This is a genomic window from Muricauda sp. MAR_2010_75, assembly GCF_000745185.1.
Classification (GTDB): Bacteria; Bacteroidota; Bacteroidia; order Flavobacteriales; family Flavobacteriaceae; genus Flagellimonas.
The window spans coordinates 3749729-4211101 of the sequence record NZ_JQNJ01000001.1 but is presented as its reverse complement, the minus strand read 5'-3'; the positions used below and the strand labels follow the sequence as shown (position 1 = coordinate 4211101).

The window sequence follows — 461373 nt, the reverse complement described above, 5'->3', positions numbered from 1 at the left end:
AAGGTAAACCTCAGTGTTTGCTTGCCCATTCATGTGGCATACTGAGAGCAGAAAAAGGAGTGTAATTAATCTACAGGTCATGGTTTTGCAAACCGTTTTAAAAGTTCCCGTACCCGTTTGGTGTTTTCAACATGGTACTTGGCCTTGGTTTTCTTCAATCCCACTTTTACCGTAATGGCAGAATCAGGAAGGTCTTGAAACATGAATTCATCGGTCCAGTCATCGCCAATGGCAAACACAAAATCGTATTCACCTTCATTTAACATTCGCGTAGCGGCCCGTCCTTTGTTCACATTGCTGCTTTTTACTTCCATGACCTTGTTTCCATTAAGGACACTAATGTCGTCATTACCGATTAAACTTGTCAATACGGTATTTAATTCTGTGGCTCTTTTGTTCCCAAAATCGGGATCTGTGTTTCTGTAATGCCAAGCCAGGGAGTAATTTTTCTCCTCAATAAAGGAGCCTGGGGTTCGATCCACAAATGATTCCAAAACAGGACGTATTTTTTCCATCCATTGGCCTTTTACTTTTTCAAGCATTTTAAAATCTTCCCCATTTTTGGATATCCAGACGCCATGTTCTACGATCATATTATACTTTTTAGGAAGAAACCATCGACCAAACGTTTGTTTATCCCTTCCGCTTATTAAAAACAGGGTGGTGTTTTCTTGACTGTCCAATTGATCTAAAAGTTCGTATAACTCTTCATCTGGTGACGCTTTTTGGGGGTCTTTATGGAATCCGGAGAGCGTACCGTCATAATCCAAGAACAAAAGTCGTTTAGAAGCACTGGAGTATTGTTTTGCAATCTTATTTAAACGGTCTTCCGTAATTTTTTGGGATATAAAGGCATGACCCAGCTCCCTTTTTTGGTTGAGAGAGTTCATAAACTCATTGGCCCAAACCTCAACATTATAGCGCTCCAATCGATTTTGTAGGAAGGTGTTCCGCGATATTTGTTCTTCCATGGGCATATTGATTGCCTGTTTTAAGGTGTCGGCCTGTTCCTCAAAGTTATTGGGATTGATTAAAAGGGCCTCGTTCATTTCATAGGCAGAACCCGCCATTTCACTTAAGATAAGAACCCCTGTCTTGTCCGTTCGTGTGGCGATGTATTCCTTTGCCACCAAATTCATCCCATCACGGAGTGGTGTCAGCCATGCAATATCACTGAAGGTATACAGGTCGATGAGATTTTCAAACGGTAGGGAACGGTAAAAATACCAAATGGGTGTCCAGTTTACGGTGGAGAGCTCTCCGTTTATTCGCCCTACCAACTCGTCAATTTCCTTTTTCAACAATTGGTATTGGGGTACATTGGACCGTGATGGTACAGCAAGAATGATCAGGCGCACTTTTTCCTTGTATTCCGGATATTTTTTCAGGAAATATTCAAAGGCATTCAGACGTTTGGCGATGCCTTTGCTGTAATCCAATCGGTCTATGGACAGGATGAGTTTTGTGTCCGGCGCAGATGCCTTATGGCTGTCCAATCGTTTTTGAAGGTCGCTCTGCCCACCCTTTTTATTTTGATCGTGGTACATGGCAGCCTCCTTGAATTTTTTATAGTCGATTCCCATGGGAAAAGAATCCACCTTAATGACCCGATTGTCCATAAAGATCTCATTAAAACTCACCTCAAGCCCCAAAAGCCTTCGAACCGAGCTCAAAAAATGTCTTTCGTAATCATACGTATGAAAACCAATGAGGTCCGAGCCCAGCAATCCTTCCAAAATTTCTTCCCGCCAAGGGATTGTCCTAAAAATTTCGTAGGAAGGAAACGGAATGTGCAAAAAGAATCCAATAGTGGTATTGGGTCGTTTTTCCCGTACCATTTGCGGCACCAACATCAATTGGTAGTCATGGACCCAAATGGTATCGTCCTCGCCCGAGTTTTCAATAATGGCATCGGCAAATTTTTGATTTACGGACTTGTACGTGTCCCAAAAATCGAGTTCAAACTCCGAGTATTCCAAAAAATAATGGAAAAGGGGCCATACCGTCCTATTGCTGAAACCATAGTAGAAACCGTCAATCTCCTGGGCATTGAGTCCTACCTTGGAGCAACCGTTCTTTTTAAGGGCTTCGTCAATATCGCTCTCAAGTTCTGGAGGAATATCTTCATCAGTAAGTCCAGACCATCCAATCCATAAACTTTCACCACCGCTGTGCACAGATTTCATGCCTGTAGCCAACCCCCCCACACTTGGCACTGCATCAATGCTTCCATTGTTAATTTGTAATTGAACAGGTAGTCGATTTGAGATTATGATAGTTTTGCCCATAAAAGGATGCTTTTGTCAGATTTTAATTTTTTGTTTCTTTAAATTTCGGGAAATTCGGGCGCAAAACCAATTCATAAGAACCCTTTTGAGGATATTTGACCTATGGACAACTTGAATTACGGAATTATTGGAAATTGTAGAACGGCTGCTTTGATTTCAAAAGCAGGTTCATTGGATTGGTGCTGCCTGCCCCAATTTGACTCTGCCTCTGTCTTTGCAAAGATATTGGATGAAGAAAAGGGTGGGAGTTTTGGATTCAAATTGGATGACGGGTACAGCGTAGACCAAAAGTACCATCCCAATACCGCTATATTGGTCACTCGTTTTTCCAATGGGAAGGATATCTTTGAAGTACATGATTTTATGCCCCGCCATCACAAGCTCAACAATGGAAAATATAACGCCCCACCAGAAATTGTACGGTACATTAAGTATGTTTCAGGAAGGCCAAAATTTAGCGTTCAGTACGACCCCAAACTTGAATATGGGTTGGGGCAGACCAAGCATTATGTGAAGAAGCACTTTATAGCGAGTCTTACCCGTAAGCAGAAATACGACACGCTGTTTTTATATACATCCTTTGACAAAAATTCCGTTTTGGATGGGAGTGAGATAACCCTTGACCAAGACGGCTATTTTTTGATTTGCTACAATGAAAAAATCCTAAAAGCTACCACGGACAAAATGGCCTTGGAACTGGAACGGACCAAGGTATATTGGTTGGATTGGTCGGACAAGACCCCAAACTACCACAAATTTGGGGAGCAGATCATTAGAAGTGCCATTACGCTTAAGCTTTTGACTTTCGACAAAACAGGAGCCGTTTTGGCCGCGGCCACCACTTCTTTACCAGAAACTGTTGGGGAAGTTCGTAATTGGGATTATCGCTTTTGCTGGATAAGGGATGCATCCATGGTCATAAAAGTGGTTTCTGAATTGGGGCATAAAAATTCTGCCAAGAGATATTTACAGTTTATTATTGATTTGATGCCCGATAAGGATGAAAAACTCCAGATCATGTATGGCATCAACAAAGAGAAGACACTTACTGAGAAAACTTTGGACCATTTGGATGGATACAAAGGTTCCAAACCGGTGCGTATTGGAAACGCTGCTTACAAACAACGACAAAATGATATTTATGGCATTTTGATGGATGTAATCTATGAGCAGCTTATGAAATTTAGCAACGATATTGAAAACGGGGAGGAACTTTGGAGCATTACCAAAGGCATTGTCTGGATTGTGGGCAAACACTGGAAAGAACCGGACAAGGGGATTTGGGAATTCCGGGGTGAGGACAAGCATTTTACCTTCTCAAAGGTGTTGTGCTGGGTAGCTTTGGACAGGGCCATAAAAGTGGCCAAAATTTTTGGGAAGACCCATAAGATTAAAAAGTGGACCGCACTGGAACAGGAAATTAAGGAGGATATCCATAACAATGCATGGAACAGCGATATCAACGCTTTTGTACAGTCGTATGGCTCACGTCATTTGGATGCTTCGGTACTTTTAATGGAATCCTACGGGTTTATTCATGCCAGAGATCCAAAATTTGTAAATACGGTTAGGGCCATTGAAGAGGGTCTCAGTAATGACGGATTGCTCTACCGTTATAAAAATGAGGATGATTTTGGACTTCCATCGTCCTCTTTTACCATTTGTACCTTTTGGTTCATCAACAGTTTGTTCAAAATTGGGGAAGAGGATAAGGCCTTGGAACATTTTGAAAGGTTGTTGGGTTACAGTAATCATTTGGGACTTTTTAGTGAGGACATTGATTTTAAGACCAAACGCTTGTTGGGGAACTTCCCACAGGCCTATTCCCATTTGGCACTGATTGAATGTGCCATAAACTTTTCAAGAAAGGGGAGCGAGGAACGAATTTTGGAATCCATCAGTTAAAAAAAACGCCCCAATTTTGGGGCGTTTCTCAAATTAGCTTTGTTTCAGCATTATTTGAATTAGTCGAAGGTATACCCGTTATCTGCAGCCACTTTGTCCGCAATCTGGGTGCGAAGAGCCACAACATTGGGTTGATTTGTATATTTCGTGAAACGTTTCAGTCCCATGAGCATCATGCGTTGTTCATCACCTACGGTAAAAGAAACAATCGCTTCTTTTCCCTTTTGGTTGATGATATCCACAGCTCTGTACAGATAGAGTTTGGCCATGTCAATTTGTGTCGCTTGGGCATCTTCACCAAATCGTTTTGCGTTTTTCTCGGCACGGAGGATGGTGGATTCTGCCAAATACACCTGAATCAAAATATCGGCAGCAGACATCAAAAGCATTTGGTGCTCTTCCAAATCTGGGCCATATCTTTGAACAGCTTTACCTGCAATCATCAAAAACACTTTTTTCAAACGGGCAACCATATCTTTTTCCTCAGAAAGCAATGCTGAGAAATCAGGAGTATCAAAGGATGGAATACCCATCAACTCCTCGCCAACAGCCGTTGCAGGCCCAAGCAAATCCACATGGCCTTTCATGGCTTTTTTCACTAACATGCCCACAGACAACATTCTGTTGATTTCGTTGGTTCCTTCATAAATTCGGGAAATACGGGCGTCTCGCCAAGCAGATTCCATGGGAGTATCGGCACTAAAGCCCATACCTCCAAAAATTTGGATACCTTCATCCGTGGTATGCTGTACGTGCTCGGAAACCGCCACTTTTAGAATGGAACATTCAATGGCATACTCCTCAACACCTTTAAGCTCCGCTTCTTGATGGGGGTTGCCACTGGCTTCTCGAATGGCGATTCTGTCCTCGATATTTTTCGCAGCACGGTAACAAGCAGATTCATCTACATACGCGTTGGTGGCCATATCGGCTATTTTCGCTTTTACAGCACCAAAATTTATGATAGGTGTTTTAAACTGCACACGTTCATTGGCATACTTGGTCGCTTCATTAAGGACACGTCTTTGTGCCTCCAAACAGGCTGCTGCTAATTTAATTCTACCGATGTTAAGGGCGTTCATAGCAATTTTAAACCCATTGCCTCTTTCGGATAACATATTTTCAACGGGAACCTTGGTTTCATTAAAAAACACTTGTCGGGTAGAGGAGGAGTGGATGCCCAGTTTCTTTTCTTCATCTCCAAAGGAAATGCCATTTTCAGGGTCGTTCTCCACAATGAAACCGGTGATGTACTTGTCGTCTTCAATTCGCGCAAAAACAATGAACATATTGCAGAATCCAGCGTTGGAAATCCACATCTTCTGCCCGGTGATGCTGTAGTATTTTCCATCTTCGGACAGTACAGCCTTGGTTTTCCCGGAATTGGCATCGGAACCCGCTCCGGGCTCCGTTAAACAATAGGCTCCAAACCATTCGCCCGAAGCTAATCTCGGTACATATTTTTGTTTTTGCTCCTCGGTTCCGTAGAGCGTAATTGGCATGGTCCCGATTCCCGTATGAGCCCCAAAAGCGGTACTGAACGAACCTGTGGCTCCTGAGATATAATCGCAAACCAACATGGTGGAGACAAATCCCATACCCATACCACCATACGCTTCGGGAACAGCGACACTCAAAAGGCCCAGTTCACCTGCTTTACGCATGCATTCTTCTGTATAGGCGTAATCTTTTTTCTCAAAACGTTCCCAATGTGCCCAAAGCTCACGGTCTACAAACTCCTTGGTGCTTTCGCGCATCATTTTTTGCTCTTCGTTGAGGTCTTCCAAAGTGAAAATGTCCTCACACTTGGTTTCTTTCACCAAAAATTGACCTCCTCTTAGGATGTCCTTTTCCATAGTTTCAGCACTCATAATATTAAGTGTTTAGTAATTAGTAGTGAGTATTGAGTTTTCAGATGAACAAAATTGACTACTGATATCTCAATACTGAATCTGATATCTTATTTAATTTAAAAATTCATAAATACCTGCTGCGCCTTGTCCTGTACCAACGCACATGGTCACCATTCCATATTTTCCTTTCATATCGCGTTTGCGCATCTCATCAAAAAGTTGAACGGATAATTTTGCTCCAGTGCACCCCAATGGATGTCCAAGTGCAATGGCTCCACCGTTTACATTGACAATTTCTGGATCCAATCCCAATTCGCGGATAACGGCCAAAGATTGCGAAGCAAAGGCTTCGTTCAATTCGATGAGTTCTACATCATTTTGCTTTAATCCAGCTTGTTTTAAGGCTTTTGGAATCGCTTTCACGGGGCCAATTCCCATGATTCGTGGTTCAACCCCTGCTGCAGCATAGTTCACCAAACGGGCAATGGGTTCCAGATTCAATTCTTTTACCATTTCTTCGCTCATGACCATGACAAAAGCAGCACCATCGCTCATTTGTGACGAGTTTCCAGCGGTAACACTTCCACCAGCGGCAAAAACAGGTCGCAATTTATTCAAAGTGGGAATGTTGGTGTCTTTTCGGGGTCCTTCATCCTTGTTGACGGTGTAGTTTTTGGTTTCCTTTTTTCCTGCCTCGTTCACAAAAGTGTGTTGTACCTCAATCGGGACAATTTGGTCTTGGAATCGATTTTCTTCTTGGGCTTTCAATGCTTTCATGTGGGAGTTATAGGCGAACACATCCTGGTCTTCTCGTGAAACTTTGAATTGTTGTGCTACCGCTTCCGCAGTAAGCCCCATACCCCAATAATAATCCTCATGCCCTTCTTTTGCAGTTGCATAATCCGGTGTGGGTTTGTAACCGCCCATCGGGATGTAACTCATGCTCTCTGCACCACCCGCAATAATACAATCCGCCATTCCAGATTGAATTTTCGCAGTTGCAATGCCAATGGTTTCCAATCCAGAAGCGCAATACCGGTTAACGGTGACCCCTGGAACGTCTTCAATGTCCAACCCCATAAGGGAGATGAGCCGGGCCATATTTAACCCTTGTTCGGCTTCTGGCATAGCATTGCCCACAATGACATCATCGATACGTTTTTTATCGAGTTGAGGCAATTCCTTCATCATGTATTCGATGGTCTCCGCGGCAAGTTCATCGGGTCTCTTGAACCGAAATAATCCCCGTGGCGCCTTGCCCACTGCAGTTCTGTATGCTTTTACGATATATGCTGTTTTCATTTTTTAAGTATTGAGTATTGAGAAGTGCGTATTTAGATTACAGTTTTTGCAATAGTGCGTAATTCATTTTTTGAATTTCAATGCACTCCTCAATGATATGTTGAACTTTTTTGTTGTCGATTAAGTTTAATTCGATGGTTAATATTAATTGGGTTTGTAGTTCATAAAGCGAACCATTTGCAATACCCAAGAAGTGTCTAAACTCTTTGTTGGAATTTCTCCCAGCACCTTCAGCTATATTTGATGGCACGGAAACGGCACTTCTTTTCATTTGCTGGGTCAAACCAAATCTTTCGTCCTTTGGTAGATCAGAAATAAGAATATAAATCGCTTTGGAAAGCTCAATTGCTTTTTGCCAAATCTTTAAATCTTCCACTTTATGCATTTCTGAATACTCAATTCTACTATCTCACTACTTTCATATACTAATTACGCAAGGGTTTCCCTGTTTTCAACATGTGCTGGATGCGCTCCAAAGTCTTCCGTTCCGTACAAAGTGAAAGGAATGCTTCGCGTTCTAAATCCAACAAGTACTGTTCACTAACATAATTGGCTTCAGATAAATCCCCTCCGGCCATAACGTAGGCCAGTTTATTGGCTATTTTCTTATCGTGTTCCGAAATGTAATGCCCCGCTTCCATGGAATCGGTTCCTACCAAGAACATTCCAAGCGCTTGTTTACCCAGCACTTTCACGTCTTTTCGTGGTATTGGTTTGGTGTATCCTGCTTCCGCCATTAATTTGGCATGTGCTTTGGCTGTAGCAATTTGTCGATCTTTGTTCACGATCACTACATCTTTTCCTTTTTGCAGGATACCCAAATCGAAGGCTTCATAGGCAGATGTGGACACTTTCGCCATACCGATGGTTAAAAAGTACTCCTGCAGCACGTTCAATTCCACATCATTTTTTCGGAAGGTATCTGATGCACGAAGTGTCATTTCCTTGGAGCCACCTCCGCCGGGGATGACCCCGACGCCAAACTCCACCAATCCAATATAGGTTTCTGCCGCGGCGACTACTTTGTCGGCATGCATGGACAATTCACAACCACCTCCCAAGCACATGCCATGTGGCGCTGATACTGTGGGGATGGAGGAATATCGCATCCGCATCATGGTATCCTGAAAGTATTTGATGGCCATGTTCAGTTCGTCGTATTCCTGTTCCACGGCCATCATAAAAATCATTCCAATATTGGCTCCCACAGAGAAATTGGCAGCTTGGTTTCCGACCACCAATCCTTGGAAATCTTTTTCAGCTAGGTCAACAGCTTTGTTCAATCCTGCGAGAACATCACCACCGATGGTGTTCATTTTGGATTGGAATTCGCAGTTCAATATACCATCACCCAAATCCTCGATGACCACCCCACTGTTTTTGAACACTTCTTTTGACGTTCTGATGTTATCCAAAATGATGAAGGCATCCTGACCCGGAACTTTTTCCATGGCCTTCTTGGGGATGTCATAAAAATAGGTAGCACCATCTTTTACCGTATAAAAGGAATCAACTCCGGCTGCTTTCATTTCTGCAACCCAAGGGGCAGCTACCAAACCTTCGGCTTTGATGAATTCCAGACCTTTATCCAGTCCAACTGCGTCCCAAATCTGGAATGGGCCGTGTTCCCAGCCAAACCCAGCTTTCATGGCATCATCAATCTTGTAGAGTTCGTTGGTTATTTCCGGAATACGATGGGTGACGTAGGCAAACAATGCCCCGAAACTTTTTCGATAAAATTCTCCGGCCTTATCCTGTCCATCCACCAACACCGAAAATCTATCGATTACTTTGTCAATGGTCTTGGTAAGCTCCAAAGTGGCGAATTTTGCACTCTTTTTATCACGATACTCCATCGAGTCCAAATCCAAAGTGAGGATTTCGCTCTTGCCATCATCACCTTTAACCTTTTTATAGAAACCTTGTCCCGTTTTGCTTCCCAACCATTTGTTTTCCATCATGGTATTGATGAAATCTGGGAGTTGGAACAGCTCGTGACGCTCATCGTCCTTACAATTTTCACTGATTCCATTGGCTACATGCACCAAAGTATCCAAACCGACCACATCAACCGTACGGAACGTGGCAGATTTTGGTCGTCCAATAACAGGTCCGGTAAGTTTGTCAACCTCTTCCACCGTCATGCCCATTTCCTTTACCATATGAAAAAGGCTCTGAATACTGAAAATCCCGATGCGGTTGCCGATAAAGGCAGGTGTATCCTTGGCCACCACAGAAGTTTTGCCCAGATACTGCTCGCCGTAACTGTTCAAAAACTCCAAAACTTCAGGAGAAGTTTCGGGCCCAGGGATAATTTCAAAAAGCTTTAGGTACCGCGGTGGGTTGAAGAAGTGGGTTCCGCAGAAATGTTCCTTGAAATCCTGACTTCTTCCTTCACTCATAAACTTAATGGGAATGCCCGAAGTATTGGAAGTAATGAGTGTTCCTGGTGTTCTATGTTTTTCCAAGTTTTCAAAAACTTGCTTTTTAATGTCCAACCGCTCCACGACCACTTCAATAATCCAATCCACTTTGGAAACCTTGGAAATGTCATCCTCCAAATTTCCGGTGGTGATGCGGTTCGCAAATTTTTGATGGTAAATAGGGGAGGGTTTTGACTTTAATGCTGCGGCCAAGGCGTCGTTCACCAATCGGTTACGCACAACTTTGTCCTCCAAGGAGAGCCCTTTGGACTTTTCCTTTTCGTTAAGTTCCCTTGGTACAATATCCAGCAATAAAACCTCGACGCCGATATTGGCAAAATGGCAGGCAATGCCACTTCCCATAATACCAGAACCGATAACGGCAACTTTGTTGATATGCCTTTTCATTGATGTATGTTTGTTTTAATTAGTCGTTTTTATGTATATTTTTTTATCTGAAATCAATTTGTTGATAATATCCATGGTCTTAAAGAAACCTGCAAGATTTTCTTCGGAGACGTTTTCTTTGACCACTTCATTGAAACGGAGCACTACATCTTTGGACTCCTTTCGTTTTTCCAGCCCTAGAGCAGTAAGGTGAATCAAGACTCCTCTACCATCGTTGGGGTTTGGTTTTCGTTGGATATACCCCCTTTCCTCAATATTTTTTAAGATCCTGGATAAACTTGTGGCCTCCATTCCCATTTTGGGCCCGAGTGCGGTGCTTGGAGTTCCTTCCTTGGGGTCGATGCTCAACAGCGTAAAGCCTATGGCCATGGTTACCCCATAATTCTTGGCCTCTTCATTGTACATTTTGCTTACGGCTTGCCAAGTGGCTCTCAGTGCATAATCAATGGTCAAATCTTTCATAGAACAGTTTGGTGTTCTCAAATATATGAAAATTTATTATGCATGCATAATAAATACATCAAATTATCCTAATGAAAATTAAATCCTCTCGAGTTGGGTAGTGGGTATGTTATTTTAGATTGATGGTTGGAGAATCAATGCCCATAAATGTCATTGTAGAGGTCTATATATTTCTCCTTTACAATTTTCCGTTTTAATTTCATGGTAGGGGTAAGGTGCCCTTCTTCAACACTCCAAACATCTGGGGTGAGCCTAAACTGTTTTACTTTTTCCCATTTGGCAAATTCCTCATTGGCAAGGTCCACTTCCTCCTGAAAACGGGCTATTACCTTTTCATTCTTGACCAAATCTGAATTATCACCCACGGTTACCTGATGTCTTTTGGCCCATTCACGGACAAATTCAAAATTAGGTTGAATTAGAGCAGCTGGCATTTTTTCGCCTTCGCCAACAACCATAATCTGTTCTATAAAGCGGGATTCTTTAAATCGGTTTTCCAACAATTGAGGAGCCACATATTTACCGCCTGAGGTTTTGAACATTTCCTTCTTACGGTCGGTAATCTGCAAAAAGCCATCTTCATCAATCTCTCCAATGTCACCGGTATGGAAATAACCATCTTTGAGTACTTCTGCTGTTTTTTCAGGGTCTTTATAGTAGCCCATCATTACATTGGGTCCCTTGCACAGTATTTCCCCATCTTCGGCAATTTTTATCTCAACGCCATCCATGATCCTACCCACCTTGCCTATTTTCCAACCATGGTTGCGTATTTCGCTGACTGATATCCCAGGGGATGTTTCCGTTAAGCCATAACACTCCATGATGGGCATGTCCGCAGCGGCAAAAATATGCCCGAGCCTGGGCTGTAATGCCGCACTGCCAGAGGCCATCATTTCCAGGTTACCGCCGAGTGCTTCCTTCCATTTACTGAAAATCAATTTTCTGGCCAGCTTTAATTTCAGCTCGTACCACCACCCATTTGCTTTGTAGGGCTTAAACTTGAATCCAAGTTCCACGGCCCAAAAGAAAAGCTTCTTTTTAAGTCCGGTAAGTGCCGTGCCCTTAGCAATGATGGCATCATAAACCTTTTCCACCAGTCTGGGTACAACGGTCATGCATGAGGGTTTCACTTCTTTGACATTTTCACTGATTTTGTCCAGCCCTTCCGCAAAATGGATTTCATAGCATAGATAGATGTATGCATAGGAAAATGTCCGTTCAAAAATATGGCAGAGGGGAAGAAAACTCAAGACCCTATCTCCAGGCTCTAGCGGTAATCGGTTTTGCGCCGATAGCACATTTGAAACAATATTATTGTGGGATAGCATTACGCCTTTGGGTTTTCCCGTTGTTCCAGATGTATAAATAAGCGTGGCCAAATCGCCAGGAGATACCCCAGCTTTTCGGTTCTCAACTTCTTCTTGTTTCGAAGTATCCGCTCCAAGCTCCAAAACTTCTGTCCAACTCTTGCAATTGTCCAATTGATCAAAAGAATAAACGTCTTTTAACGTCTTTAGGTTTCCACTTATGGCCAAGACTTTTTGAAGTACTTCGTCACAGGACACAAAACAATATTTGGCCTCGGAATGATTCAAGATGTATTCATAATCTTCCTCAGAAATGGTGGGATAAATAGGAACATTTTGCGCACCTACCTGAAGTATGCCTATATCGGCAATGCACCACTCGGTCCTATTGGTGGTAGAAATAAGGGCTATCTTGTCATTGGGCTTAACCCCCAGTTGAAGTAAGCCTCTGCTAAATGCATTTGCCTTATCAATATATTCCTGTGTTGAGGTTGCTACCCATTGGCCGTTGTATTTTGTGACCAATGCCTTTTCGAGGGGGTGTTTTTCCAATTGGTAGTATGGAAAATCGAATAATCGGGTAACTTTTTGCATAGTAAGTTTCTGTAAAGTAATTGCAAAATAGGGAAAGGAAACGGTATTTTAAAACGAGTTATTCAAAAACAAGCATAAATTCCTGCCAATTTTACACCATATGCAATTTCATGCCCTCGTGGGAATCCGTGAATCCCAAAGATTTGTAGAATGCCAATGCACCAGTTCGTTTTTTGTCCGTGGTCAATTGTACCACATGGGCTCCTTTTTGTTTTGACCGCTCAATGGCCCACTGAAATAATTTTTTGCCAATTCCTTTGCCGCGATAGGCTTCATGCACTCTAACGGCTTCAATCTGAGCCCGGATTCCACCCTTATAGGTAAGATATTGAATAAAGCTCAATTGAAGGGTTCCAATGACTTCACCATTCTCATTTTCGATGATGACCAATTCCTGGTTGGGGTCATTGAAGATATTATCGAAGGCATGGTAGTATGTATCGGGAAGAGGGTCTTTATAATCTTCCCGAAGCTTCCCCAATTTGTCATTGGTCAACAGTTGCACTATGACAGGAACATCTTCTTTTTCTGCCTTTCTAATCTTCATGGTTTATGTTTTCTACCCATTTTCTGGCATTCACAAATGCCTGTAACCAAGGTGAGACCACATCGGTTCTATCCTTTGGATAGTGGGCCCAGTTCCACGGGAACGTGGACCGCTCAATATGCGGCATGGTTACCAAATGTCTACCTGTTTTGTCGCAGAGCATCGCGGTATTATAATCGCTGCCGTTGGGATTGGCGGGATACCCTTCATATCCATATTTGGCAACGATGTCGTACTCGTTTTCAGCATGGGGAAGACTGAATTTGCCCTCACCATGCGAAATCCAGACACCCAAGGTGGTACCGGCCATATTGGAGAGCATCACCGAATTGTTTTCCTGAATTTTCACGGAGGTGAAACCACTTTCGTGCTTGTGTGAATCGTTGTAGGTCATTCTACCGTGAATCTCGTGTTCTGGATTTATCAAGTCCAATTCCATGAACAATTGACATCCGTTACAGATTCCCACCGATAAAGTATCGGGGCGGGCGAAAAAGTCTTTTAAAGCCTTATTGGCCTTTTCATTGTATTTAAAGGCTCCGGCCCAACCTTTGGCACTTCCCAGAACATCCGAATTCGAGAATCCGCCCACAGCACCAATAAATTGAATGTTTTCCAAGGTTTCCCGGCCCGTGATAAGGTCGGTCATGTGCACATCCTTCACATCAAATCCAGCCAAATACATCGCATTGGCCATTTCGCGCTCAGAATTGCTTCCTTTTTCGCGAAGGATAGCAGCTTTGGGTCGTTGGCTGATCGGAGTCGAAGCCAACGGGAGCTTTCCAGTAAAATCTTCCGGAAAATTGTAGTTCAGAGCTTGATTTTTGTAATTATCATAACGGTCTTTGGCCAGTCCGTGGGAAGTCTGTTTGTTGTCCAGCAAAAAGGAGGTTTTGAACCATGTATCACGCAGTGAGGCAATGTTCAGTCCAATCTCTACCCCATTATTTTTGATACTGAGCGTGCTCTCCGAAGCGACACTACCTATATTATGGAATGTAATCCCGGCATCGTTCAATATGTTTTCAACGGACGCATCCTTAGCTTGGAAAACGAGCCCGGCATTTTCAGAAAATAATAGTTTAATGCTATCGGATTCTCCAATGTCGTTCAAATCGAGTTGGGCGCCAAGATCATTGTCTGCAAAGCAGAGTTCCAAAAGGGTCGTGATCAATCCACCTGAGGCTACATCGTGACCTGCCAAAATTTGATTGTTTTTAATCAATCCTTGAAGTGTATTGAAAACGATCTTTACATAATCAGCCTCTAAAACGGAAGGTGTTTCATTTCCGATGCCATTCAATATTTGGGCAAAGGAAGAACCGCCTAATTTATGACTGTCTTTGGAAATGTTGATGTAATAGATGTCACCTCCATCCTTTTGAAGGACAGGTTCCACTACCTTGGTGATGTCATCGCAGTGTGCTGCTGCCGAAATAATTACAGTTCCAGGGGACAGCACCTCACCATCCTTATATTTTTGTTTCATGGAAAGCGAATCCTTTCCGGTGGGCACGTTGATGCCCAATTCAATGACAAAATCCGACAAGGATTCCACCGCCTTGTACAAACGTGCATCCTCGCCTTCGTTGCGGCAGGGCCACATCCAGTTGGCGGATAGCGAAACGGATTTCAATCCCTCTTTTAAAGGTGCCCAAACCATATTGGTCAAGGATTCCGTCACACTATTTCTACTTCCCGCAACAGGGTCAATTAAAGCGGAAACTGGCGAATGCCCAATGGTGGTGGCAATACCTTCCTTGCCTTTAAAATCCAAGGCCATTACCCCGCAGTTGTTCAAGGGTAATTGTAAGGGACCAGCACATTGTTGTTTCGCCACGTGCCCGCCCACACATCGGTCCACCTTATTAGTGAGCCAATCCTTGCAGGCTACCGCTTCCAACTGAAGCACCTGCTCCAAATACTCATGGAAATGCTCCAAGGAATAGGAGAGGGGCGGATAAGTTTGTTGGGCCGATTTATCATCCATTATGGTCTTAGGTGAACTTCCAAACATATCCGAAAGTTCCAAGTCCATTGGTTTTTCACCGGATTTGTGGGATTCAAAGGTGAATTTATGATTACCAGTGACCTCACCCACATTGTACATGGGAGAGCGCTCACGAGCTGCCACACGATCCAACAAATCCAGATCTTTTTCACCAATCACCAATCCCATACGTTCTTGGGATTCGTTGCCAATCAGTTCTTTTTTGGAAAGGGTAGGGTCCCCGATGGGCAATTTGTCGGTATCGATGTTGCCTCCGGTTTCTTCCACCAATTCCGATAAGCAGTTGAGGTGTCCTCCAGCGCCATGGTCATGGATGGAAACGATAGGGTTATCATGACTTTCCACCAGTCCACGAACAGCATTGGAAGCTCTTTTTTGCATTTCGGGGTTGGAACGTTGTACGGCATTCAGTTCTATAGCAGCACTAAATTCTCCTGTATCGGCACTGGAAACGGCTGCACCACCCATTCCGATGCGATAGTTATCCCCACCTAGAACGACTATTCTGTCTCCTTTTTTGGGCGTGTCCTTTAAGGCTTGGTCGGTTTTTCCGTAACCAACTCCTCCGGCCATCATGATCACCTTGTCAAAGCCTAATTTTCGAGGTGTCATATTGAGCGCAGTCGAGATATCTTTTGACTCATCATGTTCAAATGTAAGCACCGAACCCGCGATAAGTGGTTGCCCGAATTTGTTTCCAAAATCGGATGCTCCATTGGAGGCCTTGATCAAAATATCCATTGGGGTTTGGTAGAGCCATTCACGTTCCGCCATCCCTTTTTCCCAAGGTCGGTTTGCCTCTAATCGAGAATACGAAGTCATGTATACAGCGGTTCCCGCCAAGGGCAATGAGCCTTTTCCACCGGCCAAACGATCTCGAATCTCCCCTCCGGAACCCGTCGCAGCTCCGTTGAAAGGCTCCACGGTGGTGGGGAAGTTATGCGTCTCGGCTTTGAGGGATAAGACTGAATCAAATTCTTTTTCTTCGTAAAAATCCGGTTTATCGGCACTTTTTGGTGCAAATTGAATGGCTTTTGGTCCTTTGATGAAGGCCACATTGTCCTTGTAGGCCGAAACGATATCGTTTGGATTTGCCTCGGAAGTCTTTTTGATCAATTTGAATAGGGAAGAGGGCATCTCTTTCCCATCTATAATAAAGGTGCCATTGAAAATTTTATGGCGGCAGTGCTCCGAATTCACCTGACTGAAACCGAATACTTCAGAATCCGTTAACTTACGTCCCAATTTTTGGGCAAGCCCTTCTAGGTAGGCTACTTCCTCATCACTCAAAGCCAAACCTTCCTTTTGGTTGTAGGCGGCAATGTCCTCAATCTCCAAAATGGGTTCTGGGACGATGTTGATGGTATAAATATCTTGTCCCAATCCCTTGTATTTTTGGGAGAGCATGGGATCGTAATCCGTAAAGTCTTCCACAACGGCATGGAATTCCTCAATCCGAATAATTCCGGCAATGCCCATGTTCTGGGTAATCTCGGTGGCGTTGGTACTCCATGGGGTGACCATGGCGGCACGTGGCCCAACAAAAAAGGCGTCGAGTGACGCCGCTTCTATCTTGGGTTGGTTGCCGAACAACCATGTTAATTTTTCATTATCTTCCTTAGTGATTTCCTGAGTAGTCTGGACGGCAAAAACCTTGGTAGCCTTGTCCCCAAAAAAATGGATCATACAATTTATGCGTTGAACGGTTTAAGAAAGTGCAAATTTACGATTTTGGGATGGATTTTATGTTTTCGAATGTTTAGAGTTTTGAACCATGCGTGTTGATAGCTGATTTATCAATTCCCAAGCGTTACTGACAAATTTGCAACACAGGTCACAAACCCATTTGACTAGTTTGAAAGCTGTTTAAGGTTTCTGGTATGAAAGAACGAAGAAGGAAAATCGTGAAATGGCTACTTGCCTCCATTGTAATTTTGGGCATCCTTCTTATTTTGATTGACCATTGGAGTGCTGGTACATGGGTCAACTTTCTCAAGCATCTATTAAAAAATGTACTTCGTGGGCTATTTTGACTTTTGTGGATGGCATATTCAGTTGGATGACCGATTAAAAGGGAATTAAAACCAATAATTCCAGTATTATTTTATGGAGTAATTAAAAATTGGATTGCAATTGTATCTTGCTATGGTTATTTTTCTGCTCTTTCCCTATCTTAGAAGGATTAATGCTAATTCAAAATCCAACCGTATGAAAACTGTCAATACCCTATTAACCGGGGCGCTATTGTTTTGTTCTGTTGCCACGGCAACCGCCCAAAAAAAATATTCCAAAAAACAGATTGAAAAACTAAAGACCGAGGTCGCCCAAATTGTGGAAGACCACAAAAAACAGTCCCAAGTTATGGTGGACAAAATATTCAGCTTTGCTGAACTCGGTTTTCAAGAGGAGGAAAGCTCCAAATACCTTACCGGAATCTTGGAGAGCAATGGGTTTGCCATAGAGCATTCCATTTCAGGGATTCCCACCGCATGGTTTGCCACATGGAGCAATGGGGACGGACCCACAATTGCGTTGGGTAGTGATGTAGACTGTATTCCCAAAGCTTCGCAATATCCTGGTGTTGCCTATCATAAACCCATTGTGGAAGGTGCGCCCGGTCATGGTGAGGGCCACAATTCTGGTATCCCTTTAAATATCACATCAGCCCTGGCGGTAAAAGAAATCATGGAGCGTGAAAATATTGGGGGTACTTTGATTCTATGGCCCGGAATTGCCGAGGAATTGGTCGCTGCGAAAGCATGGTATGTGCGTGATGGTCTTTTTGACGATATCGATATGTGCATCTTCACCCACGTAGGCAACAATTTTGGCGTTTCTTGGGGTCCTACCCGAGGTACTGGATTGATTTCGGTGGAATACCTTTTTGAAGGAGAGGCCGCGCATTCCGCCGGTGCACCATGGAGGGGAAGAAGTGCCTTGGATGCCGCTGAATTGATGAATATTGGCTGGAATTACAAGAGAGAGCACCTGCATCCCCTAAAACGCTCACATTCCATTTTTACTGATGCGGGAGACCAGCCAAACGTAGTGCCCTCCAAAGCAGCTATCTGGTTCTATTTTAGAGACATTACTTATGAAGGCATCATGGAGATGTATGCTGAGGCAAACGACATTGCCAAAGGTGCGGCTTTGATGACAGGAACTACCATGACCTCACGGATTTTGGGAACCGCTTGGCCCAGACATTATAATAAAGTGATTGCCGAGACCATGTATGAGAATATTGAAAAAGTAGGGTTGCCCACTTGGTCCGATGCGGACCAAACTTTGGCCAAAGCTGTACAAACTGAAGTAGGTTCCGAAAAAATTGAAGGTCTTCCCACCGAGTTGGATGAAATTGGCCTTCCCGTATTGGAACCCATTAGCGGTGGTTCGGATGATATTGGTGACATTTCCTGGAAAATCCCAACAGTGACCATGCGTTTTCCTTCCAATATTCCCGGTTTGCAAGGTCACCATTGGAGCAACGCCATCGCCATGGCTACGCCTATTGCCCACAAAGGGGTGACGGCCGGCGCAAAAGCGGAAGCCATGACCTTGTTGGACTTTTTGTTGAAACCTGAATTGCTGGAAGGAGCTTGGAATTACTTCAACAATGAGCAGAGCAAAGAAACCAAGTATCAGCCCATGATTTCTGCGGATGATATGCCTCCTGTCTATTTAAACAAGGATAAGCAGGATACCTTCCGGGATGAGTTGGAGCAATACTACTACGATGAGACCAAATACGACTCCTATTTGGAGCAGTTGGGAGTAGAGTATCCTACGGTGAAGGAATAAGAGTAAAGAGAATTGTCAGTTCCAGCGGAGTCGAGAACCTTTGAGGCACATCTCGACTGCGCTCGATTTGACATGAGTGCAAATCAGTTAAATAATGCCCTAAACGCCAAGGGTGATTGCTTGGTTTTGCTCTTGAACAGTTTACTGAACGATTGGGAGTGCTCAAATCCCAAAGTATAGGCAATCTCGCTTATGGAAAGTTGGGTGGTGGACAGTTTTTCCTTCGCTTTTTCAATCAATTTTTCATGGATATGTTGCTGGGTGCTCTGTCCTGTCAATACTTTAAGCAGACTGCTCAAATAATTGGGGGAAACATTCAAGGTTTCCGCAACATATTGGACCGAAGGGAGTCCTTTATGGATGGCTTCCTCATGGTTGAAGTAATTGTTGAGAAGGTCCTCCAACCGAACCAAAATCTCGTGGTTTGAAATTTTTCGTGTGATGAATTGGCGTTGATAATAGCGTTCTGCATAATTGAAAAATAGTTCCAGTTGTGCAATGATGATATTTTGACTGAATGTATCCGTGTTGGAATGGTATTCGTGTTGAATGTTCAGCAGGATATCCGTTAGGGTTTTCTCTTCCTTTTCAGAAAGAAAAAGGGCTTCGTTGATGTCATAACCAAAGAATTCATAGTTTTTGATGTTTTTGGCCAAGGGGGTATTCCATAAAAAATCGGGATGAATCAGAAGCAACCAACCTGAAGGCGTTGTTTCAGCAGGCAACATTTCAAACTGAAGCACTTGACGTGGGGCAATAAAACTCAACAACCCCTCATCAAAATCGTACTGCTGTTGACCATATCGTACCTTGGCGGGAACATCTCTTTTTAGTCCAATGGAGTAAAAATTTTGTATCCAAGTGACCTCTTTATCATGAGTTTGGTAGTTTACTTTTGAGTAATCAATTAAGCTTACTAAAGGATGCTCTGGTTTTGGCAGATTGCAAAAGGTATGAAACTCGCTTAATGTATTAAAAGTGTACATCTGGATTTGTATCAAAAAATTGTGGAGTAAATGCTGGGCAAACCAAATGATCGGCCCAGCATTTACCAAATTAACTATTAATTCGCAAAATCGGTGGAATAGCTCAACTCCTTATAGGCGAGCAAGGCATTTTCCAAGGTTTTCAATTTGTTTTCAGCCATGGCATACGCATCACTTCCCAAGAACAAATGAAGCATGGGATTATCACTTTCAGCTACCTCTATCAGTACCTTTGCTGCTTTTTCAGGATCACCCAACTGATTTCCAGAAATTTCTTCTATATGAAGGCGTTCAGACTCACGTGCATTGGCATAGACATCCATACGGTTAGCTGCCAAACGCAAGGAATCACTAGTTAAGAATTCCGTACGGAAATAGCCAGGATAGACCAAAGTGGTATTGATTCCAAAAGGTTTTGCTTCTTCTGAGAGGGCTTCGGTTAGCCCAACCACAGCAAATTTTGTGGCACAATAGATACCAAATCCTGGAAAATTGGCCACCATTCCAGCAACCGAAGCAATATTGAAAATATGTCCGGAACCTTGCCCCCTTAAAATTGGCATGGCTTTGCGAACTACATTCAATAAGCCAAAAACGTTTACATCAAAGTTTTGTCTGCATTCCGAATCAGTCAACTCTTCCAAGGTTCCATTTTGACCGTAGCCTGCGTTGTTGACCACCACATCAAGACTTCCAAATGTTTCAACGGTTTTGGAGATTCCAGAGGCTATGCTTACCTCACTCATTAAATCAACCTGCAACGGCAGAAAATTATCATGAGTGCCTACTGCACTTTTCAGCGCAGGTAAACTTCTGGAGGTAGCGGCCACTCGGTATCCTCCATCCAATAACTTTTTCACTAAAGCCAGTCCAAGACCTTTTGATGCTCCTGTGACCAACCAAACTTTCTTTGTGTTCATTTTTCTTTGTTTTAAATTTTATGAATTGACACTGCAAAGTTGACCCTAAACAAAAGGAGAGGTGTAGCCAAATCTTCGGTTGTTGTAGCCGAATTTGGAATAGTGCTACTACGATGAAGGAATAAAAGGTAAAGTGAATTGTCAGTTCGAGCGGAGTCGAGAACCTTTAAGGCACATCTCGACTGCGCTCGATGCGACATTTAGGCGTTCTTCTTCAACAAAGCCATATAAAATCCATCAAAACCACTTTCTGAGGCATAGACGTTTTTTTCCTTGATGAACTCAAAATCCTGCCCAGCTTCGGAAGCAAGGAATTTTTTCACCTGTTCCGTGTTTTCTTGGGGCAGGATGGAGCAGGTGGCATAGACCATTTGTCCTCCTTTTTTAACCATTCTACTGTAATTCTGAAGAATATCTTGCTGTACGCCCATGATACGGTCTATGAATTCGGGTTCCAATTTCCATTTGGAATCTGGGTTTCTTCGCAATACGCCCAAACCGGAACAAGGTGCATCCAATAACAATCGGTCGGCACTATTATAGAGTTTTTTAATGACTTTTGTGGAATCAATGACCCGTGTCTCAAAGTTATGGACCCCGTTTCGTCTTGCCCGAATCTTTAGCTTCTTCAGTTTGCTCTCGTAAATGTCCAGAGCAATGAGTTGACCCTTATTTTCCATTTGCGAAGCCAAGTGAAGGGTCTTGCCCCCAGCACCGGCACAAGCATCAATGACACGTTGCCCGGGTTTCACCTCCAAGAATGGGGCCACCAATTGGGAAGAAGCATCCTGCACCTCAAATAATCCATCTTTAAAAGCTGCTGTGGTGAATACATTTTTGCGTTCCTTTAAGCGTAGTGCATCCGGATACCCTTCCAAGGTTTCGGTTTCAATATCATCCTTGGCCAAAAAATCTTGCAATTGTTTTCTTTGGATTTTCAGGGTATTGGTACGGAGGATAACATCGGCCTGTTGATTCAGGGCAGCAATTTCTTTGGTCCAAAGTTTATCTCCCAATGCTTTCTCGCCCAATTCATCCATCCAATCGGGAATGGACTCCCGAAACTTTCTGATTTTTGACAATTCATCAAATCGTCCTTTGATTCGGCGTTCCGGAGTGTCTTCCAATTGTTTCCAGTCGGGAATTCGGATTCCCCGCAATACGCACCATACGGTGAATAATCGGAACAAATGGGGACGAGTATAGGGTTCGTTGGCTTCGGCAATCTCGGTATAGAGTCGTTTCCAGCGTACAATATCGTAGGTGGTTTCAGCAATAAAAGCACGGTCACGGGCTCCCCAGCGTTTATCATAGCGTAAGACTTTCTCTATGACCTTATCGGCATATTCCCCTTCATTGAAAATCATATTCAGGGCATCAATTACGGCAAAAACAAGATTTCGGTGTAAACGCATGGTGTAAAATAAGGTTGCAAAGGTACCATTTCTGTGTACTTTTACAGAAAATAAATAGCATGCGGTTTTCTCCTTTGGTTTTGTTCATCCTTATTTTAATTTCCTGTGCTGAAGAGCCACAATACAAACCCTTTCAATCGGTGTCAATCACTCCGGTTTTTGAAGATTCGGTCAGTATCCGGGCCATTACGTTTTTGGATGGCAGAACCTTGGCTTTTGCAGGAAGTAGGGGTATGTACGGAACTGTAGATGTTACCACCCAGAGAGTTCGTTCCAATGTTCAGGTTTATGATTCCATTACACCCGCTTTTAGGGCGGTGGGAAATACTTCAAACGACTTCTTTATGATTTCCATTGATAGTCTGGCATTACTTTACAAAACAGGCGACCAAGGAAAAATGGAATTGGTGTATAAGGAAGATGGCGAAGGTGTATTTTATGATTGTATGGCTTTTTGGAACGATACCGAAGGTATAGCCATGGGCGATACGGTTAATGGATGCCTGTCCATCATCATTACCAGGGATGGAGGGCAAACCTGGAACAAGATTCCGTGCGCCAACCTGCCGGAAGGTATGGAAGGCGAAGGGGCCTTTGCGGCCAGCAATAGTAATGTTGCGTTGTCAGGAAACCATGCATGGATTGGTACCACAGCAGGACGTGTCTACCATTCTGAAGATAAAGGAAAAACTTGGACTGTTCAGCAAACCGAAATTATTCACCAGGAAGAAACCCAAGGCATCTATTCCATGGATTTTTATGATGAAACCACAGGATTTGCGATGGGAGGGGATTACACCCAACCGGAATCCAATAAAGCCAATAAAATGATTACCTATGATGGTGGCAAAACGTGGGACCTCATTGCAGATGGACAGGAACCCGATTACAAAAGCTGTGTACAGTTTGTGCCCAATTCAGAGGGAAAAGGTCTGGTTGCTGTAGGGTTTACCGGGATTTCGTATTCTGGGGATGGGGGAGAAAACTGGAAATCATTCAGTGAGGAATCCTTTTACACGCTTCGGTTTTTGAACGATTCGGTGGCCTATGCTGCTGGAAGAAACCGAATTTCGAAGTTGGTTTTTCAGTAAAAGGCGGCTCTTGTTTCTACATCTGAATGAAACAACCCCTTATCGTCTTTTCATGGAAAACGTATTGATCTGCCTTACCTTTATACCTCAAGTTGTTCAAGAGTTTAAGTCTCTTGCTCACTGTTGATAGACTTTAAAAATTGCATTGGATATTATGATTCACACTCCTGGTTTTATTTTTGACCTTTTTTTGAGGCGAGAACTTCATTCATTTTATTCCAATCCTATCCGGAATTCTATTACCAATAAAGAGTTTGCTCCAATACCTGCAAGTCCATTCCCCAACAAGATTGCAAGCTTTTCAAAGGTTACTGATGTTCCGGATTACCTTGATGTGGCGCTTAAGGCTGAATCAAATCGGCTAAAAACCAGAAAAGTAAAGCAATATCAAGGCTTTTTATGTGATTTGTCGGGTAGCGAAACGCCTTTTGACTACATGTCCACCAAATTCAGTAAAAAGTCCATAAAGAACATTAAAGCCAAAAAAAGGCAGCTCGAGACCCATTATAACATTACCTACAGGAACCATTACGGGGAAATCGACCGGGAACATTACGATTTTTTATTTGACAGGTTCTATGACCTGCTGAAGAAAAGGTTTGATGAGAAGAAAATTCAGAACAGGTATCTTTTGGTTTGGAAAACGTACCACGAACTGGTCTACCCCATGATTTTACGTAACGAGGCATCATTGTTCGTCATATATGATGGCAAAGAACCCATAGCCCTTGCCATGGACTTCTATTTGGAGGATATTTGTTTTGGATACATTCAGGTATTTGATGAGGAATATCAAAAATATTATATGGGAGATGTGTGTATGATGGAACGTTTGGATTGGCTTATGGCCCATAATTTTAAAATCTTTGATTTTTTAATGGGGGAAACCTATTACAAGGTTAAATGGTCCAACCACACCTACCTTTACCATCACCTTTTATTTTATAAAAGCGGCTCTGTGGCAGGGCGTTTAAGAATGCAGTTAACTAAAGGGAAGTTACAGTTTAAACAATATTTACGGGATAGGGGAATTTTGGGCAAAGTGTTCAGCATAGATCGTTTATTGTACCGCCGGATGTCAAAAAAACTAAAAGGATTTGATTGGAAAAATCCATAAAACCCAAGGACTCTAGGCCGGAAAATTAAGTGAAGTGGGCTACTTTTTCGGAATTTTTGCCCCGAAATAGATATTGCCCGTTGGAACCATAAAACACCTCAACATCTTTGGCGGACTCATTGTTCAAATACAAAAAATCAAAAAATAATTTAATGACCTGTGGACTATAAGCATCTATTTTTATGAGGGATGTATCTTGTACTTCAACATCTTCAAAAACAATGGATTTGCCTTTTTCATCCGATGCGTTTGTAGAATCCCATTCTTTTTTGCGAAAACGAAAAAGGACTTTGTTCAATAACAGGTTAAGATCTTTTTCCCTGAGATATTGTTTTAGCTTGAAATAATTTTTGGCCAACATGGCCTTTGCAACGGATGAAAATGATTTGGAATTGTAGAGAATGTGGTATTCAAAATCATAGCTTTTTGTGGCCCAGCGGGTTTTGTAATCAAAATAACCTTTGGAAAAGTCCAGTAGTTTGAATTTGTTGGCAATGCCCCAATCAATAAGGTGCATAATATTGACGGAACCCAAATGGAATTTGGCATAATCAATATCAAAAACGGTAATGGCATCAAAAATAATGTCCTTGGAAAAATAGACCAATGTTATGGCAATGGGATTTTCCCCGTTTTTAACCACAAAAAGTCCTGCTTGTTTTTTTAGGATAAGTGGATAGGCCACACTTTTATAGAAATCCCATTCTTTTTCATCCAAGTTGTTGTTGTGCTCTGCCTTGTCCAGAAATCGTTTTTCCAAAAGCTCCCTAAACCTATCAAAGAGGAAGTTGTACGCTTCTTCGGTAATAGCATCACCTAGGTACATCTGTGTTTTTATTTCGAAACATTCCGAGAGTCTTCTGCTGTATTTGTACAACTTGTATCGGCTCGATTTCTTGAATTTTTTCTGCAGATACTCCTGCAAGCTTGAAAAACTGTCCAACTCAATTAAAAAACCAGGATATTGTTTGACCCGTATAAGTTTTGTGGGGTTTAATTCTTGGGGTTGTGGGATTTTGAAATAAGTTGGTACATCAAAAATCAACAGAATTTCTTTTTTTAGACTCAAGGGACGTTCCAAGGTGTATTGCATCCCCTTGGTATGGGTTTTCCCATAATTAGTAAGTATGCCCCATTTTCCTCGATAGAATTTTGGGCCGTAAACACCTTCAACATCAGTTGGTGTTTCTTCTTTACCAAAACTTTTAGCCCATTTTTTAGTGAAGGTTTCTGACAGAAAGGGATTGTCAATCATCGCCAAGGCAGTTTATTTCAGAAATTTCCTTTTTGTTGTTGGAATCTAGACGATAAAGGGGAAAAAAGCATGAGTTCTTATCAATTTCAGAGGCATTTTTGGCTTCTCTCTGTTTTAAGAGCTTTTTATATTGGGTTTCATCCACAATGTATTGCCAAGAGCTAAATTTTCTATAATCTTTGGAAAATCCAGACTTAAAGTAAAAAAGAGAATCTTCATCTTTTCCATTGAGCCCACCTCCTAAGTTAAAGTTGACATACCCTTCCTCAGTAGATGTTTTTCGAACGTGGTCTATTAGCAGTTTAATTGGATTTAGATGAAAATATTCGCTTTTAACACCGGATAAGTGATACTGCACCGTGCCATTGTTTTTGGTAAAAATGGCACCTCCTGCAAACTCACCGGATTCTTTGTGTTGGGCCACCAAAAGTTCAGCGTGAATTTGACTACTGGCCAAAAGTTTATAAAAATACTTTTTGCCAAAGAAGTAGCTGGGTTTGGCATGGAGTCTTTTCATATTGTCACAATAAGTGGCAATGAACTCGTCCAAGCATTTTTCTTGAATCCCATCAATGATGTCATACTCCTTGACTTCCTTGTTGATGTAGGTTTTTAGCCTTCTACCATATTGTTTTTTTTGCTGCTCTAAACTTAGGGTAAGGTCTATGTTCACTACATTCCCATGGGGGACTATATTTCCAATACCCTTAAGAATTGTGTCCTGTTTGCTGATAAATGGATGTAATCTGGAGAATACCGAAACAATCTGGTTATCCCTTAAAAAATCACAGAGCTGCTTTTTGAAATCCTCATTGTTAAAAGAAGGGTCAACATTTTTGCCTACGGGCCCAACATAGCCATAAACCGAAGTGGCATCCTTGAGCTCTGTTCCTTCTATGTCCCTAATGAGCAATGGAAGTGCAATAAGGGAATTACCCCTTTCATATTTGACCAAAATAGGTCTTTCATCAGTTTTTTTTGATATCTGATGGTAGTCGTAGGTATGATAAAAATCAGCTTGCTCACATCGGTCCACAACTTGTCCCCAAGCATTTCTATCCTGAATGACCTGCATAAGTTCAATTTTGTAAATATAACGAAAATAGCGGTATAAGATTTTAGGAAACATGACAAAAGTCATGTGAATCAGCAGATTGGTTCAAAGGATTGAAAAACTCGATGAAATCACTTTTTAGGGCTTAGGTTGTCGTTGTTTCATTTAAAATCAACCATTAAAATTTGTCTTTTGACTTCTCATACCGAAAATGGAATAAAAAACTGCTCTTGTATTTTTTTGGTAAAAGTAGCATGTACTATTTGAACTTGAACTTTTGCAGGTTTGACACACCTGCCGGCCGCAGGTAGGAATTGCATAAGTTTTTGGAGATGTCATTCTGAGCGGAGTGAAGAATCTCGCCATGCCTTTGCTTTGAGTTCGGCATGACATTGCCCATTCTGAAGTGAAATGAAGAATTTTTTAAAGCAAAAGGAACCACTTGCCGTTTGAACTTGCAATTGCACTTGTTCTTGATTCTTGCTCCTTGTTCTTTCAGGAACCCTTAGGAGGAAAACGACTGCATTTCCACCAGCTTTTTATAGCTTTTTTTGGATTTCATCAGCTCCTCGTGGGTACCCTGCTCTACAATTTTTCCTTTGCTCATCACCACAATGGAATCTGCACTTTGAATCGTAGACAATCGGTGGGCAATTACTATTGAAGTCCGGTTCTGCATCATTTTTTCCAAAGCATCCTGTACCAAGCGCTCACTTTCCGTATCCAGAGCTGAGGTGGCCTCGTCCAAAATCATGATAGGTGGATTTTTAAGCACGGCACGTGCAATGGAGAGGCGTTGTTTCTGACCGCCACTCAATTTGTTGCCGCTGTCCCCAATATTGGTGTCGTAGCCATGGGGCAGGTCCATAATAAAGTCATGTGCATTGGCCACTTTGGCTGCAGCTACGATTTCCTCTGTAGTGGCATTTTCCTTGCCTAGGGCGATATTGTTTTTCACCGTATCATTGAACAAAATGGAATCTTGTGTTACCAAGCCCATAAGACCACGGAGTGATTTTTTGGTAATATTCTTGATGTTGATGCCATCCAGCAACAATTCCCCTTCGTTGACATCGTAGAAACGGGTCACCAAATTGGCCACCGTACTTTTCCCGCTTCCAGACTGGCCGACCAGGGCCACGGTTTGGCCTTTATCAACCTTTAGGTTGAAATCCTTCAACACATAATCATCCTCGTACTTGAAGGAAATATTTTTGAGCTCAATTCCGGAGTTGAAATCGGTTTTCTCCATGGCACCTTCCATATCCTTGATGGGATTTTCAGATTCCAGAATTTCCAAAACCCGTTCTGCAGCCGCATTTCCTTTTTTAACACCGTAGGATGCTTTGCTGATAGCTTTGGCAGGAGTAAGGATGTTATAGGCCAACCCCATATAGGCAATAAAGGAGGATGCATCCAACGTTTTGTCCACCAATACCATTTTTCCACCAAACCACAGTAATACCCCAATGACTAAAATCCCCAAGAACTCTCCGGTGGGAGAGGCTAGGTTTTGTCTATTCAATAGCGAATTGGAAAACTTGAAAAAGCGCGTCGTTGAATTTTTGAACGTATTGTAAAATTTAGACTCAGAATTAAAAGCTTTGATGACCCGGAGACCACCCAAAGTTTCTTCCACTATGGAAAGAAATTCTCCTTGTTCCTTTTGCACGCGGTCCGATTTTCGTTTGAGGGATTTTCCGATACGTGAAATCAACATGCCAGCAATAGGAATGAAAATAAAAACAAAAATGGTCAGTTTAGCACTTATTCCGAACATGACCAAAATGGTGAATAGTATAGTAAGCGGTTCACGTACTATCAACTCCAAAATGGACAGGAAGGAATGTTGTATCTCCAATACGTCTGAAGTGATTCTGGCAATGACATCTCCTTTTCGCTTTTCCGAGAAATAGGAGATTGGGAGATCTACTATCTTTTGGTACATTTTATTTCTGATGTCCTTAAGCACCCCATTTCTTAAAAATGTGATGAAATACATCGCCAAATAATTAAATGCATTTTTTAACAGAAAAAGTGCCAATACCAAACTTATGACCAATACCAATCCTTTCATATCGTCGTCTCCAGAATAGGCGGTCACCCTATAGTTAATATAGTCTTGTAAGTAATCTTTTGATTTGGAAAAACCTTCATAAATAGGTTTCACATAGACCTTTTGCTCCGGTTTGAACAAGACATCAAGCATGGGAATAAGTGCAGCAAAGGACAGGGCACTGAAAAGCGCATACAGAATATTGAAGAAAATATTCAAATAACCGTATTTGCGGTACGGTCCCGCAAAACGGAGTATTTTTTTAAAGTAGTTCATTCACCTACAAATTCAGTTCAGAAAGGATGCCATCAATTTTGGTATCCAACTGCGAATTTACGGATTTATAATCCTCGGCCTTAGCTAATTTTGCATTGGTGCTGATGTAGAACTTTACTTTGGGCTCGGTACCGCTAGGTCTGGCCGCAATTCGGGTACCATCTTCCGTTTCATAGATCAATACGTTGGACTTGGGCAAGTGCATGGTACGTTCCTCCCCAGTCTGTACATTTTTGGCAATTGACGTATTGTAATCCTCAATCCATAACAATTTTGAACCTTGTACGGATTCCACGGGATTTTCTTTAAAATCTTTGAGCATTTGCTTGATTTCCTCGGCACCGCTCATGCCTTTTTTGGTTAGGGAAATCAACTTTTCCTTGTAAAAACCGAAGTGTACATAGCAATCGATAAGGTCTTTGTAGAAAGAACTACCATTGGCTTTTGCGTTGGAGGCAATCTCGCAAGCGAGTAGGGTAGAGGTGACCGCATCCTTGTCCCGGACAAAGTCGCCCACCATATAGCCAAAGCTTTCTTCACCGCCTCCAATAAATTTGGAATTGGGGAAATCCTTGATCATTTTTCCAATCCATTTAAAGCCTGTAAGTGCAGTTTTATACTCTACGCCATAGGCTTTGGCCATTTGCTCCATCATAGGTGTGGAAACAATGGTGGTGGCAATAAATTCGTTGCCTTTGAAGCCTTTTTCTTTGTATTGGTCTAGAAGGAACTTGGTCATAAGGACCATGGTCTGGTTTCCATTGAGCAGTTCTATCTTGCCCTCCAAATTTCGCACAGCAATCCCGAGCCGGTCACTATCTGGGTCGGTACCAACGACCATATCTGCACCGATTTCTTCTGCTTTTTTAATGGCCATGGCCAAAGCTTCGGGTTCTTCGGGGTTGGGTGATTTTACGGTTGGAAAGCCGCCGTCAGGTTTTGCCTGTTCTTCTATAATGGTGACATTGTTGTAGCCGGCACGCTTCAACACTTCGGGAATGGCCGTGATGGATGTTCCGTGCAGGGAAGTGAAAACGATTTTGAAGTTGTCTTTTCCCTTGGCATCAAAACTTCCATTTTTTACGGAAGCATCAAAAAAGGCTTCGTCCACTTCCTCACCGATTAGATGAATTAGGCTTTCATCAGCCTTAAATTTGATGTCCTCAAAAGACAGTGAATTGATTTCAGCAATGATCTCGTCATCCTGAGGAGGTACAATTTGCCCCCCATCGGCCCAATAGACCTTGTAGCCGTTGTATTCCGGTGGGTTGTGTGAAGCGGTCAATACAATTCCGGCATGGCAGCCCAAATGGCGTACTGCAAAGGAAAGCTCTGGAGTAGTACGTAGCTCGGGAAATAAATGGACTCTAATACCATTGGCCGAGAAAACTTCGGCCACGGTTCTAGCCAAGGTGTCCGAATTGTGTCTGCAATCATAGGCAATTACCACTTTGATGTCGCTATCGGTATAAGATTTTTTAAGATAATTGCTGAGTCCCTGGGTATTTTTCCCCAAGGTATATTTGTTGATTCTATTGGTTCCAACGCCCATTATACCACGCATCCCTCCGGTACCAAACTCCAAATCCTTGTAGAAACGTTCCTTAAGTTCTTCCGTATCGTTTTCCAGAAGGTATTGAATTTCCTTTTTGGTGTTTTCGTCGAAAAAATCGGTTAACCAAGCTTGCGCTGCAGATGTAATGGAATCCATATAGAATATGCTTGTTTAGTATGGTTTAAAAATACAAAGATTATCAGTTTTGGAGATGCTAAATGTTTATTTTATCGGAAATGGAATAGCGGGTGTCATTTTTTCGGGATCGTACCATGATTTCCCCAATAAAACCTGCCAAAAAAAGCTGTGTTCCTATGATCATGGCGGTTAGGGCGATGAAAAACTGAGGTCGCTCCGTGATCAATCGCCCGGTGGGATTCAAAAATAATTTATCAATGCCCAGATAGAGGGCAAATCCAAATCCTACAATGAACATGAGAACGCCCAGAGCCCCAAAAAGATGCATGGGCTGGCGGCCAAATTTGGATACGAACCAAATGGTGATCAAATCCAAAAATCCGTTGATGAAACGTTCTGCTCCAAACTTGGTAGTGCCGTATTTTCGGGCTTGGTGCTGCACAACTTTCTCTGTGATTTTAGAAAAACCTGCATTTTTGGCCAATACGGGGATATACCGGTGCATTTCGCCATGCACATCAATGTTTTTTACAACCTGCCCATTAAAGGCCTTGAGGCCACAATTAAAATCGTGTAGTTTAACACCGGAAGTTCTTCGGGCAGCCCAATTAAAGAGTTTGGAAGGAATGTTTTTGGTGATGACGGAGTCGTACCGTTTCTTTTTCCAGCCGGAAACGATATGGTTGCCTCCGTTGGTGATCAATTCATAGAGTTCTGGAATCTCTTCGGGATTATCCTGAAGGTCGGCATCCATGGTGATGACCACATCTCCTTCAGCAGCTTTAAAACCGGCGTGCAAGGCCTGCGACTTCCCGTAATTCTTTAAGAACCGAATACCTTTTACATGCTCATTTTTTTCCGAAAGCTCTTTAATGGTCTCCCATGAGCCATCGGTACTGCCATCGTCGATAAAAATGATTTCATATAAAAAATGATTGGATTGCATTACACGTACAATCCAATCATGTAGTTCGTTAAGCGACTCTTGCTCGTTAAGTAAAGGAATTACAATGGAGATTTGCATTGCTTGTTTCTCGAATTCCTTTCAAAAGTAGTATTTTTTGGTTTAGTATTCCGACTTGGATTTTTTAAGGATGAGCCCAGTGATAAGGCCAACGACCAAACCAATGACACAACTGAAGATTAAACCTATCGGGTAGCGTAGCCAACCCAAATTTTTCTGCATGGCCGCACTTTGCTCCCATTGTTCCTCCGTCATTGAAGGATATTGTTCAAAAGCTTTGGGTTTAGCCAATTCTAAGGCTTTGTCCATAAAATCCGGCTCAATAAAATTGACGAGCAGATACTGGTAAAGTAAAGAGATGATGGCAGAAACCAAGGCTATGCCTACGCCTATTTTTAGGCCCTCGGAAATGGTCAGATACCCTCCGTTTGCTTTTTTGTACGCATTGATGCCAAGGAAAATGGCCGCTACGCTCAACAAGATTGAAATAACGATTACGGGCGTACTCATTTCATAATGCATTTTCTGGGTGTAGAGCATTACCCCGAAAACAACTGAGACCAAACCTAAAATAAGGCCATAGTTCAGCATAAATTTACTGGCTTTTGGTTGTTGTTCTTCCATTTGTTTATTTTTAGTGTTGATTATAGTTAATTAGTGAACCAAGGGGGAAATTTGTTACACTTAAAGGTAGTTTTTTTCTTTTTTTCTTTTTTCAGTTGGAGGAATCAAAGAAATCCTTAAATTTGCACCTCGAAAAATCTGAGAATAAGTAGTTAAGACGATGAAAAAAGGCATACACCCAGAAAATTATAGATTAGTGGCTTTCAAAGACATGTCCAATGACGATGTGTTCATCACTAAATCAACTGCCGAGGCCAAAGAAACCATCACGGTTGATGGTGAGGAGTATCCTTTGGTAAAGTTGGAGATTTCTAGAACTTCGCACCCTTATTACACTGGTAAAACCAAATTGGTGGATACCGCTGGTAGGATTGATAAGTTCAAGAACAAGTACAAGAAATTCAGCAAAGAAGAGAAGAAGGCCGAGTAGGTCACTCTTTTTGACGAAATATATGGACGCTCCTGATGATTTTCAGGGGCGTTTTTTATTTTTATACCATCAACACTGATCCATGAACTACATTCTATCAGACGGAATCCATAGAGAAGCCCTATTTCCCTTTACGTTTACTAGGCCTGTGGCTGAAATACGGGTGGGTATTTTAACCATTCGTGAGAAATGGGAAAAATGCTTGAATGTCTCGGTCAGTGTAAAAACGGAGGACTACCTTTCAACAAAATTTCCGTTGAAAACTTCCTCAGAAAATGTGGTCATCAACGCCAGCTATCTTCCAAATCTGGATTTGGTGAAAGCCATCCAAAAACTTCAACTAGGGGAGGCCTTGATGGATGGGGACACTTGCATCGCTTACGGGACCGGGACTGTGGAAACTGTGTTTGATGTTTCCAACTATACCATCATTTCCTATCAACCCAAAGGGTTGACGATAAAAAACACGTGGGATATTTTCTCGAAAAATGGAGAAGCACTCCAATCCGATTATGATATCCTGACCACCGGACGAAAGAGCCAACCCATTTCCAGTACCAACCAAGTGTTGAACCCGGAAAACATTTTTTTGGAAGAGGGTGCCAAGGTAGAGTTCAGTATTTTAAATGCATCCACGGGGCCTATTTACATGGGCAAGAATGCCGAGATTATGGAAGGCTGTATTGTTCGTGGTGGTTTAGCACTTTGCGAAGGTGCTATTTTAAAGATGGGCGCGAAGATTTACGGCCCCACCACAGCCGGACCAGGCTGTAAATTGGGTGGCGAGGTCAACAATTCGGTCTTGTTTGCGTATTCCAATAAAGGGCACGAAGGATTTTTAGGGAATTCCGTACTGGGCGAGTGGTGCAATTTGGGTGCGGATACCAACACCTCCAACATGAAGAACAATTACGCTCCTGTTCGTTTGTGGAGTTATCAAACCGAAGGTTTTGCCAGAACCGGACTGCAATTTTGCGGTTTGATGATGGGCGACCATAGCAAATGCGGCATCAATACCATGTTCAATACCGGAACGGTGGTAGGGGTAAGTGTCAATATTTTTGGTAGTGGGTATCCCAGAAACTTTATCCCTAGTTTTAGTTGGGGCGGTGCCTCAGGATTTACAGCATTTAAAACCAACAAGGCCTTTGAGGTGGCCGAAGCCATGATGAAACGCCGCAATGTGGAGTTTACTGAGACCGAAGCCCAGATTTTGGAGCACGTTTTTGAACTGACCCAAAAGTGGCGGAAGTACTAACCTATTCTATCTTGCCAATCAACCCCCATCCGTTGGCTTTGTCAATTACAACGCAATGGAGTGTGTTTGTTCCTTTGTTCAGATGAAGCGGCAATTTATTGACATCTAGGCCCAAATGACCTTGAAATTGATTGCCTTTGGATCGAAATGCATTGTTTCCATAATAAAGCAATTCCCCATTTAAAAATACCATGATTTTATCACTGTAGTCAAAAGAGAATAATTTGGTTTGTTCTTCTTCAACTGTAAGGATGTGCGATGCTACAGTGTAGGCTTCTTTGTTGTCTTCAAAATTGCCAGAAGTAGGCTTGGCCATATATTTGGATATAGGCAACAATCCTGATTTTTCTGTAGTTACTTTAGTGGTTTTGGCTTTGGCGAAATCATTGAATAAGAGTTGATCTTCCAAATAAGGCAAGGCATCAGTAATGTTCCATTCCGTAATGACTCCCGGTTCAGTTTCAGTAGTGGATTGACTCTTTTGTAGCTTAGCTTTTCCCGTTTGTGTAACCCGAAAATTGGAAAACCGGTTACCGAACAGCGCAAAAATCCCAATTTCCCCTAAAAGATTGCCAGATTTCAGGTCGTTGACCTGTAAAACTTTCTTATTGTTCACATATATCTCCGCTGTTTGATTCTTTACTTCGACCCGTAAGCTGTTCCATCCTGTTTCTTTGAAAATTACATTGGCTTGATACTCCCTATACAATTGCCAGTTGCTCTCACCGTTATAGGTGGGAGTGTATTGAACTGCATCGGGCTGTCTCGATTTGTGCATACGCATGTATACTTCTTCCATGGTACCTGCTTGTTTCCTGAAAACAAATCCTGCAAAGCTACGAATGGTATTGGCGTACACGTCCACTTCAAGGGTTCCATTGGAAAAGTCCATATCCTTGACCACGGCCTTACCGTCCAAGACCATGGTTTCCCTACCGTCAAAAGTCTCAAAAGAAATGCTTCCCCCATCAGTGATGCTCCAATAATTGGATTGCATGGGGATAGTTTCCTTTGTTTGCGCCAACATTTGATGTGCAATAAAAAAAACACTGAAGAGCAGAGTTGTTCGTAGAAGAATCATTTTTTCGTTTTTTGATAGTACAAAATTGCTGTGTTTTTATGGCTCCCTACGTATCAATTTGTTATAAATACCTATCATTTTGGTAATTAAGTCTATATGCTCTTGGAGACTGTCCAGATAATCGGGTAAAAAAGCGTGTTAGATTGTTGGGATCACTAAATTGAAGGTCGTGGGCAATTTCAGAAATTGTATGATTGGTGTAGCGTAGTTCCATCTGTACTTCTTGCAGTAACCGGAATTGGATGACATCTTTGGAAGTACGTCCAAAATAGGCCTTTGTAACTTGGTTCAATTGGTGGCGGGTCATATTTAGGAGGCGGCAATAATCGCCAACGGCATGGTGTCGGCGTATATGAATCTCCAAGGCTTCCTTAAATCGATATATGTTCGACTCTGAATGGGTCTCATGTGATAATTTGTAAACTTTGGAGTACAGACGATTCAATTTGGACAAGGCAAAATAGAGTAGCGGTCTAATAAGATGAAGGCTATCCTTTTGAAAGTTTTGGATTTCGGCCACAATCTCATCAAATAAGGTCTGGATGAGTTGGTATTCCCTTGGAGAAATTTGTAGGTATTGTGGGTAAAGGGCATTATAAAAGTATTGCAAACGGTAAACAAATAGCTTGTCCTCAAAAAAATTGGTCAAAAAATCATTTTGAAAGACCAAATGGAAACCTCTTACAGAATTTCGGTCAATACGGCAACTTTTTTTTTGATAAGGTGAAGTAAAGAACAGTGTATAGCTGCCAACATCCAGATAATGGCCATTGAGTTCTATGGAGCCATTACCCTGCTCAAAGACAAAGATTTCGAAGAAATTGGTGATATGTGGGTCTGGCTCAAAAAAAACATTGGAGTTATCCTCGAACTTGTGGAGGTCCATCAACAGTTCAAAACCATATTTTTCTTTGATAAAGTGAAATTCCCGCAATGTGTTTTAGGTTTAGCTGTATCAACTTCAAAGATAACTGATTGTTGGAGATGACTCTGGAAGGGTATTCCATCCATTAAAAAAGCCAGTAGCAAAAGCACCACTGGCTTTAAAAAATTGTATGGCAAAAGGTTATTCCTTCACTTGAGGTTTTTCTGTGAATGGGGTAATTCCAAAAGCAGGGTAAACCTCAGTAGGGTAGTAGAAGGTACCCCCTCTGGAGACCAATGCAATGGTCTTAATGGCCTTGATATCTTCCACAGGATTACCGGGCACTAAAAAGAAATCGGCCAGTTTACCGGGCTCAATGCTGCCCAAATCCTCTTTTCCCAAGTATTTGGCCATGTCGTAGGAAGCCAATTTTAGGAGTTCGGCTGGGGTGTAGCCCAATTGTTCGTGATACAATTCCAACTCGCGGTGTAGATTAAACGCACCACCCAAGTCGGTTCCTGCTACGATGAAGATGCCTTTGTCCTTCATCATCTTCAAGGTTTCCACGATTTTGGCGTAGGCTTCGCGATAGGCCTTGTCCTCTTCCTCATCTGCAATTTGTGCGAGTGCCACTTTTAGGCTACGTTGTTCGTTGGGGGGCATGTGGTCTACATAATCCACGGCTCCCGGGGTTACCTCCCCATTTCGGGAGAGCATCAACATTTCATGGATGGCTAAAGTGGGGTCCGAAGCGGTGTTATTGGCCACATATAAATCCAAGGTTTCTTGCACTTCTGGGCTGTTCAAATCCAAATCGGGTAAGCGCTTCAAAGCCGTGAGACGTAATAAGGTACGGGTGTCCTCATCGGGCTCCAAAACCCAGCCCAACATGGTTTGGTTGAGGTGGGTCATTTCATCAAAACCCGCTTTCAACATGGCATTGGCATTGGAAAAGGCAGGAACGTGACCTGTCACAAACATCCCTTTAGCATGGGCTTTTTTCACAATGTCGGGAGCCCAATCGCCATTCATGCTATTGTAAAGTTTTATTCCGTAAAATCCTAAGCTGTCATAGGTATCGACAGCAGCCAGGGCTTCTTCCTTGCTTTCTACCACAATACCATTGTTGGCGTTATACTGACTCTTCCCTTCAATAAAGCCCAGTCGGGTTACACGAGGACCGGCAAGCACCCCAGATTCAATTTTTCCGATAAGACTGGTAAGTACCTCATTATCATTTCCCATATCCCGGAACGAGGTCACTCCGGCCAAAACATTCAGCAAAGCACCTTCGTCTCCCGTGTGGGCATGCATTTCAAAAAGACCGGGAACCAAAGTGCCACCGTTCCCTTCAATTTCCACTTCACCTTCTACCGAGGCATCGGCAGCTTCAATGCCGATGATTTTTTCGCCTTCCACCACCACGGAGACCGGGTCGGTCAAGGATAGCGTCTTGGGATCAAAAACCCGTACATTGCGGATACGAACCTCGCCCTCGTAATTGTGGGCAAATTCCTTTTGGATGTTTTCATAACGCGCAGCGGAATAGTTTTCGGCCAGTTGGCGCATGTCTTTTTCAACCGCTTCAAAACCTTCACGAATCACAATGTAGCGTGGTGAAATAAACGCAAAGAACTTTTGGGCATTATCCAAGATAAAATAGGACGGGTCAAGGTCTGCGCCGGATAAGGCATAGGTAGTCAATGCCAATTCTCCATTATCCGAAGTATTTGGTACGGTAAAATCTTCCATTTTGGTAAGGGTTAAATTTCCCGCTGGGAGAACCGGTAGTGTATTATCTGGAGCTTTCAGTAACAATCGGGCTGCCAAAACGGTGGAGTAGGGGCTCCCAAATTGATTGACATACAGTTGAGGCTCTTCGAGCGTGGCACTTCCCGAACCAGTAGCATCGGTCCAAGTGGCATTTTCACCTTCCAACAAAAAGTGTTCATCAACCGCATTGCCAAAAGTGGTATTTCCAGTAACTTCCCAGCTTGTCGGGAAACCTTCGGCATTGAGAACAATGGTTTCCTTCATGGTGGGCCCACGACCATTGTTCTTGTAATCGTAATCAATATTGATGGTGTCCCCAGAAATGTTGGTTTTCAGATGGCCCACCTTGTTTTCACCCACAATAACGGAGTAGGTTTCGTCCCCTTGGTAATTGGCCAATGAGGAGGTGGGTTCCTTTTTACAGGAATAACCTGCTAGAACAATTAAGCTAAAAAGCAGTAAACGGAGTTTCATATAAGTCGGATTTTAGTCTTGCTGAAGTTATGGATTTTTAGGCAATACAACAGCCCTGTTTGTTTCCAACTAAGTTACGGGATAGGGTATTTTGCCTGTTTTGTAGAAATCTATGATGTTTTGGGCGGACATCCGGGCCATTTCATTACGGGCTTCCACCGTTGAGGAGCCAATATGGGGCAGTACGGCCACGTTTTCCATTTGAAGCAAGGGATTGTTGGGCTGCATGGGTTCGGGATTGGTTACATCAAGGCCTGCACCCCAAATGGAACCCGTTTTCAGGGCTTCGACCAATTCTGTTTCGTTATGAATGCCGCCTCGGGCAGTATTGATAAAAATGGCACTGTTTTTCATTTTGGCAAAGGCATCCTTTCCAAATAAGCCTTTGGTTTCTTCGGTAAGATTGCTGTGCACGGAGATAACATCACTTTGGGTCAAAAGCTCCTCAAGGGATACATATTTTGCATTGAGTGTGTCCTCGGCCTCATGATTTCTGGACCTATTGTGATAAATGATATCCATCCCATAAGCGGCTTTGCAGCGTTTGGCCATGACCATGCCTATGGTTCCCAACCCAAAGACTCCCAAGGTTTTGCCATCAAGCTCAAAACCGAGATTGGCGGTGGGAACAAAGTGCTGCCATTGGCCTTTTTCAATGGTTTTGTGCATGTATGCCATTTTTCGGGAGACCATGATCATAAGCCCAAAGGCCACATCCGCAGTGGCTTCGGTCATGGCGCCTGGGGCATTTCCAATGACGATGCCAAATTGTTTGGCGGCTTGTACATCAATATTATCGTAGCCCACGGCAAATTGTGAAATGACGTCCAAATGCTGACAACTTTTCAAGAAATGCGCATCAATTTTGTTGGAGCCTGTGCTAAGGAGAGCATCGTACTCTTGACAGATGTTGATCAGCTCGTCTTGGGGAACGGGGTTATTGCTTTCGTTGATGGTAATGTCGAATCCAGCTTCTTTCAGCATATTAATGGCAAGCTGGGGGTACTTTAGACTGAGAAAAACTTTTTTGGGCATATGGGTTTAGGCTGCTGTTTAAGGTTAAAGATACAGTTTTTGGATTTTTTTTGATGGGCTTTGGATAGATGGTACAAATAGAGTTGCTCTTAGGCGTATTTAGTTACCCAATGTAACGGAAAAAGTTCCATTGGTCACTGGAATGGTGTCAGAAGAATTGTTGCCACTTTCAACCAAAATACAGGAGAACGTCCCTTCAATATGATCCGTATTGTAATCGGTAATGGAGAGCTCTAATTCCTCAGCAATAAATGTCTTGGTACTATTGGAAAATTCAGACAATTCCTCCGTGACGATATATCGAAGGTGTCCGGAAGCCGTTTGACCACCATCCGCAAGAAAGTCGTCCAAGTTTATGGTTAACTGTATCCATTCCTCATCATTGGCACCATCAAGATGGTATGCATGAATTGTGAGAACGCCATTGGTTTCTGAATAATTGAAATAGTCGCTAAAATCATAGCTTGTATTGCCCGATTGAAATTCAAAAGCACCTGTATTGGCAGCATCTTTCTTGACACAACGGCACCGCATGGAGAACGACTTTAGGTTAGGCCCCACAACTACCGCAGGTGGATTTCCAATACCCCCATAATCTGCTGGGAAAAAGCCCACGAATGCAGAGCGTATGGTAAACGATTCTTCCCAAGCTGGGGTGGCGGTCCAGTAATTAGCATCAGAAGTGGCGTTAAACCCAGAGGCGTCCACTAAATTTGTAAATCCTTCTTTTGGGTCACCCACGGTGGTTTCATAAAAATAATAACCGCCACTGTTTTTGGCCAATGCTTTCCAATCTTCGCTGGTGGCTAACTCCCACCCCTCAGGACAAGCAGAAAGTGCTTCATAAAAGGTGTAGGTGGCTTTTCCATTGAATTGAAGGTCTTCAGTAAGCCAAGCCGTTCCGTTGAAGTCACTCCATTTATATTGTTGTCCATCCCGAGGATCAGTAATGAATCTTTCGGTGCTGTTGTCATCACTACCGCATGAAATGAGCAAAAAAAGGATTGAAAAACAAATGTAAAAATAACACTTCATAAAATGAAGATACTAAATTTTTCGAAGCGGATGCAAAAGTGCCAGTGATTTTTAAAATTCTAAAAGCATTGGTTACTAAATGCTTAAGTATGTTTAATGGAGTTTAAAAACCTTTCTGTTTGTTATGGCCCTTCAATCAATTTGAGGTTTGTGCCATAATTCCTCTATGTATGAGGTTACTGCTTACTGGTTGTATCCCCATTTCCCGAGCCCAAACCGAGAGTTGTCCCATATGGTGTATTTCATGAGCGATGACATGTCGCAACGCTTCTCCATAGGTGCAATGGATGGAGGAGGCCGGAAAATCCATATGGAGCACCTTAAACTCAAGTGATTCGTGCCAATCCTTGAGATACGCTTCTACATCAACATGGAGTTTTTGGGACAAGTCAATAATTTTATCCAATTGATCGAAGTTAGAAAAACCCAAATCCAAGATGGACGTTCCTTTAAGATCGCAAATCCAGTTATGCTCAACAACTACGATGTGATAAAGGGTATGGAGCACATTCCCCAAGCCACCTGTTCGTTGTTTAATAAGTTCTTCATGGGGAACCTTCTGCAACACCGCAAACCATTCATCACGGACTTTCCAATTGTAGTTGAATAAATATTTCATAGATGCATTTAGTTTAAAAAAGCTGTTGAAGTTTTAGGATGAAAACAGGGATTTCGTTATTGGTCTGGAACAAACTGTTGAAGCAGGCATTTGCAATTGCAAAATCAAGGCTGCCCTATGATGAGAATTATGTATCAAAATTGGCGTAAAAGACTTGTTTTTTAACTCAATTCTTTGTTGGCAGTAGTGTTTTATAACTCTTCCACAAGTTCAATATTATTCCCGCAGGTATCGTTAAATACTGCATACTTCCACGTTCCCATCTTAGATGGCTTAATACTAAATTCTACTCCAAGTTTTGTTAATCGCTCATATTCCGCATCAACATTTTCAACATCAAACTGAGTGTATGGAATTCCAGCTTCCATCAATGCATCTTGATAGACTTTTGATGGTTCAAAATGATTTGGTGCTGGTTCTAACAACAATTCTGGCCCATCTTGAGCCTCTTTGGAAATTAAAGTCAGCCATCTATTTCCACCTTCTAATGGTTTGTCTTTCTTTTTTATGAATCCAAGTATTTCTGTATAAAATTTTAGTGCCTTTTCTTGGTCTCGAACGGGAATGCTAATCAGTGTTACTTTCATCTTTGATATTTTTTTATTTGTTTTCCAAAGTTCAGAACCCTGAATCTAATTTGCTTCTTGAAAGTTGCTCTTTTTGAAATTCAGAAGGTGATTTTCCCGTTTTGGTTTTAAATAAAATGCTGAACGACCCTAAACTTTCAAAGCCAACAGCAAAACAGGTTTCCGTTACCGACATTCCATTTATCAGCTGTTCTTTAGATTTTTCAATTCGTTTGTCTATTAAGTACTGTTTTGGGGTGAGACCATAATGTTTTTTGAATAATCGCAATAAATGATACTTGGATACGAAACGAAAACGGGATAATAAATCCAAATTCAGATCTTTGTCAAAGTTATTGTCGATATAACTTCTAACTCCAATCACGGTTTCTATTTGCTCTTGGTTTGAGTAAATAATACCATTTATCCTATTAAGTTCTTTTTCGTAAAATGTCATTTTTGCATTTTTCTACATTACTGCCAATGGTATAAGATATGATTCGCTTCAATGATTTATATCGACCGATACTGAAATGAATTCAGCACATGTAACGAAGTTAGCAGAAAATGAGTAAAGTTCTAATGTAGCCCGAGAAGTATTGAGCAAACCCCAAAACCTCTACCATAACTCTCAACAAATCATTATCTTTGCCGCCCAAAACAAGAAGTTGGTCAATGAGCAAAAAAGTCGCTTTCTATACACTGGGTTGCAAACTCAACTTTTCCGAGACTTCCACGATTGCACGAAGTTTTGAAAAGGAGGACTTTGAGCGGGTGGACTTTTCCGAAAAAGCGGACATTTATGTGATCAACACTTGCTCAGTAACCGAGAATGCGGATAAGCGGTTTAAGACCATCGTAAAACAGGCGCAAAAGGGCAATCCTGATGCTTTTGTGGCCGCTGTGGGCTGTTATGCCCAATTGAAACCTGAGGAATTGGCTGCTGTTGATGGCGTTGACTTGGTTCTGGGAGCGACTGAAAAATTCAAAATCACCGATTACTTAAACGATTTGGCCAAAAATGATAAAGGTGAGGTGCATTCGTGCGAGATTGAGGAGGCCGACTTTTACGTGGGCAGTTATGCCATTGGTGATCGTACCCGTGCTTTTTTAAAGGTGCAGGATGGTTGCGATTACAAATGTACCTATTGCACCATTCCTTTAGCTCGAGGCATATCACGTAGTGATACTTTGGAGAATGTTTTACTGAATGCCAAGGAGATAGCCTCTAAGGATATTAAGGAAATCGTGTTGACAGGTGTAAACATTGGCGATTATGGCAAAGGCGAATTTGGCAATAAACGGCATGAACATACTTTTTTGGATTTGGTAAAGGCCTTGGACCAAATCATTGGGATTCATCGGTTACGTATTTCGTCCATTGAGCCCAATCTTTTGAAGAACGAAACCATAGATTTTGTGGCCCAGAGCAATTCCTTTGTGCCGCATTTCCATATCCCTCTCCAAAGTGGTAGCGATGCCATCTTAAAGCTGATGCGCCGTCGCTATTTGTCCAATCTCTATGTGGACCGGGTAAAGCGCATTAAAGAGACCATGCCCCATGCCTGTATTGGGGTGGATGTAATTGTGGGCTTCCCTGGGGAAACTGATGAACATTTTTTGGAAACCTATCATTTTCTAAATGAGTTGAACATTTCCTACCTGCATGTGTTCACCTATTCGGAACGGGACAATACCTTGGCAGCCGAGATGGACCAAGTAGTCCCCAAGAAAGTACGAAGCAAGCGCAGTAAGATGCTCCGTGGACTATCGGCCAAAAAGAGAAGGGCTTTCTACGAAAGCCAGCTGGGTGCGGTTAGGACCGTTTTGTTTGAAGGCGAGAACAAATCTGGCTACATTCATGGGTTCACCGAAAACTATGTAAAGGTAAAGGCACCCTGGAACCCAGAATTGGTGAATACCCTGCACCAAGTGGAGCTCACCGAAATCGATGAGGATGGTTTGGTGCGATTTGAGTTTGTTTCCGCTTCAATATCGGCATAAAAAAAACCTCTCATCGCTGAGAGGTTCAAAATCTTTTTGGTTTTGGTTGGTCAGATACGGATGCCTACGGGAAGCATCTCTTTGTATTGTCTGTTCTTTCTCAAAAAACCAGCTATATGTGGGCTTGTTGGTACTACCCTAAGGTTTTTCTCTTGAATCTCATTTAGAACGGCTTTGATAAAGGCTTCTTTAAAGCCTTCCTGCGTGATTTCTTCTGGAATTACCAGCTTGGTCAAAAATACTTTACGCTCTTGGGAAGAGTATTCAATTTTGGCTAAATGCCCGTTGACCCTAGTTTCAAATTGACGCAAGAAACTATTGTCGTTAATTTCCATTTCTGTCATATAGTACTGTTTTTAAATTGACACCGTGCAATTACCAAAACGGTAATTTGTTGTTTCCCCTGTTATAAAATGTGTTCAAATAGGCGGGGTTAGTTACAAAAGGGATACAAAATTAGTCAAAATATTGTTAATTTCCTAGACCTTATCGATATTTGGTGTGAAATGTCCGACAATAAAATCCATGTCTACTTCATGCCAGGGATGGCTGCCAATCCATCCATTTTTGATGGAATACAACTTCCTGAAGCCACTTTTGAGACCCATACTTTGGAGTGGTTTCTTCCCGAAAAAGGCATGACCTTGGCGGATTATGCCCAAGAGATGTGCGAAAAAATCAAACACAAGAACCCTGTGCTTATAGGTGTCTCTTTTGGGGGAATGTTGGTACAGGAAATGGCAAGAATAATTCAAACTAAAAAAGTAATAGCGGTCTCTTGTGTTAAAACGAAAGAGGAATTGCCTAAGCGGATGCTTTTTGCAAAGTACACCAAAGTTCATAAATTATTGCCCACAGGACTGGTGAACAATGTGGAACTTTTAGCCAAATACGCTTTCGGTGAAACCGTTACCAAACGGTTGGATCTATACGAGCAATATCTTTCGGTTAGGGATAAATATTACATTGACTGGTCCATAGACCAAATTGTAAATTGGAAACAGACCGAACCTCCTAAAAACTTGGTTCACATTCATGGAGAAAAGGATGCTGTTTTTCCCATTGCAAACATTACCGATTGCATTAGGGTGAAAAATGGAACGCATACCATGATCATACATCGGGCAAGATGGTTCAATGAACACCTCCCCACAATTATTTTGGAATAAATTCGTCTTTATAATAGTATCTTTACGGTACTCTAATAAATGATTTGCTATGAAATACCTTAAAAATATATTAGCTTTAATAGGATTGGTTGCTGTGGTTAGTACGTTGATTTTTGCTGTGCAGTCGAGCGAGGTGCAAGAAATCCCAAATGTAAAGGAGCCTGTGACCAAGGATAAAAATGTGGCGGATACCTATCAGATCAGCGCCATAGACATTCCAGAAGATCTAAACTTTGCAGGTGAGCCTGTACCACAGGAAGACCCAGAAATCATGGAGCGCGTAGACCGTGAGTTTTTGGTGAACACCTATTGGCAATCTAATGCGGTATTGTTGATAAAACGCGCCAATAAGTATTTCCCAATTATTGAGCCTATATTGAAGAAGAATGGCATCCCAGATGATTTTAAATACTTGGCCGTGGCCGAAAGTGGTCTAGAAAATTTGGTTTCCCCCGCAGGGGCAACCGGTTTTTGGCAGATTATGAAGGGCACTGGAAAAGAGTATGGTTTGGAGGTGAACGATAATGTGGACGAGCGCTACCATGTGGAAAAATCTACCCAAGTGGCCTGCGATTACTTGAACAAATGGAAAGAACGCTTTGGTAGCTGGACCTTGACCGCAGCGGCTTACAATGCTGGGCCCGCCGGAATCCAAAAGTATATGGGTATTCAGCAGGTGGACGACTACTACGACTTATTGTTGGGGCAGGAGACCGGAAGATATGTATTTCGGATATTGGCCATTAAGGAAATCATTTCTCATCCCGAAAAATATGGTTTTGAGTTGGAACAAGAAGATATGTATGAAAAAGTGCCCACTTTTACCGTGGAAGTTGACTCTGCTGTGACCAATTGGGCCGACTTTGCCGAACTATACGAAATAAACTATAAAGTTTTGAAACGCCATAACCCTTGGCTTCGCGAGCCGCATTTAAACAACGCTTCACGAAAAAAGTACAGCATTGAAATCCCGAATAAGGGGTATTACCGCAGTACCAGTGCGGGGCAGTAGGGGATTCTTATTTGAAATTTAGGTAAGTGTTTTTGGAGTTCACTTTTATCGTTATAAGATATGATTCGTTTTTAAATGAATTATATCGACCGATAAGTGAAGTTAGCATTTTTCAACTAAAAAATCCAGATCAGATTAATGAATGCTTAACCCGGATTGACCAAAAATCAAGCACCAAATCCCAAAAAAAAAGGAACTTGGTATTTGCCGCCTGCAGCTTTTTATAATTTGGGATTTTTGCAACTAGATTTTCTTCATCTGCTGCTGCATCATCTTGATCTGTTCGGTAAGCATGTTGTTCTTGTCCAATTTCTTGGCTTCCTGAAGCAACTGGGTGGCCTCTCGCTTTCTGCGCTTTTGCATGGCAATTCCGGCCAAGCTCAATTTGGTCATGGCCACATCATAATCCATGGTAAGACCAAATTTTAGGGCCTGTTTAAAGTACTTTTCCGCCTGGGTAAGGTTTTTTTGGGAATAAATAATACCATGCAGGTAGTTGTAGTAGCCCTGCTGCTTTTTGATCAAGGCAGCGGAAGGGTTTTTGATTTTGTCCAACCACTTTTGGGTGCCTTCCATGTCCTGTTTACGCATCCGTAGAAAGGCCAACAAAATTATTTCGTTCCTAAAATAAAGGAAAATGAAGATCAACGAAAACAGGATCAAGGCAATTCCGTTGCCAATATACCCTTCAATAAATTGATAAACGGCATATCCAATGATCAATGCGGCGATAACAAGTTTAATGTTTTTGTTGAACATATTCCAGTTGATTTTTACCTTTTGTTTAGCGCTGGCAAAAGTACTAAAAACTAATTTAAATATTTTTGTGGTTGACTTGCCAAAATAAAAAGTCTTCGTATATTTGCGCCCAGAATTTTTCGGGAAGAATTTTCCCAGCAACAAAATCCATTAAAAGAGTTCCGAAATGAAAAGAACGTATCAGCCGTCAAAAAGGAAGAGAAGAAACAAGCATGGTTTTAGGGAGCGCATGGCGACTGCCAATGGTAGAAAAGTTCTTGCGAGAAGAAGGGCCAAGGGAAGAAAGAGATTAACGGTTTCCTCTGAGCCAAGACATAAAAAATAATGACTGTATTATAGTTTTAAATTAAAGGTGTTACTTTTCCAGTAACACCTTTTTTTTGACGTACCAACAAAAAAACGAGTAACACCCTATATAGAAATGCCAAAAAGAAAAGATTTAAAATCCATTTTGATTATTGGTTCTGGCCCTATCATCATTGGTCAGGCATGTGAGTTCGATTATTCAGGTTCCCAAGCACTTCGCTCGCTTCGTGAGGACGGTATTGAAACTATCTTGATCAACAGCAATCCGGCTACGATCATGACAGACCCTGCCATGGCAGACCACGTGTATTTGAAACCTTTGACCACCAAATCAATCGTTGAGATTTTAAAGAAACATCCCAATGTAGATGCCGTTTTGCCCACAATGGGCGGTCAAACAGCCTTGAACCTGTGTATTGAGGCCGATGAAAAAGGTATTTGGGAAGATTTTGGTGTAGAGATCATCGGTGTGGACATCGATGCCATCAACATTACAGAAGACCGCGAGAAATTCAGGGAATTGATGTTGAAAATTGGCATAGGAATGCCACCACAAGCATCGGCAACATCCTTTTTAAAAGGAAAAGAAATTGCCCAGGAATTTGGTTTTCCCTTGGTAATCCGTGCTTCGTTCACCCTTGGAGGGGCCGGGGCAGGTATTGTTTATGACCCAGAACATTTTGATGATATGTTGAGCCATGGTCTGGAAGTATCACCCATTCACGAGGTGATGATTGACAAGGCTTTGATGGGTTGGAAGGAATATGAATTGGAGCTGCTTCGTGATAAAAATGATAACGTGGTCATTATCTGTACTATCGAAAATATGGACCCGATGGGCATCCACACAGGGGACTCCATTACTGTAGCTCCCGCAATGACTTTATCCGACAGAACTTTTCAACGGATGCGGGACATGGCCATCCACATGATGCGTAGCATCGGGGATTTTGCTGGAGGTTGTAACGTACAGTTTGCTGTGAGCCCAGATGAAAAAGAAGATATCATTGCCATTGAGATTAACCCAAGAGTTTCCCGATCATCCGCATTGGCATCAAAAGCAACGGGATATCCCATTGCAAAAATTGCGGCCAAATTGGCCATTGGGTATACCTTGGATGAATTGGACAACCAAATCACCAAGTCCACTTCGGCCTTGTTTGAGCCTACTTTGGATTATGTCATTGTAAAAATTCCTAGATGGAACTTTGATAAGTTTGAAGGTTCGGACCGAACCTTGGGGCTACAGATGAAGTCTGTTGGGGAAGTTATGGGTATTGGTCGCTCGTTCCAAGAAGCCCTGCACAAAGCCACGCAATCCCTTGAAATCAAACGTAATGGTTTAGGGGCCGATGGAAAAGGGTACAAGGACTATGAAAAAATCATCCATAAATTAAAAGTACCCAGTTGGGACCGAGTTTTTGTCATCTACGATGCCATTCAATTGGGGATTCCGTTAAAGCGCATCCATGACATCACCAAGATAGATATGTGGTTCTTAAAACAATACGAAGAACTACACTTCTTGGAAATGGAAATTTCAAAATATACGGTGGAAAGCCTGCCAAAAGCCCTGCTTTTGGAAGCCAAGCAAAAAGGTTTTGCTGACCGCCAGATAGCACACATGTTGGACTGCTATGAAAGCGAAGTGCACACCAAACGTACCGATTTGGGAATCAACCGGGTATACAAATTAGTAGATACCTGTGCCGCCGAGTTTAAGGCCGTCACTCCATATTACTACTCCACGTTTGAGGAAGAAATTGAGACGCCGGAAGGGGAGCGCTATGTGGCAAACGACAGTGTGGTGACCGATAAGAAAAAGATTGTTGTACTGGGGTCGGGTCCCAACCGAATAGGACAGGGAATAGAGTTTGATTATTGCTGTGTGCATGGGGTCTTGGCCGCTGCCGAATGCGGTTACGAAACTATTATGATCAACTGTAACCCCGAAACCGTTTCCACGGATTTTGATACGGCTGACAAGCTCTATTTTGAGCCCGTTTTCTGGGAGCATATCTACGATATTATTCGACACGAAAAGCCTGAGGGCGTAATTGTACAGTTAGGTGGCCAGACTGCACTGAAGTTGGCCGAGAAATTGGATAAATACGGAGTTAATATCATTGGTACCAGCTTTAAATCCTTGGATTTGGCCGAAGACAGGGGAAGTTTCTCCACATTGTTGAAGGACAATGGCATACCTTACCCACGATTCGGAGTGGCGGAAACCGCTGAGGAAGCCTTGGAATTGGCTGATGAATTGAACTTCCCCCTTTTGGTGAGACCATCCTATGTTTTAGGAGGACAAGGCATGAAAATTGTAATCAACAAAGAAGAATTGGAAGTCCACGTAGTGGATTTGCTGCGAAATATCCCAAACAATAAACTGTTATTGGATCATTATTTGGATGGCGCCATTGAAGCGGAAGCCGATGCGATTTGTGATGGAGAGGATGTTTACATCATCGGAATCATGGAACATATTGAACCCTGCGGGATACACTCAGGAGATTCCAATGCTACCTTACCTCCGTTCAATCTTGGGGAGTTTGTTATGCAGCAGATCAAGGACCATACCCGTAAAATTGCACTGGCCTTGAATACAGTTGGGTTGATCAACATTCAGTTTGCAATCAAAGACGATATTGTTTACATCATTGAAGCCAATCCAAGGGCATCCAGAACGGTACCCTTTATTGCCAAAGCCTATGGTGAGCCGTATGTAAATTTTGCGACCAAAGTGATGTTGGGCGAGAAGAAAATCAAAGATTTCAAATTCAACCCAAAATTGGATGGTTATGCCATAAAGCAGCCTGTATTTTCATTCAACAAGTTCCCTAACGTGAACAAAAACCTAGGACCGGAAATGAAGAGTACGGGAGAGAGCATTCTGTTTATTGACAGCCTCAAGGACGACGAATTCTACAATTTGTATTCCCGAAGAAAGATGTACTTGAGTAAGTAATCTCGAAAGATTAAAAGTTAAACCTTTGAAGTGGTCGACTAGTCTTTGATATTAAAAGATTCGGCAATCGTTTCAAAGGTTTTTTTATGTTCCTGTTTTTTGCTTTTCAAGGTCCAGGACATGATCATATAAATTTTGCTTTTTCCGTCTATAAAAGTTAAGAAATAACTCAGTTCTTCGGGAATGTTATCCACCTTGGCATCAATTTCTGCAGCTTCAGCATGAAGTCCATTAATGGATATCGAAGATGGATTGGATTGATGTGTGATTTCCATTCGTTCTGCCAAGCGTTTTAATTGGATATCCCTATAAAGCGCAATACTGAATTTATCCCCATAATCCAATTTGTTTAGAGCGGCGACAAACTCTTTTTTGGGCTCATCAATAACAATGGTATACATTTCTTTGTGGATATTCTGATATTGTAGTGAGGCATCCCTGTTCAAAGCAGTAGTCTTTTGCATATCCTTGGGAATACTGATTTCATAATCAGCAACATGTATTTTGTTGAATTCAACCTTGTTGGTTGTGGAATCTGTTTTCTTCTTTTTGCCATCACCACAAGAAATCAGGGTAAGAGCGATACATGCCGTAAGTAGGTGGATAAATTTTGTTTTCATGGATTTGGTTTAAAAAGTGTTGGGGCTAAATAAAGGAATTAATTCAGAAATCCATAAAAAAGGCCCCGAAACCGGGGCCATCTCCATTTGTTACAATTGTAAGCCCTATCCTTCAAGCGGTTTATGGGTGCTAACGGCAATGCGGTTCCATGCATTTATGGTCACCACAGCCATAATGATTTGGGCAAGGTAATTCTCATCAAACAGTTCAATAGCTTTTTGATAGGTTTCCTGTGTTAATCCATTTTCATGGATCAAGGTGACTTCTTCGGTAATTTTAAGAATGACCTGCTCCTCTTCCGAATACAGTTCGGTATCCCACCAAGCATCCAACAAAAGCAAACGTTTTGGATTTTCTCCCAGTTTCAGGGCTTCTTCTGTATGCATGTTAATGCAAAATGCACATCCATTGATTTGGCTGGCCCTTATCTTGATGAGCTCGTAGTGGATTTTGCTCAATTGTCCCTCTTGCATATATTTTTCTAGGCCGAACATGCCGTTAAAAGCTTTGGGTTCCACTTCATCAATCTGAATTCTTTTTTCCATGGTTTATTTGTTTTTTGAATTTGGAACGAAGGTATTCCATGCCCTATCCAAAAAACTTAAACAGGTTTAAGAACGCTTTTTGGCCCGAATCTCGCTCACATATTCAGGGGTGAGCCCTAAAAAGGAAGCAATCAAATATTGGGGAACGCGTTGGGCAAATTCGGGAAAGTGCTCGGTAAAGTGAAAGTAGATTTCCTCTTTGGAAAAATCGAACATGTGTTTCATTTTCCGTAAGGAAGCACCATACCCAATTTGGTACATGATTCTAAAGTAGCGTTCCATTTGTGGAAATTCTTTAAGCAACTGCTCTTGTTTTTCAAAAGTAATTGATAGCAGTTTAGTGTCCTCAACAGCTTGAATAGTAAAATCTGTCCTAGTTTGGTTCAAATAGGCCAAGCCATCTGTCATCCACCAATTGTCAATCGCAAACTGAACCGTTCGTTCCACTCCCTTTTCATTGGTAAAATACATATGCAGACAACCATTGAGCACAAAATAATTGTGGGTGCAGGAATTTCCTGCTTCAAGCAATAATTGTTTTTTAAAGACATTTTGGAATTCAAAAAATGTAATGATTGCCTGAAAATCTTCATGACTGACCGGGATAAACTTGTTGATATGGGCAAAGAATTGTTCTGACATTGGTGTTTCAAAAATAAAAAGAAAGTGTTTCAAAGCACTTTCTTAGCACATTTCAGAAAAGGGATAAATTTTTGTTAAAACAAGCCAAAGAATTTTGCAGTTAATTGAACCATATGAAAAAATTACAAGGTTTTTTGTAAAAATGATAGGAGCAGTGGCAATTTTAACCATAATTAACAATGACTATTTGTGCGGATAGTTCCAGTGACATAGTTTTGTTGCCCAAATGAAAAAAGCGTTCAAAAGATATTTGTTCCCCCTCTGCATCCTATTGTTGGGTGGATTCATCAATCATTTATATGCTGATGACCAAGACAATATAAATGATGGGAGCGCTTGTTATGTAGCGCATCAGTATCTTGACCACACTACTGTGGACACTGCTCATATAGGTTTTGAAAAAAGCCTTTTTGTTGAGATAACCGATGTTGAGGAGCAAGAGGAAAGAGACGAAGATCTTGCACCTTATAATTCAGATTTCCAATTTGGCAGTTACTTCACTGCCTTTTTTTATGCCTCTGTTTCTGGGCAAGAATTTCGTGAACTTGAAATAAATCTTGGGTTTTCCCAACCTACTTCAATCACCACGCCCTTTAAGAGGCATATTCAATTTCAAGTCTTTAGAATATAGAATTCACTTCTAAAGTAGGCCCATATCTCATTGGCCACTTTTCATCAACCCATTGAATACTATTCAATACTCTGGGCGGGTTCATGCTATAATGGATTTGGACCTTCCTACCATACATCTCAACACCAATTTATTAAACCTGTAACATTATGAGGAGAATTCCCATGTTCATTGGCTTGTTTGTATTGCTTTGCCATTCAAGCTGCGAGTCCAAAAAACACGAAAAAAAGGACGAGACCAAATTCCTAGTGAGCAGTCCCATTAAAAAGGACACTTCCATTACCAAAGACTATGTGTGCCAAATCCATTCCATTAGACATATTGAGCTCAGGGCTCTGGAGAAAGGATATTTACAGCACATTTCTGTGGATGAAGGCCAGCATGTAAAAAAGGGCCAACAGATGTTTCACATTATGCCCAATGTGTACGAAGCGGATTTACAAAAGGCCAAAGCAGAGGCTGAAGTGGCCGAAATACAGTACAAGAACACCAAGTTGTTGGCTGATGGCAATGTAGTTTCCGAAAATGAATTGGCCATGGCAAAGGCTGAATACGATAGGGCAAAAGCCGAAGTGACCTTGGCCGAGACCCATTTAGGGTTCACGGATATACGAGCCCCATTTGACGGCATTATGGACCACTTGGAAGTAAGGGAGGGAAGCCTTTTGGATGAAGGTGAACTCTTGACCACACTTTCTGATAACAGTAAAATGTGGGTCTATTTCAACGTGCCCGAAGCGGAGTACTTGGATTACATCACCAGTGCTAATAAGGATACCAAACCATCTGTGGATTTGCTTATGGCCAACAACAGGAAATTTAACCAATCCGGTATCGTGGAAACCATTGAGGGGGAATTCAACAATGAGACAGGAAACATTGCTTTCCGGGCCACTTTTGATAATCCAGATGGCATTCTTCGTCATGGTGAGACGGGCAGCATTTTAATGAGAGTCCCACTGGATAACGCCATGCTCATTCCACAAAAGGCCACGTTTGAGGTCTTGGACAAAAAATATGTTTTCGTTTTGGACAAGGATGACAAGGTGCAACAACGCGAGATTATCGTAGGGGCAGAGCTACCACATCTTTTTGTTGTGGAAAAAGGATTGTCGGAAAATGATAAGGTGTTGTTGGAAGGAATCCGAATGGTGCGAAATGGCGAAAAGATTCATTACGATTTCGAGAAGCCCGAGGAGATCCTGTCCAACTTAGAGTTATACACGGAGTAGAACAATCCCATAATCTTCTAACAGATGTTTAAAAAATTTATTCATAGGCCTGTTTTGGCAATAGTGATCTCAGTGATCATTGTCTTTACCGGTCTACTCGCTATAAAGCAATTGCCCATATCGCAGTTTCCACAGATTGCACCAACCACCGTCAATATTTTTATCGCCTACCCTGGATCAAGCGCGGACGTGTTGGTGAAATCGACCCTTATTCCTTTGGAAACCTCCATAAATGGGGTACAGGGCATGCGATATATTGCCTCCGATGCCACTAGTGCTGGGGAAGGTACATTGCGTGTGATTTTTGAACCGGGAACTGACCCCAACCAAGCGGTGGTTCGGGTAAAGACCCGGGTGGATCAGGTAATGCCGCTGCTTCCCGAGTTGGTGCAGCGTGAAGGTGTCATCATTACCCCCGTACAGCCCAGTATGTTGATGTACGTGAACCTATACAGTGACGCCAAGAACAACGACGAAAAATTCCTTTACAACTATGCCTACACCAAAATGATTCCTGAAATACAGCGAATCAATGGTATTGCCAGTGCCCAGATCTTGGGTAGCCGAAAATTTGCCATGCGCGTTTGGTTGAAACCAGACCGTATGCGGGCGTACAATGTATCCGCAGAGGAAATTCTGGAGGCCATGGAAGACCAAAGTATTTTGGCACGTCCAGGCCGATTGGGACGAAGCTCTGGTAAAAAAGCCCAATCTCTCGAATACGTTTTGGTCTACCAGGACCGATATAGTGAACCGGAACAGTACAAAGACATCATCATTAAGGCCAATGAGGAGGGAGAAATCTTGAAATTGGGCGATTTGGCCGATGTGGAACTCGGAAGTGAATTCTTTGATATTTACTCCAACCTAGATGGTAAACCATCGGCATCCATCGTATTGAAACAAACTTTTGGCAGCAATGGTAGCGATGTCATCGCATCGGTAAAGGACAAATTAAAGGAACTGGAAGCGGAAATGCCTCCGGGAATCGATTACAAGATCAGTTATGACGTATCCAACTTTTTGGATGCTTCCATAGAACAAGTACTCCATACGCTACGGGATGCCTTTATTCTGGTAGCGATTGTGGTGTTCCTGTTTTTGGGCGATTGGCGTTCTACCTTGATTCCCATTATCGCCGTACCCGTTTCCTTGATTGGGGCCTTCTTTGTAATGCAGCTCTTTGGACTGTCCATCAACCTGATTACCCTGTTCGCTCTCGTATTGGCGATTGGTATTGTGGTGGACAATGCCATTGTGGTAGTTGAGGCCGTACACGTGAAGATGCATGAGGAAAATCTCACACCCTACAAAGCTTCCTATGAGGTGTTGGGTGAAATTGGAGGGGCCATTATTGCCATTACCTTGGTAATGACCTCGGTGTTTATCCCGATTTCATTTATGACCGGACCCGTTGGAGTGTTCTATCGACAGTTCTCCATTACCATGGCAGGATCCATTGTCATTTCGGCTATTGTGGCTTTGACCTTGACCCCGGTCCTCTGTGCCATGATGTTGAAAAATACCCATGGCAAGCCACGAAGAAAATCGCCTGTAAACCGTTTCATCGATTGGTTCAACTCCAAATTTGAAAAACTTACCGGAAGATATGTCGGTGTTCTGAACAAGATTGTGAATCGAAGGGTGGTCACTTTTGGAGTGTTGTTGGCCTTCTGTGCGGGAATCTTCTTTACCAATCAGGTGTTGCCTGCTGGATTTATCCCCAATGAAGACCAAGGAATGATCTACGCTATCATCCAAACCCCTCCCGGAGCTACGTTGGAACGGACCAATGAGGTGGCCCGAAAACTTCAAAAAATATGTGAAGAGACCGAAGGGGTTGAATCCGTTTCCTCTTTGGCGGGATATGAAATCATGACTGAAGGTCGTGGTTCCAATGCAGGTACTTGCCTCATCAACTTAAAACCATGGTCGCAACGGGAACACTCCGTACATGAGATTATGGAAGAGTTGGAGGAGGAGACCAAAGACTTAGGTGCGGTCATCGAGTATTTTGAACCGCCAGCAGTTCCCGGTTTTGGTTCTTCCGGTGGTTTTTCATTGCGGTTGTTGGATAAGACCAACGGTACAGACTACCATGAGTTTGAACGTATCAACAATGAGTTTATGGATGCGCTACGAGAACGTAAGGAATTGACAGGTTTGTTCACCTTCTTCGCAGCGAATTATCCGCAGTACGAACTGAAAATCAACAATAAAGCAGCTATGCAAAAAGGGGTCTCCATTGGTAAGGCCATGGAAAACCTGAACATTCTCATTGGTAGTACCTATGAACAAGGTTTCATCCGTTTTGGACGCTTCTTTAAGGTGTATACCCAAGCCGCTCCAGAATACCGAGCACTGCCCTCAGATCTTGAGAAGTTGTTTGTGAAGAACGAAGAGGGCGAAATGGTCCCTTATTCGGCCTTCATGACCATGGAGAAGAAACTCGGACCTAATGAGATCACACGTTACAACCTCTATAACTCGGCAGCCATTCGGGGACTTCCCGCCGCCAGGTATACCAGTGGGGATGCCATTAAAGCCATTCAGGAAGTGGCCGAGGAGAGTCTGCCAAGAGGTTACGATATTGCTTGGGAGGGACTTTCCTATGATGAGGCTCAACGTGGTAATGAATCCATCTACATCTTTATTGTAGTATTGATTTTCGTGTACCTCGTATTGGCCGCCCAATATGAAAGTTTCTTGTTGCCCCTTGCAGTGATTTTGTCCCTTCCGGTTGGGGTCTTCGGTTCCTTTTTCTTATTGAAATTGATGGGATTGAGTAACGACGTTTACGCTCAGATTGGTATGATTATGCTGGTGGGACTGTTGGGTAAAAACGCGGTATTGATTGTGGAGTTTGCGGTGCAGAAGCATCGACAGGGCGCCACCATCTTGGCTGCGGCGATTGAAGGTTCCAAACAGCGTTTCAGACCTATTTTGATGACCTCCTTCGCCTTTATCGCCGGGTTGATTCCGTTGGTGGTGGCCACAGGTGCAGGAGCCATTGGAAACCGAACCATTGGTGGTTCTGCTCTGGGTGGGATGCTCATAGGTACTGTATTTGGGGTATTGGTGATTCCCGGTCTCTATTTCATCTTCGCCAAAATGGCCGAAGGCAAGAGCCTTATTCGGGATGAACATGATGAGCCAATTTCCGAAGAGTTCTTCAAAACCAGAGATGATAGTAAACTTCGGGCGCGTTTGCGTGAAGTAAATCGACTTTTGAAAAAAATGACCACAAGAAATGGAAACAATAAGAAAAAAGGGAAGAAAGATGAAGAATAGTAAATCATATGTGATAGGTGTTCTCGCTGTAGTGGCCCTGTATTCTTGTGTGCCCACGCGAGAGATTCGGGATGAAAGCACTTCTGTTCCCGAGCAATATCAGAATCAGTCCACCGATACCACAAATACAGGCTTGGTGCAATGGAAGGACTTTTTTAAAGACCCAAACCTCGTTGCGTTGATTGATACTGCTTTGGTAAACAACCAAGAGTTGAACATTATGCTTCAACAGGTGGATATAGCCAAGAATGGCATTCAGGCCAAAAAAGGAGAGTACTTACCTTTTGTGAACATCCAAGCAGGTGCTGAAGTTGAAAAAGTGGGGGAATATACCCGCAATGGGGCTGTGGAAAAGAACCTTGAAGTAAAGGAAGGGGCGGAGTTCCCCGAACCGCTCACCGATTACATGGTGGGTGCCTTTGCCACCTGGGAACTGGATGTATGGAAAAAGTTGCGCAATGAGAAGAAAGCGGCTGTTTTTGAATATCTGTCCAGTGTTGAGGGCAAAAATTTCATGGTGACCAATTTGGTGGCTGAGATTGCTGACTCCTATTATGAGTTGATGGCGTTGGACAATCAGTTGTCCATCATTGACCAAAACTTGGAAATACAGCAGAATGCCTTAAAAATGGTAAAACTGCAGAAGCAGGCAGCTAGAGCGACTGAGTTGGCCGTAAAACGTTTTCAGGCAGAGGTGATGAAAAACCAAAGCCATAAGTATGAAATCCAACAGGAAATCGTGGAAACGGAGAACAGACTTAATTTTTTGATCGGTAGGTCGCCCCAACATATTCAGAGGACATCGGACAATTTCATTGATATGTCCATTGACACCATCTACGCGGGGATACCTTCGCAATTGTTGCAAAACCGCCCAGATGTGCGTCAAGCGGAATTTGAATTGGCAGCAGCCAAATTGGACACTAAAGCGGCCAGAGCCAGTTTTTATCCCCAATTCACTATTAAGGCGGGAGCAGGATTGCAAGCATTTGACACGAAGTATTTGACCACCACCCCAGAGTCCGTGTTGTATTCGGTCATGGGGGATATGGTAGCGCCGTTGATCAACAGAAATGCGATAAAAGCGCAGTACAAGAATGCCACAGACCGACAATTGCAAGCGGTGTACGAATACGAGAAGGCCATTTTAAATGCGTATATCGAAGTGGCCAATCAGTTGTCCAACATCGACAATCTAAAAATGAGCTATGAATTAAAAAACGGTCAAGTGCAAGCCCTAACGGAATCCATCGACCTATCCACACGTTTGTTCCAATCCGCTAGGGTGGAATACATTGAGGTGTTGTTGGCACAGCGTGAGGCATTGGAGTCCAGAATGGAACTGGTAGAGACCAAAAAAGACCAGCTATTGGCCCAGGTTACCATGTACCGGGCCTTGGGCGGCGGCTGGAACTAGAGTGCCCTGAATCTAGGATTGATAGTGTTGTTGTTATGCCTACTTATAAGGCTATCGGTCATCTCAAAAGTGAAAGCCCATGCTACAATTGTAACATGGGCTTTCTAATTTTTTTGAACATGCGAAACGCTCATTCTACAATGGCTGAAGCCACCTCGCGGTGTATCTTCCATTGATTATCCTCCTTATCTTTTTTAAGAATGACGATAAAAGTATCTTGTAATTCAACCGACTCACCTTTATCATTGGTATAGTATACTTTACTGGTACCGTAATCATAGGCAACGGAATCACTTACCACAACGGTTTCCTCTGGAGTCATGATGATGCTATCATAGCTGAATTTTCCCAAGCGGGCTTCACGTTGTTTTTTGTATTCCAGCCAATCAGCACTACCAGGGGAAACTCCCTTCATATCTGTTGTGGCATACTGGGGCAGATCGCCGTACCTTTTTTCTTTGATGGCCTGTTGAAAGGATGAACGAAGTTGATTGATGGCCTCTACTTCTGCGGCAACATCAATGGTTTCAATAACGGGTTCTTCCGTTGTAACCTCAGTATCCTTCGGAGTTTGATTACAGGCTAAAACAAGAAATGTCAATGGAAAAACAATTTTCTTCATACTACTAATTTAAGGTTGGTGTTTAATGAAGCAGTAATATACTGATTCTTAGTATTCTGAAAAAAAGGTGGTTTTCTTAATTTTAATCCTTGTCTTTATATTTTTCAAACCAAGCCAAAACACTTGCAATTTTTGCTATTAAATTGCTAGGTCTGTTGGCGATGCCATGTGAGGCACCCGGAATTCGAACCATGGCCGTTTCCACATTTTGCAATTTCAGTGCAGCATAAAATTGTTCAGATTCCGCGATCGGTGTGCGATAATCTTCTTCACCAGTCATGAGCATGGTGGGCGTGGTCACATTGCCTACATAGGTCAATGGAGAACGTCGCATGTAATTTTCTGGGTCTTCCCAAGGTTTTTTCCCAAACCAATATTTGGAGAAAAAGGGCAGGGCATCGGCATACAACACAAAGCTGGTCCAGTTGATGACGGGTTTGGCCACAACAGCAGCTTTAAATCGATTTGTTTTGCCCACGATCCATGCGGTAAGCACACCACCGCCACTACCTCCGGTCACAAAAAGATTATTTTCATCCACATAACCTTTAGCCAGCACTGCATCCACTCCCGACATTAAGTCGTCATAATCATGATTTGGATAGTCATGGTGGATGAGGTTCCCAAATTCCTCCCCGTAGCTGGTACTTCCCCTGGGGTTGGAATAGAGCACCACGTAGCCTTCAGCAGCATACGCCTGTATTTCTGCTGAATACACCGCCCCATAACTTTGAAAGGGACCACCGTGGATTTCCAAGATCATCGGATATTTTTTGGAAGGGTCAAAATCTGGAGGGGTTACGACCCAACCCTGAATTTTACGTTGGTCATAGGAGGACTCCCACCAAATTTCCTCCACATTGCCCAAATTTTTGAAGGCAAAGAGGTCATCATTCAGTGCGGTAAGTCGTTTTTTGTTCTTTTTGGAATCCACCACTGCTAAATCTGCAGGATGTTTTGTGGTACCGTAGGTATATGCAAATTTCCCATTGGTTGAAGCCGAAAAACTGGCACCGTTGTAGGGTCTTCCCAAATTAAGACCACCTAATTCATCGGTAATGTCTTCAACAGCACCGGACAAGCTCATGGAAGCCAATTTGCCCATTCCCTGATCCGTATAGCTAAAATAAAAGCCATTGCCCTTGCTGTTCCAGGCCATGTCCTCCACATCACGGTCAAAATTTCCAGAAATCAACTGCGAACCGCTGCCGTCTGAATTCATGACATATAATTCGGTCAATTGATAGCCCTGAAATTTATCGTCATAGCCCAAATACGCAATTTTAGATCCATCTGGTGACAAAACGGGGTTCCCATCGGGACCAAAACGGTCGGTTAGGGGTGTAATCTTGCCATCGGAAACGCTAATGCTGTAGATTTCGCTATTGGCTGGTTTAAATTCCTCATCCTCGTGGAAATTGGCACTGAAATACAAATGGGAATTGTCTTTGGACCAAATTGGGCCTCCATGGTCAAAATCGGTAAAGGTGAGCTGTTTGGGAGTACCTCCACTGATAGGTAACGTAAACAATTGTGTGTTTCCACCTTTCAAGTAGCCTTGCCCATCCCCACGATAGTTCATTTGGTCAATGTACTTGGGCGGGTCATTCCATTTCGCTCCTTCAGGTTTGGCTGGAAGCTTCACAATAGAAGGGTTTTCTTTTGGTATAAACATGCTGAAGGCTAAATACTTATCGTCATAAGACCAAGAAACCTGCCCGGGGGTCTGCGGCGTATTGGTCAAGGCCATGGTTTCCTTGGTGTCCAACCACATCAGGTAGAGTTTCATTTTATCATCAGCCCTATTCGACTTAAAAATGATTTTGGAACCATCATGTGACCATCTGGGATAGAAATCGTTGTGGTTTCCAGTGGTCAATGGGCGGTTGTTGGAACCATCAAAATTCACGATCCAAAGGTTGGATAGGTTTTTATCGGTCATGACATCCTTAAAATTTCGAACATAGATGATTTTGGAACCATCTGGTGAAATTTGTGGGTCGGTGACCATTTCCATGTTAAAGATGTCCAAGAGTTCCAAGTTGGACTGCACTTGGCCATATCCCAAAGGGATAAGGGCGACAAAGAGCATTAGGTTGAGTAGTTTTTTCATTTTGTTGGGTTTAGTTGGTTATCTAGTTTATTCCTCCCACTCCGTATGGAAAATCCCTTCTTTATCTACACGCTCATAGGTATGTGAACCAAAATAGTCGCGCTGCGCCTGAATCAGGTTCAACGGCAGTTGACTACTGGTGTAGGCATCAAAATACGTAAGGGCATTGGAGAGTCCGGGTAGGGGAATACCGTTGGTGGCACCATAGGCGACCAATTCCCGAGCTGCGGCCACGGTTTCTTGAACTTTTTCCACAAAGGAGGGGGAGAGCAACAAATTCTCCAAGTTTTCATTCGCTTGGTAGGCCTCGGTAATGTCCGCCAACAAGGCCGCACGGATGATGCACCCAGCTCGCCAGATTTTACCAATTTCACCCAATTCCAGTTCGTAGCCATACTCTTTGGAAGCATCGGCCAATTGGTGCATGCCCTGCGCATAGGTAATGATAAAGGCAAAATACAATGCCTGTTCCGCTTTGCTGGTAAAATCAATTTTATTTACTGCTTTTGGCGTGGGTCGATCATACAATTCGTCTGCTTTGACACGCTCGTCCTTTAAGGCTGAGATTTCGCGCATGCTTACTGCCACATCTATAGTGGGAACGGGAATACCAAGATCCATCGCATTTTGGGAAGTCCATTTTCCGGTTCCTTTCTGTTTGGCCTTGTCCAATATTTTATCGACGAGATGGCCGTCCCCCAAATTATCCTTCTGTTCAAAGATTTCTGAAGTGATTTCCACCAAAAAGGATTGTAATCGACCTTCATTCCAAGTTGAATACGTTTCGTGGAGTTCTTCGTTGGAGAGTCCACCTGCTTTTTTCAGGAGGTCATAGATTTCCGAAGTGAGTTGCATCAACCCATATTCAATGCCGTTATGCACCATCTTCACATAGTTTCCGGCCGATTTCGGACCCAAATAAGCTACGCAAGGTTCTCCCTTGTATTTGGCGGACACAGCTTCAAAAATGGGTTTTACATGTTGATAGGCATCACGTGACCCACCCGGCATGATACTGGGTCCCAATCGCGCACCTTTTGCACCACCAGAGACGCCAGCACCAAAAAAGTTGATGCCTTTTTCTTTTAGATAGGCCTCGCGTCGGTCTGTATCGGTGAAAAAAGAGTTTCCTCCATCAATAATAATATCGCCTTTGTCCAAATGGGGTAGCAAACTTTCAATGACAATGTCCACCACCTTTCCAGCAGGGACCAATAGCATAATTTTTCTAGGGGTGGCGAGTGCATCCACAAAGGTTTTTACATCGGTGGAGGCATCTACCTTTTCCGTATTTCCACCTTCAGAGATCAAGGCATTCACTTTTTCATCATCCAAGTCATTTCCAAAAGCGGTAAACCCATTATCCGCCACATTCAAAATAAAATTGCGTCCCATTACGCCAAGGCCAACCAGCCCAAAATCATACTTCTTTGTCATGTTCTTTATTTTTAACCTCTTACGTTAAGACTTCGCTAAGTAGGCCATTAATTGAAATCTGAACCTAAAATAAACCTTATATTCGTTACGCTCAAATAATAATGGCCCCATGAAGAAATGAAAGGGCAATTTTGTAGACTCAAGCAGCAAAACCCATATTGTTATGAAGAAGACTGACAACCAGATGCTGGTAATTTTTGGGGCATCGGGCGACTTAACAGCGAGAAAACTGATACCCGGCCTGTTCAATCTCTATTTGGCTGGACACCTTCCCAAGAATTTTGTGGTGTTGGGTGCCAGTCGGAGTAATTTAAACGATGCCGATTTTAGGGACAGAGTGGTCCACAAAAGCCCGTATCTGAAAGATAAAATCAAAGATGCTGGAATCGAAAAAGCCAATAGTTTTGCCAATATGCTCTATTATGAGGATTTAGGTGCGGATTATGATACGGATTATGGGGACTTGAGAAAGCGTGTTGAGGAACTGAAGGATAAGCACAATACTTCGGGGAATATCATTTACTACCTTTCAACACCTCCTACATTGTATGAAACCGTGGCCAAAAACCTAGCCGATGCAGAAATGAACACCCAAAACCATGGTTGGAAACGTCTGATTGTGGAAAAACCGTTTGGGTACAGTTTGGAAACAGCACAAAAACTGAACAAGGGACTGCACCGATTTTTTGAGGAACACCAGATTTATCGTATCGACCATTATTTGGGAAAGGAAACCGTACAGAACTTGTTGGTTACGCGTTTTTCCAACAGCATTTTTGAACCCCTTTGGAACCGAAACTACATTCATCATGTGGAGATTACCAATGCCGAGAGCGTAGGGGTGGAAAAACGGGGAGGCTATTATGACAAATCTGGGGCGCTACGGGATATGTTCCAAAACCATTTATTGCAGTTGGTTTCCTTGGTGGTGATGGAACCTCCTATCGGAGACCAACCCGAGGAAATTCGGAATGAGAAGGTGAAGGCCTTAAAATCACTTCGGGTTATGAAAGATGAAAAGACCTTGTTCGATAATACTATTCGAGCTCAATACGTAGCCTCCGAAGTCAGTGGCAAGAAGGTAAAAGGCTATCGCGAAGAGGATGGGGTAGACCCCAATTCCACCACGGAAACCTATGCAGCCATTAAATTCTATGTGGATAATTGGCGTTGGCACGGCACCCCTTTTTATGTGCGAACGGCCAAGCGTATGCCTACCAAGGTTACGGAAATTGTGATTCACTTTAAGGAGCCCCACCACCAAATTTTTCAGGAATCGGGGATGCACCGCGATAATAAATTGGTTATCCGAATCCAGCCTGATGAAGGTATTTTAATCAAGTTTGGCGTGAAGGTGCCCGGCCAGGGCTTTAAAGTGGAGCGTGCCAATATGGACTTTTACTATTCCAGTTTGGCAGAAACCTATGTTATGGAAGCGTATGAGCGACTGTTGTTGGATGCCATGCAGGGCGATGCTACACTATACGCTAGAGCTGATGAGGTGGAGGCCGCGTGGGAATTCGTGGATCCTATCCTTAACTATTGGAAAAGTGGGGAGGATGTACGGATGTATGGGTATGCCGCTGGGGTTTGGGGCCCTGAGAATGCTGACGATTTAATTGATGGAAATGGAATTTGGCGTAATCCGGGAGAAAACTTGGCTGATGATCCAGGCTATTGTGTGATTTGTTAGTTTTAGGAGTTAGGAGTTAGGAGTTAGGAGTTAGGAGTTAGGAGTTAGGACTGAATTGTAATTATTATGGACTTAAGAATTTATAAGGATAGACAAGAAGTAGCGGAACAGTTTTCTGCCTATTTTGTGGAGAAAGCCAATACAGGGAAGGTATTTCATGTAGCGCTGTCAGGAGGAAGCACCCCAAAGATTGTGTTTGATGTATTGACGGAGCACTTTTCCGATAAAGTGGATTGGAACAAAGTCCATTTTTATTGGGGCGATGAGCGTTGTGTGCCTCCCACGGATGATGAAAGCAACTACAAAATGACCATGGAGCACTTGTTTTCGAAAATTGAGGTACCTGAAGCCAATATCCATAGAATCAGAGGAGAAGAAGAGCCTAAAACAGAAGCTATTTGTTATGCCAATCTGTTGGAAATCAATTTGGATGAGATAGAAGGCACGCCCCAATTTGATTTGGTCATTTTGGGCATGGGTGATGACGGACATACCGCCTCCATTTTTCCGCATCAAATTAATTTATGGAACGTGGAAGACCATTGTGTGGTGGCCACGCATCCCGATTCTGGTCAAAACAGGGTTTCCATTAATGGAAAGGTCATCAATACGGCCAAGGAAGTGGCTTTTTTGGTGACAGGTGCATCAAAAGCAGAAAAGGTCAAAGCTGTTGTTGAAAAAACAGAAGGTTCAAAGGATTATCCGGCCGCATTGGTTGACCCAAAATCTGGAAATCTGGTTTGGTTCTTGGATAAGGACGCGGCAGCAGACCTTAATCCAAATCCATCTTAGCATTTTCCCCTTCCAAAAACTCCAAAAACTCGTTTACCTTAAAGTTGGTGGATTCGTACTTGTTATCGCGACTGAACGCGGACTGTTTCCGTTCCTTGCTTCGGGCAAACCGGCGGATATCCTGTTTGGTTTTTAGGATCAATCCAGGAACTGTTTTGTTTTTACCATCCTTCCCTTTGGACACCATGGTGAAATAGGAGGAGTTACAATGCTTTACTTCTCCGGTGGTCACATTTTCAGATTCAACTCTAACCCCAACCACCATGGAGGTTTTTCCGGTATAGTTGATGGAAGCTTTCAAGGTTACCAATTCCCCAACATCAATGGGGTTTAAAAAATCTACCCGATTCACAGATGCGGTAACACAGTAACTCTGCGAGTGCTTGGAAGCGCATGCAAAGGCAATTTGGTCCATAAGATTAAGAATGTGCCCTCCGTGTACCTTCCCGCCAAAATTGGAATGGGAGGGAAGCATCAGTTCCGTTATGGCGACCCTACTTTCCCGGGACGACTTAAATTTTCTCATTGGTTTCTAAATAATGGGGATTTTTCGGTCTGTACTTCGGTAATGAAATATTTGGTATCGCCTAACCAGAAAAAGGTGGCATACCGTTCTTTGTACGTCACTTTTATATAATGCCCTTGATATTCTTTCATTTTTTCTATGATTTCCTCTTCCTTGTCCTCGACAGAAAAGGAAAACACATTGGTCCCGGAAAGCCCTTGGCTGATTTGCCCTTCCCAAGTCTTGACCAAAACCCCTTTACGGCTGAATTTGATAAGTTCTCCGGAGCGGTACCCTTCACTATAGGGCACGTAGTAGATAAAGGCAAAATAACCCACTGCCCCAAGCACAATGACAGAAATGATGATAAATAGAATCTTTTTCACAGATTAAGGTTCAAGTTTTAGGTTGTCATCAGAGTCATCCTCTAGGGCACGTTTTAATAATTTTTCATCAATGCTCTTGCTTGCTTTCGCCCCCAATATTTTCAAGTTTTCCACTTTTTTGATCAAATTTCCACGACCTGTCAATTTTTTCATGGCGCTTTGATAGGTGTTTTGGACCGTTCCAATTTGATTACCAACTTTCAAGAGATCGTCTGTCAAATTGGTAAACGAATCGTAAAGTTTACCTGCTTCAGTGGCAATTTCTATGGCAAATCTTTTTTGTTTGTCATTCTTCCAAAGGTTGTCTACCAATTTTAATGCCGCCAACAGCGTGGAAGGGGTTACAATAATGATATCCTTAACAAACGCATCTTCATATAAATTGGGTTCAAAAGCAGAAGCAATGGCAAAAGCGGGTTCTGTGGGTATGAACATAAAAACCGTATCGGGGCTTTCGTCTATTAAAAGCTGATAGTTTTTTTTGTTAAGCTCCTCCACATGCCTTTTGATGGAATCTATATGCTGCTTTAAGTGGAGCTCTTTTTGTTTTTCATCTTCTTCTGAAACATATCGTTCAAAATGAACAATGGAAACTTTACTGTCCACAATCATTTTCTTTCCATCGGGCAAATGAATAAGAACATCAGTTTGGTATCTTTTGCCTTCCTCATCTTTAAAACTGTCCTGAAGGGTGTATTCCCGATCTTTTGTCAACCCAGATTTCTCCAAAATTCTTGTCAAGATTACCTCTCCCCAGTTCCCTTGCATTTTACTGTCGCCCTTCAAAGCTTTGGTGAGATTTTCGGCCTCCTGGGTAATTTTCAGATTTTGACTACGTAAGTCGAGCAATTGTTGCTTTAAAGACGAGTGTAATCCAAAATTTTCTTGTTGGGATTTTACAACTTTTTCCTCGAACTCTTTTATTTTTTTGTTGAGTGGGTTCAGAATATTTTCAATGTTCTCTTTGTTGCTCTTGGTGAATTTCTCGCTTTTTTCATCCAAGATTTTGTTGGCCAGGTTTTCAAACTCTTTGGTGAATTTTTCCTGCAACTTTTCCAATTCTTCCTTTTGCTCGGAAAGTTTTATTTCCAAATTGCTGGATTTGGCTTCTTCTCTTACCAATGCTATTTCTAGATTTGACTTTTTTTCTTGAAATTCTTTTAATTCATTTTTCAAGACAAGTTCTTGCTCCTTGGATTTAATTTCCAATTCCTTCCAAACGGTTTCGTTGGATTTGGTCTTTAATTTTTGGATGTAAATACCCACAAAAAGTCCTATGGCTAAGGCCAATACTCCAACAACAAGGTAAATCAATTCGCTGCTCATAATAATTTTTGCAGGATAAAGATAACGGATTCCAATCGATGAAATGAAGGGAAAACGAACTTACTTATTCACTTTAAACGAACCGGTCTTGGCATCAAACTGTACCATTTCCGAAGGAAATAATCGCTCAAAATGCTTTTGTTCAATTAGTTCACAAGGGTCGCCAAAGGGGTTGGCATTGCCGTCCAAAATCAGGATTTTATCACACAGCTGAATGGCCAAATCGATCTCATGTGTAGTAAAGATGATGGTTTTTTCATTTTGATGGGCCAGTTGTTGAAGCAATTTCAAAATCTGCACCTTATGGTAGAGGTCCAAGTGTGTGGTAGGCTCATCCAGCAGGATGAGAGGGGTATCCTGCGCCATGGCCCTGGCAATCAGCACGCGTTGCAATTGGCCATCACTTAGCTCATGGCATTTATTGTGGCGAAGTTTTTCCAATAAAAAGGCATCCATACTTCTTTGGATATGTTCCTTGTCTTTAGGTGTCAAAGTGCCAATCCAATTGGTATAGGGTTGCCGCCCCAAGGCAATCAATTCCTGAACGGTCAGATTCTTGGAAGCGAGTTGTTCCGTTAACACTACGCTTAGCTTTTCCGCCAATTCTGAGGGCGGATGTTTTTCCAGCAACTTGTTTTTGATTTCAATACTGCCGCCTAATTTTGGCTGAAAGTTGGCCATGGATCGCAATAAAGTAGACTTCCCAATACCATTGACTCCCACAATGCCACAGAGCACCCCAGGTTCTAGGGTGAAGTTTATGTTTTGTGCTACCGTTTTGGAGCCGTAACCAACGGCTAATTCTTTCACTTCGATTATGGAATCCTTCTGTTCGGACATTAGAACATCATTTTTCGTTTTCGTACCAAAAGCCATATCACCACTGGGGCCCCGACCAATGAAGTAATCGCGTTGATGGGCAATACATTGGCGGTGTTGGGCAACTGGGCCAGTGTGTCACACAACAACATCAAAATAGCGCCATATAAAAATACGGCAGGAATCAGGATACGATGTTCCATGGTATCAAAAATTTGTCGGGTGAGATGGGGTACGGCCAACCCCACAAAAGCTATGGGACCGGCAAAAGCAGTTACACCCCCTGCCAACAGCCCTGTGGCGATGATGATGAGCAACCTTGATTTTTTTAGAGAAACCCCAAGACTCAATGCATAATTTTCTCCCAGTAAAAAAGCATTCAATGCCTTAATGGACAAAATGCAAAGCAAGGTTCCCAAGAGTACAATACCTCCTAAAAGGAATACCTGTTCCGAAGTGAGGTCACCCACGCTTCCAAAGGACCAAAAAATAAAACGTTGTAGGCTTTCCGCGCTGGAAAAATAGGCCAAAACACTTACTAGGGCCGAAGTAATGCTACCAAACATCAACCCAATGATCAATAGCGCCATGGTATCTTTGATGCGCTGTGCCACCAGCATCACAACAAGCAACACCAAAAAACTGCCCACACTGGCGGCAATGGCCAATGAAATATCACTTAAAAAAGCGATGGAGGTCAATCCTGTAAGTAGTGAAGTGCCCATCAGCAAAAGTGCAGCGCCCAAGCTTGCCCCGGAGCTAATTCCCAAAACAAAAGGTCCCGCCAAGGGATTTCGAAATAAAGTCTGCATCAACAATCCGCTCAAAGACAATCCACCACCTACTAAAATGGCAGTGAATGCCTTGGGGATACGATACTCCCAAATAATGTACTGCCACGAAGCCACATCCACCGGGTTACCAAGCAAGGAAGATAACGTTGCACCAAAAGGAATGGCAACCGACCCCGAGCTTATGTTCAACAGCCATGCTAGCAATAAGGCCACAAGAATCAGCACAAAAGAAAACCGATATGATTTTGGCGTGTGCATTTAGCGCAAGGGTTTAAAGAAATACGGTTCGTAATCAGGCAGTAAATCGGGGTGTAAAATGTGAATCAGGTCTTTTAGGACCAAATCAGGTCGTTGTGGGGCCAATTCGTAGAAAATCAGTCCACCTTTCGCACCTTTTTCCATTGCATTGGAATAGATGTTTTTTTTGGAAAATGCCCTAAATTGTTGATAGTGTGCATTGGCCTGCTTCACCTCTTCATACGTAGTATGGGAGGAGGGATTGAACCAAAAATCGGCCTGCTGACCTTTCTCAAGCACGGCCTCCAAACTAAGTCCGATACTCCCTGTGTTTTCGGTTTCATCCCAAATGTAATCCGCATTGGCATCGGTTAAAAATTGCGCCATCCAGCTTTTTCCTCCGGCCACATACCAAACATCTTTATAGAGTCCGCCCGTGAGGACAGTAGGTTTTTCCGTTGCTTGTTGCGCCAAGGTTTTTGCTTCTTTATAAGATGTCTCAATTTCCGAAAAAATACGGTCCGCTTCCTTTTCTTTTTGAAAGAAAGGAGCAAAGAATTTGATCCATTCCGCTTTTCCCAAAGGGGTTTGTTCCACCCAATCCCCGTTATATACCACAGCGATTCCAGACTGTTGGATTGTGCTGTATGCCTTGTTGGTATCGTTTATTCCGAAACCCATTACCATTTCGGGATTGAGTTCCAGCACCATTTCCGTATTGATGTTCTCATTGGTGCCCAATTCTTTTATCTGTCCATCGTCCACTAATTTTCGGGCTTCTTCTGAGGAAATAAGGTCTGTATTGGGAAATCCGACCACCATATTCAAAACGCCCAGTGCTTCCAAAGAAGGAATGTGGGTGGTGGAAGTGACCACCATACGCTCTACGGGAGTGGCGATGATGGCATCATAGGCATCTCTTGGGAATGACATGGATGGCAATTTCTCTCTGGGTACCAAGGCGTAGGTAAAACTTTTTTCGGCTCCAGGCCAAGCCGAAATGACCGTAATCTCGGTATAGTCAGCGTTCTTTTGGATGGAAAAACCAGTGGCATAGTGCATCCCGGATTCTGAGCCATTTTGTTCAAGGGGAACAGGCTTTTTTTTCTCACCACAACTAATGAGAATTGCAAACAAGAATCCGCTTAATAAGAGATTTTGCAACTGATTTTTTACCATAGCCCCAAAAGTAAGATTATTTAACTTTTGCAAGAAAAGATTAAACAGATTGATTACATTCGCGCTGAATTTTGGTTCATGTAGAACTTGGTTTTACATGATTAAAAGGGAATCCGGTGCAAATCCGGAGCTGTTCCCGCAACTGTAAGCTGTGCCGAATCGGCACTGATGTTTTTGAGCATCAGTACGTAGGAGGTGCTTGCCACAACTTCAATACCACTGCCCAATGGGTGGGAAGGTCGTTGGCAAGACGCAAGTCAGGAGACCTGCCAAATTCAAACAAACAATGTTAAACTTTCGGGATAAAAGTTTACGTATGTGCATCATACTATTCTCCCGTTTATTCTCGTAAACGAAATGAAAAAAAGTTATTTATGGGTATGTACCGCTGTTTTGGCGGGCAACGGACTTTCTGCGCAGGAACAACAGAAAGATTCCATTCCACTGCAAACATTGCAAGAAGTGGTGGTGAGTGATTCCAAATTTGAATTGAAACGTGAAAATTCAGGAAAAACGGTGATTAAAATCACCGCCAAGGAATTGGAACGAAACCAAGGTAAGACCGTAGCCGAAATCATCAATACCAAAAGCGGTATTGAAATAGCCGGAAGTCGCGGTCGTGATGGCGATGTCTTGGGGGTGTTTGCCCGAGGGGGTCGTGGAAAACAGGTCTTGGTGATCATTGATGGGGTTCGGGTTTCTGACCCTTCCACATTTTCCCAGGAATACGATTTGCGGTTGCTGGCTCCATCCACCATTGCCTCCATTGAAATCATCAAGGGAGCGGCCAGTACGCTGTATGGAACCAATGCGGCAACTGCCGTAATCAACATCACAACGAAAAAGGCTTCTAAAAGGCCAATTGCCGGAAATTTTCAAAGCAGTGCGGGTACCAGTCAAACCGCAGCGGACCAGAACTACAATCTAGGAAGTTTTGCCAATTCGGTGTCGGTGAATGGTACGTTGGACAAATTCAACTATGCTGTGGATTTTTCCAATCGGTATAGAAGTGGGCTCTCGGCGGCGGTGACCCCAGAAAATGAGGAGGATGTTTTTTCCCATTATAGCACCAATGCACGGTTGGGCTACCAATTTTCCGAGGATTTTCAAGTTTCTGTATATGGTAATCAGACCAAATACAACAATGAATACGATGCTTCCTCTGCTGAGGCGCCAAACTTTGGAAAAAACGACCAAAAAAGGGTAGGGGTGTCATCCTCTTTTGGGTATGGTAAGGGCGCCATTCAACTAAATGCCGCCTACACAGATTATGAAACCAATTCAAAGGATACTTTCGGGGAGAGTACCACGGAAGGGAATAACATAGTAGTGGACCTTTACAACAAATACATTTTTGCTGATCGCTGGCATACGATTTTAGGTTTGAACTACAGTAAGGATAAGGCCGTTTTTTCGGATGAGGCCGAATTTACCATCGTAGATCCTTATGCCAATGTGGTCTACATTTCAGATTTTGGGTTAAATCTGAATATGGGCGGACGATTGAACACGCATTCAGAGTATGGCAACCATTTTGTCTACAATGTGAACCCATCCTATGTTTTTTCCTCTTCCGAAGGCTATGTGAAGTTTTTGGGGTCGTATGCTACGTCTTATATTACCCCGAATTTAACGCAATTGTTTGGGGCTTTTGGCGGTAATCCCGATTTAGAGCCTGAAGAGAACAGAACCCTTGAAGGGGGAATTGAATATGCTATCAATAAGAGATTCAGGATAAGTGCCTTGTATTTTAACCGAAACGAAAAGAATACGATTGGCTATGATCAAAACTTTATGGGCATTAACTTATCCGATGATATTGATGCCAACGGGGTAGAGATAGAGGCTTCATGGCTTGCAGCGGAAAAATTGACTTTGGACGCCAATTACACCTTTACGGAAAGAAAAGGGGATAATGCCATCCGAATTCCCAAACACAAGGCCAATATAAATTTGGGTTATCAGCTTTGTGAAACCACCAATGTAACATTGAACTATGCCTACACCGGTGAACGGTTTGACACCGATTTTAGCACCTTTACCGATGTGGTTTTGGAGTCATTTTCTCTAGTGAATCTATATCTTGGGCATGAGGTGATTCCAGATAAGCTCAATTTTTTCTTAAGTGCAGAAAACCTGTTGAATGAAGATTACACCGAAATCCTTGGGTTTACGACAAGAGGGCGAAATTTTAGGATTGGAATGAACTTAAACCTATAAAGAAAAGCGGCCACTGGCCGCTTTTTTTATTCGATTATAAGATTGTTAATCTGGTTGAAATCAATATTCAAAGGTTTATCCAAATACATATTGTCCCTGACAGGGGTGTGAAACCTCGAGCTAGCAAAGGATTTTGCAGGCATTTGCTGTGCTGTAAAGCTCTTTTTGGCGGAAATCCCGGTAATTTCCTCAAGGGCACGTGCCAACAGAGGCTCATTGGGATCTCCTAGGACACCGAGGTTGGCAATATCTTCCAGCAAAATGATATCCGGGGAAAGACCATCAGTGTAATCATAAAACCCATCGGCATTTTCATTTCTACCCACCAAGGGTTGCAACCCCCAACTATTATCGGAATTGATATTGTTCTCACGACTACTACTGTACACAAAACCATTTCCAGGGTCATCAACCAAGGTGATGGAGAACTCATTTTTCCCTCTAGTGGTTTCCCCTATGTGAATTACCTCAACATAAGGAGCCAGACCGTTCATGACCAACTCACTGGCAGAGGCCGAATCGTTGGTGGCGATAACAAAAACCCTGCTTAAATTAAGTGAGTTGATGGCACTGGCACCCGTGGAATTGGCAAAATAATCCTCCAATTGGTCATCACTTAGCTGTTCCTGAACTTTGGCATTCCATCGCTGTCTAATATATAGGTCACTCGTATTGGTGCCATAGACCATACTTGCCAAAAGACGCGAGGTGTTAACAGAACCACCGGGGTTGTAGCGCATATCCAAAACGAGTTCGGTGGCACCATCGGCAACAAATTCACCAAAAGCAGCATTGAGCTGTTCATTAAAATTGCTCAGGAATCGGTTGTACATTAAATAGGCAACTTTAGTGCCATTGACATCCAAGGTTTCAGCCACCAAAATAGGGTCTTCCACTTGGTTTTCAATCTTGGTCAAAGTTACCTCAGTATCGTTGTCCACAATTTGATCGCCCACCACATCTGCCATACCTAAGGTGTAGGTGGTATTGCTTCCATATAATAGACTAATGTAGTTGTCGATAGTAAGTTGTTGACCGTCCACACGGGTAAAAACATCCCCTCTTTGAATATTTTTGGTTGAAGCATCAGAATCAGGAACAATGTATAGCACATATCCAAAGACACCATCACCTTCGGAAAACTGTACCAGATTAAATTCCAGGCCATTGCTTCGGGATACACCCGAAAGATTATTGACCAGTTCGGTATAGTCGTCGTTCAAAAAACTGAATCGGTCTTCGCCAAAGAGAAGAACATCATAATAAAAATCAGCAGGATTTGGAGTTTGCTCTAAAAATTCGGTGTATTGTGCATCCGAAGAAAATCGGGTATCGGACAAAACATCAACATCGCCTTGCCAAAAATACCAGAGGTTCATGGCCTGCCACATAAAATGTTGGGTTATGGCATCAGAACCTGCAAGTAATTTGGGGGTCTCCCCATTTTTGATTTGGTTGTCATCATCACTACACGCTGTTACGAGCAATGATAGCCCCAAAAACAGAAGAACATATTTTTTCATAGCTAAGTTTTTACGGAACTCCTCAATTTTCATTCCATTATAAACAAAAGAGGTTGGTAAGTTAGGCGGCGATTTTAAAAATTCTTACGAATTTGTGCTACAAAATAGGCACATAAACGCAGATTACAAATTTTTTGTAACAAATTTCGATATGCGTCGTCGTGATAGTGTAGGTCGATAAATGCGACTTGAAACAACGAAAACAACCAATGAAACAAGCTGAATTTTTAAATGTGGTAATGCCCTTTAAGGATAAGCTCTACCGACTGGCAAAGCGCCTGTTGGTATCTCGGGAAGAAGCGGAGGATGCCACACAGGAGATTTTGCTGAAACTATGGTCTAAAAACGAGGTGATGGAAACCTACAATAATGTGGAAGCCTTTGCCATGACCATGACCAAGAATTTTTGTTTGGACCGATTAAAATCCAAACAGGCCGGGAACCTAAAGTTAGTGCACAGCAATTACAGTGATGAAAGCACTTCGTTACAACGCCAATTAGAGGCAGAAGATAGTGTAAGTTGGATGGAGCGCATCATGGAAGAATTACCGGAACAGCAGAAAATGGTATTGCAACTGCGCGATGTGGAACAATACGAGTTTGACGAAATATGTGATCTATTGGACATGAAACCCACCGCAGTAAGGGTGACACTGTCCAGGGCACGAAAAACAGTACGTGAAGAATTGATAAAAAAGCATAGCTATGGAATTGGATAACATAGAAAAATTAGTGGAAAAGTACTTTGAGGCCAATACAACGGTGGCCGAGGAGGAACAGCTCCGGGCGTATTTCTCTCAAGAGAAAGTGGCCACACATCTTGAGCAATATAAACCCATGTTCAATTACTTTTCCATGGCCAAGGAAGAACGCTACACCAAGCAGGTTCCATTAAAACCTAGCGTAAACTATTACAAGTGGATTTCCGTTGCTGCGGTGGCCGTGTTGACCTTTGGCATCTATTTTGGTAATCAATACCAAGAAAAAAAGAAAGCAGAGTACGCTTACGAAGAAACCAAAAAGGCTTTTGAACTCTTGGCGGAGAACTTTAACCGAGGCACAGAAAAAGTAGCGTATTTGAAGGAGTTTGAAGAAGCAAAACAAAAAATTTACAACAACAATTAAATCGTAAAAAATGAAAAGAAATATTTTAATCGTTTTAATCGCCGTTCTGCCCTTATCGGGATTCTCACAGTCCTTGTTTGACAGATTTGAGGACATGGACGACGTAACCTCAGTGGTAGTGAACAAAAGCATGTTCAACCTTTTGGCAAAAATAGATGTGGAAGTGGACGACCCTGAAGCCAGAGATTTTATGGACATAGCCAGTAGCCTGCAAAGTTTGAAGGTGTTCACCACCGATAATGAAAGTATAGGCTCGGATATGAAGTCTTCCGTGAACAGTTACTTGAAATCTTCAAAAATGGAAGAGCTTATGCGTGTGAAGGACAAAGATGCCAATGTGAAGTTCTACATTAAACAAGGCAGGGATGACAATCATGTGAGTGAACTTTTGATGTTGGTCAGTGATATTAAAGAGATTGAGGCCGACGGACGAAAAATAGAGACCGTGTTGCTCTCCCTTACCGGGGATATTGATTTGAACAAGATCAATTCGTTGACCAAGAAAATGAACCTTCCTGAAGAGTTGAACAAAGCAGGAAAGAACAACTAAGAGGTGTAACGGTTGACAGTGATCGGTTGCGATGTAACAAAATACATCAAACAGCTACCAATTACTGTCAGCCGATTTGCAGTAAAGCAATCAATCAAAAAAAGAACATGATGAAACATATTTTAAAAAGCGTTTTGGTACTAGGAGCCATACTTTTGGCTTCCTGTTCCTCGCAACAGAGTCTGCAAGAATATTATGTGGACAATTCGGAGAATCCTAATTTCATTTCCATAGACCTTCCGGCCAGCATCCTTAAAATGGATGCGGTGGATTTGAATGCTACCCAAAAAGAGGCGGTGGAATCCTTGCGAAAGTTCAACCTGTTGGCCTTTAAAAAGAATTCTGACAATGCAATGGAGTACGAAGTGGAACGGAAGAAGGTACGTGAAATTTTAAAGGGTGATGACTTTGTAGAGTTAATGAAGATCAATTCCAAATATGGTAAAGGCGTGATCAAGTATTTGGGAGATGAAGATGCCATAGATGAGGTCATTATTTATGGCGATAGCGATGATAAAGGCTTTGCCTTAGTACGGGTTTTGGGTAAGGACATGAACCCAGCCCATATTGTGCAACTTATGCAAGCCATTCAAAAATCAGATTATAAAGGAGAAGGCCTGGGGGAAATAGGCGATTTCTTGAAAGGTTAAAAAATACATCAATCAATAAACGATAAAAAGGGCAACAACAGTTGCCCTTTTTTTGTGACCTTATTTTTATCTTAGTGTCTCATTATAAGAACACTAACAAATCACCAACGTCATGGAAAAAGCAGAAGAATGGATGAACTACGGTTTAGACCTAGCCAAGGAATTTGGCCCAAAACTCATCACAGCCATCCTCATCTACATAGTTGGGATGTGGATAATCAAAAGAATCGTGGGAGGCACTCGAAAAGTAATGTCCAAAAGCAAATATGACGAATCCTTGCAACGGTTTTTATTGAATTTGTTCTCGTGGGCACTCAAGATTTTCTTGATCATTATCGTGATTTCCCGATTAGGGGTCGATGTCACCACTTTTGCCGCGGTAATAGCTGCTGCAGGTTTGGCAGTGGGCTTGGCACTTCAAGGGTCGTTGTCCAACTTTGCAGGAGGGGTCTTACTTATGATGTTTAAACCCTACCGTATTGGAGACCTGATTGAGGCCCAAGGGGTATTAGGTGTGGTCAAAGGGATAGAGATTTTTACCACCAAATTGGTCACACCACAAAATAAACTGGCCATTGTTCCCAACGGAGCCATGGCCAATGGAAATATCATCAACTATACCGCCGAGGGACGCATGCGCGTAGACACTGTAATTGGAGTAGGGTATGGGGAAGACATTAAAAAGACCAAAGAGGTGTTGCTGAAGGTGTTGACCGACAACCCAAAGGTGTTACAAGAGCCAGCACCCTCCGTAAACGTATTGGAATTGGCAGATAGCTCCGTGAATTTTGCGGTACGTCCCTTTTGCCAGCCCCAAGATTATTGGGATGTCTATTTTACTACCTATGAAAATTGCAAACTGGCCTTAGATAAAGCCGGAATTGAGATTCCATACCCACATCGCATAAACATTGAGCGGAAGGAGTAACAATTAATGAATAATTGAATCTTTGAAAGTAAACACTAACTAAATTGTTATGAGATTAACGATTCTTCTGGTATTGATACTTTTTCAAATCAATCGTATTGCCGCACAAACCTCGCTCAAGGAAATCGACCTCGAAAATGGAAAATATAATGTTGGATTTAAGCATTACACAACTTCAGATAGTACCAGAACGTACAGCAGAATACTTGATTATTCAAACAAAAAGATGGCCAGACCAATTCCTGTAAGTATTTGGTATCCTTCTGAGAGAAATTTGGTAGACAAAGAGTCGTTGACGGTTTTAGATTACCTTGAGATTCTCAAAGAAGAAGAGGAATGGGAATATTTGCCCAATGAACAAATATTAAATTGGTTTAATTATTCCAATACGCCTGAAAATCAAAAACACCTTATTGAACAAACAACAGCTTATGCCAATGCAGAATTCGGAAAAGAAAAATATCCGGTAATTGTCTATACGCCAAGTTTCCAAGCATCATCCATCGAGAACTTTGCCCTTTGCGAATATTTGGCAAGTCACGGTTTTGTGGTGGTGTCAAGCCCAAGTCGGGGAACCGAAACGCGTTGGTTCACCAACAACAGTGCAAAGGAGATTGAGACGCAGGCCAGGGATGTAGAGTTTTTGATGAAAGAGGCGGGGAAATTTCCAATTGTGGATTTTGATAAAATTGCGATTATGGGCTTTAGCTTTGGTGGTTTGTCAAATATTATTGTGCAAAATCGGAATGATAAGGTTAAAGCGATTGTCAGCCTTGATGGAACAGAAAGATACCAATATGGACTGCTTAGTCAATCTGCGTTTTTTGATCCCCAAAAAATAGATGTTCCATATATTCATATGGCGCAGAAGGATATTCCTGAAATCGTCTTAAGAGAAGACAAGATTGACGCTGAGCTCAATACGAAGTTCCAATTGTATGACAGTATAACAAATGCCAGGTCGTATCGCTTGAAATTCCAAAACCTTACGCATAGCTATTTCAGTACATTGGGCGCGCTCTTCGAAAATAGGGACAAAAGGCAGGACAAAAGTGATTCGGAAATCATGGAATCCTATAAATGGGTGGCGACGTACACATTGAATTTTTTAGAAGCTACTTTGAACAAGAATGAAAGCGCATTAAATTTCATTGAAGATGATTCTTCAGGAAATGGAGATGGAAATGGGTTAGTAAGCCAAAGCATCAAACAACCGGAGCAGAGTGCTTTCAGTTTTCAGGATTTTAATGACTTGGCCTCCAGCCAGAACTATCAAAACCTCTTCCAGTTATACGATGCAACAATTGAGAGCTATCCTTCTTTCAAGATACCGGAGGGCAATTTAAACGTACTTGGACTACAACTGGTCTTTAATCCTAATACTGCATCGCAAGGAATACAAGTGTTTTTATTGGCAACAAAACTGTATCCGAATTCGTGGAATCTTTATGATAGTTTGGCAGAAGGATATTTGTTTATGGGTGACAAAGAAAAGGCAATTGAAAGTTTTAAAAAGTCGTTAGCGTTAAATCCTCAAAATCAAAATGCCATCAACCGATTGGAGCAATTAAAGAAATAAAGCCAACCTACACCCCCGTATAATTCGCAGGAGTAATTTGCTTTAATTCTGATTTAATGGCATTAGAAACCTCCAAGGTTTCAATAAAATCCGCAATGGACTTTTGGGTGATTTTCTCATTGGTGCGGGTCAAGCCTTTTAGGGCTTCGTAGGGATTGGGATAGCCTTCACGACGCAAAATGGTCTGGATGGCCTCCGCCACTACGGCCCAATTGTTTTCCAAATCCTGTTCAAACTTGTTTTGGTTCAACACCAATTTGTTCAACCCTTTTAACGTAGATTGAAATCCAACCAAGGTATGCGCAAAAGGAACGCCCACATTTCGCAATACGGTACTGTCCGTTAAATCGCGTTGCAATCTGGAAATGGGCAGTTTGGCGGATAAATGCTCAAAAATGGCATTGGCCAATCCCAAATTTCCTTCAGAATTTTCAAAATCGATAGGGTTTACCTTATGCGGCATCGCTGAGGAACCGACTTCCCCTTTTTTGATTTTCTGCTTAAAGTAATCCATGGAAATATAGGTCCAGAAGTCCCGGTCCAAATCAATAAGGATGGTATTGATGCGTTTTAAAGTATCAAAAAGCGCAGCCATGTGATCGTAATGCTCAATCTGGGTGGTAGGAAAGGAGTGGTGCAAGCCCAATTTCTCTTGAACAAATTGTTTTCCAAAAGCTTTCCAATCCGTTTGGGGATAGGCAACCTTGTGGGCGTTGTAATTTCCGGTAGCACCCCCAAATTTAGCTGCACTCGGAATATCGTTCAATAAATTGAACTGCTCTTTGAACCGTTCCACAAACACCTCAATCTCTTTGCCCAAACGAGTGGGGGAGGCGGGTTGCCCATGTGTACGTGCCAACATGGGGATGTTCTCCCATTCGCTGGCCAGTTTCTTTAATTTTTCAAACACCTCAAAATAGGAAGGGACATACACCTCATTCATCGCCTCTTTGATGGAAAGCGGAATGGCGGTGTTGTTGATGTCCTGTGAAGTCAGCCCAAAATGGATGAACTCCTTATGTTTTTCCAATCCCAACGCATCAAATTGCTGTTTGATGAAATACTCAACTGCCTTTACATCATGATTGGTAACTTTTTCAATCACTTTGATGGATTGCGCATCTTCCGATGAAAAACTCCTGTAGATATTCTGCAGTTCGGGGAATTTCTTCGTATCAAAATCCGCCAATTGGGGCAGTGGAATTTCACAAAGCGCGATGAAATATTCAATTTCAACCTGAACACGGTACTTGATAAGCGCCTCTTCAGAAAAATAATCCTTCAGGCTTTTGGTCTTGTTTCTATATCGGCCATCAATGGGTGAAATGGCGTTGAGTTGTGTTAGGGACATTTTTGCGAACAATTTTGAAAGTTGCAAAGATACTTAAACTCCAAGAGTTAACGGCCTATTTGGGCCAACTTGTCCAGGGTTTTTTTGGCCCGGTTTTGATAGCCCGTGGTACCAGAGGCGTAGGTGTCTTCCAGAATCTGTCGTAACTCAGGGTGGACCCAATCGAATTTTAGCCCCAAATAATAGAGACTGGTCATGGAAAAGACCTTTGGAGCCATGTTCATGTCACTGATGAGCCAATCAAAACAGGCCGTCATGATTTTATCCAGTTGCTCATCACTACAATTCTTGAGGAAGGTCAGATCTTTCTTTTTGAAATACGCCACGCACACCATCTCACAAACACAAGCCATGGCACGGATGGTCGCTTCGGACGTTAAGTTGCCCAACATTTCAGTGAATTCGTTCAAAAAAGGCAATAAATAATCCAATTTCGTCTGCATAAGATGCCGAAACGTCCAGCTGGCATTATAGGTACCTTCTTTTTCTTCTATCAGAATCTCTTTTAGAAGCGGCCCGACCAAGTCGGGCTGAAGTGTAAGTTTGGCAACGAGTTGGTCCACATCGGCCTTGGAAAGTCTTCCCGAGTGAAGGTAAATATGTAGCTCATTTTTGGTCACAATGGCGTATCTTTATGGGAAATCTTGTGCGATGAAAATAGTAAAAAAAATAGCAATTGCATTGCTGGTAATTTTTATCGGAATGCAGTTTTTTAGACCTGAAAAAAACCAGGCGGAAGGGGATTTTGTGGCTGCTTTTGAAACGGAAACCCAACCCAATACCGAGGTAAAAAGCATTTTAAAAAGTGCTTGTTATGATTGCCATAGCGCCAATACCGTTTATCCTTGGTACAATAACATTGCGCCCGTTTCCTATTGGTTGGCCGACCATATAGAGGAAGGCAAGGAGCATTTGAACTTTTCGGATTGGGAAAACTATACCATAAAAAAGAAAGACCATAAGTTGGAAGAACTGGTTGAGGAGGTTGAGGAAGGCGAAATGCCTTTAAAGGAATACACCTGGACCCACTACGACGCGCGCTTGGATGAATCCCAGAAAAATGCGTTGATGGACTGGGCCAAAGCGGCTAGGTCCAACTACGAATCAGCTCTTCAACAAGAATAGGAACACCTTTCGCGGCGGTTTCTGCCCGTACCGTAAGATTGGCAAAATCCGTTGAACGCACCGTGGGTTTGGGGTCCACAAAATGGATTGGGATTTGTTTTGGTGCGTAGTGAACCAATCCAGCGGCTGGATATACCTGCATGGAAGTTCCTATAATAATCAAAATATCGGCTTGTTGGGTAATATGGGCCGCAGTTTCCATCATCGGAACCATTTCCCCGAACCAAACAATATGGGGACGTAGTTGATGCCCATCTTTATCCACGTCACCCAGGACCAAATCCGTGTTCCAATCCAAAATATAGGTTTCATCGCGGGTGCTGCGCACCTTAAACAGCTCGCCATGGAGGTGCACTACATGCGAACTACCTGCTTGTTCGTGGAGGTTGTCCACATTTTGTGTGACGATGCTTACATCAAAATGCTGTTCCAATGTGGCCAACGCCAAATGCCCTGCATTGGGACTAACTTCCAACAACTGCCGTCTCCGCTGGTTGTAAAAATCCAATACCAACTCTGGATTCCAGGCAAAACCTTGAGGTGAAGCCACTTCCATAACATCATGACCTTCCCAAAGTCCATCGGCATCCCTAAAGGTCTTTAGACCACTTTCGGCACTCATTCCAGCTCCGGTAAGGACAACGACTTTCTTTTTGGGCATGTTATTGGGTTTTTAAAGTATTCATTTAATTCGACAAAAAGGTTCGGACATCCTGCGCCAATTTTACAAGGTCGGGCTCATGGGTATACATCATATGACCTGCCTCGTAATAGAACATCTGTATTTTGTCTCGTTCAATACCGTTTCGGGAAAAGGTATATTCTGCATCAAAAAACGGACAAATCAAATCGTAATAGCCACTGGCTACCATCACCTTCATACCCGTATTTCTTCGCATGGTCTCGCCCAGTTTTTGGGACACATTTACATACGAAGGTTCCCAACCCTTTTCCTTGGCTACTGGTTTCCAGTTCCATTTGTCGTAAATAGCATCATTGCCGGTCAAGTAAGGCCTGTCCATTTTCACATGGAGTGTTGTGGCAAAATAATGGTTGAGGGCAGCTGTATAGGCCGAGCTTATCTGATAGCTGGCGGGATCACCAAGATGTGGCCCGTCCGATAGTTTATCGACTTCGTCGCCCATAAAGCGTCCATCCAAACGACCCACGGTAAGGCCTTCATCAGACAAGAGTTGTTTTTGGAAACGAGGCACCAAAACCCTTAGGTTAGATTTTAGGATATACGCTTTGTCCAAGCCCATAAAATAGCCAAGTTGGTCGGCAATCTTATTTTTTTCAGCATCTGTTAGGAGGGAACCTTTGTAGAGTGCAGGAGCATAGGTGTTGTAGGTGAAATCTCGACATTCATCCACAAAGGCCTCCAAGGATTTGTCTTGCCCCGCCTTTTTGTGGTACCAGGCTGTGGCGGCCATACTGGGCAGATAGGTGAGATAGGAAGTAATGTTATTATGAACCGATGTGGAACCTGCATAATCCAGTGCCTGTGAAATTAAAATCAGGCCGTTTAGGGCCATATCCTGACCGTTGCCTTCCAAGGCGTTGGCCACTCCTGCAGCTCTGGTGGTTCCAAAACTTTCTCCAATGATGTATTTTGGGGAAATCCAGCGGTTGTTGTCATTGATCCATTGCCGCATAAATTGCGCAACGGAATTGGCATCTGCGGTTAGCCCCCAAAAATCCTCAACCTTGCCCTTTCCAATCACTTTACTGTAACCGGTACCCACGGGATCAATAAAAACCAAATCGGTAAGGTCCAAAATGCCATTAGTATTGTTGATGAGGGTGTACGGAGCAGCTCCATCGTCCACAGTGGCATCGGAATCCACTTTGACCAATTGCGGACCAAACATGCCCATATGCAACCAAACCGATGCTGACCCAGGCCCACCGTTGAACACAAAAGTGACGGGTCGTTTTGCGACATCAACAGTGCCGGTTTGCACATACGCCACCGACCACAGGGAAGCTACGGATTCCCCGGATTCATTTTTCAGAAAGGTTTCGGAGGCAATGGCCTTGTATTTGATCAATTTACCGCCATTGGTAATCTGGTGGGTGCTTTCAAAAGACTTTGGCTCCGGTACGGAAAGCGAATCTTTTTCTGTTTTCTGCGCGAAAACAGGCACTACCATCAGCAAGCTGACCAAGAGAACATGTATTTTTTTCATGGTGTTGGGTTTGTTCCGATAAATATAGGAAAAGGGCAGGGGATTCTGAGAGTGCTCTAAAATGATGCGGCAAAAAATGTTCAGGTGCTTATAACGGCTCAGTAAGTACAACTGTTTTTGGCTTGGCAATTATATTAGGTAATCCATTTATGGTAAAAAAGATTATGTTTTAAGGCCATAAATAGGTTTAATTTTCTATTTCAAGGTAAAGACTGCTTAATTGGAATAAAGGTTGAAAAACTCTGTAGCGTCCCTAATATTTTGTATGTTCAGAATCCAACAAACTTCAGATAAATCAGAGAAGTCCAATCCTCCTGCCGAAATAGCTTGGTTGTTGTATCGTCCTTCTTTGCCATTGTAGGTGTTGGATATTTCAATCGCAAGTTCCCAAGTTTCAATCACTTTAGGATTGGTCATATTCTTGTTCCAATTGGTATACTCAGCATCCCTAAATCCCGGAGATCCATTTCCAACTACATTGCCATCAGGAATTTTTATGTAATCTGAATGTTTTTTGACAAATTCAAGACTTTCGGGAGAGGTTGATTCTTCATTCCAATTGCTGTGTTGGACTACATGAATTCGTTCTGATGTAGTTATTTCAGGGAAATCGGTATGAACGGCCTTAATTAGTTCTGCAGTGAAGTCTGATTGGCCTGCCTCTGCAATCCAAATATCACCTTGTTTGTCAAAGGTTGACTTGAGTATGGTTTTGACACGTTCAACGGCAGGATGTATATTCTCGTGTGCATCTGTCCAATTCTCTCCAAAGGCGAGTTCAAATAAGTTATTTGGAGGAACGTAGAGCCCCTCTTGTATACCGTAGGTGCCAGCTACTGCGTGGTAATTGACTTTACTAAAGCTTGAATCGGTCAATAGGGTGGCAAAAGCGGCAACCGTATGTAAATCATCCACATCGGTCTTGCAGTCAAATTGTGCCAATAACAAATCTTTTTCAAAATTGAAGCCAGACTTTTCCGAATCATCAACATGAACGGGTTTAGTTGTGAAAGAAAGAAAAACAGCCATTACACCAATGGATACAGCTATTTTAAAAGCTATCACTTTTTTATGGTTAGTTCCCTGTCTTATCATTGTTAGGTGCTTTTATTGGATGCAGCCCTAAGATAGCAAATCCATTTTTCAAGGCTTCCCATTTTTAAATTTTCCTATCTTGTTTTCATGTTCGATGATGACCTGCTCACTTATTTGGAAACCTACCTTACTGAAGAACGGAAACAGCGTTTTTTGGACGTACTGCAAAACCGCACTCGACTGCTTACCGTAGCCATTGAAGATGTTTTCCAAATGCACAATACCAGTGCCATTATCCGAAGCTGTGATGTGTTTGGCATTCAAGATGTGCATGTGGTGGAAGACCGTTTTGGTAAACGGTTGGACAAAAATATAGCCGTGGGAGCAGAGCAGTGGGTGGATGTGTATCGTTATCGGACTACGTCCGAATGTATCGATAAACTAAAAAGTGATGGCTACCAAATCATAGCCACCACACCCCATGATGATTCCCAATTGTTACCTGATTTTTGCCCTAAGACCAAAACTGCCCTCTTTTTCGGTACCGAGAAGGAAGGGTTGAGCGAGGAAGTGATGCAACGGGCCGATGGGTTCCTAAAAATTCCCATGGTGGGTTTTTCCGAAAGTTTGAATGTTTCCGTTTCCGCGGCCATCATTATTCAAGAGTTGGCCCAAAAGGTGAGGGCTTCTTCATTGGATTGGCATTTATCCGACATCGAGATTTTAGAGAAACGATTGGACTGGACCAAAAAGTCCATCAAAAATGTGAAGGGCATCATCAAAAGGTATTTGAGCGATTAAACTTTTTTGTATTTTTAACTGGTAACCAATCATTTACAACCATGACAACAACACTTTATATTTTAGTAGGGATTGTACTGCTGATACTTATTTTGGCCGTTATTGCGCCAAAGACCTATAATGTTTCCCGCTCCATTGAAATTGCCAAGCCCAAATCCACTGTTTTTACGTATTTAAGGTCGCTTAAAAAACAGGGCGAATGGTCTCCTTGGGGCAAAAGAGACCCCAATATGGAGCAAAAATTTACGGGAACGGATGGTGAGGTGGGCTCCATGAACTATTGGAATGGCAACAAAGAAGTAGGAGAAGGAGAACAGGAAATTACAAATATTGTGGATGGTGAACGTATCGAATCCGAACTTCGATTTTTAAAACCTTGGAAGTCCACTTCGGACGCCTATATCGTTACTGAAGAAGTAGATGCAAGCACCACCAAGGTGACGTGGGGTTTCTCGGGAAAAAACAAGTTTCCCATGAGTATTATGATGCTGTTTATGAACATGGACAAGGCCGTTGGAAAAGATTTTGAGGAAGGTCTTGCCAGTCTTAAGGAACTATTGGAAAAATAAGCTTGGCACTTTATTCCACCAACTCCAACAGTGCTATATCAAAGTCATTTTCCAAAATGACCTTTCCGTTGGCAACGGTGACTTCGGTTTCGGAATAGGTGTCGTACAATTTGGTGCCATCGCCAAAGAATCCCTTTACCCAAAGTGACTTTTTACCTTTAGGTAAGTTGAGGCCAACCACCACTTTATCCCGATAGTCACCAGTATCATACGTTCTGGAGAACACGTAGGGCGATTTGGCCAAACGTTTGTGTTTTCCAGCACCAATAGCAGGGTGATCTCGCCGGAATTTCCCCAATTTTTGCCAGTGTTTATGGATTTTTTGGATTTCAGGAACGCTATCCAGTTCTTCCCAGTTCATAAAAGAACGGAGTGTGGCATCTCCTTGAGCACCTTCAATGACAAGATTTCGAGAGGTCTCATCACCATAATACACCTGTGAGGCACCAGGGGTCAAGAGCAGTACATTTGCCGCGCGATAAGGTTTTTTCCGTTCCTTGTCATAGGGTGAGCCATCATCATGTGAAGTCAAATAATTCAGAACACTTTTGTCTTTTAATTTGGTGTGCAGCAACCCACTGTATTTTTTGAATATGGTTTCGTAGCTTTTGTCAGCATCGGTTTTCAACTCAAAATTGATAAGGCTTTTAAAACCGTAATCGAAGAAATCTACCTTTTTATCACCAAAATCAAAATCTCGACCTCCTGAAATACCGTAATTGTAGACTTCCCCGACCATATAAAAAGGATTGTTGTCCAAAATTTGGTTTTGGTGTTTTTTCTTCCAGGTTTCAAAGGCATAGTTTGCCTCTTTGTGCAGGTCTTCCCATGCATTTTCGTTAACGTGCTTTACGGTATCCACCCGAAATCCATCCACACCATAATCATTGATGTAATCCGTTAACCATTTGATGATGTAGTATCGGGGTGCCCTGGGATATCCGGTACGTTCAAAGAAGAGCTGTAACTCGTCCAATTCCTTGCTCAAACGACCTTCATCTTTCCATTTGGCCAATAGAGCGTCTGGAAGCTCCACATTTTCATCAGATTCAGTAAGAATATCTGGTAAGTTTTCCACCAAAGTGCATGCGGTGGTGTTTTCATACGTGGTGAACTCGCATGTGGGGCCTGTCCGCACCCAATTTTCGGGCCATACAGAGTCTTTGTCCGTAACAGGGCCTGTATGGTTCAGTACTACATCCAAGAGGATTCTGATGCCTTTGGCATGGGCAGCTTTTACCAAGTTCTCCAAATCAGCCCGGGTACCAAAATTGGGGTCAAGTGAGGTCCAATCCTTGGTCCAATAGCCGTGGTATCCATAGGTGTTGCCTGTTCCTTCATTGGTGGCACCGTGCACTTGTTCCACCAAAGGGGTGAGCCAAATGGCATTTATGCCCAATTCGGTAAAATAACCTGCTTCAATTTTCTGGGTAACGCCCACAATGTCTCCACCTTCAAACCCGCGAAGTACGCCGGTTTCCTCGGTTCTTTCAAAATTAACATCGTTATCGGGATTTCCGTTGTTAAAGCGGTCCGTTAAGAGAAAATAGATATTGGCACCTTCCCAAACAAAGGGCACCTCTTTTTTAGGCACCTCCTGCTCAACTACCTGCTCTGCCTTCTGCTGTTTTTTTTTAACCTCCCTACAGCCTATAAAAAAGGGTAGTATAGACATGATAACAAGTAGTTTTTTCATGTATTTGGGATTTTGTCTAAAGCTATAAAATGAATACGAAATTCTAAAATTTATTTAGCGCCTCAGGACATTGGCCCAAAATTGGAATGGTCAAGGTTTAATTTCTATTGAGTACTTTATACTCTTCATAACAGCTTGAGATGGCATCCAAAATCTGGAGATCATTGGCTGTGTTGATAAAGGATTTGGAATAATTGCAGTTGTTAAGGATGTCTTCAATATCCACTTTTTCCAACTGCAGCAGTTCGGTAAGGACCTCACGGTCAAATTTGGAAGCAAGAAGGTTTCTGATCTCATCATCTGCTTTCATTTGTTGCAATTTCCGCAACTGTCTCGGTTTTTTGCCAAAGAGGTTCCGTAAAAGGTCGGCCGGGTTCAAGATGGCGCCCAACACCTTGGTCACGGCGCTGGGGCTTTTGTTCCCTGCTTCATAACTGGTATTTAACCCTGAAATGCTATACTGATAGGCATTGTTGACAGGAAGGTTCTTTACATCAATTTCCAGATAACCGGTAAGCTGATAGGGAGTCACGATCACTTCTTCCAAAGCATAGGCCAATTCGGTCAACGCTATTTTGGTATCCTTGATCTTGAACATATCATTGGTTACCCGCACTTTTTGTGATTTAAAACCCAGATAACTCAGATAAAGGGTGTCGTTCACCGCTGCCTCAATGGTAAATTGCCCTTTTTGGTTTGTGATGGTGCCTATAACCTGGTTCAGGTTAATGACGTGCACACTTTCCAAAGGAAAATCGGTCTGTGCGTTGACCACAGTAACGGTCAGTTCTTCCAAAGCGGGAGCTTCATCCTCGTTCTGGGCCAAGCACAACAAAGGGATAGTGGCAAAAAGTGTAAGTAGAATTCTTCTCATGCAATCTTTGTAGGTATAAAAGTACTAAACAAAGAAAAATAAATAGGAGCCCCTTACCATTTAATATAGAATTAACTAATAGAAACCCTGTCTCTTTTTGCCTCCTTTTTTAATGTAACCTCCTTTTTTGCCTCCTTTGAATGATTTGTTACCGCCACTTTTTCGGTTACCTCGCTTACGGTCTCTTTTACGCCCTCCTTTTCCTGAACCTCCAGGATTTTTGGAGACTTCCACATTGATGAATCGCCCGTCCACCTTAAATTCCGTAAAGGTCTGAAGAATAATATCTGTAAGCTGTGCATCTGAGTTGAAGAAGGAGAAACTATCCTTGGTATCTACATTATAAATATCCTCTTTCTCAAGGTTCAAGGTATCTCGAAGGAAATCTTTGAGCGACATCCAATCGTAACCGTCCCTTTCCCCGATGTTGATAAAATAACGTACGGAACCACTGTTGTCCGAATCGGCATTATCGTTATATCCACTTTCTCGACCACTTTCCGATGTATTAAGGTCCTTGGTCTTGCTGTAGTAATTGGAAAACTGGGTAAACTCCACAGAAACCATTTTTTTGATAAGCTCATCCCTATCGATGCCTTCCAATACATCATTGATGGCAGGCAAATAGGCGTCAATTTCCTTATTGATTTTGGTTTCTTTGATCTTATTGGCCAAGTGGTACAATTGTATTTCGCAGATTTCAATGCCCGTAGGAATCTTTTTAGCCACAAATTCCTGCTTTACGATTTTTTCAATGGTCTTGATTTTCCGTAGTTCGGAACGGGTAACAATGACCATGGAAATCCCAGATTTTCCTGCTCTACCCGTACGACCACTACGGTGGGTGTAGGTTTCAATTTCATCAGGAAGTTGGTAGTTGATCACGTGGGTAATGTCGTCCACATCAATACCTCTGGCCGCAACATCTGTTGCCACCAACATTTGCACTTGTTTTTTTCGGAACGCGTTCATTACCAAATCGCGCTGGTTTTGGCTTAAATCGCCATGAAGAGCACCAGCGTTGTAGCCATCCTCAATTAATTTTTCAGCTACACGCTGTGTATCGCGCTTGGTTCTACAAAAAACCACTGAAAAAATACCGGGATTGGCATCGGCCAAACGTTTTAGGGCCGAGTAACGATCACGACCACCTACCACATAATATTCGTGTTGGACCGTTGAAGCACCGGCATTCTTTGTCCCGACAGTAATCTCAACCGGCTGGTGCATGAACTTTTTGGCTATAGTAGCCACTTCTTTGGGCATAGTTGCCGAAAACAACCAGGTTAGCTTTTCTTTGGGCGTGTTGGACAAAATATCTTTGATGTCCTCAAAGAAGCCCATGTTCAACATTTCATCAGCCTCGTCCAAAACACAATAATCAATCTTGGAGATGTCCACCATCCTTCGACCGATCATATCTTTCATCCGGCCAGGAGTGGCCACAACAATCTGTGCACCTCGTTTAATTTGGTTGGCTTGTTCAGAAATGCTCGCGCCGCCATAAATGGCCACAGTGTTCAGTCCCTTTACGTATTTGGAATAGAGTTTGAGTTCGTTGGTGATCTGCAAACACAGTTCACGGGTAGGAGAGAGGATCAAACCTTGTGTGGTTCGACTATCTGCCTGAATTTTTTGAATCATGGGAAAACCAAAAGCAGCGGTTTTTCCAGTTCCTGTTTGGGCCAAGGCCACCAAATCGGTGTCTTGTTCCAATAAAATGGGGATTGATTTTTCCTGTACTTCTGATGGGGTTTCAAATCCAAGATCGGAAATAGCATCCAATAGGGGTTGATCTAACCCCAAGGCTTCAAATTTTGTCATAGCGGTGTATACCTTAAATCGCAAATATGTTGTGTTGCATAGAGCGATTCCTGTATAACCTTTGAGCCCATCGCAACACCTTGCCCATACCGGCGGCGTTAATAAAGCGGCAAATGTACGCTAAATTTATAGGGTGGCTGCTATAAAGTCTTGTTTTTTAAAAAGTTTGCCAATTTCTCAATGGCCCTGCCTCTGTGGCTTATAGCATTCTTGGTGTTCGGCGGGAGTTCCCCAAACGTTTGGGTAAACCCTTCGGGTTTAAAAATGGGGTCATAGCCGAATCCTCCCGAACCGCGTTTTCCGGTGGTAATGTTTCCTTTCACAATGCCATCAAACACATAACTTTCGCCCTCAAAGTTGAGATGGATGGCTGTTTTGAAATGAGCTTGTCGGTTTTCCTTCCCCTCCAATTCCGATAATAGCTTGGTCATGTTGTCCTCGGCATTCTTTTGTTCCCCGGCATAGCGGGCCGAGTAGACCCCGGGATTTCCATCCAGGGCGTCCACCAAGAGTCCAGTATCATCCGAAAAACAATCCAAACCATAAGTTTGGGTCACAAAGTCTGCCTTTATTTTGGCGTTTTCCTCCAAAGTTTCTCCAGTTTCTGGGATTTCATCAAAACATTGAATGTCTTTTAAGGAAAGTAGTTCAATGGATTTAGGAAGTAGCTGCTGAACTTCCTTCAGCTTGTGGTCGTTATGGGTGGCAAAAACTAGTTTCAAGTGGAAAAGGGTTCTATTTGAGTTTCAAAAGTAGTAATTTCGGACTTTAAGCGATTTCCATGAAAATGAAAGTGCCACCAGCGGTAATAATGCTGATTTTTGGAGGGTTAATGTATGTTTTGGACCGATTTTTACCTGTAGGTGAGTTCGAATTCTTCGGGAAACAAGAACTCGCCATGTTTCTGTTTGGACTTGGATTTTTGGTTATTTTAATATCCGTAATCCAATTTTTTGTCACAAAAACCACTGTCGACCCATTGAACCTTGGTAAAACAAGAAAATTGGTGACCACCGGCATTTATAACTTCACACGAAACCCTATGTATTTGGGAATGCTTCTTTTTCTGTTGGCCTTTGGTCTAAAGCTGGGAAATGCCTTTAACACGTTATTGGCGGCTGGTTTTGTATATTGGATGAACCATTTTCAGATCAAACCGGAAGAAGAGGTGTTGTTGGAAAAGTTCGGCAAGGAATATAGCATTTACTGCAAGCTCACACGAAGGTGGTTTTAAACTACTTCGATTTTAAAAATCCACTTTTTGGGTACCATTTGAAACAAATCGTAATGGATTTTTGATTTATCCGCAAATGTGTAAGGTTTTTGATAAGTTCCGATTATAAGGATGGAATTTATGTTTAATTTTACACCTTAATTTTTTGAAGATGTCAATGGTGGAAACGGGTCGAAAATATGTTTTTGATTTTGACAGCACCCTTACCCGGGTAGAGGCGTTGGATGTATTGGCCGAGATGACCCTTCAGGGAAATCCCAAACGAGAGGAAATTGTTGCTGAAATTCAGCATATTACCAATTTGGGTATTGATGGTGACATTTCTTTTACGGAATCCCTTGAGAGGAGAATCCGTCTGTTGAACGCCAACAAAAGTGATTTGGACAATTTAGTGGTGGAACTCCGTCAAAAAATATCCAAATCCATTGCCTCGAACAAGGAGTTCTTCCATGAATTTTCCGATGATATTTATGTGATATCCTGTGGTTTTAAGGAATTTATCGACCCCATTGTTGCGGAGTACAATATTCCTTCGAATCGCGTTTATGCCAATACATTTACTTTTGATGAAACGGGAAACATCACTGGATTTGATGAGACCAATGTTTTAGCTTCCCACAACGGAAAAATAGAATGCTTAAAACGACTTGACCTCGATGGTGAGGTCCAGGTCATCGGCGATGGCTACAGCGATTATGTAATGCGCGAAGCGGGAATTGCCCATAAGTTTTTTGCTTACACTGAAAATGTGCACCGTGAAAAGGCCACAAACAATGCCGACCATGTTGCACCTAACTTAGATGAATTTTTATTTGTGAACGATTTGCCAAGAAACCTTTCCTACCCTAAAAATAGGATCAAGATCCTTTTACTTGAGAATGTACACCCAGCCGCTTTTGAAAATCTATCGGAAGAAGGCTTTTCTGTTGAACTTGTAAAACACAGCCTTCCCGAAGAAGAGCTCATTGAGCGTATCAAGGGCGTGCATGTTTTGGGCATCCGTTCCAAGACCCTAGTAACCCAAAAGGTTTTGGACGCTGCCAATAAATTGATGGTGGTTGGTGCGTTTTGTATTGGAACCACCCAAATCGATTTAGAATACAGCAAGAAAAAGGGCGTCGTGGTCTTTAATGCGCCTTATAGTAATACTCGTTCTGTGGTGGAGCTCGCCATAGGACAAATTATTATGCTCATGCGTAATATTTTTACGCGAAGCACTGAGATTCACAACGGAGAATGGAACAAAACTGCTGCCAATTCCCGAGAAGTGCGTGGTAAAAACTTGGGTATTGTAGGGTACGGTAATATCGGAAAACAAATGTCCGTTTTGGCCGAAGCCATGGGTATGCGGGTCTACTATTATGACGTAGCCGACCAGCTAGCCTTGGGTAATGCGGTTAAATGCAGCACTTTGGAAGATTTGCTTTCCATTTCGGATGTGGTTACATTACATATTGATGATAATAAAGCCAATAAGAACTTTATTGGTGAGCGGGAAATCAACCAAATGAAGGATGGTGCCATGCTCATTAACCTTTCCAGAGGGTTTGTAGTGGACATTGATGCTTTGGCTGCTGCTTTAAAGAGTGGAAAATTGGGCGGTGCCGCGGTAGACGTATATCCATCCGAACCACGAAGCAATGGCGAATTTTCAACCCCGTTGCAAGGTTTGTCCAATGTGATTCTAACACCGCACATTGGTGGAAGCACTGAAGAGGCCCAGCGAGACATTGCAGACTTTGTTCCCAATAAGATTATGGATTACATCAACTCTGGAAATACAGTTGATGCCGTGAATTTCCCAAATATCAGGTTGCCAAAACAAAACAAGGCGCATCGCTTCTTGCATATCCATAAGAATGTTCCTGGTATCATGGCCAAGATCAATGAAGTGTTGGCCAAATACGGTTTAAACATTTCAGGACAATACTTATCCACAGACCCTGATGTAGGTTATGTGATCACCGATTTGGACAAGGAATATGACAAAGAGGTGGTCAAGGCCCTTAAAAATGTGGAAAACACCATTAAGTTTAGAGTACTTTATTAGACAAGAATCAATTGTCAAGAGTCAAGTCTTTGCTCCATGTTCTTGAATCTTTAAGCGAAGCGCTCTTGAACTTGAACATCATCATTCGTGATGATACGGTTCGTTCCGTAAAATGGTGAACCCCCGGTAGAGCTGTTCCACAAGAAACAAACGTACCATTTGATGGGAAAAAGTCATTTTGGAAAGGCTTATTTTTCCGTTGGCCCTTTCGTATACCGCTTCACTGAAACCATACGGCCCTCCAATCGCCAAAACCAGGTTTTTGATACCACTATTCATCTTTTTTTGCAGGAATTGGGAAAATTCAACTGAAGTGTATTGTTTTCCTTTTTCATCAAGAAGAATTAGGGCGTCCGAAGGTTGGAGTTGGGCCAAAATCAGTTCACCTTCCTTATCCTTTTGTTGGGTTTCGGAAAGATTTTTACTGTTTTTAATATCGGGAATAATTTGAAACTGGAACTTTATATAATGTTGCAGCCGCTTCTCGTAAATCGAGATAAGTTGTTCTAGATCAACACTATCCGTTTTTCCAATGGCAATCAAGGTAATCTGCATGTTCAAAAATAGAGTATTATATTGAAAAAGGGAAGCCAGAAGTAAGTCCGTAAGTTCAAGTTCAGACTCAAGTCCAAGAACAAGGAACAAAGTAATTAAACAGTTGAAAATATTTAATCTTTTGTCTTATTATCAAACATTTAACTGAAACATCATCCTACTGCTCGCAGTAAGTGCACCCATCTCATCGAATGTGTTTGAACTTGAAAATTGTGTTTGAACTTGGCATTGAGTCAGTTAACTTTGACCACTATGCGTCATATTCAAACACCTCAATAACTCAGTAACTAAATTACCGAACAACAGTATTGTTTTTACTATTTTCGTTAAAACCCCAAGTGGATGATATCCGAAGAACAATTTCAAAACGAACTTGATTTGATTATTGCCAACGCTATTCGAGAAGATGTTGGTGACGGCGATCATAGCTCCTTGGCCTGTATTCCTGCCTCAGCAACCGGAAAGGCAAAACTGTTGGTCAAAGACGATGGCATAATCGCTGGTGTTGCATTTGCAAAGCAAGTGTTTCATAATGTAGACCCAGAACTAGATGTAGAAGTGCTCATTTCTGATGGAAGTCCAGTCAAATACGGAGATATTGTTTTTTATGTGGCAGGAAGTTCCCAAAGTATTTTAAAAGCCGAACGATTAGTCTTAAATGCCATGCAAAGGATGAGTGCCATTGCCACCAAGACCAAACAATACGTGAATCTTTTGGAAGGAACAGAGACAAAAATATTGGACACCCGAAAAACCACACCCGGCATAAGGGCATTGGAGAAATGGGCCGTAAAGATTGGAGGAGGGGAGAACCACCGATTCGCACTGTACGATATGATCATGCTCAAGGACAATCATATTGACTTTGCAGGAGGTATCACCAAGGCTATCCAAAAGACCCAACAATACTTGAAAGACCAACAAAAAAACCTAAAAATTATCGTTGAAGCACGGAATTTGGATGAAGTTCAAGAAATTCTGCAATCCCAAGGGGTATACCGGATTTTGTTGGACAATTTTAATTATGACGATACCAGAAAAGCGGTTAAGATGATAGGTAACCAATGCCTTACGGAGTCATCAGGAGGGATTAATGAAGATACCATACGGAAATATGCAGAGTGTGGGGTGGATTACATTTCTTCTGGAGCGCTAACACATTCCGTACACAATATGGACCTAAGTTTAAAAGCGGTATAATGTCCAAAGTTATAGAAGACCAGTTGGAAAAGATACCGGTCATCAATTGGATGGTACGGTTGATGAAAAAGGTAAAGCTCAAAGCTTTTGAAGGGCTCTCTCTATATGATTTGATAGAAATGTATCTATTGGGGATTTTTCGCGGAGCCTTGTCCACTCGGGCCAGTTCCATTGCTTTCAGCTTGTTTATGGCACTGTTTCCTCTACTGATTTTTTTGGTAACCATGATTCCGTTTGTGATTCCTTATGTTCGGGTTGGAAATGAGAATTTTGACGCCCAATTCCTGGTGTTTTTAGAATCGTTTTTGCCATCCGCTACAGGAGATTATTTTGGGGATATTTACCAACAGATCAAAGATCAAAAACAAGGAGGGTTGTTATCATCAGCCTTTCTGGTTTCCATTTTTTTAATGGCCAATGGCGTAAATGCCATTTTTGGAGGGTTTGAAAACTCATACCATGTAGAACTCACCCGGAATTTTTTTCGTCAATATGCTTATGCTTTTATGGTGGGATTGATTCTTTCCATCCTCTTGATTGTTGGAGCCGTGGCTTTTGTTTATTTTGAGTTTTATATTGTTGGCTATACGAACGAATACCTTGGAAATACCTTTGGGTATGATGTGGAAAAAGGGGACACCCTCGGTATCCAGATAGCCAAAGTGGCCTTCTTTATGTGCCTCTCCTATTTTACCACGGCCATCTTGTATTATTTTGGGACCGCTGAAGGCAGAAAGGCACGGTTCTTTTCTGCAGGTGCACTGATGACAACACTTTTGTTTTTGCTGACCTCATATCTCTTTGGGATCTATGTGGAAAAGTTTGCCAGATATAACGAACTTTATGGAGCCTTGGGGGGATTGTTGATTTTGATGGTTTTCATTTGGTTGAATTCCAATATTCTCCTATTGGGATTTGAGCTCAATGCAACCCTTAATTCTTTAAAAAAACAGCATGAAAAAAGGCAAGATGTTCAATAAACGGTTTTTGTTGCCCATATCTATCCTGTTTATTCAGATTGCATTTGGTCAAACTGTGGTCGGAAAATGGAAAACGGTGGATGACCGAAGCGGAATAGAAAAGGCTATTGTCCACATCTATAAGGAAGATGGATTATTGCAGGGGAGAATAGTGAAAATCTTGGAAAAAGGTAAGGAAGACGCCATTTGCTCAAAATGTGATGATGAATTCAAGGATAAGCCTATTTTGGGGCTGCATATTTTTCAAGACCTTAAGAAAAATAACAAAAATGAATACAAGGGTAATGAGATGTTGGACCCGGAAAATGGTATAAAATTCAGGGGCAAAATATGGTTGGATCCTGATAACGACAACCAATTGAAGGTCCGAGGCTATTTGGTTTTTTTGTACCGCACGCAAACGTGGTACCGAGTTAAGGAGTAATACTATGGATTATTTTCTGGATGTTGTACTGCCTATTCCACTGGAACGCCTTTTCACGTACAGCATTACCTCACAGGAAGCAGTTTTTTTACAGCCCGGAATGCGTGTGGCTGTTCCCTTCGGTAAATCCAAGATTTACACCGCTTTGGTGCATAAAGTCCATAGCAATGCCCCAACAGCTTACGAGGCCAAGGAGATTTATCAGATTTTGGATGAAACACCTCTTGTAAATCCTTTTCAGCTAAAACATTGGGAATGGATTGCCCACTATTATATGTGCACTTTAGGCGAGGTGATTCGGAGTGCCCTGCCCAGTGCCTTTCTATTGGAAAGTGAAACCTTGGTAATGCCCAACAAAGAAGTTGAGGTTGATGAAATGGAGCTGAAAGACGATGAGTTTTTGGTCTATGAGGCCCTTCAGCACCAAACCGCATTGAAGATTGGGGAAATCAGTGACATTGTCGATAAAAAACATGTACTCTCCTTGATCAACCGATTGGTGCAAAAAGGGGTGGTGAACCAAAAAGAGGAACTGTACGAGCAGTACAAACCCAAACTGGTTCGATACGTAAAGCTTTCTGAAGTGTATGATGATGAGGCCCAACTGGAAGCACTGCTCAATGAGCTTTCCCGAGCGCCGAAACAAAGTCAAGTAGTACTTTCCCTTTTTCAGATACGGACTAAAAACAACAAACCCATTCCCATTGAAGACCTTGAAAGAGAAAGCGGTGCTTCCAGAGCCGTGATCAAGGCACTTATTGATAAAGATATTCTTGAGGAATATCAGATTAGAAAGGATCGGGTTGATTATCAAGAAGAATCCTCAGCATCAGAGAACATTGGTTTAAACGAACATCAAACCAAAGCGCTTGAAGATATCACCTCTGGATTTGAACAGAACAGACCCGTGCTACTGCATGGCGTCACTTCGTCAGGGAAGACCGAGGTGTATGTAAAACTCATTCAGCAGTGCTTGGAGGAGGGGAAGCAGGCCCTTTACCTACTGCCTGAAATTGCACTGACCTCCCAATTGATCAATCGACTTCGGCTTTATTTTGGGCATAAGGTATCGGTGTATCACTCAAAATACAGTATTCATGAACGGGTGGAGGTCTGGAACAACGTTTTGGCGCAGGCCGAAAAGGCCCAGATTGTCATTGGTGCCCGTTCTTCCCTGTTCTTGCCTTTTTCCAATTTGGGGTTGGTGGTGGTGGATGAGGAACACGAAGGTTCCTTCAAACAATTTGACCCAGCACCAAGGTATCATGCCCGGGATGCGGCCATTGTTTTGGCTTCCCTGCATAAGGCTGATGTAATTCTGGGCTCGGCTACCCCCAGCATAGAAAGCATGGACAATGCCAAAAAAGGCAAATATGGGTATGCGTCCATTCAACATAGGTATGGAGATGTGCTGATGCCGGACATCAATTTGGTCGATATTAAAGAGGCCACACGAAAAAAGCGCATGAAAGGTCATTTTTCAGAAATTCTACTCAAGGCTATCGAAGAGGCTTTGGAAGAAGGGGAGCAAGTGATTCTTTTTCAAAACAGAAGGGGATTTGCCCCCGTGGTCGAGTGTACCACCTGTGGACATGTGGCCCAATGTCCCAATTGTGATGTTAGTTTGACATTCCATCAACAGAGAAATCAACTGCGATGTCATTACTGCGGTTATCATATGGCCCTGCAACAAGCTTGTTTGGCCTGTGGGAGTGCCACTTTGGACAATAAAGGATTTGGAACGGAACAGATTCAGGAGGAACTGAACCAACTTTTTCCTAAAGTATCGGTGGGCCGGATGGATTTGGACACCACCCGAGGGAAATATGCCTATGAAAAAATCATTTCAGCCTTTGAAAACCAAGAGATGGATATTTTGGTGGGTACGCAAATGGTCACTAAGGGATTGGACTTTAGGAATGTGAGTCTAGTGGGTATCATGAATGCAGACTCCATGTTGAATTTTCCGGATTACCGGGCGCATGAACGCAGTTTTCAAATGTTGACCCAGGTGGCGGGTAGGGCAGGGCGTACCCAAAAGAGGGGTAAGGTACTTATTCAGACCTACAATCCGCACCATCAAATATTGCAACAGGTTACTACGAACAATTACGGAAAAATGTTTGCCGAGCAGGTTTACGAACGGGAACAATTTAAATATCCACCTGTGGTGCGCATTATTAAAGTGACTTTGAAGGCTAGGGATTTCAATACATTGAACGAAGCTGCCCAATGGATGGCCGGCTCATTGCGGAATGTATTGCGAATACCTGTTTTAGGCCCCGAATATCCCCCTATTGCCAGAATTCGGAGGGATTACCTCAAGAACATATTGATTAAGATACCGAAGCAACAATCATTGGCACAAACAAAAAATAGCATTAAACGGATTGAGAAATCCTTTAATGCTATTTCCAAGTATAAAAGTGTAAGACTGGTCTACAATGTGGACCACATTTAATTATACATTGGCCAATGCTTCGGCCAACTCAGTCTTCTTGTTTCTACTCAATGGAATCTGTCTTCCCCCTACTTCAACATTTTTACTGTTGAATTTCTCAATCTTCTCCAGATTCACAATATAAGATTTATGGATACGTAGAAATTTATCGGCCGGCAATTGCTTTTCGAAAGATTTCATGGTGGAAAGGATTACAATGTTGGCCTCGTCTGTCACCAACTTAATATAATCTCCCAATGCCTCAATCCATTTAATATCGTTTAAGATAACCTTGCGTTTTTTAAGGTTGCTCTTTACAAAAATGTGCTCTTCATCCTCATCAACACGATTCATTTGCTCGTATTTGGCCACAGCTCTTTTTACAGAGGCTTCAAAGCGGGCTAAAGTGATGGGTTTGTGAAGGTAATCGGTTACGTCGTAGTCAAAGGCTTTAAGTGCATAGTCAGGTTTACCTGTAATTAGGATCACCTGTGGTGGGTTCTCTAGGGCCTCTAAAAGGTCAAACCCACTGATAATGGGCATTTCAACATCCAAGAAAATCAAATCGACTTCATGGTTCTTTAGGCCATTTTTAGCTTCAATGGCGTTGCTGTACTCAGCAACCAAAGCAAGATGTGGATGATTGTTGACCAATTTTGCAACGGCCATACGCTGCATGGAGGAATCGTCTACAATTATACTTTTTAATTTCATAGAATGGGGTGATTTGTAGGGTTTTAAATCATCGGCAAATTACATAAAAAAGACGTTTAACAGCAACAAAAGATGTAAACATGGTCTATTTTGTTGTGTATATTGCCATATACGATATGTACGTTTAAAGGGTTCACTTTTGTTAATAACTCCTGTACTTTAAACGAAGTTTTTTTGGTTTTCTTGCAGGGTGAAAGAAATATCACTAATTTTGCGCTCCTTTAAAATATATAATATGAACCATTACGAAACTGTTTTCATTTTAAATCCCGTTCTGTCTGAAACGCAGATAGAGGAAACAGTCAAGAAATTTGAGGATTTCTTGATTAAGAATGGTGCCAAAATGGTCTCCAAGGAAGATTGGGGACTTAAAAAGTTGGCCTATCCCATTCAGCACAAAAAAAGTGGTTTTTACCACTTATTTGAATTTCAAGCTCCCGGTGAGGCCATTGGTCCATACGAGTTGGAGTTTAGGAGAGATGAGCGCGTTATGCGTTTCTTGACCGTTAAGTTGGACAAGCATGCAATTGCTTGGGCAGAAAAGAGAAGAACCAAATTAAAAGCAAACGCATAGGGTTATGGCATCTATTGAACAACAAGCAAAGTCAAAAAAAGACGGGGAAATCAGATATTTGACCCCGCTTAACATAGAGACCAGCAAGCAAAAAAAGTATTGCAGGTTCAAAAAATCTGGTATCAAGTATATTGATTATAAAGACCCAGACTTCTTGATGAAGTTGGTAAACGAGCAAGGAAAATTGCTTCCCAGAAGACTTACGGGAACTTCCTTGAAATACCAAAGAAAAGTGGCACAGGCCGTTAAGCGTGCACGCCACCTAGCGTTAATGCCGTACGTTGGCGATATGTTAAAATAAAAAAATACCGAAGAATGGAACTTATTCTAAAAGAAGATGTACAGGATTTGGGATTTAAAGATGATATCGTTTCCGTAAAAAACGGTTACGGCAGAAACTTTTTGATCCCTCAAGGTTTGGCCACTTTGGCCACGCCATCTGCCAAAAAGGTTTTGGCGGAAAACCTAAAGCAAAGAGCCCACAAAGAGAAGAAAATCATTGATGCGGCCACTAAAACAGCGGAAGCCCTAAAACAATTGGAAATCCGTATCCCAGCCAAGGTTGGTGCAGGTGATAAATTGTTTGGTTCCGTAACCACAATCGACCTTGCCGCCGCTTTGGACAAAGAAGGACACCAAATTGATAGAAAGTTTATCAATATTAAAGGTGGGGCCATTAAAAGGGTAGGACCTTATGAGGCCATCATCAGGCTTCACAGAGAAGTAGTTGTTGAATTTCCTTTTGAAGTTATCGCTGAGGCCAAATAAATTTTAGGTCTTTTCAGCTAAGAATAAAAAAAGAGCCATGCTTTTGCATGGCTCTTTTTTTATTATCAATTGGTATATTATTGCTGTTATTTATTGCTCTAATTTATTTTTCAAACGGCCCTGAAGTTCACTGTCGGTCTGCAATGCCATGGCTATGGCCTGGTAGCGTTCAATGCTCATGCCTTCATTGCTGATGATTTCCTCGATTTGCTCAGTGAAGCCAACTTGCAACTCCTGTATTTCGCTGATTAGTTTTCCAAATCTTTTCTTTTCATCGTCTGTGGCATCTACAGTTTTTTCTGGTGACGCTGAAGCTTGGTACATTTCATTGAACCTCTCTACTTGAAAACCGTTATTTTTAACCATTTCCATTACTTTTTCTTGAGCCTCCATGTTCACTTTTTGGATATCCTGAAAAGCAGACGCAATCTTGTTCAATTCGGCATCGGTCACTTCAACTTGTTCTTGGGCATTAAGTGATGAAAATAGACTCACGCCAAGGGTTAAAAGACAAACAAACAGTGTTTTAATTGGTTTCAAAAATCTCATTCTATATGTGTTTTTCGTAAATGTTATTTTCCGAAACTACAATAAATTAAGGCGCTTCCCAAAATATGGCTGTTAACTGTACCTTAATGAAAACAGTATGGATTCTACCGTTTGGCCTCTTGGGCCACCCCTTCTGCGAAAAAGGTTTTGGTGGAAAGCCGTATCCCAGCCAAGGTTGGTGCAGGTGATAAATTGTTTGGCTCCGTAACCACAATCGACCTTGCTGCCTCTTTGGATAAAGAGGGACACTAAATTGATAGAAAGTTTATCAATAGTAAAGGTGGGGCCATCATCAGACTTCACAGAGAAGTAGTTGTTGAATTTCCTTTTGAGGTGATTGCCGAAGCGAAATAAACATTATTTTTCCGTTAATAACTTGTTAAGAGCTATGCGTGCATAGCTCTTTTTTTTGTCTATATTGTCAGCACTCAAACAACTTAAACTCAACACGTATGAAGAAATTCTTAATCTTGGGAGTGCTGCTCTTTATGGCACTTACTTCTGCAATTTCACAAGTTACTACCTCAAACATTAGGGGTACAGTACTTGATGACCAACAAGAACCATTATTGGGGGCCAATGTAGTGGCGGTACACACTCCAACCGGAACGCGGTATGGTGCCATTACCAACGAAGAAGGCCGCTATAATCTATTGAACTTGAGAGTAGGTGGCCCTTATGAAGTTACCATATCTTATGTGGGATTTAAAACCAATACCCAAAATGATATTTTCCTCACATTGGGGAAAACTTTCAATTTTGATGTGGTCTTGGTTTCGGACAGTCAACAACTGGATGAAGTGGTGGTCGTTTCCGATCAGTCCGGCACCTTTGGCAGTGACCGCACAGGTGCTGAGACCAGTGTTGGTCGCAGAGAATTGACCCGGTTGCCTACAATTACCAGGTCTACCAATGATTTTACACGTTTGGAACCCACGGCAAGCAATGGATCATTTGGAGGACGAAATGATCAATTCAATAATTTCTCTCTGGACGGAGCCATCTTCAATAACCCATTTGGATTGGATGCCGCCCAACCCGGAGGACAGACGGATGCCAACCCCATTTCCATAGATGCCATTGACCAGATTCAAGTGACCACGGCACCATATGATGTTACCCAATCTGGTTTTACGGGGGCTTCTGTAAACGCCGTTACTAAAAGTGGTACCAATGAATTCTATGGAACGGTGTATGGTTTTTATAGAAACGAAGACCTTACTGGAGGTAAAATAAAGGGTGATGATGTATTCAAGGCAGATTTGAGCCAAACCCAATACGGTATCAGTATTGGAGGGCCTATTGTAAAGAACAAATTGTTCTTCTTTGCCAACTTTGAAAAAGATGACCGAACCGATTTGGGAAGCGCAGGGTTTGTGCCCAACAGAGGAACCGGCAGTATTAACGAATCTAGGGTCCTGGCCTCGGATTTTGAACTAGTCTCCAATATTTTGAGTCAAGTTTCCATCGGAGATGGGCAATTTTACAACCCTGGAAGGTATGAAGGTTTCAATTTTGACCAAGAATCCACCAAAGGTATCTTCAAGTTGGATTGGAACATCAATGAAAATAACAGATTGGCCATCATCTATAATTTTTTGGATGCATCCAAAGAAAAACCAGCCCACCCAACCGCATTGGGCTTTAGAGGGCCTAATCTGTCCACCCTTCAGTTTGAAAATGCAGGATATGAGATCAACAACAAGATTCAGTCCGTTCAGTTGGAATTGAACTCAACACTTTCCGATGAGGCCATTAACAAACTACAGGTGGGCTATACCCATTTTGACGATTTCAGAAATCCAAAGTCAAGCCCAGCACCAACCATAACCTTATTGGATGAAAATGGAAGTTCCAATTACATCATAGCGGGTCACGAACCTTTCTCTATCCACAACCGGTTGGACCAGAAAGTATTTCAGTTGACCAATAACCTTAACTTTTTTAAAGGGGACCATACCTTCACTGTAGGATTCTCATTTGAAAAGTTCGAGTTTGACAACTCCTTCAACTTAGGGGCTTACGGAGCACAAGGGGTGTTTTTTCCAACGGGTTCCATTGCTGATTTCAGAGACCCCAATAACGAAGCTAGTCTAGTAGCCTTTTATCAAGATGCTTTTGATGCTGCAATCGCTGCAGACAATGCTTTAAATACAGCCGGGGAAGGAAACCTGGGAGGATGGGCCTTGGCGGAGACCAATGTAGGTCAGCTCGCCTTTTATGTACAGGACGAATGGAATGCCACGGAAAATTTTAAGCTCACCTATGGAATTCGAGTTGACAAACCGTTGTATTTTGATTCTTCGGATAAGGCCCAAGACGTTATCGATGTGGCTCCCGCCTACGTACCAGATATTCCCTATCAGAACCCTAATAATGGCGAAACAGTCTTCTTTGATTCCACTAAAATGCCTACAGACGATTGGTTGATTTCACCCAGAGTTGGATTCAACTGGGATGTTCATGGCGACAATTCATTCCAATTACGAGGTGGTTCCGGTATCTTTACGGGACGCTTCCCATTTGTATGGCTTGGAAATCAAATTGCCAATCCCAATGTGTTCTTTTATCAAGTGGTTGATCCTAATTTTAAATGGCCGCAGGTTTGGAGAAGTAGTTTAGGGGCCGATTATCGTATGGAAAATGGGATTATAATCACCACAGATTTGTCCTATTCCAAAGATGTAAACGGTCCGCATGTGCAAAACTGGGGACTTTTACCTCCCTCGGAAACGTTGCAAGGGGTGGACAACAGACCCATTTATGCCGCTGATGATTTGATCAATAATGCCTATGTGTTTTCCAACTCGGACAAAGGAAGAATATGGAATGCTGTGTTCAAGGGTCAAAAAACTTGGGATAATGGGCTTTATGCAAGTCTGGCATACAGTTACTTAAATTCAAAGGATGTAAACTCCATTGAAGCGGAGATTACGGGCGATGCCTTTGCGGCCAATGCCGTTTCGGCCAATGCCAATGATGATGTGCTTTCCTATTCCAGATATGGCGATACGCATCGATTTATTGGGGTAATTTCCAAAGTCTTTAAAACAGGAACCACCGTTTCCACCTTTTTTGAATATGCGCAAGGAGGTCGATTCAACTATTTGTATGGGGGTGACATCAATGGTGATGGATCCAGTATCAACGATTTGCTTTACATTCCCACTGCTGCTGAAGTTGGTCAAATGACCTTTAGTGGCGCCGGACAGGCGGAGGCCTTTGAAGCGTTCATCCAACAAGATGATTATTTAAGTGATCATAGAGGAGAGTATGCTGAACGTTATGGTGCGTTGGCTCCTTGGCGTGGTCGGTGGGATTTAAAAGTACTTCAGGATATAAAACTGGCCCCAAAGAACACCTTACAATTGAGTTTGGATGTGTTGAATGTGGGAAATTTAATCAGCTCGGATTGGGGTGTGATCGATATTCCCACCAACCAACAGGTTTTGGGGGTTACTGTGGATGACAATAATAATCCAACCTATACATTTGACCCCAACTTAACGGAAACTTTTAGTTCGGACACCAGTTTATTGTCCAGATGGCAAGCACAATTTGGTGTACGTTATATCTTCAACTAGTTTGGGACAAAAAAATGAATAAAGGCGGTGCATAAGCACTGCCTTTTTTATTTTTGCAGCATGAAATGAGCCAGAGGAATATGAGCTTGATATGAATTTTGAGCGAATTACATCTGACCTTTGAAAAATAGAATACAGCAGATGAAATACAAAAGGCTTTCTAAAGAACAGTTGGAGGAGTTACATCCCGAATTCATTAATTTTTTGGCCACACAGTCCATCACCGCAGCGGAGTGGAAAACCATCAAACAAGAAAAGCCCGAAGTGGCCGAAGAGGAGATTGACGTGTTTAGCGATTTGATTTGGGAAGGCGTACTTTCCAAAGTGGAATATCTGGAAAATGTTTCCGAACGGCACATGCACCTTTTTCACTTGACCGATAAAGAAATGAAACTGCTATCCGTTAAAGTGATGAACCCGGAGATTGACCTGCGCACCAAAGTGGGGTTTGACTGGTTCAAACGGAATTTCCAGTCTGATTTTGTGGAATACCTCACCGCTTCAAAGGCCTATGGAGAGGATAAGAATGCAGACAAGTTTGAAATCATCAAACAAGGTGCGGTCATTACCAAAGGAGAGCTCTACCAGTGGTTTGAGCAGATTATGGAGTGATAAAAACTCAAGTTTAAGAACAAGTTCAAGTACAAAATGTCATTCTGAAAGAGCACTTCGATTGAAGAATCTAATTTTTTTGAGATGCTTCACTTCGTTCAGCATGACATCTATCAATCCTAGTCATTTAGACAGAGCGAAGTATGAGCGACGAGAAATCTCAAATTCGAACAGATTTCTCACATTCGTTCGAAATGACAGCTACCTCACTTAATACAATTAACAAACCCCTTATATTTGCACGAGAATTTAAGATTTCATGGCACAGAAACCATCCATACCCAAAGGAACCCGAGACTTTTCGCCAGCAGAAGTGGCCAAGCGCAACTATATCATCCAGACCATAAAAAAGCATTTTGAAGCCTATGGTTTCCAGCCGATAGAGACCCCGTCTTTTGAAAATTCGGAGACGTTGATGGGAAAATATGGGGATGAGGGAGACCGCTTGATTTTTAAGATCTTGAATTCTGGGGATTTTATTTCTAAAGTGGATGATGTGACTTATAGCTCCAAAAATTCTGCTTCACTGACTCCTAAAATTTCCGAAAAGGCACTCCGTTACGATCTTACGGTTCCTTTTGCGCGCTATGTGGTAATGCACCAGAATGAGATTGATTTTCCCTTTAAACGTTATCAAATACAACCCGTTTGGCGGGCAGACCGGCCGCAAAAAGGGCGTTTTCGTGAGTTTTACCAATGTGATGCCGATGTGGTTGGGGCGGATTCCCTATTACAAGAAGTGGAATTTGTACAACTGTACGATGCCGTCTTCACCGATTTGGGTCTGAAGGGTGCCACCATCAAAATCAATAACCGAAAAATTCTTTCCGGCATTGCTGAAGTCATCGGTGCCAAGCATCTCTTAATAGATTTCACTGTCGCTTTGGACAAACTTGATAAAATAGGAGAGGAGAAGGTTAAGGCCGAAATGTTGGAAAAGGGCATATCTGAAACTGCCATCGCCAAGGCCCAGCCCCTGTTTTCCATGTCAGGTTCGGCTTCTGAACAACTGGCGGAATTAAAAATATTACTCTCCGATTCTGAAATCGGGCAACAAGGAGTGGCCGATTTGGAAGAAATCATTACTACGGTGGAAGCGGTTGGATTACAATCCACAAGCTTGCAATTGGATGTAACTTTGGCCCGAGGCCTCAACTACTACACAGGGGCCATTTTTGAGGTGTCTGCACCAGAAGGTGTTAGTATGGGTTCCATTGGTGGCGGTGGTCGTTACGATGACCTTACCGGTATTTTTGGCTTGAAAGATGTGAGTGGTGTTGGTATTTCCTTCGGGTTGGACCGAATCTATCTGGTCTTGGAGGAATTGAACTTGTTTCCTGACAGTCTGGATACATCTTTGGACGTACTTTGTCTTAATTTCGGGAAAGGAGAAGGTTTGGCCGGTCTCAAATTGGTGTCATCCCTAAGAAAAACTGGGCTTCGTGCCGATTTGTATCCTACGGATACCAAAGTGCAGAAGCAGTTTAAATATGCCGATAAGAGGGGAGTGCCTTACGTAATTCTTTTAGGGGAACAAGAGCTTTCCCAAGGTATTTTTGTGGTGAAAAACATGAAAACGGGAGACCAAAAAGCCTACAACTTGGATGAAGCCGAACAGTTCGCCGAAACCGTTAAAGCCGCTTTTTAATTTCTTTGATGATGGTTTTGTAGTAATCAACACCGTGGGGAACGTATTTCCCGGTATTTGCCATGCCCCAGGTTTCTTCAGCAAATTGGAGTAGGGGAACCAAATCCAAGGCATCCACTTCAGAGTCTTGTTTTGTCAAACGATTTAAGGGCTCTTTCAATTCACTTAAAAACACATGGTGAAATTCGGCATCGGTAAAGTCTTCGGAAATCTTATGTATTGCCTTAAAAGTGGCGATGGGTTCCAAATCCTGTTCGGAAATGGCCAGCCCAACCTCCTCTTCAACTTCGCGTACTGCAGCGGTTTTTATATCCTCTCCCGATGACACATGTCCCGCTACGGAAACATCCCAAAGGGATGGATGCGTATCTTTGTGCTTTCCACGTTGTTGAATGAGTACCCTGCCGTCTTTGGTATACAGCCAAACATGAACGGTAGGATGTAACAGCCCTTTTTGGTGCGCTTCGGATTTTAAACAGGATTCTCCTGTTGGTTTTCCGTTTGCATCCAAAATGTCTACCCATTCATCCATAACACAAAAATAGCAATTCGTCACCCTGAACTTGATTCAGGGTCCCATTAATTTTGGAAAATAGGTATGAGATGCTGAAACAGGTTCAGCATGACAAGTTTTACGTATTGTCATTTCGAAATGAGATACGAAGTATCGATTGAGAAATCTAAAAAAATTAAGATGTACTCAATATGGGTTCAGATTTCTCAGTCACAAATTCCTTCGAAATGACAGATTGAACGGATATTTTTAATCAAAATAACTGAACGTCTCACCCTCTTTGATCGTCAAAAGTGTTTCGTAGATCAAACGGATCACATTTTCAACATCATCCTTGTGTACTGTCTCAACCGTAGTATGCATATAACGTAACGGTAGGGAAATCAGGGCAGAGGCCACACCACCATTGCTGTAGGCGAAGGCATCGGTGTCTGTACCTGTATAGCGGGAAGCTGCCAAACGCTGGAATGGTATTTTTTTGGCCTCGGCGGTTTCCAAAATGCGTTCACGAAGCTTGTTCTGTACCGCTGGAGCATAAGAAACTACGGGCCCCGACCCAATCATGGTCTCACCTTCTTTCTTTTTGTCGATCATTGGGGTGGTAGTGTCATGGCACACATCTGTTACGATGGCCACATTGGGCTTTATGGTCTGGGTAATCATCTCGGCACCTCGCAATCCAATTTCCTCCTGTACTGAATTGGTAATGTATAGCCCAAATGGCAACTCTTTTTTGTTTTCATGCAGCAAACGGGCCACTTCGGCAATCATAAAGCCACCAACCCGGTTGTCCAGTGCACGGCAAACGAATTTGTCCTTGTTCAACACATGGAATTCATCAGGGTAGGTAATTACACAGCCTACATGAACGCCCATTTTCTCCACCTCTTCCTTGTCCTTGGCTCCTATATCGATAAAAATATTCTCAATTTTTGGGGTTTCCTCCTTGGCCTTGTCCCTAGTATGGATAGCCGGCCACCCAAAGACACCCTTAACAATGCCATTTTTGGTATGGATGTTCACCCATTTGGAAGGTGCAATTTGATGATCACTACCTCCATTTCTAATAACATAGAGCAAACCATTGTCAGTAATATAATTGACGTACCAAGAAATCTCATCGGAATGCCCCTCAATAACCACTTTGTATTTTGCCTCAGGATTGATAACAGCAACCGCGGTTCCGTAGGTGTCCGTAATGAAGTCATCCACATACGGTTTTAGGTACTCCATCCAAATTTTCTGTCCTTCCCATTCATAACCCGTTGGGGAGGCATTGTTTAAATATTTTTCAAGGAACGTAAGCGATTTCTCATTGATAATTTTTCCTGCTGCCATGTGATTAATTTAGTCCACAAACATACTAATATTCACTTTTATTTAATAACCAAATCTTACCTTTATCTTTACATTTGGCAAGACTTTTGAGAAATGAACCGGATGAGCCGTACATGCTTTCTTGTTATTTTTTTGGCATTTTATGCATTGGGATTTTCACAGGAAATTGAAAATGATTCTGTGCTGAACCCCAACGATTCCATTACAGATTATTACGTTCGGTTTGAAGGAGATTCCATTCTTCACAGCTCCATTGAACTGGAAGAGGTCTACCTCTTTGGTAAGCTGGATTTTGCTGATAGGAATGAGCGGCTTCGATACTTTATACTACGCAGAAAAACCTTAAAAGTGTATCCGTATGCCAAATTGGCCGCAGAACGTTTGGTGGAACTGAACGATAGTTTGGATCACATTAAAAAAAGACGACATCAACGCCGATATACCCGAAAGGTGCAAAAATTTATTGAGGAGGAATTTTCAGAAGAGCTTAAAAAATTAACCCGTACCGAAGGTCAGATTTTGGTGAAGTTGATTTATCGCCAAACGGGAACAACTGCATTTGATTTGGTAAAAGAACTGCGAAGTGGTTGGCGGGCCTTTTGGTACAATACCACAGCAAGTTTATTTAAAATTAGCCTTAAGGAAGAATTTCATCCTGAAAGCATCCATGAAGATTACCTCATTGAAGATATTCTCCAGCGAGCCTTTGCGGCCAATCAGTTGGAGCGACAGAAATCCGTGCTGGATTACGACTATGCCCAGTTGAGCAACAAATGGAAAAATGCTTCTCCAGAGTCCAAAAATTAGTCCTTGGATTTTTTTCCAAACACCGCATCCATTACAATGTTCACGGACCGAAAGCCTAAATAGATGGCCAAACCGGCAAAGAAGATACCCAAAATCAAAACAGGGATATAAAGAAAATGCTCTTCATTTTTGAAGGCCTGGTAAATTAAAAATGGCCCTAAAAACATAGCCGCCACGGTGTAACCAAACGATTTCAATCCTTTTACCAAAAGTTCCTTATCTGTCCGCCTCATGGGACCAAAGTAGGAATATTAGCTTATATTTAGAGGATATCGCATAAAAATTGACCATGGAACTACTCGTTTTGGGCGTGGTGGTGCTTTTTATCATCATTGCTACGGTAAAGTTTAAAATGCACCCGGTTTTTTCCCTGACTTTGGCCGCTGTGGCTTCAGGGTTTCTTCTGGGACTTACTCCTCAAGACATTATGACCACAATTGTTGAAGGGTTTGGCAAAACACTTTCGGGAATTGGATTGGTCATTGCTTTTGGAACCGTAATCGGAATCTATTTGGAGAAAACAGGAAGCACGCAAGTGTTGGCCAATAGTATTTTAAAAGTGATTGGTTTGAAACGCTCTCCGTTGGCCATTAATTTAGCTGGGTTCGTAATTTCCATTCCTGTGTATTGCGATTCAGGGTTTATTATCCTTTCTTCCTTGAACAAGGCCATCAGCAAAAGAACGGGTATACCGGCAACAGTTTTTGCCATTGCTTTGGCCACTGGATTATATTCAGCGCATGTATTTGTGCCCCCTACACCGGGACCTTTGGCGGCGGCAGCCATTGTGGAAGCCGATTTGGGACTGGTGATGACCTTAGGGCTTTTGGTCGCCATTCCAGTATCCATTTCCGGGTATTTTTGGGCCCGTTTTATTGGCAAATCCCTAAAAGAGGATGAAACGGCTGAAGTTAGGGAAGAAAAGGAAGAAATCCCTTCCACGGTCAAACCCTTCCAAGCATTTTTGCCCTTACTTGTTCCCATTATTTTGATAGCTATGAAATCACTGGTTAATTATCCCACCTATCCTTTGGGAGATGGAATGATGTTCAAGATTTTTGATTTCTTGGGAAGCCCTATTATTGCCTTGCTGGTTGGCGTATTCTTTGCTTTTTCATTGGGCAGGAAAACACCTTCCAAAGAAAAACAGGGATGGGTGGCGGAAGCTTTTAAGCAAGCGGGTGCCATTGTGTTGATTACGGGAGCGGGAGGTGCCTTTGGTGCCATTTTACGGACCATTGATATTGCTTCCATTATTGATTTGGAATCCAGTTCAGGTGTAGGTGGCCTTTTGATTGCTTTTCTGATAGCGGCAGTCTTAAAAACGGCCCAAGGTTCTTCCACAGTGGCCATCATAACTACATCGGCCATTATTGCTCCCTTGTTGGAAACCTTCGGGTTGCTTTCTATCACTGATAAGGCGTTAGCAGTTTTGGCCGTAGGTGCCGGAGCCATGACCGTTTCACATATCAATGACAGTTATTTTTGGGTGGTGTCGCAATTTTCCAATATCAATGTGAAAACTGCATTGCGAGGACATACTTTGGGGACACTTTTACAGGGTATTACCGGTATTTTGATGATTCTGTTGCTTTATTTTGTGACATCATGACCAAAGGTTATTCAATGGTAAGACCCCTTGTAAATTCCTGTACTACGGCAAAATAACCCAGTGCGTAGTCGTTGGGTGGTTCAACATTGTCAAAAATATCAATGTCGTCCTGCCCTGTAATGTCAAGTACATTGCCTCGAACTGTGGCAACAGGTGTCTCAAACACGCCTCCATCTTCCATGGTTTGCTCCACCAACAGGTCCATATAGTTATAAAAATCCTGATTTGCACCCAAAATGCTTACGTTGATGTCCTGTCCTGTACCAAGGTTATCATCATAGAAATAGGAAAACTCAAACTGCTGCCCTTGGAAAAATTGGTCTTCAACAGCTTGAAAATTGCCGAAACCAAAATCAAAGACATAGTAATTATTTTGTCCAAAGGGGTCAGTAAAAGTTACGATCACCTCTGTTTCATCTTCATTGAACAGGGTGTCATCTCCTTGTTGTAAATTATCTATGGGAACTGTAGGCGCATATTCTGTGCGGGCATAGTAAAATTTATCCTGATGTGAAATCTGGAGAACAAATATAGTCCCTGGCTTTGCGCTTTCGGTTCTGATGCGTTGGTCTGAGGAAAAATTGGAGTCGGGGACATATACTCCGGTACCTGGCGCCTCCTCAGCCAATGAGGAAGAGGCAAAGTTTACAAATTCCCCAAATTCGTTGGGAACACCATAAGTAATAACGGCACTTTCAACTTGGGTGGGTGGGTTATCCTCAAAAAAGTTACTTGTTTCCCGCATGCGTATTCTAACATCAATGAATTCTTGGCTTTTGTCCACCCTTATAAGTCCGTCCACGATTAGTCTAGGCTCAGTTTCCGGTAAATCCACATCCACAACATCTTCACACGATGTGAAGAAAAAAAAGGTTCCTATGATAAAGATTACTTTTTTCATTCGCTAGAATCTAAAATTATAGGTTATGGCTGGAATAATTCCAAAAATAGATGTACGGATGGCCTCGTTTCTTCCGGTATCCTCATTTTCCCTAAAGTTGATGGATGCCGCATTTTTTCTGTTGTACAGATTGTAGATACTGAACACCCATTCTGACTGCACTTTTTTGCGTTGGTTCCGTTTTGGGGTCAATATGGCTGAAACATCCAATCTATGGTAGTCCGGAAGCCGTTCTTTATTCCGAAGGCCATAATAGGGCACTGTGATTCCTTCAAACTCAAATTGCCCTACTGGATAGTTGGTGGGCTGTCCTGTCTGATAGATAAAATTGGCATTAAAACTCCATTTCTCGTTTAGGTCATAACTTCCATAAACGGATAGGTCATGCCTTTTATCGTAAGGTGTGTTGTACCATTGCCCTTGATTGATGCCTGTTTCAAGGTCTGAACGGCCTGTGTCAATGCCTAAATTTCTTCCAGGAGTCCGTTGTTCCGATTTTGACCAGGTATAGGCCAACCAACCTTTTAACCGACCCTCATTTTTCCGGATTAGAAACTCCAATCCATAGGCTCTGGCCTCACCATTTAAAATGACCTGTTCTATGGCATTATTTGCAATGAGATTGGCCCCATCAATATAATCTATCCGATTTTTGATATCCTTATAAAAAGCTTCAGTTTCAAAGCTATAATCACCCTCCTTGATATTTCTGAAATACCCCACGGCATATTGGTCCAGTAACTGTGGTTTTACAAATGGGCCGCTGGGAGTCCAAACATCCAAAGGGGTTGGCGAACTGGTATTGGACAATAAATGGAGGTATTGCGCCAAGCGTGTATAACTGGCCTTAATGGAACTTTGGCCCTTAAAATTATAAGAGGCGGATATCCTTGGTTCTAAATTGAGAAATTTTTTTAAGGTTTGGTTTCTTGCCGGATTAATGGTGTCTATGGGTTCCGCTTTCTTATAAACTAGCGCATAAGGGTCGAACACAACAGGGTTATCATTTTCATACACATAGAACTCCTCTTGCCCAAATCTATTAAATTGACTGACCCTTAACCCATACTCCAGACTTAGGTTTTCTGATACTTGATGTTCAATATCAACATAGATGGCATTTTCATTGGCGTATTTTTTGGTAAGCTGTTCTTGCAGAATACCTGAATCGGGACTATTGGGCTTTATTCTCCCAGGATTGAAGACGTAATAGGTGTTGTTTAATCCGTAATTCAGTTGAAATTTATTGTTGATGTAATGCTTCAGGTCATATTTTAGGTTGAAGTTTTGGATTCCAGAATCCCATTCAAATCCCACAAAATCAAGCTCCAAGCCATAAAAATAATCGGAATAGATAACCGATAGGTTGGAAAACAATCTATCTGAAAATAGATGGTTCCATCTAAAATTCCCAACAGCGTTTCCATAGGTGTTCACGAATCTGTCACTTATACTGAACAGGTCGCGTCCAAAGTATCCTGAAAGGAAAATACTGTTTCGCTCATTGATTTTATGGTTGACCTTGGCATTGAGATCATAGAAATAGGCCTTATTGTCCACATCAAATAGGGGAAGGAACAAGTGGGCGTAAGACGCCCTCCCACCTATCAAAAAGGCGGTTCTATCCTTTAAGATAGGGCCTTCCAATAGCAGTCTACTTGCAACGGCTCCTATACCACCGTTCACTTTAAAATCTTTGCTGTTGCCCTCTTTTTGAAATATTTCAAGCACAGAGGAAACCCGTCCCCCGTACCTCGCAGGAATACCTCCTTTGAAGAGTTTTACGTCCTTAATGGCATCTGGATTGAAAACGGAAAAAAATCCAAATAAATGCGATGAGTTAAAAACGGTGGCCTCATCCAAAAGAATAAGGTTCTGGTCGGCAGCGCCACCACGGACATTAAATCCCGATGAGGCTTCACCAGCATTGGAGACACCGGGCAAAAGCAAGAGGGATTTAATAACATCGGATTCTCCCAACACCACTGGAATCTGTTTGATGGTCTGGACAGCCATAGTGTTGACACTCATCTGTGGTTTTCGGATATCCAGACGTTCCACATCATCGGTGACCACAACCTCTTCCAGTTCCTCGGCTCCTTCCAGCATACTGAAATCCCGTTTGGTGTTTGAATTTAGATTGATGGTTTCTCGAACATCCTGAAATCCCAAATAGCTTACCACCACGGTATATTCTCCTTCAGGAAGGGTAATGGAATAAAACCCGTATTCGTTGGTGGTAACCCCGGTATTTATATCAGGAAACGCAATGGTGACCCCAATCAAGGTCTCATTACTGTTGGCTTCTGAAATGGTGCCACTAAGCGTAAACTTTTGCTGGGCTTGGGCAAAAATACCGAAAAGGAGTAGACTAAGGTTTAGGACAAAATGTCTATTCGGCATTTTTTGGATTTTCCTAAAAATACTCATTAAATGCTTCTTGGAAAACCTAAAAACACCCAGTACCATAAATTTAACAGTACTGGGTTTATGTCCTCTTATGCTATGGAATTAAGTATGTTGTTGAGGGTTTCGCTGGGGCGCATTGCTTGGGAAGCCATCTCTGCATTGGGCAAATAATACCCCCCAATATCCACGGGCGACCCTTGGGCATCAATCAATTCCTGGGCAATTTTGGCTTCATTTGCGGATAGGGCTTCATACACTTTATTGAAAGTGGCTTTCAAATCCCCATCTTCGTTTTGATTGGCCAGTTGTTCGGCCCAGTAAAGTGCTAAATAAAAGTGACTGCCTCTTGTGTCCAGTTCATTCACAACCCTGGAAGGAGATTTATCGTTGTCCAAGAATTTCTCGGTGGCTTTGTCCAAGGCATCGGCAAGTACCAAGGCTTTTTTATTCTTGTTCTTTTCGCTGTAGAACTCCAAAGAAACACCCAAAGCCAAGAACTCACCCAAAGAATCCCATCGCAAGTGACCTTCTTCCAAAAATTGCTCAACGTGTTTTGGGGCTGACCCCCCAGCACCGGTTTCAAACAAGCCACCACCGTTCATAAGAGGTACAATGGAAAGCATTTTGGCACTTGTACCCACTTCCAAAATAGGAAAGAGGTCAGTTAGGTAATCCCGGAGAACATTTCCTGAAACGGAGATGGTATCTTTTCCATCCTTAAGCCGTTTCAATGTGAATTTAGTGGCCTCAATAGGGGAGAGGATTCGAATATCCAACCCTTTGGTGTCATAATCTTTGAGATATAGATTTACTTTTTTGATCAATTCAACATCGTGTGCCCTACTTTCATCCAACCAAAAAACAGCGGGATCATTAGTGGCCTGGGCACGACCAACAGCCAACTTTACCCAATCCTGAACAGGGGCGTCTTTTACTTGGCACATTCTCCAAATGTCGCCTTGTTCCACTTTGTGTTCAATCAAGGTTTCACCTGTTGATTGGCTTACAACTTTGACAACTCCGTCGGTTGGAATTTCAAAAGTTTTATCATGCGACCCATATTCTTCGGCTTTTTGGGCCATGAGTCCCACATTGGGAACGGTTCCCATGGTGGCGGGATCAAAAGCCCCGTGCTCTTTACAAAAATCGATGGTGGCTTGGTAAATGCCAGAGTAGCTGCTATCTGGGATGATGGCTTTAGTATCCTGAAGTTTCCCATCTTTATCCCACATCTTACCAGAGTTCCGGATCATTGCGGGCATGGAGGCATCAATAATGATATCACTGGGGACATGAAGGTTGGTAATTCCTTTATCGGAATTAACCATGGCTAAATCAGGTCCATTTTCAATGGTTTTTTGAATGGCACCTTCAATTTCTTTATGTTGATTTTCAGGAAGCTTTGCAATTTTATCATATAGGGTTTCCAGACCATCGTTGGGGTCAACGCCAATCTTTTCAAAAGTGTCGCCGTATTCTTTGAAGAGTTCTTCAAAATACACTTTTAGGGCATGACCAAAGATGATAGGGTCGGAGACCTTCATCATGGTTGCCTTAAAGTGAAGGGACAACAACAGGTGATTTTTTCTAGCGTCGGCAATTTCTTTGGCAAAGAAATCCACCAATGCTTTTTTGCTCATCACGGTAGCATCAATAATCTCACTTTTCTGCAATGCAAGATTGTCCTTTAAAATTGTTGTAGTGCCATCAGCGGCTACCAATTCAATACGAACAGCATCAGCATTGGGCATGGTCAAGGATTTCTCATTGGCCCTAAAGTCGCCATGGGACATGGTTGCTACATGGGTTTTGGAATCTGAAGACCATTCCCCCATGGTATGTGGGTTTTTCTTGGCGTAATTTTTTACGGCTTTGGGAGCTCTTCGGTCTGAGTTTCCCTCACGAAGTACTGGGTTTACCGCACTACCCTTGATTTTATCGTACTTGGCCTTAATGACTTTTTCTTCGTCGTTTTTGGGCTCATCCGGATACTTGGGAAGGTTATATCCCTTCTCTTGCAACTCCTCAATGGCTTCTTTTAATTGCGGAATGGAAGCACTTATGTTAGGGAGTTTAATGATGTTGGCTTCTGGGGTCTTGGCCAGTTCGCCCAAGATAGAAAGGTCATCGGAGACCTTTTGATCGTTGTTGAGATATTCTGGAAATACCGCTGCAATTCTACCGGCCAGGGAAATGTCCTTGGTCTCTATGGTGATGTTTGCAGTTTCGGTGTAAGCTTTTACAATGGGTAGGAAAGATAGTGTAGCTAAGGCGGGTGCTTCGTCTGTTTTAGTATAAAAAATTTTGGCCATTTATGTGTATTTGTTTGAGCGGTGCAAATATACAATTTATGGACGGTGTACTTATAACGAATTTTTCAAAAGTAAGTGGCAATACTTGAAGAATTTCTAAAAAACAAAAGCCATATCCATGTGCGAACATTGATATGGCTTTCTATAAAGGACTAAAAGACTTGTTTTGTGTTGCTACAAAACCGCAATCCGAAGATTGCATCTGTTGCCCTTTAGACGTTTACTCTACTCGATTCATTCAATTATACAACCAAACTCTATCTCGCAAAGTGTCCTGATAATTTCCTAAATCTTATCAAAACGGGAAATTGCTCTCCCATTCGCACATAAAATTTACGAATTCTCCTTGAGGCCCGCCTAAGCGTCTCCTCAATTTGAAATTCCTTTTGTGATCAGTAGTGTTACCAATTAAAAGGGAAATTTTCAGTTTTTAAAGAACGTCAACTTTAAAACCGAAACATGGACTTGACTTGCATCATTTTCATATTTCTTCTACTAAAGTACTTCAAAGAATGAGAAAAACAAATTTTATAACCGATTAAAAATCAACAATGTATGAACCGATGTTATTAACAATTGTTCATAAAAAAAGCACCTCGATCGAGATGCTTTTTTGTTCTGTTTCTGGGAATGGAATTATCCCCTAACTTCTTTGATACGGGCCTTTTTACCGGTAAGACCTCTAAAGTAAAAGATTCTGGATCTACGTACTTTACCTTTTTTGTTTACTTCGATTCGCTGTAATGCGGGCATGTTGATAGGGAAAATTCTTTCTACCCCAACGGTACCGGACATTTTACGAATGGTGAACGTTTCAGTGGCGCCGCTACCTCTTCTTTGGATTACAACTCCTTTAAAGAACTGGGTACGGGTTTTTTCACCTTCCTTGATTTCATAGTAGACAGTGATAGTGTCTCCTGATGAAAATTTTGGAAATTCTTTTTTTGGAACAAATTCGTCTTCAACAAATTTTATTAGGGATTCCATGGTTTATTTTTTAATGTTTAGCAAGACCAACTTTCACGTATCTCGTCAGAGGTTGATTTTGAGATTGCAAAAGTAATGCAATATTTAGAAATAGCAAGGTGTTTTTTGTTTTTTGAACAGCTTAATTCCCTTGTTGCTGTTTTTTTACCTGCTTTGTGGCAAACAACAACAATCCAATGACAAAAAGGATGTAGGGGAGTGGTGTTATAATACTGCCCAAAGCATTGACCTTGACAACTGATTCCGGTCCTTCTTGGGCAGAGAAAGTGGTCAACAATAGAAATCCAAGTGAGACTATAATTGAGAGTACACTTCCCAAAAACATGAGTATAGTGCTCCAATTCCGTTGTTTTGCGAGTAGGATTCCACTGGCCAGTACAGCGATCAGTTTTCCCAAAGAGGTCAAGCCGCCTCCAATCATAAAATAGGCTTCGTAGTTTTCCATAGGATTTATTTTAGTAGGTCCGGTCTTCTTTTCTGGGTACGTTCCAAGGCTTGCTCTTCACGCCATTTCTCGATTTTCGGGAAATCACCGCTCAATAAGATTTTAGGGACTTCCATTCCTTTGTATTCCGAAGGTCGTGTATATACGGGCGGGGCCAATAAGTTATCTTGGAAGGTATCGGTAAGGGCTGAGGTTTCATCATTCAGTACTCCGGGAAGTAAACGAATTACAGCGTCACACAAAACGGCGGCGGCCAACTCTCCCCCAGAGAGCACGTAATCCCCAATGGAAACCTCTCGAGTTACATGCATGTCCCGTACCCGTTGGTCCACACCTTTATAATGTCCGCATAAAATAATAAGATTCTTTTTTAATGAAATCTGATTGGCGATGCCTTGTTTCAGGGTTTCACCATCAGGGGTCATATAAATTATCTCGTCATACTCACGTTCTGCCTTGAGTTGGGAAATACATTTATCAATGGGCTCTACCATAAGCACCATCCCGGCGCCACCGCCAAATTGGTAGTCATCCACCTGTTTGTAGTTTCCTTTGGAATAATCCCTGAGGTTGTGCAGGTGTACCTCGACCAAATCCTTTTCAATGGCTCGTTTTAAAATGGAGGCCTCAAAAGGACTTGTCAAAAGTTCGGGCAGTACTGTAATGATATCTATCCGCATGGGCGTTGATGAAAAGGCTTAGGCTTTTGAATTTCTCCAAAAGTAGTGAATGTAGTCCGTATCGTTTTTCCAATCCAAACGCTCGTATAATTTTTGTGCCGGATTGTCGATTGCCGTTTCCAAGGCCAATCCCTTAAAGCCATTTTCCTGACAATGGGATTTGGCTTGATTCAGTAGTGCTTCCCCAACGCCTTTTTTTCGATGGTTCGGAGATACGTATAAATCGTTCAGAATATAAGAAGGTTGGAGGGATACGGATGAAAAGGTAGTATACAGTTGGGTGAATCCCACGGGTTCTTCATTTTCCAGTGCGATAAAAATCACTGTTTCATTGCGTAAAAACCGCTCTTTTAAAAATTCACGAGCTGCGGTAGGTTCTGAACCCTGTTTGTAGAACACCCGATAGGCATCAAAAAGTGGAACAATGAGTTCCAAATCTGAAACGGTTGCCTTTTTGATGGTCATGGGGTTTGAATTTTAAAAGGCTCCCTTTCGGAAGCCTTGGCTTTACTTTTTCTGTTTGTTCAATTCGTCCTGTAACTGGCGGCTAATCTTTTGCTCACGCTCCAATGCCCTTCGTCTGTGCTGTTCATATTCCTGTTCCAAATCAGCTAAGGCCGTTTTTGCCTGTTGCGTCAAGAAATTACTGTTTCTAAATCGGTAGATAAAGAACAGCAGGAACAACAATAGCGCAAAAATGATGGACCATAGAATAAAATTGTAGGTGCCTTTGCTGACCAAGGCGCCAAAAAAGGAAATACTGTCCTTCTCTTCGGTAACCGTGTTCAACTTATTGGTAGTATCCTGTAACTTGGTGTTCAGATCCTCTATTTCAGCCTTATTGGCAGCAATAGTAGCCGATAGGTCCTTTATGGATTCGTAGGCGGTATTGATGGTGTCAAAGATATTGCTCTTGACTTCATTGAGACTGGCTAGTCGTATCACTTCATAAGGCACACCATTTCCCGACCTGTAATTGGTGGACTTCCGTTCCATTTCCTCAAACTGACCTTTTATGGTCATGTCCTTATTTTCTTCAGTTTCCTCTTGTGCAAAGGATGAAAAGTAGGGTGCAAATAGGGCTAGTGCAATGAAAAATCGTAAATGCTTCATGGTCAATATATTCTCGTAACTAATTTAGATTAAGGGTAGGGCGAAATTACACCAATAAACCTAAAATCAAAAGAAAAACCTATTTACTGGATACGTGTTCCCGCTTTTCCCAAATCATTAATAATAGGTATAACGCCTAACCTTGGCTATATATTTCGCCAATCTTATGACCTGATGCGAATAGCCATATTCATTATCGTACCATATATAAAGGACAACACTTTTTCCATCTGAGGAAACAATAGTAGCCTTGCTGTCATAAATGGAAGGGGCAGAGGTGCCTACAATATCTGTAGAAACCAGCTCATTGCTCAACGAGTACTTTATCTGCTCCACCAGGTCGCCTTCCAGGGCATATTTCTTTAGAATGGTGTTGATGCTCTCTTTTGAGGTCTTATTCTTCACTTCTAAATGAAGAATGGCCAAAGAACCATTGGGCACGGGTACACGAATGGCATTGGAGGTTAGTTTGCCTTTAAGTGCTGGCAGTGCCTTGGCAACGGCTGAACCGGCACCGGTTTCGGTAACAACCATGTTCAGAGCCGCTGCTCTGCCTCTTCGGTATTTTTTGTGCATGTTGTCTACCAAATTTTGATCATTGGTATAGGCATGAATGGTTTCCAAGTGCCCTTTTTTTATCCCGAGGGAATCCTCAACAACTTTTAGAATGGGAGTGATGGCATTGGTGGTACACGAAGCTGCGGAATAGATTTTGGTCTTGTCAGGGTCAAACTCCGTATGGTTTACACCATGCACTATATTGGGAACCTCTTTCCCGGGAGCCGTAAGCAACACCTTGCTGGCCCCTTTGGATTCCAAATGTTTGGAAAGTGATTCTTTGTCCCTAAATGCTCCGGTATTATCAATGATCAAGGCGCTATAGATCCCGAATTTTGTATAATCAATGTCTTCGGGTTTGTTGGCGCTGATAAATTTTACCGTTGTACCGTTTATAATCAGAGCATTGTTTTTGGCATCCACATCCACTGTTCCCAAAAACTGACCGTGAACGGAGTCGGTTTTTAGTAGGGCGGCGCGTTTTTCCAAAACCTCTTGGTTCAATTCCCCTCTCACCACAACAGCCCGAAGACGCAATTGACTACCCCTTCCCGTTTTGGCCATAAGCTCCCTTGCCACCAATCGGCCTATACGCCCAAAACCATAGAGCACCACATCCTTGGGTTTTATTTCCTTGGTCTGCTGCGCATCTTTGAGCTTATCCACAACAAAAGCCTTTACGTTAAGGTGGTTGTTGTCGTCGGAATGGTATTCGTAGGTCAACTTTCCAATATCCAACTTGGCAGGTGGCAGATTAATATCGCTTATAGCCCTTAAAATCTCAACGGAATCAAAAATGGAAATGGGTTTTTGCACAAACTCCCCGGCGTACTCGTGCAGATTTATGATGTCACTGACATTTTTATCAATGATTTGATTTTTGAAAAGTACCACCTCAATGGCTTTATCATACCATAGATCACTGATGATTTTGATGAATTCTGTAGTTGCCTTTCTTCTATCAGCTTGAAAAGCAAGCTCTTTCTCATAGGATTTAATATCTCCCATAGTTGTTTATTTGAATTTGTTTAGTTGTAGTTAGGGCTAAATTAGCTATTTTCAAACGTTTTCGTAAAAGATTATGGGCACAAAAAAACACCCAGGGAAGGGTGTTTTTAAGTGTGTTTTTGTCACTTTTATTAGAAGATTATGTGCTCTTTTTCACCATTTTCATTGATCATGGTAAAACTGGTTCTTCCGTATTGTGAAACTTTTCCGAATTGCTCTTCTGCATCTTCAATGTTGTCTATGTCAGTGTCATTTACCTTAATAATGACCTTGTTGCGCAAATCATATCGACTGTAGCGCTCTGGAACATCAATGATCTTTACTCCTTTGGAAACTCCAAATTTTTTCTTGTCCTCTTTGGAAAGGTTTTTCACCAAAAATCCTGTTGCGGGTAGGAGAACGGTCATTTGCTTTTTAAGGGTAACATTTTTTGTCATGTTCTTGCCGTCCCTGTCTATAATGACTTTTACTATATCTCCAGGTCTTTTGGAAGAAAGATAGCCGGACAATTCAGAGAATTTATGCACTGTGATGTTGTCCACTTGCTTGATGATATCCCCAGACTGCAATCCGGCATCCTCGGCCCCTGATTCCTCGGTTACGTCCGATACATATACTCCTTCCAGGTCATCAACGCCAAGTTCATTGGCCACTTCGGGGTTAAGGTCACCACCTCTAATTCCTAAAAGCCCTTTTTGGACGTTTCCGTATTCCATGATGTCTTCCACCACTTTTTTGGCGGTGTTGCTAGGAACGGCAAAGGCATAACCCACATAAGACCCGGTCTGGGAAGTGATGGCGGTGTTGATTCCAATCAAGTCTCCATTGGTATTGACCAAGGCTCCGCCACTGTTGCCTGGGTTTACGGCAGCATCGGTCTGGATAAAGGATTGACTTCTGCCCAAAGATCTTGCCTTGGCACTTACAATTCCTGCGGTAACGGTTGATGTCAAATTGAAGGGATTCCCAACAGCCAGCACCCATTCCCCGATCTTGGCATTATCAGAATCGCCGAAGGCTAAATACGGAAGGGCGTCCTCTGCATCAATCTTTAATAGAGCAATATCAGATTCCGAATCAGAACCAATGACTTCTGCATCATACGTTTTATTATTGTTCAAGGTAACCTGCAATTGACTTGAGTTGGCAATCACATGGTTGTTGGTCACAATATAACCATCAGGAGAGATGATAACACCAGACCCTGACCCTACTTGAGGAGTTTGTTGGCGTTCAAATCCGTAGAAGAAATCAGATAGGCTACTTGGTCCTTTACTAATGGTCAGGTTCTTTACGTGAACCACGGAGTTTACCGTTTTTTCAGCTGCCAATGTAAAGTCAACCTCATTAATGCCAGCCCCACTGGCCGAAGTTGGCAGATTACTTGTGGTAATGAATGGGGTTTCCTGTTCGGTGGTCACCAATTTATAGTTGTCTTTTTCAAAAAATAATTTGTACGACCCCAGTGTAATTGCGCCTGCAAATACGGACACTAGGAGCAAACTGGCTATTCTCTTCATAATTCGATATTTTTTTAACAATCAGTTTAAACAAAATTAAAAGAATTCATTTTCTGGCTTTGTCGGTTTAACTCCCTTTTAACTGCAAAAAATTCCTTAAAGAATACGCTATATTTGTTCCTTTGTAGCGATTATGAAACTGCAGTTTTTTAAATATCAAGGAACGGGGAACGATTTTGTGATTATCGACAATCGCCAAAATATATTTCCCAAAAACAATACCAAATTGGTCGCCCAACTGTGTGATAGGCGTTTTGGAGTGGGTGCTGACGGTCTGATTCTACTCGAAAATGACAAAATGTCGGATTTTAAGATGGTCTACTACAATGCAGATGGCGGCGAAAGTACCATGTGTGGCAACGGTGGACGATGTTTGGTGGCCTTTGCCCATTTTTTGGGAGTGATTGGAAACAAAACCACTTTTACCGCTGTGGATGGATTGCACGAAGCTACTATTAATGGTGATTTGGTCAACCTAAGAATGGTGGACGTGGATGAAATCCGCGAAAAACCAGCCTATATTTTTTTGGATACGGGGTCTCCCCACCATGTACAACTTGTTCAAGATCTAAAGAATTTCGATGTTTTTAAGGAAGGTGAAAAACTGCGTTACGGGCTATATGGAAAAGCTGGGAGCAATATCAACTTTGTGGAGCAACAAAATGCGGATACCTTTCAGGTGCGAACCTATGAAAGAGGCGTGGAAGATGAGACCTTTTCTTGTGGCACAGGGGTCACTGCGGTGGCCATCGCCATGCATAAATCAGGAAAAACCGAAGCCAATACCGTAAAGATCAGTACGCCCGGAGGGGATTTGTCCATCAGTTTTGAACAAAAAAATGAGCACTATACCAATATCTATTTAAAGGGACCGGCCATTCAGGTCTATAAAGGAGAAATAGAATGCTGACCCTAAAAGGAGAACAAATAAATCTTAGGGCTCTGGAGCCCACTGACTTGGAATTTCTATACCAACTGGAAAATGACACTTCCATTTGGGAAATCAGTGGTACTTTAAAACCATATTCCAAAAAAGTTTTGAAACTGTATTTGGAGAATACCCACAGGGATATTTACGAGGTAAAACAGCTTCGTTTGTGCATCTGTAATGCTTCTGATGAATGCATTGGGTTAATTGACTTGTTCGATTTTGATCCAAAACATGGCAGGGCCGGGATGGGGATTGTAATTGCCAATCCAGAGGATCGGAACAAAGGAGTAGGGGCGGAGGCCATAAAACTCATGTGTGATTACGCTTTCTCTACGCTGAATCTGCATCAGTTGTACGCCAATATTTTGGAAAAAAACAAAGCCAGCATCCATTTGTTTGAAAAAATGGGGTTTGAAAAAGTTGGGGTGAAAAAAGAATGGATACGCACCAGCACGGGATTCAAGAATGAAATCATGTTTCAAAAGATAAATACGAATGTATCTTAAGAAAGTACTTTGGGCAACCGCTATTTTGGGGCTTTTGATCTGTGGGTTCATTGCCTACCAGATTTACAGCGCCATTTTTAGTCCCAACACCCAATTCAATAATGACGAAGCTTTTGTGTACATCACTTCAGATGCTACTTTTTCTGAAGTTAAGGATTCTTTGGAGCCTTTGTTGAAAGATTTGTCCACTTTTGAAGCCGTGGCCCAGCGGAAAGGCTATATCACCAATATTAAAGCAGGGAAATATGCCATTAAGAAAGGGATGAACAACAATGAGATCATCAACACCCTGCGTAGTGCCAATTTACCGGTTGATGTGTCTTTCAACAATCAAGAATCCCTGGCACTATTGGCCGGGCGTGTCTCCGAACAAATTGAAGCGGATAGTATTTCATTGTTGGAAGCGTTCAATGATCCTGGGTTTTTAAATGAAACAAACTTTGATGAGGATTCCAAATTGGGGATGTACCTACCCAATACGTATGAATTCTTTTGGAACACCAATGCAGAGGAGTTCAGGGAACGTATGTTGAAGGAGTACCAGAGGTATTGGAATGAAGAGCGGTTGCAAAAAGCAAAAAGCCTGGATTTAACACCTTCACAAGTCATTGCCTTGGCGGCAGTGGTGCAAAAAGAAACCGCAAAAGTGGATGAACGTCCGCGTGTTGCCGGGGTATATCTCAACAGAATAAGGAAAGGTATTTTACTGCAAGCAGACCCAACCGTCATTTTCGCCATTAAAAAGCAGACGGGAAATTATGATACAATTATCAAACGCGTTCTGTACAGGGATTTGGAGATGGATTCCCCATATAATACCTATAAATATGCGGGTGTGCCACCAGGCCCAATTACCATGCCCGATATTTCATCGATAGAAGCCGTTTTGAACCCAGAAAAGCACGATTATCTCTATTTTGTGGCAGATGTTTCCAACTTTGGTTACCATAAATTCGCCAAGACCTTGGCGCAGCACAACCGAAATAAGGTACAGTACATCCAATGGTTGAATTCCCAAAAGGTTCTTAGATAATACCCTTTACCGTTAATTTTCAGCACTTTAACGGATTTTAGGCCTTATTTAAGAAAATCTTAGGAGCTTTAAACTAACCGTTAACATAACTCCCCCTATATTTGCCGGCCAAATTGATTTTTGATACGTATATAGTATCGAGATCACAAATATGAACATTATGAAAAGATGGATAGGTTTTATACTACATCTTGCCATGATTGTAGTTTTGACGAGTTTTGGTACGTACACCGTAATGAAAAAAGTGAATGTGGAAATTCCAGATTCCTTAAAGGTGACTACGGACTTTGAAACACCCGCTCCCAAGGATTCCCCTGCATTCTCTGGTGAAGCACAGATTACCCCTCCCTTTTTGGGAAAAGCCTATAACGGTTTTAAAGATGCCCTGGCTTTTAAAGAATCCCAAGGAAAATACCATGTGGTGAACACATTGGGCTATTTGGGAAAATATCAGTTTGGGGGAAACACCCTGAATTTGATGGGGGTTTATGATGTGGACACTTTTTTGAATGACCCGATACTCCAGGAAAAAGCTTTTGATGTGAACGTTGCCCGAAACAAATGGATTTTGCGAAGGGATATCAAACGTTTTACGGGAAAACGCATTGGGGGTGTTGAAATTACAGAATCAGGTATTTTGGCTGCCGCCCATTTGGCCGGAGCCGGAAATGTGAAGAAGTACTTGCGATCCTATGGGCAGGAAGATGTTGCCGATGCCTACGGAAGTAGCATTTCATACTACATGAAAAAATTCGCGGGTTACGATACTTCCAAAATCCAACAACGGAAGAATCCAAAAATATAGTGGCAAGGTAAAAGTTAGCTAAAAACCCAGAATTCAGTTCTGGGTTTTTTTATGCCTGAATGATATAGATGGTCGGTCTTTTGTCCAAATCGATTTGGATTTCACTCCATTCGTGGGCACTTTTCGTCTGAATAAATTCGGTAGGCAGCGTAATATCGCAAGCAATACACAATCGGGTACTTTTGTGCAATGTTTTTATGAGTTCCTTGAGCAATTTATTGTTTCGGTAAGGGGTCTCCATAAATATTTGTGACTGTCCCTTTTCCCGTGAAAGTAGCTCCAGATTTTTTATCATCGCCTTACGTTCCTTATTGTCGATGGGCAGATACCCGTTGAACGCAAAGTTTTGACCGTTCATTCCGCTGGCCATCATGGCCATTAAAATGGAGGAGGGGCCAACGAGCGGAACCACCTGTATTCTTTTTTCATGGGCCACCCGAACCACTGAAGCTCCGGGATCGGCAATACCTGGACAACCCGCTTCAGAAAGCACACCAATATCAAATCCGTGAATGCAGGGGTCCAAAAAAGAGGGGATGACCTCTGGTTTGGTGTATTTGTTCAAGCTTTGAATGTGCAGGCTGGGCTGTGGCTTGCTAGGACTTACTTTTTTGATGAAACGGCGCGCAGTCTTTTCATTTTCCACAATATAGTGGTCAATCTTTTCAATGGTTCCCTTAAGGGAAATGGGCAATACCTCCAAGGGAGCATTGTCGCCCAATGTTGTGGGAATCAAGTACAATTTCCCCACCACCAAACCAGGTTTAGCTTGTTCCTGCGTTTCTTCCATAGGGTCAATTTAGTTTTTTCGCAATTGCCTCACAAGCTAGATCGATCATTTGATACACATCTTCAAAACCTTTCGTTCCACCATGGTAGGGGTCAGGAACTTCTTGAATGCCGACATTGACTTCGCTCAATAAAAGCTTTATTTTCTCAGCTTCTTGTTGGTTGTGGGCCAAATTGGCGATGTCCGAAAAGTTGCTCCGGTCCATCACGTAGATCAAATCAAACTCCCTAAAATCCGCTCGGGAGAACCGTCGGCACTTTTGAAAGCTAATATCCAATCCGTGTTTTCGTGCCACGGCAACCGATCTTGGGTCGGGAGGATTCCCTACATGATACCCCGCAGTGCCAGCGGAATCCACAAAAACGATATCGGAATCCACTTTGGATTGTAGAATACCCTCGGCCAATGGTGACCTGCAAATATTGCCCAAGCAGACCATCAAAACTTTGGTTTTCATTAAAAAGAGGGGTTAAGAGAACTTTTTGTTGAGGTCCTCTATATATTTTCTGAATTGTTTATCGGTTTCAGCAAGATTGTCCACCGTTTTGCAGGCATGAAGCACCGTAGCGTGATCACGCTTTCCAATCTGTGAACCAATACTGGCCAATGAGGCCTTGGTAAATTTTTTGGCAAAGAACATGGCCAACTGTCTGGCCTGTACAATATGTCGCTTACGGGTTTTGGATTGAAGGGTTGCCACATCCATCTCAAAATAGTCAGAAACCACTTTTTGAATGTAGTCTATGGAAACCTCACGCTTGGTGTTCTTCACAAACTTTTCGACTACTTGCTGTGCCAATTCCAGGGTAACCTCACGCTTGTTGAACGAAGATTGTGCAATCAATGAGATAATGGCACCTTCCAGTTCGCGAATGTTGGTCTTGATGTTCTTGGCCACATGGTCAATAATATCTTCGGGCATTTCCACACCATCCCGATACAATTTGTTCTTCAAAATGGAAACACGGGTCTCATAATCAGGGCTTTGCAATTCGGCGGAAAGCCCCCATTTGAATCGTGATAGTAATCGCTGTTCAATATCCTGCATATCCACCGGAGCTTTGTCCGAGGTCAAAATAACTTGCTTGCCATTTTGGTGCAGATGGTTAAAAATGTGGAAGAACACATCCTGGGTTCCAGACTTACCGGACAGGAACTGCACATCATCAATAATGAGCACATCTATCAATTGGTAAAAATGGATGAAATCGTTACGGGTATTCTTCTTTACCGATTCTATATATTGTTGGGTGAACTTCTCCGCAGAGATATAGAGCACCGTTTTTTCAGGATATTTATCTTTGATTTCCACCCCAATGGCATGTGCCAAGTGTGTCTTTCCAAGACCAACGCCTCCAAATACCAACAGCGGATTAAAGGATGTTCCGCCCGGTTTGTTGGCCACCGCCATTCCAGCAGAACGGGCCAATCGGTTGGAGTCTCCTTCCAAAAAATTGTCAAAATTATAATTGGGATTTAACTGGGATTCAATTTTAATGTTTCGAATACCAGGAATCACAAAGGGATTTTTTAGCTCGGGACTTTTGGAGGTAATGGGTACATCCAATTCCTGAGGTCCTACAGCGGTACGGTTAGAGCTTGGAATCTGCTCTGTGAACGGTTCCTTGTTCCCGTACTTATTTTCCATTTTTATAATATAAATGAGTTTGGCATTGTTTCCCAATTCCCGGGTCAAGGCCACCTTTAAAAGTTTTACATAATGCTCTTCAAGCCACTCGTAAAAAAACTTGCTGGGCACCTGAATGCTGAGCGCTTTGTCTGTTAACTTGATGGGCTTGATAGGTTCAAACCACGTTTTGAATGCCTGCGGTTGGATGTTATCCTGGATAAAAGCCAAACAGTTGTTCCATACGGAATTAGCAGTAACACTCATGAAGTTTTTCCTTGTTTTTGTTGGTTAGGTCAACGTTTTAGATTAAACATCCAGGGGGTATACAGATGCCTATTGGATGCGACAAATATGTGAACAAATCTTTTAAAAAAAAAATCAATTTGCCATTGAATGTTCTGTTTTTTTTTCGCATGTTGTCTGTATTTCAACCAGGACATTAAATATATAATTTTTCAGTTAAAAATTGGATCTAAATTCATATTCTTTTCGTGTGCGTTATGCAGAAACCGACCAAATGGGTGTGGTTTACCATGGTAATTATGCACAATACTTGGAAATGGGCAGGGTAGAGTGGTTACGGGCCTTGGGAGTCACTTACAAGAGCATGGAAGATAATGGGGTTATGCTGCCCGTAATATCGTTGCACATTGACTACAAAAAGTCTGCACTATATGATGATTTGATAACCGTGGAAACCCAGTTAAAAAATAAACCAATGGTCAAAATTGAGTTCGATTATAAAATTTATAACGAATCCAAAGAACTTTTGGCTACAGCCCACACGGTTTTGGCCTTCATGGATAAAAAAACCAATAAACCTATTCGTTGCCCAGATTATATTTTGGAAAAGCTGGATTCTTAGTAGTCAGTGGTCAGATTTCAGTTACGGGGGTATTGCCACCCGTCTCTCCCTAATTGCTCACTGTTTTTTGGTTTTAAACCTGAACTTGAGCTTGAGCTTGAGTTTGAGCTTGCCCTTGCCCTTGCCCTTGTCCTTCACCCATTCCCTTTCTTCATAATACCTACATCCTGCATTTCCTCAAACAATTGATGCGTCTCAACTGCTTCGCTTAACCGTACCGAAATGACCAACTCACAATCCATTTCCATTTTTTGGGATATGATGTTCAAATTTTTTTGTTTGATCGTTCGCATCACCTTGTCCATTTCTGGATATCCAAATTGAAGTTTGAATCGGGATTCAACTACTCGTTCCACAATCTTGGCATCTTCGAAGGCCATTTGGGCCGCAGTACGGTAGGCCTGAATCAGGCCGCCGACCCCTAATTTGGTACCACCAAAGATTCGGGTAACGGTTACCAGTACATTCGTCACATCAAAAGATTGAATTTGCCCATAAATGGGCATTCCAGCCGAATTGTTGGGCTCCCCATCATCATTGGCGCGGTAGGAACGATCTTGTTCCCCCAACTGCCAAGCATAGCAGACATGGTTGGCGGTATGGTGTTTCTTCCGAAGTTCTTCAACAATTGGTTTTACCTCTTCCTCTGAAGCAATGGGAAAGGCTTGGGCGAAGAATTTACTTTTCCGGTCCTTGTACAGGATTTCTTCTGAAGGTTTAACAATGGTTTTATAGACATCTTCTTTTTGCATCAAGACAAAACTACCTATTCAGATTGAGATATGTGATGTCTGTATATAAATCGGAAGTCAGGGGTAAGAACTCAGATAATATTATTGATTAGCGATAATTATTTATTGTCAATTGGTATTAGAATAGCGCTACCAATATGATGCTCAAAATAGCCAAAGCCACTCCGCCCCAGTTTTTCGGACTCAATTTTTCCTTAAAAAGCAAAATGCCCATTAGGGTGGATAACATGACAATGGCCACATTGTTCAAGGTAAAAATAGCCGCACTGCTCAACAAATCTGAACGCAAGGCGCGAATAATAAAATAGATGGAAAAATAATTGGGAACTCCTAATGCAATCCCGCCCAAAATGTTCTTAAAGTTGATTTTGAGCGGTTTTTTTTTGGAACGTATACCTATAAATAGAACTCCCGATAACGCAGCACAACCAAAAATCATGGATGAAAAAATGGGAACATCCTCATCCGTCAAGTGCAGCTCCTCAAAATATTTGATGCTGGTGTCAATAATCCCCGAACCCAGAAACACCAAAAAGGGAAGCAACAGGTCTTTTCGATTAATGACGATATGTTTTTCTTTTAATGAAGCCAAGTACACAGCCACCAAAGCTAATGTAATCCCGATTACCTGAATCCAGGTTAAACTTTCATTATACAACCAGATTCCAAAAATCACTGGGATTACCAAAGACATTTTAGTGGCCACCGAGGCCACTGAAACTCCTGCCACTTGGGCGGTCTTGGCCATAAGGTTGAAAATCGTAATAAAAAGAACCCCCATTAAAATAGGCCCCCAAAACCATGAGGTGTTCACCAATTGACGTACTTCTACAGAACCTTCATAGAGGAAAAAACCAGTGATGCAGGCCACCATATAATTGACGACAATGGCATATAGCGTTTGCACCTTGTATACATCGTACAGTTTAAAGACTACAAAAATTAGGGTGGAACTAAGAACGCTAAGGGCCAGGGCTATCATTTATAGAAATCGATTAAGTTGCATAACATCTTCTTGACCCACTTGAAGGTTCCAAACATGGATTCCCAAACTGGCGGCGGCATCAGTATTGTCTTTTACATCATCCACAAACAAGGTTTCATGGGCGGATAGTTGGTTTTGTTCCAATACAAATTCAAAAATCTCAGCATCAGGTTTTCGCATGCCCATTTCATAGGAAAGATAAAACATCTCAAACGCATTTTTAAACCGATTGAACCGTTGCATTCCCATCTGCTCTTTTACATATTCTATATGGAGGTCATTGGTATTGCTGAGCAAAAAGAGTCTGTATTCATTTTCTTTCGCCAGATTTTCAAGAAAGGTCAACCGCTCTTCCGGGAAATCGAGCAGAATAGCATTCCAAGCGTTCATCAAATCCGCTTTCTGGGCCATGGGAAATTGAAGCGATACCAGATCTAAAAAATGTTCGGAGGTCACCAATCCCTTTTCGTATTCTTTAAACAAACTATCCAATTCTGGGGTAATCCCGGTAAACCCAAATTTCAGCATTTCCCGAGCTGTGGCCGGTTTGTCCAAATTGATGAGTACATCGCCAAAATCCAGAATAATGTTTTTAATCATGGGTATAGATGGATAACGTGTCCGATAAAATTGATTGTTTGCTCTGAAGCTTTGCTTGGATATGGGGAGCAATGATGCCTTTTTCAAAAAAAATTTGCGCCTTGAAAATTCGGGCTTCATCCCATAGATCTTCATCAATAAAGGTTTGAAGCATCCGCGAACCTCCCTCAACAAGTACACTGGTGATGGAATGCTTGCGCAGCACCTCACAGATTTGTACGGCCACTGGTTTTGCAAAATCGATTACTTCGTAATCAACACCATCCACATATTTTGATGCGTCCCTTGTTTGGGTCAAAATCAATGTCTTGACAGACCCGTCCATCACATAAAAATGAGAACCAATTTTTAGGTCTTTGTCCAGAACCACACGAATAGGATTTTTACCTGCCCAATCTCGAGTGTTCAACTTTGGGTTGTCTTCCAGCACAGTTTGGGTACCCACTAAAATGGCTTGTTCTTGACTCCGCCATTGGTGCACCAGTTGTTTGGAGTAGGGGTTGCTGATCCAAAAGGGCTCAGGGTTGGATTTTCTTATTTTTGGGTCTGGGGCGATAAATCCATCCTCGGTCTCGGCCCATTTTAATATAATGTATGGGCGCTTTTTTTCTTGAAAGGTTAAAAATCGTTTTAAATGGTTTCGGCATTCATCCTCAAGAACACCCACTGTGACTTTGCACCCTGCCGCTTCCAGTTTTTCTATACCCTTTCCGGCCACCTTATCATGTGGGTCCTTAATGCCAATGACCACTTCAGGAATATTGTTTTTGATGATCAAATCAGCACAAGGCGGTGTCTTGCCAAAATGTGAACACGGTTCCAAGGTAACATATAAGGTAGCTTCATTCAATAAACCTTTATCCTGCACCGAATTGATGGCATTTACCTCGGCATGCGGGCCACCGTATGGACTGGTAAACCCTTCGCCAACAATTTTTTCGTTGTGAACAATTACGCAGCCCACCATGGGATTGGGAGCGGTTGTGCCGAGCCCCTTTTTGCCCAGTTCAATGCTTCTGAGGATGTATTTTTGATGTATATTCACCCCGCAAAAATAGAACAATAAACGCAACATGAAGGATATGGTGATTCGTGAAATCACACCTGAGGACAACGTCCAAGTGGCCCAAGTGATTCGAAAAGTTTTTGAAGATATGGGCATAGCCAAAGTGGGGACGGCCTATGCTGATAAAGCCTTGGATGATATGTACACGGCTTATGATGTGCCCAAAGCCACCTATTTTGTGGTGGAACACCAAGGGCGAATCATTGGCTGTGCAGGAATTGCCCAATTACAGAACTATGAAGGCAATGTCTGTGAACTGCAAAAAATGTATTTTTTGGAAGAAGCTCGAGGCAAGGGTTTGGGGTCACAGATGATTACCGTCTGTTTGGAAAAAGCCAAGGAATATGGTTTTGAGGCTTGTTATCTGGAAACCATGCCCTATATGAAGGCCGCCCAAAAGCTCTATCAAAAAAACGGTTTTGACTATATAGATGCGCCCATGGGAAACACAGGGCATTATTCTTGTCCGGTTTGGATGCTTAAAAAATTATAATGCTGCTAAGGGAAATCAAGAATATATTCCATAAGGAGCTGGATACTTTGTTTCCAAAAGAGGAGGTCGATGCCTTTTTTTACCGATGTGTGGAACACAACTTAAAACTGGAACGGTTTGTTTTGGTGGTGCAACCCGAACTCACTTTGAGCAAGGATGAGGAGCAACCTTTGTTTGAGGCACTCTCCCAATTAAAACAAGAACGACCCCTACAATATATTTTAGGGGAGGCCCATTTTATGGATTTGGAATTAAAGGTCAATGAAAGCGTATTGATTCCCAGACCCGAAACCGAGGAATTGGTGCAATGGATTTTGGATGATGTCGACGCTGAGCGCAGCCGAAGCGTCATTTCGACTCCGTTCAATGACCACAACTTGAAAATCTTGGACATCGGTACAGGAAGCGGCTGTATAGCCATCGCATTGGCCAAGCATCTTCCGCAAGCAAAAGTGTTCGCGCTGGATGTTTCCAAAAATGCCTTGGAAGTGGCTCAGGAAAATGCCAAAAGTAATCAAGTAGACATCACTTTCATCCAACAAGATATCCTTGAACTTGGTCCTGAACTTGGTCCTGAACTTGGTCCTGAACTTGATTTTGATATCATCGTCTCCAATCCACCCTATGTGAGGGAATTGGAAAAGGAAAAAATCAAAAAAAATGTAAAAAAATACGAACCTGGTACGGCGCTTTTCGTACCTGACGAGGACCCTTTGTTGTTTTATCGTGCCATAGCCCAATTTTCCAAAGCCAACTTAGAGAAAAAGGGGAGCTTGTATCTGGAAATCAACCAATATTTGGGAGCGGAAACCAAAGCCCTTTTGAAAGCCCATAATTTTTCGGAAATTGAACTCAGAAAGGATATTTTTGGCAATGATCGGATGCTTAAGTGCAAAATGTAGTAAATGAAAAGTATAGTAGTTTTTTGTGCAAGTAGCGAAGGAAACGACATTCAAATTGTTGACAGGGCTTATGAATTGGGAAAAACTTTGGCAAAACAGGATAGAACTCTGGTTTATGGTGGTTCCAAATTGGGTTTAATGGGAAAAGTGGCCAATGGAGCACTGGATAACAACGGAAAGGTGATAGGTGTGCTTCCCAATTTTTTAAAATCCAAAGAAATCGTGCATGATCGCGTACCGGAAATGATCATAGTGGACAGTATGCATGAGCGCAAAATGAAAATGTATGAGCTCTCGGATGGGATAATTGCACTTCCGGGAGGTTTTGGCACATTGGAAGAATTGTTTGAGATCATTACCTGGGGACAGCTTGGATTGCATCAGAAACCAATGGGCATATTAAATGTGAATGGTTTTTATGATGAATTATTGGCTTTCTTGGACACCATGGTCGTCAGGGAACTCCTTAAAATTGAAAACCGAAATATGCTTCTGGTTGATGACTCGTGCAGGGGGCTGTTGGAACAAATGGAATCCTATCGACCAGTAACAACTCCAAAATGGATTAAAAAAGAACATACCTGATAGATGACCAACATCAAAGAAAAAATAGAATCCCTGCGGGATGAACTTCGGGAGCACAACTATAAATATTATGTGCTGGACCAGCCTTCAATAACAGATTTTGAGTTTGATATGAAACTCAAGGAGCTTCAGAAATTGGAGGCAGAACACCCTGAATTTTACGACCCCACATCGCCGACTTTGCGCGTGGGTGGCATGGTGACCAAGAACTTTGAGACGGTGGCGCATGAACACCGCATGTACTCTTTGGAAAACTCATATTCCAAGGAAGATTTGGAGGATTGGGAAAAACGTATCCAACGTATTTTGGGTGATGTTGCCGTGGAATTCACATGTGAGTTGAAATACGATGGCGCTTCCATCAGTCTCACCTATGAAGATGGACAACTGGTGCGAGCGGTTACCCGTGGCGATGGCTTTCAGGGAGATGATGTGACCAACAATATTAAAACCATAAAATCCGTTCCCTTGCAATTGAAAGGGGACTACCCACCAAAATTTGATATCCGTGGGGAAATTATTTTAACCTTGGAAGGTTTTGCCAAAATGAACCAAGAGCGAATTGAAGCTGGGGAAGACCCCTATATGAACCCCAGAAACACGGCATCCGGAAGTTTAAAATTGCAGGACAGTGCCTTGGTGGCCCAGCGTCCCTTGGAGTGTCTGCTATACAGTATTGCTGGAAATAATTTGGGGATTTCCTCCCAATTTGAAGTCTTGGAGAAAGCACGCTCGTGGGGTTTTAAGGTTCCATCCGTGGCCAAACTTTGCAAGAGTATGGAAGAGGTGATGCAGTTTGCGGATTATTGGGACGTCCATCGCCATAATATGGCCTTTGAAACCGATGGGGTTGTGGTAAAGGTAAACAGTATTCAGCATCAAGAGGAGTTGGGCTATACAGCCAAGTCACCCCGATGGGCAATGGCCTATAAGTTCAAGGCAGAACAGGCAACTACGGTGTTGAACGAAATCACCTACCAAGTGGGGCGTACCGGGGCCATTACCCCAGTGGCCAACTTGGAGCCCGTGCTCTTGGCTGGAACAACGGTAAAGCGCGCCTCTTTGCACAATGCCGATCAGATAGCCAAGTTGGATGTTCGTGTTGGGGACACTGTTTTTGTGGAAAAGGGCGGCGAGATTATTCCTAAGATTATCGCAGTGGATTTCACCAAACGCCCTGTGGATTCCGTACCCACAGAATACATCACCCACTGCCCTGAATGTGGTACGGAGCTGATTCGGAAAGAAGGGGAGGCACAGCACTTTTGCCCCAACGACACAGGGTGTCCAACTCAGATTACAGGTCGAATCCAGCATTTTATTTCCAGAAAGGCCATGGATATTGAAGGTATGGGAAGTGAAACGGTGGAACTGCTGTTTAAGGAAGGGTTGATTTCCAATTATGCCGATTTATATACGTTGACCAAGGAACAGGTGATTCCGTTGGAACGCATGGCAGAAAAATCCGCTGAAAATCTGGTGAACGGCGTAGCGGCTTCCAAAGCCATTCCTTTTGAACGCGTCCTGTTCGCATTGGGCATCCGATATGTGGGGGAGACAGTGGCCAAAAAGTTGGCCAAAGCCTACAAAAATATTGATGCATTGATGGCCGCAAGTCATGAGGAATTGGTCCAGGTGGATGAAATAGGAGAACGCATAGCCGATAGCGTGATCAAGTTCTTTTCAGAACCCAGCAATTTGGAAATTGTGGACCGTTTAAAATCCTACGGATTGCAATTTTCGCTCTCTGAAGCGCAATTGGAAAACCAGACCGACAAGTTAAAGGGGCAAACCTTTGTGGTTTCCGGGGTTTTTGAAACTATCAGCAGAAACGACCTCAAAAAATTGATAGAGGACAATGGAGGCAAAGTAGCGTCTTCCATTTCTTCGAAAACATCCTTTGTAGTGGCTGGAGACAATATGGGTCCCAGCAAAAAGACCAAAGCGGAGAGCTTGGGGATTCCCATTATTTCGGAGCAGGAGTTTATGGAAAAGTTATAATTTTAAAGAGTTATGGATTTTCTTGGCGGATATGACAAATTAGTGACCTACATAATGATTGGTTTTGCCACACTTTATGTAGCAATTGAAGTACTGCTCAATTTAAATGAAGCCGAAGAGGATACATCCAATGTCATTCTTTTGAAAGCAGCACAGAGAAAGCTTTTCTTTATTCCCTTTGCTTTAGGGGCGATTCTTGGTCATTTGTTTTTGGGTACCGAGGACCCTAACTATAGCATGTCTAATTCCATGTATCCTGTGCTTATTCTTTTTGGTACAGCCCTTTTGAGTATTGGCATTGCTTACCTTTTGCGTCTCGACAAAAAAATCCCGATTTGGATTTTAAGTATTTTATTGGGTCTGGGACTTTTGTATGGACATCTTTTTTGGTCAATGAATTATTTGGAGGTGTTATGATACGTTTTGATATCAAAAAGAATGAAAAGTCCATTAAAATAGCCAAGATTGTGGTGGCCTCTATTTTGGGACTTATGGTATTGGCAGATATTATTTTGGTTGCTGTCGGGATATCCAATTCAGAAGTTCCTACTTTCAGCAGGGTTATTGAAGAAAACAGAACAGGGCTAATATGGTTGAACTTTTTGCTGGGTGGACTCGTTTCCAAAATTTTTTACAATAGAAAAGTTGAGGTAAAGCGGAAAGAAATTTCAGGTGTTTTTGCTTTTATGGCCGTGATTGTAATATTGGGTGTGTTGGGCCAATTACTTCCTGAAAAGTTGGATAATTCTGTACACTTTGCTATTATGATAGCGGGAGGTTTAATGGCCCATTTTGCTTGGCCACAATTTATTGTACATGAATCATCCACATAGCTTTTCGGCTTTTATGGAAACATTGAATGCACAGGAGCCAAACCCTGAATGGCCTTCTGCTTTACAGGCCTTATGGTACGATGCCAAAGGGGATTGGGAGGCTTCCCATGATATTGCGCAGGACATCCATACTACCATGGGCAGTTGGATTCATGCCTATCTACACCGCAAAGAAGGCGACAAATGGAACGCTGGATATTGGTATAGACAAGCGGGAAAACCGTTTCCAGAGTATTCGTTGGAGGAGGAACTGCAGGTTTTGGTAAATTCAATTGTCAATGGGCAATGAACAATTGACAATAAACTACTACCAAACACCAGATTATTCAAAGGTCTAACTCTCCAATCGCCCATCCCCAATAAGCAAATAAAAGAATGTGCCTTTGTGCCAATTCATGCCATTTGCGTAAAAAAAACAAAGGGATGCTGCACTAGATTCAAAATAACGGATTCCTTAATCCAAACTCCTGAACCTAAAACCCTTCACCCATTAACCATAAACGGTAAAACTGGCGACTTGTACGTCAACCCATACAGGACATCCGTCAATTCACTTCTACAAGTTCTAAAAGGTTTTTGCTACTTACCGTCTTGTAACCAAAAAAGTTAAGTTATGAAACAAAGAAAATTGCTGGCCTTGGCGCTTTTTGCCATGGCTTTTATGATTTCCTGTAGCAAGGACGATGGCCCATCAACGCCAGAGACAAAGGCACCAACAATAACAAGTTTGTCAAAATCCTCTGGACCCGTGGGCACAGTTTTCGAGATCAATGGTACGAATTTTAGCCCCACACTCTCCAAGAATACCGTAAAAATCGGAGCCGTCATCGCAACGGTATCCGCTGCCACGACCACCAAGATCACCACTAAGGTGCCCCAAGGTGCCATTACGGCCAAGGTAAGTGTTACCGTAGGGGGAAATACCGCCACTTCCACGGACAAATTTACCGTTACACAGCCACAGGCCACCAACAAGGCTCCTACCATTACAACAACGAGTCTTTCAGCTGCCGAAGACCTTCAAAGCGGTGCTGAAGTGGGCCAAGTGGACGCCACCGACGATGATGGGGATGCCCTAACCTTTTCCATGACCGATGAATCCGGAACTTTTGTGATGGATGCTACCACAGGGACAATAAGCCTAGACGAAGGCAAGACCTTGGACTTTGAAACCATTCCTGAGTATATGGTAACCTTAGGTGTTGCTGATGGAAAAGGCGGTACGGACAGCCAAGAGATCACAATCACCATAACCGATGTGGACGAAAGTTTGGCAGCAGACTCTACTTCTTTTGTCACCACTTGGCAGACAACTACAGACAATGAGAGCATAGAAATTGGGGTGCACAATGGCCTTACCTATAACTATATCATAGAATGGGGGGATGGTGTCACTGAAGATATTACCGAGACTGCCAACCCAAAACATGAGTATGTCACCGCAGGTACCTATACGGTTGCCATAAAGGGATTATTCCCTGCCATACGGATGAGTGAAATTACCGATGGCGCGTCCAATAATAAATTATTAAGCATTGAGCAATGGGGCACCAACCCTTGGGTAACGATGTTCAATGCTTTTAGTGATTGTAATAATGTGATACTAAATGCTACGGATGTCCCTGATCTCTCTCAGGTAACCTTTATGAGGAACATGTTCAAGAATTGTTTTGGATTAGGTGACCCAGACCTAAATGGGTGGGACACGACCACAGTTGAGGATATGGCCGGCATGTTCTCCAATACAGCTTTTAATGGAAATATTGAGCAATGGGATGTCAGTAATGTCCATGATATGTCAAATATGTTCTCTGGAGCTACTTTGTTTAATGGGGATATCAGTGGTTGGGAAACAATCAATGTTACCGATATGGCTTTTATGTTCTCCGGGGCCACTTCGTTTAATGCTGATATCGGTGGTTGGAAAACGGACAATGTTTTTGGTATGACTTCAATGTTCTCTGGAGCCTCATCTTTTAATCAAGATATCGGTGGTTGGAAGACGGGTAACGTTTTGGGTATGACTTCAATGTTCTCTGGAGCCACCTCCTTTAATCAAGATATTAGTGGTTGGGACACGGGCAATGTTTTCAATATAAGTGGAATGTTCTCTGGAGCCACTAGCTTTGATCAAAGTTTAGGTGCATGGAATATAGGTTTGCTTTCAAATATGCTAGATATGTTGGATAATTGCGGCATGTCCCCAGAAAACTATTCGGATACCTTGATCGGTTGGGCGGCAAACAATCCACCACAAGATGTGAATTTTGAAGCAGAGGGGCTTCAATACTTGTGCATAGCCAGCGATGCACGAGACGCATTGCTAAATTTAGGATGGGATATAAATGATGGTGGTTTGGCAGAACTTTGTCCTTAAATAAATAACATCAAAGTTTAAAATGCACCGCAGGGCTTTTTGTTCTGCGGTGTTTTTAACTCCCCTCTCGAGAGGGGATAGGGGTGTGTCATAACAATTTCCAATCAATAATGGACAAATTCCAATAGTTCAACATACAAAACATTTGCGCTAATTTGCGTAATTCATTCTAGTAGTAGGTAGCGAGTTAAACGAAATCAGCTTTATAGATAATCCACACAAAAATGCCGGACGAGCCGGCATTTCTATTCATTGTTGGATAGTGTTTGTTACTGCTTATAAATTTTCACTACTTCATTGGAGTTATCGTCATACGTTAACTGAAGGAAATACAATCCAGATTTACCCCTGAAGCTCGATAGATCCAAAAGGGCTTGTTTAGAACCGTCAATTTTCCCTTTGGGGACCTTATAAGTATATCCCGAAGTATCGGTAATTACAGCGCTTTTAATGGAGCGTCCTTCCAAGAGGGTTACATTCACACTATTTGTGAACGGATTTGGATAGAGAGCTACCACATTTTCGGCAGCGGCCAATGGATCATCACCGTCATCCGCACTATCATTTGGATTTTCTTGGATTTCACGATTAACCTTGCCATTCCAGCCCATATCATCAAAAATAGCAAGTACAATAGGGCCTGGGCTATCAAAAGCAACCCCAGTGGACAAAAATGGAACCATGAGTCCGTTGGTGCCACCAGCATAAGTGACATAATCCAAGTGGGAATAACTGGAGCCAGGTAACCAAATATCTGTTAGACCCGGAATTTCACCAAAAATATCAGAGTCCAAAATGGTAAATACTTGGGCTCCTTTTCCTTGGGTGGCACCTTGGGTATTAGGTCCCTTTGCGGTCAATGGTCCAGACAGTAGAACATCTCCCAATTCGGTGCTGAAATTGGCGTATTTGTTTTCTTTTAGGATGGACTTTCCATCCGCAGAATGGGCCAAACGATCGTAGATGGCAGGAAATACGGGGTTTGGAATTCCAAAACCGTAGTCTCCAACGCCTGCTTCGTTGTCCACAAACAAAGACCCAAAGAAGCCCAATCCGTGACCAAGCTCATGAAGCACTACGGACTTAAAGTCGTACATTCCTGTGGGTGTATTGCCATCCGTGCCATAGTACCAGTTTGGAAAAACAGTGCTAAAATTGGCCACAATGTCATAAGTGGTAGGACTCAGGTCTTCGCCTGTGAGTTTGTCCGCTAGGGCATCGCCAAACCACGTATTGCGTTCCAAGCCGGGGGCATTGGCAAAAATACTGGTGGGCCCGGCCGAACCCAAGACCCCTTCATCCAACGGTTGAAAAACAGCGGCCACATAAATAGGGACATCAGAGGACAACAAACTGGCCCAAGTATCCACTGCGGATTGAAAGGCCGTAGCGGCAATGATAAAATCTTCAGCAGGAAGATTGGGATCCAGATTGTAGTAATCCACAAAAATGGTAGCCCCTGAAGCGGTCTTTTTTGAATTGGAAGCCGATTTTTGGCTCCCATTTATTGTAAGTCCGCTTTTTGCTTTTCCCATACTGTGGTGCAAGGCCGAAGCCGCATCGTTCGCATGGATTTCACAATAGATATCACCATTGCTGTTTACCGTCAATTGACTGATTGGTGCAGGTAAGCCCTCACTGTTCTGCCCAAAACTGACAGAGGTAAAAAGAACAAAGCAAAAAGTAAGGAAAGTTGATAAGAGTGTGGGGTGTTGCGTAAAAATCTTTTCTTTCATATAGGTGGGGTTAAAAGTCTAGTATCTCATAAAAATGTTAAAAAAATAGCAATTACAAAAATATCAGTTAACATATTTTAACAAAAATCGATGAGCTGCACGGCGTTAAGCGCATGAACTTAGGACAAATGGAGTTCACCATCATCATCAATGGCGTACTCGTAATAGAACCATTTCTTTTTGTCTGACTGTTCTTCAAACTTAAAGGCCGTGATCAAGCGCTCCCCATCGGTTTTAAGATAGATGGCGCCATATACATCCACATTGGTTCGGCCAAGATGTGCAATTTTGTCTTTTATGGCATTGATCATTGCTTGTGATGGATTTTGGGTTGAAGCCAATTCGTCCACTTTTTTTTGTAGCTCTTCTACATGTTCCTTGTCTTCAAATTCTCTTGTGGACCGTTGCAGTTCGGTAGAGAGAATCACGGGCGATTTTCCTCGTCCAAACTTCCCCAGTCTTCCCAAAAGATCAGGTCTGGGGTGCACATGGCCCTCCTCATCCCCGGAAGAAATTACAAAGCAGGCGGGGTTTACCACCATCATAAACTCATCGGTGACTTTTTCCGAACCATGATGGCACACCTTCATGATCTCCGAATTGAACCAAAGTGAGGCCTCCTTCAACATTTTGGCATAGTTGGGATTGCCTTTTTTTGGAAAGGAGTCCAAATCCGCATAATGTTGAAGCAGATATTTTTCCGCAGGAACATTCAAATCACCACCAAAAAGCACCTTGTATTTGCCATAGTGCAACCGTAAAATTACCGAATGCCCATTCTTGGTCTTCCCATAGTTGCTGCTGATGCGCTTTAGCCTTGGTTTGTTGTTGGCATTGTATTCCACTACGGGTGCGAGCACCTCAATATGGTATTCGCGTTCAGCTACTGGCTCAAAATTGGGCATATAGGCCCTTCCATTATGGTGAATGCTGTGATTGGGATCAATGGAAAGCATTTTAAAATCCTTGACTTTTGGATTGTTGAGGGCATTGTGCATAATGGGTGGGAACTGCTTTCTACCAAAGATGGAAGCGTCACTGAAATGCTGCTCAATATCATTTTTGTCGATGGCCAGATTCTCCAGGTAATGGTCTCCGGTCTGAGGGTCTTGGGTGGTGCCGCCCAGCTTTTCAAAGGTGCCGTTTACAGGTCGCTCTACCAAGCCGCTGTGGTAAACCGTGTTGAAGCCAATATCATGGTCTGCAAAAATATCTTTAAAGCCCAAATAATGGTCCTTATCAGGATGCGTGATCACGGCCGCTTCAAAATCAAAACCGCGGTATGCTTTGAATCGTCCGTTGAGAAAAGCGGCCATGTTGCCACCTTCCCCAGCATCAATGACTATAATTTTTTCGTTTTCATCATCTTCCGGGGTGATGAGCACCGCACCATCTCCTTGGCCTACATCCAAAAAAATGATTTCCAAGGGTCTTGTATTGGTGGTAAACTCTGTTTTTATGTAATAAATGTCTCTCGTGGTGTTAGGCGCCCAGATGATGGCGGTCCATCCCGGGCCAACGTTGGAGTAATCGTGGTTGTCATCAACCCGGAGCCAATCGCCCCAAAGCACCTGTTTGGCTTTTTTAAGTTCTTGGTCGTTCGTGTCATAGGTATACAGGTAAACCAATTCTCCCTCAGGTCCCAGATCAACATATTTATGGCTCATGGCGATGGCTTTAAAGGTCTCTGAATTTTAATCAAAAGACGGTTATACAATACATATGTGCGTCGGGGGATTGACTTGGAGGGAACAAATCAAATATAAGTAATTTCTCACAGTTCATTTTTAAAGTAAGGTGAAATAAAGTTTATGTTAATGGGAAAGACAAAAGACAACAGAACAAAGAGAAATGACGCAAGAAGCTTCGTGTTCATTTGCGTGATTCGTGTCAGTTGACAGTCAGCAGTAGGCAGTGTTCAAGAATCAAGTTCAAGCTCCGGTTAGCTTCGTGGCATTCGTGCAATTTTTGTCAGTAGGCAGTAGGCAGTGTTCAAGAATCAAGTTCAAGTTCAAGTTCAAGTGTCAAGTTCAAGCTCCGGTTAGCTTCGTGGCATTCGTGCAATTTTTGTCAGTAGGCAGTGGGCAGTACCCAAGAATCAAGAGCAAGTTCAAGTTCAAGTGTCAAGTGGGATTCTTCACTCGCCCTTCGACTCCGCTCAGGGTAACAGTTCAGAATGACAATGAACAATGAATAAATCCCTAAATCAACAAACCTTTCACCCTTTACCCTTCACCCAATAACCGAACAACAGTAAGCAGTGGGCAGTAACCAAGAATCAAGTTCAATCTCAAGTATCAAGTTCAAGTAATCCACCACCCATCAACCATCAACCATCAACCATCAACAAATACCCCGATAACCCCCACCCATCAACCCAAAAACGGCATCCGTCAGATCATCTTCAAAAGTCCGAGCGGGTTTTGGGAAATTGTGGCTTTAACCTATAATCATTTCAAGATGAAACAAAAAAAATTGTTAGTTCTGGCCCTTTTTGCATTGGGCCTTGTAATTTCATGTAGTAAGGACGATGGTCCATCGACCCCTGTGGCAAAAGCACCCACCATAAGTGGTTTCACGCCCAAAACCGGGCCTGTGGGTACTCAAGTTGTGATCACCGGGACCAATTTTAGCACCACGGCCTCCAAGAACACCGTAAAGTTCGGTACCACCACCGCAACGGTATCCGCGGCCACGGCCACCAAGATCACCACTAAGGTGCCCCAGGGTGCCACTACGGCCAAAGTAACCGTTACCGTAGGAGGAAACATTGCCACTTCCACGGATAATTTCACCGTGACCCAGCCACAGGCGGGCAACAATCCTCCCAGCATTTCAACAACGAGCCTTTCGGCTGCTGAGGACCTACAGGGCGGTGCGGAAGTGGGCACAGTGGCTGCCTCCGATGCCGATGGCGATGCCCTTACCTTCTCCATGACCGATGAAGCCGGTATTTTTGACTTTGACACAGCCACAGGGAAGATAAGCCTGGCCGAGGGCAAGACCTTGGACTTTGAGACTGATCCCGAGTATACCGTGACCGTTGGTGTTTCCGATGGCAATGGCGGTACGGACAGCAAGGCCATTACCATTAACGTGACCGATGTGGACGAAGCACCCATAATGGGCGACCAAGGCTTTGATGCCGCAGAGGACATTACCGATGCGGACGAGATCGGTACCGTTGTGGCCACAGACCCTGAAGGTGCCACCTTGGCGTATAGCATAAAGACGGACGACAGCGGCCTGTTTGAGATTGACGAAAACGGTGTGTTGAGCCTGTTGGCCGGCAAGACGCTGGACTTTGAGACCCTCACCGAACATACCCTTACCGTGGAGGTGACCGATGGCACCACCGACCCCGTTACCGCAGAGATTACCATTACCGTGATCAACGTTTTGGAGTCCCTGGCCGAAGACCCTGAGTCTTTTGTGACCACATGGACCACCGGGGCCGATATGGAGGATGTTGCCTTTGGTCTTGATCCATTTGCCGGCAGCTATGATTTCCAGATTGATTGGGGAGACGGAGCCATTGAAAATTGGAGCAATGCCAACTTGCAAAGCTCGGTACTCACGCATACCTATGACACCGCGGACACCTATACCGTTGCTATAAAAGGAGCATTTCCCGCCATAAATATGTCCGTAATGGGAAGTACGCCCGATAAACTGGCAACTATTGAGCAGTGGGGCACCTACCAATGGGCCACCATGGAGGATGCCTTTAGAGGATGTAGCAATGTGGTGTACAATGCCACGGACATACCCGATTTATCCAGTGTGACCAATCTTTCGGGTATGTTTGCAGAAACTGATGCCTTCAATGGTGATCTTAGCGGTTGGGATGTAAGCACCGTGACAGATATGTCAAGGATGTTTTATATCGCTACTGCTTTCAACGGGGACATAAGCAATTGGGATGTGAGCACTGTGGCAGATATGTCATATATGTTCAGGGCAGCTGTAGTCTTCAATGGGGACCTTAGTGGCTGGGATGTGAGCAATGTCACCGATATGGGGGACATGTTCAAATTTGCTGACTCTTTTGAAGGTACGGGCCTTAGCAGCTGGAACACGGGAAGTGTCACTAGGATGAGCGGTATGTTTTATTCTGCCACTAACTTCTATGGGGACATTAGTGGTTGGGATGTAAGCAATGTCACCTCTATGTCAGGCATGTTGACTTCTGCAGTTTCATTTAACGCTCCCATAGGGGATTGGGATGTAAGCAATGTTACAGACATGCAAGAGATGTTCTTCGACGCTTCTAACTTTAATAGAGACCTTGGCGGGTGGAACATTAGTAGTGTTACCAATATGGCAACTATGCTCACCGGTTCAGGGCTTTCCAGTCAGAACTATAGCAACACCTTGATCGGTTGGGCCAACCCCAGTGCCCCACAAGGTATCTCTTTAGACGCTCTTGGGGTTCAATATTGTGATAATATATCCACAGGTTTGGCACTTACCTTTTTGACCAATGATAGAGGTTGGAACATATCTGATGGCGGTATTGATGTCAATTGCAATTGATTAGGGTTTTGGCTATATTGTTATATATATTTAAGCTATACCTACACCCATGTACTGCACCGGGAGGCGTCTTTTTGGCCCTCTCGGTGTTTTTTTGTTTAGATGTGAGATGAGAGACTAGAGACTAGAGACAGGAGCAAGTTCAAGAATCAAGAGCAAAGAAAAAAGAGCAAAGAAAAAAGACTCAAGAAGCTTCGTGTTTATTTGTGTGATTCGTGTCAGTGGGCAGTGTTCAAGGATCAAGAGCAAGCTCAAGAATCAAGTTCAAGTGAGATTCTTCACTCGCCCTTCGACTCCGCTCAGGGTAACAGCTCAGAATGACAAGAACCAAGAGCAAGTTCAAGTATCAAGTTCAAGTAATCCAACAACCATCAACCATCAACCATCAACCAAACAGCTCAATAACCCCCACCCATCAACCCAAAAACAGCATCCGTCAGATCATCTTCAAAAGTCCGGACGGGTTTTGGGAAATTGTGGATTTAACCTATAATTCATATAAAGATGAAACAAAAAAAATTGTTAGTTCTGGCCCTTTTAGCTTTGGGCCTTGTAATTTCATGTAGCAAGGGCGATGATTCGACCCCTGTGACACCGGCACCCACCATTAGTGGTTTTTCGCCCAATTATGGGCCTGTGGGGCAAGTTTTTGTGATCACCGGGACCAATTTTAGCACCACAGCCTCCAAGAACACCGTAAAGATCGGTACCGTCACCGCTACTGTATCCGCAGCTACGGCCACCAAGATCACCACTTCAGTGCCCCAAGGCGCCACTACGGGCAAGGTAAGCGTTACCGTAGGGGGAAAAATGGTTTCTTCCACGGATAATTTCACCGTGACCCAGCCACAGGCGGGCAACAATGCCCCTACCATTTCAACAACAAGCCTTTCGACTGCTGAGGACCTGCAAGGCGGTGCGGAAGTGGGCACAGTGGCTGCCACCGATATCGATCAGGATCCCCTTACCTTTTCCATGACCGATGCATCCGGTATTTTTGACTTTGACACCGCCACTGGGAAGATAAGCCTGGCCGAGGGCAAGACCTTGGACTTTGAGACTGATCCCGAGTATACCGTGACCATTGGTGTTTCCGATGGCAACGGCGGTACGGACAGCAAGGACATCACCATAAGCGTGACCGATGTGGACGAAGCACCCATAATGGGCGACCAAGGCTTTGATGCCGCAGAGGATATTACCGATGCGGACGAGATCGGTACCGTAGTGGCCACAGACCCTGAAGGTGCTACACTGAAATTTGACATTATAGTAGATGACAGTGGCCTGTTTGAAATTGACGAAAACGGTGTGTTGAGCCTGTTGGCCGGTAAGACGCTGGACTTTGAGACCCTCACCGAACATACCATTACCGTGGAGGTGACCGACGGCACCACCGAACCCGTTACCGCAGAGATCACCATTACCGTGACGGATGTAATAGAGACCCTGGCCGAAGACCCTGAATCTTTTGTGACCACATGGACCACCGGGGCCGATATGGAAGATGTCGCCTTTGGTCTTGATCCATTTGCGGGCAGCTATGATTTCCAGATTGACTGGGGCGACGGAACCATTGAAAATTGGAGCGATGCCAATCTGCAAAGCTTCCTATTATCGAATACCTATGAAACTGCGGGTACCTATACCGTGGCTATAAAAGGCGTGTTTCCTACCATTAATATGTCTGTAATGGGCAGTACGCCCGATAAACTGGCAACTATTGACCAATGGGGAGCCACTGTATGGAAAAGTATGAACCATGCTTTTTATGGCTGTGATAATATGGTGTACAATGCCACGGACATACCCGATCTTTCCCAAGTGACCAATATGTCATATATGTTTTATAGTGCTAACACATTCAATGGTGACCTTACGGGTTGGGATGTAAGTACAGTGACCAATATGTCAAATATGTTCTTTAATGCTGACCTTTTTGAAGGTACGGGCCTAAGTGGCTGGAATACGAGCAGTGCGACAGATATGTCATATATGTTCGCCGCTTGCCCAAGCTTTAATGCAGATTTAAGTACATGGGGTGAAAATCTAAGCAATGTCACCAATATGGAAGGGATGTTTTATTTCACAGAATCATTTAACGCTCCCATAGGGAATTGGGATGTAAGCAATGTCGAAAACATGATTAGTATGTTTCAAGAGTCCAATTTTAACAGGGCTCTTGGCACATGGGATATCAGTAGTGTTACAAACACAAACTTAGATGGTATGTTCTTTGAATCAGGTCTTTCCCCTGCCAATTATGATGCCACTTTGATCGGCTGGAGCAATAACCCCAATACGCCTGATAATATTCTTTTGGGCGCATCAGGAGTTAACTATTGCTCCAACCAGGCAGCGGCCGCTAAAAATAACTTAGAATTTAATAAAGGATGGACCATTAATGATGATGGCCAAAATTGTAACCCGTAAGGGTCGTTTAAAATATTAAACTTAAACACAGACCCATGTCATGCACCGGGAGGCGTCTTTTTGGCCCTCTCGGTGTTTTTTTTGTTTAAAGAGACAGGAGCAAGTTCAAGAATCAAGACAAAAGACGCAAAAAGCTTCGTGTTTATTCGTGTGATTCGTGTCAGTGAGCAGTCAGCAGTAGGCAGTGTTCAAGTATCAAGTGCAAGCTCAAGAATCAAGTAACTCAGTAACGAATAACGAATAACCCAATAACCGAACAACAGTAAGCAGTCAGCAGTGGGCAGTGTTCAAGGATCAAGAGCAATTTCAAGAGCCAAGAGCAAACCCTTCACCCTTTACCCTTAACCCAATACAAATAACCAAAAACCAAGACTCAAGAAAAAAGAGCAAAGAGAAAAGACGCAAGGAGCTTCGTGTTCATTCGTGTGATTCGTGTCAGTGAGCAATAAGCAGTTGGCAGTGTTCAAGGATCAAGTGCAAGTTCAAGTGTCAAGTTCAAGAGCAAACCCTTCACCCTTTACCCTTCTCCCTTCTCCCAATAACCAAGGATCAAGAGCAAGTTCAATAAGTCAATAACAATTTTGAGCTTGTTTCTTGAATTTGATTTTTGAACTTTCCGCAGGAATTAAACCGAAATACTCACCCCATTGGCCGATGCGTTCTTGTCAGCATCAAAATAAAAGTCGATTCGACCTAAATTAAGGCCGTAGCAGCCCACTTGGTTCACCAAAACGGAGTCCCCATTTTTGTTGATGCGCACATCCGGTTTTTCCAAAAACGTATGGGTATGTCCTCCAATGATCAAGTTGGTATGGTAGGTGAGTTGCGCCAATTGCGTATCGGATGGCCGTTGCGGATTTTCATAATCGTACCCCAAATGCGAAAGACAGACAATAAGGTCGCACTGTTCCTCTTCCTTCAATTGGCGTTCCATATCCAAAGCAATCTCAAAAGGGTCTAAATATTGGGTTTCCTTGTACAGTCGTTTAGTCACGAGACCATCCAGGGCAATTCCAAGGCCATAGACGCCAATTTTAATACCATCCACCAGATAAGTTTTAAACGGTTTCACATAGCCATCCATTACGGTGTTGGAAAAATCGTAGTTGGCGGAAATCATTTCAAAGGTGGCATGGGGCATTTGCGCCAATAGACCATCAATGCCATTATCAAAATCGTGGTTACCAATGGTGCTGGCATCATAATTGAGTTTACTCATCAGCTTAAACTCCAGTTCCCCGCCATAAAAATTGAAGTAGGGCGTACCCTGAAAGATATCCCCAGCATCAAAAAGCAAGGTGTTAGGGTTCTCATTTCGGATTTGTTCCACCAAGGAAGCTCTTCGGGCAATCCCACCCAAATTAGGGTATTGGGAGTGTGAGGCTGGAAACGGGTCTATATGGCTGTGCACATCGTTGGTGTGCAAGATGGTCAACTTTTTGGTCCCCAAACCCGAGCAGGAGGTGAGGCTGAGTCCGCCCAAGCCGACCAAGGTTGAGGCTGCTGCCGTATTCGTTATAAAATCCCTTCTTTTCATCTGTTTGAAATTTTTTGATTCTGAATCTTCAAAAAATTTGAATACATTCAGTAACTCACATAAATTTTAATCGTTCTATTTTTTGAATTTGGAATGATGAAAATATATGTTCGTTTCATCTAATTCAATTGAATAAAGCGGTCGTCAACCGCAGCTTTAAGCGTATCCACCTTTTTAAAATAATCGATAATGGCGTTCCGCAATAGATAATCAATATGTGTTGTGGAAATCGTGTCCTTAAAAAAACCAATGCTAGGGCCGCCCTGCACCAGATAATCCGAAGTACCCACAAAATAGGTGCGGTTCTCATCAAACGGCTCCCCTTGGATGTCAACAGATTCCAGGGAACCATTCTTGTCCAACACAATTTGCATTCCGGCTATGGGGTGTACCCTTCGGGCCGAAATTAAAAAAGCGATGAGCTCCCGAACGGCGGACCCGCTCATTTCAACAATGGAGATGTAATTTTCAAATGGCATCACCTCATAAGCGTTTCGAGCGGTGACATTTCCTGCGGAAATAATGGAGCGCACCCCTCCATAATTCAGTACCACAAAGTCCAAATCGTTCCCGGTACGGGATTTAAAGATGGGAGCCGCTTCGCTCAATACCATATCGGCCATAAGGTTCCCCATAGAAGTATTGCGGGCACCATCATCCAACAAAAACGGTTTTGGCGCATAGGCCAAAGTGCTGTCCAACACCTCATTTATCCGATTACGGTACGGTTCCACAAAGCTGGAAATGGAATCCACTTCTTCCAAAGAGGCGTCTATGGAGATTTGCACACCATCAATTTTAGAGAGTGTTCCGGTTTCCTGTTTGCAGGAAAATAAAAAACAAAGCGTTGTAAATACAACAAATTGTTTGAATTTTAAACCAATCACGTGCGTATCTTTGTTAAGTATCTTGGTAGAATATTTACCTTTGTAAAAATGCATAAAAATATGTTTATAAAGGGGCTCCAAGATAAATTTAAGGTTAAATCAGGGCTTAAATATTTAAAGGGGGAAATGGAAAAACCTTCTTTGCCCATAGCCCGGGAAAAGGGAATTACCAGTGTTGGCTGTATTGTTGATGTGGATAATTTTCAGAATGCGGAGGCCTTTTATGAATTGATTGACGAGTTTTCCCTGAGGCCCAATGCCATAAAAATTATTGGGTACAAGAGGGAATATGACAAAAACTCGCCCTATGCCATCCAGATTTTTTCGGATAAGGATTTGGGGTGGAAGGGACAGATTGAGAACGGTTATGTGCTCGAGTTTTTGGGAAGGGAATACGATATGTTGATCAATTATTATGAGGAGGACAATTTGATGATGAAGTTGTTGTCCGTAAAGACCCCAGCCCGATTAAAAGTCGGTTTGGGTTCGCAGGACCCCAAGGTGAACGATTTGATCTTAAATACCAATATGAAGGATTTCACACTCTTTAAGAGTGAGTTGAAAAAGTATTTAAAGGTTTTAAACGAATTGTGATGGAGAAATTGGTAGGCACAGGGGTTGCATTGATTACCCCTTTCAAAGCAGATTTTTCTGTGGATGTAGATGCGCTGGTGCAGATTGTGGAACACAACATACAAGGTGGTGTGGATTATTTGGTGGTATTGGGTACCACGGCAGAATCGGCCACCCTCAACAAGGCGGAAAAGCAATTGGTGATGGATACGGTGATCCAAACCAATGCCGGACGATTGCCCTTGGTCTTGGGTGTGGGCGGCAATAGTACCATGGCAGTTATAGAGGAGCTGCAAACCTTGGATTTATCAGAATTTGATGCCGTTTTGTCCGTTTCTCCCTATTACAATAAACCGACCCAAGAGGGCATTTATCAGCATTTTAAGGCTATCGCCAAAGCTTCACCCAAGCCCATTATTTTGTACAATGTGCCTTCTAGGACTGGCAGCAACATGCTGGCCGAAACTACACTTCGGTTAGCACACGAAGTCCCTAATATCTTGGCCATTAAGGAAGCTTGCGGGGACATGGTGCAGATTGACAAGATCATCAAAGAAAAGCCAGAACATTTTATGGTAATTTCTGGGGATGACCTTACCGCACTGCCCACAGTATTGGCCGGTGGGGCAGGTGTGATCTCCGTTTTGGGACAGGGTTTGCCCTCCCAATTTTCAAAAATGATGACTCTGGGACTTCAGGAAAGTGCGGACGAAGCATATAAAATTCATCATAAGCTGTTGCCCTTGATGCAATTGATTTTTGAGGAAGGAAATCCGGCAGGAATCAAAAGTGTTTTTGAAAGCTTGGGACTTTCCAAGGCAGTGGTTCGCTTGCCCTTGGTTGAAGCGACTCCTTCGCTGAAAAACAGAATTACCGGTTTTTTGAGGACGCTGAACACTGCGCACGCCTAGATTTCGTTAAAACTTGCCCAAAACCTTGGGCGGTTGGTTTTGCACCCGTTATTTTTGAATGGTAAAATGTTTTTTTAAATCCGTTCATTATCACTAATTTTGCAAAATGTTTTTGAAAATGAGGTCAATACTCCCTTTAATTGCTGTGTTTGTATTACTTGTGTCCTGCAGTGAGTACCAAAAAGTACTCAAGAACGAGGACATTAAGCCTAAATATGACATGGCCGAGAAATTCTATGATGAAGGCGACTACAAAAGGGCAAAGCGATTGTATGAGCAAATTGCTCCCAAATATGTAGGAAAACCTCAAGGAGAACGGGTCATGTTCTTTTTTGCCGATTGTTATTTTAAAACAGGCGATTATTATTTGGCCGGATATCAATTTGAACGGTTCATCAAATCCTACCCAAGGAGCGATAAGATTCAGGAAGCCAGTTTTTTTGGGGCAAAGAGTTATTACCAGCTTTCGCCGCGCTATTCGTTGGATCAAACGGATACGGACAAAGCATTGGCCAAACTGCAGACATTCATCAATACCTATCCAGAATCGGAATATTTTGAGGAGGCGAATACCATGGCCAAGGAATTGACCACCAAAAAAGAAAAGAAGCAATTGGAAATTGCCAAACAGTTCAATAAGTTGGGAAAATTCAATTACCCTATCTTAATTTCTGCAATTACCGCTTTGGATAATTTTATATCAGACAACCCAGGCTCCGTTTACAGGGAGGAAGCTTTGTATTATCGCATTGAAGCCACCACCAATTTGGCCTTGAACAGTACAGAGAACAGAAAGCAGGAACGTCTACAAGAAGCTCTTGATTCGTATAACACCTTAGTGCGTTACTTTCCAGAGTCACAGTTTAAAAAAGATGCGGATGATTTATCCGATAAAATCCAAAAGGAATTGAGTGCATACACCGTTTCAGATACCAGTACTACTAAATAAAAGTTTTTTAAAACAACTGCACATGCAAGATTTGAAAAATACCAAGGCCCCGGTTTCCACAACTACCTTTAATCGAAACGAGTTCGATGAAAAAACCGGAAACATCTACGAAGCCATTTCCATAGTGGCCAAGCGTGGTATCCAAATCAATTCTGAGATTAAAAAGGAATTGTTGGAAAAGTTGGAAGAATTTGCCACCTACAGCGACAGCTTGGAGGAGGTCTTTGAAAACAAAGAGCAGATTGAGGTTTCCAAATTTTATGAAAAATTGCCAAAACCACATGCTTTGGCGGTTCAGGAATGGTTGGAAGATAAAATCTACTACAGGAACACAGAGAAAGACGCCTAAGAAATGCTTGGCGGTAAAAATATTCTTTTGGGAATTTCCGGGGGAATCGCCGCCTACAAAACCACATTTCTGGTTAGGCTATTGATAAAAGCTGGTGCCCAGGTCAAAATTGTAATGACCCAGAGTGCCGGCTCTTTTGTTTCCCCACTCACTTTGTCCACCCTGTCCAAAAATCCGGTATTGCTGGATTTTGTTAACGAAGAGGACGGAAGTGTCTCATGGAACAACCATGTAGAACTGGGACTGTGGGCCGATTTGATGATTATTGCCCCAGCAACGGCCAATACCCTTTCCAAAATGACCAATGGAGTATGCGATAACCTACTGCTGGCAACGTACCTATCCGCAAAATGCCCGGTTTATTTTGCCCCGGCCATGGATTTGGATATGTACAAACATCCATCCACCAAAGCTTCTATTGAAAAATTAAAATCTTTCGGAAATAAAATGATTCCTGCTGAATCTGGTGAACTTGCCAGTGGATTGCATGGTGAGGGACGCATGGCAGAACCTGAGAATATCGTGCAGTTCATTCAGGAGGATTTGGCCAAAAAACTTCCTCTCACAGATAAAAAAGTGCTTATAACGGCAGGTCCCACCCATGAGGCTATTGACCCTGTTCGTTTTTTAGGGAATCGTTCTTCGGGCACTATGGGTTTTGAACTGGCCAAAAAAGCAGCAAGTCTTGGTGCAAAGGTCGTTTTGGTCTCCGGCCCAACAAATTTGGATGTCAATCATAGTTCCATTGAGTTGATTCGGGTGACTTCAGCCCAAGAGATGTTTGAGGCATGCCATAAGCACTACGCCGATACCGATGTTGCCATATGCGCAGCGGCGGTGGCTGATTATCGCCCCAAACATGTGGCCAAAGAAAAGCTTAAAAAGAAAGACGGTGACCTGAATATTGAATTGGAGCGGAATCCTGATATTCTGCTTTCTTTGGGTGAAAAGAAGACCCATCAGTTTTTGGTAGGATTCGCTTTGGAGACCGAAAACGAATTGGAAAATGCCAAAGGCAAGCTGCAGCGTAAAAATCTGGATGGGATTGTTTTGAATTCCTTGAAGGATGATGGCGCTGGATTTGGCGGAAGTACCAACAAAATCACCTTCATTGATAAGAATTTGGAGATTAAAACGTTTGGATTGAAGACGAAGCCCGAAGTGGCTTCCGATATTTGGGAAGAAATCATCTCCAGAATCCATGCGTAACACTCTATTGCTCACTTTTTTATTTGCATGTATCCTAACGGTCTCCGCTCAGGAACTTAACTGTGTGGTTACGGTAAATTCCGATCAGGTAGGACAGACCAATCAACAGATTTTTAGGACATTGGAGCGTTCTTTGAACGATTTTGTGAACAACAGCAAATGGACCAATCGCGTGTATCGGGAGAATGAAAAGGTCAATGCACGGATGTTCATAACCGTTACCCAATATGAATCGGACAGGTTTGAGGCCAACATTCAGATACAATCCTCACGCCCCGTTTTTAATACTTCGTATGAAAGCCCAGTGTTCAACTACAAGGATGATGCTTTCAATTTTCAGTATCAAGAGTTTCAGCCTCTAGTGTACAACCCCAATTCTTTCGATTCCAATTTGGTAGGGGTTATTTCCTATTATGTGTATGTAATTTTGGGCTTGGATGCGGATACGTTTTCGTTGGAAGGTGGCGATGATTATTACCGAAGGGCGCAGAACATTGTTACCCAGGCACAAGGTTCCAACTTTAGTGGATGGAGCCAAGAAACAGGCGAACGTACCCGTTTTGAGTTGGTGGACAACCTGTTGAGCAATTCTTTCCGTGAATATCGCATTGCCATGTACAACTACCACCGAAAAGGCTTGGATGTTTTGGCGGATAACAACAGTACTGGAAAGCAGATTATTGCGGGAAGCCTTCGGTTGTTTGAGACTTTGATCAGTAGAAGACCCAATGCATTTTTGATTCAAACCTTCTTTGATGCAAAATCAGAGGAAATCCAAAATATCTTCTCCGATGGCCCAAAAGTGGACATCGTAAAACTCAAGGAGACCCTAAACAAGGTGGCACCATTTTATTCCAGTACTTGGAATGAGATAAATTACTAGTGCAGTTCTCTAAAGAGATTTATCTTTACGGAGAAAATCTTTAGCATTGCTGGCAAATCTTTCCATTCAAAACTATGCTTTAATCGATGACGTAAACGTTACGTTCTCCAATGGTTTTACTACCATTACCGGCGAGACAGGTGCGGGAAAGTCCATTCTTTTGGGTGGTCTTTCGTTGGTCTTGGGAAAACGTGCAGATTTGACCTCTCTTAAAAATGCTGAGCAGAAATGCGTGATTGAAGCCGAGTTTGACGTCTCAAAATATGGTTTAAAGCCCTTTTTTGCCGAAAATGATTTGGATTATGAGGACCGAACCATTCTTAGAAGAGAAATCCTTCCAAGCGGAAAATCACGTGCTTTTGTGAATGATACCCCCGTTACTTTGGATGTACTCAGGGCTTTGGGCGACCAATTGGTGGATGTGCACTCGCAGCATCAGACCTTGCGCCTTACCGAAAACGACTTTCAGTTGAAGGTGGTGGATGCCTTGGTGGATAATGCCGATACTCTTAGAGATTACAGGAAACATTTAGCAGAGTATAGAAAAACTTCAAAAGAATTGCAGGAGTTGGAAGATTTTCAGACCAGTGCGGATAAGGAGCACGACTATAACAGCTTTCTGCTGAAGGAATTGGAAGAGGCCAAGCTCAAGGATGGCATGCAAGAAGAACTGGAAGCTGAGTATGAACAGTTGAGCAATGTGGAGGAAATTATGGAACAGCTATCCGCTGGATTCCAATTGCTGAATGACGAACAACTGGGCATTTTGGGTCGTTTAGGCGATCTAAAACGTGCCTTTCAGAACTTGTCCGACTTTGGGCCGGCCTATGCGTCGCTAAATGAGAGAATTCAATCCGTATTGATTGAGACCGACGACATTGCTTCCGAATTGGAGCAACTGAAGGATTCCGTTGAAGCCAATCCAGAGCGATTGGAAACGGTAAACGGTCAATTACAGCAATTGTACGATTTGCAAAAAAAGCACCATGTGGCTTCGGTTGGCGAACTCATAGGGATTCGAGAAGAGTTGTCCAAAAAAGTAGAGGCTGTGGCCAACATCGAAACGAAAATCAAAGAAAAGAAAAACGAAGTAGACCAACTTGCCGAACAAGCCGAGGGACAAGCCAAAAAAATACGGAATGCCAGAAATAAGGTGATTCCCAAACTAAAAAGTATGCTCCAAGAGAATCTGCATGCCTTGGGGATGCCATCGGCCAGCTTTAAGATCGAAGTAAATCCTTCAGAAACCTTTAAGCCCAATGGAAAGGATGATTTGGTGTTCTTGTTCTCGGCCAACAAAGGTTCAGACTATGGTGAATTGAAGAAAGTGGCCTCCGGTGGGGAACTTTCAAGAATTATGCTAACCATAAAATCCATCTTGGCTACGTATGAGCAATTGCCCACCATGATGTTCGATGAAATTGATACAGGGGTTTCCGGAGAGATTTCCAATCGTATGGGCGAGATCATGCAGCAGATGAGCCAGACCATGCAGGTGTTTTCCATAACGCATTTGCCCCAAGTGGCCTCCAAAGGGCAGCATCAATTTAAAGTGTTTAAGGAGGAAGGAGAGGAGGGGACCAGTACCCGTATGAAAGAGTTGAGTGGGGACGAACGTGTCCAAGAATTGGCGGAAATGTTGGGTGGCAAATCGGTATCAGAATCCGCACTGGCCCATGCCCGGCAGTTGTTGCAATGATACCCCGTCACCCTGAATTTATTTCAGGGTCTCATCCATAAAGAAGAAAGTAAGAATGGAATGCCGAGACAGGTTCTACATGACGAAGAATCTATGTTGTTATCCATAACAATCAATCAAAATAGAATAATATCTTTGCAGTAGAACCAACAATAGCAAAAAAACTATGGCATACAATCTTTTAAAAGGTAAAAAAGGAATCATTTTTGGCGCTTTGGATGAGAATTCCATTGCATGGAAAACCGCCGAGCGCGTGCACGAAGAAGGTGGAGAGTTTGTGTTGACCAATGCACCAATTGCCATGCGAATGGGTCAAATAAAGGAATTGGCCGAGAAAACCAACTCCGAGATTATTCCTGCTGATGCCACAAATGAGGAAGAACTTAAGAATCTTGTTGAGAAATCCATGGAAATTTTGGGTGGAAAATTGGATTTTGTATTGCATTCCATTGGCATGTCTGTCAATGTTAGAAAAGGAAGGCACTATACTGATGAGAACTACGATTTTACTGCTAAAGGTTGGGATGTTTCGGCACTTTCGTTCCATAAAGTATTGCAGAGTCTATATAAAGCCGATGCCATGAACCCTTGGGGAAGCATTGTGGCCCTGACCTATATGGCAGCACAACGAACTTTCCCGGATTATAATGATATGGCCGACAACAAGGCGTACTTGGAGTCTGTTGCCAGAAGTTTTGGCTATTTCTTCGGAAAGGAGAAAAAAGTACGGGTAAACACCATTTCGCAATCCCCAACACCAACCACAGCGGGTCAAGGCGTAAAAGGATTCGGTGGATTTATCAACTATGCCGAAAAAATGTCCCCGCTGGGTAATGCCACGGCGGATGAATGTGCAGATTATACCGTGACCTTATTTTCCGATCTTACCAGGAAAGTGACTATGCAGAACCTGTTTCATGATGGTGGATTCTCCAATACTGGGGTAAGTCAGGAGGTGATCGATGAGTTTTCCGAATAGCGGTATAATTAGCTATAAGGCTTTTGGTTGTCACATCGAGCGCAGTCGAGATGTGCTGCATTGATAACAATTTAAAGCGTTCTCGACCTTAATTTATCTTGGGCGCAGTCGAAAGACTCGAACTGACATTCAAAACTTCCCATGAAGACATCCTTTTCCATAGTGGTGCCGGTGTACAACAGACCAGAAGAGATTCGGGAGCTGTTGGAAAGTTTGGTTCGGCAGGATTTTAATGCTCCTTATGAAATAGTCATCGTAGAGGATGGTTCTTCTGAAAGTTCGGAAAACATTGTAGAAATATTTAAGGACAAGCTCCAGATTTCCTATTACTTCAAAGAAAATTCAGGACCTGGTGATTCCCGAAACTATGGAATGCAAAAGGCCAAGGGCAACTATTACATCATTTTGGATTCCGATTGTATTTTGCCCAAACAATACCTTATTGAGGTTGACAAAGAACTGAAACAGGAATTTGTGCATTGTTTCGGGGGACCAGATGCGGCTGATGCCTCTTTTTCGGATGTTCAAAAGGCGATAAATTATGTGATGACCTCTTTTTTTACCACGGGAGGCATTCGAGGTGGTGAAAAATCAGTTGGAAAATTCCAACCACGGAGTTTTAATATGGGCATTTCCAAAGATGTCTTTGAAAAGGTAGGTGGTTTTGGAAGGATTCACCCAGGGGAAGACCCTGATCTGACCTTCCGTATTTGGCAAGCGGGATTTGACACTCGACTCTTCCCCAAAGCCTTTGTCTATCATAAAAGAAGAATAGACCTAAATAAATTCTACCGTCAAGTTAACAAGTTTGGAATGGTACGCCCTATTTTGAGTAAATGGCACCCTGGCACAGCACGTCCCACATACTGGTTTCCAACTCTTTTTATGACAGGTCTTTTTGTATCCTTACTATTGGCGTTGGCAGGTATTCTGTTGCCTTTGTGGTTGTATGCCTTTTACGTTTTGATACTATTTTTGGATGCATTGCTCAAAAATAGAAATGTAAAAGTGGCCTTCTTGGCAATTTTTGCAGCACTAACTCAGTTTACAGGATATGGAACTGGTTTTCTGAAGTCTACAATCTTGCTTAACTTTAGTAACAAGGAGCCGGAAGAGCTGTTTCCAAAACTGTTTTTTAAACGGAAGTAAAAGTGTTCAAAAAAGTATTGCACGGCCTCAATCAAAAGAAAGTGAAGGTGTTTTCACTGTTCTTGGCGTGCTCTTTTCTGGCTTGGTTTTTAAGCAATCTCTCGGAAACTTATGAATCAAGGGCCAATTTAACCTTGAATTACAGAAACCTTCCCGACTCCCTTTTGCTGGGAAAAAACTCAGAGAACCTCATTGAAGCCAAGCTACGGACCAGCGGGTTTCAATTCTTGTTTTACAATTTTGTAAAAAAACGCATTGATGTTGATGTGTCGCAAGTGGAATATCAGAATGGGCAATATGTATTGACCGATGATGTGTTGCGAAAACAGATAGATGTGCAACTGTCGCAAAACATTTCATTGTTGGACTTGGATCGGAGTAGACTGGTGGTTGACCTGTATCAAGTTGCTTCAAGGGAAATACCGATCAGGGCCAGTTTAAGTTTACAGTTTCAACAGAATTACATCATGCAAGGCGAACCACAAATCACCCCAGATCATGTAGTGGTAAAGGGTCCGGAAAGCGAGATTGATACGCTGGATGAAATTCAGACCGAACCTATACAACTCACCAATTTGGCCACCGATTTTTCAAGAGATGTGCCCTTGGTCTTTCCCAAAGGATTGGACAATAGCATTTTTTCCATCGGAAGAGTGAACGTTTCGGGCAAGGTGGTCAAGTTTTCAGAAAAGGTTTTTGAAACGCCAATTACTGTGGTCAATTCTCCCGAAGGATACCAGGTGAAGACCTTTCCCAACGCCGTAACCGTACTTTGCAAGGCCACAGTTGAACGGTTAAAAGGAATATCCTCATCAGATTTTGAAGTGGAAGCAGATTATGCACAGTTGAACGGCACAAACAAGAACACTTTGTTTTTGACAATTACCAGAAAGCCAGAAAATATATATGATGTACGTCTCTCCGAGAAGACCGTTAACTTTGTATTGGAACAGCAATGAAAATAGTTGGGTTGACAGGAGGGATAGGCAGTGGCAAAAGCACCGTTGCCAAAATGTTCAGGGAACTTGGGGTTCCTGTGTACGATTCGGATGAGGAGGCTAAAAAATTGATGGTTTCCTCAAAAAAAGTAAAAAAAGCCATTATTGAATTATTGGGGAAGGGGGCGTACAAAGATGCTGTTTTGGACAGGGCGTTCATAGCAGGAAAGGTGTTCAAAGACCCTGAATTGTTGCAACAATTGAATGCCATTGTGCATCCAGCGGTAAGAGCGCATTTTTTAAAATGGGTCCAAAAAAAAGCTGTACCTTATGTTATACAGGAAACAGCACTGATTTTTGAAAATGGAGTGCAAGACAAGTATGACTACACCCTACTGATTACCTCGCCAAAAGAGATACGACTGCAACGTGTCATGGATAGGGATGGAGTGAGTGAACAGCAGGTATTGGAACGCATGAAAAACCAGATAGAGGACGATGAGAAGATGCACCTTGCTGATTTTTTCATCGAGAACGTTGATTTGGAAACCACCAGACAAAAGGTAAAAGACCTTCACGCCAAACTACTGGCCTTATCCGCTTCAAAATTTTAACATTTTTGTTAAGGTTAGGTTAAACGGTAAAACGCCTAAATGTTAAATTTTTAATTTTGATTCAATGAACAAGAAGCTATTCGTTCTTCTGGTCATTCTTATGAGTTTATCCCTTACCGGGATAATCTTTGTTCAGGTTTATTGGATCAGGACATCCATAAACGACAAAGAGGAACAATTCTCAAGGACGGTCACGGACATATTGGACAAGGTGGCGAGCAGGGTAGAGAAGAGGGAGATGAAGGAATATTCCGATCGTTTGGCTTCGCTGGTAGATAGTATTGGTCAGCCCAAAAGCACGCAGTTCAGAAATTTTTTGTTTGTCGACCGGGATTTAAACTCCGATGAGATTCTTTTTTACTCCCACGGAATTCTGGAAGAAGATTACAATATAACATCTACGTTCTTTGATAACATAGAAATAGGAGAGGATACCACCACGTTTAAGAATTATACCAGTAAGCGTACCAAAGCCATTTACAAGGAGGAAACGGGAATAGACGGTAAAAGTTATAGTCTAACACCTATCCAAAGAGCCGAAAAGATAGGCGGACTATCAAGTATGGAGAGAGCTCAATGGGAAGATGTGTTCATGGAGTACGCCAAGACTAGGCCCATTCATAAACGGGTGTCCAATCAGGAATTGGAGTTATTGCTCAGTCAGGAGTTGAAAAACCGGAACATTGACACGGACTATGAATATGGGGTGTACAGCCAAGGTTATCCCACCAAGGTACGATCCAAAAAGTTCAAGTTTTCCGGCACCAAAATGTACAAAGCCCCCATTTTTAAGGATAGTGAGGGCAATAGTAATTTTTCATTGCTCTTGACGTTTCCCAGCATGAAAAAATTCCTGTTCAGGTCCATTATGGGTATGGCATTGCTGTCATTGATCTTTACACTGGTCATTATGATAGCCTATTCGAGCGCCATCTACCAATTGATAAAGCAAAAGCAGATATCAGAGATAAAGTCGGACTTCATCAACAACATGACCCACGAGTTCAAAACGCCCATTGCCACCATCAACCTGGCCGTTGAAGCGATACGCAATCCAAAATCCATTGAGGACAAGGAAAAAGTACTACGGTATTTGGGAATGATCAGGGACGAGAACAAGCGTATGCATGCCCAGGTGGAGAATGTGCTTCGTATCTCGAAGCTGGAAAAAAACCAGTTGGATATTTCCAAGGATAGGGTCGACATCCATGACATTATAGGGGATGCCACTGCCCATATTGAATTGATTGTGCAAGATCGTGGTGGTTATGTCAATGAGCATTTAGATGCCGAAAGATCGGAAGTCTTGGCCAACGATATGCACATGACCAACGTAATTGTGAACATTTTGGACAATGCGGTAAAATACTCTCCTGAGTCTCCCAAAATAGATGTATATACCGAAGTGGTAAAGAACAACATCATTATTAAAATACAGGACCATGGGGCTGGGATGAGCAAAGCTGTCCTAAAAAAGGTGTTTGAAAAGTTCTATAGGGAGCATACAGGCGATATACACAATGTAAAAGGCCACGGATTGGGATTGGCCTACGTAAAACGAATTATAGACGATCACCAAGGCGAAGTTTATGCCGAAAGTGAAAAAGGAAAAGGAAGCACTTTCTATATTAAACTCCCTTTAATTTAAAACAAACTATGGAAACAGAAAAAAAGAAGATATTATTGGTGGAGGATGACCCAAATTTTGGGATTGTCCTAAAGGATTATTTGACCATGAACGACTTTGATGTGGTTCTGGCCAAAAATGGTATGGAAGGTTTTGAAAAGTTCAAAAAGGACAATTACGACGTTTGTATCTTGGACGTTATGATGCCTTATAAGGATGGATTTACCTTGGCCAAGGAAATCCGGGAAAAGAACGAAAACGTTCCGATCATTTTCCTTACTGCCAAGACCATGAAAGAAGATGTTCTTAAAGGATATAAGGCTGGGGCCGATGATTATTTGAACAAGCCCTTTGATTCGGAAGTACTTCTAATGAAACTTAAAGCCATTCTTCAAAGAAAGGCATCCAGCACCTTGGCCGATAGCAAGCAATTTGAGTTCGAAATCGGAAATTTCCACTTAAACTCAAAGCTTCGTTTCCTAAAATATAAAGAAGAGGAACCCATTAAACTATCACCCAAGGAAAATGAGCTATTGCGTTTATTGGCCTTGCATGAAAATGATTTGATGCCACGTGAATTGGCGTTGACCAAAATTTGGCGAGACGACAACTATTTTACGTCCAGAAGTATGGACGTTTACATTGCCAAGTTGAGAAAATACCTCAAACGGGATGATCTAGTGGAAATTCTCAACATTCACGGAGAAGGGTTTAGATTAGTGGTCAAGGCCGAAAATCAATAAAAAAATCCCATAAAACAAAAAGCCACCTCTTGGGTGGCTTTTTTTATCTCTTATTTTATCTGCCCAACAATTTCTTCAATAATTTGATTGGGCTTTTTGCTGATGGAAACCGAAATGGCCCTTGTAGGAGGTTCCAAGGTTTCAAATTGGGATTTGAGCAGTTCAATGGGCATAAAATGGTCTTTACGGGCCTCCAAGCGGGATTTTATCAATTCAAAAGAACCATTTAGGTAAATAAACTCCATACAAGTGCCCACTCCGGCACGCAAAAGGCTCCGGTAGTTTTTCCGCAGGGCAGAACAGCAGATAATGGCTCCGGTATGCCTATGCTCGCGGGCAACTTGGTTCAAGCGTAACAACCATTCTTTCCGGTCTTCGTCGGTGAGCGGTTGACCTGCTTTCATTTTTTCAATATTCTCCTTGGGATGAAAGTCATCCCCATCAAAGAAGGGGTACTTTAATTTTTTGGCAAGAAGTTTTCCCACCGTGGTTTTTCCGGTGCCACTTACCCCCATGACCACCAATACTTTTTTACCGTTGGGCATGGTTGAGGGCTTTAAGTTGCTTGTTTAGTTTTTTCAAAATCAGTTCTTCGTTGGTTTTATGATCTATCCAAAGGATGTTGTCGTTCTTTCGTAACCAGGTCAGTTGTCGTTTGGCAAAACGCCTGGTGTTCTTTTTGATTTCCGAAATGGCAACATCCAATGAACAGTGACCGTCAAGATATTCAAAAAGTTCTTTGTAACCAACTGTTTGCAGTGCATTCAAATGTTTATGGGGATGCAATGCTCTAACCTCTTCCAACAATCCTAGTTCCATCATTTGGTCTACACGGGCATTGATGCGCTCATAAACCACTTCCCGGGGCGCCTCAAGCCCAACATAGAGATGTTTAAAGGGGCGTTTAGGCCTGTTCTGTGACAAAAATGAGGAATAGGGTCTGTTTGCAGCAATGGAAACTTCAAGAGCCCGAATGAGCCGATGGGGATTGTCCAAATCTACCCTTTTGTAATATTCGGGATCTCTGGATTTGAGTTCTTTTTGAAGGTGCTCCAGTCCTTTTTCCTGCAATTCTTGGTTCAAGGATTCCCGAAGCTTGGGATTTACCTCCGGGAATTCATCCAGACCACGTATCACGGCATCCACATAAAGACCACTGCCACCTACCATGACCACAATATCTTTTTCTTGGAACAAACTGTTCAGTAGCGTCAAAGCCTCTTTTTCAAAATCACCAACGGAATAGGGGTCAAAAATGCTTTTATGCTGAATGAAATGATGTTGAACGGCTTCTAGCTCTTCATCCGAAGGGACTGCTGTACCAATTTTCATTTCCTTAAAAAACTGTCGGGAATCCGCAGAAATGATTTCCGTATCAAAATGTTGCGCCAAAAGAATCCCCAAAGCTGTTTTTCCGATGGCGGTCGGTCCTACCACGGCTATCAGTACCTTATTGCTCATAATAAATGACCACAATTATAACAATGGGTAGCATTGTCCCGATGGCCTTCAGCAGAGCAACTGGGGCAAGCTTGGGTGTTTACATGAACCGTGTGGCCATTACTTTCCCTACTTTTTTTATTTCGGGAAAATTCGGCAGTGACAATACCCGTTGGAACGGCAATGATGCCATACCCCAAAATCATAATTACCGTGGCCAAAAATTGCCCCAAAGGCGTTTGGGGGGCGATATCACCATAGCCAACCGTGGTTAGGGTAACAATGGTCCAATAAATACTTGTGGGAATGCTGGTAAATCCGGCTTCATCCCCTTCAATGAGATACATCAAGGTGCCCAAAATGACAGATAGGATCAAAACCACATAAATGAACACGGCAATTTTGGTCCGACTTGCCTTTAAGGCGGATTGCAGTTGTGATGCTTCACCAATAAACTTCACCAATTTCAATATCCGGAACACCCGTAACAATCGAAAGGCCCTTACTGCTAAAAGTACTTGGGATCCCGCAAGAATATAAGAAAGGTATAGTGGAATTGTGGAAACAAAGTCTATAACCCCGTAAAAACTAAAGATATATTTCCAAGGTTTTTTAATGCTGATGATCCGGGCAATGTATTCCAAGCTAAAGAAAATGGTGATGATCCATTCCAGGGTCAGTAAGATTTTATGATGTTGCTCGTCAATATGATCAACACTTTCCAGCATGACCAAGATCACACTTAGAATAATCAATATAAAAAGGACAATATCAAAAAATTTCCCCGCAGGGGTATCGGCCTCATAAATAACCTCATGAAGTTTGTGTTTCCATCCAGAATGTGCCTTTTCATCCGTCAAGTGGCAGAATTTAATGGAACTATTTTGAGCCGGTTGTTTTTTCGCAGATATGACTCAATGATAAAAGTGGTGTTTTCATCACTTGGCATCGATGTCATTATCGACTCCAAGATATGAATATTATTGACTTGATGGTTGAGCTCAACAAACCCAAACCCTTTAAGTTTACCTTCTTTGATCAAAACAAAGCTTCGCTCGCCGGTTTCCCTTCCCTGATCCAAGAGGGCCATGCTCTTACCAAAAACGCTGTACTTGTCAAAGGCCGACAACACTCTTTCATTGCAATCCAAATCCTCATCTTTTGGATTTTTCTGTATGCAAGTTCCCTCAGAATCAATAGAGCAGGGGCATATTTCAAATTCAGAACAGATCTTGTTCAAAAAACTTCGGGCAGAGGGAACCCCATTGAATCCAATCTTCTGATTCGCTCTGGATTTACTGCTTTCGATATCCAAACTGATATGTGCCTCGCCATTTTGTTCAAAATTGATGATATGGGAAAAGAGCTTTCTTCGGTTGATGCTGTTGTGTCTGGGTTTGGTCCTCAGTAGCTCTTGATATTCCTTTAGGAGTGCCACTAATTCGCTTCCGGTTTCCTCAAAAGTGACTTTTTTGGTCTCTTTTTGGAGTTTTCGTGCCAAACTGCCAACATTGGTGAAATGTTGGTTCACTCGTTTCTTAATGTTCTTGGTCTTGCCCAAAAAGATGATTTCACCATCCTTGTCGTGCATGTAGTACACTCCCGTTTCCGAAGGAAGGCTAAAGACCATATCCAATTGCGTTGGGGAGAGTTCTCCATGGGTCTCTTCCCGTACCACATTTTTTATGATGCTCTTATCCGAATCTTTACCAAGCAGCAGTTTAAACAGTTTTAGGGTGGCAATAGCATCACCATTCGCTCGGTGGCGGTCACTCATAGGAATACCCAGGGAGCGCGCCAATTTTCCCAAACTGTGTGACTCTGCATCTGGGAGCATTTGCTTGGATAGGTCAACGGTGCAGAGGGTCTTTCGTTGATAGTCGTACCCCAATCGCCTAAATTCGGTCCGAAGGATGCGATAATCAAATTGGGCGTTGTGCGCTACCAAGGTGGCTCCTTCGGTAATTTCCACAATACGTTTGGCCACTTCATGGAATTTTGGGGCGGAACGTAGCATTTTATTGTTGATTCCGGTAAGTTTTGCCACAAAAGGTTGTATTTCCCGCTCTGGATTTATCAAGCAGATAAATTTGTCCACCACTTTGCGGCCATCAAACCGATGAATGGCAATTTCCATAATGCCCTCTTCATTGTATTTTCCTCCGGTACTTTCTATATCAAGTATGGCGTACATGAAAAATTTGAATCGATTTTACTGATAATTTCTTGCCCCAAATATACTACTTCCTATGCGTACCATAGTACTGCCTTCTTCTATGGCTAGGGCATAGTCCCCACTCATACCCATGGAAAGGATGGATATTTCAGGCAATTTTTGTTGGAGTTTTTCAAAAACGGATTTAAGGTGGGCAAACTCTTTCCGTACCTGATTTTCATCCGAGGTAAAGGTCGCCATTCCCATCAACCCCATAATTTTTATATTTTCCATGGCCTTGAACTCATCAGATTGAAGAAGGTCTTGCAGTTCTGAATCATCCAGACCAAATTTAGTGTCTTCCTCAGCAATATGCATTTGAAGTAAACAGGGAATGACGCGGTCATGTTTTTTGGCCTGTTTGTTAATCTCTTTCAACAATTTTAGGCTGTCCACCCCATGAATCAAGGCTACGAACTCGGCCATATACTTGACCTTGTTTCGCTGTACATGGCCTATCATGTGCCATTCAATGTCCTTGGGCAAAGCTTCCCACTTGGCAACCATCTCCTGCACTTTGTTTTCGCCAAAGATGCGATGCCCGGTATTGTAGGCCTCCAAAATGTCCTCGTTAGGCTTGGTTTTGGACACAGCGACCAAGGTTACCCCACTGGGTAATTCAGAATTTATTTTATTGAGATTATCTTTTATAGACATAGAAATTATTACAATTCGTAAATCGCCAATCCACTGCGCAATTTAGGTTCAATATACGTGCTTTTAGGGGGCATTACCAAACCGGCATCGGCTATGGCCTTGATTTCTTCCATGGTGGTGGGCAACATACTGAACCCCACGGCAAAATTGCCGGAATCCACACTCTCCTTCATTTGGATGAGGTTGTTTTTTCCATATCCGTAGGCAATTCGTTTGTCATTTCTAAGGTCTATGATGCCCAAAATGGGCTCCAAAATGGTTTTGTGGAGAATTTGGGTATCCAATCGGCTTAGCGCATCGGTAAAGGTGTAATTGGTTTTTCTAAGGTGGAGCGAATAAAAATCGCCATCCAAATACATGCTAAAGTGATGCTTTTTTATTGGTTTTAAGGGCCCTTCTTCTTGTTTTTCAATCCGAAAATATTCATCAAGTTGAATGAGGAACTCTTCTTTGGAGTATCCATTCAAATCCTTGACCATGCGATTGAACTCATAAATCCGAATCTGTGATTCGGGAATGAGATAGGCCATAAAATAGTTGTAGGCCTCATCTCCCGTATGACGCTTATTTTCAGCTTCCATTTGTTTTGCCAGTAGATTGCTCGAGGCACTTCTATGGTGGCCATCGGCAATATAGAGTGCATCAATTTGGGCAAAGGCGGTTTCCAGTTTGGCGATGGCTTTTTCGTTGGAAATCTTCCAAAGGCTATGATTAAAACGGTCTGTGGTGGTAAAATCATACACAGGTTTCCGTTGGATTTCATCCTGAAATACTTCCCAAACAGCAGTGTTGTCAGCATACGTCATCAGTACCGGTTCGGCATTGAATCCCACCGTGTGCAAGTAATCCGCAAACAATTCTTCTCGGTGTTTAATGGTATCCTCATGTTTTTTGATGACATCGTTCCGATAATCGGCAACACTACAGGCGCAAAAGAAACCGAGGCTTTTAAAATCATCCTTTTCAATTTGATAGAGATAAAAGCTGGCTTCCTCATCTTTTTGCAGGGTGTTTTCCTCCAAAAATTCCAAATAGCGGTTGCGAACCAGATGAAAACGTTCCTTTCCTGTAATGCTTTTATGGAACTTAAACCCAGGATTGATGATGTGCAAAAAAGAAAACGGATTGTATTGGAGCACCGCTTTAAGTTCCTCATCTGAATACTCCTCATAGGAACGCGATGCTACAAAAGAAACCTTGTCCCTTGTGGGGCGGATTGCCTTAAAAGGTCTAATGAGGGCCATTCGTTTCTATTTGAATTGAGAAGAGACCTGCTCCGCTTTACGGGATTCGGAGTAGTCATAAAATCCTTCTCCGGATTTCACGCCCAGCTTTCCGGCCACAACCATATTCACTAGTAGGGGGCAAGGGGCATATTTCGGATTTTTAAAGCCGTTGTACATTACATTTAGGATGGACAGGCAAACATCCAACCCAATAAAATCCGCCAATTGCAAGGGTCCCATGGGGTGGGCCATACCCAATTTCATCACCGTATCGATTTCCTGAACCCCAGCCACGCCATTATAAAGCGTTTCTATAGCCTCATTGATCATGGGCATCAATATCCGATTAGCGACAAAACCAGGATAATCGTTGACCTCAGTTGGGGTTTTGCCCAATTCTTCCGAAAGTTGCATGATGGTTTGGGTCACTTCATCGGAAGTGCTGTAACCGCGAATGATTTCCACCAATTTCATGATGGGAACGGGGTTCATAAAATGCATGCCAATGACCTGTTCAGGTCTTTGGGTAGCTGCCGCAATTTGGGTGATGGAAATGGAGGAAGTGTTCGTGGCTAAAATAGTATCCGCTGAACATACCTCGTCCAAGTCCTTGAATATGTTAAGCTTGATATCCAAGTTTTCCGTGGCAGCTTCAACCACCAACTCCGCTTGGGAAACTCCATCTTTTAGATTCGTAAAGGTTGAAATGTTGCTAAGTGTAGCCTCTTTTTTAGCTTGATCAATGACCTCTTTGGCCATCATTCGGTCCAAATTTTTGGTGATGGTGGCCAAACCTTTGTCCAAGGAAGCCTGGGAAATATCTATCAAATGAACTTGAAATCCATTTTGCGCAAAAACATGGGCGATTCCGTTGCCCATGGTTCCCGCACCGATAACTGCTATTTTTTTCATGGTATTTTGATTAGAATTTTGTCAGTTCGAGCGGAGTCGAGAACGACAAACAACTATTTTTCAAATGATTCTATAATCTGAAGGGCCACCTGCAATGCTTTGGTACCCTGCTCCAAGGTCACCACCGGGGTAGTATCATTGTTAATGGCATCCGCAAAGGTTTCCAATTCATCCAAGATGGCATTGTTGACCTCAATTTCGGGGTTTTCAAAGTATATCTGCTTTTTCTCACCTTCGGCATTTTGCAGGATCATATCAAAATCTCCAGGTTGTTCCGGGGCGTCCTTCATTTTCACTACTTCAACCTTTTTTTCCAAGAAATCCACCGAGATGTAGGCATCTCTTTGGAAAAAACGTGACTTCCTCATGTTTTTCAATGAAATCCGACTCGCAGTTAGGTTGGCGACGCACCCATTTTCAAATTCTACCCGGGCGTTGGCAATGTCGGGCGAATTACTGATTACGGAAACCCCACTGGCATTGATTTGTTTTACTTCTGAAGGAACAACGCTCAAAATGGCATCAATATCGTGAATCATCAAATCCAATACCACGGGAACATCGGTACCTCTTGGATTGAACTCGGCCAGTCGGTGGGTTTCAATGAACATGGGGTTTTCAATTTTGTCCTTTACCGCCAAAAATGCAGGGTTGAAGCGCTCCACATGCCCCACTTGGCCCTTTATGCCATGCTTTTGGGACAGTTGCAACAATTCTTGGGCCTCTTCAAAAGTGTTGGTGATGGGCTTTTCAATAAAAATATGCTTGCCTTTTTCAATGGCTTTTTTGGCACAGTCAAAATGGGAAAGGGTAGGGGTTACGATATCCACAACGTCCACGGCATCCATTAGGGTGTTGATGTTTTCAAAATAGGTGTACCCAAATTCGGCCGCCACTTTTTTGGCGTTGATTTCATCAGGGTCGTAAAAACCAACAAGTTTGTAATGTTCTGACTGGTTCAGGAGCCTTAGGTGAATTTTTCCCAAATGTCCTGCACCCAGGACACCAACTTTAAGCATATCTCTGTTTTTTTCAAAAATACGGATATGGAGGCACTCTTCATAAAAATAACACGTGAACTGTCGGTAAAGTTTTTGAAGAACTTTTTAAATTCGTGAACCAGACCAAAACCATGAAGGACACACATAAGCATAGGGGAATGCGCAACAAATTGGCGGAGATATTGCAAGCCAAGGGAATACAGGACAAACGTGTGCTCGATGCCATACGAACCATACCCCGACATTTATTTTTGGATAGCAGTTTTGAAGACCATGCTTATCAGGACAAGGCGTTTCCCATAGGTGCGGAACAGACCATTTCGCAACCGTATACCGTGGCGTTTCAAACCGAGCTGCTTCAAGTGAAACCCAATGACAAGATTTTGGAAATAGGGACGGGGAGTGGTTACCAAGCAGCAGTGCTGTTGCATTTAAAAGCCAAAGTGTATACTATTGAACGCCAGTTGGAGCTTTTTAAAAAGACACGCTTGTTCTTTAATAAGATGCACTATAGGCCCAAGAAAATGATTTTTGGGGATGGCTATAAAGGATTGCCCGAAGAAGCCCCTTTTGATGGGATCATTGTTACCGCAGGTGCTCCTGAGGTTCCAAAACCGTTGATGTCGCAACTCAAAATTGGCGGTAGACTGGTAATTCCCGTAGGTGAGAATGAGCAGGTGATGACGCTTTTTGTACGCAAATCAGAAAAGGAGTTTGAAAAGAAGGAACTGGGTGCTTTTCGTTTTGTCCCGTTATTAGAGGATAAGAATTGATTGTGTTAAGTAGCAAGTTCAAGTTTAGGTTCAAGCACAAAGAAAAAACCAATTACCAAATTCCAAATCCCAAATCCCAAATTCCAAAAACCAGTAACTAAATAACCCAATAACTGATTAACCCAACATTCAATCAGTTGTTGAAACTCTTTTTGATACGGTCCAAATTTCGCTTGCTGTCCCGGTCCTTAATTGTATCTCGCTTATCGTATAATTTCTTACCCTTGGCCAAACCGATGTTCATTTTTGCGAGTCCCCTGTCATTTATGAAAAGGTTTAACGGAATAATAGTGTTTCCGGTAGTAACGACTTCTTTTCTGAGTTTTTTCAATTCCCTTTTATTGAGGAGCAGTTTTCGTTCCGCTTTGGGTTTATGGTTGTAATGCCCGCCATGACTGTACTCATCAATCTGCATGTTGATGACAAAAAGTTCCCCTTTGTCATTGAACTCACAAAAACTTTGGGATATGGAAGCTTTCCCCAAGCGAATGGATTTTATCTCGGTACCTCCCAATACAATACCTGCGGTATACGTCTCCAAAATCTCATAATCGAATCGGGCCCTTCTGTTTTTTATGTTGATGTTTTTCTGCATTGTGGGCAAAAATATAAACTCTTTGCCAAGAAAATTGTAATGTTATGGGAGATTTTACGATTATCTATAAAACCAAGCCCATGAAGAAAATCTTAGTTCCCCTGATTTTGCTTTTGACTTTTGCCTGTAAAGAAAAATCAAAAACCCAGCTTACTGCTCAGGAAATAGTGGATAAATCCATTGCAGAAAGTGGAGGAAAACTTTACGAAGACCACTCAACCTCCTTTGACTTCCGAGACAGAACGTATGTGTCTGAAAATAAACAGGGTAAAAAGGTATTAAAACGCATTTTTCAGGTGGATTCGGTTACCATAACCGATGTTAAAACAGGAAATGAGTTTCAACGTTTTATGAATGACTCGCTTGTTGCTGTTTCAGATTCCATAGCAGGTCGATATGCCAATTCGGTGAATTCGGTGCATTATTTTGCGAGACTTCCTTATGGATTAAATGACGCAGCGGTGAACAAAAAGCTTTTGGGCAATGAAACCATCAAAGGAAAAGAATATTACAAAATAAAAGTGACCTTTGATCAAAGCGGTGGAGGCGACGATTATGATGATGTGTATGTGTATTGGTTTGATGTGGAGACTTTTAAGCCGGACTATTTAGCCTATAGCTTTCATGTAAATGGTGGAGGACAACGGTTCAGAAAAGCTTATAATGAACGGTATGTAGGTGGAATCCGGTTTGTAGACTATGAAAATTACAAACCAGAAGATGAGGATGCTGACATATTACAGATTGGACAACTTTTCGATACAGGTGAACTGGAACTCCTTTCAAAAATAGAGCTTACCAATATAAAAGTAGAGGCGGATTAATCCATTTTAAGGCGGATGTCCGTAGGTATACCATCAACGATGCGCACAATGAACAAGCTGCTATTGTCGTCGTCGTCCATAGCATTGTATTTTTCAATATTAATGACCTTGTTCACAAAGTTTGGAGTGGTATTGCTGTGTCCGACTACCAAAACGTTCAGTCCTTCATTTTCAGCTTTAAACTGTTCAACATCCAACGTATTGGGGTCATAATATTTTATATCAATGTTTTTTTTGACCGAAGTGGGGGCAGCTGTCATGGAGGTGCGCTCGTAGTTTGTGGAATAAATGACATCCAAATCAATTGGGTCAAAGACTTCAGCCCATCGAATGGCCCTGTCCAGCCCATCTTGGTTTAACTCGGGGTCAGGATTGTCCGGGTCGGTTCTGTCCTTTTCGGCATGCCGGATAAAATAGAAGGTGGAAACCACAGGATCTTCCACAATTTTCGTATCTTTTTTGCAGCTGATACTTCCAATAATAATTGCAAATGCAATTAAGAGTTTGGTTATTCGCATAGTATTGGTCTAAAGTTTCCCTTAGTTTATAGTATTCGCTTTTAAAAGTAACGTTTAATTTTCTATTTTCCTGTATGCGTAGACTTTTGGTTTGTATACTAATAGGGTTGATGTTTGTGGTTGGATCGTCACAAGAGGTTGATTTACCGGCAGATTTCCGGCAACATACGCTCACTCAGTTCAATGCCAATTTGTTGAACGCCACGTATACTTCTGATTGGAACAACCCAAATTCTTTTTCCATTTGGACCCGTTGGCAATGGCAGTCCGTGGATGGGGATCCCACCACTATCTTTGCAAATTATTCCCATCAAATCAATACCACATCATCCGTTGCTTTGGGGTTTCTTCAGCATAATACCGGTGTTTTTTTAAATGTTGGGGCTCACCTTACCTATGTGCATACATTTTTATTGGATGATGGAGTAGAGCTACTGGCAGGAATAAACCTTTTTGCCTTCCAAGAAAGCTTGGCGGATGACCGTTTTGTGCCAGATCCAGATTTGGATGTACCTCAATTAGAAAGTAACAAGGATTTTATTCTTCAGTTTTCTCCTGCAGTTCGATTGAATGTTAATCAATTTAGTGTAGGCCTTGCTTTTGAAAATGGTTTTGGGTTCAATCTGTCAGATAGTGGGAACGGTCCAGAAAATTTTCAAATTTTCACGGGAACCCTAAGCAACGATTTCAATGTAGGGTTATTCCCCACTTGGGGGGCTAGTTTTGTACGACCTTTGGTCTATGTCAAATCTATCCCAAATGGAGATACTCAATTTGGTTTAAACACCTTGTTATCGACCCCCAAATTTTGGGCTCAAGGGGGCTATAATAGCTTTTATGGGGCTTCAGGAGGAGTTGGGGTGACTTTTGCCCGTGTATTTTCTATTGGAGGACTAATGGAATTTGGTGGGGATTCCGAGTTGAGTGATGGTGAGTCAACTTTTGAGTTGGTAGCTTCCTACCAATTTGGCGCAACAGATAATCGGAATAAAGTGGTTGGCTTTGATGTGGAAAAAGATGATGCTTTGGCACAAGAACGGATGGCGGAAGAGGCTAGGTTACAAAGACTTGAAAAGCAGGAGGCTCAAGAAGCTGAACAGTTGCGACGACAACAACTTACGGAGGAACAGCGGGTTCGTGACTCCATTGCTCAAGCCGAATTGGAAGCTTCAAGGTTGCAGCAGCAAAGGGATAGTATTGCTCAACTACGGAAAAAGCAACAGCAAGATAGTATCGCCCAAGTATTGGAGCAAAAGAAGCGGGATAGCATAACCGCCATTCAACAACAGGAAGTGGAATTACGGCCTAATGAAAGATATGAAGAAGTGGCCAGTGAGGATGGCTTGGAACCTGGGTTTTACCTTATTGCCAATGTTTTTGGAACCAAAAAATACTATGAAAGTTTTATGCTAACCCTGAAACAGAAAGGTCTAGATCCAAAATCGTTCTACCGAAACGTAAACAAATATAACTACGTCTATTTGGAGCGCTACAATACCATGGAAGAAGCCCGAAAGGCTAGGGATAGCCAGTTTAATGGTAGGTACACGGACAAGATCTGGATTTTTAGAGTGAGGGGGAAATGATTCGAAACAAGATTTAAGATGGTTCTTGATTACATTCGGCCACTATTCTCTGTGGTTTGTTGTAGTGTTTGTAATTTTTCACATAATCGGTATCAAAAAAATTCTTCATAAAGTTTTCCCTATAGGCATATTTTGCGTATCCATATTTATGGGATGCCTCCTCAAGAACATAAGTGAAGATTTCCAAAAAGTCGTCACGTTTCGCGGCTTCCTCGTGGTTTAGCATCTCTAGACAAAAATCTGTGGTAAATAGATGTTTATCGATTATCTCATCCATGATTCCACTGGTATACCAAGTTCGACTGAATACTGTGGTCTTTTTTCCGGTTTTTTGTTCAATCAAGTCAATGGAAGAGGGGCCCATATCGGACACTTTTTGGATGAGCTTGCCCCAATCGGGGTGTGCAATTACCTCAGATCTATTGAGGAAATATTGGGTTATTTCCTCAAAAAATTTCAGCTGTTTTGGACCTTTTAATGCATTATCCTCAATTTTTTTGGATACTTGGCTCACCCAATCTTCATTTTGAAAGATACTTTCCCATTTCATTTTTTTAGCTTCATTTGTTTCTAAGGCTTCCAAACATTCTCCCCAAAGCTTTTTCATTTCGGCATCTTCGTTGTTCCAATAAAGGCGCAACAATTTTAACTGCTCCAAGAGTAATCCCCCAATCGTACTATTGTCTTTTATTAATTCTGTCAGGTAAAAGAATTTTTTTCTCAATACAGAATGGGATTTTTTATCCTTTACTTGGGGATCAATTCCCAATTCAAGCAAATATTTAAGCATTTCATAGGCTTCTGGACCAGTTCCTATGGCAAAATGGATAGCATTGCCCCATGGACTCGCGAAATGGATATCGGCTCCAGCAGCAATGAGTTCTTTTACGGCATCAAAGGACCCTATACCTTTTTGACAAGCTTCTACGGCCAGAAGAAATGGAGTCTGTGAATGGTAATTTTGAATATCTACCTTAACCCCTTTGCCAAGCAAGTATTTTACTATTTCCAGATGTCCTTGACTACAAGCGGTGCCCAGAGGTGTGCTATAGGGTATACCTGCGATGGTTTCTCCTGGAATATCTATAGTTTTTCTGCCATATTCGGAATTAAGCGGAACCCTTTCTTCGGTAAGCGCTTGCACCCTCACCAAATCACCATCATGGATGGCGTTAATGAGCTCCTCACTTTTTTTGGTTAAATCCTCCACGGTATAGTGTTCTATAAACTGTTAGGTAATTATTTTCTGGCGGCAATCAGGGTTAGTTTTATTTTGATTGGGTGTTATGTGAATGGAAAGTAAGGCAATAGAGAGGTCTTCAATTGCCGTAATTTATGAATGCCAACTTTGGGTTGATGGATGCCTAATCCTCAAGTTGCCAATCTACCTTTCAAGAAGACTTTTTTTTGATTTACCATACCATCAAGTGGTCCAAACAGATAATGGGTTGATGGGATAAATTCAGTATCGGGTATGGTGCTCATGGCCTGGGCTCTTTAAAATTGAGCCATGAGCTAAAGTTTTCCATGAGTGAAGGAAAAATGAAAAGCCAAATAATATATGAACCGATTACAGCTTCCTATTCAATGACCCTAATCCTAACTGCATTTGGGCGAACGAGTCCGCCAGCACCAGCACTTACCAGGTTTTTAATAAAATTTCCGTTGGAGTCATATTGTCTTACTTCGGAAGTGCCCCCACTGCCAATTAAAAAGTCGCCATTGGGGAAAAAGTCGACACCTTCCGGCTGATTGATACCAGTGGAAATTACGTTTTTCACAAAGTTGCCTTCAGAATCGAATTGAACCACTTTGTTGCCCGTCCAGTCATTGGCAAAAAGATTGTCATTTTCATCAAACCAAATGTTTGTGGGACCTTCAACGTCTGAAGCGATGAACTTTCCAAGGTCGTTGCCCTCTGAATCAAATTTTTGAACAAAGGCACCACTATAGGAGGATACATAGAGATTGCCTTCGGAATCCCAATCCAGACCAATACTTTGAGGAACAGCTACACTGGTAAACTTGTCAATCAAGGTACCATCCAATCCATACCGAAGCACAAGTCCATCACCTTGCCACTGCAACACATACAACAAATTATCTGCGCCGATTTTCATACGTGTAGGACCACCGATGTTGGTTGCAAAACTGCCAATCAGTGCCCCGGTAGCCGCATCGTGCCTATTGATTTTGCCGGAACTTAAATTGGAGATGAGCACTTGGCCTTGATCTTCCAAAAAGACAATATCTTGCGGCCAGGCAAGTTCTTCATCAATAAAGACTGTTGGATTTTGTCCGTTTTCATCATATCGAAATATTTTCCAAGGCCCATTGTTGAAATTCACGGCATCGCTCACATAGATATACGTGCCGGGTTGCGGTTCAGAATCAACAATGGTCAACGCAATGGTTTTTGATAGGCTTCCAACGGCTGCTTCAACCGTGGAATTTCCAACTTTCTGACCCGTTACCATTCCATTTTGGTCAACGCTTACATTGTCGTTGTTGGCCGACCAAGTCACGGTTTCCGTAATAGCAATGTCTAGTCCAAACTGATCCGTTCCCATGACACTCAGCGAAGTAGTATTGGTGCCAAAAAGATCAAGTTGGTTACCGTTCGATGAACCAATGCTAATGCTGGACAGCACAGGTGTGTTGTCGGGAGAATCATCCGTACTATTGGAATCTGAACTGCAGGCACTGATTAACGTAAGGAGAAGTAAAAAAATAGGACTCATATAAGGATGTTTTGCTCTCATTGTTCAAAAGTTTCAAGGTTGGGGAGGTATACCATAACGTATCCACACAAATGAATACATAAAATCTATAGAGGGTATAAATCCTTATAAAGATTTACACAATGGGACGAAGTTCTAGGGATTAGCTGGCGGCAGACTCCAGAAATGACTTTGGAGTGGTTCCCGTAAACTTTTTAAAAGCGTTGTAGAAAGACACTCTATTATTAAAGCCACAGGCGTACATTACATCGGAAATAGTAAGGGATTGATCTTTTTCCAACATTTCCTTAGCCTCTTCAATTCTGTATTTATTGATGAAATTGAAAAAAGTGGAATCAAACTGTTCATTGATGACTTGAGAGCAATGGTGTCTGGAGACGTTGAGGTTTTCAGCCAGATCATCCAGTCTGAATTCACTTTTTAAATAGGGTTTGACCTCTTCCATATACTTTTGCAGGTTTTCTTTGAGTTCCATTGCATAGCCGTGGGTCAATCCTGTGGTTTTGTATTTTATGATGGGCATTATTTTGTTCATGGGAGTGCCTTCAAAAACTTCTGGCTGTGCAAATCCAAAATAGGCAAGCATGGAGATAAAGAAAATCATGGATGCTCCAATGAAGTAATCGTGCTCCTTTTGCAAAATACCCAAACCCTGCAGGACAAAGTAGGATGAAAAAGAAATTACATACGCCAAATACGAAAATGAGACCCATTTTAACCAAAGGTCTTTGTTGAAACCAGCGGTTCCTTTTTTAAGTCGGGTGTAGATGAGCGCAAAATACAGCAGCATAAGTGCTATTATTGCAATCTCCTCATAGTATGTAAAAAAGTACAAGTGCAAAATAATGGTTCGGTTTTGTAACAATTCCATTTTTGTTGCAGAATCCATTACATATACTCGGGAGTAGTTCAGTAGAAGAATCAAAAAAGGCAAAAAATGCAGGAGGTCTTTCCCTCTAAATTTGGTGCCGTAGAGCACCCTTCGGATGTAAAAATATAATATTGGTCCGTATAGCACCCAAACCAATACATTGGTAAAAAGGAGTCCGATAAAGTCTGCGGTAAAGAGTTTTTTGGACCAGTATAGTGTATTGTAGAATACATTATAACCAAAAAGCAGCACATAAATACCCAAAAGGCTATTGGCCCATCGGTCTCCCTTTTTCTTCAAAAAAAGAAGAATCGCCAAAATCAGGGCGAGAAACGAAAATAGGGAAAATAGATATTCGTAAATGTTCATCTTAACCTGGTAAAGGTCTGGTTTTCAATGTGTACCCGTAACGGACTTAGGGCAATTATTTTTTTACTTCCTTTTGCACCAAGTGCTCCAGATACGTTAAGGTATTAATCAAATACTTTCGATCACGGGTCATGGTACTCAAGGCCACGGCCCCTTGGATCATAGTGAACAATTGTTTGGCAAATTGAAGCGGAGGAACCGGCAAATGGATTTCATTCTGATTCACTCCATTTTCTAGGACCAAGGCCATTTTGCCTTCAATCTCTTTAATGGTTTCTTTTACGGCCGCAGCTAGAAGATTGTTGTTGTTTTGGGCATCCACCCCAACGTTCAATATGGGACAGCCTCCAAGGGGCAAGGTAAAAACATCGTATTGTTTGTAAAAATGCAGTAAGGAAAACAACTTGTCCAATGCCATCCCCTCAATCTCCAATTTTTCGTCAATGACGTCCATTAAAAGATTTCGGTTGTACTCAAATGCAGACAGGGCCAAAGCTTCCTTGTTTTCAAAATTTCCGTAAATGGCACCTTTGGTGAGCCCAGTGGCTTCCGTAAGGTCGCTCATACTGGTTCCCACGTAGCCAAACTTGTTGAAAATGGGCGCTACGGTCTCTATGATGTATGCTGTGGTACGTTCTGCTTTCTTGGTCATGGTGGCTGGTTGGTGTTGGGTAAACTAAGATATAAAAAAACATATACTGTTTGGTATGTGAAAAGTGTAAAGCCACTATTTTAACAGTCTTGCAATCTTTTTGGGTCCAAAAAATTGAGTTGAATAGATGTTTTTAGAAAGATACGCTGGTTATCCCCAAACTCTTTTTAGGAATTTGATGAAATTTTGGCTTGTAATATTCTCAATATCGACTTCTGAATACCCTCTTTTGGACAACAATGCTGGAATTTTCTGCAAATCGGCAATGGTATCCACATCATAAGGCCCCTGTTCAGTGCCAAAACCACCATCTAAATCGGTGCCGATGCCAACGTGATTGGTGTTTCCGGCCAATTGGCAAATGTGGTCCATATTATTCACCATAATCTCCAAATTGACCCCCATTTCTTTGGGGTCCGATTTTCCCCGAATCCAATTCGGGACCATCATCCAGGCATCCAAAGCAATCCCAATTACGGCTTCTCGTGAAATCAATTCTTTGAGTTGCTCATCTGAAAACTGCCGGTTGTGGTCCACAAATTTTCGGCAAAGCTGATGACTGGCCCAAACAGGACCGTTATAGACATCCATGGTTTCCCAAAAACTCATATCACACAAATGCGTAGCATCCAAAATAAGGTTGAGTTCTTCTATTTTTTTAAGCAATTCCCGCCCTTTGGCCCCAATACCACCAACGGAATCCGTACCATGTGCATAAATTCCTGGACCATAATGTGCTGGGCCGATGGCTCTGAGGCCAGCCTCATACGATTTTTCCAAATACCCCATGTCCACAATGGAATCGGCACCTTCGAGGCTTAAAATGTACCCAATGGGCTTTTTCCCGTCCTCGCTTGCCCACAGTTTGAGGTGTGAGTCCAAACCTTCAATATCTGTTATTTGAACCATTTCCCCAGCTTCTTCCATGGCTTTGTACCAAGCCAATTGCCCCTGGGTTTGGGCCCAAGCCTGCTGTTGGGAATGCCAACCGGGAAGCGGATTGTCCTTTCTTACGTAGCGTGCAATTTGCGTAGCAACGCAAAGTCCCACATTGCCTTTTCGCATGCCAGGAAAGGAAACCGTGTTGTTGCCGCGGTCAGGTTTATCGGTTTTTCCCTTTTCTCGCTCACGGATTTCCGAAACAGGAACGGTAAGGTCACGATTCCACTCCATGGCATTCATAGCGAGGTCTAAATGGGCATCAAATAAAAACATAGGATTTACTCTGTATGAAGTTCAAACATGGCTTCAATTTCTACGGGAATGTTTTCAGGGAGCATCATGCCTACGGCACTTCGCACCCCTATGCCATTTTCTTTTCCAAATACATCTGCCATCAACTCACTAAAACCGTTAATAACATAGGGATGCTTCCCAAATTCCGGGGTACAATTGACCATTCCCAACACCTTGACGACCCTTTTTATCTTATCCAAGCTCCCAAAATGGGTGATGATGGTGGAAAGCATGGTCAATCCCACTTGTCTTGCTGCCAATTTAGCTTGATCGGCATCCAAGTCGTCCCCGGCACGCCCTTTCATTAGGGAACCGTCCAAATTAACGGTGCCTTGGCCCGATACATATAAAAAATTATCCACTACCAATACAGGTCTGTACACTCCAGCAGGTGGTGGAGCAGGTGGGAGTTGAAGTTTTAATTCTTCAACTCGTTTTGAAGGTGAAGTGTTCATGTTTAAGGTATATTATCTCAGATTACATTAAGTTTTTAAACTGTAAGAACCTTCAATTCGAGTGAAATTTTGCAAAAATTTTATATCGAGAATACGGTTTTTGAAGATTGAATTCGATTCTCGATACTCATTTTCTCCACTTTGTTCCGAAAACGAACTCGAACTGACGAATTTTTCTTCAAAATATACAACTAGTACTAAATTATCATATTTAAAGCAAGTACGCCAAGGAGTCCCATAATGCCAACCAGGGTTTCCATAACGGTCCATGTGGATAGGGTTTCTTTTACTGATAGATTGAAATATTCCTTGAACATCCAAAACCCAGTATCGTTGACATGGGACAACATTAAACTTCCGGAACCTATGGCCAAAACCATCAATTCTGGACTTGTTCCCGTACCTGATGCCAACGGGAGTGCAATTCCAGCCGCGGTTAAACCTGCAACCGTAGCAGAACCTACACTCACCCGAATAGCGGTGGCGATGAGCCATGCCAAGACCAAAGGCGATATGGTGGAGCCTTTAAGGCTATCGGCAATGTAATTGCTCACATGACTATCAATCAATACTTCTTTGAGTGCCCCGGCGCCAGCAATGATCAACAAAATCATGGTGATGCTGGAAACTGAAGATGAAATGGAGTTCATTAGAGTGGACATGTCTTTGCCTTTTGAAATCCCTAGGGTGAATATGGCCAGCAAAACGGAAATCAATAACGCAATAACGGGATTCCCAATGAAGGTTAGGATGTTTCTCAAAAGACCTTCTTCCAGAAAATTTTCAGCAGCAATGGCAACACCGATCAGTAGTATTGGTGAAAGGGCGGTAAAAATGCTGGTAAAGGTTGATGGAAGCTCCTCCTTGGGGATGATATTGGGATTATAGAATTCTTTGAGGGGCTTTGCTTCGACATTTTTAATGGTTCGGGCAAACAAAGGACCGGCCACAATAATAGCGGGAACTGCAATGATGAGTCCGTATAGCAATGTTTTTCCGATATCCGCATTGAACATGGCGGCAATGGCCGTAGGTGCAGGGTGGGGCGGGAGGTATCCATGTGTTACGGATAACGAAGTGAGCATGGGGAGCCCCACATAAAGTAACGGCAATCCCGTTGAAATTGCGACTGTGAATACCAATGGAATCAGAATCACAAAACCTACGGAGTAGAACATGGGTATCCCCACAATAAAACCGGTTAGGACCATGGCCCATTGTACGTGTTTTATTCCGAATTTATTCACCAATTGTGTAGTAATCTGTTGAGCGGCTCCACTGTCGGCGACCAGTTTTCCCAACATGGCCCCAAGGCCCAGAATCAATACCAAAAAACCCAAGGTATTTCCAATGCCCCGTTGGATGGATTGCACCAAATTACCCAATTCCATGCCTTGGAAAATGCCCACGAACAGACATACGATGATGAAGGCTAGGAAGGCATTCAATTTGAATTTGGCAATTAAAACGAAGAGCAGAAAAATACCGAGAACGGCAATAACGATTGGCATAGTTAGGAGTTGTATTTGAGCTAAAATAAGGATTTAAACCAAATAAAGGATGTCGGCTTTTGATTTCAAACCGTAGCTTTAGGTTTTTAAGGAAACAAAAAGCCTTCCCCACAAAAGCAGAGAAGGCTTTCAAATATAGTTATGCTGAAATTATTCTATCAACTCACCTTGATTTCGGAAGACAAGTTCGTCATCAAAGGAATCCAGCAGCACCACACTGTCTGATGTAATGTTCCCGGAAAGCAGTTCCTTGGATAGATTGTTCAGCACTTCTTTTTGAATCAATCGTTTCACAGGTCGTGCACCATACTGGGGATCATACCCTTTTTTGGCCAAGTAATCGATGGCCTCTTCAGTGGCATCCAAGGTGATGTGTTGTTTGGACAACATTTTCTTTAAGTTGTTCAACTGAAGCTCTACAATGGCCTTAATATCAGCCTTGTTCAACGGAGCGAACATGATAATATCGTCTATTCGGTTCAAGAACTCGGGACGAATGGTCTTACGCAACAAGCCCATCACTTCAACCCTTGCAGCTTCTGAAGCACTTTCCATATCCACAGCATCTTCAAACTTCTCCTGAATGATATGGCTACCCATGTTGCTCGTCATGATGATGATGGAGTTCTTAAAATCCGCCACACGCCCTTTGTTATCGGTCAACCTACCTTCGTCCAATACCTGTAACAAAATGTTGAAGGTATCTGGGTGTGCTTTCTCAATCTCATCCAACAGAATCACGGAGTAGGGTTTTCTGCGTACAGCTTCGGTCAACTGTCCTCCCTCATCGTATCCCACATATCCTGGAGGTGCACCCACCAATCGGCTCACCGAGTGACGCTCTTGGTACTCGCTCATGTCTATCCGGGTGATGGCGTTTTCATCATCGAACAGATATGCGGCGAGTGTTTTGGCCAACTCGGTTTTACCAACACCAGTGGTACCCAAGAAAAGGAAAGAACCAATGGGTTTCTTCTCATCCTGTAATCCCGCTCTACTTCTTCGAATGGCATCCGAAACGGCCACAATGGCCTCCTCTTGGCCTACTACACGTTTGTGCAGTACATCTTCCAATTTCAAGAGTTTTTCACGTTCACTTTGCATCATCTTGGTTACGGGGATTCCCGTCCATTTGGCCACTACTTCAGCAATGTCTTCATAAGTGACCTCTTCCTTGATCAAGGTTCCTGCGCTTTGTTGTTCAGCAAGCTCTTCTTGGAGCTTATCCAACTTTTCCTGCGCTTCCTTGATTTTGCCATAACGAAGCTCGGCCACTTTTCCGTAATCACCGTTTCGTTCGGCGCGTTCCGCTTCGAGTTTATAGTTTTCGATATCCTCTTTTGTTTTTTGGATATTGTCCACCACCGTTTTTTCACTTTCCCATTTGGCAAAGATTTCATTTCGCTCTTCTTTGAGATTGGCCAACTCTAGGTTCAAGGTCTGCAATTTGGCCTTGTCATTTTCTCGTTTGATGGCCTCAATCTCAATTTCTAACTGCATGATTTTTCGGTCCAACACATCCAATTCTTCGGGTTTAGAGTTGATTTCCATGCGAAGCTTGGAAGCTGCCTCATCCATAAGGTCAATGGCCTTATCGGGCAAAAATCGGTTGGTGATATAACGTTGTGACAACTCAACCGCGCCAATTACCGCCTCATCTTTGATGCGTACCTTGTGGTGCGCTTCGTATTTTTCCTTGATTCCTCGCAAAATGGAGATGGCACTTTCGGTATCGGGTTCGTCAACCATTACCTTTTGGAACCTACGCTCCAAGGCTTTATCCTTTTCAAAATATTTTTGGTACTCATCCAAGGTAGTGGCACCAATGGCCCGAAGTTCCCCTCTGGCTAAAGCAGGTTTCAGGATATTGGCTGCGTCCATCGCACCCTGTCCACCTCCGGCACCTACCAGAGTGTGGATTTCATCAATGAAAAGGACGATGTTGCCGTCTGAGGAAGTAACTTCCTTGATAACGGCTTTCAATCGTTCCTCAAACTCACCTTTATATTTTGCACCGGCAATCAAGGCACCCATGTCCAAGGAGTAAATAGTTTTCTCCTTAAGGTTTTCGGGAACGTCGCCTTGTACAATCCGATGGGCCAAACCTTCCGCGATGGCGGTTTTACCCACACCGGGTTCGCCGACCAACATGGGGTTGTTCTTGGTCCTACGGGACAGAATCTGCAAAACCCTTCTTATTTCCTCATCACGGCCAATAACCGGGTCCAACTTGCCGTTATCGGCCAATTGGTTGAGGTTTTTGGCGTATTTATCCAAGGAATTATAGGTTTCCTCAGCACTTTGCGAAGTCACCTTTCCACCTTTACGCAATTCTTGGATGGCAGCATTCAGGTCTTTCTCGGTAACGCCTTGATCCTTTAAAATCTGGGCGATTTTACTTTTTGATTTAAAAATGGCAAGTAGCAAGTGCTCCACGGACACAAATTCATCGCCCATGTTCTTTGCAACGATACTTGCTTCATTCACGGTTTTGCCGGCTTCCCTGGAAAGCATGATTTCACCCCCGGAAACCTTGGCAAAGCTCTGGAGTTCCTTATCCAAGATTTGGTTGAGGAGTGCGACGTTGACGTTCAATTTTTTCAAAATGAATGGAAGAACGTTTTCATCGACCTCGCCAATAGCCTTGAACAGGTGTTCGTTCTCTATTTGTTGATGGCCAAATTCTTGGGCCAATTGCTGTGCCCTTTGAATGGCCTCCTGTGATTTTATGGTAAAATTATTAAAGTTCATAGTCTTTGTTTTCTGCATAAGGGTCAACAATCTTACCAATACGGACTAACCGTCAAAATGTCTGTAAAGCCCTAGAAATAAAAGACATTTCGTCAGTTGTAAGCTTTTTCACGGTTCACGACATATCCCTTAAATTTGCATTATGGGAATATTTGACAGTGTCTTCGGAAAGAAGGAAAAAGTAGTAGAGGAAAAGAAGCAACTACCTTGGATACATTTGGAATCCTTGGGGCAGTTGGAAGAGATAACGAAAAAATCAAATCATAGGGCCCAAGTCATTTACAAGCACTCCACAACCTGCGGAATAAGCAGCATGACCTTACGAATGTTCAACGATACTCATGAACTGGACACGGAATGCGATTTGTATTTCTTGACGATTCAATCGCATCGGGAAATTTCAAATGCGGTGGAAGCCCAGTTTGAGGTTCGGCATGAATCCCCTCAATTGATTATCATTAAAAATGGGAAAGTGACCTTTGATACTTCGCATGGGGCTATTTCTGAGGTCAACCTAAAAGACTTTTTGTAAGAGAAATGAGGAAAACTGCTAGTTCGAGCAATTTATTTTAATAATTGCTTTTGAAAGTTTTTTCCTTAAAGAAAAACCCCGGAAATTTTAAGGATTTCCCACAGTAGGCTTTAGGTGGAATTTTTTAGCTTGCGGGTGCAGCATTCCCCAATCTAACATTTTCTAAAACCTACTTATCATGAGAAAGTCTACTTTCCCAAAATTTGCTGCAACCTTATTTTTTGTTTTGTCAATTCATTTTTCCTGTGAGAAGGAAGAACCGTTGGTCCTGGAAACCGACCAAGACGTCAATGCTAAGGCAGGTCCTTACACCCTAAACTCTGTGGACATGGAGGGTATCCCAAAGATTACCGATTTCCTGAGTTCCCGGGCGGGCAAGGATATTTTTAAAGCCTCGGCCACTGGAAAAAACGACGGGCCCACTATTGCTGAGGAAGTAATTAGGGTCAACGATTCCTTGGGGCAGTCCAATTACTCGTTTCACTTTACTCTGCCGGACAGTGCGGAGAATGAGTTTTACAATTTAGTAGTGGGCGAATCGGAGGACGGACAGCCGCAGGAACCTATGGTTTTTCACTATGTATGCGACCCCGAACACTATGAAGCGTTCGAGGAGAGTGGTTTTGATCCCACGGCCTTTGTAGGAACGATGAGCATGTATCCTTTTGACCAAATTTTCAGTGACGGCTCCCTTTCCAAGGATATTTGCGTGGAACATGACCAATATGGCGATCCCATTCCGTGCATTAGGACCAATGTTACGAACGGTTCCGGTGGTGGTGGAACAGGTACCAGCATGGGCGGGGCACAATTTAGCAGTGGTTTTGATTCACCTACGGTGGCTTCCTATTCCATTTCTATCACCGTATACCACGTAACGCCTGATGGCAGGACCTTTAGCTATGGGTCGGGCAGTGTTTGCCAACATCCAGGGGAGTGTCAGGTTATCTATGAGATGTCTACAAAGGCGAACAACAAGGCCACCGATAGAGGTTGCACCAAATGCCCAAGTGCTCCAGGAGGCGTGGCCGCCAATATGGCCAGCCGTACAAAGTTGCTTGTTAATGGGCTTAGGACGAAATTGACGCTTTCTACCAATGAAATAAACTTTCTTTTAAGAAATGGTCAACTAACTCAAGGGCTCACTTCATTTTTGGCAAAGAATAAGTCTGCTACAGCAAAAGCATATGCAAGATTCATACTAGTAGGTATAATGAATGGTAATAATGTGAATTTTGGGCAAGATTATAGAGGTCAAATGTCTTCTAGTGAAATAATTATTTTTAATTCTCTAAGTATATTTGAACAAATGGCATACTTATTTAATGCTCAAAAAGCTACATGGAAGGCACAAGATCTATACCCAAATTCATTATACAACGGTAAGGGAGATGCTTTTAGACATGCATACTTCAATGCGCTGAATGCAATTCTGCTGGGCCCCTCATTGGCAGAAGATTTGGCAACCGCCCATGAAGATAAACCATTTGATTATTCAAACCATTACAAAGAAAAGCAAATGGATTTGTTTAATAATCAGGTTGGACGGACAAAAAAAGACTGGTTAGCAGATGGCTACCAATCATTGCCCGCAAGCATATTGGATGCTATGGCAAAAGGAGAATTAAGATATTTATCAAACTTGCAAGGTGGCGGTGCTAGTGGTCCGGCAACTAATCAATCTAAGTTAATACCAACAAATTGAATAAAATGAAAAAGGCGTTAATTATATTTATTTTATCCATCTTTTTCCTTTCCTGTGATTGTAAAAATTGCGGGGATCACAGAAATTTCATTGTTACAGATTTCTCCCAAAAAAGAGTGGATACACTTGTCCCGTATAAAAATAAAAGCTATGTGGGTTACTTTATTAGAATAAAAGGTTATGTCAATGACACTATAAAAATCAAGAGAGAAGGGTATTATGACAAAAACCTAATTGGTAAAATAGATACGTTAATGAATGGAGATTATTATGGAACAGAAAATATCATCTGGACCTTTGATCCCTACCGGGCAAGCGAAGGAAAATTGGAAATTGAATATAGTCTTTAAATAATGTGGTTTATAAATACATAAAGGTCACATAGGTGCTGCCCGAATTATTCTTAAACCATTAATATCTATTTCCATAGCCCATAAAAATGAAAAAAGTAATATTGTTTTCGGTTTTAGCTCTTTTATTACTGTTTGGGAGCACCTTTGTTTTTAAGTTATCCGAAAGAAATGCTTATAAAAGCAGAGGCGAGGCACTCATTCTCAAAGTTGAAACATACAAGAAAAAAAATGATTCGCTCCCGGAAACAATAAAGGATATAGACCAGTCAAATGTAGAAATGGAGGAAGGACCGTATTATGATAAAATTAGTGATACGGATTACCGCATCTATTTTAACATAGGTTTTGACAAGCAATTGGTCTATAGCTCTAAAACACGAAAATGGGAAGATAAACTATAATACATTTTCTTGAAAGAATGTTGTAATGGAGAAGACAATAAATTTCATAAAAATCCCCGGCAACCGCCGGGGACTTTCATTTAATTAAACTGATATTGTGAGACGATGCCCTTTAACCTTGCTTTGAGGTCTTCTCCGGCATCGTAGACCATTTGTTCGTTGGATGGGAAAGGAACCTCTCGGGCATTTAAATAAATTAAAAGGTCATCTTCCAATGCTCTTTTGTCGCCTTGAAAGTTGGCAAATATATGTTCAAATACAAATTGACTGGATAGGGGGTAGGCATTGATTTCCTGCCCGCTTCTTAAATCCGTAAACCTAACTTTAGCACCAATTTGAGCAACCTTGCTCTGGGTAAATTGGAAGAACCTACAGGTAACGGTACGCATTTTGTCTACTTTGATGTCATTGCCCAAACTGTCCTTTGCGACATTTCCATTGGCATCCAAAACATATTCCCAGCCATCTTTAATTTGTTTTTCCTTGATGATTTGGGTTTCATTGACACGCTCCGGGGAAATATTGATTTCCATAAAATCCAAGTTCATGGCATAATCATATTTTATATTGGACAAGGGGTTGGTATGGTATTGCAACCAAAAATTATCAATACCAAATGCATTGAAATCCAACAATTCCTCTTCCAATCGCTCTGGGATAATCTGCTCAGTCTGATTGGCAATTTCAACCCGCACAAATTCCAAACCTTTGTTATAGGCCTCATCCATTTTGGCCACGGTTTCCTTATAGCCAGGATTGATGTCTTGCAAATACTTCAAATCATCATACGCCGCTCTGTAATCGGCTTTGTACTTGGCAGAAGCCAAAAGACCTAGGGCATTTTCATACAAATGTTCGGACAAGTCATCCTTGGTATTCAAAATTTGGTTGTCGTAATTCACAAATTTGAATCGCGCATCCCTGCCTTCCTCATAAATGGTAAGGGGCAATAAGGGCCTGATGCGTTGCTGGATGTTCTTCAACCCTAAATACTTGTTGTAAATGGTCTCCAAATTGGCCGGGTTGCCATCATTCTGCAAAAAAGCGATTTCTTGGTGCTCTCTTTCCGCGTTCTTGGCAAAAGCCTCTTCCAAAAGGGTAATGTATTCTTGGTTGCCCTTCTTGGTCTTATTATCGGCCAAGTTCTTAATAGCCTTGTTCATAGCGGTTTGGTAGTTTCCGCTGTTGAGTGCTTCTTGGGTTTTTTTGACCCCTCCGCAGGCGGCAAGTAAAACCAAAACGGTGATAAGTAGAATTTTTTTCATGGTTTTTTAATTTATTGGTTATGGGTGGTTTTTCAATTGCTGTGCCAAAAACCAACATTTTTATAACGAAAAAGGTTGAACGGTAGTATATTATCGGTGAAATACCTAAAATAAACTCGTTTTCAATGGTTTAATGAGAAACGAGAAATTGTTAATTGCTGTTTGATAAAATGCTTTTGGAGCGACTTTTTTATAGCAGATAATCAATATGCAATTCGTAATTTTGGCCTTTCTTTTAATTAAAGGCAAGATGCAAAGAGACCATAAGATTTTTGAACTAATAGCGCAAGAAAAGGATAGACAAATTGAAGGTATTGAACTGATAGCTTCGGAAAATTTTACCAGTCCACAGGTCATGGAGGCTGCGGGTTCTGTATTGACCAATAAATATGCCGAGGGTTATCCGGGAAAACGCTATTATGGTGGATGTGAAGTGGTGGACGAAATTGAGCAACTTGCCATAGACCGAGCCAAGGAATTGTTCGGTGCTGTGTATGCCAATGTGCAACCCCATTCAGGTTCCCAGGCCAATGCGTCTGTTTATCATGCCTGTTTGAATCCCGGTGACACCATTTTAGGGTTCGATTTGTCCCACGGGGGACACTTGACCCATGGTTCACCTGTGAATTTTTCGGGAAAATTGTATCGACCTGTATTTTATGGGGTAGATGAGGAGACTGGGACCCTGAACTATGATAAAATCCAAGAGATAGCCGATAAGGAAAAACCCAAATTGATTATTGCGGGTGCTTCCGCCTATTCCCGTGATATGGATTTTAAACGCTTTAGGGAAATAGCTGATAGTGTAGGTGCCATTTTGGTGGCGGATATTTCGCATCCCGCTGGCTTGATCGCCAAGGGTATTTTGAACGACCCTATTCCTCATTGCCACATTGTGACCACAACCACCCACAAAACACTACGTGGGCCAAGAGGAGGTCTTATTTTGATGGGTGAAAATTTTGACAACCCGTTTGGCATAAAGCTTAAAAATGGAAATCTGAGAAAAATGTCGGCCTTGTTGGATCTAGCTGTTTTCCCAGGGAACCAAGGGGGGCCATTGGAGCATATTATTGCGGCCAAGGCCATTGCATTTGGTGAAGCGCTTTCCGATGAGTACTTGCATTATATGATTCAGGTGAAGAAAAATGCAGAGGCCATGGCCAAAGCGTTTATGGCGAGAGATTACAAAGTAATTTCAGGTGGAACTGATAACCATATGATGCTTATTGACCTAAGAAATAAGGGTATAACAGGTAAAGATGCGGAGAAAGCACTTGAAAAAGCGGCCATTACCGCCAATAAGAACATGGTGCCTTTTGATGATCAGTCCCCATTCATTACTTCGGGAATACGATTTGGAACCCCTGCCATAACCACTAGGGGATTGAAGGAAGCGGATATGGAAACCATTGTGGAATTTATAGACGGGGTAATTACAGACCCCGAAAATGAAGCACAAATCGCTCAAATAAAACAAAAGGTCAAAGATTTGATGAAATCTAGACCTTTGTTTAATTCGTAAGGGTTGGGTTGTTGGTTGTAAGATTTTTGGATTGCCCCTTTATTCTTTTATTCTAGAAGAAAGAGATCTTCGTGGCAGAGTTCCTTGTTCTGCAGGGAGTAGATCATAACCCGGTGGTGTATGTTATCTTCAAAATAAAGACCCCAAAAATCAAAATAGCTGCTTTGATTTTTCTTGGGTTCAAACACATTTTGTGCTTTTCCTTCATATACGGGAACAAAGACTTCATAGGGCATTTCGGTAAGGCCTTTGGTAAAATACACAAAGTGTTGGCTTATTTTGGATAGGATGGCCCCTATTTGTTTGGGAATGCTAAACTCACTTGTTCTTGAAATAACAATGGAGGTATCCTTGTAATGAAATGAGGCCTCAATGATATCCAATGAATGACTGTTCTGGGCATTTAATTTTTCCAATGCCTTGGTGAAACAGGATGACATGTGCGCCTGACTTTCCTGAGGATAGGCAAAATTGCCCCAATTTCCCCCATTAAAGTGACGTAGAATTTCAGTAAGGCCAAAATTGAAATTTAGATCAAGAATCAAATCAGCTTTATTATGCGCACTGTTAAAATTGCACTGTATTTTAGCTTCTGCAAAAAACTCTCTTTCCAAGGTTTTGAGAAACTCATCAACTCCGTTGACGGCCTCAAAAATCTTTGCGCCGCTAAAGTTGAAATTAGGGTTATTTTTTCTTTGGGATGACATTGTTTTCAGCATTATAAATTCGTACCACTAAAGTTAGAACGATTCTTTTTTTTTGGATTGGAGGAAATCCTTAAAAATTTTGGGGTTTTCCCGTTGTTTGTAGGGATTTTACCTCAAAAACAAGTGATATAAATTACGGCAAGCCGTACTGCAATTGAAAAAAAATGGAAAATCTTAGATAAACCCTCTATTTTTTGCCGCAAGGATAAGGGCAAGATCGTTCTCGTTTTCTGTACCAAAAAGGGTTTTCAAATGGCGCTTTCTGTTTTCTATGGAAGAAGGGGAAAGTCTAATGAATTTTTCCAAATCCTTGTTTTTGGTGCCTTTGGAGAGGTGGTACAATATCTGCCGGTCCTTTTCATCAAGATCAATGTCGCTGGACATTTTCTTACGGATGGCGGCGAGGGCTTTTGAGGAATAGTAGGGTGGATTTTGCACAATGGTCTTTACCGCATCTTCCAACGTTTTTGGGTCGATGTCCGTTTTTACCAAATAACCATCAGGATCTACTGTTTTGAGAATACTGTTGATGCGATAATTGTCGCTAAAGGACGACATATAGACAATTTTGCTCTCGGGCACTATTTTGCGTGCCAAAATCCCCAGATCTTCCCCTGTATAAGGCTGATCTTCATTAGGGGCAAAAAGTTGAACATCCAAGAACAGGATGTCATATTTAAAGGAATTGGCTGAATTTTCAATAAGCTTTTTGCCAGATTCATACGAATTAGCGGTATCTACAATGATGGTGTGGCCATCAAAAGCAATGCGTTCAAGAATAAACTTGTATCCAAGCATTGTCATTTCATGGTCATCTATGGCCAATATTCTAAGCGTACTCATGATTTGGTTGTGTATTTATAAGATTTAGGCGTTCAAAATTTGTTTTTGTGTTACATCATTTGGCGTGTTCTCCAACCCAATATATGTGCTGGGTATAGTAACGGTAATTATGGTGCCCTTGCCCTTAACACTGTCAATGGCAAAAGTCCCTTTTACTTTTTTTACCCTTGAAATGATATTGCGAATACCGATTCCCCGTTTTCCTTTATTGGTGTCAAAACCAATTCCATCGTCCGAAATGGTCAGCTTCAACTTTTCGCCATTCATTCCAAACGCAATATCAATATGCTCACATTGAGCATGCTTCACACAATTTTTGAGTGATTCCTGAACAATTCTATAGGCATTTATCTTGATGTCTCCCAAGAGATTGTCCCAATTCACTTTATTGTCATACGTAAAAGAACATGCAATTCCGGAAGACTTTTCAATACCTCTGATCAAATCTTCCAGCGATACAATAAAGTTATGAAATTTTTCATAAGAGGCATGGTTCAGCTCATGTGAAATGGTCCGTATTTCTTCCTCTACTTCACGCAGACGTTCGATCAGATCGGCACGTTGCTCTACTGAGGCATCATCGTCCCTTTCATTTAAACCACTTAATATAAGTCTAATACCAAGCATTTCTCCAAGTATCCCATCATGCAATTCTTCCGAAATTCGTTTTTGTTCCAACTGCTTGCCCTCTTCAAATTTGCCTTGTTGGGACAGCATAAGGTTATAGATCTCATGGTTGCTTTCCTGTTGTTTTTGTCTGTATTTGAGCCTATTGTTGTTGATATATTGGAACAGGATGATAATGATGGCCATACCAAATAGGATAAGCCCCAAAATGGTGCCCATCCAGATTTGTTTTTCGCGGGAGAGCACCTCATTTTCGTGAATCACCTGATCGGTTTCCAAACGGATGCGCGCAAACTTGTCCCGCTTGGTGCGCTCTTCTTCCTGTATGGTCTCGCTAAGGTCATAGTAGGCATTGGAATAGGCCAGGGCATTCTCGCCATCCAACTTGGTGAGCAACCGAAGTACCTCGGTCAACCGTTCGTTGTTATAGGTTTCTTGTGCCAAGGCGCGCGATTCTTTGGCGTACTGGAGTGCTGTTGCGGTATCGCCCTGCTCGGCCAAAAGTTCTGCGTAGTATTGTTTTGCTCGGGGTTGGTCTACATTGTGGTTAATGCTATCATTCAATTTAATGGATTGGTTAATCAATGTTTTGGCCTTTTCAACATTTTGTTCACCTTTATAAATAGAATAGGCCTGACTTGTTAGGGCCAATGAATATAATTCTAGATTTTTTTCCTTTATGGTTTTGTTTTTGAGCAATTTGTCAAAGACCTCTTCTGCTGCCAAATAATCTCCTTTTTGTGAGAGCTCATGGGCAATATTGTATTGATTTTGCTGTATGAACTTCGCTTGCTCTGATTCATCAACTTCATCAATATAGGCTCCTGCTTTTTTAAAAAACTCCAAAGCTTTATCGCTATCGTCCATACCGCTAGCAATAATCCCCAACATGTTGTAGCAATTATATACTCTTTCACTATCCTCTAGATCTTCAAAAATTCGTAAAGCTGAAGTTATGCTGATTTCTGCACCTAGAAAATCCTTGTAAGAATCTTGAATGCGACCCATAAGATAGTGCATCCTACCTTTATTCGAATTTGAAATTGAATCGGATGGTAATTGCTCAAAACTTTTTAGTGCTTTTTGATAATGGTAAAAGGCACTATCTAAAACTCCATAAGAACTAAATAGATAAGCCATATCCCAATGCGAGTTTCCCAAAACACGATGCATTTTAGATTTTTCGGCCAACTCCATGACCTGTTGATTGGTTTTTCTGAATTCCAAGGAATCTGATATTTTTTTGTAGGCTAGGGAAATTTTGGAAAGTTTTTCAATACCAAGACTATCATTGGCGAGGGCAAAGGCCTTATCTTTTGCCTGTTGCAGTAGATTCTTCCGCTCATCCATAGAAAGATGAACACTGTCTCGCGCAGCAGAAATCCATATATCAATTAAATCAGCCTCTGGGTCAACGGCAACCGATTGCTGTTGGGACTGTTTGGTACAGCCCAAAAAAATGATAATAAGGGTGAAAAGAATACTCTTTTTCAATATTTAGTAGGTTATATTGGAGTTGTTCCTAATACAAGGTAACAAAAAAGCCCCAAATCTTGACTGAAATGGGGCTGATCGTATTTTAATTATTTTGAATTAGAGTTCTCTGCCTTCATCCGCAAAGGACTTTAATTTATGGGTTTTGCTACGAATCTTCTCCATCAAGTAAAGCTTTTTGTGCATTTCACCTTCCTTATAGGTCAAAGATTGTGCATTTATTCCAGTTTCCTCTTTTTTGCACGAAAGCATACTGGTTAAAATAAGGACCAAGACAAGTGTAGCAACCTTTTTCATTTTTATGTTGTCCTTTGGATACTATCCGTCACGTCCGGTATCACCGTTAGAAGACTTCCCATCCGTAGATTCTTGGTCTATAGTTTTCATAAGTGCTTCGGTGTCTTGTACATCAGTTTCAGGTTCGCAAGAATACATTCCAACGGCTAGTAGTGCAAGTGCGAAAATACTTAGTGCTCTTCTCATAATATTAGGTTTATGGTTTAATAAATAGGTTTGTACGGCTAAGATATTTAGCCACCTAGTAGCAGGGTGTGTTGCAACAAATGTTTTAGCAGATGACACAATTCTGCTAGAATTTTACAGAAAAGCGTTAGAATTTTGCTAATTAACGGCCTTTACCGCGGTTTTGGAGAGCATTTCCTTTAAGGCGTCTATCTTATCCTTATAGGTTTTGGAAAAAGGAAGTTCTTCTTCCCGGTCATGGTTGAGTGTGCAAATAGATTTGCCATAATTAATACGGGATACATACCTGCTATTCAATATATAACTTTGGTGTACCCTTATAAAGCCCTCAGGGAGTTTGTCCTCAAAAGACTTTAAGGTTTTAAAGGCACTGACCACATTGCCATCTCGCATATAGAAATCCGTAGAGTTGTTATCGGATTTTAGATAGAGAATATCCTTGGTGTCCAAATACCGATAATCATTGTACGATTTTAAGCAAATGGTAGAGGGCATGTGATGTTTTGGGTGCAGTTTGCGAAGCCGCATAATGGTCTTGCGTACATCAAACTCATTGTGCGGAAGTATCCAATAGTCGAAAAAGCCACTTTTTATGGCATTGTAGGCATATTTTTTGGTTTTGGAATACCCTATAATAATAGGAAGCGAGGGCATATACTGGTTCAACTCCGTAACCATCTGAAAATAATCCATTCCATCTTCGCCAAGATTGATCAGTACCAAATCCGGCGTAAATTTTAAAATGGTGTTCAACCCTTCTGATGCGTTGGTGGCCACACCTGCGCAGGTGAAATCGTCATACTCTTGCAGGTAGAGCTGCAACTGCAGCTTGGAGGCTGCACTGGAATCGATTATGGCGTAGGTGTAATCCATATGCAATTTACTGATTGCAAGTTACTAACGCACGAAAAAAACTCATTGCAGTTTTCCCTTAAAAAAACTAGGGGTTTGCCCTTAAAACGGTTGTTTTTCCTACAATTCTCCTTAAAAATTCGTTAAATACTAATTATCTGTAACGAATTCATAGGCGCCTATGTCCGGATTTTGGGTTCTATCGTTTCCTAAAATATCTGTGGGAACGGTGAGTGAAGCGTCGGGGGCGGCAAGGTCAATAGCAGCAGAGTTTTCATGTATGTTCAGTTGGTTTTTTGTTTGGTTTTTAAACTCAGGGTCCTGATTGAAGACTATTTTACGGTAAAAACTGCTATTTTCAAAATTATATAGCGGATTTTCGTCAACTGAACCATCGCTTATATTGAACTTTATGAGGCAATTGCTGAAGTTAAAATTAAAATCTGAACCCAAATCTTGTTGAAGAACAAGCTCAGTAGATGCACTTCCAAAGATGATGCTGTTCACAAAATCTGCATATTCCAGAGGTGCCGTGGACCTATCTCCCGAAGGGAGAATCGCAAAATTTTGAATTGAAAGTGCCACACCATTTCTAAAGCCCTTGTTCCAATAATTGGCCAAAGTGCAATGGGTAAAGCTGCACTTTCCTCCCAGTTCCCCATAAAAGGATGAACCTCCCGCACTTCCCAAGACCGTATTTTCGGCATCAATGTATGCACGGGTGCTCCATACATTATGGTTTTGACTATTATAAATTTGACTATTATGAATTGTGAGGGTAGGGGTGTTCAACGCTTGATTTCCTTCAACCCGAAGACCTACGGTTGCATTTTTTAAGGTGAGATGGTTGATTTGATTGTTGCTACTGCCTTCCCGAATCCAAATGGTACCCCATTGCCCAGGTTGGTCGGAATATTCTTGTTCTAATCGGTCTCCTTCAAAAACAACCTCGTTTTCCAGAGCTTCTTGATCTTCGCTGAGTTCACCATTTATGAAAAGGGATGCACCTGCATCCACCAAAATACCGGAATTTTTATGAAAATGAACCCGAGCCCCCGGTTGCATGATCAATGTGTTCCCGTCAGGAACGGCAGCGTATCCATAAATGACATACGGTTTTTCATTTGTAAAGAGCAACTCATCGGCTTCTAAATAAAAACCCTCCACCTTAATTTCTTCCCCATTTTCATCCATCCCCAATACCAAGGATTCTTTGGTGCCATCGGAGCGGGTTTTGGGATAAAGAAAAATAGCATCCCTTACCAACGTGACCAGCTCTACCTTTTGGGTCATAGGACCACTTCCAAACAAAAGACTTTCGGTGTACAGAAATTCATTTTCCAAAGTTTGGGACACATCAAAGGTGGTTTCAATAAAAATATAGAGACTGTCCTTTGCCAAAAGGGGCACATTGTCGAACTCTTTGCCGGGAAGTCCGTCAACATTAAGTCGGTAACTGCTGTTCTGTCCAGTCTGCAAACCTACATAAGGAATGTAAATGTCTTCGTCCGAACGGTTATAAACCTTTAAGGTGTAGGTGCTGCTTCCAATATTGGTAAAGATGGTGTCCAGAAAAACAGTGTCCTTGGAAAACTCCAAGTTGCCCGTACTGGGGACATATTCAAAATCCTTACGGCAAGAAGCTGTTGTAATGACAAGGAGCGCCGTAAATGCTACAAAAGACCATTTTAAATACCATTGACACACTATTCAAAGAGTTTTTGGACGGATTCTGGTACGCGTTTGGGACGAAAGGTTTTCGCATCCAAAAGACACCATTCCGTATGGGCATTAACCAAAAGTTGGCCCGTTTTATTGTCTTTGATTTCCACTACTCTCGTAGAAATTGGCCCTTTATTGCTCTTGATATAGGTGTTCATTTGAATAGTATCGCCCAGCACGGCAGATTTGTGATAGGAAATATTGTGGTTTTTTACCACCCAGACCATTTCTTTACGAATCTCTTCCGTGGTAAGTTCCTGCCAGTGGTTTTTGGAGATTTCCTGGATCCATTCTACATAGCGGACGTTGTTAACATGGTTTAGGTCGTCCAAGTCTTGTAATCGTACTTCAAAGGTTTCGGTATGGGTCTGCATTAGTCTTTTTTACGGATTTTCACCTCAAACAATTTGTCCCAGTTCTTTCCGGTGACAAAGAAGGTGCCTTTTTCCTGATGGTAGGCAACGCCGTTCAGCACGGAATTGGTGTCATCCCATTCCGGTCCACGGTTCACCTTGCTTTTTAGTCCCCCAAAGTTCACCACACCTACTATGGCACCAGAGGTGGCATCAATGATCATCATGCTCTCTTTTTGGTAGACATTGGCATAGATTTTACCATCTACATACTCCAGTTCGTTGGCCTTGTTAAAGATGGACTTGTTGGTAGCGGTTTCAATATGGCCCTGCTCTTGAAGGGTTTCGGGGTCTAAAAACCAGATTTTTTCCGTGCCATCACTTTTGTAGAGTTTTTCACCGTCATTGCAGAGTCCCCAACCTTCTCGACTCTCACCATAGGTGAAGGTCTTGATTTGCTCCAGATTCTCAGGATTGTACACATACCCCATTCCACTTTGCCAAGTCAATTGATATAGCTTATTATTAAGGATGGTAATGCCTTCACCAAAAACCGTATTTTCCAATGCTATTTTTTGAAGGACTTCGCCCGTTTCATAATTGACCTTACGAACTGTGGATGCTCCACGTTTACCCGTACTTTCATAAAGAATTCCGTTACTGAATTCCAACCCTTGGGTATAGGCCGTGGGGTCGTGCGGGTAGGTGTTTAGGATATCGTAGGTGTATATCTCTGGAGCGGATGGAGCCAAGAGACGCACCTTTTCTTCCACCTCAACGGGTTGGTCTTGAATATTGAACTTGGCGGTAAGGACTTTGCTCCCTAAAGTCGGTACATTAAGGGTAAGTTTACCATCTTCCAGCGGAAGTTCTTGCCCATCCATAAAATAATGGACTTCTGAAATGGCAATGTCCTTTTTGTTCTTTAGGACAACGCCCACCTTTTGGTTTTGCTGTACATTCTTATCTTCCAATTGAATGGAAAAGTGTTTGGATGGGTCCGCTTCCCCTCCGCAGCCCAGAAAAAAAAGTAAAAAGCCAGAAATGGAAAGCAGTTTTACCATAGTTTTTAATTCATGCTTCATGATAAAAGATCCTTGATCTTCGAAATTAAGGATGAAATAGGATTGTGACAAATTTAAAAGGTCGTATATTTGCAATTGGCAAGTCCTACACGACCAGCTCCTGTAGAATCCCCCAGGGCGGGAACGCAGCAAGGGTATATGGTCGTAGCGGTGCGATGTAGGTAGCTTGCCTTTTTTTGTTCCCTGAACTCAGCTAAAATGGATAAAAAAGTTGTTCTGATCACCGGCGGCTCATCTGGTATTGGCAAGTCTATTGGAACTTTTCTGACTTCCAAGGGGTATGTAGTATACGGTACCACCAGAAATCCAAAGAATTACCCTGATTTTGATGCATTCCAATTGGTACAGTTGGATGTAAAAGATGCAGATAGCATTCAAAAAGCTATTTCCCAGATTATTTCCAAAGAAGGTCGACTGGATGTCTTGGTCAACAATGCTGGAGTGGGCATCACTGGTCCCATTGAGGAAACCCCCTATGAGGAAATAGTTAATGTTTTTGAAACTAACCTGCACGGTCCGGTGCATATGATGAAGGCTGTTCTTCCGCAAATGCGCAAACAGGGTGGAGGAGCTATTGTGAACATTACCTCCATTGCTGGGTATATGGGATTGCCTTTCCGTGGGTTTTATTCGGCCACTAAAGGTGCGTTGGGCCTTATTACCGAAGCCATTAGGATGGAAACCAAAGATTTTGGTGTAATCGTTACCAATGTAGCACCAGGTGATTTCGTCACCAATATTGCAGCAGGAAGGTATCATGCCCCTGTTTTGGACGGATCGCCCTACGAGGATAAATACGCCCAAACTATTGACGCCATCAACAATGATGTGGATAGTGGAGGGGATCCCATTCAAGTGGCTAAGGCGGTGTACAAGATCATCAACCAAAAACGGCCCAAGGTGCACAATCCCGTTGGGGCATTTTTACAAAAGTTTTCCCTTATCTTAAAGAAGATTTTACCCGATAAAGTCTACGAAAAACTATTGATCAACCATTATAAGTTGTAGTTTTACACTTCTAAGTACAAATAAAATTGAAAATAAGAAAGCATGAAGTTTTTTATTGATACCGCAAATCTAGACCAGATAAAAGAGGCGCAGGAATTGGGGGTTTTGGACGGTGTTACCACCAACCCTTCACTTATGGCCAAAGAAGGCATTACAGGAAAGGACAATATTTTAAAACACTATGTAGACATCTGCAACATTGTTGACGGGGACGTTTCAGCCGAAGTTGTTGCCACAGATTTTGATAATATTGTGAAAGAAGGTGAGGAGTTGGCCGAATTGCACGAGCAGATAGTGGTAAAGGTGCCTATGATCAGGGATGGTGTAAAGGCATTGAAATATTTTTCAGATAAAGGTATTCGTACCAATTGTACCTTGGTATTCTCTCCTGGGCAGGCTTTATTGGCCGCTAAGGCCGGGGCTACTTATGTTTCTCCCTTTTTGGGGCGTTTGGACGATATTTCTACTGATGGATTGAACCTAATATCGGAAATTCGGTTGATTTATGACAACTACGGATTTGAAACCCAAATCTTGGCCGCGTCTATCCGTCACACTATGCACGTGATTGATTGTGCCAAACTAGGTGCAGATGTCATGACAGGACCATTGTCATCCATTGATGGTTTGTTAAAGCACCCATTAACGGATATTGGTCTGGCCAAATTCTTGGAAGACTACAAAAAAGGAAATTCCTAAAAAATAAACGTAAAGTTGAAAGAGGCCCTGAAATTAAGTTTTCAGGGTTTTTTTGATTAGAGGGAAGTGTAGAGGTCGGCAAAGGCATCAACAATTACGGTATCCTTGGTAATAACACATTTGTTGATTTTGTCAATGATCATTGCCATTTGTATTTCCTTGAAGTTCTCCCCATGAAACTGGCTCTTCTCATCCAGATTATATTCCTCTACAAGCATTTTCCATTGCGGGTAACTTGTTTTAAGGTTAATGCCCACAAAGTTATAATCAGGATGCTTTTTTTTCAGTTCCGCCACTTGTTTGATATTGTCTCTGAAAGGTTTTTTCTGCGAAGCGGTCCAAAAGTAAATCACCGTGTTTTTTTTCCTGCCAACGATTTGTTTCAAGGTAACCTCTTGGTTGTTGGTGTTCTTGAGTTTAAAATCGGGAAGAACATTATTGGGCTGTAAGTGCTTGATTCCCTTGTAAAGATGGTCTATTTCGGCTTTGTGTTCCTCGTTGGAAGAAAGCGTGTTGAACTTATCGATAAAAGCTTGACATTCTTGACTGGGATTGTGTTCTTTCAACAAATAGTCCACGGCAATGTTCCTGAAGAGGATATCCCTGATTTCATTTTCTGCAACCAAACTGTCCACCAAATAAAGCTTGTGTTTGTTAAAGTGGAGACGGTCACTTACCGCCTCTTGGTCATCACCACAATCCTTCAAACAGGTCATATAGGATATATTCCCAAAATGCCATTTCATAAAATCAAAATAGGGTCTAAAATAGGTCAGGTCCCTATTGTTTAGATTTATATTCTTTCGGTATGCATAAAAAGAACCTGTAAGGTCATGTATGGTCTCTTCACCGGTTTTACGTTTATGATAGAACGGGTATTTTTCCTTTGAGATATAACTGTTGTAATCGATGGTAGCTCTAGCCATGTTCAACGCACGCTCCGATAATTCACTGTCTGCTACAAGCTCATTAAGGTGATTGATCTTTATTTCACGCAACGAATCAATTTTTTTGCTGAAAATTTCCGGAGGCAATGGATAATATTCGTAAACCTGGGGTTCTTCGTTTTCATAGGCCAAAAACATTTCAACCAAAAAATTGTTCACCTCGCTTCCAGTCCCGGAAAAGACCAAGGATTCGTCAAACTCAACCGTATTTAAACGCGCCAAAAGGCTATCGCCTTCCTGTAAATAAATGTATTGTAGTTCGGGAGCATGATCAAAGTGGTATAGTCCCTCATCAATTCCTTGTAGCGTAAAGGAAAAACGGTTGTTGTCGTCAAGCTTCACCGAGTCTATGTAAGCGTCATCCCGGTAGAGTACAACGTAGTCGCTGGTAGGATTGACAATCTCACCGCCAAAGAAAACGGAGGCACATTCTCCATTTTTATTTGCGCAACCAAAAGTTGACAATACGATGAGGCCGAGTAGAATTCTAACCATATAGGGAACCATACATTTATCAAACAAAATTAAGGATACCTGTTAGCTGAGCTTGTTAATGTGTAGTTAAATGTTGTAAAACTGTGTTTTTGTGGCTTTTAATAATGTGTACTTAAATTGGATTTACGGATTGGTTTTAGCTACTTTTGCAAAAAAATAATAGTTGCATGTTATCAGTATCCAATTTATCCGTACAGTTTGGAAAACGCGTATTGTTCGATGAAGTAAACGTAAGCTTTACCGATGGAAATTGCTATGGTATCATTGGGGCCAATGGTGCTGGGAAATCCACTTTTTTGAAGATTTTGTCAGGGCAGTTGGACCCTACATCGGGGCATGTTCATCTGGAACCGGGAAAACGTATGTCCATTTTGGAGCAGAACCACAACGCGTATGACGAATTTACGGTATTGGAGTCTGTGGTGATGGGAAACAAGCCCTTGTATAAAATCAAAAAGCAGATAGATGCCCTTTATGCCGATTACTCGGATGAAAATGCGGAGAAGATAGGGGAGTTGCAGGTAGAGTTCGAGGAAATGAACGGTTGGAATGCAGACAGTGATGCCGCCGCACTTTTATCAAACTTGGGGATTACTGAAGATTTGCATTACACCACCATGGCCGACATGGACTCTAAATTAAAAGTACGGGTGTTGTTGGCCCAGGCTTTGTTCGGAAACCCTGATGTACTGATCATGGATGAGCCTACCAACGATTTGGACTACGAGACCATCAATTGGTTGGAGAACTTTTTGGCCAATTATGAAAATACCGTAATTGTGGTTTCCCACGATAGACACTTTTTGGACGCTGTTTGTACCCACATTGCCGATATCGATTTTGGAAAAATCAATCTGTACTCAGGAAACTACACATTTTGGTACGAGAGTAGCCAGTTGGCGGCCCGACAGAGAGCGCAACAGAACAAGAAAGCTGAAGAAAAGGCCAAAGAGCTCAATGAATTTATTCAACGATTTAGCGCCAACGTGGCCAAAAGCAAGCAGGCTACTTCCCGAAAGAAGATGTTGGATAAACTGAAGGTGGAGGACATTAAACCTTCTAGCCGAAGGTATCCAGCTATCATTTTTGACCGTGAACGTGAAGCGGGAGATCAAATCCTGAATGTGGAGAAACTTTCCGCCACCTCCGAAGATGGGGATGTGCTGTTTCAAAATGTGAACATCAATTTGGCAAAAGGCGATAAAGTGGCCATTCTTTCCAAAGATTCTAGAGCTACAACTGCATTTTACGATATTATAGCGGGAAAAACCAAGGCTGATTCCGGTTCGTACCAGTGGGGCGTGACCACTACACAGTCCTATTTGCCTGCGGACAACTCCGATTTTTTCAAAGAGGACATTAATTTGGTGGACTGGTTGCGCCAATGGGCAAAGACCGAGGAGGAACGCGAAGAGGTCTACATCCGCGGATTTCTGGGAAAAATGTTGTTCAGTGGGGAAGAGGCTTTGAAAAAATGCACCGTACTCTCCGGTGGAGAAAAAGTCCGTTGCATGCTGAGCCGTATGATGATGCTTCGGGCCAATGTGTTGTTATTGGATGAACCCACCAACCATTTGGACCTGGAAAGCATTACGGCCTTCAACAATTCCTTGAAAAACTTTAAAGGCACCATTCTATTGACCACCCACGATCACGAGTTTGTGCATACCGTGGCCAATAGAATCATAGAATTGACCCCAAAAGGCACCATTGACCGTTACTTGACCTTTGACGACTACATGTCTGATAAGTCCATTAAAGAGCAACGGGAAAAAATGTACGCCGTTCCGGTCTAGGCATTAAAATATTTGCTGTTCCAAATGGCGGGATTAAAGTTCTTGCCCAAAGCAAATCCGTAAAAGATAACCACGGATGCCATACATTTGAACATAAAAAAGAAAATGATCCAAAACTCGGCGGTGGAATTGTTTTTTGAAAACAATCCATCGGGTACCATAAGCGTCACCACATAACTGATCAAAACTACAAGCAAGGTGAGGTTCACAATATTCTTAAAGGGCCATGCCAAAAGTTTTCGAAACGGGTGCAGGTCATTGCCCCATTTGTGGACCAAATAAAAATAATCGTTTCCAATGGGAGCGAAGAGAAGGGGGTCATCTTTGTCCTCCAACTTAAATAGTTTGGAAGGTGCCATAATTTTGTACCCTTTTAGTTCGGTGTTATGGGATGCCTCCAATTGTTTTATTTTGGAAATGGCATTTTGTGGAATCTTCCCCTTAAAATAGGAGCTGTCCAAAAAGCGAAGCCTATAATCTATGCAGATTTCCTTTATTTGATCTATGTGGAAGATTTTATCAGAATCCAAAAGATCAAAAACAAAATCATTGGAGTTGGATTTGTTTTTTGAAGCGAGTTCCGTGGAAATTTTCTCTTCTTTCAAGGTGTCCTTTTGTAAAATTTCTTGGACTTCTTGTAAAATTTGAGCTTCTTTTTTCTGTCTGCTCCTGATTCTTTGGAGCTTTTCTTCAATGTCAGTTCCCTTAAAAATCATACCTGTTTTCTTAGCAATTCATTCAAAGTTAATGAATTGAACTATTGATAACGGACAGGCTTTATAAAAACACTGCGTTAACATTTCGTTAAATCAAATTTGAAGCAAAAAAAATGCCTGTTGTTTTAACAAAATAATGTATCTTATCGAAGATTTTGACCTTTAATCGTAAAACCATACTAAATTGACCACCACCCAAATCTGAGAACCAACCTATGAAAGCCCCCCTTGCTACAATTTTGCTCTGCCTTTTTTTTACTGCTAGCACATCAATATATTCACAAAGTACCGGTTCATCCAGTTCTCCCATAACCCAGAGCACAATAGGTACAGACCACCATAAAATTCTTTCTGCCGCCGTTGAAGCCACTCAATTGGATGATGTTCTCGAGAACGCAGGACCATTTACAATCTTTGCACCTTCGGATGCGGCTTTCGAGCGGTTTTCAAGCGAGAAAATGAATCAGTTGATCAACTCGCAGGACAAAAGCGCGTTGAAGTCGTTGGTGGCATACCATATTGTGGCAGGACATTTAACGGCTTCCCGAATTTTACGTGCCATGTGCAGGGGCAATGGAAAAGCTAGTTTTACCACTATTCAAGGGAAAAAATTATTGGCACATTTGGATGGTTATGACATTGTTTTAACCGACCCTATAGGAAATACAGCCCGAATCACTACGGCTGATGTCAACCAAAGAAACACGGTCATCCATGAAATTGACAGCGTGATTCTTCCCGTTCAAATGTGAGTCTAGCGTAGTTCTGCTCCCAATTCTTTTTGGTACTGGGCCAAGAGTTTGCCCATAATTTTATCGATTTGCTTATCGGTCAAGGTTTTCTTTTCATCCATAAGCGTAAAACTTACGGCATAGGATTTTTTACCTTCGGGTAGATTTTTGCCAGTATACACATCAAATAAGTTTACCTTTTTCAATAACTTTTTCTCCGTGCTCCAAGCAATGTCGTACACTTTTTGGAAAGAGGCGTTTTCATCCAACAACAGGGCAAAATCCCGGGTTACCTCTGGGAATTTTGGGATATCCTGAAAGACTATGTTTTGGGTGCTCACCAATGACAGGATGGAATCCCAATGGAAATCAGCGAACAAAACATCTTGTTTAATATCAAACTTCTTTAAAATGGTTTTGCTTACCAATCCATAAGAAGCCAACACCGCTCCATTTTTGCTGCACAATAGTCCTTCCGCATAAACGGAGTCTGAATGAGGCCTTGTTTCAATATCCTTCAATCCCAACCGTTCAAACAAACTTTCAACAATACCTTTAAGGAAGAAGAAATCGGTTTTTTTTGAGGGCACTGCCCAACTGTCACTAGCCCGGTCTCCAGAAATGAAAAGGGACAAATGCCGTTTCTCTAGGTTTTCCTCATTGGATTTATGATAGGTTTTACCAAATTCAAAAAACTTGAGATTGGTTTTCTGTCTATTGTGGTTGAAACTCACGGTTTGCAATCCTGAGAACAGCATGGAAGTCCGCAGAACTGAAAGGTCGGCACTTAACGGATTTAGCATCTTTACGGCTTCATCTTCACTACCAATCCCTTCTGTTTCAGAAGCAACCAAACTATTTGTCATGATTTCATAAAAACCTTGGGCCGCCAACATATTTCCGATTACATCTTGAATTTTGTGGTTTTCAAATCGGGATGTCTTGGCAATGGAAGCGTTCAACTTTTCTTTATAATCGATATTGTTGTACCCATAGACTCTTAAAATCTCTTCGATTACATCTACCTCACGGGTCACATCCACCCTATAGGTTGGTATGGTGAGCCCTAAACCTGATTCGGTGACATTGTTGATTCGGATTTCCAAGGAAGACAATATGGATTTAATGGTGTCCCTTGGAATCTCTTGCCCAATCAAGGAGTTGATTTTGTCAAAGGTCAAGAACACCTGTCGTTCCTGCGGCTTTTTAGGATAAAGGTCTACCAATTCTGAACTGATATAGCCTCCGGCAATCTCACGAATCAACAAAGCAGCTCTTTTCAAGGCATACTCGGTCATGTTGATGTCAATGCCGCGTTCAAATCGGAACGATGCATCTGTGTTAAGCCCATGTCTTTTTGCTGTTTTGCGGATGGAAACAGGGTCAAAATAGGCACTCTCCAAGAAAATGGCTGAGGTATGCTCAGTTACACCTGAATGAATTCCACCAAAAACCCCGGCAATGCACATGGGTTTTTCGGTATCACAGATCATAAGATCATCTTCATGAAGCTCGCGCTCCACCTCGTCCAGGGTTTTAAACTTTGTCCTGGCAGGAAGCGTTTTCACTTCAATTTTATTGCCCTTGATTTTTGAGGCATCAAAAGCGTGCAAAGGTTGCCCCAATTCATGTAGCACGTAGTTGGTCACATCCACCACATTGTTGATGGGGGACAGGCCAATGGCTTTTAAACGGTTCTTCAACCAATCGGGTGAATCCTGTACGATAAGATTGCTTATGGTAACACCACAATATCTGGGAGCAAGTTTACTGTCCTTGACTTCAACATCTATCTTCAAGGAGCGGTTATCAATGGAAAAGTTACTCGTGGAAGGGGTTACCAACTCTTTTTGGATTTCCTTTTGTTCCAAACCGGCCTTAAGGTCACGGGCCACTCCAAAATGACTCATGGCATCGGCACGATTGGGTGTGAGCCCTATTTCAAAAACCTCGTCATTTTCTATTTCAAAAACCTTGGAACATGGAGTGCCCGGTGCCAGGGATTCGTTCAGCACCATAATACCATCATGACTATCACCCAGACCCAATTCATCTTCAGCACAGATCATGCCTTGGCTTTCCTCGCCACGAATCTTTCCTTTCTTAATTTGCCAAGCCTCTCCTTCTTTGGTATACAGTGTAGTTCCAATGTTGGCCACAGGAACTTTTTGGCCCGCTGCCACATTGGGAGCGCCACAAACAATTTGTAATGGGGTTTCCTGACCAACATCAACCGTGGTCAATTTTAAACGGTCCGCATTGGGGTGAGGTACGCAGGTTAGTACATGTCCAACAACTATTCCCTTTAATCCTCCCTTGACGGATTCAAAACTGGAAATGCCCTCAACCTCAAGACCTAGATCCGTCAATAATTCCCCGGTTTTCTGTGAGTCCCAATCAATCTGCAAAAACTGCTTCAACCAGTTGTAAGAAATCTTCATACCCCAATTTTAGAGTCGACAAATATAAAACAATGGGGGGATAGATTCAACGTAAATAGTGTCCATAAGTCGAATGGAATTGTAAGTTTTGGATCGGTTTTGCTACTTTTAGGAAAAATCTTTCAAGGTATGAGAAGAATTTGTGTGCTGTTACTTACTGCTGCACTGTTGATTGCATCTTGCAAAAAGGAAGAACCGAAGAAGTTGACCTTAGGGGATTGGCTGGGTAAAATGAAGGTTTCCGATTCGCAATCATTGCCTTTTAACTTTACACTTTCTTTGGATGAAGATGGAAAATACCTCATGAAGATGTATAATGCGGAAGAAGAAATCACGGTGGATGAAATAAGCGTCGACGGCGATTCCATCACTATTCGAATGCCCATATTCGATGGCCACTTTATAGGCACTTTTTCCGAGAACACGATGCAAGGAAACTTTGTTGAGGAAAGTAAGGAGCGGAGTGTTCCTTTTAGTGCAGCGTACGGAAAGAAAGATCGCTTTGAAGTAAATGACCCCGCCGAAGTGAACATTTCAGGCATTTGGGAAGCGTATTTTAAGGTAAATACCGAAGATGAATATCCAGCAAAGGGCATTTTCATGCAAAACGGCAATAAGGTAAAAGGTACGTTTAGAACAAAAACTGGAGATTATCGCTATTTGGAAGGTGTGGTGACAGGGGATAGCATGAAACTTTCCGCATTTGACGGCTCCCACGTGTACCTGTTCATGGCGCAGGTTACGGATAGTACATTGGATGGTACATTTTATTCAGGAAGGCATTCGGTTCAAGAGTTTTTGGGTGCCCGTAACGAAGCCTTTGAACTTCCGGATGCGGACTCATTGACGTATCTTAGAGAAGGTTACGACAAATTCGATTTTTCGTTTCCTGATCCTACCGGCAAAATGGTGAGCCTTTCGGACCCTCAATTTAAAAACAAAACAGTATTGGTGCAGATTATGGGCACGTGGTGCACCAATTGTTTGGATGAAACCCGATTTTATGTCGATTTTTTGGAAAAGCACCCGCAATTGAATATTGAACTGGTAGCCTTGGCTTTTGAATATGCAAAGACCAAAGAGAAGGCTTTTGAAGGGATTTCCCGACTTAAAGAAAGAACAGGAGCTGACTATCCTATCCTTTTAGCACAATATGGCACCTCCAATAAGCAAAAGGCAAATGAGAAACTGCCCATGTTGAATCATATTCTATCGTACCCCACAACCATTTATATTGATAAAAATGGGGAAGTGAAAAAAATACATACGGGCTTTAACGGTCCTGCAACCGGTGAAAAGTACGAGCAGTTTAAAAAACAGTTTGCCGAAACTATTGAAGCATTGACTCAAGAGACAGGCGAAATCTCTGCGGATTAAATAATGGTGGATTTGCCTAAATCGATATTTTCATCGTTCATATTGAAATCATCCTCAATATCCACAATGTTGTGGGCGATAAAATCACCAACTTGATTGGTCCCATATTGACTTTTGGGCTTTAAGTCTGGAGTAACGATTCCCCTTTTCAAGGCTTTGTCCACTGCTTTTTTTATGGCAACTGCCTCTTCGATAAGGTTAAAATGTTCCAATAACATCGCTGCGGATAGGATGGAGGCAATGGGGTTGGCAATATCTTTTCCTGCTCCCTGCGGAAATGAACCGTGAATGGGTTCAAACAGGGCATTTTCCTCACCAACCGAAGCCGAGGCCAGTAGTCCTATAGAACCTCCAATGACACTCCCTTCGTCGGAAATAATATCCCCGAACATATTTTCGGTAAGGATGACATCAAACTGACTTGGATTTAAAATGATTTGCATGGCCGCATTGTCCACAAATAGGAAATCCAATACAACTTCAGGATAGCTTTCACCGATTTTGGCAACCACTTTTCGCCATAGTCGGGAAGATTCCAGGACATTCGCCTTATCCACTAAAGTGAGTTTCTTTTTTCTCGTTTTTGCTGCCTTGAAGGCCAAATGCGCAATGCGGCTTATTTCTTCTTCGGAATATTCACAAAGATCAGAGGCCACAGTGCCTTCTTCATTCAATTTTTTCTCCCCAAAATAAATACCTCCGGTCAACTCTCTGTAAATGAGAAAATCAGTTCCAGAAATGATTTCTTTTTTTAGGGGCGATTTATCGATTAGAGAGGGATATGCCTGTACGGGTCTGATATTGGCAAATAAACCCAACTCTTTGCGTAACTTCAACAAACCCTGTTCGGGACGAACCTTGGCATTGGGGTCGTTGTCATATTTTGGGTCACCGATAGCTCCGAAAAGCACAGCATCGGCCTCTTTACAGAGTTTTAGCGTATTGTCGGGTAGGGGAGTTCCCTTTTTTTGAATGGCGATGGCACCTACAGGTGCTTCTTTGTAAACAAAATGGTGATTGAACGTTTCCTCAACAGCCTGCAAACATTTTACTGCCTGGGCCAACACCTCGGGTCCTATACCATCTCCAGGGAGCAAAGCAATATTCAAATTCATCTAGTAACCGGGATTAAAATTTTAAAACTGGTGGTTGGAAATTACGCAATGCTTTGGATGCTGATATTGCTGGTCTCCACAATTTGATGGATATCCTCGTCCAAAATTTCTTTTTTAACGTCAGCAAACTTCAGGAAATTTTCGTAGACGGCATCCAACTGTATTTTGGTAAGTTCGTACCCTACTTTTTTGGCTCTATAAGCTAGAGCGGCACGTCCACTTCTTGCAGTTAATACAATAGAGGATTCATTGACGCCCACATCCTTGGGGTCGATGATTTCATACGTCTCACGTTGTTTGATGACACCATCCTGGTGGATTCCTGAGCTGTGCGCAAAGGCATTGGCCCCTACGATGGCTTTATTGGGCTGCACGGGCATTCCCATTTTTTGGGAGACCATTCGGCTTGTGTCCCAAAGCAGTTTGCTGTTGATGCCTGTATCCAAATTAAGGTAAGGATGTTGTCTCAAGATCATCACCACTTCCTCCAAAGAAGTATTCCCTGCACGTTCTCCAATACCATTGATGGTACATTCAATTTGTCGGGCTCCGTTAACCACACCGGCAATGGAGTTGGCCGTGGCCAAGCCCAAATCGTTATGACAGTGGCAGGAAAGGATGGCCTTGTCTATACCTTTAACATTTTCCTTCAAGTATTTCATTTTGGCACCGTATTCTTCGGGCAAGCAATATCCAGTGGTATCAGGAATATTGAGCACAGTGGCGCCGGCCTTGATGACCGCTTCGCAGACCTGTGCCAAAAACTCGTTGTCCGTACGTCCGGCGTCTTCCGCATAAAACTCAACATCTTCCACAAAAGTTTTCGCATAGGCAACGGCATCCACGGCACGCTCTATGATTTTTTCGCGGGTAGAGTTGAACTTGTACTTGATGTGGGAATCCGATGTTCCGATTCCCGTATGTATTCTTGGTTTATTTGCTTTCTTGATGGCCTCGGCGGCCACTTCAATGTCCTTTTTAACAGCGCGGGTTAGCCCACAGACCGTTGCATTTTTGACCAACTTTGAAATTTCTTCAACAGATTTAAAGTCGCCAGGACTGGAAATTGGGAAGCCAGCTTCGATCACATCCACGCCCAAATCATCCAGGCGCTTGGCAATCACCAATTTTTGCTCCGTGTCCAACTTACATCCAGGAACTTGTTCTCCGTCTCTCAGTGTCGTATCAAAAATTTGTACCTTATCTTTACCCATTATTTTTGTCTGTTTCTTCTAAGTACTACGAAAATAGACAAGGATAAGGGAAGAATAAAAAAGGGCTGGAACCCTTTACAACGTTAAATTGTATTCACTATAATGTAATATATTGAAATACAAATAGTTAAATTATATTTTTTACGATGACAAATGCCAGTAAGGACGCGTTGTTCGTGTTGATAAAATCGCTTTCCAAATCGGAAAAACGCCAATTTAAGCTGTATGTTGGCCGATTGGGGGTCAATACGGATGCGAAATTTTTGGCGCTTTTTAATCTTTTGGACAAGTTACGGAGGTATGACGAGCGACAAATTTTGGAGAGTGGCATCGTAAAAAAGGCACAGCTTTCCAACCTAAAAGCGCATTTGTACAAACAAATCTTGGTGAGTCTTCGTTTAAATCCCGTGAACCAAAATGCACGTGTGCAGATTAGGGAGCAATTGGATTTTGCCACCATCCTGTACCAAAAAGGGTTGTACAAGCAAAGCTTGAAAATTTTGGACAAGGCCAAAACGTTCGCTATTGAGCATGAGGAAAAAAATGTGGCCTACGAGATTGTGGAATTGGAAAAAGTTATTGAGACCCAATACATTACCCGAAGCATTCCAGATAGGGCCGATGAACTTGCGGTGCAGGCCAAGGAACTCTCCGCCTTAAATGTGATGGCAAGCAAATTGTCCAACCTTTCCTTACAATTGTACGGAATGATGCTGAAAGTGGGCTATGTGCGAAGTGATGAAGACCTACAAAAAGTAAAAACCTATTTTGAAACCCATTTGCCTACCTATGAACTGGAGAAACTGGGATTTCGGGAGAAGCTTTGGCTGTACAAAGCTCATCTCTGGTATAGTTTGTTGATTCAGGACTTTTTGTCAGCCTACAAATATGCCAGTAAATGGGTAGACCTTTTCTACGAAAACGAGGAGATGATTCCATTGAATCCGGTTTTTTTCTTAAAAGGGAACCATTACCTTTTGGAGTCGCTTTTCTTTGTAAAATATGCTTCCCAGTTTAAGGAAACCTTGGACCGTTTGGAAAAACAGGTGGAAAATCCAAATTTTCCGCAAAACGATAATATTGCTTCCTTGGCGTTTTTGTACATCAACTCTAATAAACTCAACCTTCATTTCTTGGAAGGCACTTTTGACAAGGGGCTCTATCTGGTCAATATTATAGAATATGGCATCAAAAAGCACAGGGAACGGATAGATGAGCACCACATTATGCTGCTTTATTATAAGATTGCCTGTTTGTACTTCGGAAATGGAGACAACAAAAACTGTATTGTCTATTTAAAAAAGATTATTTCCAACAAAAACCTGAAAATGCGCGAAGATTTGATGTGCTTCGCCCGGGTATTGAGTCTTGTGGCACACTATGAGGCAGGGATGGACTATCACTTGGAAGTTCAACTTAAAAGCACCTATAAGTTCTTATTGAAAATGAACGACTTACATGCTGTTCAAAAAGAGATGATCAAGTTTTTGAGAGGCTTGGGAGATATTTACCCGCATGAGCTCAAGAATGAGTTCCAAAAACTCTACAACGAGTTGAAAAAATACGAGAATCACCCTTACGAGAAACGGGCATTCCTGTACCTGGACATCCTTTCATGGTTAGAAAGCCATTTGGAAAATAAACCCGTAGGTCAGATTATCCGCGAAAAAGCACTTGCGGTTACCCGTTAAAGACAGGCATTCCAAACAGGATCTTCCGGTGGCGGAGCCACAAAGGTCATGATTTCCTTTTGCACGGGATGTTCCAATTCCAAACTTCGAGCGTGCAAGTGGATGCCTCCGTCTTTGTTGCTTCGATCAGCCCCGTATTTTAAATCTCCTTTGATGTAACTGCCCAAGGCTGCCAATTGTGCACGGATTTGATGATGTCGACCCGTCTTTAAATCAATTTCCAACAGGTAATAGTTATCCAGTTTTTTAAGGAGTCGGTACTCCAGAACCGCTTTTTTACTGTTGGCTACTTCCTTGTCATGCGCATAGGACTTGTTCTGTTTGGGATTTCGAACCAGCCAATGCGTCAACGTTTCTTGGTGGTCTCTCGGCGCATTCTGGACCACGGTCCAATAGACTTTTTTGGTATTTCCTTCCGAAAACAATTTGTTGAGTCGGGGTAGGGCTTTTGAGGTTTTGGCAAAGAGTACAATCCCCGAAGTGGGTCTGTCCAGCCGGTGCACCACGCCCAAATACACGTTGCCGGGCTTGTTGTATTTTTCTTTGAGGTATTGTTTTACTACTTCGCTTAGTGGCGTGTCTCCTGTTTTGTCTCCCTGAACAATATCGCCCACTCTTTTATTGACTACAATAAGGTGGTTGTCTTCATAAAGGACTTGAAGGTTGGTGGGGTTGGATTTGATGGATTTTTGGTCTTTTGGATTTTTGGAATTCACTTCAGAGTGGATTTGAATTTGGAGGTCATTTTTATGATTGAGTTCAATTTGTCGGTTAAGAATCCCAATGTTTTGTCTGACAAAAAGCCTAAATCATTTGATATTAGAAGTTGCGTTTCTACTTCATACATTGAACCAAGAGCTATTTCTAAAAATCTTGAAAAGTCTTTGTTTGATTTTCTCGAACACCCTTCAGAAATGTTTGAGGGAATAGAAACCGCTGCTCGTCTAAGTTGATTAGAAATTCCGAATTTTTCCGTTTCAGGAAAGCTTCCAGTTATTTTGTAAATGTCAGAACAGAATTCTCGACTTAATTTCCATATGTCCAAATCTTTGAATCGATGCATAAGTAGGAATTTTTTAGAAGAAAGATATCAAAATATCTAACAATCCAATATTCCAACAATCTAGTAAGACTCATCATCATTGGGAAAATCCCGACTCTTCACATCATCCACATATTGTGAAATGGCTTCGCTCATATCATCATAGAGATTCATGTACCTTCTTAAAAAGCGGGGATGGAACTCATGCGTCATGCCCAACAAATCATGAACCACCAAAACCTGTCCGTCCACTCCGTTTCCAGCTCCAATGCCAATGACCGGAATAGAAACACTTTCGGCCACTTCTTGGGCCAATTTTGCCGGTATTTTTTCCAAAACGATTCCAAAACAGCCCAATTCCTCCAATAGTTTGGCATCTGATTTCAATTTTTCAGCTTCCTCTTCTTCCTTGGCACGAACGGTGTAAGTTCCGAATTTATAAATGGACTGTGGCGTAAGGCCCAAATGCCCCATTACAGGAATGCCAGCTTGAAGAATCCGACTTACCGACTCTTTGATTTCTGTACCACCTTCCACTTTTATGGCGTGGGCACCACTTTCTTTCATGATTCGTATAGCGGAACGAAGTGCCTCCTTGGAATCACTTTGATAACTTCCAAAGGGAATATCTACTATCACCAAAGCCCTTTTGGCCGCCCGAACCACGGAACTTGCATGGTAGATCATTTGATCCAAAGTAATGGGAAGCGTGGTTTCATGCCCCGCAATGACATTACTGGCAGAGTCCCCTACCAGAATCACATCTACATTGGCGGCATCCACAATTTTGGCCATGGAGTAATCATAAGAGGTGAGCATGGAAATTTTCTCACCACTTTGTTTCATTTCAATCAAGGATTTCACCGTGACCCTTTTGTATTCTTTTTTGGCGACAGACATTCGGTTCAATTTTATGTGCTAAATGTAAGCAGATTTGTTTAATTTGGGGGTCAATCAAAAAACAACAGTATCATGAGAATTGTATTCAGTTTAGCATTTTTTTGTTTCGTATTCAGCAATGCCAATGCCCAAGGGCCCAACCCTCCCGAAATTGATGCCCAAAAACAAGTAAAGCAGGTCATTGAAACTTTTTTTAACGGATTTCACAAACAGGATTCCAGTATCATCAAGAGCACAGTGGCCGATAAAGTTGTGCTCCAGACCACTGGAAAGGACCAAGAGGGGAAGACCCGTTTCAGGGAAGAGGAGTTTTCAAAATTCCTGACCTCCATCTGCAGTATCCCAGATAGCATCAAGTTTCAGGAGAAACTCACTTCGTTCTCCATTCAGGTGGACCGAACCATGGCCAATGCTTGGGTGGGATATGAGTTTTGGTTGAATGATGAATTCAGTCATTGTGGCATCAACTCCTTTCAATTGGTGGATTTTGATGGGGAATGGAAAATAATTTACCTCATTGATACTAGAGGAAAAGCAGGATGTATGGAGGAGTAGACTACTGCTTTCAGGAGAATTCCATTTAGGATTTATAGGTATTGAAATAAAGATTCAGCTTTTCTTTCAACTGGGTATGGCTTAAGGGCAAACCGTTAGCAGAAATATTGAATGGTGAGTTGTAATTTTCAACATTGTATTTCATCAATTGTCTCCTAAGGGCATTCTCTTCTTTTTCCACCCAAGAAGTAGGATTTTCGACGTTTATGATTATGATTTTGGTGCCGTGGATGTTAATTTCATTAAATCCAAGAATTTCATTCCACCCAATAAAATCACTCATAGATTTACTGGGATCTACATTTAAACCTTTCGGGCTAATGATGAGCATGAGACGATTAGCAATCAATCCCTTTATTCCCGCATAGATACCCAATCCAAAAAAGAGAATGGAGACCACCCCGATACCTCTTATCAGCAATGGGCTTTTTCGTAAAGAATCGGAAAGTGAGTTGGCTTCAAGCATAAACCATATGCCCAAACCAACAAAAATCAAAGACCCTATCAATAACAAAAAGGACTTTTTCTTACTGCTGAATATTTCTATGCTTTCCATAAAATTGAAGTTAAATAGTGGAAGTAGAACGATGTAAATCCAGATTTATTAAGATTGGATTCAACAATGCCTTAAAAATCATACCGCTTCACTCGCCACTGTACAATTTGTAAACTTCGGTTCCTGCGCTTAAAAAAGCACCCGTCCCATAGACCTCGGTTCTATCAGGCCATGCTTTTCCGGGAGCGGCACCAATGGGCTGCACATAGCCCAACATACCTTCCGGGGTAATATAGCTAGTCAGGGCCTTCCAAGCTTTTTCAACGGCAGGGCCATAGGTCTTTTTGTCCAAAACACCGTTGTTGATACCCCAAGCGAGACCAAACACATAAAAAGAAGTTCCACTGGTTTCCGGGGTGGGATAAAATTCCTGACCCAACAGGCTCATGGCCCAATGTCCTTCGGGCGTTTGAATTTTCAGGAGTTTGGCGGCCATTTTTTCAAAAATGTCTTTGAAATATTGGTGTTCTGAACTTCCGGGTTCCAGCTCGTTCATGATGTTGACCAACCCAGCGAATACCCATCCATTGCCTCGCGACCAAAATATTTTAGTGCCATTATCCAGTTTGCCCATGTAGCTTTCATCACGGTAGTACAAATTCTCCTCTTTGTCAAAAAGAAAATCGGTGGTGGCCTTGAATTCATCCATCATGAAATCCAAATATTTTTTCTCCCCCGTAATCTTATACAGTTTGGCCCATACAGGTGGTGACATGAAGAGGGCATCGCACCAGTTCCATCGGGACTGATGAAAGGGACTTTGCCAAGTCAATGCGGTTTTGGCCGGGTGATATAAGATATAATCAAACTGCTCTTGGGTGGGTTTCAACATTTTTTCATCACCATATTTTCTAAAAAGGTCGAGGTAAAACTGCCCTACGGTATGGTCATCAGCATGGTACAATCGCTCGTGCAATTTCCAATTATTCAACTCACCGACAGTTTTGAGCCAGGTGTAATATTTGTCCCTATCTGACATGGCAGCCCATTTGGCCATGCCTACGTAAAGCGCTCCGTTGGTCCAGTCCAATGGATGGTGGGGCGAATCATAGGTAAAGGCATCCCGATAGTGCTCAATTTGCCAATCAGCAACCTTTTTCATGATGGCTTTTACCTCTTTCGGTTTGATTTCTTGGGAAAGAATGGTTGTTGAAAAAAGAAGACATCCCAATATGATAGTAATGTGTTTCATGATTTTGATTCTATTTGATACAATTAACAGTCACTTAAAAATACGCCTACGGCTAGACCTCCTTCTGAGGTTTCTTTATATTTTGAGCTCATGTCCTTGGCGGTTTCCCACATGGTGTTCACCACCTTGTCCAAAGGGACTTTGGCTTCTTTTGGGTCCGTATCCAAGGCAAGCTCTGCTGCATTGATGGCTTTTATGGCCCCCATAGCGTTGCGCTCAATACAGGGCACCTGCACCAAACCTCCAATGGGGTCGCAAGTGAGCCCCAAATGGTGTTCCATGGCAATCTCAGCGGCAATCAACACCTGTTCTGGAGAACCACCCATCAGTTCGGTCAAACCCGCTGCTGCCATGGCCGAGGAAACTCCAATTTCCGCTTGGCATCCACCCATGGCTGCTGAAATGGTGGCCCCTTTTTTAAAGATACTGCCCACTTCGCTGGCCACCAATAAAAACTGCCGGATATCATCAAAATCAGCATCGTGGTTTTCAATGACCATATAGTACATCAAAACGGCTGGGATAACACCGGCACTTCCATTGGTGGGCGCGGTGACAACCCTTCCCAATGAGGCATTTACCTCATTCACACTTAGCGCAAAACAGCTGACCCATTTAATGATTTGGCGGAATTTCACTTCAGTATCCCGGATACTCTCCAACCATTCCTGTGGATTGGAGTAGGGGACGTTCCCCTTCAATTTTTGGTGCATCTCAAAAGCACGACGCTTCACGTTGAGTCCACCGGGGAGTTTTCCTTCGGTATGGCAGCCCACATACATGCATTCCAACATGGTATTCCAGATCTGATGTAAGCCTTCATCAATTTCTTGAGCAGTTCTCAGGGAAAGTTCATTTTCCAAAACAATCTCAGAAATGGATTTGCCTTGGTCAAGACAGTGTTGGAGCAATTCATTTCCAGTTTTGACGGGATGTGGAAAAGTCTTGAAGGTCTCTTTGTTTTCTTTGGCATGAATGAGTTCTTCTTTTACCACAAAACCACCGCCAATGGAATAGTAGGTTTCTGTGACAAGTTTGCCGTTTGCCAATTGTGCTTCAAATTGAATGGCATTGGAGTGAAAGGGTAAAAATTCTTTTTTGAAGATGATATCAGTTCCGAAATCGAATGGAATTTCCCGAACACCCCCAAAGTTCAATTTTTGACTGGTTTTAAGTTGTTCCAGTGAGACGCCAATGCTTTCAATTGGAACAGTGACAGGGTCAGTGCCCAACAATCCCATCACCACGGCAATATCCGTGGCATGACCTTTTCCGGTCAAGGAAAGAGAACCATAGAGATACACCTTGATTTCTTTGACTTGGTCAAAAACACCCTGCTCTTTCAATTCGCTTATCCAGCGCTCTGCCGCCCTCCACGGGCCGAGGGTATGGGAACTGGAAGGCCCCACACCAATTTTAAGCATATCAAACACACTAATACATTCCATAGCTGCAATTTGCTGTTTCAAATATAACAACCTCCAGCATATAAAATCGGAATTGGAAAAGAAGGAATCAACAAAGAAAATTACTGTGACATACCTGCAATTTTGCCCAATTCCCTATCAATCTTGACCAAATAGCTGACACCTTGTCATATTCTGGCGCATGGCATAATCATTGACCTTTTATGTGCGAGCTTAAAAAAGAACTGTAAACAGATATAACTTTAGATACGATGAGCAAAATTATAGGTATAGACTTGGGTACGACCAACTCCTGCGTCTCTGTAATGGAAGGTAACGAACCTGTGGTAATTCCAAACGCCGAAGGTAAACGCACCACTCCTTCTGTAATTGCATTTGTGGAAGGCGGAGAAATAAAGGTGGGAGATCCCGCCAAAAGGCAAGCGGTCACCAACCCAAACAAAACGATTTATTCGATCAAGCGGTTCATGGGTAACAAATACTCAGAATCCAAAAAAGAAGCGGACCGAGTTCCTTATAAGGTTACAAAAGGCGACAATGATACCCCACGTGTGGATATCGATGGTCGTTTGTATACCCCTCAAGAACTTTCGGCCATGATTCTTCAAAAAATGAAGAAAACAGCCGAGGATTACTTGGGTCAGGATGTAACCCGTGCGGTCATCACCGTTCCTGCTTACTTTAACGATTCCCAAAGACAGGCCACCAAAGAAGCTGGTGAAATTGCCGGTCTTACCGTGGAGCGAATCATCAACGAGCCAACCGCGGCATCTTTGGCCTATGGTCTTGATAAGAAAGATACCGACCAAAAGATTGTGGTATTTGACTTTGGTGGTGGTACGCACGACGTTTCCATTTTGGAATTGGGAGACGGTGTTTTTGAAGTATTGTCAACCGATGGTGACACACACCTGGGTGGTGACGATGTTGACCAAAAAATCATTGACTGGTTGGCCGAGGAGTTCATGAAAGATGAGGATATGGACCTTCGTAAGGATGCCATGGCACTTCAACGTTTGCGCGAAGCTGCTGAAAAGGCTAAAATTGAGTTGTCATCTTCTGCACAGACAGAAATCAACCTGCCTTATGTAACCGCGACGGCTTCAGGACCGAAGCACTTGGTGCGGACACTATCACGTTCCAAGTTTGAACAATTGATTGAAGACTTGGTGAAAAGAACTATTGAACCTTGTGAGAAGGCGTTGAAATCGGCCGGTCTTTCAAAAAGTGACATTGACGAGATTATTTTGGTAGGTGGTTCTACCCGTATCCCTGCGGTACAGGAGGCCGTTGAGAAATTCTTCGGTAAAAAACCATCCAAAGGCGTTAACCCAGATGAGGTTGTAGCGATTGGAGCCGCTATCCAAGGTGGTGTATTGACAGGGGATGTAAAAGACGTACTTCTATTGGATGTTACCCCACTTTCATTGGGTATTGAGACCATGGGAAGCGTATTCACCAAATTGATTGAGGCGAACACCACTATTCCTACCAAGAAGTCACAGGTATTCTCCACTGCGGCGGACAATCAACCTTCGGTTGAAATCCACGTGTTGCAAGGAGAGCGTCCTATGGCAGCGGATAACAAAACTATTGGTAGGTTCCACTTGGATGGAATTCCACCAGCGCCAAGAGGTACTCCCCAAATTGAAGTGACCTTCGATATTGATGCCAACGGTATCATCAAGGTTTCTGCAACGGATAAAGCTACCGGTAAATCACAGGATATTCGTATTGAAGCTTCTTCCGGTTTGACCGAGGAAGAAATCAAAAAGATGAAAGCTGAAGCGGAAGCCAATGCCGAAGCGGATAAAAAAGCGAAGGAAACCGCTGATAAATTGAATGAGGCCGATGCCATGATCTTCCAAACTGAAAAGCAGTTGAAGGAATTCGGTGATAAATTGTCCGATGACAAGAAAAAACCGATTGAAGATGCTTTGGAAGAATTGAAGAAAGCCTACGAGACCAAGGATGTTGCCGTTATTGAACCTGCTTTGGAGAAAATCAACGAAGCGTGGAAGGTGGCCTCTGAGGAAATGTACAAGGCACAAGCCGATGCAGCTCAAGCTAACGGGGCTGATACTGCTGGAGCAGAAGGCTCGGCAAGTGGCGATACCAAAGAAGGCGATGACGTTGAGGACGTAGACTTCGAAGAAGTCAAGTAGCCTGTCCTGAGCGAAGTCGAAGGATAGATTTTGAAGAGGTTAAGTAAACTTCTAAATAGATAGATTAAAAAACCCTGACTTTCGGTCAGGGTTTTTTGTTTGCCTGGTTTTGGGATTATGCAGCATTCAGTTGCCGCATTTCCATTTCCCGAAGCTTTTGCAACGCTTCGGATTTTGAGTTAACATTTAGTTTGACGTAAATGTTCTGGATGTGAAAATTCACCGCACTGGGTGTTACACAAAGTCGGTCCGCAATCATTTTGTAGGTAAATCCCTGGGTAAGGAGTTCAATGATTTGGTTTTCCTTTCGCGAAAAGGAATCAAAGGTCTTCATTTGGAAGGAACTGATGATTTTTTTCACTAAATCGTGCTCCAATGCAACGCCGTGCTGGTCAAGTGCTTCAACTGCATTGAACAATCTCTCCTTGGTCAACGGTTTGGTCAAATAACCACTGGCACCTTTTTTAAAGGCTTCCTTAATGAGTTTAAAATCGTTCTTTTTACTCATCATCAAGACCTTGAGGTCTTCGTTCTTTTTATGGAGGTATTCCAGTCCGTCGATTCCGGAAATTCCGGCCAAGGAAACTTCAGAAATCACAATATCCGGATTGGTGCGCCCAAAGTTGGACAATAGGTCGTGCACAGATTTATAGATACCGTGCAATTCATACGTGATCACATCTTCAAAATAAAATTTATAGATGGGATGCAAGCTCACATCATTATCGATGATTGCTATTTGTAAAGGGTTAGTTTTCATGATAAGAAAGATTTGGGGGTCTGACTCTTTTACATAATTCGCCTTCCATTCCGCCCAAATAGGGCAAAAGGTATTCCATTCGAAGTATTTTCAAGGTTGATACAATAGCCGACCGAAAGCATATTTCGCGCTAAGTAGGTATACGGAAATACCGGTGGCGTATATCAAAATTGAATATACCGACACTGATCCCAAAGGAATCACATCAAAAAATAAAGTTTAGAAAAGGTTGTAGGTTACCTAAAATGAGGTTGAAAGTAATTTTTAGGAATCCCTTTTTTCCGAGAGTTGTAGTTTTTTTTTCATGACTAAAAGATTTGGGTTTGTATTATTTCAAGAATTAAAGTAGAAATTTTTTTACTGCAATAGACGAAATTGTAGCTTTTTTCGTTCAAATGCATTCTTTCAATCACCTTGTAAAGGGGTGGAGTAAACCATAAATATTTGATAATCAAAATATTGAATAAAAAAACAGGGTGCTTTTAGTGGCACCCTGTTTCTGCTGAAAAAATCGGTCAGATTGAAATAATACAACCCGCTTTCTATGATAGACTGTCAGTTCCCCCTGTCTTTCTTATCATGGTCATGTGTGTTTCGATCTCGGCTATGAAACAGAATCAATGACACTTCAGGTATGGTTGACCGATTAATTGTTAATGTCTTATTTATCTTCAAATGAAGTACTGGTGTACTCCACACCATCATTCATTGCGGTTTGAAGGACGGCTCCATTGTCAGCAACATCCTCATACTCATTTTGGTTCTTTTTGCTGCTGCCATAGGCCACGGTGTATTGCGAGATGGTATGGTTTTGACCTCTGTTGCTCACTACAAATCCCAATCCCTTTTCTGGGCTCAACTGGATGGCATAGTCATCACTGTCACTGTTGATATGGTTCCCTAAGTTTACAGAAGGGGTAAGGGTGTTCAGCACAACTTGGGTAGCGTAAAGGTCCAAGCCGCCAAAGCCATCGCGTCCTTCAGAAGCAAAGAACAGCAGGGTTCCATTGTAAAGACTTGGGTAAAGCTCATCTTCCTTGGTGTTGACCTTAGGGCCGAGGTTTTTGGATACTCCAAGGCTTCCATCGGCCTTGATATCAGCAACATAAATATCATATTTCCCATAACTCCCTTTCATGTTGGAAGCGAAGAACAAACGCTTTCCGTCCTCAGAGATAGTTGGGTGCTTGGCAGAGGCATATTTTGGGCAAACCTCCATTTTAGTGATGTTTTTCCATTCACCATTAATATTTTCGGCTCTGTAGATTTCGTGTACGATTTCTTTTTTGGAGAATACTCCGTATAAAGGCTTTTGTTCGGATGTCTTACTGAAGTAAGCTGTTTTTCCATCTTTGGTGATGGTCATGGAGGGAACATATCCATCAATAGTGGATAGGTTGCCATCCAAAGTTGTACTGACGAGGTCTTTGGCCATTTGGGCCTTGGCAGTTGCACTGCAAAATAGCATTCCTGAAACAAGTAGGCTGTAAAAGATTGAACGTGTCATGATATTAGATTTGGGGGTTAATACATCACAAAGATCAAAAAGAATTACAGGGAATACTTATGAATTTTTCATAGGTTTTTGATTTTAACGGATAAAAAGTGCATTTCATCGAAAAAATTTTAGTCATTTAACGCATGATTGTGGACAAAATGCTGATAAACGGACTTTTATGTCGATAAACGACAAAAAATCAACTTACGGAAAGAAATCTAAATTTGATTGTAATGATTTTTAATATCGTTCACAGCTTATTTCATGCCGCTGCGGATAGCACAAATTGATTTACCTTCGCTACAGTAAATACCATCTACCAAAATTAGTGGTGCATTTCATCAATTCTTTCAAAATACTTTTGGTATACCTATAACGAATGGATTTAACCATTGAAAATATCATTTTGGTCGGCTCAATATTGTTGCTGATAAGCATTATTGCCGGAAAGACCAGCTACCGCTTTGGGATTCCCACCTTGCTGTTGTTCTTGACCATTGGTATGCTGGCCGGGTCTGATGGTATTGGGGGAATTAATTTTGACAATCCAAATATTGCGCAGTTCGTGGGGGTGGTTTCCCTAAATTTTATTTTGTTCTCCGGAGGTTTGGATACCAGTTGGCAATCCGTTAAGCCAGTTTTAAAGGAGGGAATTATGCTTTCCACCCTAGGGGTTTTGCTTACCGCATTGGGGCTGGGCTATTTTGTTTTTCTGATCACTGATTTTAGCCTATATGAAAGTTTGTTGCTGGGTGCCATTGTTTCTTCCACGGATGCAGCAGCGGTGTTTTCAATACTAAGGGGAAAAAACCTTGCACTCAAAAAAAATCTTAGACCAACCTTGGAGTTGGAGAGTGGGAGTAATGACCCCATGGCCTATGTGCTTACCATTGCTTTTTTATCCTTGGTTCAGCATCCTGAAAACAGTGCACTTTCCATTATTCCATTCTTCTTTTTACAAATGGTGATAGGTGGTGTGCTGGGGTTTCTTTTTGGCAAATTGAGCAAGATCATTATCAACAGGATCAAGCTGGACTTTGAGGGACTGTATCCTGTACTGACGATTACCTTGATGTTCATTACATTCTCTGCCACGAATTTTATCGGCGGAAATGGGTTTTTAGCCATTTACATTTGTTCGGTCTACTTGGGGAATCAAAACCTGATTCACAAAAAGACCATCATGCGTATGTTTGACGGTCTGGCTTGGCTTATGGAAATTGTTCTCTTCCTAACACTGGGTCTACTGGTTTTTCCATCGGAGATTGTTCCATTTATAGGGATAGGTTTATTGATTGCACTTTTTTTGATTTTTGTGGCCCGACCCTTGGCCGTTTTTATCTCGTTGATTCCCTTTAAAATGAAACTGAGACGTAGGTTCTATATTTCATGGGTTGGGTTACGGGGAGCGGTACCTATTGTATTTGCCACCTACCCGCTTTTAGCAGGAATAGATAAAGCAAGTATAATATTCAACATTGTGTTCTTTGTATCCATCACCTCGGTGCTTATTCAGGGAACCACCTTGTCCATTGTGGCAAAATGGTTACATGTTGGCCTCCCGGAAAGGGTAAAGCCGTTATCCCCAACAGATGAATTGCTTTCCGAGCACCCCAAAGCCCTTATGAAAGAAATAAAAATAGAGGAAGGTTGCCCAGCAGCGGGATTGAAAATCGTAAATCTTAACTTTCCAAAGAAAGCCATCATTGCAATGATCGAGCGTGATGGAAATTACCTTACACCGAATGGGTCCACCGTTATAGAGGCTAACGATAAGTTGGTGGTACTTACAGATAAGGTTGAGATCTTGGAAAAAGTATATGCATCCCTCTCGTTGCCAAGGGAGGACTTATAGCAATAAGCTCAATTTCTGGAAAATAGTTAGAAAAGTTTTTTGAGTATTGGAATTTGGTAACGGTTCATCCAAACCAGGATACCACAGAAAATAAAGGTGACCATTGCCAAAATGAACAAAGTGCCCCCATCATTTTGAACCACAATGCCCAGTTGGGTAAGGTGCGAAAAGATGGCACCGGCCATTAGCCCCAGCCCTAGAACGGCACCCAGCCATGTTGTCCGGGGAACCAAGATAAGAATAGCGGTAATCAATTCAAGAATTCCAATGCCAATGCGCCCAACAGGTTCCAGTCCCAAGGTTTCAAAAATATATACTGATTCTGGTGCCGCGGAAAACTTATAAAATAAAGTCTGCAATAGGATAACAGCAGGAACAACTTTTAGGGCCAGATCAACGATTGATTTTAGATTCATTGTTAGGGTTTTTTGTAATACATCGGATTGGTCGTAAAATTTTGATTTAGTTAACTTTGGTTGATTCTTTTTTTATAAATAGGTAGCTGTCAATCCAATAAATTAACCTGTGGAACCCAAAGAAAAACTTTTAGAGCATTTAAGGGAAACCATTGTATTGAGTTCATCCGAAGAAACGACTGTTTTGGATAGCTTTAAGGAACTGAGGCTCAAAAAAAAAGAAATCCTCCTTTTTACGGGCGATGTCTCTTCCCATATGCAGTTTATTGCGGAAGGGTGTTTACGGGCCTATTACATGGATGAAACCGCAAAGGAACATGTGGTTCAATTTGGAATTGAAGGCTGGTGGGTGAACGATCTTTACAGTTACCTCACCCAAACCCCCGCCAAACAATTTGTGCAGGCGCTGGAGCCCACGGTTGTTCTTCAGATTCATAGGGATGCCTTGCATGAACTATATGATAAAGTTCCTGCCATGGAACGTTTTTATCGGTTAAAGTTCGAGAAAGCTTACGTATCGCTCCAAGATAGAACCTTAAACGCAATGAGCAAGAGCGCCGAGGAACGTTATTTGGAATTTCGATCAAAATATAGGAATATAGAACAGCGGGTGCCCCAATACATGGTTGCTTCCTATTTGGGCATCACTCCGGAATTTTTAAGCGCACTCAGAAAAAAATTAAAATAAGCGTTTTTCTTAAGGCACCTTAAGATTGTTCTCTGGGACAAGAAATAGGTTTGTACTGAAATTTTTAAATCAGTACAGCATGAAAAAAATCATAGCCATTACGGGCAGCAACAATCCAGATTCAATCAATGAGAAATTTGTTAGATACCTCATTTCCGAATTTCCCGATGCAGGGATTGAGTTTGTGGACCTGAAAGACTTCAACGTACCTATCTATAGTCAAGCTATTGAAGAAATGGGTATTCCAGAAAAAATCAAAAAGCTCTTTCAAATTTTTACGGGAGCAGATGGATTTATACTGGCTTCCCCGGAACATAATGGACTTCCCTCCGCTTTTCTGAAGAACATCATTGATTGGCTTTCAAGGATCGACCAGCAATTTTTTGGTCAAAAGCCCATTCTTCTATTAAGTACATCCCCTGGTGTTACTGGTGGCCGAACCCATTTGCAGCTATTGGCAGGATTGGTTGGGCGATGGGGCGGACATCTGGTGGGGCAATATTCCTTGGGAAGTTTTACCGAAAATTTTGATGTTGGAAAAAAGGAGGTTGAAACCCGTTCCATTCGGGAAAAATTGAATGAGCTCGTATCAACGTTGGTAGAAATGGAAACGGAACACCTTCAAAACTAAGATGTCATGAACCAGCATATTGTAGAACACCTTTTTAGATTTTGGAGAGAGATTGGTAGGTTGGGCGGATTTATTCATCAGGGCATGGAGTATGACTATACAGCTCCAGACCAAAAATCATGGCCCAGCAAAGTCTTTGGTCTAAAAACTAGCGGACTGTATATCGATTCGCTAAAAGATGGAATAAGAGCAGAAGTTATCCCCAATTCTGTTGGCATTCATGAAGATGAAGAAATGGGAACACAGTTGCTCAATCAAGGTTTTGTATTGACTTCCAGTGTTGCGGCCATGTCAATGGATGCGACTGGTGGTAACTTTGAGCCTGAAACCTACATTGCACAAATAGAACGAGTGGATTCGGATGAAAAAGCAAGAATCTTTGCCGATGTGGCATCCCAATCCTTTGGGTATCCCGTTTTGGAAACGACCATATCCCCTTTACATAAAAGGCAATCGTTTAAGCTGTTTTTGGGTAAGCTAGGGAACTTTTATTGCAGTTGCGGGATTGTTTATTTGGATAAAGACAAAGTAGCTGGAATCCACATGATTGGAACTTTGCCCGAATTTAGGGGTAGGGGACTGGGAAAGATAATGACCAAACACTTGATTCAGGTTGCGCAAAAAAATGAAAGTCAACAAATTTTTTTGGTCGCCTCTGAGGCCGGCGAGCGGATTTATAGCAAAATGGGCTTTAAAAAGCACGGGGTTTTGCAAAGCTATTCTTTGTAGCTTGTTAGGGAATACAAAACTATTTAGCAATGCATGTTGTTATTTACAAATTTGAAGTAATCCAAGGAAGAGAACCACAATTTAGAGAGGTATGGGCTAAATTGACCCAAGCATTTTTGGATCACGCCATGAGTCTTGGTTCTCGATTGCATAAAGATGAAAATGGTGTTTTTATGGCCTATGCCCAATGGCCGGATGAGGAAACCTTTTTAAAATCAAAAGACAAACTACCATTATATTCCAAGAGGTTAATTTCCCAAATGGAAACATCATGTGCGTCGATTGCTATTCTCCACAAGTTGAATGTTGAAATGGATTTACTAATAAGTGGATAGACCAATTCCCATTTTATTAAGCTATGTTAATTTTTCACAGTTTTTCCAACCTTAGTTTTGCGGTAAATACATAAAGATGGACAAGGGTATTTATTTTTTACTGGCAATTTTGGGTGGAGTTTCCTTGGCCATGCAGGGAGGGCTCAATGCCCAATTGGGAGTGCAGCTTAAAAGTTCCATTCTGGCCTCTTTGGTGGCCTTTGCTTTCAGTGCATTATTTGCGCTCTTGTTGGTCTTGGTATTGACAAGGTCTTCAATGGATTTCAGTCTTTACAGAAATGTGCCTGCATATTTATGGTTCTCTGGAGCATTTTTCAGTGTGATTGGTATTTGTCTATACTATTATACCATTCCCAAACTGGGTATATCGACGATGATATCACTGGGGCTTTTTGGACAATTGCTTTTTGCCACTGTAGCCGGACACTTTGGATGGTTTGGCCTCCCTAATGAACCTCTTGTCATTAAAAGGGCATTGGGCATATTTGCAATGGCTTTGGGGATTTTCTTGATGAACAAAAATTAGAATATTGAACATTTTATAGGTTATGAGATTATTGGAAAGTTTAAAATGGCGTTATGCCACAAAAAAGTTTGACTCTTCGAGAAAAGTCAACGAAAATGATTTGGAAAAACTGAAAGAGGCCGTACAACTATCTGTATCGTCATACGGATTGCAACTGTATAAGGTTTTGGTGATTTCCGATAAGGAGACACGCGAAAAATTATTGCCCTTTTCATGGGGACAATCCCAAGTTACGGAAGCTTCACACCTTTTTGTTTTTTGTAATTATACGGAGCACAGGGAAGAAGACGTGGATGCGTATATTGCTTCAACGGCCAAAATACAAGGTACTACCTTGGAAAAGTTGACCAGCTATAGAAATTTTATCAAAGAGAGTCTTTCGCGGATGAATTGGTCTGAATGGCAGGCCTGGTCCGAAAAACAGACCTATTTGGCATTATCGAATTTATTGACGGCCTGTGCCGAACTTAAGATTGATGCTTGCCCCATGGAAGGATTTGACAGGGAGGACTATAATAAGATTCTCAAGTTGGAAGAAAGAGGGTTGAGTACCAGTATTATTGCGCCAGTAGGGTATCGGTCAGCCGATGACCATACCCAATTCAGAAAAAAGGTACGAAAACCCATTACGGAAATTTTTGAGATGTTTTAGACAGTACCCATTTTTCTAAGCGGCATTTCGGAAAGTCTACGGGAATAACGCCTTTGAATAAAGAATCCTGGTTTCATCGGATGGCTCAAAAACCCCTGTCCAGAGTTAGTATACTTTTTGATTTGGGCGATAAAAAGCAGTAAACATTCTACTTGTTAACCTATTTTTTACGATTGAAGAAATGAAGATGGGTAATTTCGTGCAAATAGCACACAGTCATGAAAACCAGACTACTTTTCCTATGTACAATACTGTTGATCACCGTTTCCTGTTCCAGTGACCCAAGTCCAAGCCCAAAGGAAAATGAAGATACACAAATCACCTTTGAAGATTTACAAGTTTCAATTCGGAACATCCTGGATAATGAAACTGTTTTAAATGATGTAAAGGGAATCTCTGTATCGGTACATATTCCCGGTGAGTCAGTTTGGAACGGGGTTGCGGGCAACGCTATCCCCGGCACTCCCATTACGGTCAACACCAAGTTTGCTATTGCCAGTATCACAAAAACTGCAATAGCTGCGGTTATGCTCCAATTGGTTGAAGAGGAAAAACTGTCGCTGGATGATCCATTGAGTAATTGGCTTCCGTCAATTGAGAATATTGATCCAGACATTACTGTGCGGCAGTTACTGCGCCATCAAAGTGGTATTTTTGATTATTTGGCAAACCCCAATACGCCTACTTCTTCAGAGTTTGGTGATACAGACGGTTGGACCCCACTCGAAATCTTGGAGACCTTTGTGGATGCGCCTGTTTTTTCTGCGGGACAGAATTTTGGATATTCAAATACCAATTATATCGTTTTAGGAATCATTATAGAGTCCATTGAAGGAAAAACAATTGGTCAAGTGCTTAGAGACCGATTGTGGAACCCACTTGGATTGCAGTCTTTTTATTTTTTGGGAGAGGAAGAAGCCCCGGAACCGCTGGCTGACGGATGGTCAGACATGGACGGTGATGGGGTCAAGGACAATATTGACTTTCTTTTGATAAACCAAGAAGCCCAAAGTTTACGATGGGCTGCTGGTGCTTTGGTGGCAACACCCAATGAAATTGCAATATGGGCCAAAAAGCTCTATACCACCAATGAAGTTTTAACCAGTACATCCCAAACCGAAATGACCTCATTTGTGTCGTTCACCGACGGTGTTTGGACGGGATATGGTCTGGGTGTGCAACGTTTTTCGTTTCAGGGAAGAACCCAATGGGGGCACTTGGGCGGTGTTAGGGGGTATCGCGCCCTATTTGTATACGATGTTGAGTCTGGGGCAATTATTTCCTTATGTACCAATGTCTCTGCTGTGGACATTTATGCCATTATGGAAGATGTTATGGCCGAGTTTGTGGCGTATAGTGGAACTTGACATACCCACTAAATGCAATTATTGCATTATTTCTCTAGCTTAAGACTACTCAGATATTCTATCAAATCCCGAAGTTCGCGTTTATTGATTAGTTTTCCCATTGGCGGCATTCCTGAAGGAGAATTACGCCTGCTCTGAATGCGGGAATGTGCCACTTCAAGCGGTTCGGCGTCTGAAGTTCTAAGGATAAGACCTTCTTCGTTCTCTTCTTCCAACAACCCTGTGACCTCTTGTCCGTTGGTCAATGTCAAGGTAACGCTGCCATAGCCTGGAGCAATCCGTTTTGAAGGTTCAATCAAAGCTTCCAAAATTTGTTCTCGAGACAAGGTGTTTCCAATATCATCCAAAGCCGGACCTACTTTACCGCCAGAACCTTTTAATGCATGACAACGTACACATTGGGCGGTAGGATTACTTACAAAAACAGTTTGACCGTCCCACCAACTGCCACCATGGAGGGTTTCAGTATAGGCTCCAGTACCATAGCCTTGATTTTGTAGTGCAGCGAGTTGGTTCCCGAGCTTTTCGGAACCACTATTTGAAGCGGCTTCAATCAAATCTAACATAACGGCTTCATCAATATTTCCACGTGCGGCCCTTTGTAATAAACTCAAAAGAACAGCTTCACTTTTTTCCACTGGCATTTCTGACAAGACCTCCAGCAAAGCTTGTTGTTCACCGATACCACCTTTGTCAAAAATAGGATTTACAACACCTGGTAGTTCATCTTTACTAAGGGAAAGTTCTCCTATCAACCCAACGGCGGTTCGTCTCACTTGAGCATTTTCATCACCCATGCCCAAACGCATCACCTGCGCCAGTTGATCATAACCTACATTGCCCAAAGCCTTCAAGGCTTCTGACCTTGCCAAGGGTGAAGGATGACTTCGCATGAGTTGAACCAAACGGTTTTCATGTCCTTTCAATTGAAGGGACGACACCAATTTTAAACCACCTACCAATACTTCTTGGTTATCATCATTTAAGAAATCGGATAAACTTCCGCTTATTTTCTTTTGAATAGGTTCCAATGGGCGTGATATTTCGCCCAAGTGGTGACCATCTACGCGATCCATAACTGAAGGTGAGGCCCAAGTGCTCAAAGCGGCCAAGGCTTCTCCTCGTAATACGGGAGGAGCGCTTTTGTTCTTGGCATAATGAATCAAAAGGTCTAACTGTCTTTCACCTCCGACTCGAAGCGCAGCATTAATGACGCGTCGCATGAGCGGTTCTGAACTGGATTTTGGATTTTCCAACAGTGCCGCCAACTCAGGAAGGGCTTTTTCAATCCCCTTGTCGTCATTGATGGCTCTGGCGGCTTCAGTGACGATATATTCATCGGCATCTTTTAAAAAGGTGGCCACTTGAAGGCTTTTCATTCTCCGTAGAACCAAGACAGCTGCAATTTTCAGAGAACGATTTTCACTGTTTGCCAAGTTTACCAAAGGCTCAACCTCTCCAATTCGTGAAAGGGCCAATACCCCCGCGTGACGGAGGTAAACATCCTTATCGGCATTCTTCGCCAACATATCCAATAAAGGCTGAACGGCATTTTGCGCCTTAATGCGACCCAATGCTTGGGCAGCAAAAAACTGTACTCTGGGACTCTCTGATTTTAACAGGCTTATCATTTTGGAATTTCCTTCGGTATAGCGTAAGTCTCCCAATACTTTTAAGCTTTGGGCAACAATCTCCTGATCCGTGTCGTTCAAAAGGTTCTCTAAAACATCGGCTTTGTCCAATTCTTTGGCCGCGAGTTGGCCAATGCCCCAAATGGCATGGATTCGTGCCAGTTGATGGTCATCTTCCTGAGCTACCCGCTTCAATTTCCGATAGCCCCAAAAGCTACTTTTGGCCAATTGAAATTGTGCTTTTTGCCGGATACGCATATCGGGATAGCGTAGTAATTCGACCAGTTCATCATTGCTCAATGCTGAAAAGTCCGTAGTCATCCATTCTTGGGTTTTGGCACGTTGTTCGGCCAAATCGTTTTCTGAATCGGTAACATCCAGTTTCCAAACCCGTCCGGAATTTTTTGTGTCCCAGCCATTGAGCCAGTCTGCAACGTAAAGGGCGCCATCTGGCCCAAACTTGATGGCGGTGGGCAAAATACCGCTCAACACATCCGTTTCTGAGTTGAGCTCAAACGAAGCTCCTTTTGGTTTTAAATCGAAGGACCAAATATGGGATAGGGCAGGGTCGCCCACAAACTCAACCAAGAAGAATTTGTCCACCCAATCTGAGCCCAAAGCTGTCCCGGGATTAAAAAGCATTCCTGTTGGACCATTGTGGTAGTTCATAATGGGGGGAATAATATGTGCCGCTTGTCCTTCCCATCGGGGGAGGAAGAACTTTTCATCCATCCAAACCCTATATCCATTGTTTTTTGGGTCAGTATACTTTCCATATTGCCAATTGGAACGCCATCCGGCATCAGAACCTTCAACAATATGGACCAACCGTTCACTTTCTCCTCTATGGTCGCCATCATTATCGGAAGAGATGATATTGCCATACGTGTCAAAAACAAATTCGTGTGTATTCCGAAGGCCATGGGCAAACACCTCAAAATTGGACCCATCTGGATTGCTGCGTACAATGACCCCTTGGTTGGGGTATGGATATCGATTTCTTTCTTTATCAGTGATGCTTGCCCCAATGTCACCAATACCCCAATAGAGTTTGCCATCGGGCCCCATGATTGCACCGGACATGCCGTGACCGCTAAAACCAATATGAACACCAAAACCCGTTGCCAGTGAAGTCTTTGTGTCAAAGACTTCGTCACCGTTGGTATCTTCCATACGCCACATATCTGGTGCAATACCCACAAAAAGAGTTTCGTCATCTACAAGCAAAGCGTTGGCCACATCGGTTTCAACAGTATGAAAATCATGGACAACGCGAGTTGCTTTTTCGGCAACGCCATTATTGTCTGCATCTTCCAATCGCCATATTTCTTCCTCTTCCACGGCTAAATCCATCCAGTCATGGTTGCCATCTCCATTAAGGTCGGACAACCAAGCATTTTCTTCACTTTTAGCTGTTGAAAAGGTTTCATGCAGGAAAGCTTTGCGGTCAGTGACCGTTTTAAAACTATTGGAAGCGGTCATCCAATGCCGATAGCCACGAATATCAAACTCTGAATTTTTTTGGCGGTTGGTGCGGGTAAAGAAGATACGGCCCTGCGCATCAATATCCATGGCAATGGGGTCTGGAGCCAGCGTGTCAGGCGCCCAAAGACTAAGTTGAAGCCCATCTGCCAATTGGATTGAGCCCATCTTTTCTGCCTCAGCGACTTTTTGGTTGAGGTAGACTGAGTCCAACTCAATTACAACTGGGGTTTCTAAGGGTTTAAGGGGTTCTTTTTTACAGGAAAAAGCAATGAGCAATCCAAGGAAGATGCCCAGATTCAAAAGTTTCGTACGCCTCATTTTTTTGGTTTCGTTCGTTTGGCGCGAAAAAGGTATGAAAAAAGGTGTGATTCTTACACCCTTATCGACATGTAATTACCAATATTTTTCTTGGAGAGGTTTTTAGGTTTGTTGAGTAGTATTGGAAAGTAAAATTGAAATAAGCTCATCAAGCCTGAAGCTTAAAAAAAGCCCCTAATACAGGGGCTTTTAATTTTTGTTGATTTATTGACAGCAAGAAGGGCTCATATAGTTTTAACCCTTGTCATTTCGTTACCACAAGCATCAGAACCCGATGTTTTTAGAATATTGTTTTCCACCACTATGGTTTCATCCCTCCAGGTTGCCGCTCCGGAAGTGTTTCTCCATTTCACCTTTCCAGTATACACGCCAGTGCTTGTCTGGGTTAGAAAAAAGCCTATTTCATCCACGGCAAACTTGAACCTTCCAAGTCCCCCAAGCTTTGAATAACGCCCTTCGATCTCTCCATTTTCGTTGGTATAAAAGGAAACGACACGTCCATCGCAGCCTTCCCAAGACCCAATAATGTCTGTATTGGTGGAGGACACTACAGGGCTTACAGATTTGCAGCTACCGAAAATAAGTAAACTAATGAATATCAGTGGGATAAACTTTATTTTTTTCACTTTCATCAGTCGTTTCTTTGATATTTGTCTTTCATAAATTCAAAATACATATAGCCAAAACGGTCATACCAGTCTTCAACCCCATACTTGGCTTCACAGATGTTGAGTTCCATCATGGCATCGGCTAGACTTTGAAGAAATTCGGCATATTTATTATCGTAAGCCTGTTCGAGTTCTGTTACTGACTTTTCAATATTTCTTCTTTGCGTTTGCCATGCCATACCGCCTACACCACTGGGAGTAAAGCCGGATACATCATCCCCAAAAGAAATTGCGGCGTTGGAAAAGTCCTTGGTACACTTATAGATAGTGGCCAGCTTTTCAAACTGGTATCGCATATTGTTAAACTTCTTTCGCGCTTCCAGAAAACATGAGGCACACCCTTGGTCTTCCTCCTCTGAAATATCACCATTGTCATCAAAATACAAATCGGTGCAAATGGAAGGAATGGAAGGAGCTTGTGCTGGTGGTGCTGAACTGATGCATTTGCCCAGCCCATTATTGTAGGTATTATAAAGTAACTTTACATTGTCCCATTGTTTCCTAATGGTTGAGATGGTCTTGTCCAAATTGCCCACAACTTTATCCACTGCTTTGCGCTCGCTTTCTAAAACCTGCAACTGACGCATAACCATTTCATGTTTTGAATCCTGTTCCTCTTTCCAGCTTTCAAACTCTTCCATGGTCAACACGGCACCCCTATCCTGACTAAAGCTTGATAACGGCATTAATGATAGAAGCACCAGAATTACCGTAGTCCCTTTTCCTTTCCTACCCATGAGTTTACCGGCCAAAACACCAATGACCAATAAGGCAACCCCAAGGGCAATATATAACAGGTAGTTGGTCTTTCCGCCATTACCGCCCATCTCACCAGCTTCACTGGAAGGAGCTTCACCATTGGATGTCATTTCATCCTCATTGATGGTTCTAAAGGCGCTGCCGAGATAGGTTTTCTTTTCTGGGCTAGCCAATACGGTAATGTTATAGAGTGAGTTGTTGGGTTGGTCCGTTTCCACTTTTATTCCGAAACTTCCCCAAGTGCGTATTTTAAAGTCAACCATCCCATCTTGTGCACGGGCAGTATTTTGTTCGGCCTGCACTGCTTCCCAATTATCTTTTGCCAAACTTACCTTTAGTGGAGTGCCATCAACACTGGTTACCAACACGTCAATAAAGTTGTAGAGGTCGTGTCCCGTGACATAGTGGTACATTGCGGAATCTTTCAATCGATTAAAATAAACTATGCCCAGTTCTCCTTCGTGTCCAGTTCTGGTATCAGCCATCAGTTTTAGTTCTACAGGTTGAATTGCTTTGTTCAAGGTGAAAGGTTGGGCATATCCTTGGAATGCTCCAATAAACAAGAGGCAGAACAACAGGATGTTTTGCAATGGTTTCATCTTAGCTTTAGTTTTGATAGTGATTAATAAGATAGTTGGCAATTTTATAAGTATTCTGTTTCTGCTCTTCCCTTTGGGAGTCGGTGAGTTTGGGACCATCGGGGTTCAAATAACTATAACTAACTTTTATAGGGTTCCCATAGTTGGCGTTCAGCAGTAGCAAAAAGCCTTGTACAGGGTGTCTTTTTATATAGGTATCACCGGACTCACTTATGCTGACATCGATCATCTCATTTTTTAGTCCACTTTTTATTTCATCTTCAATGATGTTTTTGTCTCCCCATTTTTCGAGGTTTATCCCGTAATTGACCGTGAAATTCCCCGGATGGGTTACTTTGTACCAACAACTACCTTGATAGTTACTTTGTTCTTCCACTTGGTCATCGCTGTACCCTAAAGCCACGGCCAATTGAGAGGCAGTTAGTTTACAATCCTCGCCTGGAGCGTATAACTGGGTATAATCCCCTTGTTGTTCAAGATCTATTGAATTGCTTGTTGGTGCCTTTACTTCCGTTTCAGAAGTGTCTGAAGCCGAAGTGGTGTTTTCCTTTTTTTTGGAGTCGCCACAGGCGGATAACAGCAACATGGATAAAAAAATGGTGAAGATGTTTAAGGTTTTCATGCATATAGCTTTATGGATTTAGGTTATGATTGCAAGTGAACCAACCTATTTCCTGATTATTGAATTAAGACTTTTGTGATTAAAGCATGAGGCTGGAAGAAGCTTGGTAATTAATGAAACCTCAAGCAGGGAATTGGCATAACTGTTATCTGTCATAGTCCAGTCTTTTAAGGGGTTGCTTGGGGAACTACACCTTTATGCTGGTTAACCATTTAAGATGATTTCATTACTAATATACAGTTATTCAACTTATTATAGTTTGAATAGGATGAAAAATAGATGAATGGTAACGCTTTGTGGTAGGCTGGAGTTGTAGAAGAATACCAAGCAAAACAATGTAAATGATTGATTAAAAATGCTTTAAACGATTTTGGAAGCTCCTTTTGGTGAAAAATGTGCTGTAAAATAAAACCCCGTAAATCAATTATTTACAGGGTTTCTTGTTTTGAGATGGTGTCTCTCAGCGGAGGAAGAGGGACAAGAACTTAAATTATAAATTATTGATAATTAATAATTTAATGATATTAAATTTATATTACTCACCGATTTACTCACTTTAAAGATTGACTGTGAAATTTATGATCAATAAGTTTTAATTGGCTATCTCGGAAAGAAATATGATCCCATCCTCAACACGTTTCTTAATTTTTGAAAGCTGTGTTAAGGAAAAGGTCCCTGAAGAACCGTGCGTTCCGTCATTAAATAACCTGAATAACTCAATTATATTTGACATATCTTCTTCAACGAAGTTTTCGAAATCATTGTCTAACAAGTTTTTCTGGGAAAGCAGAAATCTGATTTTGGATCGTCGAGTAGGTTTTCCATTATCTGTCAAATCGCAATCTGGAAGTAAAGATATAACATGTGAGTCTGGCGCCTTAATTTCAAGTATTTGGGTGATGATTTCTCTAGCACTAGTACAGAAATGCCTAGCAGCATCAGGATTTCTCGGATTTAATGAAAATATTGCTCCTTGCCATCTACTGTGCAAATCCAATGAAATTCTATTTAGTTCACTTGTTATGGTGGAAGTATTTAATCCAGAATCCAGGTCGTATTGTTCTGAATCAACCAAAGCGTTAAATACCTCTGCACTATTGGCTGCTTCTCTTTCGGATAAATCTACATAGCGATTATATCGCTCGCTAAGATTGCCATGACCAGATTTTTGGTCAAGATACTCATAATAGGTGTTCAGTGTTACAACGGAACTTTGGTAAACTGTATATCTTGAAGTCGTAGAAATCCGGCTCAATTTGTTCAGTTCAGTCTGAAGACGTCTCCGATTTGACTTAACCCGTTGGTTGTAAGCATTTACCTCACGATTATAGTCGTCAACTGACTTTTTGACTTTTTTATTATAATCCTTTACTTGACGGTTATAGTTATCAATGGCTTTCTTTTGTTCTCTTTGTAGTTTTCGCACATAGTTATTGTATTGCGAAACTGTCATTCTTTTTGGCATCTTACTTTCCTTGTTTGTTATACTTGGGCTGGGATCTTCTAATAATATTGACTTCTTTTTTTCTAGCATCCTCAATTGAAGGCATTTGTTCAATTTGCACTTTTGCTCCTGGAATTTCATTTAGATGTTCTCCGATTCTTTCTTGAACCCTTCCTCTTTTTGCTGTTCCAGTGTAGTTATTTGTCCCACCTGCTGTCGTAATCTTATATACCACAGGCTTGTTATTAGGAAGATTTTTTATGCTCTCTTTTTTATAATTTACTGTTTTCTTTGCCATGACGATAAGATTAAATTGATATATTCGTTCTATTATTATTGGAACACTCAAATTTATTCAATAATTAATAAATTTCAATTGTTCAAAAAAAAGTTGAACAAAAAGTTATTAACAATGAATCTTCACAGAACCCAAGAGCGACTTCTAGATTTGCTTTCCAAAAATCTCGACTCTCCATTATCAATGAGAGACTTACAGGAAGAGCTAGGGCTGTCATCTCCTAGCCTTGTTTACCACCATATTAACCAATTAGAGAGTAAAGGACTGCTTAAAAGAAATCCTAGCAACCCTTCTGATTATCAAATTTTATCTACGCCTGAGGAACCAATTACTTTTCTAAACCTTTATGGGCCAGCCAAATGTGGTCCTGACGGAACGATTCTTTCTGGTAACCCAATTACGCGAATACCTTTACCTTCAAGTTTAATTTCATTTTCTGTCGATCAAGCATTTTTAGTGCAAGCCGAGGGAGATTCAATGGTTCCAGAAATAAGAAATAAAGATTTAGTAATAGCGAAAAAACAGCAATCTGCAGAGAATGGTGAAATTGTAGTCTGCAGCTTGGATGGAGGAGTTAGAATAAAAAAATTTCGTAGGGTAACTAATGAAGTATGTATACTGGAATCAATTAATCAAAATCACGACCCAATCGTAGTGAAAGAAGGTATGACTTTTAATATTGAAGGAATATTTAAAGGATTAATTCGGAGATAAATTGATTAAGTTACATACATTTGAAACGGTTGTTCTATTGTAAAGCAAGGTAAACCCAAGTTCAACTCTCTCTTAAGATGTGTCATGCGTGGCAATCCTTAGTTTTTGCCCCTTAATTGCAAAAGAAGACCATCTTTTAGAAGACTTCCTTATTTGGTAAAACACAACAGCGAGCGAAACAAGGTTTCGCGCTGCAATCGTCCCAAAACTTACCAAACTAATTTACTAAGCAAGGCGATATTCATTTTTATCCAGCAGAAAATGTAACTTTATTTTTTTACTAAACTTTTTGGATTTTCAAAAGTAATAATAGGCAGTGTGGCTACTCTGTTTGATGCTTTTTAATAACACTTGGATCTGTTAATATCTCCTTACTGTAGACTGCATATTCATAGATATTCTTGGCGTTTCTCAATGCTCTTTTAAACACAATCGCTTCTGTTTTAATTGGGATGTTCCATGCACCTTTTTGCTGATTTAAACCCAGATACAGGCCATAATTTTTTTGAACATTTGCTTTTTCGAACCAATCAAAAGTATCCATCATTTCAGGTATGGATTTAAAATTTTGAAAGGCCCAATCTACAGTTTTCATTATTTTGGGGTTTTTTCGGGCTACTTTTCTTCTAAGTTTTCGATCATGCCTAACTTTCCCATATTCCTCTAAAATTTTGAATCTGAATCGATCCATTTGTTTGAAGAGTTCAACGATATACTCATGTTTGGTTTTGTGGCTTTTGAATATATCTTCATAATCACTTATTTTTTGATTTGGATTGACACTTTGCTGTAATATAAACACTGCTTTTATAGATTCTTCTGCTGAAAGGATACAAAGTGATGTTCCAGCTCCACGGTTATTCATTTCAGACGCACATGTTGCAATATCCAACAAAGATTTTGCATTATCCAGAGCATGCCTGTAACCGTCTAAATAAAACGCATCATTTTTCATAGAAGGCACTAAAGAGGGCTTAGGGAGCTTTCAATTTAGGGGAAAAAAGCACTTTTCGATAAGGGAACCATTTTTTTTCTTTTGTCCAGTTCATTGGAAAAAATTCTACTTGCCATTTTATTGAGAACATCAAATTCTTTTTCCACAAATTCAGGGGTGTGTTCTAAATCCTTTCTTTTGAAGCAATAAAACTTCCCCAGTTTAGAAGAGTTTATTATTTCACTTAATAACGCTTTGTCTGTTTTTCCCAAAGAATGACCAATTACCAATACATCATACTCATTGTACTTGTTTAACGCACGTTCGTAAAGTTGTGAGTAGTTGTCATATTTGCTGTATGCTTGGTTTTTATAGTTTTCAATTAGCTCGTCGATTTCTAAATCTCTCATGATTTGATAGTTTTCATCGGTATCATCGCCGTACCCAAACACTATCCAATCATTTTCCAAAGATCCATGAATATAATTTACTTCAATATTCTGTTTTGTCTGGTACTCCAATGTAAGCTCCCCTTAAAACCGAACTGTTTAAAAGTAGAATAATAATCTTAATTTTAAACAGCATTATGAGGAAGAGCAAATTTTCACCAACACAGATCGCAAAGATTTTAAAAGAGTTTGACAACGGCAAGTCCGTTGCCGAGATAACCCGTGACCATGGGGTCAGCTCCGCCGCATTTTACAAGTGGCGTTCGAAGTACGCCGGTATGAGCGGGAAGGAGCTCAAGCGCATCAAGGAGCTCGAGGAGGAGAACCGCAAGCTCAAGCAGATGTACGCCACTCTGGCCCTGGATCACCAAATGGCCAAGGAGGTCATCGAAAAAAAGCTCTGAGGCCCTGCCGCAAGCGCAGCATTGGCAAAGATCTTGCCCATTACGGCATCAGCAGGGCGTGCCGTGTCCTTAACATGAGCAAGAGCGTTTACTATTACAGTCCGTTGCCAAAGGATGACGGGGAGATCGAGAAGGCCTTGCGGGAAAAGGCCAGGGAACATCCGGAGGAGGGTTTCTGGATGGCCTATCACCGTTTGAGGGCAGAGGGAATGCCATGGAACCATAAGCGCGTCCACCGTGTCTACAGGGCACTGGGACTGCCCTTGAGAAGAAAGGCGAAGAAACGCCTTCCGGCACGTGTGAAAGAGCCTTTGGAGGTCCCGGCGGAGGCCGACCACACCTGGAGCATGGATTTTGTCACCGACGTCCTGGAGAACAAACGCCGTTTCAGGGCACTGAACATCATGGACGATTACAACAGGGAGGCACTGCACATCGAAGTGGATTTTTCCCTGACCAGCAACCGTGTGGTCTGGGTGTTGAACCATCTGATCAACAGAAGGGGAAAGCCCAAGCGCATACGCATGGACAACGGTCCTGAGTTCATCGCTAAGCTAACGTCCCAATGGAGCAAGATGCACGGAATAGAGTTCAAATATATACAACCGGGAAAACCGACCCAGAACGCATTTGTGGAAAGGTTCAACGGCAGTTTTAGGAGGGGGACCCTCAACAGGTTCATCTTTGAGGACATCGACCAAGTAAGGGAACAGGCACGGATTTGGATGAACGATTACAACAATTACAGGCCACACAAGGCCCTTGGATATGTGTCCCCTAAACAATATCTGGAACTCAATTCCTTGTGCGGTACCGCACAAGGAATTAAAAACGATAACTTTGATGAAGTTTTAGAAAAATAAGCAGTTCTATCTAAGGGAAGTCTACACCAATAGATAATCTTCGATGGTTGAGGTATAGTTAAAGTTGAGGATGTAAACATCTTTTACCCCTCTGATATGAGTGTCAAAAAATCTCTGGACTTTTGGATCCTTGGCAATGGGTATAGTTTTGAGATATTCAACAAGGGCTTTTTTAATTTCGTCAAACTCCATGTTCAGCTTCAATAAGTCTTTTTTGGCAGCTGCCCTGTTCCCTCCTTGTGCTGTTTCTTTATGGATTAAAAGCTCATGGAAATACGCCCTTTCAATATCAAACCAATTGTCGTATCCACCTTTATATAGTTTACCGAGAAATGAGTTGGATATAACTGTGTCAAGTTTATAAGAGTTATCTTTTAGATATTGTGCTGCACTTGATAATTGACCTGTTGCAATATCCATGTAAACCTTATTGATAAAGGCATCATGATGGTGACCATTTTTTCTGGTTTCAACCAAATTCCCAACAAAAAGGGAGTTTAAGAGTTCATTTCTCCTTGCAAGGTTTACGACAACCTGTTCAATTTCGGGAATTATTCTTTTTTCAATATAGTGGTTTGCGAAATCTGCGTATGAAGTTGGCATTTTATGGTGTAGGTCAAAGCCATTTCCAATAATCAAGATTTTAGGTTGAGCTATCACGATTGTAGTTATTTAAGAACGACATCTGCAAACCTACTTAAAAGTAACCATACCTTTTCCAGATATTTCTTTCTAATGTCTATTTGATTTTATCTCATTAACAATCAAAGTAAGTAATTGATATTGGCTATTAGTTGTCTTATGATTCATATTTGTTATGGACCAATATCCCTCAAACTTTCCAAGAATTCTTGATTTTTATTGAAAATTCTTTAAGCAAACCTTCTTTATAGAGTTAAAAAATTTCCTTTCGCCACTGTTACTTATACTGTTGTCTAATTTGAAATTCGTAGGCAATTCAAGATGTGTCTTTGTGGCAACAAAGACAATCTTGCTTTGCTCCCGATGGTCGCAAAGAAAAAAAATGAAAAGGGACTATATCAAATTTAGATGTACCATATACGAAAAGAAGCTGCTCAAAAAAAGGGCACAAAGAGCGGGCGTTTCCCTATCGGAATATTGCCGGAGTTCCGCTTTTGGCAACAATATCATCGAACGTTTGACAGCGGAACAATTGGCCCATTACGCCATGCTGGTAAAGTACAAGAACAACTTCACAAGAATTGGGAACATGTTCAAAAAGCGCAACCCCAAACTTGAACAGGAAGTGAAACAACTGGCCGAGGAAATCAGAAAGCACCTTTATATTTTCAAGAAATGATCGGCAAGGGCAGATCCATATCACATACCAGGGCATCCATCGGCTACGGATGGAACCAAGAGAAGAATGCCGAGATTATCCATAGCCAACATTTGGCAGGGCAGACACCAAAGGAAATTACAGACGAGTTCAAGATTATACAACAGCAAAACATGAGGTGCAAGAACAATACCCTCAGCTTTGTATTGAGTCCGACAATCGAAGATGGCAAGGAGCTAAACCAAAAGAAACTCAAGGAACTCACCCAAAGGTTCATCAAGCGAATGAACCTAAAAAACAATCAGGCCATCGCTTTTGTGCATAGGGACAAACTACATACCCATATCCACTTATATGTCAATAGAATAGGTTTTGATGGAAGGGCATACAACGACAGCTTTATTGGAAAACGGAGTCAATTGGCCGCTCAAGAAGTTGCCAAAAAAATGGGTCTAACGACCGTAAAAGAGGTACAACAAGAAAAACTGAACGAGATAAAGCGAATACGAAGCGAAATCAAACGAATCCACGAAAAGGTAATGGAAGAGAAAAGACCAAAGGATTTTGGCCAGTACATCAAATACATGAAACAGAAAGAAGTAAAGGTCATTCCTTATATCAACAAATCGAACAAGCTGCAAGGTTTTCGGTACGAGTACAAAGGCCATAACCTAAAGGGCAGTGAAGTGCACCGTTCGATGTCGATCAACAACTTGGCCGCCCAACTGTCCAAGAACAATGAAAAGGGTATTCTAATTAAAGGTTCAAATGCCGTCCAGCTTATGGGCAAGACTGTGGAGTTGAGTGCCAGCATAGCCATGCACCTTGCCAAAATAGTGATAAAGAAAACAATAAAAAAAGCACTGGAAACAGGAATAGGGATTTGAACACCAATAAAAAAACATATTATGAAAAAGATGGATGAGATCATGGAATTGCTGACCGAGGAAATCGATGGGTTCAACCGTTCGATTGAAAAACTGGAAGACCTTTACAAGAAACAAGATAATACAACGATAAAAGTGGATTCCTCCAAAATCGAGTATTATGTCAAGGACTTTATTGGACAACAACAGGAAGCAATGGCAACCTATGAAAGGAAGGTAGGGGAAATTACTCAAAAAATAAAATCGGCAATGTTGTTCCCGAAATGGCTTACCGCCCTATTCTTTGTTGTGTTATCGATCACGGTTTTGACCCTCGGGTATTTTGGCTATCATTTCATTCAATTTGAGGAAAATAGGAAGAAGGCTTTTATACAGGGCAGGAGAGAAGCCATTTCCGAACTTAGGAGTTATTTTGATGACCACCCTATTATCTATAAGGATTTTCAAAGATGGTCGAGGAAACAAGATTCCTTGCCTAGCAAAAAGTAGGATGCGCCCTATCGGGTTTTTGCTTTACGCTTATCTTCCTGAACACTACAAAAACCCGACAGGATCCGTGCGCAAAGTTTAAGGGTAAGGATTTGGGATTTAAACTTTACGGGATTAAATAATTCAAACAACCAAAATGTATTCGTTTTTATCCAGAGGCAGGTTTATACCTGTCTCAGATTATTGAGATATAAAATATGCCTTTCCTAGATATTAATCAAATCGGCATAAACTACTTTTAAAAATAGTCCAGAAATCCATTTTGACGATTATAAAGAATCGAGAACTTTTAACTACCCGCAAGGATCTTCTGAATTTAGATTGTTGATTTTTTATTTAACATATTTTATTCTACATTTAAGAAATTCTTTTCAAAAAATTAAGAAAATGGATAATTCTTTGACAAATATTCCAGAAATAATTAGAGAGGCATCAAAGAGTCCTTTAGGAATTTTTGCGTTAATAATTATTTTATTGTTTAGTGTTTCCTATGGTTTTTTTGTCTCTGAAGACGGCCTTCTTAAGATAATCGCTTTTACGATGTTATTTATCGGAGCAATTTTATATGGGGTTTCTATTTATAAAACTGCTGAAAAAAAAAAGAAGGAGAATTCACCTCAAGAAGGAGACTAAATTTATTTGCTTTATCCCTTGCCTTATTTGCCACTCTGAGCCTATCTAGCATCTATGTCATATATGATTTATACTTTAAAAGACATGTATTATTCTTTAGTTCTTTTTATATAACTGATTCTGAATGGGTTGGAATCAAGGAAATCAGTCCAAAACAAAAGAACAATCTAAACTCCTACTTCAAATTTGCTTTGAAAGGAAGATTTGGTAAACCCGTACTTATTGAATACTTAAAGGGCCCTGGAAATTTAAAGACTGAAGATTTACCTGTAATTTTTGGAGACTTTTTTAATGATCAATGTTCGAGGAAACGCTTGATTGGTGTTAGGTTTTCCTATAACCAGATGAATAAATTAACAAATGAGTCATACTATGACAACAATGGTAATGTCATTATGGACTTACGTTACTTAAATTCTAGCAACAACATAAAAATTGAATACCCTTCTGGAAAGCCATGCTCAAAACAAGGTTCATCGGTTAGCGCAATTGAAACAGGATATACCTATATTAAAGAACTAGGTAATGTTTTAAATAAGGTTATATATAAAGATTATTTGATGAATCCAATTGAGGATGAATCCGACTTTTCAGGTTTTGAATTAGTCTACGATTCGAAAGGTAATATAAAGTCAAAAAAATTCTACGATGGCGAAAGCAAACCAAGTATTCAAGAAAGTTATTCATACGACATTAATGGGAACAACACATCGGTTTCCTATTTTGATGATTTAGGGTCCCCCATCGAAAAAGAAGGATTTTTCAAATTAGAGTGGGAACACGACCTGAATGGTAACAGAATTTCTGAATCGTATTTTGATTTATCTAATAAACCTATAAGTAACAAAAAGGGAGTGCATAGAGTAAGTTACATTTACGATTCATTTGGGAATAAGTCAACTCACAAATACTATGGATTTGAAAATCAATTAATTTATGATGACAGTGGAGTAGCGGTTAGAAGATATGAACATAATGCAAAAGGCGAATATATAAAGATGGAATATTTAGATATTCATGAGCAACCAATAAATTCTGTTACCTGGAAAACGTCTTTTACTGAATATCGGTATGATGACAAGGGCAATATGATAGAAGCAAAAGGTTATGACAAATCTGGTAACCCTAGTTACGATGACGAAGGGGTCTTCGCAATACGGCACACATTTAATGATAGGGGTTATATAAGTGCTATCCAGTTATTTGATTTTGATGATAATCTAAAACCAAATAAATACGGAATCGCAAAAAGAACCCACCAGTATGATGAAATGGGGAACATAATTAAAAGAGTCTACTTTAATGAAAAAGGGGAGGCAATCGCTTTTAAAGATTCAGGGGGAATCGAAGGAATTTATGGTGTAAAAGATAGTTTTGATATCAATCATAACCTTGTTAGGCGAGTCTACTTGGGGAAGGACCTAAATATAGGTGCTATTTCATTGGTTAATGGTTCCAGAGTAGTCGAAATAGAATACGACAATAAAAACCGAGAGACTGAAAAAAGATATATTGCCAGAGATTCAGCTATGGACAATAATTCAAAGGTTGTTGAACAAATTATTTATGATGATGTAAACAGAATAGTAACAAAAAAAGCATTTAATGCTTTAATGGAACCTTTTCCTCAAATAGAGCCAAATATTTATGTTATCAAGGAATTCTATGATACCAATGATTCCCAAGTGAAAAAAAAGTGCTTCTTTGACAAAGGTGGGAAAGCAATAAATGGAGATTTAGAGCATTGTTTTGTTTACGAATACGATTCTTTCGGAGATTTAACTTCAAGAAAAAAGCTAAATAGTATAGGTGAAGTTACTTCTGAAGAGCGCTGGACATATAACCGTTTTAGAAAAACTAAGGATTGGGAGCAAAGAGAGTACGATGCTAAAACAGGTGAACTGGTTGATATATCAAATGAAGAGAACGAATATGATGATTTTGGCAACCTCATCCTAACAATAGTCAAAAGTGGAGTAGATGAAGAGATAGAAGAAAAAGTTTCTTTTCAATATGATGAGAAAGGCTATGAAATAAGCAAGAGTTTTATTGATATAAATAATGTTCCAACAGCAGACAAATTCGGTATTCATAGATACACTTATAAAAGAGATGAGTATGGCAGGTTATCTGAAGTCAGACTTTTTAGTACGAGTCTTAATCCAATCATTCATAGTACTAACTCTTATCATGGATTTAAAAATAAATATGATAGTAAAGGAAACATAATAGAACAAGTAAAATTTGATAAAAAAGGCGAGGTTTTGAAAGTGGGCGATAAAGTGGATTGGACTGTTTTCAATGGAATCTATAATGAAATAGGACAATTAGTTGAAGCGAAGTTTTTAGATGAAAACCGAAGTTTAACACATAACTCAAGGGGATATGCAATAAGAAGGCAATATTATGATGAGTACGGAAGGCTAATTGGAAGGAAATATTTTGATAAAGACGATAAAGCTACAAATCTCAAAAATGAGGGTTATCATAGCGAGAAAAACATTTTTGTAGGCTTCAACAAAATTGAAACCAAATATTTTACCAAAGATGATGTAGAGTTATGATTTTATCCATTACTTCTATCCTTATTTCCTCATGTCAATCCTTTCACCAGCACTCTGAACTCTCTCTTTCTGTTTCAACTTCTTCCTCAACATTTGCATATCGTCACTAACCCTCCTGTTTAGAATCTTGGCATAATGCTGAGTAGTTCGCAGATTTTTATGGCCGAGCATCTTACTTACCGATTCGATTGAGACACCATTTGAAAGGGTTACAGTGGTTGCAAAGGTATGTCTGGCCAAATGGGTCGTTAAATGCTTTTTAATCCCACTCAGGTCAGCTATCTCCTTTAAATAGGCATTCATCTTTTGATTGGTCAGTACCGGCAGCACCTTTTTGTCAACCAATAGAGAACTATGCTCATATTTTTCGAGTATCATCAAAGCTGTGGGCAGTACAGGAATATTGCTTTTTGTTTTTGTCTTGGTTCGTTTGGTGTTTATCCAAAGGTCTCCATCGATTCCAATGACAAAATCATCATGTGTCAGTTTTTTTACATCCGCATAGGCCAATCCCGTAAAGCAACAGAAAACAAAGCAATCCCTAACATGGTCCAGTCTTTCATTGCTAAAAGGATAATGCATTAAACGTTGTAATTCTTCCTCGGTAAGAAATTCACGTTCAACATTCTTTAACCTGGCCTTCCAGTTGGCGAAAGGATCTCTGGTTATCCACCCATTGGCATAGGCAACACGAATGATTTTTTTAAAATTGACCACATATTTGATTGCCGTGTTGTGGCTGCATTTTCTTTTAGTCTTTAGATAGTATTCAAACCCGGATATAAAAGCATAGTTGACATGATGAACCGGAATATCATTCCTTTTATGTTCATTTTGGATGTATTCACTGAGGTGGCTTTTTGCGGTTCGGTAACGTTCGGCGGTTCCTTCGGCAAAATCCTTTCCAACCAGGCTGTCCACTTGGTCATTGTGTTCCTGGAATATCTCCAAGAGCATTTTACAGGGCTTGTCCAATCCCAAATAAGCCTCTTTGAGTGACATTGCAGTAAGTGGTTCATCCCTATCTTTTAACTTGTCAGCATGCTGATATAAATCAGTGCGTATCTTGCTCAAATAGGAATTCAGCTGCCGTACTTCTTGGGAAAATCCCAACACCTTACCATATGCCGCGTCCCACGTACTGGGATGAACCTTGCGTCCAGAACTGAACTCCGCTCGCTTTCCATCGATTGTAATCCTGACATAAATAGTTGACCGGCCAACGCGGTCTTTTTTGTATTTTCTAAGATAGAATAGAAGAGATACCATAAAAGTGACACCGAATTTAACATTATTTGCCTTGAAATTAGGAAAAAAATATTAATACATAATTGTTATAAGTGACTGAATTACAATATGATAATTGATATTAGGTGCCCCTTTTTGATGAGATTTGAAGGGGCACCGAAACGGGCACTTTTTAACATGATTTCAAAAGGTATCATTTAAAACCATAAAAAAAAGAAAACCCTGTAAATCAATAATTTACAGGGTTTCTTGTTTTGAGATGGTGTCTCTCAGCGGAGGAAGAGGGATTCGAACCCCCGGAGGTGTGACCCTCAACAGTTTTCAAGACTGCCGCATTCGACCACTCTGCCATTCCTCCAAAAAATTGCGGGCTTGCCCGCCGAAGCCTTTTGCGTAGGCGGGTGCAAATATATAAAGCTTTTTTGGTTCTATAAAAGTTTATAAACTTTAAATTTTTCCTTCTAAAGTTTCTAAAATTACCTAGTACTTTTACACCAATGGAAGAATGGTATCACTATCCACTCTTGGTGGCTGTAGGCTTTGCAGTAGGCTTTATTAATACTGTGGCAGGCGGTGGCTCCCTATTATCTTTGCCAACCCTCATATTTTTGGGATTGCCTGCGCCGGTGGCCAACGGGACCAACCGAGTGGCCATTGTTATTCAGACTGCTTTGGCTACCGCGGGTTTTAAAAGTAAGGGCATTTCCACCTATCCATTCAATGTGTATTTGGGGGTTTCAGCTTTTTTTGGTTCCATATTAGGGGCTTATATTGCAATTGATGTTAAAGGGGAAACCTTTAATAGGATTCTGGCCATCATTATGGTGGCTGTGGTGCTCATTATCATTTTTAAACCCAAAATGAGGTTGGAGGAAATGCAGGAGCGCTTCACCGGAAAATACCTGTGGCTGAGTATTATAGTGTTCTTCTTTTTTGGGATTTATGGGGGATTTATCAATGCAGGACTCGGATTTCTTATGATGTTGTTCCTGCATTTCGTCAATAGAATGAACCTAGTCCGTGTGAATGCCACCAAAGTGGCTGTGGTCTTTATTTATATGCTTTCCGCACTGGCCGTATTTGCGTTCAATGACAAGGTCAATTGGAAATTGGGTTTTATCTTGGCCATCGGTAATGGTACGGGAGCTTGGGTGGCCAGTCGGTTTTCGGTAAAAAAGGGCGATGGATTCATCAAGACTTTTTTGATTGTGGCCGTAATCGCCATGGCGATAAAATTGTGGTTTTTTTAAAATTTAAAATGATAGGGAATGCCGGGTTTTGAACTTTTTGGAGATAAGGAACGGAAACAGGTACAGGATGTGCTGGATTCAGGCGTATTGATGCGCTATGGATTTGATGGAATGCGCAACGGACATTGGAAATCCAAGGAGCTTGAAGCTGCTTTGTCCCAAAGGATGCAGACCCAATACGTGCATTTGGTAAGTAGCGGTACTGCCGCGCTTACTGTGGCCTTGGCCACTGCTGGAATTGGAGCAGGGGATGAGGTGATTATGCCCACCTTTACTTTTGTGGCCAGTTTTGAATCCATTTTGGCGCTTGGCGCCATTCCGGTTTTGGTGGATGTGGATGACACTTTGACGTTGGACCCTGATGCAGTGGAAAAGGCCATTACCCAAAAAACCAAGGTAATCATGCCCGTACACATGTGCGGTTCCATGGCCGATTTGGATGCGCTTCAAAGTTTATGTAAAAAATACAATCTATTGCTCTTGGAAGATGCCTGTCAGGCCATTGGTGGTACTTATCAAGGAAAACCCTTGGGCAGTATTGGGGATTTAGGCTGTTTTTCTTTTGATTATGTAAAAACCATTACCTGCGGTGAGGGTGGAGCTGTAATCACGAATAACGAAGGCTATTATCAAAATGCTCATAAATATTCGGATCATGGCCATGACCATATCGGAAATGATAGGGGAGCAGAGCAGCATCCATTTTTGGGGTATAATTTTCGTATTTCAGAGTTAAATGCCGCTGTGGGCTTGGCCCAACTTTCCCGATTGGACGAATTCATCAACCTGCAAAAAAGAAACTATACCATTTTACGTAAAGCCCTGTCAACCATTCCCGAGGTAACGTTTAGAAGAGTTCCCGAGGGAGGCGAGGAAAATTATTCCTTTTTGAGTTTCTTCCTTCCTTCAGAAGATGTGGCCCAAAATGTACATCAGGCTTTGGGAGCCAATGGAGTGGATGCCTGTTTTTATTGGTACAACAACAATTGGCACTACTATCGAAAATGGGAACATCTTACACATTTAAAATCCTTGGGAAATCTTCCCCAAGAAGTAGCTGATGGACTTCCGGATTATGCCAATGTGGATTTTTCTGCATCCGACCTTTGGGTAGGACGAACCATTTCTTGTTTGATAAAATTGGGCTGGACCGAAAAGGAAATGAAGGAAAGAGCCAAAAAAATGATAGAAGTTATCCAATCATTCATATAACCAATTGGTCATTCTGAACCTAGTGAAGAATCTAATTTTGGGAAGTGGTGGGCTTGACACAAATTACACGAATATCCACTAATTCTGGCCTTGATTGAACTTGAACTTGCGTTTTGAGTTTGAACCTGAATCAGTAGTTAACGTACTCCACAATCTCCAAACCGTAACCCACCATGCCCACGCGACGGGTCTGCCCGGAATTGGACAACAACCGAATCTTGGAAATGTTCAAATCGTGCAGAATTTGTGCCCCGATGCCAAAATCTTTGGCGTCCATATCAATTTTAGGTGCTTTGGTGATGCCTTGGGCCTGCAATTTTTTAAACTCAGCCAAGCGACTCAACAAATTCATGGATTGGTTGTCTTGATTGATAAAAATCATGGCACCTTTTTCCTGGGAGTTCAATACATTGAACATGCGTTGTAAGGCCTCATCTGGGTTATTGGTCAGAGTGCCCAACATATCATTGTTCACCAGGGTGGAATTGATTCGGGTTAGTACCGGTTCCCCCAATTTCCAACTTCCCTTTACCAAAGCAATATGCACTTGATTGTTTGTGGTTTGTTGGTAGGCACGTAGCCGAAACTCCCCGAAGCGGGTTTTTATGCTGAAAGATTCCTTGAGTTCAATAAGGCTGTCGTGCTCCATGCGGTAAGCAATCAAATCCTCGATGGATACAATTTTCAGATTAAACTTTTTGGCCACTTCCAGTAGTTCCGGTAATCGGGCCATACTGCCATCCTCGTTCATGATCTCCACAATAACACCAGCGGGTTCCAAACCGGCCAATCGGGCAAAATCTATAGCGGCCTCGGTATGGCCTGTTCTGCGCAAAACCCCACCTTCCTTCGCAATTAATGGAAAAATATGCCCTGGACGGGCCAATTCATGGGGTTTTGTGGTTGGATCGGTCAGTGCCAGAACCGTTTTGGCCCTATCCGCAGCTGAAATTCCGGTGGTTACCCCATTGCCCCTTAAATCCACCGAAACGGTAAAAGCAGTTTCCAACGGATCGGAGTTGTGGGTTACCATTTTGTGGAGCCCGAGATCTTTGCATCTTCCTTCTGTGAGAGGAGCACAAATAAGCCCACGTCCATGGGTGGCCATAAAATTTACTGTCTCCGGGGTAATGAGTTCCGCAGCGGCCAAGAAATCACCTTCATTTTCACGGTTTTCATCATCCACCACAATGATGACCTTCCCTTGACGAATATCCTCAATGGCCTCTTCTATGGCGTTTAGCTGTATCTTTTTTTCTTTGGCAACCATTATACTTCAGAATCTTTTTCTTTCTTTTTAAACAGGGATTTAATGCGGTCAAAAATATTTCCAAACCCGAACAGCCCTCTATCTGCGGTGGCCCTTCTAGTGAGCGAGATACCCAACGGAAGCATGATTAAGGTGGAAAGCCAAGCCCCAAATGCTGGGTGTATGTTTCCTTCCTTGGCGTAGTTTCCAGCAAATACCCCAATAAAATAATACGTCAAAAATAAGACAATGGCAATCACCATAGGGAGACCAAGCCCTCCTTTTCTAATAATGGCGCCCAATGGAGCTCCCACAAAGAAGAGAATAATGCAGGAAAATGCCAGTGCATATTTATTGTGCAACGAAAGGATGTGGCTATTGTAGAACTTGTATCGTTTTTGGAGTTCTTCCTTTTTGGAGATGACCGTGTTTAAAATCCCGGATACGGAATTTTTGGCATTGTTTATAACCTGAAGCCGTTGCCATTCTTCAAGTGTGGCCAGGACGTCATCAACATCTTTTATGGTGTCCTTTGCTATTTTGGTTTTTGAGGTATCTACAGCTGCAATAAGGCGAATACTGTCCGTTTTAAGATTCTTTTCAGGGAAGGCACCCATACGGTTGACAATATTCTTGGAGAAGGCCTCTACTTTTTCCAAGTTGTTTTTGGCCAAAGAATCAATATCCTTTACCAAACGGCCCACATTCTTCATCTTGTCGGTGGTAATGTTCCCATCTTCCTCCAAGTCTTGATTGTTGAGCTCAGAGATATCAATGTTAATGGTGTAGGTCTCAAATTCCGATTTCGCAAAGGGGTGTTTCCTTCTTTCTTTGGCATCCTTGGGAATTAGTTCTTCATAATAATGCCCATCTTTTAGCACCAGTTGAATGATATCGGATTCCTCACTACTGATCAATTCTCCTGTTTTTGCCTTGATGACCGTACTGTTTATGTTTTGGTCCGTTTTTTTGTGGATGATGACATTGTCCAAAAAACGGTCCTGTTCCCCATATTTTTTGTCCACTTTTATGTTCATTCCTTCGCCGGTGCCTTCAAAATCACTGAAAACCCCTTCCGTAATGGCAGCGGCGGGTTTTACCTTGGCAATATTTCGCCTAAGGTTGAATATTTTTTGTTCGGATTTTGGAATAACGTTGTTCGCGAAGAAAAAAGTGACCACACCCAAAAAGAGTACAAATACAATCAAGCTGCGCATACCACGCTGGAGGGAGATTCCCGAAGCCTTCATGGCGGCAAACTCATAGTTTTCGGCAAAGGTTCCAAAGGTTAGGATGGAGGACAATAGAACGGTAAGTGGGAGTACTTTGTCCACCAAGGTGGGGATAAAGTAGAAAATGAACTTTCCAATAATGACAATGCCCAGACCTTTTCCAGCCAAATCATCAATGAATAGCCATATTCCCTGAAAGATGAATATGACGATCAAGATGAAAAATGAACTGAAGAAATTATATAGAAATCTTCGTAATATATACTGGTCTAGTATTTTCAATCCCTAGTTTCTTGTAATGTAATACCCTTTGTCCTCGTATTTTTTCTCGTCAAAGGTAAACAGTGTGCTCGAAAGTGGCTGATTGGTTTTGAAAGAATTAACGGTGATGGTGGTTTTGGTGCCATTGTTCCCGGTCTGTATAAGCTTGTAGATATGTTTGGTTTGGGTGTCAATCCCCAACAGCACAGACTTGATTTCCGTATTGGAATCAATGGGAATCAATTTTACGTATTGGATTTTTCTTCCATCTACATTTTGTAAGATGTCCCACTGATAGTTGTGACCTGTCTTGTAGAACGTGAGCATTTTTGATGGGCTAACGTTATCATTGTCCTCGTTGACATCCTCTATGGTAACCTCCTCATTTTCGGGAACAATGGTGTACACTTTATTTCCATCAAAAAGTTGTTGTGCCCCCAAATAATTCAGGAAATACTTTTCACCATCCAAGGTAACATTACCGTTGGTTTCTTGTTTTAGGTTGGCCTCAGTATTTTCCAGAGTGGACCTAAAATCAATATAAATATTATCGTAGCTTTTTACTTTGCTGTACACTTCATCCAGCAATGCTTTGGCCTTGTCCGAGTTTTGCCCGAACGAAAAAAGACCTACCGTTAAAAATCCGATTAAAAGAATATGTTTTTTGATCATGGTTTTATTTTGATTCATTTTCTAACAATTGTTCCAAAGAGTAAATGTCGGGTATCAACACCTGACGCGCCTTACTGCCTTCAAAAGGGCCAACAATTCCTGCAGCTTCCAACTGATCTATGATTCTACCTGCTCTGTTGTAGCCCAATTTCAATTTACGTTGGATCAGGGAAGCAGAACCTTGTTGTGCCGTTACAATAACTTCAGCGGCCTCACGGAACATGGCATCCCTGTCCGCGATATCATTATCAAGACTTGTGCCAGATTCTTCACCCACATATTCTGGCAGTAAGTGAGCATCTGGATAGGCACGTTGCGAACCAACATAATCGGTAATTTTGGCCACCTCAGGGGTGTCCACAAAGGCACATTGAAGCCTGGTAACATCGTTTCCTTGGGTGTAGAGCATATCACCACGGCCTATAAGTTGGTCAGCGCCTTGGGCGTCCAGAATGGTTCTGGAATCTATTTTTGAGGTCACTCGAAATGCAATTCGTGCAGGGAAATTCGCCTTGATGATACCCGTGATCACATTAACAGAAGGGCGTTGTGTAGCAATGATCAAATGGATTCCGATGGCCCGGGCCAATTGTGCCAATCGGGCAATGGGTGTTTCCACCTCCTTTCCGGCGGTCATGATCAGGTCTGCGAACTCATCAATCACCAAAACAATGTAGGGGAGGAACTTATGCCCATCATTCGGGTTGAGCTTTCTGGCTTTGAACTTGACATTGTATTCCTTTATGTTTCGGACCATGGCCGTTTTTAACAGCTCATACCGATTATCCATTTCAATACAGAGTGAATTCAAGGTATTGATGACCTTATTGTTATCCGTTATAATGGCATCCTCCGAATCTGGAAGTTTGGCCAAGAAATGACGCTCAATTTTGTTGTACAGGGTCAGCTCCACTTTTTTGGGATCCACCAGAACAAATTTAACCTCCGCAGGGTGTTTTTTGTAAAGTAAAGACGTGATTACGGCATTCAACCCTACGGATTTACCCTGACCGGTGGCTCCAGCCATGAGCAAGTGTGGCATTTTGGCTAAATCCACCACAAAAGTTTCGTTGCTAATAGTCTTTCCGAAAGCTATGGGAAGTTCCATCTCGGCCTTTTGGAATTTGTTCGATGCAATCACCGAACGCATGGAAACCACAGTGGCATTCTTGTTGGGCACTTCAATACCGATGGTTCCTTTTCCGGGAATGGGAGCAATAATCCGAATACCCAATGCTGCTAAAGAAAGCGCAATGTCGTCCTCGAGGTTTTTGATTTTGGAAATACGGATACCCGCTTCAGGGACAATTTCGTAAAGGGTTACCGTTGGGCCAATAGTGGCTTTGATCTGTGCAATCCCGATTTTGTAGTTCTTAAGGGTACTTACAATCCGGTTTTTATTTTCTTCCAGTTCTTCTTGGTTAATGGTAATGCCACCAGAAGCACCGTGGGCATCCAAAAGGTCTAAAGGAGGGAATTTATAATTGCCCAATTCCAGTTTGGGGTCGAATTCCCCAAAATCCTTGACCAGTTTTTCGGATTTAATGTCGCTTTCCTCTTTTTCCTCTTCAACTTTTTCCACTTCCAAGCTGATATCCACTTCATCCTCTTCGGGAAGGTTTACATCAAGTCCTGCCTCACTTTTTAAGGGAGGAATATCTTTTTTGTGGGTATACGTGTCCACTTTTATGGGGGTATCGTCATCAGTACTCAGGTCAAGACTGTGCTCTTCGGATTCTTCTGCATTTTCGGAACCAGAAACTGATTCATTTTTTTGAAAGTCGGATTTAATCTGTTGCCGTTGCTTGCGGAAGAAATTGGCAACACCTTCGGGGGTGAAATTGAACAGTCGCACCAAAATCACCATCAATACAAACACCAAAATGAGAAATACTCCGATCTTACCCGTGTAATCTTGAAGGAAATCGTTCATTTCATATCCGATAAGTCCACCCAAAAGCGGTTGGTCTATCGCAAAAAAACCAAGAGCAACAGAAATCCAAATAACTCCGACCAATCCCCAAATCCATTTTCCAATAAGACCCTTGCCACTCAAACCTAAAAAGAGGTAGAGTCCCGTAACGGCCAACAATACCGGAAAAGCAAATGAGGCCAGTCCAAACCCACGGTACATGAAAAAATGGCTCACACTGGCGCCAAACTTGTTCAAGAGGTTGCTGGCTTCTGCATTTCTGTTGGCAAACTCGGACAATAAACTTTGGTCCGCTTGCCAAGTGAAATAGTATGACATGAAGGAAAAGAACAGCGCAATGCTGAGGACAATAAGTAAACTGCCAAAGATAATCTTGTTCTGTTTGGAGGGTTTCAGGGAAACCTTCCTTTTGGCAGCAGTAGGTTTGGATTTAGATTTTGTCCTTTTTTTTGCCATTGATCATGGTTTATGCGGGGCTAATTTACAAATTTACGATGCTTCAATTAAGCTTTGCCGTTGCTTACATTAATTTGGGCACGTAGATGATGAGTCCAATGATACTTGCCACAATGGACACTATCATAACGGCGCCTGCGGAAATATCTTTTATCAAACCAATTTTGGGGTCGTTTTTTGGTTGAATGTAGTCCGATATTTTCTCAATGGCCGTGTTGACCCCTTCAATGCCCATGACCAAACCAATGGCAAAGAGCTGCAGAATCCATTCCGTATTGGAAATCTCAAAATAGAATCCTGCAATGGTCATTACAATGGCAATGCAAAATTGGATTTGTATGCTGGCCTCGGTTCGTAGGAGCAAAAACATCCCCTTCAGTGCGAAGCCCACACTGCGAATCCTATTCTTAAAAAAAGATTCCCTAGGCATCCATCAATGCTTCAAGCGCAGCCTTATAGTTGGGTTCATCCACCGTTTCAGAGACTTGTTCCGAATAGATTACCTCGCCATTTTCATTCAAGACCACAACGGAACGAGACAACAAACTCTGCAAAGGTCCATCGATGAATTCCACATTGTATGCTTTTCCGAAGTTACCATCCCTAAAATCAGAAAGGGTTTCCACCTTGTCGATTCCTTCAGCTCCGCAAAAACGTGCCTGTGCAAATGGAAGGTCTTTTGAGATGCATAATATGGTGGTGTTGTCCAATTCAGCGGCTTCTTGGTTGAACTGACGAACCGATTGGGCACAAGTTCCAGTATCAATGCTTGGAAAAATGTTCAAGACCACCTTTTTTCCTTTGTAATCTGAAAGCGAGGTCGAGGAAAGGTCTGTCTTGGTCAATGTAAAATCGGGGGCTTGGGAACCGTTTTTTGGAAGGTTGCCAAGCGTATGTATTTCGTTTCCTTTTAAGGTAACAGTAGCCATGTTTTTATATTTTGGTTCGAGGCCAAAAATACTTAAAAAAAACCTTCTTTTAGACTGATTTGGAAAAGGTTCTTTGAAAAATTACGGGCTATTGGTTAGGACACTTTGGTAGTTGTCAACATCTTGATTTTAATCTTCAATGCTGCAAAAAGGAGTGTCATGAATGGACTCAACCAATTGAAAATGGCATACAATGCATATTCGCCAACACCCACACCCAATACACTACTGTGGTAGGCACCACAGGTGTTCCACGGCACAAGTACCGATGTAACTGTTCCAGAATCTTCCAAGGTCCGGCTAAGGTTCTCTGGGGCCAATCCGCGTTCTTCATAAGCTTTGGAGAACATTTTCCCGGGAACCACAATGGCCAAATACTGGTCAGATGCGGTGACGTTGAGTGCCAGACAACTTCCCACGGTACTTGCAAAAAGCCCAAAAGTGGTCTTGGCCATTTTCAAGAGCGACTCCGTAATGCGTTCCAGGGCTCCAATGCCATCCATGATACCGCCAAAGACCATGGCACACATGATCAGCCAAATGGTACCCAACATGCCAGACATACCTCCGGAAGAAAACAAATCATTCAATGCGGGATCATCTGTAGCTATATTGGTATCTACAGTGATGGCATCGATGACTGCAAAATAAGAACTCTGTAAAAATGAAGTTGGAGTTGCAGTTGCATGATATTCGCCAACTAAGTTGCCATCAACATAGACCTTGGATGTCTTACTAAAGGTTTGAGTTACTTCAGTCTTAGATGTTGGCAATTCCAATATGAGTTTATTCTCTAAACTCACATTTTCCTTGCTTTTTACAAGTTCATAGATGCCTGGACCATAGAAGTTTTTCTTACCTGCATCCCATTGTACATATTCCTGTAAATCCGAAGGAATTGAATTAATGCTATACTTGAGACCATTACTCCAAATGATTTGACTTTGAAAAAACACAGCAAAAAGCCCTCCTAATAGCGTACCAATCAACAATGCCAAAAGCGGAGGTGCTTTTTTTACAATCAAAAAGATAACCGCTACAGGCACTAGAAAAAGCCATCCACTCACATTAAAAGTTCCGCTTATATTTTCCAAAATGGAACTGGTGTCGGCAACGCCGGTTGTATCGATGGTAAACCCAAGAATAATAAACACAATCAAGGTGACAATAATGGTGGGGGTTGTGGTCAAGGCCATGTACTTTATGTGGGAAAACAAATCTCCGCCGGCCATGGCTGGAGCCAGATTGGTGGTATCGCTCAAAGGTGACATTTTATCCCCAAAATAGGCTCCGGATAGTACGGCACCTGCCGTCATGCCGAGTGAAATGCCCAATGCCTCACCAATGCCAATGAGGGCTATCCCAACCGTAGCCGCAGTGGTCCAACTGCTTCCCGTGGCTACTGAAATGATGGCGCAAATTACCACACAGGCCGCCAAAAAAATGGTGGGATTCAAAATTTGAAGTCCATAATAAATCATGGCAGGAATGATACCACTGACCAACCACGTTCCCGAAAGGGCGCCGACCATCAACAAAATGAGCAAAGCTCCGGTAGTGGAACGGATGTTTTCGGCCACTTCCGCAATCATCTTTTCATAGGAGACCTTATTGAAAAAACCAACTATGGCGGCCACAGCACCTCCCAATAACAAGATAAATTGATTGGAACCACTGAGCGCATCATCGCCAAAGACAAAAACATTGTAGGCCAACATACCTACCAAGGCAAAAACGGGAATGAGGGCTTCCCAAATATTGAGTTCTTTATTTTCTACAATGTGTTCATTTTCCCTGTACTTAGGTTCTTCCTCTTGGTTTGGCATGTGGTCTGAGTTTGTTAAGAAGTAATATTACAACTTTGAAGCATGTTCTCCAAACAGCTAACAGCTTCCCATTAAGCTAAAGTGGTATTGTTGGCCATAATTCCCAAGGCTTCCATGCATCTATGCATGGCCAGGTAGGTTTCATGGATATCGTTGTCCAATCCAATGGAAAATCGGATTAAACCTTCCGTTAATCCAAGTGCTTGCTGTTCTTCCAAAGGAATTTCCGAAGAAGTGGAGGATCCCGATGCACTAAATAGGGTTTTGTAAAAACCAAGACTCACGGCCAAATAGCCCAACTTCTCTTTTTGCATCATCTCCATTAGCGCATTGGCTTTGTCCAAGGAGCCTACATCCAAAGTAAGGAGTCCGCCAAATCCATATTCTTTATTCATTTGGGCTTTCATGGTTTGGTGTCCAAGATGACTTTTCAATCCGGGATAGACCACTTTGAGTCCATCTTTTTCAAATTGTTGGGCTAAATAGAAGGCATTTTCACTATGTTTTTTAATACGGATGTGAAGCGTTCGCATGTTTTTTAGGATGGAAGCCGCCCGCAAACTGTCCAATGTACTGCCCAGCAGCATTCCGGCACCATCATTAACATCTTTTAGTCCGAGGCAAAAATCCGAAGAAGCACAAACCGCACCGGCCACACAATCGCTGCTCCCATTGATGAATTTGGTAAGGCTGTGCACCACAATATCAGCTCCCAGTTGGGCCGCGTTGATGCTCAACGGAGAAAAGGTATTGTCCACGACCAAAGGAATACCATGTTTTTTAGCCAGTTTAGACAGGGCTTGAATATCGGCCACTTCCAACAAGGGGTTACTGATGGCCTCACAATAGATCATTTTGGTTTTTGGGGTGATGGACTTTTCAACCACATCCAAATCCGTAATGTCGATAAACGAAGTGGAGATATTAAACTTTTTCACAAAGTTTTTCAGGAAGGCATAGGTGCCTCCGTAAATGGTTCGGCTACAAACAATATGATCCCCAGCATCGCACAATTGAAAAATAATCGAGGTAATGGCTCCCATTCCGCTGGCAAACACATTGGCCGATTCGGTTCCCTCCAATTGCGCCATGGCTTCACCCAAATACAGGTTGGAAGGGGAGGAGTGCCGGCTGTAGAGGTAGCAGCCCTCAGTGTTTCCCTCAAAGGTATCGAACATGGTTTTGGCCGAAAGAAAGGTGTAGGTGGATGAATCAGAAATGGAAGGGTTCACCCCACCAAATTCACCAAAATATTGAAGATCTTGAATGTGTTCTGATGCTTTGTAGTCCATAGTTGTCCATTTTCGTAAAAATAGAAAATACTGGTTTGAAAGTCAATTAATAGCTATATTTAAAGAATATAAGTCTATATTTAATTATTTATATAGAATTATATACTAGTTCGGTAGAATTGATTTCAATAAAATAGAATATTCGTCATGGATGCCTTGGATAAACAACTGATACAACTACTTCAGCAAGATTGTAAGAAGACCACTAAATATTATGCTGACCAACTGCAATTATCCAAAACCGCAGTATACGAGCGGATAAGGAGATTGGAACGAACCGGTATCATCACCGATTATGTGGCCTTAGTGGACAAGGAAAAGGTAAAACGTGATTTTACGGTACTCTGTCAAATCAGATTGGTGCAGCACACCAAAGAAAATGTCTTGAAGTTTGAACGAGAGGTGCTAAAGCTGGAAGAAGTATCGGAGTGCTTTCATGTGGGTGGTGATTACGATTACATCCTAAAAATCAATGTGGAAGACATGAAAAGTTATAGGGAGTTTATGGTGACCAAGCTTACGGCCATCAACAATATTGGAAACACCCAAAGTTCTTTTGTAATCAGTGAGGTGAAGAACCGCCCATCGGTTTATATTTAGCAAACTTTAACCTAAAGCGATGTTAAAATGATGCTTCTCTATGTGCGGGATGGCTAATTTGACGATGCTAAGTAACCATCAATCATCAAAAAAGCGTCATGAAACTGCGTACACGTATCTTCCTCATCGTTTTGGCAACGGTAATTGGCGGGCTTTCCCTGCAGTTGTATACCACACTTTCCAAAGATGTTCTTTTTAATGGGATTCAGTTCTGCACTTCCTCCAATAGCGATTTGGCCTTGGGTACCATGGCCTTGTTTATTTCGGCTACTTTCTCTGGATTTTTGGCATCATTGATAGTGGTTAGGGATAATTTTTGGCCACATTTTTTTATTTCACTTTTCATCATTGGTAAGCTTTCAGTTGCAGCACTTTGTGCCCAGTGGGGTGCACCCCTGTGGTTTGAAGTGGGCATCCATTTCTCACTTTTGACAGGGCTTTGGTTGGGTTGGTATGGCGCTGAAAAATTTCCGTTGGCACCTGTTTAGATAGTTTTAGAGGGAGTTCAGGTGAGAAACCATCTTATTTCTGAAGTCCTTATCCGGCATCTGTCCCAAGCCCGCAGTCATATTATCAATCATGTGGTGGGGTTTTGAGGTGCCAGGAATAACACAGGTTACGTTTTTATGGGACAAAATGAATTTCAAAAAGTACTGTCCCCAACTGTGTATGTCATTTTCTTTGGCCCATTGTGGAAGTGATTCTCCTTTTACCTTTCTAAACAATGATCCACTTTCATAAGGTTGATTTATAATGGTGGCCGCACCATATTTTTCAGCCGTTTCAAAAAGTGATGTTTCGGCATGTCTAGAGCTTATGGAATAGTTGAATTGCACAAAATCTGGCCGTTCCGTCTTAATAATGTTTTCCAAAGTATTGTGCGCTGAATCTACATAATGTGTAATGCCCCAATATCGAATCCTCCCTTCTTCTTTCCAGCCTTTAAGGGTCTTTACGTGGGTTTTCCAATCCACTAGATTATGGACTTGCATCAAATCCATGGATTTTCGCTGCATTTTCGCCATGGAATCCTGCATTTGACGAATACCTGCAGTTTGCCCGGAGGTCCAAACTTTGGTGGCATAGAAAAGTTCGTTCCCAAAATCCAATTGAGAGGTTAAATCTCCTACAACCCGTTCTGAACTTCCATACATGGGCGATGAATCTATAACTTTACCACCCAGACGATTCATCTCAATCAACACTTGTGTTAAAACATCTCTTTGCTCTTTAGAGTTGCCTACATCAAAAGATTGCCAGGTACCCAAACCAACTATGGGCAATGGCTCACCGGAAGAAGGTATGGGCCGCATTTGAATTTTTCCCGGTTTGTTGAATGCTGAGGAATAACCGCTCAGCGATAATCCTAAACCTGCTAATACCGATAGTTGCAGGGCTTCCCTACGATTGTATTTTGTTTTCATAACGGATTTGTTTTAAAGGTACTACATTCTCTTTTTCAGCCTGATGATTCCCCAATTTGTATCCTAAAACGCTCCAAAGAAAAGCTAATGGAATAGCTAAAAATGCTATGGCTCCCAAACCCAATCCAAGGGCGACCAAGCCAGAGAAAGCCCAACCCACTAACGCATCCCCACCTCTATATACTGCAGTGTCAATACAGTTTTTGGCCTTGTATTTTTCCGAGGTTGATGTGACGGTGAATAAAATTTCCCTTCCAGGGCGCAGCAAAATGAAGTTTCCCGCTCGGTGAAGCACCATTAAAAATGCAATAGTTTCCAATGAAGTATGGAATCCCAAAAAAATCAATCCCAATCCCATTAGAAAAGGAATGGAGGCCATTACTAGGGAGAGTCCTATTTTTTGTATGATTCTGGCTGTAAGGAAGAACTGCCCAAAAATGGCAATGGTATTGACGGTAAGGTCTATGCTGGAAAAATAGCGGATTCGTTCCGCAGAATCCCCCAAACTTCTTTCCACAAGATGGGCCTGCTCAAAATAGAGTACTGTGGAGATACAGGTGTACAAAAGAATAAAACCTACAATGCGTTGTAGGTATGAGGACTTGGCGATGTGTTGAATTCCCTCCAAGACAACACCCAAAGTAATTTTTGAAGCCTGTTTTTTTTGGGTGAAATGGGACTTTTTTGCAGAAAGACCAAAAATTCCCAAAACGCAGCACAACCCCATAGCCAAAAAGAAAATAGCGGCAAGCAAGAGTGTGCCAAAGGATGGCAAAGTACTCAGCCAACGTGCAATTATGGGACCTGTTAATGCTCCAAGACTGCCACCTGCCGCAATGATTCCAAAGAATTTTTTTGCATCAAGACTACTGAACACATCTGACATGAAACTCCAAAAAAGCGAAACGATGAAAAGGTTGAACACACTGAGCCAGATAAAGAAGGTTATGGCCAAGATTTTAAAGGGACCGTAGGTTTCAAAAAAGAAAAAGAAAATCAAGAGATTGGCCAAGAAAAAGGAATACGTATAGATCAATAGATTTTTAAGGGACATTCGTGAAATGAAAAAGCCAAAAATGGGAACTAGACAAACCATGCAAACAAATGTTCCAGTGAACAGTCATTGCATGTTCACGGCACCGTTTACAATCCCCATTTCATCCCTTAGCGGACGTAAAATAAAATAGGCGCAAAGCAAACAGAAAAAGTAGCAGCAAGAGAGGGCTACTACGGTTAGTTCATTTTTTTTGGAGCTATGAAAAAGCGTATGGATTTTCTTTGAAAAATTCGACTTCATACAGGTGCAGGCTAAATTTCAACACGAAACTGCACGCTTAAAAACCAAAGTCCTTAAAGGTTGATAAAAAAGTCTGACGGATTTATGAATCGCTAAATGGGAAGGTGTTGCTTTAAATAGGAAGAAGGAGTGGTGCCAGTGGCTTTTTTAAAGGCGCTATTGAATGAGGAAAGCGAGTTAAAGCCGCAATCATAAGCAATATTGGCAATCTTGGTATTTTGGAAATCAGGATGGGCCAATCTACGTTTTATCTCCTCAATACGGTAGCCATTCAAGAAATCCGGAAAACTTTTTCCAATACCATTATTGACCACATGTGAAATTAGATAAGGCGGTAGTTTCATGGCATTGGACACCGTGGACAGCGTACAATTGGAATCCATATAGAGTTGTTTCTCGGTCATGCAGTTCTCCAATTCTATGGCATGCCCATCGAGTTCCTTTTGGGTCAGCCGAATATTTTGGTGCTTGGTCTTTAGTGGTTGTTTTAAGAGCGTAGGATTCTTGAACAACAAAAAGGCCATAAAATAAACAAAGGGGAGATAAATTATAGGGCCTAACAAATAAGGGGTCCATCCCAGAAAATAATTGGAGAAATACAACAGTTGCCAAACTGTGGTGCCTACAACAAGGGCAATGATCCAAAAAAGAGCAGACCGACTCATTGGAACCCTTGCTTGTTTCAACCCAAAGTATTTCCCTAATACATAAAGCGTAAGGCCGCTGTAGACCAACTGGTGGGCAAGTAGTGCGGTATACCCACCGTGGTACCAAAACCCATCCAAGGTAAGGGAGTCACTCTCAGCCAGCATAAAAAAGGCCGGTACAAAATGCGCCCAATTCCATCGCGACCATTTGCGGGGAAACAGAAAATATAAAGTATACAGGAACAAAATGGGTCCAGTAATGGCATGGGCCGTAAATCCCAAATTAATCATCCAAAGTGGGGAATCATCCAAATAGACCCAAAGAATAGATTTGCCCAAACGAAGCGTAATGGCCATAAAAAAGACCGAAAGCAAAAGATTCCTAAAATCCTTCTTCCGTTCAAAAAAGCTGTAAATCGAAAGTAGAAAACTCTGGGCCGCTGCAATTCCTGCAATAAAAACTTCCACCTCTTGATTTAACCGTAAACTTCGCATAAGGTAAATATACAGGCAAAATTGCATAACTTATTGGTAAGGATATGTTAAGGGAAAGCATGGTGCATCGGAGAAACATTGTTATTTTTGTGCTGATAATAGAACGAATAATTATCTCTAAGCATTTACTATGAATCAATACGATGTGGCCGTTATTGGCTCCGGACCTGGAGGTTATGTAGCGGCAATTCGATGCGCCCAATTGGGAATGAAGACCGCGATCATTGAAAAATATCCAACCTTGGGGGGCACCTGCCTTAATGTGGGCTGTATTCCTTCAAAAGCACTGCTGGACTCTTCGCACCACTATGAAGATGCGGTAAAGCATTTTGAGGAGCATGGAATTGACATTCCTGGAGAAGTCAAGGTCAATTTGAAGCAAATGATTGCCCGAAAGCAAGATGTGGTTGACCAAAACACCAAGGGCATCGAGTTTTTGATGAATAAAAATAAGATTGATGTGTACCACGGTTTGGGCAGTTTTAAGGATGCCACACACATCAATATTGATAAAGAGGATGAAAAGACCGAAACTATAGAAGCGAAGAATACTATCATCGCCACAGGTTCCAAACCATCCACTTTGCCGTTCATCAAATTGGATAAGGAACGCATTATTACTTCAACAGAAGCCCTAAAGCTTAAGGAAGTGCCCAAGCATATGATTGTTATTGGAGGTGGTGTCATTGGACTGGAATTGGGCCAGGTATACAAGCGCTTGGGTGCCGAGGTTACCGTGGTAGAGTTCATGGACCGAATTATCCCAGGGATGGACGGTGCGCTTTCAAAGGAATTGATGAAGGTATTGAAAAAGCAGAAGGTGAAGTTCAATTTGTCCCACAAGGTAAAATCCGTTGAGCGTAAAGGGAATGAAGTCATTGTAAAAGCTGATGATAAGAAAGGTGAAGAAGTAACGTTTACAGGTGACTATTGTTTGGTTTCCGTCGGAAGAAGACCCTATACTGATGGCTTGAACGCCGAAGCCACAGGGGTTAAATTGGATGACAGGGGTAGAGTAGAAGTCAACGATCATCTACAGACCAGTGTGTCCAACATTTATGCCATTGGAGATGTGGTTAAAGGGGCCATGTTGGCCCATAAGGCCGAGGAAGAAGGAACCATGGTGGCCGAAATCTTGGCAGGTCAAAAACCGCACATCAACTACAACTTGATACCCGGTGTTGTTTACACTTGGCCTGAAGTGGCAGCAGTGGGTAAAACTGAGGAAGAACTCAAAGAAGCGGGGGTTGACTACAAAGTAGGTCAATTCTCCATGCGTGCCTTGGGTAGGGCCAGAGCCAGTATGGACTTGGATGGATTTGTAAAAATCTTAGCTGACAAAAAGACTGATGAGGTTCTTGGCGTCCATATGATTGGGGCACGTTGCGCAGATTTGATTGCGGAAGGTGTTACGGCCATGGAATTCAGGGCCTCTGCAGAGGATATTGCCCGAATGAGCCATGCCCACCCAACTTATGCGGAAGCGGTGAAAGAAGCTGCTTTGGCCGCCACTGCGGATAGAGCAATACACGCATAGAAGTTTCTAAATTCGGAAGAATTTGATATTCTAAAAAAGCATCCAACTTGGTTGGGTGCTTTTTTTGTGAATATATTTTTAGCTTCGGACGGTTCTAAAAACCCTTCTAAGTACTAACCTTATCCGAGAGATAAGCTCTCTAAGAACAGGAATGGATGCGTCCTTGAATTCGAGCAATTGAATCTTGGCAGTGATAAAGGCCAAGGAAATCTGTGATTTGATTTCTGCTTCATGTCGATTGTATTTCAAGGCCAAATAGGAACAGGCGATCATGAACAGCAATGCTCCAGGTATTGCAATACTGGGCATTAGGGAGTGGTTGAAAAAGCGATACAGACCCAGTCCTGTAAAGGTTCCATAAAGAATAATAAAGTGAATTATGTAAATGGAAAGTGTACTGGCTCCAAGCTGCAACACTGTTTTGTTGGTCAAAAAGCGTCTCAACAGCATAAAAACCGCAAAAACAATAAGGACATTCCCCAATCGGATGAACAGGTAATTGTTATCCTGAATCAATTGGAACAATTCCAGTCCTGTCCACTCATAAAGTGCAATAAATGTTAGCGAGGAAAGGTAAATCAGAGCGGAACCACTCAGCACTGCAGTGGAAATGGCAACCGGGTACAAATATTTGAAATCTTTATATCGGGTAAATAGCACCGCAATGAATGCACCCAGTGTGGTGTAGCCCAACCATGGTATAATGGTAAAAACAGAGCCATTGGCTTTAGTAAGGTAGTTTGCAAAAAGGTCGGGCAAAAATGAGAACGACCATTGTTTATAGATTGGCTCAAACAAGAAAAGTACCAGTGTAATACCCATTAGCAACGTTGGAAAAAGAAACTTTTTTCGGTTGATGGAGAACAAATACACGCCAATCAAGGCCAAAATGGACAACCCAATGCAGTGGAGCACATCCACTTGGTAAAATGAATTATAAAGCTCCCCTTTAAAAAGTCCAAAGAGGTTCAACCGAAGCAGGTACCCAATAAACAGTAATTGTAGACCGCGGCGGATTCCTTTGTTCACTCTTGGATTATCAAATCCTTTCTGGGGTACACGAATCAACAAATAGGTGAAAATAAACCCTGAAACCGTAAAGAAAACAGGTGCGGTGATTCCTCTAAAATAAAGCCAAATATTGAAGCCCATATTTCCCGGGTCCCGAAAAATAGGGTCCAATAGCCCGTCAATAAAATGACCTTGAAGCATCATCAAGATGGCCCATGCACGCATGGCATCAATAAAAAACAATCTGTTTGTTTGTGGTTTCATGCAATAATCAATACCCTATATACTTGTTTAACAGTGTATTTGGATGCTTTCGGTGCCAAAATTATACAAAATACTCGCATCTAAGCATCAATTGGGGTATTTTAGCAAAACAATCAAATATTTTTCTATATGGCTGCAATTTTGGCATTTGCCGGAAGCAATTCTTCAACATCCATTAATTACAGACTTGTACAATACACTACTTCTTTGTTGGGAGAGCACGATTTTCAACTCCTAAACATGACGCGATACCCATTTCCCATGTACAGTGAGGATGATGAAAAGCAAAAGGGGTATTCCAATTCTTTGGTTGAGTTGAAAGGTGATATCCAAAAAGCGGAGGGGCTTATTCTTTCCGTGAATGAGCATAACGGAAACCCATCCGCCTATTTTAAGAATGTGTTGGACTGGTTGTCTCGATTGGACCGTAAATTTTTGGAAGGCACAAAAGTGTTCCTCATGTCAACCTCCGGTGGAAAAAGAGGAGCAAAAGGTGCTCTTGAAGTTACCCAAAACCTCTTGCCAAGATTTGGCGGTGAGATTATAACAACATTTTCCCTTCCCTCTTTCCATGAAAATTTTGCAAAGGAGGACATTAAAGATGAAGCTCTTAAAAAAGAGCATGCATCTGCTTTGGACACTTTTCTTGACACCTTAAAGTAAGTTCCACTTGCGGCGACACTGCTCTTTCACAATCTCAAACCCATTCAGATATAAAAATGCACTTTTTGAATGGTCTAAGGCATTTAAGAAAGTGGTGTGGTTGGATGGCAATGAGCATGTGGCAAAATATAGCTCGTTCGATTTTTTGGTTGCGGTTCATGAACAGACTGATAAGTCCATTTCTTTTGATTCCCTGAGCCCACTGAAGAGCTTTGTGGGTAAAAAACAGGATTGGCTGTTCGGTTTCTTTTCCTATGATTTGAAAAATGAGTTGGAAGACCTGGTTTCCCATAATTTTGATGGACTGGACTTTCCTGTCCTTCATTTTTTTCAGCCTAGTAAGATTATCAAGTGTATCGGGCAAGAAATTCATTTCTTGTATTTGGATGAGTATGCCAATGCAATCCAAGAAGATCATGCCCAGATCAAAGCACTGATGGGTTTTGAGGAAACGAATGGGGTGCATGACCCCATCAAAATAAAAATGCGGATTCATAAAGACGCCTACTTTGAAAAAATCAACAAACTTTTGGCACACATTCACAGAGGTGATGTTTATGAGGCTAATTTCTGTCAAGAATTCTATGCCGAAGACGTATCCATCAATCCTTGGCAAACCTATAAGCGTTTAAATGCCATTTCTGAACCGCCTTTTGCCGCTTTTATGCAATTGAGGGAAAACTATTTAATGTGCGCCTCTCCCGAGCGATATATCAGGAAGCAGGGAACAACAATCATCTCACAACCCATTAAAGGCACGGCCCGGAGGGATGAAAATGAAGCTGAGGACGAAAAGTTGAAGCAACTACTCGCCCTTGATGAGAAGGAACGCGCCGAGAACATTATGATCACCGATTTGGTACGGAACGATCTTTCCAAAAGTGCACTAAAGGGCAGTGTTGTGATGGAAGAATTGTGCAAAGTATATACTTATAAGCAAGTTCATCAACTGATTTCAACTGTGGTGGCCAAAGTTACAGGGTACAAAAACCCTGTGGAACTCATTGAAGAAACCTTTCCAATGGGTAGTATGACGGGTGCCCCTAAAATTTCGGCCATGGGGATTATTGAAGAATTGGAAGAGACCAAACGGGGGCTGTACAGCGGTGCTGTGGGGTATTTTGACCCAGAGGGCAATTTCGATTTCAACGTAGTTATCCGAAGCATTCTGTACAACGCAACCAACAAGTATGTCTCCTTTTCCGTGGGGAGTGCCATTACGGCCAAGTCGGACCCTGAACGGGAATACCAAGAATGTTTGCTGAAAGCCAAGGCCATGCGGAGTGTTTTGGAAACAGGCGGATGATTATTTGTAATTTTGCAGTATGTTTCCACAGTTCAAAGCACATTTAAAAGCCAATTTGCCTTTCCTGCAGAAAGCAAGGTTGTTGGTTGCTTGTAGTGGAGGAATGGATAGCGTGGTTCTGGCTCACCTTGCCGTTCATGCTGGGTTAAATGTGACCTTGGCCCACTGTAATTTTCATTTACGAGGTTCGGAAAGTGATGGCGATGAGCATTTTGTTCGGAATTTTGCCAAGAAGTTGGGCATTAAGGCAGAGGTAAAATCGTTCAAAACCAAAAAATTTAGAGACCAAAACAGAGGTTCCATCCAAATGGCAGCACGCGAACTGCGGTATCAATGGTTTAATGAACTATTGGAAGCCAAAGGTTTTGAGTATCTGTTAACGGCCCATCACCTGGATGACAGTCTGGAGACTTTTCTCATCAACTTGTCCCGCGGAACTGGTATCGATGGGCTTTCCGGGATTCCGGAACAAAATGGAAAAGTGGTTCGGCCTTTGCTGGATTTTTCACAAAAAAACATTGAAGACTATGCGAAACGGGAAAATTTGCAATGGCGGGTAGACAGCAGTAACTCGGACAAAAAATACCTTCGGAACAAAATCCGGTTGGAGATTGTTCCTAAATTAAAGGAGTTGCACCCCGCTTTTCTGGAAAATTTCAAGCGGACCCAGATTCATTTACAGGACACTCAAGTTCTCGTACAAAACCACCTTCAGGAAATCAAATCCATGTTGTTTGCTGATGACGGGGATGTCATCAGAATAGCGATTGAACCTTTAAAAGAGTTACACCCAATTGAAGCTTATCTCTATGGACTTTTCAAGGAATATGGTTTCACCCAATGGGAAGATGTAAAAGGTTTGCTGAATGCCATGAGCGGTAAAGAGGTTATTTCCAAGACCCATAGGTTGTTGAAAGACCGGGAATATTTAATACTTTCAGAAAATAAAAATAGGGTAGAGGAATCCTATCCTGTCTTTAACAGGGAAGGTCTATTAAGATTTCCCATAAAACTAAAACTGGAAAACGTAAAAACCGCTGAAAAGTCAGACCAAGACACTATCTTTTTGGATAAGAAAAAGTTAAACTTTCCTTTAGTGTTAAGAAATTGGCGAAAAGGCGACTATTTTTATCCCTACGGGATGAAAGGCGGAAAAAAACTGTCCAAATTTTTCAAAGATGAGAAGATGGACGTATTTTCCAAGGAGAAACAATGGCTACTTTGCTCCAACGACGAAATTGTTTGGGTGGTGGGCCGTAGAGCGGATGAACGTTTTAAGGTTGATGAATCGACCCAAACTATTATAAAGATTACATTTGTTGCATGAGAATTTTAGTCCCCCTTTTAGGATTCTTGCTGATTCCCTTTTATATCTTTTCCCAAACCGAGGCCAACCCAGCGGTTTGGAGCCATGAGGTAAACAAAATTTCCGACACAGAATATGAACTGGTCTTTAAAGGAAAAATCATGGATGGTTGGCATGTATATTCCCAATATACGGCCGAGGGAGGTTCCCTTCCGAGTGAGTTTACCTTTGAAAAAGCTGGAGAGGATTACGAGCTTGTTGGAAAAACTGAAGAAAGCGAGACCATAAAGGAGTACAGTGATATTTTTGAGGTAGAGGAGACTTTTTTTAAAAAAGAAGCCATCTTCACCCAAAAAATCAAACTTTTAAACCCTGAAGTAAGGCAGGTTTCCGTGAATCTATTCTATCAAATCTGTAAGGAAGTCTGTATTCCCAAAGATTATCTTTTTCAAATTTCCTTAGATGGTAAAGCCTTTGTAGAAGCCCAAAAAGAGCTCGATGAAAAAAGTTTGGCCATTGGTGAGTCCTTAAAGTTGGATTTAAAGAACAAGAACTTGCTCAACCAAGGAGGTTTAACCAATTCTGAGGGCAATTCGAACCTATGGATGATATTTGGTCTGGGTTTCTTGGGAGGGCTTATTGCTTTGTTGACACCTTGTGTTTTCCCGATGATTCCATTGACCGTTTCCTTTTTCACCAAACAGTCCCAGCAGAAATCCAAGGGAATTGCCAATGCGGTACTCTACGGTTTTTTCATTGTATTGATTTATTTTCTGTTGAGTTTGCCGTTCCATTTGTTTAATTCGGTGGACTCCCAGATACTCAATACCATCGCTACCAACATTTGGCTCAATATCTTTTTCTTTGTTGTTTTTGTAGTGTTCGCATTTTCCTTTTTCGGTTATTTTGAGTTGACCCTGCCCAGTTCATGGGCCAATAGAATGGATTCCGCATCCTCAAAAGTGGGAGGAGGCTTGGGCATCTTTTTTATGGCATTGACCCTGGCCATTGTCTCTTTTTCTTGTACTGGACCTATTTTGGGAGGACTTCTGGGAAGTACAACGCTCGCTGAGGGTAACGTAGCCACCAATCTCACCATGGGAATGGTAGGTTTTGGGTTGGCCTTAGCGCTGCCATTTGCTTTGTTTGCGCTATTCCCAACTTGGTTGAATTCCTTGCCGAAATCGGGAGGATGGATGACCACCGTAAAAGTGGTATTGGGCTTCTTGGAACTCGCTTTGGCCTTTAAGTTCCTTTCCAATGCCGATTTGGTGGGAAATTGGGGCATATTCAAACGGGAAATTTTCTTGGGCATTTGGATCGTACTTTTCGTATTGATGACGCTGTACCTGTTCGGTATTTTTAGATTTCCACATGATGGTCCCAAAAAGAAACTTTCTCCAACCCGGAAATTATTTGGAGTGTTGAGTTTGGCTTTTTCAGTCTATTTAATTTTGGGCGTGTTGAACGTTACGCATTTAAAATTGCTGAGCGGATTTCCCCCACCGGATTTTTATAGTGTGGTCGAAACCGAGAGCGATTGTCCATTGGGATTGGATTGCTTCAAGGATTTTGAGGAAGGGGTGGCCTATGCCAAGGAGAACAACAAACCTATTCTGTTGGATTTTACAGGATGGGCCTGCGTCAATTGCAGGAAAATGGAAGAAAATGTTTGGAGCCATTCCAGTGTCTATCCCTTGTTAAAAGATGAGTACGTGCTCATTTCATTATATGTGGACGACCGTAAGGAACTCCCAGAGAGCGAAAAATTTGATTTTAAATTCGATTCTGGAAGGATAAAATCCATTGAGACCATAGGTCAAAAATGGGGCACGTTCCAAACGGTGAATTTCAATGCGGCTTCGCAACCCTATTACGTACTTTTATCCCCAAATTTGGAAATATTGAACGATGCCGTTCAATATGTAGATGTGGAAACGTATGAAGCGTGGCTCAAATCAGGTTTGGAGAAACATCAACTTTCCATGAATAAGTGAGTTGGTTTTTCAACGTGTTTTTATCCTCGATTTCGGAAAATAGTTTACCTTCGAGACGAATTGACGTACCTAAAAAACCGTGAAAAAACTTAAAAAAGTACTTTTGGTGCTGGCTGGTCTTGTTCTATTGACAGTCATCGGTATAGCTCTGTTTATCAACGCCTTAAAACCGGATTATTCAGGAAAAAAAACACTTCCGGGACTACAGAGTGAGGTCAATGTCTACTATGATGCCTACGGCATTCCACATATTTATGCAGAAACGGAAACCGATGCCCTAAAAGCATTGGGCTATGTGCACGCACAAGACCGATTGTGGCAAATGGAATTGTTGCGGAGGGTGGCCAAAGGGAGACTTTCGGAAGTCTTTGGACAGGATTTGGTAAAGACTGACAAATTCTTTCTTTCCTTGGGTATAGATGACCATACGTCCGAAACCGTAGCTAATTTGGATAGGCAAAGTAAGATGGTTTCACTTTCCCAAGCCTATTTGGACGGCATCAACGAATTCATTGAAAAAGGACCTACCCCAATTGAGTTTTACCTTACCGGACTGGAAAAAGAAACCTTTACTTTGGAGGATGTACATAATGCAGTGGGATATATGGCCTTCAGTTTTGCCATGGCACACAAAACCGACCCCTTGTTGACCAATATACGGGATAAGTTGGGGGAGGAATATTTGAATGACCTAGCTATTGGTTCAGATAGCTCAACAGTTTGGATAAAAAACTATACAAAAAATGATGTTGACTCCTTGGCGGGGAACATTAGCGCAACGGTGACAGCTCTTTTGGACAAACTCCCCATTCCCCAATTTATTGGGAGTAATAGTTGGGTGATAGCCCCAGAAAAGACCAAGAGCGGAAAGGTGATTTTGGCTAATGACCCCCATATTGGTTTTGCGCAACCTTCTGTTTGGTACGAGGCCCATGTGAATACGCCAACCTATGAAAAATACGGATACCATTTGGCAGGGGTCCCTTTTCCTTTGTTGGGTCACAATAGAGATTTGGCCTACGGATTGACCATGTTCGAGAATGACGACATCGATTTCTATTATGAAGAGATCAATCCCTCCGATAGCACACAATATAAAACCGCTGATGGTTGGAAGAATTTTGAATATGTAACCAAAACCATCAAAGTAAAGGATGGGGAAGATGTGGAATTCACCTACTCCAGAACACAGCATGGACCTGTTTTGAATCACATTGCCGATCAAATTTCTGGAGAGCGACCTGTAGCCATGTCTTGGATTTATACCAAAGAGAAAAATGAGATACTAGGCGGATTGTATGGTATCAGCCATGCTACCAATATCAATGAATTCAAAAGTGCACTGCCCAAAATCCACGCTCCGGGCCTCAATGTAATGTACGGTGACGCTGAAGGGAATGTGGCGTGGTGGGCCACGGCCAAATTGTACCAAATGCCGGACAGCGTGTCCACAAAATTCATTTTGGATGGTACTTCGGGAAAAGAAGAACCGATACGGTTCTTGGATTTTTCAGAAAACCCAAGTGCCATAAATCCGCCTTGGTATTATGTGTATTCCGCAAATAACCAACCCGATTCCATTGCGGGCATGCTCTATCCCGGTTACTATTTGCCGGAAAACAGGGCAAAACGGATTGTCCAGTTTTTGGAGGCCAGGAATGATTGGGACAAGGAATCAACTTCTGAAATGATTTTGGATGCAACCTCTTCGGTCAACCCTTTATTGATCACAGAACTCATCAAACTTTTTGATGTCACCCAGTTGTCCAATGAGCAATTGGTGCAGGTGGATTCTTTGGAAAATTGGGACGGGCATTATTCATTGAAAAGCACAAACCCAACCCTGTACCACCGGTGTGAATATTTTGTGGCCAAAAACACCATGGAAGATGAATTGGGTCCGGAACTGTTCAATCAGTTTTTAACCACCCACCTCTTTAAACGACAGATTGCATGGGGCGCCAAAATGGAAAATGGAAAGTGGTGGGATAATATCCATACAACGGACAGGGTGGAAACCCGACAAGACATTATTTTAAAATCTTTTTCCGATGCATGGAATTCCTTGGTGGAAGATTTTGGACCCGATCCCAACCAATGGACATGGGACAAAGTGCATACCTTGGAGCACGAACATCCCATAGGTCAAGTGGAATCGCTTCGGAAATACTTTAACGTTGGACCATTCCCTGTAAATGGAACCCGGGAAGTCATTAACAATATGGGGTTTCCTTATGACAGCACAGGGTATTATAAAGTAAATTCTGGCCCATCCACACGGCGCATCATCGATTTTTCGGACATTGAGAACAGTATTAGTATATTGCCAACGGGGCAATCAGGTAATCCTTTCAGTAAGCACTACAAAGACCAGGCTGAAATGTACATCCAAGGCAAGTTCCGTAAAATGATGATGAACACCGAAGAAATCCATGAAAGGGCAGAATCGGTTTTGACCTTCACTAATACCCAATAAACCTTATCTTTTATTACGAAACCATTATTTTTTAATTAAAAGACAGAAAAAACTTTCTTTATTCTGTGACGATTCAGTGAAATGGGTTAAATTTTAAATGTTTTAAGACTTCCCCCACCAATATTTTTTGATTTTGAACCGGTGTTTCATGCCATAAATTCAATTCAGAACACGAATGAGTCATAGCGTAAATCATTTTTTTCTCTTCCTAGTTTTCAATTTCTCTATCTCAATTTATGGGCAAGATTTGTCCCAAATACAGCAGCTTAATTCCTTCGACGAAGCAGTAGGTGTTGAAAACACGGGACTTTATCAAGGGATGGTATATGTGGAAAAATATAGGACCATCAATGAAAGGGTACATTTTTACAAAGGAGTGGACTTCTTTCCAGGAAGTGTCCATTATGCTGGTCAATGGTATTATAACCTAGCTTTAAAGTATGACGTCTATGATGACGAGGTTCTATTACGATTGATCACAGAAGCAGGAGGAGGCACTATGCAGCTGTATAAGGAATATTTGGAAGGTTTTGTTTTGGATGGGGAACACTTTGTGAAAATTTTGGAAGAAGAAGCACCATTGTTAAATGAGCATGGATTCTATACCATTTCCATGGAAGGGACCTATTTTACGCTCTACACCAAGTATACCAAAAGAGGTTTCGATAAAAAAGACAGAAGATTTCTCTATTATGAGTTTTTGGATGGGCCCAGTGAATATGCACTTTTCTACAAAGGTCAATACCATTCATTTAACTCCAAGAAAGAAGCGATTGACTTATTTCCTGATTTAAAAAAGGAAATTAAAGCATTTTACGCTTTGGCCAGAAGACAGAGCAAATCTGACCCTGATGGTTTTAAAATCAGTTTGGCTAAACGTATTGAACTTCTTATGAATCGAGCCCTAAATACAGAGTAAGCATGAGAAATAAAATAGTTTTTATCATACTTCTCTTCAGCATTCAATTCATTTTTGGACAAAATGAAGTTCCAAAGGTTTCCCTTTCATTTACCAATAGGTCTTTCACAGAGGTGCTTCAGGATATTGAGGAGCAAACCGGGTTATCCTTTTTTTACCTTGAGAATTGGGTTTCGGAGATACGGGTATCGGGAGTTTTTGACAATGTGGCCGTAACCACTGTTTTGGATGACCTTTTAAAAGAGACCGTCATCAACTATTTTATTATGGATAATGGCAGGGTGTTTCTGCTAAGGAACAGTCAGATTTATGCCGGTTTACCCGAGGGTTTTTTTGGAGAAGGAGGAGAACAATTATCTAAAGATCAGGAAAATGTTGACGAAGACTTGGAACCAGTAGCCCCTGTATTTGTCCAAACAGACCAAAATGCTGTTCGTGTAATGGAAACTGTTCGAATAGGAAGGGCCGACCAAAATAATAGGAGAACGACATTTACGCTTCAAGGGAAGGCGATAAACCAAACAAACGGCCAACCAATACCAGATTTAGCCATATTGGTTGAAGGGGAAGATATTGGAACTTCAACGGACTCTAACGGGAACTACAGCTTGAGACTATCTGCCGGAGAGCATATCATTCAAACCAGAGGATTGGCCATTCAAGATTCACGAACCAGAATCATACTTTATGGAGATGGTTCACATGATTTTCAACTGAATGAAAGTGTAGAGAGCCTAGATGAGGTGGTTGTGGAAGGCAACCGCAACCGAAATGTGGAGGCAGTAACCACAGGGGTGACAGTTATAGATGTGGAAGGCATAAAAAACATTCCCCAAGTCTTGGGTGAACGGGATATTTTGAAAGCCGCTGTCGCTCTGCCGGGAATTACTACAGCAGGTGAGGGAGCGTCTGGGTTCAATGTTCGGGGAGGGAGAACAGATCAAAACCTTATATTATTGGATAACGGTGTAGTCTATAACCCTGCACATTTTTTCGGAATCTTTTCAACCATCAATCCATATACAACCGGGTCAGCGGAAATCTATAAAGGCGATATCCCTGCGGAGTTCGGAGGGCGGCTTTCCTCAGTCTTTGATATTACAAGCAAAGATGCAAATACAGAAAAATTTTCGGGAGAAGCTTCCATAGGGCCCGTTACAGCAAATGTGGTGTTGGAAACTCCGATCATAAAGAATAAATCGGCTCTTATGGTTGGCGGTAGAGCAACATATTCTGACTGGATTTTGGGAGCACTGGATGAAAAAAAGTTGAGCAACAGTTCCGCATCTTTTTACGACATCATGGCCAAATACAACCACACCATCAATGAGAACAATGAAATTAAAGCCACGGGGTATTACAGCCATGATGATTTCAGCATAACCTCAGATTCCATATACGATTATAGCAATAGATTATTTTCATTGGGTTGGGACCATAAATTCAGTGAAAAGATCACTAGTAACCTTATTCTTTCGAATAGTGAGTACCAATTTGGGATTGAATTTGATGGGCAGGCCAATGACGATTTTGATTTGGGGTACAAAAACAATGAAACCGAGTTCAAATACAAAATGAAGTATTTGTACAATGACAAGCACACTTTGGATTTTGGAATAGCCAGCAAGTATTATGTGGTGAACCCTGGGAGAAAGGACCCCATGGGCCCTGATTCAGATGTATCAACATTGATCATACCCAGGGAACAGGGGCTGGAGTCGGCACTTTTTCTTTCCGATCAATTTAAGTTCAATGATAAATTGTTGATAGGTATGGGCCTTCGCTATTCCTTTTATGCCTCATTGGGCGAAGGAGAACAGCGTATTTACGAAGACGATGCCCCAAAAAATGAAGAAACATTGGAAGAAACCCGTCAATTTGATAAGAATGAGGTCATAGAAACGTATGGCGGCCCCGAGCTTAGGCTTTCTGCTCGTTATTTCATTCGTCCAGATTTTTCGGTAAAGGCAAGCTTGAACAATGCTTTCCAATATATTCATACGCTCTCCAACAATACCACAGTGTCCCCAACGGATACATGGAAATTATCGGATATCAATATAAAACCACAGGAAGCTTATCAGGCTACCTTGGGCTTTTACAAAAATTTTGACGGAAGTATATATGAACTGAGTCTGGAAGGTTACTACAAAAAGCAAAAAAATCTTTTGGACTATAAGGTCGGTGCCCAGCTTTTACTGAATGAGACTATTGAGGCCGAGGTGCTTCAAGGCGATGGAAAAGCCTATGGTATTGAATTTCTTATCAAAAAGAACGAAGGTAAATTGAATGGCTGGTTGGGATACACTTATTCCCGTTCGTTTGTGAAATTGGACAGCGAATTCAATGAAGAACGCATAAACAACGGTGAATTTTTTCCATCCAACTATGATAAGCCGCACGACATCAGCTTGGTGGCAAACTATAAATTTACCCGAAGGTTCAGTGCCTCAGCCAATTTTGTGTATCAAACGGGGAGGCCGGTGACTTTTCCTATTGGAAGTTTTGCCCTGAACAATTCTGAATATGTTTTTTACAGCGACCGGAACAAGTTCAGAATTCCGGATTATTATCGCTTGGACCTTAGTTTTCAAATGGAAGGCAACCATAAGATTAAAAAATTTGCACACAGCTTTTGGAGTTTCTCCATTTACAATGTGTTGGGGCGGAACAACCCCTATTCCGTGTTTTTTGTCACTGAAGATGGGGATATAAAGGCATATCAAAGCTCTATATTTTCCGTTCCCGTGCCCACAATAACCTATAATTTTAAGTTTTAGGACTATGGATTTCAAGAGAAAATATGGACTTATGTTTTGGGTGTCTGTATCGGTTTTAATCAATTCATGTATTGAACCTTTTGATGTCTCCTATGTGAATTTTGAAAGCGCTTTGGTAATCGATGCGGTGCTAACCAATGACATGAAACAACAACGCATTGTTTTGACCCGCACCTATGAGTTTGAAGAAGAGGGACCCTCTGCAGAATCAAATGCCAACGTTACTGTAATGGACTCAAACGGAAATACCTACACTTTTTCGGATAGTGAAAACGGGGTCTATTTTTCAGACCAGGCCTTCGCTGCGGAGTTGGGAGTGGAGTATCAACTCTCCATTACTACCCAAGATGGGAGGGCGTATGGATCGGAACCAGTGCAACTGACCACGGGCACAACCACAATTGACCAAATTACTGCTGAGCGTATCACAAACGACTTTGGGGAAGATGGGATGGCCATTTTTGTGGATAGCTATGATCCTACCGGAAACTCAGTTAACTATAGATATGAATATGAGGAAACTTATCGGGTTGTAGCTCCAGATTGGAACTTCTTAACCTTAATTGGAGATCCACAAGGAGGATGTGGGGTTTTAGAAGCGGTAAATGAAGATTATAAGGAGGTCTGTTACCCAACAGCGTTTTCCAACCGAATAATACTGACCAACACCAAAGATTTGGCGGAAGATCGGGTGAATCAGTTTAGGGTTCGTTTTATAGATAGAAACAATTATATCATTTCTTATCGCTATAGCATTCTAGTACGACAATATGTAGAATCCAACGAGGCTTATACCTTTTATAGAACACTTGGAGAAATATCAACTACTGAAAATCTATTTTCCCAACTCCAAACTGGATTTTTACAGGGCAATGTTTTTTCCAGAGAAAACCGGGATGAGCAGGTTTTGGGTTATTTTGATGTATCCGCTGTGGATGAAAAAAGAATATTTTTTAACTATTCAGATTTTTATCCGGATGAACCATTGCCACCCTACGTACAGAATTGTAGCCCAAGCGCCCCGGTAATAGCTAACCCAGGAGGATGTGTTTTACGTCCTATTTTAGAAAGCGGAACAGCTGCCTTTGTAGGTCATAATGCTCCACCGGGAGCTAATGAAGGCCCCTATTTTATTGCACCCCGTATTTGTGGGGATTGCAGCGTATTGGGCACCGCAGAGGTACCCGAATTTTGGACCGAATAGATGAAAAATGAAAAAAGCAGGGAACTTAGGGTCACTATTCATAGGGTACGGAATGATACTACTATCTGGTTGTATTGAACCTTTTGACACTTCCTATGTAGATTTTGAAAGTGCCCTAGTTATAGATGCGACCATCACCGATGAACCCAAGCACCAGGAAATCTATATTTCACGCACCTATGAGTTTGAAGCCGACGGGCCAACAGGAGAATCGGGAGCAAGGGTTAAGGTGTTGACAGGAAATGGAAATGCCTATGATTTTACCGAAGGAGAGGCAGGCACATATGTATCCAACCAACTATTTTCGGCAGAGCCTAACTTGGATTACACATTGGAGATAACTACCAAAGATGGCCGCCAATATGCTTCCCATACGGTCCAAATGGCTGGGAAATCGAGCATTGATAGTCTCTATGCCGTTCGTATGTTGAACGATTTTGGGGAGGATGGCATGGGTGTTTTTGTGGACGGTTCCAGTTCAGGGGATGATCCAGGATATTATCAATATGAATATGAGGAAACCTATAAGGTTGTAGCACCAATGTTTAGGGATGAAGATTTGATAGTAGTGGATCAGTCTCCTCCATTGCCCCCAATCTTAGAATTTGGGCCAAGGTCGCCAGATGAGTTTGTTTGTTATCCTTCACATCGTTCAACCAATTTATTGCTTAATGACACAGAAGATTTAGGCATAGATCGATTCGAAAACTATAATGTCCGTTTTATCAACAGTGAAGACTATATCCTTTCGTACAGGTACAGTATTTTGGTAAAACAGTATGTGCATTCACAAACAGCATACAGGTTTTATGAGACACTGAAAAATTTTGCAACATCAGAAAGCCTTTTTTCAGAAACGCAGCCGGGTTACTTAATAGGGAATATAATTTCCCAAAAGGATAGAAATGAAAAAGTCTTGGGCTATTTTGATGTAGCTTCTGTAGATGAAAAACGGATTTTTTTCAATTATGTTGATTTTTTCCCTGGAGAATCCCTACCGCCTTATGTAAGTCCATGTGAGATAATTGCTCCATTACGCGGATTTTTGATCGATCAGGTAAGATATAATCTTGTAAAATATGTTAAGGATTATGATGGCGAAAATTTGTATAGGCCAGGGCCATATATTGTTGTGGATCGTGTTTGTGGCGACTGTACGGTATTGGGCCCGTCTGAAGCCCCGGAATTTTGGATAGATTAAAAGTAAAGACTATGAAAAATAACTATATCGTAACTATGGCTCTCTTGTGCATGGCTCAAAGTTTACTGTTCGGGCAATCCAATGCGCAATTGTTACAGACCCTGCCACAAGAAAGTACTTATGTACACTATAATCAATCAACAGTGCTTTCTGGTGAGGAACTTTTGTACAAATTCTATGGTCTGGACAACACCACCAAACAACTTACTGAAATCAGTAAAATAGGCTACGTTTCCCTCATTGACAGTATTGGAAAAGTTGTTTTCTCACATAAAATACGACTGGAATCTGGTTCGGGTTCTGGTGATTTTTTTATTCCAGTCTCTCTTCCCACAGGAACCTATAAATTATTGGGCTATACCCAGTGGATGCAAAACTTTGGTCAGAAAAACTTTTTTAAGGCCGACATCTTTATCATAAATCCATATGAGACCATACCAGAGGCATATTTGGAGAAATCCGCTGATTCACTCCAAGAAAATACCCCATCCAAACTCAAAAGTTTTGCTGCTACCGGACAAGTAAAAAACAGCCCTTTCATAGATATGGTCTTGGATAAAAGTCGCGCTGCAAAACGAGATAAGGTTACAATCTCCCTTAAAGGAATAAATGAATCCAAAATAACTGGTAGCTACTCCATTTCCGTTAGAAAAAAAGATTCTGTTTCTTTTGGAAAGCCATTGTCTTCAGAAATCTTTTTAAGAGACCTCAACAGAAGAATAGGTCAAGAAACACATTCAGAAGACTTTCACCTCCCAGAGATTCGGGGAGAAGTAATTTCTGGAACCATTGTAAAGAAGGATACGCGGTTGCCTGTGGAGAACCAGAGGATTGGCCTGTCTCTCCCGGGAGAGGCATTTCTTTTTAAAGTGGCAACCTCTAATGAAGAGGGCAAGTTCAGTTTTATTTTAGATAGGAAATACAATAATACAGCAGCAGCTCTTCAGGTGATGGCCGAAGATGCGGACCAATATGAGGTGAATTTGGATGCAGGAGCAAATGAGTATAATGATCTGGTCTTTCCAGAGTTTGTAATTCCACAAATCTTGGAAAAATCCATTTTACAGCGAAGTGTTCATAATCAGATTGAAAACGCTTATAGTGAAATTAGATTGGATTCAGTGATTCATGTAGAACAGATCGCTCCATTTTACAGGGATCTGCCCATAGTGTATGATTTGGACGCATATACGAGGTTCAATACGCTCACGGAAACAATAATTGAGGTCACAGATCATCTTTCCATCAAGACGCTGAATGATGGAAACAGGATTTTTGAAGTACGCCCCAATGTGGGATTGTCCAATGATAACCTTACTGCAGCGGTCTTTGTGGATGGACTTTTCATTAAAAAACATGAGGATTTTATCGGGTATAGTGCCAAAAAAGTAAAGTCTATCAGTTTCTCAAGGGATAATGTAATGATTGGTTCACAAGCTTTTCAAGGGATACTTTCTTTTAAAACTATAGAAGGGAACTTTTATAATGAGTACTATTCTCCCGATATTAAGAGCGCAGAATTGTTCAAGCCTGAATTACAAAAAAAGTACTTTAAACAAGAATATACTGAAGGTGATGAACAAGCACACATTCCGGATTTTAGATACCAATTGCTTTGGCAACCGAACGTGGATTTATCTAAGAAAACACAAGAGATTGTTTTTTATACCTCAGATGTCGCTGGAACCTACGAGTTGGTTCTAGAAGGGTTTACGTCAAATGGAAACCCGGTATCCGTCAAAAGGGGGCTGATAGTTGAGTGAGATCGTTTACTTTTTCGTTCTCGTTTAACAAGAAAAATACTAAATGCTCATAAAAGTTTATGGAAGTGCCGTTTTTGGCATTGAGGCCACAACTGTAGTGGTAGAAGTAAATGTAGATAAAGGGATTGGTTATCATTTGGTGGGTCTCCCGGATAATGCCATTAAGGAAAGTAATTATCGTATTGCGGCTGCCCTTCAGAATATTGGCTACAAAATTCCCGGTAAAAAGATTACCATTAATATGGCCCCAGCCGATTTGCGTAAGGAAGGTTCCGCTTACGACCTCACTTTGGCGCTAGGGATACTAGCAGCCTCCAACCAAATCAATTCCGAAGAAATACAGGATTACTTAATTATGGGGGAACTGTCGTTGGACGGAAGCCTGCAACCAATAAAAGGGGCCTTGCCCATAGCCATCAAAGCCAAGGAAGAAGGTTTCAAAGGATTTATTCTTCCCAATGAGAATGCTATGGAGGCTGCTGTGGTGGAAGATTTTAAGGTGTATGGCGTGGATAACATTAAAGAGGTCATCGACTTTTTCGATTCCGAGAAACCTTTGACTGAAACTTTAGTGGATACCCAAGAGGAATTTAATGGGCAATACGGCCACCTTGAATTTGATTTTTCGGATGTTAGGGGCCAAGAAAGCATAAAACGTTGTATGGAAATAGCGGCTGCTGGTGGACACAACATCATATTGATCGGCCCACCGGGAGCGGGAAAGACCATGTTGGCCAAGCGTTTGCCTTCCATTTTGCCGCCCATGACCCTACACGAAGCGTTGGAAACGACAAAAATACACAGCGTGGTGGGCAAAGTCAAGAATAGAGGTTTGATGAGCCAACGGCCCTTTCGGAATCCTCACCATACCATCAGCGCAGCTGCTTTGGTAGGAGGTGGAAGCTATCCCCAGCCCGGGGAAATTTCCTTGTCCCACAATGGGGTGCTCTTTTTGGATGAACTCCCCGAATTTGAACGTCGCGTGTTGGAAGTAATGCGCCAACCCATGGAAGATAGGGAAGTAACCATTGCACGTGCACAATATACCATAACCTACCCCAGTAGCTTTATGTTGGTGGCCAGTATGAACCCGAGTCCAAGCGGTTATTTTAACGACCCTGATGCCCCACTGTCTTCTTCTCCTGTGGAGATGCAGCGGTATTTAGGCAAGATCTCCGGTCCTTTGTTGGATAGGATTGACATTCATATTGAAGTAACCCCGGTTCCGTTTGAAAAACTATCGGACGACCGAAAAGGAGAGGATAGTGCCGTTATTCGGGAACGGGTGGTGGCCGCTCGGAAAATTCAAGCTGAGCGTTTTACCGAACTGGAAAACATTCATTACAACGCCCAGATGGGTACAAAATTGATTCGAAAATTCTGTCCCTTGAATGAAGATTCAAAAGAGCTGTTGAAAAATGCCATGCAGCGGTTGAACCTTTCAGCCCGGGCCTATGATCGAATTTTGAAAGTATCCAGAACAATCGCAGATTTAGAGAATGTGACTGAAATCAATACCAACCACATATCAGAGGCCATTCAGTACCGCAGTTTGGATCGTGAAGGGTGGTTGGGTTGAACTTAACCAGTGCTCTACCCAAACTTTCGGATGAGGTAATACGTAAAGGTGACAATTTCCTTATAATTTTCCTTGCTTATCTTCTCATCAATGCCATGGAATCGGGTCATGCTTTCTGGATTGATGCGAATAGGGTAAAATCGGTATACATCATCAGAAACCTCATAAAAATACCGGGCATCCGTACCACCGCCAATCAGTCCCGGAACTACGATAGCATCTGGAAATACAGAGCGAATGGTTTTTTCCAAGGTCTTGAATGCTTCAGAATCAATTCCCGAAACAGGGGATGGGTTGGTAACAAAACCGGCTTCCTCAACCTTAATTTTATCACTCACTACACTTTGAATATGTTCTTTTGTTGATGCAATCGTCTCTCCCGGTAAAATCCGAAAGTTAATGGTCGCTTCAGCCACAGTAGGAATCACATTGTCCTTGACTCCACCATTTATTATTGTTGGGGCAGTAGTGGTATGGGCATTCAAAGCCTCCAGAACGGGTTTTTTGAACAACCAAGGATTGGCAAATGCCATCTTTTTGAAAAACGGAAGTTCCGCACCCATGTATTCAAATTGGTAGTCAATTGGTTTTACCAGTTTGTAGGGGAGTTGGTTATTTTCAAGGTCAACAATGGCCTTGGCAAGCATTCCGATAGTATTTTCTTTAGGTGGAGCAGAACTATGACCTCCTGTGGTTTCTACCGTTAGGCGGAAGGATGCATACCCTTTCTCAGCCAAATTCAGCATGGCAACCGTTTCTTCAACTCCAGGAACCATGTTTTCGGCAAGCATGCCACCTTCATCCAAAGTCATGGCGGCATGAATTCCCTTGGCTTTTAGATGGGCCGCAATCTTGTTAGCACCATTAGACCCGCCAAGCTCTTCATCATGCCCAAAAGCCAGATAAATGGTGCGGGAAGGAACGAACGATTCACTCAATAGCTTTTCTACAGATTCCATTAAAGCAATTAAGGAACTCTTATCATCCATAGTACCGCGACCTATAATGTGGGTGTCGGTAATTATACCTTCAAAGGGAGCTGCTTCCCAATCCTGCAACGTGGGTTGGTCAACAGGAACCACATCTTGATGAGACATGAGGATAATGGGCTTTTTTGATGGGTCTGAACCCTCCCATTTGTACAATAAACTATAATCGCTGATTTTTTCAAGACTTAAATTTTCATGCGTCAATGGAAAAGTCTCCTTTAAAAACCGGTGAAACCCATTAAAGGCTGTGGAGTCGGGGATGGCCTCTTCGTTATGCGAAATGGTAGGGTATTGTATGGCCTTGGAGAGATTTTGATAAATAGTTTCTGGAAATTGAACTTCAGTGAGGGGTTCAGGTTCCACTTGTTTGGAGGTCAATGATAGGGTGTTGAATACTAAAATAGCAGCTAGCACTATAGTGATAGCAAGAAGGGCAAGTAGTATTTTTTTCATGGTTTGGTTGGTGGTTGGTTTGTAGTTTGGTTATTGAATATCTAGCGTAACATGATTACAAATACATTAATGCTCTACAAATTATATAAATTTTTAGTTGGTTGACATAAAAAACGGCAAGATTAAGAAAATGACAATTTTAGCGGCTATTTCGGTAAAAAAAGGAAATCGATTGCAATAATTGAATTAGAAGTGCAAAAAAATCGTTAAACATTGCTAATCAATCGATTATTGATTTAAATATGAGGTACTTTCGCGCTCGTTTTTTAAAAGTTCATGGAATGCAATGTGTTGAATTGAATCCCGCTGGTAATTTTGACCCGTGGGAGCAGGAGAAGATTGATGAGTTGCTGCATCAGGAAATTACACAATCGTTGAGTGATCGATTGGTGTTTGAAAATGAAAGTGTCAAACTATGGGAATTATGCTTGCTTCCGGGCGAGCGTATCCCTTTTAGAAGGCACAATACAAACTATGGTTGGGTCTGTACTACCGGGGGCCTTGTCCTTACCCGATATGGCAATGGCAAAATAGACATGATAAAGCTTGATTCCGGAGACACCGAATATTTTGAGAATAGGGGCAAAAACTATGTGAACGATCTAGAAAACATAGGGGAGGAATCCGTTGTCATCAATATTTTGGAATACAAAGAGACCAGGATGGACAAGCGATTGCAGTTTAGCAATTAAATGGCCTTGATATTGGCCTTAAGTCCAGAGATAATGCCCAAAATATTCTGTACTGTATCTTCTAGATAATATTTAACCGCCAAGTGCGGTATCCTAACCGTGGTAAACCCATTTTTAAAGGAATGCATCGCATCTTCAAGATCACTTATGGCCTGTTCATGTGTAATCATGTTATAGTCCTTATCAATTTCAATATTGAGCTTTACTCTTGAAATGGCAATGTCAACCGATTTTTTTCCATCCCACCATTCCAACATGGGATAGGCACCGGCTTCTTTTAGTGCGTAAAATAAATGGATGGCTTCTAGGGGAGTATTGTTATCTAGAATGACTTTTTTTATAAGTCGTGTATGTCTTTCACAAAGTTGAACACCCAATGAATCCATAGATTCTTTATATTGCTGATGTCCAATACTTTTCTCGCAATCCTTACATGTCATAAGTGTTTGTCAAGTTTTAGGTCTAAGTATGATTTGGGACTATTATAACTTCTGTTTTTTCATATTCGTATAAAAACTCGATGTAAAACATCCCACTTTTAGACGAAATGCATTTTTTTGGATGAAATGCATTATTTATCCTAATATCCTCTTAAATTCAAACCCTAAAACCCTCCGTAACTATGCTCAAAAAAATAGGTCCCGGTGTATTGGTGGCAGCTGCCTTTGTAGGCCCAGGGACCCTTACCATGTGTACACTGGCAGGAGCGCAGTTTGGTTATGCTTTGATCTGGGCCTTGTTGGTATCGGTTTTGGCCACCATTGTACTTCAAGGCATGGCAGGACGAATTGGGGTGGTGGCCCAAACAGGTCTCGTAGATGTGGTCCGTACCAAACTAAAAACACTATGGATTAAAAAGTTTGTCATCCTCGTGGTCCTTGCTGCTATTCTAATTGGCAATGCGGCTTATGAGGCAGGAAACATAGGAGGCGCCACTTTGGGATTGGAGCAACTCTTTCCAAGTACAACAATGACATCCTATTACCCGGCCATTGTGGGCATATTCATTTTCATGTTGTTGTGGTTCAGCAGCTATAAAATTTTGGAACGGGTTTTTGTTGGACTTGTGGGCATTATGGGGGTGAGCTTCCTAATCTGTGCTATCATGACCAAACCTTCATTTGTAGATATAGTAAAAGGAGCACTTTTGCCCACAATGCCAGAAGGAGGACTTTTTACGGTCATCGCATTGGTAGGCACTACAGTGGTACCCTACAATTTGTTCTTACACGCCTCTTTGGTGAAGCAGAAATGGAAATCGAGCCAAGAACTCAAAACCGTAAAGTGGGATACCATAATTTCCATCGCTTTGGGCGGATTGGTATCCATGGCCATTTTGGTCACTGCGGCTTCAGCTCCCATAGACAACGTTTACAGTGCATTGGATATGGCCAAAGGTTTGGAACCCCTCTTTGGAAAAATGGCAGGGTTCTTTATGGCCATCGGCTTGTTGGCTGCAGGTATCACATCGGCAATAACGGCTCCACTTGCAGCGGCCTTTGTGGCGAGCAGTTGTTTTGATTGGGGCGGAGAAATGGAGGACAAAAGATTTAAGTTGGTTTGGGCAGTAGTACTTTTTTGTGGGGTGTTCTTTTTGTCTTTTGACATCAAGCCCATCGAGGTCATTCAATTTGCCCAAGTGGCCAATGGATTGCTGTTGCCGATTATGGCTATCTTATTATTATGGATAGTGAATCAAAAAACAGTGATGGGACAACATAAGAATACCGTAGTTCAAAACATATTGGGATTGACAATAGTGGGATTTGCCATCTTTTTGGGGGTAAAGAGCATTCTTAAAGTAATGGGAGTGTATTAATGGCGAATTGGACAATAGATATCAACTGTGATGTGGGGGAAGGTGTAGGTAATGAAACCGAAATCTTTCCCTATATCAGTTCATGTAATATTGCTTGTGGTGGCCATGCGGGTAATATTGAAACCATGACCCAAATCGTGAAACTGGCCAATCAACATAAAGTTAAGATAGGCGCGCATCCTTCCTATCCAGACCGAAAGAATTTTGGAAGGCAGGTGATGGATATTTCAAAACAGGAATTACAAAGAAGTATCACAGAGCAACTGAAGAATTTTGATGCGATTCTCGTCAACGAACAAGGGGAGTTGCATCACATTAAAGCACATGGCGCTTTGTACAATCAATCGGCAAAGGATAAGAGCTTGGCTAAAACCTATCTGGAGGCCGTTCAGGAATATAAAACGCGAGCCCTACTTTATGTTCCTTACGGCTCAGAGATTGCCAGGGAGGCCCTTGACCAAGGATTTGAAATTTGGTATGAGGCCTTTGGCGACAGAAATTATAACAGAGATTTAAGTTTGGTGAACCGAAAGCAGGGTAATGCACTTATTCAAGACCCCGAACAAGTATTACAACACATGCTCCCGATTATAAAGGAAGGCAAGGTACGGGCGGTTTCAGGCGAGTTGGTCAAAATTGAGGCAAAAACCCTTTGTATCCATGGGGATACCCCCTCCGCATTGGAAATATTAATGTATCTTTCCCAAGAATTATCCAAACACCAGGTGCAATTACTACAGTGAAAAGTTACCCCATAAGCATCAAACCCTTTGGTGAGCGAGCCGTTTTAGTAGAATGGCCCAGCAAGGTAGAGGTGTCTATTTTGGCTGATATCCTCGATTTCATGGATGCGTTTAAGGAACTAAAGCTTCCTGGATGGGAAATGTCCGTTGCCTATAATTCCCTTACCATGGTGTGCAACGATGAACATTTGGATTTTGATAATATAAGAAGGGTCATCCTTGAGTGTCATGAAAAACAAGCCGCTTCCAAGACCAAACGTGTTCAGCATTTATGGCGAATCCCCGTCTGTTACGATGCCGAGTTTGGTATCGATTTAGAGGAAGTCTGTTCAACCTTAAAGTTATCCAAGGATGAACTTATAAAACAGCACACCTCTTATCAATACATTGTCTATGGAATAGGATTTTTACCAGGATTCATGTATTTGGGCGGGTTACCAGAATCCCTGGAGATTCCCAGAAGAGCAGAACCACGCCTTCAAGTGGCCAAGGGTTCCGTGGGATTGGCAGGAAAGCAGACCGGGATATATCCGCAAGATTCTCCGGGTGGGTGGAATATCATCGGCAACTGTCCAATTCCCCTGTTCAATCCAAGTTTAAAAGATCCTTGCTTTGTGAAAGTGGGGGACAAGATACAGTTTCAAAAAATATCTAGAGCAGAGTATGACCTGCATAAGATAGAAGGTGAAGTAGGGATTTATAAACCAGAAAAAGTGTTGTTGGATGCTTAAGGTGCTAAAAGCGGGCTTTTTTGCCACTATTCAAGATTTGGGCCGTTTCGGTCACCGAGACATTGGTGTTCCCATTTCGGGAGCCATGGATGTGGAATCAGTGAAAAAAGCAAACCTCTTATTGGAGAACGACCCCTACGATGCTGTGCTGGAGATTGCTATGATGGGCCCAAAATTGCAATTTGAGGAGCCTACTGCCATTAGTTTGTCTGGAGCTCATCTTGAGCCCAAATTGAATGACACTTCCATTGAAAACCATCAAGTGGTTCAGGTGTCCAAAGGAGACATATTGTCTTTTGGAAAGTTGAAAAATGGATTTAGAACCTATTTGGCTGTAAAGGGAGGTTTTTTGACCGAAAAGGTGCTTGAAAGTCGCTCACAATATTTTCCGGTAACCAAGAAAAAGCGCATCAAGGATGGGGATGAAATCCCATATGTGGAAACAGTATCGTACAAACCCATCATTTCGGAAGTAAAGATTGAGGACCATTTTCTCATGGATGAGTTGGAAGTGTTTAAAGGGCCTGAGTTCTCACTTCTGACGGATAAACAATTGGCTGAAATCTTTTCAAAACCGTTTACCGTTTCTAAGGCCAACGACCGAATGGCGTATCAGCTCAACGAACTTATTGCAGAACATTCCCATTCCATGCTCACCTCCGGAACATTGCCTGGAACCGTTCAACTTACCCCGGCAGGCCGTTTGATCATCCTGATGAAAGATGGGCAGACCACGGGCGGATATCCTAGAATCTTGCAACTTTCCGAAGCAGCTATTTGTGTTTTGGCCCAGAAAAAGGCAGGAGATTCCCTTTCCCTTAAATTGATTTAAGTTTTCCCTCTTTTTAAGATTTATTTTTTGTAACATTGACGTATGAAAAGAAATATCCTAGTCAACGGTGTGGTCATTATTGTTCCCAATTGGGAATGATACAGTCGCACTATTTCTGGGAAAGGGCCTGTATCAAAACGATACAGGCCCTTTTTCTTTACGAATAAAAATAAATGAATGTTGGATTTTGAATTAACCTAAGTATCTGAATTACAAGTATTTAACATGATTATTTTTTAAATGGATTTAAACCGCCCGAAACTGTTAAAAATATGGGCCTTTTTAAACATTTATCTTTGAATGACAGATTAAATTCAATGGAATTCTGTATTTGAATGAAATTTTACAATGGAATTGAACAAGTTTAGCAAGACTGTGACCCAAGACCCTACGCTACCTGCTGCACAAGCCATGTTGCATGCACTAGGGCTGACAGATGAAGATTTACAAAAGCCCTTTATAGGAATTGCCAGTACCGGTTACGAGGGCAACCCCTGTAACATGCATTTGAACAAACTGGCCCTTGATGTCAAAAGAGGAGCAGAGGCTTCCAACCTGGTCGGGCTAATTTTCAATACCATTGGTGTGAGTGATGGTATCTCCAACGGTACCCCTGGAATGCGCTATTCACTGCCCTCAAGGGATATTATTGCCGATTCCATGGAAACTGTGGTGCAGGCCATGGCTTATGATGGTTTGGTAACCGTGGTGGGTTGTGATAAAAATATGCCCGGTGCCTTGATGGCGCAATTGCGATTGAACCGCCCCTCCATTTTGGTCTATGGCGGAACCATTGCTCCTGGATGCCATAAGGATAAGAAATTGGACATAATCTCTGCTTTTGAGGCCTACGGACAGCGCGTAGCGGGAACCATAGACGAAACTGAATTCAAGGAAGTGATTCACAAAGCCTGCCCAGGAGCCGGGGCTTGCGGCGGAATGTACACGGCCAATACCATGGCCTCGGCCATTGAAGCAATGGGAATGTCATTGCCCTTTAACTCATCCATTCCTGCTGTGAATGCCAAAAAAGGTGCCGATTGCGAGGCTGCAGGTGAAGCTATGTTGCACTTGCTGCGCGAGGACATTAAACCTCGTGACATTGTCACCAAGAAGTCGTTGGAGAATGCCTTCCGATTGGTAACAGTGTTGGGCGGTTCTACCAACGCGGTACTGCACTTTATGGCCATTGCCCATGCCGGGGATGTGGATTTTACCTTAGAGGACATCACCCGCATCAGTGAAACCACCCCTTTGTTGGCGGATTTAAAACCAAGTGGAAAGTACCTGATGGAAGACCTTCATAAAGTAGGTGGTGTTCCAGCAGTACTAAAATATATGTTGAAAGAAGGCATGTTGCATGGCGACTGTATGACCGTGACCGGAAGAACGTTGGCCGAAAACCTATTGGATGCCCCAGACTTGGTAGAAGGTCAGGATATTATCCGAAAGAAAGACCAACCCATCAAGGAAACGGGACATATCCGAATCCTTTATGGAAACTTGGCAACCGAAGGCGCTGTCGCAAAAATCACAGGAAAAGAGGGACTTGAATTTACCGGAACTGCCCGTGTTTTTGATAGTGAAACTGCCGTTAACGAAGGGATTCATACGGGCAAAGTACAAAAAGGGGATGTGGTGGTCATTCGGTATGAAGGACCAAAAGGAGCTCCCGGAATGCCCGAAATGTTGAAGCCTACATCTGCCATTATGGGTGCTGGTTTGGGGAAAGATGTCGCCTTGATTACCGACGGTCGTTTCTCCGGTGGTTCCCACGGATTTGTGGTGGGTCACGTTTCACCCGAAGCTCAAGTGGGTGGAGGTATTGCCTTGGTGAAGGATGGTGATGAGATTACCATCGATGCTGTGAACAATACCATCAACATCAATATTTCAGACGAAGAGCTTGAACAACGAAGAAAAGAATGGAAACAACCTGAGTTGAAGATCAAATCAGGAAATTTATACAAATACGCAAAAATGGTATCATCAGCTTCCAAAGGCTGTGTTACCGATATGTTCTAATAGATAAAGTTCCAATATAGGAACAAGGGTGTATTTCCCTAAAATATACGCTTATGGAGACGTTAAAAGCACAAAAGAAAGACAAGAAAAAAAGCACTTCTATTCGCATTACTGGTGCTGAGGCCATAATACATTGTTTGTTGGCGGAAGGGGTCGATTTGATTTATGGTTACCCCGGAGGGGCCATCATGCCAGTGTATGATGAGTTATACAAATTTCAAGATAAACTCACCCATATTCTTACCCGACATGAGCAAGGGGCTACCCACGCAGCTCAAGGGTATGCGCGAGTAAGTGGAAGAGTGGGTGTGGCCATGGCCACTTCCGGTCCTGGTGCCACTAATTTGGTGACAGGTATTGCCGATGCGCAGATAGATTCTACGCCAATGGTGTGCATCACCGGACAGGTAGCACGACATCTATTAGGTTCTGATGCTTTCCAAGAAACGGACATCGTGGGTATTTCAACCCCGGTAACCAAATGGAACTATCAGATTACCCGTGCCGAAGAAATTCCAGAGATCATGGCTAAGGCGTTCTATATCGCTAGATCAGGTAGACCGGGCCCTGTATTGGTGGACATCACCAAGAATGCCCAGTTTGATGAGTTGGATTTCACATACGAGAAATGTACAGGTGTACGAAGCTATAAACCGGCTCCAGACCCAGATATAACTGCCATTGAAAAGGCGGCTGAATTGATAAACAATGCCAAAAAGCCCTATATTGTTTTTGGACAAGGGGTGATTTTGGGTGAGGCCGAAGAGCAGTTAAAAGCTTTGGTTGAAAAGGCTGGAATTCCAGCGGCTTGGACCATTTTGGGACTTTCTGCCATGGATACGGACCATCCATTGAACATGGGTATGGTAGGTATGCATGGAAATTACGGGCCCAATGTGCTTACCAACGAGTGCGACGTGCTTATTGCCATCGGCATGCGCTTCGATGATAGGGTAACAGGAAATCTGGAAACCTATGCCAAGCAGGCCAAGGTCATTCATTTTGAGATTGACCCAGCCGAAGTCAATAAAAATGTAAAAGTGGAAGTTGCCGTTTTGGGTAATGCCAAGCAAACCTTGGACTTACTGCTTCCATTGGTGAACAAAAACGAGCACAAGGAATGGTTGGCCGAGTTTGATAAAAAGCACAAAATCGAATATGACACCTTAATCGAAAAAGATATTCACCCAACCAAACCGGGACTTACCATGGGTGAGGTTATTGAGCAAATCAATGTGGCTTCTGGACACAAGGCAGTTATTGTATCTGACGTTGGCCAGCACCAAATGATTGCTTGCCGTTATGCCAAATTCAAACAGACCAAAAGTAATATCACTTCAGGAGGTTTAGGCACTATGGGTTTTGCCCTTCCGGCAGCCATTGGGGCCAAAATGGGCGCCATGGACCGCGAGGTTGTAGCTATTATTGGGGATGGGGGCTATCAAATGACCATTCAAGAGCTTGGGGTCATCTTCCAACATAATCTTCCCGTAAAAATTGTGGTATTGAATAACGACCACTTGGGAATGGTGCGTCAATGGCAAGAACTTTTCTTTGAAAGGCGTTACGCTTCAACCGTTATGACTAACCCCGATTTTGTGAAAATCGCCGAGGGGTACCACATCAAATCCAGAAGGGTAGTGGAACGTTCAAAATTGAAGGAAGCCGTGGAAGAAATGATGGTTTCCAAAGACCCTTACTTCTTGGAAGTTCGGGTAGAGAAGGAAGACAATGTGTTCCCAATGGTGCCAACAGGGGCTTCTATTTCCGACATCATACTAAAATAGCATGGACCAAGCGAATATTTTAAAAATGCCGGGTAGGTATCCGGCGTTGCTTGAGAAATCAAGAGAAATAGGTTTTGGCATGTCTTCTGACGTGTACATTGGCACATTGCTGAAGACTTTGACAGCCTCCAAGCCCAATGGGAATTTTTTGGAGTTGGGTACGGGAATTGGTCTGTCCTTGGCTTGGATGATCAAAGGCATGGATGAAAAATCCCAAATTATCAGTGTTGATAACGATTCGGAGCTTATCCAGATTGCCAACGCCTTTTTTCACGGCGAATCAAGACTTAAATTGGTTTGCGCGGATGGTGGTGCATGGCTGGAATCGTATAACGGAGCAGCTTTCGATTTGATTTTCGCTGATGCTTGGCCCGGGAAATACAGCCATTTGGACAAAGCGTTGAAATTGCTGAAAATCGGTGGGTTTTATGTGATTGATGATATGCGCAAACAGCCCAATTGGCCATCAGGACATGAAGAAAAGGTCAAAGAATTGATTCAAATACTGGAAAAGAGAGAAGATATAACACTTACAAAGATGGATTGGTCCACCGGGCTTATCCTTGCAGTTAAAATAAAATAAGCATGGAAAAACAATGGTTTACCATTTCGGTATATTCCGAAAATCATGTGGGATTGCTTAATAGAATATCGGGGATATTCTTAAAGCGACACATCAATATAGAGAGTCTAAATGTTTCAAAATCAGAGATTGATGGAGTTTCTAAATTTACAATAGTAATTTACTCCACCGAAGATTGGGCCGTAAAGATTGTCAATCAAATAGAGAAGCAGGTAGAGGTCATCAAGGCGTATTACCATACGGATGATGAGACCATTTATCAAGAGTCTGCATTGTTCAAAATAGCCTCTGCTTTGTTGTTTGATGAGCGTCAAATCCAAAATATCATTAAAGAGCACCATTCGCAGATTGTTACCGTAAGTCGTGAATTCTTTGTGTTGGCAAAAACAGGCCGTCGCCATGAGATTGATGAAATGCATGACGCCTTGGAGCCTTACGGTATTATGCAGTTTGTGCGCACCGGCAGAATTGCTGTGAGCAAAGTGGCAATGCCCATCACTAATATTTTAGCAGAATTTCAAAATCAATAAATAGCAAAATCAGATACTAAAAATGACAAATTACTTCAACACACTGTCACTTCGCGAGCAATTGACCCAATTGGGAAAATGTAGGTTTATGGACCCCAGCGAGTTTGCCGATGGTGTTACCGCCCTAAAAGGCAAAAAAATTGTAATTGTGGGCTGTGGTGCTCAAGGCTTAAACCAAGGTTTGAACATGAGGGATTCCGGTTTGGATATTTCCTATGCACTACGCGCCGCCGCCATTAAAGAACAAAGACAATCCTATAAAAACGCCAAGGAAAACAATTTCACCGTAGGAACTTATGAAGAGTTGATTCCCATCGCGGATTTAGTCATCAACCTAACTCCAGATAAACAGCACACCAATGTGGTGAGTACGGTAATGCCATTGATGAAGAAGGGGGCGACATTGTCGTATTCCCACGGATTCAACATCGTAGAAGAAGGAATGCAGATACGTGAGGACCTTACCGTAATCATGGTGGCACCAAAAAGTCCGGGTTCTGAGGTGCGTGAGGAGTACAAAAGAGGGTTCGGGGTACCTACCTTAATCGCCGTTCACCCAGAAAATGACCCAGAGGGCAAAGGTTTGGAGCAGGCTAAGGCCTATGCTGCAGGTACTGGTGGCGACAAAGCTGGTGTACTGGAATCTTCCTTTGTAGCTGAAGTAAAGTCAGATTTGATGGGGGAGCAGACCATTCTTTGTGGTTTGTTGCAAACAGGATCTATCCTTTCTTTCAATAAAATGATTGAAAAGGGCGTTGATGCCGGATACGCTTCCAAATTGATTCAATACGGATGGGAAACCATTACCGAAGGATTGAAGCAAGGAGGTATCACCAATATGATGGACCGTTTGTCCAACCCTGCCAAAATCAAAGCCTTTGATTTGGCCGAAGAATTGAAAGAAATTATGCGTCCGTTGTTCCAAAAGCATATGGACGATATCATGAGCGGTCATTTTTCCAAAACCATGATGGAAGACTGGAACAATGGCGATAAAAATCTATTGGATTGGCGTGCCGCTACCGGAGAAACTGCTTTCGAAAAGACTCCTGCCGGCGATATGTCCATTTCTGAACAAGAATACTACGACAACGGCGTGTTGATGGTCGCTTTTGTAAAATCCGGAGTTGAATTGGCTTATGAAACCATGACAGAATCCGGAATTATTGGTGAATCTGCGTACTACGAGTCGCTTCACGAAACCCCGTTGATCGCCAATACCATTGCTAGAAAGAAATTGTTCGAGATGAACCGTGTTATTTCCGATACCGCTGAGTATGGTTGCTACTTATTTGACCATGCTTGTAAGCCATTGTTGACCGATTTCATGAAGAAAATCGAAACCGATGTCATTGGAAAGCATTTCGGAGAAGGGAAAGATACGGGCGTGGATAACATTAAGCTGATTGCCGTGAACAAAGCCATCCGTACACACGATGTGGAAGTGGTTGGAGCTCGTTTGCGTGCATCCATGACCGCCATGAAACCTATCGGATAAACAACCCATTGGCCCCATGAAAACGGTGGACACCTATTTTCCACAAATAGCGGATATTTATCAGGCAGCGAAGACGATTCGGCAGGTTGCTGACGAAACACCTTTGCAGCAAAGTATCCGCTATTCCAAAAAATATGGGGCCAATATCCTTTTGAAACGAGAGGATTTGCACCGCGTCCGTAGTTACAAGATTCGCGGTGCGTACAATAAAATCAGTTCACTGACCCAGGATGAGCTGAAAAGGGGAGTGGTCTGTGCCAGCGCAGGAAACCATGCCCAAGGAGTGGCCTTTGCCTGTAGCCATTTGCAGGTGGAGGGAACTATTTACATGCCTGTCGTCACACCAAAACAAAAAATTGACCAGACCAAAATGTTTGGAGGGGAATGGGTGAGCGTAGTGTTGGAAGGCGACACCTTTGACGATTCCAATAAAGCTGCCCAAGCGTTCTGCGAGGGGGAAGGCAAGACCTTTGTGCATCCCTTTGATGATGAAAAAATCATTGAAGGTCAGGCTACGGTAGGATTGGAAATCTTGCAACAATCCAATGAGCCTATCGATTACGTTTTTGCTGCCGTTGGTGGCGGAGGACTTGCAGCTGGATTGTGCGGAACGTTTCAGGCGTTATCTCCACAAACCAAGATCATTGGCGTAGAACCAGAGGGAGCACCTTCCTTAAAAAAATCAATAGAAAAAGGAGAATTGGTCGAATTGCAGCATATTGATAAGTTTATTGATGGAGCTGCAGTACAAAAAGTGGGGCAATTGACGTTCCCGATTTGTAAGGACCACCTCTATCAAGTATCCACCGTTCCCGAAGGGAAAGTATGTCAGACCATATTAGATCTCTATAATCGCGATGCCATTGTGGTGGAACCAGCTGGAGCTTTGACCATTGCTGTTTTGGATGATTATGCCGAAGGGATCAAAGGGAAAAACGTGGTCTGTATCATCAGTGGGAGCAATAATGATATTACGCGTACTGCGGAAATAAAGGAACGGGCCTTGCTCTATGCTAATTTGAAACACTATTTTATTGTTCGATTTCCTCAACGTCCTGGAGCCCTAAAAGAATTCGTGGCGGATATTTTAGGACCAGATGATGACATCACCCATTTTGAATATTCCAAAAAGTCCAGTCGGGAGAATGCACCCGCTGTTGTGGGGATTGAGTTAAAGTCCTCTGCTGATTTGGAACCTTTGATTCAACGGATGAAGGCTAACAACTTTTTTGGCGACTACCTCAACGACAAGCCAGACCTGTTTCAATACCTCGTGTGATTGCTATAACAAATTTTCAATCGTTTGCGATTTTAAGACAATGTATATGAGGTCGTTTTCAGCTGTTTTTGTGTTAGCTTTGCAGTAAGTGAACGAGGGTTCATTTTGGATAAAACACTTAAAACAACTACACATGCCAGCTACAACAACAGCAATTCCTGAAGCACTTCAGATAACGCAAGAAATCCATCAAAAGACGTATTTGGTAAACGGCGAACTCCGAAAATGGGAAGGAAGTACTACCCCAGTAGTTTCTACCATTTCCTCAACGGAAGCGTATGCCCCCACTACTTTGGGAAGCATTCCCGATATGGGCGAACCCGAAGCATTGGAAGCATTGGAAGCCGCTTTGGGTGCATATGACCAAGGACAAGGGGTGTGGCCTACCATGAAGGTGAAGGACCGTATTGAATGCATGGAGGCCTTTGTGAAGCGAATGGAGCAAAAACGTGAGGAAGTTGTAAAGTTGCTCATGTGGGAAATTGGTAAGTCCGAACCGGATTCGTACAAGGAGTTTGATCGTACCGTTGAGTATATTTATGACACTATTGAGGATTACAAGCAGTTAGACCGTGATTCGGCCAAGTTTCAAAAGCATGATGGAGTGTATGCCCATATCAGAAGGGGCCCTTTGGGGGTAGTACTTTGTTTGGGTCCCTATAATTATCCGCTCAATGAAACTTTTGCCTTGTTGATTCCGGCTATTATCATGGGGAATACCACCATATTCAAACCTGCCAAGCATGGCGTATTGTTGATCACACCGCTTTTAGAAGCTTTTAAAAGCAGTTTTCCAAAAGGAGTGGTGAATATTCTTTTTGGCAGGGGAAGGGCTGTTGCAGCACCTATTATGAAAACTGGCAAGGTAGATGTTTTGGCTTTGATCGGCAACAGTAAATCGGCCAACGCGTTACAGGAACAGCACCCAAAGAGCAACCGTCTTCGTTTGGTGTTGGGATTGGAAGCCAAAAACCCCGCCATTATTTTACCTGATGCCGATTTGGACCTTACCATCAACGAATGTATTTCTGGAACACTTTCCTTTAACGGACAGCGTTGTACTGCTCTCAAAGTGGTTTACGTGCATGAGGACATCAAGGATGAGTTTTTAAAACGATTCTCTGAAAAAGTGGACTCCCTTAAGTTTGGAAATCCGTGGGAGAAGGGGGTGAATTTGACACCGTTGCCAGAGCCAGGGAAACCAGCTTACATTCAAGAATTGTTGGATGATGCCCAAACCAAAGGTGCCAAAATAAAGAATAAAAAGGGAGGCAAGCATTTTGATAATTACATCTGGCCAGCAGTGTTGTATCCTGTTACTAAGGACATGCGAGTGTATGAAGAAGAGCAGTTTGGCCCTGTGATTCCTGTACTGTCTTTTAAAGATATTGAAGAGCCCTTGAATGATATGGCCGAATCCAACTACGGACAACAAGTAAGTCTTTTTGGAAAGGATGTGTATACCTTATCACCCTTAATTGATACCTTGGCCAACTTGGTATGCCGTGTGAATCTGAACAGTTCTTGTCAACGTGGTCCGGATGTGTATCCTTTTACGGGACGAAAAGACTCTGCCCAATCGACATTAAGTGTACATGATGCCTTGCGCTCATTTTCCATTCGGACTTTTGTGGCCTTTAAGGATAATGAGTTGAATACCAGTGCCATTGAGCAATTGATGGAAGCCAAAGTGAGCAACTTTTTGAGTACGGATTATATTCTATAGAATAAAAAAGGCCATCCGAAATTTTCCGATGGCCTTCGTTTTTTGGTTAGGTTGGGAATTTTTTATTCTGATTGGTATACTTGTGCGCGGTCACCACTAAGTTCTTTTACCACAATGGCATCCTGAAGCCCTTTTAGATAGTAATTGGAACTTCCAGCGACCATCATCTCCCTCTCCAAATTCTCAGTATCCGGTATATTGCTAAAATGGAGCTTTGCGGCTATCATGTCATTCAATAGAAGCGAGGTTAGGGCGATATTGGCGTTGAGTGCATCCTGCACATCGGGATAATCGCTTTTTGGGAGTTCTTGCTGCCAAAGGACCACTGCAGATTCAAGAGCTGGGCGAATCTCATCCAACGTTTTACGTTTCTTTTTACTCAATGCAGAAAGGGAGTTTATGGATTCTTGAACAGTTTCCGCATGTTCATTGAATTCGTCATATTCTTTGTCCTTAAAGGAAAACATAGCGCCATAAGCAGTTCTATTTTGGTAGAGAAAATTGTCTTTTAGCAAATCTCCTGCTCTTTGCATGAATGTTTCCAGTATATCGGCTTCAAAACGTTTTATACGATTGGTCAATAGTCGTCTACGCTTTTCTGGCTTTTTGGTAAGCTTCAACTTTAGTTTGAATGCTGGATTCAAAACAAAATGACGAAGTTGTAGCGTGGAGGTTGGTCCTTCCGGGTCATCAATATAAAATGGGATATTTTCCTCAAGTATAGTTTCACCTTGTGAAGTCCGAACGGTGAGCGTCGCAGACACATTGATTTCCCCCAAAACAGCATCTGAGTCGGAATAATCCATTATTTCCGGAATACTATCCATGGTAAAAGTATCGGTAACAAGTGTTATGATGAAGTCTGGAGAAGAGTTGGTTCGATTAAAGGTGGAGCCACTCAGTTCCAGATAATTTTCGGTCCATTTGTTTAGCGTGTCTTGTACCGCCTGCTGGTACAGTAACTGGCGTTTTTCTGAATTTTTTTCTGATACCTGCATATTCCAATTGAGTTCATCCCAAAAATCCATCGGGTCCAAGTCCGTTTCAACAGCTATGGAATAGGTTTTTGTTTCATCGGGTAAATTGATGAGCGGAGCAATGGTGTAGGACCATCCAACAGGGTTTGTTTTGGTTTTTATCTTTTTTTGTCCTATGGCCAGTAAAGACGTGATGAATAAAATAGCGAGTATAATTTTTTTCATAACAGGTTGTTTTTGAATACCCAACACCAAAAGTAACTGATGGATTATGGGTGAATGCCTGTTATTTGAGGGATGCTTTATTTGAGTTGACGGATAGACAATTATAAATGAACAATATGCATTGACCAATCACCTGGCGAATTGCGAAAAAATAAAATACTAGTATAAAAAAAGCCCCATAATGGGGCTTCAGTATTTCAATTGGTTATTTTAATTAGATATTCGATGCCAGCCAATCACCAACTTCACTGGTTTTGTAGGCTTTGCCTCCTTCGGCAAGGTCTTCCGTCACAACGCCCTCGGCCAACGATTTATTGACCACGGTACGAATGGCATCTGCCTCATCCTGCAATCCAAAAGCAGTTTCAAACATCATGGCAGCAGACAAAACAGTAGCCAATGGATTGGCAATGTCCTTTCCTGAAGCTTGCGGGTAGGAACCGTGTATAGGCTCAAACAGGGATGTTTTCTCGCCCAAAGATGCGGATGGCATCAATCCCATAGAACCTGAGATTACCGAGGCTTCATCGGTCAAAATATCTCCAAAAAGGTTTTCCGTGATCAAAACATCATACGAATTTGGCCATTGCACCAAGCGCATGGCAACAGCATCCACGAATTCATAGGAAACTTCCACCTCAGGATACTCCTTTTCCAATTTCTGGACGGTTTCGCGCCATAGACGGGAAGTTTCCAAAACATTGGCCTTGTCCACGCAACAAAGCTTTTTGGAACGCTGTAAGGCCATTTCAAAGCCTTTGCGGGCCAAACGCTCCACTTCGGCACGTGTATAGGTACAGGTGTCGTAAGCGGTATTGTCGTTGTCCTCACGACCTCGTTTTCCAAAATAAATGCCTCCAGTAAGTTCTCGCAAGAAAACCAAATCGGTTCCTTCAATGCGCTCCTTTTTCAAAGGTGACTTGTCAATCAAGGAAGGGAAGGTGAAAGTTGGACGTACATTGGCAAAAAGTCCCAATTTTTGACGCATTTTCAATAAGCCTTGTTCTGGTCGGACCTTAGCGGACGGGTCATTGTCAAAACGAGGATGGCCAATAGCTCCGAACAGCACGGCATCGGCAGCTACACAGATTTCATGGGTTTCATCTGGATATGGTTCTCCCACGGCATCAATGGCGGCGGCACCGGTCAAAGCAGGTGTCCATGATATTTCATGTCCGAATTTTTCGGCAACGGCATCGGATACTTTTACAGCTTGATCTATCACTTCCGGGCCGATTCCATCCCCGGCCAAAAGGGCTATGTTCAATTTCATGTATTCAGGTTGTTCGTTATTTGTTTCTGGTTACTAGTTTTATCGATTTAAACAAGGTTAAGCATTTTTTCTGTCGCCTTAATGGCAGATACCGTTTGGTCCGAGTCCAGTCCGCGGGTAGTAAAATCCTTTTCCTTGGTCTGCCAGGTGATTATGGTCTCACAAAGGGCGTCCGAATTACTTCCTGGAGGGATTCGCACAGCATAATCCACCAATTTGGGCAGTTCCCGATTCTCTTTTTTGTACACTTTCTTCAGCGCGTTGATGAAGGCGTCGAACTGTCCGTCCCCTTGGGCGTTTTCCTCATAGGTCTTCCCATCAATCTCAATGGAAAGGGTAGTGGAGGGTTTTAATCCTTTGGAGTGGGTAAGCACGTATGACTTTACAAACACCTTTTGCTGATGCAGATTGCTATCCAACACATCCGAAATGATATAGGGCAAATCCTCCTTGGTGACCCGTTCCTTTTTGTCGCCCAATTCGATGATTCGCTCAGTGACTTTTTTGAGCTCATCATCATTCAAGGTCAACCCCAATTCTTGCAGGTTCTTTTGGATGTTGGCTTTTCCAGATGTTTTTCCTAGTGCATATTTACGCTTCCTACCGAATCTTTCCGGTAACAAGTCGTTAAAGTAAAGATTCTTTTTACTATCCCCATCTGCATGTATACCAGCAGTTTGTGTAAATACATTATCACCAACAATGGGTTTGTTGTCAGGGATGTTGAAACCGGTAAAGGCAGATACCAATTTACTCACTTTATAAAGTGAAGATTCTTTGACGCCGATGTTGATTTCGGGCAAAAAATCGTTGATGACGGCCACCACACTGGCCAAAGGAGCGTTGCCTGCACGTTCGCCCATACCATTTACGGTAAGGTGCAAACCATGACAACCCGCCTTTACGGCTTCCATGACATTGGCGACGCTCAGGTCGTAATCGTTATGCCCATGAAAATCAAAATGGGTATCTGGATAGCGCTCAATAATTTTTTTGATAAACTCACCCGTTTCAAAATGGGTCAAAACTCCAAGGGTGTCTGGCAATAAAATCCGCTTAATAGGTTGGGAGGTCAAAAAATCCAAAAATTGGAAAACATAGTCCTCGGAATTGCGCATTCCGTTGCTCCAATCTTCCAAATATACATTGGTCTCGATGCCCAACTCCTGTCCTTTGGAAATGACCGTTGCAATTTCGTTGAAATGTTGCTCTGGTGTTTTCTTCAGCTGATGGGTCAAATGGTTCAAAGACCCTTTGGTCAACAGATTTTGGACCTTGGCACCCGCTTCCTGCATCCACTTCAAGGAAACTCCATTGTCCACAAAAGTCAGTACTTCTACTTTTGAAAGGTATCCTTCAGAAGCTGCCCATTCCGTTATATTCTGAACAGCTTTCAGTTCGCCTTCCGAAACTCGTGCAGAGGCTACTTCAATGCGGTCCACTTTCAGCTCTTCCAATAGCAATTTTGCCAAAGTGAGTTTTTCAGAAGCGGAGAAGGAAACCCCAGAAGTTTGTTCACCATCCCGCAGGGTGGTGTCCATGATTTCAATGGTGCGTGCTTTCATTTTCGATGTGGTGTTCTAAAAGCCTTAATTAGAGCGGGGTGTTTTCAGCAAACTCTTCAATGCCTTTTTTTATGTTCAATAGGTAATCGATATCATCAAAACCATTGAGCATGTTTTGTTTTTTGTAATCGTTGATTTCAAAGCTTTCACTTTCCCCGGTTGCCAAAATGGTGATTTTCTGCTCAGGCAGATTGACTTCCAATTCGGTATTTGGGTCAGCTTCAATGGCAGTGAAGATTTTGTCCAAGAACGCTGGACTTACCTGTACCGGAAGAACCCCAATATTTAGGCAGTTTCCTCGGAAAATATCAGCAAAGAAACTGGAAACCACACATCTAAAACCGTAATCATAAACCGCCCAGGCAGCATGCTCTCTGGAAGAACCGGAACCAAAGTTTTTACCGCCCACCAGAATTTTTCCGCTGTAAATGGGATTGTTCAGTACAAAGTTCTCTTTTGGGGTTCCGTCGGAATTGTATCTCCAATCGCGGAAAAGGTTATCACCGAAGCCTTTGCGCTCCGTCGCTTTTAGAAATCGCGCTGGAATGATTTGGTCGGTATCCACATTTTCAATGGGCATGGGCACCGCAGTGCTTTTTAGTATGTTGAATTTATCGTAAGCCATGTATAGTTCTAAGTTTTCAGTTGACAGTTATAAGTTATTGTTTCCTGAATGTTATTATGCTTCTTGAAGTTCTTCTTGCATGAGTTCCCTTGGGTCGGTCACTTTTCCAGTAACAGCAGCAGCAGCGGCCACCAGTGGACTTGCCAACAGTGTACGCGCTCCGGGACCTTGTCTTCCCTCAAAGTTTCGGTTTGAGGTACTCACAGCATATTTTCCAGCGGGAATCTTATCATCGTTCATGGCCAAACAAGCAGAACATCCTGGTTCACGAAGTTCAAAACCCGCTTCTTCCAAAATATCCAGAATGCCTTCTTCCCTAATGGCCTCTTCCACTTTATGGGAACCAGGCACCAACCATGCAGTCACATCATCAGCCTTTTTTCTACCTTTTACGATGGATGCAAAAGCTCTGAAATCCTCAATCCTACCATTGGTGCAGCTTCCCAGGAACACAAAGTCGATAGGTTTACCAATCATTGCTTCGCCCTCATTGTAATCCATGTACTCCAAGGATTTTTTAAAGGTGGCGACAGCACCATCAATGGTTTCAGCCAAGGGAATGTTATTGCTTATTCCCATTCCCATTCCAGGATTCGTTCCGAAGGTAATCATCGGTTCAATCTCGTTCGCATCAAAAGTCAATTCTTTGTCAAAAACAGCATCGTCATCGGAATACAGTCTTTCCCAGTATTCCATTGCGGTGTCCCAATCCTTGCCTTTTGGGGTGTACTCGCGTCCTTTGATATATTCAAATGTAGTTTCATCCGGAGCGATCATCCCGCCACGGGCACCCATTTCTATACTCAGGTTGCAAACCGTCATACGACCTTCCATGGACATGCTGGTAAACACATCCCCGGCATATTCCACAAAATATCCGGTGGCTCCAGAGGTGGTCAACTGTGAAATGATGAACAACGCTACATCTTTAGGAGTAACCGCTTTATTCAATGAGCCATTAATATTGATGCGCATCCGTTTGGGCTTGGGTTGCATGATACATTGGGTGGAAAGCACCATTTCAACCTCGCTGGTTCCAATTCCGAAGGCAATGGCACCAAAGGCTCCATGGGTTGATGTGTGGGAATCTCCACATACAATAGTGGCTCCGGGAACGGTAATTCCGTTTTCTGGGCCAATTACGTGTACGATTCCATTTTTCTTATGTCCAAGCCCCCAATAGGGTATGCCATGGGCGTTGGCGTTTTCTTCCAATGCCTTTAACTGATTTGCGGACAAAGGATCCTTAACAGGTAAATGTTGATTTCGAGTTGGTGTATTGTGATCGGCAGTTGCAAAGGTACGTTCAGGATATAGCACTTTAATGCCCCTGTTCTTCAATCCCAAGAAAGCTACGGGACTCGTTACTTCATGCACCAAATGTCGGTCTATAAACAGTACATCCGGACCGTTTTCAATATGCTTCACCACATGGGAATCCCATACTTTGTCAAATAGTGTTTTACTCATTGTCAGATTCAATAATTTGTAAGCAAACAAAGTTAAAATTTGATTTAAAACCTGTCTTCTTGTTGTCTGTAAAATTACGATGTTCAACCACGATTTTCATGAAATTCACGGAATGCTAACAAATGTTCGCCCCACATTTTCAAATATCACTTTGGTTTGGATACATCACTTAAAAATATAAGGTAAGCTATTGAAATTTAATGTGGTATGTTGTTTTTTAACAAAGTCTGATATTTTTTAACATAGCTGTAACGTTGCCAGAACAACAACCTCCATACTTTAGGGAAATTCTACTCAATAACATATTCATTAATTAAATCAAACAACTTACAATGAAAAAATTCTACTCGGCCATTTCGGCCACAATTCTAACCGCAGTTCTTTTTATATCAGCTACTGCAACAGCACAATTGGACTTTTTACCACGAGGTAGCCAAGCGGCAAGTGTGTCCCAACGTATCGGTAACACCGATGTTAGCATCATTTATTCAAGGCCAAGTGTAAACGAAAGGGAAATCTGGGGCGCTTTGGTGCCTTATGGTATGAACAATTTTGGATTTGGAACGGCCACAGAGTCTCCATGGAGAGCTGGGGCCAATGAAAACACGGTTTTCAAGACCACACACGACCTTACCATTGGCGGAAAAGCCCTACCCGCCGGAAAATACGGATTGCACATGATTGTCAACGAAGACAACACGGCAACAGTGATTTTTTCCAAAAATCATGGAGCGTGGGGCAGTTATTTTTATGACCCATCGGAAGATGCGCTTCGGGTGGATGTGACGACCAACGAAATTCCTCATACCGAACTGTTGACCTATTCATTTGATGAAGTAGGGGCAAATTCAGCTGTGGCATCTTTGAAATGGGAGAAAAAGCAGATTCCATTTACCATTGAAACCGATGTCACTGCGAATGTAATGGCTGAAATCCGTCAACAACTACAAACTTCCCCAGGATTTAACCGCCAAACTTGGGAACAAGCAGCAGGGTACGCCTTGAACAATGGAGGTAATCTGGATGAAGCCTTAGGATGGGTGAATGGTGCCATTGAAGGACAGTTTTTTAGTCAGAAGAACTTCAATAATCTGAGCTTAAAGGCACAGATTTTAGAGCGACAGGGCAAAACTGCTGAGGCGAAAGCAATTATGGATGAAGCCATGCCATTGGGTACTGTATTTGAAATACATTCATATGGTCGTCAATTAATTGCCCAAGGCAAAAAGGACGATGCACTTGAAGTTTTTAAATGGAATGCCAAAGAACACAAGGGTACGTGGCCCGTTGATTTTGGATTGGCCAGAGGATATTCAGCAGTTGGTAATTATAAAACGGCTCTAAAACACCTCAAGATAGCAGCAAGTAGAGCTCCCGATCAACCAAATAAAGATGCCATTGCGGCCTATATCACTCAGTTGGAGGAAGAAAAAGATATTAACTAAAGAAATAAAAGCCCGGCGAAAGCCGGGCTTTTTTTAACTGATATAATTCCAAATCGTCTTGTTGGCCATCATTTTGGCATAGGCGATACGAACTAGCCGATTTTCTTCCTTTTCCAGTCTTGGGTCATCCTTGAGCAATTGCAGGGCATGGTAGCGTGCTGTTTTTAGGATTTGGTTGTCCTTTACAATGTCGGCAATCTTCAAGGTAAGCAATCCACTTTGCTGAGTGCCCATTAAATCCCCAGGACCACGTAGTTTTAAATCCACCTCGGCAATTTCAAAACCATCGTTGGTGTGCACCATGGTCTGCAGTCGGGTTTTGGCATCTTCAGATAGTTTGTGACCAGTCATCAGAATACAGAAGCTCTGTTCAGCACCTCTACCTACACGCCCCCGAAGCTGGTGCAATTGTGATAGCCCAAAACGCTCGGCACTTTCAATGATCATTACCGAAGCATTGGGGACATTCACTCCAACCTCAATGACTGTGGTGGCTACCATAATCTGCGTTTCACCTTTTACAAAGCGGTCCATCTCATAATCTTTGTCGGCAGGTTTCATTTTGCCGTGAACAATGGAAATTTGATATTCCGGCATGGGAAATTCACGGGCAATACTTTCATATCCATCCATGAGATCCTTGTAATCCAAGGCTTCGGATTCCTGAATCAAGGGGTAAACAATATAAACCTGTCGTCCTTTTTTGATTTCATCTTTGATGAATCTGAACACTTTTAAACGATTACTGTCATACCGATGAACCGTCTTCACTGGTTTTCGCCCCGGTGGAAGTTCATCAATGACCGAAACATCCAAATCACCATACAGACTCATGGCCAAGGTGCGTGGAATTGGCGTGGCGGTCATGACCAGAATATGAGGCGGAATGGCCCCTCCATCCTCCCCATCCGGGCTTTGGGGTGAGCTACCTTTATGCCAAAGTTTGGAGCGTTGTGCCACCCCAAACCGATGTTGCTCGTCCACAATGGCTAGGCCTAAGTTTTTGAATTGCACTTTATCTTCCAAAAGGGCATGAGTACCGACCAGAATATTCAGATTCCCATTTTCCAATTGATTATGGAGCAGTGTACGTTCCGATTTTTTTGTGGAACCCGTCAGCAAGGCAATCTTAACATCCATTTTACCCAATAACTCCTTTAAACCATTATAATGTTGATTGGCGAGGATTTCTGTGGGGGCCATCAAACAGGCTTGAAATCCGTTGTCCATGGCCAATAACATGCACATTAAAGCCACGATGGTCTTACCAGAGCCCACATCGCCCTGAAGCAAGCGGTTCATTTGTGCATTGCTGCCCAAATCCCCTCGGATTTCCTTAATGACCCGTTTTTGGGCGTCGGTCAGCTCAAAAGGGAGATGGTTTTCAAAGAAGGAAGTGAAATTTTCCCCGACATTTTCAAATGGTAAACCTTTTATTTTTTGTTTTCGAACCAGTTTTTTGGAAATCAGCTGCAATTGCACAAAGAACAGTTCCTCAAATTTTAATCGAAATTGGGCCTTGGCCAATAGTTCCTGATTTTTGGGAAAGTGGATGTTTAACAGTGCTTCACTTTTGGAAATCAATCGTAATTCTTCCAAAATATTTTTAGGTAACGATTCTAAAAACTGTCCTTTGGACTCCAAAAACAATTGCTGCATCATCTTTCCCACCACCCGATTGGTAATTCCCTTCGCACTCAATTTTTCTGTGGAGGGATAAATGGGCTGCATAGCCACTTTCAGTCCTTTTTGATGTTCGGAAAGTAGCTCCATTTCGGGGTGGGGCATGGAAAAGGTGCTGCCATATTTGGAAATTCGACCAAAGACCACATACGGTTCATTGATTTTTAAGTTCTCCCGAATCCACTTATGCCCACGGAACCAAACCAGCTCCATTTGTCCGGTGTCATCCACAAAAGTGGCCACGAGTCGCTTGCCCCGTTTTTGTTCCACAGTCTTGAGATGGATTATTTTTCCAACTACTTGCACATCGGCACCACTGGGTTGTAACTGAGCAATTTTGTAGTACTGTGTCTTATCCAAATACCGATTGGGAAACAGATGGAGCAGGTCCCTGTAGGTTTCAATTCCCAGCTCAGCCTTGAGTATGTCGGCCCTGTTGGGGCCAACACCTTTTAGATAGGGAATAGGAGTTTGCAGAAAATTGGGATTCATCAAACTAAAATATGTAATTTGGAAGGACTTTTGATAGTATGACGGTATGAAGCGAAGCCCATTTCTTATTTTTTTTCTACTCACGCAGTTGCTCTCCGCCCAGGTTCAGGATAAGGTGGACTTTACCCATGCAGAGGTTTTTGTCGAACCAATTCCGCAGGAAAAGAAAATAAATGGATCGGTCATTTATACATTTGATGTGCTCAAAGACGTGGATTCCATCTTTTTAAATGCCCAGGGCATAGATTTCTCTTCTGTTCTTTTGGACAAAAAAAGTGTACCCTATACGAGCACAGGAAGAACAGTTTCTATTTCAGAAAAATTCAAAAAAGGAAATACCCATTCCATAGAACTGCGATATACGGCCCACCCTACACAAACGGTTTATTTTTTGGGTTGGGACGATAACATCATGGGTGATGAGCAAATTTGGACGCAAGGCCAAGGGAAATATACCAGTCATTGGTTACCAAGTTTTGACGACATGACTGAAAAAGTGCAGTTCAACTTGAATTTTATTTTAAGAGAGAATTATCAGGTAGTTTCAAATGGTAAATTAGTAAAGAAAGATACACTCCCTGATTCAAAGGCTTTTTTATGGCAGTTTGATATGCAAAAACCCATGAGCAGCTACCTTGTAGCTTTTGCCATCGGCAATTTTGAAAAGGAGACCGTTCACTCTACCTCTGGAGTACCCATAGAACTGTATTACGAGCCCAAGGATAGCCTAAAAGTTGAACCCACCTATCGATACTCCCAACATATTTTCGACTTTTTGGAAAAGGAGATTGGCGTTAGATATCCCTGGCAGAATTACAAACAAATTCCTGTTCAAGATTTTTTGTATGCGGGAATGGAAAATACGGGTGCCACTATTTTTTCCAATACCCTTGCGGTGGATTCCATTGCGTTTAAGGACAAAAACTATGTAAATGTCAATGCCCATGAGTTGGCGCACCAATGGTTTGGTAATTTGGTTACGGAGAAAAGTGGGGAACACCATTGGTTGCATGAAGGTTTTGCCACCTTCTATGCCTATTTGGCTGAGAAGGACATTTTTGGGGATGACTATTACTACTGGCACCTTTTGGAAACCGCACAGGCATTGGACAATTTTTCTGGTGACGGTAATGGAGAGGCACTGACCAGTTCAAGTGCTGGAAGTCTTACTTTTTATGAAAAAGGGGCCTGGGCCTTGGTTATGCTAAAGGAAAGAGTGGGGGATATCAACTTTAAAAATGCCATAAAGAACTACCTGAACAAATATGCTTATAAAAATGTCACCATTTCCGATTTTATGCTGGAAATGGAAAAGACCTCAGGAATGAACCTTTCGAATTTTGAGGAAACTTGGCTTCAAGAATCGGAATTTCCATTTGAAGCGGTGAAAACCTTTTTAATGGAAAAAAGTCCATCCATTAAAACCTATTTTGAGTTACAAAACCAAATTGGTGAGGATTTGGAATCCGCGGAGAGCATTTTGCAGGATACATGGGGCATGTTGCACTCTGAGCAGTTGAAGCATCATCTTGTCTTGGATTATGGCAGTAAGCTTTCCATTCCCATCATTTCCAAAATGCTGAACACCGAAAACTTGAAAGTACGGCAAGCTGTGGCATTATCTATGGACAGAATACCGCAAGAAATCCAACTAAATTTTGAGACTTTGTTGGAGGATGAAAGCTATGTCACCTTGGAATCAGCATTGTACAAACTTTGGACGGATTTTCCGGAAAACCGAAAGAAATATTTGGACAACACCGATGGTATTATCGGATTTTCCAATAAAAATATCCGCTTGCTTTGGTTGACCTTGGCCTTGGTGACCCCAGAGTACAATGCTGACCTAAAGCCAAGTTATTTTGAAGAATTGAGCAATTATACCAGTTCAGAATATCACTTTGAAGTTCGTTTGTTGGCGTTTCAATATCTGAAGAGCATTGGAGGGTTCAACGATGCTTCACTGAAAAACTTGGTCGAGGCCTGTAGCCATCATGTTTGGCATTTTAAAAAATCGTCCCGCCAAATTTTAAAGGAATTTTTGAAGAGTGAGGGCAGCATGGCTCGATTAAAGGCGCTTTATCCTTTGCTAAATCAAGAAGAACAGCAATATTTGGATAAAACTTTGGGCAAATGAGGGCATTGGTCATTTCTGGAGGTGGAAGCAAAGGTGCTTTTGCAGGTGGTGTTGCGCAGTTTTTGATTCAGGAGGCCCGACATAAGTATGATATTTTTGTGGGCACCTCCACCGGAAGTCTATTAATATCCCATTTGGCACTCAATAAACTGGATAAGATCAAGGAAATTTATTCCTCGGTAAATCAAGAAAGCATTTTCAACAATTGTCCCTTTTTAATCAAGAAAAAGCATGGGGTTGAAATCATTGCCATCAACCACTGGAACGTTGTAAAGAATTTTATCAGAGGGAAAAAAACGTTTGGGGAAAGTGAAAACCTACGTAAACTCATCCGCCAATCCATCACTGTTGAGGAATTTGAGGAATTAAAACGAAGTGATATGGATGTGGTGGTCACGGTATCCAATCTGTCCTTGAACCAAGTGGAGTACAAATCCATCAACGATTGTACCTACGATGAATTCTGTGACTGGATTTGGATTTCCTCCAATTATACGCCCTTTATGAGCTTGGTAAAAAAGAATGGCTGTGAGTATGCCGATGGAGGACTTGGTACTTTGGTTCCTATTGAAGAAGCGCTTAATCGAGGCGCCACCGAAGTGGATGTGGTGGTATTGCATACCGAGGTGAACCACTTGAACCGCATGTCCACCAAAAACCCTTTTGATTTGATTACCACCATTTTCAGCTTTATGTTGGATCGGATTGAAAACCAAAACATTAGAATTGGCAAGTTAGTGGCCAACCAAAAAGACGCGATTATCAATTTCTATTACACCCCTACAGTGCTGACCACAAACTCCTTGATTTTCAACAAGGAACGTATGACCTTATGGTGGAAAAGAGGCTACCTTTATGCTAAGAATAAAAATGAAGAGACCAGCCCTATAGACCCAGAGCATCAAGAATAGACGCTAATCCCAAAGCTCGCTCACTTCTTTTTTTACAAAAGCGAGGGCGGTATTGGAAGGTGATTGTTTCTCCATGGTCTGGTTAAGGATGTCTTCCCTTAATTTATCTGGAGAATCCGTTTCACTCATGCCCGCGGAACGAATAATCTGAATGGTGGCATTTTTGGCTGCTTTAATGATGTTCCAGCATTCTTCCGACATGTAAATCTGCTGGGAAAGATTGTGCTCGAATTCCGTTTCAACTTGATTGATCAGCAAATTTTCGTAATCCCTTTTGTTTTTTCCTTTGGGAGCCACCCTCACCACAAGACTGTTGATGGCAATACGTTCCAAAAAGAGAGCCATTCGCTCATAGGCTTGAAGTCGAACGGGAAGTGTCTCTGCTTGGGCGTCTTTGTGCAAAAGAAATCGTCTGCGACCATCTTCATTCCGGGTGTGCAGTCTAAAAAAATAAAAGGCTACGGCGCCAGTCACGACGGCTGGCATTAAATACGCAAAAAGTTGAAGGATGTCATCTCCACTCATAAGATAGTTTGGTTTTTGTTGATTTTACACAACAAGAACGAACCAAAGCTGCAAAAAGTATTTTTCGCTAAAGTGAAATAAAAAACCAAACATATAAGATTAACAGAACGCTTCAACGGAATTTGTTTACTATTTAAAAAAATATCTGTTTATTGTAGGCAATATCTTACTGAGCTAAACTATTAAAATGAATTTTAAATCTTTCTGGTTACTTTTTTTGGTAGCCCTAATTATGTCATGTGACAGTGAAAATGGACAAATAGACCTGCCAGATGATGATGTTACGCAAGAGCCAATCGATGATGATGAAGTCGAGATCACGGATGAGACAGCACCTACATTGACCATAACTGGTTTAGATGGACCTATTGAAATCTATACGGATATTGAAGCTGTAATTTCAGATGAATCTTCTGTTGAGACCAAAATTGTGATCAATGACGAGGAAATCTTCACCACTTCAGAGCTTCACTTCAATTATCAATTGAATCCGTATGTCATTCCTGTTGGTATTGCTCAAATTCAGGTTGTTTCAGAAGATGAGTTTGGAAATGTTACTACACAGGATTTTCAGATAGAGATAAAGCACTTTTTAATGGAATTCAACATGGCACCTGACGAGGATGAAAGATATACGGCTATCTGGACTTTCTTCAATGATTCTGATGGCAATCTATTGCAATCCCAAAAAGCAGAGATTGGGTCCACTAGAATCTATACGGATGAAATCGTTCCAGATGACTATGTACTATATACCATTGCCAAGTATGAAATCTTGGGAATTGAAGGACAGAATCGGGCCCTAAGAAATACTACGTATCGGTTCAATTTGGGGGAAACTAGAAATGAATTGCAATACTACCCTACATATAACCTCCAAAACTATGTTGATGTAGAGGTTAATTTAGAAGAGGATAATGTTGAAGGGTACCCACTCTATAATGGGTCAGGTTCTGAATATGATCTTTATAAAAGTGGAGGGGGAAGTTTTTTGGAGATAGTCGGTTTTAAATATGACTTCCCGGATTACATCTATTTAAAAACATATTTTCTTGGAGGGCTGCCAGAACTTTTTGATGGAAAAAAAGAAAACTATAGATATTACCGATTTGTACCGGAATTATCCATGCCGGTCATTACCATTGATGAAAGTGATTTAATGCCCGCAAATGAATACATAGCGCTTCAAGTACCGGACCACATGCCGGGCAGTTTTGTTTTTAATAGATATGGATTTGAAAATGAAACAGATTTGGCCTCAAACACCAACCACGAAATTTTTGTGGTTCACGAACCCAATGACACCTATAGGGATTATGTGGACCTTCCCGTTGTGGAAGGATTAGGGTTATATTCGAATACCATTAACTATTTCATAGATGGAAAAGGACTTTATGCATACCTATTCGGTAATAATTTGGATATTACCATGCCCAATTGGGAGCTGAATTTTGGTATTGAGAACAATAAAATATTCATTGAGGAGAACAATGACTTGGATTATTATATGGTCCAGTTTAGGAGTAACGATACTTCTGACTTGAATAGCTTAAGATATTGGACATGGAATTACAGAGCTTTTGGAACAGGCGATAACAACATCCCCATGCCAGTTTTGGAAATGCCAGAGGATTTAGTGAGCGAAATTAATGATGCCCATTACGCTAACAATGAGAATTTAGAATTGGAACGAACCTATGCCGTTGAATTTGACAACTTAGAATCTTACGATGAATCTGTTGAATGGTTGGGGTTGAATAAAATTCCACTCTCCACTGAAGAAAAGGGTTATAAGGAGATGATTTTCTATTACACCCCCGTTACTGGAAAAAGTAAAATAGACACCTCAGAAATAGAATCTCAAAATCCCGAATAAATAATTTAACTTAATTTATCGCCTTGACACTTTGCTTTGCTTGGGCATAAAACCCCTTGTAATCTGGTTGTAATTTGATATTTACGCCTTCCTTAAAGTTGCCATCCTTGGCAGTGATGGCAATTTTTTCACTGGGAACGCCCAAAACACCAACCAATTCTTTGGAAACGGCAACAACTTGGTCAAAGGTGGGGCCAAACTCTCCGGTGATGTTTAATCCCTCCACTTCAGTTTTAAAATTGGGATTGGCCAAAATGACTTTGGATACATTGGTCAACCAAGCTTTTCCGGTTTCGGTGAGTTCAGAGGAAGTATCCGAACCAAAAAGGTTACTCAGACTACTGGAGATAACAATGGTACCTTCAGCAACACTCACGTTGGCATTTTCACCCAAGGTCTGCTTAATGCGGGTCAACGAAACAATGGCTGTGGAGTCATTGGCAGAGATCATATCGTTTATACCGCTCAATTGTTTTTCCTTGCGAGCCAAGGCTTCCATGGCCCTGTTCACATTATTGGAACTCTGCTTGGACAACTCGGAGAAATTGCTCAAATTCCCCAACAAGGTGGCATTGGCATCTCGCAAACCTGCATTTTCAACCTCTAAAGCTTCTGCTTTGGCAGTGCTTGAAGAAATTTCACGCTTGGCCTTGGCCAATTCCTGCTCTACTTCAGAAATTTTGGACTTTAAGTCATCAATTTCAGCAATCAGGTCGCTTTTTCGTTGTGCAAATGCCGACGTAGCAACAGCAAGAAAGAGGATAAGGGGTAGTATTTTTCTCATAAGTAGTATTATTTGGACGTTCAAATTTGGAGCTAAAGTATAATGTTTTTTTCAAATTGACTTACCTCCTAGGTGGGAACACTCATAAAGTTCCTGCATGGAAGTGAAAGGCACCTCTGCTTTTTTGTAGCCATAGACGGCCTCCAAATCGCTACTAAGATAATCATCATCCACATTCACTTGAATGTCGTTCATCTTAAATTGACAAGGATGTTCATAGCCCGCAGCATGGGTGATTTCCAAAAATTCCTTACGAAAGGTCTTGAAATATTGGGCCAACCGATCCGACTTTAACGGAACATTGATGCCTTTCTGCAGCCATTTGTTTTGTGTGGCCACGCCTGAAGGGCATCGGTTGGTATGGCATACCTGCGCCTGAATGCACCCAATGCTCATCATGGCTTCCCGAGCCACATTGATGCAGTCAACACCCATGGAAAAGGCCATGGCCGCCTTGGCAGGGAACCCTAATTTCCCACTCCCGATAAAAACAATACGCTCCGTTAAACCCATGTCTTTAAAAATTTTGTAAACCGAGGAAAAGCCATAGGTCCAAGGCAGGGATACATGGTCTGCAAAACTGGGCGGAGCTGCTCCTGTGCCACCTTCACCACCATCAATAGTGATGAAATCCGGACCCTTTCCTGTTTTTTTCATGAGGTTGGCCATTTCTTCCCATTGGTCCAATTTCCCGATAGCTCCTTTAATGCCTACTGGAAGTCCCGTTTCTTCGGCAATGGCTTCGATCAGTTCCAAAAGCTCAGGAATAGTGCTAAACGCTTTATGGGTGGGAGGGGAGATGACGTCCTTCCCAACCTCAACGCCTCTAATTTCTGCAAGTTCGTGGGTGATTTTAGCTCCAGGCAAAACACCACCTTTTCCGGGTTTGGCCCCTTGAGAAAGTTTTATTTCAATGGCTTTGATGCAGGGATTTTCATCCACAAGGATTTTCATTTTTTCCATGGAGAAGTTCCCATCCCGGGTACGCACCCCAAAATAACCTGTCCCAAAGTGAAAAATAACATCGCCACCTTGCTTGTGATAAGGAGAGAGGCCTCCTTCACCCGTGTTGTGATAAGCACCACATTTTTGCACCCCACTGTTCAGGGATTCCACGGCGGCAGCGGACAAGGAACCAAAGCTCATCGCTGACACATTGATGATGGAAGCCGGACGATAGGGCTTTTTCCTCTTGTTATAAGCTCCAATCACCTTGGCGCAGGGTATAAAATAAGGGTCTTTGCTGTTCGGGTGACCTTCTGGCATTTGATAGGCAATCATGGCATTTTTTACAAAAATGTGCTGATGCTTATAGATATCCCGTTCTGTTCCAAAGCCCTCGTAATTATTTTCTTTTTTGGCTGATGCATAAATCCAACTGCGTTCAATCCGGTTGAACGGCAACTCTTCGCGATTGTTGGCGACAAAGTATTGCCGCATTTCCGGTCCTATGCTTTCCAGCCAATACCGCAAATGCCCCACAATGGGAAAATTATGACTTATGGTGTGCGCCTTTTGGAAAAAGATATCCCGAATGGCAACTATCAAAAGAAAGCTCAGTAGCCACCCCCACCAAGGAATGTCACTCAAAAAATCTAAAATGGAATCCATTTACATGTTCAAATAATCCAAAGTAAGTTGCGTCATCGCTTTCACGCCCAACAACAGTCCACTATCATCAATTTTAAAGTCTGGCGTGTGGTGCGGAAATGATTCTGTGGTACCTGGCGCCATTCCTCCCAAAATAAAGAAGAGTCCGGGTACTTTTTCCTGGAAATAGCTAAAATCCTCGGCACCAGTGATTGCTTTAGTGACAGATACATTATCCTTGCCAGCCGCCTTTTCTAAACTGGGAGCCATCTTAGCGGTCAAATCCAAATCGTTGAACGTAATCGCAGTGGAAGTAGTGATTTCAATATCTGCATCACCACCATAGGCTTTGGCAATGGCAGGAACCATTTCCATCATACGGTCGTTCAGCTTTTTCTGCATGTCGTAATCCAAAGTTCGGATGGTCCCAATCATTTCTGCACTTTCAGGGATGATGTTAAAACGAACCCCACTGGTAATCTTTCCTACGGAAATAACGGCCGCTTCATTGGTCAACTCAGTTTCTCGACTGATGATGGTCTGAAGCCCATTGATGATCTTGGCACTGATCAAAATGGGGTCAACGCCTGCCCATGGCTGGGAGCCGTGGGTTTGCTTTCCCTTTACATTGATTACAAAGCGTTGAGCGGATGCCATAGCTCCGCCTGGTTTATACTTGATGGTGTTTATAGGTGTTTGTGAATTGATGTGAAGCCCAAAAATGGCGTCAACATCGGGATTGGTAAGTGCGCCTTCCTTCACCATTAATTTGGCTCCACCTTCCTCTCCCGGAGGTGCCCCTTCTTCAGCAGGCTGGAAAATGAATTTTACGGTTCCTTTGATTTTATCCTTGTTCTTGGCAAGCACTTCGGCCACACCCATTAAAATAGCAGTATGGGTATCATGTCCGCAGGCATGCATCACCCCGACTTCTTTTCCTAAAAATTCGGAGGTAACGGTTGATTTGAAAGGCAAATCATTGCGTTCGGTTACGGGAAGGGCGTCAATATCGGCTCGTAGGCCAACTACTTTTCCCGGTTTGTTGCCTTTTAAAATGCCAACCACTCCTGTATGAGCCACCCCAGTTTGAATTTCAATGCCCAAAGATTTCAGGTGGGTTGCAATTTTTTCGGCGGTTTTGAATTCACGGTTACTGAGTTCGGGATGTTCATGGATGTCACGTCTCCATTCAACCACTTTGGATTCAACTGCGGCAATATCTTTTCCCAAGTCTTGCGCAAAGGCGGCAACACCTGTAATTAAAAATGTAAGGGCTAAAATTTTCTTCATAATGTTGAGTTAGTTATAATTTAATAAGACGGTATCCGTCATTTTGTAATTGAATCAGTGCTGTCATGGCCGAAAGGGCAATTTTTTCTCCGGAAATAAGGTCTTCCTTGGGAACATTTCTGGATTTTGAGGATTGTCCACAAAGGATGATTTCAACCCCATTATCCATAAGGCTTTGTAATAGATCAGCATTGGGATTGGGTACACCAAACCGTTTTTCATGGGCCTCATTGTTCATAATATTGGTCGTGGCCGTTCCATGTATAATCAGAGCAGCCTTTAATTGGGAAGCTGGCACGCCATTTTGGGCATGCATGTTTAAAAAACGGGCAGCGGTTTCAATCCGTTTGTTGATTTCTTCATGGGATTCCGGACCGATGGCTACATCAAAAACCACCTTAAACTCCTCGTTGACATTGGTTTTAAAGTCTGGGGCATCCACGGTGAATACTTCACCGTATTTTTCGATGATTGGACCTGCTTTTTTTTCTTGGGACAGTGCAAAAAGACTGAAAAACGCACATATCAAGATGGGGAAACGGTTGTACATCATCAATAAAAAGGGTTATGGCCTTAAATATATTCAATTCAAATCAAAACACCTCCGTGTTTATAAATATTGACAGCTTGATTTTAGCATAAGGTCATTATTGGCTAATTTCACACTTACTTTTTAAAAATCCGAGCCTTTGAGTACTTTTTTGGATGAATTGAATGATGCGCAACGAGCCCCTGTATTGCACAAGGATGGGCCTTTGATGGTGATAGCGGGTGCCGGTTCCGGGAAGACCCGGGTTCTAACATACCGTATTGCCCACTTGATGAACCAAGGGGTGGATTCGTTCAATATCTTGGCCTTGACCTTTACCAACAAAGCCGCCCGTGAAATGAAAAAGCGGATTGCTTCCATTGTTGGGGATTCGGAGGCGAAGAACCTTTGGATGGGGACTTTTCACTCGGTATTTGCCAAGTTGTTGCGCTATGACGGTGATAAATTGGGATTCCCCAGCAACTTTACCATTTATGACACCCAAGACTCCCAACGTTTGATTGCGGCCATCATCAAAGAGATGGGATTGGACAAGGATATATATAAATACAAACAGATTCAGAACCGAATTTCATCCTACAAGAATAGTTTGATCACGGTCAAGGCCTATTTCCAGAATCCTGAATTGGTGGAAGCTGACGCCATGGCCAAACGACCCAGAATGGGAGAGATTTACAAGAATTATGTAGATCGTTGCTTTAAGGCTGGCGCCATGGATTTCGATGACCTTCTGCTGCGCACCAATGAGCTATTGACCCGTTTTCCAGAGGTTTTGATGAAATACCAGGATAGGTTCCGGTATATTTTGGTGGATGAGTACCAAGATACCAATCACTCCCAATATTTGATTGTAAAAGCATTGTCGGACCGATACCAGAATATTTGTGTTGTGGGAGATGATGCGCAAAGTATTTATTCCTTCCGAGGGGCCAACATCACTAACATTCTCAACTTTCAACGGGATTATGACGATGTGGCCGTATACCGATTGGAACAAAATTATCGGTCCACCCAAAATATCGTCAAAGCGGCCAACTCCATCATCGCTAAAAACCGCGACCAGTTGGAAAAAGTGGTCTGGACCTCCAACGATGAAGGGCATAAAATAAAAATACACAGAAGCCCAACCGATGCAGAAGAGGGTAGATATGTGTCCAGCTCCATTTTTGAGACCAAAATGCAACAACAGCTGCAAAACGGTGATTTTGCGGTGTTGTATCGGACCAACTCACAGTCCCGATCCATTGAAGATGCGCTCAGAAAACGGGATATTCCGTATCGCATTTACGGAGGACTTTCTTTTTATCAACGTAAAGAAATCAAGGACGTATTGGCCTATTTGCGGTTGATCGTCAACCCAAAGGATGAAGAAGCACTAAAGCGGGTCATCAATTTTCCGGCACGGGGTATTGGTCAAACCACCATAGACCGACTTGTCGTAGCAGCAAATCATTATGGACGGTCCATTTTTGAGGTAATGGAGCACTTGGCCAAGCTTAACCTGAACATCAATGCCGGAACGAAACGCAAGCTTGGGGACTTTGTGACCATGATCAAGAGTTTCCAAATCATGAATGAAGGAGCTGATGCCTTTACCTTGGCAGAGCATGTGGCCAAAAAAACAGGATTGTTGTTGGAGTTTAAAAAGGATGGGACTCCAGAGGGTATCGCCCGAATGGAGAACATTGAGGAACTCTTGAACGGAATCAAGGATTTTGTGGAAGGTCAGAAAGAATTGGCCGATGCTACGGGAAGCCTGACCGAATTCTTGGAAGATGTGGCCTTGGCCACCGACATGGACAAGGAAGTAGGGGATGATGACCGAGTAGCTTTAATGACCATCCACTTGGCCAAAGGATTGGAGTTTCCGTATGTATATGTGGTTGGGATGGAGGAAGACCTTTTTCCATCAGCAATGAGCATGAATACCCGAAGTGAACTGGAAGAAGAACGTCGATTGTTCTACGTGGCCCTGACCCGGGCAGAGAAGCAGGCCACTCTCACCTATACCCAAAACCGTTATCGATGGGGAAAACTTATTGATGCAGAGCCTAGTCGGTTTTTGGAGGAAATCGATGAGCAATATGTGGAAAACCTTACTCCATTAAATGATGGGTATCGCTATAAATCTATGATCAATGCCGATATTTTTGGAGAAGTGGACAAAAGCAAGCTTCGGCAGATTAAGCCAAAGAGTGGAACCCCACCCAGCACCCATAGGCCTAATGAACAGCAATTGCGAAAGTTGCGAAAGCTGAAACCTGAACTTTCCACATCAACCACTAACAATAATATTATCGATTCCAACTTATCGGAAGGGGTATTGGTGAACCATACCCGTTTTGGTAGGGGCAAGGTGCTCAAGATTGAAGGTGTAGGAAATGACAAGAAAGCTGAAATCCATTTTGAGCAAGGCGGTATGAAAAAACTGTTGCTCCGTTTTGCCAAGTTAGAGGTCATAGATAATACATAAACCAATTTTGGTTGGGTTTGAAATATATTCCCATGATCAAACTTGCTTCGGATTAGTGATGACATAAAATAGTCCACCTAACAGACAGTAGGGCTGAAAAAATGTTTAAATTCAGAACCGTTTATGTTTTTGAATACCATACCAAACCCCCTATGAAAAAATTATTCTCCGACCCCATTTTTCTGGCCACCACTTTACTGATTGTACTGCTTTTTGGAATTGCAGGTTTTCATTTTGAAATGGGATTTCCTCCCATGATCGGAATGGTATTGGGCATTATCATCGGAATAGTACTGTTGGTCAGCTTAAAACTCCTTATTTCATTGGCCAAACCGGTGTTCAAAACGATTTCTATTGGATTTCTGACCACGTTTTTAAGTGGTTTGCTGGCCTTGGTTATTTTAAAAAACTTTGCTTTCCGTTGGCCTACATTGTTGTTCTATCTTCTGGCTTTATGGGTCTTTATGTGTTTTGTGCTTCTTATTTTGGGTTTTAAAAAAGTCAAGAGCAAGAAGAATGGCAAGACTGGTTGGGTCATGATTATCGCTTCATTGGTCATTGTGGTATTGGGCCTTTATGGATTCAATAGTTTGGATGGTGACCCGTATCTGAATACGAAAACAAAACCGGAGACCAATAGAAATAGTACCATGCTTTCAGAAATGGGAATTGAAGATCCCTCTCAAAAGGGTCTTTTTCAGGTTGAAACGTTCACCTATGGAAGCGGAACTGATGAAAAAAGACCTGAATATACCGAAGGAGTCAAGATAAAAACTCCGACGGTCGACGCTTCCCGAATATTGCCCGATTGGAAGGGCAAAAAGAAAAAATGGCGTGAAAAATTCTGGGGTTTTGGGGTAGAAAACTTTCCATTGAACGGACGAGTGTACATGCCCAAAGGCGATGGTCCTTTTCCATTGGTGCTTATGGTGCACGGAAACCATAGTATGATTGATTATTCCGATGCGGGCTATGCCTATCTCGGGGAATTGTTGGCGAGTAGGGGCGCTATAGCCGTATCTGTGGACGAGAATTTCATCAATGCACATTGGTCCGGTGATTTTAGGGGCAAAGAAATGCCGGCAAGAGGTTGGCTTTTGTTGAAGCACTTGGAGCAATGGAAAAATTGGAATGATGGGGGCAATTCTGATTTGGCTGGAAAGGTGGATATGGACCATATTGTTTTGGTCGGACATTCCAGGGGAGGTGAGGCCGTTTCCATTGCAGCAGCTTATAATGAATTGGAACGATTTCCGGATAATGCACAGGAAACCTTCAATTTTGGTTTTGGAATAAAGGGAATCATCACAGTTGCCCCAACGGATTATCGGTATGAGCGGGAAATCACCTTAAAAAACATCAATTACTTGTCTCTGCAAGGTGCCTACGATTCGGATGAGGTCAGTTTCTGGGGTATGCGTCCTTACCATAGATTGCAGTTTTCGGATGACTTCAAAGGATTTAAGGCGGGAGTGTACATGAACCACGCAAACCACGGGCAGTTCAATTCCACTTGGGGCCGTTCAGATTTTGGGGCGCCTATGAAGTGGTTGTTGAACCTAAAACCGCTGGTTTCTGGTGAGGACCAGCGCCAGATGGCCAAGGTCTATGTCAGTGCCTTTGTGGAAACGGTATTGAAGGACAACAACAAATATCTAAACGTTTTCAAAAGTGTGGATGGGGTAAAGGATTGGCTTCCCGGAGAAACCTATTTGAGTCAATATGCAGACGCTTCCAAAAAAATATTGTTGGATTTTGAAGATGACATCGATGTGACTACAGGAAAAGAAAATATACAGCTAAGTGCCGAGAATTTTAAAATATGGCGCGAAGAGGGACTTTTGTCTCGGGATAATGAAAAGCGACAAAACAATGCATTGGTCTTGGGTTGGAAGTATGGAAGTAAGGCTACCAAAGATTCATTACCGCAATACCATATCCACATACCGGACACTTTAAAGGATTTTGGTACCATGGATACACTGGCATTATCTATTGGTGTTGGAAATATTTCAGAATTGGACCTTAAAGAAAAAGAAAAGGATTTTTCAGGAATGGGGTTCAACTTTAGTGTGGTTTTTAAAGATAGTTTGGGCAACACGGCCTCTGTTGACTTGGCCAGCACCACTATTTTACCTGTACCCATCCGAAGTAAGTTCACCAAATTCAAGTTTTTGGATAAGGAGATGATAGGTAGCGCCTGGGAAGTGCAGATGAAGAGCTGTTATGTGCCGATTGCATCAGTTTTACACAAGAACAATAGTCTGGATGTTAGCAGGCTGAAAACCATCAGTCTGGTATTTGATAAAGATTCCCTAGGTATAGTGGTTGTGGACGATATTGGTGTTTATGGGAATAGCATGAAAGAAGAAAAAATCCTTTCGGAATAAAAATCAGTCAAAAATATACTCTCCATCCTCAGAAGTTAAAGATTGTTTCGCAATGGCAGTATACATGGTCTTGGGAAGAGATTTGTCCTTTTCAATGGCCAAACAGGTTTCAAGGTTATTTTCGGCACAGCGTATTGTGATGTAACTTTCACCACCTGGAAAAATAGGGGACTCCTCAATACCATCTTGTCTGATGATGTAGGCACTCAAATAATACTGGTGCGCGGTGGCTGTGCTGTCCTTCAATCCACCAAGAATATAAGTAGACATACCCGAAGAACTGTCATGAATCATATCCAATTGGTCATATACCATCGGATTGCCATACAGGGATGAGGGTGCAAACCCGTTTCCACTTTCATAAAATGCGATGTTTTTGATGGGAAACTCTTTCTTTCGCGTGGACCAAGAGAAGACTCCAAATTTTTCGTCCTCTGAAAGAAGAAATAAAAAATTATGCTTTTTACGCGGGAAGTAGGTTTGGATTTCCTTCAAAAATTTTGGGTTGGTTACATTGTGTTCAATGGATTGCCTAATGTTTTCATTGATGGCCACAACCAATTCTTGAAAGTCCCTGTCACTGGCATTTTTGTTTTCCAATGATGTAAATAAATCATCTAAATGGTCAACAAGAGCTTTGCCACTGCTTAGGTCTTCATTTTGATTGTTCTGTTGACCTTCATGGAGCGTGCAGTTCAAAAAAACTTGAAACAACAAAAGCATGGCAAAAAATTTTTGATAATACGGTCTCATCGTAAAATTGAATGATAGTTGCACAAAGCTGTGGATTAAAGTTAAACGGGAACAATACAAATGCATGAATACCCCCTTTGAATTGATATATAGTAGATGCCCCAATACGCAGAGGTTGGCTCAACAAGACATTTTTAACACATTCTGTTGATTTATATCATGCAACGTGCCTCTAAACTTCTTTAATTTGTAGGGTATAGGTAAAATAGTATGGCTGAGTTCATAAAACTTTATGAGGAAAACCCAAATCCGAGGCAAATTGAAAAGATCGGCAATGTGCTTCGGAAAGGCGGTCTTGTCATTTATCCTACGGATACGGTATATGGTCTTGGATGCGATATTACCAATTCCAAGGCTTTGCAGCGCATTGCGAGAATAAAAGGAGTAAAGTTGGATAAGGCCAACTGGTCTTTTGTTTGTGCTGATTTGAGCAACTTGTCCGATTATGTGCGGCAGATTGATTCTTCCACGTTTAAGATTTTAAAACGGGCATTACCGGGACCATACACATTCATTTTGCCGGGAAACAACAATCTTCCCAAAGATTTTAAAAAGAAAAAGACCGTAGGGATACGAGTGCCGGACAATAACATAGCCAGAGCCTTGGTCACGGAGTTGGGCAATCCCATTGTTTCAACCTCTATACATGATGAGGATGATATTTTGGAATACACCACAGACCCAGAACTTATTTTTGAAAAATGGCAAAATCTGGTTGATGTTGTGATAGATGGTGGATATGGGGACAATGTAGCTTCAACGGTAATTGACTTATCGGAAGGTATTCCCGAGGTGGTTCGGGAAGGAAAGGGAAGTCTGGAAATATTCTAACATAAAAAAAGCGGCCCAAAAGGCCGCTTTTCAATTTATTTTATCTGGTCTTATTGACCTCCGCTAATGGCAGGGTCTTTCATACCTTCTTCAATCATGCTGTAGAACTGATCAATTTTTGGAAGTACCACAATACGGGTTCTTCTGTTTTTGGCTCTGTCAGCAGAAGTGTCATTACTTACAAGTGGTACGTAGTAGCTACGTCCGGCAGCTGTCATTCTAGCAGGATCTACACCAAAATCGTTTTGAAGGATTCGCACAACGGATGTTGCTCTTTTGGCACTCAAATCCCAGTTGTCCAATAGAACGCCACTTCGGTAAGGTACATTATCGGTATGACCTTCAACCATAAATTCAAAATCAGGCTTGTTGTTGACCACTTTGGCCACTTTGCCCAATACTTCTTTAGCTGCATTGGTTACATTGTAGCTTCCGCTTCTAAACAACAATTTGTCTGAGATGGATACAAATACCACACCTTTTTCAACGCTGATTTCAATATCTTCATCATCCAAGTTGCCCAAAACACCTTTTAAGCTCTGTACCAAAGCAAGGTTTACAGAGTCTCTTCGGGTAACCGCATCTTGTAGTTTTCTAATGGTAAGGTCTTTTTCACGAAGACTTTCCAAAGACTTTTCAAGATTCTCGGCACCTTTGGTGGTAAGCGTGGTCAAGTTGCCCATGTTGTTGATGAGCTCTTGGTTGTTGGCTTTCAAAAATGCGTTTTGATCTTCGAGGGTTTTCAGTCTTGAATCTGCAGTAGCTTTTTCCTCCAAGCAGTCATTAAGCTTAACGGTTGCAGAATTCAATAAATCTTGGGTTTCTTTCTGTTTGGCTTCAAGCTCAGCGTATTTTTTTTGGGATACGCATGATGATAATAAAATTGCCATCGCCAATGTTCCTAGAAAAACTTTTTTCATAGTTCAGTGTATAATTTAAGGATTGTTAGATATATCAATGTTAAAATTTCAACCAAAATTAGATAAAAAGCAAAACGTCCATATTTCGGTATAGTTAATCTTTTACTAAAATGTTAAAATTCTTTACTTGATTTACGAAATGCGACCAGACTATGGATGTCGTGGTATAGTACTTTAATATAAAATTAGCTTTTTCCCGCTTCTTGTAAAGTTTCCTAAAGTTACCATAAAAACTGATATGAGCACGTAAAATGGCCCAACAATGCGCAAACTTCAATTGAAAAACAAAACGCATGGCCGCGATGCCATCCAGTAGCAAGCGCATGAAGATAATGGGAAATGCTTTTCGTTTTGGTAGATTTTTGGTGATGGAGTATAATGAGTTCCTAAAATTAAGGAAGGTCTTTTTGGGGTTCATGTTGCTCAGGGTGGATCCCCCCAAATGGTAGATATGGCTTTTGCCAACGTAAAGGACTTTGTGCCCGGCATTCTTTGCCCTCCAACAAAGGTCAATCTCTTCTTGGTGGGCAAAATAATCCTCATCAAACCCTCCAAGGGCATTAAAGACTTTACTCTTAATGAACATGCAGGCTCCTGTGGCCCAAAAAATTTCGGTGGTGTCATTGTATTGACCTTCATCCTTTTCCAAAGCCTGAAATATCCGGCCCCTACAAAAAGGATAACCCAACATGTCAATGAAGCCACCTGCTGCCCCGGCATATTCAAAGTATTCTCTGTTTTTTAAATCCAATATTTTAGGTTGGATGATGGCCGCTTCGGGAAAGTTGCTGAATGCTTCGCGAATGGGCTCCAACCAATTTTGGGAGACTTCCACATCAGAATTCAAAAGGCAATAAATATCGGCCTCAATGTGTTTTAGGCCATCATTGTACCCTTTGGCAAAACCACCATTTTCTGAATTTTGGACAATTCCAATCGTTGGATATTCTTTTTTCAAAAATGCAACAGAACCATCGGTACTGGCATTGTCCACCACATAGATGTCCGCTCCTGTAGAGTGGGCCATGACCGAGGGAAGGAACTGTTTTAGCAAGGGTTCCCCGTTCCAGTTGAGTATGACTACGGCGATTTTCAAAACGAGGGCAAATTAACAGCTAAAATCAGGAATATCCTTCAAAAACGTATATTTTTCATTTTCATGGTCCATTTGGCAGTAATAATGTTCCATGCCATTGGTTACCATTAAATACTCGGATTTTAGTTGGTAGTTGTAGCGTGCAATCTGATCAAACGTTGTTTGGTCAATCTTCACTTCGGGAGCTTTGCACTCCACCAAAAGGAAAATAGAGCCATCAGGATTGAAAACCACAATATCATATCGCTTTTTCATTTTATTCACCAGCAATTGTTTTTCCACGTTGATGAGGCTCTTTGGATAATTTTTTGTGAAGGTCAGAAAATGAACCACATGCTGACGTACCCATTCTTCAGGCTGAAGCAAAACAAATTTTTTGCGGATGCCATCAAAAATGTAGTGCCTATTTTGGCTATTTTTGATTCGGAACGAATACGCAGGAAAGTTCAAGGGTTGCATTGGACAAAATTGATGAAATTTTTTCGGAATGGACAAGGTAAAGGAAATAGTTGCAGAAATTGATGCCGGTAAACCAAAACCCATCTATTTTTTGATGGGAGAGGAACCCTACTATATTGATAAAATCTCGCAATATATTGCAGATAATGTACTATCCGAGGATGAAAAAGGGTTCAATCAAATGGTGCTTTATGGTCGCGACACTTCTGTGGACGAAGTAATTTCCAATGCCAAACGATTTCCTATGATGGCCGACCACCAAGTGGTCATTGTAAAAGAGGCGCAAGACCTTTCCCGAACCATTGAAAACCTTACGGCTTATGTAGAGCATCCACAGCCGACCACGGTTTTGGTTATTTGCTATAAATACAAGAAACTGGATAAGCGCAAAAAGTTGTACAAAGCCGTTCAAAAGAATGGGGAACTTTTTGAGAGCAAAAAACTGTATGAAAATCAGGTTGCCGAGTGGATTCGGAGAACATTGAGCACTAAAAATTATAAGATTTCACCCAAAGCCTGTATTTTGCTTGTTGAGTTTTTGGGAACCGATTTGGGCAAGATTAACAACGAACTTAATAAATTGACTTTGGTGGTCTCTCCATCCACCGAGATTACCCCGGAATTGATAGAGCAGCACATTGGTATAAGTAAGGATTTCAACAATTTTGAGTTGAAAAAAGCCATTGGGGAGCGAAATGTGGGTAAGGCTGCCCGAATCATAGATTATTTTGCCCAAAATCCGAAGGACAATCCGTTCGTGGTCACGGTAACTTTGCTGAACACCTTCTTCACACAGTTATTACAATACCATGGATTAAAAGATCATTCTCCCGGAAATGTTGCCAAGGTGTTGGGGGTAAACCCTTATTTTGTGAAGGAGTACACTGTAGCGGCAAGAAACTATCCCATGAAGCGGGTCAGTGGTATTATTTCAAGTTTAAGGGAGCTGGATTTGAAAAGCAAAGGGGTAGGAGCCAATAACATGGCCCAGTCTGAACTGCTCAAAGAGTTGCTTACAGAAATAATCTAGTGTTACCTTTTGTCCACACTGTATTTACCGGGTCCTAACAAGAAAACGACTAAGAAAACCACGAAAAAAAGCAAAGCTTTTTCCTTAGTGCCGAAAGGGTCCGCACCATGAATTACAAAAGCAGCGACGAACATGGTAAAAGCGGTTGGAATGGCAGCCCATCTTGTTTTAAAACCTATAATCATTAAAACAGGGCACAGAAATTCAGCGATAACAGTTAAAAAAAGGGTAGGAGCCTGACCGATGCCAAAAGGGTTGGCAAACTCGGTATTTCCATTGATAAGGTTAAGAAGTTTTGGGTATCCATGGGTGATCATAAACACAGAAGGCACTATCCGAAGTATGGCCAATCCCAAGTGGACTAAAGCATTATTTTTCATCGAGGGAATTTTTAATTCACGTGAAAGTATGAATTATGACGTAATCGACGCAATAATAATTGACCAAATATAGGTCTCAATTGATATTTTCGTTGAAATTCAATTACCTGAGGGCGGGATAGGAGTTTGGGTCCGCTTCGTGCATGATTTCATACACTTTTTCAAAAATATCCTCGGCATTGGGCTTGGAAAAATAATCACCATCCGAAGCATAGGCAGGTCTATGTGCCTTTGCCGTCAGTGTTTGCGGAGCACTGTCCAGATAGCGGTACCCTTTTTGGTTTTCAATGATTTCCTGCAGCAAATAGGCAGAACACCCTCCGGGAACATCCTCGTCCACAATCAAGAGTCGGTTTGTCTTTTTTAGACTTTTTACTACGTCATGGTCCAAATCGAAGGGCAAAAGCGATTGTGCGTCGATAACTTCCACATCAATTCCCACTTCCAAAAGGTCTTGGGCCACCTTTTCCACAATCCGTAGTGTAGAACCATAGGAGAGTATGGTAATGTCCGTACCCTTTTTTAGGGTTTCTACCTTTCCAATAGGAGTACAGAACTCTCCCAGATTGGCAGGTTTTTTCTCTTTAAGCCGATACCCGTTGAGGCTTTCAATGACTATGGCCGGTTCATCACTTTTCATCAAGGTATTGTAAAAACCAGCCGCCTGTGTCATATTTCTGGGGGCCAAGATATACATGCCTCTCAAAAGACTGATCAATCCAGACATGGGAGATCCTGAATGCCAAATCCCCTCCAATCGATGGCCTCGTGTACGAACAATAAGTGGTGCTTTTTGCTTCCCAACGGTTCGATACATTAAGGAAGCCAAATCGTCACTTAAGGTTTGAATGGTGTAAAGGATGTAATCCAAATATTGAATCTCAGCAATTGGGCGTAAACCTCTTAACGCGAGCCCAATTCCTTGTCCGATAATCGTGGTTTCCCGAATTCCAGTATCGGCCACCCGCAATTCGCCGTATTTTTTCTGAAGTCCTTCCAAGCCTTGGTTTACATCACCAATATTTCCAGTATCTTCTCCAAAAACCAAAGCTTCTGGATATTTGGAGAAAAGCGCGTCGAAATTATCGCGAAGGATGATTCGGCCATCCACTTCTTCCAAATTCTCTGGATAGGTAGGCGAAACCGCCGCTACCTTTGTGGCTTTGTTGGGCAATTCACTATATAGGTGAGAACTATATTTTGGTTGGGTGGTGTCCAAAAACGTATTGACCCATTGCTGAAGTTGTTGTTTTTCTGGGCTTGATTCTCCCAAGAGATATCGCAGTGCGCTTCGGGATTTGGAAGCCAAATCCTTTTTTAAAGGTTCTTCAATGGCAATAAGGTCGTTCTTGATTTTTGTAATAAAAGAGCGATTGGAGCTCTTACCTGCAACGTTGTCCAACAATTGCTCAAGCTGCTTTTTAGCTTGAAGATGGGGCTTCAAGAACTCCGTCCAGGCTTCTTTTTTCGCAGAACGTACTTTGTGCTTGATTTCGCGCTCCAATTTCTTGAGTTCCTCTTCGGTACTGATGCCATTTTCCAGAATCCATTCCCTGAATCGTTTGTTGCAGTCGTTTTCCCGTTCCCATTCCAAACGCTCGGGTGACTTGTACCGTTCATGGGACCCTGAGGTTGAATGTCCTTGGGGTTGGGTAAGTTCCGTAACATGGATTAATACAGGAACATGATTCTCCCTAGCAATGTCCGAAGCATTTTCAAAGGCGTGGATAAGACCGGTGTAATCCCAGCCTTTTATTTTTAAAATCTCAAAACCTTCTTGTTCATCATCACGTTGAAATCCTTTTAGAGCTTCTGAAATATCTCCTTTTGTGGTATGGTATTTAGAAGGTACCGAGATTCCGTAATCATCATCCCAAATGCAAATGACCATGGGTACCTGCATTACGCCGGCGGCGTTAAGGGCCTCAAAAAAGTGCCCTTCGCTGGTGCTTGCATTTCCAATGGTGCCCCAAGCCACTTCATTTCCATTATTGGAAAAATTGGTTTGATCTATACCTTTAACGTTCCTATATATTTTTGATGCCTGTGCCAACCCTACCAATCGTGGCATTTGACCGGCGGTGCAGGAAATATCGGCGCTGCTGTTCTTCTGTTTGGTGAGGTCCTTCCAAGAGCCATCCGCATTTAAGCTGTGGGTCACAAAATGTCCGCCCATTTGTCTTCCGGCACTCATGGGTTCCTTTTCTAGGTCGGTGGTGGCGTACAGTCCGTGAAAAAAATCTTTGGGATTTAGATAACCTAGGGCCATCATAAAGGTCTGGTCACGGTAGTAACCGCTCCTAAAATCACCATCCTGAAAAGCTCTTGCCATGGCCAGCTGCGGAAGCTCCTTTCCGTCGCCAAAAATCCCAAATTTGGCTTTTCCTGAAAGTACTTCGCGCCTGCCCATTAAACTACATTCCCGACTTGTTACAGCAGTCTCATAATCTTGAAGAATCTGCGATTGAAAATCTGAAAATGAAATGTCTTGGCTTGTACTTGGGTCAGGTTTCATGTAGGCAATTCTGGATTTCTGCGAAATTACTAAAATACATCCAAATTCGCAACACGAAACCCTGTTAATAAATTAACAATATGGCAAAAAAATGATTAATTAAAAATGAATATGAAAAATAAATAACCTTAAATTACATTTTTATTGAGGATATAATAATATTAAAACCATTTTCGGGTGAACAAGCCCACCAATATCTTAGGGCTAATGGTGACAACAAAGCGAATGCGCTGTCCGTAATCATCTTGGCCTATTTCCCATCCATTGTTGGAATAAACCGGGAAATAAAGTTCAAAATAGTCGGTAACCAAATTCAACCGAACCCCGGAATCATAGACAAAGCGTGCGTCTGTTCCTTTACTTTTTATAAACCCTAGATCGCCGTAAGCTTCAACCCATCTCCAGATATTGGTGCTTGCATTGGTGGTAACAATCCAGTCATTGGCAAACGGATTATCCAGTTTGGACTTAAAACCTCCTTCGGAAATGATAACCTGCTGGCTGTAGATCCCTGAACTTTCCGATCTACCCAGATAGGCCAAATCAAACATATAATCGGTAGGTCTGTCCAATGCAAAACTGAAAAAATCGGATTCGGTCTTGTTGCGAAGGAACTTCCCGGCAAAAAGCCTAAAGTTCAACTGCCGGTTGCTTTGAAACAGTTTTCTGTATTCCATTTCAAAGACGAGTTTGGTAAAATCACTGGAATGTTGCGCATCCAAAAACCAAGATTTATAGTTTAGAATGTTGTTGTCCACATCAGTGAACCGTACGTTCATCACCCCATAATCGGGATCTGTATCTATCTCATCCGCAATATTGTCATCAATGCTCCTAAACACATTTCTATATCGAAAAAGTAGTGTTTGTCTTCGATTGGACAGCAGGTCATTGGGTCTCCAACCAAAACTGACGGCTGGTGTTAGGGTTGAAAAACGGGAATTCACCTGAAAATGGGACGTTGAGCCGGAAATGGAATAGTTGGATACATAAAGCCCCGTTTTATTATGATACTTCCTGTATCTGAAGCTTGCCCCGCCTACCAGGGTGCGCTCCAAAAAAGAATATGTGGGTGAAATATCGTATTGGAACGGTCTTTCCAAAAAGGTCTTATTGTAGATTCGCATTCCCGGTGTAATTCCATCGTAAATATTGAAATTGGCAATGGGTACGTAGAAAACCTGATTGTAATAAGGGTCTTCCGTGTCCTTGAAAAATTGAAATTTCAATTTTTTATTGCTTGAAAAGAAACCATTGAGGGTCTTCCAGTTGTTGCGTTGGTTGAACTCGGGGATTTTTTGATCATAATTGAGCACCATTCGGTCTTCACCATTTCGGGGAATTGTGACCGTTTTAGTGGTGTCAATATCTGTAAACCAATACTGCGAGACCACGGAATCATTTTGAAGGCCGAACAGTGAAATGGGGACATTGGTGCCCCGCTTGTTCTTTATGGTCAAAGAGATGGAATCTTCGGTCTTTTGGATTTTATCAATCTTGAAATCAATTTTTTTGTCGGTGGCCACGTACTCTTCAAAAAACCAGTCAATATCTTTATCTGAAAACTGCTCGATGGTTTTCCTGAAATCAGATGCAGACACTTTTGGCTTCAACTTAAAATTCTTATAAAATGCCGTAATGCTACTATCTATCTTTTTCTCCCCAAGATATTCTGATAGGTAGGACATACCTAGTCCTGCTTTATAGCCATTGGCAATTTTCTCGTTGAATTTTATGAGGGAGTCGTTACGAGTGGTCAATGCCTGATCAATGTTCTTTCGGGCGGATAACATACTGAACATGGCATATTGTTCATTAAAATCCATTTGAGCCAAATGAAACCCTCTGATGCCCCAAATTTTGGAAAGCTTTCCGGCCAACTTTTGGTTGGGATAATGGTCTTCCACATATTTGATCATAAGGTAATATGCAATGGCGTCGTTTACCCAGCGTTCTGTGCGAGGGTTTAGGTAAAGTGTTTCTTGCAAATAACTGCGAATGGTCGTTTTTAAGAATTTCATCTCAAATTGAAACTGCTCTTCATAGGGCCGTATAAACGAGGGCAGTTGGTTTATGCCGTACAAGGGGGATCGGTTATAATCAAATTCGCTGACCAGTAAATTTTCATGGGGGTACTCACCTAGGTTTTCCTCTAGGTAATGCACAATTTTGCTTATGGAAATACCTTGGTATATTTCATCATATTTGTTGGACTCCAAATCAGTAGAGACAATCACATTTCCAACTCGATGTTTGGTGAACCTATCAATGGTGGTTAAGATTATCTCGCAACTTTTTCTGTTTTTTCCGCTGAGTTGAATGAACTGCCCTCCAGGAAATTTGGTGGCACTGGATCCATTAAAATTGGAAGAAAGGTGCAATCGGTCTGGATAGGTAAGGTTTATAGTGGTTTCCGTAACACCGGTGTAGAGGTCGTCCAGGTTAATGTTATCATATAACTTCCATTCGCCATCATAAACTGCAGGGGTGAGGTACCAGTTTTTAAGATTGTACCCCAATCCGGGTGTATAGCCATAGGCAGTAAACTTTGTATCTGGAAGTTGTACGGTATAGGTAAAGAACAGTTGAATGGAATCGTTGGGTTGAAGCGCCTCGTTCATGGTCACAGCAATAATATCCCGATTGCCCAAACGCTTCCAATCCAAACCAGCGTAATCTTCTGCTACTATGCTCTTGATGTTGGTAAAACCTCTTTCACGGTCTTTGGCCAAGTGAAGGCTGCGGTTGAACTCTTCAGCAAAGCGCTTTGCCAAAGCGGTATTTTTGTTGGAGTAGGCATGGTTCCAATCGTTAAAGTACAAAACTGAAAGCCCTTCGCTAGATTGATTTACATAAGTGAGCTTTTGCGTAATTTTAATGCTCCTTCCATCCAATTCTGCCGTAAGCTCATTTTTATGCTGCCCCCAAAGCGAGGTGCAAAGCATATAAACGAGCAGTGATATTTTAAATGGGGTAGAGCGGATGTTCAAAGGGGGAAGATTTAGAAATTTGGACTGAGGTCACGTTCTTTATAAAAGGAATCCAAGATTTCCACGACCTCATCTTCTGTGTCCACCAATTTGATCAGATCTAGGTCTCTAGGGCTTATATTCCCAGCTTCCAACAGTGTATTTTTAATCCAATCTATGAGCCCTTTCCAAAACTTGGAGCCTACCAAAATGATGGGGAATTTATGTATTTTATGGGTTTGGATAAGGGTAAGGGCTTCAAAAAACTCGTCCAATGTGCCAAATCCGCCCGGCATAACCACAAATCCTTGGGAATATTTTACAAACATTACTTTTCGCACAAAGAAATAATCAAAATCCAAACTTTTATCTTCATCTATAAAGGGATTGTCATGCTGTTCAAAAGGTAGGTCAATATTGAGTCCTACGGAAGTCCCACCTGCTAAATGGGCACCTTTGTTTCCGGCCTCCATAATTCCGGGGCCACCTCCAGTGATGATTCCATAGCCGGCTTCGGCCACTTTTTGGGCCACTTTTACGGATAAATCGTAGTAATGTTCCCCTTCCTTCACCCGAGCGGAACCAAATATGGAAACACAGGGGCCAATGGCACTCATTTTTTCAAATCCATAGACAAATTCGCCCATAATCTTGAATATGGCCCAAGAATCGTTTGTCTTTATCTCGTTCCACCCTTTGGTGTGCTGTTCTTTTCGCATTTGCATAATTATATATTATTTAAACGGCCCTAGCAATGCTTTGCTTAGTATGCTCAAGTTCTTTTCTCAAAAATTTTGCCGTATAGCTTTTTTTGTCTTTTGAAACCTCCTCCGGTGTACCTGTTGCAACAACTATTCCACCCCCACGGCCTCCCTCATAGCCTATGTCTATAATGTGGTCCATCATTTTAATTACATCCATGTTGTGTTCAATCACCAAAATGGTATTTCCTTTATCCACAAGTTGGTTCAATACCTCCATAAGCACCCGGATATCTTCAAAGTGTAATCCAGTTGTAGGTTCGTCGAGGATGTAAAACGTGTTTCCGGTGTCGCGCTTGGAAAGTTCTGTGGCCAACTTCACCCGTTGCGCTTCACCACCGGACAGGGTAGTGGACTGTTGCCCCAATGATATATAACCCAATCCCACGTCTTTTATTGTCTTTAACTTCCGATGTATTTTGGGAATATTTTCAAAAAAATCCACAGCCTCATTGATGGTCATTTCAAGGACATCAGCAATGGATTTTCCCTTATATCGAATTTCAAGCGTTTCCCTGTTAAACCGTTTGCCGTTGCAGGTCTCGCATTCCACATATACATCGGGCAAAAAGTTCATCTCAATCACCTTTAAACCGCCACCTTGACAAGTCTCGCAGCGACCTCCGGCCACATTAAAACTGAACCGCCCCGGTTTGTATCCCCGGATTGCTGCTTCGGTGGTTTTGGCAAACAAGGCCCTTATCTCACTAAAAACTCCTGTGTACGTGGCTGGATTGGAGCGCGGCGTTCGTCCAATAGGCGATTGGTTGATATCAATGACCTTGTCGATGTGCTGCAGCCCGGTTATTTTTTTATAGGGCATAGGTTTTTTTACGCCGTTAAAGTAATGGGCATTCATGATTGGGTAGAGGGTCTCATTGACCAAGGTGGATTTACCACTTCCAGATACCCCTGTAACACCTATTAACTTTCCCAACGGGAATTCAGCTGTAACATTTTTAAGGTTGTTTCCTGTACAGCCCGAAAGCACAATTTTTTTGCCTGTTCCTTTTCTTCGCTCTGCGGGGACTGGTATTTCCAATTCGCCGGTAATGTATTGGGCCGTAAGGGTATGGTGATCCTTCAATTCTTGTGGGGTTCCTTCGGAAATGATTTCTCCACCGTGCTTTCCAGCTCTGGGGCCAATGTCGATGACATGGTCTGCACTTTCGATCATATCCCGGTCGTGTTCCACTACAATAACCGAATTTCCAATATCGCGAAGGGATTCCAAGGAATGAATCAGCCGCTCGTTGTCCCGTTGATGCAGTCCAATGCTGGGCTCGTCTAAAATATAGAGTACGCCCACCAACTGCGACCCAATTTGGGTGGCCAAACGAATACGCTGTGCCTCACCCCCCGAGAGCGACTTGGAACTGCGATTCAGAGAAAGGTAATCCAATCCAACATCCAACAAAAACTGGATACGGGTCCTAATTTCCTTGATGATTTCTTCCGCAATCTTTTTTTGGTTGCCTTCAAGGGAATTTTCCAATTGTGCAAAAAAGTCGGCCAACTCCGCAATGTCCATTTGGGCCAGTTCTGCAATATTTCTTTCACCAATCTTAAAGTAGAGCGATTCCTTTCGCAGTCGGGCTCCATTACATTCCGGACATTTTACTTTGTCCATATAGTCCTTGGCCCATCGCTTTATGGAAGTGGAGTTGGCTTCTTCAAACTGGGTTTTTATGAAATTGGAAATACCTTCGTAGTCAATTTTGTACTGCCGTTTTACGCCCAAAGTCTTGGAATCGACCTCAAAACTTTCCTTTCCGCCATTTAAAATGACCTCCATCGCCTCAGCAGGAATTTTTTCAATGGCATCCGACAAATCAAACCCATACCGTTGGGCAATGGTTTCCAATTGCTTGAACGCCCATGACTTTTTGTATTCACCTAGAGGTGCCAATCCACCAGCTTTAATGGATAATTTTTTGTTCGGGATGATTTTGTGCTCGTTCACTTCGTGAACATGGCCCAATCCACTACATTCCGGGCACATGCCTTTGGGCGAGTTGAACGAAAAAGTATTGGGCTCGGGAGTGGGATAGGAGATTCCCGTGGATGGGCACATGAGGTCCCTACTGAAATATCTAGGAACACTTTCACCTTCTTCCAAAACCATAAGTACATTGTTGCCACTGTACATGGCCGTGTTGATGGTCTCACTTAGACGTTTGTGAAAATCTTCCGTGTCATTGACTTTCAAACGATCAATCACAATCTCGATGTCGTGGGTTTTGTAGCGATCCACCTTCATACCTTTGGTAATGTCCAAAATCTCTCCATCTACCCGTACTTTTACAAAGCCTTGTTTGGCAATCTGTTCAAACAATTCACGGTAATGCCCTTTTCTGGACTTGACCACGGGCGCCAACACATTTATTTTTTTATTCAGATACGAATCAGTGATGAGATTTTTGATTTGCTCATCGCTATAGCTCACCATTTTTTCACCAGTGTTGAAGCTATAGGCATCTCCAGCTCGCGCGAAGAGCAAACGGAGAAAATCGTAAACTTCAGTAATGGTACCTACGGTGGAGCGAGGCGATTTTGACGTGGTTTTTTGTTCAATGGCGATGACCGGGGAAAGCCCGTCGATTTTATCCACATCCGGGCGTTCCAATCCACCCAAGAACTGCCGGGCGTAGGCAGAAAAGGTTTCTATATAGCGGCGCTGACCTTCGGCATAAATGGTATCGAAGGCCAAGGAGGATTTCCCGCTGCCTGAAAGTCCTGTGATGACCACTAACTTTTCACGGGGTATGGTAACATCTATATTCTTAAGATTATGGACTCTGGCGCCTCTAACCTCAATATGTTCTTCGTAATTGATCATAAATCATAGCAAACCTCAAAAATAGCGATTTGGCACGTAAAAAAGAAAGAGGTAAAGCTTTCGTTTTTAGGAATTCGAAGCAAAGCCCAAGAATCCAAATCATATCAAATAATCAATCGCACCCCACCAAGTTCTTGCAACGGATATGGGAATCGGTCACTTGGACTCCCAATGAACATAAAGTTGATGGGAATCCCCCATTCCGTTGAGAGTTTTTTAATGAGCTTTGGTGTAAACTCCCCATGCAATTGAATGTACTCCACTTTAATTTCCGGGTACTCTCTGTCCAACACATCCAAATCCGATATAAAGTTGGAAGTGGCTTGTTCTCCTTCGGGGAAAACTGAGACTATTTTCAATTTTCGGGTGTGTTCATTATTGCGTATATAGAGCAATACCTTATTCAAAGAAGCGATGTCATCTTTCTTGGTGAAATAAACAAACTCCTGATCATTGATTTTGTTGATGGTATTGTTGATGCTCTTGTAAGACTTCAACAAGAATCGGTTGATGGGATCCAAAAAATACCGAATCAATCTAAGGAGTAATTTCAGTAATGCGGTTCGGTTGAGCATCACCAACACTACAGCGATCGTGGGGATGAAGTACTCCATGAAAACGGCCAGATAATCGGGATTCAGGATAATATTTCCAGCCAAAGCTGTAATTACGGCCATAATGGCAACCAATAAAGACAACCATCCAGAGCGTTCGGGTCGTGGTAGATGCTTTCTTCGAACCTTGAGCAGGATGTTTCCTATTCCAAATAGAGCCATCACAGAAAGAAAGGCAATAGTGTAGACGCCTGCCAAGGCTTCCAAATCACCTTCGGTGATAAGTAAGATAGAAACACACAGAATAAAAAAGAAAATGGCAATTCGGTAGGTGCTCCCTTTTTTGTTACGCTTCAACAAGAAGGGTGGAAGAATTCGGTCCAAAGTTATCCGTTCCACCAAACCGGACACCCCCACAAAAGAAGTCAGTACCGCACCGCTCAAAACTAAAACAGCATCCACAGAAACCAAAACCGAAAGCCACGACCCACCAACCTCGCTGCCCATAACGGATAGCAAAGCATCTTTATTGACCTCGATAGCGGTGATGGGCAATACGGCCAAGGCCAAAAAGGCGATCAAAGGATTAAAAAAGGTGACCACGGCCCACATATTTCGAAGGGTCTTGGGAAAAACACCCTTTTTCTGCTCCTCAACAAAGTTGGCCGAACTCTCAAACCCACTAATGCCCAACATGGCTGCGGAAAACCCAAAAAAGAGGGCTAAAGTGAGTCTACCGTGTTTCACCGGAAGGGCATGATTACTGGCAAAGACATCCCATCCGTGATTAAAAATGTAGATACCGGCAAAGGTGGACAATATGATCAATGAGGTAAGATGGAAAATAAAGATAGCGATGGCCACTTTTGAAGATTCGCCAATGCCAATGATGACCAAACCCATAAAAATGGCCAGTAGCACAATGGTGGCCAGAATTACTGGCAACTGCGGGGCCATGGTATACAGGTATTTCATCGCCTCATTGGCTGAAATGACCGCTGTGGCCATATATGAAAGTAATGTCAAGGACGCGGCCAAGGAAGCCATCCCTTTGCTTGTGGTGTTCAATAGGGCATTGTAGGCTCCACCGTTCATAGGTAGTGCTCCCACAACCTCACCATAAATTTTCCGAAATAGGAAAAGGACAACCCCAACAATCAACAGTGAAATCCAGGCATATTGACCGGCATGCAGTACGGCCAAGGCCGATACGTACAGACAAGAAGAACTGATATCGTTACCACTGATGGAGGTAGAGGCCAACTCCCCGAGTTTTACCCTAAGTTTTTGTGGTTCCATTAAAAATGGTTTATAAAACCAAGTTCGAAAGTAGGGTAAAGTTCCAAAAATTCTAAATTTGTGAGCAATAAAAACAGGATTTATGAAATTATTGGGTATTGGCTCCCGAATTGATCACCCCGAGTATGGAAAAGGGGTGGTAACCAATGTATCATCCAAGCATTATTGGGTCACTTTTTTGGAAAATGGATTGGAAACCATTGACCTCGATGCTGAGTTTGAAGTCATTGAAGGGGTAGAGGACGAAGTAGATTCGGTCAGTTTTTTTGAGGTAGAGCGTTCCTTGGTCAAGATATTGGAAAAGTGGAGCGACACCCACGAAAAAGTGGCTATCGCCGATAAATGGAAAGGCGGAAAACTGATTTTGGACCCGGGTGATGCCACCCAGAACAAGGAAATGCCCATTGACACCTTTTTTCATAAGATTGTGATGGTGCGGGACCGTATCCGGGTGATGGAACAGAAAATCAACAGCAGTAACAACTTGGATGACCAAGAAAAGATAGACCTACAGCAATACATTACCCGTATTTATGGCAGCTTGACCAGTTTTAATGTGCTTTTTAAAAACAAAAGCGACCATTTTGTGGGGGAGAGGAGTAAATAGATATTACACCGCCTCCTTTTTCTCACTCAAATACTTCCAATAGCGTTTGGGCACATGTTGCGTATGTAATTTGGGGTTGATACGGGATTTAATGCTGGTGCTTTTAAAATATTCGTTCCAGAGGGTTTGGTAATCGTATTCCTCGGGTTTAAAAGCATCGCTTTTAACGGTTTTGTTGTGGTGGATGTCGCTTAAATTCAATGACACCATTTCCACATGGTCCAAATTGTAAAAGATGCCATATTTCCGTTTTACATCATAGATCAACCATTGTTGGTCCGCGTAGCGGTCCCGAAAATGTTTGGAAATTAAAGGTAAGACATCAAAATCGGGTTCAATGTTGGCAAAATAGATGTCGTCCTTGGTCAACTGAAACCGAACAAAAGCCTCCATCCGGTGTTTTTCACGACCTACCTTTCTGGCCAATTGGCTAATGTGCAGTACAATCCCATCGGAATAATCCAACTGCTTTCCACTTTTAGTGGCCATCAATTTTTGGATGTAGGTGTATAGCATCAATTCCACACCTTCTGTTTCGCTCAAAAAAGCGAAATAGACGTTGGCAATGGCGTTGTGACTCTTGTTACGGATGCCATTCCATACACGCTTGGCTTTTTCAACATTGGTGAAAATGGTTTCGGTTTCGGAAAACAAACCGTTTTGGCATTCGCTGTTTTTTTGGATATCGGCCACATTGAGTTTTTCATCAAAAGCAACAAAGACGGTGGTGAGGAAGCCGTTAAAGCTGCCGTCATAAATTAAGGTTGTTGAAGGATTCATAGTGCTCACTATTAATTCATTTTTTTAAAACTTCAAATTGTCATTTCGAACGCGCGTGAGAAATGACATACTCCTGTTCATTGCTCATTGTTAATTGAACAATGACAATTGTGTACTGTACTGATTTCGAAACTTGCCAGAGGAAGTCTGCAAAATCATGCCTTTGATTTTCTCCGCATCCAAATCACGGCGCTCCCAATGCCGGGAATCACACACCGTAAAATATTTGGCACGGTTGAGGGCCACTCCAATTTTTTTGAGATGGTCCCAGTTCAATTTTCGAAATTTTCGAGCTTTCATAATTTTCTCCACAGATTGCATGCCAATGCCTGGAATACGTGCCAAAAGACGTTTATCCGCCGAATTCACATCTACCGGAAAATGATGAAGGTTACGTAGGGCCCATGAAAGTTTGGGATCTACATCCATATCCAGATTGGGATGGTCGTTGTTCAAGATTTCATTCACGGCGAAACCGTAAAACCGCAACAACCAATCCGTTTGGTACAATCTGTTTTCGCGAAGCATGGGCACTTGGGAACCAATGGCGGGTAGGCGCGCATCATCCGCAACAGGAACATAACCAGAATAATATACTCGTCGCATTTGGTATGTTTTGTAATAATAGGTCGCGGAATACATGATATCCTTATCCGTCTCTCCAGAAGCACCCACAATCATTTGGGTACTTTGCCCTGCAGGGGCATATTTGGGCGTACTCTTAATAATTTTTCGCTCAGATTTGTAACGAACAATTTCGTTTTTGACTTTCAACATGGGTTTGGTGAAATCTTCATGCTTTTTGTCAGGGGCCAACAATTTTAATCCGGAAATGGTTGGTACCTCAATGTTTACAGAAAGTCGGTCGGCGTACAGTCCAGCCTCGTACATGAGTTCATCACTGGCACCTGGAATGGATTTGAGGTGGATGTACCCGTTGAAGTTTTCCTCTTCGCGCAATTTTTTGGCCACGGCCACCAAGCGTTCCATGGTGTAATCAGGACTTTTGAAAATCCCCGAACTCAAAAACAGCCCTTCAATATAATTTCTGCGATAAAAATTGATGGTAAGGTCCACAACCTCTTGAATTTTAAAAGCAGCTCGTTTAACATCATTACTTTTTCGGGTTACGCAATACGCACAATCAAAAATACAGTGGTTGGTCAGCAGAATTTTTAAAAGGGAGATACAACGGCCATCTGAAGTATAATTATGGCAAATGCCCATCCGAGAAGCATTCCCCAAACCTTGGTTCTTGTTGGTCCGGTCACTGCCACTACTGGCACAGGACACATCGTATTTGGCAGCGTCTGCAAGGATGTTTAGTTTTTCTTGAATTCTATCAAAGTCCATAACTTGGAAATATTCCAACCAAATATATGGAAATATTCCAAATAATGGATATAATCCAAAAAAGTTTTTGGAAATATTCCAAATTGTATATATTTGAAATATGGAAAACGAGCTTACCTTAAAACGGTTTATAGATATTCGAAGGGAGTTGGGCTATACCCAAACTGAGTTTGCTCAATTGTTGGGGGTTAAGAACACCACTGCAGATATTGAACGGGGCCGGACCAAATTATCGGGAAAAGTGGTGGAGGAGCTGTTGAAGCAGTTCAAAATAAATCCACTTTGGCTTTTTGGTGATAGCGACCAGAAGCATTTGGATACCTCCAAAACCAGTGTTATTCCAAAAGTGGTCACTGTGGATAGTTCCGATCAAGACAATATGGTCTTGGTCAATGCCAAAGCCGCCGCAGGCTACCCACAGAACATTACAGATACGAGCTGGTATCAACAACTTCCCGCGTTTGATATGCCCATTCCAGAGTTGCGCAACGCCACATATCGTGGTTTTCAGGTAGAAGGGGACAGTATGTTGCCCAATCTAAGACCCAACGATTGGGTATTGGCACGTGCCATTGAGCACATTGACCATGTGAGTCCCAATAAGATGTATGTGGTGGTGCTTCAAGACTCCGTTATGGTCAAAAAAATTGAGCGAAAGCCAAATTCCAATAACATTACCTTGGTTTCTTTGAACGAGACCTATCCTCCGTATGATATTAAACCGTTCCAAATTCAAGAAATTTGGGAGGTAAGCAGTAAACTGACCTTCAATGTGGATGCTACTACAGAAACTGGTCTTTTAAAACAGTTGCAGCAATCCATGGAAGAGTTGAAAAAGCAAATGGGTCAAATAAAATAGTTAGAATCCATCCCCGACCGTTTTGGTCTTAATTCGCATCAAAAAATTATTTGCGGTCATGTAAAGCACAGAACCATCATCGCCCCATGCACAATTAGCTGTGGGTTGTCCGGTATCAATTCGTCCTAATAATTCACCTTTAGGAGTTATGATAAGCACCCCTCCAGGACCCGTCGAGAAAATAGTCCCATTTTGGTCCACTTTAACACCATCAGGCATACCTGGTAATCCAGGCTTCACCATAGAGGAAGCGTCAAAAAATATCCTACCATTTTCTAAAGAACCGTTACTCTTAACGTCGTAGGCCAAGATATAAGGTGCCTTGGGGTCAGATTGAGTAACATAAAGGGTTTTTTCATCCGGGGATAATGCCACTCCGTTAGGAAAAGTTAAACTGTCAATCACCATTTCAACTTTTCCGCCAGCGTCAATTTTATATACACCAAAGGCATCAATTTCCCTTATTTCTGATTTTTCCCGACCAGGCAACCCATATGGTGGGTCGGTAAAATAATAGGTTCCGTTGGAAGCTTGTACCACATCATTGGGGCTATTGAAACGTTTGCCTTCCCATGTGTCGGTCAAAGAGAATTTACCGCCTCCGACCAAAGGCATCCGGGTAACTCGTCGGTCGCCGTGCTCGCAGGCCACCAATTCACCTTCATTGTTTATGATGAGTCCATTGCTACCAGGTTCTCCGCTGTAAGGAAGGATTCCCGTATATCCGGAAGGTTTTAAAAATTCAGTGATTCCTTCACCTTCCTTCCATTTAAAAATGGTATTTTGAGGCACATCTGAAAAAAGAAGGAACCCACCTTCCTTGACCCACACCGGGCCTTCGGACCACGTAAATCCCTCTGCCAAGACTTCTATCTCGGCATCTTTATCTACATATTCATAAAATTTTTCATTCTCAACCACGAGTTTTCCTGTTTTTTCTTGGGCCGTGCATCCCAATGTAATTCCCATTATAAGGAGCGCTATTTTTTTCATTTTGATTGTTTACTGGTTTAAATATAATCATAACTGTAGGTAGAAACCTTGGGTGCGTAACTAAAAATACATTTTCACTATAGATTGTGCTAAAATAGCTGCTGCTTTGGGATTGAGACGGAACCAAAGCTCAGGTTCAAAAATCTCCAATTCGGCCAAGGCCCAATTACCGGAATTATCCTTGAAAATATCCACTCGGGCATAGATGGGAAGTTCGGGAGCTGCATGAACCACACTGGTGGCGAAATCGATTTGCGCTGTTGAGGGCTTAATTTGGTGTACAGTGCCGCCAAAATCATCCTGAACACGAAAATCGCCCGGTTTTGCGATTTTCAATACGGCATGGGTGAACTCCCCATTGAAGACCATCATGGAAATTTCACCTTCTTTTACAATGTTTTCCTGAAATTCTTGAAGCATCATGGCTTCTTCAGCAATCAGTTGTTTAAATATCCCCTCAAAATCTTCTATGGATTCTTTCTGGATTTTATAGGTGTGCCGAGCGGCTCCAGATACACAGGGTTTTAAAATAAAGGTAGATGGTTTAAACTTTAACTCTTCAACGGTATGGTAATAAGCTTCTTTTAAACTAATCTGAGTTCCTTTCTCCACAAAATATGTCTTGGGGATTGTAACTCCGGCGATGGAAAGGTCTTGTAAGTAATGCTTGTCTATATTCCAATAGATGAGTTTTTTGGAATTGATGAATTTGGTCTTTTTCGAGGTGGCCTCTAGCCATTTAGAGAATTCTGGAAAACGGTCAAAATAGTCCCAAGTGGTGCGGAATAGGGCATATTTTGTGGATGACCAATCAAAATCAGGGTCGTCCCACGATTTCCGAACAGCCTTTAACCCGTGTTTTTGCAAAGCCTCCAAAACCAATCGGTCTTCCAATAGGACATTATCAATATAAACGCTTTGTTTTATGGGATTGATGTACCTTGGGTCGGTGAGTACTACAGCATCATAACTCATTCCTTCGTAATTTAGAAACCAACCGCTGTATCATCACCCCGTTTGTCTGCTCCCCCTTCCAATTTGCCATCCGGGAGTACGCGAATGGCATCCACTTTTCCAATAATGGGTGTACGCTCCTCATTAATGATGTATCCTTTGGATTTTAATTCAGATTTAAGTTCTTCCGTAAATCCTTCAGGTTCAAAAATCACCATGTCCGGTAACCATTGATGATGGAACCTCGGGGCATTTACGGCCTCTTGCATGCTTAGGTTGAACTCATACACATTGAGAATGGTCTGGGCTACCGCCGTAATGATGGTGGAGCCACCGGGAGTACCCACAACCATGTAAAGTTTGCCATCTTTTTCCACAATTGTAGGCGTCATACTACTGAGCATCCGTTTTTCGGGAGCAATGCTGTTGGCTTCGGCACCCACAAGACCAAACATATTAGGAACACCGGGTTTGGCACTGAAATCATCCATTTCATTATTTAAAAAGAATCCCAGTTCAGCACAGTATAATTTGGAACCATACCCTCCATTTAGTGTGGAGGTGGCCGAAATGGCATTCCCCTCACTGTCCACAATGGAGTAGTGGGTGGTTTGGGAGCTTTCCACAACTTCTACCTCACCATGGCTTACTTCGGAAGAAAGTGTGGCTTGATCAAAGGAAAAGCTCGACATTCTTTCTTGTAGGTATTCATCGTTCAAGAGAACATCATAAGGAATATCCACAAAATCAGGGTCGCCCAAAAAGTAGTTTCTATCCGCGTAGGCTCGTCTGGAAGCTTCGGTAAACAATTGAATGGTCTTGGTGGAATTATGGCCAAAATCGGAAAGGTGATAAGGCTCCATCATCTTAAAAATTTGATTGATGGTCACCCCACCACTGCTGGGAGGGCTCATGGAAATAATTTTGATGTCCTTGTAATCAAAAACAATGGGGTCTCTCCAGACGGCTTCATATTTGGCCAAATCCTTTTCGGTGATGTAACCACCATTTTCCTGAACAAATGTGGCCAATTTTTGGGCAATCTCACCTTTGTAAAATCCATCTCGACCTTCATCCATAATTTTTTGAAGGGTATTGGCATATTCAGGATTTTTTAAGGTATCACCTGCTTTAAATTTCATTGCGTACTTAGAACTGTCCCCATTGGCTTCAATAAATTGTTCTCTGTACCTTTCCAATCGGCTTGCCTGTTTTTCGGTGATTACGACTCCTTTTTTAGCGAGTGCAATTATGGGCTCAATGATTTCTTTTAAGGGAAGTTTTCCAAATTTTTCATGCACTTTCAAAACACCGGCCACGGTTCCGGGAACCCCGGATGCCGTTCCACCCGATGTACTCAAACCGGGAATCACATTGCCCAAGGAGTCCAAATACATGTCTTTATGTGCCGCCAAAGGGGCTTTTTCCCTGTAGTCAATGCCCCCGACTTCACCGTTATTTTTTCGATACACCATAAAACCTCCACCACCAACGCTGCCCGCAAAAGGGTAGGAGATGACCAAGGAAAGTTCTGTGGCCACCATGGCATCAAACGCATTGCCACCCTTTTTCATAATATCTGCACCTATTTTGGAGGACTCCTCACGAGCTGAGACCACCATGGCACTTTCGGTGACCAGACCGGTTGGTGCGGCTGGTTGCTGTTTACAATGTACAAATAAGATAAAGGGAAGGAGGAGTATCAGTCTTCGCATAGAGAAATAAATTTTTGCCGGGAAAAGGTAATCAATTCTTCAAAAAAAGCGGTGAACTCATTTTCAAAATCAGTATAGTGTTCTTCTAGGTCCATGATGGCGAAATTCATTCTGGATTTGTTCTTCGTCCTTCGGTTCATCCCGTTGAGAACCCGATCTATGCCAGCAAGGTTGGCATAGTTGAGCAACCAGTTATCAGTAATCATATACGGCATCAACCGTTTGGTACCCAGTGGAAGTATTTCGTAATTATCCTCCAACAGATCATAAAAATTCTCCACATACTCGGCAAGGAGCACCGGAGAGTAATCATTCCAATTTTTGGCCAAAAAATGATCGTAAAAAATGTCCACTATTACCCGGCTGTAATGACTGTAATTTTTATGGAGCCGCTTGCTACTTTGTTTGGCAATGGGGTGGGAATCCGTGAAGGTGTCAATTTCCCGATGTAAAATGATACCTTTTTGGATTCTTTCTGGGTAGTGCTTGTACTTGTTACCTCGGATATGATCGGCAAAAAAGTTTCCCAAAGTAATTTCCTTGTCGTCAAACGACAGATAAATATGTGCCAAGAAGTTCATCGGGACTTTTCCTTTTCTGACGAAATTTACAAATTCAAAACTTGGATTAGGGAATGCCCAACTATATTTGCAAAAACTTTTTTAACAATTTATGACACTGATCAAATCAATTTCTGGAATACGAGGAACCATAGGAGGCAAAACCAACAATAATCTTACCCCACTGGATGCGGTTAAATTTGCAGCATCCTACGGAACTTGGTTAAAATCGTATGCCAACAAGGATAAACTAACTGTGGTTATTGGTCGTGATGCCCGACTTTCGGGTGAGATGATTCAAAATTTGGTGGTTTCTACCTTGGTGGGCCTTGGAATTGACGTGATTGACCTAGGATTGTCCACCACGCCAACGGTTGAAATTGCGGTGCCTTTGGAAAAGGCTGATGGCGGCATTATTTTAACGGCGAGTCATAACCCAAAGCAGTGGAACGCGCTTAAATTGTTGAACGAGAAGGGCGAATTTTTGGATGCAGAACAAGGAGCTAAGATTTTAGCTTTGGCTGAAAAAGAAGATTTTGAGTTTGCAGAAGTGGATGATTTGGGAGAAATCACCAAGAACGATTCGTACATGGACATCCATGTGGATGAAGTTCTGGAACTGTCTTTAGTGGATGCAGAGGTCATCAAAAAAGCCGGTTTCAAGGTAGTTGTGGATGGAGTGAATTCCACTGGGGGTATCGCTATCCCAAAATTATTGGAAGAATTAGGAGTCGAAGTCATTAAAATGTACTGTGACCCTACGGGTCATTTTCCACATAATCCAGAGCCTTTAAAAGAGCACTTAGGGGATATATGCAAAAAAGTAGTGGAGGAAAAGGCTGATTTTGGTATTGTGGTCGACCCCGATGTAGACCGTTTGGCGTTTATCAGCAATGATGGGGAAATGTTTGGCGAAGAATATACACTTGTGGCTTGTGCCGATTACGTATTGAGTAAAACTAAGGGAAATACCGTTTCCAATTTGTCTTCATCACGTGCATTGCGGGATATCACCGAAAAACATGGTGGCACTTATGAAGCGGCTGCCGTTGGCGAAGTGAATGTCGTTGCCAAAATGAAGGCCAACAATGCCATTATTGGTGGGGAAGGTAATGGAGGTATTATTTATCCTGAAAGCCATTATGGCCGGGATGCCTTGGTGGGAACGGCCTTGTTTCTCATGTTGATGGCGGAGCGAGGTGGAACTGTAGCGGAGCTTCGAGCCAGTTACCCAAGCTATTTTATGAGCAAAAAGAAGATTGAGCTGACTCGGGAGTTAAATGTGGACGCCTTATTGGAAGCCATGCATACCAAATACAAAGATGAGCAAGTTTCGACCATTGATGGTGTAAAAGTTGATTTCCCTGAAAACTGGGTGCACTTACGCAAGTCCAATACCGAGCCCATCATCCGGATTTATACCGAAGCCAAATCACAGGAAGCAGCAGATCGGCTAGCAGACCGAATCATTGGTGAAATTAAGGAGGTGGCTGGAATCAATTAAGATTCCTCCAATTCATACACAATTTCTTGGGCATTGAATTCTTCGTGGGGAAGGTCAATATGCTTGTCTGAATCGAGCCATATTTTCCATGAACCATTCTCTTTTTTGAGCCCAACGCTGAATATTCCGTAGCCTCTTACCACAAAGTCTTCGTCTGTTCCGCGTTTAGAGCTGAACCGATAATATCCGGTTTGGTAGGCAAGTTCACCACTTTCGTCCATGGCGGTGGACAGAATGGCAAAAGCGATTCCGAGTTGATTTCCTTGTGCTTTCACGGATTCCACAAATTGGCCAAAGTTCGTTAAGTAACTTTCCCCAGTCTCAATTAGATTTTGGTCCTGGGTCACCCTAACTATGTCTTTGGAGTGAATGGACTTTAATTTTTGCGAATCGGATTGGTCATAAGCTTCCATAAAGGGTATCCAAACATCCTTTTTAATGGTTTCTAAAGTTTCGTTTGAAATTTGTTTTGCAGGACGTTGCCCAAAGGACAGTGCAAAACAGCACAGGAGTACAAGGGTTGATAACTGTCTCATTTTTGATTGATTGATTTCGATTAATGTATGAAACAATCTTGAACCTTCACTGGTTTTTAAGAAAAGTATAGGATTTTTAACCCATTAGTATCCATTTGGCTCATTCATAACTTATTGTTGGAGAACTTCAGGAGCTTTGTCACGGTGCTTCCATCTTTTGTGGGTCCAAAAATAATACTCGGGAGCTTCACGGATAGATTTTTCAGTTTCCCTTAAAAAAGCATCGGTAATCTTATAATTTTCGACTTCTGTTGGGTTCTCGGTAATTATTTTAAAAGTCCCTTCATAATAGCCCCTTTTCTTTTTACAAACTTTTAGGTAGACAGGAACAATGCCATTTGCTTTGCAGATTTCCTCGCCCCCCACATGAACAGGCACTACTATTCCCATAAATTCTGTCCAATATTTTGCTCTTATAACCATGGGTGATTGATCGCTGATAATGCCCACCATTAGCAACTCATTGCTCTCTTTTGCTGCTTTTAGAATTTTTTTGGATTCCTTGGTGGAAATCAAAGTAGTATTGAACTTGCCTCTGATTTGTCGAACCAATCTATCAAAATACTTGTTCTGTATTTTTTGATAGATACCATAGCCTTTGGATTTTATTTGGAGGTTTAATGACAAGACCCATTCCCAGCTTGCGTAATGGGGGAGCATGAGCATGGTGTTGATTCCCTTTTCTTCAAGATCGTTCAATAACGACATGTTTGTTACGGTAAATCGTTTTTGGATTTCTTTTTTGCTGATACCCATGGTCTTGATCATTTCCATGAACATATCACACATGTGGTGAAAGAATTTTTTTTCGATTTGAAGTCGTTCCTTTTCCGATTTCTCAGGAAATACCAAGGCCAGATTTTCGCGGACTACTTTTTTGCGATAGCCTATAACATAGTACAATAGCCCATAAATTCCATCCGAAAGAAGGTAAATAAGTTTAAAAGGGAGTCTGGAAACCAACCAGAGCAATGGGTAAGCAAGGATAAATACGGCCAGCTGCATAACGATTCTTGTGTGCAAATATAGCTATATTTGAATCCAAACCTGTACAATCATGTTCAATTTGCATATAGCAACTATCGGCATTATAGCCGCCAACGTAATTGTGTCACTACGGGGCTTTAGTGATGCCACTTTTTTCGACCGATATAAGTTCAGCATTGGGGCAATACAAGCCGGACAACGGGAAAGAACCGTTACGTCTGGATTTTTGCATGTTGATATTTCCCATTTGTTCTTCAACATGTTCACCCTATATTTTTTTGCCAATGTGGTCATCAATTGGTTTGGCCCAGGAAAGTTTTTGATCATTTACTTTATTAGCCTTATTGCAGGAAGCTTGCTAGCTATGTTTTTTCATAAGAATGAACCATATTACAGTGCGGTTGGCGCCAGTGGCGCCGTGACGGGAATTTTATATGCCGCCATTTTATTGAATCCTGATATGCAGTTAGGCATTATGTTCATTCCCATACCATTGCCGGCATACGTGCTGGGGATCGCTTATTTGCTCTATTCCATCTACGGGATGAAAAGTAGACTGGGCAATATTGGCCATACCGCCCATTTTGGTGGTGCCATTGGCGGTTATGCCACCACTTTACTGTTTAAACCAGAATTGTTTGCAACAGATACTTTTATTGTGGTTCTGTTGGCCATCCCGATTGTGATTTTGTTTGTTTTGGAGAAGATGGGCAAAATATGACCCATAAAAAAGGTTCAAGAAAACCTTGAACCTTCATCTAAATTTGAATTTATTTCTTCTTAATTGAGAAGTTCTGCCACTTTTTCTTCCAAAGCGGATCCACGCAAGTCCCTTGCCACTATAACACCGTTTTCATCCAAGAGAAAAGCTGCAGGTATGGCATCAACATTATACAATTCTGCAATAGGGTCCTGAAAGCGCTTTAGGTTGGAGATATGGTTCCAAGCCAATCCGTCGGCCTCAATGGCCCCTTTCCAATCCTCTGCGCGAGTATCCAAGGAAACCCCAAGTACGTTAAATCCCTTGTCCTTGTATTTGTTGTAAACAGAAACTATGTTGGGATTTTCCATACGGCATGGTCGGCACCAAGCAGCCCAAAAGTCGACCAAGGTGAGTTTGCCTTTTTGGGTTACCTCGCTCAAGGCCAAGGTCTCACCACTGGGAGTAGGGGCCGAAAAATCTGGTGCCACCGCACCAATTTCCGTAGATTTCATGTTATCCAAGCGCTCCTTTAGTTCCATGGCGGGCTTGGTGGCCTTCATTTCAGGGGAAAGACCTTCAAACAATGCTTTAATTTCATCTTGAGGGATGGCTTTGCTCATCATAAGATTGCCAATGATCAATACAGAAATCATGGCATCGGGATGGTTCTTGGCAAAATCAACATTAAAGTTTTTGGCTTCCTCTTGAAATTCAATAAACTCTTCCCGCAATGCATTCACCGTTGCCGTGTCTCTTTGTTGAGCGGCAGCCCTCATATCATTTTGCATGGACATGGCGCGCTCGGAAAGTACTCTTGACTCATCCAAGAATTCCATAAAAAAATCGTTTTGAGGTGTTCCCTTGAGCTTGGCATAGTTCATACTATCCTTCTGGAACTCGATATCTATCTCACCATTTTCAAGAATGAAAGGGATATTCCCTCTATTGGATTCCATAAAAATGTAATGCAGTTTGGGTTCTGCTTGAGACCCTTTGAAACTAAAAACCCCATTTTCAATGGTGGTGGTATCAATATCTACCAATTGGTTAATGGAATCTGTAGTTTTTAGGTATATCAAAGTACCATTGTCCATTTCGCCATCAACCGTACCATTTAATGTATATCCATCAGATTTAGAACCACATGATGCCAAGAATACAACCCCCAGCACAATTGCAAATACTTTTTTCATTTCATGTTATTTAAGCTGCTAAGGTATTCATAACTTATTGCATAAAAAAACCCTTGACCTAATGAAAGGCCAAGGGTGGATCTTTATAAGCTTGTTTTTTAGAATTGATATCGTATTCCTAAGGCAATATCAAAGTCAAAATCATTGTCAAATCCGTCATAGCCCACCAGTCCAATTTCGGGTCTAAAATCCAAGGAAAGGAGTAGGGGAATATCAAAGTTGTATTCCACACCAATATCCCCGGCAGCAAAGACGAAGAGACCGTCATAATCATCATCAATGACTGGGTCGGGGTGGTCAAAATCAACGCTTCCCAATCCACCACCTACGCCATAGAACCAATTAAAGTTGCCATCCAACTGGTGCACCCATTGGTAAATGCCAGTAAGTTTAAAGGCATCAAAATACCTGCTATCCCGCCAGCCAAGGTCAAATTCAGCTCGGTTATACCTCCCTATGGATTTCTGATAGGAAATTTCGGCCCCAAACCCATCACTGTCGCCCAAACGGAGACCAAGAGCATGTTCTGAAATCTCCTGCGCACTAACGGAGGCTGTTGCAAACAAAAAAAGCGCAGCAAATAATGTGGTAATCTTCATAAGTTTACTCGTTAAGTTAAAAATTAGAGATAGTTTTGTACATCTTCTAGAGCATATAAACTTTTTTTGAAGGTAAAAATTATTCCACATTGAATAAAAATTTGTTAAAAGCCCTTTCTGAAGAACTGCAGGGAGAACTATTGATTGATGACCTTAGTAGAGCCCTGTATGCCACTGATGCTTCAGTGTACCGCAAGACACCTTTGGCCGTGGCTTATCCCAAAAACGGTGATGATCTTAAGGCATTGATTCGCTTTGCCAATACCAACACAGTAGGACTTATTCCCAGAACGGCAGGGACCTCTTTGGCCGGACAGTGCGTTGGCGATGGTATTGTGGTGGATGTATCTAGGCATTTCACCCAAATTTTGGAATTGGACAAAGAAAAAAAGCAGATAAAAGTGCAACCCGGTGTTGTACGGGATGAGTTGAATCAATATTTAAAACCGTTCGGTCTTTTTTTCGGTCCCAACACCTCAACATCCAACCGATGTATGATAGGGGGTATGGTGGGTAACAATTCCTCGGGAACGACTTCAATTCAATATGGGGTTACGCGGGATAAGGTACTTGCCATGAAATGTGTGCTTTCCGATGGCAGCGAAGCAACTTTTTCGGCCATTTCCAAAGCAACTTACGATTCCAAAAAACAGGAAGCCACCTTGGAAGGTAGTATTTATGCATCCTTGGAAGAAGAGCTTTCAAACCAAGAAAATCAAAAGAACATACTTGCCGAATTTCCAAAACCCAGCATACACCGAAGGAATACGGGCTATGCGGTGGACGAACTTTTAAAGAACAATCTTTTCGGAAACGATGAAGAGGATTTTAACCTCTGCAAATTACTGTCTGGTAGCGAAGGCACTTTGGCGTTTACCACTGAAATCACCCTGCAATTGGATGATTTGCCGCCACCGTTATCTGCTATGGTGGCCACGCATTACAAAACCTTGGAAGATTGTTTGAGCGATGTGGCACCCGTTATGCAACATAACCTGCATACTTGCGAGATGATGGACAAGGTGATTTTGGACTGCACCAAAAATAACAGGGCACAGTTGGCCAATCGTTTTTTTGTTGACGGGGATCCCGCTGGAATTTTAATGTTGGAATTGAAAGCCTACACCGGAGAGGACCTTCAAAAGCAGTTACAGGCCTTGCTAAAGACCATCGAGAAGTCTGGATTGAGTTATGCCAATCCCATTTTAATGGGAGATGATATCAATAAGGCCATTGAATTGCGTAAGGCAGGACTGGGTCTTTTGGGTAATATGGTAGGTGACCGAAAGGCGGTGGCCTGTATTGAGGATACCGCCGTTGCGTTGGAGGATTTAAAGGATTTTATCGGGGAGTTTTCCCAAATCATGAAGGGATATGACCAGCAAGCGGTGTATTATGCCCACGCTGGAGCAGGGGAACTGCATTTGCGTCCTATCCTTAACCTTAAAAAGTCTGAAGATGTGGTCTTGTTCCGTTCGATCACTACGGATGTGGCCAAGCTTACCAAAAAATACAAAGGAAGTTTCAGTGGAGAGCATGGCGATGGAATTGTTCGTGCCGAATTCATCCCATTAATGATTGGCGAAGCCAATTACGAGTTGTTGAAACGGGTGAAAAAGGCTTTCGACCCCAACAACATATTCAACCCCGGGAAGATAGTGGATGCGTTTCCTATGGATGAATCGTTGCGCTATGAAGTAGATCGGGAAGAACCCAAAGTGAAAACCTTGATGGATTTCTCGGACAGTGAAGGCATTTTAAAAGCCGCTGAAAAATGTAATGGAAGTGGAGATTGTAGAAAGAGTCATACGATGTCTGGCGGCATGTGCCCCAGCTACCATGCCACAAAGAATGAGAAAGATACCACTCGTGGTAGAGCCAATGCATTGCGGGAGTTTTTGACCCAATCGGAAAAGCCGAATCGGTTTGACCAGAAGGAACTCAAGGAAGTCTTTGACCTATGTTTGAGCTGCAAGGCATGCGCCAGTGAATGTCCCAGTAATGTGGACGTGGCTACCTTAAAAGCGGAATTTCTCTATCAATATCAGGAATCCAATGGATATCCGTTACGTAGTAAACTATTTGCCCACAATACCAAACTGAATGCGTTGGGAAGCAAAATTTCAGGGTTGACCAATGCGGTTTACGGTTCCAAGACCTTGAGCGGAATGTTGAAAAAGACTGCTGGTGTAGCTTCGGAGCGAAGTTTCCCCAAAGTGTATAACTTCAACTTTGAAAAGCATTTGGAAAAATTCAAGCTGAAGAACACTGACCTTTCCAAAAAGAAAGTGGTGCTGTATCTGGATGAGTTCACCAAATACTTGGATGTTGAGGTTGGAAAAGACGCTATTGAGCTCCTGAGCAAGTTGGGCTATGATGTGGAACTGTTTTATGCTGAAAGCGGAAGGACCTATCTCTCCAAAGGATTTTTAAAACAAGCAAAAAAATTGGTGGCCAAGAACATGTCCAAATTAGCACCGTATTTGGACAAAAATGTTCCTATTGTAGGGTTGGAGCCTTCAGCTATACTTTCATTCCGGGATGAGTATCAGCGCCTTCATGATAATACACAACTTCTTTCGAAATTAGCTTCCCAATCTTTTTTAATTGAGGAATTTTTGGCTCGTGAGATTTCTGAAGGTCATATTACCCCCGGGAGTTTTACCGAAGAGGAACGTACCGTAAAAGTGCATAACCACTGCCACCAAAAGGCATTGAGCAATCAAAAGGTAACCTTTGATGTATTGAATCTCCCCAAAAATTACAAAGTCACCATAATTGCGTCAGGTTGTTGTGGTATGGCGGGTTCCTTTGGGTATGAGAAGGAACATTATGAAACCAGTATGAAGGTGGGAAGTTTAAAATTGTTCCCGGCGGTGAAGAAAACTGATGAGCAAACATTGATTGCTTCCAATGGAACAAGTTGTAGGCATCAAATAAAGGATGGCACGGAGAGGGATGCCCTGCACCCGGTATCAATCTTGCGCAAAGCCTTGATTGTCTAATTTCGCTTTGTTTTGCTTTTGATCATTGGTATTTTCTTTTGATGAAGATTCGTCGTTGAAATTTTCATTAGGTAAGTCCTCATCATTGATTTCCTCCATATCTACTTCCTTGTCGGTTATGGAAGCGATCAGTTCGTTTATGTCCATCTCCTTAAGGTCTTCATCCACAAAGAATGGGGATAACCTATCATGGTTGTAATGGTAGATTCTCCAACGTTTGAACGAATATTCCAAAGCGGTCAAATTTTCTACCCAATCGCCAGAATTGAGATAGATACAACTCCCATTTTTATTCTCATAGCGCTCCTTTTTGGGTTGATGGATGTGCCCACAGATTACATAATCATACTCATTTTCAATGGCGAGTTCTGCCGCGGTCTTTTCAAAGTTATTGATGTACTTTACCGCACTTTTTACGCTGTTTTTGATACGTTTTGACAAAGAATATTTTTCGCGGCCCAACTTCACCAACCACCAATTCACAAAGCTATTGATCAAAATCAAGAGGTCGTATCCGTATCCGCCAAGTTTGGCCAGCCATTTGGCATTTTGGATGGAAACGTCAAAAACATCACCATGAAAAATCCATGCTTTCTTACCATCCAAATTCAGGACTAGCTTGTTCGCTATTTTAAAATTTCCCATTGAAGTATCACTGAACTTACGAAGCATTTCATCATGATTTCCAGTGATATAGTAAACTTCCGTTCCTTTTGAGGCCATCCCGATGAGCTTTCTCAACACTTTTAAGTGAGATGGAGGAAAATACCGTTTGCTAAACTGCCAAATATCAATGATATCCCCATTTAAAATGAGCTTTTTCGGCTGTATGCTGTTCAGGTAAGCAATGAGTTCATCTGCATGACAGCCATAGGTTCCAAGATGGACATCTGATATAACCGCCAGTTCTATCTTCCTTTTTTTCAAATGTATAGGGTTTAAATGCAAAATAACGGCGTAGGAATAAACTGAAAATCAAATTCAAATCAATAATTTATGAGGATATGGTTAACAAAACATCAAGGCTAAGAATCCTATGTTACATTAAGATTAACTGCTGGAGTTGCTTTTTAATTAGGGTTAGAACATCTACCTTTGGGCAACCACAAATTTTTATACCGGATGGCTGGAAATTCTTTTGGGCAACTTTTTAGGTTGACCACCTTTGGTGAATCACATGGAAAAGCCATTGGTGGCGTATTGGATGGTTGCCCTGCAGGGGTGGAATTGGATATCGAAAAAATCCAATTGGAATTAAACCGAAGAAAACCAGGTCAATCGTCCATCGTAACACAGCGAAAAGAACCCGACACGGTTGAAATCTACTCCGGTTTGTTTGACGGAAAAACCACTGGAACACCCATCGGTTTTGCTATCCACAATACCAATCAAAAATCAAAGGATTACTCCCATATCAAGGATTCGTACAGGCCCTCCCATGCGGATTATGTGTATGATAAGAAATATGGTTTTCGCGATTATCGCGGAGGGGGGCGCAGCTCAGCCCGCGAAACGGCCAGCAGGGTGGTGGCCGGTGCAATTGCCAAACAGTTTTTGAGTGACATTCAAATCAATGCCTTTGTCTCTCAGGTTGGAGAACTGAAAATGGAAAAATCGTATCAGGAATTGGACTTTTCATTGATTGAATCGAACCCTGTGCGCTGCCCCGATCCTAAAATGGCCCAGAAAATGGAGGAGTACATCAAATCCATCAAAAAAGAGGGCGATACCATAGGCGGGGTCATTACTTGTGTTGTTCAAAATGTACCTATCGGTTTGGGCGAACCTGTTTTTGATAAGCTCCACGCTACACTAGGTGCTGCCATGCTCTCCATCAATGCGGTAAAAGGATTTGAATATGGTAGTGGATTCGAAGGGATTAAAATGAAGGGTAGTGAGCACAATGATGCCTTTAACCCAGATGGTACCACCAAAACCAACCGAAGTGGGGGAGTGCAAGGCGGTATCAGTAATGGCATGGACATCTATTTTAATGTGGCCTTCAAGCCTGTGGCCACCATATTGCAGTCCTACGAAACTATAAATAAAGAAGGAGAGCCAGTGACCACCCAAGGCAAGGGAAGGCACGACCCTTGTGTGGTACCCAGAGCGGTGCCCATTGTGGAGGCCATGGCAGCATTGGTCTTGGCGGACTTTACCCTGTTGGCCCGCACCAATAAAATTTGACCGCATTAGGGCGTTTCCCGCCAAAATACTATCTTACTTTCCTAAAAACTACTCATGCGTAAACTTGAACTGCACTGGCAGATTCTTATCGGGATGCTTTTGGGTATCCTATTTGGATTTGCAATGACCCAGGTAACTTGGGGGATAGATTTTGTTTCAGATTGGATCCAGCCTTTAGGAACCATTTTTGTAAAACTGCTCAAACTGATAGCCATTCCGCTTATTTTGGCATCATTGGTCAAGGGAGTTTCTGACTTAAAGGATATTTCAAAATTCAAAAGCATTGGTTTGCGAACTATTGGCACTTATATCGTCACCACGGTGGTGGCCATCACCATTGGTCTTCTTTTGGTGAACGTACTTCAACCCGGTAATGGCATTTCGGAAGAAACAGTGACCAAACTTACGGATACCTATGCTGGAGATGCTGGGGTTACCTCTAAGTTGGAAGAAGCCTCTCGGCAAAAGGAAAGCGGCCCCCTGCAATTTTTGATTGACATGGTCCCAGACAATGCTTTTTCGGCTATGAGCGATAACGGATTAATGCTCCAAGTGATATTTTTTGCCATCATGTTGGCCATTTCCATGCTCTTGATCGGGGAGAAAAAGGCAAAACCCTTAAAAGATTTTTTCGATGCCCTTAACGATGTGGTCCTTAAAATGGTGGATTTGATCATGCTCACGGCACCTTACGCTGTATTTGCGCTTTTGGCAGGAGTGGTAGTATCCTCAAGCGACCCTGACCTGCTACTGGCGCTCTTGAAATATGCAGGAGTGGTGGTCTTGGGGCTCCTTTTAATGATTGTCTTTTACACAATCATTGTATCGGCCTATACCAAGAAGAACCCGTTTTGGTTTTTAAAGGAAATCAGTCCGGCGCAGTTATTGGCCTTTTCCACCAGCTCCAGTGCGGCCACCTTGCCTGTGACTATGGAGCGTGTGGAGGAACATATTGGTGTGGATAAGGAAGTGTCCAGTTTTGTGTTGCCCGTGGGAGCGACCATCAACATGGATGGAACAAGTCTGTATCAAGGGGTAGCAGCTGTTTTTATTTCGCAAGCTCTTGGGTTTGATCTCACTTTTTCTGGGCAGTTGACCATTATTTTAACGGCATTGTTGGCTTCCATTGGTTCTGCGGCAGTTCCTGGTGCGGGAATGGTGATGTTGGTCATCGTTTTGGAATCCATTGGTTTCCCTGCGGATAAATTGGCCATTGGCTTGGCCTTGATTTTTGCGGTGGACCGACCCTTGGACATGTGCCGAACTGTGGTTAACGTTACGGGTGATGCCACTGTTTCCATGATTGTAGCCAAATCGGTTGGAAAATTGGGAGAACCCCATGTAGAGGAGTGGGATGACCATTTGGATGAGCTCAAATAATATTGGGTTAAGGCACAAGAATTATCTGAAAACCATCCGCTCCAGTACCCGTTGAGGTTTTATTTTGATCCAAGAGCACCTGTCCGTTGGATAGAACAATACCAAACTGCCCTTGACCATTAATTTCCAAAAATTGTTCGCCTTCAACGGTTAAGATTGAGTATGCATAATTTCCTGAAGGCAATCCATCGTAGATAACATTGGCCTCATTGTTGTTTTCAACGCTCAAAGTGGCGTTTTCTGCACTAAAGGTCCAGATAATGACCCCAGCCTCATAATCATCATCGATGCCCGATAACCCACCGCTGATGTTCTGTACGTTCCAAGTTCCGGTAAGTATGTCTTCTTTGGGCGCGTCATCATTGGTGCAGTTGGATAAGAAAATACCAAATGCGAATATGATAAAGAGATGTTTCATCTTCAGTTTTGGATAAGATGGCTGATTGACGTTAACGTTGCGTAGTTACCTTATCCTAAAAACTTGGCCTTTAGCTCCGGAGTGGGAATCATACAGGATTCCTGTTTGCCAAACCATTTGTAGCGGTTTCGAGCCACAAAGTCGTAAATAGCATTACGGATGGAGGTGGGGATCCAGGTGAAAATCCCCATCAACTTCCAAAGACCGCCCAGGTCTTGCGCAATCTCAAGTGCAGCATCTGATTTGGTGTAGTAGGCCACTCCCGGTTCTATGAGAACTATGGAATCTACCTGACTGGTATCAATGTTGCGTTCTGCCACCAACTTTTCCCCAATTGTACTTTGTAGGGCGGCGTAACGGAACAGGTCTTTTTTGTCCCGTTTGATTACAAACTGGACCGAACTATTGCATAGATTGCATACACCATCGAAAAGAATAATTTTCTTGCCCTCTTCCATACTACAAAGATACGCAGGTTTGGAACGAAAGGCTAGGGGCCTTACACAAATTGCATGAATCTTCACGAAGATTGTGGGGCTGTCATTTCGAACCGAACTAAGGGAGCGAGTGAGATCTTAAACTTTTAAGTGGTTTCCACTGGGTTTAAAACCCTCAAAAAACAACTTGTCACTAAAAGATCCATACCTAGAATAATTTTCTAATATTATTCTGACTTACAATAATATAAGCCCTATTCCTACACTACCAGAAAAGTTTGATATTCTACCTTTTCATTTGATGAATTTTACATTTTTTTAACATATATTAGTAAGGTTACTGCTACCGAATCTTCTGTTAACCAATTTCATAAAACCAATACAACATGAATTACAGATTATTCTTTGCAGCCATTTTTTCGGTCTTTATTACATTTCAATCCTGTAAGACCGAACCCGAACACCAACCCGCTGAAACCACTTCCGAAATTCGGCAATGGAAACCTGATGATACTCGAAGTATAACCGGCGTAACTGAAGAGAGGGGATTGATCCTTAACTCTGAAAAGGCCACTCCAGGTTATGTTCTATTCCAGCCTTCAAGCAGTACGGAAACCTTCATTATTAATAAGCAAGGCGAAGTGGTGCATAAATGGACTGGAGAATTAAATTGTATGCAATCCTACCTTCAGGATAACGGAAACCTTATCCGGCTTGATCGTGATATTGATTTCCCAACCTTCGCGGCTGGTGGACAGGCAGGACGTATCCGAGAGTATGATTGGGATGGAAATCTGCTTTGGGATTATGAATATGCCACAGAAACTGAACTGATTCATCATGATATTGAAATACTGCCCAATGGAAATATTCTAGCCATAAGCTATGAGGTAATATCGCCAGAGGAAGCGGCTGCAGCTGGTAGGGACCCAGAGCACACCGCTAAGGCGGGCATTTGGCCAGATAAAATTATTGAGATTAAACCTCAGAGACCGAAAGGTGGAGAGGTGGTATGGGAATGGCGGATGTGGGACCACATTGTTCAAGACCGCGATTCCACTAAGCCTAACTACGGAATAGTTGCTGAACATCCCCGAAAAATTAATGTGAATGCCGGTGGGGGCGAGGGAGGCCCACCAATGACCGAAGAGCAGATAGAGCAAATGAAGAAAATGGGATTTACAACCTCCAACGCTACCGTGGACAATCAAAATTCTGATATCACCCACGTTAACGCCGTGGCGTATAATGCAGAGTTAGATCAAATTGTCTTTAGCTCTCCCCACTTACATGAAGTTTATATTATTGATCATAGCATCAGCACTGAAGAAGCCAAAGGTGAAGCGGGAGACCTCCTGTACCGATGGGGCAATCCCCAAAATTATGGTCGAGGTACCGAAGAAGATCAAGTTCTTTATGGACAACATGATGTAAAGTGGATTCCAAAAGGATATCCAGGTGCTGGAAACTTAATTGTCTTTAATAATGATATTCCTGAACCGGGGAACAAGCTGCCTTCGGTATGGGCAGCAATTATGCAAGCCCAATCTCCTGACCCCCAAGTAAAAATTGAGGATCTAGGGAATTATAGTGCCGTTTTTGAATTTTCACCTCCGAAGGACAATAGCGGTTCCTATGAAATCAAAGAAAATGCCCCATTCGGTCCAAAGGAACCTCAGTGGGATTATATGGCACCTGATAAATACTCATTTTACTCCGCCTTTATTTCAGGGGCACAACGTTTAAAAAATGGGAATACGCTAATCGCTTCGGGTGCAAAAGGACGTTTTTTTGAGGTAACACCCGATAAGGAAATTGTATGGGAATACTGGAATCCGTATGTGCATCATTACGTATTGCCCGATGGTTCAGCCTCCCAACCTACAGGGCCATTTATTTATGGCCAGTTTAGGGCCACCCAGTTTATGCCAGATTTTCCCGGTTTTGAAGGGAAGGATTTAAAACCGATTCAGCCTCAACCCGAAACATTCGAGTTTAAGATGCCACCACCACCTGAAAATGCCAACGCTCAATAAATAACACCAACTAACTAAACCAAAAAACTATGTCTATTAAAATAATAGGAGCGGGTTTTCCCCGTACGGGAACAACAACGCTAAAACGTTCACTGGAAATTCTATACTGTGATAGGGTTTATCACATGAAGGAATTATTGGTTAACCCGGTTCAACTTAAATACTGGAAAGAGCTCTCTGAAACGGGAACAACCCAATGGGACGAGCTATACAATGGCTTTGACGGTACGGTTGATTTCCCAGGGTATCCTTGGTACAAAGAACACATGAAACAATATCCAGATGCCAAAGTGATACTTACCGTGAGGGATTTTGATGCGTGGTACAAAAGCGTGGACAGTACAGTCTACAGAGCCGGCCCGCAGACACCTGGGGAAAAGATAAAGATGTTGTTCAAATTAGTGACTACTCCCCGCATTAAGAAAGTAGTGGACTGTATTAAATTTTTCAAGAAAACATTTTTCGTGGGAGAAATGAGTGGACAGTTTGAAGATAAGGAACATGCCAAAATGGTGTGGGATAAACATATTGAAAGTGTTAAGGACCATGTGCCAAACGATAAACTTTTGGTTTATGATGTTCGTGATGGATGGGCCCCCTTATGCAAATTTCTCGGGGTTGAAGAACCTGCTGAACCACTGCCACATCTCAACAAAAAAGAAAATTTTAAGGAGATGCTTCCTAAATTGATGAAAGGTCAGATGGCTTAATCCAGAATGCCAAATAATTGAATGCCCAAGGTATTACCGCGGGCATTTTTTCTAAATGTGGAACAATGAACACACAAAGCTGGCAGGTTAAGACCGCTCTACTATTGGTTAGTAGCCTCACCATAATGTCCATGATTACGGTATCCGCCTCCTTGCCGGATATGACAAAATCTTTTCAGGATCTGCCCAATGGTACCGACTTAGTAAAGCTTTCTCTTTCTTTCCCTGGAATTTTTATCGCTATAAGTGCAATCCTTGCAGGCCTTTTTATTGATAGATTTGGTAGGTTGAAGTTGTTGGGCGCCTCCATGGTGCTCTATGCTATTGGTGGAACTGCCGGTTATTGGTCGGACAATCTTTATGTTATTTTGGCCGGAAGGGCGCTGTTGGGTACCTGCGTGGGCGTCAGTATGACCATCGTCACTACCTTGGTCGCCGATTACTATGAAGGCCAGCTTAGGCAAAAATTTGCCGGACTTCAAATAGCGGTGATGTCCATTGCGGGAATCGTATTTATCACCTTAGGGGGAATATTGGCCGATATTAATTGGAAAATACCCTTTCTGCTCTATCTCTATTCAATTTTGATACTACCAACCGTATACCTTTTTCTGAAGGAGCCAAAAATCACAAAAACAGTTCATGAAAGTCCCACCAAGATTAAGTCGCCCTCGATAATCTGGATGGTCTTCATCAATGTGATGATCATGTGGATTCTTTTTTTCATTATCCCAGTACAGATTCCATTTTACCTTAAATCCATAGGAATTGAAAGTAACACCCTTATAGGCATCGCCATCGCATCCAGTACATTTTTCTCGGCAATTTCTGCATTTTCCTATTCCAAAATAAAGGATAGGTTCAGTTTTAATCAGGTCTTTGGCGCAGGATATGTGTTGATGGCCCTGGCTTATTTGAGTATATCCTATGGAGATTCCTATTCCGCAGTGCTGTTGGGAACCATTTTAGCGGGTTTAGGCTTAGGTTTAATGATTCCGAATGCCAATGTTTGGGTCATGCAATTGGCGCCGCCGGAAATTAGGGGAAGGGAAATCGGGAGACTAACAACCTTCTGGTTTACGGGGCAATTCTTATCTCCCATTGTGTTATTGCCATTTTTGGACTTTTTTACTCAAAATGAATTGTTCTTTACCCTGGCCTTGATATCTTTTACCCTTGGAATGCTATTTTTTATCAGCCAGTTTCGGAGTGCTGGAAAAGTAGGTGCTTTAAAAAAGTGAATTAAATGGATATGGACATTGCTCAACTGACCGTCACTGTGTTCCTTATGTAGCAATGACCCTTGGGGTCATAGCTGTCATTTCGAGTGAGTCCGGATAACTATCGGGACGAGGAGAAATCTCTTTTAAACAATCATTGTCACACGGGATTCGTACCGCCAATGGCTCATACGATCCAATCCTGTGGAGGCAGGTTTTTTACGTTGGACACAAATTGCAAGAATCATCACGAATGTTGGAGGGTGTCATTTCGAACCGACCGAAGGGAGCGTGAGAAATCTAGATTTCTCAATCGGCGTTGCACGCCTCATGTCATAATGATAAAGAAAGTACTGCAAGTGGGCCACAAGATACAATCTGGAGGGAGCGGGGGTGTGCTTCGCATTAGGTAAACCATTTCGTTTTTTCATTCATGCTTAGTTCTGAGCTTTACTCCAAGAACTACCAAGATGAACCCAACAAGGTAATAGGGCACGTGTGCCGGTGCATAGAATTGCCGTATAATTAATATCTGAATCGTTAACCAACCGATCAACAAGAGTCCGCAGAGTACGGTAAGGTTTGCGAACAGTTTACTTTTCCGTATCCCGAGTATCCCAACAACTACATTGAACAATCCATTTACCAAGAACAAAATAGCACCCGGAATCAGGAAGTTGGTAAAAGGGGAGTTTTCTAAAAACGCAATCGGCATTTGTAAAGACTTTCCTGATGGATCATACAGTAAACTTCCGCCTCCAAACAATGCAGATATGCCGTTAAAAAATAACAGTATAATGGCCGTTATACGAGTTGATTTTTTCATTTAATGGAGCTATCAGTGTTCACCTATATTGCAATTGACCTAATTTCACCTATTTCTGGGATAAAAGCAAGTGGGATGCAAGGGACAATCTTGTGGGAGAGGGGGCTACAAACCTTGAAAATTACCATATTGCCTGCCATTACTTTTACAAAATGTTACATAACGTTTAATTTATTTCGGTGCTTTTTGCCATGTATTCCATATCGCACTTAAATCCACACCTGTGGTCTGAGACATTATCGACTCAATCTCATTGTATGTAAAGGCTCTTTGATTTTTATTAGACCAATTAAGCAGTCCAAGCATAGCATCCTTAAAGGATTTTTCCCCGTTGGTTTGTTTTTGAATATGCTCATCTAAATCATAAGCCATTAAAGCTCCTCTTGAAAAAAGGTTTTTCCCTATTCTGAAATCAGAGGCATATTGAGTTGAACCCAGAAGAGATAATTCCTTTAAGGTTTTGGTTTTAATAAAATCCGGAGCAGTGGCCATGTTGGACTTCCACCAGTTTACTATTTCCTCGTTATTAAGGATATTAGCGTATGAAACATACCATATAAACCCTTCATTTAACCAGATGGTTTCTACAAGTGGTGCCACTTGCCATGCAAATGGGCGATAACCTTCCCCCCAGGATCTTAACGGCATCCATGAATGCCCCATATGATGTAAGATGGTTCCTAAATCTCTATTGGGATGATATTCCTGGGAAATATCCCTGTGTGCCGTCATGCTATTTAGGTGTTCCATATTAAAACCATAGTCATGCCTTTCCGAAATTGGTTTTAGAAACTCATAAACCAGGGTGTAATGTGGCATGGGAACGTATCCAAAGTAATCGGCAAGTTTCTGCAGCGAAGATAAGCCTGTGTCCCCAATGCCTTCCAAAGCAACGGTGGTCTCAGTATAGGCTGCTACGAATAAAGGAATTTGCGCTTCTTCAACTCGAATCACCTGAACGCCGGTACCTAAGAGATATTGAGCATCGACCAGTTCGGCATAATTTTCGACCTCATAACTATCCGCTCCGTATTTTCGATGAGTATCGGGCCTTAAGGTGCTGAAAATAGGCCATGTTGGGTCGGTATTGATAGTTAAATTGATGGCCTCTGTTTCCATTCCTTCAATACATCCAAATACGGAATAGCCAAACAGTCCCAGATAGTCTTTTCTGGCTTTGGAACTCATAGCGGCATCCAATAAATCATTTTCCATTTTTTGGATATCGACCGTATAACTCACTTTATTCAGAAGGTCATTACTTTCTCCAAACATAAAGAAGCTGCCGTCCCCGATCATACCAGTCAACTGCTTAGCTGTAGTGGTATAGCCCACAACATCGTCCACATAGGCCATGTAGTTGGTAAGACTATAAGTTCCCGGGGCACTTCTTGGAATCACTAAATAGGCATCACTGGCCGGTAGCGCATCAAAAGTGATTTGAACCGTTACTTTATTTAAATCGGCTTGCTTGTTGAGCAAATACGTGATCTTTTGCTGTGCGTTTACACTTGTGATAGTTATGATAAATGAAAGTAGAACTATAATTCTTCCCATGTTGATAATGTTATGTAACGGCCTCGGCTATCAGTGGTTGTTTTATTAAAAGTAGGGAATTTAGTTTAGGAGAGGAGGGAGTAATGGATTATACAAGGTTAGTGCATAACACTTTAATTTTCTCTCAGGGTCACAAAAAGCTGTGATTTAATTCTCCATTTTCCAGATGCTTTGGTCCACATTGCTGAATAATTCCCGTTGACTATGGAATCTTCACCTTTTTCTGGGTCATATCCATTCCAAACCCCAGTTTCCCAAGCCAAACCTCTTTTTGTATTGATTATAATGTCTTTTGTATCACGTATCCAATACATTTTACTTTTTCCACCCTCTAAAATATATTGTTCCAATTCCGCTTTCCCACATAAGAGCGTTCCATTTCCCGTAGTAGTCAATGCATCATCTGTTAAATAAGATAGCACCTCTTTAGTATCATAAGACTTCAGTGCTGAATTGGAAGCATTTCTAATGGATACTATTTGCTCTTTATCGGTTTGGGAAAATAATTCTGATGTGAAAAACAGCATACATAGCACTGCAAAAAGGATATGTTGAGTTTTTTTCATTGGGTATCTGTGTTTGTAATTGCTGCATGATTTCGTTTTTCAGACATTATGCCCAGCGGTCTCGGAAATTGCATTGCGATAGCTAGCGATTTTAATCCGTTATAATTTTTAAATGGTCATTGGAGCCCGTCATTTGCCAATGGCCCAACGAAATAGGGATGTTGCCAATGCTGTTCAACGTATCAAAAAAGTCCTTTGGGGCAAAGGGTTCACCCTCTAGTTCTTGGATTCGGGCATAATCGGCCAAGGCGGCTTCCAATAAATATTTACCGGTAATATAGCTAGAGCCATACCCAGGTTGGCGCAAATAGAGGTGTTGCTCAAAAATGAGCAGTTCTTTTTCGGTCTTCATCCAACCACGCGGGGTGTATTCGCTGTGGATACCTCCGGCTTCTTCCATGGTCATTTCATTGGCGTGGGCATATAGCGAGCCCAAACCTCTGGCCGCACGCTGCGCGATCATGATGTATACGATCTCTTTGGTTCTTGGGCTATCGTTGTACAGCCCTGCCTGCATAAACATTTCTTCCACGGCCGTGGCAGTACCTTCGTTTCTGGAATCCCAAATGTTATACAACAACGGGCCTTTCCTGATTTCACTTTTGTGGGGTTCCAAATCCATGCGCGCCAGTTCAAACCAATGGTAAAAATGGGAGTAGAGGGGTCTGGCATCGTAATGCTCCCCGATGGCGAAGAAATTACGTTTTTCCTTGGGAATAAATTCCCCCAAATGCTCGCGAAGGGCAGGGTCAAAATACGGTTTTACGGTAACGATGTCCTGTTGCTCCAAAAAATTCATCAAGCTTTTAGCGGATGTATCGGCCATTTTATCATAGGCCTCTGGGGAGTCCGCATCCACCAGTTCTGGCAGGTTTCTGTTGTTGTGCTCCACCAATTTTAATGAGGTCCATGCGCGGGCAAGTTCCCGTTTTAGGATCATCACTTCATCTTCCCAAGTCAACGGCACCAAGCGTACATTTTGCATATACCAGGTGTAATTGTCCTTGCCAATGCCCGAAGGGCCGGTTTTTGATTCGGATTCGGTCTCCAACCAACTCACAAGATCGTTGGTGGCGTCTATGGCCTCATCGATAACGGCAACCAGTTCGGCATCGTTTGTAATGGCATCGTTTTCTTTTAATTCGGTGAGCACTACACTCTGGTTTTTGATGTCCCGGATACCTGTGATCCATAACTCCCTTGCATTTCCTGTCAAGTTTTTCTTGGCTTGGGTGTAGAAGGGTGCAATTACCTTTAGGTCGGACAATAGCCTGGACCGCTCTTCGGTGGATAAAGGAAAGTCGTAAGTCCACAATTCTGTTGTCCCATGATTGGTGGGTCCCTCGTGGGCGGGCACATCGCTTTTATATTCCCAAACCACTTTGTAATAAGCGGGATCGCGCACCCAAGGTTGTAAAACGCGCTGGTTGAAGTCGTAGCCGTTCATTTCGGCCCAAACGATCATCCAATCCACCTGGTTCTCCACGGACCAATTGGTGGTGTCGATGGTCTGTAGTTTAGACTGCAATTCTTTGAATGTAGGCCAACGTTTCTCAAAGGTTTCCGCGGTATAATCGGGAGCGCCATTCAAAAGCGGAGGATTTTCGAACGTTCTCCATTCTTTGAACAAGGCCACTAGGTCTTGATAATCGTTGGAGGTAAAATTTTGAGTTGTGGTCAGGTTGTCTGTCGAACTTTCTTTTGTATTGGTGTTACAGCTGAGCAAAAGCACAAATAAAAAAGCCAGAATAATGTTGGTTGTTTTCAAGGAGGATGGTTTTTTAGTTGGTGTAAGTTAAATGATTTATCAAAATAGGGCATGGGGTAAAAGGAGCTAAAGACGTTAATCCTCTTGTAATTGGTTCAACAGCTCCGTTGAGTTTACCTTTGCATTTTCAATGGAACCCAATTGAAAGTTGTAATATTCCATAAAACCGGCTATATAATTATTTTGCATACGAAACTGTGGTGAATCAAGGTTGTTTGCCCAGCCTTTTACTTCGGAATGTTCTTTGGTCGAAAAGCCGTTACTGTACAAGGCATCAATATGTTTTTCCAACTCATTGAATTTTGTTATTTGGAAATCGTTGATTTTTAATTGCGTCTGGATTCTTTGGTCTTGTTTGTTTTTATATTCAAGAATTGCATTTTTTAAAGCGGGCGAAAACAACTTTAAATTTCCTGTGGTAAACAAATCCTGTACCGTATATGTTTTGGTATTGAAATCACTTAGGGTAAGTTGTGCACTGTTTATTTTATCATGTAAAAGTTCAATGTCCAATTCGTCCTGCTCGTAATAATCAACATAATCTTGAATTGATTTTTTACGCGCTTTAATTAGGCTGTCCAACCTATTTATTTCCTCAATATCTGCTTGTAGTTCGGAAATAATATTCTTTTTGTATAAATCCACCATGTCGCTGGATTTACTGCGTTCGTTTGCATTATTGATTTGGAGCGCAATCAAAATCCCAATGACCACAAGCACAATCTCGCCAACAGCATAGAGCAGGTATTTACTGAACTTATTTTCTGACAGTAATTTTTGGCGAATTTTTCTAAAGAATTTAATCATGGGTCAGTGATTGGCTGTAATGAAGCATAACGGTCTCTTGTATAATTAGTTGCGGACTTTTCCAGCGGAAAATGTCCACCCGATTTTAAAGGCAATTGATTGCAGGAATTTCCATGTGGAAATTCCACCCCCAATTAATTATTCACTGTGTTGTGCTTTCGTTATTTCTTTTTATTTAGTTCTTCTTCTATCATCTTTATTGTTGTAGTCACAAAGTCTCTAATGTTAAGTTCATTTATAACAACATAGTCATGATTATGTTTATGATGCCAAACTTGATTCTCAAATTGCATTAAATCTTCTGTTGATAAGTTCATCTTGAATGGTGACTTTTCTTTATAGGTAACCAAATAATTATTCTTATCAAACTCCAATTTTTTTGTGAGTTCCCCGTTTGATAGAGGAAATCGTTTCATTAAAAACGGCATCAAGTTCATTGTATAATTGTCTGATCTGAAAAGAACATCTTCTTCGTCATCAGCTAGAATTTTTAGCCAGTTACCTAGGTGATTTCGAATCTCATCATTTTCTAATATGCTTAATTTACCTGAATTTACAATTTCTTCCGTTACTCCAATTCTAGCATCGAATGAATTAAAATCACCTATGTTTACGAGTAAGGAGTCAACAATTTCCGGTACTTTGCTTATAGAGTCCAGTCTAATGAGTTTTGTTAATTCCAGGCAAGATTGAGCGACTTTTTTATTAATTTTTATTGATCGGTCAAGTTCTCTTAAGTTATATCGAAACTCATCATTTATCGAGATCAGTATTTCTATCTCCTGTTTGTTTTCAATCCGTTGTTGATTCCAGTTGTTAATTTGAAGTGCCAATAAAATTCCAATGACCACAAGCACAATTTCTCCAACGGCATAGAGCAGGTATTTACTGAACTTATTTTCCGACAGTAGTTTTTGGCGAATTTTTCTAAAGAATTTGATCATTGGGCTACAGGAATAAATTCATAATTCTTTTCAGAGAGATTGACTACAAGTCGAAATTTTCCCTTTTCCGTCGGGATATTGGGGCCAAACCATTCCAGCTCTCCTTTTGGAAAAGTGGCTCCTCCCCAGTTTACATTCCAGCTTTTGTTTTCCCTGATTTTAATGCCCGCTCCATTCAAGTCAACAAGGGCTTCCCAAATCGCATTCTTTTCGTCCACCTGACTCAAAAAAACATCATTGCTCCAGTTTTTATAGGATGTACCATCTCCAACGATTCCAATATTTTCATAGAGCAACCTAACATCTGGATACAGATTTTGTATTTGCGCCATGGAATTGGTTGCCATTTCAGCCAATTGCGCAAATACATTTTTTTCAAAGTCTTTTTGTTGGGCAAGTTGAATCAAACCAGTTTTAATTTCTTGTGTTTGGAGTAGCATTTTTGCCTTCTCCCAATCTTTTTTCTTGAAGTATCCGGGGTCATTCAACGTTCCCATCAAGAGCGAATACCCAAAATTAACGGCAGGGACCGGCAAACCTTCCTTGATCAAAATTGTTGAAATGGTCTTTTCACTTGTAGTGATATCCGAAGAAGACTGGGACAGATAATTGGTCAGATTTCGCGCCAGTAAGTTTTCGCTTTTATCCTTTGGGTTGACAACCATATTTTGAATAGGAAAGGCTATGGATGAAGTAAAGGTCTCAGGTTCAGACTCCATATAAAAAAGAAGCCCTGGAATTTGCTCAATGTTTAGGGAATCGGAATAATTGTAGAGGCTGTCTGCATACCTTTGTTGCAAATTCAACCCCTTAATATTGGAACGTAATTCCTGTTTTTCCAATTCCAGCACATTGTAGATCTGCTCAATAGTGGCTTGATAGTTTTCTTTTCGTTTCCGTTCCTCATTCCAATTGTTGATTTGAAGCGCAATCAAAATCCCAATGACCACAAGCACGATCTCGCCCACAGCATATTTGAGGTATTTGCCCGCTTTTCCTTCGGAAAGTAGGTTTTGGCGGATTTTTCTAAAGAATTTCAGCATGGGGTCAGTGGTTGGTCATCCTAAATGTAAAAAGGTTTTCTGAGTTCACCTATTTCTGGCTGAAAAACAAGTAGTTGACATTATACGATCTTGGGTAGCGGATGGTACGACACGCCTGCCTGCCGCAGGCAGGAATTGCACAAATCTTCACGAATTATAGAGGGTGTCATTTCGAACCGACTGGAAGGAGTGTGAGAAATCTAGATTTCTCAATCGTCGTTGCCTCCTCATGTCGAAATGACAAAGAAAAATACCGCAACTAGGTCACAAAATACATTCTTTCGGGAATGGGGACACTTCAATTTTACAAAGGAATTCTCAATGATAGTTCATTTCCTTTTCGCCCTTGTTCAAATTCGTTTCTAAAAAGACTTTGTTCATAGCTGGGTTTTTCTGAAAAGGATTCCAGGGTGATCGTCAAATCCCCTGTAGTACTCATAGCACTTTGTTCTACATTGGGAAATTTTGGATTCTGCAATATTGGTTCAGGAATCTCAATCAGCGAGAAAGGAATCTGTATTTCATTTTGTTTGGGCATAAAATAGGTCCACCTAAAAGATTCCTCAAGTACAAAGTTATTTGGGTCGCTTTGGGTTTCAATAGCGATTAAATCAAAGTCGCCCGTCGCGGTTACTTCATTGCCAATTAAGGAAGCATCCCAAGCGGGAACAACGATATCTTCAATACCAATGGTGGAAGAGATTAACGTTTTGCCATTATCTGCGAGGTTTAGTCCTGCTGTAAAACGTATTCCATCAAACCCACTTATTTGAGGAATACTTATATTGGAAACATTGTTTGATGTTCCGTTCACGTCAAAAGGTGTAGTCAGCAAAAAACTAAAATCATCGTATGGGCTGTCGTTATTTTCTTTAATTCCATCCAAGCGTACGGTTGAACCTCTGGATACCGTTTCCGGAATTTGAATAGCTATAAAATTTTCAGGTTTTTTTAAGTCTGCATACGAAATAGATTGATTCTCCAATGCTGCAATTTCAAAATATTCCAAATCCACCAACTCGTTGAGATGTTCAAAAGTTCCATTGGTGATCACAACGTCTTGGGCCGATTCACTTCTATATCCAAAAGCCAATGAAAAATCAAAATCAGTACCATTTGGAGTAATGGTTGCGCTACTAATAACTCCATATCTACTGCCAAAACCTACAAATTCCGATGCATCGGGTTCAAAAGGTATTCCTGTAATTGAAAAATCAAAAGAAGCATTAAAACCCACACCAGAGTCAAACGCCGCCGCATTATTTGCTGTTCGTTGGCCAGCATTTTCTTGAAAAGGAAAAAAATCGGTGCCGGGGACAATATTGGAAAATGAAGTGGCCACAAAAGCTGGACCAATGGCAGAACTGAGCATGTACGATGTTAGGATAATGGGTTGCACCGTAAAATTATCCGGCGCATAAATTTTTACGGTATCCCATCTATTTACGGCATCAGTATAGCCGAGCAGTTCGCCGTCCATAGTATTGACGGCATAGAAAACTTCCACAAATTCGGGATTTGTCCTTGATACATTATCAGCTATTTTGACCAACAATTTTGATAGTTCAAAAGTCCTATTTACTTCAGTTTGATTGTTATTTTCATCTTCAGCTCTTATGGTCAACGTTGTAGCGCCAGTAGGAAACGAAAATGGGTCAATTTCGTACGTAAATTGTTTTTGGGTCGTTTCCAAAACTTGGTCGTTATTGATGGACACCTTTGTGGTAACGGATGGGGAACTGTCAGTAATATTGATGCTAACCGCAGTAAGCTCTTCCAAGGAACCATTAATGCCGGTAATGTTTATACTGGGGGGCACTTCGTCGATTTCATCGATGTCACCGGAACTTGACTCGCTTTCACAGCCAAAAATTACCATGGAAAGAAAGAGAACAGCAACTATTTTTTGTGTATTCATCATAAGAATGGGGTATGGTTTGAATCTACCTTAAAAAATTTTAAGGTAATGAAGTTCTACGGTATGGTCTAAAATTTCCACTCAAAATAACCAGAAAATCGATATATGGGATGGTCCGCTGTTGCTGTCCGGTGAAGGTAAGTTCCAATGATTTTACCCATTTCCGGGGTAAAGACAAGTGGCCCTCCAAATGTAATCGTTTGATATGGAGGATTTAAATATCATTGTTTTAATTATTCACCTATATTTGGATAAAGCCTTCTACTCATTTTAGATATCGTTAGTTCAATATTAAACGTCTCGAAAGAGAGAATTCGAAACCCTTTGATTGGGTCTTTCTCTATTTCATGGGTAATTTACAATTGGGATAGTCTACTCATTGTATTTTATTCAGATTTGACTATTCAACAAAGAATTGAAATGGTGAGACCTAATAGTGGTTTTTGGGAGCCCGGTTTTTGGATACCATTTCTTATTGCTCTTTTTTATGTTCTCGTCATACCATATCTGTTGCTGCTGATAGACTTTTTAACGGATGATTCATTCAAGAAAAGAAAAATTCGAGCTAGTAAGAGAAGAGTTGCTGAATTGAATGCTTCGATTGATGTGGTGAACGCAGAAGTGGAGTTGGAAAAATTGCGTACGGAGTATAAAGACGTAACTCAGTTGAATGAAAAAATTCAAACTTTGAATCAAGAACTAGAGAAGGAAAGGTCCGAAGCGGAATCCTTACTAAATGAATTAACTCAAACAAAAAAAGAAAACATAGAAATATCCAGTAAACTGGAATTGTTGGAAACCACACAAAAAGTGGAAAACCATACAGATAAAAATAAGTCCCTGGATAAGGCCGAAAAAAGCAGATTGAAACGTAGGGCAAAGGTTGAACTGCGAACTGAAATTAATAGCTTGATAAAAAAACATATTTCAGAAGTCGTTAATTTTAGGCATGAAGATGAAGATCAATTGACCAAAAGAATTTTAGAACAACTTGATAAGACCGAAAGGACTTTGTTGAATTTGGTTAACAATTATGGAGATATTGTAGCTGAATCTTTAAAGGATGAATTGATAGAGAAATTCAATTTATTAGAAGATAATGTTCCTGTTTTTGTTCTTGGAATTAAGGATATTAGAAACTCATGGGATAGCCTAGAGGATACTTACACTAATTTTTATGGACCAATTTATGAGGGTGTTAATAAGTGATTCTTAGTTTAAGAAAAGAAAAATTTAATAGCCACTATAGGGCACAAACAACTATAAATTACCCATTCCTTTCTCAAAACCAATACTTTACATTCCGAGAGTTCAATAGTTATCAACTTATAACTTTATAAAACGTATATTTACCGTGCTACACTTATCGAAATTAAGGTGTCCTCTCCAACCTCATTTGAATAATTAAAGGACAGGCAAAAGGGTGAAAGTCCCCAGACCTTCAAGGCACCGCTTTGATGAGTGTAGCAGTGACCTGTCCCATATTTCACCATAAATTCTTTTGTTATGCTACACTCAAAAGGTCAAAAAAACTGCCCGCATTGTCAACAGGGTAGTACCGATGCCGCGCAAAGCGCGCCGAAAATTTCCCGAGAACTTACCCCCGCCCAAGTACAACTCTTGGAGTATGCCGATCACCTGGATGGTCCCGATCTGGTAAAATCCCTAAAACTGCTCCACGACATTACCATTTACCATTCCCATGAACCCTTGGATGAGGCAGAAAAAGATGCCCTCTTTACCGTAAAGGGGCTTTGGGAGTGTATTGAACGCATCAATGCGTGAAGTGCGAAGTTGGAAGTACGAAGTTGGAAGTCGGAAGTCAGAGGTCAGCGGTCTGATATCCGAAGTCTGAAATCTGACTTCTAAAAATCACTGCGCGGTCTGCACCTCACTAAATTGGATTACCGGTTGTATGTTGGTGTAGTTGGGAACATCGGCCCGTAGTTTGTCCGAGATCGGCCCCATGGCATTCTGGAACGCCTCCATACTTTCAAAATAAAAATAGCCTACGGCTACATATGGGGATGGGCTGTCTGGCGTGCCACCCGAAAGGCCTTTGTCGATCATCATGGCTTTTAGGTCATCGCCCATAAGATTGGCCGCCATGGCCATGTGATTGTTGATGTAATAGTCCATGTCAAACGTTACGTCTTCGCCATTGGGATAAAAAATGGTCATTTTGATCATGCCCTTTTCAATTTTGGGATACTCGGCAGTTTCGTTTTTGGCAAATCCGAATATCATGATCAGGGCTAGGGCAAGGAGTGTGCTTTTTGTTGTCATGAGTGTTTGTTTCGTGTGATGATTTTATAAAATTGTGCAAGTGAATATAGTTAAAATACGAGTATGTTTTATGGGATTGGTGGGCTTAAAGTGTTAATTATCAGAAGTCAGAAGTCAGAAGTCAGAAGTCAGAGGTCAGTAGGCAGTAGGCACAGGTCAGTAGTCAGAAATCTGATATCTGAAATCTGTAGTCTGAACTAAAGAAAGGGTTTCACAAAAATGGCGGCAAGGATGTCCATAAAACCATCACCAATTGCGGATAGCCAGAAATAATCGGCGAAGTAGAAAATACCTAAAACCAAAAAGGGTGAAATTAAATCGACCCACACGGCTTTTTTCAGTTTTACCAAATCAAAAAGAAACAGCAGCAGTGCCGGGAACATCTGTATGCCCTTATTGAACAGTTGACTTTCTTGGAGTCCCAAATCAAACGAAAACCGAAATATAGCCGCGCTCGTAAGCATCACCATAGAGCCCAGCATGAATCGCTTGTGCAAAAATGCTTTTTTTCGGTAGGCAAAGGCAAAACCAAACAAGGTATAGGCCGAAAGCAACCGAAATACATTATGTCCCGCCGCATCAATGGGAATAATACCTGCATACATTTTGTAGATGGACGGAAAAAGACCCGTAGGTATCATTGCGGCCATGACTACTACACCCAAAACCCCCAAGGTCATGTGGGCTTTATAGCTACGGAACCGAATCAAGAATACTTGCACGGCATACAGCGATATCCAAAGGGTAAAAACAGTACCATGAATAACCAGGTGGGTGGGTAAGGGTTCATTGTTCCCAAATACTTTGGGCATATAAAAGGAATAGGCAAACCCCCAAAACACGATGAGGAGAAACCAAATGGCCGAAAAGATAAAATATCGATTTTCTGAGGTGGCTTTCATACCAAGAAATTGCTAAATACGGAATTAACTACTGGGGGAAAGCTTCTAAGTTCGTTTTTATGGTTCTTTAATTGGAAGTTTCATCGATGAATTCATCTACATCATTTTTGAATTTTTCCATGGAAGGCAGGTGCGTGTACATCATGTGGCCGGCTTCATAATATTTCATAATGATGTTCTTCTTCAGTTCCGCATCCAAGCCCATATGGTTGATAGAATGTTCCACACCAAAAAATACGGTGGCCAAATCGTAGTACCCATTTAAAATCAAAATTTTGAGATTGGGGTTTCGCTTCATGGCTGAGGTCATGTCAGGTAGAGTAGAGGTGGCCACTTGCATGTTCCAAATAATGTTTCCATTGTGCTTCCAGTCCCATTTAAAACCTTTACGTGACCCAGCAGTGGTAGTGTAGGTCAAATCTTTTCTCACCTTTAGGTCATTGTACAGATAATCCTTGAATGCGGCAATGTAAGGCGTGGAAATCGCATCACTTTGTGGGTCTGTGAACGAGTTTTGGGATAATGGGTCTTCGTTGATTCCCACATACCGGGAATCCAATCTTCCTACGGTTTTGCCTTCGTCTCTTAGCAATTCCTGAAAATATTCTTCATTGGTGACCCTTAAATCTGCCTTTAGATAAAAATCTTGACTCAACCCTGAATAGTCTGCCAGTTTTTGGGCCATTGCATTTTTTTCCGAGGCACTCAACTGGTCTCCTTTGAGCAGGGCCGGGGCATATTCATTTTGAGTGAATGCACGAACCTCATCCAAAAAGGATTCTAGATTGGCTCCCTTGTTCTTTATTTTATTGTGATACCAAGCCGTGGCAGCATAGGTTGGAAAATGAATCAGGTAAGCGGTATCGTCACCTGGTCCAAAAAGCAGATGCTGCAAGTCAAATACTGCCGAAACCATGATCACCCCGTTCATAGCTATACCCTTATCCTGAAGGTGTTTGACCAACCCTGCATTTCTGAAGGTGCCATAGCTCTCGCCCAAAAGATATTTTGGCGAATTCATTTTGCCTGTTCTTATAAGGAACTGTTCAATAAAGAGCCCAATACTTCGAATATCTTGGTCAACGCCCCAAAAATCCTCCCATTTGGCATCACCCACAGGTCTACTGAAACCAACGCCAATGGGATCAATCATAACCAAGTCGGCCTTATCTAAAATGGAAAATTCATTATTAACCACCTTGTACGGAGCAGGTTTGGAATACGAAGGGTCGTTGGTTTCAATTCGTTTAGGGCCCAATACCCCAAAATGAAGCCAAAAAGAGGCTGATAATGGACCTCCATTGAAAGCAAATACAATGGGTCGATTATTGGATGGATTTGTCTTTTGGTAATGTGTAAAACCAAACAACGCAATGGGTTCATCATTTTCATCCCTTAGCTGAACCGTACCTGTTTCCGTGGCCAATTGTGTAGTTCGGCCATTAATGGTGACCGACTGCGTGGAAGTAAATGTTTCGGCTTCGGGAATGTCCTTTTGAGTTTCTTTTTCTTGTGAAAATGCATTAACTATAAAGAAAACGAAAGCAAATGCCAGGATTGATTTTTTCATTAGGGTTGATTTTTGATTTAGACCTTTAAAATAAGTCTAAATATTTGACTTAAGGCAGTCTGCAAATAAAATTATTGATCTACAACGTATTTAAGAAAGTAGTCAAATCGGTCTCTTTGTCCAATCCTAATTTCTTTTTTAACCGGTATTTGGATTTTAGAATACTGTCTGGAAGTACGTTCAGCGTAGCTGCAATTTCCTTGGTGGTAAGGTTCATGCGAAGAAAGGCGGCCAAGCGGATTTCCTTCTCTGAAATATCGGAGTAGAGCGTCTTGAGTTTTTGATCAAAGTCGTTGTGCACCTCGGCAAAATAGGTTTTAAAGACCTCCCAATCCTTGTCGGAGGCATTTTCCTTTTTGAGCAGCATCACAATCCGCCGAAATTCCATCTTGAATTTTTCCGGGGAGTTTTTAATGCTCTCCAGGTTTTCCATCAACTCTTGGATAAAGGTGTTCTTTTGTACCAAATGTAGGGTTTGGCTGGCCAGTTCCTTCTTTTTGTGTTCAATTTCCTGCTTGTAGATTTCCTCCTGTTTTTCGCGGGCCATGCGGTTTTTCTTCATCCGTTGGCGAAAGCCGAAGACCAATAACCCTGAAAGGGCTAGGGCAGAGGCCATACCTCCGGCATAGAGTCCTTTGGTGAGTTGGTCTACCTTGGCCTGTGCGTTCAGGGTATTGATTTCCTCTTCTTGTAAGGCAATCTCGGCTTCCTTTTGCTCTGTTTCATAAAGGGTTCTCAGCTGTTCAATCTGTTTTGTTTTATCAGCATTAAAAAGACTGTCATTCAATGCCTGGTATCTTTTTTGGTCTTCAAAAGCCAATTTATAATCGTTATTTTTTTTATGGGCTTCAGCTCTGTACGCCAAGGCCCAGAGTTCATAGTTTTTGGCATTGACGGAATCAGCCAGCACAATGGATTCATTCAAATATGAAATTCCTTTAGAGATTTCGTTTCTATCCACATAGGTTTTTCCGATTTCCCCCAGTTGACTTGCCACATTGTCCATTGAGTTTCCAGTTTTGCTTATTTCCAATGCCTTCAAAAGATGTTCCAATGCGAGGTCGTACTTGCCCATGTCCCTATATGTAGAGCCTAAATTGGCCAGTACATTCGCTGTGTTGTCTTCATAGTTAAACGCTTTGCTGATGACCAAGCTTTTTTGATAGTGCTCGATTGCGGCTTCGGTTTCACCCATGGACGAATAGGTATTGCCCATGTTGTTGAGCGTGTAGGATTGATACAAATTGTCTTCGGTTTGGCGGTATACGGAAAGCGCTTGATCGAAGTAATCCAATGCGGTCTCATAATTTTCCTGATCATAATTTATACGTCCGACACCTCTTAAAATATCCGCTCTTCGGAAGGGTTCTTCAGCTATGGTGTCCAAAACGGCCAATGCTGCGATATAGCCTTCCATGGCTCGGTCATATTGTCCCATATTGTTGTAATAAAGCGCCGTATTTCCAAGTGCGACGCCATAGTTAAGATAGTCACCATTTGCTCTAAATAGGGGCAAAAGGGAATCATTGAGCTTTATGGCCCCATAATAGTCCCCAACACTGGCCTTTACCGAAGCTAAACCAGATAAGGCACCCACTAAGTTATCGGGCAAATCGTTTTCCTTGCTTATCGCCAGGGCTTTTCTATAATAGTAAGTGGCACTGTCATACGCTTGGGTGATAAAATGGTAACTGCCCAATCCATAATTTGCAGTGGCAACTCCCTTTGTATAGTTTTCTTTTCTTGAAATTTCCAGGAGCTCGCTAATCACTTGTTTTGCTTTTACAGGCTCCACATATAATTGAATATTGAAGATTTGTTTCAATACATCAACTTTTTTGTCAATGGCTTTTGATTGGTTGTATAGGGTAGAAAGACTGTCAATTTTATTTTGGCACAAGCCTAGAATTGGAAAAACCAAGAGAGCGATAAAAAGGATTTTCGGATGTTTCATCTGAAGTTGTTGTTTGTTTTCAAGGTACTGAATATTCTATGCATTCACCATAGTAGATGATGGCTTCACACAATCAAAATCCTGACTTTGTCCATGCTTTTTAGGAAGTATTACATTCTATGCTTTGTGTAAAGTGTTGATTATCTAATTAATAAAATGTTTCTAATGAATGATTTAGACGATTTGTCCATAGTCGACGTTGCGTTTGTCCAAGGTTCCTGTCCATACTTTGTCCATGGACAAAATTAGGTTTGGGCGCGTTCTGCTTCTAGTTTTGAGACGTTGAATCCAAAAACCTTTGAAGTATGAAAACAATAAGAACCTATAGGACCATTATGGCTTTAATGGTGGTCTTGTTACTCGTTACAGGCGGGTGTAGTAAAGAAGAACCGGGAGATGAAACAACGCCTCCCATTTCCAATCCCGATCCATCCGGAGATTTTGATGAGACCGATGGCGGTATCAGTGAAGATGACCTAACAGCTTTTGAAGGCGAGATTGGCATCAATATCGATGCCCGTGAGCATTTTAAAAAGGGACAGCCCGTTGAAAAAGTTCGAGTGACTCCTACGAATACTAACTTTTTTGAAGAACAGGTGCTTTCGGTTGACGGATTGTACAACACGGCCCAACTGAAATTTGCCATTGAGGATATTTCCAGTGAGATGGAATCCGAACTAAGGGCCGGAATTGATTTGAAGTTTGACCTTTTGGATGGTTCTGATAATGAACTGTATTCAGAAACCAAGGAAAAAGTACTTTTTAAGGAAAATGGGAACAATGTTGCCTTGGCAGCTAATACGGTAGAAGATCTTAATGATGTGGTTTCCTTGAATCCGGACATTCCCTATTTTTTCCAATTCGTCAATGATGATGGAAGCCTTACAACGGATGCATTGGACACCCAAGATGGTTTGGCATTCAGTGATCCAACCGAAGCGCTAGTAATACCTGGAATCTATGCAAAGTACCATGAGGACACTCCCACTTTAAAGCAAAATGCCCAATTTTTGGATGCCGATAATTCGCAACAGTTCTATTTTCAGCGCCATGAAGGGGAGGAAAATGTATACTCAATCGTTTCTAAAGAGAGCAATACATATATTCGATCAGTACCCTTGGGCGAGCTTCCTGGAGCCGGGGATGCGGAACTATTGATTTCCGATGTAACCCGAACCAGCAATGTCGCATCTTTGGGAACTGAATTTAAATTTAGAATCACAAAAGAGGGTAACCAGTACAAATTGTTGAACTATACCACAGGACATGCCCATGAATTTTATCAACGGCTGGAAGTCTATGATATTGGTTTTGTAACGTATGACACTTACGTGACCACTTTCGCCAGTGCTTCTGGTTTTGAAGGACAAAACTTTAGGATTGTGTCCACCCAGATTCAGTATGACTTGGAGGATATCGCTACTTGGTATGGAGAGCCTATACTTCCATCTGTCAAAAATGGTTTTGAAGTAAACACGACCCTCACCAATTGCACATCGGAAACCCAGTCGCAAACTTTTGAGTTGAGTGTGACAGAACAACTTACCTTCAGCAATTCTTGGGAGGAAACCGTGGAAGTGGTCAGCTCCTTTGGCGGGGAGACCAGCTTGGCCGTGGAAGCAACTGCCGAAGTATCGTTCTTCGGCAATGGAGGTTCGGTAACGGGTCGTGCCGAGCAGTCTTTTAACTATTCCAAGTCCATTAGCGAACAAAATACCATTGCTGAAGGCACCAGTACCACGGAGCAACAAGAATTTACAAGCAGCCGAACGGTAAACGTGCCCTCTGGAAAACAGACCAAGGTCTACGATGCCATTCAGACCTATGAAAATATCATCATACCCTATGTACAGGAAGTAAAGCTGACGGGGACAGACCCCGATGGAGCCATTATTTCTGGTCAAGAGTTGGCTACGCAAGCTTTTTTTGGAGGGGTAACCGGTACCATCACGGAGGTGGGGGACACCTTCATTGTCATGACGCTTCGCGGGACCGCTGAATTTGAAAATGCCGTTGAGGTGGAAAGCAATGCCGTGGAATCCGATGCCAGTTGCAATTAAGATTTGAAAAACAGTCGGCCGCTCAGGTTGTGGATTCAACTTGATGCCGGCTGTTGTTTTAGGACTAAAACCTTTAGTGGTTATAAATGCTCTTCAGTTGTTCAGATGTGTTTCAAAATCATTATCCCTGAGATACGTATCTATCATTTTTTTGGTGTCTCTAATTTGTTTCAGCGTCAATTGCAGGTCATATAAGTTGTCATATTTGATTTGTTTGGTGTAATCCAAAAGACGCCTAAACTCAAGGTCATTCTCTAGGGTCTCAAAATTTTCGGGAACATAGATTTTGGGTTGAATTGACCCTCCAACACTTTCGCCAATCTTTATTTCCTTGAAATATTCAAGGTAACGCGGAGCCACATATTCGTAGGTTATCTTTTTGGCCCCCGCCTCACGTTCTTTTATGAAGGAATAGTGGGTTTCATATAAATTGGTGATGGATTCCCGAATGGTATCTTGGGTTAAAATGTGAAATCCAATATTGGAAAGATTTTTATACCCGCTCCATTTTAAGGTATAGGTGGCGTTGAAGGTGATTAAACCAAACCGTCTTTGCAAGCTATCGGTCATAGGTTGGTTCAAAGCCAAAGCATTTTTAATAGCTTGCACATTTTTAATGGCTCCTTCATTTAAGTTCACATCATTTTCCAGTGAAATGATATCCTCGCCAAGATTTTGAGATATTTCGGCAAGTACATTCAGCTCCAATTCTTTAGATTTTCTTGCTTCATTCCAGGTATTGATTTGAAGTGCAATTAGAATACCAATAACCACCAGTACAATCTCCCCAATGGCATAGAGCAAGTATTTACTGAACCTGTTTGATTCTCCATTGGTAGCAGTATTGGATATTAACCCTTGCCGTATTTTTCTAAAGAATTTAAGCATGTTGGTTACCGTTATTGCCCGAGCACTTTTCCATTGAATTATTTGGTGATTTTAAACCCTTTAAACGAATGCGTGGGCAATTGCACCGTATAGCTATATTTTTCTGGAGCAAAAACCCTTCCCCAGAATTTCACTTCTGGGATTACTTCCATTTTTAGCTTTTCTCCCGTGGAAATATTTGTGATGGACTTCACTTTTTCGGTCATCACCACTTCAATTTCAACCGGATTGTCATTAAAGGATTCCACTACAAAGGTGTCGTTGTTGTACAAAAAGAGGGAAACTTTGGAAGGTCCGTTTATGGTTAAATCAAATGAACTATTGACCAGTTCCCTAATCTGGTTCAATACCTCTTCTGGGTAATTGTAGAAATCAGAAAAGTTTTCGGGGATTGTCAAAACATACAAGGTGGCATCGGCATATTTCCCCTGATGCAAAAGGGGCCAACCCAGACCATCATCCATCCCGGAAATCATTTCCCAAGAATCATTGGTGAAATATTCAATTTGGGGAATGGTAATCGGTGTTTCGCCTTTAACAATATCTCTGCGCAGGAGATAATCTGTGATAATGGCCTTTCGGTCGGTGTATTCAAGGTCTACAATTTTACGAATACCACGGTCCTGCAAAGCTTTCAATAAACCTGAAGTTATAATAACATCTTTGCCACTCAATAAGCGTTGTTCGATTTTCTCCACAATGGTTTCATCCTTTTGAGCCTGCTCCGTGAGGATGATCATTTCGTCCTCAAAAGGAAATTCAGAAACCAAGTCCATAGGAATGCCAATCATACCCAAATAGTTTTGGAGAAAGTCCTCCCCGTTGGAATGGAAGGGTTTATAACTTTTTATGCCATACGGAGTTCCCAATTTTCCCGCAATTTTATCGATGGTCTTCAAGGAATGAAATGCTGTTTTGGCCATGGTCTCATTGGATTTGAGGGGCAAAAAGCCATTGTAGTCAAAACTGACCTGTTCGTCTTTCCATTCGGGAATCCAATCTTCACGTAATGGGATGAGCAATTGTCTGTAATCAAACAGCGTCATTTCAGGGGCCTTGGCCAAGATCGTGAGCCATAGTTGCTCGGCATACCGATCATAAAAGCGCATACCGCCAGTGTCTACCCAACCACCACCGTTCTTACCCGGCTTTAGATTGTTGAAATATCGGAATATAAGGTAGCCTAAATAAGGTTGAAGGTGTTGATTGCTTCTGACAGCGTCCCGGGTTTCTGTTCCCGTGTAGAGCCCATCAAAGAGTTTGGGTTCGGTTTCCAAGTTGAAACCAAGCTCATGGAAATGGTCATACCAATTTGGATATTTAATGATGATTTTCACATCTGGATTCACCGCTTTTGCTGGACCCAGAATGACATTTTTGGCTGCTTCAGTCATTAATTCCAATCGATATTCATCCCAGCTTCGGTCTCCTTTGGCCTCAACGCAAAGACTACATTTACAACTGGTAAAGAAAAAATCGTCCAAAATGACTTCATCAAAGTGGGCTGCGGAGTGCTCTATGATTTCTTGGGCTTTCTTACGGTGTTCTGGATTGGTATAGCAAAAGGTTTCAAATTGGTTGCTCTCATCAATGGTATAGGTTATACCGCCCACAACTTCAATGCCCTGTTTTTCAAAAAACTTAGTGGCTTTCTTTAAAATCTTGCTATCTACAATGAGCAAGTCGCGATGGGTTTCCAAGTAAATCTTATCCACTTTCAATTGGGACGAGATGACCTGCCAAGTGGAATCCAACCAATGGGGGTTTTCCATTTTTTGGACCTCATAAGCTCTGGTGTAGACAGATGTTTTAAAATTCTGATAGTTTCCTTGTGAATACAGGGAAAGGCTTACCAATGAAATCAGTAAGAACGATACAGGTTTAATGGTTTTCATGTTTGCAGAATGAAAAGGTTTGTTTTTAGTTAATTTTTGAGTAGAATCGACCCAAAATCGGGATAATCCATGTCACGGACTAATTTCGCATTAATTTCCCTAACAATCAATGCGTTATGTGTTAGGATTATCCTGAATTATCAACAAAAGGTAAGATGGTTTAATATAGGGGATGACTTTAGTGAAATTTAAATTGTTTTTTTAAAATCAGATGCCCTTTTCACTCTTCCGTCTTTAAATCGTAAACTTTAAAATCATTCCAACAGCAAGCCATAGATAGCAAACGATGGCTATCCATTTCAATGTTTTTTCCAACAGTGGGCTTTTGGGTGCCATTTCTTTATGGTGCTTTACATTTTTCCATTTAAAAAAGCCGAAGTACAGCATCAGCCCAGATAGGAGCATAAAAGCCAAATTCAGGAAAAAAGTATAGTTGGTGGAAAAGTGCTCTTTTTCTGTGATTCCCTTGTCCGTTCCCTGTGGGATCAGGTTGAAGAAATCAAAACCATAATGCAACAAAAGGGATGCGGCCACCAATGAAGTAAACAACAAGAAAAGGATAAAAAGGGACATTTTCCAACCGTAGTATTTGGCATTGATTCGCAATACGGGAAACACCACTAAATCACTGAAAATAAATGCCATAACTCCAGCAAAACTTACGCCTTTGCCGTAAAGTAAAGCTGCTAGGGGAATATTCCCCATTGATCCAATAAACGTTAAAAATGCAGCTACTGGACCAACTACAACATGTTCCAGCAGGGTGAAAAATCCGAACGATTGTTGGCCTTGACCCGTATTGATGAATAGGGTTTGAAAAAAGGAATCGGGGACAAAAGCGGCAACAATGCCCGCAATGGTAAACCCTACGGTAACATCTTTCCAGACCATTTTCCACTCCATGCCATACTGTTTGCCCACTTTGGCCCAATTTTCATGTGAGCTTATCTTTTCAGTGAAGGAGGTCTCGTCCGAATGTTCTTTACCCGATGCGTCAAGACGCTTTTTTGCACTTTGGATCAATTTCTTTGGATTGATGATTCGGATGAGTACCCAACTGGATAGAATAAGCAAAACTCCGCCCACATATTCCCCAACCACAAACTGCCATCCCAAAAAGATGGAAATGATGATCCCAAGTTCAATGACCAGATTGGTGGATGCCAATAAAAATGCAATGGAGGAAACAAAACTGGCTCCCTTTTTAAACAGTGATTTTGAGGTGGCAAGTGCCGAAAAACTACAGGAACTGCTTATAAAACCAAAAAAAGTACCCAGCAAAATGCTTTTTGCCCCTTTGTCTCCCATCACACGCTGCATTCTTTTTTCAGTAATGAAAACTTGGATCATGGAGCTTATTAAATAGCCTAGGGCAAAGGCCCATAGGGCCATCCAAAAGAATCCTAAACTGGTATAAGCCGCCTTGCCCCATTCGTGTAGAAATTGATTCATGTAAATCTTTGATTTAATCGGCGCATAAATAGGTTGCCCGTGTTATCAAATGATGATAAGTTCAAGGATTTTTTTTGTATTTCAAAGGATTATTGCTGTAATTACCAAGGTGGGTCAACTTTTTAGATTTGGAAAATTGACAAAAAAAGCCGCTGGAAGCGGCTTTTAATTTTATGTTGTGTAATTTGATTTAGCTACATTTTCCATCCCTCGCGGTAAGTTCGGGTGACAAATTGGTTGGCATCCTCAAAATTGGTGATTTTCATATTTTCCCCATCCCACAACAGTTTTTTGCGGCCATAGAATTCCATGTTGCCTTCGGCATTTTCCCTTCGCAACATATAGCTTCGAATGGCCAAATTACCCATCAATACGGTTTCCGTCATGGGGCCGGCATAATCAAAAGAGGAGGTAAGCTCTAGATGTTCCGGGCTACCAAAACCTGCTTTACAGGCATCCACCCATTTGCGCTGGTGACCATATTCCGGTTCGGGCATATCCTCTACTTCGGGACCGAATTCAGTTACCCCATTGTTCATATACAATTTTGGTGTGAGTGGCGAACTATCATTGATGTTGGTGGAAATAATACCATGTTCCCCATGAATCAACACCCCGTTGTAACTTCCGGGTCCGCCAATATCGCTATCCGCAGGAATAATCTCAGGGTGTGAGGGACGGATGCCTCCATCGCTCCAGGTCATGGTCAACGGAGCAGCGGTCTTGTCCGTGGCTTCGTAATTCAGGGTGATGAATGAGGTGGCAGGACAACCTTCAGGATGGTAATCCGGGTTCCACATTTGGGAAAACACGGTTCCCACACTACATTCTGCAGCCGTTGGATATTTCAGGTTTAAGGTCCTGTACGGGATGTCAATCAAGTGGCAGCCTACATCCCCCAAAGCGCCTGTTCCGTAATCCCACCAACCTCGCCAATTGAACGGATGAAGGTTTGGAATATAGGGACTTTCAGGGGCCGGCCCCAACCATAAATCCCAGTTTAAATCTGCTGGTTTGCTTGCTGGGTCGGGTTCTGGCATTGCGTATCCTTGCGGCCATACAGGGCGATTGGTCCAAATCTCTACCTTGGTGATTCTTCCCAAAGCCCCAGAGTCGACCCATTTTTGCACGAGACCCAATAATGGATTAGACCCACCTTGATTCCCCATTTGGGTCACGACCTGTTTGTCCCGAGCCATTTGGGTCAAGATTCGTGCTTCACGAATGTTATGCGTCAATGGCTTTTGCACATACACATGTTTACCACGTTCCATGGCATAGGCCGCCGCGGGTCCGTGCACATGGTCTGGGGTACTGATGGTCACGGCATCAATGCCTTTGACCTTATCCAGCATCTCACGATAATCATTGAACAACTCTGCTTTTGGAAATTTCTCCACTGTACTTTTAGCAGACCCTGAAAAGTCAACATCACAAAGGGCTACCACCCGCTCACGTCCATTTACAGAGGCATTGGTAATATCGCTGGTGCCTTTGCCACCAGAACCGATGGCCGCTAGATGTAGGCGGTCACTGGGTGCTAAATAACCGGGGCCACCCAAAACATGGCGTGGAACAATAAAAATGCCTGAGGCGATTGCTGTGTTTTTTATAAAGTTTCTTCTGCTTGAGGGGTTGGATTTTTGATTCATGTCTGTAAAGCTTGTCTTAAATTAGAATGGTGCCTACAAGATAGCAGAAATACGGATGAGAATTGATTGGTTTTCGCTAGAGGACAAAGAATCTATGCCGAAGGAGATGAAAAAATGTGGTCAACTTGTAAATCACGCATCATTTTGATCATTTTTTTTTGGGAAAATTTAGGGGGCTGTGTTAATTTTATTTAGATCAGGTATATAAGAACGACTTAGAAGTTTTATTTTTTAGCCTCCACCAACTCCAATTGATCTACGCTTACATTGGTCGTGAACATCCCGTAATTTACCACAGCCTTTCCTTTTTCCAAAGTATCGATGCTGCCCACTGCCTTTCCGTCCATGAGCCGGACGCGGTCCCCAATTTTAAAGACGGGTCTGGGTTTGTTTTTCTCTTTTTGGATGGCCTTTTTCTTTTCAACCTTTTTTTCTTCTCGAACTTTCACCATTTTCTGTTCCAGTTCTTGGGCGACTTGTTGTTGCTGTTTTTGCTTTTCTTTCGCCTTGCGTGCAGTGGTTTTTTTACGTTTGCTGTTTTCCGTTTCCACAATGCGGAGCAGTTCAGAAATCAGGGGGCGTTTTTTGTTGTTGATGAAGTATTGCTCCGCAGCCTTGTTCACTTTATTGCCCAATTGGATCATCCGTTGGTTGTGATCGTACAACTCTTGATAGCTCTCCAGTTTGGACTTGATCTTGGAATTCAGTTGTTCTAGCTTATCGGCTTCTTCTCGGGCTTTGGATTCTTCTTCCTTTAATTTGGAACCCGTTTGGACCATTTTATTGCGCTCTTTCTGCAATTTGGCAATGGTAGCATCAAACCGAACCTTACCACGTTCTATTTTTTTCTTGGCCTTGTTGATCAACGAGTAGGGGATGCCGTTCTTTTGGGCCACTTCAAACGTAAACGAACTTCCCGCTTCGCCCAACACCAATTGAAAGGTGGGTTCCAAGGTTTGGGAATTGAAGCGCATATTGGCATTGGTGGCATGGGGCAGTTCGTCAGCCAAAGCTTTGAGGTTGGCGTAGTGGGTAGTGATAACGCCGTATGCTTCTCGTTCATAGAAGATTTCCAAGAAGGCCTCGGCTAAAGCACCGCCCAATTCGGGGTCACTACCCGTGCCAAATTCATCAATAAGGAACAGGGTTTTGTCGTTACACCGTTTTAAGAACTGATTCATGTTCTTTAAACGGTAACTATATGTACTTAAATGATTTTCAATGGATTGATTGTCACCAATATCAGTCAATATTTTATCAAAAAGACAAACGGTACTGCGTTCATGAACTGGAATCAACATACCGCTTTGGAGCATCACCTGCAGCAGCCCAATGGTCTTTAGCGTGATACTCTTACCACCCGCATTAGGCCCCGAAATGACGATGATTCGGTTGTCTTTATGTAGTTGGATGGTCTGCGGCCACGTTTTTTGGTTCTTACGCTTGTTGGTCAAATAAAGGAGAGGATGGTAAGCATCCCGTAGAGATAATTCTCGCTCCTCACTGATTTCCGGTAACAACGCATTCATCTCCGAACCATATTTGGCCTTGGCCGCAGTAATGTCGATATCGGTCAGATACGATTGGTATTCCCTGAGCAATGCGGCAAAAGGGCGAATCGTATCGGTAAGCTGATTGAGAATACGTTGGATTTCCTCTTTTTCATCAAACTCCAAATTGTTGAGCTCACGGGTATAGCCCACCGTAGTATCGGGAATAATATAGACAATACTTCCGGTCTTGGAGCTGCCCATTACCGTGCCTTTCACTTTACGGCGGTGCATAGCCTTTACCGCCAAAACCCTTCGGTTTTCCACAACAGATTCCCGGATATCGTCCAAAAAGTCGGAGGATTGATACCGAGTTAAGGCTGAGGAGAAACTTTGGTTGATTTTACCCATTACCTCATTGATTTGGGAGCGAATGTGTTTTAAATCGTTGGAAGCGGAATCCTTGATTTCGCCAAATTTATCAATGACATGATCAATGGCCTCCGGAATTTCGCTGTTGGCATCCAGTGCATCCACTTTTTTATGCAGTAATGGATAGTATTCCTTGAATTTTTTCAGGAATTTCTGGTGGATGGCCACGGTTTTACAAATACCTCCAATCTTTCTAAACCCAGAAACTTCCAAAGTGCTGTTTTCAATCTTTAGCAGGGACAGTTCGGCATTGATATTGTCGAATCCGTGGTTGGGAATACGGTTGTCATTGGAGTAGGATGCCAAATACTCCGAGGTCTGCCCCAAGATCTCCAACAAAATATCCTTGTCTGCAATGGGAGTTATGGTCAATGCCATTTCCTTGCCCAATTCGGTGTTGCAACGGGTTGAAACCTGCTGTAGTACCGTTGGAAATTCTAAATCCTGAAGAGTTTTAGGGTGAATCTTTTGCATTTGCTTCATCTAGCAGCGCAAAGATATAATTTTGAATGGGTACGGGAAGCTGCTTTTTGATGTGAGTTATGCCGATTTAATCCATTCAATTCCTAAATTTGAAGTCTAACCTCATTTTTGTCCCAAAGTATGCAAAATGACCACACCCTAGTATATGTCATTGCGGGAATTATCCTGCTTCATTTTGTTGCGGGCATTGGGTATCTAATTTATAAATTGACCAAAAAGAAGTAAGCTGCGTATGGATGTTTCCATTGAGCCAATTTGGAAAGCACATTTACAACCCGAATTCGAGAAGCCCTATTTTCAGCAATTGAGTGACTTTGTGCGACAAGAGTATCAAAAGCACACCTGTTACCCCAAGGGCAAGGATATTTTTGCGGCCTTTGACCATTGCCCATTTCGGGAAACAAAGGTTGTGATCATTGGTCAAGACCCCTACCACGGGCCCAATCAAGCCAATGGACTGTGTTTTTCGGTAAAGGATGGGATTCCGCACCCACCTTCGTTGGTGAATATTTTCAAGGAAATTAAAGTGGATGTGCAAAAACCCTATCCCAAGAGCGGTAATTTGGAACGATGGGCCGATCAAGGGGTTTTGTTGCTCAACGCCACATTAACGGTAAGGGCCCATAATGCGGGAAGCCACCAGAATAAAGGGTGGGAACAGTTCACGGATGCGGTGATCAAAACGGTTTCCGGTCAATTGGATGGTGTTGTTTTCTTGCTGTGGGGTGGATTTGCCAAAAAGAAATCAGCTTTAATAGACAAGAGCAAGCACCATATACTTACTTCCGGCCATCCTTCACCCTTAAGTGCCAATAGGGGACTGTGGTTTGGCAACCAGCATTTCAGCAAAACTAACAGTTTACTATCCAAAATGGGGAGAATATCCATAGAATGGTGATGTTCAGCTAAATAGGTTTTGTAATTGTATAAAATTCTGTATGTTTGGCCCCTTTAGCTGAAACGCCCCAATTTGGAGAGATTGAAATCTATTTTATTGGTAGACGACGATGACACCACCAATTTGGTCAACAGCTTTTTCATAAGACAACTAGACAGCACTTTAAAGGTGCACATGGTCCGCAATGGCAAGGAAGCCATTGCATTTTTACAGAAAGCTTCCCCCAATGAAGATTTGCCATGTTTACTACTGTTGGATGTGAACATGTCCATCATGAATGGTTGGGAGTTCTTGGATGTCTATTCTGAAAAGTTTGATGACCAATTAAAGGAGGATGTTGTTATTGTGGTGCTTACTGGAATGGACCTGGATGATAATGTCATGGCCATGACACACCCCAGTGTTGTGGAAATGGTACAAAAGCCCTTGTCGGATATCAAGTTTAGGGCACTGGTCACCAAACACTTTTTTAGCGATTAGAATACAGAAATTTGTCTGCTGGCTTTCTTTCTTCAATTAAATCTAAACTGAACAGCTTCTGTTGAACGTTCTCAAGGGTTTCTTCGGATAATTGATGCTGTCCCCAAGTAGTTTTTGATAGCCATTCTTGAATATCTTCAAACTTCTGGTCATAGCGGTTTGCCAAGGTGCGGTCAATACTCGGAATCTGCTTAAATTCTTCTGTGTAGGTGTTGATGACTTCCAGAATGTGCTTCAATAACCCTGGCTGAGACTCCAAAAACGAATCTGTAGCCGCAATTACAAAACAGGGCCATGGGGTAGGGCAGTCCCCCAACCATTTAAATGTGCCATTATCTACCAAGGGCTTTGTAGTGAAACGCTCCCACATGAAGTAGGCTCCCGAACCTTCGGTCAGGCTTTTAACGGCTCCATCCAGATTATTTATAATTTCAAATTGTAGTTTTTCAGGATTCCATCCTTGATTTTGGGCATTTACATATGCCATTAAGTGACTGCCGCTTCCAAGTCGACTAATGGCGACTTTATCATGCTTTACTTCTTGAATTGAATTCCTGGAACTGTTGGCCGCCACATGAATGCCCCAAAGTAAAGGTGAGGAAATATATTCTTGAACAATTTTACAGCGATTTCCTTGAGAAATGCTTTTGATGATGCCTTCAGTAAGAATTATGGCCAAATCCGTTTCATTGTCTTCCAATAGTTGGCACATTTTCCCTGTTCCTTCCGGTATGTCGGTCCATTCAAGGTTGATGCCCCGGTCTTCAAAGGCACCATCCTCTATGGCCAAATGCCAAGGAAGGTTAAAATGTTCTGGAACTCCTACTATTCTTACGGTCTTCACGAGATTTTTTTAAGGTTAAGTAAAAATATTGATTCCGGTTGGTATCTTTTCTTTTTGCAGAAATAAAATGGTAAAACCTTAGTTCAAATCAATAGAGACTATCTTCTCCAATGCAAATTGAATAAGTTGATCAATTGCTTTTTTACCGTTCTTTGAAAATTCACCGGTGGCCCTATTGGCCAGTATGGCATTTAGTGAAATAGCACGGTGTCCATGTAATTTGGCCAATCCATAGATGGCCGAAGTCTCCATTTCCAGATTGGTAATTTGGTAATTTTGATGGGAAAATGCGGCAAGTCGCTCATTAAAGTTAGGTATGGCAGTAGCTAGGCGAAGGTTTCTTCCTTGAGGTCCGTAAAATCCTGAATTAGTGATTGTTATCCCATATCGTATACGATTTGAAGCAAATTGTTCTGCCAGTTTTTCATCAAAATCAGCAGCATAGGCCCTGATGTTCTGCGTGCTCCATCCTAAGTAGTCGTTGAGTTTGAGTTCCAACTCGCTGTTGCGTGCCTGTCCACTGTCATAAAAATACAAGAGTCCGTCAAAACCGACCCCCGATGAGCTTAGCACAAAAGAGTCAATAGGGATGTTGGGTTGAATACTTCCCGATGTACCAATCCGTATAAAACTGAGCTGTCTTTTTTTTTCCTTGATGGTCCGTGAGGTAAAATCAATATTGGCCAAGGCGTCCAATTCGTTCAAAACAATGTCAATATTGTCCGTTCCAATACCTGTGGAAATTACTGTAATCCGTTTTCCCGAAATACTGCCAGTATGGGTTACGAATTCCCGTTTCTTCTTTTTTAGCTCAATGGAATCAAAGTACTTGGAAACCTGAGATACCCGGTCAGGGTCACCAACGGTGATTACGATATCGGCTATATCTTCTGGAAGAAGGTTGAGATGGTAGATGCTGCCATCAGGGTTCAGAATCAATTCTGAGCTGCCTAAGGACATAAATCTCTAGAGTTTTAAAATACGGTTCGTGTCGGTATTGTATAGGAAGTTGTACTTTAAGGAACCTCCTAAATACAATTGATTATCACGTATTTGTGAATAGTAGTTGTTTTTGTTTTCCAAAACTTCCATACCTTTTTTGGTCAACTTTACCGGGTTAAATGAACCGAACAGTGGTTTTAAAGAGGTGATGATACGCTCATACTGCGAATCGCCAAATCCATAAAAACCTTGATCGGTCAGCAAACTGCCTAAAAGTTCTTTTTTGGATTTCGGTTTTTGGGTGACCGCTACATCCAAAATATGGTTTTCTAATTCGTTCAAACCATTTTTAATGGTTGGGAAACGCTTTAGATGTGTTTTCAGGGCATCAGAAAGGTATTCAAATTGGAAATTATCGTTATTGATTAAATTTTCAAGACGGATTGGATTGTCACTGCAGTACAGTTGCCAGACATAATCGGCATATTCTATATCATCTTGAGTGAGCATGATCCTATTTTCATAGAGTTCCATGAGCTTCTCATCACTCAACTCACTAAGACCATAGTATTTATCGCTATCATCTTCCTTGCCGCTGCACACCAATGAGATTTCGGCATGCCTTCTATGGGTTTTTAACCAACTGAGAACTGCGAGCATATTGATTTGGCAGAACAGGTCATATTCAAACCAAAGAACAATATGGTCCTGTTGTTTGTGATTACAGAGTGAACGATACTCTTTGAGCGTTTTTTCAACAAACCAAGATTTTGAGATCTTGTAGTTTTTGTTCAGAAATTCAAATCGTGTTTTCCAGAAAGATTCACTACCCACCGTACATAAGGTTTTGCCTTCGCAGAGCATCTCTCGCCATGTGATGATGTCTCCCTGTAGTTGTAGCGATTGTAATTTTGACGTGAAACTGTCCCCGTTGGTAATGTGCAACAGTGATTTCATTTTCAGCTCAGTTTTCGTTGGTTAGGAAGAATAAAAGTAAGATTTATAGCAAGAACATAAAAATTTTTTCATAAAACATTGGTTTTCAATGTAAAAATTTAACACGGAAGGATCTGTAAATCCTTATCCACCCACTCTTTTCACGGAAAATCCATGGTCTTTTAAGAACTCCATGATTCTGTCTCGATAATCCCCTTGTATAATGATGGTTTCGTTTTTATAACTACCACCCACACCTAAAAAGGTCTTGAGGTCTTTTGCTAACTTTTTAAAATCGGAATCGGCACCGTTGTAGCCTTCCAGAATGGTAATTGGCTTGCCCTTTCGCTTTTCGTATTTGCAGATAATGGGATCATCCTGAAGCCAATAGCTGGGCTTTTCTTGTTTCTTCTCCGTATCCTTCTCAGGAACATGGTCTGGGAACAAGTTCTTGAGTTGGTCCTTAAGGTCCATATCTTATTTTTTTATCAATCCAAGTTCTATCAAGCGCTCATGAAGAAATTCACCCGCCGTAATGTCCTCAAACGCTTTTGGGTGTTCTTCGTCTATACAGTCTTCCAGGCAGTTTAAGGGCATTTCGCTGATGGGGTGCATAAAAAACGGAATGGAATAGCGCGATGTGCCCCAAAGTTCCTTGGGTGGGTTCACTACTTGATGGATGGTAGATTTCAACTTATTATTGGTCAATCTTGAAAGCATATCCCCAACATTGATCATCAGTTCATCAGGTTGGGCAATGGCATCAACCCATTCTCCTTTGTGGTTTTGCACTTGGAGTCCTTTTCCGTGGGCGCCCATGAGCAATGTGATTAGATTAATGTCCCCATGCGCGGCCGCACGCACTGCATTTTTGGGCTCTTCGGTAATGGGAGGATAGTGAATCGGCCTAAGAATGGAATTTCCATTTTTAATGTATTCGTCAAAATAAGTTTCCTCCAACCCTAAATGGAGTGCCAGGGCCCGAAGCACATATTGTGCTGTCTTTTCAAGCATTTTATAGGTTTCCTTGCCAACAGCATTGAATTCTGGCAGTTCCGTTACCATAACGTTATCCGGATATTCAGCTTCTAGTCTAGAGTTGTCCTCAACATATTGACCAAAATGCCAAAACTCCTTCAAGTCTCCTTCTTTTCTTCCTTTGGCATGCTCTTTTCCGAAGGAAGTGTATCCACGCTGTCCGCCAATGCCCTCTATCTCATACTTATCCTTGACGTCTTGGGGCAATTGAAAAAACTTTTTGATTTCCGAATAAAGGTCGTCCACCAGTTTATCGGACAAAAAATGGCCGCTTAGGGCCACAAAACCGATATCCTCAAAAGCAGCTCCGATTTCTTTGACAAACTTTTCTTTTCTGGCGGGGTCCCCGGAAACAAAATCTTCTAGATTTACACTTGGAATTGAACTCATGCCATCAATTTTTGATTACGGTCAAAAGTAATGAATATTGCCGAACGTTTGGAAATTTGAAGGTGGATGGATGGCTTTTTTACTACATTTATCCCGTTGAATTTTCACGATATGCGATATCACATTGGGGATTTGGACCACCAAAAACTACGGGAGCTTTACACAGGAATGCTAAAGCCCAGAATGATTGAGGAAAAGATGCTGATTTTACTCCGGCAAGGCAAGATTTCCAAATGGTTTAGTGGAATAGGGCAAGAAGCCATATCGGTGGGCGTGACCCAAGCGTTAAAAGAGGATGAGTACATACTCCCCATGCACCGCAATTTAGGAGTCTTTACTTCCCGAAACATTCCTTTACACCGATTATTTGCCCAATGGCAGGGAAAGCAAAGTGGTTTTACCCAGGGGCGTGACCGAAGCTTCCATTTTGGCACCCAAGAATACAAAATTGTGGGTATGATTTCCCATTTAGGTCCTCAGTTGGGCGTAGCCGATGGTATAGCCTTGGCAGATTTGTTGGGTAGAAAAAAGCGGGTCACTGCTGTATTCACCGGTGAAGGTGCCACCAGTGAAGGTGATTTTCACGAAGCTTTGAATATTGCCTCAGTTTGGAACCTTCCAGTGTTATTTTGTATTGAAAACAACGGGTACGGTCTATCCACTCCCACAAACGAACAGTATAACTGCGAGCATTTGGCGGATAGGGCCAAAGGGTATGGCATGGAATCCCGAATTATTGATGGGAACAATATTTTGGAGGTTTACACAAAAGTGGATGAACTTTGCAAGGCCATGCGAAAACGACCCCGACCGATCCTATTGGAATTCAAAACTTTTCGCATGCGCGGCCACGAAGAGGCAAGTGGTACCAAATATGTTCCAGAGAAATTGATGAGCAAATGGGGCAAGAAAGACCCTATTGCCAACTATGAAGCTTTTCTGTTGGAGGAAAACATCATCACCTCGGAAGAAATAGATAAGCTTAAGGAAGATATTTCTGAAGAAATCAACGAGAATTTAAAGAAAGCCTTTGATGAATCTCAAGTTTCTTTTGATGAAATAAAAGAATTAGGTCAAGTTTATCAAAAAGTTAATTATCAGCATATTGAATCTAAAGAAAAAACGGAGAATATTCGTTTTGTGGATGCCATTTCCCAAGGTTTGGAGCAATCCATGTACCGCCACAATGAATTGATTATCATGGGTCAGGACATTGCCGATTACGGAGGGGTTTTTAAGATTACCGAAGGCTTCACTTCCAAATTTGGGAAGAGTAGGGTGCGCAATACCCCAATTTGTGAATCGGCCATTGTATCCACCGCGATGGGGTTGTCCATCAACGGCATGAAAGCAGTGGTAGAAATGCAATTCGCGGATTTTGTCAGTTCTGGATTCAATCCCATCGTCAACTATTTGGCAAAAGTGCATTACCGCTGGAACGAAAAAGCAGATGTGGTCATCCGTATGCCCTGCGGCGGTGGCGTGGGAGCTGGACCCTTCCATTCCCAGACCAACGAGGCATGGTTTACCAAGACACCGGGGCTTAAGGTGGTGTATCCTGCTTTTCCTGCAGATGCCAAAGGGTTGTTGAACACTGCTATCAATGATCCAAACCCTGTATTGTTCTTTGAACACAAAGGTTTGTATAGAAGTATTTATGGTGATGTACCCAAAGACTACTATACTTTGCCTTTTGGAAAGGCCAATCTTTTGAGAACTGGACGCGACATTACCGTTGTAAGTTATGGAGCGGCGATACATTGGGCGCTCGAAGTATTGGAAAAACATCCAAATATTGAAGCAGATCTCGTAGATTTACGAACACTTCAACCTCTTGATATAGATACTGTCTACGCATCGGTGAAAAAGACAGGGAAGCTCATTATTTTACAAGAAGATACGTTATTTGGCGGTATAGCCAGTGATATTTCGGCAATGGTCATGGAAGAATGTTTTCAATTTTTGGATGCTCCCATAAAAAGAGTGGGTAGTTTGGAAACCCCGGTTCCCTTTGCTAAAACATTGGAAGAAAATTACCTGCCCAAACAGCGGTTTGAATCAACATTATTGGATCTTTACGCCTACTAGAACAATTCATTAACAATTTTTTAACAAGACAAAACACCAAATCTGGTGTCTCACTCGTATATATAAAAACTAAAACTCCAAATTCTTATGGTAAAACAATTCTTTTTTGTTGCACTGGCCGGAATTTTCCTAGCATCATGCTCGGTTTCCAAAAGTGCAAGGACCCAACGGAACCTCATGAGTGGTACATGGTCCCTGGACAACATTACTTACGAAAACAATTCGGGTAATTTTAAATCCGTCATCTTTAATGATGCAGAGGATATCTGCTTTGAAGGTAGTGATTGGTTCTTCCGGGACAATAATAGTACTGGAAGGTATACCATAGCCCAAAGCACCCTTTGTAATGGAGGGGACCGATTCTTTAGGTGGTCAGTAGTAGAGCCTTCCCAGAACTATAGCAGCCAATTGCAGTTCAAGTTTATCGATGAAAACCGAAAGGACATATCCGGAGGATATGGCTATCGCTTAAACATTGTTAGTTTAACGGAGCAGGCCATGACCTTAAAATCCAATGTATCGGTTGATGGGCAACCCGTAACCATAGTTTATGAATTCTCAAAAAAATAATTACATGAAAAATATCGTATTAAAAGGTACAACGGCTTTCTTGGCTTTAACACTGATCCTGAGCTGTGATGCCGTAAAAAATGCCAATAATACCCAAAAAGGCGCTGCCATTGGTGCTGGTGGGGGAGCTGTTATTGGTGGAATCATCGGGAACAATGTTGGAAAAGGAAACACAGCCTTGGGTGCCATTATTGGTGCCGTGGTTGGCGGTGCTGCCGGTGGATATATTGGTAACCGAATGGACCGACAGGCAGAGCGCATTGAAGAAGAAATCCCAGGTGCGGATGTAAAACGTGTTGGAGAGGGAATCAATGTTACTTTCAGTGGTGAAAACGGAGTATATTTTGATACCAACAAAGCTGATATCAAAGGAACTTCTGCCACTACATTGGACAAATTGGCCGGAATCTTCCAAGAATATCCAAAATCAAACATTTTGGTGGAAGGCCATACCGATAGTGATGGTAGTGAAGAATACAACATGACCCTTTCGCAAAGAAGGGCCCAAGCTGTTACCAATTATTTGGTAGGAAAGGGAATCTCCAGTGGAAGATTCACCACAAAATGGTATGGAGAGACCCAACCCATAGAAAGCAATGACACTGCTGCCGGAAAAGCGGCAAACCGTCGTGTGGAATTGGCCATTGTTGCCAGTGAGGAATTGAAAGAGGAAGCCTACGAACAAACCAAAGGCTAATAACCAATTTCAAGATAACCAGAAGGCCCGATGTTTTTGCATCGGGCTTTTTTTGTGGTAAACCGCTGTGTTAATTAACAATAATTTGAAGTGGTACGGTTTCCTAAAACGTAGGAAAATCACTATCTTAAAGAAAAATTAATTGAACTCCTAGACAACGTATACCTTATGACTCCCGTTGCCGAACAAAGAACCCATCAAGTTCAGGAACTATTGGTCCGCTTGGAGCGGAACAACAAGGTTGTACAACGTCTTTCCAAAAAATTGACCTCTTATACCTGCGAACCCAATAACCCCTCCTGTTTTGAAAAACTATATGAGATAAAAAATAGTTTTAAGGTTTTTGCCAAGCAGCATGCTGACATCGTAGCGCAGCTAAAGACCAAAAAGGATGAATCCCCTGGATTGGACCAAAAAATTGAGCAGCATTTAAAACGGTTCAAACAATTGGAGAAGGACATTGCGGGATACCTTTTGGATACCAAACAACATTATTGAATTTTCTCTTCCGTATTCCCGACAAGACATTGCAATTTCTTGGAAAAGTTAGTGCGCAATCTGTTTTGTACTCTTTTAAACATGCGTAATATTGCAGGGTAATCACCAAACTTCTTTTCATGGGAAAATCCTCAAATTCCGCACTGGTATTCCTTGCCTTTTTTGCCATTTATGTTTTTTGGGGTTCTACCTATCTTTTGAATAAAATCGCGGTTACGGAACTACCTCCTTTTTTGCTGGCTTCATGCCGATTTATCACGGCTGGGAGTTTTATATTCATTTTGGCCAAAATCATGGGGATTTCCCTCAGTATTACCAAAAAACAATTCATCAATGCCGTTATCGCAGGAATTCTGTTTCTGAGTTTTGGAAATGGGGTAGTGGTCTGGGCACTTCGGTATGTGGACAGTGGTTTTGCAGCATTGGAAATTTCGGCACAACCCCTTATTATCCTATTGATGATGCGCATCTTACAAGGCAAAAAGATTCAGCCCATGTCGGTGGTAGGCGTTGTTCTGGGTATTATTGGAATTTATTTGTTGGTCAGTCAAAAACAAGTGATAGCCCAAGAAGATTCCATAACGGGTATGATCATGATTTTCTTTTGTATGCTGAGTTGGGCCTATGGTAGTCTTTTTGTGGCCAAGGCCGACCTGCCCACCAACTATTTTGTAAATACAGGGTACCAGATGTTCACAGCGGGCATTATTTTGGCCTTGATGAGCCTGAGCTTTGGTGAAGAATGGAGTTCGCCTTTGGATTGGAGTGTAAAAGTAAAGTGGTCCATGGTGCTTTTGGTCATTTTTGGCAGTATCCTGGCTTTTACGTCCTTCAATTATTTACTAAAAGCCGTATCACCAGAAAAAGTGGCCACATCTACCTATGTTAACCCCATTGTTGCCCTCTTGTTGGGGTGGTATTTTTTGGATGAGCAGATTACGGTTCAATCTGTGGTGGCAGCTGTGGTTTTGCTTACGGGCGTTTACTTCATCAACACCAAAAAGACTTTGGCTATTTTTGAACGGTTTAAGCGATAATTTTCTAGTTTAAAATATCAAAGCGATGAGTGTATTTTATGGTAAAGGTCTGATTGTCCACAGCATCGACTAAGTCATCATCCTTGACCACATTGAATACCACAAAAAGTCCAGTATTGGCATTCTGCAACCATCCGAACCGGGCATTCACCGAGGTTATATTGGAAACATTGTTGCGCTGAATCAAGCTTTGCAAGAAAATCCTGGGCGTAAATGAATAGGATAGCCGGAGTCCACCCACCAAAGCAGTAAGATTACCTGTGTCCAACTGAATATCGCTATGGCTCATGGTCAATGAGCTGTTGAACCTATCTCCAATTCGATACTTTGCCGTACCGCTATTGGTAATTTGGTGCCCGTTGAAGTAACCACCAATAATGGTTCGGGTATCAAACGATAACGCAGTATTAGGGTTGGTTGTAATGACCAATTGCAATTCCTCATTGTTATAATAACCTACTGGAACTGTAACATCGGAAATGGTGAAATCTTCAAACACCTGCTCTGTGGTAAAATTGATTCCAGTATGGATTTCAAACCCACTTTTAAAAACCCAGTGGTTATCTACATGCAGAAAACTGGTGACCAATTCATCATCAAAATTCCAATACCCTCTGTAAGAAACATGCGGACGTATTTCCAACATTTTACCGGCATCCTTGAATCGGTGCGCTTTGAAAATTAAAAATTCAGGCTTCCGAAAAGCAGTTCGCTGTAGGAAACCAACCTCTGGATTGAATCCCTCTCCAACTTCAGTATATCCCGCATTGATATTCCATCCACTCCAATTGTAATTTCCCAAAATTTTGAAGGCATGGTCGCCGCTCTCAATGCCAGGGGTGGTGCTTTTCGCCACAAAACCATTGATCTCCGCCTTATTCCCGATGCCCCATTTGCCGTCCATGGCGTACACTCGGTTGTAATCGTCGTCCATTTCACCCAAACCGGCCCTATTTATAAAAATTCCTCCCAGTGAAGAACGTGTTCCACCAAAATTATGATTGACGCGTGCCACGGTAAAATTGTTCTTTTCAATAGCGGCTTCTGCTACGTCGTCGGTGAACATGCTCAAAAAGCCCACATTGGTCTGTCCCACCTTACCGGATAATCGCGCTCCACCAATGATGGGTACAAGGCTACCATCCTCACCAATTCCAATGCGCCGGCTGAAGAACAAATCAACCTCCCCGGGGCTACCGACCCCAAATTGTCCGGCATTCTCCAAAAAGAAGGCTCTTTTTTCAGGAAAAAACAGATTGAATCGGTCCAAATTCACCTGTTGGTCATCCACTTCCACCTGGGCAAAGTCCGTATTGTAGGTAAGATCCAGCGTAAGGCTTGGTGTAACACTATATTTAATATCGGCCCCGGCATCAAAATTGGTCTCGGTGTTGTCCATGGCCTTATCATTCACATGCTGACCCAAGACATAGGGAATGAGTTTCAGATTGCCTGGATTTTGTAGGTTTAAACCGTTTAGGCTTCCCGCTAGGGACAATCGTTTCATATCAAATCCCAATGGGAGGGAAGTCCAATAGGCCGTTTCGGTATTTTTGCTGATGTTTCGTTGGAAATTCAACCCCCAAGTCTTGTTCTCTCCTGGTGCGTAGCGCAAAGAACGAAACGGAATGGCAAATTCGGCACTCCACCCATAGTCTCCCAATTGCGAACGTACCTTCCATGTGGCGTCCCAGTTAATGTTGGTCCCCCCGATCACCCCACCTTGCTGGCGATTGGCATTGAAGTTACCTTTGCCCTCGTTGTCAATTTGTGCATCGTACTCCATCCCTTGGGCATTGGTACCAAACAGAAACCCGTTTTGGCGATCGTGATAGGTATCAATGATAAAAAGAAAACTGTCCTCATCATTTAGGTCCGCATCCCTACGTGAATCGGAAACCACAATTCGGTCCGCATCTGTGTCATAACAAACCACCGATACATAAAAGGTACTGCTGCTATATGCAATACGCACTTCGGTTTTTTCTGAGACCGGCTCCCCATAATTTGGGCGAATCTGAATCAAGTCGGTTATAGCGGGAATCATCTGCCATACCGGGTCGTTGATGACTTCCCCGTCTACCAGTGGGTCCTCCTCAAGTACGGTGGCATAATACGTTTGAGCATTGTTCTGTTGGGTTTGTTGGGATTGCACGTGACCAAAACAGGCCAGTATGGCAAGAAAAGACAATTTTGCAAGGGGGTTTTTCATAAAATGAGGTCTGGTTTGCTGTTAAATATACTTCTAAAATCAGAAATGTTGGGGAGATTCATTATTTTGTAGTAAGTTTTTGATTTTGAAACAAATGAGAACACTACTGCGTTTAGGAATATGGATATTGATGGTAGCTGCCATGGGCTGTGGAGGAACAAAGACAGTCGCTTCCCCTGAAGATATAGAAGCTTTGAATGATTTGGTGGCCAGTAGATCTTTTGAGGTCAATGCCCGATGGGCCAGACCCATGCCCAGTCAAGCGCTCAACAGCATCTCCAATGCCCGACTACTTCCCTATGGCAGTAATGCCAACCAGGTAGATATAACAGGAAACTCAAGCTATTTACGGCTAGTAGATAATTGGGTAGAGGCAGATTTACCTTATTTTGGAGAGCGACAAATGTCTGGCGGGTATGATCCACAACGAACAGGAATACAATTTGAGGGAGTACCTGAAAACCTACAAATAGAACCAAATGCTAAAACCAAGGGCTATACCATGCGGTTCAGTATCAACAATGGCACGGAAAACTTTCAGGTGATCGCCGAATTAATGCCTTCCCGCTCCAGTTCCATGAGTATTACAGGTTCGCACAGAACCCAAATACGGTATGATGGGACACTTTCGGAATATAAGAAGGAATAGTATTACCAAGAAACAGGGCTATAAGATGGTCCAATCTTCAGTTTTTTTCCGGAGGAAAGCAAAGTGAATTCATCACGACCTTCTTTCTCAATGGCCACGATCTCATTCCTATTCACAATATACTTACGGTGTATCCTGATAAATTCTGGTTGTAGTTGCTTGGCAAGTTCTCCCAAAGAGGTACGTTTAATGTAGGTCTCTTTTTCGGTGTAAAAATTAAGGTAATGCCCCTCAACTTCTATCCATTGAACCAAATCAATGGCAAGTGTCACGGTTTTTTTTCCTTTATATACCTTAATGGTTTCGGTTTTCTCTTTGGATGCATAAACATAGACACCAGTTCCCAGAACAAATACTAAATGATACAGGGCCTCGCGCCCAAAATAATATCCGGCGTAATCAGCGTCCACAAAAAAATCAAAATAGCCAAAACTGTGCAAAATACTATTGGAAGCGAGGTAAAAGATAATAAGGCAACAAAAAGCGGTAAGAAAAGTCAAGGGCCAAAACCATTTCCCAAAACGAGTTTGAATGGTTTTTAAAATATGAAAACACAATACCAAAAACGGTAGAAAAAATAGAATGGAAAAGCAGAGGTACACCACACTCGTCCAAAGATTGTAGTTGTCATGGTGACCATACCGAATCATGTTTTGGATCAGCGTAATTCCAAAAAGGATAACCAATAATGCTATCGACAAAACATAAAACCGTCTTTCATTTGGAATTGTCCGCATTTTCATAAATAATCAGGTATAGCAAATATACGGATAATGCCCAGTGGCTTAATCTCAGGTAAAAGCCAATCAACCAAAGACCCCTTTAAAGATTTTCTCGGTAAGTCCTTCAGATTTGAGCCAAGTGGCTAAATCCTTTCGCTGGCCTACTTCAGCATGGTGCAAAAGCGTAAAACCATGTGGTCCGCAGGAGTTGAGGAGATGGGGGTAATCAGTCACTATCCTCTTAACGAAATCATCATACCCCAAAAAGGCATAGTTAAAGATATCCAAGCGAGCTCCTTTGCCCACCAAATGGTCCACGATATCCCTTCGGCCCATATGTGAAGCACCCCCAACAGCGGTCTCAAAATCTCCCTTCTTAAATTGACTGGTACAATTTAGCAGTAAAGGGTACTTTTCCAATAGGCTCTGTGTTTTTTCGAGGCTCTTATGTGCGGCAAATACAAACTCCTGAATTAGGTCGTAGTCAAATAGATCATTTTGGGGAGCGCTCTGGTTTCCCAGAAGAAGTGTTGGTGTGGCCACAGCAATCCCACCCAATATCAAATGCTGTCTTAAAAATGTTTTTCGATTCATAACGTGCTTATTTCTTGCGCTGTAAAGGACATTATTTTTTGGAAAAATCTGGGCTAAGAAAACCTGCTTTGTCCCAAACGTGTAAGAGGCCGTCACGAAATTTCTGTCTTCGCCCCATATTTAGACGATTTTGTCTTAGCTTTATCCATCTAGAAACCAAAAGCATTAAAATTTCTTATAATGAAGATCTTCCGATTCACGCTAAAATCAATTTTTCTGATTCTATTTTCCCTTGTGGTTTTATCCTGTAATGGAAAGAAAGGAGGAAATGAAGGAGAAACCCCGGACCAGACCCAGCAAGAAGACACCAATGAAGATGATGGTTCCGTAGAATCCAGTTTACCCTTGGACCGTCTGAACCTCCCTGAAGGGTTTAAGATTGATACTTATGCCGAAGGCATTGAAGGAGCCCGATCCATGGCCATGGGAGCGGACGGAACTTTGTTCGTGGGTACCCGAAATGAAAATAAAGTCTATGCGCTTAAGGATACGGATGGCGATTTTAAAGTGGATGATGTCTATACCATTGCTGAAGACTTGGAACAACCCAACGGCATTGCCTTCAAAGATGGTGCATTGTACGTGGCAGCGGTAAGCAAAATGTTCAAATATGACAATATTGAAGCATCATTGTCCAACCCTCCAGCGCCTGAGTTGATCTATGACGACTACCCAACCGAATTCCACCACGGTTGGAAATACATAGCCTTCGGCCCTGATGACAAACTCTATGTTCCCGTGGGTGCTCCCTGCAACATTTGTGACCGGACCGATGAGGACGAGCGTTTTGGTACCATTACCCGAATGGATGCAGATGGAAGCAATCGGGAAATTGTGGCCCATGGTGTACGGAATACCGTTGGCTTTACCTGGCACCCGGAAACTGAGGAATTGTGGTTTACGGACAACAACAGGGATATGATGGGGGATGACCTCCCTCCGGGAGAACTGAATCGTTTGGCCGAAGTGGGTCAGCATTTTGGCTATCCCTTCTGCCATGCAGGAACCATTCCCGATCCCGAATTTGGCAAACAACGACCATGCTCGGATTTTGTTCCACCGGTACAACCGTTGGATGCCCATGTCGCCGCACTTGGAGTGAAGTTTGACACGGGTTCCATGTTCCCTTCAGCATATAAAGGCCACGCGTTCTTGGCCGAACACGGCTCTTGGAACCGTTCCAAAAAAATAGGGTATCGGGTAACATTGGTGAAATTGAATGGCAATGAGGCTGTTAGCTATGAACCCTTTATCGACGGTTGGTTGGACGAAGAAAGTCAGGAAGCCTTTGGTAGACCAGTGGACCTGTTGTTTTTGGAAGATGGCTCCTTATTGATTTCCGATGATGAGGGCAATGCCATCTATAGGGTCACGTACAGTGGCTAATCATTCCGATAGTAGTATAGAGTACACCTAACTTTTCATCATAGAAATTCCAGATACTTGGGCGGGGTCAAATCTTCCATTTTCCAGGTGCTACGTTGGTTTTGAGAGTCAGATACCTCGAGAAATATATGGGTTGAGGCAAATTTTCCAAGGGATACGATGCGTTCAACACTATAGACCCAATCCCCACAGGAAAAAACATATTCGGTTTTGTCCTTTTTGGGACTTTGCTTCATACTTCCGTTTTCCAAAACAAGATTTGGAGGCTCCAAAACAGTTTTTGGTTTGTGCCAACATAGGTATCGAATTTGTCCATTGCAAAGTTCGTCCACCCGCACCGTATAGTCGGCGTTATGGCATAAGATCAGGATTTTCTGTAGGTCTGTTTTGTGGGGAATGGCTATGACTGGTTCTTGGTTTAGGTTGATTTGGAATTATTGTAACGTTTGTAAGGGCATCGTATTGTTTATACCCGGTTTCTCTTTCCCCAATGGGCGCCATGCAGAAACCCCAATAAGTAAAGAATAAGGCCTACAAGACCCAAGCAAATCATTTGTAAGAGATTTATGGTTTCTAGCGTAGTCATTTTCTTGTTTTATTGCAATCTAGATTTACCCGCTTAGAATTTGTCATTTAAATTGATGAATGAACCTTTAGAATTGATGGATAGTACATTTGAATTGACGTGTGAAATATTTACCCTACAAAAATTCTTTTGTCCATCCTTTTGGGTTTCAAAGGCATTTCTGAAAAAACCATCCTTTTGTCACCCTATTTGGTTATTTTAATAACTTATAAATAACAAGGTTGGCTAAACCCTGTGTAATCCAAATGACTAACGCTAAACACTAGATTCATGAAAAAACACATTCTCCTTTGTTTCTTAGGCCTTGGGATGGTCTTTTACAGCTCAGGACAGCGTAAGGCTTCTGGGCCAACCATAAGTAAAACCCTTTACGAATCCATGACCTACCGGAACATTGGCCCTTTCCGTGGCGGTAGGGCCACTACCATAGAAGGCATCCCGGATGATATCTTCACCTACTATATGGGTGCCACCGGAGGTGGGGTTTGGAAAACCACTGATGGTGGCGAAACTTGGAACAATATTTCTGATGGCTATTTTAATACCACAGGTATTGGCGATATCACCGTAGCTCCATCGGACCATAATGTGGTATACGTCGGTACGGGAGAATCCTGTATCCGAGGGGTAAAGACCTCACATGGCGACGGCATGTACAAATCTACCGATGCTGGAAAAACTTGGAAGCACTTAGGCCTCGAGGCCACCCGACATATCGGGGAGGTCTTTGTGCATCCCACCAATCCCAATAAAGTGTACGTTGCCGCACAGGGTAACCCTTATGGCAAAGACGAACATCGAGGACTCTATCTTTCTGAAGATGGGGGAGATACTTGGGAGAAAATACTGTACGTGAACGAATCCTCAGGAATTGTGGATATGACGGTGAGCCCCACCGATCCCAATTATATGATGGTGACTTCATGGGATTTTCAACGGAAACCTTGGGTGGTACAGAGTGGCGGCCCGGGAAGCAAGGTCTTCAAGACCACTGATGGCGGTAAAACATGGAAAGAGATCACCAGTGGTCTTCCCAAGTTGATGGGAAAAATAGGTGTGGACATTTCCCCAGCCAATCCCGAGGTGGTGTATTTGGCCATTGAAGCCTTGGAACGCGAAGGTGGTGTGTACCGTTCCAACGATGCCGGGGAAACCTTTAAACAAGTTTCCAACGACCCCACCACATTTGCCCGTGCATGGTACTATATGCACATCATTGCAGACCCCAATGACGAGGACGAAATCTGGGTGATGAACAGTCGCGCCATGAAATCCATTGACGGGGGCAAGACCTATACCGGTATGGTCGGTAGTCATGTGGACCATCACGATATGTGGATCAACCCCAACAATAGCAATGTCATAGCCAATGCTAATGACGGCGGTGCCTCCATCACCTTCAACGGTGGAAAATCGTGGTCAACCATTTATAACCAGCCCACGGGGCAATTTTATCGCGCTTTGACTGATAACGGATATCCTTATCGGGTGTATTCCGGTCAGCAAGACAACAGCACCATCGCCATAGATAGCCGTGCCATGGACAACGGCATCGGACAAATGCACTGGGACATTATGCGTGCCGGGGAATCGGCCACAGTAGCTTTAGATCCCAACAATCCCAGATACATTTACTCCACCTATTTTGCGAGCCATTTTACGGAGTGGGACAGTAAAATTGACAACAACCGCATGGTGCGACCCTATCCAGAGCGCATCAGTGGGGAGCAGCCCAAAAATCTAAAGTTGCGTGCCAACTGGAACGGTCCCGTGATGGTATCGCCCCATAATCCCAATACCATTTACTACGGTTCCCAATACGTGATGAAATCCACCGACCGCGGGGTGACTTGGGAAACCATGAGTAAGGACCTTACCCGAAACAACAAGGACCATCAGGGCAAGGGCGGTATTCCTATTTCCAATGAGCAGATTACGGCCGAAAGCTATAACAACCTCTTTAACATTGAGGAATCGCCCCTACGCGAAGGGGTGGTTTGGGTAGGTTCGGACTGCGGTTTGGTGCACGTGACCCAAGATGGTGGCGAAACCTGGACCAACGTGACCCCCAAAGGTTTGAAGGAAGGCATCATCAATGTGGTGGAACCTTCGCCACACGACCCGGCCACGGCGTATTTTGCCATGGCAGGGTATAAAATGAACAATTTTACCCCCGAAATCTACAAGACAACCGACTACGGAGCCTCTTGGGAAAAAATCGTGAATGGACTCCCTGGCGATACCTTTGCCAGGAGCGTTCGCGAGGACCCTGATCGTAAAGATTTATTGTACGCAGGTACCGAAACCGGAATGTTTGTCTCCTTCAATGGGGGTAAGCAATGGATGTCGCTACAGAACAACCTGCCCGAAGTGCCAATTACCGACCTTCGGGTGCAGCGCAAGGATTTGGTGGTGACCACCCAAGGGCGGGCCATTTGGATCTTGGACGATTTGACCCCGTTGCACCAAGTTTCTGATGCGGTGGCCAAAGCGGACTACTACCTCTACAAACCTAGAGATACGGATGCCCTGCTCGGCATATCCTACTCGGCGCGTAACACACCCGGGCAAAACCCACCCGAAGGTGTACAAATCCATTATGTGCTCAACAAGGAAGTTCCCAAGGACACCCCCATGTCCCTAGAGATTACGGACAGCAAGGGCGAAGTGGTCTACTCTGAGTATACGGATGCCCCCAAAACCGAGTGCGATGCCTTTACAAAGCCCCAATTAAAGCGAAGCGCGGGAACGCACCGCTACGAATGGGACATGGAAGTGGGCATGATTGATTGTTTAAAGGAGGTTACCGCCACCAGCCGTGGCTTGGGCGCTTACGAAGCCGCCCCCGGAAACTACACCGTAAAACTGACCATTGGAGATTTTACCCAGACCCAGGACTTTGCCATTACCATTGATCCCCGTATAAAAATGAGTGTGGACAATGTGGAGGCCGCCTATGTGGAGCGCGATGGCATCTCCAAGTCCATTTACCAAGGCGCCACAGAAATGGCCAAAGGCGTGCGCGACCTGCGCAAGATACAGCAGCAGTTGGATTTTGTAATGGACGAGACCAGCTCAGATGAATTAAAGGCTAAGGGCAAGGAACTGGATGCCACCATTGAGGCTTGGATTGCCGAAATCTTGCAGAAAGAGCTGCGCACCCAACAGAACAACTATATGTTTGAGGCCCGCCTTTTAGTGAAATTTAAGGGCTTTTTGGGAGATATTGGCCGCGGCAACCTGCCCGTGACCCAAGGCACCCGCGACGTGGCCCGCGACTACCTCAAAAAATGGGACGGCCTAAAAGCTGACCTACAAAAAATTAAGACCCAGGAGGTGACGGCTGTAAACGCCTTGATCAAAACCACTGGGCTACCAGAGCTGTATACGCCCTAAAAATTTGTTGTTGCATAGTGTTTGAAGGGGAAGGCCGAAGGGTCTTCCCTTTTTATAACTCTAGGTTTTCGACCTATTCTTGAACAGCCAAGAAAATTTCCACCATGGTGTTTTGGACTTTGTACTGGTATGAAGTTTGTTTGTAAGGTTCTCCCGATAATACTTCTCTTTTTCTTTTTTGCTATGTTTTCTACCTTCAATAATTTGTTCTTTAGTCCATTTTGTTGCCCAAATTATTTTATTGTTTGTTATCCAATAGTGAGATTCGCATGGAAAACCCCAATTTCCAATCGATGGGTCCAAAGAAACCGATTTCCCATTAAAGATTAATTTCCAATCCGTAGGAGTAAGAGGAGTAACTGTTTTGTTGCCACAACCACAAACACACATGTGAACTGCTGTACAAAATCGGATAGAAATATATAAGACATTATCTTCTAATTCTTTTGGAATGAATTCAACAAACCTATGCTCGAACCTCATCATTTTGAATTTTGTTGGCACTTATTCGATAAAACATATTATGTTCACCTGTAAGATCATGATAAAAACCCAATAATTTTTTCCATTTCATTACCGCAAAACCTGCATTTAAAAGATTGAGCTCGGCGATTTGAATGTTTTTACCATATTCATTTTCGGGATTTTCTGTGTAAGATATGTATGGACTATCCCAAAAATGATCTTTCTTCGAATCCGTGCTAGTGGTATTTCTTATTAGAGCAGTAAGGGAACCATTTTTAAATTCAACACCAATTCCTGAATCGACAAATGATATGTTTTTATCTTGTAAATATTGAATGATTTTCTTTTTGATTTCCCCCTTGTCGATATTCAAGAAAACAAAAGTGAATTGTAATAACTTATCAAAATCCTTTTCCGTCAAGTAATCGGGATGAACTACAATTTTTCTATGCATTCTTGAATAAATTGATAAATAATAGTCAACTTTTTTCTTTGGAATTTTCAATTCATCGATGGAAGCTGCACCAGGAGATCTAAAAGCATTGTTGTTATAATACCAATCCCCATCAAAGAGATGTATTTCTTGGACAGGAGTTTTTGCAACAAGGTCTAAAATGTATGACCCAGTACCACCAAGACCAATGATTCCAATCTTTTGATCGAGAAATTTGTCTGTAAGTCCAACTAATTCTGGTTTATTGGAATTGGTGTCCGCATAATTAAATACTGATTCTTCATCGGAGACGACTAATTTTTCGCCCTTTTCAGTTACGTTTTCATCAATCGCCTTGGCAGGTGAAGAAATCATATTAATATATGTGGTCATTTTGTGATAATAATCGGTATAGCCATGAGGTTTGGGCTTACTGGAAAATAGCATGTCTACCTCAAACCCATTTGCAACAACTTGTTTCCTTTTATTGTTTATTATGTTGAACTCTTTTCCATTCAATTTACATGGTGGTTCACCAGAAAAATGTACTGTATGCGAGGGGTTTGGTTTGGTTTTATTACCTGCTAACTCAAGTGGTGATACAATAACCCCATATTTAATCTCACCTAATGCCGTCAAGTATGGAATTCGATGAATAAACAAGAAATTATTTTTGATATCCAACACCAAGCCATCAGCCAAAAGCCTTTGCAGGTCTTCACTATGATTTATCAGTTGCTGTGACATCGAATTGGGTTCCTTCTTTAATTTTAACTTCTTGGCCTTCAGCTAAAGTGCCATCTTTATTGCCTTGAGCTCCAGAATACACTACTTGATATTCGGTATTTGGAAAAGGTGGATTAGGAAAGGCCAATTTGGTGACTTCATCGAACGATATGGTTTTGCCGATCCATTTTTCTGGAGTTGCATTAACATAAATGGTGAACTCCTTGTTTTGCCCAGGGGCGTCTTCTTTTTTCATTTTACTATTCATAATGTTTACTTTATAATTATTTTTCTTTTCTTACTCCTTTGAACTTACCTCCCGAAGTTTTTACATCCATAAACCTTCCTGTTTCTGAATCCCTCTTTACAAAAAGTTTGGTTTTTGGATTGAATACTTGCGATCGACTTTTCACAGCCCCTTTTCTTGCATTATCGCCAATAGGTTTATTTTTAGCCATTTTTTTTAATTTTTATAGGTTAATGCTTACAATATTTTTATTTTTCAAACATGGCACAATGATATTTCAGAAGAGGATATCAATACGCTTCAATGGTATATGCTCATAACTTTCATTTTTTTGCCATTCGGTTGGCAATTTTTTGGTTTTGAAGAGCATATTTAATTGTAATATGGCTACAGCGAGCAAAAAAGAGATTCTCCAGCAACTTGAATCCATCGATCTGAATGAGCTTTTGGATAGAATGGAAGATTATGTGCGTACTCGATTCTACAGTAGGTCCGAAAAGGATAGGGAGGGATTTGATTACCTCGACTTCTGCTACAATGTTCTCATGAAGGCCTGTACTGGTGTAAGAAATTGGGACAAGAAAAAAACCTCATTTGAAAATTTCATTTTTGGTGCTCTTAAAAGTGATTTGTATAGTTTTTTTAGAAGCCAAAAAAGGAAAAAAATCCAAAATGAGAACACTTCCATTTCAGATAAGGAAGTGTATCTTATTGAAATAAATGATATTGTCGATTTAGACGAAATACCAGCACAAGAGTCCAAACAAGATTTAGACTTCGATAATATTTCCCAAAATGCTTTAAAATCATTGAAAGAACAAGGAGCGGATGAGGTTGAAATTGGAGTTTTTGAATGTTGGCTTGCAGGATATGAAAAACCACAAGAAATTGCAGAGTTATGTGGTACTACTACAGCAGAAGTAAATAATGCTGTAAAAAGACTTTCTCGGAAGACTATTAAGTTAAAGGAACAATGGATAAGCTTAAAAAAATAATTGATAACGGGATTACTCAAAATTATCTTTCTGGGGATATTACGGATATCCGCAAAAGTTTGTCTGACTATGGTGTGGATTTAGATGAAAATAGGGAACGCCAGAATAAGTTGATCAAACAATTAAAGTTTAAAATTCGCTCGTCTATAAACGAAGAGAAATATGATATTCTTTTATTGAAAGCAACAGAGTCATTTCAAGAAGCCATTAACAAAGGTCTAGAAAAACCTATTGCTTATTTAAACTCTCTAATAAAAGAAAATCGATTAGCGGTTCAATACAGTAGTTTGGATAAATTAAGTGCAAATGAAATAAAGGAAATTATAAAAGACCAAAATCTCATTGAAATCATTGAGTTACTTGAAGACGAACAATAAGGGAAAAAACAAAGCAATAGAGGTTTTGCAGGAAATAGGCTTTGATGAGGTTACTGAGCTTTCAAACTCTGAACTAATCAGTGGTTTCGGAATAATTTATATTTCTGAGCCATTAGATAATGCTGATGGAAAAATAATAAGAGGTAAAAAAAGGACAATAATTAAAGTTAATTCTTCAATTCCCTATCCAGGAAGAATTCGGTATGTAGCTGCTCACGAATTGGGACACTATTTTTTACATGACAAACTGGAAATTCATACTGATAATTCAAAAACATTGAACTGGTTTAAAATAGAAAAACAAGCTAAAAGAGGATTGCAAGAATTTGAAGCAAATGATTTTGCCTCGGAATTATTAATGCCAGAAAAATTATTTCGTCAGTTTGTTTTAAATAAATCTTTTACGCCTTCTTTAATAAAAGAGATTTCTACAAGATTTCAAACCAGCTTAACATCTGTAATTTACAGGCTTATTTCATTGGATATAGCACCAATATTGGTTGTGTTTATGACGGATGGAGTGGTAAGATATTGGAGGAAATCTACTGATTTAAGAGGATGGGTGAAGGACATTACCAAACTTTCCCCTCCAGATGATTCTGTCGCAAAAGAGTATATAGATGCCAATTACGAATTCATATATAAGGGAGAGGAAAAAGCACAAGAAATAAGTCGTTCAACATGGTTCCAATTGCATGAAAATCAAGAAGACTCTGACTTTTTGGAGTATTGCATACCCACTAAACAATATAAGACAATAATCAGTGTAATCTGGGAGGCTTAATGTGAATAATTGAAAATTTCTACAACCCCCCAATCACCTTTAAGCTCAATCCCGTATACTTTTTAATGGTTTCCGGGTCAACACCATCAGCTTTCATCTTTTTAGCGGCTTCCTTTAACCCTTCTTTTTTTGCCCTTTTCCGCTCCGTTTCCAATTTAAAGGCTTCCAATTCCTGCTTTTCGGGCCCTACGATCTCAAACAGTCCAGATTTACGCAGTTCGTCCATTACGCCCTGGTCCTCAAAACTGGTGTAGTCGGTCTCGGTGATCACCAAATGGTCCAGTACATCAATCCGTAGAAACTTCCCGGCTTTCAGCATATGGTCGGTAAAGAGAATATCGGCATCCGTTACCTCGTGGTTGCCGCTGGGGTGGTTGTGCACCAAGATCAGCTTGCTGGCCAGTTTGTAGATGGCCATTCTAAAGACATCGGGCGGGTCTGCGTTTACCCGGTTGTGGGCGCCAAGGGCAATGAGTTCCACAAACAGGATCTTGTTCTCGTTGTTGAGCCCCACCACCCAAAAATGCTCTTGGTTGCGGCGAATCTTGTTTTCGCGCAGCAGTATTTGCTGCATAATGGTATAAATGTCTCTGGCGTTGAGCACTTTGATCTTTTGTTCTTGGGTAAGCCGTACGTTCATAGGTAGGTGATTTGGGTCTTGGAAAGGTAAACCATGCCCATGAAAAAACCAAAAACCAGCTTTTTTGGGTCCAATACAGCCTTTGGCGTCGGGGTATGGTGCCATTTCACTATTTTAGGGACGCAGAACCAACCTCATCCATGGGCATACACCGTAAATTGACCGCCATAATGTTTACCGATGTGCAGGGGTACACCGCCATTATGCACGAGGATGAACAGCGGGCCCTTACCTTGCGGAGCAGGCACCGAAAGCTTTTCAACGAACTTACCGAAAAACACCGAGGCACCGTGGTGCAGTATTTTGGCGATGGCACGCTTACTGTTTTTGACAGTGCGGTGGACGCCGTGGAGTGCGCGTTGGAGTTGCAAAAGGCGTTCCGGCAAGCGCCGGTGATTCCCGTACGTATTGGCATCCACATGGGGGACATTGTCCTTTCGGATGATGATATTATGGGCGATGCGGTAAACGTGGCCTCTAGGATAGAATCGGTGGGCGTGCCGGGCAGCGTTTTCTTTTCAGACCATGTGAACGACCAATTGCGGAGCCATAAAAAATTCGAGACCCGATTTTTGGACGTTTTCCATTTTAAGAACGTAAAGGAACCCATTCCCGTCTATGCATTGGTAGATGACCAATTGGTGGCCCCAGACCGAAAAGCCTATGTAAAGACCAAGTCCCATTCCAGTTTTAAAGGGGCAGGAAACCGTGGGACATCCAAGCAAAAAATCCTCCGATGGGGTGGCGTCTTGGTATTGTTGGCGATCTTGGCAGGGCTCTATTTTACGTTTGTCGAAAATGAGAAGTCCCCCGAAGGGGATGGGGAGCTTCTCCGAAGCATTGCGGTACTACCGGTGCAGAATCTTACCGGGATTTCAGAAAATGATGTGTTGTGCGAAACCATTACCGATGACCTTATTGGGCAATTGTCTGATGAGGTGGGGATGGTAAAGGTGGTACCCAAATCCTTGATCCAGGATTATTTGGACCAGGGCGAACCCCTACAAAAAATGGCCGCTGCATTGAATGTGGGCTATATTTTGGAGGGTGCTTTGCATCATTCGGACAGTCTCTACAATTTGGACCTTCGGTTGGCCGATGCAATGGAGCGCATGTATCTCTGGTCCGAACGATATGACCATGTTTCTGGAGCCAATGTGGCAACAATGCTGCAATCCCAAGCAAGCGGTGCCATTTCCGCAGAATTGAATGCACATATGAACAGTGCCAATACTACCATTTCACCCAGTCCTACCGATAACAAAGATGCCAGTGAACTGCTGGCACGTGCGAATGCCATTGCGGATAAAATGGATAAGGAATCGCTGTATCAGGCCATGTCATTGTACCAACGAGTGATCCAATTGGAACCCAACCTTTCCGACGGTTATATGGGAATGGCGCGGGTGTATACCATTGGCGGGCTTATTTGGGGCATTTTTCGGCAAGAGGAAGCTGAAAAGCTGTCCAAAGAATACGTTGAAAAATCTATGGCGTTGAAGCCGACTTTGGAAGCATACCAATATGTGTTGATCACCAAATTCTTTTTTGATTTTGATTTTGAATATTCGGAGGAGCATCTATCGTTGGTCGCCATTTTGCCACCGTTTCCGGATGGGGCTTTTTATGCGGTCTACAATAATATTGTAGGTAGATATGATGAGGGCATTCGCTATGCTGAAAATTATATTGAGCGCTTCCCTGAAGCGGGCAACGGATTCGCACAGATGATTCGTGCTTATTTCCTTTCCGATCGTTGGGACAAAGCCGATAGTTTAATGAACCGATATGATGCCAAATTCCGCCATGATCAATTTTATATGCGCGATGTGGCCATGGTGCACCTGAACATGGGCAATATGGAGTCCTTTATGGAAATGAACAATATCCTAAAGACCAATTTTCTGGACAATGCCGCTGTCCATCTCTACTACGATGCCATTGAAATGCGCTACAAAGGGGAAGACCCCAAGAAAATTCAGGAAAAACTAAACCTTTTGGAAGACCAATACAACATGGGCATGGCAGGTTCACCTGCTTGGTTTTTGGCCATGTACCATTTTTATATCAAGGATGATGAAACCGGTTTCCAGTGGTTACAAAAATCGTTCGACCGCAAAGATGTGGAAATTTTGTGGCTCAAAAACGAATACCTCCTGCAACGGTTCAAAAAAGCCCAAGACCCAAGGTATACCAAGCTCTACAATCAAATGCATTGGCCGGAGTAACCTTTCACCCTTCACCTTTCACCCTTCACCTTTCACCCCATACCCCGTAAAGAAAATTGTCCATTCAGTGGCGAACTTCGTCCATTTTATCCCGTTGTAGATCGCTTCAACTTTGTACTATCAAATTTAGTATAACATTTTTAAGTACAACACTATGAAAAATTTAATCAGCACATTCGTAATTTTTACAACAGGAATTATGGGCGCTTTTGCCCAATTACCAGAACCGGGTTTTATCATAGATGAGCATACCGCCATTGTGATCACAGACCCACAAAACGACTTTTTAAGTCCCGATGGGGTGGCTTGGGGAGCCGTTGGCCAGAGCGTACAGGAGAACAACACCATTGAAAACCTGGAAACCATTTTTAAGTTAGCCGAAGAACACAACATCCCCGTTTTTGTATCGCCCCATTACTACTACGAGCACGACCATGTTTGGAAGTTTGAGGGGACTTTGGAGAAACTCATGCACAACATAACCATGTTTGATCGTGGTGACCAATTGAACGTTGAAGGTTTTGAAGGCTCCGGCGCCGACTGGTTGCCTCGCTACAAAAAGTACATCAACAAGGATAGGGTAGTGGTGACCAGCCCACACAAGGTCTTTGGTTCCGAAAGCAACGACTTGGCCCTACAATTGCGTAAGCAAAAAATTGATAAGGTGATCTTGGCTGGGATGTCCGGGAACCTTTGTGCCGAATCGCACATGAGGGAATTGGTGGAGAACGGTTTTGAGGTTGCCGTGGTGGGTGATGCCACTGCTTCGGCCAAACTTCCCGGATTGGATGGCGACCAAGCTGCCCAGACCAATTACAAAATGATTTCAAGCAAAGTCTTTACCACCCAAGAATTGGTAAGCGAGCTTGAGATGCACAAAAAATAAAAAACAGTGTTTAACGAGAAGTGTGATGGTGCGGTTGAAGGACGAGGGGTCAAACGAAAGTTTGGCCCTTTGTTTTTTTCAGAAAGTGGCATATCGGGAAAAATGTCCAAGAGGAAGTGAAGTTTGTCCATTTTATTCCAAGGGCCCGTGCTGCAACTTTGTACCAATAATAATTCATAACAAAAAAGACAAGACTATGACACGTTTACAAGCATTAGATCCAAAGGAAGCAACCGGAGAGGCAAAGGAGTTGTTCAACGGTATCCAGAGCAAATTGGGAATGGTTCCCAACATGATGCGCACCATGGGGAATTCCCCAGCCGTATTGCAAGGGTACCTAAATCTAAGCGACGCGCTGGGCAAAGGTTCCTTGGGTGGTCGATTGGGCGAACTGATCGCCTTGGCCGTGGCCGAATCCAACAGCTGCAATTACTGTTTGTCCGCCCATTCCTTTATCGGGGAAAAATTGGTGCTCATTGACACCGATACCTTGCACATGGCCCGTGAAGGGAGAAACAAAGACCCAAAAATAGCCGCTGCGCTCTATTTTGCCAAGACCTTGGTGGAAAAACGCGGAAGGGTAAGTTCAGATGATGTTGAGGTCGTTAAAAATGCTGGTTACACCGATGGCGAAGTGGGAGAGATCGTGGCTCACGTGGCCTTGAACGTATTCACCAACTATTTCAACAACACAGCCAACACCGATATTGATTTTCCGGTGGTTGAAGCAGAAACTGTTTAATCCAGTAATCACAAGTTTAATCCAAAATCATAAAAACAATGAAACAATTAGTTCTATTGGCAATGGCCCTGGTTTGGGGAATTGCCGCACACGCCCAAGTTGACCCCGTAAGCAAAGATGGTGTAGCCATTGGCGGGTACGATGTGGTATCCTATTTCACTGGCGAAGCAAAACAGGGCAACAAAACCTATGCCGCCAAGCACAATGGGGTAACCTATTATTTTGCCAGCAAGGCCAATAAGGCCACTTTTACCCAATCGCCTAGCATGTACTTGCCGCAATTTGACGGCTATTGCGCTTGGGGCGTTGGTGAAAAACAAGCCAAATTTCCCATCAACCCTGAAACATTTGATGTGATCGACGGAAAACTCTATCTGTTTTTTAACGGCGATTTCAACGGGGAGCCTTTTAACACTTTACCCGATTGGAGTGCCCGTACTTCAGAATTGAAGAAAGCAGCCCATGACAGTTGGCCAAAGGTTAGGGATGGTAAATAATTCCTTAAGGGCAAGTTGAAAATTCAGCTTGCCCTTTTTTCATTCAAAAAAAACATAAAATGGCAATAGAACAAAAATTTCCGTTACCTCCTTTTACCGAGGAAACGGCCAGAGAAAAAGTACAGTTGGCCGAGGATGCCTGGAACAGCCAAGACCCTGAAAAAGTGTCCAAAGCCTATACCGTGGACACCGAATGGCGCAACCGTTCCCAGTTTGTTAATGGACGGGAAGAAGTGGTCGCTTTTTTGACCGAAAAGTGGCAAAAGGAAAAAAATTACAAGTTGAAGAAAGAACTTTGGGCTTTCACCGACAATAGAATAGCAGTTCGTTTTGAATACGAATACCAAAATGCCCAGGGAGCGTGGTTCCGCGCGTATGGAAATGAGAATTGGGAGTTCAATGAGCATGGGCTTATGCAGAAACGCTACGCCAGCATTAATGATCTGCCCATTGCCGCCAACGAACGACGATTATAGTCAATCAAAATTTGTCAGGTCGAGCGCAGTCGAGACCTCATTGAAGTGGTTGAGATTGATGACTTCTCGATAGCTCCTTCGACTGCGCTCAGGATGAGAGCTCGAAGTGACGAATTTTTTACCAAATGGATTTCAGCTAATTCATAAACTCAAAAATGGACATCTACAACACCAACACACTCATCAACGAACAGACCGGGAAATTGGCCTTTAAACTTTCTCATTTTGAAGATGACTGCCAGTTCTGTTCCCTAAAACGATTTAATTATTATTCCTTAATTTGGGTTAAGAAGGGGAGTGGCACCGCCAAAATAGATTTCGCAGAGTTTGATTTTACCGCGGACACATTGTTTGCCCTAACTCCTTACCAACCTTTTAGCCTCATTGAAAAGGAAAAAATAGAGGGTGTGGTGTTGAATTTTCATCCTGATTTTTTCTGTATCCACAAACACCAAGAACAGGTGGCCTGCAATGGGGTACTGTTCAACAATATTTACAATCCCCCGTATTTTTGTGTAGACGATACCATCCGAAGTCAGTTTGAAATGGTGCTTTCACAGATGCGTGCTGAAGTTCAAAAAGCGGACTTGGCCCAATATGAATTGTTGGTGTCCTACCTAAAAATATTCTTGATTACCGCCTCACGGGCCAAGGCCAAACAACAACCGGAATCCCTAAAGGACAGTCCGGATGAAAAAGAGCCATTCATTATCCAAAACCTGAAGGACCTTATCGAAACGCACTTTAAAACCAAGCATTCGGCAGGGGAGTATGCTGATTTGTTGAACATCAGTCCAAAAGCATTGGCCAAGATCACCAAGAACCATTTTAACAAGACCATGACCAACTTGATTTCAGAGCGCATCATTATTGAGGCCAAGCGGGAGCTGTACCTTACCAATAAATCGGTGAAGGAGATTGCCTTTGATTTAGGGTATGATGATGAACATTACTTCAGCCGCTTTTTTAAGAACAATGCAGACATTTCACCTAAGGTTTACCGCGAAACTGTAGGCTTTGCAAGGGCGATGGCCTAATAGCGAAACATAAAAAATTAGCGCATAATAGTATTCAGTTTTTGAATGTGTGCAGCAAAGTTTTTAAGCGTGCCGGCGAGGACCCCAATCTGTTCTTGGGCCTCTTGCCATTCTTTCTGCTCGATGGCCTCGCGCACGCCTGGAAGCGTTTTTACCCCATAACCTGTGTAAAATCCGGGGGCATAAATCTGGTGCTTGAACCAGTCTCTTCGGGGCAATCCCTTTTCTGAGGTCAGGGCTTGCTCCATGTGCATCAACGCTTGGTTGAGTTCCGCTTTTTTGGCAGCGGAGAGCTGGGTCTTGTCCACTTTGGAAAAGGTATCAATAGTGTTCTTTAAATCGGCTAATGCATTTTGAATCGGTGAAAAATCCAAATAGGGGACTTCCGCTTTTTTCTCGGCAGCCTTAACCGATTTTTTTGGGTCATTGGCCAATCCATATTGATTTTTGGCCACCTTGGCATTGTGTTTTTCCACATCGGAACGCATGGTTTCCAAGGTTTTCATCACTTCGCCCAAATAACCGTCAATGGTGCTGTACCATTGTTGCAGTTCAAACGGAAGTACCTCTGCATTCGCCAAACGGAGTACGATTCGGCCTGCGGTGTTGGCTAAGGTAGTTCCATACTGAAAACCAGGGTCTTTGAATCGGGTATAATGGGTATAGGTATCATAAATGGTGTGGTATTCCCCGCCAGAACCTTCTCCACCAAAACCAAGATTCAAAGAAGCAATCCCGCTATGCTGAATAAAGGGAGTATAATCCGAACCAGAACCGAGTGCATACAATGCAAATTTATCGGAGCCTCCGTTCACAACGTTTCTGGCGGCTTGTCGCTCTGCAATGGAGACCTTGGTTTGTGGGTCGGTTACTTTGTTGGCCACTTCAGACACCATCGCTTGCAGGGTGTGGGAACCTCCAGCACCTAAAAACCCACGACTGTTGCCATCCGTATTGATGTAGGCTACCGTTTTTTGTTGCAGTTCCGCTCGGTGGTCTTCTACCCACTCCGTAGAACCGATGAGTCCGGTTTCTTCGGCATCCCAAGCGCAATACACCAACGTTCGTTTTGGTTTTTTACCAGCTTTGGCCAGTTTTCCCACCACACGGGCTTCCTCCATCAAGGCCACCAAACCACTAATGGGGTCGCTGGCCCCATGTACCCAAGCATCGTGGTGATTTCCTCGCACCACCCATTGGTCAGGCAGCTCGGAACCTTTTAAGGTGGCAATCACGTTATGGGCCGGTTTCAATTGCCAATCGAACTCCAATGTTAGGTGTACTTTGGCTGGCCCAGGTCCAATATGGTAGGTTATGGGTAATCCACCTCTCCAAGAAGCTGGGGCCACGGGACCTTCCAGGGCTTCAAGCAAGGGCTGGGCATCCTCATACGAAATGGGCAAAACGGGAATTTTGGTAATGGTAGGCGCATCTTCACGCTTTAAACGTTTGGCATCTTTGGTGGCGGCGTATCCGGGCGTCAATACATCCCCAGGGTAGAGGGGCATGTCCATCACGGAACCGCGCTGCACCCCAGTTTTGTTTTTGAAGGCACCTTTTGGATAGACATCGCCTTGCACATAGCCGTCATCCTCTGGGTCGGAATAAATGATACAGCCAATAGCCCCCTTTTCAGCGGCCAATTTTGGTTTGATGCCACGCCAAGAACCATAATATTTCGCGATAACGATTTTTCCTTTGACATCGATGCCTAATTTTTCCAATTCCTCATAATCACTGGGGATACCATAGTTTACGTATACCAGTTCTGCTTCCACATCGCCGTCGGTGGAATAGGCATTGTAGCTGGGCAATAGATTTTCTTGGCTGGTATACGGGTCGCCTTCCACGGGAACGGCCTCCAATTTGGCTTTGTACGTAGTGGGTCCTGTCATTTCCAGCACCCGAACTTTTGGATAGGGGAAAAGCACATGATAGGTTTCCACCTTGGTGTCGTACCCCCAAGATTTGAACTGCTTTTCCATCCATTTGACGTTCTTTTCGCCATATTCGGTGCCGACCCAATGCGGTTCACCCGCCAGAAGTTGCATCCATTGGTCCAGATTCTCAGTGGATAATTGTTTTTCAAATTCACTTTCGAGTTGCAGTTGTTTGGTGGCAGCATCTTTGCTGAACCCGATAATGCTTTCTTGGGCCCAAGTGGTAGTTACTGCAACAAGGAAGAGTAGGGGGAATAGTCTTTTTTTCATTTTGTTTGAATTAGCTCTTAAATGTAAGAGATTCATTGAGTTTTTTAAAGCAATTCAAGAAGAACTAGAGAAGTTTCCAAAAGAATTAGGGAATTCACAGATTTGACAATTTATTTTTTCAGAAATAGTTGTGCAGTTAAATGGCTGCATATATATTTGCAATCAAATAACTGCATAATGGAATTAAGAAGGGATGTATTTCAAGCGATAGCCGACCCTACAAGAAGGGCCATCATTGCCTTAGTAGCTGCCAACGCCATGACGCCAGGGGCCATTGCCGGAAATTTTGATTCGTCACGACAGACGATTTCCAAACACATTCAAATTTTAACGGAATGCGAACTGTTGCGACAAGACCAGCAGGGTAGGGAGATTTATTATCATTTTAATCCCACCAAACTTAAAACAATAGCAGATTTCATTGAACCTTTCCGGGAATTATGGGATGATAGGTTCAATAAGCTGGAAGCCATTATGAAGAATCAGAAAAAATCCTAGGACAATGGAGCGAAAAACCAATGTGCATGCCGAGGATGGCAAGCAGGAAATTTTTATTACCCGAGAGTTTGAATTGCCTTTGGACTTGTTGTTCAAAGCGTATGTGGAGCCTAAAATTGTGGAACAATGGATGGGAACCAAAGTACTGAAGTTGAATAATCGAAAACATGGCAGTTATCAATTTGAAACCACCGACCCTAAAGGAAACAAGCATCGGTTCAATGGTACCATCCATGAATTTGAACCCGAAGTGAAAATCACCCGCACCTTTGAAATGGAGGGTTCCGGATTTCCGGTGCAACTGGAATTCTTGGAGTTTAAATCCATTTCGGAAGAAAAAAGCCAACTCCGTATTCAGATGGTGTTCAAATCGTTAGGGGACAGGGACCGCATGCTGCAACTTCCTTTTGCGCAGGGAATCAGTATGGCCCACGACCGCTTGCAAGAAACTGTTCAAAAACTTCGTAACCCATAAATCAAACAACATGACAAAACAAAAGGCAGGCAAAATAACGTATTGGGTAGCCACACTCTGGCTGGCTTTGGGGATGACCTCCACAGGAATTGTACAATTGATGCACATGGAGGAGGAGGTGCAGATGATGGCACATTTGGGGTATCCCATTTATTTTCTTACGCTGATCGGTGTCTGGAAGTTATTGGGTGTTATCGCTATTTTAATTCCAAAGTTTCCAGTATTGAAAGAATGGGCCTATGCAGGCTTTGCGTTTACCATGATAGGAGCCCTTGCATCCCATTTGGCGTTGGGTGACGGTATGGTAGAGCTCTTTGGTCCAGCCTTACTCTTGATATTGACCGAAATTTCTTGGTATTTTAGACCTACAAATAGAAAACTTGTTCCAATCAGTTCCAAATGAATACAAACCCCAAAGTTGATGAATATTTAGCCGAAGGCTGCGGCCGTTGCGACTTGGTGGGCACTCCTGAATGTAAGGTGCATACTTGGCAAGAAGAACTCAAGATTTTGCGGAGACTGCTGTTGGAATGTGGACTCACCGAAGAACGCAAGTGGGGTTCACCCTGTTACACCCTTAACAACAAGAATGTGGTGATGATTGCTGCCTTTGCGGATAACTGTGCGCTGAGTTTTCTAAAGGGGGTGTTGTTAAAAGACGAACAGGATATTTTGGAAAAGCCAGGGGAAAACTCCCAATCCGTTAGGTTTGTACGGTTTACCAATGTGAAGCAGATTATGGCAAAATGGGAGGTATTGAAGCGCTATGTTTTTGAAGCCATTGAAGTGGAAAAGGTCGGATTGCAAGTAAAATTGAAAAAGTTGTCCGACTATGAGGTGCCCGAAGAGTTTCAAGAAAGGCTGGATGCCGACCCAGCACTGAAAGCTGCTTTTGAGGGTCTTACCCCGGGACGACAAAAAGGGTACTTGCTCTATTTTTCCGGAGCCAAACAGCCCAAGACCCGAAAAGCCCGAATTGAAAAATACATTCCAAAAATTCTAAGGGGCATTGGGTTCCATGATAGATGATACGAATGACACGCATCAGCTGTAAAAATAACTTTTGAAGGAGTCTCCAACAGGTAGGGTCAAATACAATTTTTCGTAAAATTCTCTAAATAAGCTATTTAAGTGTCTTTTTGGGCATAATTTTTTTATGGGATAAGTTCAACTACTTGTCAAAATTAAATCTACCTTCGGTAGAAAAAATATGGCGTTAACGCTAAAAGTGCGATCGGTTGAAAACTTATTTGACCAATTGGAAAAAGAAAGTGCCCAATTTCAGCAGATATCTGGTTTGGGTTGCGTTTCGGGCTGTGGAAAGTGTTGTACATATCCCAATATAGAAGCTTCCCCCTTGGAATTCTTCCCTTGGGCATTTCATATGTTTTTGTTGGGCAAAGCAGAAGAGACACTTCACGCCCTCAATCAAACCAAGAGCACAAACTGTTATCTGTTTAAACCCCTTTCCTCGGTAGATCAGGGACATTGTAGCAGCTATGATCACCGCGGTTTGATATGTAGATTGTTCGGTTTTGCGGCCAATAGGGACAAGTATGGGAGTTTGCGATTGGCAACCTGTAAAATTATCAAAGAAGGGAGGGCAGATGAGTATCGTTCCATTTCCGAGGCAATTGCAAAAGGATTATATGTCCCCGTATTTACCGATTATTATATGCAGTTGAAACAAATAGATTTTCAATTAGGCAACAAAATAGTTCCCATAAACAAAGCGCTGAAAATGGCTTTAGAGGAAATTCTGCAGTATTACGCCTATCGCCCCGTTCCAGATACGGACAAATTGTGTATTTAGCATCACCTTCCAAAATCGCATCGAGAACGAAAAACACGGTGGATTTTGAGCTTTCAAAAGTCCTTTCTAGGCAAAGCAATGGCCCGCGCATTCGTTAAACCATTTTATAGCTCCTATATTTGCAACGTTTTGATTCTAAAAATTATAAAGCAAAATTATGAGCAAAGTAAAGGAAAATGATACTGTAAAGGTGCATTATACAGGTAAATTGACCAATGGGCAGATTTTTGATAGTTCTTTGGAAAGGGAGCCCATGGAAGTGGCCTTGGGTCAAGGTCAGCTTATCCCAGGATTTGAAAAAGGACTGATTGATATGGCCGTGAACGAAAAGAAAACCATAACCATAGACAAGAAAGATGCTTATGGAGAGGTAAATGAGTCTCTGTTTCAAAAAATATCAAAATCGCAATTGCCCGAAGACCTTAAACCTGAGGTTGGAATGGGCTTGGTGGGTTCCAATTCAGAAGGACAGGAACAGCAATTTCGAGTAGCAAAAGTTGAAGAAGAAGATATTATTATAGATGCCAACCATCCTTTGGCGGGCCATGATTTGGTGTTTGATCTAGAGGTGGTTGAAATTCTATAGGACATCCATCCCTAACATTGAACAAAACGTCTTACCACATCAGTAAGGCGTTTTTTTTTCTGCGACACCGTTTTGTTTTAAGTGCTAGACCTTTTTCCATAGCCTTAGTCTATCGGCATGTACATTCAAAACTTTGCAGATTTTCTAGATTGTTAGATATACCACAATTTCATTGTTTTTTATATTCCTTTTAAAACTTTTAAAATTTCATGTTACCTTCAGTCATTTGGCAACTGCAATGAACCAAAAAACCTCTTTCACAATATTGTTATTCGTATTACTGGGTGGCGCACTTTTATATGGTCAAAACGAAGACAAGCTATTTTCCATCACGGTTTATGATGGAAGCACTGGAAATCCTTTGGAGAATGCCAATGTTTATATTAGGCCTTGCAATTGTGGGGGAATCACGGACAACAATGGAAGGTACTCCAGATTCCTTCTTGAAGGTAGGTACCAGATAACCGTTTCCTACACAGGCTTTCAAAGTAATGACTTGGAGGTAGCCTTGACCACGGATGTCAATCTTGAAACAGAATTGCTTCAAAAAGTAGAACAGCTATCCGAAATATTCCTGAGTGCCAAACAAAAAAATGAAAATGTGGAATTGCCCCAGATGGGAGTTTTACGACTGCAAAGCCAAGATCTTATAAAAGTTCCCTCCGGTTTGGGCGAATATGATGTATTGCGAAGCATGACGTTGCTCCCAGGTGTAAACAATGCAGGGGAGGTGAGCAATGGCCTGTCCATTAGAGGAGGTTCATTGGACCAAAATTTAGTGCTTTTCGATTATGCTCCCATTTACAATCCAACACATTTGTTTGGCTTGTTCTCCGTTTTCACACCTGATGTCCTTTCAAACATAGACTTGTATAGGGCCAACATACCGGCTCGTTATGGAGGCAGGACAGCCTCGGTTTTAGATGTTGGGGTAAAAAAGCCGTATGCGGATAAATTTAAACTTTCTGGTGGTGTTGGTTTGGTTTCAAGTCGGTTGACCGTTGAAACTCCTTTGGTGAAGGACAAACTAAGTTTAATTGCAGGCACCCGGGCCGGGTTCACGGATTTTTTGCTGCCCATTTTTTCAAAAAGACTAAAGGATACCAAAGCCAAATTTTACGATACTACCTTTAAACTACTTTGGTTGCCCAATCCCAACGACCAAATTTTTCTAACTGGATTTTATAGCAAGGATACGTATCAACTTGATCTTATTTCACAGATTGACAATATAAACTCCGATAAGAACCGGTATGATTTTATGGCGCTCAACGGTACCTTGAATTGGTTGCATACCTTCAATGAAAAGGCCAGTCTGCGTTCAATTTTTGTTTCCAGTAATTATGTTCCAAAAACAATACTGCCCATCACGGGAAGTACAGATGAAATTGAATACCGCTCCAAGATCAATTACCTGAGCTTTATTTCGGAATATGCCAATAGACCCAAACCCGCAATTGACTATTATTTGGGTCTGCAGGCCAAAAAATATGTGGTTGGCCAAGGCACGCTGGATCCCGGAGGAACAAATAGCGTCCTACCGGTAGCATTACAAGATGAAAACAGTTATGAACTGTCTGCTTATTCCAATGTAAATTGGCAATTGGCATCACCAATAACCCTGTCTTTAGGGCTTAGGTTCAACCATTATGTGTTTGGTGGCCCCCATACCTTTAACACATACGATGACCAAGGCAATATTGTAACCGCTGAAGAATTTGAAAAAGGAGACAAAGTGATAGATTACAACCATTTGGAGCCAAGGGTAGGGGCCAATATAAAATTGGGGGAACAGACCTCGTTCAAGCTTAGTTATGCCCAGGTGAACCAGTACCTTCAAAACGTATACAACAGTACCACACCTTTGCCCACTTCGCGTTGGAAATCATCAGATAGGCATATCAAACCCCAACAAAGTCAAAGTTATGGGTTGGGGATTTACCATAACATTAGTGATACCAATAATGACAGTGCCCTAGAATTGGGGTTGGAAGGGTATTACAGGGATTCACAAAATGACCTTACCTATAAGCCGGGTGCTGATTTTTTTCTTGAGGAATTTTTGGAACAAAAGGTGGTGCAGGGCAAGGGTAGGGCCTATGGTGTTGAGTTCAGCCTTAAAAAGACTGGCGGAAAAGTCAATGGTTGGCTAAATTATACGTGGTCCCGCAGCTTTGTTCGTACCTACAATGAGAATTTGGCCGATAGGATCAACAACAATGACTGGTTTCCATCTGATTTTGATCGCCCCCATATTTTTAACGGCACGGTAAATTTTGAAAGTAACGCGTACAACAAATGGAGCCTGAATTTTACAGCACAATCGGGCAGGCCCTATACCATGGCCAACGGTTTTGTGCAGGTCGATGACATTGATGTCCCCATTTATTTGGAGCGCAACAATGGTCGTTTGCCCGTGTATCACAGGCTTGATTTTTCGTGGCGGGTAAGCTATAATCCGAAGAAAGACAAAAGATGGAAGAATCACTGGGTGTTCACCATATATAATCTTTATGCCAGAAAAAATCCGTTCAACATCTATTACCAACAAAGAACTGGAAATCAAAATGTTGAATTCTTTGGCAATAGTCCTTTGGGAGCCTATGAGCTTTCTGTTCTAAATAGCCCCCTGTTTGCACTAACCTATAATTTTGTGTTCCAGTGAAACACTCTTTTTCTATAAAATATTGGGTAGTGTCTGTTGCAGTGCTTCTGTTCGGCTGCACAGACCCAGTTGAGCCTGAGTACAGCTATAAGGAAGGACTCATCTACATTGACGCCCAAATTTCAACCGCCGTGGGTACATCCTATACCAGAATTTATGAATCCAATACGGATTTTAGACTGTATAGAAACATTTTTCAGGAGGGGGCCACGGTAGTTTTTAAAAACGTGGATACCAACGAAACCATCCCCCTTTTGGAAGAAGAGGATATTTACGTTCCGCCGGAAGGTTTTCAAGCCGAGGACGGAGAGACATGGCAATTGGAGATTACTTTGGTGGACGGCAGGCAATATCGTTCACAACCAGAAACCATCAACACGCCGATTCCGTTTCAAAATATGACCGCGGAATACCGGAAAGAATTATTGTATCGAGAAGATGTCGAGGGATTTGTGCCAGGACACGCCATAACCATAAGCTTTAACGATCCAGGAGAAACCGCAAACCAGTATTTATGGGGATATCGTTCTTTTGAAAGACCTCAATTTTGCCAGGTGTGCTATGATGGTGTTTTTAGAAATGGCACCTGCGTTGGAAACGAATCCAATAGTGATCCCTACTTTACCTATGCCTGTGAGACAAGCGATTGCTTTCAGATACGGTATCACGAAAAAATCCAGTTGTTGTCCGATGAGTTCGTAAACGGTTTGGCCGTAAATAACCTCTTAGTGGCCCAAGTGCCCCTGTATACCAAAGCCGATATCTTGGTAGAGCTGCAACAGTTTTCCATTTCACCCAAGGCGTATGAGTATTACAAGGTACTCAAGGACATTGTTGACAACAACTCGGGGTTCAATGCCCCGCCACCAGCAGCACTGATAGGCAACTTGGTCAGCCTCAATGGCGATGATGAATTTGTTTTGGGCAGGTTTACCGCTTTGGCCTCCACTACGCAATCCATTTTTATTGAGCGGGGAACCATTGAAGAGAACCCTATAGAATATAGGCTACCCGCCAATTATGAAAGTGGCCCGGGAGCACCAACTACCGCACCCTGTATTGAATCCCGATATAGAACGGGCAGGGTCCCTGAAGGGTGGGAGAATTGAAACTTTTTTTGAGCCGGAGCCTTCTAGAAGTAGCCTAAAGTATTGCAGAAAAACCCCAGAATTTTTAAGGTTTTTGTGCAATGGGTTTTTCTACTCATTTTCTACATTTAAGAACTCCAAGTTATTGACTTCCTACGACTTACTTCCCCCAAGAAAATACCCATCTGTGGGTATTGAAGCTATGTGCAAAAATTAAAACTTTTGATTAGAAATACTAACCATTAAAATCAATCACATGAAAAAGTACATTTTTTTATTAGCAGTATCTTGTTTTTCCATTTTGAATTTGTCCTCAAAACCAATTGACAGTAGAACAGACATTAGCGGAATCGAAGTTTTAAACGAAAATTACAATACAAATAACGGGGATGAACAGTGTGTGCCTAGTTGGAAATGGATTGGTGACGACTGGTGCAACATCAATGTTAGGGTAGATAATCCATGTAGTCAAAGAGCTTATTTTTATATCGTATTAAATAACTGCACTGGTAATTGTGTAAGATGTTATTTTGTGAACCCAGGGAGTTACATTACACAAGCGATTAATTGGTGTGACGGAGGCACTTTCTATTGGGGTGTATGTCCTTAGTTAAGGCTTTTTAACAAGGTTGGCTAATTGCCGTTTTCGTTATTTAGGTAAACCTGCATGACAGCTTCCTTGAGTTCCATAAGCACATGACAAACATTTTGCCGTTCCGTTTCTGAAAAAATATCTGTTGGGAGATAATGGAACATATAAATGGCCTTATCCAACCATTGCGTAAAGGAAAGCAGGTCTCCCTCATGGCATTCTTCAAAGTAGGAGAGTAGGGGGGAGTAGGTTAATTTCTTTGGGATTCATATAGTTGGTTATTAAATTGTTGAAAAAACCATAAAGGAAATAGATATGTCGTTTGAATATTAAATATTTAATTAAAACGATATAATATTTAATTAAAAAGAATCAAATATATCGTTTAAAGTTAATTATAATATATGAATTAGAGAATTAAGTTTGTTTAAAATGATACAGATTTAACGTAAAACGATTCAAATGAGCACCAAAAAGCCAATCAATAGAATTAGAGTGGTCCTTGCAGAACAAGATAGAACCAATAAGTGGTTGGCAGAAAGAGTAGGAAAGAGTAGAACCACTGTATCCAGATGGTGTACAAATGAAATGCAGCCCTCTTTAGAAACACTTCGTGAAATTGCAGAAGTTTTAGGAGTTGATATTCGTGAATTACTAGTACCTACAAAAGCTTGACCAAAACATTTTATAGGTTTTATTATAGTGACATTCCTTAATAAATGAATGTATATTTTGATTTAAACATTTTCGACAGAATCGAAAAGAAATGCAATCTTCCTGAACAGGAAAAAATCATTTATTCAGAATTAGAAAGCTTAATTGTTGAAGAACAAATTACGGTTCCTTATTCAAATGCACACTTAAATGATTTATTTCGAGGATATCAAAAAAATCCAAATTTCATTGAAGGACATTTAAAGAATATAGAGCTGTAGCCTTCCCTAAAAATGTAGCCTTACCCCTTTTAGGACATCGCTAAATTCATAAAATTATCATTAATGTTGTCTGTTTCGGGGAAGAATTCTTCCCCGAAACGTTTCTTGTATTCCCTGGGCGGTATATCCCCGATGGATGAATGGGGATGCCTTGTATTGTAATCCCCCATCCATTTTTGGGTCAGTGCCCTTACTTGGTGGAGGTCGTTGAACCAATAGGCATCGAGCACATCCTCCCTGTAAAACCTGTTCAGGCGTTCCATATATCCGTTCTGCATGGGCTTGCCGGGCTGGATGAACTGCAGCTCGACACGTTTGGCCTTGCACCATTGTGATAGGGCCTTGGATATGAACTCCGGACCGTTGTCGCAGCGTATGGTCTTTGGCAGGCCTATTTCCTCCTCCAGTTGTGATAAGGTCTCCACTACCCTTATCGCCGGATAGTTCAGCCCCACGTCCATGGCCAGTGCCTCCCGGTTGCAGTCGTCCATCACATTGAACACCCTTATCTTCCTTCCATCGGACAGCACATCGGCCATAAAGTCCATGCTCCAGACCTCGTTGAGCTCCATCGGGGCCCCCAGTGGGTTCTTTGTCCTTGCAGGAAGCCTCTTCTTGTGCTTCCTCCTGAGTTTTAGGTTCATGGACCTGTAGACCCTCAACACCCGTTTCCTGTTCCAGTTGCGGCCTTCGCGACGCAAACGCTTGTAATACACCTCGAATCCCCTTGTCGGCAGCTCTTCGGCCAGCCTGGAAAGGGCATCGACGACCTCGGTGTCGTCCCTCCTGCTATGGTAGTACCACATCGACCGGGCAAGGTCCAGTACCCCACAGGAACGCGATACACATACAGAATAGGCCTCCTGGAGATATTTGGCGCGCTGCTTCTTGTCGGAAGGCCCTAGAACTTTTTTGACAGTACGTCCTTGAGCATACGGATGTCAAGACTGGCATCGGCGTACATCTGCTTGAGTTTGCGGTTCTCCTCCTCGAGTTCCTTCAAGCGCTTCATATGCGCAACTTCCATGCCCCCGTACTTCTTCCTCCAATAATAAAAAGTGCTGGTGTCAATCCCCATCTCACGGGATATGTCACCCACCTTGCGGCCCTGTTCGTTCTCTTTCAGTGCCTTGATGATCTGGCTCTCGGTAAACTTGCTTTTTTTCATGTGACAGTTAAAATTTAAAGTTAGAAAATCTGAATTTTAAACTGTCCTATTTTTAGGGAAGGCTACAAAAGGGGTAAGGCTACAATAATTGGCTTGGAGTTCTACGAATTTTAATATGTTCATTTTGTCTTTTGGAATTCGCATTTCTATTTCAAGACAGATATGAACTTTTAGGTGATTCTGGTTGGGTTAGTTGGACAATTAGCAGAAATGTATTAAATCCTTGGTTACCCCATCTATCGGATTTTGCGAACTTTCTAAATCTGGAAGAAATAGAAGCAATTAACAGTTTGTTTTTAATTTGTTTTGTTAGTGCGGCTTTTTTACTTGTTGGTTTTTATTCTAGACTGTTTTCTTTAATTCTGTTTCTAGGTTACTTGATATTAGTTTCGACCATGCCTTTGTTTACCTATGGCAAGGACGTATTTCTTCAAATCATTTTATTTTATTTTCTGTTCTTGCCAACGGGGAATTCCTATTCTATCGACAATTATTTGAAGAATTTAAAAAAAAGAAAATGTTATAGAAAAAGTCACTATTCTCGACTCGGTTTGCGCGTTGTGCAAATTCATTTGTGTATTGTTTATTTATCAGCTGGTATAGAGAAAATTTTTCTCCCTGAGTGGTGGAATGGAGAAACAATGTGGTATGCTCTAACACAAAAAGATTTCAGTAGTATAGAGTTAGGTTTTTTAAAAAATCACCCAATAATATTTACTGTATTAGGGATATATGTAATTGCTATAGAAGTATCATATTTTATTTTGATGTGGATACCTAAAACAAGAAAAATAGTTTTGATAAACATTATATTAATTCATTTAGCAATTGCAATATCAATGAAAATGCCAATGTTTGCTGCTTTAATGATAATAATTAATGTTTGTGCTTGGTTGCCAGAGATGAAAAAGGAGCTTAGTAAAATTAAGGCCGTGTTTTTTCATAATAGTTCCAGAATATCAATAGACAGCTCTTAAATATTGAGAGAAATAAATAGAAATCATTGAAATTTATGCTCGGCTAAATTTTTAGCTTTTGCGACAAGCTGACTAGATTTCCCTGTAATTTTTCTTTTCCAGATTTTCAATTAAACCAAAGGTTTCAACAAATACGAAAAGCTGAGCTTTTAATGGCGCTGGCCAAGTGGCTGAGAATTGCGTATAAAAATAAATGCTTGGGCATTTACTTTTTATGAAAGCAATGTGCTGTTGGCCGAGCGACTATTTTACATAGCGACAAATTATGGTACAAATAAAAACTAACGGTGCGCAGCACACCGATTTAAATTATTCATGACCCCGTTGCAAATTTCAATCCATGACGCTCACACGAGGGATATTTTACATAATGGAGAATTATAGCTTACACGTGACAGGTAAAATTATCCAGCGGATGATTTTAGTTGGCGGCGAGATGGTGCATTGGAAATAAAACAACGAATGTTTAAAGCAAATTACTTTGACATAAAATCGGTATCGTTATGATGCTAAAGCATCAGAACTGATTTTATATCAAATAGCACGGCTATACGCAATTTGCTGTACGATAACATTTGTACTATAATCCACATATTGGTAAAATTTAATTGCCTGAAAACAATTTGTTTACCTCTTTTTAGTTATGCTTTTCCTAGGAAGGGCATATTTATTGAAAAATCTACGAAGGTCGTAGGAAAAATCATTAATTAATCTACCGCAAATAGGCTCATTCCATAATGTGCCATGCAAAAGCTACAATTCAAGATTACCCATTTAAGAAAGACCTATAGGATTTATATTGAAAGGGATGTCGTCCATTTGTTTAGAACAAAGGCAGAGGCAAACCAGTACATTAAAAAATATAAATCGGTCTTGACTGATAATCTGCCCATAATGTTGAATTTGGAATTTCAGTTGAATATGTTGAGAAATCAACATTTTCAATTTATGGATACAAGGATGCAAAGGAATTTACTCAATGCGTTCATTGATTTTCATGATTCCTATGGTATGATTTTTTGTAACATGGGCGGTGAAAATGAATGCGCTGTCCAATTCAATAAAATCAGGGTTTCTTTTGATTTTTTGTTTGATATAGTTGATTTTATGAAGGATTACGGGCAAAGGAACAAAAAGCCCGTATTGCTCAATCAGCTGAATGGTATCTCTAAAATCTTGGTCTTGACCGAAAGGAACTATTCAAATGAGGTCAAGGGTCTTTTTGTTGCACATGGCTATCGGGGAAGGTTACAATCATTAAAACCTTCTGAAAATGAAAAGCATTTACCTAACAAAGCATCCTAGCTATTTAAAAAATTCTTTTGTAGAGATAAAAGTACATTCCGATTATTGGAAAATCGGTTTGGATTATGAGGTTTTGGAATATGGAACCGATAACTATTTGACCACTGCACAAATAGTTCACAAAGAGACAATTAGGTTAGAAGAACTTTCGGACCATTGGGCGTATCTGTATTTGGATGCTCCCAAACAGATTGTAAAGGAGATTTGGCGGAACCGTGTAAAGAACCATGCTTTTGTCCTTTTTGATATCATCCTTTTTTCAAATTACGCAGCTTCACAGAAATTCTATGTTTTGAACGATGATAACCATCAATTGTTCAAAGGGTTGAAAAGCCCTGTCAAATTAAATAAGACGGTATGTGGGAAATTATAGTTCATACAAAGGATGGTCTTACTATTCATGAAACTTATGATACCCCTGAAGGTATGGATGCGTTTATTACTCTATTGAGTTTTAAGGTTGAATTTGAAAACATTAAGTCCCTTGAACTTAAATATGATGCCTTATGATTGTTTGTGATACCGCTTGGCTTTTATTGTCGAACATGATGGGCATGCCCGAAATGGAGACAAAGCACCACATGAGGGATTTGTACAAAAGATATTGTGCCGGAAAGTTGGATTTGGGCCAGTTGTCCGAATCGGTTTTTAACGCTTTTTCTTATTATCAAAAGCATAGGGATTTGATAGATGCAGGACACAGTTAGGATTAGGATTCATGGCTGTAACGACAAAGTATCAAAGGAAAAAAGGTTTGTAAACAAAGAGGTTCGTAAGATTTCCGATTTTTTGGTTCCCGAACATAACCAACTGTATATATCCATGTTGGAATATGAGGGCAAATATTTTCACCTTAAGGCAGATGGCAATGAGACCATTGAAAGTATTTCACCAGACGACAAAGAAGATTGGGTACATAAAATGACGAACAAAAAGTGGGGGAAACATGGGTTTGAATCGGGAATGATGGTCATTGTCGATGAGAACAAGGTAAAGAAGTTTTATAAACGCTTTCACGGTTCTTACCGTGTTCCTTCTTCCTTTGGTGGTGTTACTTTTTCAATCAATAAGAATGCGGGTTATATTGATTTTGAACTGAGCATTCCAAAGTATCTTTTCGGGCATTCTTTGGCACAGTTCGTACCACAACCAAAGTCTACTTTTGCTATAAGGAATTTTGAGAGGCTTCATGATGTTTGGTTCCACTTCGACCATTTGTACGATAGGTTCATGAAGTTTTTGGATAGGTTCTTTATGGATTTGTGTTATAAGTTCAAATTGGACACTGAGCTCAATAAAAAGTATATAGAGGTTCTTAGGGTCGATTTTTGTTTCAATCAGTTTTTTAAGACTGCTGAGGATGCAAACGAGTACCATGCACATCAGCAGGACATGAATGTTAGGCGTTACAAGAACAACGCCAATGTTGCAAAGGAATATGGAACCTCATTGACGTATTCCAAGGCAGATGGATGTTTTTTTAAGATTTACAATAAAGGTGCCGAATATGTATCCAGCAAATTTGGTGATTTGAAGAAACATGAGGAGATAAACTACAATTATTTGGATGCCCAAAAATTGCCCCAAAGGTTGGGGGCTTTTTATGCTGAGGAAAAGGGCATTTTAAAGTATGTGTTGAACAAGGCGACAAAAAAAGAAAAAATCAATCTTGATCCTGGGATTAAGGATAAGATTGATTTACCGTTAAAGGAAATCTACGATATGTTGCCGTTTAAGACGGTTTTTTTAAAAGATGCAATGGATAGGGTTCTTAGGTATGAAAGCAGTATAAAGAACACCTATATGTCAAGTCTTTATAAACGCTATCTTTTTAGGAGAAAGGATGCTATGCATAGGGTTGCAATGGTCAAATATTTGGAGACAAAAAAGAAATATGATTCTCGTTACGAGGCCTTTCAGGACGATGTGACCTTCAAGGAAAAAAGGAATTTTGACGCAATGAACAACTATATGTCACGTGGTTGTCATTTTATGCTTGAGACAAATACGATGTTGAAGAACTATGAGCAGAATGCTTATCCTAATTATGATGCCGTTAGTGATTTTTATAAAATAGAGCCTTGGCCTCTTTCCCAAACGATATTGAGTGGAAAGGACATAGCGACATTCTCACCGGAACTTTTCCGGTTGATGTTCAAATCCTTTTGGAAAGAGGTAAAGTATTATCAGGTTGAGAATGTTTCCAATTTTGATGATTTGGTGACCCGCATAAAACAATACAACAGGGATGCGGTCAAGAATGCCAATGCCTATAATGAAATGAACGGTTCAAAGGTTATGGTTCACAATGCGAATTTCAAGGATGGAAGGCCTGTGGTTCCCTTTAGAAAGGTTAAGAAGGCAACACAGTTGCTCACGCAAAAAGAAATGGTCGAAAAGGGTTTCAAAAAGGTTTCCGTAATGCACATGGTAACCATTCTAAGGGAACTTGAAAAGGGCAAAAAGTTGAGGCAGATATTTGTAAAACTTGGATTTTCCGCCAACCAACGTTCACGTTTCAGGAAGGATTTGGAAATTTTTGGCATTAATGACCGTAGTGTCATGCAGCCAAAAAAGATAGATACGAACATTGATTTTAGGGATTACTATGCCTTTGCGGGGCATAGGAACAATGTAGATAAATTTTATACAAAACCACAAATGTCAAAATATGGATAAAAAGAAACTTGTTATTAGTGTAAGTGGAGGCAGAACATCGGCGTTCATGGCTAGGTATATTCAAACTAGTTCAAAATATAATGATTTTGAAAAATTATTTGTTTTTGCAAACACAGGTCTAGAAAGGCCTGAAACAATTCAGTTTCTCAAAGATATGGTTACTTATTGGGGTTTGCCTTTATATTCTATTGAGGGTGAATATAGTACTATAATGGGTGTTGGTGTTAAACATAGAATTGTTGACTTCAAGTCTTTGGATATGGATGGAGTTGTTTTTAAAAACTCTATAGTTCACGTTAATAAGGGGAAATTTAATGGTTTACCCAGTTCAGCTAATCCGTACTGTTCGGATAGATTAAAGGTTAGGCCTATTAAACATTTTGCAAAATCTTTTTTTGGTTCCAATGATTTTATAAATGCTGTTGGTTATAGGTTTGAAGATATGCCTAAAAGAATAACGATTTCTTCGTTGGAATTAAATAAAAAGATTATTGCTCCTTTGTTGACCGATTTTAATTTCCCTATTAGTAATTACCATCTTGATAGTTTTTGGCGAAAGGAGCCTTTTAGTTTAAAGATTCCAAGTAGTTTGGGTAACTGTAGACTTTGTTTTAAAAAGTCTGATTTGAATTTGATACGTACAATCCGAAATGAGGAATCAAAGTATTTGGATTTTTATTATCGGTTAGAAAAAGAGTATCATGATACTTTTTTTCGTGGTAAAAAATCCATAATTGATTTAATAAATGATTCTAAAATTGAAAATTTAAAATTTTCAGATTTGGGAGAATCTTGTTTTTGTGGAAATTGAGGTTTTATGGCTGAGTTGAAGAATCACATTTGGTTGAACAAGGATTTTCCAAGGGAAACCTTTAGGTTTTTGATGGATGCACATGGCATTAGGACTGCTTCAAAGATGTTGGTAAAGATTGTTGTCGATTATGCCGATATGAGGTATAGGGTCAAGGATTTGGAGCGAAGGAACAAGATTTTGAAACAGGAATTATCTATAGAAAAACAAAAGCGGCTTTAATGCCGCTTTATTTTTGGGGTCGTGAAGGTAATTAAATAACAAAATTATGTTTGGTCGTAGGAGAAAATCGATGTTTAAAAAAATCCTTTGGGTAGCGGGGATTTTGATGGTTGGCGCACTTTTCAAGAACAAGATTCTTGGGTTGTGGCGCAAAATCCCAGTTGTGGGCAGTATTGATGTTGAATCAAAAGTAGGGGATAACGCTAAGTAGCCCAAAGTTGAACTTTGAAAAATTGTAAAAAATGAATCATTTATTTACATACGATGTAAGTGAGAAAGTAGAGATTTCAAACGAGGTTCTACGAGGTATAGTTATTTCCTGTGGTGCTTCCACTGCGGGTGATACATTGGCTGCAATCAATGATTTGCGACATATCGATGTCGAGTTGACCATTGAGCGTGGAAGTGGAAGGGTTGAGACCATCCATAGTGGGCATTTGGATGAGATTTTGACGGGTCTCTATGCCCAATCTGTTGAGTATGCACTTTCCAAAAAGGGATTTGGTCTTGATTACCGTTTCTTGATTGATTTTGGCGGTACCGTTGCGCTTCGTGGCAACGATAAGATGTATTTGAGATTGGAGGCACGTTCTGCCGCATTTACCTCGATTGATACCGGAAAGGCCGCATCAAAGGTAAAGGCGTTCACCATTGCTTCCAATGGCAATCCAAAGAACGTAATTGCCTGTACCCGTTCCTATGCCATTGCCAATGGCAATGTGGACATTGCAATGGATTTGAAGGACAATGTTCATCAAATCGTTGCTGCACTGGATTTCACCGCTACTTACACGGCTTCTGCCAAAGCTAAGTTTGCGGGTGACATAGTTGTTACCGGAACGGATATTTCAGGTACAAAATCCTTCAAACAGGCATTGCCCAAAGAGGCGGTTGAGACGGACAACATTTTTATGTTCGACGATAACCCCGAATCCTCTGTGGCTCAATTGGTGGTCTTTAGGGCTAAAGACCAGTTGTTGCACAATGCAAGGTTGACGGGTCGTCTTTCGGCTCCTGCCGACCAGTTTGCAAGAATTATCGTAAAGCACTTCATGAAAGTGTAGTTTGTAGAATTTTAAATAAAGCAGCATGAAATTTTGGCATATTTTTTTGAAGTTGATTGAGGATTTCAATCTTTCCAGTTCTGATGAGTTGGCTCAACTTTGGAAAGATACTACTGATTGGGAAAAGGATTGTACGCCCGACCATGAGAACAAGGTTAAGGCGTTGTATGCAAAATTGCATAAGGAGATATATGTTAAACTTTTGATGCCGATTGTATATCTGTTCATCAAGAATGAGTTTAACAATATTATCGACCCGCCCAAGGAGCAAGAAGGTTTTTACAGTGGACTTGATTAAAGATTGAAAGATGTTGACCACAACACAATATAGTGCTTCCCCGACGTATACCCCTAAGCCAAAGGGCGGGGGTATCGTGGGCGCGGTTGGAACCGCTTCCACCGCTTTGGGAATTTTGCAGGGCATTGTACCGAAGGAGATTATCAACAATACCATTGGTGCCGCTTTGAAGCATGGTCTTGATTGTTGGGGCGCTTCTGTCAATCCTGATATTGCTTCCCGCAATATCAGTGAGTGGGTTCCGCCTTTGAAGGATGCTGCTGAGTATGCTATTAGGGCTTCCGATTCGGAACTTGAAAAGCGTATTAATGATTGGTATGTCCTTTTTTACAATACCGGAACCAAACACCGTGATTGGATGGGAAATGGTGCAAGGGATTGCACCTTGGAAGGTATTGAACTTGAAATGGAGGCCTTGGATATGGTCAAAGCGGAGGTAACGGCTGCTTTTGAGCAGGAGGTTGCCGATAGGGGTCATAGTATGTATTCCATAGGCACCAAAACTGTTGTTGTACCTGCAAAGGCATCTATCGACCAAAGGGAGACAACTTGGCAGGTGGAGCAGTATAAGATTGATTTGTCGCCTAAGACTGCCTTGGAAAAGATTGGGGGAACCGTTTCAGGTTCCAACAATGGCGGTGTTGTGCCTTTGCTCATGATGGGCTTGGGATTGTTCGTTTTTAGAAAAAAATTGTTCCGATGAGATTGATTAAAGATAAGGGAGCCGTCAAGGTTTTCAAGAGTGAGGCCAAAAATCCAAAGGTAGCCTATAAGAAGGTGATTGGTAAAAAGGAATTTAGATATGCTACGTATGAGGACTATCTTCAGGATAGGCCGATAAAGTAGCTAAGGAAGTGGATTCTCGTAGTTTGTTTTGGGTTATTAATGATTGAAAGGCCTGTTTGCTTCTGACAAAGAGGCCTTTTTTTAATTCATGTTGAAATGGAAAGTCGAAATAAGTTTATAACATCAAAGGAGCAAAGGGGGGTGGTGATTGCGCTCCTTTTGGCATTGGCCTATTTCCTCTTGTCTTGGAAAAAATCACCGGAACCTTATGTAGAGGTTGGGCAGGGTGAGTTTGGAGACTTTGGAACAGACGGGATTTTGGAGCAGGAAGATGTTTCCGATTTGATTAAGACACCGAATTATGTTGCTTCGAAAGGCGTTGTTGGTGATTTGGGCGGTATGTATGCCGGAACCGTAAAAGAGAATTATGTTGTTGGTGAAAAGAATTGTACGGCTTGTTACTAAGAATCCCATGTTGATGGGCATTCTTTTGGTTTCCATATTTCTTTTACCGCAATTGAAAAGATTGTTCTTTGGTCAAAAGTCCAGTGAGGATGTCGATAGGGTTCCCAATCCCAAAAATGATTATGGAAGTTCTTTGAGTGAATTTGAGGCTAAACAAAAAGCGGATGCGCTTTTTACCGCCATGCGGAACATGGGAACCGATGAGGATTTGATTTATTCCGTTTTTGAGGGGTTGACCCAGGCGGATTATGCAAAGGTTTACAACGCATTTGGATTGAGGCCTTATAACAGTCACTTGGGTGAGGCGAGTGCAAATCTCAGTAAGGAAAGGGATTTGAATTTTTGGTTGTTGAGCGAGCTTTCAAGTTCCGAAAGGAACAAATTGGAAGAGATTGTTGGGTTTGAGTTGTTCTAGATTTTAATGAGTTTGAATTTCCTTGCATGTGAAAGGTATACGGATGTGTACATTTCTTCTATTGGGATTTCAAATATTTCCTTGGGATTTGATGGTTCTCCCTCAAATCCGATAAGGTAATAAACAGGTTCTTTTAAATTTTGGTGTCTTTTCAGTTGAAATGGTTTGACCGCTTCGATTTGGTTTTTATCGTTTGTTTTTGACCTGTATTTGCATTCAACCCAAAATTCTTCCTTTGTCTTAAGGTCCATGAATTTGAAATCGGGATTTTGTGCTGATTGGTTGAAGCGTTCTGACGTTTTATCGTGTTCAGGTGTTTCATAAAGGAGTTTAAACAAGTTGTCAGGGTAAACTTTGTTTTTGGCGAACGCTTCAAATTTTTCTCCTTTTTTGAACGATTCCGGTTTGTTCAATTCTTTTTTGACTGTATCGATTCCTTTTTTGAAAGCATCTAAAAAACTCATGGTGTAAAAACTATAGAAAATTATTGTAGCTAATATATGAATTTATCAAAAACACAAAGTTTTGTCCTTATCGCCTTGGCGATTTTGGTGCTCGGTCTTCCGCTTTTGGCGGTTGCCGTTTTTGCACTTCCTTTTTTGTTGGTTTATTTCTGTTGGACAAAATATTTGGAACTAAGGAATGTGCTCAATAGGAGAAAATTGGATTTTGAACTTGTGTTGGAAGGTAAATTGGATTTAAAGAGAAAATCTAAAAATGTTGTTGACAACTAATTTTTCATTGGGGGAGTTCACAAGGAATTATGATAGGGCTGTTACGGATAGCCAAATGTCCAATTTGGAGCGTTTGGCATCCAATTTACAGGCTCTTAGAAATTATGTTGGCAAACCTGTTTTTGTCAATTCTGGTCTTAGGAGTGTTGAACATAATGAGGCCGTGGGCGGTGTCAAGGATTCTAGGCATCTGTATGGTCAGGCTGCTGACATTAGGGTTGATGGAATGACTACCCAACAATTGAACGATGCGATAGAGCATCTTGTTTCTATTGGTGAAATGGAGCAGGGTGGTTTGGGCATTTACGATACTTGGGTTCATTACGATGTCCGTGGTGTTAGGGCAAGATGGGATAACCGAAAAAAAAAAGCGCAATGAGCACTTTTAGTGATGTACTTATAATGACGGTTATTGCGACAATAGTCGTTAGGCTTGTTGTCCAACCGATGTGGAAGCAGAACTTTAAATGATTGGATTGGTTTCAAGGGTGTTGATGAGTTGGTTTTGTTCCCATAAATCTGATTTGAAGATTTACGGGGGGAGTGCGTTGGCCTCTTTTTTGAATTTGAATTTTTTGAACGGGCTTAGCCTTGTTCTACAGATAGTTTTAACGGTTGTTACCATTTGGTACACAATCAAAAAAGGAAGAAAAAAATAATTGTTGAATTTAATTTTTGTGTGATGGCTTATAAAAGAACCCGTAGGAGATTTAAGAAAAGAAATTGGACAAAGCAACCTTTGACCAAAAAACAGTTTATGTCTTTGCCCAAAACTGCGAGGCAGCGTTTGTCTAGGGCTTTAAGACGTAAATAGTCCTTTATGAAAACTGTTCTTGTTTTCTATAAGGAATGGATTGAATTGAATCATCCCGATGTTGACGGTACTTTTATTGAAAGGAGTACCGTTGTCGAGGTTGAAAAGTTGACCGATTTAAACGAAATGTTTGAGGTCATCGATGATGTAAAAGTAATTTGTTGACATGAATAATTTTTATGTTGTTGTTTATCACAAATTTTTGACATCTCAATTGATGTTCAAAAAGTACAATAGTCGTCAATCTATGAAGCGTTCAATAAAAGCTCTTAGAAAGAAACGGTGGTTAAGCGATAGGGTTTTGAGAAACCCTGAAAAAGGTGAGGTAAGGGCTGCTGTTAGACAAGTTAGAAATAAATATCTATGAACAAAATACTCGACTGGCTTAAAGGAACCATCATTAAGGATATTGGTTCCATTGTGGACGATGTGGTCACTACTAAGGAAGAAAAGGAACTTCTTAAAAACAAGCTCATCAACATGGTTTTGGGGCATGCCCTCGAAACCGATAAGTTGAGGGCGGGCATCATTTCCGATGAGGCAAAGGGAAATTTTCTTCAAAGGACTTGGAGGCCTATTCTCATGTTGTGTTTTGGCATTATTATAATGTTCGGTTGGGTAATTTATCCGGTGATAAGGGCTTTCAATCCCGCTTTGCCGGATTTGGAGCCTGTGCCGCATGAACTGTGGATAGTGTTACAGATTGGTATAGGCGGCTATATTGTTGGTAGGAGTGCCGAAAAGATAGCCCCTCAGATTAACGTCAATAAAAAGTAGTATGCAGGTATACGATGGAAATACTGGCGGTGGTGGAGCAGGAGGGAACTATGTTCCCATTGCTGATGGTTCCCCTGTTGTTCCCAAATTTTGGATGGGAACGCAAGCGGAGTGGGACGCATTGCCCGTAAAGGATGGAAATACATTTTATGTTACGGATGCCTCGGGCAATGATCCTGGGCAGACGAACAGGTGGATTTTGGGTACTGGCGTTCCCAATGATGCCAACGGGAACAACACTGATTTTTATTTGAACCAGTCCAACGGTGATTATTATCAAAAACAGACGGGTTCTTGGGTTTTGATTGGAAGTTTGAAAGGCTTGCAGGGTGCCGATGGTGCCGATGGTGCCGATGGTGCTAGGGGTTCTGTTATTTATTTCAATGCTACGGTTCCAAATGATGCCCAACACAGTGATGGTGATTGGTATTTGCGCAATACCACTGGTGATTTGTATAAAAAGAACTCAGGAACATGGTCATTGATTATGAACATCAAGGGTGCCGATGGTGCCGATGGTGCCAATGGCGCTGATGGTGCCAATGGTTCAGATGGTGCCGACGGTTCACAGATGTATTATGGTACTGGTGTACCAAATGATGCAGCTTTCAACAATGGTGATTGGTACCTTCGTACCACAACGGGTGATTTGTACAAAAAATCAGGAGGGCAGCAATTTTTGATAATGAACATCAAAGGTGCAGATGGTGCCGATGGTTCTTCGTTTGCTTGGCAAACATCAGCTGTAATTCCTGAATTGCGTGTGGATGGTGCCGTTCAAAGTTCTGCTAAAGGAATAACCACTTATTACAAGGATGGGCTTTGTTTCTATTCTTGGCGTTTCACGGTTCCAACGGGTGTTGATTGGGCTGCCGGTGATATGGAGATACATAATCTTCCCTTTCAAAATTCGGGTGTGGAGCATGTTGCCAATGTTTATGTGAGCAATCCGCCTGCCGGATATTCTGAGTTCAGGGGTTATATGGATTCAAATTATACGTATATGGAAATCAGGGCTAGGAACGGTAACAGTTATACGGGCGTGATTCCCTCGATAACCACTGGTGAGATTGTCGTTTCGGGTGTAATAATGTATCAATCAATTTCTTGATGAAAAAAATATTGTTTTTTGTTTTCTTTCTGTGTTTCCATTTTTTTGGTCATTCACAGGGTCTTTATCGGGGTGGTAATTCCTTGGGTGGAAATTCTGCTTCGGGTTCCTTGGAACTGAAGAACCAATCGATTCCAAATGATACCACAAGGGTTATCAATACCGTTAACACGGGAAATTTGGATTTCAAACAGGATGGAACGACTGTTATCAGGATTGGTGGTAATAATGACAATGCCGTTTATATAAGTGGCATTGAGGCTGTGCCGGGTGCTGAGGCTATAGAGTTTTTCTCTGCCTTTCGTCCTAAACAGGTTGATGTGGGAACCGTTTCGGCTTCTACCTATGCCGATGGCGTTATTGTGAGGGCTTTGGATGATGAACTTTATATGGTCATTTCTTCGAGTTGGGTAAAGGTCACGAATCAACCTGTTGGTTCCGTTTCCGGTGGTACGTCACTTATTGTTGATGATACGTTTACCGGAACCACTTACCAACCTACTGCGGTTGATACTTTTCGTATCAAGTATGGTAGGAACGTGAATGATATTGATGTTTCTGAGCCTACTGGAAGTTATGTTGATGGTCATTACATGTACTTTGTTCAAGATTCTACGGGAAGGTTGCAGTTCCCTTTTAAGGATATTAGAAAGGACAAGTATGTCCGTACCACAAAAGAGGGTGCCGTGGTTCTTTGGCATTACACCGGAACGGGTTGGACTTCAATCTGTGGTGCATGTGAAACGTATGTTCCAAGTGTGGGTTATGTCTATTTGGGAGCTAATGCCGCAGACCCCAACAATGAGGTCGATGGCATTGCTAATACCGATGATAATGGCGGTGATGTTACCTTTACCTCTGTTGCAACTGACCCTTACGATGGAACTAGGGTACTTCGGATAGTGACTAATATTGCGGGTTCTGTTGATGGTGGTATTCCTTTGGTTGGGGTTGAGAATGGGGATGCGATACAAAGTATTTCTTTTAGGGCAAAACAGGTCGTTGGTCTTTCATGGACGACAAGACTTTTAAGTGGTGATTGGAACACTACGTATCAAAGAAATGTAGATGATGGCCTTGCTGGAACGTGGGAGCAGATTGTATACAATGATGTTGGCATGGTTGCCCAAGTTGATAGTCCTAAGTTGACAATACGTACCACCTCGGGTGGTTCCATTAATGATGAGTTCCATATTGATGAAATAATTGTTGTCCTCGAATGATGAAAGGTTTTTTTCTTTTTCTTTTTTTGTTGCCGTCCCTTTTGTTGGGGCAGTTCAATATGTTGAACTCCATTGTTTCACAACAAACGGTGTCTGTTGGTACACAACCGCCTGTTGATGCGGACACGACACAGTTAAAGGCGTTCTATACCGCTTATGGCGGTGGTGCCATTGCAACGGGTGGTCGTGGTCGTGTCCTTTATATTGTCAATACACTTGATTTTGATGCGGGTTACACATATCATGAGGCCACTGCATCCAGTGATGAGTATTATACAGGTGGATATAAAAATGCTTTGGAGTTGCCCGATGTAGGCCATATCGTTTTCAATGTTTCGGGCAATATCGATATTGGCGTGGGTGGCTACATTTTTAGGCAGGTTCACAATAAAAGTGTTTATGGTCAATCCGCTCCCCAAGGTGGCATAACTTTATGGGGCGGTTCCAACCGTTTCCAAAGTTATGACAATGGTATCTATAATTTGATTTTTAGGTACATGCGTTCCCGTCCTATAAGGTTGAGGGATGGTTCCATCGATGCTTCTCAGGATGATGCCTATACATGGAGTTTTCTTTTTCGTGGTGGTGAGCGTATCATACTTGACCACATTTCAGGTTCTTTTGCAAGTGATAAGGTTATAGGGGGTTCCACTAGGGAGCAACATGTTTCTTCTCCCGATTGTCCGTGTTGGTTAAGGAACGTTACCTTCCAACATGGCCTTTACGGTGATGCGGGTACATCAATGTATGTTACAACCAATGGGGGCAGGGCAGGAGACCCTGAAAGGTTCATTGATAAGATTTCTTGGCTCAACAATTTGACGGTCTCCAACAACCGTACCCCTAACATGGCCTTTGATAATCAAGGTGAGATAGTGAACAACGTAATGCATGATACACCGCATAAAAATTCACGTGTATATCATTTGATAAAGTTGAACCATATCAATAATTATTATCAGCGAACAAATGATTCCTATAATTGGATAGATAACAATCAAGAGGGTGAAAAACATCCATCGGTCTTTACCAATGGAAATGTTTACAGTGGCAATGTTGGCGGGTCATCCGTGAATCTTACCGGAAATCCTGTTGAGGACAATAAGGTTATATGGGTAAAGGCCGATAGGGTTACCCCTGCGGATGCATTTTACTTTACCGGAACCAAACATGATTTGGAACTTGATTACCCTTGGATTGAGACCACTGCCAACGATGCTTTTACAAGATTGGTCACCAATGCCGATGTTGGGGCGTACAAATATTTGGACAATGATGGTATTGTCCAAGAGTATAGGGATTCTTTTGATTCCCAAATGTTGAATGTGGTCCAAAATAATTTGGACTATAACAGTAGGGTTACATCGAATTGGGTACTTCCCAATATTCCCAACAATGTGAGGCCTGCCAGTTATGACACTGATAACGATGGTATGTCCGATGCTTGGGAGATTAGGGAGTTTGGCGATCTCAGCCAAAGTTACCGTGGCGACTATGATGGTGATGGTTACGACAATATCGAGGAGTATATGAATTTGGTTGATTTGGATTAAAAAATAAAGACTATGTGCTGTACTAAACTTATAGAGGACTTTCAGAGCGTTCTTTGCGCTTATAAGAAAAAGGCTAATCTCAATCGTGAGATTACGCCAACTGCCGTTATCATGACAAAGGATGATATTGATTCCAACATGACCGCATCCAAGGATGGGGTTTATTATTATGGTATTTTGACCATTGGGAAAGATACCACCATGGATATGGTTTTGGACGGTGATTGTGATTTTTCGCTTGTTGGCAATAGGCAGATTATAGAGGTTTTCCGGAACGTGAAAAATATTGTCGGTGACAATTATTATTTCAGGGGTTGGGCATTCAAGATACAGTAGTGTTATTTGCTCTGTGCCATAGCTGCTAGGGAACTCGAAAGGGTTCCCTTTTTTTTATTGGCCAATGTTGGCCAATAAATGTAATGCTTTCCTATTTCCCCAAATCTTACCATGTATGAGGCAACTTTTTGTTGCCGTAATACATACCAAAAGACTTTGCGCCATGAATCTGAAAACGGTTTTCAGATGATCCTGGGGGATCATCGTCAAGAAAACTGTTTTTAGTGGCGCACACTACTTTTTGCTATGGAAAAATCCAGTTCCAAAACAAGCCCTTTGACGGGCTTTTCCCTTCCCTTGTGGTACAAACCCCTTATCCATCCCTTGGAATGTATTTCAGGGGCAGGGAAATTTGTTTTGGGATGGATTTTCTTCTGATAAACAACACAGATTGTTGTTCCCCTTCATCAAAAAATCCCAAAAAATCCAATTTTTTAAAAACGTGTAGCACGCCACTTAGTAACACGTGCTACCGTATACCATATTTTACATGTTTTTCGCTTTAGTTTCGTGGTTATCAGCGAATTGCAAAAAAATGAATTTTGCGCGAGAATAAAACTCGGTGGTATGGTTCAACATATTGATATTCAATTCTTTAATCTTTAAAATGATTTAAAACGCTGTAAATCAGCATATTATTTGTAATGCCTTGATTTTCAATACTCTACAATTTTATTTATAAATTACTGAAAATCAGTTTCTTACAATTTTTTTTGAATTTTCAAAAAAACTATAGAAAATTCTGATTAAGTTTGAAAAGAATTATACGTTCTCTGAAATAGTGGAATTGCCTATTTGCGGTGCAATAAAAATCAAACGTTATGTTAGAATATTTAATTACACCGTACCAAGGTAAACCTTACATTTTGAAAGTTCCAAAAGACATCAATTTGGTTGCTTTTGAATCAGCTTTGTACAACAAGCACAAAAACTTCTATGATTCTTATTCATTGAAGGATTTGCAGCAAAAGCAATTGGAGCCAAATGGAACTATAAAAGATGCCTCTTAGATGTTTTTGCGGTACTGATTTAGTACTCATTTGCATTGTCTTTGCCTGTATAGGGATAGCTTTTGCGCTTTTTGTTGTGAACATTTTGCAAGACAGATGGAACCCATAACAGGAAAAGAGCTAAAAGTTGGCATGGAATTTCAAAAGGAAAATTGGCACGAACGGTTTTCGGTCAATACAATTTTGTTTGTAGAGGCTTATTCGTATATGGGTATTAATATACCCGACCATTATTTGATTAATGGTGATACGAAGGAATCTGTTTTTGTCTTTCCTGACGAAACCGTCTTTTTGATTCAGTGATATGGCTTTAGTCAATAATCAGCCAGAGTTTCACGGGTCACCGCATTTGGATTTCAAAGGTGATGCCGAAAATGTGAGGGATTTACAAAATGTTCTTTACTGTAGATTGGTCAATTACGTAAAGAACCAAAATCCTGATGTGGATATTCCTAAAGAAAAATTCGATTTTTTTATGGGAGAATACTACAAGGGTATTGACCAAATCTTTACAAAAGGCGAAAAATCATGAAAAGAGTACTGTTTTTAATCGAAATGGATTTGATGTTACAGGAAATTGGCATAGATTGGCAAGGTGGATTTTGATTCCACTTTTTTTTAATCGCCTATTTGTACTATAATCCACATTATGTAAAATAAAAAGTTTTAAAGCTAAGGGAAGCTATTAAAAACTCCCCTTTTATGCCTTCTATGCCATAATAAAAATCGGTACGTTGGCTTTGCGCAACACCTGCTTTGCCGGACTGGTCTGAAACGCCAAGGTTTTACTTTGGCTTTTGGGAACACATAACAGTTGTGTATTGGTACGCGATACATAGCTCACCAAGCCATCCAAGGCATTGGCACCTTCCGAAAACACATAGGAAACCGTTTTCTGCAAAGGATGTATTTCTTGTTCACTGAGTTGTACTTTTCCCTTAATATTAAAAATACGCACAGGCTTTTCGCTGTCGCGTTTTAAATCTTTTATGATTTCTAGACCATTTTCTCGAAGACCGCTGCCAAAAACGCCCAAATTAATGTCTTTAAAGGTGTGGAATTTGTCATCCTTTCCTGTAATCAATACATTGATATTGATTTCATTGATCACAAAATCGGTGATACTTTCTCCAAAAAATCCGGCTCTTCGCTTGCCCAAGACCAAAATATCGGGTTTTTGTAAAGCCAAATAGTCCCTCACCCGGTTCTTTACGTTGCCATATTCCAATTTATAGGAAAGTGTAATTCCTTCCTCTTGTTCTATGGAGCGAATCAAATCCTGCATTTTGGAACGGGTATCCCGGTCATCCTTATAAATGGTGCGGATGGCAGATAGTTGACTTTCACGTTTAACGATATCTGCTGCCGGTTTTACATGAAAGACCTCCACTGACCCATTTAGGGTCTTGGCCAATTGTACGGCATTGGTCAATACAAGTTCAGAGCTTTTGGACAGGTCCAATAAGACAGAGATACGATATTTGCTCGAGGTGTTTTTAGCGGTCATGGTGCAATTGTTTTTGGTGTTTATCTAAATATAGCACCAAATAGGTTCATCATCCCACAGTTTAACTTTTGATTAGTAAATAAATGTTTGGTGTTCAATACGATACCATCAAATTTGAGGATTTGATAAAAAAAGCCCACTAAAACAGGTGTTTAAACCGCTTCACCCATGCATCAGGAAGCTTATAAGGCGCATACCGTAAAGGAATGTCGAGCCAATTGCCCCGTTTTACGATAGATTTTTTATGTGAAAACAAATCAAAGGAATGTTTCCCATGGTACCCCCCTATTCCCGATGTGCCCACTCCACCGAAAGGCAGTCGTTTGTTGCTAATATGCACCACGGTATCGTTGATGGTTCCCCCGCCATAGGAATATCGGGACATTAGCTTTTTTTGAAACTTTTTATCCGTGGAAAATAAATAGAAAGCCAATGGTTTTCCATAATTTGAAATGTACAGGTGCAAATCTTCCTCCGTTTCATACGGAATAATGGGTAAAATGGGACCAAAAATCTCCCCTTCCATTATTTGACTGTTCATTTTCGGCTCATCCACCAAGGTAGGCTCAATGTATTTTTCGGAATCATCAAAATTCCCCCCGAAAAGAAGACTTTCCCCTTGAAGCATTTCTTTAAGTTCCTGATAGTGTTTTTTGGTGGTGATTCGGGCAAAATCCGGGGATTTTTGTATATCAGACCCATAAAAATCAGTAATGTAACGCTTGAGTTCTTCCACAAACCGCTCCTTGACCGTTTTGTGGGCCAAAATATAATCTGGAGCGATGCAGGTTTGTCCCGCATTGATGAATTTTCCCCATACAATACGCTTGGCGGCTAATTTTAGGGAGGCCGTTTCGTCCACAATGCAAGGGTTTTTACCTCCGAGTTCCAAGGTAACGGGTGTGAGCTGCTCTGCTGCGCTCTTGTAAACAATTTTACCTACCCGAGTACTCCCGGTAAAGAAAATATATTCCCATTTTTCGGCCAAAAGTGCTTGTGAGGTCTCCACGCCCCCTTCCATTACGGTAACATATTCTGGGGGAAAAACATTTTGTAAGATTTTGGCAATGATCCGTGAAGTATTGGGGCTCAATTCCGAAGGCTTCAAAACAGCGGTATTTCCAGCGGCCAATGCTCCCACCAACGGTGCCAGAGTTAGCATGAAGGGATAGTTCCAAGGCGAAATGATCAACACCTTGCCAAAAGGCTCGGACTGTATCCAATCTTTGGATGGAAAATTGGTCCAAGAAGTTTCAATGGGTTCAGGTCTACTCCATCGCTCTATGTTTTTTATGGCATAGCCCAATTCTGCAAGTACCAATTGGGTCTCCGTGGCCAGTGATTCAAACTTTGGTTTTTTAAAGTCAGCATACAGTGCATCGCAAATGGCATCCTCTTGTGCAATGATTTCTTGCTTCAACTGTTTTAGGAATTGTTTTCTAAAGACAACATCCTTGGTTTTCTGGGTCGCAAAAAATTCGTTTTGGGCGTTTACAATTTCCTGTACCATGGTCAAGTTCAAATGATTTCCATAAATATAATCAAACCCAAATTAGGGCATTGTAGAAAGTTGGTAAACAAAAAAAGCATCGACTTTCATCGATGCTTTCATATTCGTATGGGAAATACTTCTAAATGGTTATTTCCTCAGTTGTGCCGTCGGGATAGATTAAAGTTGCTTTGTCATCACATCCGCCATCACCAAAATCAACGGTCACTACCAAACCAATCTTGGAAATGGTCATGGTGCCCGTAGTGAAGTTCCCGCATTGGGCATCGGCCTGTACACCATCGCTCTCAATGGAATAGGTATTGCCATCGGACTTGATGGTCCAGGTTCCAGAGAGACCAATTGTGATGTTGTCAAGACTTTCACCAAAAGTGAAAGTGAACGTTTTGTTCCCAGTCTCTTCAATAATGCTGCCATCCGCCAATTCTATGGTCATATTGCTGGTTACCGTGAAAGAAAAGGAATTTCCTTCCATATCACCGTTGACAACAAAGTCCCTGGTTCCGTTGAGCTTTATGTCACCTACATAAAAATCGGTGAAAGTTACTGCAAAGGAGGCAGTTTCTCCTGCCATTTCGTACGTTGCGGTCACGGTACCGTTCACATTGTCGGTTCCATTCAGCACACAGTTGTTAAACGTGGCCACAAATCCGGTCTCGGTATACTCCGCCACATAGCAGTCATTGGCCTTTGCTGTTTTTGTAGTAGTACCGTCACCTGCAAAAAGTTCTGCCAAGGCATTATCGGCTATACCAGATATATCATCTGTTATTAAAATGGTCTTTACCTCGGCCTGTGTCAGTTCCTGTTCGGTAACAGATTTAGCATCGTCACTACAGGATTGTACAAAAAGCACAGCAAGGCTTAAAAAGACAATGGCACAGATTTTCTGTATTGTTCTGTTCATGTTGTTGGATTATGGGTTACGTTGCACTAACGAACTGCAATGTTATTTAGTGTTTTTAGTAATGAGTTATCGATAAAATGCAACCTTTTTAAAATATTACATCCTGATTTGTGTTATTTAACAGATGTTTTACTTGAACCAAACAATTGAGTTATGGAAAAAATTAGAGTCGTTTTCTCCTGTTTATTTTTCATTTTCCTGATGGTATCCTGCGGTAGTGATGATAGCGGTGATGACATGGTGGCTGATGAAGTACAGGTAATCGGGATATGGGATTTGGCCGAAGTCAATGTGAGTTCTGCACAGGATATTGACATGGACGGCACCTCCTCCACAAATCTGATGGATGAATTGGATTGTATTTCTGGAACTATTTTGATTGATGGAGATAGTGTATGGATTTTTGAACAGACTGCAATTTCCGTGACAGGCATTACTGGAGGGCAATATTCTGCCCAATGCACAGATAATACAACAATAGGTACTGGTGCTTGGGTTGTAAGCGGCAACCAAATTACGTTTCAGGGCAGCAGTACTTTGGGCACCCTTAGTGTTGACGGCGGCCAGCTTACAAATAGTTTTAGTGGTCATCGACTCATCAAAAACGTAGGTGCTGATTTACCCGGAATTCAAAGTTATGTGTACGTTAAGCGTGAGTAGGTATTCTTGCTAATCTGATTTTTGAGCGAGGATTACCCACATTTGCTTATCGGTTTCCCGCTCCCAATCGCCGTGGTCTTCTATTTCAGAAACTATAGTGAGGCCAGCTTGCTTTAATTCTTCTCGGACATATTCAATGCCCAAAGAGTGCGAAGATACTTGTCGTTCCCTGGATTTGCCACGCACCCAATCTTTGAGTTTTTCCATGACCATGAGTTGCCCTCCAGGTTTCAGGGCACGTTTTACATGTTGAAGGATTTCTTCATGGGCATCCATTTCGTGATATGTATCAAAAATGAAAACAGCATCCAACTCGCCTTCCGGCAATTTTGGATTATTGGTATCGCCCAAAATGGTGATGATATTACCAAGATTTCTGTCCTGTGCGTTGGTTCGTAGCTTCTCCAAGCGATCCTCGCGAATGTCCACTGCATATACTCTTCCGGTTTCGGACACCTTTTTGGCCAAATGTATGCTCAAATAGCCTTCGTGGCAACCAATATCGGCCACCTTGTCTCCCACTTCCACTGCGGTCAAGGCAAGTAAAGATTGGGTTTTCATCCATTTGTCCCGTTCCTCCCAATCCGATTCGGTGTATTGTGCCTGTAATCCAAACACCGAACAAATACAAATGATCAAGGAGGAACGGAAAAATGTCATAGTCTTTAGTTTTTGATAAGCCCTTGACCTTCAATCCATGGTGCTCCCGTAGCTTTTAATTCAGACTCCAACGCGGGCAATGTGCTGTTGACCAATACGGACAATTCTTTTTTGATGTCCTGCAACTGGGCGTCCGCCCTATTCACAGCTGCCTTTTGGTTTCCAGTTGGTCCATAGGTATTCCCGAGCGCTACGGTTCCAATAAATACACCGTCGCTAGGTAAAGGAGGGTTCCGCTCCCCTATTTCATTTTTGGCCGGATTTCCATTCATTTTAATGTTTAAAGCTGATAATTGGGATTTTGCTTCAAAAATTTTGTTGGAAAGCGATGTGCTGGGGCTTTCGGCTTGTTCCATGGCCCGTTTCATGGCATCCACTTTTTGTAAACTTTTTTGCAATACGGTAGTGGTTGCGGTAAGATCTTGCTGGAACATCTGGAACCTATCTCGGAACGCATCAATTTCAGTGACAGGTTTAGCGGGAAGTGCACCTTCACCCAAAGGTTTTACTTCAAAGCTCTGGGCACTGGAAAGCTGCTTCAACTCTCCATCCACCCTTTGGTACAATTCCACGGAATAGGTTCCGGGTGTGGCTTTGTAGGGCGATGGCAAAAATTCTTCATCCCCTCCGCCACTGGACTCTTCCAATGGGATGCCATTTCGCTCCGCATAGGATAAATCCCAGGCAACTCGATTAAACCCTTTTTTGTTGGTTCCATCCACAGTGTTGACCACTTTTCCGGAACTGTCCTTTACCAAAAGTACCAAAGTGGGTTCTTCCTGAAGGGTTTCATTTTCAAGTTTGTCCCAACCGGGGAAAGGAATATTGGCCTTTTGTTTGGTGAGCTCTTTTTCTTTTTCGGTTCTTTCTTCTTTTAAGGATTTTAGTTTTTCGGGTAGATAATAGGTAAATGTGGCCCCGTAGGGTGGATTTTTAGCCGCATATTCAGAATGGCCTTGCCCGTAAACTGCCTCCCTTTCCATATACCAATAAGCCGGTTTTACGGCAAACAGCGTAGGCTCTTTTGTGGATGGATTGAAATCCCGTAGCGGTGAAATATCATCCAAAATATAAATACCACGACCAAAGGAACCTCCGACCAAATCATCTTCCCTTCTTTGAATGGTAACATCCCTAAAAGAAATTGTGGGTACTCCCCCATCCAGTTTTGTCCAGGTATTTCCCCCGTTATTGGTAAAATAGATACCAAATTCCGTAGCAGCAAAAAACATGTCCTTCTTTTTGTGGTCTTGTACAATTCGCCATGTAATCAAACGTTTCGGTAAATTTCCGTTGATAAAGGTCCAACTGTTGCCTTTGTCCGTGCTTTTGAGCAGGTAAGGCTTAAAATCTCCTTCCTTGTGATTGTCCAGAACCAAATAAACGGTATTGGCATCGTACAGGTCGGCCCTTACATCGTTGACGAATGCCCTACTTGGGACTCCCTTAATGCTGCCCATCATGATTTTTCGCCAGGTGTTGCCTCCATCTTCGGTAACCTGAAGAAGGCCATCATCCGTACCCGCATAAATGAGCCCTTCTTGAACCGGGGATTCGGCTAAAGAAGTGATGGTATTATAATTGGACATGGCATCTACATCCCAAGGATTGTCCCAACTTTGTTGGCCACCCATGATAGGAAGGGTCAGACGCTCCTCATTTCTGGTAAGGTCTGGTGAGATCGGGGTCCAGTCATCCCCCCTATTTTCCGATTTCCATACGCGGTATGAGGCAAAATAAATACGTTCGGGTTTGTGTGGGCTTACCAATATGGGGGCGTCCCAATTAAAACGTTCATGGGGTTCGCCTGCTTTGGGCTGTGGTTGTACAAAAACAGTTTCACCCGTGGTTTGGTCAATTCGCCATAGCCATCCTTGTTGAAACTCACCGTAGGTGATGTCTGGATTTCCGGGTTCCGTGGCGGATTGATGTCCATCAGCTCCCAGAGTTATCCACCAATCGGAGTTCAATATCCCAGCCTGGTTTTTGGTTTGGGATGGCCCACCATGGGAGCCATTGTCCTGAGTGCCTCCGTAGATATTGTAGAAAGGAGT

At 42.1% G+C, this 461373-nt stretch carries 421 protein-coding genes, 1 tRNA gene, 1 other RNA gene, 1 pseudogene and 1 riboswitch (2 of these 425 only partly in view); of the genes and pseudogenes, 206 read left to right on the top strand and 218 right to left on the bottom strand.

The annotated features are described in order from the left end of the window. Together FG28_RS18980 and FG28_RS18975 are read right to left on the bottom strand one after the other, a co-directional pair. Window positions 1-81, bottom strand: the start of a protein-coding gene (locus tag FG28_RS18980) for a nuclear transport factor 2 family protein (RefSeq protein ID WP_036385615.1). The gene continues 1104 nt to the left of window position 1, outside the view; 81 of the gene's 1185 nt are visible here — the first part of the coding sequence; the start codon lies at window positions 79-81; the stop codon falls past the left edge of the window. After that, the gene (locus FG28_RS18975; protein WP_036385613.1) at window positions 78-2288 is read right to left on the bottom strand and encodes a bifunctional alpha,alpha-trehalose-phosphate synthase (UDP-forming)/trehalose-phosphatase; all 2211 of its coding nucleotides are present in this window, start codon (window positions 2286-2288) and stop codon (window positions 78-80) included. The genes FG28_RS18980 and FG28_RS18975 overlap by 4 nt, the downstream gene beginning before the upstream one ends. Window positions 2289-2390: 102 nt before the next feature. Here FG28_RS18975 and FG28_RS18970 point away from each other — a divergent pair, with 102 nt between their 5' ends. Further along, on the top strand, window positions 2391-4193 hold the full coding sequence (locus tag FG28_RS18970) for a glycoside hydrolase family 15 protein (RefSeq protein WP_036385612.1): 1803 nt from the start codon (window positions 2391-2393) through the stop codon (window positions 4191-4193). Between the two features lie 59 nt (window positions 4194-4252). Here FG28_RS18970 and FG28_RS18965 read toward each other — a convergent pair whose 3' ends face one another. The 8 genes from FG28_RS18965 to purL all read right to left on the bottom strand — a co-directional run bounded on the left by FG28_RS18965 (window position 4253) and on the right by purL (window position 16789). After that, window positions 4253-6064 (bottom strand): acyl-CoA dehydrogenase family protein, encoded by a 1812-nt coding sequence (locus FG28_RS18965; protein WP_036385610.1) that lies wholly within the window; start codon window positions 6062-6064, stop codon window positions 4253-4255. Between the two features lie 93 nt (window positions 6065-6157). After that, the gene (locus FG28_RS18960) at window positions 6158-7348 is read right to left on the bottom strand and encodes an acetyl-CoA C-acyltransferase (protein WP_036385608.1); all 1191 of its coding nucleotides are present in this window, start codon (window positions 7346-7348) and stop codon (window positions 6158-6160) included. A 37-nt stretch (window positions 7349-7385) separates the two neighbouring features. Further along, complete coding sequence (locus tag FG28_RS18955; protein ID WP_036385607.1) at window positions 7386-7733, bottom strand: four helix bundle protein; 348 nt, start codon at window positions 7731-7733, stop codon at window positions 7386-7388. A gap of 40 nt (window positions 7734-7773) precedes the next feature. Then, entirely contained in the window at window positions 7774-10179 is a 2406-nt protein-coding gene (locus FG28_RS18950; RefSeq protein WP_036385605.1) for a 3-hydroxyacyl-CoA dehydrogenase/enoyl-CoA hydratase family protein, read from the bottom strand. A 15-nt stretch (window positions 10180-10194) separates the two neighbouring features. Continuing rightward, window positions 10195-10641 (bottom strand): MarR family winged helix-turn-helix transcriptional regulator, encoded by a 447-nt coding sequence (locus FG28_RS18945; RefSeq protein ID WP_036385604.1) that lies wholly within the window; start codon window positions 10639-10641, stop codon window positions 10195-10197. A gap of 134 nt (window positions 10642-10775) precedes the next feature. Then, window positions 10776-12545, bottom strand: coding sequence for a long-chain fatty acid--CoA ligase (locus FG28_RS18940; RefSeq protein ID WP_036385602.1), 1770 nt, complete (start codon window positions 12543-12545; stop codon window positions 10776-10778). Between the two features lie 91 nt (window positions 12546-12636). Beyond that, window positions 12637-13092, bottom strand: a complete 456-nt coding sequence (locus tag FG28_RS18935; RefSeq protein ID WP_036385600.1) for a GNAT family N-acetyltransferase — start codon at window positions 13090-13092, stop codon at window positions 12637-12639. Further along, window positions 13082-16789 carry a phosphoribosylformylglycinamidine synthase gene (purL, locus tag FG28_RS18930; RefSeq protein WP_036385598.1) on the bottom strand — a complete coding sequence of 1236 codons (3708 nt, stop codon included), beginning with the start codon at window positions 16787-16789 and terminating at the stop codon, window positions 13082-13084. The genes FG28_RS18935 and purL overlap by 11 nt, the downstream gene beginning before the upstream one ends. A 522-nt stretch (window positions 16790-17311) precedes the next feature. Between purL and FG28_RS18925 the strand changes: the two genes are divergently transcribed. Then, complete coding sequence (locus FG28_RS18925) at window positions 17312-18904, top strand: amidohydrolase (RefSeq protein WP_036386888.1); 1593 nt, start codon at window positions 17312-17314, stop codon at window positions 18902-18904. A gap of 83 nt (window positions 18905-18987) precedes the next feature. On the opposite strand, the gene FG28_RS18920 is transcribed toward FG28_RS18925, so the two are convergent. From FG28_RS18920 to FG28_RS18910, 3 genes are all read right to left on the bottom strand, one after another. Further along, on the bottom strand, window positions 18988-19890 hold the full coding sequence (locus tag FG28_RS18920; RefSeq protein ID WP_036386886.1) for an AraC family transcriptional regulator: 903 nt from the start codon (window positions 19888-19890) through the stop codon (window positions 18988-18990). A gap of 77 nt (window positions 19891-19967) precedes the next feature. Further along, on the bottom strand, window positions 19968-20810 hold the full coding sequence (locus tag FG28_RS18915) for an SDR family NAD(P)-dependent oxidoreductase (protein ID WP_036385597.1): 843 nt from the start codon (window positions 20808-20810) through the stop codon (window positions 19968-19970). 200 nt (window positions 20811-21010) lie between these two features. After that, a complete protein-coding gene (locus FG28_RS18910; RefSeq protein WP_036385595.1) occupies window positions 21011-22225 on the bottom strand; it encodes an RsmB/NOP family class I SAM-dependent RNA methyltransferase in 1215 nt (404 codons plus the stop codon). 59 nt (window positions 22226-22284) lie between these two features. Between FG28_RS18910 and FG28_RS18905 the strand changes: the two genes are divergently transcribed. After that, on the top strand, window positions 22285-23316 hold the full coding sequence (locus FG28_RS18905) for an oxidoreductase (protein WP_036385593.1): 1032 nt from the start codon (window positions 22285-22287) through the stop codon (window positions 23314-23316). Window positions 23317-23470: 154 nt separating this feature from the next. Next, on the top strand, window positions 23471-24433 hold the full coding sequence (locus tag FG28_RS18900) for a GNAT family N-acetyltransferase (RefSeq protein ID WP_036385592.1): 963 nt from the start codon (window positions 23471-23473) through the stop codon (window positions 24431-24433). A gap of 25 nt (window positions 24434-24458) precedes the next feature. On the opposite strand, the gene FG28_RS18895 is transcribed toward FG28_RS18900, so the two are convergent. The 6 genes from FG28_RS18895 to FG28_RS18870 all read right to left on the bottom strand — a co-directional run bounded on the left by FG28_RS18895 (window position 24459) and on the right by FG28_RS18870 (window position 32355). Then, window positions 24459-25688 (bottom strand): GNAT family N-acetyltransferase, encoded by a 1230-nt coding sequence (locus tag FG28_RS18895; protein WP_036385591.1) that lies wholly within the window; start codon window positions 25686-25688, stop codon window positions 24459-24461. Then, complete coding sequence (locus FG28_RS18890; protein ID WP_197062631.1) at window positions 25681-26763, bottom strand: GNAT family N-acetyltransferase; 1083 nt, start codon at window positions 26761-26763, stop codon at window positions 25681-25683. The genes FG28_RS18895 and FG28_RS18890 overlap by 8 nt, the downstream gene beginning before the upstream one ends. Before the next feature lie 484 nt (window positions 26764-27247). Beyond that, window positions 27248-29074 carry an ABC transporter ATP-binding protein gene (locus tag FG28_RS18885; RefSeq protein ID WP_036385590.1) on the bottom strand — a complete coding sequence of 609 codons (1827 nt, stop codon included), beginning with the start codon at window positions 29072-29074 and terminating at the stop codon, window positions 27248-27250. Between the two features lie 4 nt (window positions 29075-29078). Next, a complete protein-coding gene (locus FG28_RS18880; RefSeq protein ID WP_036385589.1) occupies window positions 29079-30785 on the bottom strand; it encodes a phospho-sugar mutase in 1707 nt (568 codons plus the stop codon). A 58-nt stretch (window positions 30786-30843) separates the two neighbouring features. Further along, window positions 30844-31791, bottom strand: a complete 948-nt coding sequence (locus FG28_RS18875) for a glycosyltransferase family 2 protein (RefSeq protein ID WP_036385588.1) — start codon at window positions 31789-31791, stop codon at window positions 30844-30846. A gap of 42 nt (window positions 31792-31833) precedes the next feature. Further along, on the bottom strand, window positions 31834-32355 hold the full coding sequence (locus tag FG28_RS18870) for a DUF4199 domain-containing protein (protein WP_036385587.1): 522 nt from the start codon (window positions 32353-32355) through the stop codon (window positions 31834-31836). 160 nt (window positions 32356-32515) lie between these two features. Here FG28_RS18870 and FG28_RS18865 point away from each other — a divergent pair, with 160 nt between their 5' ends. Both FG28_RS18865 and FG28_RS18860 read left to right on the top strand, forming a co-directional pair. Next, the gene (locus FG28_RS18865; protein WP_036385586.1) at window positions 32516-32785 is read left to right on the top strand and encodes a type B 50S ribosomal protein L31; all 270 of its coding nucleotides are present in this window, start codon (window positions 32516-32518) and stop codon (window positions 32783-32785) included. 82 nt (window positions 32786-32867) lie between these two features. Further along, the gene (locus tag FG28_RS18860) at window positions 32868-34043 is read left to right on the top strand and encodes a GlmU family protein (protein WP_036385585.1); all 1176 of its coding nucleotides are present in this window, start codon (window positions 32868-32870) and stop codon (window positions 34041-34043) included. Window position 34044: 1 nt separating this feature from the next. Here FG28_RS18860 and FG28_RS18855 read toward each other — a convergent pair whose 3' ends face one another. The 8 genes from FG28_RS18855 to FG28_RS18820 all read right to left on the bottom strand — a co-directional run bounded on the left by FG28_RS18855 (window position 34045) and on the right by FG28_RS18820 (window position 41948). Further along, complete coding sequence (locus FG28_RS18855) at window positions 34045-35124, bottom strand: family 16 glycoside hydrolase (RefSeq protein ID WP_036385584.1); 1080 nt, start codon at window positions 35122-35124, stop codon at window positions 34045-34047. Window positions 35125-35185: 61 nt separating this feature from the next. Next, window positions 35186-36058 carry an AraC family transcriptional regulator gene (locus FG28_RS18850; protein WP_231562657.1) on the bottom strand — a complete coding sequence of 291 codons (873 nt, stop codon included), beginning with the start codon at window positions 36056-36058 and terminating at the stop codon, window positions 35186-35188. Window positions 36059-36190: 132 nt separating this feature from the next. Then, on the bottom strand, window positions 36191-38236 hold the full coding sequence (locus FG28_RS18845; protein ID WP_036385583.1) for an amidohydrolase family protein: 2046 nt from the start codon (window positions 38234-38236) through the stop codon (window positions 36191-36193). 69 nt (window positions 38237-38305) lie between these two features. Next, complete coding sequence (locus tag FG28_RS18840) at window positions 38306-39271, bottom strand: D-glycerate dehydrogenase (RefSeq protein ID WP_036385582.1); 966 nt, start codon at window positions 39269-39271, stop codon at window positions 38306-38308. 99 nt (window positions 39272-39370) lie between these two features. Beyond that, window positions 39371-40267 carry a hypothetical protein gene (locus FG28_RS18835; protein WP_197062630.1) on the bottom strand — a complete coding sequence of 299 codons (897 nt, stop codon included), beginning with the start codon at window positions 40265-40267 and terminating at the stop codon, window positions 39371-39373. A 175-nt stretch (window positions 40268-40442) separates the two neighbouring features. Then, complete coding sequence (locus FG28_RS18830) at window positions 40443-40925, bottom strand: DinB family protein (RefSeq protein ID WP_036385580.1); 483 nt, start codon at window positions 40923-40925, stop codon at window positions 40443-40445. A gap of 191 nt (window positions 40926-41116) precedes the next feature. Beyond that, entirely contained in the window at window positions 41117-41512 is a 396-nt protein-coding gene (locus FG28_RS18825; RefSeq protein WP_036385579.1) for a VOC family protein, read from the bottom strand. Between the two features lie 31 nt (window positions 41513-41543). Next, window positions 41544-41948 carry an AraC family transcriptional regulator gene (locus FG28_RS18820; protein ID WP_036385578.1) on the bottom strand — a complete coding sequence of 135 codons (405 nt, stop codon included), beginning with the start codon at window positions 41946-41948 and terminating at the stop codon, window positions 41544-41546. A 218-nt stretch (window positions 41949-42166) separates the two neighbouring features. Here FG28_RS18820 and mtaB point away from each other — a divergent pair, with 218 nt between their 5' ends. Next, complete coding sequence (gene mtaB, locus FG28_RS18815; protein ID WP_036385577.1) at window positions 42167-43495, top strand: tRNA (N(6)-L-threonylcarbamoyladenosine(37)-C(2))-methylthiotransferase MtaB; 1329 nt, start codon at window positions 42167-42169, stop codon at window positions 43493-43495. Between the two features lie 50 nt (window positions 43496-43545). On the opposite strand, the gene FG28_RS18810 is transcribed toward mtaB, so the two are convergent. Next, entirely contained in the window at window positions 43546-43839 is a 294-nt protein-coding gene (locus tag FG28_RS18810; protein ID WP_036385576.1) for a GNAT family N-acetyltransferase, read from the bottom strand. A 162-nt stretch (window positions 43840-44001) separates the two neighbouring features. On the opposite strand from FG28_RS18810, the gene FG28_RS18805 reads away from it, so the two are divergent. Then, window positions 44002-44664, top strand: coding sequence for an alpha/beta fold hydrolase (locus FG28_RS18805; protein WP_036385574.1), 663 nt, complete (start codon window positions 44002-44004; stop codon window positions 44662-44664). Between the two features lie 49 nt (window positions 44665-44713). Continuing rightward, window positions 44714-45676: a lytic transglycosylase domain-containing protein gene (locus FG28_RS18800; protein ID WP_036385566.1), complete on the top strand. Its 963-nt coding sequence runs from the start codon at window positions 44714-44716 to the stop codon at window positions 45674-45676. Window positions 45677-45919: 243 nt separating this feature from the next. Here the strand turns inward: FG28_RS18800 and FG28_RS18790 are convergent, their stop codons facing one another. Beyond that, window positions 45920-46435 carry a hypothetical protein gene (locus FG28_RS18790; protein WP_036386881.1) on the bottom strand — a complete coding sequence of 172 codons (516 nt, stop codon included), beginning with the start codon at window positions 46433-46435 and terminating at the stop codon, window positions 45920-45922. 166 nt (window positions 46436-46601) lie between these two features. Between FG28_RS18790 and rpmH the strand changes: the two genes are divergently transcribed. Further along, window positions 46602-46760, top strand: coding sequence for a 50S ribosomal protein L34 (rpmH, locus tag FG28_RS20515; RefSeq protein ID WP_072882462.1), 159 nt, complete (start codon window positions 46602-46604; stop codon window positions 46758-46760). A 96-nt stretch (window positions 46761-46856) separates the two neighbouring features. Continuing rightward, window positions 46857-49709: a carbamoyl-phosphate synthase large subunit gene (carB, locus tag FG28_RS18785; protein ID WP_036385562.1), complete on the top strand. Its 2853-nt coding sequence runs from the start codon at window positions 46857-46859 to the stop codon at window positions 49707-49709. 38 nt (window positions 49710-49747) lie between these two features. Here carB and FG28_RS18780 read toward each other — a convergent pair whose 3' ends face one another. From FG28_RS18780 to FG28_RS18770, 3 genes are all read right to left on the bottom strand, one after another. Beyond that, window positions 49748-50329, bottom strand: a complete 582-nt coding sequence (locus tag FG28_RS18780) for a hypothetical protein (RefSeq protein WP_036385560.1) — start codon at window positions 50327-50329, stop codon at window positions 49748-49750. 105 nt (window positions 50330-50434) lie between these two features. Next, window positions 50435-50875 (bottom strand): carboxymuconolactone decarboxylase family protein, encoded by a 441-nt coding sequence (locus FG28_RS18775; RefSeq protein ID WP_036385558.1) that lies wholly within the window; start codon window positions 50873-50875, stop codon window positions 50435-50437. Window positions 50876-50941: 66 nt separating this feature from the next. After that, window positions 50942-51517 (bottom strand): Crp/Fnr family transcriptional regulator, encoded by a 576-nt coding sequence (locus FG28_RS18770; protein ID WP_036385556.1) that lies wholly within the window; start codon window positions 51515-51517, stop codon window positions 50942-50944. Between the two features lie 226 nt (window positions 51518-51743). Between FG28_RS18770 and FG28_RS18765 the strand changes: the two genes are divergently transcribed. The 4 genes from FG28_RS18765 to FG28_RS18750 all read left to right on the top strand — a co-directional run bounded on the left by FG28_RS18765 (window position 51744) and on the right by FG28_RS18750 (window position 58088). Continuing rightward, window positions 51744-52148, top strand: coding sequence for a hypothetical protein (locus FG28_RS18765; RefSeq protein ID WP_036385554.1), 405 nt, complete (start codon window positions 51744-51746; stop codon window positions 52146-52148). Between the two features lie 149 nt (window positions 52149-52297). Next, window positions 52298-53380, top strand: a complete 1083-nt coding sequence (locus tag FG28_RS18760; protein ID WP_036385553.1) for an efflux RND transporter periplasmic adaptor subunit — start codon at window positions 52298-52300, stop codon at window positions 53378-53380. A gap of 24 nt (window positions 53381-53404) precedes the next feature. After that, window positions 53405-56671, top strand: coding sequence for an efflux RND transporter permease subunit (locus tag FG28_RS18755; RefSeq protein ID WP_036385551.1), 3267 nt, complete (start codon window positions 53405-53407; stop codon window positions 56669-56671). Then, window positions 56661-58088 (top strand): TolC family protein, encoded by a 1428-nt coding sequence (locus FG28_RS18750; protein ID WP_231562656.1) that lies wholly within the window; start codon window positions 56661-56663, stop codon window positions 58086-58088. Before FG28_RS18755 ends, FG28_RS18750 begins: the two co-directional genes overlap by 11 nt. A gap of 130 nt (window positions 58089-58218) precedes the next feature. On the opposite strand, the gene FG28_RS18745 is transcribed toward FG28_RS18750, so the two are convergent. The 3 genes from FG28_RS18745 to gndA form a co-directional block, all read right to left on the bottom strand. Continuing rightward, window positions 58219-58710 (bottom strand): DUF4440 domain-containing protein, encoded by a 492-nt coding sequence (locus FG28_RS18745; protein WP_036385547.1) that lies wholly within the window; start codon window positions 58708-58710, stop codon window positions 58219-58221. Between the two features lie 82 nt (window positions 58711-58792). Beyond that, window positions 58793-60823 (bottom strand): S9 family peptidase, encoded by a 2031-nt coding sequence (locus tag FG28_RS18740; RefSeq protein WP_036385545.1) that lies wholly within the window; start codon window positions 60821-60823, stop codon window positions 58793-58795. Window positions 60824-60850: 27 nt separating this feature from the next. Further along, window positions 60851-62260 (bottom strand): NADP-dependent phosphogluconate dehydrogenase, encoded by a 1410-nt coding sequence (gene gndA, locus FG28_RS18735; RefSeq protein ID WP_036385543.1) that lies wholly within the window; start codon window positions 62258-62260, stop codon window positions 60851-60853. Between the two features lie 163 nt (window positions 62261-62423). Here gndA and zwf point away from each other — a divergent pair, with 163 nt between their 5' ends. Both zwf and pgl read left to right on the top strand, forming a co-directional pair. Beyond that, window positions 62424-63953, top strand: coding sequence for a glucose-6-phosphate dehydrogenase (gene zwf / locus FG28_RS18730; RefSeq protein ID WP_036385541.1), 1530 nt, complete (start codon window positions 62424-62426; stop codon window positions 63951-63953). Between the two features lie 66 nt (window positions 63954-64019). Next, window positions 64020-64745 (top strand): 6-phosphogluconolactonase, encoded by a 726-nt coding sequence (gene pgl / locus FG28_RS18725; RefSeq protein WP_036385539.1) that lies wholly within the window; start codon window positions 64020-64022, stop codon window positions 64743-64745. On the opposite strand, the gene FG28_RS18720 is transcribed toward pgl, so the two are convergent. The 6 genes from FG28_RS18720 to FG28_RS18695 are packed head-to-tail and all read right to left on the bottom strand — an operon-like array spanning window position 64726 to window position 69976. Beyond that, complete coding sequence (locus FG28_RS18720; RefSeq protein WP_036385537.1) at window positions 64726-65271, bottom strand: acyl-CoA thioesterase; 546 nt, start codon at window positions 65269-65271, stop codon at window positions 64726-64728. The genes pgl and FG28_RS18720 overlap by 20 nt on opposite strands. Continuing rightward, window positions 65268-65636 (bottom strand): hypothetical protein, encoded by a 369-nt coding sequence (locus FG28_RS18715; RefSeq protein WP_036385535.1) that lies wholly within the window; start codon window positions 65634-65636, stop codon window positions 65268-65270. The genes FG28_RS18720 and FG28_RS18715 overlap by 4 nt, the downstream gene beginning before the upstream one ends. A 3-nt stretch (window positions 65637-65639) precedes the next feature. Continuing rightward, window positions 65640-66962 (bottom strand): DNA recombination protein RmuC, encoded by a 1323-nt coding sequence (rmuC, locus tag FG28_RS18710; RefSeq protein WP_036385531.1) that lies wholly within the window; start codon window positions 66960-66962, stop codon window positions 65640-65642. Window positions 66963-67022: 60 nt separating this feature from the next. After that, the gene (locus FG28_RS18705; protein WP_036385529.1) at window positions 67023-67802 is read right to left on the bottom strand and encodes an ABC transporter ATP-binding protein; all 780 of its coding nucleotides are present in this window, start codon (window positions 67800-67802) and stop codon (window positions 67023-67025) included. Further along, the gene (locus tag FG28_RS18700) at window positions 67802-68833 is read right to left on the bottom strand and encodes an iron ABC transporter permease (RefSeq protein WP_036385527.1); all 1032 of its coding nucleotides are present in this window, start codon (window positions 68831-68833) and stop codon (window positions 67802-67804) included. The genes FG28_RS18705 and FG28_RS18700 overlap by 1 nt, the downstream gene beginning before the upstream one ends. Next, window positions 68834-69976, bottom strand: coding sequence for an ABC transporter substrate-binding protein (locus FG28_RS18695; protein ID WP_231562655.1), 1143 nt, complete (start codon window positions 69974-69976; stop codon window positions 68834-68836). Window positions 69977-70046: 70 nt separating this feature from the next. After that, window positions 70047-70280, top strand: a riboswitch (cobalamin riboswitch). A gap of 68 nt (window positions 70281-70348) precedes the next feature. Here FG28_RS18695 and FG28_RS18690 point away from each other — a divergent pair. Continuing rightward, entirely contained in the window at window positions 70349-72211 is a 1863-nt protein-coding gene (locus tag FG28_RS18690) for a TonB-dependent siderophore receptor (RefSeq protein ID WP_036385523.1), read from the top strand. Window positions 72212-72237: 26 nt separating this feature from the next. Here FG28_RS18690 and FG28_RS18685 read toward each other — a convergent pair whose 3' ends face one another. Beyond that, on the bottom strand, window positions 72238-73734 hold the full coding sequence (locus FG28_RS18685; protein WP_036386879.1) for a S41 family peptidase: 1497 nt from the start codon (window positions 73732-73734) through the stop codon (window positions 72238-72240). A gap of 209 nt (window positions 73735-73943) precedes the next feature. Between FG28_RS18685 and FG28_RS18680 the strand changes: the two genes are divergently transcribed. The 6 genes from FG28_RS18680 to FG28_RS18655 all read left to right on the top strand — a co-directional run bounded on the left by FG28_RS18680 (window position 73944) and on the right by FG28_RS18655 (window position 78566). Beyond that, window positions 73944-74453: an RNA polymerase sigma factor gene (locus FG28_RS18680; protein ID WP_036385521.1), complete on the top strand. Its 510-nt coding sequence runs from the start codon at window positions 73944-73946 to the stop codon at window positions 74451-74453. Then, the gene (locus tag FG28_RS18675) at window positions 74440-74859 is read left to right on the top strand and encodes a hypothetical protein (RefSeq protein ID WP_036385519.1); all 420 of its coding nucleotides are present in this window, start codon (window positions 74440-74442) and stop codon (window positions 74857-74859) included. Before FG28_RS18680 ends, FG28_RS18675 begins: the two co-directional genes overlap by 14 nt. 10 nt (window positions 74860-74869) lie before the next feature. After that, the gene (locus tag FG28_RS18670) at window positions 74870-75409 is read left to right on the top strand and encodes a DUF4252 domain-containing protein (RefSeq protein ID WP_036385517.1); all 540 of its coding nucleotides are present in this window, start codon (window positions 74870-74872) and stop codon (window positions 75407-75409) included. A gap of 110 nt (window positions 75410-75519) precedes the next feature. Then, a complete protein-coding gene (locus FG28_RS18665) occupies window positions 75520-76059 on the top strand; it encodes a DUF4252 domain-containing protein (RefSeq protein ID WP_036386878.1) in 540 nt (179 codons plus the stop codon). A gap of 112 nt (window positions 76060-76171) precedes the next feature. Beyond that, window positions 76172-76987 (top strand): mechanosensitive ion channel family protein, encoded by an 816-nt coding sequence (locus FG28_RS18660; RefSeq protein WP_036385516.1) that lies wholly within the window; start codon window positions 76172-76174, stop codon window positions 76985-76987. 49 nt (window positions 76988-77036) lie between these two features. Next, window positions 77037-78566 carry a tetratricopeptide repeat protein gene (locus FG28_RS18655; RefSeq protein WP_036385514.1) on the top strand — a complete coding sequence of 510 codons (1530 nt, stop codon included), beginning with the start codon at window positions 77037-77039 and terminating at the stop codon, window positions 78564-78566. Between the two features lie 7 nt (window positions 78567-78573). On the opposite strand, the gene purB is transcribed toward FG28_RS18655, so the two are convergent. Together purB and FG28_RS18645 are read right to left on the bottom strand one after the other, a co-directional pair. After that, window positions 78574-79917 carry an adenylosuccinate lyase gene (gene purB / locus FG28_RS18650; RefSeq protein WP_036385512.1) on the bottom strand — a complete coding sequence of 448 codons (1344 nt, stop codon included), beginning with the start codon at window positions 79915-79917 and terminating at the stop codon, window positions 78574-78576. Window positions 79918-79964: 47 nt separating this feature from the next. Then, entirely contained in the window at window positions 79965-80537 is a 573-nt protein-coding gene (locus FG28_RS18645) for a hypothetical protein (protein WP_036385510.1), read from the bottom strand. Window positions 80538-80568: 31 nt separating this feature from the next. Here FG28_RS18645 and FG28_RS18640 point away from each other — a divergent pair, with 31 nt between their 5' ends. Continuing rightward, window positions 80569-81042: a heme-binding domain-containing protein gene (locus tag FG28_RS18640; RefSeq protein WP_036386877.1), complete on the top strand. Its 474-nt coding sequence runs from the start codon at window positions 80569-80571 to the stop codon at window positions 81040-81042. Here FG28_RS18640 and FG28_RS18635 read toward each other — a convergent pair. The 3 genes from FG28_RS18635 to FG28_RS18625 all read right to left on the bottom strand — a co-directional run bounded on the left by FG28_RS18635 (window position 81005) and on the right by FG28_RS18625 (window position 84296). Further along, complete coding sequence (locus FG28_RS18635; protein ID WP_036385509.1) at window positions 81005-81703, bottom strand: NAD-dependent deacylase; 699 nt, start codon at window positions 81701-81703, stop codon at window positions 81005-81007. The two genes, FG28_RS18640 and FG28_RS18635, sit on opposite strands and share 38 nt — an antisense overlap. Before the next feature lie 25 nt (window positions 81704-81728). Continuing rightward, window positions 81729-83231 carry a S10 family peptidase gene (locus tag FG28_RS18630; RefSeq protein ID WP_036385507.1) on the bottom strand — a complete coding sequence of 501 codons (1503 nt, stop codon included), beginning with the start codon at window positions 83229-83231 and terminating at the stop codon, window positions 81729-81731. Between the two features lie 216 nt (window positions 83232-83447). Next, the gene (locus FG28_RS18625; protein ID WP_156102331.1) at window positions 83448-84296 is read right to left on the bottom strand and encodes a hypothetical protein; all 849 of its coding nucleotides are present in this window, start codon (window positions 84294-84296) and stop codon (window positions 83448-83450) included. A 117-nt stretch (window positions 84297-84413) separates the two neighbouring features. Between FG28_RS18625 and FG28_RS18620 the strand changes: the two genes are divergently transcribed. Both FG28_RS18620 and FG28_RS18615 read left to right on the top strand, forming a co-directional pair. Next, on the top strand, window positions 84414-85067 hold the full coding sequence (locus tag FG28_RS18620; RefSeq protein ID WP_036385505.1) for an RNA methyltransferase: 654 nt from the start codon (window positions 84414-84416) through the stop codon (window positions 85065-85067). Window positions 85068-85108: 41 nt separating this feature from the next. Continuing rightward, window positions 85109-85636: an SRPBCC family protein gene (locus FG28_RS18615; protein WP_036385504.1), complete on the top strand. Its 528-nt coding sequence runs from the start codon at window positions 85109-85111 to the stop codon at window positions 85634-85636. A 10-nt stretch (window positions 85637-85646) separates the two neighbouring features. Here the strand turns inward: FG28_RS18615 and FG28_RS18610 are convergent, their stop codons facing one another. From FG28_RS18610 to FG28_RS18595, 4 genes are all read right to left on the bottom strand, one after another. Then, entirely contained in the window at window positions 85647-87332 is a 1686-nt protein-coding gene (locus tag FG28_RS18610) for an alpha-amylase family glycosyl hydrolase (protein WP_036385503.1), read from the bottom strand. A gap of 97 nt (window positions 87333-87429) precedes the next feature. Continuing rightward, a complete protein-coding gene (locus FG28_RS18605; RefSeq protein ID WP_036385501.1) occupies window positions 87430-88206 on the bottom strand; it encodes a carboxypeptidase-like regulatory domain-containing protein in 777 nt (258 codons plus the stop codon). Between the two features lie 75 nt (window positions 88207-88281). Continuing rightward, a complete protein-coding gene (locus FG28_RS18600) occupies window positions 88282-90030 on the bottom strand; it encodes a DEAD/DEAH box helicase (RefSeq protein ID WP_036385499.1) in 1749 nt (582 codons plus the stop codon). Between the two features lie 140 nt (window positions 90031-90170). Next, window positions 90171-90752 carry a non-canonical purine NTP diphosphatase gene (locus tag FG28_RS18595; RefSeq protein ID WP_036385498.1) on the bottom strand — a complete coding sequence of 194 codons (582 nt, stop codon included), beginning with the start codon at window positions 90750-90752 and terminating at the stop codon, window positions 90171-90173. Window positions 90753-90811: 59 nt separating this feature from the next. Between FG28_RS18595 and FG28_RS18590 the strand changes: the two genes are divergently transcribed. Both FG28_RS18590 and serA read left to right on the top strand, forming a co-directional pair. Further along, on the top strand, window positions 90812-91264 hold the full coding sequence (locus FG28_RS18590) for an isoprenylcysteine carboxylmethyltransferase family protein (protein ID WP_036385496.1): 453 nt from the start codon (window positions 90812-90814) through the stop codon (window positions 91262-91264). Between the two features lie 157 nt (window positions 91265-91421). Then, the gene (serA, locus tag FG28_RS18585; RefSeq protein WP_036386873.1) at window positions 91422-93314 is read left to right on the top strand and encodes a phosphoglycerate dehydrogenase; all 1893 of its coding nucleotides are present in this window, start codon (window positions 91422-91424) and stop codon (window positions 93312-93314) included. A gap of 81 nt (window positions 93315-93395) precedes the next feature. On the opposite strand, the gene rlmH is transcribed toward serA, so the two are convergent. After that, entirely contained in the window at window positions 93396-93869 is a 474-nt protein-coding gene (gene rlmH, locus FG28_RS18580) for a 23S rRNA (pseudouridine(1915)-N(3))-methyltransferase RlmH (protein ID WP_036386871.1), read from the bottom strand. A gap of 342 nt (window positions 93870-94211) precedes the next feature. Between rlmH and nadC the strand changes: the two genes are divergently transcribed. Genes nadC through priA form a run of 4 tightly spaced genes read left to right on the top strand, consistent with a single transcriptional unit; the run spans window position 94212 to window position 98934 of the window. Continuing rightward, window positions 94212-95069, top strand: a complete 858-nt coding sequence (nadC, locus tag FG28_RS18575) for a carboxylating nicotinate-nucleotide diphosphorylase (protein WP_036385494.1) — start codon at window positions 94212-94214, stop codon at window positions 95067-95069. Next, entirely contained in the window at window positions 95069-96049 is a 981-nt protein-coding gene (locus FG28_RS18570) for a YihY/virulence factor BrkB family protein (protein ID WP_036385492.1), read from the top strand. The genes nadC and FG28_RS18570 overlap by 1 nt, the downstream gene beginning before the upstream one ends. Next, window positions 96024-96473 carry a DUF2147 domain-containing protein gene (locus FG28_RS18565; RefSeq protein ID WP_036385491.1) on the top strand — a complete coding sequence of 150 codons (450 nt, stop codon included), beginning with the start codon at window positions 96024-96026 and terminating at the stop codon, window positions 96471-96473. The genes FG28_RS18570 and FG28_RS18565 overlap by 26 nt, the downstream gene beginning before the upstream one ends. 4 nt (window positions 96474-96477) lie before the next feature. Continuing rightward, window positions 96478-98934 carry a primosomal protein N' gene (priA, locus tag FG28_RS18560; RefSeq protein WP_036385489.1) on the top strand — a complete coding sequence of 819 codons (2457 nt, stop codon included), beginning with the start codon at window positions 96478-96480 and terminating at the stop codon, window positions 98932-98934. Here the strand turns inward: priA and FG28_RS18555 are convergent, their stop codons facing one another. Beyond that, complete coding sequence (locus FG28_RS18555; RefSeq protein WP_036385488.1) at window positions 98935-99627, bottom strand: LytTR family DNA-binding domain-containing protein; 693 nt, start codon at window positions 99625-99627, stop codon at window positions 98935-98937. Between the two features lie 235 nt (window positions 99628-99862). Here FG28_RS18555 and rpsF point away from each other — a divergent pair, with 235 nt between their 5' ends. Genes rpsF through rplI form a run of 3 tightly spaced genes read left to right on the top strand, consistent with a single transcriptional unit; the run spans window position 99863 to window position 100969 of the window. After that, entirely contained in the window at window positions 99863-100201 is a 339-nt protein-coding gene (gene rpsF, locus FG28_RS18550) for a 30S ribosomal protein S6 (RefSeq protein ID WP_036385486.1), read from the top strand. A gap of 4 nt (window positions 100202-100205) precedes the next feature. Continuing rightward, window positions 100206-100502, top strand: coding sequence for a 30S ribosomal protein S18 (gene rpsR, locus FG28_RS18545; RefSeq protein WP_014031368.1), 297 nt, complete (start codon window positions 100206-100208; stop codon window positions 100500-100502). Between the two features lie 14 nt (window positions 100503-100516). Then, window positions 100517-100969 carry a 50S ribosomal protein L9 gene (rplI, locus tag FG28_RS18540; RefSeq protein WP_036385484.1) on the top strand — a complete coding sequence of 151 codons (453 nt, stop codon included), beginning with the start codon at window positions 100517-100519 and terminating at the stop codon, window positions 100967-100969. 90 nt (window positions 100970-101059) lie between these two features. Here rplI and FG28_RS18535 read toward each other — a convergent pair whose 3' ends face one another. Continuing rightward, window positions 101060-101518, bottom strand: a complete 459-nt coding sequence (locus tag FG28_RS18535; protein WP_051947482.1) for a DUF4168 domain-containing protein — start codon at window positions 101516-101518, stop codon at window positions 101060-101062. A gap of 123 nt (window positions 101519-101641) precedes the next feature. On the opposite strand from FG28_RS18535, the pseudogene FG28_RS20510 reads away from it, so the two are divergent. From FG28_RS20510 to hisS, 4 genes and pseudogenes are all read left to right on the top strand, one after another. Next, window positions 101642-101872: pseudogene (locus tag FG28_RS20510) on the top strand (50S ribosomal L9 C-terminal domain-containing protein); the annotation flags it as partial. A 98-nt stretch (window positions 101873-101970) separates the two neighbouring features. Further along, entirely contained in the window at window positions 101971-105102 is a 3132-nt protein-coding gene (locus FG28_RS18525) for a carboxypeptidase regulatory-like domain-containing protein (RefSeq protein ID WP_036385482.1), read from the top strand. A 141-nt stretch (window positions 105103-105243) separates the two neighbouring features. After that, entirely contained in the window at window positions 105244-105714 is a 471-nt protein-coding gene (locus tag FG28_RS18520) for a DUF6495 family protein (RefSeq protein ID WP_036385480.1), read from the top strand. Between the two features lie 259 nt (window positions 105715-105973). Beyond that, window positions 105974-107362, top strand: coding sequence for a histidine--tRNA ligase (gene hisS, locus FG28_RS18515; RefSeq protein WP_036385478.1), 1389 nt, complete (start codon window positions 105974-105976; stop codon window positions 107360-107362). Here hisS and FG28_RS18510 read toward each other — a convergent pair. Continuing rightward, window positions 107346-107894, bottom strand: a complete 549-nt coding sequence (locus FG28_RS18510; protein WP_036385477.1) for an NUDIX domain-containing protein — start codon at window positions 107892-107894, stop codon at window positions 107346-107348. The two genes, hisS and FG28_RS18510, sit on opposite strands and share 17 nt — an antisense overlap. Window positions 107895-108125: 231 nt before the next feature. Then, window positions 108126-109214, bottom strand: coding sequence for a M42 family metallopeptidase (locus tag FG28_RS18505; protein ID WP_036385475.1), 1089 nt, complete (start codon window positions 109212-109214; stop codon window positions 108126-108128). 102 nt (window positions 109215-109316) lie between these two features. Between FG28_RS18505 and FG28_RS18500 the strand changes: the two genes are divergently transcribed. Beyond that, the gene (locus FG28_RS18500; protein ID WP_036385473.1) at window positions 109317-110021 is read left to right on the top strand and encodes a DUF4294 domain-containing protein; all 705 of its coding nucleotides are present in this window, start codon (window positions 109317-109319) and stop codon (window positions 110019-110021) included. On the opposite strand, the gene FG28_RS18495 is transcribed toward FG28_RS18500, so the two are convergent. Next, entirely contained in the window at window positions 110018-110254 is a 237-nt protein-coding gene (locus FG28_RS18495; RefSeq protein ID WP_036385472.1) for a DUF6095 family protein, read from the bottom strand. The two genes, FG28_RS18500 and FG28_RS18495, sit on opposite strands and share 4 nt — an antisense overlap. A 56-nt stretch (window positions 110255-110310) precedes the next feature. Between FG28_RS18495 and FG28_RS18490 the strand changes: the two genes are divergently transcribed. Continuing rightward, complete coding sequence (locus FG28_RS18490; protein WP_036385470.1) at window positions 110311-111633, top strand: GntP family permease; 1323 nt, start codon at window positions 110311-110313, stop codon at window positions 111631-111633. Between the two features lie 7 nt (window positions 111634-111640). On the opposite strand, the gene FG28_RS18485 is transcribed toward FG28_RS18490, so the two are convergent. From FG28_RS18485 to FG28_RS18440, 10 genes are all read right to left on the bottom strand, one after another. Further along, window positions 111641-112534: a DUF4249 family protein gene (locus FG28_RS18485; RefSeq protein WP_036385468.1), complete on the bottom strand. Its 894-nt coding sequence runs from the start codon at window positions 112532-112534 to the stop codon at window positions 111641-111643. Between the two features lie 3 nt (window positions 112535-112537). Beyond that, entirely contained in the window at window positions 112538-114937 is a 2400-nt protein-coding gene (locus FG28_RS18480; protein WP_036386868.1) for a TonB-dependent receptor, read from the bottom strand. A gap of 95 nt (window positions 114938-115032) precedes the next feature. Then, on the bottom strand, window positions 115033-117255 hold the full coding sequence (locus tag FG28_RS18475) for an NADP-dependent isocitrate dehydrogenase (RefSeq protein ID WP_036385466.1): 2223 nt from the start codon (window positions 117253-117255) through the stop codon (window positions 115033-115035). A gap of 636 nt (window positions 117256-117891) precedes the next feature. Beyond that, window positions 117892-118242: a 50S ribosomal protein L19 gene (rplS, locus tag FG28_RS18470; RefSeq protein WP_036385464.1), complete on the bottom strand. Its 351-nt coding sequence runs from the start codon at window positions 118240-118242 to the stop codon at window positions 117892-117894. A 121-nt stretch (window positions 118243-118363) separates the two neighbouring features. Next, the gene (locus tag FG28_RS18465; RefSeq protein ID WP_156102330.1) at window positions 118364-118687 is read right to left on the bottom strand and encodes a hypothetical protein; all 324 of its coding nucleotides are present in this window, start codon (window positions 118685-118687) and stop codon (window positions 118364-118366) included. A gap of 5 nt (window positions 118688-118692) precedes the next feature. Further along, window positions 118693-119367, bottom strand: coding sequence for a tRNA (guanosine(37)-N1)-methyltransferase TrmD (gene trmD / locus FG28_RS18460; RefSeq protein WP_036385460.1), 675 nt, complete (start codon window positions 119365-119367; stop codon window positions 118693-118695). An 18-nt stretch (window positions 119368-119385) separates the two neighbouring features. Beyond that, window positions 119386-119832, bottom strand: a complete 447-nt coding sequence (locus tag FG28_RS18455) for a GNAT family N-acetyltransferase (RefSeq protein WP_036385459.1) — start codon at window positions 119830-119832, stop codon at window positions 119386-119388. Window positions 119833-119874: 42 nt separating this feature from the next. After that, window positions 119875-120480: a tRNA (guanine-N1)-methyltransferase gene (locus tag FG28_RS18450; protein WP_036385457.1), complete on the bottom strand. Its 606-nt coding sequence runs from the start codon at window positions 120478-120480 to the stop codon at window positions 119875-119877. Between the two features lie 117 nt (window positions 120481-120597). Continuing rightward, window positions 120598-122046 carry a glyceraldehyde-3-phosphate dehydrogenase gene (locus FG28_RS18445; protein ID WP_036385455.1) on the bottom strand — a complete coding sequence of 483 codons (1449 nt, stop codon included), beginning with the start codon at window positions 122044-122046 and terminating at the stop codon, window positions 120598-120600. 131 nt (window positions 122047-122177) lie between these two features. Then, a complete protein-coding gene (locus FG28_RS18440; RefSeq protein WP_036385454.1) occupies window positions 122178-123566 on the bottom strand; it encodes a S1C family serine protease in 1389 nt (462 codons plus the stop codon). Between the two features lie 133 nt (window positions 123567-123699). Between FG28_RS18440 and dapF the strand changes: the two genes are divergently transcribed. The 4 genes from dapF (at window position 123700) to FG28_RS18420 (ending at window position 126841) form a co-directional block, all read left to right on the top strand. Beyond that, a complete protein-coding gene (gene dapF, locus FG28_RS18435) occupies window positions 123700-124476 on the top strand; it encodes a diaminopimelate epimerase (RefSeq protein ID WP_036385452.1) in 777 nt (258 codons plus the stop codon). Next, window positions 124470-125003, top strand: coding sequence for a GNAT family N-acetyltransferase (locus FG28_RS18430; protein ID WP_036385450.1), 534 nt, complete (start codon window positions 124470-124472; stop codon window positions 125001-125003). Before dapF ends, FG28_RS18430 begins: the two co-directional genes overlap by 7 nt. Further along, the gene (mltG, locus tag FG28_RS18425; RefSeq protein WP_036385448.1) at window positions 124993-126036 is read left to right on the top strand and encodes an endolytic transglycosylase MltG; all 1044 of its coding nucleotides are present in this window, start codon (window positions 124993-124995) and stop codon (window positions 126034-126036) included. The genes FG28_RS18430 and mltG overlap by 11 nt, the downstream gene beginning before the upstream one ends. A 160-nt stretch (window positions 126037-126196) precedes the next feature. After that, window positions 126197-126841 carry a hypothetical protein gene (locus FG28_RS18420; RefSeq protein WP_036386866.1) on the top strand — a complete coding sequence of 215 codons (645 nt, stop codon included), beginning with the start codon at window positions 126197-126199 and terminating at the stop codon, window positions 126839-126841. A 49-nt stretch (window positions 126842-126890) separates the two neighbouring features. Here the strand turns inward: FG28_RS18420 and FG28_RS18415 are convergent, their stop codons facing one another. From FG28_RS18415 to dnaA, 3 genes are read right to left on the bottom strand one after another with little or no spacing between them, the layout of a single operon-like run. Further along, on the bottom strand, window positions 126891-127631 hold the full coding sequence (locus tag FG28_RS18415; RefSeq protein ID WP_036385447.1) for an SAM-dependent methyltransferase: 741 nt from the start codon (window positions 127629-127631) through the stop codon (window positions 126891-126893). 4 nt (window positions 127632-127635) lie between these two features. Continuing rightward, entirely contained in the window at window positions 127636-128088 is a 453-nt protein-coding gene (locus tag FG28_RS18410) for a low molecular weight protein-tyrosine-phosphatase (RefSeq protein WP_036385446.1), read from the bottom strand. 12 nt (window positions 128089-128100) lie between these two features. Then, window positions 128101-129525: a chromosomal replication initiator protein DnaA gene (dnaA, locus tag FG28_RS18405; RefSeq protein WP_036385445.1), complete on the bottom strand. Its 1425-nt coding sequence runs from the start codon at window positions 129523-129525 to the stop codon at window positions 128101-128103. A 202-nt stretch (window positions 129526-129727) separates the two neighbouring features. On the opposite strand from dnaA, the gene FG28_RS18400 reads away from it, so the two are divergent. Next, complete coding sequence (locus tag FG28_RS18400) at window positions 129728-130126, top strand: thioesterase family protein (RefSeq protein WP_036385444.1); 399 nt, start codon at window positions 129728-129730, stop codon at window positions 130124-130126. A gap of 134 nt (window positions 130127-130260) precedes the next feature. Here FG28_RS18400 and FG28_RS18395 read toward each other — a convergent pair whose 3' ends face one another. The 4 genes from FG28_RS18395 to ribD form a co-directional block, all read right to left on the bottom strand. Then, window positions 130261-130878, bottom strand: coding sequence for a YigZ family protein (locus FG28_RS18395; protein WP_036385443.1), 618 nt, complete (start codon window positions 130876-130878; stop codon window positions 130261-130263). Between the two features lie 118 nt (window positions 130879-130996). Beyond that, window positions 130997-131860 carry an EamA family transporter gene (locus FG28_RS18390; RefSeq protein ID WP_036385442.1) on the bottom strand — a complete coding sequence of 288 codons (864 nt, stop codon included), beginning with the start codon at window positions 131858-131860 and terminating at the stop codon, window positions 130997-130999. After that, a complete protein-coding gene (locus tag FG28_RS18385; RefSeq protein WP_036385441.1) occupies window positions 131861-132463 on the bottom strand; it encodes an HAD family hydrolase in 603 nt (200 codons plus the stop codon). After that, entirely contained in the window at window positions 132456-133538 is a 1083-nt protein-coding gene (gene ribD, locus FG28_RS18380) for a bifunctional diaminohydroxyphosphoribosylaminopyrimidine deaminase/5-amino-6-(5-phosphoribosylamino)uracil reductase RibD (protein WP_156102329.1), read from the bottom strand. The genes FG28_RS18385 and ribD overlap by 8 nt, the downstream gene beginning before the upstream one ends. Between ribD and FG28_RS18375 the strand changes: the two genes are divergently transcribed. From FG28_RS18375 to FG28_RS18340, 8 genes are all read left to right on the top strand, one after another. Continuing rightward, window positions 133537-134022 (top strand): GNAT family N-acetyltransferase, encoded by a 486-nt coding sequence (locus FG28_RS18375; protein ID WP_036385440.1) that lies wholly within the window; start codon window positions 133537-133539, stop codon window positions 134020-134022. The genes ribD and FG28_RS18375 overlap by 2 nt on opposite strands. Continuing rightward, a complete protein-coding gene (gene prmC, locus FG28_RS20990; protein WP_036385439.1) occupies window positions 134022-134924 on the top strand; it encodes a peptide chain release factor N(5)-glutamine methyltransferase in 903 nt (300 codons plus the stop codon). Before FG28_RS18375 ends, prmC begins: the two co-directional genes overlap by 1 nt. A 3-nt stretch (window positions 134925-134927) precedes the next feature. Further along, window positions 134928-135509: a TIGR00730 family Rossman fold protein gene (locus FG28_RS20985; RefSeq protein ID WP_036385438.1), complete on the top strand. Its 582-nt coding sequence runs from the start codon at window positions 134928-134930 to the stop codon at window positions 135507-135509. Between the two features lie 3 nt (window positions 135510-135512). Beyond that, window positions 135513-137510 carry an NAD-dependent DNA ligase LigA gene (gene ligA / locus FG28_RS18360; protein ID WP_036385437.1) on the top strand — a complete coding sequence of 666 codons (1998 nt, stop codon included), beginning with the start codon at window positions 135513-135515 and terminating at the stop codon, window positions 137508-137510. 12 nt (window positions 137511-137522) lie between these two features. Then, window positions 137523-137927 (top strand): hypothetical protein, encoded by a 405-nt coding sequence (locus FG28_RS18355; RefSeq protein ID WP_036385436.1) that lies wholly within the window; start codon window positions 137523-137525, stop codon window positions 137925-137927. After that, entirely contained in the window at window positions 137924-138343 is a 420-nt protein-coding gene (locus FG28_RS18350) for a hypothetical protein (protein WP_036385435.1), read from the top strand. Before FG28_RS18355 ends, FG28_RS18350 begins: the two co-directional genes overlap by 4 nt. Then, window positions 138327-138632, top strand: a complete 306-nt coding sequence (locus FG28_RS18345) for a hypothetical protein (RefSeq protein WP_036385434.1) — start codon at window positions 138327-138329, stop codon at window positions 138630-138632. Before FG28_RS18350 ends, FG28_RS18345 begins: the two co-directional genes overlap by 17 nt. Window positions 138633-138956: 324 nt before the next feature. Beyond that, the gene (locus tag FG28_RS18340) at window positions 138957-140720 is read left to right on the top strand and encodes a BspA family leucine-rich repeat surface protein (RefSeq protein WP_051947480.1); all 1764 of its coding nucleotides are present in this window, start codon (window positions 138957-138959) and stop codon (window positions 140718-140720) included. A gap of 269 nt (window positions 140721-140989) precedes the next feature. Here FG28_RS18340 and FG28_RS18335 read toward each other — a convergent pair whose 3' ends face one another. Next, window positions 140990-142456 (bottom strand): T9SS type A sorting domain-containing protein, encoded by a 1467-nt coding sequence (locus FG28_RS18335; protein WP_036385433.1) that lies wholly within the window; start codon window positions 142454-142456, stop codon window positions 140990-140992. Window positions 142457-142575: 119 nt separating this feature from the next. Beyond that, window positions 142576-144123 carry a ComEC/Rec2 family competence protein gene (locus FG28_RS18330; RefSeq protein WP_036385431.1) on the bottom strand — a complete coding sequence of 516 codons (1548 nt, stop codon included), beginning with the start codon at window positions 144121-144123 and terminating at the stop codon, window positions 142576-142578. A gap of 793 nt (window positions 144124-144916) precedes the next feature. On the opposite strand from FG28_RS18330, the gene FG28_RS20320 reads away from it, so the two are divergent. After that, complete coding sequence (locus FG28_RS20320; RefSeq protein WP_051947478.1) at window positions 144917-146992, top strand: BspA family leucine-rich repeat surface protein; 2076 nt, start codon at window positions 144917-144919, stop codon at window positions 146990-146992. A gap of 504 nt (window positions 146993-147496) precedes the next feature. After that, complete coding sequence (locus FG28_RS20315) at window positions 147497-149425, top strand: BspA family leucine-rich repeat surface protein (RefSeq protein ID WP_051947476.1); 1929 nt, start codon at window positions 147497-147499, stop codon at window positions 149423-149425. Window positions 149426-150050: 625 nt separating this feature from the next. On the opposite strand, the gene FG28_RS18315 is transcribed toward FG28_RS20315, so the two are convergent. Beyond that, window positions 150051-150962 (bottom strand): metallophosphatase, encoded by a 912-nt coding sequence (locus tag FG28_RS18315; RefSeq protein WP_036385428.1) that lies wholly within the window; start codon window positions 150960-150962, stop codon window positions 150051-150053. Between the two features lie 119 nt (window positions 150963-151081). Next, on the bottom strand, window positions 151082-151903 hold the full coding sequence (locus FG28_RS18310; protein ID WP_231562654.1) for a 5'-nucleotidase C-terminal domain-containing protein: 822 nt from the start codon (window positions 151901-151903) through the stop codon (window positions 151082-151084). Between FG28_RS18310 and FG28_RS18305 the strand changes: the two genes are divergently transcribed. From FG28_RS18305 to FG28_RS18245, 13 genes are all read left to right on the top strand, one after another. Beyond that, window positions 151898-152443 (top strand): DUF6913 domain-containing protein, encoded by a 546-nt coding sequence (locus tag FG28_RS18305; RefSeq protein ID WP_394297385.1) that lies wholly within the window; start codon window positions 151898-151900, stop codon window positions 152441-152443. The genes FG28_RS18310 and FG28_RS18305 overlap by 6 nt on opposite strands. Beyond that, entirely contained in the window at window positions 152443-153333 is an 891-nt protein-coding gene (gene dapA / locus FG28_RS18300) for a 4-hydroxy-tetrahydrodipicolinate synthase (RefSeq protein ID WP_036385426.1), read from the top strand. The genes FG28_RS18305 and dapA overlap by 1 nt, the downstream gene beginning before the upstream one ends. A gap of 106 nt (window positions 153334-153439) precedes the next feature. Further along, the gene (locus FG28_RS18295) at window positions 153440-154282 is read left to right on the top strand and encodes an outer membrane protein assembly factor BamD (RefSeq protein WP_036385424.1); all 843 of its coding nucleotides are present in this window, start codon (window positions 153440-153442) and stop codon (window positions 154280-154282) included. 22 nt (window positions 154283-154304) lie between these two features. Further along, window positions 154305-154631, top strand: coding sequence for a DNA-directed RNA polymerase subunit omega (locus tag FG28_RS18290; protein ID WP_036385422.1), 327 nt, complete (start codon window positions 154305-154307; stop codon window positions 154629-154631). Between the two features lie 3 nt (window positions 154632-154634). Next, complete coding sequence (coaBC, locus tag FG28_RS18285; protein ID WP_036385420.1) at window positions 154635-155840, top strand: bifunctional phosphopantothenoylcysteine decarboxylase/phosphopantothenate--cysteine ligase CoaBC; 1206 nt, start codon at window positions 154635-154637, stop codon at window positions 155838-155840. Then, window positions 155833-156723 (top strand): DUF4835 family protein, encoded by an 891-nt coding sequence (locus tag FG28_RS18280; RefSeq protein ID WP_036385418.1) that lies wholly within the window; start codon window positions 155833-155835, stop codon window positions 156721-156723. Before coaBC ends, FG28_RS18280 begins: the two co-directional genes overlap by 8 nt. Before the next feature lie 46 nt (window positions 156724-156769). Further along, complete coding sequence (recN, locus tag FG28_RS18275; protein ID WP_036385416.1) at window positions 156770-158422, top strand: DNA repair protein RecN; 1653 nt, start codon at window positions 156770-156772, stop codon at window positions 158420-158422. Window positions 158423-158588: 166 nt separating this feature from the next. Further along, window positions 158589-159401, top strand: coding sequence for an enoyl-ACP reductase (locus FG28_RS18270; protein ID WP_036385414.1), 813 nt, complete (start codon window positions 158589-158591; stop codon window positions 159399-159401). 141 nt (window positions 159402-159542) lie between these two features. Further along, a complete protein-coding gene (locus tag FG28_RS18265) occupies window positions 159543-160550 on the top strand; it encodes a glycosyltransferase family 2 protein (RefSeq protein ID WP_036385412.1) in 1008 nt (335 codons plus the stop codon). 2 nt (window positions 160551-160552) lie between these two features. Further along, a complete protein-coding gene (locus FG28_RS18260; protein WP_036385410.1) occupies window positions 160553-161509 on the top strand; it encodes a YbbR-like domain-containing protein in 957 nt (318 codons plus the stop codon). Next, window positions 161506-162102: a dephospho-CoA kinase gene (coaE, locus tag FG28_RS18255; RefSeq protein WP_036385409.1), complete on the top strand. Its 597-nt coding sequence runs from the start codon at window positions 161506-161508 to the stop codon at window positions 162100-162102. Before FG28_RS18260 ends, coaE begins: the two co-directional genes overlap by 4 nt. Window positions 162103-162166: 64 nt before the next feature. Next, window positions 162167-163750: a sensor histidine kinase KdpD gene (locus FG28_RS18250; RefSeq protein ID WP_036385408.1), complete on the top strand. Its 1584-nt coding sequence runs from the start codon at window positions 162167-162169 to the stop codon at window positions 163748-163750. Between the two features lie 8 nt (window positions 163751-163758). Beyond that, a complete protein-coding gene (locus FG28_RS18245; protein ID WP_036385407.1) occupies window positions 163759-164472 on the top strand; it encodes a response regulator transcription factor in 714 nt (237 codons plus the stop codon). Between the two features lie 50 nt (window positions 164473-164522). Here the strand turns inward: FG28_RS18245 and FG28_RS18240 are convergent, their stop codons facing one another. From FG28_RS18240 to FG28_RS18205, 8 genes are read right to left on the bottom strand one after another with little or no spacing between them, the layout of a single operon-like run. After that, complete coding sequence (locus tag FG28_RS18240; RefSeq protein WP_036385406.1) at window positions 164523-165017, bottom strand: gluconokinase; 495 nt, start codon at window positions 165015-165017, stop codon at window positions 164523-164525. Further along, entirely contained in the window at window positions 165004-165933 is a 930-nt protein-coding gene (gene miaA / locus FG28_RS18235) for a tRNA (adenosine(37)-N6)-dimethylallyltransferase MiaA (protein WP_036385405.1), read from the bottom strand. Before miaA ends, FG28_RS18240 begins: the two co-directional genes overlap by 14 nt. Further along, window positions 165930-166772 carry an ion transporter gene (locus tag FG28_RS18230; protein ID WP_036385404.1) on the bottom strand — a complete coding sequence of 281 codons (843 nt, stop codon included), beginning with the start codon at window positions 166770-166772 and terminating at the stop codon, window positions 165930-165932. Before FG28_RS18230 ends, miaA begins: the two co-directional genes overlap by 4 nt. Beyond that, window positions 166769-168106 (bottom strand): exonuclease domain-containing protein, encoded by a 1338-nt coding sequence (locus FG28_RS18225; RefSeq protein ID WP_036385403.1) that lies wholly within the window; start codon window positions 168104-168106, stop codon window positions 166769-166771. The genes FG28_RS18230 and FG28_RS18225 overlap by 4 nt, the downstream gene beginning before the upstream one ends. 18 nt (window positions 168107-168124) lie before the next feature. After that, complete coding sequence (locus FG28_RS18220; protein WP_036385402.1) at window positions 168125-168784, bottom strand: YggS family pyridoxal phosphate-dependent enzyme; 660 nt, start codon at window positions 168782-168784, stop codon at window positions 168125-168127. 8 nt (window positions 168785-168792) lie between these two features. Then, window positions 168793-170028 carry a DUF1015 domain-containing protein gene (locus FG28_RS18215; RefSeq protein ID WP_036385401.1) on the bottom strand — a complete coding sequence of 412 codons (1236 nt, stop codon included), beginning with the start codon at window positions 170026-170028 and terminating at the stop codon, window positions 168793-168795. A 6-nt stretch (window positions 170029-170034) separates the two neighbouring features. Then, entirely contained in the window at window positions 170035-170922 is an 888-nt protein-coding gene (locus tag FG28_RS18210; protein ID WP_036385400.1) for a 3-hydroxyacyl-CoA dehydrogenase family protein, read from the bottom strand. A 53-nt stretch (window positions 170923-170975) separates the two neighbouring features. Continuing rightward, entirely contained in the window at window positions 170976-171941 is a 966-nt protein-coding gene (locus tag FG28_RS18205) for a Gfo/Idh/MocA family protein (RefSeq protein ID WP_036385399.1), read from the bottom strand. 113 nt (window positions 171942-172054) lie between these two features. Here FG28_RS18205 and FG28_RS18200 point away from each other — a divergent pair, with 113 nt between their 5' ends. Further along, entirely contained in the window at window positions 172055-172696 is a 642-nt protein-coding gene (locus FG28_RS18200; RefSeq protein WP_036386855.1) for a protein-L-isoaspartate(D-aspartate) O-methyltransferase, read from the top strand. A gap of 133 nt (window positions 172697-172829) precedes the next feature. Here the strand turns inward: FG28_RS18200 and smpB are convergent, their stop codons facing one another. After that, on the bottom strand, window positions 172830-173291 hold the full coding sequence (gene smpB / locus FG28_RS18195) for an SsrA-binding protein SmpB (protein WP_036385398.1): 462 nt from the start codon (window positions 173289-173291) through the stop codon (window positions 172830-172832). Window positions 173292-173371: 80 nt separating this feature from the next. Between smpB and FG28_RS18190 the strand changes: the two genes are divergently transcribed. Further along, window positions 173372-174115, top strand: coding sequence for a DUF6503 family protein (locus FG28_RS18190; RefSeq protein WP_036386853.1), 744 nt, complete (start codon window positions 173372-173374; stop codon window positions 174113-174115). On the opposite strand, the gene FG28_RS18185 is transcribed toward FG28_RS18190, so the two are convergent. Continuing rightward, a complete protein-coding gene (locus tag FG28_RS18185; RefSeq protein WP_036385396.1) occupies window positions 174112-174633 on the bottom strand; it encodes a phosphoglycerate mutase family protein in 522 nt (173 codons plus the stop codon). The two genes, FG28_RS18190 and FG28_RS18185, sit on opposite strands and share 4 nt — an antisense overlap. A gap of 74 nt (window positions 174634-174707) precedes the next feature. On the opposite strand from FG28_RS18185, the gene FG28_RS18180 reads away from it, so the two are divergent. After that, window positions 174708-176219 carry a PorP/SprF family type IX secretion system membrane protein gene (locus FG28_RS18180; protein WP_081894453.1) on the top strand — a complete coding sequence of 504 codons (1512 nt, stop codon included), beginning with the start codon at window positions 174708-174710 and terminating at the stop codon, window positions 176217-176219. A 13-nt stretch (window positions 176220-176232) separates the two neighbouring features. Here FG28_RS18180 and FG28_RS18175 read toward each other — a convergent pair whose 3' ends face one another. From FG28_RS18175 to clpB, 8 genes are all read right to left on the bottom strand, one after another. Continuing rightward, window positions 176233-177429, bottom strand: a complete 1197-nt coding sequence (locus tag FG28_RS18175; protein ID WP_036385394.1) for an ankyrin repeat domain-containing protein — start codon at window positions 177427-177429, stop codon at window positions 176233-176235. 370 nt (window positions 177430-177799) lie between these two features. Beyond that, on the bottom strand, window positions 177800-178960 hold the full coding sequence (locus FG28_RS18170; protein WP_036385393.1) for an Ig-like domain-containing protein: 1161 nt from the start codon (window positions 178958-178960) through the stop codon (window positions 177800-177802). A gap of 142 nt (window positions 178961-179102) precedes the next feature. Next, the gene (locus tag FG28_RS18165; protein ID WP_036385392.1) at window positions 179103-180200 is read right to left on the bottom strand and encodes an AraC family transcriptional regulator; all 1098 of its coding nucleotides are present in this window, start codon (window positions 180198-180200) and stop codon (window positions 179103-179105) included. A gap of 55 nt (window positions 180201-180255) precedes the next feature. Next, on the bottom strand, window positions 180256-180852 hold the full coding sequence (locus FG28_RS18160) for a TetR/AcrR family transcriptional regulator (protein ID WP_036385391.1): 597 nt from the start codon (window positions 180850-180852) through the stop codon (window positions 180256-180258). 150 nt (window positions 180853-181002) lie between these two features. Beyond that, window positions 181003-182067 carry a dipeptidase gene (locus FG28_RS18155; RefSeq protein WP_036385390.1) on the bottom strand — a complete coding sequence of 355 codons (1065 nt, stop codon included), beginning with the start codon at window positions 182065-182067 and terminating at the stop codon, window positions 181003-181005. 5 nt (window positions 182068-182072) lie between these two features. After that, window positions 182073-182543: a RidA family protein gene (locus FG28_RS18150; protein WP_036385389.1), complete on the bottom strand. Its 471-nt coding sequence runs from the start codon at window positions 182541-182543 to the stop codon at window positions 182073-182075. Between the two features lie 197 nt (window positions 182544-182740). After that, a complete protein-coding gene (locus FG28_RS18145) occupies window positions 182741-184054 on the bottom strand; it encodes a gluconate:H+ symporter (RefSeq protein ID WP_036385388.1) in 1314 nt (437 codons plus the stop codon). Window positions 184055-184204: 150 nt separating this feature from the next. Then, entirely contained in the window at window positions 184205-186805 is a 2601-nt protein-coding gene (gene clpB / locus FG28_RS18140; RefSeq protein WP_036386851.1) for an ATP-dependent chaperone ClpB, read from the bottom strand. Between the two features lie 142 nt (window positions 186806-186947). Between clpB and ytxJ the strand changes: the two genes are divergently transcribed. The 4 genes from ytxJ to FG28_RS18120 all read left to right on the top strand — a co-directional run bounded on the left by ytxJ (window position 186948) and on the right by FG28_RS18120 (window position 189796). Beyond that, window positions 186948-187337 (top strand): bacillithiol system redox-active protein YtxJ, encoded by a 390-nt coding sequence (gene ytxJ / locus FG28_RS18135; protein WP_036385387.1) that lies wholly within the window; start codon window positions 186948-186950, stop codon window positions 187335-187337. A gap of 178 nt (window positions 187338-187515) precedes the next feature. Next, complete coding sequence (locus FG28_RS20310) at window positions 187516-189042, top strand: DUF6973 domain-containing protein (RefSeq protein ID WP_051947474.1); 1527 nt, start codon at window positions 187516-187518, stop codon at window positions 189040-189042. Window positions 189043-189047: 5 nt separating this feature from the next. Further along, complete coding sequence (locus FG28_RS18125) at window positions 189048-189392, top strand: hypothetical protein (RefSeq protein ID WP_036385385.1); 345 nt, start codon at window positions 189048-189050, stop codon at window positions 189390-189392. 89 nt (window positions 189393-189481) lie between these two features. Then, the gene (locus FG28_RS18120; RefSeq protein ID WP_036385383.1) at window positions 189482-189796 is read left to right on the top strand and encodes a hypothetical protein; all 315 of its coding nucleotides are present in this window, start codon (window positions 189482-189484) and stop codon (window positions 189794-189796) included. A gap of 80 nt (window positions 189797-189876) precedes the next feature. Here the strand turns inward: FG28_RS18120 and FG28_RS18115 are convergent, their stop codons facing one another. Next, window positions 189877-191061, bottom strand: coding sequence for a hypothetical protein (locus FG28_RS18115; protein ID WP_036385381.1), 1185 nt, complete (start codon window positions 191059-191061; stop codon window positions 189877-189879). Between the two features lie 250 nt (window positions 191062-191311). Between FG28_RS18115 and glyA the strand changes: the two genes are divergently transcribed. Next, window positions 191312-192586, top strand: coding sequence for a serine hydroxymethyltransferase (glyA, locus tag FG28_RS18110; RefSeq protein WP_036386847.1), 1275 nt, complete (start codon window positions 191312-191314; stop codon window positions 192584-192586). Window positions 192587-192633: 47 nt separating this feature from the next. On the opposite strand, the gene FG28_RS18105 is transcribed toward glyA, so the two are convergent. From FG28_RS18105 to FG28_RS18075, 9 genes are all read right to left on the bottom strand, one after another. Beyond that, window positions 192634-193293 (bottom strand): hypothetical protein, encoded by a 660-nt coding sequence (locus FG28_RS18105; RefSeq protein WP_036385379.1) that lies wholly within the window; start codon window positions 193291-193293, stop codon window positions 192634-192636. Window positions 193294-193467: 174 nt separating this feature from the next. Then, window positions 193468-194136 carry a response regulator transcription factor gene (locus FG28_RS18100; protein WP_036385377.1) on the bottom strand — a complete coding sequence of 223 codons (669 nt, stop codon included), beginning with the start codon at window positions 194134-194136 and terminating at the stop codon, window positions 193468-193470. Window positions 194137-194160: 24 nt separating this feature from the next. Then, a complete protein-coding gene (locus FG28_RS18095) occupies window positions 194161-196257 on the bottom strand; it encodes an ATP-binding protein (RefSeq protein ID WP_036385375.1) in 2097 nt (698 codons plus the stop codon). A 99-nt stretch (window positions 196258-196356) separates the two neighbouring features. Further along, the gene (locus FG28_RS20700) at window positions 196357-196554 is read right to left on the bottom strand and encodes a hypothetical protein (protein WP_156102327.1); all 198 of its coding nucleotides are present in this window, start codon (window positions 196552-196554) and stop codon (window positions 196357-196359) included. Between the two features lie 21 nt (window positions 196555-196575). Next, window positions 196576-196740, bottom strand: a complete 165-nt coding sequence (locus tag FG28_RS20695) for a hypothetical protein (RefSeq protein WP_156102326.1) — start codon at window positions 196738-196740, stop codon at window positions 196576-196578. Between the two features lie 138 nt (window positions 196741-196878). Then, window positions 196879-197613, bottom strand: coding sequence for a LytTR family DNA-binding domain-containing protein (locus FG28_RS18090; RefSeq protein WP_036385373.1), 735 nt, complete (start codon window positions 197611-197613; stop codon window positions 196879-196881). A 129-nt stretch (window positions 197614-197742) separates the two neighbouring features. Continuing rightward, window positions 197743-199299, bottom strand: coding sequence for a choice-of-anchor Q domain-containing protein (locus FG28_RS18085; protein WP_036385371.1), 1557 nt, complete (start codon window positions 199297-199299; stop codon window positions 197743-197745). Continuing rightward, window positions 199299-199688 carry a thioesterase family protein gene (locus tag FG28_RS18080; RefSeq protein WP_036385369.1) on the bottom strand — a complete coding sequence of 130 codons (390 nt, stop codon included), beginning with the start codon at window positions 199686-199688 and terminating at the stop codon, window positions 199299-199301. The genes FG28_RS18085 and FG28_RS18080 overlap by 1 nt, the downstream gene beginning before the upstream one ends. After that, window positions 199688-200752, bottom strand: coding sequence for a glutaminyl-peptide cyclotransferase (locus FG28_RS18075; protein WP_231562652.1), 1065 nt, complete (start codon window positions 200750-200752; stop codon window positions 199688-199690). The genes FG28_RS18080 and FG28_RS18075 overlap by 1 nt, the downstream gene beginning before the upstream one ends. Before the next feature lie 76 nt (window positions 200753-200828). On the opposite strand from FG28_RS18075, the gene ffs reads away from it, so the two are divergent. The 3 genes from ffs to fsa all read left to right on the top strand — a co-directional run bounded on the left by ffs (window position 200829) and on the right by fsa (window position 202459). Then, an RNA gene (gene ffs, locus FG28_RS20500) (signal recognition particle sRNA small type) lies at window positions 200829-200927 on the top strand. Between the two features lie 23 nt (window positions 200928-200950). Then, entirely contained in the window at window positions 200951-201760 is an 810-nt protein-coding gene (locus FG28_RS18070; RefSeq protein WP_036385367.1) for an SDR family oxidoreductase, read from the top strand. A gap of 42 nt (window positions 201761-201802) precedes the next feature. Further along, window positions 201803-202459 (top strand): fructose-6-phosphate aldolase, encoded by a 657-nt coding sequence (gene fsa / locus FG28_RS18065; protein WP_036385365.1) that lies wholly within the window; start codon window positions 201803-201805, stop codon window positions 202457-202459. 56 nt (window positions 202460-202515) lie between these two features. Here the strand turns inward: fsa and FG28_RS18060 are convergent, their stop codons facing one another. After that, window positions 202516-203901: a redoxin domain-containing protein gene (locus FG28_RS18060; RefSeq protein WP_036386845.1), complete on the bottom strand. Its 1386-nt coding sequence runs from the start codon at window positions 203899-203901 to the stop codon at window positions 202516-202518. A 167-nt stretch (window positions 203902-204068) separates the two neighbouring features. Between FG28_RS18060 and FG28_RS18055 the strand changes: the two genes are divergently transcribed. After that, complete coding sequence (locus tag FG28_RS18055) at window positions 204069-205697, top strand: ABC-F family ATP-binding cassette domain-containing protein (RefSeq protein ID WP_036385363.1); 1629 nt, start codon at window positions 204069-204071, stop codon at window positions 205695-205697. Here FG28_RS18055 and FG28_RS18050 read toward each other — a convergent pair. Next, window positions 205694-206413: a hypothetical protein gene (locus FG28_RS18050; protein WP_036385360.1), complete on the bottom strand. Its 720-nt coding sequence runs from the start codon at window positions 206411-206413 to the stop codon at window positions 205694-205696. The genes FG28_RS18055 and FG28_RS18050 overlap by 4 nt on opposite strands. A gap of 215 nt (window positions 206414-206628) precedes the next feature. Here FG28_RS18050 and FG28_RS18045 point away from each other — a divergent pair, with 215 nt between their 5' ends. Next, a complete protein-coding gene (locus tag FG28_RS18045; RefSeq protein WP_036385358.1) occupies window positions 206629-207165 on the top strand; it encodes a fasciclin domain-containing protein in 537 nt (178 codons plus the stop codon). A 2-nt stretch (window positions 207166-207167) separates the two neighbouring features. Here the strand turns inward: FG28_RS18045 and pheT are convergent, their stop codons facing one another. Continuing rightward, window positions 207168-209585, bottom strand: coding sequence for a phenylalanine--tRNA ligase subunit beta (gene pheT, locus FG28_RS18040; RefSeq protein WP_036385355.1), 2418 nt, complete (start codon window positions 209583-209585; stop codon window positions 207168-207170). 129 nt (window positions 209586-209714) lie between these two features. On the opposite strand from pheT, the gene FG28_RS18035 reads away from it, so the two are divergent. Then, the gene (locus tag FG28_RS18035) at window positions 209715-210962 is read left to right on the top strand and encodes a peroxiredoxin (RefSeq protein ID WP_036385353.1); all 1248 of its coding nucleotides are present in this window, start codon (window positions 209715-209717) and stop codon (window positions 210960-210962) included. On the opposite strand, the gene leuB (FG28_RS18030) is transcribed toward FG28_RS18035, so the two are convergent. Together leuB (FG28_RS18030) and FG28_RS18025 are read right to left on the bottom strand one after the other, a co-directional pair. Then, complete coding sequence (gene leuB, locus FG28_RS18030) at window positions 210959-212077, bottom strand: 3-isopropylmalate dehydrogenase (RefSeq protein WP_036385352.1); 1119 nt, start codon at window positions 212075-212077, stop codon at window positions 210959-210961. The two genes, FG28_RS18035 and leuB (FG28_RS18030), sit on opposite strands and share 4 nt — an antisense overlap. Before the next feature lie 41 nt (window positions 212078-212118). Continuing rightward, entirely contained in the window at window positions 212119-213291 is a 1173-nt protein-coding gene (locus FG28_RS18025; protein ID WP_081894451.1) for a 2-isopropylmalate synthase, read from the bottom strand. A 146-nt stretch (window positions 213292-213437) separates the two neighbouring features. Between FG28_RS18025 and FG28_RS18020 the strand changes: the two genes are divergently transcribed. Continuing rightward, on the top strand, window positions 213438-214982 hold the full coding sequence (locus FG28_RS18020; protein WP_036385350.1) for a hypothetical protein: 1545 nt from the start codon (window positions 213438-213440) through the stop codon (window positions 214980-214982). Here FG28_RS18020 and FG28_RS18015 read toward each other — a convergent pair. From FG28_RS18015 to panB, 3 genes are read right to left on the bottom strand one after another with little or no spacing between them, the layout of a single operon-like run. Further along, window positions 214979-215698 (bottom strand): RluA family pseudouridine synthase, encoded by a 720-nt coding sequence (locus tag FG28_RS18015; protein WP_051947473.1) that lies wholly within the window; start codon window positions 215696-215698, stop codon window positions 214979-214981. The genes FG28_RS18020 and FG28_RS18015 overlap by 4 nt on opposite strands. Then, on the bottom strand, window positions 215695-216045 hold the full coding sequence (locus FG28_RS18010; protein WP_036385347.1) for a four helix bundle protein: 351 nt from the start codon (window positions 216043-216045) through the stop codon (window positions 215695-215697). Before FG28_RS18010 ends, FG28_RS18015 begins: the two co-directional genes overlap by 4 nt. Window positions 216046-216105: 60 nt before the next feature. Further along, the gene (gene panB / locus FG28_RS18005; protein ID WP_036385345.1) at window positions 216106-216924 is read right to left on the bottom strand and encodes a 3-methyl-2-oxobutanoate hydroxymethyltransferase; all 819 of its coding nucleotides are present in this window, start codon (window positions 216922-216924) and stop codon (window positions 216106-216108) included. A gap of 72 nt (window positions 216925-216996) precedes the next feature. Between panB and FG28_RS18000 the strand changes: the two genes are divergently transcribed. Continuing rightward, on the top strand, window positions 216997-217479 hold the full coding sequence (locus tag FG28_RS18000; RefSeq protein ID WP_036385343.1) for a nuclear transport factor 2 family protein: 483 nt from the start codon (window positions 216997-216999) through the stop codon (window positions 217477-217479). Window positions 217480-217504: 25 nt separating this feature from the next. On the opposite strand, the gene FG28_RS17995 is transcribed toward FG28_RS18000, so the two are convergent. The 3 genes from FG28_RS17995 to FG28_RS17985 all read right to left on the bottom strand — a co-directional run bounded on the left by FG28_RS17995 (window position 217505) and on the right by FG28_RS17985 (window position 220675). Continuing rightward, the gene (locus FG28_RS17995; RefSeq protein ID WP_036385342.1) at window positions 217505-218035 is read right to left on the bottom strand and encodes an STM3941 family protein; all 531 of its coding nucleotides are present in this window, start codon (window positions 218033-218035) and stop codon (window positions 217505-217507) included. An 88-nt stretch (window positions 218036-218123) separates the two neighbouring features. Next, window positions 218124-219227: a glycoside hydrolase family 105 protein gene (locus FG28_RS17990; protein ID WP_036385340.1), complete on the bottom strand. Its 1104-nt coding sequence runs from the start codon at window positions 219225-219227 to the stop codon at window positions 218124-218126. Window positions 219228-219250: 23 nt separating this feature from the next. Then, the gene (locus tag FG28_RS17985) at window positions 219251-220675 is read right to left on the bottom strand and encodes an L-serine ammonia-lyase (protein ID WP_036385338.1); all 1425 of its coding nucleotides are present in this window, start codon (window positions 220673-220675) and stop codon (window positions 219251-219253) included. 230 nt (window positions 220676-220905) lie between these two features. Between FG28_RS17985 and dnaK the strand changes: the two genes are divergently transcribed. After that, entirely contained in the window at window positions 220906-222819 is a 1914-nt protein-coding gene (gene dnaK, locus FG28_RS17980) for a molecular chaperone DnaK (RefSeq protein ID WP_036385336.1), read from the top strand. Between the two features lie 115 nt (window positions 222820-222934). Here the strand turns inward: dnaK and FG28_RS17975 are convergent, their stop codons facing one another. After that, on the bottom strand, window positions 222935-223579 hold the full coding sequence (locus tag FG28_RS17975; protein WP_036385335.1) for a response regulator transcription factor: 645 nt from the start codon (window positions 223577-223579) through the stop codon (window positions 222935-222937). 661 nt (window positions 223580-224240) lie between these two features. Continuing rightward, window positions 224241-225086: a PD40 domain-containing protein gene (locus FG28_RS17970; RefSeq protein WP_051947472.1), complete on the bottom strand. Its 846-nt coding sequence runs from the start codon at window positions 225084-225086 to the stop codon at window positions 224241-224243. A gap of 370 nt (window positions 225087-225456) precedes the next feature. On the opposite strand from FG28_RS17970, the gene FG28_RS17965 reads away from it, so the two are divergent. Beyond that, window positions 225457-226932: a potassium/proton antiporter gene (locus FG28_RS17965; RefSeq protein ID WP_036385333.1), complete on the top strand. Its 1476-nt coding sequence runs from the start codon at window positions 225457-225459 to the stop codon at window positions 226930-226932. Between the two features lie 26 nt (window positions 226933-226958). Here the strand turns inward: FG28_RS17965 and FG28_RS17960 are convergent, their stop codons facing one another. Then, window positions 226959-227348: a DoxX family protein gene (locus FG28_RS17960; RefSeq protein WP_036385331.1), complete on the bottom strand. Its 390-nt coding sequence runs from the start codon at window positions 227346-227348 to the stop codon at window positions 226959-226961. A gap of 109 nt (window positions 227349-227457) precedes the next feature. On the opposite strand from FG28_RS17960, the gene FG28_RS17955 reads away from it, so the two are divergent. The 7 genes from FG28_RS17955 to FG28_RS20300 all read left to right on the top strand — a co-directional run bounded on the left by FG28_RS17955 (window position 227458) and on the right by FG28_RS20300 (window position 232276). After that, on the top strand, window positions 227458-228036 hold the full coding sequence (locus tag FG28_RS17955) for a Crp/Fnr family transcriptional regulator (RefSeq protein WP_036385329.1): 579 nt from the start codon (window positions 227458-227460) through the stop codon (window positions 228034-228036). 79 nt (window positions 228037-228115) lie between these two features. Continuing rightward, window positions 228116-228667 carry an NADPH-dependent FMN reductase gene (locus FG28_RS17950; protein WP_036385327.1) on the top strand — a complete coding sequence of 184 codons (552 nt, stop codon included), beginning with the start codon at window positions 228116-228118 and terminating at the stop codon, window positions 228665-228667. Between the two features lie 6 nt (window positions 228668-228673). Next, window positions 228674-229396 (top strand): GNAT family N-acetyltransferase, encoded by a 723-nt coding sequence (locus tag FG28_RS17945; protein WP_036385325.1) that lies wholly within the window; start codon window positions 228674-228676, stop codon window positions 229394-229396. A 29-nt stretch (window positions 229397-229425) separates the two neighbouring features. After that, window positions 229426-229731 (top strand): antibiotic biosynthesis monooxygenase, encoded by a 306-nt coding sequence (locus FG28_RS20305; protein WP_051947470.1) that lies wholly within the window; start codon window positions 229426-229428, stop codon window positions 229729-229731. Between the two features lie 76 nt (window positions 229732-229807). Next, window positions 229808-230257: a DMT family transporter gene (locus tag FG28_RS17935; RefSeq protein WP_036385323.1), complete on the top strand. Its 450-nt coding sequence runs from the start codon at window positions 229808-229810 to the stop codon at window positions 230255-230257. Window positions 230258-230279: 22 nt separating this feature from the next. After that, window positions 230280-230909: an NAD(P)H-dependent oxidoreductase gene (locus FG28_RS17930; RefSeq protein ID WP_036385321.1), complete on the top strand. Its 630-nt coding sequence runs from the start codon at window positions 230280-230282 to the stop codon at window positions 230907-230909. A gap of 218 nt (window positions 230910-231127) precedes the next feature. Beyond that, a complete protein-coding gene (locus FG28_RS20300; protein WP_081894450.1) occupies window positions 231128-232276 on the top strand; it encodes a serine hydrolase in 1149 nt (382 codons plus the stop codon). 26 nt (window positions 232277-232302) lie between these two features. Here the strand turns inward: FG28_RS20300 and FG28_RS17920 are convergent, their stop codons facing one another. From FG28_RS17920 to FG28_RS20880, 6 genes are all read right to left on the bottom strand, one after another. Further along, window positions 232303-235710 (bottom strand): PVC-type heme-binding CxxCH protein, encoded by a 3408-nt coding sequence (locus tag FG28_RS17920; RefSeq protein WP_036385319.1) that lies wholly within the window; start codon window positions 235708-235710, stop codon window positions 232303-232305. Between the two features lie 224 nt (window positions 235711-235934). Then, window positions 235935-236342, bottom strand: coding sequence for a hypothetical protein (locus tag FG28_RS17915; protein WP_036385317.1), 408 nt, complete (start codon window positions 236340-236342; stop codon window positions 235935-235937). Beyond that, window positions 236342-237736 (bottom strand): hypothetical protein, encoded by a 1395-nt coding sequence (locus tag FG28_RS17910; RefSeq protein WP_036385315.1) that lies wholly within the window; start codon window positions 237734-237736, stop codon window positions 236342-236344. Before FG28_RS17910 ends, FG28_RS17915 begins: the two co-directional genes overlap by 1 nt. 7 nt (window positions 237737-237743) lie before the next feature. Next, window positions 237744-238358 (bottom strand): hypothetical protein, encoded by a 615-nt coding sequence (locus tag FG28_RS17905; protein ID WP_036385313.1) that lies wholly within the window; start codon window positions 238356-238358, stop codon window positions 237744-237746. A gap of 592 nt (window positions 238359-238950) precedes the next feature. Beyond that, window positions 238951-239823 (bottom strand): hypothetical protein, encoded by an 873-nt coding sequence (locus FG28_RS17900; RefSeq protein WP_036385311.1) that lies wholly within the window; start codon window positions 239821-239823, stop codon window positions 238951-238953. Window position 239824: 1 nt separating this feature from the next. Beyond that, window positions 239825-240100: a hypothetical protein gene (locus tag FG28_RS20880; RefSeq protein ID WP_036385309.1), complete on the bottom strand. Its 276-nt coding sequence runs from the start codon at window positions 240098-240100 to the stop codon at window positions 239825-239827. Between the two features lie 114 nt (window positions 240101-240214). Here FG28_RS20880 and FG28_RS17890 point away from each other — a divergent pair, with 114 nt between their 5' ends. Then, window positions 240215-240814: a LexA family transcriptional regulator gene (locus FG28_RS17890; RefSeq protein ID WP_197062629.1), complete on the top strand. Its 600-nt coding sequence runs from the start codon at window positions 240215-240217 to the stop codon at window positions 240812-240814. A 322-nt stretch (window positions 240815-241136) separates the two neighbouring features. On the opposite strand, the gene FG28_RS17885 is transcribed toward FG28_RS17890, so the two are convergent. Then, window positions 241137-241769, bottom strand: a complete 633-nt coding sequence (locus FG28_RS17885) for an AbiV family abortive infection protein (protein ID WP_036385308.1) — start codon at window positions 241767-241769, stop codon at window positions 241137-241139. A 35-nt stretch (window positions 241770-241804) separates the two neighbouring features. Beyond that, entirely contained in the window at window positions 241805-242269 is a 465-nt protein-coding gene (locus FG28_RS17880) for an AbiH family protein (RefSeq protein WP_036385306.1), read from the bottom strand. A gap of 65 nt (window positions 242270-242334) precedes the next feature. Here FG28_RS17880 and FG28_RS17870 point away from each other — a divergent pair. Continuing rightward, window positions 242335-243464 (top strand): IS3 family transposase gene (locus FG28_RS17870; protein ID WP_156102245.1). Its coding sequence is split into 2 segments (ribosomal slippage): window positions 242335-242596 and window positions 242596-243464, totalling 1131 coding nucleotides; the frame shifts between segments, so codons are not numbered across the junction. Between the two features lie 21 nt (window positions 243465-243485). On the opposite strand, the gene FG28_RS17865 is transcribed toward FG28_RS17870, so the two are convergent. Continuing rightward, complete coding sequence (locus FG28_RS17865; protein ID WP_156102324.1) at window positions 243486-244124, bottom strand: AbiH family protein; 639 nt, start codon at window positions 244122-244124, stop codon at window positions 243486-243488. A gap of 364 nt (window positions 244125-244488) precedes the next feature. On the opposite strand from FG28_RS17865, the gene mbpA reads away from it, so the two are divergent. The 5 genes from mbpA (at window position 244489) to FG28_RS17840 (ending at window position 249337) form a co-directional block, all read left to right on the top strand. Further along, entirely contained in the window at window positions 244489-244785 is a 297-nt protein-coding gene (gene mbpA / locus FG28_RS17860) for a mobilization protein MbpA (protein ID WP_036385302.1), read from the top strand. Beyond that, entirely contained in the window at window positions 244782-245651 is an 870-nt protein-coding gene (locus tag FG28_RS17855; protein WP_036385301.1) for a relaxase/mobilization nuclease domain-containing protein, read from the top strand. Before mbpA ends, FG28_RS17855 begins: the two co-directional genes overlap by 4 nt. A gap of 21 nt (window positions 245652-245672) precedes the next feature. Then, the gene (locus FG28_RS17850; protein ID WP_036385299.1) at window positions 245673-246140 is read left to right on the top strand and encodes a DUF6730 family protein; all 468 of its coding nucleotides are present in this window, start codon (window positions 245673-245675) and stop codon (window positions 246138-246140) included. A gap of 387 nt (window positions 246141-246527) precedes the next feature. After that, the gene (locus FG28_RS17845) at window positions 246528-246773 is read left to right on the top strand and encodes a hypothetical protein (protein ID WP_036385297.1); all 246 of its coding nucleotides are present in this window, start codon (window positions 246528-246530) and stop codon (window positions 246771-246773) included. Window positions 246774-246964: 191 nt separating this feature from the next. After that, the gene (locus FG28_RS17840) at window positions 246965-249337 is read left to right on the top strand and encodes a hypothetical protein (RefSeq protein ID WP_036385295.1); all 2373 of its coding nucleotides are present in this window, start codon (window positions 246965-246967) and stop codon (window positions 249335-249337) included. Window positions 249338-249358: 21 nt separating this feature from the next. Here FG28_RS17840 and FG28_RS17835 read toward each other — a convergent pair whose 3' ends face one another. Together FG28_RS17835 and FG28_RS17830 are read right to left on the bottom strand one after the other, a co-directional pair. Further along, window positions 249359-250606 carry a site-specific integrase gene (locus FG28_RS17835; protein WP_036385292.1) on the bottom strand — a complete coding sequence of 416 codons (1248 nt, stop codon included), beginning with the start codon at window positions 250604-250606 and terminating at the stop codon, window positions 249359-249361. A 252-nt stretch (window positions 250607-250858) separates the two neighbouring features. Next, window positions 250859-250943 (bottom strand) — tRNA-Ser (locus FG28_RS17830). A gap of 139 nt (window positions 250944-251082) precedes the next feature. On the opposite strand from FG28_RS17830, the gene FG28_RS17825 reads away from it, so the two are divergent. Next, window positions 251083-251835, top strand: a complete 753-nt coding sequence (locus FG28_RS17825) for a sulfite exporter TauE/SafE family protein (RefSeq protein ID WP_036385291.1) — start codon at window positions 251083-251085, stop codon at window positions 251833-251835. 18 nt (window positions 251836-251853) lie between these two features. Next, on the top strand, window positions 251854-253047 hold the full coding sequence (locus FG28_RS17820) for a DegT/DnrJ/EryC1/StrS aminotransferase family protein (protein WP_036385289.1): 1194 nt from the start codon (window positions 251854-251856) through the stop codon (window positions 253045-253047). Between the two features lie 130 nt (window positions 253048-253177). Here the strand turns inward: FG28_RS17820 and ribB are convergent, their stop codons facing one another. The 8 genes from ribB to FG28_RS17780 all read right to left on the bottom strand — a co-directional run bounded on the left by ribB (window position 253178) and on the right by FG28_RS17780 (window position 262897). Next, window positions 253178-254317 (bottom strand): 3,4-dihydroxy-2-butanone-4-phosphate synthase, encoded by a 1140-nt coding sequence (ribB, locus tag FG28_RS17815; protein WP_036385287.1) that lies wholly within the window; start codon window positions 254315-254317, stop codon window positions 253178-253180. Next, complete coding sequence (locus FG28_RS17810; protein ID WP_081894448.1) at window positions 254317-255810, bottom strand: LptF/LptG family permease; 1494 nt, start codon at window positions 255808-255810, stop codon at window positions 254317-254319. The genes ribB and FG28_RS17810 overlap by 1 nt, the downstream gene beginning before the upstream one ends. A gap of 3 nt (window positions 255811-255813) precedes the next feature. Further along, window positions 255814-256479: an outer membrane lipoprotein carrier protein LolA gene (locus FG28_RS17805; RefSeq protein ID WP_394297381.1), complete on the bottom strand. Its 666-nt coding sequence runs from the start codon at window positions 256477-256479 to the stop codon at window positions 255814-255816. Continuing rightward, a complete protein-coding gene (locus FG28_RS17800) occupies window positions 256466-258850 on the bottom strand; it encodes a DNA translocase FtsK (protein ID WP_036385286.1) in 2385 nt (794 codons plus the stop codon). The genes FG28_RS17805 and FG28_RS17800 overlap by 14 nt, the downstream gene beginning before the upstream one ends. A gap of 64 nt (window positions 258851-258914) precedes the next feature. Next, entirely contained in the window at window positions 258915-259280 is a 366-nt protein-coding gene (locus FG28_RS17795) for a diacylglycerol kinase family protein (RefSeq protein WP_036385284.1), read from the bottom strand. Next, the gene (gene tpx / locus FG28_RS17790) at window positions 259273-259779 is read right to left on the bottom strand and encodes a thiol peroxidase (RefSeq protein WP_036385282.1); all 507 of its coding nucleotides are present in this window, start codon (window positions 259777-259779) and stop codon (window positions 259273-259275) included. Before tpx ends, FG28_RS17795 begins: the two co-directional genes overlap by 8 nt. 95 nt (window positions 259780-259874) lie before the next feature. Next, on the bottom strand, window positions 259875-261605 hold the full coding sequence (locus FG28_RS17785) for a Na+/H+ antiporter NhaC family protein (RefSeq protein ID WP_036385280.1): 1731 nt from the start codon (window positions 261603-261605) through the stop codon (window positions 259875-259877). 71 nt (window positions 261606-261676) lie between these two features. After that, entirely contained in the window at window positions 261677-262897 is a 1221-nt protein-coding gene (locus FG28_RS17780; RefSeq protein WP_036385279.1) for an aminotransferase class I/II-fold pyridoxal phosphate-dependent enzyme, read from the bottom strand. A 147-nt stretch (window positions 262898-263044) separates the two neighbouring features. On the opposite strand from FG28_RS17780, the gene FG28_RS17775 reads away from it, so the two are divergent. Together FG28_RS17775 and FG28_RS17770 are read left to right on the top strand one after the other, a co-directional pair. Continuing rightward, a complete protein-coding gene (locus tag FG28_RS17775) occupies window positions 263045-263497 on the top strand; it encodes an Lrp/AsnC family transcriptional regulator (protein WP_036385277.1) in 453 nt (150 codons plus the stop codon). A gap of 98 nt (window positions 263498-263595) precedes the next feature. Beyond that, window positions 263596-263985: a hypothetical protein gene (locus tag FG28_RS17770; protein ID WP_156102323.1), complete on the top strand. Its 390-nt coding sequence runs from the start codon at window positions 263596-263598 to the stop codon at window positions 263983-263985. Window positions 263986-263991: 6 nt separating this feature from the next. Here FG28_RS17770 and FG28_RS17765 read toward each other — a convergent pair whose 3' ends face one another. From FG28_RS17765 to FG28_RS17755, 3 genes are all read right to left on the bottom strand, one after another. Next, on the bottom strand, window positions 263992-264921 hold the full coding sequence (locus FG28_RS17765; protein ID WP_036385274.1) for an aldo/keto reductase: 930 nt from the start codon (window positions 264919-264921) through the stop codon (window positions 263992-263994). Beyond that, window positions 264899-266017, bottom strand: a complete 1119-nt coding sequence (locus FG28_RS17760) for an NTP/NDP exchange transporter (RefSeq protein ID WP_051947464.1) — start codon at window positions 266015-266017, stop codon at window positions 264899-264901. The genes FG28_RS17765 and FG28_RS17760 overlap by 23 nt, the downstream gene beginning before the upstream one ends. Before the next feature lie 293 nt (window positions 266018-266310). After that, complete coding sequence (locus FG28_RS17755) at window positions 266311-267360, bottom strand: AraC family transcriptional regulator (RefSeq protein WP_036385272.1); 1050 nt, start codon at window positions 267358-267360, stop codon at window positions 266311-266313. A 130-nt stretch (window positions 267361-267490) separates the two neighbouring features. On the opposite strand from FG28_RS17755, the gene lpdA reads away from it, so the two are divergent. Next, window positions 267491-268897, top strand: coding sequence for a dihydrolipoyl dehydrogenase (lpdA, locus tag FG28_RS17750; protein ID WP_036385270.1), 1407 nt, complete (start codon window positions 267491-267493; stop codon window positions 268895-268897). 78 nt (window positions 268898-268975) lie between these two features. Here lpdA and FG28_RS17745 read toward each other — a convergent pair whose 3' ends face one another. Then, window positions 268976-270172 (bottom strand): heparan-alpha-glucosaminide N-acetyltransferase domain-containing protein, encoded by a 1197-nt coding sequence (locus tag FG28_RS17745; RefSeq protein ID WP_036385269.1) that lies wholly within the window; start codon window positions 270170-270172, stop codon window positions 268976-268978. A gap of 129 nt (window positions 270173-270301) precedes the next feature. Between FG28_RS17745 and FG28_RS17740 the strand changes: the two genes are divergently transcribed. The 11 genes from FG28_RS17740 (at window position 270302) to FG28_RS17690 (ending at window position 287366) form a co-directional block, all read left to right on the top strand. Next, a complete protein-coding gene (locus FG28_RS17740; RefSeq protein WP_036385266.1) occupies window positions 270302-270835 on the top strand; it encodes an NADPH-dependent FMN reductase in 534 nt (177 codons plus the stop codon). A 7-nt stretch (window positions 270836-270842) separates the two neighbouring features. Beyond that, window positions 270843-272141, top strand: coding sequence for an anthranilate synthase component I family protein (locus tag FG28_RS17735; protein ID WP_036385265.1), 1299 nt, complete (start codon window positions 270843-270845; stop codon window positions 272139-272141). Between the two features lie 19 nt (window positions 272142-272160). Beyond that, a complete protein-coding gene (tilS, locus tag FG28_RS17730) occupies window positions 272161-273468 on the top strand; it encodes a tRNA lysidine(34) synthetase TilS (RefSeq protein WP_036385263.1) in 1308 nt (435 codons plus the stop codon). Next, complete coding sequence (locus FG28_RS17725; RefSeq protein ID WP_036385261.1) at window positions 273465-275444, top strand: thioredoxin family protein; 1980 nt, start codon at window positions 273465-273467, stop codon at window positions 275442-275444. The genes tilS and FG28_RS17725 overlap by 4 nt, the downstream gene beginning before the upstream one ends. Before the next feature lie 79 nt (window positions 275445-275523). After that, window positions 275524-277920, top strand: coding sequence for a penicillin acylase family protein (locus tag FG28_RS17720; protein WP_036385259.1), 2397 nt, complete (start codon window positions 275524-275526; stop codon window positions 277918-277920). A gap of 175 nt (window positions 277921-278095) precedes the next feature. After that, window positions 278096-278839, top strand: a complete 744-nt coding sequence (locus FG28_RS17715) for a hypothetical protein (RefSeq protein ID WP_156102322.1) — start codon at window positions 278096-278098, stop codon at window positions 278837-278839. A 2-nt stretch (window positions 278840-278841) separates the two neighbouring features. Beyond that, complete coding sequence (locus tag FG28_RS17710) at window positions 278842-281619, top strand: carboxypeptidase-like regulatory domain-containing protein (RefSeq protein WP_036385255.1); 2778 nt, start codon at window positions 278842-278844, stop codon at window positions 281617-281619. Window positions 281620-281623: 4 nt separating this feature from the next. Further along, window positions 281624-282823, top strand: a complete 1200-nt coding sequence (locus tag FG28_RS17705; protein WP_051947462.1) for a DUF4249 domain-containing protein — start codon at window positions 281624-281626, stop codon at window positions 282821-282823. Between the two features lie 7 nt (window positions 282824-282830). Then, the gene (locus FG28_RS17700; protein ID WP_051947460.1) at window positions 282831-284024 is read left to right on the top strand and encodes a DUF4249 domain-containing protein; all 1194 of its coding nucleotides are present in this window, start codon (window positions 282831-282833) and stop codon (window positions 284022-284024) included. Window positions 284025-284035: 11 nt separating this feature from the next. Beyond that, on the top strand, window positions 284036-285787 hold the full coding sequence (locus FG28_RS17695) for a hypothetical protein (RefSeq protein ID WP_036385254.1): 1752 nt from the start codon (window positions 284036-284038) through the stop codon (window positions 285785-285787). Between the two features lie 43 nt (window positions 285788-285830). Next, window positions 285831-287366: a YifB family Mg chelatase-like AAA ATPase gene (locus tag FG28_RS17690; protein ID WP_036385252.1), complete on the top strand. Its 1536-nt coding sequence runs from the start codon at window positions 285831-285833 to the stop codon at window positions 287364-287366. A gap of 14 nt (window positions 287367-287380) precedes the next feature. On the opposite strand, the gene FG28_RS17685 is transcribed toward FG28_RS17690, so the two are convergent. After that, window positions 287381-288808, bottom strand: coding sequence for a M20 family peptidase (locus FG28_RS17685; protein ID WP_036385250.1), 1428 nt, complete (start codon window positions 288806-288808; stop codon window positions 287381-287383). 281 nt (window positions 288809-289089) lie between these two features. Here FG28_RS17685 and FG28_RS17680 point away from each other — a divergent pair, with 281 nt between their 5' ends. Further along, a complete protein-coding gene (locus FG28_RS17680) occupies window positions 289090-289500 on the top strand; it encodes a hypothetical protein (RefSeq protein WP_051947458.1) in 411 nt (136 codons plus the stop codon). Here the strand turns inward: FG28_RS17680 and FG28_RS17675 are convergent. Further along, the gene (locus FG28_RS17675) at window positions 289497-289940 is read right to left on the bottom strand and encodes a hypothetical protein (protein WP_036385248.1); all 444 of its coding nucleotides are present in this window, start codon (window positions 289938-289940) and stop codon (window positions 289497-289499) included. The two genes, FG28_RS17680 and FG28_RS17675, sit on opposite strands and share 4 nt — an antisense overlap. Before the next feature lie 182 nt (window positions 289941-290122). Here FG28_RS17675 and FG28_RS17670 point away from each other — a divergent pair, with 182 nt between their 5' ends. From FG28_RS17670 to FG28_RS17620, 11 genes are all read left to right on the top strand, one after another. Further along, window positions 290123-291319 carry an Nramp family divalent metal transporter gene (locus FG28_RS17670; RefSeq protein WP_036385246.1) on the top strand — a complete coding sequence of 399 codons (1197 nt, stop codon included), beginning with the start codon at window positions 290123-290125 and terminating at the stop codon, window positions 291317-291319. Then, window positions 291319-292062: a 5-oxoprolinase subunit PxpA gene (gene pxpA, locus FG28_RS17665; protein WP_036385244.1), complete on the top strand. Its 744-nt coding sequence runs from the start codon at window positions 291319-291321 to the stop codon at window positions 292060-292062. Before FG28_RS17670 ends, pxpA begins: the two co-directional genes overlap by 1 nt. Next, on the top strand, window positions 292059-292793 hold the full coding sequence (gene pxpB, locus FG28_RS17660; protein WP_036385241.1) for a 5-oxoprolinase subunit PxpB: 735 nt from the start codon (window positions 292059-292061) through the stop codon (window positions 292791-292793). The genes pxpA and pxpB overlap by 4 nt, the downstream gene beginning before the upstream one ends. Further along, on the top strand, window positions 292786-293625 hold the full coding sequence (locus tag FG28_RS17655) for a biotin-dependent carboxyltransferase family protein (RefSeq protein ID WP_036385239.1): 840 nt from the start codon (window positions 292786-292788) through the stop codon (window positions 293623-293625). The genes pxpB and FG28_RS17655 overlap by 8 nt, the downstream gene beginning before the upstream one ends. Before the next feature lie 348 nt (window positions 293626-293973). After that, on the top strand, window positions 293974-295650 hold the full coding sequence (ilvD, locus tag FG28_RS17650; protein ID WP_036385238.1) for a dihydroxy-acid dehydratase: 1677 nt from the start codon (window positions 293974-293976) through the stop codon (window positions 295648-295650). Between the two features lie 53 nt (window positions 295651-295703). Then, window positions 295704-297437, top strand: coding sequence for a biosynthetic-type acetolactate synthase large subunit (gene ilvB / locus FG28_RS17645; RefSeq protein WP_036385236.1), 1734 nt, complete (start codon window positions 295704-295706; stop codon window positions 297435-297437). A 1-nt stretch (window position 297438) separates the two neighbouring features. After that, window positions 297439-298020, top strand: a complete 582-nt coding sequence (locus FG28_RS17640; protein WP_036385234.1) for an O-methyltransferase — start codon at window positions 297439-297441, stop codon at window positions 298018-298020. A gap of 2 nt (window positions 298021-298022) precedes the next feature. Further along, window positions 298023-298550 carry an acetolactate synthase small subunit gene (ilvN, locus tag FG28_RS17635; RefSeq protein ID WP_036385232.1) on the top strand — a complete coding sequence of 176 codons (528 nt, stop codon included), beginning with the start codon at window positions 298023-298025 and terminating at the stop codon, window positions 298548-298550. A 22-nt stretch (window positions 298551-298572) separates the two neighbouring features. Beyond that, a complete protein-coding gene (gene ilvC / locus FG28_RS17630; protein ID WP_036385231.1) occupies window positions 298573-300048 on the top strand; it encodes a ketol-acid reductoisomerase in 1476 nt (491 codons plus the stop codon). Between the two features lie 16 nt (window positions 300049-300064). Continuing rightward, the gene (gene ilvA, locus FG28_RS17625; protein WP_036385229.1) at window positions 300065-301327 is read left to right on the top strand and encodes a threonine ammonia-lyase; all 1263 of its coding nucleotides are present in this window, start codon (window positions 300065-300067) and stop codon (window positions 301325-301327) included. A 133-nt stretch (window positions 301328-301460) separates the two neighbouring features. Next, window positions 301461-303053, top strand: coding sequence for an NADP-dependent glyceraldehyde-3-phosphate dehydrogenase (locus FG28_RS17620; RefSeq protein WP_036385227.1), 1593 nt, complete (start codon window positions 301461-301463; stop codon window positions 303051-303053). 62 nt (window positions 303054-303115) lie between these two features. On the opposite strand, the gene FG28_RS17615 is transcribed toward FG28_RS17620, so the two are convergent. From FG28_RS17615 to leuC, 5 genes are all read right to left on the bottom strand, one after another. After that, on the bottom strand, window positions 303116-304255 hold the full coding sequence (locus tag FG28_RS17615; RefSeq protein ID WP_036385225.1) for a hypothetical protein: 1140 nt from the start codon (window positions 304253-304255) through the stop codon (window positions 303116-303118). Window positions 304256-304469: 214 nt separating this feature from the next. Next, the gene (gene leuB, locus FG28_RS17610) at window positions 304470-305528 is read right to left on the bottom strand and encodes a 3-isopropylmalate dehydrogenase (protein WP_036385224.1); all 1059 of its coding nucleotides are present in this window, start codon (window positions 305526-305528) and stop codon (window positions 304470-304472) included. Window positions 305529-305575: 47 nt separating this feature from the next. Next, entirely contained in the window at window positions 305576-307093 is a 1518-nt protein-coding gene (locus tag FG28_RS17605; protein WP_036385222.1) for an alpha-isopropylmalate synthase regulatory domain-containing protein, read from the bottom strand. 28 nt (window positions 307094-307121) lie between these two features. Beyond that, entirely contained in the window at window positions 307122-307718 is a 597-nt protein-coding gene (gene leuD, locus FG28_RS17600) for a 3-isopropylmalate dehydratase small subunit (RefSeq protein WP_036385220.1), read from the bottom strand. 54 nt (window positions 307719-307772) lie between these two features. Next, window positions 307773-309188 (bottom strand): 3-isopropylmalate dehydratase large subunit, encoded by a 1416-nt coding sequence (leuC, locus tag FG28_RS17595; protein ID WP_036385219.1) that lies wholly within the window; start codon window positions 309186-309188, stop codon window positions 307773-307775. Between the two features lie 332 nt (window positions 309189-309520). Here leuC and FG28_RS17590 point away from each other — a divergent pair, with 332 nt between their 5' ends. Then, window positions 309521-310633 (top strand): DUF2911 domain-containing protein, encoded by a 1113-nt coding sequence (locus tag FG28_RS17590; protein WP_036385218.1) that lies wholly within the window; start codon window positions 309521-309523, stop codon window positions 310631-310633. Window positions 310634-310666: 33 nt separating this feature from the next. Here the strand turns inward: FG28_RS17590 and recG are convergent, their stop codons facing one another. Continuing rightward, window positions 310667-312808 carry an ATP-dependent DNA helicase RecG gene (gene recG / locus FG28_RS17585; RefSeq protein ID WP_036385216.1) on the bottom strand — a complete coding sequence of 714 codons (2142 nt, stop codon included), beginning with the start codon at window positions 312806-312808 and terminating at the stop codon, window positions 310667-310669. A 46-nt stretch (window positions 312809-312854) separates the two neighbouring features. Here recG and FG28_RS17580 point away from each other — a divergent pair, with 46 nt between their 5' ends. Together FG28_RS17580 and FG28_RS17575 are read left to right on the top strand one after the other, a co-directional pair. After that, on the top strand, window positions 312855-314945 hold the full coding sequence (locus FG28_RS17580; RefSeq protein ID WP_036385215.1) for a M1 family metallopeptidase: 2091 nt from the start codon (window positions 312855-312857) through the stop codon (window positions 314943-314945). Then, window positions 314942-315856 carry a patatin family protein gene (locus tag FG28_RS17575; RefSeq protein ID WP_036385213.1) on the top strand — a complete coding sequence of 305 codons (915 nt, stop codon included), beginning with the start codon at window positions 314942-314944 and terminating at the stop codon, window positions 315854-315856. Before FG28_RS17580 ends, FG28_RS17575 begins: the two co-directional genes overlap by 4 nt. Window positions 315857-315859: 3 nt before the next feature. Here FG28_RS17575 and FG28_RS17570 read toward each other — a convergent pair whose 3' ends face one another. Then, a complete protein-coding gene (locus FG28_RS17570; protein ID WP_036385212.1) occupies window positions 315860-316381 on the bottom strand; it encodes a hypothetical protein in 522 nt (173 codons plus the stop codon). Between the two features lie 187 nt (window positions 316382-316568). Here FG28_RS17570 and FG28_RS17565 point away from each other — a divergent pair, with 187 nt between their 5' ends. After that, the gene (locus FG28_RS17565) at window positions 316569-318257 is read left to right on the top strand and encodes a hypothetical protein (RefSeq protein WP_036385211.1); all 1689 of its coding nucleotides are present in this window, start codon (window positions 316569-316571) and stop codon (window positions 318255-318257) included. A 10-nt stretch (window positions 318258-318267) separates the two neighbouring features. On the opposite strand, the gene FG28_RS17560 is transcribed toward FG28_RS17565, so the two are convergent. Genes FG28_RS17560 through FG28_RS17545 form a run of 4 tightly spaced genes read right to left on the bottom strand, consistent with a single transcriptional unit; the run spans window position 318268 to window position 322474 of the window. Beyond that, window positions 318268-319041: a hypothetical protein gene (locus tag FG28_RS17560; RefSeq protein WP_036385210.1), complete on the bottom strand. Its 774-nt coding sequence runs from the start codon at window positions 319039-319041 to the stop codon at window positions 318268-318270. A gap of 51 nt (window positions 319042-319092) precedes the next feature. Further along, on the bottom strand, window positions 319093-320652 hold the full coding sequence (locus FG28_RS17555) for an FMN-binding glutamate synthase family protein (protein ID WP_036385209.1): 1560 nt from the start codon (window positions 320650-320652) through the stop codon (window positions 319093-319095). Next, the gene (locus FG28_RS17550; RefSeq protein ID WP_036385208.1) at window positions 320653-321921 is read right to left on the bottom strand and encodes an amidohydrolase; all 1269 of its coding nucleotides are present in this window, start codon (window positions 321919-321921) and stop codon (window positions 320653-320655) included. Window positions 321922-321934: 13 nt separating this feature from the next. After that, window positions 321935-322474 carry a DsrE family protein gene (locus FG28_RS17545; RefSeq protein ID WP_036385207.1) on the bottom strand — a complete coding sequence of 180 codons (540 nt, stop codon included), beginning with the start codon at window positions 322472-322474 and terminating at the stop codon, window positions 321935-321937. Between the two features lie 136 nt (window positions 322475-322610). Here FG28_RS17545 and FG28_RS17540 point away from each other — a divergent pair, with 136 nt between their 5' ends. Together FG28_RS17540 and FG28_RS17535 are read left to right on the top strand one after the other, a co-directional pair. Further along, the gene (locus FG28_RS17540; RefSeq protein ID WP_036385206.1) at window positions 322611-324944 is read left to right on the top strand and encodes an ATP-dependent helicase; all 2334 of its coding nucleotides are present in this window, start codon (window positions 322611-322613) and stop codon (window positions 324942-324944) included. A gap of 152 nt (window positions 324945-325096) precedes the next feature. Then, the gene (locus FG28_RS17535) at window positions 325097-327334 is read left to right on the top strand and encodes an MFS transporter (protein WP_051947456.1); all 2238 of its coding nucleotides are present in this window, start codon (window positions 325097-325099) and stop codon (window positions 327332-327334) included. Between the two features lie 3 nt (window positions 327335-327337). On the opposite strand, the gene FG28_RS17530 is transcribed toward FG28_RS17535, so the two are convergent. Beyond that, entirely contained in the window at window positions 327338-328057 is a 720-nt protein-coding gene (locus FG28_RS17530; RefSeq protein ID WP_156102321.1) for a hypothetical protein, read from the bottom strand. A 240-nt stretch (window positions 328058-328297) separates the two neighbouring features. Between FG28_RS17530 and FG28_RS17525 the strand changes: the two genes are divergently transcribed. Beyond that, the gene (locus FG28_RS17525; protein WP_036385204.1) at window positions 328298-328918 is read left to right on the top strand and encodes an L-threonylcarbamoyladenylate synthase; all 621 of its coding nucleotides are present in this window, start codon (window positions 328298-328300) and stop codon (window positions 328916-328918) included. A 50-nt stretch (window positions 328919-328968) separates the two neighbouring features. Here the strand turns inward: FG28_RS17525 and FG28_RS17520 are convergent, their stop codons facing one another. The 3 genes from FG28_RS17520 to FG28_RS17510 all read right to left on the bottom strand — a co-directional run bounded on the left by FG28_RS17520 (window position 328969) and on the right by FG28_RS17510 (window position 331393). Then, on the bottom strand, window positions 328969-329838 hold the full coding sequence (locus FG28_RS17520; protein WP_036385203.1) for an OmpA family protein: 870 nt from the start codon (window positions 329836-329838) through the stop codon (window positions 328969-328971). Between the two features lie 94 nt (window positions 329839-329932). Further along, window positions 329933-330934 carry a glycosyltransferase family 2 protein gene (locus FG28_RS17515; protein ID WP_036385202.1) on the bottom strand — a complete coding sequence of 334 codons (1002 nt, stop codon included), beginning with the start codon at window positions 330932-330934 and terminating at the stop codon, window positions 329933-329935. Between the two features lie 12 nt (window positions 330935-330946). Beyond that, window positions 330947-331393 carry a type I restriction enzyme HsdR N-terminal domain-containing protein gene (locus tag FG28_RS17510; protein WP_036385201.1) on the bottom strand — a complete coding sequence of 149 codons (447 nt, stop codon included), beginning with the start codon at window positions 331391-331393 and terminating at the stop codon, window positions 330947-330949. A gap of 28 nt (window positions 331394-331421) precedes the next feature. Between FG28_RS17510 and holA the strand changes: the two genes are divergently transcribed. Continuing rightward, the gene (holA, locus tag FG28_RS17505; RefSeq protein WP_036385200.1) at window positions 331422-332423 is read left to right on the top strand and encodes a DNA polymerase III subunit delta; all 1002 of its coding nucleotides are present in this window, start codon (window positions 331422-331424) and stop codon (window positions 332421-332423) included. 2 nt (window positions 332424-332425) lie between these two features. Here holA and FG28_RS17500 read toward each other — a convergent pair whose 3' ends face one another. The 6 genes from FG28_RS17500 to FG28_RS17475 form a co-directional block, all read right to left on the bottom strand. Continuing rightward, window positions 332426-332803: a DoxX family protein gene (locus FG28_RS17500; RefSeq protein WP_036385199.1), complete on the bottom strand. Its 378-nt coding sequence runs from the start codon at window positions 332801-332803 to the stop codon at window positions 332426-332428. Window positions 332804-332906: 103 nt separating this feature from the next. Further along, complete coding sequence (locus FG28_RS17495; RefSeq protein ID WP_036385198.1) at window positions 332907-335318, bottom strand: thiamine pyrophosphate-dependent enzyme; 2412 nt, start codon at window positions 335316-335318, stop codon at window positions 332907-332909. Window positions 335319-335479: 161 nt separating this feature from the next. Beyond that, on the bottom strand, window positions 335480-338263 hold the full coding sequence (locus FG28_RS17490) for a metalloprotease (RefSeq protein ID WP_231562684.1): 2784 nt from the start codon (window positions 338261-338263) through the stop codon (window positions 335480-335482). Between the two features lie 56 nt (window positions 338264-338319). Next, a complete protein-coding gene (locus FG28_RS17485) occupies window positions 338320-339006 on the bottom strand; it encodes a TIGR00730 family Rossman fold protein (RefSeq protein WP_036386822.1) in 687 nt (228 codons plus the stop codon). Between the two features lie 19 nt (window positions 339007-339025). Then, window positions 339026-341887 carry an excinuclease ABC subunit UvrA gene (gene uvrA / locus FG28_RS17480; protein ID WP_036385196.1) on the bottom strand — a complete coding sequence of 954 codons (2862 nt, stop codon included), beginning with the start codon at window positions 341885-341887 and terminating at the stop codon, window positions 339026-339028. A gap of 104 nt (window positions 341888-341991) precedes the next feature. Further along, complete coding sequence (locus FG28_RS17475; protein ID WP_036385195.1) at window positions 341992-343740, bottom strand: APC family permease; 1749 nt, start codon at window positions 343738-343740, stop codon at window positions 341992-341994. A gap of 82 nt (window positions 343741-343822) precedes the next feature. Between FG28_RS17475 and FG28_RS17470 the strand changes: the two genes are divergently transcribed. Then, window positions 343823-344347 (top strand): hypothetical protein, encoded by a 525-nt coding sequence (locus FG28_RS17470; protein ID WP_036385194.1) that lies wholly within the window; start codon window positions 343823-343825, stop codon window positions 344345-344347. Window positions 344348-344350: 3 nt separating this feature from the next. Here the strand turns inward: FG28_RS17470 and FG28_RS17465 are convergent, their stop codons facing one another. Continuing rightward, complete coding sequence (locus FG28_RS17465; RefSeq protein ID WP_036385192.1) at window positions 344351-345127, bottom strand: TIGR03915 family putative DNA repair protein; 777 nt, start codon at window positions 345125-345127, stop codon at window positions 344351-344353. 90 nt (window positions 345128-345217) lie between these two features. Further along, window positions 345218-346480 (bottom strand): putative DNA modification/repair radical SAM protein, encoded by a 1263-nt coding sequence (locus FG28_RS17460; RefSeq protein ID WP_036385190.1) that lies wholly within the window; start codon window positions 346478-346480, stop codon window positions 345218-345220. 100 nt (window positions 346481-346580) lie between these two features. Here FG28_RS17460 and FG28_RS17455 point away from each other — a divergent pair, with 100 nt between their 5' ends. Further along, window positions 346581-347339, top strand: coding sequence for a LexA family transcriptional regulator (locus FG28_RS17455; protein ID WP_036385188.1), 759 nt, complete (start codon window positions 346581-346583; stop codon window positions 347337-347339). Here FG28_RS17455 and FG28_RS17450 read toward each other — a convergent pair whose 3' ends face one another. Genes FG28_RS17450 through FG28_RS17435 form a run of 4 tightly spaced genes read right to left on the bottom strand, consistent with a single transcriptional unit; the run spans window position 347340 to window position 351582 of the window. Further along, window positions 347340-348332: an SMP-30/gluconolactonase/LRE family protein gene (locus tag FG28_RS17450; protein ID WP_036385186.1), complete on the bottom strand. Its 993-nt coding sequence runs from the start codon at window positions 348330-348332 to the stop codon at window positions 347340-347342. Between the two features lie 60 nt (window positions 348333-348392). Continuing rightward, a complete protein-coding gene (locus FG28_RS17445; protein WP_036385184.1) occupies window positions 348393-349307 on the bottom strand; it encodes a RimK family alpha-L-glutamate ligase in 915 nt (304 codons plus the stop codon). 11 nt (window positions 349308-349318) lie between these two features. Further along, entirely contained in the window at window positions 349319-351001 is a 1683-nt protein-coding gene (gene ggt / locus FG28_RS17440) for a gamma-glutamyltransferase (RefSeq protein WP_036385181.1), read from the bottom strand. Then, window positions 350989-351582, bottom strand: a complete 594-nt coding sequence (locus FG28_RS17435) for an ACP phosphodiesterase (RefSeq protein WP_036385180.1) — start codon at window positions 351580-351582, stop codon at window positions 350989-350991. Before FG28_RS17435 ends, ggt begins: the two co-directional genes overlap by 13 nt. A 91-nt stretch (window positions 351583-351673) precedes the next feature. Between FG28_RS17435 and glmM the strand changes: the two genes are divergently transcribed. Beyond that, window positions 351674-353065 (top strand): phosphoglucosamine mutase, encoded by a 1392-nt coding sequence (gene glmM, locus FG28_RS17430; RefSeq protein WP_036385178.1) that lies wholly within the window; start codon window positions 351674-351676, stop codon window positions 353063-353065. Here the strand turns inward: glmM and FG28_RS17425 are convergent. Both FG28_RS17425 and FG28_RS17420 read right to left on the bottom strand, forming a co-directional pair. Then, window positions 353062-353601 (bottom strand): DUF4440 domain-containing protein, encoded by a 540-nt coding sequence (locus FG28_RS17425; protein WP_036385176.1) that lies wholly within the window; start codon window positions 353599-353601, stop codon window positions 353062-353064. The two genes, glmM and FG28_RS17425, sit on opposite strands and share 4 nt — an antisense overlap. 111 nt (window positions 353602-353712) lie before the next feature. Further along, on the bottom strand, window positions 353713-354624 hold the full coding sequence (locus FG28_RS17420) for a lipid A biosynthesis acyltransferase (RefSeq protein ID WP_316930876.1): 912 nt from the start codon (window positions 354622-354624) through the stop codon (window positions 353713-353715). A gap of 34 nt (window positions 354625-354658) precedes the next feature. On the opposite strand from FG28_RS17420, the gene FG28_RS17415 reads away from it, so the two are divergent. Then, window positions 354659-355309, top strand: a complete 651-nt coding sequence (locus FG28_RS17415) for a rhomboid family intramembrane serine protease (protein ID WP_036385172.1) — start codon at window positions 354659-354661, stop codon at window positions 355307-355309. Between the two features lie 59 nt (window positions 355310-355368). On the opposite strand, the gene FG28_RS17410 is transcribed toward FG28_RS17415, so the two are convergent. Together FG28_RS17410 and FG28_RS17405 are read right to left on the bottom strand one after the other, a co-directional pair. Continuing rightward, a complete protein-coding gene (locus tag FG28_RS17410) occupies window positions 355369-356484 on the bottom strand; it encodes a TlpA disulfide reductase family protein (RefSeq protein ID WP_036385170.1) in 1116 nt (371 codons plus the stop codon). A 98-nt stretch (window positions 356485-356582) separates the two neighbouring features. Continuing rightward, window positions 356583-357083 (bottom strand): hypothetical protein, encoded by a 501-nt coding sequence (locus FG28_RS17405; RefSeq protein ID WP_036385168.1) that lies wholly within the window; start codon window positions 357081-357083, stop codon window positions 356583-356585. A gap of 89 nt (window positions 357084-357172) precedes the next feature. Between FG28_RS17405 and FG28_RS17400 the strand changes: the two genes are divergently transcribed. Beyond that, the gene (locus FG28_RS17400; protein ID WP_036385166.1) at window positions 357173-360088 is read left to right on the top strand and encodes an FAD-binding and (Fe-S)-binding domain-containing protein; all 2916 of its coding nucleotides are present in this window, start codon (window positions 357173-357175) and stop codon (window positions 360086-360088) included. Here the strand turns inward: FG28_RS17400 and FG28_RS17395 are convergent. Then, the gene (locus tag FG28_RS17395; RefSeq protein ID WP_036385164.1) at window positions 360059-361015 is read right to left on the bottom strand and encodes a UDP-2,3-diacylglucosamine diphosphatase; all 957 of its coding nucleotides are present in this window, start codon (window positions 361013-361015) and stop codon (window positions 360059-360061) included. The genes FG28_RS17400 and FG28_RS17395 overlap by 30 nt on opposite strands. A 195-nt stretch (window positions 361016-361210) precedes the next feature. Between FG28_RS17395 and aroC the strand changes: the two genes are divergently transcribed. Continuing rightward, entirely contained in the window at window positions 361211-362275 is a 1065-nt protein-coding gene (gene aroC / locus FG28_RS17390; RefSeq protein ID WP_036385162.1) for a chorismate synthase, read from the top strand. 54 nt (window positions 362276-362329) lie between these two features. Continuing rightward, window positions 362330-363655 carry a dicarboxylate/amino acid:cation symporter gene (locus FG28_RS17385; protein WP_036385160.1) on the top strand — a complete coding sequence of 442 codons (1326 nt, stop codon included), beginning with the start codon at window positions 362330-362332 and terminating at the stop codon, window positions 363653-363655. 7 nt (window positions 363656-363662) lie between these two features. Here FG28_RS17385 and FG28_RS17380 read toward each other — a convergent pair whose 3' ends face one another. Next, window positions 363663-364073, bottom strand: a complete 411-nt coding sequence (locus FG28_RS17380; protein ID WP_036385158.1) for a hypothetical protein — start codon at window positions 364071-364073, stop codon at window positions 363663-363665. A 50-nt stretch (window positions 364074-364123) separates the two neighbouring features. Next, window positions 364124-364531, bottom strand: coding sequence for a thiol-disulfide oxidoreductase DCC family protein (locus FG28_RS17375; RefSeq protein WP_036385156.1), 408 nt, complete (start codon window positions 364529-364531; stop codon window positions 364124-364126). A gap of 365 nt (window positions 364532-364896) precedes the next feature. Here FG28_RS17375 and FG28_RS17370 point away from each other — a divergent pair, with 365 nt between their 5' ends. The 3 genes from FG28_RS17370 (at window position 364897) to FG28_RS17360 (ending at window position 368497) form a co-directional block, all read left to right on the top strand. Next, a complete protein-coding gene (locus tag FG28_RS17370; protein ID WP_051947455.1) occupies window positions 364897-366546 on the top strand; it encodes an aryl-sulfate sulfotransferase in 1650 nt (549 codons plus the stop codon). A gap of 29 nt (window positions 366547-366575) precedes the next feature. Further along, window positions 366576-367256 (top strand): sulfotransferase family protein, encoded by a 681-nt coding sequence (locus FG28_RS17365; protein WP_036385154.1) that lies wholly within the window; start codon window positions 366576-366578, stop codon window positions 367254-367256. 65 nt (window positions 367257-367321) lie between these two features. Further along, on the top strand, window positions 367322-368497 hold the full coding sequence (locus FG28_RS17360) for an MFS transporter (protein ID WP_036385152.1): 1176 nt from the start codon (window positions 367322-367324) through the stop codon (window positions 368495-368497). 406 nt (window positions 368498-368903) lie between these two features. On the opposite strand, the gene FG28_RS17355 is transcribed toward FG28_RS17360, so the two are convergent. From FG28_RS17355 to FG28_RS17320, 8 genes are all read right to left on the bottom strand, one after another. Further along, window positions 368904-369302, bottom strand: a complete 399-nt coding sequence (locus FG28_RS17355) for a hypothetical protein (RefSeq protein ID WP_036385150.1) — start codon at window positions 369300-369302, stop codon at window positions 368904-368906. A 171-nt stretch (window positions 369303-369473) separates the two neighbouring features. Continuing rightward, a complete protein-coding gene (locus tag FG28_RS17350) occupies window positions 369474-370859 on the bottom strand; it encodes a hypothetical protein (protein WP_036385148.1) in 1386 nt (461 codons plus the stop codon). A gap of 113 nt (window positions 370860-370972) precedes the next feature. Beyond that, window positions 370973-371425, bottom strand: a complete 453-nt coding sequence (locus FG28_RS20295) for a DUF4440 domain-containing protein (RefSeq protein ID WP_197062628.1) — start codon at window positions 371423-371425, stop codon at window positions 370973-370975. A gap of 91 nt (window positions 371426-371516) precedes the next feature. Continuing rightward, on the bottom strand, window positions 371517-373193 hold the full coding sequence (locus FG28_RS17340) for a hypothetical protein (protein ID WP_036385145.1): 1677 nt from the start codon (window positions 373191-373193) through the stop codon (window positions 371517-371519). A 75-nt stretch (window positions 373194-373268) separates the two neighbouring features. After that, a complete protein-coding gene (locus FG28_RS20290; RefSeq protein ID WP_051947452.1) occupies window positions 373269-374000 on the bottom strand; it encodes a DUF6090 family protein in 732 nt (243 codons plus the stop codon). 161 nt (window positions 374001-374161) lie between these two features. Then, window positions 374162-374944, bottom strand: coding sequence for a DUF6090 family protein (locus FG28_RS17330; RefSeq protein ID WP_036385142.1), 783 nt, complete (start codon window positions 374942-374944; stop codon window positions 374162-374164). Next, window positions 374941-375987 (bottom strand): DUF6090 family protein, encoded by a 1047-nt coding sequence (locus FG28_RS20285; RefSeq protein WP_051947451.1) that lies wholly within the window; start codon window positions 375985-375987, stop codon window positions 374941-374943. Before FG28_RS20285 ends, FG28_RS17330 begins: the two co-directional genes overlap by 4 nt. A 304-nt stretch (window positions 375988-376291) precedes the next feature. Next, a complete protein-coding gene (locus FG28_RS17320; RefSeq protein WP_156102320.1) occupies window positions 376292-377908 on the bottom strand; it encodes a hypothetical protein in 1617 nt (538 codons plus the stop codon). 417 nt (window positions 377909-378325) lie between these two features. Here FG28_RS17320 and FG28_RS17315 point away from each other — a divergent pair, with 417 nt between their 5' ends. After that, window positions 378326-379114 (top strand): hypothetical protein, encoded by a 789-nt coding sequence (locus tag FG28_RS17315; protein WP_036385138.1) that lies wholly within the window; start codon window positions 378326-378328, stop codon window positions 379112-379114. Window positions 379115-379411: 297 nt separating this feature from the next. Beyond that, the gene (locus tag FG28_RS17310) at window positions 379412-379690 is read left to right on the top strand and encodes a hypothetical protein (RefSeq protein WP_036385136.1); all 279 of its coding nucleotides are present in this window, start codon (window positions 379412-379414) and stop codon (window positions 379688-379690) included. 87 nt (window positions 379691-379777) lie between these two features. Here the strand turns inward: FG28_RS17310 and FG28_RS17305 are convergent, their stop codons facing one another. From FG28_RS17305 to FG28_RS17290, 4 genes are all read right to left on the bottom strand, one after another. Continuing rightward, on the bottom strand, window positions 379778-380191 hold the full coding sequence (locus FG28_RS17305; RefSeq protein ID WP_036385134.1) for an EthD family reductase: 414 nt from the start codon (window positions 380189-380191) through the stop codon (window positions 379778-379780). A gap of 197 nt (window positions 380192-380388) precedes the next feature. Beyond that, on the bottom strand, window positions 380389-381093 hold the full coding sequence (locus tag FG28_RS17300) for a hypothetical protein (RefSeq protein ID WP_036385132.1): 705 nt from the start codon (window positions 381091-381093) through the stop codon (window positions 380389-380391). Between the two features lie 67 nt (window positions 381094-381160). Beyond that, window positions 381161-382663, bottom strand: a complete 1503-nt coding sequence (locus FG28_RS17295; protein WP_036385130.1) for a S10 family peptidase — start codon at window positions 382661-382663, stop codon at window positions 381161-381163. Window positions 382664-382742: 79 nt separating this feature from the next. Then, entirely contained in the window at window positions 382743-384617 is a 1875-nt protein-coding gene (locus FG28_RS17290; RefSeq protein ID WP_036385128.1) for a tetratricopeptide repeat protein, read from the bottom strand. Between the two features lie 305 nt (window positions 384618-384922). Between FG28_RS17290 and FG28_RS17285 the strand changes: the two genes are divergently transcribed. Continuing rightward, on the top strand, window positions 384923-386677 hold the full coding sequence (locus FG28_RS17285; RefSeq protein WP_036385126.1) for a hypothetical protein: 1755 nt from the start codon (window positions 384923-384925) through the stop codon (window positions 386675-386677). A gap of 93 nt (window positions 386678-386770) precedes the next feature. On the opposite strand, the gene FG28_RS20280 is transcribed toward FG28_RS17285, so the two are convergent. The 5 genes from FG28_RS20280 to FG28_RS17260 all read right to left on the bottom strand — a co-directional run bounded on the left by FG28_RS20280 (window position 386771) and on the right by FG28_RS17260 (window position 394960). Beyond that, window positions 386771-387565 (bottom strand): DUF6090 family protein, encoded by a 795-nt coding sequence (locus tag FG28_RS20280; RefSeq protein ID WP_051947449.1) that lies wholly within the window; start codon window positions 387563-387565, stop codon window positions 386771-386773. Between the two features lie 38 nt (window positions 387566-387603). Further along, window positions 387604-389460: a hypothetical protein gene (locus FG28_RS17275; protein ID WP_051947447.1), complete on the bottom strand. Its 1857-nt coding sequence runs from the start codon at window positions 389458-389460 to the stop codon at window positions 387604-387606. 234 nt (window positions 389461-389694) lie between these two features. Next, complete coding sequence (locus FG28_RS17270; RefSeq protein WP_036385124.1) at window positions 389695-390912, bottom strand: permease; 1218 nt, start codon at window positions 390910-390912, stop codon at window positions 389695-389697. A 194-nt stretch (window positions 390913-391106) separates the two neighbouring features. Beyond that, a complete protein-coding gene (locus FG28_RS17265) occupies window positions 391107-392564 on the bottom strand; it encodes a Gfo/Idh/MocA family protein (RefSeq protein WP_036385122.1) in 1458 nt (485 codons plus the stop codon). Between the two features lie 224 nt (window positions 392565-392788). Further along, window positions 392789-394960, bottom strand: coding sequence for a DNA mismatch repair protein MutS (locus tag FG28_RS17260; protein WP_036386808.1), 2172 nt, complete (start codon window positions 394958-394960; stop codon window positions 392789-392791). A 241-nt stretch (window positions 394961-395201) separates the two neighbouring features. On the opposite strand from FG28_RS17260, the gene FG28_RS17255 reads away from it, so the two are divergent. Next, a complete protein-coding gene (locus FG28_RS17255) occupies window positions 395202-395867 on the top strand; it encodes a uracil-DNA glycosylase (protein WP_036385121.1) in 666 nt (221 codons plus the stop codon). A gap of 81 nt (window positions 395868-395948) precedes the next feature. Continuing rightward, window positions 395949-396347, top strand: coding sequence for a response regulator (locus FG28_RS17250; RefSeq protein ID WP_036385118.1), 399 nt, complete (start codon window positions 395949-395951; stop codon window positions 396345-396347). Here FG28_RS17250 and FG28_RS17245 read toward each other — a convergent pair. From FG28_RS17245 to FG28_RS17225, 5 genes are all read right to left on the bottom strand, one after another. Further along, window positions 396337-397191, bottom strand: coding sequence for a substrate-binding domain-containing protein (locus FG28_RS17245; RefSeq protein WP_036385117.1), 855 nt, complete (start codon window positions 397189-397191; stop codon window positions 396337-396339). The genes FG28_RS17250 and FG28_RS17245 overlap by 11 nt on opposite strands. A 78-nt stretch (window positions 397192-397269) precedes the next feature. Beyond that, entirely contained in the window at window positions 397270-398151 is an 882-nt protein-coding gene (locus tag FG28_RS17240) for a nucleoside phosphorylase (RefSeq protein ID WP_036385115.1), read from the bottom strand. A gap of 6 nt (window positions 398152-398157) precedes the next feature. Then, entirely contained in the window at window positions 398158-399090 is a 933-nt protein-coding gene (locus FG28_RS17235; protein WP_036385113.1) for a DUF1835 domain-containing protein, read from the bottom strand. Between the two features lie 123 nt (window positions 399091-399213). Next, a complete protein-coding gene (locus tag FG28_RS17230; RefSeq protein ID WP_036385112.1) occupies window positions 399214-399543 on the bottom strand; it encodes a translation initiation factor in 330 nt (109 codons plus the stop codon). Window positions 399544-399546: 3 nt separating this feature from the next. Next, window positions 399547-400497, bottom strand: coding sequence for an isopenicillin N synthase family oxygenase (locus FG28_RS17225; protein WP_036385110.1), 951 nt, complete (start codon window positions 400495-400497; stop codon window positions 399547-399549). 111 nt (window positions 400498-400608) lie between these two features. On the opposite strand from FG28_RS17225, the gene FG28_RS17220 reads away from it, so the two are divergent. From FG28_RS17220 to FG28_RS17200, 5 genes are all read left to right on the top strand, one after another. Further along, window positions 400609-402585 carry a thiamine pyrophosphate-dependent enzyme gene (locus FG28_RS17220; protein WP_036386806.1) on the top strand — a complete coding sequence of 659 codons (1977 nt, stop codon included), beginning with the start codon at window positions 400609-400611 and terminating at the stop codon, window positions 402583-402585. A gap of 87 nt (window positions 402586-402672) precedes the next feature. After that, a complete protein-coding gene (locus tag FG28_RS17215; RefSeq protein ID WP_036385109.1) occupies window positions 402673-403155 on the top strand; it encodes a lipocalin family protein in 483 nt (160 codons plus the stop codon). 4 nt (window positions 403156-403159) lie between these two features. Continuing rightward, window positions 403160-403852, top strand: a complete 693-nt coding sequence (locus FG28_RS17210; protein ID WP_036386804.1) for an OmpA family protein — start codon at window positions 403160-403162, stop codon at window positions 403850-403852. Window positions 403853-404020: 168 nt separating this feature from the next. Further along, window positions 404021-404350, top strand: coding sequence for a hypothetical protein (locus FG28_RS17205; protein ID WP_036385107.1), 330 nt, complete (start codon window positions 404021-404023; stop codon window positions 404348-404350). Window positions 404351-404469: 119 nt separating this feature from the next. Further along, window positions 404470-405387: an EamA family transporter gene (locus FG28_RS17200; RefSeq protein ID WP_036385106.1), complete on the top strand. Its 918-nt coding sequence runs from the start codon at window positions 404470-404472 to the stop codon at window positions 405385-405387. 4 nt (window positions 405388-405391) lie between these two features. Here the strand turns inward: FG28_RS17200 and FG28_RS17195 are convergent, their stop codons facing one another. After that, entirely contained in the window at window positions 405392-407599 is a 2208-nt protein-coding gene (locus FG28_RS17195; RefSeq protein WP_036385104.1) for a DUF5916 domain-containing protein, read from the bottom strand. A gap of 94 nt (window positions 407600-407693) precedes the next feature. Between FG28_RS17195 and FG28_RS17190 the strand changes: the two genes are divergently transcribed. Continuing rightward, on the top strand, window positions 407694-408248 hold the full coding sequence (locus FG28_RS17190; protein ID WP_036385102.1) for a DUF4251 domain-containing protein: 555 nt from the start codon (window positions 407694-407696) through the stop codon (window positions 408246-408248). Between the two features lie 2 nt (window positions 408249-408250). Here FG28_RS17190 and FG28_RS17185 read toward each other — a convergent pair whose 3' ends face one another. Together FG28_RS17185 and FG28_RS20275 are read right to left on the bottom strand one after the other, a co-directional pair. Continuing rightward, window positions 408251-408985 carry a LytTR family DNA-binding domain-containing protein gene (locus FG28_RS17185; RefSeq protein WP_231562650.1) on the bottom strand — a complete coding sequence of 245 codons (735 nt, stop codon included), beginning with the start codon at window positions 408983-408985 and terminating at the stop codon, window positions 408251-408253. Between the two features lie 69 nt (window positions 408986-409054). Further along, window positions 409055-409564, bottom strand: a complete 510-nt coding sequence (locus FG28_RS20275; RefSeq protein ID WP_051947446.1) for an ankyrin repeat domain-containing protein — start codon at window positions 409562-409564, stop codon at window positions 409055-409057. 180 nt (window positions 409565-409744) lie between these two features. Between FG28_RS20275 and FG28_RS17175 the strand changes: the two genes are divergently transcribed. Further along, window positions 409745-410950, top strand: coding sequence for a sorbosone dehydrogenase family protein (locus FG28_RS17175; protein WP_036385099.1), 1206 nt, complete (start codon window positions 409745-409747; stop codon window positions 410948-410950). Between the two features lie 38 nt (window positions 410951-410988). Here the strand turns inward: FG28_RS17175 and FG28_RS17170 are convergent, their stop codons facing one another. Next, complete coding sequence (locus FG28_RS17170; protein WP_156102318.1) at window positions 410989-411222, bottom strand: hypothetical protein; 234 nt, start codon at window positions 411220-411222, stop codon at window positions 410989-410991. A gap of 584 nt (window positions 411223-411806) precedes the next feature. On the opposite strand from FG28_RS17170, the gene FG28_RS17165 reads away from it, so the two are divergent. Further along, window positions 411807-414932, top strand: coding sequence for a hypothetical protein (locus FG28_RS17165; RefSeq protein WP_036385096.1), 3126 nt, complete (start codon window positions 411807-411809; stop codon window positions 414930-414932). Between the two features lie 60 nt (window positions 414933-414992). Here the strand turns inward: FG28_RS17165 and FG28_RS21145 are convergent, their stop codons facing one another. From FG28_RS21145 to FG28_RS20875, 4 genes are all read right to left on the bottom strand, one after another. After that, complete coding sequence (locus FG28_RS21145) at window positions 414993-415322, bottom strand: DUF6527 family protein (RefSeq protein ID WP_394297395.1); 330 nt, start codon at window positions 415320-415322, stop codon at window positions 414993-414995. Between the two features lie 76 nt (window positions 415323-415398). After that, on the bottom strand, window positions 415399-416577 hold the full coding sequence (locus tag FG28_RS17155; RefSeq protein ID WP_036385094.1) for a ThiF family adenylyltransferase: 1179 nt from the start codon (window positions 416575-416577) through the stop codon (window positions 415399-415401). Then, window positions 416552-416812 (bottom strand): multiubiquitin domain-containing protein, encoded by a 261-nt coding sequence (locus tag FG28_RS17150; protein ID WP_197062627.1) that lies wholly within the window; start codon window positions 416810-416812, stop codon window positions 416552-416554. Before FG28_RS17150 ends, FG28_RS17155 begins: the two co-directional genes overlap by 26 nt. 28 nt (window positions 416813-416840) lie before the next feature. Next, window positions 416841-417014 carry a hypothetical protein gene (locus FG28_RS20875; RefSeq protein WP_197062626.1) on the bottom strand — a complete coding sequence of 58 codons (174 nt, stop codon included), beginning with the start codon at window positions 417012-417014 and terminating at the stop codon, window positions 416841-416843. A 148-nt stretch (window positions 417015-417162) separates the two neighbouring features. On the opposite strand from FG28_RS20875, the gene FG28_RS17145 reads away from it, so the two are divergent. From FG28_RS17145 to FG28_RS17135, 3 genes are read left to right on the top strand one after another with little or no spacing between them, the layout of a single operon-like run. After that, window positions 417163-417798, top strand: a complete 636-nt coding sequence (locus tag FG28_RS17145; protein ID WP_156102317.1) for a hypothetical protein — start codon at window positions 417163-417165, stop codon at window positions 417796-417798. Continuing rightward, window positions 417777-418175 carry a hypothetical protein gene (locus FG28_RS17140; protein ID WP_036385091.1) on the top strand — a complete coding sequence of 133 codons (399 nt, stop codon included), beginning with the start codon at window positions 417777-417779 and terminating at the stop codon, window positions 418173-418175. The genes FG28_RS17145 and FG28_RS17140 overlap by 22 nt, the downstream gene beginning before the upstream one ends. Next, entirely contained in the window at window positions 418159-418959 is an 801-nt protein-coding gene (locus tag FG28_RS17135) for an ImmA/IrrE family metallo-endopeptidase (protein ID WP_036385087.1), read from the top strand. The genes FG28_RS17140 and FG28_RS17135 overlap by 17 nt, the downstream gene beginning before the upstream one ends. A 19-nt stretch (window positions 418960-418978) precedes the next feature. On the opposite strand, the gene FG28_RS17130 is transcribed toward FG28_RS17135, so the two are convergent. Beyond that, a complete protein-coding gene (locus FG28_RS17130) occupies window positions 418979-419704 on the bottom strand; it encodes a JAB domain-containing protein (RefSeq protein ID WP_231562649.1) in 726 nt (241 codons plus the stop codon). A 35-nt stretch (window positions 419705-419739) separates the two neighbouring features. On the opposite strand from FG28_RS17130, the gene FG28_RS17125 reads away from it, so the two are divergent. The 6 genes from FG28_RS17125 (at window position 419740) to FG28_RS17100 (ending at window position 425465) form a co-directional block, all read left to right on the top strand. Next, window positions 419740-421827 carry an adenylate/guanylate cyclase domain-containing protein gene (locus tag FG28_RS17125; protein ID WP_197062625.1) on the top strand — a complete coding sequence of 696 codons (2088 nt, stop codon included), beginning with the start codon at window positions 419740-419742 and terminating at the stop codon, window positions 421825-421827. Between the two features lie 154 nt (window positions 421828-421981). After that, on the top strand, window positions 421982-422713 hold the full coding sequence (locus FG28_RS17120) for a cysteine hydrolase (RefSeq protein ID WP_036385078.1): 732 nt from the start codon (window positions 421982-421984) through the stop codon (window positions 422711-422713). 196 nt (window positions 422714-422909) lie between these two features. Further along, window positions 422910-423455, top strand: a complete 546-nt coding sequence (locus FG28_RS17115; RefSeq protein ID WP_036386802.1) for a carboxymuconolactone decarboxylase family protein — start codon at window positions 422910-422912, stop codon at window positions 423453-423455. Between the two features lie 38 nt (window positions 423456-423493). Then, window positions 423494-423952 carry a YHS domain-containing (seleno)protein gene (locus FG28_RS17110; RefSeq protein WP_036385076.1) on the top strand — a complete coding sequence of 153 codons (459 nt, stop codon included), beginning with the start codon at window positions 423494-423496 and terminating at the stop codon, window positions 423950-423952. A gap of 59 nt (window positions 423953-424011) precedes the next feature. Then, window positions 424012-424428, top strand: a complete 417-nt coding sequence (locus tag FG28_RS17105; protein WP_197062624.1) for a nuclear transport factor 2 family protein — start codon at window positions 424012-424014, stop codon at window positions 424426-424428. Between the two features lie 155 nt (window positions 424429-424583). Then, entirely contained in the window at window positions 424584-425465 is an 882-nt protein-coding gene (locus FG28_RS17100) for a helix-turn-helix domain-containing protein (RefSeq protein ID WP_036385075.1), read from the top strand. A 17-nt stretch (window positions 425466-425482) separates the two neighbouring features. On the opposite strand, the gene FG28_RS17095 is transcribed toward FG28_RS17100, so the two are convergent. Then, a complete protein-coding gene (locus tag FG28_RS17095; protein ID WP_036385074.1) occupies window positions 425483-427675 on the bottom strand; it encodes a transferrin receptor-like dimerization domain-containing protein in 2193 nt (730 codons plus the stop codon). 177 nt (window positions 427676-427852) lie between these two features. Here FG28_RS17095 and FG28_RS17090 point away from each other — a divergent pair, with 177 nt between their 5' ends. The 10 genes from FG28_RS17090 to FG28_RS17045 all read left to right on the top strand — a co-directional run bounded on the left by FG28_RS17090 (window position 427853) and on the right by FG28_RS17045 (window position 436327). Further along, window positions 427853-428173, top strand: a complete 321-nt coding sequence (locus FG28_RS17090; RefSeq protein ID WP_036385073.1) for a helix-turn-helix transcriptional regulator — start codon at window positions 427853-427855, stop codon at window positions 428171-428173. A gap of 4 nt (window positions 428174-428177) precedes the next feature. Continuing rightward, the gene (locus FG28_RS17085) at window positions 428178-428648 is read left to right on the top strand and encodes an SRPBCC domain-containing protein (RefSeq protein WP_036385071.1); all 471 of its coding nucleotides are present in this window, start codon (window positions 428178-428180) and stop codon (window positions 428646-428648) included. Window positions 428649-428658: 10 nt separating this feature from the next. Further along, a complete protein-coding gene (locus FG28_RS17080; protein WP_036385070.1) occupies window positions 428659-429051 on the top strand; it encodes a DoxX family protein in 393 nt (130 codons plus the stop codon). Next, window positions 429048-429677, top strand: a complete 630-nt coding sequence (locus FG28_RS17075) for a YdeI family protein (RefSeq protein ID WP_036385068.1) — start codon at window positions 429048-429050, stop codon at window positions 429675-429677. Before FG28_RS17080 ends, FG28_RS17075 begins: the two co-directional genes overlap by 4 nt. Before the next feature lie 181 nt (window positions 429678-429858). After that, window positions 429859-430461, top strand: a complete 603-nt coding sequence (locus tag FG28_RS17070) for a YkgJ family cysteine cluster protein (protein ID WP_036385067.1) — start codon at window positions 429859-429861, stop codon at window positions 430459-430461. 157 nt (window positions 430462-430618) lie between these two features. Beyond that, a complete protein-coding gene (locus tag FG28_RS17065) occupies window positions 430619-431047 on the top strand; it encodes a peptidylprolyl isomerase (RefSeq protein ID WP_036385065.1) in 429 nt (142 codons plus the stop codon). 265 nt (window positions 431048-431312) lie between these two features. Continuing rightward, window positions 431313-433712 (top strand): carboxypeptidase-like regulatory domain-containing protein, encoded by a 2400-nt coding sequence (locus FG28_RS17060; RefSeq protein ID WP_197062623.1) that lies wholly within the window; start codon window positions 431313-431315, stop codon window positions 433710-433712. Window positions 433713-433741: 29 nt separating this feature from the next. Beyond that, window positions 433742-434821: a DUF4249 domain-containing protein gene (locus FG28_RS17055; RefSeq protein ID WP_197062622.1), complete on the top strand. Its 1080-nt coding sequence runs from the start codon at window positions 433742-433744 to the stop codon at window positions 434819-434821. Between the two features lie 1033 nt (window positions 434822-435854). Next, entirely contained in the window at window positions 435855-436067 is a 213-nt protein-coding gene (locus FG28_RS17050; protein ID WP_036385062.1) for a helix-turn-helix transcriptional regulator, read from the top strand. A gap of 44 nt (window positions 436068-436111) precedes the next feature. Then, window positions 436112-436327 (top strand): hypothetical protein, encoded by a 216-nt coding sequence (locus tag FG28_RS17045; RefSeq protein WP_036385060.1) that lies wholly within the window; start codon window positions 436112-436114, stop codon window positions 436325-436327. Between the two features lie 29 nt (window positions 436328-436356). Here FG28_RS17045 and FG28_RS17040 read toward each other — a convergent pair. Then, a protein-coding gene (locus FG28_RS17040) for an IS3 family transposase (protein ID WP_231562648.1) occupies window positions 436357-437495 on the bottom strand; the annotation gives its coding sequence in 2 pieces (ribosomal slippage) (window positions 436357-437234 and window positions 437234-437495; 1140 coding nt in all). Window positions 437496-437626: 131 nt separating this feature from the next. Here FG28_RS17040 and FG28_RS17030 point away from each other — a divergent pair. The 14 genes from FG28_RS17030 (at window position 437627) to FG28_RS16975 (ending at window position 446517) form a co-directional block, all read left to right on the top strand. Continuing rightward, the gene (locus FG28_RS17030) at window positions 437627-438472 is read left to right on the top strand and encodes an HTTM domain-containing protein (protein WP_036385057.1); all 846 of its coding nucleotides are present in this window, start codon (window positions 437627-437629) and stop codon (window positions 438470-438472) included. 744 nt (window positions 438473-439216) lie between these two features. Continuing rightward, window positions 439217-439777 (top strand): hypothetical protein, encoded by a 561-nt coding sequence (locus tag FG28_RS17025; RefSeq protein WP_036385055.1) that lies wholly within the window; start codon window positions 439217-439219, stop codon window positions 439775-439777. Next, window positions 439746-440150 (top strand): hypothetical protein, encoded by a 405-nt coding sequence (locus FG28_RS17020; protein WP_036385053.1) that lies wholly within the window; start codon window positions 439746-439748, stop codon window positions 440148-440150. The genes FG28_RS17025 and FG28_RS17020 overlap by 32 nt, the downstream gene beginning before the upstream one ends. 133 nt (window positions 440151-440283) lie before the next feature. Next, window positions 440284-440484, top strand: coding sequence for a hypothetical protein (locus tag FG28_RS17015; RefSeq protein WP_036385051.1), 201 nt, complete (start codon window positions 440284-440286; stop codon window positions 440482-440484). Next, window positions 440468-442456, top strand: a complete 1989-nt coding sequence (locus FG28_RS17010) for a hypothetical protein (protein ID WP_036385050.1) — start codon at window positions 440468-440470, stop codon at window positions 442454-442456. Before FG28_RS17015 ends, FG28_RS17010 begins: the two co-directional genes overlap by 17 nt. Beyond that, window positions 442449-443267, top strand: a complete 819-nt coding sequence (locus FG28_RS17005; RefSeq protein WP_036384895.1) for a hypothetical protein — start codon at window positions 442449-442451, stop codon at window positions 443265-443267. The genes FG28_RS17010 and FG28_RS17005 overlap by 8 nt, the downstream gene beginning before the upstream one ends. A 6-nt stretch (window positions 443268-443273) precedes the next feature. Next, complete coding sequence (locus tag FG28_RS17000; protein WP_036384893.1) at window positions 443274-443489, top strand: hypothetical protein; 216 nt, start codon at window positions 443274-443276, stop codon at window positions 443487-443489. Window positions 443490-443559: 70 nt separating this feature from the next. Continuing rightward, complete coding sequence (locus FG28_RS20690; RefSeq protein WP_156102315.1) at window positions 443560-443700, top strand: hypothetical protein; 141 nt, start codon at window positions 443560-443562, stop codon at window positions 443698-443700. A gap of 31 nt (window positions 443701-443731) precedes the next feature. After that, a complete protein-coding gene (locus FG28_RS16995; RefSeq protein WP_036384892.1) occupies window positions 443732-444553 on the top strand; it encodes a hypothetical protein in 822 nt (273 codons plus the stop codon). Window positions 444554-444578: 25 nt separating this feature from the next. Next, window positions 444579-444851: a hypothetical protein gene (locus tag FG28_RS16990; protein ID WP_036384890.1), complete on the top strand. Its 273-nt coding sequence runs from the start codon at window positions 444579-444581 to the stop codon at window positions 444849-444851. 10 nt (window positions 444852-444861) lie between these two features. After that, complete coding sequence (locus FG28_RS16985; RefSeq protein ID WP_036384888.1) at window positions 444862-445554, top strand: hypothetical protein; 693 nt, start codon at window positions 444862-444864, stop codon at window positions 445552-445554. Then, window positions 445551-445697, top strand: coding sequence for a hypothetical protein (locus FG28_RS20685; RefSeq protein WP_156102314.1), 147 nt, complete (start codon window positions 445551-445553; stop codon window positions 445695-445697). The genes FG28_RS16985 and FG28_RS20685 overlap by 4 nt, the downstream gene beginning before the upstream one ends. Before the next feature lie 96 nt (window positions 445698-445793). Continuing rightward, window positions 445794-446102, top strand: a complete 309-nt coding sequence (locus FG28_RS16980; protein ID WP_036384882.1) for a hypothetical protein — start codon at window positions 445794-445796, stop codon at window positions 446100-446102. Window positions 446103-446115: 13 nt separating this feature from the next. Next, window positions 446116-446517, top strand: coding sequence for a hypothetical protein (locus FG28_RS16975; RefSeq protein ID WP_156102313.1), 402 nt, complete (start codon window positions 446116-446118; stop codon window positions 446515-446517). On the opposite strand, the gene FG28_RS20680 is transcribed toward FG28_RS16975, so the two are convergent. Continuing rightward, the gene (locus tag FG28_RS20680; RefSeq protein ID WP_156102312.1) at window positions 446514-446768 is read right to left on the bottom strand and encodes a hypothetical protein; all 255 of its coding nucleotides are present in this window, start codon (window positions 446766-446768) and stop codon (window positions 446514-446516) included. The genes FG28_RS16975 and FG28_RS20680 overlap by 4 nt on opposite strands. Before the next feature lie 249 nt (window positions 446769-447017). On the opposite strand from FG28_RS20680, the gene FG28_RS16965 reads away from it, so the two are divergent. From FG28_RS16965 to FG28_RS16910, 11 genes are all read left to right on the top strand, one after another. After that, window positions 447018-447251: a hypothetical protein gene (locus FG28_RS16965; RefSeq protein ID WP_036384879.1), complete on the top strand. Its 234-nt coding sequence runs from the start codon at window positions 447018-447020 to the stop codon at window positions 447249-447251. Next, window positions 447235-447630, top strand: a complete 396-nt coding sequence (locus FG28_RS16960; protein ID WP_036384878.1) for a D-Ala-D-Ala carboxypeptidase family metallohydrolase — start codon at window positions 447235-447237, stop codon at window positions 447628-447630. The genes FG28_RS16965 and FG28_RS16960 overlap by 17 nt, the downstream gene beginning before the upstream one ends. Before the next feature lie 441 nt (window positions 447631-448071). Next, entirely contained in the window at window positions 448072-448230 is a 159-nt protein-coding gene (locus FG28_RS20675; protein ID WP_156102311.1) for a hypothetical protein, read from the top strand. 198 nt (window positions 448231-448428) lie between these two features. Beyond that, entirely contained in the window at window positions 448429-448842 is a 414-nt protein-coding gene (locus FG28_RS16945) for a 3TM-type holin (protein ID WP_036384875.1), read from the top strand. Between the two features lies 1 nt (window position 448843). Then, on the top strand, window positions 448844-449953 hold the full coding sequence (locus FG28_RS16940) for a hypothetical protein (RefSeq protein WP_036384874.1): 1110 nt from the start codon (window positions 448844-448846) through the stop codon (window positions 449951-449953). After that, window positions 449953-451176 (top strand): hypothetical protein, encoded by a 1224-nt coding sequence (locus tag FG28_RS16935; RefSeq protein WP_036384873.1) that lies wholly within the window; start codon window positions 449953-449955, stop codon window positions 451174-451176. Before FG28_RS16940 ends, FG28_RS16935 begins: the two co-directional genes overlap by 1 nt. Next, window positions 451173-452729, top strand: coding sequence for a hypothetical protein (locus FG28_RS16930; protein WP_156102310.1), 1557 nt, complete (start codon window positions 451173-451175; stop codon window positions 452727-452729). The genes FG28_RS16935 and FG28_RS16930 overlap by 4 nt, the downstream gene beginning before the upstream one ends. A gap of 12 nt (window positions 452730-452741) precedes the next feature. Then, window positions 452742-453065 carry a hypothetical protein gene (locus tag FG28_RS16925; protein ID WP_036384871.1) on the top strand — a complete coding sequence of 108 codons (324 nt, stop codon included), beginning with the start codon at window positions 452742-452744 and terminating at the stop codon, window positions 453063-453065. Window positions 453066-453886: 821 nt separating this feature from the next. Further along, window positions 453887-454075 carry a hypothetical protein gene (locus FG28_RS16920; RefSeq protein WP_036384870.1) on the top strand — a complete coding sequence of 63 codons (189 nt, stop codon included), beginning with the start codon at window positions 453887-453889 and terminating at the stop codon, window positions 454073-454075. Between the two features lie 96 nt (window positions 454076-454171). Next, window positions 454172-454378 carry a hypothetical protein gene (locus tag FG28_RS16915; RefSeq protein WP_036384869.1) on the top strand — a complete coding sequence of 69 codons (207 nt, stop codon included), beginning with the start codon at window positions 454172-454174 and terminating at the stop codon, window positions 454376-454378. Between the two features lies 1 nt (window position 454379). Next, window positions 454380-454607, top strand: a complete 228-nt coding sequence (locus FG28_RS16910; protein ID WP_036384863.1) for a hypothetical protein — start codon at window positions 454380-454382, stop codon at window positions 454605-454607. Between the two features lie 177 nt (window positions 454608-454784). On the opposite strand, the gene FG28_RS16905 is transcribed toward FG28_RS16910, so the two are convergent. From FG28_RS16905 to FG28_RS16895, 3 genes are all read right to left on the bottom strand, one after another. Next, window positions 454785-455582 (bottom strand): universal stress protein, encoded by a 798-nt coding sequence (locus tag FG28_RS16905; RefSeq protein ID WP_036384861.1) that lies wholly within the window; start codon window positions 455580-455582, stop codon window positions 454785-454787. Between the two features lie 139 nt (window positions 455583-455721). Next, complete coding sequence (locus FG28_RS16900; protein WP_036386798.1) at window positions 455722-457092, bottom strand: aldehyde dehydrogenase; 1371 nt, start codon at window positions 457090-457092, stop codon at window positions 455722-455724. Window positions 457093-457213: 121 nt separating this feature from the next. Then, the gene (locus FG28_RS16895; RefSeq protein WP_036384860.1) at window positions 457214-457999 is read right to left on the bottom strand and encodes a hypothetical protein; all 786 of its coding nucleotides are present in this window, start codon (window positions 457997-457999) and stop codon (window positions 457214-457216) included. A gap of 153 nt (window positions 458000-458152) precedes the next feature. Here FG28_RS16895 and FG28_RS16890 point away from each other — a divergent pair, with 153 nt between their 5' ends. Then, entirely contained in the window at window positions 458153-458659 is a 507-nt protein-coding gene (locus FG28_RS16890; RefSeq protein ID WP_156102309.1) for a hypothetical protein, read from the top strand. Window positions 458660-458668: 9 nt separating this feature from the next. Here the strand turns inward: FG28_RS16890 and FG28_RS16885 are convergent, their stop codons facing one another. After that, window positions 458669-459319: a class I SAM-dependent methyltransferase gene (locus FG28_RS16885; protein WP_036384856.1), complete on the bottom strand. Its 651-nt coding sequence runs from the start codon at window positions 459317-459319 to the stop codon at window positions 458669-458671. A gap of 5 nt (window positions 459320-459324) precedes the next feature. Beyond that, a protein-coding gene (locus FG28_RS16880; RefSeq protein WP_036386796.1) for a glycosyl hydrolase crosses the window boundary here: on the bottom strand, window positions 459325-461373 show its 3' portion. The gene runs 1203 nt beyond the window's last position; 2049 of the gene's 3252 nt are visible here — the last part of the coding sequence; its start codon lies off the right edge, out of view — the gene reads right to left on this strand; its stop codon occupies window positions 459325-459327.

Excerpts from the sequence above, each read along its gene's own strand:
- FG28_RS17465 (WP_036385192.1), bottom strand. The coding sequence starts at position 345,127 with ATGAATCCTTCAACAACCTTAATTTATGACGGCAGCTTTAACGGCTTC.
- FG28_RS18975 (WP_036385613.1), bottom strand. The coding sequence starts at position 2,288 with ATGGGCAAAACTATCATAATCTCAAATCGACTACCTGTTCAATTACAA.
- FG28_RS18485 (WP_036385468.1), bottom strand. The coding sequence starts at position 112,534 with ATGAAAAAAGTAATCTTTATCATAGGAACCTTTTTTTTCTTCACATCG.
- FG28_RS18905 (WP_036385593.1), top strand. The coding sequence starts at position 22,285 with ATGCGGTTTTCTCCTTTGGTTTTGTTCATCCTTATTTTAATTTCCTGT.
- FG28_RS18630 (WP_036385507.1), bottom strand. The coding sequence starts at position 83,231 with ATGAAAAAAATACATGTTCTCTTGGTCAGCTTGCTGATGGTAGTGCCT.
- FG28_RS17205 (WP_036385107.1), top strand. The coding sequence starts at position 404,021 with ATGACTCCCGTTGCCGAACAAAGAACCCATCAAGTTCAGGAACTATTG.
- FG28_RS18020 (WP_036385350.1), top strand. The coding sequence starts at position 213,438 with ATGACAAATGCCAGTAAGGACGCGTTGTTCGTGTTGATAAAATCGCTT.
- FG28_RS18415 (WP_036385447.1), bottom strand. The coding sequence starts at position 127,631 with ATGGAAGAAACGCAGGAACAAGCTAAACCTGGTTTGGTGGTGGGGAAA.
- recG (WP_036385216.1), bottom strand. The coding sequence starts at position 312,808 with ATGAATCCCAATTTTCTGCAAACTCCTATTCCCTATCTAAAAGGTGTT.
- FG28_RS17565 (WP_036385211.1), top strand. The coding sequence starts at position 316,569 with ATGAATTTTAAATCTTTCTGGTTACTTTTTTTGGTAGCCCTAATTATG.
- FG28_RS20690 (WP_156102315.1), top strand. The coding sequence starts at position 443,560 with ATGTTTAAAAAAATCCTTTGGGTAGCGGGGATTTTGATGGTTGGCGCA.
- rplS (WP_036385464.1), bottom strand. The coding sequence starts at position 118,242 with ATGGAATCCCTAATAAAATTTGTTGAAGACGAATTTGTTCCAAAAAAA.
- FG28_RS17130 (WP_231562649.1), bottom strand. The coding sequence starts at position 419,704 with ATGGCACCATACCCCGACGCCAAAGGCTGTATTGGACCCAAAAAAGCT.
- rpsR (WP_014031368.1), top strand. The coding sequence starts at position 100,206 with ATGGCATCTATTGAACAACAAGCAAAGTCAAAAAAAGACGGGGAAATC.
- carB (WP_036385562.1), top strand. The coding sequence starts at position 46,857 with ATGCCAAAAAGAAAAGATTTAAAATCCATTTTGATTATTGGTTCTGGC.
- FG28_RS18600 (WP_036385499.1), bottom strand. The coding sequence starts at position 90,030 with ATGACAAAATTTGAAGCCTTGGGGTTAGATCAACCCCTATTGGATGCT.
- FG28_RS17885 (WP_036385308.1), bottom strand. The coding sequence starts at position 241,769 with ATGAAAAATGATGCGTTTTATTTAGACGGTTACAGGCATGCTCTGGAT.
- FG28_RS18605 (WP_036385501.1), bottom strand. The coding sequence starts at position 88,206 with ATGAGAAGAATTCTACTTACACTTTTTGCCACTATCCCTTTGTTGTGC.
- FG28_RS20315 (WP_051947476.1), top strand. The coding sequence starts at position 147,497 with ATGAAACAAAAAAAATTGTTAGTTCTGGCCCTTTTAGCTTTGGGCCTT.
- smpB (WP_036385398.1), bottom strand. The coding sequence starts at position 173,291 with ATGCAGAAAAACATCAACATAAAAAACAGAAGGGCCCGATTCGATTAT.
- FG28_RS20300 (WP_081894450.1), top strand. The coding sequence starts at position 231,128 with ATGAAAACCAGACTACTTTTCCTATGTACAATACTGTTGATCACCGTT.
- FG28_RS18670 (WP_036385517.1), top strand. The coding sequence starts at position 74,870 with ATGAAAAGAAATATTTTAATCGTTTTAATCGCCGTTCTGCCCTTATCG.
- FG28_RS18160 (WP_036385391.1), bottom strand. The coding sequence starts at position 180,852 with ATGACCAAGAAAGCAGAACGTACCACAGCATACATCATAGAGACCGTA.
- uvrA (WP_036385196.1), bottom strand. The coding sequence starts at position 341,887 with ATGATCAATTACGAAGAACATATTGAGGTTAGAGGCGCCAGAGTCCAT.
- FG28_RS18035 (WP_036385353.1), top strand. The coding sequence starts at position 209,715 with ATGAGAAGAATTTGTGTGCTGTTACTTACTGCTGCACTGTTGATTGCA.
- ilvA (WP_036385229.1), top strand. The coding sequence starts at position 300,065 with ATGAAAACGGTGGACACCTATTTTCCACAAATAGCGGATATTTATCAG.
- ytxJ (WP_036385387.1), top strand. The coding sequence starts at position 186,948 with ATGGGAATATTTGACAGTGTCTTCGGAAAGAAGGAAAAAGTAGTAGAG.
- FG28_RS20985 (WP_036385438.1), top strand. The coding sequence starts at position 134,928 with ATGAAAAGTATAGTAGTTTTTTGTGCAAGTAGCGAAGGAAACGACATT.
- FG28_RS18220 (WP_036385402.1), bottom strand. The coding sequence starts at position 168,784 with ATGTCTATAAAAGATAATCTCAATAAAATAAATTCTGAATTACCCAGT.
- rpmH (WP_072882462.1), top strand. The coding sequence starts at position 46,602 with ATGAAAAGAACGTATCAGCCGTCAAAAAGGAAGAGAAGAAACAAGCAT.
- FG28_RS17740 (WP_036385266.1), top strand. The coding sequence starts at position 270,302 with ATGGCTGCAATTTTGGCATTTGCCGGAAGCAATTCTTCAACATCCATT.
- FG28_RS18830 (WP_036385580.1), bottom strand. The coding sequence starts at position 40,925 with ATGAAATATTTATTCAACTACAATTGGAAAGTCCGTGATGAATGGTTT.
- FG28_RS17375 (WP_036385156.1), bottom strand. The coding sequence starts at position 364,531 with ATGGAAGAGGGCAAGAAAATTATTCTTTTCGATGGTGTATGCAATCTA.
- clpB (WP_036386851.1), bottom strand. The coding sequence starts at position 186,805 with ATGAACTTTAATAATTTTACCATAAAATCACAGGAGGCCATTCAAAGG.
- holA (WP_036385200.1), top strand. The coding sequence starts at position 331,422 with ATGGACAAGGTAAAGGAAATAGTTGCAGAAATTGATGCCGGTAAACCA.
- FG28_RS20295 (WP_197062628.1), bottom strand. The coding sequence starts at position 371,425 with ATGAAAAAAACTCAACATATCCTTTTTGCAGTGCTATGTATGCTGTTT.
- FG28_RS18045 (WP_036385358.1), top strand. The coding sequence starts at position 206,629 with ATGAAAGCCCCCCTTGCTACAATTTTGCTCTGCCTTTTTTTTACTGCT.
- FG28_RS18180 (WP_081894453.1), top strand. The coding sequence starts at position 174,708 with ATGCGTAGACTTTTGGTTTGTATACTAATAGGGTTGATGTTTGTGGTT.
- FG28_RS17970 (WP_051947472.1), bottom strand. The coding sequence starts at position 225,086 with ATGACACGTTCAATCTTTTACAGCCTACTTGTTTCAGGAATGCTATTT.
- FG28_RS18520 (WP_036385480.1), top strand. The coding sequence starts at position 105,244 with ATGAAATACAAAAGGCTTTCTAAAGAACAGTTGGAGGAGTTACATCCC.
- FG28_RS18115 (WP_036385381.1), bottom strand. The coding sequence starts at position 191,061 with ATGAAAAAAATTCTACTTATCACCGTTTTGGTTTTACTTGCCGCCTGC.
- FG28_RS21145 (WP_394297395.1), bottom strand. The coding sequence starts at position 415,322 with ATGTGTGTTTGTGGTTGTGGCAACAAAACAGTTACTCCTCTTACTCCT.
- FG28_RS18165 (WP_036385392.1), bottom strand. The coding sequence starts at position 180,200 with ATGAACATTTACGAATATCTATTTTCCCTATTTTCGTTTCTCGCCCTG.
- FG28_RS20675 (WP_156102311.1), top strand. The coding sequence starts at position 448,072 with ATGAAAACTGTTCTTGTTTTCTATAAGGAATGGATTGAATTGAATCAT.
- miaA (WP_036385405.1), bottom strand. The coding sequence starts at position 165,933 with ATGAGCAATAAGGTACTGATAGCCGTGGTAGGACCGACCGCCATCGGA.
- FG28_RS18280 (WP_036385418.1), top strand. The coding sequence starts at position 155,833 with ATGCGTAACACTCTATTGCTCACTTTTTTATTTGCATGTATCCTAACG.
- tpx (WP_036385282.1), bottom strand. The coding sequence starts at position 259,779 with ATGGCTACTGTTACCTTAAAAGGAAACGAAATACATACGCTTGGCAAC.
- FG28_RS18215 (WP_036385401.1), bottom strand. The coding sequence starts at position 170,028 with ATGGCCCTCATTAGACCTTTTAAGGCAATCCGCCCCACAAGGGACAAG.
- FG28_RS18105 (WP_036385379.1), bottom strand. The coding sequence starts at position 193,293 with ATGTCATCCCAAAGAAAAAATAACCCTAATTTCAACTTTAGCGGCGCA.
- FG28_RS17745 (WP_036385269.1), bottom strand. The coding sequence starts at position 270,172 with ATGAAACCACAAACAAACAGATTGTTTTTTATTGATGCCATGCGTGCA.
- FG28_RS17475 (WP_036385195.1), bottom strand. The coding sequence starts at position 343,740 with ATGGAACCACAAAAACTTAGGGTAAAACTCGGGGAGTTGGCCTCTACC.
- FG28_RS18270 (WP_036385414.1), top strand. The coding sequence starts at position 158,589 with ATGGCATACAATCTTTTAAAAGGTAAAAAAGGAATCATTTTTGGCGCT.
- FG28_RS18775 (WP_036385558.1), bottom strand. The coding sequence starts at position 50,875 with ATGGAAAAAAGAATTCAGATTGATGAAGTGGAACCCAAAGCTTTTAAC.
- FG28_RS17680 (WP_051947458.1), top strand. The coding sequence starts at position 289,090 with ATGCAATGTGTTGAATTGAATCCCGCTGGTAATTTTGACCCGTGGGAG.
- ribB (WP_036385287.1), bottom strand. The coding sequence starts at position 254,317 with ATGGTTGCCAAAGAAAAAAAGATACAGCTAAACGCCATAGAAGAGGCC.
- FG28_RS17125 (WP_197062625.1), top strand. The coding sequence starts at position 419,740 with ATGGGCATACACCGTAAATTGACCGCCATAATGTTTACCGATGTGCAG.
- FG28_RS20275 (WP_051947446.1), bottom strand. The coding sequence starts at position 409,564 with ATGAATCGAAAAACATTTTTAAGACAGCATTTGATATTGGGTGGGATT.
- FG28_RS16975 (WP_156102313.1), top strand. The coding sequence starts at position 446,116 with ATGGGCATTCTTTTGGTTTCCATATTTCTTTTACCGCAATTGAAAAGA.
- FG28_RS18445 (WP_036385455.1), bottom strand. The coding sequence starts at position 122,046 with ATGGGAGATATTAAATCCTATGAGAAAGAGCTTGCTTTTCAAGCTGAT.
- FG28_RS18640 (WP_036386877.1), top strand. The coding sequence starts at position 80,569 with ATGAAAATAGTAAAAAAAATAGCAATTGCATTGCTGGTAATTTTTATC.
- FG28_RS20685 (WP_156102314.1), top strand. The coding sequence starts at position 445,551 with ATGAGATTGATTAAAGATAAGGGAGCCGTCAAGGTTTTCAAGAGTGAG.
- FG28_RS18355 (WP_036385436.1), top strand. The coding sequence starts at position 137,523 with ATGGATTTTCTTGGCGGATATGACAAATTAGTGACCTACATAATGATT.
- coaBC (WP_036385420.1), top strand. The coding sequence starts at position 154,635 with ATGCTTGGCGGTAAAAATATTCTTTTGGGAATTTCCGGGGGAATCGCC.
- FG28_RS18050 (WP_036385360.1), bottom strand. The coding sequence starts at position 206,413 with ATGATTTTTAAGGGAACTGACATTGAAGAAAAGCTCCAAAGAATCAGG.
- FG28_RS18395 (WP_036385443.1), bottom strand. The coding sequence starts at position 130,878 with ATGCAAAAAGAAGATGTCTATAAAACCATTGTTAAACCTTCAGAAGAA.
- leuD (WP_036385220.1), bottom strand. The coding sequence starts at position 307,718 with ATGGCTTACGATAAATTCAACATACTAAAAAGCACTGCGGTGCCCATG.
- FG28_RS18845 (WP_036385583.1), bottom strand. The coding sequence starts at position 38,236 with ATGAAACTCCGTTTACTGCTTTTTAGCTTAATTGTTCTAGCAGGTTAT.
- FG28_RS18655 (WP_036385514.1), top strand. The coding sequence starts at position 77,037 with ATGAGATTAACGATTCTTCTGGTATTGATACTTTTTCAAATCAATCGT.
- FG28_RS17300 (WP_036385132.1), bottom strand. The coding sequence starts at position 381,093 with ATGAAAGCCACCTCAGAAAATCGATATTTTATCTTTTCGGCCATTTGG.
- FG28_RS17520 (WP_036385203.1), bottom strand. The coding sequence starts at position 329,838 with ATGAAAAAAGTTTTTCTAGGAACATTGGCGATGGCAATTTTATTATCA.
- FG28_RS17075 (WP_036385068.1), top strand. The coding sequence starts at position 429,048 with ATGAATACAAACCCCAAAGTTGATGAATATTTAGCCGAAGGCTGCGGC.
- FG28_RS18805 (WP_036385574.1), top strand. The coding sequence starts at position 44,002 with ATGTCCGACAATAAAATCCATGTCTACTTCATGCCAGGGATGGCTGCC.
- FG28_RS17710 (WP_036385255.1), top strand. The coding sequence starts at position 278,842 with ATGAGAAATAAAATAGTTTTTATCATACTTCTCTTCAGCATTCAATTC.
- FG28_RS17305 (WP_036385134.1), bottom strand. The coding sequence starts at position 380,191 with ATGACAACAAAAAGCACACTCCTTGCCCTAGCCCTGATCATGATATTC.
- ggt (WP_036385181.1), bottom strand. The coding sequence starts at position 351,001 with ATGCGAAGACTGATACTCCTCCTTCCCTTTATCTTATTTGTACATTGT.
- FG28_RS18535 (WP_051947482.1), bottom strand. The coding sequence starts at position 101,518 with ATGAGATTTTTGAAACCAATTAAAACACTGTTTGTTTGTCTTTTAACC.
- FG28_RS18825 (WP_036385579.1), bottom strand. The coding sequence starts at position 41,512 with ATGAAAGTAACACTGATTAGCATTCCCGTTCGAGACCAAGAAAAGGCA.
- FG28_RS18565 (WP_036385491.1), top strand. The coding sequence starts at position 96,024 with ATGAAAAAAGGCAAGATGTTCAATAAACGGTTTTTGTTGCCCATATCT.
- FG28_RS17320 (WP_156102320.1), bottom strand. The coding sequence starts at position 377,908 with ATGATGAATACACAAAAAATAGTTGCTGTTCTCTTTCTTTCCATGGTA.
- FG28_RS18780 (WP_036385560.1), bottom strand. The coding sequence starts at position 50,329 with ATGAAAACAAAATTTATCCACCTACTTACGGCATGTATCGCTCTTACC.
- FG28_RS17500 (WP_036385199.1), bottom strand. The coding sequence starts at position 332,803 with ATGAAAAATAATGCTTTAGTCCACTTGGGATTGGCCATACTTCGGATA.
- FG28_RS18945 (WP_036385604.1), bottom strand. The coding sequence starts at position 10,641 with ATGAAAGATTTGACCATTGATTATGCACTGAGAGCCACTTGGCAAGCC.
- FG28_RS18060 (WP_036386845.1), bottom strand. The coding sequence starts at position 203,901 with ATGGTTAGAATTCTACTCGGCCTCATCGTATTGTCAACTTTTGGTTGC.
- FG28_RS16915 (WP_036384869.1), top strand. The coding sequence starts at position 454,172 with ATGGAACCCATAACAGGAAAAGAGCTAAAAGTTGGCATGGAATTTCAA.
- FG28_RS17210 (WP_036386804.1), top strand. The coding sequence starts at position 403,160 with ATGAAAAATATCGTATTAAAAGGTACAACGGCTTTCTTGGCTTTAACA.
- leuB (WP_036385352.1), bottom strand. The coding sequence starts at position 212,077 with ATGAATTTGAATATTGCTTTGCTCCCTGGAGATGGTATAGGACCCGAG.
- FG28_RS18315 (WP_036385428.1), bottom strand. The coding sequence starts at position 150,962 with ATGAAAAGAAGGGATTTTATAACGAATACGGCAGCAGCCTCAACCTTG.
- FG28_RS17990 (WP_036385340.1), bottom strand. The coding sequence starts at position 219,227 with ATGAAACACATTACTATCATATTGGGATGTCTTCTTTTTTCAACAACC.
- FG28_RS18760 (WP_036385553.1), top strand. The coding sequence starts at position 52,298 with ATGAGGAGAATTCCCATGTTCATTGGCTTGTTTGTATTGCTTTGCCAT.
- FG28_RS16890 (WP_156102309.1), top strand. The coding sequence starts at position 458,153 with ATGGAAAAAATTAGAGTCGTTTTCTCCTGTTTATTTTTCATTTTCCTG.
- purL (WP_036385598.1), bottom strand. The coding sequence starts at position 16,789 with ATGATCCATTTTTTTGGGGACAAGGCTACCAAGGTTTTTGCCGTCCAG.
- FG28_RS18950 (WP_036385605.1), bottom strand. The coding sequence starts at position 10,179 with ATGAAAAGGCATATCAACAAAGTTGCCGTTATCGGTTCTGGTATTATG.
- leuB (WP_036385224.1), bottom strand. The coding sequence starts at position 305,528 with ATGAAATTGAACATAGCCCTTTTGGCCGGGGATGGAATCGGCCCGGAA.
- FG28_RS16960 (WP_036384878.1), top strand. The coding sequence starts at position 447,235 with ATGTTGTTGACAACTAATTTTTCATTGGGGGAGTTCACAAGGAATTAT.
- FG28_RS17640 (WP_036385234.1), top strand. The coding sequence starts at position 297,439 with ATGGACCAAGCGAATATTTTAAAAATGCCGGGTAGGTATCCGGCGTTG.
- FG28_RS18225 (WP_036385403.1), bottom strand. The coding sequence starts at position 168,106 with ATGTACGCCATACTTGATATAGAAAGTACCGGAGGAAAATACAATGAA.
- FG28_RS17920 (WP_036385319.1), bottom strand. The coding sequence starts at position 235,710 with ATGAGGCGTACGAAACTTTTGAATCTGGGCATCTTCCTTGGATTGCTC.
- FG28_RS17690 (WP_036385252.1), top strand. The coding sequence starts at position 285,831 with ATGCTCATAAAAGTTTATGGAAGTGCCGTTTTTGGCATTGAGGCCACA.
- FG28_RS17525 (WP_036385204.1), top strand. The coding sequence starts at position 328,298 with ATGGCTGAGTTCATAAAACTTTATGAGGAAAACCCAAATCCGAGGCAA.
- FG28_RS17085 (WP_036385071.1), top strand. The coding sequence starts at position 428,178 with ATGGAGCGAAAAACCAATGTGCATGCCGAGGATGGCAAGCAGGAAATT.
- aroC (WP_036385162.1), top strand. The coding sequence starts at position 361,211 with ATGGCTGGAAATTCTTTTGGGCAACTTTTTAGGTTGACCACCTTTGGT.
- FG28_RS18635 (WP_036385509.1), bottom strand. The coding sequence starts at position 81,703 with ATGCCCAAAAAGAAAGTCGTTGTCCTTACCGGAGCTGGAATGAGTGCC.
- FG28_RS17495 (WP_036385198.1), bottom strand. The coding sequence starts at position 335,318 with ATGAAACCTGACCCAAGTACAAGCCAAGACATTTCATTTTCAGATTTT.
- FG28_RS17295 (WP_036385130.1), bottom strand. The coding sequence starts at position 382,663 with ATGAAAAAATCAATCCTGGCATTTGCTTTCGTTTTCTTTATAGTTAAT.
- mltG (WP_036385448.1), top strand. The coding sequence starts at position 124,993 with ATGTATCTTAAGAAAGTACTTTGGGCAACCGCTATTTTGGGGCTTTTG.
- zwf (WP_036385541.1), top strand. The coding sequence starts at position 62,424 with ATGAAGAAGACTGACAACCAGATGCTGGTAATTTTTGGGGCATCGGGC.
- FG28_RS17715 (WP_156102322.1), top strand. The coding sequence starts at position 278,096 with ATGAGTCATAGCGTAAATCATTTTTTTCTCTTCCTAGTTTTCAATTTC.
- serA (WP_036386873.1), top strand. The coding sequence starts at position 91,422 with ATGGTGGAAACGGGTCGAAAATATGTTTTTGATTTTGACAGCACCCTT.
- FG28_RS17275 (WP_051947447.1), bottom strand. The coding sequence starts at position 389,460 with ATGAAAACCATTAAACCTGTATCGTTCTTACTGATTTCATTGGTAAGC.
- rpsF (WP_036385486.1), top strand. The coding sequence starts at position 99,863 with ATGAACCATTACGAAACTGTTTTCATTTTAAATCCCGTTCTGTCTGAA.
- purB (WP_036385512.1), bottom strand. The coding sequence starts at position 79,917 with ATGTCCCTAACACAACTCAACGCCATTTCACCCATTGATGGCCGATAT.
- FG28_RS20320 (WP_051947478.1), top strand. The coding sequence starts at position 144,917 with ATGAAACAAAAAAAATTGTTAGTTCTGGCCCTTTTTGCATTGGGCCTT.
- FG28_RS18100 (WP_036385377.1), bottom strand. The coding sequence starts at position 194,136 with ATGAGTACGCTTAGAATATTGGCCATAGATGACCATGAAATGACAATG.
- FG28_RS17110 (WP_036385076.1), top strand. The coding sequence starts at position 423,494 with ATGAAACAATTAGTTCTATTGGCAATGGCCCTGGTTTGGGGAATTGCC.
- FG28_RS17100 (WP_036385075.1), top strand. The coding sequence starts at position 424,584 with ATGGACATCTACAACACCAACACACTCATCAACGAACAGACCGGGAAA.
- FG28_RS18120 (WP_036385383.1), top strand. The coding sequence starts at position 189,482 with ATGAAAAAAGTAATATTGTTTTCGGTTTTAGCTCTTTTATTACTGTTT.
- FG28_RS17795 (WP_036385284.1), bottom strand. The coding sequence starts at position 259,280 with ATGCCTAGGGAATCTTTTTTTAAGAATAGGATTCGCAGTGTGGGCTTC.
- ilvN (WP_036385232.1), top strand. The coding sequence starts at position 298,023 with ATGGAAAAACAATGGTTTACCATTTCGGTATATTCCGAAAATCATGTG.
- FG28_RS17945 (WP_036385325.1), top strand. The coding sequence starts at position 228,674 with ATGAACCAGCATATTGTAGAACACCTTTTTAGATTTTGGAGAGAGATT.
- FG28_RS17405 (WP_036385168.1), bottom strand. The coding sequence starts at position 357,083 with ATGAAGATTACCACATTATTTGCTGCGCTTTTTTTGTTTGCAACAGCC.
- FG28_RS17785 (WP_036385280.1), bottom strand. The coding sequence starts at position 261,605 with ATGCCAAACCAAGAGGAAGAACCTAAGTACAGGGAAAATGAACACATT.
- FG28_RS17225 (WP_036385110.1), bottom strand. The coding sequence starts at position 400,497 with ATGAGTTCAATTCCAAGTGTAAATCTAGAAGATTTTGTTTCCGGGGAC.
- FG28_RS17570 (WP_036385212.1), bottom strand. The coding sequence starts at position 316,381 with ATGAGTGGAGATGACATCCTTCAACTTTTTGCGTATTTAATGCCAGCC.
- FG28_RS18305 (WP_394297385.1), top strand. The coding sequence starts at position 151,898 with ATGCATAAAAATATGTTTATAAAGGGGCTCCAAGATAAATTTAAGGTT.
- nadC (WP_036385494.1), top strand. The coding sequence starts at position 94,212 with ATGATATCCGAAGAACAATTTCAAAACGAACTTGATTTGATTATTGCC.
- FG28_RS18665 (WP_036386878.1), top strand. The coding sequence starts at position 75,520 with ATGAAACATATTTTAAAAAGCGTTTTGGTACTAGGAGCCATACTTTTG.
- FG28_RS16990 (WP_036384890.1), top strand. The coding sequence starts at position 444,579 with ATGAAATTTTGGCATATTTTTTTGAAGTTGATTGAGGATTTCAATCTT.
- FG28_RS17355 (WP_036385150.1), bottom strand. The coding sequence starts at position 369,302 with ATGAAAAAATCAACTCGTATAACGGCCATTATACTGTTATTTTTTAAC.
- FG28_RS18895 (WP_036385591.1), bottom strand. The coding sequence starts at position 25,688 with ATGATTGACAATCCCTTTCTGTCAGAAACCTTCACTAAAAAATGGGCT.
- FG28_RS17590 (WP_036385218.1), top strand. The coding sequence starts at position 309,521 with ATGAAAAAATTCTACTCGGCCATTTCGGCCACAATTCTAACCGCAGTT.
- ilvC (WP_036385231.1), top strand. The coding sequence starts at position 298,573 with ATGACAAATTACTTCAACACACTGTCACTTCGCGAGCAATTGACCCAA.
- panB (WP_036385345.1), bottom strand. The coding sequence starts at position 216,924 with ATGTCTGTCGCCAAAAAAGAATACAAAAGGGTCACGGTGAAATCCTTG.
- FG28_RS17695 (WP_036385254.1), top strand. The coding sequence starts at position 284,036 with ATGAAAAATAACTATATCGTAACTATGGCTCTCTTGTGCATGGCTCAA.
- FG28_RS18440 (WP_036385454.1), bottom strand. The coding sequence starts at position 123,566 with ATGAAGAGAATAGCCAGTTTGCTCCTAGTGTCCGTATTTGCAGGCGCA.
- FG28_RS17905 (WP_036385313.1), bottom strand. The coding sequence starts at position 238,358 with ATGAAAACCTTAAACATCTTCACCATTTTTTTATCCATGTTGCTGTTA.
- FG28_RS18250 (WP_036385408.1), top strand. The coding sequence starts at position 162,167 with ATGAACAAGAAGCTATTCGTTCTTCTGGTCATTCTTATGAGTTTATCC.
- FG28_RS17190 (WP_036385102.1), top strand. The coding sequence starts at position 407,694 with ATGAGAACACTACTGCGTTTAGGAATATGGATATTGATGGTAGCTGCC.
- ligA (WP_036385437.1), top strand. The coding sequence starts at position 135,513 with ATGACCAACATCAAAGAAAAAATAGAATCCCTGCGGGATGAACTTCGG.
- FG28_RS18475 (WP_036385466.1), bottom strand. The coding sequence starts at position 117,255 with ATGGCCAAAATTTTTTATACTAAAACAGACGAAGCACCCGCCTTAGCT.
- FG28_RS17820 (WP_036385289.1), top strand. The coding sequence starts at position 251,854 with ATGCCGGGTTTTGAACTTTTTGGAGATAAGGAACGGAAACAGGTACAG.
- FG28_RS17470 (WP_036385194.1), top strand. The coding sequence starts at position 343,823 with ATGAAATTATTGGGTATTGGCTCCCGAATTGATCACCCCGAGTATGGA.
- rmuC (WP_036385531.1), bottom strand. The coding sequence starts at position 66,962 with ATGAGCAGCGAATTGATTTACCTTGTTGTTGGAGTATTGGCCTTAGCC.
- FG28_RS18205 (WP_036385399.1), bottom strand. The coding sequence starts at position 171,941 with ATGCTTAAAGTTGGTGTCCTGGGTGCAGGACATTTGGGAAAAATTCAC.
- pxpA (WP_036385244.1), top strand. The coding sequence starts at position 291,319 with ATGGCGAATTGGACAATAGATATCAACTGTGATGTGGGGGAAGGTGTA.
- FG28_RS18290 (WP_036385422.1), top strand. The coding sequence starts at position 154,305 with ATGCAAGATTTGAAAAATACCAAGGCCCCGGTTTCCACAACTACCTTT.
- FG28_RS17800 (WP_036385286.1), bottom strand. The coding sequence starts at position 258,850 with ATGGCAAAAAAAAGGACAAAATCTAAATCCAAACCTACTGCTGCCAAA.
- dapA (WP_036385426.1), top strand. The coding sequence starts at position 152,443 with ATGGAGAAATTGGTAGGCACAGGGGTTGCATTGATTACCCCTTTCAAA.
- FG28_RS18420 (WP_036386866.1), top strand. The coding sequence starts at position 126,197 with ATGAAAAGATGGATAGGTTTTATACTACATCTTGCCATGATTGTAGTT.
- FG28_RS16885 (WP_036384856.1), bottom strand. The coding sequence starts at position 459,319 with ATGACATTTTTCCGTTCCTCCTTGATCATTTGTATTTGTTCGGTGTTT.
- tilS (WP_036385263.1), top strand. The coding sequence starts at position 272,161 with ATGTTTCCACAGTTCAAAGCACATTTAAAAGCCAATTTGCCTTTCCTG.
- FG28_RS17685 (WP_036385250.1), bottom strand. The coding sequence starts at position 288,808 with ATGAAAAAAATACTACTTGCCCTTCTTGCTATCACTATAGTGCTAGCT.
- FG28_RS20880 (WP_036385309.1), bottom strand. The coding sequence starts at position 240,100 with ATGGCAAAGAAAACAGTAAATTATAAAAAAGAGAGCATAAAAAATCTT.
- FG28_RS17360 (WP_036385152.1), top strand. The coding sequence starts at position 367,322 with ATGAACACACAAAGCTGGCAGGTTAAGACCGCTCTACTATTGGTTAGT.
- FG28_RS17020 (WP_036385053.1), top strand. The coding sequence starts at position 439,746 with ATGAAAAGCATTTACCTAACAAAGCATCCTAGCTATTTAAAAAATTCT.
- FG28_RS17490 (WP_231562684.1), bottom strand. The coding sequence starts at position 338,263 with ATGCTTTGCACCTCGCTTTGGGGGCAGCATAAAAATGAGCTTACGGCA.
- FG28_RS18505 (WP_036385475.1), bottom strand. The coding sequence starts at position 109,214 with ATGGCAGCAGGAAAAATTATCAATGAGAAATCGCTTACGTTCCTTGAA.
- FG28_RS17775 (WP_036385277.1), top strand. The coding sequence starts at position 263,045 with ATGGATGCCTTGGATAAACAACTGATACAACTACTTCAGCAAGATTGT.
- FG28_RS17010 (WP_036385050.1), top strand. The coding sequence starts at position 440,468 with ATGCAGGACACAGTTAGGATTAGGATTCATGGCTGTAACGACAAAGTA.
- FG28_RS16935 (WP_036384873.1), top strand. The coding sequence starts at position 449,953 with ATGAAAAAAATATTGTTTTTTGTTTTCTTTCTGTGTTTCCATTTTTTT.
- FG28_RS17260 (WP_036386808.1), bottom strand. The coding sequence starts at position 394,960 with ATGCAAAAGATTCACCCTAAAACTCTTCAGGATTTAGAATTTCCAACG.
- FG28_RS17050 (WP_036385062.1), top strand. The coding sequence starts at position 435,855 with ATGAGCACCAAAAAGCCAATCAATAGAATTAGAGTGGTCCTTGCAGAA.
- FG28_RS18800 (WP_036385566.1), top strand. The coding sequence starts at position 44,714 with ATGAAATACCTTAAAAATATATTAGCTTTAATAGGATTGGTTGCTGTG.
- FG28_RS18920 (WP_036386886.1), bottom strand. The coding sequence starts at position 19,890 with ATGTACACTTTTAATACATTAAGCGAGTTTCATACCTTTTGCAATCTG.
- FG28_RS17150 (WP_197062627.1), bottom strand. The coding sequence starts at position 416,812 with ATGAAAAAAGAAGACGCCCCTGGGCAAAACAAGGAGTTCACCATTTAT.
- FG28_RS17975 (WP_036385335.1), bottom strand. The coding sequence starts at position 223,579 with ATGAAAACTAACCCTTTACAAATAGCAATCATCGATAATGATGTGAGC.
- FG28_RS18125 (WP_036385385.1), top strand. The coding sequence starts at position 189,048 with ATGAAAAAGGCGTTAATTATATTTATTTTATCCATCTTTTTCCTTTCC.
- FG28_RS18755 (WP_036385551.1), top strand. The coding sequence starts at position 53,405 with ATGTTTAAAAAATTTATTCATAGGCCTGTTTTGGCAATAGTGATCTCA.
- FG28_RS18690 (WP_036385523.1), top strand. The coding sequence starts at position 70,349 with ATGAAAAAAAGTTATTTATGGGTATGTACCGCTGTTTTGGCGGGCAAC.
- FG28_RS18350 (WP_036385435.1), top strand. The coding sequence starts at position 137,924 with ATGATACGTTTTGATATCAAAAAGAATGAAAAGTCCATTAAAATAGCC.
- FG28_RS17425 (WP_036385176.1), bottom strand. The coding sequence starts at position 353,601 with ATGAGACAGTTATCAACCCTTGTACTCCTGTGCTGTTTTGCACTGTCC.
- FG28_RS17410 (WP_036385170.1), bottom strand. The coding sequence starts at position 356,484 with ATGAAAAAAGTATTTGCAATTGTGCTGGGGGTTGTATTCTTGGCATCA.
- FG28_RS18840 (WP_036385582.1), bottom strand. The coding sequence starts at position 39,271 with ATGCCCAAAAAAGTTTTTCTCAGTCTAAAGTACCCCCAGCTTGCCATT.
- gndA (WP_036385543.1), bottom strand. The coding sequence starts at position 62,260 with ATGACAAAGAAGTATGATTTTGGGCTGGTTGGCCTTGGCGTAATGGGA.
- FG28_RS17350 (WP_036385148.1), bottom strand. The coding sequence starts at position 370,859 with ATGGGAAGAATTATAGTTCTACTTTCATTTATCATAACTATCACAAGT.
- FG28_RS18590 (WP_036385496.1), top strand. The coding sequence starts at position 90,812 with ATGAAAATGAAAGTGCCACCAGCGGTAATAATGCTGATTTTTGGAGGG.
- FG28_RS18890 (WP_197062631.1), bottom strand. The coding sequence starts at position 26,763 with ATGCAGGTCATTCAGGATAGAAATGCTTGGGGACAAGTTGTGGACCGA.
- FG28_RS18210 (WP_036385400.1), bottom strand. The coding sequence starts at position 170,922 with ATGAAAAAAATAGCAGTTATCGGTGCGGGAACCATGGGCAACGGAATC.
- FG28_RS17315 (WP_036385138.1), top strand. The coding sequence starts at position 378,326 with ATGGTGAGACCTAATAGTGGTTTTTGGGAGCCCGGTTTTTGGATACCA.
- FG28_RS17965 (WP_036385333.1), top strand. The coding sequence starts at position 225,457 with ATGGATTTAACCATTGAAAATATCATTTTGGTCGGCTCAATATTGTTG.
- FG28_RS17185 (WP_231562650.1), bottom strand. The coding sequence starts at position 408,985 with ATGCGGACAATTCCAAATGAAAGACGGTTTTATGTTTTGTCGATAGCA.
- FG28_RS18740 (WP_036385545.1), bottom strand. The coding sequence starts at position 60,823 with ATGAAAAAACTACTCAACCTAATGCTCTTTGTCGCCCTTATCCCTTTG.
- FG28_RS17605 (WP_036385222.1), bottom strand. The coding sequence starts at position 307,093 with ATGAAAGCACGCACCATTGAAATCATGGACACCACCCTGCGGGATGGT.
- FG28_RS18200 (WP_036386855.1), top strand. The coding sequence starts at position 172,055 with ATGAAGGACACACATAAGCATAGGGGAATGCGCAACAAATTGGCGGAG.
- rplI (WP_036385484.1), top strand. The coding sequence starts at position 100,517 with ATGGAACTTATTCTAAAAGAAGATGTACAGGATTTGGGATTTAAAGAT.
- mtaB (WP_036385577.1), top strand. The coding sequence starts at position 42,167 with ATGAGCAAAAAAGTCGCTTTCTATACACTGGGTTGCAAACTCAACTTT.
- FG28_RS18935 (WP_036385600.1), bottom strand. The coding sequence starts at position 13,092 with ATGAAGATTAGAAAGGCAGAAAAAGAAGATGTTCCTGTCATAGTGCAA.
- FG28_RS17095 (WP_036385074.1), bottom strand. The coding sequence starts at position 427,675 with ATGAAAAAAAGACTATTCCCCCTACTCTTCCTTGTTGCAGTAACTACC.
- FG28_RS17705 (WP_051947462.1), top strand. The coding sequence starts at position 281,624 with ATGGATTTCAAGAGAAAATATGGACTTATGTTTTGGGTGTCTGTATCG.
- FG28_RS18555 (WP_036385488.1), bottom strand. The coding sequence starts at position 99,627 with ATGAAATTAAAAAGTATAATTGTAGACGATTCCTCCATGCAGCGTATG.
- FG28_RS17765 (WP_036385274.1), bottom strand. The coding sequence starts at position 264,921 with ATGAAAACAAAATACAATCGTAGGGAAGCCCTGCAACTATCGGTATTA.
- FG28_RS17120 (WP_036385078.1), top strand. The coding sequence starts at position 421,982 with ATGAAAAATTTAATCAGCACATTCGTAATTTTTACAACAGGAATTATG.
- FG28_RS17070 (WP_036385067.1), top strand. The coding sequence starts at position 429,859 with ATGGCGTTAACGCTAAAAGTGCGATCGGTTGAAAACTTATTTGACCAA.
- FG28_RS17445 (WP_036385184.1), bottom strand. The coding sequence starts at position 349,307 with ATGAGTTATGATGCTGTAGTACTCACCGACCCAAGGTACATCAATCCC.
- FG28_RS17235 (WP_036385113.1), bottom strand. The coding sequence starts at position 399,090 with ATGAAATCACTGTTGCACATTACCAACGGGGACAGTTTCACGTCAAAA.
- FG28_RS17995 (WP_036385342.1), bottom strand. The coding sequence starts at position 218,035 with ATGGAAAGCATAGAAATATTCAGCAGTAAGAAAAAGTCCTTTTTGTTA.
- FG28_RS17270 (WP_036385124.1), bottom strand. The coding sequence starts at position 390,912 with ATGAATCAATTTCTACACGAATGGGGCAAGGCGGCTTATACCAGTTTA.
- FG28_RS17555 (WP_036385209.1), bottom strand. The coding sequence starts at position 320,652 with ATGGATTCCATTTTAGATTTTTTGAGTGACATTCCTTGGTGGGGGTGG.
- FG28_RS18960 (WP_036385608.1), bottom strand. The coding sequence starts at position 7,348 with ATGAAAACAGCATATATCGTAAAAGCATACAGAACTGCAGTGGGCAAG.
- FG28_RS16920 (WP_036384870.1), top strand. The coding sequence starts at position 453,887 with ATGTTAGAATATTTAATTACACCGTACCAAGGTAAACCTTACATTTTG.
- FG28_RS17105 (WP_197062624.1), top strand. The coding sequence starts at position 424,012 with ATGGCAATAGAACAAAAATTTCCGTTACCTCCTTTTACCGAGGAAACG.
- FG28_RS17755 (WP_036385272.1), bottom strand. The coding sequence starts at position 267,360 with ATGCGAAGTTTACGGTTAAATCAAGAGGTGGAAGTTTTTATTGCAGGA.
- FG28_RS17850 (WP_036385299.1), top strand. The coding sequence starts at position 245,673 with ATGAAAAAGATGGATGAGATCATGGAATTGCTGACCGAGGAAATCGAT.
- FG28_RS18745 (WP_036385547.1), bottom strand. The coding sequence starts at position 58,710 with ATGAAGAAAATTGTTTTTCCATTGACATTTCTTGTTTTAGCCTGTAAT.
- FG28_RS18820 (WP_036385578.1), bottom strand. The coding sequence starts at position 41,948 with ATGACATTTTACGAAAAAGAACTTAATAGGATAAATGGTATTATTTAC.
- FG28_RS18970 (WP_036385612.1), top strand. The coding sequence starts at position 2,391 with ATGGACAACTTGAATTACGGAATTATTGGAAATTGTAGAACGGCTGCT.
- FG28_RS17015 (WP_036385051.1), top strand. The coding sequence starts at position 440,284 with ATGATTGTTTGTGATACCGCTTGGCTTTTATTGTCGAACATGATGGGC.
- FG28_RS18900 (WP_036385592.1), top strand. The coding sequence starts at position 23,471 with ATGATTCACACTCCTGGTTTTATTTTTGACCTTTTTTTGAGGCGAGAA.
- FG28_RS17580 (WP_036385215.1), top strand. The coding sequence starts at position 312,855 with ATGAAGCGAAGCCCATTTCTTATTTTTTTTCTACTCACGCAGTTGCTC.
- FG28_RS16900 (WP_036386798.1), bottom strand. The coding sequence starts at position 457,092 with ATGGTACAGGAAATTGTAAACGCCCAAAACGAATTTTTTGCGACCCAG.
- ribD (WP_156102329.1), bottom strand. The coding sequence starts at position 133,538 with ATGTTGCGTTTATTGTTCTATTTTTGCGGGGTGAATATACATCAAAAA.
- FG28_RS17165 (WP_036385096.1), top strand. The coding sequence starts at position 411,807 with ATGAAAAAACACATTCTCCTTTGTTTCTTAGGCCTTGGGATGGTCTTT.
- FG28_RS17835 (WP_036385292.1), bottom strand. The coding sequence starts at position 250,606 with ATGGTATCTCTTCTATTCTATCTTAGAAAATACAAAAAAGACCGCGTT.
- FG28_RS18345 (WP_036385434.1), top strand. The coding sequence starts at position 138,327 with ATGAATCATCCACATAGCTTTTCGGCTTTTATGGAAACATTGAATGCA.
- FG28_RS17770 (WP_156102323.1), top strand. The coding sequence starts at position 263,596 with ATGAAACTGCGTACACGTATCTTCCTCATCGTTTTGGCAACGGTAATT.
- FG28_RS17725 (WP_036385261.1), top strand. The coding sequence starts at position 273,465 with ATGAGAATTTTAGTCCCCCTTTTAGGATTCTTGCTGATTCCCTTTTAT.
- FG28_RS17215 (WP_036385109.1), top strand. The coding sequence starts at position 402,673 with ATGGTAAAACAATTCTTTTTTGTTGCACTGGCCGGAATTTTCCTAGCA.
- trmD (WP_036385460.1), bottom strand. The coding sequence starts at position 119,367 with ATGCGGATAGATATCATTACAGTACTGCCCGAACTTTTGACAAGTCCT.
- FG28_RS17435 (WP_036385180.1), bottom strand. The coding sequence starts at position 351,582 with ATGAACTTCTTGGCACATATTTATCTGTCGTTTGACGACAAGGAAATT.
- FG28_RS16910 (WP_036384863.1), top strand. The coding sequence starts at position 454,380 with ATGGCTTTAGTCAATAATCAGCCAGAGTTTCACGGGTCACCGCATTTG.
- FG28_RS18340 (WP_051947480.1), top strand. The coding sequence starts at position 138,957 with ATGAAACAAAGAAAATTGCTGGCCTTGGCGCTTTTTGCCATGGCTTTT.
- FG28_RS20680 (WP_156102312.1), bottom strand. The coding sequence starts at position 446,768 with ATGGACCTTAAGACAAAGGAAGAATTTTGGGTTGAATGCAAATACAGG.
- ilvD (WP_036385238.1), top strand. The coding sequence starts at position 293,974 with ATGGAATTGAACAAGTTTAGCAAGACTGTGACCCAAGACCCTACGCTA.
- FG28_RS17780 (WP_036385279.1), bottom strand. The coding sequence starts at position 262,897 with ATGGACTACAAAGCATCAGAACACATTCAAGATCTTCAATATTTTGGT.
- FG28_RS18910 (WP_036385595.1), bottom strand. The coding sequence starts at position 22,225 with ATGCGTTTACACCGAAATCTTGTTTTTGCCGTAATTGATGCCCTGAAT.
- FG28_RS18185 (WP_036385396.1), bottom strand. The coding sequence starts at position 174,633 with ATGCGAATAACCAAACTCTTAATTGCATTTGCAATTATTATTGGAAGT.
- FG28_RS17065 (WP_036385065.1), top strand. The coding sequence starts at position 430,619 with ATGAGCAAAGTAAAGGAAAATGATACTGTAAAGGTGCATTATACAGGT.
- FG28_RS18000 (WP_036385343.1), top strand. The coding sequence starts at position 216,997 with ATGAGAATTGTATTCAGTTTAGCATTTTTTTGTTTCGTATTCAGCAAT.
- FG28_RS18770 (WP_036385556.1), bottom strand. The coding sequence starts at position 51,517 with ATGTCAGAACAATTCTTTGCCCATATCAACAAGTTTATCCCGGTCAGT.
- mbpA (WP_036385302.1), top strand. The coding sequence starts at position 244,489 with ATGAAAAGGGACTATATCAAATTTAGATGTACCATATACGAAAAGAAG.
- FG28_RS20695 (WP_156102326.1), bottom strand. The coding sequence starts at position 196,740 with ATGAGAAGAGCACTAAGTATTTTCGCACTTGCACTACTAGCCGTTGGA.
- FG28_RS16985 (WP_036384888.1), top strand. The coding sequence starts at position 444,862 with ATGTTGACCACAACACAATATAGTGCTTCCCCGACGTATACCCCTAAG.
- FG28_RS17760 (WP_051947464.1), bottom strand. The coding sequence starts at position 266,017 with ATGGTTTGTCTAGTTCCCATTTTTGGCTTTTTCATTTCACGAATGTCC.
- FG28_RS17415 (WP_036385172.1), top strand. The coding sequence starts at position 354,659 with ATGTTCAATTTGCATATAGCAACTATCGGCATTATAGCCGCCAACGTA.
- FG28_RS18885 (WP_036385590.1), bottom strand. The coding sequence starts at position 29,074 with ATGAACTACTTTAAAAAAATACTCCGTTTTGCGGGACCGTACCGCAAA.
- FG28_RS18075 (WP_231562652.1), bottom strand. The coding sequence starts at position 200,752 with ATGAAGCATGAATTAAAAACTATGGTAAAACTGCTTTCCATTTCTGGC.
- FG28_RS17670 (WP_036385246.1), top strand. The coding sequence starts at position 290,123 with ATGCTCAAAAAAATAGGTCCCGGTGTATTGGTGGCAGCTGCCTTTGTA.
- rlmH (WP_036386871.1), bottom strand. The coding sequence starts at position 93,869 with ATGCAGATTACCTTGATTGCCATTGGAAAAACGGATAGTGTTGATCTA.
- FG28_RS17935 (WP_036385323.1), top strand. The coding sequence starts at position 229,808 with ATGGACAAGGGTATTTATTTTTTACTGGCAATTTTGGGTGGAGTTTCC.
- FG28_RS18610 (WP_036385503.1), bottom strand. The coding sequence starts at position 87,332 with ATGAAAAAACTACTTGTTATCATGTCTATACTACCCTTTTTTATAGGC.
- FG28_RS17620 (WP_036385227.1), top strand. The coding sequence starts at position 301,461 with ATGCCAGCTACAACAACAGCAATTCCTGAAGCACTTCAGATAACGCAA.
- FG28_RS17560 (WP_036385210.1), bottom strand. The coding sequence starts at position 319,041 with ATGAGAAAAATACTACCCCTTATCCTCTTTCTTGCTGTTGCTACGTCG.
- FG28_RS17380 (WP_036385158.1), bottom strand. The coding sequence starts at position 364,073 with ATGAAACATCTCTTTATCATATTCGCATTTGGTATTTTCTTATCCAAC.
- FG28_RS18490 (WP_036385470.1), top strand. The coding sequence starts at position 110,311 with ATGGAACTACTCGTTTTGGGCGTGGTGGTGCTTTTTATCATCATTGCT.
- FG28_RS17985 (WP_036385338.1), bottom strand. The coding sequence starts at position 220,675 with ATGGAATGTATTAGTGTGTTTGATATGCTTAAAATTGGTGTGGGGCCT.
- FG28_RS18455 (WP_036385459.1), bottom strand. The coding sequence starts at position 119,832 with ATGACCATCAAAAAGGCAACCGTTTCAGATTTGGAACTCATTGTTCCA.
- FG28_RS18965 (WP_036385610.1), bottom strand. The coding sequence starts at position 6,064 with ATGAGTGCTGAAACTATGGAAAAGGACATCCTAAGAGGAGGTCAATTT.
- FG28_RS17155 (WP_036385094.1), bottom strand. The coding sequence starts at position 416,577 with ATGTCACAGCAACTGATAAATCATAGTGAAGACCTGCAAAGGCTTTTG.
- FG28_RS17655 (WP_036385239.1), top strand. The coding sequence starts at position 292,786 with ATGCTTAAGGTGCTAAAAGCGGGCTTTTTTGCCACTATTCAAGATTTG.
- FG28_RS18070 (WP_036385367.1), top strand. The coding sequence starts at position 200,951 with ATGGATAAAAAAGTTGTTCTGATCACCGGCGGCTCATCTGGTATTGGC.
- FG28_RS17175 (WP_036385099.1), top strand. The coding sequence starts at position 409,745 with ATGAAGATCTTCCGATTCACGCTAAAATCAATTTTTCTGATTCTATTT.
- FG28_RS18925 (WP_036386888.1), top strand. The coding sequence starts at position 17,312 with ATGAAAACTGTCAATACCCTATTAACCGGGGCGCTATTGTTTTGTTCT.
- FG28_RS17200 (WP_036385106.1), top strand. The coding sequence starts at position 404,470 with ATGGGAAAATCCTCAAATTCCGCACTGGTATTCCTTGCCTTTTTTGCC.
- FG28_RS18705 (WP_036385529.1), bottom strand. The coding sequence starts at position 67,802 with ATGTCCGAACAGAAGGATTCCATAATCGAAGTGAAAGAATTAGCCGTT.
- glyA (WP_036386847.1), top strand. The coding sequence starts at position 191,312 with ATGCAAAGAGACCATAAGATTTTTGAACTAATAGCGCAAGAAAAGGAT.
- fsa (WP_036385365.1), top strand. The coding sequence starts at position 201,803 with ATGAAGTTTTTTATTGATACCGCAAATCTAGACCAGATAAAAGAGGCG.
- FG28_RS16925 (WP_036384871.1), top strand. The coding sequence starts at position 452,742 with ATGTGCTGTACTAAACTTATAGAGGACTTTCAGAGCGTTCTTTGCGCT.
- FG28_RS18765 (WP_036385554.1), top strand. The coding sequence starts at position 51,744 with ATGAAAAAAGCGTTCAAAAGATATTTGTTCCCCCTCTGCATCCTATTG.
- FG28_RS17330 (WP_036385142.1), bottom strand. The coding sequence starts at position 374,944 with ATGATCAAATTCTTTAGAAAAATTCGCCAAAAACTACTGTCGGAAAAT.
- FG28_RS17115 (WP_036386802.1), top strand. The coding sequence starts at position 422,910 with ATGACACGTTTACAAGCATTAGATCCAAAGGAAGCAACCGGAGAGGCA.
- FG28_RS16940 (WP_036384874.1), top strand. The coding sequence starts at position 448,844 with ATGCAGGTATACGATGGAAATACTGGCGGTGGTGGAGCAGGAGGGAAC.
- FG28_RS17045 (WP_036385060.1), top strand. The coding sequence starts at position 436,112 with ATGAATGTATATTTTGATTTAAACATTTTCGACAGAATCGAAAAGAAA.
- FG28_RS17455 (WP_036385188.1), top strand. The coding sequence starts at position 346,581 with ATGGAAAACGAGCTTACCTTAAAACGGTTTATAGATATTCGAAGGGAG.
- FG28_RS17240 (WP_036385115.1), bottom strand. The coding sequence starts at position 398,151 with ATGTCCTTAGGCAGCTCAGAATTGATTCTGAACCCTGATGGCAGCATC.
- FG28_RS18720 (WP_036385537.1), bottom strand. The coding sequence starts at position 65,271 with ATGAGAAAATTTAAGTCGTCCCGGGAAAGTAGGGTCGCCATAACGGAA.
- FG28_RS18090 (WP_036385373.1), bottom strand. The coding sequence starts at position 197,613 with ATGGATTACACCTACGCCATAATCGATTCCAGTGCAGCCTCCAAGCTG.
- FG28_RS20310 (WP_051947474.1), top strand. The coding sequence starts at position 187,516 with ATGAGAAAGTCTACTTTCCCAAAATTTGCTGCAACCTTATTTTTTGTT.
- FG28_RS18700 (WP_036385527.1), bottom strand. The coding sequence starts at position 68,833 with ATGCACACGCCAAAATCATATCGGTTTTCTTTTGTGCTGATTCTTGTG.
- FG28_RS17285 (WP_036385126.1), top strand. The coding sequence starts at position 384,923 with ATGAAAACAATAAGAACCTATAGGACCATTATGGCTTTAATGGTGGTC.
- FG28_RS17915 (WP_036385317.1), bottom strand. The coding sequence starts at position 236,342 with ATGAAAGTGAAAAAAATAAAGTTTATCCCACTGATATTCATTAGTTTA.
- FG28_RS18330 (WP_036385431.1), bottom strand. The coding sequence starts at position 144,123 with ATGAGCCATAAATATGTTGATCTGGGACCTGAGGGAGAATTGGTTTAC.
- lpdA (WP_036385270.1), top strand. The coding sequence starts at position 267,491 with ATGAATCAATACGATGTGGCCGTTATTGGCTCCGGACCTGGAGGTTAT.
- FG28_RS16945 (WP_036384875.1), top strand. The coding sequence starts at position 448,429 with ATGAACAAAATACTCGACTGGCTTAAAGGAACCATCATTAAGGATATT.
- leuC (WP_036385219.1), bottom strand. The coding sequence starts at position 309,188 with ATGAGTAAAACACTATTTGACAAAGTATGGGATTCCCATGTGGTGAAG.
- FG28_RS18750 (WP_231562656.1), top strand. The coding sequence starts at position 56,661 with ATGAAGAATAGTAAATCATATGTGATAGGTGTTCTCGCTGTAGTGGCC.
- FG28_RS18810 (WP_036385576.1), bottom strand. The coding sequence starts at position 43,839 with ATGACAGAAATGGAAATTAACGACAATAGTTTCTTGCGTCAATTTGAA.
- FG28_RS18310 (WP_231562654.1), bottom strand. The coding sequence starts at position 151,903 with ATGCATTTTTACAAAGGTAAATATTCTACCAAGATACTTAACAAAGAT.
- FG28_RS17090 (WP_036385073.1), top strand. The coding sequence starts at position 427,853 with ATGGAATTAAGAAGGGATGTATTTCAAGCGATAGCCGACCCTACAAGA.
- pheT (WP_036385355.1), bottom strand. The coding sequence starts at position 209,585 with ATGAAGATTTCTTACAACTGGTTGAAGCAGTTTTTGCAGATTGATTGG.
- FG28_RS18450 (WP_036385457.1), bottom strand. The coding sequence starts at position 120,480 with ATGAAGCATTTACGATTTTTCATTGCACTAGCCCTATTTGCACCCTAC.
- priA (WP_036385489.1), top strand. The coding sequence starts at position 96,478 with ATGGATTATTTTCTGGATGTTGTACTGCCTATTCCACTGGAACGCCTT.
- FG28_RS18240 (WP_036385406.1), bottom strand. The coding sequence starts at position 165,017 with ATGCCCAACGGTAAAAAAGTATTGGTGGTCATGGGGGTAAGTGGCACC.
- FG28_RS17855 (WP_036385301.1), top strand. The coding sequence starts at position 244,782 with ATGATCGGCAAGGGCAGATCCATATCACATACCAGGGCATCCATCGGC.
- FG28_RS18510 (WP_036385477.1), bottom strand. The coding sequence starts at position 107,894 with ATGGATGAATGGGTAGACATTTTGGATGCAAACGGAAAACCAACAGGA.
- FG28_RS17220 (WP_036386806.1), top strand. The coding sequence starts at position 400,609 with ATGCGATATCACATTGGGGATTTGGACCACCAAAAACTACGGGAGCTT.
- FG28_RS18620 (WP_036385505.1), top strand. The coding sequence starts at position 84,414 with ATGTTCGATGATGACCTGCTCACTTATTTGGAAACCTACCTTACTGAA.
- FG28_RS17195 (WP_036385104.1), bottom strand. The coding sequence starts at position 407,599 with ATGAAAAACCCCCTTGCAAAATTGTCTTTTCTTGCCATACTGGCCTGT.
- FG28_RS18675 (WP_036385519.1), top strand. The coding sequence starts at position 74,440 with ATGGAATTGGATAACATAGAAAAATTAGTGGAAAAGTACTTTGAGGCC.
- FG28_RS18025 (WP_081894451.1), bottom strand. The coding sequence starts at position 213,291 with ATGGGTAAAGATAAGGTACAAATTTTTGATACGACACTGAGAGACGGA.
- FG28_RS17510 (WP_036385201.1), bottom strand. The coding sequence starts at position 331,393 with ATGCAACCCTTGAACTTTCCTGCGTATTCGTTCCGAATCAAAAATAGC.
- FG28_RS16965 (WP_036384879.1), top strand. The coding sequence starts at position 447,018 with ATGAATTTATCAAAAACACAAAGTTTTGTCCTTATCGCCTTGGCGATT.
- FG28_RS18385 (WP_036385441.1), bottom strand. The coding sequence starts at position 132,463 with ATGATTAAAAACATTATTCTGGATTTTGGCGATGTACTCATCAATTTG.
- FG28_RS17535 (WP_051947456.1), top strand. The coding sequence starts at position 325,097 with ATGAAAAAATTATTCTCCGACCCCATTTTTCTGGCCACCACTTTACTG.
- FG28_RS20700 (WP_156102327.1), bottom strand. The coding sequence starts at position 196,554 with ATGAAAAAGGTTGCTACACTTGTCTTGGTCCTTATTTTAACCAGTATG.
- FG28_RS18145 (WP_036385388.1), bottom strand. The coding sequence starts at position 184,054 with ATGCCAATCGTTATTGCCGTTCTCGGTATTTTTCTGCTCTTCGTTTTA.
- FG28_RS17960 (WP_036385331.1), bottom strand. The coding sequence starts at position 227,348 with ATGAATCTAAAATCAATCGTTGATCTGGCCCTAAAAGTTGTTCCTGCT.
- FG28_RS18295 (WP_036385424.1), top strand. The coding sequence starts at position 153,440 with ATGTTTTTGAAAATGAGGTCAATACTCCCTTTAATTGCTGTGTTTGTA.
- FG28_RS17080 (WP_036385070.1), top strand. The coding sequence starts at position 428,659 with ATGACAAAACAAAAGGCAGGCAAAATAACGTATTGGGTAGCCACACTC.
- FG28_RS18265 (WP_036385412.1), top strand. The coding sequence starts at position 159,543 with ATGAAGACATCCTTTTCCATAGTGGTGCCGGTGTACAACAGACCAGAA.
- FG28_RS17385 (WP_036385160.1), top strand. The coding sequence starts at position 362,330 with ATGCGTAAACTTGAACTGCACTGGCAGATTCTTATCGGGATGCTTTTG.
- FG28_RS18870 (WP_036385587.1), bottom strand. The coding sequence starts at position 32,355 with ATGGAAGAACAACAACCAAAAGCCAGTAAATTTATGCTGAACTATGGC.
- prmC (WP_036385439.1), top strand. The coding sequence starts at position 134,022 with ATGCTGCTAAGGGAAATCAAGAATATATTCCATAAGGAGCTGGATACT.
- FG28_RS18335 (WP_036385433.1), bottom strand. The coding sequence starts at position 142,456 with ATGAAAGAAAAGATTTTTACGCAACACCCCACACTCTTATCAACTTTC.
- FG28_RS17845 (WP_036385297.1), top strand. The coding sequence starts at position 246,528 with ATGGATAATTCTTTGACAAATATTCCAGAAATAATTAGAGAGGCATCA.
- FG28_RS18430 (WP_036385450.1), top strand. The coding sequence starts at position 124,470 with ATGCTGACCCTAAAAGGAGAACAAATAAATCTTAGGGCTCTGGAGCCC.
- FG28_RS17530 (WP_156102321.1), bottom strand. The coding sequence starts at position 328,057 with ATGCTTTTGTTGTTTCAAGTTTTTTTGAACTGCACGCTCCATGAAGGT.
- FG28_RS18080 (WP_036385369.1), bottom strand. The coding sequence starts at position 199,688 with ATGCAGACCCATACCGAAACCTTTGAAGTACGATTACAAGACTTGGAC.
- FG28_RS17675 (WP_036385248.1), bottom strand. The coding sequence starts at position 289,940 with ATGACATGTAAGGATTGCGAGAAAAGTATTGGACATCAGCAATATAAA.
- FG28_RS16980 (WP_036384882.1), top strand. The coding sequence starts at position 445,794 with ATGGAAAGTCGAAATAAGTTTATAACATCAAAGGAGCAAAGGGGGGTG.
- FG28_RS18660 (WP_036385516.1), top strand. The coding sequence starts at position 76,172 with ATGGAAAAAGCAGAAGAATGGATGAACTACGGTTTAGACCTAGCCAAG.
- FG28_RS18495 (WP_036385472.1), bottom strand. The coding sequence starts at position 110,254 with ATGAGGCGGACAGATAAGGAACTTTTGGTAAAAGGATTGAAATCGTTT.
- FG28_RS18480 (WP_036386868.1), bottom strand. The coding sequence starts at position 114,937 with ATGCCGAATAGACATTTTGTCCTAAACCTTAGTCTACTCCTTTTCGGT.
- FG28_RS20290 (WP_051947452.1), bottom strand. The coding sequence starts at position 374,000 with ATGATTAAATTCTTTAGAAAAATTCGCCAAAAATTACTGTCAGAAAAT.
- FG28_RS17000 (WP_036384893.1), top strand. The coding sequence starts at position 443,274 with ATGGCTGAGTTGAAGAATCACATTTGGTTGAACAAGGATTTTCCAAGG.
- FG28_RS20280 (WP_051947449.1), bottom strand. The coding sequence starts at position 387,565 with ATGCTTAAATTCTTTAGAAAAATACGGCAAGGGTTAATATCCAATACT.
- FG28_RS17910 (WP_036385315.1), bottom strand. The coding sequence starts at position 237,736 with ATGAAACCATTGCAAAACATCCTGTTGTTCTGCCTCTTGTTTATTGGA.
- FG28_RS17290 (WP_036385128.1), bottom strand. The coding sequence starts at position 384,617 with ATGAAACATCCGAAAATCCTTTTTATCGCTCTCTTGGTTTTTCCAATT.
- ilvB (WP_036385236.1), top strand. The coding sequence starts at position 295,704 with ATGGAGACGTTAAAAGCACAAAAGAAAGACAAGAAAAAAAGCACTTCT.
- FG28_RS18190 (WP_036386853.1), top strand. The coding sequence starts at position 173,372 with ATGAAGAAAATCTTAGTTCCCCTGATTTTGCTTTTGACTTTTGCCTGT.
- FG28_RS18880 (WP_036385589.1), bottom strand. The coding sequence starts at position 30,785 with ATGGATTCCATTACATCTGCAGCGCAAGCTTGGTTAACCGATTTTTTC.
- FG28_RS17025 (WP_036385055.1), top strand. The coding sequence starts at position 439,217 with ATGCAAAAGCTACAATTCAAGATTACCCATTTAAGAAAGACCTATAGG.
- FG28_RS17545 (WP_036385207.1), bottom strand. The coding sequence starts at position 322,474 with ATGATGTACAACCGTTTCCCCATCTTGATATGTGCGTTTTTCAGTCTT.
- FG28_RS18790 (WP_036386881.1), bottom strand. The coding sequence starts at position 46,435 with ATGTTCAACAAAAACATTAAACTTGTTATCGCCGCATTGATCATTGGA.
- FG28_RS18615 (WP_036385504.1), top strand. The coding sequence starts at position 85,109 with ATGACAACAACACTTTATATTTTAGTAGGGATTGTACTGCTGATACTT.
- FG28_RS18170 (WP_036385393.1), bottom strand. The coding sequence starts at position 178,960 with ATGAGTCCTATTTTTTTACTTCTCCTTACGTTAATCAGTGCCTGCAGT.
- FG28_RS17615 (WP_036385225.1), bottom strand. The coding sequence starts at position 304,255 with ATGAAAAAAATTATACTCGCTATTTTATTCATCACGTCTTTACTGGCC.
- FG28_RS18245 (WP_036385407.1), top strand. The coding sequence starts at position 163,759 with ATGGAAACAGAAAAAAAGAAGATATTATTGGTGGAGGATGACCCAAAT.
- FG28_RS18525 (WP_036385482.1), top strand. The coding sequence starts at position 101,971 with ATGAAGAAATTCTTAATCTTGGGAGTGCTGCTCTTTATGGCACTTACT.
- FG28_RS18010 (WP_036385347.1), bottom strand. The coding sequence starts at position 216,045 with ATGCATCGATTCAAAGATTTGGACATATGGAAATTAAGTCGAGAATTC.
- FG28_RS17950 (WP_036385327.1), top strand. The coding sequence starts at position 228,116 with ATGAAAAAAATCATAGCCATTACGGGCAGCAACAATCCAGATTCAATC.
- FG28_RS17370 (WP_051947455.1), top strand. The coding sequence starts at position 364,897 with ATGAATTACAGATTATTCTTTGCAGCCATTTTTTCGGTCTTTATTACA.
- FG28_RS18940 (WP_036385602.1), bottom strand. The coding sequence starts at position 12,545 with ATGCAAAAAGTTACCCGATTATTCGATTTTCCATACTACCAATTGGAA.
- FG28_RS18685 (WP_036386879.1), bottom strand. The coding sequence starts at position 73,734 with ATGAAAAAATATGTTCTTCTGTTTTTGGGGCTATCATTGCTCGTAACA.
- FG28_RS17450 (WP_036385186.1), bottom strand. The coding sequence starts at position 348,332 with ATGAAAAAAATAGCGCTCCTTATAATGGGAATTACATTGGGATGCACG.
- FG28_RS18155 (WP_036385390.1), bottom strand. The coding sequence starts at position 182,067 with ATGTTTTTATTTGATGCCCATTTAGACCTCGCTATGAATGCCATGGAG.
- FG28_RS18680 (WP_036385521.1), top strand. The coding sequence starts at position 73,944 with ATGAAACAAGCTGAATTTTTAAATGTGGTAATGCCCTTTAAGGATAAG.
- FG28_RS18465 (WP_156102330.1), bottom strand. The coding sequence starts at position 118,687 with ATGGAAAACTACGAAGCCTATTTTATGATTGGAGGCGGCTTGACCTCT.
- dnaA (WP_036385445.1), bottom strand. The coding sequence starts at position 129,525 with ATGAGTGTTACTGCTAATTCCGTATGGAACAACTGTTTGGCTTTTATC.
- FG28_RS20875 (WP_197062626.1), bottom strand. The coding sequence starts at position 417,014 with ATGGCTAAAAATAAACCTATTGGCGATAATGCAAGAAAAGGGGCTGTG.
- hisS (WP_036385478.1), top strand. The coding sequence starts at position 105,974 with ATGGCACAGAAACCATCCATACCCAAAGGAACCCGAGACTTTTCGCCA.
- FG28_RS17575 (WP_036385213.1), top strand. The coding sequence starts at position 314,942 with ATGAGGGCATTGGTCATTTCTGGAGGTGGAAGCAAAGGTGCTTTTGCA.
- FG28_RS17005 (WP_036384895.1), top strand. The coding sequence starts at position 442,449 with ATGGATAAAAAGAAACTTGTTATTAGTGTAAGTGGAGGCAGAACATCG.
- FG28_RS17460 (WP_036385190.1), bottom strand. The coding sequence starts at position 346,480 with ATGGACTTTGATAGAATTCAAGAAAAACTAAACATCCTTGCAGACGCT.
- FG28_RS17230 (WP_036385112.1), bottom strand. The coding sequence starts at position 399,543 with ATGGACCTTAAGGACCAACTCAAGAACTTGTTCCCAGACCATGTTCCT.
- dapF (WP_036385452.1), top strand. The coding sequence starts at position 123,700 with ATGAAACTGCAGTTTTTTAAATATCAAGGAACGGGGAACGATTTTGTG.
- FG28_RS18855 (WP_036385584.1), bottom strand. The coding sequence starts at position 35,124 with ATGATTCTTCTACGAACAACTCTGCTCTTCAGTGTTTTTTTTATTGCA.
- FG28_RS17930 (WP_036385321.1), top strand. The coding sequence starts at position 230,280 with ATGAGATTATTGGAAAGTTTAAAATGGCGTTATGCCACAAAAAAGTTT.
- FG28_RS20285 (WP_051947451.1), bottom strand. The coding sequence starts at position 375,987 with ATGCTGAAATTCTTTAGAAAAATCCGCCAAAACCTACTTTCCGAAGGA.
- FG28_RS17805 (WP_394297381.1), bottom strand. The coding sequence starts at position 256,479 with ATGAATCAAAATAAAACCATGATCAAAAAACATATTCTTTTAATCGGA.
- FG28_RS17900 (WP_036385311.1), bottom strand. The coding sequence starts at position 239,823 with ATGCCAAAAAGAATGACAGTTTCGCAATACAATAACTATGTGCGAAAA.
- FG28_RS16930 (WP_156102310.1), top strand. The coding sequence starts at position 451,173 with ATGATGAAAGGTTTTTTTCTTTTTCTTTTTTTGTTGCCGTCCCTTTTG.
- FG28_RS18410 (WP_036385446.1), bottom strand. The coding sequence starts at position 128,088 with ATGAAAACCAAAGTTTTGATGGTCTGCTTGGGCAATATTTGCAGGTCA.
- FG28_RS17365 (WP_036385154.1), top strand. The coding sequence starts at position 366,576 with ATGTCTATTAAAATAATAGGAGCGGGTTTTCCCCGTACGGGAACAACA.
- coaE (WP_036385409.1), top strand. The coding sequence starts at position 161,506 with ATGAAAATAGTTGGGTTGACAGGAGGGATAGGCAGTGGCAAAAGCACC.
- FG28_RS17550 (WP_036385208.1), bottom strand. The coding sequence starts at position 321,921 with ATGAAGAAAATTTTAGCCCTTACATTTTTAATTACAGGTGTTGCCGCC.
- FG28_RS18860 (WP_036385585.1), top strand. The coding sequence starts at position 32,868 with ATGAACTACATTCTATCAGACGGAATCCATAGAGAAGCCCTATTTCCC.
- FG28_RS18865 (WP_036385586.1), top strand. The coding sequence starts at position 32,516 with ATGAAAAAAGGCATACACCCAGAAAATTATAGATTAGTGGCTTTCAAA.
- FG28_RS17140 (WP_036385091.1), top strand. The coding sequence starts at position 417,777 with ATGGATAAGCTTAAAAAAATAATTGATAACGGGATTACTCAAAATTAT.
- FG28_RS17825 (WP_036385291.1), top strand. The coding sequence starts at position 251,083 with ATGGAAGAATGGTATCACTATCCACTCTTGGTGGCTGTAGGCTTTGCA.
- FG28_RS16995 (WP_036384892.1), top strand. The coding sequence starts at position 443,732 with ATGAATCATTTATTTACATACGATGTAAGTGAGAAAGTAGAGATTTCA.
- FG28_RS17310 (WP_036385136.1), top strand. The coding sequence starts at position 379,412 with ATGCTACACTCAAAAGGTCAAAAAAACTGCCCGCATTGTCAACAGGGT.
- FG28_RS17890 (WP_197062629.1), top strand. The coding sequence starts at position 240,215 with ATGAATCTTCACAGAACCCAAGAGCGACTTCTAGATTTGCTTTCCAAA.
- dnaK (WP_036385336.1), top strand. The coding sequence starts at position 220,906 with ATGAGCAAAATTATAGGTATAGACTTGGGTACGACCAACTCCTGCGTC.
- pgl (WP_036385539.1), top strand. The coding sequence starts at position 64,020 with ATGGACTTAAGAATTTATAAGGATAGACAAGAAGTAGCGGAACAGTTT.
- FG28_RS20305 (WP_051947470.1), top strand. The coding sequence starts at position 229,426 with ATGCATGTTGTTATTTACAAATTTGAAGTAATCCAAGGAAGAGAACCA.
- FG28_RS16905 (WP_036384861.1), bottom strand. The coding sequence starts at position 455,582 with ATGACCGCTAAAAACACCTCGAGCAAATATCGTATCTCTGTCTTATTG.
- FG28_RS17485 (WP_036386822.1), bottom strand. The coding sequence starts at position 339,006 with ATGCGAAAAGAACAGCACACCAAAGGGTGGAACGAGATAAAGACAAAC.
- FG28_RS18570 (WP_036385492.1), top strand. The coding sequence starts at position 95,069 with ATGTCCAAAGTTATAGAAGACCAGTTGGAAAAGATACCGGTCATCAAT.
- FG28_RS18150 (WP_036385389.1), bottom strand. The coding sequence starts at position 182,543 with ATGAACACTTCACCTTCAAAACGAGTTGAAGAATTAAAACTTCAACTC.
- FG28_RS17265 (WP_036385122.1), bottom strand. The coding sequence starts at position 392,564 with ATGAATCAAAAATCCAACCCCTCAAGCAGAAGAAACTTTATAAAAAAC.
- FG28_RS18055 (WP_036385363.1), top strand. The coding sequence starts at position 204,069 with ATGTTATCAGTATCCAATTTATCCGTACAGTTTGGAAAACGCGTATTG.
- FG28_RS18875 (WP_036385588.1), bottom strand. The coding sequence starts at position 31,791 with ATGCAAATCTCCATTGTAATTCCTTTACTTAACGAGCAAGAGTCGCTT.
- FG28_RS18915 (WP_036385597.1), bottom strand. The coding sequence starts at position 20,810 with ATGAACACAAAGAAAGTTTGGTTGGTCACAGGAGCATCAAAAGGTCTT.
- FG28_RS17255 (WP_036385121.1), top strand. The coding sequence starts at position 395,202 with ATGGATGTTTCCATTGAGCCAATTTGGAAAGCACATTTACAACCCGAA.
- FG28_RS16895 (WP_036384860.1), bottom strand. The coding sequence starts at position 457,999 with ATGAACAGAACAATACAGAAAATCTGTGCCATTGTCTTTTTAAGCCTT.
- FG28_RS18375 (WP_036385440.1), top strand. The coding sequence starts at position 133,537 with ATGAAGGATATGGTGATTCGTGAAATCACACCTGAGGACAACGTCCAA.
- FG28_RS18500 (WP_036385473.1), top strand. The coding sequence starts at position 109,317 with ATGAGCCGTACATGCTTTCTTGTTATTTTTTTGGCATTTTATGCATTG.
- FG28_RS18955 (WP_036385607.1), bottom strand. The coding sequence starts at position 7,733 with ATGCATAAAGTGGAAGATTTAAAGATTTGGCAAAAAGCAATTGAGCTT.
- glmM (WP_036385178.1), top strand. The coding sequence starts at position 351,674 with ATGACACTGATCAAATCAATTTCTGGAATACGAGGAACCATAGGAGGC.
- FG28_RS17700 (WP_051947460.1), top strand. The coding sequence starts at position 282,831 with ATGAAAAAAGCAGGGAACTTAGGGTCACTATTCATAGGGTACGGAATG.
- FG28_RS18390 (WP_036385442.1), bottom strand. The coding sequence starts at position 131,860 with ATGATAGCCCTGGCCCTTAGCGTTCTTAGTTCCACCCTAATTTTTGTA.